The organism is Nocardia sp. X0981 (assembly GCF_977089955.1).
Window position 1 is genome coordinate 4,239,103 of record NZ_OZ372435.1, and the last position, 461,373, is coordinate 4,700,475.

At 68.0% G+C, this 461,373-nt stretch carries 326 protein-coding genes, 2 tRNA genes, 6 pseudogenes and 3 riboswitches (2 of these 337 cut by a window edge); of the genes and pseudogenes, 196 read left to right on the top strand and 138 right to left on the bottom strand.

The window, feature by feature from the left end; translation table 11 throughout:
- Positions 1 to 12,608: the 5' portion of a type I polyketide synthase gene (locus ACYR7D_RS18970; RefSeq protein ID WP_459545864.1), read on the bottom strand. It extends 3,925 nt beyond the left edge of the window; 12,608 of the gene's 16,533 nt are visible here — the first part of the coding sequence; it begins with the start codon at positions 12,606 to 12,608; its stop codon lies beyond the left edge, outside the window.
- A gap of 46 nt (positions 12,609 to 12,654) precedes the next feature.
- Positions 12,655 to 29,301, bottom strand: a complete 16,647-nt coding sequence (locus tag ACYR7D_RS18975) for a type I polyketide synthase (protein ID WP_459545865.1) — start codon at positions 29,299 to 29,301, stop codon at positions 12,655 to 12,657.
- 770 nt (positions 29,302 to 30,071) lie between these two features.
- Between ACYR7D_RS18975 and ACYR7D_RS18980 the strand changes: the two genes are divergently transcribed.
- On the top strand, positions 30,072 to 32,090 hold the full coding sequence (locus ACYR7D_RS18980; protein ID WP_459545866.1) for a polyprenyl synthetase family protein: 2,019 nt from the start codon (positions 30,072 to 30,074) through the stop codon (positions 32,088 to 32,090).
- 69 nt (positions 32,091 to 32,159) lie between these two features.
- On the opposite strand, the gene ACYR7D_RS18985 is transcribed toward ACYR7D_RS18980, so the two are convergent.
- The 3 genes from ACYR7D_RS18985 to ACYR7D_RS18995 all read right to left on the bottom strand — a co-directional run bounded on the left by ACYR7D_RS18985 (position 32,160) and on the right by ACYR7D_RS18995 (position 34,898).
- Positions 32,160 to 32,993 carry a hypothetical protein gene (locus tag ACYR7D_RS18985; RefSeq protein WP_459545867.1) on the bottom strand — a complete coding sequence of 278 codons (834 nt, stop codon included), beginning with the start codon at positions 32,991 to 32,993 and terminating at the stop codon, positions 32,160 to 32,162.
- Positions 32,990 to 33,640, bottom strand: a complete 651-nt coding sequence (locus ACYR7D_RS18990) for an ABC transporter ATP-binding protein (protein WP_459545868.1) — start codon at positions 33,638 to 33,640, stop codon at positions 32,990 to 32,992. The genes ACYR7D_RS18985 and ACYR7D_RS18990 overlap by 4 nt, the downstream gene beginning before the upstream one ends.
- A gap of 259 nt (positions 33,641 to 33,899) precedes the next feature.
- Positions 33,900 to 34,898 carry an AraC family transcriptional regulator gene (locus tag ACYR7D_RS18995; RefSeq protein ID WP_459545869.1) on the bottom strand — a complete coding sequence of 333 codons (999 nt, stop codon included), beginning with the start codon at positions 34,896 to 34,898 and terminating at the stop codon, positions 33,900 to 33,902.
- A gap of 115 nt (positions 34,899 to 35,013) precedes the next feature.
- Here ACYR7D_RS18995 and ACYR7D_RS19000 point away from each other — a divergent pair, with 115 nt between their 5' ends.
- Complete coding sequence (locus tag ACYR7D_RS19000; RefSeq protein ID WP_459545870.1) at positions 35,014 to 35,865, top strand: SDR family NAD(P)-dependent oxidoreductase; 852 nt, start codon at positions 35,014 to 35,016, stop codon at positions 35,863 to 35,865.
- Between the two features lie 51 nt (positions 35,866 to 35,916).
- Entirely contained in the window at positions 35,917 to 37,560 is a 1,644-nt protein-coding gene (locus ACYR7D_RS19005) for an acyl-CoA synthetase (protein WP_459545871.1), read from the top strand.
- A gap of 82 nt (positions 37,561 to 37,642) precedes the next feature.
- On the opposite strand, the gene ACYR7D_RS19010 is transcribed toward ACYR7D_RS19005, so the two are convergent.
- Both ACYR7D_RS19010 and ACYR7D_RS19015 read right to left on the bottom strand, forming a co-directional pair.
- A complete protein-coding gene (locus ACYR7D_RS19010; protein WP_459545872.1) occupies positions 37,643 to 38,803 on the bottom strand; it encodes an acyl-CoA dehydrogenase family protein in 1,161 nt (386 codons plus the stop codon).
- Positions 38,804 to 38,951: 148 nt separating this feature from the next.
- Positions 38,952 to 39,602 (bottom strand): TetR/AcrR family transcriptional regulator, encoded by a 651-nt coding sequence (locus tag ACYR7D_RS19015; RefSeq protein ID WP_459545873.1) that lies wholly within the window; start codon positions 39,600 to 39,602, stop codon positions 38,952 to 38,954.
- 102 nt (positions 39,603 to 39,704) lie between these two features.
- On the opposite strand from ACYR7D_RS19015, the gene ACYR7D_RS19020 reads away from it, so the two are divergent.
- From ACYR7D_RS19020 to eccCa, 19 genes are all read left to right on the top strand, one after another.
- Positions 39,705 to 42,665 carry a crotonase/enoyl-CoA hydratase family protein gene (locus ACYR7D_RS19020; RefSeq protein ID WP_459545874.1) on the top strand — a complete coding sequence of 987 codons (2,961 nt, stop codon included), beginning with the start codon at positions 39,705 to 39,707 and terminating at the stop codon, positions 42,663 to 42,665.
- A gap of 305 nt (positions 42,666 to 42,970) precedes the next feature.
- Entirely contained in the window at positions 42,971 to 43,309 is a 339-nt protein-coding gene (locus ACYR7D_RS19025; RefSeq protein WP_459545875.1) for a hypothetical protein, read from the top strand.
- Positions 43,309 to 44,784, top strand: coding sequence for a hypothetical protein (locus ACYR7D_RS19030; protein ID WP_459545876.1), 1,476 nt, complete (start codon positions 43,309 to 43,311; stop codon positions 44,782 to 44,784). Before ACYR7D_RS19025 ends, ACYR7D_RS19030 begins: the two co-directional genes overlap by 1 nt.
- A gap of 20 nt (positions 44,785 to 44,804) precedes the next feature.
- Entirely contained in the window at positions 44,805 to 45,260 is a 456-nt protein-coding gene (locus tag ACYR7D_RS19035; RefSeq protein ID WP_459545877.1) for a YbaB/EbfC family nucleoid-associated protein, read from the top strand.
- A gap of 15 nt (positions 45,261 to 45,275) precedes the next feature.
- The gene (locus ACYR7D_RS19040; protein ID WP_459545878.1) at positions 45,276 to 64,265 is read left to right on the top strand and encodes a WXG100-like domain-containing protein; all 18,990 of its coding nucleotides are present in this window, start codon (positions 45,276 to 45,278) and stop codon (positions 64,263 to 64,265) included.
- A gap of 131 nt (positions 64,266 to 64,396) precedes the next feature.
- Positions 64,397 to 66,109, top strand: coding sequence for a WXG100 family type VII secretion target (locus ACYR7D_RS19045; protein WP_459545879.1), 1,713 nt, complete (start codon positions 64,397 to 64,399; stop codon positions 66,107 to 66,109).
- Entirely contained in the window at positions 66,106 to 66,846 is a 741-nt protein-coding gene (locus tag ACYR7D_RS19050; protein WP_459545880.1) for an ESX secretion-associated protein EspG, read from the top strand. The genes ACYR7D_RS19045 and ACYR7D_RS19050 overlap by 4 nt, the downstream gene beginning before the upstream one ends.
- Positions 66,847 to 66,973: 127 nt before the next feature.
- Positions 66,974 to 67,789: an ESX secretion-associated protein EspG gene (locus tag ACYR7D_RS19055; protein ID WP_459545881.1), complete on the top strand. Its 816-nt coding sequence runs from the start codon at positions 66,974 to 66,976 to the stop codon at positions 67,787 to 67,789.
- Positions 67,790 to 67,828: 39 nt separating this feature from the next.
- Entirely contained in the window at positions 67,829 to 70,354 is a 2,526-nt protein-coding gene (locus ACYR7D_RS19060) for a hypothetical protein (protein ID WP_459545882.1), read from the top strand.
- A complete protein-coding gene (locus ACYR7D_RS19065; protein WP_459545883.1) occupies positions 70,351 to 70,698 on the top strand; it encodes a hypothetical protein in 348 nt (115 codons plus the stop codon). The genes ACYR7D_RS19060 and ACYR7D_RS19065 overlap by 4 nt, the downstream gene beginning before the upstream one ends.
- Positions 70,691 to 71,023: a YbaB/EbfC family nucleoid-associated protein gene (locus ACYR7D_RS19070; protein ID WP_459545884.1), complete on the top strand. Its 333-nt coding sequence runs from the start codon at positions 70,691 to 70,693 to the stop codon at positions 71,021 to 71,023. Before ACYR7D_RS19065 ends, ACYR7D_RS19070 begins: the two co-directional genes overlap by 8 nt.
- Positions 71,016 to 71,327 carry a hypothetical protein gene (locus ACYR7D_RS19075; protein ID WP_459545885.1) on the top strand — a complete coding sequence of 104 codons (312 nt, stop codon included), beginning with the start codon at positions 71,016 to 71,018 and terminating at the stop codon, positions 71,325 to 71,327. The genes ACYR7D_RS19070 and ACYR7D_RS19075 overlap by 8 nt, the downstream gene beginning before the upstream one ends.
- Positions 71,324 to 72,571, top strand: coding sequence for a hypothetical protein (locus ACYR7D_RS19080; protein ID WP_459545886.1), 1,248 nt, complete (start codon positions 71,324 to 71,326; stop codon positions 72,569 to 72,571). The genes ACYR7D_RS19075 and ACYR7D_RS19080 overlap by 4 nt, the downstream gene beginning before the upstream one ends.
- 67 nt (positions 72,572 to 72,638) lie before the next feature.
- Positions 72,639 to 72,962: a WXG100 family type VII secretion target gene (locus tag ACYR7D_RS19085; protein ID WP_459545887.1), complete on the top strand. Its 324-nt coding sequence runs from the start codon at positions 72,639 to 72,641 to the stop codon at positions 72,960 to 72,962.
- A 40-nt stretch (positions 72,963 to 73,002) separates the two neighbouring features.
- Complete coding sequence (locus ACYR7D_RS19090) at positions 73,003 to 73,308, top strand: WXG100 family type VII secretion target (protein WP_459545888.1); 306 nt, start codon at positions 73,003 to 73,005, stop codon at positions 73,306 to 73,308.
- Between the two features lie 74 nt (positions 73,309 to 73,382).
- Positions 73,383 to 74,807 (top strand): type VII secretion protein EccB, encoded by a 1,425-nt coding sequence (eccB, locus tag ACYR7D_RS19095; RefSeq protein ID WP_459545889.1) that lies wholly within the window; start codon positions 73,383 to 73,385, stop codon positions 74,805 to 74,807.
- The gene (gene eccD, locus ACYR7D_RS19100; protein WP_459545890.1) at positions 74,804 to 76,285 is read left to right on the top strand and encodes a type VII secretion integral membrane protein EccD; all 1,482 of its coding nucleotides are present in this window, start codon (positions 74,804 to 74,806) and stop codon (positions 76,283 to 76,285) included. Before eccB ends, eccD begins: the two co-directional genes overlap by 4 nt.
- Positions 76,282 to 77,691 (top strand): type VII secretion-associated serine protease mycosin, encoded by a 1,410-nt coding sequence (gene mycP, locus ACYR7D_RS19105; RefSeq protein ID WP_459545891.1) that lies wholly within the window; start codon positions 76,282 to 76,284, stop codon positions 77,689 to 77,691. Before eccD ends, mycP begins: the two co-directional genes overlap by 4 nt.
- A gap of 36 nt (positions 77,692 to 77,727) precedes the next feature.
- A complete protein-coding gene (gene eccCa / locus ACYR7D_RS19110) occupies positions 77,728 to 81,768 on the top strand; it encodes a type VII secretion protein EccCa (RefSeq protein WP_459545892.1) in 4,041 nt (1,346 codons plus the stop codon).
- 68 nt (positions 81,769 to 81,836) lie between these two features.
- Here the strand turns inward: eccCa and eccA are convergent, their stop codons facing one another.
- On the bottom strand, positions 81,837 to 83,663 hold the full coding sequence (gene eccA / locus ACYR7D_RS19115) for a type VII secretion AAA-ATPase EccA (RefSeq protein WP_459545893.1): 1,827 nt from the start codon (positions 83,661 to 83,663) through the stop codon (positions 81,837 to 81,839).
- 215 nt (positions 83,664 to 83,878) lie between these two features.
- On the opposite strand from eccA, the gene ACYR7D_RS19120 reads away from it, so the two are divergent.
- The 3 genes from ACYR7D_RS19120 (at position 83,879) to ACYR7D_RS19130 (ending at position 89,763) form a co-directional block, all read left to right on the top strand.
- Positions 83,879 to 84,322 (top strand): hypothetical protein, encoded by a 444-nt coding sequence (locus ACYR7D_RS19120; RefSeq protein WP_459545894.1) that lies wholly within the window; start codon positions 83,879 to 83,881, stop codon positions 84,320 to 84,322.
- A gap of 297 nt (positions 84,323 to 84,619) precedes the next feature.
- On the top strand, positions 84,620 to 87,547 hold the full coding sequence (locus ACYR7D_RS19125; RefSeq protein ID WP_459545895.1) for an AAA family ATPase: 2,928 nt from the start codon (positions 84,620 to 84,622) through the stop codon (positions 87,545 to 87,547).
- 512 nt (positions 87,548 to 88,059) lie between these two features.
- Positions 88,060 to 89,763 carry an ATP-binding protein gene (locus tag ACYR7D_RS19130; protein WP_459545896.1) on the top strand — a complete coding sequence of 568 codons (1,704 nt, stop codon included), beginning with the start codon at positions 88,060 to 88,062 and terminating at the stop codon, positions 89,761 to 89,763.
- A 46-nt stretch (positions 89,764 to 89,809) separates the two neighbouring features.
- On the opposite strand, the gene ACYR7D_RS19135 is transcribed toward ACYR7D_RS19130, so the two are convergent.
- Positions 89,810 to 92,374, bottom strand: coding sequence for a LuxR C-terminal-related transcriptional regulator (locus ACYR7D_RS19135; RefSeq protein WP_459545897.1), 2,565 nt, complete (start codon positions 92,372 to 92,374; stop codon positions 89,810 to 89,812).
- A gap of 220 nt (positions 92,375 to 92,594) precedes the next feature.
- Between ACYR7D_RS19135 and ACYR7D_RS19140 the strand changes: the two genes are divergently transcribed.
- Together ACYR7D_RS19140 and ACYR7D_RS19145 are read left to right on the top strand one after the other, a co-directional pair.
- Positions 92,595 to 93,965 carry a cytochrome P450 gene (locus tag ACYR7D_RS19140; protein WP_459545898.1) on the top strand — a complete coding sequence of 457 codons (1,371 nt, stop codon included), beginning with the start codon at positions 92,595 to 92,597 and terminating at the stop codon, positions 93,963 to 93,965.
- Positions 93,966 to 94,533: 568 nt separating this feature from the next.
- Positions 94,534 to 132,954 carry a non-ribosomal peptide synthase/polyketide synthase gene (locus ACYR7D_RS19145; RefSeq protein ID WP_459545899.1) on the top strand — a complete coding sequence of 12,807 codons (38,421 nt, stop codon included), beginning with the start codon at positions 94,534 to 94,536 and terminating at the stop codon, positions 132,952 to 132,954.
- A gap of 45 nt (positions 132,955 to 132,999) precedes the next feature.
- Here ACYR7D_RS19145 and ACYR7D_RS19150 read toward each other — a convergent pair whose 3' ends face one another.
- Both ACYR7D_RS19150 and ACYR7D_RS19155 read right to left on the bottom strand, forming a co-directional pair.
- A complete protein-coding gene (locus ACYR7D_RS19150; protein ID WP_459545900.1) occupies positions 133,000 to 135,738 on the bottom strand; it encodes a DEAD/DEAH box helicase in 2,739 nt (912 codons plus the stop codon).
- A gap of 464 nt (positions 135,739 to 136,202) precedes the next feature.
- Positions 136,203 to 136,673, bottom strand: coding sequence for a DIP1984 family protein (locus ACYR7D_RS19155; RefSeq protein WP_459545901.1), 471 nt, complete (start codon positions 136,671 to 136,673; stop codon positions 136,203 to 136,205).
- A gap of 283 nt (positions 136,674 to 136,956) precedes the next feature.
- Between ACYR7D_RS19155 and ACYR7D_RS19160 the strand changes: the two genes are divergently transcribed.
- From ACYR7D_RS19160 to ACYR7D_RS19180, 5 genes are all read left to right on the top strand, one after another.
- The gene (locus tag ACYR7D_RS19160) at positions 136,957 to 137,103 is read left to right on the top strand and encodes a hypothetical protein (protein ID WP_459545902.1); all 147 of its coding nucleotides are present in this window, start codon (positions 136,957 to 136,959) and stop codon (positions 137,101 to 137,103) included.
- Positions 137,104 to 137,142: 39 nt separating this feature from the next.
- Complete coding sequence (locus tag ACYR7D_RS19165; protein ID WP_459545903.1) at positions 137,143 to 138,129, top strand: NAD-dependent epimerase/dehydratase family protein; 987 nt, start codon at positions 137,143 to 137,145, stop codon at positions 138,127 to 138,129.
- 495 nt (positions 138,130 to 138,624) lie between these two features.
- Positions 138,625 to 139,887, top strand: coding sequence for a cytochrome P450 (locus tag ACYR7D_RS19170; protein WP_459545904.1), 1,263 nt, complete (start codon positions 138,625 to 138,627; stop codon positions 139,885 to 139,887).
- Between the two features lie 389 nt (positions 139,888 to 140,276).
- Entirely contained in the window at positions 140,277 to 141,404 is a 1,128-nt protein-coding gene (locus ACYR7D_RS19175; protein WP_459545905.1) for a radical SAM protein, read from the top strand.
- Positions 141,405 to 141,432: 28 nt separating this feature from the next.
- Complete coding sequence (locus ACYR7D_RS19180) at positions 141,433 to 142,650, top strand: cytochrome P450 (RefSeq protein WP_459545906.1); 1,218 nt, start codon at positions 141,433 to 141,435, stop codon at positions 142,648 to 142,650.
- Positions 142,651 to 142,667: 17 nt separating this feature from the next.
- Here ACYR7D_RS19180 and ACYR7D_RS19185 read toward each other — a convergent pair whose 3' ends face one another.
- Both ACYR7D_RS19185 and ACYR7D_RS19190 read right to left on the bottom strand, forming a co-directional pair.
- Positions 142,668 to 143,081, bottom strand: coding sequence for a tetratricopeptide repeat protein (locus tag ACYR7D_RS19185; protein ID WP_459545907.1), 414 nt, complete (start codon positions 143,079 to 143,081; stop codon positions 142,668 to 142,670).
- A 137-nt stretch (positions 143,082 to 143,218) separates the two neighbouring features.
- Positions 143,219 to 143,545: pseudogene (locus ACYR7D_RS19190) on the bottom strand (tetratricopeptide repeat protein); the annotation flags it as partial.
- A gap of 160 nt (positions 143,546 to 143,705) precedes the next feature.
- Here ACYR7D_RS19190 and ACYR7D_RS19195 point away from each other — a divergent pair.
- Positions 143,706 to 144,833: a CapA family protein gene (locus ACYR7D_RS19195; RefSeq protein ID WP_459545908.1), complete on the top strand. Its 1,128-nt coding sequence runs from the start codon at positions 143,706 to 143,708 to the stop codon at positions 144,831 to 144,833.
- Between the two features lie 25 nt (positions 144,834 to 144,858).
- Here the strand turns inward: ACYR7D_RS19195 and ACYR7D_RS19200 are convergent.
- Positions 144,859 to 145,434 (bottom strand): annotated as a pseudogene (locus ACYR7D_RS19200) (TetR/AcrR family transcriptional regulator); the annotation flags it as partial.
- A 98-nt stretch (positions 145,435 to 145,532) separates the two neighbouring features.
- Here ACYR7D_RS19200 and ACYR7D_RS19205 point away from each other — a divergent pair.
- The 6 genes from ACYR7D_RS19205 to ACYR7D_RS19230 all read left to right on the top strand — a co-directional run bounded on the left by ACYR7D_RS19205 (position 145,533) and on the right by ACYR7D_RS19230 (position 150,794).
- On the top strand, positions 145,533 to 146,672 hold the full coding sequence (locus ACYR7D_RS19205; RefSeq protein WP_459545909.1) for an acyl-CoA dehydrogenase family protein: 1,140 nt from the start codon (positions 145,533 to 145,535) through the stop codon (positions 146,670 to 146,672).
- A gap of 171 nt (positions 146,673 to 146,843) precedes the next feature.
- Positions 146,844 to 147,356, top strand: coding sequence for a hypothetical protein (locus ACYR7D_RS19210; protein ID WP_459545910.1), 513 nt, complete (start codon positions 146,844 to 146,846; stop codon positions 147,354 to 147,356).
- A gap of 270 nt (positions 147,357 to 147,626) precedes the next feature.
- Positions 147,627 to 148,064 carry a hypothetical protein gene (locus ACYR7D_RS19215; RefSeq protein ID WP_459545911.1) on the top strand — a complete coding sequence of 146 codons (438 nt, stop codon included), beginning with the start codon at positions 147,627 to 147,629 and terminating at the stop codon, positions 148,062 to 148,064.
- Between the two features lie 17 nt (positions 148,065 to 148,081).
- Positions 148,082 to 148,816 carry a hypothetical protein gene (locus ACYR7D_RS19220; protein WP_459545912.1) on the top strand — a complete coding sequence of 245 codons (735 nt, stop codon included), beginning with the start codon at positions 148,082 to 148,084 and terminating at the stop codon, positions 148,814 to 148,816.
- Between the two features lie 96 nt (positions 148,817 to 148,912).
- Positions 148,913 to 149,542, top strand: a complete 630-nt coding sequence (locus tag ACYR7D_RS19225) for a TetR/AcrR family transcriptional regulator (protein ID WP_459545913.1) — start codon at positions 148,913 to 148,915, stop codon at positions 149,540 to 149,542.
- Between the two features lie 247 nt (positions 149,543 to 149,789).
- Positions 149,790 to 150,794 (top strand): oxygenase MpaB family protein, encoded by a 1,005-nt coding sequence (locus tag ACYR7D_RS19230; RefSeq protein ID WP_459545914.1) that lies wholly within the window; start codon positions 149,790 to 149,792, stop codon positions 150,792 to 150,794.
- A gap of 276 nt (positions 150,795 to 151,070) precedes the next feature.
- Here the strand turns inward: ACYR7D_RS19230 and ACYR7D_RS19235 are convergent, their stop codons facing one another.
- Positions 151,071 to 151,385 carry a hypothetical protein gene (locus ACYR7D_RS19235; RefSeq protein ID WP_459545915.1) on the bottom strand — a complete coding sequence of 105 codons (315 nt, stop codon included), beginning with the start codon at positions 151,383 to 151,385 and terminating at the stop codon, positions 151,071 to 151,073.
- A 427-nt stretch (positions 151,386 to 151,812) separates the two neighbouring features.
- On the opposite strand from ACYR7D_RS19235, the gene ACYR7D_RS19240 reads away from it, so the two are divergent.
- Positions 151,813 to 152,301, top strand: a complete 489-nt coding sequence (locus ACYR7D_RS19240) for a hypothetical protein (protein WP_459545916.1) — start codon at positions 151,813 to 151,815, stop codon at positions 152,299 to 152,301.
- A 46-nt stretch (positions 152,302 to 152,347) separates the two neighbouring features.
- Here the strand turns inward: ACYR7D_RS19240 and ACYR7D_RS19245 are convergent, their stop codons facing one another.
- The 6 genes from ACYR7D_RS19245 to lpqS form a co-directional block, all read right to left on the bottom strand.
- On the bottom strand, positions 152,348 to 152,863 hold the full coding sequence (locus ACYR7D_RS19245; protein ID WP_459545917.1) for a hypothetical protein: 516 nt from the start codon (positions 152,861 to 152,863) through the stop codon (positions 152,348 to 152,350).
- A gap of 376 nt (positions 152,864 to 153,239) precedes the next feature.
- On the bottom strand, positions 153,240 to 154,454 hold the full coding sequence (locus ACYR7D_RS19250) for a cytochrome P450 family protein (RefSeq protein ID WP_459545918.1): 1,215 nt from the start codon (positions 154,452 to 154,454) through the stop codon (positions 153,240 to 153,242).
- Between the two features lie 298 nt (positions 154,455 to 154,752).
- Positions 154,753 to 156,141: a lipase family protein gene (locus ACYR7D_RS19255; protein ID WP_459545919.1), complete on the bottom strand. Its 1,389-nt coding sequence runs from the start codon at positions 156,139 to 156,141 to the stop codon at positions 154,753 to 154,755.
- Positions 156,142 to 156,314: 173 nt separating this feature from the next.
- Positions 156,315 to 157,598: an MFS transporter gene (locus ACYR7D_RS19260; RefSeq protein WP_459545920.1), complete on the bottom strand. Its 1,284-nt coding sequence runs from the start codon at positions 157,596 to 157,598 to the stop codon at positions 156,315 to 156,317.
- On the bottom strand, positions 157,595 to 158,722 hold the full coding sequence (locus ACYR7D_RS19265) for a PLP-dependent cysteine synthase family protein (RefSeq protein WP_459545921.1): 1,128 nt from the start codon (positions 158,720 to 158,722) through the stop codon (positions 157,595 to 157,597). Before ACYR7D_RS19265 ends, ACYR7D_RS19260 begins: the two co-directional genes overlap by 4 nt.
- A 101-nt stretch (positions 158,723 to 158,823) precedes the next feature.
- Entirely contained in the window at positions 158,824 to 159,207 is a 384-nt protein-coding gene (gene lpqS / locus ACYR7D_RS19270) for a putative copper homeostasis (lipo)protein LpqS (protein ID WP_459545922.1), read from the bottom strand.
- 627 nt (positions 159,208 to 159,834) lie between these two features.
- Here lpqS and ACYR7D_RS19275 point away from each other — a divergent pair.
- Positions 159,835 to 160,503: pseudogene (locus tag ACYR7D_RS19275) on the top strand (dienelactone hydrolase family protein); the annotation flags it as partial.
- A 40-nt stretch (positions 160,504 to 160,543) separates the two neighbouring features.
- Here ACYR7D_RS19275 and ACYR7D_RS19280 read toward each other — a convergent pair.
- Positions 160,544 to 161,188, bottom strand: a complete 645-nt coding sequence (locus ACYR7D_RS19280) for a response regulator (protein ID WP_459545923.1) — start codon at positions 161,186 to 161,188, stop codon at positions 160,544 to 160,546.
- A gap of 273 nt (positions 161,189 to 161,461) precedes the next feature.
- Between ACYR7D_RS19280 and ACYR7D_RS19285 the strand changes: the two are divergent.
- Positions 161,462 to 161,740 (top strand): annotated as a pseudogene (locus ACYR7D_RS19285) (zinc-binding alcohol dehydrogenase family protein); the annotation flags it as partial.
- Here ACYR7D_RS19285 and ACYR7D_RS19290 read toward each other — a convergent pair.
- A complete protein-coding gene (locus tag ACYR7D_RS19290; protein WP_459545924.1) occupies positions 161,729 to 163,255 on the bottom strand; it encodes a bifunctional aminoglycoside phosphotransferase/ATP-binding protein in 1,527 nt (508 codons plus the stop codon). The pseudogene ACYR7D_RS19285 and the gene ACYR7D_RS19290 overlap by 12 nt on opposite strands.
- A 558-nt stretch (positions 163,256 to 163,813) precedes the next feature.
- Entirely contained in the window at positions 163,814 to 164,017 is a 204-nt protein-coding gene (locus ACYR7D_RS19295; protein ID WP_459545925.1) for a hypothetical protein, read from the bottom strand.
- 183 nt (positions 164,018 to 164,200) lie between these two features.
- Between ACYR7D_RS19295 and ACYR7D_RS19300 the strand changes: the two genes are divergently transcribed.
- A complete protein-coding gene (locus ACYR7D_RS19300; protein WP_459545926.1) occupies positions 164,201 to 165,442 on the top strand; it encodes a cytochrome P450 family protein in 1,242 nt (413 codons plus the stop codon).
- Here the strand turns inward: ACYR7D_RS19300 and ACYR7D_RS19305 are convergent.
- From ACYR7D_RS19305 to ACYR7D_RS19315, 3 genes are read right to left on the bottom strand one after another with little or no spacing between them, the layout of a single operon-like run.
- On the bottom strand, positions 165,434 to 166,111 hold the full coding sequence (locus ACYR7D_RS19305) for a TetR/AcrR family transcriptional regulator (protein ID WP_459545927.1): 678 nt from the start codon (positions 166,109 to 166,111) through the stop codon (positions 165,434 to 165,436). The two genes, ACYR7D_RS19300 and ACYR7D_RS19305, sit on opposite strands and share 9 nt — an antisense overlap.
- Positions 166,108 to 167,715, bottom strand: a complete 1,608-nt coding sequence (locus tag ACYR7D_RS19310) for an AMP-binding protein (RefSeq protein WP_459545928.1) — start codon at positions 167,713 to 167,715, stop codon at positions 166,108 to 166,110. The genes ACYR7D_RS19305 and ACYR7D_RS19310 overlap by 4 nt, the downstream gene beginning before the upstream one ends.
- Positions 167,712 to 168,632, bottom strand: a complete 921-nt coding sequence (locus tag ACYR7D_RS19315) for a crotonase/enoyl-CoA hydratase family protein (protein ID WP_459545929.1) — start codon at positions 168,630 to 168,632, stop codon at positions 167,712 to 167,714. Before ACYR7D_RS19315 ends, ACYR7D_RS19310 begins: the two co-directional genes overlap by 4 nt.
- A gap of 268 nt (positions 168,633 to 168,900) precedes the next feature.
- On the opposite strand from ACYR7D_RS19315, the gene ACYR7D_RS19320 reads away from it, so the two are divergent.
- The 5 genes from ACYR7D_RS19320 to rfbD all read left to right on the top strand — a co-directional run bounded on the left by ACYR7D_RS19320 (position 168,901) and on the right by rfbD (position 175,240).
- Positions 168,901 to 170,574 carry a bifunctional 3'-5' exonuclease/DNA polymerase gene (locus ACYR7D_RS19320; protein WP_459545930.1) on the top strand — a complete coding sequence of 558 codons (1,674 nt, stop codon included), beginning with the start codon at positions 168,901 to 168,903 and terminating at the stop codon, positions 170,572 to 170,574.
- 90 nt (positions 170,575 to 170,664) lie between these two features.
- Positions 170,665 to 171,681, top strand: coding sequence for an FAD-dependent oxidoreductase (locus tag ACYR7D_RS19325; protein ID WP_459545931.1), 1,017 nt, complete (start codon positions 170,665 to 170,667; stop codon positions 171,679 to 171,681).
- Positions 171,682 to 171,802: 121 nt separating this feature from the next.
- Positions 171,803 to 173,029, top strand: coding sequence for a glycosyltransferase (locus ACYR7D_RS19330; protein WP_459545932.1), 1,227 nt, complete (start codon positions 171,803 to 171,805; stop codon positions 173,027 to 173,029).
- 1 nt (position 173,030) lies between these two features.
- Complete coding sequence (rfbH, locus tag ACYR7D_RS19335) at positions 173,031 to 174,374, top strand: lipopolysaccharide biosynthesis protein RfbH (RefSeq protein WP_459545933.1); 1,344 nt, start codon at positions 173,031 to 173,033, stop codon at positions 174,372 to 174,374.
- Positions 174,371 to 175,240: a dTDP-4-dehydrorhamnose reductase gene (gene rfbD, locus ACYR7D_RS19340; RefSeq protein WP_459545934.1), complete on the top strand. Its 870-nt coding sequence runs from the start codon at positions 174,371 to 174,373 to the stop codon at positions 175,238 to 175,240. Before rfbH ends, rfbD begins: the two co-directional genes overlap by 4 nt.
- A gap of 332 nt (positions 175,241 to 175,572) precedes the next feature.
- Here rfbD and ACYR7D_RS19345 read toward each other — a convergent pair whose 3' ends face one another.
- The 4 genes from ACYR7D_RS19345 to ACYR7D_RS19360 form a co-directional block, all read right to left on the bottom strand.
- Positions 175,573 to 176,526 (bottom strand): peptidase, encoded by a 954-nt coding sequence (locus ACYR7D_RS19345; RefSeq protein ID WP_459545935.1) that lies wholly within the window; start codon positions 176,524 to 176,526, stop codon positions 175,573 to 175,575.
- Positions 176,527 to 176,706: 180 nt separating this feature from the next.
- Entirely contained in the window at positions 176,707 to 179,166 is a 2,460-nt protein-coding gene (gene hrpB, locus ACYR7D_RS19350) for an ATP-dependent helicase HrpB (protein WP_459545936.1), read from the bottom strand.
- Positions 179,167 to 179,299: 133 nt separating this feature from the next.
- Positions 179,300 to 179,371: transfer RNA gene (locus ACYR7D_RS19355), tRNA-Arg, on the bottom strand.
- Between the two features lie 278 nt (positions 179,372 to 179,649).
- The gene (locus ACYR7D_RS19360; protein ID WP_459545937.1) at positions 179,650 to 180,384 is read right to left on the bottom strand and encodes a DUF7873 family protein; all 735 of its coding nucleotides are present in this window, start codon (positions 180,382 to 180,384) and stop codon (positions 179,650 to 179,652) included.
- Positions 180,385 to 180,629: 245 nt separating this feature from the next.
- Between ACYR7D_RS19360 and ACYR7D_RS19365 the strand changes: the two genes are divergently transcribed.
- On the top strand, positions 180,630 to 181,334 hold the full coding sequence (locus tag ACYR7D_RS19365) for a hypothetical protein (RefSeq protein ID WP_459545938.1): 705 nt from the start codon (positions 180,630 to 180,632) through the stop codon (positions 181,332 to 181,334).
- A gap of 145 nt (positions 181,335 to 181,479) precedes the next feature.
- Here ACYR7D_RS19365 and ACYR7D_RS19370 read toward each other — a convergent pair whose 3' ends face one another.
- The 10 genes from ACYR7D_RS19370 to ACYR7D_RS19415 all read right to left on the bottom strand — a co-directional run bounded on the left by ACYR7D_RS19370 (position 181,480) and on the right by ACYR7D_RS19415 (position 193,216).
- On the bottom strand, positions 181,480 to 182,640 hold the full coding sequence (locus tag ACYR7D_RS19370; RefSeq protein WP_459550215.1) for a lipase family protein: 1,161 nt from the start codon (positions 182,638 to 182,640) through the stop codon (positions 181,480 to 181,482).
- A 361-nt stretch (positions 182,641 to 183,001) separates the two neighbouring features.
- Positions 183,002 to 183,739 (bottom strand): nuclear transport factor 2 family protein, encoded by a 738-nt coding sequence (locus ACYR7D_RS19375; protein WP_459545939.1) that lies wholly within the window; start codon positions 183,737 to 183,739, stop codon positions 183,002 to 183,004.
- A gap of 217 nt (positions 183,740 to 183,956) precedes the next feature.
- Positions 183,957 to 184,580 (bottom strand): TetR/AcrR family transcriptional regulator, encoded by a 624-nt coding sequence (locus ACYR7D_RS19380; RefSeq protein ID WP_459545940.1) that lies wholly within the window; start codon positions 184,578 to 184,580, stop codon positions 183,957 to 183,959.
- Between the two features lie 145 nt (positions 184,581 to 184,725).
- The gene (locus ACYR7D_RS19385; RefSeq protein WP_459545941.1) at positions 184,726 to 185,736 is read right to left on the bottom strand and encodes an ABC transporter substrate-binding protein; all 1,011 of its coding nucleotides are present in this window, start codon (positions 185,734 to 185,736) and stop codon (positions 184,726 to 184,728) included.
- A complete protein-coding gene (locus ACYR7D_RS19390; protein WP_459545942.1) occupies positions 185,736 to 186,506 on the bottom strand; it encodes an ABC transporter ATP-binding protein in 771 nt (256 codons plus the stop codon). The genes ACYR7D_RS19385 and ACYR7D_RS19390 overlap by 1 nt, the downstream gene beginning before the upstream one ends.
- Complete coding sequence (locus ACYR7D_RS19395; RefSeq protein ID WP_459545943.1) at positions 186,506 to 187,558, bottom strand: FecCD family ABC transporter permease; 1,053 nt, start codon at positions 187,556 to 187,558, stop codon at positions 186,506 to 186,508. Before ACYR7D_RS19395 ends, ACYR7D_RS19390 begins: the two co-directional genes overlap by 1 nt.
- Positions 187,559 to 187,667: 109 nt before the next feature.
- A riboswitch (cobalamin riboswitch) is annotated at positions 187,668 to 187,885 on the bottom strand.
- 350 nt (positions 187,886 to 188,235) lie between these two features.
- On the bottom strand, positions 188,236 to 188,946 hold the full coding sequence (locus ACYR7D_RS19400) for a YwaF family protein (RefSeq protein WP_459545944.1): 711 nt from the start codon (positions 188,944 to 188,946) through the stop codon (positions 188,236 to 188,238).
- Between the two features lie 11 nt (positions 188,947 to 188,957).
- On the bottom strand, positions 188,958 to 190,415 hold the full coding sequence (locus tag ACYR7D_RS19405) for a phosphatase PAP2 family protein (protein WP_459550216.1): 1,458 nt from the start codon (positions 190,413 to 190,415) through the stop codon (positions 188,958 to 188,960).
- 211 nt (positions 190,416 to 190,626) lie between these two features.
- A complete protein-coding gene (locus ACYR7D_RS19410) occupies positions 190,627 to 191,724 on the bottom strand; it encodes a YihY/virulence factor BrkB family protein (protein ID WP_459545945.1) in 1,098 nt (365 codons plus the stop codon).
- A gap of 292 nt (positions 191,725 to 192,016) precedes the next feature.
- Positions 192,017 to 193,216 (bottom strand): acyl-CoA dehydrogenase family protein, encoded by a 1,200-nt coding sequence (locus ACYR7D_RS19415; RefSeq protein WP_459545946.1) that lies wholly within the window; start codon positions 193,214 to 193,216, stop codon positions 192,017 to 192,019.
- A 154-nt stretch (positions 193,217 to 193,370) separates the two neighbouring features.
- Here ACYR7D_RS19415 and ACYR7D_RS19420 point away from each other — a divergent pair, with 154 nt between their 5' ends.
- The 9 genes from ACYR7D_RS19420 to ACYR7D_RS19460 all read left to right on the top strand — a co-directional run bounded on the left by ACYR7D_RS19420 (position 193,371) and on the right by ACYR7D_RS19460 (position 203,335).
- Positions 193,371 to 194,258 carry a helix-turn-helix domain-containing protein gene (locus ACYR7D_RS19420; RefSeq protein ID WP_459545947.1) on the top strand — a complete coding sequence of 296 codons (888 nt, stop codon included), beginning with the start codon at positions 193,371 to 193,373 and terminating at the stop codon, positions 194,256 to 194,258.
- A gap of 272 nt (positions 194,259 to 194,530) precedes the next feature.
- On the top strand, positions 194,531 to 196,138 hold the full coding sequence (locus ACYR7D_RS19425; protein WP_459545948.1) for an ABC transporter substrate-binding protein: 1,608 nt from the start codon (positions 194,531 to 194,533) through the stop codon (positions 196,136 to 196,138).
- A gap of 5 nt (positions 196,139 to 196,143) precedes the next feature.
- Positions 196,144 to 197,091 carry an ABC transporter permease gene (locus ACYR7D_RS19430; RefSeq protein WP_459545949.1) on the top strand — a complete coding sequence of 316 codons (948 nt, stop codon included), beginning with the start codon at positions 196,144 to 196,146 and terminating at the stop codon, positions 197,089 to 197,091.
- Entirely contained in the window at positions 197,084 to 197,923 is an 840-nt protein-coding gene (locus tag ACYR7D_RS19435; protein WP_459545950.1) for an ABC transporter permease, read from the top strand. Before ACYR7D_RS19430 ends, ACYR7D_RS19435 begins: the two co-directional genes overlap by 8 nt.
- Positions 197,920 to 198,105: a hypothetical protein gene (locus tag ACYR7D_RS19440; protein WP_459545951.1), complete on the top strand. Its 186-nt coding sequence runs from the start codon at positions 197,920 to 197,922 to the stop codon at positions 198,103 to 198,105. Before ACYR7D_RS19435 ends, ACYR7D_RS19440 begins: the two co-directional genes overlap by 4 nt.
- A complete protein-coding gene (locus tag ACYR7D_RS19445) occupies positions 198,102 to 199,751 on the top strand; it encodes a dipeptide ABC transporter ATP-binding protein (protein ID WP_459545952.1) in 1,650 nt (549 codons plus the stop codon). Before ACYR7D_RS19440 ends, ACYR7D_RS19445 begins: the two co-directional genes overlap by 4 nt.
- Positions 199,751 to 200,839: an LLM class flavin-dependent oxidoreductase gene (locus tag ACYR7D_RS19450; RefSeq protein ID WP_459545953.1), complete on the top strand. Its 1,089-nt coding sequence runs from the start codon at positions 199,751 to 199,753 to the stop codon at positions 200,837 to 200,839. Before ACYR7D_RS19445 ends, ACYR7D_RS19450 begins: the two co-directional genes overlap by 1 nt.
- Before the next feature lies 1 nt (position 200,840).
- A complete protein-coding gene (locus tag ACYR7D_RS19455; protein ID WP_459545954.1) occupies positions 200,841 to 202,205 on the top strand; it encodes an NtaA/DmoA family FMN-dependent monooxygenase in 1,365 nt (454 codons plus the stop codon).
- A complete protein-coding gene (locus ACYR7D_RS19460) occupies positions 202,202 to 203,335 on the top strand; it encodes an LLM class flavin-dependent oxidoreductase (RefSeq protein WP_459545955.1) in 1,134 nt (377 codons plus the stop codon). Before ACYR7D_RS19455 ends, ACYR7D_RS19460 begins: the two co-directional genes overlap by 4 nt.
- A gap of 566 nt (positions 203,336 to 203,901) precedes the next feature.
- On the opposite strand, the gene ACYR7D_RS19465 is transcribed toward ACYR7D_RS19460, so the two are convergent.
- Genes ACYR7D_RS19465 through ACYR7D_RS19480 form a run of 4 tightly spaced genes read right to left on the bottom strand, consistent with a single transcriptional unit; the run spans position 203,902 to position 207,912 of the window.
- Positions 203,902 to 205,248, bottom strand: a complete 1,347-nt coding sequence (locus tag ACYR7D_RS19465) for an LLM class flavin-dependent oxidoreductase (protein WP_459545956.1) — start codon at positions 205,246 to 205,248, stop codon at positions 203,902 to 203,904.
- Positions 205,245 to 205,991, bottom strand: coding sequence for an ABC transporter ATP-binding protein (locus ACYR7D_RS19470; protein WP_459545957.1), 747 nt, complete (start codon positions 205,989 to 205,991; stop codon positions 205,245 to 205,247). Before ACYR7D_RS19470 ends, ACYR7D_RS19465 begins: the two co-directional genes overlap by 4 nt.
- Positions 205,967 to 206,827, bottom strand: a complete 861-nt coding sequence (locus ACYR7D_RS19475) for an ABC transporter permease (RefSeq protein WP_459545958.1) — start codon at positions 206,825 to 206,827, stop codon at positions 205,967 to 205,969. The genes ACYR7D_RS19470 and ACYR7D_RS19475 overlap by 25 nt, the downstream gene beginning before the upstream one ends.
- On the bottom strand, positions 206,824 to 207,912 hold the full coding sequence (locus tag ACYR7D_RS19480) for an ABC transporter substrate-binding protein (protein ID WP_459545959.1): 1,089 nt from the start codon (positions 207,910 to 207,912) through the stop codon (positions 206,824 to 206,826). The genes ACYR7D_RS19475 and ACYR7D_RS19480 overlap by 4 nt, the downstream gene beginning before the upstream one ends.
- A 163-nt stretch (positions 207,913 to 208,075) precedes the next feature.
- On the opposite strand from ACYR7D_RS19480, the gene ACYR7D_RS19485 reads away from it, so the two are divergent.
- Entirely contained in the window at positions 208,076 to 208,348 is a 273-nt protein-coding gene (locus tag ACYR7D_RS19485) for a hypothetical protein (protein WP_459545960.1), read from the top strand.
- A 23-nt stretch (positions 208,349 to 208,371) separates the two neighbouring features.
- Here the strand turns inward: ACYR7D_RS19485 and ACYR7D_RS19490 are convergent, their stop codons facing one another.
- The 4 genes from ACYR7D_RS19490 to ACYR7D_RS19505 form a co-directional block, all read right to left on the bottom strand.
- The gene (locus ACYR7D_RS19490; RefSeq protein WP_459545961.1) at positions 208,372 to 208,908 is read right to left on the bottom strand and encodes a DUF3885 domain-containing protein; all 537 of its coding nucleotides are present in this window, start codon (positions 208,906 to 208,908) and stop codon (positions 208,372 to 208,374) included.
- A gap of 283 nt (positions 208,909 to 209,191) precedes the next feature.
- Positions 209,192 to 209,590: a VOC family protein gene (locus ACYR7D_RS19495; protein WP_459550217.1), complete on the bottom strand. Its 399-nt coding sequence runs from the start codon at positions 209,588 to 209,590 to the stop codon at positions 209,192 to 209,194.
- Between the two features lie 2 nt (positions 209,591 to 209,592).
- On the bottom strand, positions 209,593 to 209,874 hold the full coding sequence (locus ACYR7D_RS19500) for an ArsR/SmtB family transcription factor (protein ID WP_459545962.1): 282 nt from the start codon (positions 209,872 to 209,874) through the stop codon (positions 209,593 to 209,595).
- Between the two features lie 67 nt (positions 209,875 to 209,941).
- Entirely contained in the window at positions 209,942 to 211,609 is a 1,668-nt protein-coding gene (locus ACYR7D_RS19505; RefSeq protein WP_459545963.1) for an alkaline phosphatase D family protein, read from the bottom strand.
- Positions 211,610 to 211,845: 236 nt separating this feature from the next.
- Between ACYR7D_RS19505 and ACYR7D_RS19510 the strand changes: the two genes are divergently transcribed.
- Together ACYR7D_RS19510 and ACYR7D_RS19515 are read left to right on the top strand one after the other, a co-directional pair.
- Positions 211,846 to 212,967, top strand: a complete 1,122-nt coding sequence (locus ACYR7D_RS19510) for an NAD(P)-binding domain-containing protein (RefSeq protein ID WP_459545964.1) — start codon at positions 211,846 to 211,848, stop codon at positions 212,965 to 212,967.
- Between the two features lie 11 nt (positions 212,968 to 212,978).
- Positions 212,979 to 213,221, top strand: coding sequence for a hypothetical protein (locus ACYR7D_RS19515; protein ID WP_459545965.1), 243 nt, complete (start codon positions 212,979 to 212,981; stop codon positions 213,219 to 213,221).
- A gap of 176 nt (positions 213,222 to 213,397) precedes the next feature.
- On the opposite strand, the gene ACYR7D_RS19520 is transcribed toward ACYR7D_RS19515, so the two are convergent.
- The 3 genes from ACYR7D_RS19520 to lppU form a co-directional block, all read right to left on the bottom strand.
- Positions 213,398 to 214,048, bottom strand: coding sequence for a class I SAM-dependent methyltransferase (locus ACYR7D_RS19520; protein ID WP_459545966.1), 651 nt, complete (start codon positions 214,046 to 214,048; stop codon positions 213,398 to 213,400).
- A 109-nt stretch (positions 214,049 to 214,157) separates the two neighbouring features.
- The gene (locus ACYR7D_RS19525; protein ID WP_459545967.1) at positions 214,158 to 214,874 is read right to left on the bottom strand and encodes an oxygen-binding di-iron domain-containing protein; all 717 of its coding nucleotides are present in this window, start codon (positions 214,872 to 214,874) and stop codon (positions 214,158 to 214,160) included.
- A gap of 237 nt (positions 214,875 to 215,111) precedes the next feature.
- Positions 215,112 to 215,702: an LppU family putative lipoprotein gene (lppU, locus tag ACYR7D_RS19530; protein WP_459545968.1), complete on the bottom strand. Its 591-nt coding sequence runs from the start codon at positions 215,700 to 215,702 to the stop codon at positions 215,112 to 215,114.
- Positions 215,703 to 216,501: 799 nt separating this feature from the next.
- Here lppU and ACYR7D_RS19535 point away from each other — a divergent pair.
- The 3 genes from ACYR7D_RS19535 (at position 216,502) to ACYR7D_RS19545 (ending at position 217,749) form a co-directional block, all read left to right on the top strand.
- A complete protein-coding gene (locus ACYR7D_RS19535; protein ID WP_459545969.1) occupies positions 216,502 to 216,915 on the top strand; it encodes a hypothetical protein in 414 nt (137 codons plus the stop codon).
- Positions 216,916 to 216,963: 48 nt separating this feature from the next.
- Positions 216,964 to 217,119 (top strand): DUF6131 family protein, encoded by a 156-nt coding sequence (locus ACYR7D_RS19540; RefSeq protein WP_459545970.1) that lies wholly within the window; start codon positions 216,964 to 216,966, stop codon positions 217,117 to 217,119.
- Positions 217,120 to 217,254: 135 nt separating this feature from the next.
- Entirely contained in the window at positions 217,255 to 217,749 is a 495-nt protein-coding gene (locus tag ACYR7D_RS19545; protein ID WP_459545971.1) for a flavin reductase family protein, read from the top strand.
- 53 nt (positions 217,750 to 217,802) lie between these two features.
- Here the strand turns inward: ACYR7D_RS19545 and ACYR7D_RS19550 are convergent, their stop codons facing one another.
- On the bottom strand, positions 217,803 to 218,468 hold the full coding sequence (locus ACYR7D_RS19550; protein ID WP_459545972.1) for a hypothetical protein: 666 nt from the start codon (positions 218,466 to 218,468) through the stop codon (positions 217,803 to 217,805).
- A 142-nt stretch (positions 218,469 to 218,610) separates the two neighbouring features.
- Positions 218,611 to 219,381: an IclR family transcriptional regulator gene (locus ACYR7D_RS19555; RefSeq protein ID WP_459545973.1), complete on the bottom strand. Its 771-nt coding sequence runs from the start codon at positions 219,379 to 219,381 to the stop codon at positions 218,611 to 218,613.
- A gap of 67 nt (positions 219,382 to 219,448) precedes the next feature.
- On the opposite strand from ACYR7D_RS19555, the gene ACYR7D_RS19560 reads away from it, so the two are divergent.
- From ACYR7D_RS19560 to ACYR7D_RS19575, 4 genes are read left to right on the top strand one after another with little or no spacing between them, the layout of a single operon-like run.
- Entirely contained in the window at positions 219,449 to 220,453 is a 1,005-nt protein-coding gene (locus tag ACYR7D_RS19560) for a 2-dehydro-3-deoxygalactonokinase (RefSeq protein WP_459545974.1), read from the top strand.
- Positions 220,454 to 220,491: 38 nt separating this feature from the next.
- Positions 220,492 to 221,115, top strand: a complete 624-nt coding sequence (locus ACYR7D_RS19565) for a 2-dehydro-3-deoxy-6-phosphogalactonate aldolase (RefSeq protein ID WP_459545975.1) — start codon at positions 220,492 to 220,494, stop codon at positions 221,113 to 221,115.
- A 47-nt stretch (positions 221,116 to 221,162) separates the two neighbouring features.
- Positions 221,163 to 222,311, top strand: coding sequence for a galactonate dehydratase (gene dgoD, locus ACYR7D_RS19570; RefSeq protein ID WP_459545976.1), 1,149 nt, complete (start codon positions 221,163 to 221,165; stop codon positions 222,309 to 222,311).
- A 2-nt stretch (positions 222,312 to 222,313) separates the two neighbouring features.
- A complete protein-coding gene (locus ACYR7D_RS19575) occupies positions 222,314 to 223,657 on the top strand; it encodes an MFS transporter (protein WP_459545977.1) in 1,344 nt (447 codons plus the stop codon).
- A 188-nt stretch (positions 223,658 to 223,845) separates the two neighbouring features.
- On the opposite strand, the gene ACYR7D_RS19580 is transcribed toward ACYR7D_RS19575, so the two are convergent.
- From ACYR7D_RS19580 to ACYR7D_RS19595, 4 genes are all read right to left on the bottom strand, one after another.
- Positions 223,846 to 225,189: a diguanylate cyclase domain-containing protein gene (locus tag ACYR7D_RS19580; protein WP_459545978.1), complete on the bottom strand. Its 1,344-nt coding sequence runs from the start codon at positions 225,187 to 225,189 to the stop codon at positions 223,846 to 223,848.
- Between the two features lie 114 nt (positions 225,190 to 225,303).
- On the bottom strand, positions 225,304 to 226,425 hold the full coding sequence (locus ACYR7D_RS19585; protein ID WP_459545979.1) for a terpene synthase family protein: 1,122 nt from the start codon (positions 226,423 to 226,425) through the stop codon (positions 225,304 to 225,306).
- Between the two features lie 839 nt (positions 226,426 to 227,264).
- The gene (locus ACYR7D_RS19590) at positions 227,265 to 228,176 is read right to left on the bottom strand and encodes a manganese catalase (protein ID WP_459545980.1); all 912 of its coding nucleotides are present in this window, start codon (positions 228,174 to 228,176) and stop codon (positions 227,265 to 227,267) included.
- 136 nt (positions 228,177 to 228,312) lie between these two features.
- Entirely contained in the window at positions 228,313 to 229,020 is a 708-nt protein-coding gene (locus ACYR7D_RS19595) for a hemerythrin domain-containing protein (protein ID WP_459545981.1), read from the bottom strand.
- A 258-nt stretch (positions 229,021 to 229,278) separates the two neighbouring features.
- Here ACYR7D_RS19595 and ACYR7D_RS19600 point away from each other — a divergent pair, with 258 nt between their 5' ends.
- The gene (locus tag ACYR7D_RS19600; RefSeq protein ID WP_459545982.1) at positions 229,279 to 229,617 is read left to right on the top strand and encodes a hypothetical protein; all 339 of its coding nucleotides are present in this window, start codon (positions 229,279 to 229,281) and stop codon (positions 229,615 to 229,617) included.
- Between the two features lie 94 nt (positions 229,618 to 229,711).
- On the opposite strand, the gene ACYR7D_RS19605 is transcribed toward ACYR7D_RS19600, so the two are convergent.
- Positions 229,712 to 230,278: a hemerythrin domain-containing protein gene (locus ACYR7D_RS19605; RefSeq protein WP_459545983.1), complete on the bottom strand. Its 567-nt coding sequence runs from the start codon at positions 230,276 to 230,278 to the stop codon at positions 229,712 to 229,714.
- A 324-nt stretch (positions 230,279 to 230,602) separates the two neighbouring features.
- On the opposite strand from ACYR7D_RS19605, the gene ctaD reads away from it, so the two are divergent.
- A complete protein-coding gene (gene ctaD / locus ACYR7D_RS19610; RefSeq protein ID WP_459545984.1) occupies positions 230,603 to 232,396 on the top strand; it encodes an aa3-type cytochrome oxidase subunit I in 1,794 nt (597 codons plus the stop codon).
- Between the two features lie 58 nt (positions 232,397 to 232,454).
- On the opposite strand, the gene ACYR7D_RS19615 is transcribed toward ctaD, so the two are convergent.
- Positions 232,455 to 234,440 (bottom strand): erythromycin esterase family protein, encoded by a 1,986-nt coding sequence (locus ACYR7D_RS19615; protein WP_459545985.1) that lies wholly within the window; start codon positions 234,438 to 234,440, stop codon positions 232,455 to 232,457.
- 281 nt (positions 234,441 to 234,721) lie between these two features.
- On the opposite strand from ACYR7D_RS19615, the gene ACYR7D_RS19620 reads away from it, so the two are divergent.
- Positions 234,722 to 235,039, top strand: a complete 318-nt coding sequence (locus ACYR7D_RS19620) for a DUF2795 domain-containing protein (protein WP_459545986.1) — start codon at positions 234,722 to 234,724, stop codon at positions 235,037 to 235,039.
- A gap of 24 nt (positions 235,040 to 235,063) precedes the next feature.
- Here ACYR7D_RS19620 and ACYR7D_RS19625 read toward each other — a convergent pair whose 3' ends face one another.
- A complete protein-coding gene (locus ACYR7D_RS19625; RefSeq protein WP_459545987.1) occupies positions 235,064 to 235,225 on the bottom strand; it encodes a hypothetical protein in 162 nt (53 codons plus the stop codon).
- 121 nt (positions 235,226 to 235,346) lie between these two features.
- Between ACYR7D_RS19625 and ACYR7D_RS19630 the strand changes: the two genes are divergently transcribed.
- From ACYR7D_RS19630 to ACYR7D_RS19720, 19 genes are all read left to right on the top strand, one after another.
- Positions 235,347 to 236,699, top strand: coding sequence for an NAD(P)/FAD-dependent oxidoreductase (locus ACYR7D_RS19630; RefSeq protein WP_459545988.1), 1,353 nt, complete (start codon positions 235,347 to 235,349; stop codon positions 236,697 to 236,699).
- A 59-nt stretch (positions 236,700 to 236,758) separates the two neighbouring features.
- The gene (locus tag ACYR7D_RS19635; protein WP_459545989.1) at positions 236,759 to 237,133 is read left to right on the top strand and encodes a hydrogenase maturation nickel metallochaperone HypA/HybF; all 375 of its coding nucleotides are present in this window, start codon (positions 236,759 to 236,761) and stop codon (positions 237,131 to 237,133) included.
- Entirely contained in the window at positions 237,091 to 237,924 is an 834-nt protein-coding gene (gene hypB / locus ACYR7D_RS19640; RefSeq protein ID WP_459545990.1) for a hydrogenase nickel incorporation protein HypB, read from the top strand. The genes ACYR7D_RS19635 and hypB overlap by 43 nt, the downstream gene beginning before the upstream one ends.
- An 82-nt stretch (positions 237,925 to 238,006) precedes the next feature.
- Complete coding sequence (locus ACYR7D_RS19645; protein WP_459545991.1) at positions 238,007 to 239,062, top strand: NADH-quinone oxidoreductase subunit B family protein; 1,056 nt, start codon at positions 238,007 to 238,009, stop codon at positions 239,060 to 239,062.
- Between the two features lie 11 nt (positions 239,063 to 239,073).
- A complete protein-coding gene (locus ACYR7D_RS19650) occupies positions 239,074 to 240,870 on the top strand; it encodes a nickel-dependent hydrogenase large subunit (RefSeq protein WP_459545992.1) in 1,797 nt (598 codons plus the stop codon).
- A 27-nt stretch (positions 240,871 to 240,897) separates the two neighbouring features.
- Positions 240,898 to 241,818 (top strand): NifU family protein, encoded by a 921-nt coding sequence (locus ACYR7D_RS19655; RefSeq protein ID WP_459545993.1) that lies wholly within the window; start codon positions 240,898 to 240,900, stop codon positions 241,816 to 241,818.
- Positions 241,815 to 242,450, top strand: coding sequence for a DUF5947 family protein (locus ACYR7D_RS19660; protein ID WP_459545994.1), 636 nt, complete (start codon positions 241,815 to 241,817; stop codon positions 242,448 to 242,450). Before ACYR7D_RS19655 ends, ACYR7D_RS19660 begins: the two co-directional genes overlap by 4 nt.
- Entirely contained in the window at positions 242,447 to 243,094 is a 648-nt protein-coding gene (locus ACYR7D_RS19665; protein WP_459545995.1) for a DUF6084 family protein, read from the top strand. Before ACYR7D_RS19660 ends, ACYR7D_RS19665 begins: the two co-directional genes overlap by 4 nt.
- Positions 243,091 to 244,416, top strand: a complete 1,326-nt coding sequence (locus tag ACYR7D_RS19670) for a hypothetical protein (protein WP_459545996.1) — start codon at positions 243,091 to 243,093, stop codon at positions 244,414 to 244,416. Before ACYR7D_RS19665 ends, ACYR7D_RS19670 begins: the two co-directional genes overlap by 4 nt.
- 13 nt (positions 244,417 to 244,429) lie before the next feature.
- A complete protein-coding gene (locus ACYR7D_RS19675; RefSeq protein ID WP_459545997.1) occupies positions 244,430 to 244,549 on the top strand; it encodes a DUF6893 family small protein in 120 nt (39 codons plus the stop codon).
- A gap of 22 nt (positions 244,550 to 244,571) precedes the next feature.
- Positions 244,572 to 244,889 carry a hypothetical protein gene (locus ACYR7D_RS19680; RefSeq protein WP_459545998.1) on the top strand — a complete coding sequence of 106 codons (318 nt, stop codon included), beginning with the start codon at positions 244,572 to 244,574 and terminating at the stop codon, positions 244,887 to 244,889.
- Complete coding sequence (locus ACYR7D_RS19685) at positions 244,849 to 245,367, top strand: hydrogenase maturation protease (RefSeq protein ID WP_459545999.1); 519 nt, start codon at positions 244,849 to 244,851, stop codon at positions 245,365 to 245,367. The genes ACYR7D_RS19680 and ACYR7D_RS19685 overlap by 41 nt, the downstream gene beginning before the upstream one ends.
- Before the next feature lie 2 nt (positions 245,368 to 245,369).
- Positions 245,370 to 245,612 carry a HypC/HybG/HupF family hydrogenase formation chaperone gene (locus ACYR7D_RS19690; protein WP_459550218.1) on the top strand — a complete coding sequence of 81 codons (243 nt, stop codon included), beginning with the start codon at positions 245,370 to 245,372 and terminating at the stop codon, positions 245,610 to 245,612.
- Positions 245,609 to 247,879 (top strand): carbamoyltransferase HypF, encoded by a 2,271-nt coding sequence (gene hypF, locus ACYR7D_RS19695; RefSeq protein WP_459546000.1) that lies wholly within the window; start codon positions 245,609 to 245,611, stop codon positions 247,877 to 247,879. The genes ACYR7D_RS19690 and hypF overlap by 4 nt, the downstream gene beginning before the upstream one ends.
- A gap of 20 nt (positions 247,880 to 247,899) precedes the next feature.
- The gene (locus tag ACYR7D_RS19700) at positions 247,900 to 248,223 is read left to right on the top strand and encodes a HypC/HybG/HupF family hydrogenase formation chaperone (RefSeq protein WP_459546001.1); all 324 of its coding nucleotides are present in this window, start codon (positions 247,900 to 247,902) and stop codon (positions 248,221 to 248,223) included.
- A complete protein-coding gene (gene hypD, locus ACYR7D_RS19705; RefSeq protein WP_459546002.1) occupies positions 248,220 to 249,332 on the top strand; it encodes a hydrogenase formation protein HypD in 1,113 nt (370 codons plus the stop codon). The genes ACYR7D_RS19700 and hypD overlap by 4 nt, the downstream gene beginning before the upstream one ends.
- Entirely contained in the window at positions 249,325 to 250,407 is a 1,083-nt protein-coding gene (gene hypE, locus ACYR7D_RS19710; RefSeq protein ID WP_459546003.1) for a hydrogenase expression/formation protein HypE, read from the top strand. The genes hypD and hypE overlap by 8 nt, the downstream gene beginning before the upstream one ends.
- A 90-nt stretch (positions 250,408 to 250,497) precedes the next feature.
- A complete protein-coding gene (gene nicT / locus ACYR7D_RS19715; protein WP_459550219.1) occupies positions 250,498 to 251,559 on the top strand; it encodes a Nickel transporter NicT in 1,062 nt (353 codons plus the stop codon).
- Positions 251,556 to 252,317: a DUF6390 family protein gene (locus ACYR7D_RS19720; protein ID WP_459546004.1), complete on the top strand. Its 762-nt coding sequence runs from the start codon at positions 251,556 to 251,558 to the stop codon at positions 252,315 to 252,317. The genes nicT and ACYR7D_RS19720 overlap by 4 nt, the downstream gene beginning before the upstream one ends.
- Positions 252,318 to 252,450: 133 nt before the next feature.
- Here ACYR7D_RS19720 and ACYR7D_RS19725 read toward each other — a convergent pair whose 3' ends face one another.
- Positions 252,451 to 252,654 (bottom strand): cold-shock protein, encoded by a 204-nt coding sequence (locus tag ACYR7D_RS19725; RefSeq protein WP_011209970.1) that lies wholly within the window; start codon positions 252,652 to 252,654, stop codon positions 252,451 to 252,453.
- Between the two features lie 146 nt (positions 252,655 to 252,800).
- The gene (locus ACYR7D_RS19730; RefSeq protein WP_459546005.1) at positions 252,801 to 253,157 is read right to left on the bottom strand and encodes a hypothetical protein; all 357 of its coding nucleotides are present in this window, start codon (positions 253,155 to 253,157) and stop codon (positions 252,801 to 252,803) included.
- 556 nt (positions 253,158 to 253,713) lie between these two features.
- Here ACYR7D_RS19730 and ACYR7D_RS19735 point away from each other — a divergent pair.
- The 6 genes from ACYR7D_RS19735 to ACYR7D_RS19760 all read left to right on the top strand — a co-directional run bounded on the left by ACYR7D_RS19735 (position 253,714) and on the right by ACYR7D_RS19760 (position 260,486).
- Positions 253,714 to 254,424: a TenA family protein gene (locus tag ACYR7D_RS19735; RefSeq protein WP_459546006.1), complete on the top strand. Its 711-nt coding sequence runs from the start codon at positions 253,714 to 253,716 to the stop codon at positions 254,422 to 254,424.
- Positions 254,409 to 255,443, top strand: a complete 1,035-nt coding sequence (locus tag ACYR7D_RS19740) for an ABC transporter substrate-binding protein (protein WP_459546007.1) — start codon at positions 254,409 to 254,411, stop codon at positions 255,441 to 255,443. Before ACYR7D_RS19735 ends, ACYR7D_RS19740 begins: the two co-directional genes overlap by 16 nt.
- Positions 255,421 to 256,266 (top strand): ABC transporter permease, encoded by an 846-nt coding sequence (locus tag ACYR7D_RS19745; RefSeq protein ID WP_459546008.1) that lies wholly within the window; start codon positions 255,421 to 255,423, stop codon positions 256,264 to 256,266. Before ACYR7D_RS19740 ends, ACYR7D_RS19745 begins: the two co-directional genes overlap by 23 nt.
- Position 256,267: 1 nt before the next feature.
- Positions 256,268 to 257,065, top strand: coding sequence for an ABC transporter ATP-binding protein (locus tag ACYR7D_RS19750; RefSeq protein WP_459550220.1), 798 nt, complete (start codon positions 256,268 to 256,270; stop codon positions 257,063 to 257,065).
- Between the two features lie 161 nt (positions 257,066 to 257,226).
- The gene (locus tag ACYR7D_RS19755; RefSeq protein WP_459546009.1) at positions 257,227 to 258,780 is read left to right on the top strand and encodes an AMP-binding protein; all 1,554 of its coding nucleotides are present in this window, start codon (positions 257,227 to 257,229) and stop codon (positions 258,778 to 258,780) included.
- 254 nt (positions 258,781 to 259,034) lie between these two features.
- Positions 259,035 to 260,486 (top strand): amidase, encoded by a 1,452-nt coding sequence (locus tag ACYR7D_RS19760; RefSeq protein ID WP_459546010.1) that lies wholly within the window; start codon positions 259,035 to 259,037, stop codon positions 260,484 to 260,486.
- A 278-nt stretch (positions 260,487 to 260,764) separates the two neighbouring features.
- Here ACYR7D_RS19760 and eat read toward each other — a convergent pair whose 3' ends face one another.
- Entirely contained in the window at positions 260,765 to 262,189 is a 1,425-nt protein-coding gene (eat, locus tag ACYR7D_RS19765) for an ethanolamine permease (RefSeq protein WP_459546011.1), read from the bottom strand.
- 633 nt (positions 262,190 to 262,822) lie between these two features.
- On the opposite strand from eat, the gene ACYR7D_RS19770 reads away from it, so the two are divergent.
- Positions 262,823 to 263,527 (top strand): uracil-DNA glycosylase, encoded by a 705-nt coding sequence (locus ACYR7D_RS19770; protein WP_459546012.1) that lies wholly within the window; start codon positions 262,823 to 262,825, stop codon positions 263,525 to 263,527.
- A 134-nt stretch (positions 263,528 to 263,661) separates the two neighbouring features.
- Positions 263,662 to 264,873, top strand: coding sequence for a DUF7373 family lipoprotein (locus ACYR7D_RS19775; protein WP_459546013.1), 1,212 nt, complete (start codon positions 263,662 to 263,664; stop codon positions 264,871 to 264,873).
- A 188-nt stretch (positions 264,874 to 265,061) separates the two neighbouring features.
- Here ACYR7D_RS19775 and ACYR7D_RS19780 read toward each other — a convergent pair whose 3' ends face one another.
- From ACYR7D_RS19780 to ACYR7D_RS19800, 5 genes are all read right to left on the bottom strand, one after another.
- A complete protein-coding gene (locus tag ACYR7D_RS19780; RefSeq protein ID WP_459546014.1) occupies positions 265,062 to 266,462 on the bottom strand; it encodes an alpha/beta hydrolase-fold protein in 1,401 nt (466 codons plus the stop codon).
- A 611-nt stretch (positions 266,463 to 267,073) separates the two neighbouring features.
- Positions 267,074 to 267,829 carry a MerR family transcriptional regulator gene (locus tag ACYR7D_RS19785; RefSeq protein WP_459546015.1) on the bottom strand — a complete coding sequence of 252 codons (756 nt, stop codon included), beginning with the start codon at positions 267,827 to 267,829 and terminating at the stop codon, positions 267,074 to 267,076.
- Between the two features lie 427 nt (positions 267,830 to 268,256).
- Positions 268,257 to 268,577, bottom strand: a complete 321-nt coding sequence (locus ACYR7D_RS19790) for a hypothetical protein (protein WP_459546016.1) — start codon at positions 268,575 to 268,577, stop codon at positions 268,257 to 268,259.
- Positions 268,578 to 268,916: 339 nt separating this feature from the next.
- Positions 268,917 to 269,363, bottom strand: coding sequence for a MarR family winged helix-turn-helix transcriptional regulator (locus tag ACYR7D_RS19795; RefSeq protein WP_459546017.1), 447 nt, complete (start codon positions 269,361 to 269,363; stop codon positions 268,917 to 268,919).
- A gap of 319 nt (positions 269,364 to 269,682) precedes the next feature.
- A complete protein-coding gene (locus ACYR7D_RS19800; RefSeq protein WP_459546018.1) occupies positions 269,683 to 270,561 on the bottom strand; it encodes a helix-turn-helix transcriptional regulator in 879 nt (292 codons plus the stop codon).
- A 187-nt stretch (positions 270,562 to 270,748) separates the two neighbouring features.
- On the opposite strand from ACYR7D_RS19800, the gene ACYR7D_RS19805 reads away from it, so the two are divergent.
- The 3 genes from ACYR7D_RS19805 (at position 270,749) to ACYR7D_RS19815 (ending at position 272,703) form a co-directional block, all read left to right on the top strand.
- Positions 270,749 to 271,609: an SDR family NAD(P)-dependent oxidoreductase gene (locus tag ACYR7D_RS19805; protein WP_459546019.1), complete on the top strand. Its 861-nt coding sequence runs from the start codon at positions 270,749 to 270,751 to the stop codon at positions 271,607 to 271,609.
- Positions 271,610 to 271,892: 283 nt separating this feature from the next.
- On the top strand, positions 271,893 to 272,126 hold the full coding sequence (locus tag ACYR7D_RS19810; RefSeq protein WP_459546020.1) for a hypothetical protein: 234 nt from the start codon (positions 271,893 to 271,895) through the stop codon (positions 272,124 to 272,126).
- Positions 272,127 to 272,259: 133 nt separating this feature from the next.
- Positions 272,260 to 272,703, top strand: a complete 444-nt coding sequence (locus ACYR7D_RS19815; protein ID WP_459546021.1) for a nitroreductase family deazaflavin-dependent oxidoreductase — start codon at positions 272,260 to 272,262, stop codon at positions 272,701 to 272,703.
- Between the two features lie 10 nt (positions 272,704 to 272,713).
- Here the strand turns inward: ACYR7D_RS19815 and ACYR7D_RS19820 are convergent, their stop codons facing one another.
- Complete coding sequence (locus ACYR7D_RS19820; RefSeq protein ID WP_459546022.1) at positions 272,714 to 273,985, bottom strand: cytochrome P450; 1,272 nt, start codon at positions 273,983 to 273,985, stop codon at positions 272,714 to 272,716.
- The gene (locus tag ACYR7D_RS19825; RefSeq protein WP_459546023.1) at positions 273,982 to 275,622 is read right to left on the bottom strand and encodes a class I adenylate-forming enzyme family protein; all 1,641 of its coding nucleotides are present in this window, start codon (positions 275,620 to 275,622) and stop codon (positions 273,982 to 273,984) included. Before ACYR7D_RS19825 ends, ACYR7D_RS19820 begins: the two co-directional genes overlap by 4 nt.
- 298 nt (positions 275,623 to 275,920) lie before the next feature.
- On the opposite strand from ACYR7D_RS19825, the gene ACYR7D_RS19830 reads away from it, so the two are divergent.
- Genes ACYR7D_RS19830 through ACYR7D_RS19840 form a run of 3 tightly spaced genes read left to right on the top strand, consistent with a single transcriptional unit; the run spans position 275,921 to position 285,128 of the window.
- Positions 275,921 to 276,862 carry a prenyltransferase/squalene oxidase repeat-containing protein gene (locus ACYR7D_RS19830; protein WP_459546024.1) on the top strand — a complete coding sequence of 314 codons (942 nt, stop codon included), beginning with the start codon at positions 275,921 to 275,923 and terminating at the stop codon, positions 276,860 to 276,862.
- On the top strand, positions 276,859 to 284,286 hold the full coding sequence (locus tag ACYR7D_RS19835; protein WP_459546025.1) for an SDR family NAD(P)-dependent oxidoreductase: 7,428 nt from the start codon (positions 276,859 to 276,861) through the stop codon (positions 284,284 to 284,286). Before ACYR7D_RS19830 ends, ACYR7D_RS19835 begins: the two co-directional genes overlap by 4 nt.
- A gap of 5 nt (positions 284,287 to 284,291) precedes the next feature.
- The gene (locus ACYR7D_RS19840) at positions 284,292 to 285,128 is read left to right on the top strand and encodes an alpha/beta fold hydrolase (RefSeq protein ID WP_459546026.1); all 837 of its coding nucleotides are present in this window, start codon (positions 284,292 to 284,294) and stop codon (positions 285,126 to 285,128) included.
- Positions 285,129 to 285,137: 9 nt separating this feature from the next.
- On the opposite strand, the gene ACYR7D_RS19845 is transcribed toward ACYR7D_RS19840, so the two are convergent.
- Complete coding sequence (locus ACYR7D_RS19845) at positions 285,138 to 285,995, bottom strand: MaoC/PaaZ C-terminal domain-containing protein (RefSeq protein ID WP_459546027.1); 858 nt, start codon at positions 285,993 to 285,995, stop codon at positions 285,138 to 285,140.
- A gap of 36 nt (positions 285,996 to 286,031) precedes the next feature.
- Here ACYR7D_RS19845 and ACYR7D_RS19850 point away from each other — a divergent pair, with 36 nt between their 5' ends.
- Together ACYR7D_RS19850 and ACYR7D_RS19855 are read left to right on the top strand one after the other, a co-directional pair.
- Complete coding sequence (locus tag ACYR7D_RS19850; RefSeq protein WP_459546028.1) at positions 286,032 to 286,220, top strand: hypothetical protein; 189 nt, start codon at positions 286,032 to 286,034, stop codon at positions 286,218 to 286,220.
- Positions 286,221 to 286,690: 470 nt separating this feature from the next.
- The gene (locus ACYR7D_RS19855; protein ID WP_459546029.1) at positions 286,691 to 287,110 is read left to right on the top strand and encodes a hypothetical protein; all 420 of its coding nucleotides are present in this window, start codon (positions 286,691 to 286,693) and stop codon (positions 287,108 to 287,110) included.
- Between the two features lie 45 nt (positions 287,111 to 287,155).
- On the opposite strand, the gene abc-f is transcribed toward ACYR7D_RS19855, so the two are convergent.
- Positions 287,156 to 288,763, bottom strand: a complete 1,608-nt coding sequence (gene abc-f, locus ACYR7D_RS19860) for a ribosomal protection-like ABC-F family protein (RefSeq protein ID WP_459546030.1) — start codon at positions 288,761 to 288,763, stop codon at positions 287,156 to 287,158.
- Positions 288,764 to 288,916: 153 nt separating this feature from the next.
- Here abc-f and ACYR7D_RS19865 point away from each other — a divergent pair, with 153 nt between their 5' ends.
- From ACYR7D_RS19865 to ACYR7D_RS19900, 8 genes are all read left to right on the top strand, one after another.
- Entirely contained in the window at positions 288,917 to 289,594 is a 678-nt protein-coding gene (locus tag ACYR7D_RS19865; RefSeq protein ID WP_459546031.1) for a TetR/AcrR family transcriptional regulator, read from the top strand.
- A gap of 185 nt (positions 289,595 to 289,779) precedes the next feature.
- A complete protein-coding gene (locus ACYR7D_RS19870) occupies positions 289,780 to 290,133 on the top strand; it encodes a WXG100 family type VII secretion target (protein WP_459546032.1) in 354 nt (117 codons plus the stop codon).
- Positions 290,134 to 290,156: 23 nt separating this feature from the next.
- Entirely contained in the window at positions 290,157 to 290,453 is a 297-nt protein-coding gene (locus ACYR7D_RS19875) for a WXG100 family type VII secretion target (protein WP_459546033.1), read from the top strand.
- Positions 290,450 to 291,763: a hypothetical protein gene (locus tag ACYR7D_RS19880; RefSeq protein ID WP_459546034.1), complete on the top strand. Its 1,314-nt coding sequence runs from the start codon at positions 290,450 to 290,452 to the stop codon at positions 291,761 to 291,763. Before ACYR7D_RS19875 ends, ACYR7D_RS19880 begins: the two co-directional genes overlap by 4 nt.
- A gap of 23 nt (positions 291,764 to 291,786) precedes the next feature.
- A complete protein-coding gene (locus tag ACYR7D_RS19885) occupies positions 291,787 to 292,338 on the top strand; it encodes a hypothetical protein (protein ID WP_459546035.1) in 552 nt (183 codons plus the stop codon).
- Between the two features lie 107 nt (positions 292,339 to 292,445).
- Positions 292,446 to 292,676: a DUF4926 domain-containing protein gene (locus ACYR7D_RS19890; RefSeq protein ID WP_459546036.1), complete on the top strand. Its 231-nt coding sequence runs from the start codon at positions 292,446 to 292,448 to the stop codon at positions 292,674 to 292,676.
- A gap of 274 nt (positions 292,677 to 292,950) precedes the next feature.
- Positions 292,951 to 293,895: an RNA polymerase sigma factor SigJ gene (gene sigJ, locus ACYR7D_RS19895; RefSeq protein WP_459546037.1), complete on the top strand. Its 945-nt coding sequence runs from the start codon at positions 292,951 to 292,953 to the stop codon at positions 293,893 to 293,895.
- Between the two features lie 82 nt (positions 293,896 to 293,977).
- On the top strand, positions 293,978 to 295,159 hold the full coding sequence (locus tag ACYR7D_RS19900; protein ID WP_459546038.1) for an NAD(P)/FAD-dependent oxidoreductase: 1,182 nt from the start codon (positions 293,978 to 293,980) through the stop codon (positions 295,157 to 295,159).
- Positions 295,160 to 295,244: 85 nt separating this feature from the next.
- Here ACYR7D_RS19900 and ACYR7D_RS19905 read toward each other — a convergent pair whose 3' ends face one another.
- Both ACYR7D_RS19905 and ACYR7D_RS19910 read right to left on the bottom strand, forming a co-directional pair.
- Positions 295,245 to 296,129 (bottom strand): SAM-dependent methyltransferase, encoded by an 885-nt coding sequence (locus tag ACYR7D_RS19905; RefSeq protein ID WP_459546039.1) that lies wholly within the window; start codon positions 296,127 to 296,129, stop codon positions 295,245 to 295,247.
- The gene (locus ACYR7D_RS19910; protein WP_459546040.1) at positions 296,126 to 296,551 is read right to left on the bottom strand and encodes a hypothetical protein; all 426 of its coding nucleotides are present in this window, start codon (positions 296,549 to 296,551) and stop codon (positions 296,126 to 296,128) included. The genes ACYR7D_RS19905 and ACYR7D_RS19910 overlap by 4 nt, the downstream gene beginning before the upstream one ends.
- A 452-nt stretch (positions 296,552 to 297,003) precedes the next feature.
- On the opposite strand from ACYR7D_RS19910, the gene ACYR7D_RS19915 reads away from it, so the two are divergent.
- Entirely contained in the window at positions 297,004 to 298,113 is a 1,110-nt protein-coding gene (locus ACYR7D_RS19915) for a hypothetical protein (RefSeq protein WP_459546041.1), read from the top strand.
- Here ACYR7D_RS19915 and ACYR7D_RS19920 read toward each other — a convergent pair.
- The 3 genes from ACYR7D_RS19920 to ACYR7D_RS19930 are packed head-to-tail and all read right to left on the bottom strand — an operon-like array spanning position 298,097 to position 299,401.
- Positions 298,097 to 298,633 carry an NUDIX domain-containing protein gene (locus ACYR7D_RS19920; RefSeq protein ID WP_459546042.1) on the bottom strand — a complete coding sequence of 179 codons (537 nt, stop codon included), beginning with the start codon at positions 298,631 to 298,633 and terminating at the stop codon, positions 298,097 to 298,099. The genes ACYR7D_RS19915 and ACYR7D_RS19920 overlap by 17 nt on opposite strands.
- Before the next feature lie 52 nt (positions 298,634 to 298,685).
- Complete coding sequence (locus ACYR7D_RS19925; protein ID WP_459546043.1) at positions 298,686 to 298,898, bottom strand: hypothetical protein; 213 nt, start codon at positions 298,896 to 298,898, stop codon at positions 298,686 to 298,688.
- Positions 298,895 to 299,401, bottom strand: coding sequence for a DNA-directed RNA polymerase subunit beta (locus ACYR7D_RS19930; RefSeq protein WP_459546044.1), 507 nt, complete (start codon positions 299,399 to 299,401; stop codon positions 298,895 to 298,897). Before ACYR7D_RS19930 ends, ACYR7D_RS19925 begins: the two co-directional genes overlap by 4 nt.
- 268 nt (positions 299,402 to 299,669) lie before the next feature.
- Between ACYR7D_RS19930 and ACYR7D_RS19935 the strand changes: the two genes are divergently transcribed.
- The 3 genes from ACYR7D_RS19935 to ACYR7D_RS19945 all read left to right on the top strand — a co-directional run bounded on the left by ACYR7D_RS19935 (position 299,670) and on the right by ACYR7D_RS19945 (position 302,335).
- Entirely contained in the window at positions 299,670 to 300,512 is an 843-nt protein-coding gene (locus ACYR7D_RS19935; protein ID WP_459546045.1) for a helix-turn-helix domain-containing protein, read from the top strand.
- Entirely contained in the window at positions 300,509 to 300,718 is a 210-nt protein-coding gene (locus tag ACYR7D_RS19940) for a DUF397 domain-containing protein (RefSeq protein WP_459546046.1), read from the top strand. The genes ACYR7D_RS19935 and ACYR7D_RS19940 overlap by 4 nt, the downstream gene beginning before the upstream one ends.
- Positions 300,719 to 301,190: 472 nt before the next feature.
- A protein-coding gene (locus ACYR7D_RS19945) for an IS3 family transposase (protein ID WP_459545790.1) occupies positions 301,191 to 302,335 on the top strand; the annotation gives its coding sequence in 2 pieces (ribosomal slippage) (positions 301,191 to 301,470 and positions 301,470 to 302,335; 1,146 coding nt in all).
- Here the strand turns inward: ACYR7D_RS19945 and ACYR7D_RS19950 are convergent.
- On the bottom strand, positions 302,286 to 303,554 hold the full coding sequence (locus ACYR7D_RS19950; RefSeq protein ID WP_459546047.1) for a helix-turn-helix domain-containing protein: 1,269 nt from the start codon (positions 303,552 to 303,554) through the stop codon (positions 302,286 to 302,288). The two genes, ACYR7D_RS19945 and ACYR7D_RS19950, sit on opposite strands and share 50 nt — an antisense overlap.
- A gap of 176 nt (positions 303,555 to 303,730) precedes the next feature.
- On the opposite strand from ACYR7D_RS19950, the gene ACYR7D_RS19955 reads away from it, so the two are divergent.
- Positions 303,731 to 304,048 carry a hypothetical protein gene (locus ACYR7D_RS19955; RefSeq protein WP_459546048.1) on the top strand — a complete coding sequence of 106 codons (318 nt, stop codon included), beginning with the start codon at positions 303,731 to 303,733 and terminating at the stop codon, positions 304,046 to 304,048.
- 195 nt (positions 304,049 to 304,243) lie between these two features.
- Positions 304,244 to 305,344, top strand: a complete 1,101-nt coding sequence (locus tag ACYR7D_RS19960) for a hypothetical protein (RefSeq protein ID WP_459546049.1) — start codon at positions 304,244 to 304,246, stop codon at positions 305,342 to 305,344.
- On the opposite strand, the gene ACYR7D_RS19965 is transcribed toward ACYR7D_RS19960, so the two are convergent.
- Both ACYR7D_RS19965 and ACYR7D_RS19970 read right to left on the bottom strand, forming a co-directional pair.
- Positions 305,292 to 305,885, bottom strand: coding sequence for a hypothetical protein (locus ACYR7D_RS19965; protein ID WP_459546050.1), 594 nt, complete (start codon positions 305,883 to 305,885; stop codon positions 305,292 to 305,294). The two genes, ACYR7D_RS19960 and ACYR7D_RS19965, sit on opposite strands and share 53 nt — an antisense overlap.
- A gap of 158 nt (positions 305,886 to 306,043) precedes the next feature.
- The gene (locus tag ACYR7D_RS19970; protein ID WP_459546051.1) at positions 306,044 to 306,619 is read right to left on the bottom strand and encodes a dihydrofolate reductase family protein; all 576 of its coding nucleotides are present in this window, start codon (positions 306,617 to 306,619) and stop codon (positions 306,044 to 306,046) included.
- Between the two features lie 69 nt (positions 306,620 to 306,688).
- On the opposite strand from ACYR7D_RS19970, the gene ACYR7D_RS19975 reads away from it, so the two are divergent.
- On the top strand, positions 306,689 to 307,807 hold the full coding sequence (locus ACYR7D_RS19975) for an alpha/beta hydrolase fold domain-containing protein (RefSeq protein WP_459546052.1): 1,119 nt from the start codon (positions 306,689 to 306,691) through the stop codon (positions 307,805 to 307,807).
- On the opposite strand, the gene ACYR7D_RS19980 is transcribed toward ACYR7D_RS19975, so the two are convergent.
- Complete coding sequence (locus ACYR7D_RS19980) at positions 307,744 to 308,652, bottom strand: alpha/beta hydrolase (RefSeq protein ID WP_459546053.1); 909 nt, start codon at positions 308,650 to 308,652, stop codon at positions 307,744 to 307,746. The two genes, ACYR7D_RS19975 and ACYR7D_RS19980, sit on opposite strands and share 64 nt — an antisense overlap.
- 276 nt (positions 308,653 to 308,928) lie before the next feature.
- Here ACYR7D_RS19980 and ACYR7D_RS19985 point away from each other — a divergent pair, with 276 nt between their 5' ends.
- The 4 genes and pseudogenes from ACYR7D_RS19985 to ACYR7D_RS20000 all read left to right on the top strand — a co-directional run.
- Positions 308,929 to 309,102, top strand: a complete 174-nt coding sequence (locus tag ACYR7D_RS19985) for a hypothetical protein (protein WP_459546054.1) — start codon at positions 308,929 to 308,931, stop codon at positions 309,100 to 309,102.
- A gap of 281 nt (positions 309,103 to 309,383) precedes the next feature.
- Positions 309,384 to 309,457 (top strand) — tRNA-Pro (locus tag ACYR7D_RS19990).
- 332 nt (positions 309,458 to 309,789) lie between these two features.
- Complete coding sequence (locus ACYR7D_RS19995) at positions 309,790 to 310,140, top strand: transposase (protein WP_459546055.1); 351 nt, start codon at positions 309,790 to 309,792, stop codon at positions 310,138 to 310,140.
- 78 nt (positions 310,141 to 310,218) lie between these two features.
- Positions 310,219 to 310,446, top strand: a pseudogene (locus ACYR7D_RS20000) (integrase catalytic domain-containing protein); the annotation flags it as partial.
- 351 nt (positions 310,447 to 310,797) lie between these two features.
- Here the strand turns inward: ACYR7D_RS20000 and ACYR7D_RS20005 are convergent.
- Together ACYR7D_RS20005 and ACYR7D_RS20010 are read right to left on the bottom strand one after the other, a co-directional pair.
- Entirely contained in the window at positions 310,798 to 311,430 is a 633-nt protein-coding gene (locus ACYR7D_RS20005; RefSeq protein WP_459546056.1) for a YdcF family protein, read from the bottom strand.
- Positions 311,431 to 311,794: 364 nt separating this feature from the next.
- On the bottom strand, positions 311,795 to 313,024 hold the full coding sequence (locus ACYR7D_RS20010; protein WP_459546057.1) for a cytochrome P450 family protein: 1,230 nt from the start codon (positions 313,022 to 313,024) through the stop codon (positions 311,795 to 311,797).
- 326 nt (positions 313,025 to 313,350) lie between these two features.
- Here ACYR7D_RS20010 and ACYR7D_RS20015 point away from each other — a divergent pair, with 326 nt between their 5' ends.
- Positions 313,351 to 314,733, top strand: coding sequence for an FAD-dependent oxidoreductase (locus ACYR7D_RS20015; RefSeq protein ID WP_459546058.1), 1,383 nt, complete (start codon positions 313,351 to 313,353; stop codon positions 314,731 to 314,733).
- Between the two features lie 123 nt (positions 314,734 to 314,856).
- Here the strand turns inward: ACYR7D_RS20015 and ACYR7D_RS20020 are convergent, their stop codons facing one another.
- Both ACYR7D_RS20020 and ACYR7D_RS20025 read right to left on the bottom strand, forming a co-directional pair.
- Positions 314,857 to 315,924, bottom strand: a complete 1,068-nt coding sequence (locus ACYR7D_RS20020) for an SRPBCC domain-containing protein (RefSeq protein WP_459546059.1) — start codon at positions 315,922 to 315,924, stop codon at positions 314,857 to 314,859.
- Positions 315,921 to 316,226, bottom strand: a complete 306-nt coding sequence (locus ACYR7D_RS20025) for an ArsR/SmtB family transcription factor (protein WP_459550221.1) — start codon at positions 316,224 to 316,226, stop codon at positions 315,921 to 315,923. The genes ACYR7D_RS20020 and ACYR7D_RS20025 overlap by 4 nt, the downstream gene beginning before the upstream one ends.
- A gap of 94 nt (positions 316,227 to 316,320) precedes the next feature.
- On the opposite strand from ACYR7D_RS20025, the gene ACYR7D_RS20030 reads away from it, so the two are divergent.
- The 6 genes from ACYR7D_RS20030 to ACYR7D_RS20055 all read left to right on the top strand — a co-directional run bounded on the left by ACYR7D_RS20030 (position 316,321) and on the right by ACYR7D_RS20055 (position 323,588).
- A complete protein-coding gene (locus ACYR7D_RS20030) occupies positions 316,321 to 316,707 on the top strand; it encodes a hypothetical protein (protein WP_459550332.1) in 387 nt (128 codons plus the stop codon).
- Positions 316,629 to 318,410 (top strand): TerD family protein, encoded by a 1,782-nt coding sequence (locus ACYR7D_RS20035; RefSeq protein WP_459546060.1) that lies wholly within the window; start codon positions 316,629 to 316,631, stop codon positions 318,408 to 318,410. Before ACYR7D_RS20030 ends, ACYR7D_RS20035 begins: the two co-directional genes overlap by 79 nt.
- Before the next feature lie 195 nt (positions 318,411 to 318,605).
- Positions 318,606 to 319,598, top strand: coding sequence for a hypothetical protein (locus tag ACYR7D_RS20040; RefSeq protein ID WP_459546061.1), 993 nt, complete (start codon positions 318,606 to 318,608; stop codon positions 319,596 to 319,598).
- A gap of 169 nt (positions 319,599 to 319,767) precedes the next feature.
- Positions 319,768 to 321,051 carry a hypothetical protein gene (locus ACYR7D_RS20045; protein ID WP_459546062.1) on the top strand — a complete coding sequence of 428 codons (1,284 nt, stop codon included), beginning with the start codon at positions 319,768 to 319,770 and terminating at the stop codon, positions 321,049 to 321,051.
- Between the two features lie 432 nt (positions 321,052 to 321,483).
- On the top strand, positions 321,484 to 321,972 hold the full coding sequence (locus ACYR7D_RS20050) for a Fur family transcriptional regulator (protein ID WP_459546063.1): 489 nt from the start codon (positions 321,484 to 321,486) through the stop codon (positions 321,970 to 321,972).
- 134 nt (positions 321,973 to 322,106) lie between these two features.
- Positions 322,107 to 323,588, top strand: a complete 1,482-nt coding sequence (locus tag ACYR7D_RS20055; protein WP_459546064.1) for a catalase — start codon at positions 322,107 to 322,109, stop codon at positions 323,586 to 323,588.
- 16 nt (positions 323,589 to 323,604) lie between these two features.
- On the opposite strand, the gene ACYR7D_RS20060 is transcribed toward ACYR7D_RS20055, so the two are convergent.
- From ACYR7D_RS20060 to ACYR7D_RS20070, 3 genes are read right to left on the bottom strand one after another with little or no spacing between them, the layout of a single operon-like run.
- Positions 323,605 to 324,891 carry an amidase gene (locus ACYR7D_RS20060; RefSeq protein ID WP_459546065.1) on the bottom strand — a complete coding sequence of 429 codons (1,287 nt, stop codon included), beginning with the start codon at positions 324,889 to 324,891 and terminating at the stop codon, positions 323,605 to 323,607.
- A complete protein-coding gene (locus ACYR7D_RS20065) occupies positions 324,888 to 326,708 on the bottom strand; it encodes a hydantoinase B/oxoprolinase family protein (protein ID WP_459546066.1) in 1,821 nt (606 codons plus the stop codon). Before ACYR7D_RS20065 ends, ACYR7D_RS20060 begins: the two co-directional genes overlap by 4 nt.
- Position 326,709: 1 nt before the next feature.
- Entirely contained in the window at positions 326,710 to 328,788 is a 2,079-nt protein-coding gene (locus ACYR7D_RS20070; protein ID WP_459546067.1) for a hydantoinase/oxoprolinase family protein, read from the bottom strand.
- Between the two features lie 237 nt (positions 328,789 to 329,025).
- On the opposite strand from ACYR7D_RS20070, the gene ACYR7D_RS20075 reads away from it, so the two are divergent.
- The 6 genes from ACYR7D_RS20075 to ACYR7D_RS20100 are packed head-to-tail and all read left to right on the top strand — an operon-like array spanning position 329,026 to position 335,034.
- Positions 329,026 to 329,586: a MaoC family dehydratase gene (locus ACYR7D_RS20075; RefSeq protein WP_459546068.1), complete on the top strand. Its 561-nt coding sequence runs from the start codon at positions 329,026 to 329,028 to the stop codon at positions 329,584 to 329,586.
- The gene (locus ACYR7D_RS20080; protein WP_459546069.1) at positions 329,583 to 330,794 is read left to right on the top strand and encodes a CaiB/BaiF CoA transferase family protein; all 1,212 of its coding nucleotides are present in this window, start codon (positions 329,583 to 329,585) and stop codon (positions 330,792 to 330,794) included. The genes ACYR7D_RS20075 and ACYR7D_RS20080 overlap by 4 nt, the downstream gene beginning before the upstream one ends.
- A gap of 37 nt (positions 330,795 to 330,831) precedes the next feature.
- Entirely contained in the window at positions 330,832 to 332,160 is a 1,329-nt protein-coding gene (locus ACYR7D_RS20085) for an MmgE/PrpD family protein (RefSeq protein WP_459546070.1), read from the top strand.
- A 51-nt stretch (positions 332,161 to 332,211) separates the two neighbouring features.
- The gene (locus tag ACYR7D_RS20090) at positions 332,212 to 333,375 is read left to right on the top strand and encodes an acyl-CoA dehydrogenase family protein (RefSeq protein WP_459546071.1); all 1,164 of its coding nucleotides are present in this window, start codon (positions 332,212 to 332,214) and stop codon (positions 333,373 to 333,375) included.
- Positions 333,372 to 334,229 carry an HpcH/HpaI aldolase/citrate lyase family protein gene (locus tag ACYR7D_RS20095; RefSeq protein WP_459546072.1) on the top strand — a complete coding sequence of 286 codons (858 nt, stop codon included), beginning with the start codon at positions 333,372 to 333,374 and terminating at the stop codon, positions 334,227 to 334,229. The genes ACYR7D_RS20090 and ACYR7D_RS20095 overlap by 4 nt, the downstream gene beginning before the upstream one ends.
- Positions 334,230 to 334,284: 55 nt before the next feature.
- Positions 334,285 to 335,034, top strand: a complete 750-nt coding sequence (locus ACYR7D_RS20100; protein ID WP_459546073.1) for a FadR/GntR family transcriptional regulator — start codon at positions 334,285 to 334,287, stop codon at positions 335,032 to 335,034.
- Positions 335,035 to 335,285: 251 nt separating this feature from the next.
- Here the strand turns inward: ACYR7D_RS20100 and ACYR7D_RS20105 are convergent, their stop codons facing one another.
- The gene (locus tag ACYR7D_RS20105; protein WP_459546074.1) at positions 335,286 to 335,528 is read right to left on the bottom strand and encodes a hypothetical protein; all 243 of its coding nucleotides are present in this window, start codon (positions 335,526 to 335,528) and stop codon (positions 335,286 to 335,288) included.
- Between the two features lie 7 nt (positions 335,529 to 335,535).
- Here ACYR7D_RS20105 and ACYR7D_RS20110 point away from each other — a divergent pair, with 7 nt between their 5' ends.
- Positions 335,536 to 336,078 (top strand): WD40 repeat domain-containing protein, encoded by a 543-nt coding sequence (locus ACYR7D_RS20110; RefSeq protein ID WP_459546075.1) that lies wholly within the window; start codon positions 335,536 to 335,538, stop codon positions 336,076 to 336,078.
- Between the two features lie 195 nt (positions 336,079 to 336,273).
- Here ACYR7D_RS20110 and ACYR7D_RS20115 read toward each other — a convergent pair whose 3' ends face one another.
- The gene (locus ACYR7D_RS20115) at positions 336,274 to 336,642 is read right to left on the bottom strand and encodes a hypothetical protein (protein WP_459546076.1); all 369 of its coding nucleotides are present in this window, start codon (positions 336,640 to 336,642) and stop codon (positions 336,274 to 336,276) included.
- Positions 336,643 to 337,209: 567 nt separating this feature from the next.
- On the opposite strand from ACYR7D_RS20115, the gene ACYR7D_RS20120 reads away from it, so the two are divergent.
- The gene (locus ACYR7D_RS20120) at positions 337,210 to 338,157 is read left to right on the top strand and encodes a hypothetical protein (protein ID WP_459546077.1); all 948 of its coding nucleotides are present in this window, start codon (positions 337,210 to 337,212) and stop codon (positions 338,155 to 338,157) included.
- A gap of 236 nt (positions 338,158 to 338,393) precedes the next feature.
- Here ACYR7D_RS20120 and ACYR7D_RS20125 read toward each other — a convergent pair whose 3' ends face one another.
- Complete coding sequence (locus ACYR7D_RS20125) at positions 338,394 to 338,672, bottom strand: hypothetical protein (protein WP_459546078.1); 279 nt, start codon at positions 338,670 to 338,672, stop codon at positions 338,394 to 338,396.
- A 171-nt stretch (positions 338,673 to 338,843) separates the two neighbouring features.
- On the bottom strand, positions 338,844 to 339,497 hold the full coding sequence (locus ACYR7D_RS20130; RefSeq protein WP_459546079.1) for a TetR/AcrR family transcriptional regulator: 654 nt from the start codon (positions 339,495 to 339,497) through the stop codon (positions 338,844 to 338,846).
- An 89-nt stretch (positions 339,498 to 339,586) separates the two neighbouring features.
- Here ACYR7D_RS20130 and ACYR7D_RS20135 point away from each other — a divergent pair, with 89 nt between their 5' ends.
- Complete coding sequence (locus tag ACYR7D_RS20135) at positions 339,587 to 341,056, top strand: carotenoid oxygenase family protein (protein ID WP_459546080.1); 1,470 nt, start codon at positions 339,587 to 339,589, stop codon at positions 341,054 to 341,056.
- A 211-nt stretch (positions 341,057 to 341,267) separates the two neighbouring features.
- On the opposite strand, the gene ACYR7D_RS20140 is transcribed toward ACYR7D_RS20135, so the two are convergent.
- Complete coding sequence (locus ACYR7D_RS20140) at positions 341,268 to 342,227, bottom strand: zinc-binding alcohol dehydrogenase family protein (RefSeq protein ID WP_459546081.1); 960 nt, start codon at positions 342,225 to 342,227, stop codon at positions 341,268 to 341,270.
- Positions 342,228 to 342,296: 69 nt separating this feature from the next.
- Between ACYR7D_RS20140 and ACYR7D_RS20145 the strand changes: the two genes are divergently transcribed.
- Positions 342,297 to 342,932, top strand: coding sequence for a TetR/AcrR family transcriptional regulator C-terminal domain-containing protein (locus tag ACYR7D_RS20145; RefSeq protein ID WP_459546082.1), 636 nt, complete (start codon positions 342,297 to 342,299; stop codon positions 342,930 to 342,932).
- An 80-nt stretch (positions 342,933 to 343,012) separates the two neighbouring features.
- Here the strand turns inward: ACYR7D_RS20145 and ACYR7D_RS20150 are convergent, their stop codons facing one another.
- Positions 343,013 to 343,501, bottom strand: a complete 489-nt coding sequence (locus ACYR7D_RS20150; RefSeq protein WP_459546083.1) for a WYL domain-containing protein — start codon at positions 343,499 to 343,501, stop codon at positions 343,013 to 343,015.
- 307 nt (positions 343,502 to 343,808) lie between these two features.
- On the opposite strand from ACYR7D_RS20150, the gene ACYR7D_RS20155 reads away from it, so the two are divergent.
- Positions 343,809 to 344,231: a VOC family protein gene (locus tag ACYR7D_RS20155; protein WP_459546084.1), complete on the top strand. Its 423-nt coding sequence runs from the start codon at positions 343,809 to 343,811 to the stop codon at positions 344,229 to 344,231.
- Positions 344,232 to 344,314: 83 nt separating this feature from the next.
- Here the strand turns inward: ACYR7D_RS20155 and yidC are convergent, their stop codons facing one another.
- Positions 344,315 to 345,262 (bottom strand): membrane protein insertase YidC, encoded by a 948-nt coding sequence (gene yidC, locus ACYR7D_RS20160; protein WP_459546085.1) that lies wholly within the window; start codon positions 345,260 to 345,262, stop codon positions 344,315 to 344,317.
- Between the two features lie 135 nt (positions 345,263 to 345,397).
- Positions 345,398 to 345,715: a DUF6412 domain-containing protein gene (locus ACYR7D_RS20165; RefSeq protein WP_459546086.1), complete on the bottom strand. Its 318-nt coding sequence runs from the start codon at positions 345,713 to 345,715 to the stop codon at positions 345,398 to 345,400.
- A gap of 297 nt (positions 345,716 to 346,012) precedes the next feature.
- Between ACYR7D_RS20165 and ACYR7D_RS20170 the strand changes: the two genes are divergently transcribed.
- The 3 genes from ACYR7D_RS20170 to ACYR7D_RS20180 all read left to right on the top strand — a co-directional run bounded on the left by ACYR7D_RS20170 (position 346,013) and on the right by ACYR7D_RS20180 (position 350,892).
- Positions 346,013 to 348,250, top strand: coding sequence for a beta-glucosidase (locus tag ACYR7D_RS20170; protein ID WP_459546087.1), 2,238 nt, complete (start codon positions 346,013 to 346,015; stop codon positions 348,248 to 348,250).
- Positions 348,251 to 348,404: 154 nt separating this feature from the next.
- Positions 348,405 to 350,372, top strand: a complete 1,968-nt coding sequence (locus ACYR7D_RS20175; protein WP_459546088.1) for a neutral/alkaline ceramidase — start codon at positions 348,405 to 348,407, stop codon at positions 350,370 to 350,372.
- A 391-nt stretch (positions 350,373 to 350,763) separates the two neighbouring features.
- Entirely contained in the window at positions 350,764 to 350,892 is a 129-nt protein-coding gene (locus ACYR7D_RS20180; RefSeq protein ID WP_459546089.1) for a hypothetical protein, read from the top strand.
- 79 nt (positions 350,893 to 350,971) lie between these two features.
- Here ACYR7D_RS20180 and ACYR7D_RS20185 read toward each other — a convergent pair whose 3' ends face one another.
- Both ACYR7D_RS20185 and ACYR7D_RS20190 read right to left on the bottom strand, forming a co-directional pair.
- Positions 350,972 to 352,033 (bottom strand): winged helix DNA-binding domain-containing protein, encoded by a 1,062-nt coding sequence (locus tag ACYR7D_RS20185; RefSeq protein ID WP_459546090.1) that lies wholly within the window; start codon positions 352,031 to 352,033, stop codon positions 350,972 to 350,974.
- Between the two features lie 76 nt (positions 352,034 to 352,109).
- Positions 352,110 to 353,246 carry an epoxide hydrolase family protein gene (locus tag ACYR7D_RS20190; protein ID WP_459546091.1) on the bottom strand — a complete coding sequence of 379 codons (1,137 nt, stop codon included), beginning with the start codon at positions 353,244 to 353,246 and terminating at the stop codon, positions 352,110 to 352,112.
- Between the two features lie 57 nt (positions 353,247 to 353,303).
- Here ACYR7D_RS20190 and ACYR7D_RS20195 point away from each other — a divergent pair, with 57 nt between their 5' ends.
- Both ACYR7D_RS20195 and ACYR7D_RS20200 read left to right on the top strand, forming a co-directional pair.
- Positions 353,304 to 354,287 carry a helix-turn-helix transcriptional regulator gene (locus ACYR7D_RS20195; protein WP_459546092.1) on the top strand — a complete coding sequence of 328 codons (984 nt, stop codon included), beginning with the start codon at positions 353,304 to 353,306 and terminating at the stop codon, positions 354,285 to 354,287.
- Positions 354,288 to 354,535: 248 nt separating this feature from the next.
- A complete protein-coding gene (locus tag ACYR7D_RS20200; protein ID WP_459546093.1) occupies positions 354,536 to 355,360 on the top strand; it encodes an SAM-dependent methyltransferase in 825 nt (274 codons plus the stop codon).
- Between the two features lie 62 nt (positions 355,361 to 355,422).
- On the opposite strand, the gene ACYR7D_RS20205 is transcribed toward ACYR7D_RS20200, so the two are convergent.
- On the bottom strand, positions 355,423 to 357,156 hold the full coding sequence (locus ACYR7D_RS20205; protein WP_459546094.1) for a sensor histidine kinase: 1,734 nt from the start codon (positions 357,154 to 357,156) through the stop codon (positions 355,423 to 355,425).
- Positions 357,157 to 357,370: 214 nt separating this feature from the next.
- Here ACYR7D_RS20205 and ACYR7D_RS20210 point away from each other — a divergent pair, with 214 nt between their 5' ends.
- Genes ACYR7D_RS20210 through ACYR7D_RS20220 form a run of 3 tightly spaced genes read left to right on the top strand, consistent with a single transcriptional unit; the run spans position 357,371 to position 359,194 of the window.
- Complete coding sequence (locus ACYR7D_RS20210) at positions 357,371 to 357,823, top strand: pyridoxamine 5'-phosphate oxidase family protein (protein ID WP_459546095.1); 453 nt, start codon at positions 357,371 to 357,373, stop codon at positions 357,821 to 357,823.
- Positions 357,820 to 358,821, top strand: coding sequence for an Acg family FMN-binding oxidoreductase (locus tag ACYR7D_RS20215; protein WP_459546096.1), 1,002 nt, complete (start codon positions 357,820 to 357,822; stop codon positions 358,819 to 358,821). The genes ACYR7D_RS20210 and ACYR7D_RS20215 overlap by 4 nt, the downstream gene beginning before the upstream one ends.
- A gap of 4 nt (positions 358,822 to 358,825) precedes the next feature.
- Positions 358,826 to 359,194: a hypothetical protein gene (locus ACYR7D_RS20220; RefSeq protein ID WP_459546097.1), complete on the top strand. Its 369-nt coding sequence runs from the start codon at positions 358,826 to 358,828 to the stop codon at positions 359,192 to 359,194.
- Positions 359,195 to 359,254: 60 nt separating this feature from the next.
- Here the strand turns inward: ACYR7D_RS20220 and ACYR7D_RS20225 are convergent, their stop codons facing one another.
- Positions 359,255 to 360,721 (bottom strand): FAD/NAD(P)-binding protein, encoded by a 1,467-nt coding sequence (locus ACYR7D_RS20225; RefSeq protein WP_459546098.1) that lies wholly within the window; start codon positions 360,719 to 360,721, stop codon positions 359,255 to 359,257.
- A 710-nt stretch (positions 360,722 to 361,431) separates the two neighbouring features.
- Between ACYR7D_RS20225 and ACYR7D_RS20230 the strand changes: the two genes are divergently transcribed.
- From ACYR7D_RS20230 to ACYR7D_RS20240, 3 genes are all read left to right on the top strand, one after another.
- On the top strand, positions 361,432 to 361,998 hold the full coding sequence (locus tag ACYR7D_RS20230) for a helix-turn-helix transcriptional regulator (protein ID WP_459546099.1): 567 nt from the start codon (positions 361,432 to 361,434) through the stop codon (positions 361,996 to 361,998).
- Between the two features lie 56 nt (positions 361,999 to 362,054).
- On the top strand, positions 362,055 to 362,780 hold the full coding sequence (locus ACYR7D_RS20235; RefSeq protein ID WP_459546100.1) for an MBL fold metallo-hydrolase: 726 nt from the start codon (positions 362,055 to 362,057) through the stop codon (positions 362,778 to 362,780).
- Between the two features lie 172 nt (positions 362,781 to 362,952).
- A complete protein-coding gene (locus ACYR7D_RS20240) occupies positions 362,953 to 363,156 on the top strand; it encodes a hypothetical protein (RefSeq protein ID WP_459546101.1) in 204 nt (67 codons plus the stop codon).
- A gap of 70 nt (positions 363,157 to 363,226) precedes the next feature.
- On the opposite strand, the gene ACYR7D_RS20245 is transcribed toward ACYR7D_RS20240, so the two are convergent.
- Both ACYR7D_RS20245 and ACYR7D_RS20250 read right to left on the bottom strand, forming a co-directional pair.
- Positions 363,227 to 364,102 carry an SAM-dependent methyltransferase gene (locus ACYR7D_RS20245; RefSeq protein WP_459546102.1) on the bottom strand — a complete coding sequence of 292 codons (876 nt, stop codon included), beginning with the start codon at positions 364,100 to 364,102 and terminating at the stop codon, positions 363,227 to 363,229.
- A 202-nt stretch (positions 364,103 to 364,304) separates the two neighbouring features.
- The gene (locus tag ACYR7D_RS20250; protein ID WP_459546103.1) at positions 364,305 to 364,838 is read right to left on the bottom strand and encodes a hypothetical protein; all 534 of its coding nucleotides are present in this window, start codon (positions 364,836 to 364,838) and stop codon (positions 364,305 to 364,307) included.
- A 198-nt stretch (positions 364,839 to 365,036) separates the two neighbouring features.
- On the opposite strand from ACYR7D_RS20250, the gene ACYR7D_RS20255 reads away from it, so the two are divergent.
- On the top strand, positions 365,037 to 365,507 hold the full coding sequence (locus tag ACYR7D_RS20255) for a MarR family winged helix-turn-helix transcriptional regulator (RefSeq protein ID WP_459546104.1): 471 nt from the start codon (positions 365,037 to 365,039) through the stop codon (positions 365,505 to 365,507).
- 34 nt (positions 365,508 to 365,541) lie between these two features.
- Positions 365,542 to 365,946 carry a DUF5313 family protein gene (locus ACYR7D_RS20260; RefSeq protein WP_459546105.1) on the top strand — a complete coding sequence of 135 codons (405 nt, stop codon included), beginning with the start codon at positions 365,542 to 365,544 and terminating at the stop codon, positions 365,944 to 365,946.
- Positions 365,947 to 365,975: 29 nt separating this feature from the next.
- Here ACYR7D_RS20260 and ACYR7D_RS20265 read toward each other — a convergent pair whose 3' ends face one another.
- Complete coding sequence (locus tag ACYR7D_RS20265; RefSeq protein ID WP_459546106.1) at positions 365,976 to 366,824, bottom strand: LLM class F420-dependent oxidoreductase; 849 nt, start codon at positions 366,822 to 366,824, stop codon at positions 365,976 to 365,978.
- Positions 366,825 to 366,992: 168 nt separating this feature from the next.
- Positions 366,993 to 367,149: riboswitch (cobalamin riboswitch) on the top strand.
- 35 nt (positions 367,150 to 367,184) lie between these two features.
- Here ACYR7D_RS20265 and ACYR7D_RS20270 point away from each other — a divergent pair.
- The 3 genes from ACYR7D_RS20270 to ACYR7D_RS20280 are packed head-to-tail and all read left to right on the top strand — an operon-like array spanning position 367,185 to position 372,008.
- The gene (locus ACYR7D_RS20270; protein ID WP_459546107.1) at positions 367,185 to 368,786 is read left to right on the top strand and encodes an ABC transporter substrate-binding protein; all 1,602 of its coding nucleotides are present in this window, start codon (positions 367,185 to 367,187) and stop codon (positions 368,784 to 368,786) included.
- A 7-nt stretch (positions 368,787 to 368,793) separates the two neighbouring features.
- A complete protein-coding gene (locus tag ACYR7D_RS20275) occupies positions 368,794 to 369,768 on the top strand; it encodes an ABC transporter permease (RefSeq protein ID WP_459546108.1) in 975 nt (324 codons plus the stop codon).
- Entirely contained in the window at positions 369,765 to 372,008 is a 2,244-nt protein-coding gene (locus ACYR7D_RS20280; protein ID WP_459546109.1) for an ABC transporter ATP-binding protein/permease, read from the top strand. Before ACYR7D_RS20275 ends, ACYR7D_RS20280 begins: the two co-directional genes overlap by 4 nt.
- A gap of 47 nt (positions 372,009 to 372,055) precedes the next feature.
- Here the strand turns inward: ACYR7D_RS20280 and ACYR7D_RS20285 are convergent, their stop codons facing one another.
- Positions 372,056 to 372,619 carry a TetR/AcrR family transcriptional regulator gene (locus ACYR7D_RS20285; RefSeq protein ID WP_459546110.1) on the bottom strand — a complete coding sequence of 188 codons (564 nt, stop codon included), beginning with the start codon at positions 372,617 to 372,619 and terminating at the stop codon, positions 372,056 to 372,058.
- 99 nt (positions 372,620 to 372,718) lie between these two features.
- Here ACYR7D_RS20285 and ACYR7D_RS20290 point away from each other — a divergent pair, with 99 nt between their 5' ends.
- Positions 372,719 to 373,159, top strand: coding sequence for an SPW repeat domain-containing protein (locus tag ACYR7D_RS20290; protein ID WP_459546111.1), 441 nt, complete (start codon positions 372,719 to 372,721; stop codon positions 373,157 to 373,159).
- Complete coding sequence (locus ACYR7D_RS20295; protein ID WP_459546112.1) at positions 373,156 to 373,875, top strand: hypothetical protein; 720 nt, start codon at positions 373,156 to 373,158, stop codon at positions 373,873 to 373,875. The genes ACYR7D_RS20290 and ACYR7D_RS20295 overlap by 4 nt, the downstream gene beginning before the upstream one ends.
- Before the next feature lie 139 nt (positions 373,876 to 374,014).
- Here the strand turns inward: ACYR7D_RS20295 and ACYR7D_RS20300 are convergent, their stop codons facing one another.
- Positions 374,015 to 374,941: a LysR family transcriptional regulator gene (locus tag ACYR7D_RS20300; protein ID WP_459546113.1), complete on the bottom strand. Its 927-nt coding sequence runs from the start codon at positions 374,939 to 374,941 to the stop codon at positions 374,015 to 374,017.
- 142 nt (positions 374,942 to 375,083) lie between these two features.
- Between ACYR7D_RS20300 and ACYR7D_RS20305 the strand changes: the two genes are divergently transcribed.
- The 5 genes and pseudogenes from ACYR7D_RS20305 to ACYR7D_RS20325 all read left to right on the top strand — a co-directional run.
- Entirely contained in the window at positions 375,084 to 376,484 is a 1,401-nt protein-coding gene (locus ACYR7D_RS20305; RefSeq protein WP_459546114.1) for an MFS transporter, read from the top strand.
- Positions 376,481 to 377,227, top strand: coding sequence for a 3-hydroxybutyrate dehydrogenase (locus ACYR7D_RS20310; RefSeq protein ID WP_459546115.1), 747 nt, complete (start codon positions 376,481 to 376,483; stop codon positions 377,225 to 377,227). Before ACYR7D_RS20305 ends, ACYR7D_RS20310 begins: the two co-directional genes overlap by 4 nt.
- 35 nt (positions 377,228 to 377,262) lie before the next feature.
- Complete coding sequence (locus ACYR7D_RS20315; RefSeq protein ID WP_459550222.1) at positions 377,263 to 379,218, top strand: acetoacetate--CoA ligase; 1,956 nt, start codon at positions 377,263 to 377,265, stop codon at positions 379,216 to 379,218.
- A 129-nt stretch (positions 379,219 to 379,347) separates the two neighbouring features.
- Entirely contained in the window at positions 379,348 to 379,785 is a 438-nt protein-coding gene (locus ACYR7D_RS20320; RefSeq protein ID WP_459546116.1) for a hypothetical protein, read from the top strand.
- 126 nt (positions 379,786 to 379,911) lie between these two features.
- Positions 379,912 to 380,530: pseudogene (locus ACYR7D_RS20325) on the top strand (cholesterol oxidase); the annotation flags it as partial.
- Between the two features lie 172 nt (positions 380,531 to 380,702).
- Here the strand turns inward: ACYR7D_RS20325 and ACYR7D_RS20330 are convergent.
- Positions 380,703 to 381,782, bottom strand: a complete 1,080-nt coding sequence (locus tag ACYR7D_RS20330; RefSeq protein WP_459546117.1) for a saccharopine dehydrogenase family protein — start codon at positions 381,780 to 381,782, stop codon at positions 380,703 to 380,705.
- 258 nt (positions 381,783 to 382,040) lie between these two features.
- On the opposite strand from ACYR7D_RS20330, the gene ACYR7D_RS20335 reads away from it, so the two are divergent.
- Positions 382,041 to 383,564, top strand: coding sequence for a sulfatase-like hydrolase/transferase (locus tag ACYR7D_RS20335; RefSeq protein WP_459546118.1), 1,524 nt, complete (start codon positions 382,041 to 382,043; stop codon positions 383,562 to 383,564).
- A gap of 175 nt (positions 383,565 to 383,739) precedes the next feature.
- Here ACYR7D_RS20335 and ACYR7D_RS20340 read toward each other — a convergent pair whose 3' ends face one another.
- Entirely contained in the window at positions 383,740 to 384,123 is a 384-nt protein-coding gene (locus ACYR7D_RS20340) for a hypothetical protein (RefSeq protein ID WP_459546119.1), read from the bottom strand.
- 85 nt (positions 384,124 to 384,208) lie between these two features.
- Here ACYR7D_RS20340 and ACYR7D_RS20345 point away from each other — a divergent pair, with 85 nt between their 5' ends.
- The 6 genes from ACYR7D_RS20345 (at position 384,209) to ACYR7D_RS20370 (ending at position 411,870) form a co-directional block, all read left to right on the top strand.
- On the top strand, positions 384,209 to 384,718 hold the full coding sequence (locus ACYR7D_RS20345; RefSeq protein WP_459546120.1) for a DUF421 domain-containing protein: 510 nt from the start codon (positions 384,209 to 384,211) through the stop codon (positions 384,716 to 384,718).
- A 455-nt stretch (positions 384,719 to 385,173) separates the two neighbouring features.
- Entirely contained in the window at positions 385,174 to 409,620 is a 24,447-nt protein-coding gene (locus tag ACYR7D_RS20350; RefSeq protein ID WP_459546121.1) for a non-ribosomal peptide synthetase, read from the top strand.
- Positions 409,614 to 410,396: an FkbM family methyltransferase gene (locus ACYR7D_RS20355; RefSeq protein WP_459546122.1), complete on the top strand. Its 783-nt coding sequence runs from the start codon at positions 409,614 to 409,616 to the stop codon at positions 410,394 to 410,396. Before ACYR7D_RS20350 ends, ACYR7D_RS20355 begins: the two co-directional genes overlap by 7 nt.
- A 91-nt stretch (positions 410,397 to 410,487) precedes the next feature.
- A complete protein-coding gene (locus ACYR7D_RS20360; protein ID WP_459546123.1) occupies positions 410,488 to 410,721 on the top strand; it encodes an MbtH family protein in 234 nt (77 codons plus the stop codon).
- Positions 410,722 to 410,887: 166 nt separating this feature from the next.
- Positions 410,888 to 411,583 carry a hypothetical protein gene (locus ACYR7D_RS20365; protein WP_459546124.1) on the top strand — a complete coding sequence of 232 codons (696 nt, stop codon included), beginning with the start codon at positions 410,888 to 410,890 and terminating at the stop codon, positions 411,581 to 411,583.
- Between the two features lie 113 nt (positions 411,584 to 411,696).
- Positions 411,697 to 411,870, top strand: coding sequence for a CsbD family protein (locus ACYR7D_RS20370; RefSeq protein WP_459546125.1), 174 nt, complete (start codon positions 411,697 to 411,699; stop codon positions 411,868 to 411,870).
- A 127-nt stretch (positions 411,871 to 411,997) separates the two neighbouring features.
- Here the strand turns inward: ACYR7D_RS20370 and ACYR7D_RS20375 are convergent, their stop codons facing one another.
- The gene (locus ACYR7D_RS20375; protein WP_459546126.1) at positions 411,998 to 412,288 is read right to left on the bottom strand and encodes a hypothetical protein; all 291 of its coding nucleotides are present in this window, start codon (positions 412,286 to 412,288) and stop codon (positions 411,998 to 412,000) included.
- A 402-nt stretch (positions 412,289 to 412,690) separates the two neighbouring features.
- On the opposite strand from ACYR7D_RS20375, the gene ACYR7D_RS20380 reads away from it, so the two are divergent.
- Both ACYR7D_RS20380 and ilvD read left to right on the top strand, forming a co-directional pair.
- On the top strand, positions 412,691 to 413,152 hold the full coding sequence (locus tag ACYR7D_RS20380) for an SRPBCC family protein (RefSeq protein ID WP_459546127.1): 462 nt from the start codon (positions 412,691 to 412,693) through the stop codon (positions 413,150 to 413,152).
- 152 nt (positions 413,153 to 413,304) lie between these two features.
- Positions 413,305 to 415,011: a dihydroxy-acid dehydratase gene (gene ilvD / locus ACYR7D_RS20385; RefSeq protein ID WP_459546128.1), complete on the top strand. Its 1,707-nt coding sequence runs from the start codon at positions 413,305 to 413,307 to the stop codon at positions 415,009 to 415,011.
- Positions 415,012 to 415,131: 120 nt separating this feature from the next.
- Here the strand turns inward: ilvD and ACYR7D_RS20390 are convergent, their stop codons facing one another.
- A complete protein-coding gene (locus ACYR7D_RS20390) occupies positions 415,132 to 415,539 on the bottom strand; it encodes a hypothetical protein (RefSeq protein WP_459546129.1) in 408 nt (135 codons plus the stop codon).
- A gap of 105 nt (positions 415,540 to 415,644) precedes the next feature.
- On the bottom strand, positions 415,645 to 416,886 hold the full coding sequence (locus ACYR7D_RS20395; RefSeq protein WP_459546130.1) for an oxygenase MpaB family protein: 1,242 nt from the start codon (positions 416,884 to 416,886) through the stop codon (positions 415,645 to 415,647).
- A 656-nt stretch (positions 416,887 to 417,542) separates the two neighbouring features.
- Here ACYR7D_RS20395 and ACYR7D_RS20400 point away from each other — a divergent pair.
- Positions 417,543 to 417,872: a histone-like nucleoid-structuring protein Lsr2 gene (locus ACYR7D_RS20400; RefSeq protein WP_459546131.1), complete on the top strand. Its 330-nt coding sequence runs from the start codon at positions 417,543 to 417,545 to the stop codon at positions 417,870 to 417,872.
- 120 nt (positions 417,873 to 417,992) lie between these two features.
- Here the strand turns inward: ACYR7D_RS20400 and ACYR7D_RS20405 are convergent, their stop codons facing one another.
- Both ACYR7D_RS20405 and ACYR7D_RS20410 read right to left on the bottom strand, forming a co-directional pair.
- Positions 417,993 to 418,622: a GyrI-like domain-containing protein gene (locus ACYR7D_RS20405; protein ID WP_459546132.1), complete on the bottom strand. Its 630-nt coding sequence runs from the start codon at positions 418,620 to 418,622 to the stop codon at positions 417,993 to 417,995.
- Positions 418,612 to 419,139 (bottom strand): PadR family transcriptional regulator, encoded by a 528-nt coding sequence (locus ACYR7D_RS20410; protein WP_459546133.1) that lies wholly within the window; start codon positions 419,137 to 419,139, stop codon positions 418,612 to 418,614. Before ACYR7D_RS20410 ends, ACYR7D_RS20405 begins: the two co-directional genes overlap by 11 nt.
- Before the next feature lie 143 nt (positions 419,140 to 419,282).
- Here ACYR7D_RS20410 and ACYR7D_RS20415 point away from each other — a divergent pair, with 143 nt between their 5' ends.
- Positions 419,283 to 419,831: a sugar O-acetyltransferase gene (locus tag ACYR7D_RS20415; RefSeq protein ID WP_459550223.1), complete on the top strand. Its 549-nt coding sequence runs from the start codon at positions 419,283 to 419,285 to the stop codon at positions 419,829 to 419,831.
- A 46-nt stretch (positions 419,832 to 419,877) separates the two neighbouring features.
- Here the strand turns inward: ACYR7D_RS20415 and gcvH are convergent, their stop codons facing one another.
- Positions 419,878 to 420,276: a glycine cleavage system protein GcvH gene (gene gcvH / locus ACYR7D_RS20420; RefSeq protein ID WP_459546134.1), complete on the bottom strand. Its 399-nt coding sequence runs from the start codon at positions 420,274 to 420,276 to the stop codon at positions 419,878 to 419,880.
- A 295-nt stretch (positions 420,277 to 420,571) separates the two neighbouring features.
- Between gcvH and ACYR7D_RS20425 the strand changes: the two genes are divergently transcribed.
- Together ACYR7D_RS20425 and ACYR7D_RS20430 are read left to right on the top strand one after the other, a co-directional pair.
- Positions 420,572 to 421,501, top strand: a complete 930-nt coding sequence (locus ACYR7D_RS20425) for a CE1 family esterase (RefSeq protein ID WP_459546135.1) — start codon at positions 420,572 to 420,574, stop codon at positions 421,499 to 421,501.
- A 133-nt stretch (positions 421,502 to 421,634) separates the two neighbouring features.
- Complete coding sequence (locus tag ACYR7D_RS20430) at positions 421,635 to 421,925, top strand: hypothetical protein (RefSeq protein ID WP_459546136.1); 291 nt, start codon at positions 421,635 to 421,637, stop codon at positions 421,923 to 421,925.
- Positions 421,926 to 422,047: 122 nt separating this feature from the next.
- Here ACYR7D_RS20430 and ACYR7D_RS20435 read toward each other — a convergent pair whose 3' ends face one another.
- The 4 genes from ACYR7D_RS20435 to ACYR7D_RS20450 form a co-directional block, all read right to left on the bottom strand.
- Entirely contained in the window at positions 422,048 to 422,224 is a 177-nt protein-coding gene (locus tag ACYR7D_RS20435) for a hypothetical protein (RefSeq protein ID WP_459546137.1), read from the bottom strand.
- Between the two features lie 205 nt (positions 422,225 to 422,429).
- A complete protein-coding gene (locus ACYR7D_RS20440; RefSeq protein WP_459546138.1) occupies positions 422,430 to 423,251 on the bottom strand; it encodes a YceI family protein in 822 nt (273 codons plus the stop codon).
- Positions 423,248 to 425,797, bottom strand: coding sequence for an MFS transporter (locus ACYR7D_RS20445; protein WP_459550224.1), 2,550 nt, complete (start codon positions 425,795 to 425,797; stop codon positions 423,248 to 423,250). Before ACYR7D_RS20445 ends, ACYR7D_RS20440 begins: the two co-directional genes overlap by 4 nt.
- Positions 425,798 to 425,831: 34 nt before the next feature.
- Entirely contained in the window at positions 425,832 to 426,326 is a 495-nt protein-coding gene (locus tag ACYR7D_RS20450; RefSeq protein WP_459546139.1) for a MarR family winged helix-turn-helix transcriptional regulator, read from the bottom strand.
- 279 nt (positions 426,327 to 426,605) lie between these two features.
- Here ACYR7D_RS20450 and ACYR7D_RS20455 point away from each other — a divergent pair, with 279 nt between their 5' ends.
- Positions 426,606 to 427,256 carry a nitroreductase family protein gene (locus ACYR7D_RS20455; protein WP_459550225.1) on the top strand — a complete coding sequence of 217 codons (651 nt, stop codon included), beginning with the start codon at positions 426,606 to 426,608 and terminating at the stop codon, positions 427,254 to 427,256.
- A 59-nt stretch (positions 427,257 to 427,315) separates the two neighbouring features.
- Here ACYR7D_RS20455 and ACYR7D_RS20460 read toward each other — a convergent pair whose 3' ends face one another.
- From ACYR7D_RS20460 to ACYR7D_RS20470, 3 genes are read right to left on the bottom strand one after another with little or no spacing between them, the layout of a single operon-like run.
- On the bottom strand, positions 427,316 to 427,978 hold the full coding sequence (locus tag ACYR7D_RS20460) for a methionine ABC transporter permease (RefSeq protein ID WP_459546140.1): 663 nt from the start codon (positions 427,976 to 427,978) through the stop codon (positions 427,316 to 427,318).
- Between the two features lie 8 nt (positions 427,979 to 427,986).
- Positions 427,987 to 429,015 (bottom strand): methionine ABC transporter ATP-binding protein, encoded by a 1,029-nt coding sequence (locus tag ACYR7D_RS20465; protein ID WP_459546141.1) that lies wholly within the window; start codon positions 429,013 to 429,015, stop codon positions 427,987 to 427,989.
- On the bottom strand, positions 429,012 to 429,881 hold the full coding sequence (locus ACYR7D_RS20470) for a MetQ/NlpA family ABC transporter substrate-binding protein (protein ID WP_459546142.1): 870 nt from the start codon (positions 429,879 to 429,881) through the stop codon (positions 429,012 to 429,014). Before ACYR7D_RS20470 ends, ACYR7D_RS20465 begins: the two co-directional genes overlap by 4 nt.
- Before the next feature lie 256 nt (positions 429,882 to 430,137).
- Here ACYR7D_RS20470 and ACYR7D_RS20475 point away from each other — a divergent pair, with 256 nt between their 5' ends.
- Positions 430,138 to 430,548, top strand: a complete 411-nt coding sequence (locus ACYR7D_RS20475) for a nitroreductase family protein (protein ID WP_459546143.1) — start codon at positions 430,138 to 430,140, stop codon at positions 430,546 to 430,548.
- 99 nt (positions 430,549 to 430,647) lie between these two features.
- Here the strand turns inward: ACYR7D_RS20475 and ACYR7D_RS20480 are convergent, their stop codons facing one another.
- Entirely contained in the window at positions 430,648 to 432,072 is a 1,425-nt protein-coding gene (locus ACYR7D_RS20480; protein WP_459546144.1) for a WGR domain-containing protein, read from the bottom strand.
- A 246-nt stretch (positions 432,073 to 432,318) separates the two neighbouring features.
- Positions 432,319 to 432,432: riboswitch (SAM riboswitch) on the top strand.
- Between the two features lie 47 nt (positions 432,433 to 432,479).
- On the opposite strand from ACYR7D_RS20480, the gene ACYR7D_RS20485 reads away from it, so the two are divergent.
- Positions 432,480 to 433,793 (top strand): aminotransferase class V-fold PLP-dependent enzyme, encoded by a 1,314-nt coding sequence (locus ACYR7D_RS20485; protein WP_459546145.1) that lies wholly within the window; start codon positions 432,480 to 432,482, stop codon positions 433,791 to 433,793.
- A gap of 165 nt (positions 433,794 to 433,958) precedes the next feature.
- On the opposite strand, the gene ACYR7D_RS20490 is transcribed toward ACYR7D_RS20485, so the two are convergent.
- Positions 433,959 to 434,822: a polysaccharide deacetylase family protein gene (locus ACYR7D_RS20490; RefSeq protein ID WP_459546146.1), complete on the bottom strand. Its 864-nt coding sequence runs from the start codon at positions 434,820 to 434,822 to the stop codon at positions 433,959 to 433,961.
- A 56-nt stretch (positions 434,823 to 434,878) separates the two neighbouring features.
- Between ACYR7D_RS20490 and ACYR7D_RS20495 the strand changes: the two genes are divergently transcribed.
- Both ACYR7D_RS20495 and ACYR7D_RS20500 read left to right on the top strand, forming a co-directional pair.
- Positions 434,879 to 435,283 (top strand): MerR family transcriptional regulator, encoded by a 405-nt coding sequence (locus ACYR7D_RS20495; RefSeq protein ID WP_459546147.1) that lies wholly within the window; start codon positions 434,879 to 434,881, stop codon positions 435,281 to 435,283.
- Positions 435,280 to 435,654, top strand: coding sequence for a YdcF family protein (locus tag ACYR7D_RS20500; protein WP_459546148.1), 375 nt, complete (start codon positions 435,280 to 435,282; stop codon positions 435,652 to 435,654). The genes ACYR7D_RS20495 and ACYR7D_RS20500 overlap by 4 nt, the downstream gene beginning before the upstream one ends.
- 81 nt (positions 435,655 to 435,735) lie before the next feature.
- On the opposite strand, the gene ACYR7D_RS20505 is transcribed toward ACYR7D_RS20500, so the two are convergent.
- On the bottom strand, positions 435,736 to 436,284 hold the full coding sequence (locus ACYR7D_RS20505; RefSeq protein ID WP_459546149.1) for a P1 family peptidase: 549 nt from the start codon (positions 436,282 to 436,284) through the stop codon (positions 435,736 to 435,738).
- A 468-nt stretch (positions 436,285 to 436,752) separates the two neighbouring features.
- Between ACYR7D_RS20505 and ACYR7D_RS20510 the strand changes: the two genes are divergently transcribed.
- From ACYR7D_RS20510 to ACYR7D_RS20525, 4 genes are read left to right on the top strand one after another with little or no spacing between them, the layout of a single operon-like run.
- Positions 436,753 to 437,145 (top strand): hypothetical protein, encoded by a 393-nt coding sequence (locus tag ACYR7D_RS20510; protein WP_459546150.1) that lies wholly within the window; start codon positions 436,753 to 436,755, stop codon positions 437,143 to 437,145.
- Complete coding sequence (locus ACYR7D_RS20515; RefSeq protein WP_459546151.1) at positions 437,135 to 437,920, top strand: hypothetical protein; 786 nt, start codon at positions 437,135 to 437,137, stop codon at positions 437,918 to 437,920. The genes ACYR7D_RS20510 and ACYR7D_RS20515 overlap by 11 nt, the downstream gene beginning before the upstream one ends.
- Entirely contained in the window at positions 437,917 to 438,387 is a 471-nt protein-coding gene (locus ACYR7D_RS20520) for a roadblock/LC7 domain-containing protein (protein ID WP_459546152.1), read from the top strand. The genes ACYR7D_RS20515 and ACYR7D_RS20520 overlap by 4 nt, the downstream gene beginning before the upstream one ends.
- A gap of 28 nt (positions 438,388 to 438,415) precedes the next feature.
- Positions 438,416 to 438,787, top strand: a complete 372-nt coding sequence (locus ACYR7D_RS20525) for a hypothetical protein (RefSeq protein WP_459546153.1) — start codon at positions 438,416 to 438,418, stop codon at positions 438,785 to 438,787.
- Positions 438,788 to 438,815: 28 nt separating this feature from the next.
- Here the strand turns inward: ACYR7D_RS20525 and fadD11 are convergent, their stop codons facing one another.
- The 8 genes from fadD11 to ACYR7D_RS20565 are packed head-to-tail and all read right to left on the bottom strand — an operon-like array spanning position 438,816 to position 447,911.
- Positions 438,816 to 440,642: a fatty acid--CoA ligase FadD11 gene (fadD11, locus tag ACYR7D_RS20530; RefSeq protein WP_459546154.1), complete on the bottom strand. Its 1,827-nt coding sequence runs from the start codon at positions 440,640 to 440,642 to the stop codon at positions 438,816 to 438,818.
- Positions 440,639 to 441,595, bottom strand: coding sequence for an alpha/beta hydrolase (locus ACYR7D_RS20535; protein WP_459546155.1), 957 nt, complete (start codon positions 441,593 to 441,595; stop codon positions 440,639 to 440,641). The genes fadD11 and ACYR7D_RS20535 overlap by 4 nt, the downstream gene beginning before the upstream one ends.
- The gene (locus ACYR7D_RS20540) at positions 441,592 to 442,464 is read right to left on the bottom strand and encodes a short-chain dehydrogenase/reductase (RefSeq protein WP_459546156.1); all 873 of its coding nucleotides are present in this window, start codon (positions 442,462 to 442,464) and stop codon (positions 441,592 to 441,594) included. Before ACYR7D_RS20540 ends, ACYR7D_RS20535 begins: the two co-directional genes overlap by 4 nt.
- Positions 442,461 to 443,966: a flavin-containing monooxygenase gene (locus tag ACYR7D_RS20545; protein WP_459546157.1), complete on the bottom strand. Its 1,506-nt coding sequence runs from the start codon at positions 443,964 to 443,966 to the stop codon at positions 442,461 to 442,463. The genes ACYR7D_RS20540 and ACYR7D_RS20545 overlap by 4 nt, the downstream gene beginning before the upstream one ends.
- A 1-nt stretch (position 443,967) precedes the next feature.
- Positions 443,968 to 445,443: an aldehyde dehydrogenase family protein gene (locus ACYR7D_RS20550; RefSeq protein ID WP_459546158.1), complete on the bottom strand. Its 1,476-nt coding sequence runs from the start codon at positions 445,441 to 445,443 to the stop codon at positions 443,968 to 443,970.
- Positions 445,444 to 445,475: 32 nt separating this feature from the next.
- Positions 445,476 to 445,985: an SRPBCC family protein gene (locus ACYR7D_RS20555; RefSeq protein ID WP_459546159.1), complete on the bottom strand. Its 510-nt coding sequence runs from the start codon at positions 445,983 to 445,985 to the stop codon at positions 445,476 to 445,478.
- Between the two features lie 22 nt (positions 445,986 to 446,007).
- The gene (locus tag ACYR7D_RS20560) at positions 446,008 to 447,033 is read right to left on the bottom strand and encodes a PDR/VanB family oxidoreductase (protein WP_459546160.1); all 1,026 of its coding nucleotides are present in this window, start codon (positions 447,031 to 447,033) and stop codon (positions 446,008 to 446,010) included.
- On the bottom strand, positions 447,030 to 447,911 hold the full coding sequence (locus ACYR7D_RS20565; protein WP_459546161.1) for a metal-dependent hydrolase: 882 nt from the start codon (positions 447,909 to 447,911) through the stop codon (positions 447,030 to 447,032). The genes ACYR7D_RS20560 and ACYR7D_RS20565 overlap by 4 nt, the downstream gene beginning before the upstream one ends.
- Positions 447,912 to 448,008: 97 nt before the next feature.
- On the opposite strand from ACYR7D_RS20565, the gene ACYR7D_RS20570 reads away from it, so the two are divergent.
- A complete protein-coding gene (locus ACYR7D_RS20570) occupies positions 448,009 to 448,620 on the top strand; it encodes a TetR/AcrR family transcriptional regulator (protein WP_459546162.1) in 612 nt (203 codons plus the stop codon).
- A gap of 154 nt (positions 448,621 to 448,774) precedes the next feature.
- Here ACYR7D_RS20570 and ACYR7D_RS20575 read toward each other — a convergent pair whose 3' ends face one another.
- Entirely contained in the window at positions 448,775 to 449,512 is a 738-nt protein-coding gene (locus ACYR7D_RS20575; protein ID WP_459546163.1) for an SDR family NAD(P)-dependent oxidoreductase, read from the bottom strand.
- Positions 449,513 to 449,600: 88 nt separating this feature from the next.
- On the opposite strand from ACYR7D_RS20575, the gene ACYR7D_RS20580 reads away from it, so the two are divergent.
- Positions 449,601 to 450,197, top strand: a complete 597-nt coding sequence (locus ACYR7D_RS20580; protein ID WP_459546164.1) for a TetR/AcrR family transcriptional regulator — start codon at positions 449,601 to 449,603, stop codon at positions 450,195 to 450,197.
- A gap of 128 nt (positions 450,198 to 450,325) precedes the next feature.
- Here ACYR7D_RS20580 and ACYR7D_RS20585 read toward each other — a convergent pair whose 3' ends face one another.
- Positions 450,326 to 451,234 carry an SDR family NAD(P)-dependent oxidoreductase gene (locus tag ACYR7D_RS20585; protein ID WP_459546165.1) on the bottom strand — a complete coding sequence of 303 codons (909 nt, stop codon included), beginning with the start codon at positions 451,232 to 451,234 and terminating at the stop codon, positions 450,326 to 450,328.
- Between the two features lie 330 nt (positions 451,235 to 451,564).
- Positions 451,565 to 452,146, bottom strand: coding sequence for a hypothetical protein (locus ACYR7D_RS20590; RefSeq protein ID WP_459546166.1), 582 nt, complete (start codon positions 452,144 to 452,146; stop codon positions 451,565 to 451,567).
- 473 nt (positions 452,147 to 452,619) lie between these two features.
- On the opposite strand from ACYR7D_RS20590, the gene ACYR7D_RS20595 reads away from it, so the two are divergent.
- Complete coding sequence (locus tag ACYR7D_RS20595) at positions 452,620 to 453,180, top strand: gluconokinase (protein WP_459550226.1); 561 nt, start codon at positions 452,620 to 452,622, stop codon at positions 453,178 to 453,180.
- 322 nt (positions 453,181 to 453,502) lie between these two features.
- Here the strand turns inward: ACYR7D_RS20595 and ACYR7D_RS20600 are convergent, their stop codons facing one another.
- Entirely contained in the window at positions 453,503 to 454,690 is a 1,188-nt protein-coding gene (locus ACYR7D_RS20600; protein ID WP_459546167.1) for a lipase family protein, read from the bottom strand.
- A gap of 489 nt (positions 454,691 to 455,179) precedes the next feature.
- Here ACYR7D_RS20600 and ACYR7D_RS20605 point away from each other — a divergent pair, with 489 nt between their 5' ends.
- Positions 455,180 to 456,349, top strand: a complete 1,170-nt coding sequence (locus tag ACYR7D_RS20605) for an alpha/beta fold hydrolase (RefSeq protein ID WP_459546168.1) — start codon at positions 455,180 to 455,182, stop codon at positions 456,347 to 456,349.
- Positions 456,350 to 456,365: 16 nt separating this feature from the next.
- Here the strand turns inward: ACYR7D_RS20605 and ACYR7D_RS20610 are convergent, their stop codons facing one another.
- Entirely contained in the window at positions 456,366 to 456,938 is a 573-nt protein-coding gene (locus ACYR7D_RS20610) for a TetR/AcrR family transcriptional regulator (protein WP_459546169.1), read from the bottom strand.
- 97 nt (positions 456,939 to 457,035) lie between these two features.
- Here ACYR7D_RS20610 and ACYR7D_RS20615 point away from each other — a divergent pair, with 97 nt between their 5' ends.
- The 3 genes from ACYR7D_RS20615 to ACYR7D_RS20625 all read left to right on the top strand — a co-directional run bounded on the left by ACYR7D_RS20615 (position 457,036) and on the right by ACYR7D_RS20625 (position 460,187).
- A complete protein-coding gene (locus tag ACYR7D_RS20615; protein WP_459546170.1) occupies positions 457,036 to 458,181 on the top strand; it encodes an FAD-dependent monooxygenase in 1,146 nt (381 codons plus the stop codon).
- Between the two features lie 210 nt (positions 458,182 to 458,391).
- Complete coding sequence (locus ACYR7D_RS20620) at positions 458,392 to 459,699, top strand: APC family permease (RefSeq protein WP_459550227.1); 1,308 nt, start codon at positions 458,392 to 458,394, stop codon at positions 459,697 to 459,699.
- Positions 459,696 to 460,187 carry a DoxX family protein gene (locus ACYR7D_RS20625; RefSeq protein WP_459546171.1) on the top strand — a complete coding sequence of 164 codons (492 nt, stop codon included), beginning with the start codon at positions 459,696 to 459,698 and terminating at the stop codon, positions 460,185 to 460,187. Before ACYR7D_RS20620 ends, ACYR7D_RS20625 begins: the two co-directional genes overlap by 4 nt.
- Positions 460,188 to 460,338: 151 nt before the next feature.
- Here ACYR7D_RS20625 and ACYR7D_RS20630 read toward each other — a convergent pair whose 3' ends face one another.
- Complete coding sequence (locus tag ACYR7D_RS20630) at positions 460,339 to 460,683, bottom strand: DUF6223 family protein (protein WP_459546172.1); 345 nt, start codon at positions 460,681 to 460,683, stop codon at positions 460,339 to 460,341.
- Positions 460,684 to 460,874: 191 nt separating this feature from the next.
- Between ACYR7D_RS20630 and ACYR7D_RS20635 the strand changes: the two genes are divergently transcribed.
- Positions 460,875 to 461,373, top strand: partial view of a sensor histidine kinase gene (locus ACYR7D_RS20635; protein WP_459546173.1) — the 5' end (the start) only. Its footprint extends 584 nt past the window's final position; only the first 499 of its 1,083 coding nucleotides appear in the window; it begins with the start codon at positions 460,875 to 460,877; its stop codon lies beyond the right edge, outside the window.

Genomic DNA, 461,373 nt, shown 5'->3' on the forward strand with positions numbered 1-461,373 from the left:
ACGAATATCGAACGATCCTCGATCTCGGGTGTTCCGGCGAGGCACTGCCGAGCCATCGCGCTCAGTACCGCGTCCGGCCCGATCTCGACGAATCGCCGCACCCCGAGCGAGACCGCCGTTTCCACGCCCGGCGCGAACCGCACACAGCCGCGCAGCTGGTCGACCCAATAGTCCGGATCGGTCAGCTCGGCGCCGGCCACCGAACCGGAGACATCGGACACGATGGGCACGGTGGGCCGGTGATAGGTCACCCCCTGTGCCACGCGGCGGAACTCGTCCAGCATGGGATCCATTCGCGGGGAATGGAATGCGTGGCTCACCCGCAGCCGGTTGGTCCGCACACCCCGCCGGGCCAGCTCGGCCTCGATCTCGGCGACGGCGTCGAGATCACCCGAGAGCACCACCGACGCCGGGCCGTTGACGGCCGCCACCGCCACCCGGCCGGCGGAACCGGCGACAGCCTGCACGGCGACATCCTCGGAAACAGCCACCGCCAGCATCGCGCCGCCCGCGGGCAGCGCACCCATCAATCTGCCTCGGGCCACCACCAGCGCGCAGGCGTCCGGCAGCGACCAGACACCGGCCACATACGCTGCCGCGAGCTCACCGATCGAGTGCCCGATCAGCACATCGGGCACCACCCCGAACGATTCCAGCAACCGGAAGGCCGCCACCTCGAAGGCGAACAGCGCCGGCTGGGTGAACTCGGTCCGATCGAGCAGGGCCGCATTGCCGGGGTCGAACACGATCTCTTCGAGTGATCGGCCCAGTAACGGATCGATATGCGAGCAGACCTCGTCGAAGGCGGCCGCGAAAACATCGAAGGCCGCGTACAGCCCGGCACCCATGCCGGTGCGCTGAGCGCCCTGCCCGGTGAACAGCAGCGCTGTCATGCCGGTGCCGGCCGTGGCCGTGATCGTGCCGGGCGCTCCGGCCGCGATCTCGGCCAGACCGGCCAGCAGTTCGTCGCGGTCGGCGGCGACCACCGCACCGCGCCGATCGAGCCGGGCCCGGGTGGTCGCCAGGGCCTGAGCCGTGTCCCGGAGATCGAGGTCGGCATGTTCGAGCAACCACTGCCGCAATCGCTGCGCCTGAGCTCGTAAGCCCGGCTCCGAGTTCGCCGACACCAGGAACGGCACAGCCGTGTGCGGCCGGTCGACCGGCTCGGCCGGCCGGACCCGAGCACGCGGCGCCTCCTCCAGGATGGCGTGCGCGTTGGTGCCGCTGATACCGAACGAGGACACCCCGGCGCGCCGGATCCGGCCACCGGCCGGCCACGGTGTGGCCTCGGTCAGCAGCGCCACCTTCCCGTTCGACCATTCCACGTGCGGACTGGGTTCCTCGGCGTGCAGGGTCTTGGGCAGCGTCTCGTACCGCAGGGCCTGCACCATCTTGATCACCCCGGCGACACCGGCGGCGGCCACGGCGTGCCCGATATTGGACTTGACCGTGCCGATACGCACCGGATGCGCACGATCCTGGCCATAGGCCGAGATCAGCGCGTGCGCTTCGATCGGATCCCCCAGCGTGGTGCCGGTACCGTGGGCCTCGACCGCGTCCACATCAGCGGGTTCGAGGCCGGCGTCGGCCAGCGCGGCCGCGATCACCCGTTCCTGGGACGGACCGTTCGGCGCGGTCAGCCCGTTGCTCGCGCCGTCCTGATTCACCGCGGTTCCCCGGACCACCGCCAGCACCTCGTGGCCGAGCCGCAGCGCGTCGGACAGCCGTTCCAGCACCAGCACGCCGACGCCTTCGGCGAACCCGACACCATCGGCATCGGCGGAGAACGATTTGCACCGCCCATCCGGGGACAGTCCGCGCTGCCGCGCGAAATTGATGTACAGCCAGGGGGCCGCGGCCACGGTCACCCCGCCCGCCAAAGCCAGCGAGGTGTCCCCCTCGCGCAGCGCCCGGCAGGCCTGATGCAGCGCGACCAGCGACGACGAACACGCGGTGTCCACACTGACCGCGGGCCCTTCCAATCCCAGCACATAGGACACCCGCCCGGAGACCACACTGTGCGAGGTTCCGGTGAGCCGGTAACCCTCCAGCTCCTCGGGCACCAGGTCGGCATACCCGGAGTCACATACGCCCGCGAACACACCGGTATCGCTGCCGCGCAGGGCGGTCGGGTCGATACCCGCGCTCTCGATAGCTTCCCAGGACGCTTCGAGCAGCAAACGCTGTTGCGGATCCATGGCCGACGCCTCCCGGGGGCTGATCCCGAAGAATTCCGCGTCGAACCCGCCGACGTCCGTGAGAAACCCGCCGCGCCGGGTGTAGGTCGTGCCCGGGGTATCCGGATCGGGATCGAAGAGCCGCGCCAGATCCCAATCACGATCCGCGGGGAATTCCCCGGTGGCGTCGATACCGGCCGCCAGCAGCTCCCAGAGCTCGTCCGGTGAGGAGACGCCACCCGGGAACCGGCAGCTCATCCCGACGATCGCGATCGGTTCGTCGCCGCGCCCGGGCTCTGCCTTCGCGCTCGGTGACGCGCCGGGCCCGGCAGCGCCCTCCGGGATGGCGGGCTCGATGCGGGACAGCAGCAACTCCGTTATCGCCGTCGCGGTCGGGTGGTCGAACACCAGGGTCGAGGGCAACGCCATACCGGTGGCCTTGACCAGCTGATTGCGGAATTCCATCACACTGAGCGAATCGAACCCGAGATCCTTGAAAGGCATACCCGGGGCGATCGACTCGGCGCTCTCGTGCCCGAGCACCGCCGCGGCCTGGGTCCGGACCAGTTCCAGTACGAGACGTTCCCGTTCGGCGGCCGGCCGGCCGGTCAGCCGGCCGCCGAGCGTCGACGACTCGTCCGGCCCGGCCGCCGCCCGGCGGCGGGACGGCCGCAACAGGCCACGCATGATCGAGCGGGTACCGGCCGGATCGGCTTCGGTGAGTGCCGACCGGTCGATGCGGGCTCCGACGAAGGCCGCCCGGCCACCGGCCAGGGCCGCGTCGAACAGCGCCAGACCTTCCTCGGTGCCCAGGGGCGGGAAACCGTCTCGCCGCAGCCGGGCGATATCGGCCGCACCCAGACCGGTGGTCATACCGGTGCCGTCCTGCCACAGCCCCCACGCCACCGAGGTAGCCGCGAGACCCATGACCTGCCGGTACTGGGCCAATGCGTCGAGGAAGGTATTGGCCGCCGCGTAGTTCGCCTGGCCCGGATTGCCGATCACGCCCGCGATCGAGGAATAGAGCACGAAGGCCGACAGATCCATGGACCGGGTCGCCTCGTGCAGGTTCCACGCCGCGTCGACCTTCGGCCGCAACACCTCGGCGATCCGCTCGGGTGTCATGGTGTCGAGCAGGCCGTCGGCCAGTACGCCGGCGGCGTGCACGACGGCGGTCAGCGGATGCCGGTCCGGTATCGCGGCCAGTACCGCCTCCAGCGCGGCTCGATCCGCCACGTCACAGGCGACGATATCCACCCGGGCGCCGAGAGCGGTCAGCTCGGCCCGCAATTCACCGGCACCGGGGGCGTCGGCTCCCCGACGACTGGTCAGCACCAGGCTGCGGATGCCGTACTCGGTGATCAGATGCCGCGCCAGTGCCGCGCCCAGTCCACCGGTTCCCCCGGTGATCAGCACCGTCCCGTCCGCTCGCAACGGTGTGGGCACGGTGAGCACATTCTTGCCGATGTGCCGGGCCTGGCTCATGTACCGGAAGGTCTCCGGCGCGCGCCGGACATCCCATGCCGTGGTCTGCGAGGGGGTCAGGGCACCCGACTCGAAGAGACCGACGACGGTGCCGAGGATCTCCCGCAACCGATCCGGGTGCACATCCAGGAGCACGAAGTGGCGGTACTCCACTCCGGGGTATTCGGCGGCGACCTGAACCGGGTCGCGCTGGTCGAGGAGCCCCATCTCGATGAAGCGGCCACCACGGGGCAGCAACCGCAGGGACGCGTCCACGAACTCGCGGGCCAGCGAGTCCAGCACGATATCCACGCCGCGCCCGTCGGTGACTTCGCGGAATTTCCGCTCGAAATCCAGCGTCCGCGAATCCGCGATCTCGTGGTCGGCGAAGCCGAGTTCACGCAGCACGTTCCACTTCGACTCACCGGCGGTGACCAGCAGCCGCAATCCGAGGTGCCGGGCCAACTGGATGGTCGCCAGACCGACGCCGCCGGTGGCGGCATGCAGGAGCAATGTTTCGCCGGGTGCGGCGCCGGCGAGGTCGACCAGGCCGTAGTAGGCCGTCGCGTAGACGACCGGAACGGCGGCGGCCTGTACGAAGGACCAGCCGTCCGGAATCGGGACGAGCAGCCGCCGGTCGGTCACCGAGACCGAGCCGGCACCGGAGGTGAACCCGAACACCCGGTCGCCGGGCGCGAATTCGGTCACGTCGGGGGCCACCTCGAGTACGACACCCGCGCCTTCCACGCAGAAGGTCGCGTTGATCGATCGCGATCCGGCGTCCGGATTCGTCACCATGCCCAGCGCGATCAGCGCATCCCGGAAATTCACCCCGACGGCACGTAACGCCACCCGCACCCGACCCGGTTCCAGGGCCCGCTGCGCCGGTGTCTCGGTGAGCACGAGATTATCGCCGGCCAGGGTGCCTTTCCCCAGGTGCGTCATCGCCCAGTCCGGGGCCCCCACGAGCTCCGCGGCGCCCACGATATCGCCGATGCCGGCGCTCAGCCGCGGCGCGTACCAGGTGCCGCGTCGCAGCGCCAGCTGTGGTTCGGTATCCCTGGCCACCGCCAGCGCCACCGCGCGGCGGTACCGCGACCGATCGTCGATATCGACGACGACGATGCGGTCCGGGCGCTCGGACTGCGCGACCCGCACCGTGCCCCATACCGGGGCCTGCGCGATATCGACCGGCTCGCCCGGGTGGACGGCCACCGCGCGGTGGGTCACCACCACAACCGGTTCGTCCCGGCTCAGCAGCCGCTGGAGCCGCTCGGTCAGGGCGGTCACGGTATCGCGCACATTCCGGGGGACGTCGCCACCGGTCGCGTCGTCGAGCCGCAGCACCGCGACGGTCCGGCCGGCGATGGTCGCGGTTTCCCCGATCTCGGCCGGCTCCCAGGTAGCGGTGTCACCGGGCGCGTCTTCCTCTTCGGGCAGCGCGACCCACTCGACCCGATAACCCGTATCGGTTCGCCGCCGGGTGGCGGACAGCGCGTCGATGGACAGGGACCGCATCGTCAGGGCGCCCACTTCGGCAACGGTCGCTCCGGAACCGTCGGCGAGGGTTACCGCGACCCGGCCGGAACCCGGATCGGTGGCCGCGACCCGGACCCGCAGAGTGGACGCACCGGTCGCATACAGCTCGAGATCTTCCCAGGCGAACGGCACGGCGATCTGTCCGAGCCCGGTCTCGGGAAGAAGCCCACTCACCAGGATCGGATGCAACGCGGCGTCCAGCAGAGCGGGATGCAGATCGAACTCGTCGCCGCCGGCACCCGCCGGTAGCTCCACCTCCGCGAACACCTCGTCCGCTCGCCGCCATACGGCCCGCAAACCACGGAACACCGGCCCGTACTCATAACCCTGCTCGGCCAGATCCCGATAGGCGTCGCCGATCGCCAGCGCCGCCGCATCGACCGGCGGCCATACCCGCAGGCCCGGATCCGGTGGCCGGACAGTGGATCGATGGACGAGGGTGGCCACCGCATGGCGCACCCAGGCCGGTGTCTGCTCGAAACCATCGGATGCCGGGCGACCCGGATCGTCGCCCGGCCGCGTACGTGAATAGATCGAGACGCTGCGGGCACCGGATTCATCCCGCTCCCCGGCCACCACCGCCCGCAACTCGACGGAATCGGTGACCGGCAGCGGCAACGGCGTCTCGATCACCAATTCGGACACCCGCGGGGACCCGAGTGCCGCGCCGATACGCAGCACCAATTCGGCGAATGCCGCCCCGGGCAGCAAAACCACACCCGCCACCGCGTGATCGGTCATCCACGACTGCCCCGACCGTGACAACCGGCCGGTGAAAACCACCTCACCGGAATGGGGCATCTGCACCATCGCACCCAGCAAGGGGTGTCCCGGGTCATCCAGGCCCGACTGCCACACATCCACCGCCGCCACCGGCTCCAGCCAGTACCGCTGACGATCGAACGCATATGTCGGCAAGGGCGTCCGGCCCACCGCACGACCAGCGAACAGCGGCCCCCAATCCACCTCCACCCCCGCGATCCGCGCGGCTCCCAGTGCCGTCACGAACGTGGCCGCCTCCTCGGCCGAACGCCGTGAGGACGCCACCACCACCGACTCGGCTTCCGGCTCCGGGCGTTCGGCCAAGCATTCGCGGATCATCGCGGTCAGCGCGGCATCCGGACCGACCTCGACGAATCGGCGAACGCCGGAGTCGATCAACGTATCCACCCCCGGTGCGAACCGCACACAGCTGCGCACATGCCTCACCCAGTACTCCGGATCGCATACCTGCTCACCGATCCGCGTACCCGATACATTCGACACGATGGGGATCGCCGGCGACCGATACGTCAACCCCCGCGCCACCGCCCGGTACTCGTCCAGGATCGGCTCCATCAACACCGAATGCGATGCGTGCGATATCCGCAGCAGCGAATTCTTGTGCCCTGCCTCGGTCAACCGCGCCCGGATCTCGGCGACCGCCTCGGCATACCCGGAGAACACCACCGAATTCGGCCCGTTGATCGTACCGATCGACACCCGGTCGCCGTAACCGTCCAGCCACCGCTCGGCCTCGGTCTCCGATACCGCCGCCGCCAGCATCGCACCACCCGACGGCGCCGAACCCATCAACCGGCCACGGGCGGCCACCAGCACACACGCATCCGGCAACGACCACACCCCGGCTACATACGCCGCGGCGAGCTCACCCAGCGAATGCCCGGCCACCACATCCGGCACCACACCGAACGATTCCAGCAACCGGAACATCGCCACCTCGAACGCGAACAGCGCCGGCTGCATCCATTCCATCCGGTCCAGCAACCCGTCGGGATCGGTGAACATCACCGTCCGCAACGATCCCCCCAGATGCCGGTCCAGTTCCGCGCACACCTCGTCCAACGCCGCCGCGAACACCGGGAAGGCCCGGGACAAACCCGCACCCATACCCACGCGCTGGGCACCACCACCGGTGAAGAGAAACGCGGTATCACCCGCCCGCGCACCGCCCTCGACGACCGCCGGCGATACCGACCCGGACGCCAGCGCCGCCAGCCCCGTGAGCAACTCGTCCCGGTCCGCGCCGACCACCACCGCCCGGTGCTCGAGCCACCCCCGGCTCTCGATCAGCGAATACCCGACGCCGGCCATATCCAGATCAGGGTGCTCGATCAGCCACTGCCGCAACCGGTCAGCCTGCCCGCGCAAGCCCGCTTCCGACTTACCCGACAACAACAACGGCACCACCCCGCCACCAGCGGCGGCACCACCGACCCCGGCCGCACCGCTCGCCGGCGCATCCGCCGGGAGCGCGGGCGCTTCCTCCAGGATCACGTGCGCATTGGTGCCACTGATGCCGAACGAGGACACACCCGCGCGACGGATACGATCACCGGCCGGCCACGGCTCGGCCTCGGTCAGCAACCGGACCGAACCGGCCGACCAATCCACATGCGGGCTCGGCGGATCGGCGTACAGGGATTTCGGCAGGGTCTCGTGGCGCAGGGCCGCCACCATCTTGATCACGCCGCCGATACCGGCGGCGGCGACCGCGTGCCCGATATTCGATTTCAGCGATCCGATCCGGAGCGCGGACTCCCGCTCGGATCCATAGGCGGCGATCAGTGCCTGTGCCTCGATCGGATCGCCCAGCGCCGTACCGGTGCCGTGCGCCTCGACCGCGTCCACCTGTGCCGGGCTCAGCCCGGCATTCGCCAATGCCGAGGCGATCACCCGTTCCTGTGAGGGGCCGTTCGGCGCGCTCAGTCCATTGCTCGCGCCGTCCTGGTTGATCGCGCTGCCCCGTACGACCGCCAGCACCGGATGACCGAGCCGCCGGGCATCGGAGAGCCGCTCGACCGCCAGCACCCCGGCGCCCTCCGCCCAGGTGACACCGTCGGCGGCGGCGGAAAACGGTTTACAGCGCCCGTCGGCGGCCAGTCCTCGCTGGCGGGAGAAGTCGACGAACAGGTCCGGGCTCGCCGCGACGGTGACCCCACCGGTCAGGGCCAGCGACACCTCCCCCTGCCGCAGTGCCTGACAGGCGAGATGCAGCGCGACCAGCGACGAGGAACACGCGGTATCGACGGTGACGGCCGGACCTTCCAGACCGAGAACGTAGGCGACCCGCCCGGACACCACACTGTGCGAATTACCGGTCAGCCGGAATCCCTCGTATTCACCGGTTACTCCGGGCGAGTATCCGGACGACCCGGCACCGATGTAGACGCCGGTGTCGGTACGACGCAACGTGGCCGGATCGATCCCCGCGTTCTCCAGGGCCTCCCAGCACACTTCCAGGATCAACCGCTGTTGTGGATCCATCGCCGCCGCTTCGCGGGGCGCGATCCCGAAGAAGGCGGCGTCGAAGGCCGCCACATCCTCGAGGAAACCGCCCTCCCGGGTGTACACGGTGCCCGGCTTGTCCGGATCGGCATCGAAGAGGCGGTCCAGGTCCCAGCCACGATCCACCGGAAAGGGGGTGACCGCGTCGATGCCGCCGGCCACCAGGTCCCACAGATCGTCGATCGAGCGCACGCCACCGGGGAAACGGCAACCGATCCCGACGATGGCGATCGGTTCCTCCGTGCGGTCGCGGCGCGCCGGCCGCGGCGTATCGTCCTCGAGGCCTTCCAGCCGGGAACGGACCAGCCGGGTGACCGCGGTCGGTGTGGGGTGGTCGAAGATCAGCGTCATCGGCAGGTCGACGCCGGTGGCGCGGGCCAATCGATGCCGTAACTCGATTCCGCTCATCGAATTGAAGCCGAAGGCGGTGAACGGCAGGTCGGGGTCGATCGCGTCCGCCGACTCGTGGCCGAGTACTGCCGCCGCTTGTTCGGCGACGACCGCGAGCACCAGTGCCTGCCGCTGCCGCTCGGGCGTGGCGCCGAGCCGCTCGGCGAAGGACCCGGCCACCACGGTCCGCCGTTCACGTACCGGGCGTGCCCGGTGCGCCGCTACGGCCGTGGTATCCGGCGTGGGCCCCGCGGACTCGATCAGCAACGACTCGACGGTGAGCAGCGGGCGACCGTTCTCGGTGGTCGCGGTGAGGCGGGCGGTACCTGTTCCGCCACGTTCGATCCGGACGCGCGCGGCCGCCGCACCACGGTGATACAGGCGGATACCGCGTAGTGACACCGTGATCGGTATCGCCGGGTCGGCGGAGCCGGTGGGGTAGGAGTCCAGCGCGGGATGCAGCATGGCATCGAGGAGAGCGGGGTGGACCGGGAAACGCCCGGCTCCCTCGGCCAGGCTCTCGTCGAGCGAAACCTCGGCGAAGTACTCGTCGTCCCGGCCCCAGGCGGCGGTGACGCCCTGGAAAGCCACACCGTAGTCGATGCCACGGGCGGACAGCCGGTCGTAGAGTTCTCCGGCGGAGTCGCGGTCGGCCGCGGGAGGCCGGTCACCGATCGCCACTTCGGTGAAGTCCGCCGCGTCCGGGGCCGGGGCGAGCACGCCGGACGCGCACCGTGCCCATACCGGCGCGTTGCTCTCGTCGCCGGTGCCGGTATCGGTACCGGGCCGCGCGTGCACGGTGAACGAGCACTGCCCGTGGTCGTCCGCGGCCGACACACTCACCTGCAGGTCCAGCACCCCGGCGGCGGGTAACGGTGGGTGGACCCGCAATTCGGACACCGTTTCGGCACCGACCCGGGCGCCGGCCGCCAAGGCGATATCGACCCAGACCGCGCCGGGTACCACGGCCGTTCCGGCGAGCACATGGTCGGCGAGCCAAGGATGGGTACGGGTCGTCAACCGGCCGGTGAACAGCCAACCGCCGGTACCCGCGAGCGGTGTCGCCGCGCCGAGGATCGGATGGTCGGGCCGAACCAGCCCGTACGCGCGCACATCGCCCGCCCCACCGGTGGTATCCGGTGTCCAGCACTGCCGCCGTTGGAATGCATAGGTGGGCAGGTCCACCGGGGTGGTGCGGGGAGCGAGCGTTTCGGCCGGCACCTCGATGCCCACGCAGTGCGCCCGCGCCAGCGCGGCGGCGAACTGCTCCGCACCGCCACGGTCGCGTTCGAGCGTGCTCAGTACGGCCACCCGCTCGGACAGTCCCAACGCCCCGGCAGTGAGTTCGATCGCCGTGGTCAGCACCGGATGGGGGCTGACTTCGACGAACGCGTTCGTTCCGGCGTCCATCAGGTGGTGTACCGATTCGGCGAACCGGACCTGCCGGCGCAGACCGCGATACCAGTACTCGGCATCCAGGCCGGCGGTGTCCAGATAGCCGCCCGTTACGGTCGAGAAGAACGGGATCGAGCCCGAAGCGGGCCGGATCGGCTCCAGTTCGGCCAGCACTCGGTCCCGGATCCGTTCGACCGCGGCCGAATGCGAGGCGTAGTCCACCGGGATCCGCTTCGCCCACACTCCTTCGGCCGCGCATTCGTCGAGGAACTCTCCGATCGCGTCCGCATCACCGGATACGACCGTCTGGCCCGGACCGTTCTCGGCGGCGACCGACAATCGAGCACCGAATGCGCGCAGCCGATCGGCGACAGCGTCCGCGGCCAGGCCGACCGCCGCCATACCGCCGGATCCGGCGAGCACCCGGGCCACCGCCCGTGAGCGCAACGCCACCACTCGGGCGCCGTCCGCCGTCGACAGACCGCCGGCCACTACCGCCGCCGCGATCTCACCCTGCGAATGTCCCAGCACCGCGGCCGGCCGGACACCCCGCGCCTGCCACGATCGCGCCAGCGACACCATGACCGCGAACAGCGCCGGTTGCACCACATCCACCCGGTCCAGTCCGGCGGCACCCGGTACGGCCCGCAGCACCTCGGTCAACGACCAGTCCACGAACGGCGCCAGGGCCGCTTCGCATTCGGCGATGGACGCGGCGAACACCCGGTCGGCGTCCAGTAACCGGGCGCCCATCCCCACCCATTGGCTGCCCTGGCCCGGGAAGACGAACACCACCCGACGGGTCGCGGCCCGCTCGGGTAGGACCACCCCCGGGCCGGAATCGGGTGCCGGGTCGATCAGCCCGGCCAGCCCGTTCGACAGGGTGGCGATATCCTCGCCGACCACGGCCGCGCGCCATTCCAGCCGCGTGCGGGAGCGGGCCAGCGACGAGGCCACCGCCGCGGCTTCGAGGCCGGGATGCTCGCCGAGCCATTCCCGTAACCGAGCGGCCTGCGCACCCAGCGCCTGCGGACTACGCGCGGACAGGACCCAGGTGAGTGGCTGCCCGGGTGCGGTATCCGGATCGGTGGAATCCGTCCCTGCCGCCCCGGCGGGAACTCCTTCCAGGATCACGTGCGCGTTGGTGCCCCCCATACCGAACGACGAGACGGCGGCCCGGCGCACCGGCCCGGCCGGCCAGGGCCGGTTCCCGGTCACCACGCTCAGGCCCAGCTCGTCGAGCGGGATCCGGGGATTGGGCGTGTGGAAGTTCAAGCTGGGCACCAGCTCGCCGTACCGCACACACAGTGCGGTCTTGATCAATCCGGCGATCCCGGCCGCACCCTCCAGGTGCCCGATATTGGTTTTGACCGAGCCGACGGCCAGCCGCCGCCCGGCCGGCCGGTGGGCGCCGTAGGTATCGCCCAGAGCGGCCGCCTCCACCGGATCGCCCGCAGGGGTGCCGGTTCCGTGGAGCTCCACGTAGTCCACCGACTCCGGCTCGACTCCGGCGGTTGCCAGCGCGGCCCGGATGACCGCCGCCTGGGTGGCCGGACTGGGCGCGCTCAGCACCTGCCGATCGTTGCCGTTGTTGACCGAACTGCCCCGGATCACCGCGTAGACCCGGCGACCGTTCGCCACCGCTCGGTGCAGTGGCTCGAGCACGACGATGCCCCCGCCCTCACCGCGGACGGTTCCGTCGGCGTTCGCATCGAAGGTGTGACACTTTCCCGACGGTGAATGGGCGCCGAATCGTTCGTAGCGCTCGCCGCTGAGCGGCGACAGGATGAGGTTGACACCACCGGCCAGCGCGAGCTCGCAATCACCGCGGCGGATCGCTTCGACGGCCAGGTGCACCGCCACCAGAGACGAGGATTGACCACTGTCGACCACCAGGCTCGGCCCGGTGAACCGGTAGTGATTCGAGATCCGGTTGGCCGCCACACCCCGGCCCACCGCCCACAGCGAATGCCGGTCGATACCGGCTCTTCCTCGCGCGGCCACGATTTCGGCGAAGTCGGTGCCCGTACTCCCGAGGAACACACCGGTAGCGGATCCGGCCGGAGCGCCGAAACCCGCGTCCTCCAGCGCTTCCCAGCTCAGTTCCAGACCGAGCAGCTGCTGGGGGTCGATAGTGCGGGCCTCGTTGGGGGGTACGCCGAAGAAGTCCGCATCGTAGCGGGTCGCGGTATCCAGGAACCCCGCGATTTCGTCGATTCCCGGACGGTCCGCCCCGGCAGTGCCGATCGCCTCCCGGCCCTCGCGCAGCAGTCGCCAGAAGGCATGGAGATCGGGGGCACCGGGCATGCGGCACGACATCCCGACAACAGCGATATCGTTCGCCGATTCGATCATGGAAATTCCCGTCCAACCAGGTGAATACTGAACTGGTTCGTGTTCGTCAGCAGCCACGTAGCCACTGCCGGAGATGTGTCGCCACATCGGCTGCGGCCTCGTCGAGCACGGACAGATGGTCGGCGGTGATCCGCACCGTCGGACCGGCGTGCTGCCAGTCCGGCACCGGTACCGCCATATCCGAGAGCCCCGGCATCGGGGTGGTGGCCCGTAGCAGCAGCGTGGGCTCGGAAATCGGCTTCGCCGCGCGGCCCCCGTAGACCTGGCCGTAGTGCGCCATCACCACCAGGCCACGATCGTCGACCGTCACCAGTTCGTGGCTGAAGGCCACTTCCAGCGCACTGCCGAACACCTCGAGGTTGTCCTCTTCGCTGTCGGGCGAATAGGTATCGATCATGGCGACGCCCATCGGCGCCCGGCCGCGTTCGGCGAGCCGTCCGGCCAATCCGTGCGCGATCGCGCCACCGATCGAGTAGCCGACCAGCGCGAACGGATTTGCTCCGACCGTGTCGAGGGTGATGTCGGCGAGACAGTCCAGCAGGGCCTCCCAGTTCGGCGGCAACGATTCGCCCGCTCGCGTACCGGGCAGCCAGAGCGCGGTCATCCCGAACTCGGAACCGAGTTCCCGGGCCAGCCGGCCGAACTGGTGCGGACCGTTACCGACCACGAACGACGGGATACAGACCAGCTCGGGCCCGGTCCCGCCGCGCGCCAGCAGCATCGGTTTCGGCGCGACCAGGCGCTCGGCCGGCTCGTCCAGCTCGACGATGAGCCGGCCGGTCTGCATCAGCACCGGCAGGGTGACCTTCGCGTCCCCTCGCCGGAGTGCCTCGGTGACCAGCCCGGTGAGGATCCCGGGCGCAGTGGAGCCCGGGATCGCCGGCGCCGCCTCGCCGCCGGCCCCGACGAGGCCGCTGAGCTGCTCGGTCAGTGTCTCGGCCACCGCGGCCGGGGACGGATATTCGAACACCAGCGTGGACGCCAGGGTCAGTCCGGTGATCGTGGCGAGCCGGTTGCGGAATTCCACACCGCCCAGTGAGTCGAACCCGAGTTCGGTGAACAACGCGTCCGGGTCCACCGCCTCGGCCGAGGCATGGCCCAGCACGGTGGCCACCAGCGCCCGGACCTCGTGCAGCACCAGGTCGTACCGTTCGGACTCGGCAACGGCCGCCAGCCGCCGGGCCAGCGATCCCGTCTCCTCGGCCGACGGCGTCGCCACCGGAGCGCGAACGATATCCCGGAACAAGTGGGGTAACGCGCCGGTGCCCGCGAGCTCGCCGAGCGCGGGCATATCCAGCAGTGCGGTCAGCACCAGGGCACGGCCGGTGCCGAGGGCCTTGTCGAACAGCTCCATGCCCGATCCGCCGGTGATCGGCACCAACCCGAGCCGGGTACGGATCTGGCGCACGATCTGCTCGGCGCCTTCTCCGCCGAGCGCGCTGCCCATGCCGACGGTCCACAACCCCCAGGCCAGCGAATGCGCGGGCAGGCCGGCTTCGCGGCGTTGATGGGCCAGTGCGTCGAGGAAGGCATTCGCCGCCGCGTAGTTGCCCTGGCCCTGCCCGCCGAGCAGCGGTGCGGCCGAGGAGAACAGGACGAAGGCCGACAGCTCCGAATCCCGGGTCAATTCGTGCAGGTTCACCGCGGTATCGGTTTTCGGTCGCATGACCCGGTGCACCTGATCGGCGGTCAAGGTCTCGATGGTGCCGTCATCGATCACGCCGGCGGTGTGCACCACAGCGGTCAGTGGATACTCGGCGGGCACGGTGCGCAGCAGATCGCCCAATGCCGCGCGATCCGCCGTATCGCACGCGGCGACCCGCACCTGAGCACCCGCCGCGGTGAGTTCGGCGACCAGTTCGTCCGCCCCGTCGGCGGCCGGTCCGCGCCGGGACACCAGCAGCAGCCGCCGCACCCCGTGCGCGGCCACCAGGTGCCGGGCCAGCAACGCGCCCAGTCCACCGGTGCCACCGGTGATCAGGACCGAACCGGTGCCGAACGACACCGGTTCGGTATCCGCCACGGCCTTGACCATCCGCGGCACCAGGGCCGCGGAACCGCGGACGGCGACGCGGGGTTCACCGACCCCGGCGACCGCGCGGATCAGGTCCGCGCTCGGTGCGGTCCCCTCGTCCAGATCGAGCTGGACGATCCGGTCCGGATACTCCGCCTGCGCGGAATCGATCAGGCCGGCGACCGCCGCGTTCACCGGGTCACCGGGTTCGCCGGGCAGGTCGGCGGCGCAGCGGGTGACGACCACGAGGGTGGCGCGCTCGGTGCGTTCGTCGGCCAGCCAGTCGCGGACCAGCGTCAGGGTGGCGCTGACCCGAAGCCGTGCGGCCTGGGCCGGATCACCGGTGACCGTCACCTCACCGGAGTCCCAGACGACCAGTCCCGCTGCCTCCGCGACGGTGGCCGGTGCGGTGAGGTCCTGCTGGGTACGCACCGACCCCGGCACCAGGGCCGAGCCGAGCACCGCCACCGCGGTTCCCGGTGCGGCGGCCGGGAGCGGCACCGTCTTCCACCCGCGGGTGTAGAGCGGGACGGCGGTGGCCCGGGAACGGTTCAGTGTCTCGATATCGACCGGGCGGGCCAGCGCCGCGGCGATCGTCAGGACGGGCGCGCCGTGGATATCGGTGAGATCGAGCCGGGCGGTATTGGTCTGATCGGTGACGCCGATCCGAACGCGTACGACATCCGTACCCGCCTGGTACAGCCGGATCCCGGTGTAGGAGAAGGGCAGCGGAACCCGGCCCGGATCGTCGAGCCGGTCCAGTGACGGGTGGATACTCGCGTCCAGCAGCGCCGGATGAATCCGGTACTCCCGAGCCGCGGTGCTGTCGGGCAGCGCCACCTCGGCATACATCACGTCATCGGCACTCCATGCCGCCCGGACACCTTGGAAAGCCGGACCGTAACCGAAGCCGATCGCGGCCAGTTGTTCGTACAGCCGACCAGGGTCCAGCGGCCGCACCCCGTCCGCGGGCACCTGTCCGTCCCACTGCGTATCACCCGGAACCGAGCCGGTGGGGGCCAGCGTGCCGATCGCATGGGTGATCCAGTCGGTGTCGTCGGCGGCCTCGGCCCCGACGGGCCGGGAATGGATCACGAACCGCCGGCGACCGGTGCTGTCGGCCGGTTCGACGACGACCTGCGCGTCGAGCGGGGTGTCGTCGTCGAACAGCATCGGTGACTCGAGCACCAGCTCCTGGATCGTGTCCATGCCCAGACGGCTCCCGGCATACAGCGCCATCTCCACGAAACCGGTGCCGGGGAGCAGGGCGGACCCGAATACCACATGATCCGCCAGCCACGGATGGGTGCGGGTGGAGAAGCGGCCGGTGAACAGCCATTCGTCTCGTCCGACAACCGGCACGACCTCGGTGAGCAGATGACCCGATACCGGCCGGGTGGCTTCCGGTCCCGGCTCCAGCCAGTACCGCTGATTCTGGAAGGCATAGGTCGGCAGCGCGACTCGCCGGGTGTCCCGGCCCGCGAACAGCGGATCCAGCACCACCGGCAGGCCCGATACCCGTGCCTGGGCCAGGAAGGTCACGAACTGAGTGCCCTCATCGGCCGTGCGGCGGGAAGTGGCCGCCACCAGCGATTCGGTTTCGGTCTCGGCGTCGGCCAGGCATTCGCGGGTCATCGCGGTGAGCACCGCGTCCGGCCCGAGTTCCACGAAACGCCGCACTCCGGAAGCAGCCAGCGTATCCACAGCGGCGGCGAAGCGGACACATCCGCGCACCTGGTTCACCCAGTACTCCGGCTCGGTGATCTCGCTACCGGCGCCGGTTCCCGAGAGTGTGGAAACGATCGGGATGGCGGGCTCCCGATATACCAGAGATCCCGCGACGGAGCGGAATTCCGCCAGCATCGGATCCATCAGTCCCGAGTGGAATGCATGGCTCACCCGCAGCCGCGAGGTTCTGACTCCGGCGTCGTCCAACAGTTTCGCCACGGCGTCGACGGCGTCGGCGGTTCCGGAGAACACCACCGAGAGCGGCCCGTTCACCGCCGCGATCGACAGGTCGTCGCGGTGGCCCTCCAGCAACAGCTCGGCTCGCTCTTCGGTGGTCGCCGCCGCGAGCATCGCCCCGCCCGCCGGGAGCGCACCCATCAGCCGGCCTCGTGCGGTCACCAGCGCGCAGGCGTGCGCCAGCGACCACACCCCGGCCACATACGCGGCCGCGAGCTCGCCGATGGAATGTCCGGCCAGGACGTCGGGGACGATCCCGAACGACTCCACCAGACGGAACATCGCGACCTCGAAGGCGAACAACGCAGGCTGGGTGAACTCGGTGCGGCCGAGCAGATCCGCCTGGTCCGTGGCGAACATCAGGTCCCGGAGCGACCGCCCGAGCAGGGGATCGAACTGGGCACACACCTCGTCCAGTGCGGCGGCGAACACCGGGAAGTCGCGATACAGCTCCGCGCCCATTCCGGCTCGCTGCGCGCCCTGCCCGGTGAAGAGGAACGCGGTGCGACCCGCGCGTGCCTTCCCGTACACCACCCGCCCAGCCGAGGCGCCCGAAGCCAGCTCCGCCAGGCCGTTCAGCACCTCGTCGCGGTGGTGCCCGATGACCGCGCCACGCCAGTCCAACTGCGCTCGGCTACCGACCAGCGAGGAGGCCACCCGCCACAGATCGCCGGTCTCCGGGGTCGCGGCCAGCCACTGCCGCAGTCGATCGGCTTGGGCGCGCAGACCCGCCTCGGATTTCGCCGATACCAGCAGCGGTACCGCCGCCACCCGCACGTCCGGGTTCGTTTCGTCCGGCACGGTTGGCCCGGGTGCCGTACGAGTCGTGGGAGCTTCCTCGAGAATCACGTGCGCGTTCGTACCGCTGATCCCGAACGAGGAGACCCCCGCCCGGCGCATCCGTCCGGCCGCGGCGGGCCACGGCTCGGGCTCGGTCAGCACCCGCACCGCACCCGCCGACCAATCCACTTTCGGGGAGAGCTCGTCGGCGTGCAGGGTTTTCGGCAGCATGCCGTGCCGTAGCGCCTGCACCATTTTGATCACGCCACCTACGCCGGACGCCGCCACCGAATGCCCGATGTTCGATTTCAGCGATCCGATCCGCAGCGGTTCGGTCCGGTCCTGTCCGTAGGCCGCGATCAGGGCCTGCGCTTCGATGGGGTCGCCCAGGGGGGTGCCCGTGCCGTGTGCTTCTACCGCGTCCACGTCCGCGGGTGCCAGGCCCGCGGCGGCCAGGGCTGCCGCGATGACTCGTTCCTGGGAGGGGCCGTTCGGTGCCGTCAAGCCGTTGGAGGCGCCGTCCTGGTTCACCGCGGAGCCCCGGACCACGGCCAGTACGTCGTGGCCCAGTCGGCGTGCGTCCGACAGTCGTTCCAGTACCAGGACGCCCACGCCCTCGGACCAGCCGACTCCGTCCGCGGCCGCCGAGAACGCCTTGCACCGGCCGTCCGGCGCCAGGCCCCGCTGCCGGGCGAAGTCCACGAAGAACTCGGGACTACCGGAGACGGTGACTCCGGCCGACAGCACCAGCGATGTCTCACCGTTGCGCAGGGCCTGACACGCCAGATGCAGGGCGACCAGCGAGGAAGAGCAGGCGGTGTCCACGGTCATCGCCGGACCCTGGAGCCCGAGAACATAAGCGACGCGGCCGGAGATCACACTTTCGGAGTTGCCGGTCATCCGGAACCCCTCGTTCTCGCCCACGACCCGCTCGCCGTAGCCGGAAGGAGTGGCACCGACGTATACGCCGGTATCACTTCCACGCAGCGATATCGGGTCGATACCGGCGTCTTCCAGCGACTCCCAGGCGGCTTCGAGCATCAGCCGCTGCTGCGGATCCATCGCCGTCGCCTCGCGCGGCCCGATTCCGAAGAAGCCGGGATCGAAACCACCGGGGTCGGTGAGGAAACCACCCTCACGCACATATGTAGTGCCGGGGACATCCGGGTCCGGGTTGTACAACCGTTCCAGATCCCAGCCCCGGTCGGTGGGGAAACCGGTGATCACATCGGCACCGGCGGCCACCAGGTCCCACAGCTGCGCTGCGGAGGAAACGCCACCGGGATAACGGCAACCGATTCCGACGATGGCGATGGGCTCGTCGGTGCGGCCGCGGCGCAATGCCTTCGGTGCCGGATTCCGGGCACCGGGCGCGTCATCGACCAGCGAGACCAGCAACGCCGCCACCGCCCGCGCGGTCGGATGGTCGAAGACCAGGGTGGCGGGCAGCTGCAATCCGGTGGCCTTGGCGAGCCGATTGCGGAATTCGACCCCGGCCAGGGAGTCGAAACCCAGGTCGGTGAACGGTATATCCGGCTCGATCGCCTCGACCGAACCGTGCCCCAGCGCCGCGGCCGCGTTCTCGCGCACCACCGACAGCGCGACCTCGTCCCGCTCGGCAGCCGCGACGGTGGCCAGTCGTCCGAGCGGCGCCGCGTCCGGAAGGGATCCGGGCGTAGGCGCGGCCACCAGCATGCTCAGTACGTTCGGCAGCGAACCCGCGCCGGCGAGCTCGGTCAGTCCGGTGATATCGAAATCGGCGGCCACGGCCAAGGCGTCCGGACCCGCCACAGCGGCGTCGAACAACATCAGCCCGGCCGCGTCCTCCAGCGGCTGTAAACCCATCCGGCGCAGTCGCGCCAAACCGGGCGCGCCGAGTTCGGCGGTCATACCGGTGCCCGCGTTCCACGGGCCCCAGGCGATCGATACGGACGGTAGCCCGGCTGCGCTCCGCAGCGCCACCATCGCATCCGCGAAGGCGTTCGCGGCCGCGTAGTTACCCTGGCCCGGCGCCCCCGCCACCCCGGCCATGGACGAGAAGACGACAAACGCCGAGACCCCGGCGGAATCGGCCACCTCGTGCAGCGACCACAGCCCGTCGACCTTCGGCCGGAACACCCGCTCTATCTGGTCGGCGGTCAGGCTCTCGACAGTGCCGTCGTCCACCACCCCGGCCGCGTGCACGATCCCCGACAACGGGAACTCGGGCGGCAGTTGTGCCAGTACCTGCGCCAGGGCATCTCGATCCGCCACATCACAGGCGGCCACCTCCACCTCGGCTCCCAGCGCGGCCACCTCGGCCGCCAGCTCCGGTACCCCCTCGGCGGCGCGGCCCCGGCGGGAGATCAGCAGCAGCCGGCGCACCGCGTGCGCCGTGACCAGATGCCGTGCCACCAGGGCGCCCAGACCGGTGGTGCCGCCGGTGATCAGCACCGTGCCCGTGCCGAACGACATCGGCGCGGCGTCCACCGCGGCGGGACGGCGACTCATACGCGGCACCGAGAGCGCACCGTCGCGTACTGCCAGCAGGGGTTCGTCCGCGGCGACGGCCGCCGAGACGATCCGCCGGTCGAGCTCGCCGTCCCGGTCGAGCAGGACGATCCGGCCGGGATGTTCGGCCTGCGCGCTGCGCACCAGTCCGGCGATCGCCGCCGCCGCCGGGTCGGGTGATTCCCCGGCCGGGCCCATCGCCCGGTGTGTCACCACCACCAGCCGGGTGCGGGCCGGTCCGGTCTCGGCCAGCCAGGATCGCACCAGGCCGAGCGTCTCCCGGACCCCGCGCCGGGCCGCGGCGGGCATCGTCTCGGCGGCATAGGGCACCGTTTCGGCGAACCACACCACCGCGTCGGGTGCCGCCGGCCCCCGCGCCGCTCCGGCAGCCGCACCGGTATCGGCGAACCGCTGCTCGACCCCGGCGACAACGGCCCCGCCGAGCACCGCCACCGACGCCTCGGGCACCTCGGTCGCCGCCGGAACCGGCAACCACTCCAGGCCGTACAGCGGCAGGACGCCCGCCGAACGGACCCGCTCCACCGTGCGCCGTTCGACCGGATGAACCACCACCGAATCGACGCTCAGCACCGGGTCGCCGGCCTCGTCGACGGCCTCCAACCGGATCCCGTAGCCACCGTGCCAATCGATCCGCAGCCGCAGGGGTCCGGAACCGGCTCTGGCCAAGCGCACATCGGCACACCGCACCGGCAGCGGAACCCGGTCGGTGGGGATATCGTCCATGACGAAGTCGAGCGCCGGATGCAGGCAGGCGTCGAACAACGCCGGGTGGATCCCGAAGCCGCCCGCCTGTGGGGCCATCGCGTCGTCGAGCGAGACCTCGGCGAACATCTCCTGCCCACGCCGCCAGGCCGCGCGTACCCCACGGAATACCGGCCCGTACTCCATACCCAGCCCGGAGATCCGGTGGTACAGGTCGGCCACATCGAGCTGCTCGGCGTGCTCCGGCGGCCACACCTCGCCCCACCCGGTGGCGATATCGGGGGTGCTCTCGGCTTCGGCCAGCACACCACCGGCATGCGCGACCCAGGCCTCGGTGTCCTCGGTCCGCTCCGAGCGGGAGTAGACGGTGAAGCGGCGGCGGCCGTCCGGCCCGGCCTCTTCCACCGCGACCTGGATATCGACCGGGTTGTCGGTGAGCACCAGTGGAATGTCGAGCAGCAGTTCCTCGATCACCTCGGCGCCGAGCCGCGCCCCGACCGCCGATGCCATTTCCAGATAGGTGGTCGCCGGCACCACCGGTGTGCCGAACACCAGGTGTTCGGCGACCCATGGCTGGCCCGGATCGGACAGCTTTCCGGTGAACAACCACTCGTCCCTACCGGCCACCGGTACGGCCTCGGTCAGGATCGGATGGCCGAATCCGCCCAGGGCGGCCGGGCGGCCGGCGTGCAGCCAGTAGCGCTGCCGTTGAAAGGCGTAGGTGGGCAGTTCGACCCGCGCCGGTGGGTGGCCGGCGAACAGCGGCGTCCAATCGACCTCGATACCCGCGCTGTACGCCTGGCCGAGGAACGTCAGGAAGTGCGTCACCTCGTCGGCGCCGCGCCGGCCGGCGGACGCCACCAGAGCCTTCGACGCCACGTCCGCGGGCAGGCACTGTCCGGTCATCGCACCGAGTACGGCGTCCGGGCCGATTTCCAGGAACCGTGTCACCCCGCTGTCCACCAGATGGTCGACGCCGGGGGCGAACCGCACCGTATCCCGGATATGACCCACCCAGTACATCGGATCGGCGAAAGCCTCACCGCCGACCACACCGAACACGGTGGACACCACCGGCAGCAGCGGACGGCGGTAGTTCACCCCGGCCGCCACATTCTCGAACTCGGGCAGTACGGGATCCATCGAGCCGGAGTGGAAGGCGTGGCTCACCCGCAGCCGGGAGACCCGCACTCCCTCGGCGGACAGCAGCGCCTCCACCTGGGTGACAGCGTCCTCGGTACCGGAGAACACGACCGCCGAGGGACTGTTGACAGCGGCGACCGACAGCCGCTCCCCGAAGGGGGCGATGATCTCGTCCGCGCGCGGCTGCGAGATCGCCGCGGCCAGCATCGCGCCTCCCGGCGGTAACGCACCGATCAGCCGGCCGCGCGCCGCCACCAGCGCACACGCGTCCGCGGTCGACCACATCCCGGCCACGTACGCGGCGACCAGTTCGCCGATCGAATGCCCGATCAGCATGTCCGGGCCGATTCCGAACGACTCCACCAGCCGGAACAGCGCCACCTCGTAGGCGAACAACGCCGGCTGGGTGTATTCGGTCCGATGGATCGACTCCTGATCGGCCGAACCGAAGACGATGTCCTTCAGCCCGGCACCGTCCGGCCCCGGGCCGAGCAGCTGATCGAACTCGGCGCAGATCTCGTCGAAGGCGGCGGCGAAGACCGGGAAGGCCGAATACAGTCCGGCCCCCATACCCGGTCGCTGGGCGCCCTGCCCGGTGAACAGGAACGCGATCTTCCCGTCGCCGGGTGCGCTGTCGACGACGCCCACACCGGTCGAACCGGTGGCCAGATCCGCCAGCCGCGCCAGGGCCGACTCCCGGTCCCCGGCAACCACCACCCCGCGCCGATTCAGCCGAGAACGAGTGGTCAGCAGCGAGTACGCGATATCCGGTAGTTCCGCTTCCGGATGCGCGAGCAGCCAGTCGCGCAACCGCGCCGCCTGGGCGCGCAGCCCCGGCACCGTCTTCGCCGAAAGCAGTAGCGGCACCGATTCCGTGGCCGGACCGGGGCCGTCGCCCACCGGCACCGCCGGGGCCACCGGTCCGGCGGGTGCTTCCTCGATGATGACGTGGGCGTTGGTACCGCTGATCCCGAACGAGGAGACCCCGGCCCGGCGCACCCGGTCCGCCGAACCCGGCCACGACCGATCCTCGGTGAGCAGCCGCACCGTACCCGCCGACCAATCCACATGCGGCGACGGCGCGTCCACATGCAGTGTCCTCGGCAGCTTCCCGTGCCGGAGCGCCTGCACCACCTTGATCACCCCGGCCACCCCGGCGGCCGCTTGACTGTGCCCGATGTTCGATTTCAGCGATCCGATCCACAGCGGTTCGGTCCGGTCCTGCCCGTAGGCCGCGATCAGGGCCTGCGCTTCGATGGGGTCGCCCAGGGGGGTGCCCGTGCCGTGTGCTTCTACCGCGTCCACGTCCGCGGGTGCCAGGCCCGCGGCGGCCAGGGCTGCCGCGATGACTCGTTCCTGGGAGGGGCCGTTCGGTGCCGTCAAGCCGTTGGAGGCGCCGTCCTGGTTCACCGCGGAGCCCCGGACCACTGCCAGTACGTCGTGGCCCAGTCGGCGTGCGTCCGACAGTCGTTCCAGTACCAGGACGCCCACGCCCTCGGACCAGCCGACTCCGTCCGCGGCCGCCGAGAACGCCTTGCACCGGCCGTCCCGCGAAAGGCCTCGCTGACGAGAGAACTCGGTGAACAGGAACGGCGTCGACATCACCGCGGCACCACTGGCCAGCGCCATCGAGCACTCGCCCTGGCGCAATGCCTGAGCGGCCAGATGAATGGCCACCAGTGAGGACGAACAGGCGGTGTCCACGGTGATCGCCGGGCCCTCCAGACCCAAGGCGTACGCCACCCGCCCGGAGGCGACACTGCTCGCCGAACCGGTGCCGATATAGCCTTCGACACCGGCACCCGAGGCCTTGGCGATCTCCTCGTAGTCCAGGTACGAGACGCCGGTGAACACACCCACATCGCTGCCCCGCAACGACGCCGGGTCGAGTCCCGCGTGCTCGAGTGCCTCCCACGACGCCTCCAGCAGCAACCGCTGCTGCGGATCCATCGCCGCCGCCTCCCGGGGGCCGATACCGAAGAATCCGGCATCGAAATGGCCCGCATCGGTGAGGAACCCGCCGTAACGCAGATAGGAGGTACCCGGGTTGTCGGGGTCCGGATGGAACAACCGGTCCAGATCCCAGCCCCGGTCCGCGGGGAAGCCGGTGATCGCGTCGGTTCCGGCGGCCACCAGATCCCACAGCTGGGCAGGTGATTCGATACCGCCCGGATAGCGGCAGCCCATACCGACGATCGCGATCGGTTCATCGGTCCGGACCCGGCGTACCACCCGGTTCACCGGCCGGGTGCCAGCGGACTCGAGCTCGCCGACCCGCGACAGCACGAATGCGGCCACCGCTGTGGCGGTCGGGTGATCGAAAACCAGGGTCGACGGTAGTTGTACGCCGGTCGCCTTGCCCAGCCGGTTGCGGAACTCGACCCCGGCCAGCGAGTCGAAACCCAGCTCACTGAACGGCGCGGCAGGATCGATCGCGTCGGCGGAGATATGCCCGAGCACGCCGGCCGCCTCCGCGCACACCACCGAGAGAACGATGGCCTCGTGCTCGGCCGGCGCGGCAGCAGCCAGCCGGCGCGCCAGTGAACCAGTGGTGTCCGCCGCCCGCCGGACCGGCACGGTCACCATCGCGTGCAGGAGCCGGGGGAGTGAGCCCTCGCGTGCCCGCGCCGCCAGTGCTTCGGTATCGAAATCGGTGGCGACGACCAACGGCGCGGCGGCCTCGGTCGCCCGATCGAACAGGGCCAGGCCGTCGGCGGTAGCGAGTGGGCGTACCCCCATCCGCGCCATCCGGGACATCGCGGTGTCGTCCAGCGCGCTGGTCATACCGCTGCCCTGGTTCCAGGAACCCCATGCGATCGACACCGCGGGCAGGCCCGCCGCGTGCCGCCGGGTTGCCAGCGCGTCCAGGAAGGCGTTCGCCGCGGCGTAATTGCCCTGCCCGGGTGACCCCGCGACACCCGCCAGGGAGGAGAACAACACGAAGGCGGCCAGCTCCCGGTCACGGGTGGCGTCGTGCAGATTCCACGCGGCATCCGCTTTCGCCGCCAGCACCCGATCCAGCTGTTCGGCGGTCAGGGTTTCGACAGTGCCGTCGTCGAGAACACCGGCCGAATGGATCACCGCGCTCGGGGCGAATTCGCCGGTGAGATCCGCCAGCAGCGCGGCCAGCGCGGCGCGATCACCGATATCGCATGCGGCCACCCGTACCCGCGCACCGGCCGCGGCCAGCTCACCGACCAGCTCGGCTACCCCGGGGGCGCGGTCGCCACGGCGGGAGACCAGGACCAGGCGGCGCACTCCGTGCGCGACCACGATATGCCTGGCCACCTCGGCGCCGAGCCCACCGGTGCCGCCGGTGATCAATACCGAGCCCGGGCCGAAGTCCGGTGCCGCCGCTGCGGCCCGTCCGGCCCGGCGTCGCAGCCGGGGCACGTACCGCACCCCGTCGCGGACCGCCAGCTCCGGTTCTTCCGAAGCCGCCGCGGCGGCGACCGTCTCCTCGTCCGGGTCCGCGCCCGGTGCCGTATCGAGCAGTACGAACCGGCCCGGGTGCTCGAACTGCGCGCTGCGCAGCAAACCGGCGACAGCCGCCGCGGCCGGATCCGGTGACTCACCGGATACCGTGGCGGCGCCCCGGGTCAGCACGACCAGCCGCGCGGCCGATAACCGGGGTTCGGCCTGCCACCGACGCAACAGCTCCAGCGTCGCGGTGACCCCGGTGTGCGCGCGAGCGACAGTGTCGTCGGCGCCGGTATCGCCACCGACCGGCGCCCATACCACGACTTCGGGCATCGTCTCCGCGGTCAGCAGCTCGGCCAGGTCGGCGAACCGGCCGCCGGCCGCGGAGACCGCGCTGGTTCCCAGCACCGCCACCGGTACCGCCGAATGGCCGAACCCGGCCGATACCGGTACCCATTCGACCTCCGCCAGCGCCGGACGGTTTCCGGCCGCGCCACGTAACGCTTCGGCGTCCACGGGACGGGAGATCAGCGAGTCGATACCGAGCACCGGAGCACCGGTGTCGTCGACCGCGACGAGCCGGATCCGGCCGGATCCGGTCGGTATGACGCGCACCCGGACGGCCGCAGCCCCGGGGGAATACAGCCGAACCCCGCCGAACGAGAACGGCAGTGGTAGCCGGCCCGCCGGCAGATCCCGCGCGAGTTCGGTGATGGCCGCGTGGAACGCGGCATCGAACAGGGCGGGATGGATGGCGTACGCCGCCGCCGTACCGGCGTCGTCGGTCAGCGCCACCTCGGCGAGCAGATCCCCGGCATCCCGCCGCACCGACCGTAATCCCTGGAACGCCGGACCGTAGCCGAAACCCAGCTCGGCGAGCTGGTCGTAGAGCGCGTCACAGGCGAGGAGTTCCGCCTCGGCGGGCGGCCGGTCCCGCTGCGTTTCCGCGGTGACCCAGGCCGGGACGGCCTCGGAAACGGGGGCCAGTACACCACTGGCGTGTGTGCTCCACTCGCCACCGGTGATACCGCCGTCCTCGGTCACCCGGGAGTGAACGGAGAACCGGCGCCGGCCCGCTTCGTCGGCGGGCGCCACGCCCACCTGGATCTCCACCGGGGTATCACCCGTGAGCACCAGCGGACTCTCCAGCAGCAGTTCCTCGACGGAACCGGTGTCCAGCCGCGCCCCCGCGGTGAGTACCAGCTCCACGAACGCGGTCCCCGGCACCACGAGGGAACCGAATACGCTGTGATCGGCCAGCCAGGGCTGATCGGTCACCGAGAGCCGGCCGGTGAACAGCCATTCGTCCTTGCCCGCCAGCGGGACCACACCGGTCAGGATCGGGTGATCGGAAGTTCCCGGTGCCGCTCCCCGGCTCAGCGGTTCCAGCCAGTACCGTTGCCGCTGGAACGCATAGGTGGGCAGCGCTACGCGGCGGATCTCCCGGTCGGCGAACAAGGGCCGCCAGTCCACCTCCAGGCCGGCGGCGCCGGTCCGGGCCAGCATGGTGACGAACTGGCTCACCTCGTCGGCCGACCGCCGGGACGCGGCCACCACCACCGACTCGGCCTCCGCCTCCGGATGTTCGGCCAGGCATTCGCGCGACATCGCCGTGAGCACCGCGTCCGGGCCCACCTCGACGAACCGTCGTACCCCGGCGGCCACCAGCGCGTCCACTCCGGGTGCGAACCGGACGCAACCGCGGATCTGTTCCACCCAGTAGCCGGGATCGGTCACCGCTGTCGCGGCGCCACCGGCGGACACGGTCGATACCAGTGCCAGAGTCGGCTGACGATAGGTCAACCGCTCGGCGACAGTGCGGAACTCGGCCAGCACGGGGTCCATCCGAGGCGAATGGAACGCGTGACTGACCCGCAGCCGCGAGGTCTGCACACCTTCGGCGGAGAGCCGGCGTTCCACCTCCGCCACGGCGTCGGCGTCACCGGAGAACACCACCGAGGTGGGGCCGTTGACAGCGGCCGGCGCGAGCCGATCCCCGAAAGCCGCCACGATCTCGAGCGCACGATCCTCGGTGACGGCGGCGGCCAGCATCGCCCCACCCTCGGGCAGCGCACCCATCAACCGGCCGCGGGCCGCCACCAGCGCACAGGCGTCCGCCAGCGACCAGACACCCGCCACGTATGCCGCGACCAGTTCGCCGATCGAATGTCCCGCCACCGTGTCCGGTGCGAGACCGAACGACTCGATCAGGCGGAACAAGGCCACCTCGAACGCGAACAGGGCCGGCTGCGTCCACTCCGTCCGTTCCAGCACACCCTGCGGATCCGCGAACATCACCTCGCGCAGCGACCCGCCCAGCAGCGCATCGAATTGTTCGCACACTTCGTCCAGTGCCTGTGCGAAAACCGGGAACGCCGTGGACAAACCGGCACCCATTCCCACCCGCTGCGCACCCTGGCCGGTGAACAGGAACGCCGTCTTCCCCGAACCCACCGAGCCGGTCACCACCGCCGGCGACACCGTGCCCGAGGCCAGGTCCGCCAGTCCCGCCAGCAATTCGGCCCGGTCCCGGCCCACCACGGTGGCCCGCCGCGTGAACCGGGCCCGATGTTCCAGCAGAGCCGAGGCCACACTCCAGAGGTCGGCCTCCGGATGGGCGGACAACCACTGCCGCAGCCGTTCGGCCTGAGCCCGCAGGGCAGGTCCGGATTTGGCCGACACGACCAGCGGGGTCACTTCGGTGGACACGGCGGCCGGCGCATCGGCGGTCTCCCCGGCCCCGTCCGCGGCCGGTTCGGCGGTATCGGGCGCCTCCTCCACGATCACATGCGCGTTGGTGCCACTGATCCCGAACGAGGACACTCCCGCGCGCCGTACCCGCGTTCCGGCCGGCCACTGCTCCGGCCGTGTCAGTACGCGCACCGTGCCCGCCGACCAATCCACATGGGGCGACAATTCGTCGACGTGCAGCGTTTCGGGCAGCTCCTCGTGCCGCAACGCCTGCACCATCTTGATCACCCCGCCCACCCCGGCGGCCGCCTGACTGTGCCCGATATTGGACTTGAGCGATCCGATTCGCAGGGGCTGCGAGCGGTTCTGCCCATAGGTCGCGATGAGCGCTTGCGCCTCGATCGGGTCGCCCAGCGCCGTACCGGTTCCGTGCGCTTCCACCGCATCCACATCGGCGGGTGCCAGCCCGGCCGCCGCCAGCGCCGCGGCGATCACCCGCTCCTGGGAGGGACCGTTGGGCGCGGTCAACCCGTTCGACGCACCGTCCTGGTTCACCGCCGAACCGCGCACCACCGCCAGGACGTTGTGCCCCAGCCGCCGGGCATCCGACAACCGTTCCAGGACCAGCAGCCCGACCCCCTCGGACCAGCCGGCCCCGTCCGCGGCCGCGGAGAACGCTTTGCAGCGGCCGTCCGGCGCCAGTCCCCGCTGCCGGGCGAACTCGATGAACAGCTGGGGTGTGGACATGACCGTCACACCGCCGGCCAGTACCATCGACGTCTCGCCCCGGCGCAGTGCCTGGCATGCCAGGTGGATCGCTACCAGTGAAGACGAACACGCGGTATCGACCGTGATGGCCGGTCCTTCCAGGCCGAGGGTGTAGGCGACCCGCCCGGACACCACACTGCCGGAAGTGCCGACACCGCCGTACCCTTCGGCGGCCGGGCCGGCGGCTCGCGCGGTGTGGTCGTAGTCCTGGTACATCACACCGGTGTAGACACCTGTATCGGAGCCCCGCAGGGCGCCCGGATCGATCCCGGCGTCCTCCAACGCCTCCCATGCCACTTCCAGCAGTAACCGCTGCTGCGGATCCATCGCGGCCGCCTCGCGCGGGCCGATCTCGAAGAAACCGGCATCGAAATCACCGACGCCGCGCAGGAAGCTGCCGGATCGGGTGTAGGTCTTGCCGAAGCGATCCGGATCGGGATCGTAGAGCCCGTCCACATCCCAGCCGCGGTCACGGGGAAACTCGGTGACGGTATCGCCCCCGGAGCGGACCAGGTCCCATAGTTGCTCGGGCGATTCCACACCACCCGGATAGCGGCACGCCATGCCGACGATCGCGATCGGTTCGTCGAGCTTGTCCCGCAGCCGGGTCAGATCATCCCGGGTGGTGAGCAGTTCGACCGTGACCTTCTTGAGGTACTCCAGTGTGCGGTCGGAGGAAGCGCTGTTGTCGGTGTCCACGTGTCACATCCCGGTTTCAGGGTCGGCGAAGAAACCCGGAGGCGTAGCCGTACCGGGTTCGGTGAATCGGTCGGTTGCGAGCCGGATCGGCAACCGGCCGATCGGTCGGTTTTCGATCGGCCGGGGGCCGCCGGATAGATGGCGTGATCTCGCGCCGGTCGGCGAGTTGTCCGGCTGCTGGGAATCAGGCCCTGGCTATGGTTTCGGCGGCAACAGCCGGCCGGATGAGAAGCGGCGAAGTCGCTCGTTTCGACGAGTTACCCACCCTGATAGTGAATCGTCGCAACCTCGTGGCATACGTGCGGGTGTCTCCGGACTCGAGACCCGGGGGTCGATCAACGCTCATTCGTAATCCCTTGCCTGCCGCAAGCCGGCGGTGGCCCATCTCCTCCGCCTGCTTGCCAGCAGCTTGCCAGTTCGATCATGTTCATGCAACCGACCGGTCTTTTTTGATTGCTGTCACAATCTCAACGGCGACAACCGGAAGCGGGCAGGGGAAAGCCCGAACGGGCAGCGATGAGCCATCCGGCAGCAAACGTCCATGTCCCGGAGTGGTGAAATCGAAACTGAAGGCGTGTGCTGCCACACTGCCGTGCCGGCCCGCACCCGCCTCAACGGCCCGGCTCACCATCCGAGGCTCGGTCCACAACGGTCGCCGGACAGTTGCGTGAACGTCGAAATCGTTCGATACCAACATCTTTGCGGACCGGTGGTGACAGACTGACCGGCGATGTCGTAGACGACCGATCCAGCCAGTCAGGAGTGCCCTCGTGCCACGTGAAATAGATTCGGCTGTTTTCCCACATCTGGAGGCGGACCTGGACCGCGTCCGTGACGTTCTGGGACCTGTCCGACTGGAAGGCAGACCGGAACTGACCGCGCTCACAGACGAAGGGCCGGGCACCTCTCGCCGCCTGGTCCGCCCGACTCTGACCCTCCTGTCGTACTACCTGCTCACCGATCCCGATACGCCGGCCGCCGGCCGGGCGGTGCGCGCCGCTGCCGCCGTGGAGCTGATGCATCTGGGGTCGCTCTATCACGACGACGTCATCGATCACGCGGACCAGCGGCGAGGTCGTCCCAGCGCCAACGCGGTGTGGGGATCGCATATGGCCGTATTGGGTGGGGACGCGGTGACGTTCTCGGGCCTGCGCATACTGGCCGAACTCGGCCCGCGCGAGGTCCTCGCGGCGACGATCGCGGGCGAGCAGATGTGCGCGGGCATGGTGATCGAGGCCGCCGACCTCTACGTGTCCACTCGCAGCGAGCAGTCCTACCTGGACACGATCGACGGTAAAACGGCGGCGGTGCTGTCGCTGGCATGCCGGGTGGGCGCGATGCAGGCCGGCCGCTCCGAGGACGAAGAAGAGGCGTTGGCCGTGTTCGGCCGGTACTTCGGACTGGCCTACCAGCTCTACGACGACATCCTCGATCTGACCTCGACCGCCGAGGAAATGGGCAAGCCCGTCAACGCGGATCTGCCCGAAGGTATCTACACGCTCCCGGTGATCCGCGCGGCCACCCGCAACAGCGACCTCCTCCGCCTGCTGCGCAGCGGGATGACGGGCGAACAAGCCACCCGCGCCCGCGAACTGGTCATCGCCTCCGGGGCCGTGGACGAAGCACGCGCTGTCGCCGACGAATTCGTCGACAAGGCCGCCGGCCGACTCGCCGATCTGTCCGTTTCCTCGGCTGCCCGCCGAGCGGCGACCGCCTATATCCGCTCGATCCTCGACCGGCGTAATTCGGGCCGCGCGGTCTCCCGGCCCCCGGCACGGGCCCCCGAGGCTCCTGCCGACGGTCTCCCACCGCAGGTCGCGAACTGGTTGACCAGCTGGTTGGTGGACACCGGTCTCGCCGCCTCCGCGGCCGAGGCCGGCTACCACCGGTGGACAGGAGCGATCCGGAGCCGGGCGCGGATCCTGGCCCCCGCGGCGGACGCGACCCGCGAGCAGGCCGCCTACGGCATGGCCGTGCTGGCCCTGATGTGGGACGACCTCTTCGAGGATCCGCAACTGACCGATCCGGACGCTGTCACCGCGCTGAGGCGTGGCATGGTGGCGACCCTGCGACAGGACCCGGAGTCGCCGTGGCGGCCCGGCGCGATTCCGACGGCGTGGGCGAGCTTGTGGCCGCGCCTGCGTGAGGGCCGCTCCACCCGCTGGCAGAAGCGGTTCCTCGACGGCGTCGAGGAATGGTTCGAGGCCGCCGAACGCGAAGCGCACCACCGCATCAACGGCTATATCCCCTCCACCGCCGACTATCTGCCACTGCGGATGTCGACGAGTGGGCTGGAAACCGCCATCGCGGTCATGGAGGTGTACCACGATCGGGAACTGCCCACGACGCTGCGCGATCACCCCGTCATCCGCCGTCTCGAGGAACTCGGCTTCTGGGTGACCTTCGTGGAGAACGACCTGGTGGGATTGGCGCAGGACGAGGCCGATCGAGTCCCCTACAACCTGGTCAGGGCGGTACGGCACGAGACGGGTTGTACCCGCGACGAAGCCGTCGGGCAGGTGCGGCGCCAGGTCGCCGAGCATCGCGCCCAGTTCGAGGCAGCGCTCCGCTATGTTCCCACGCTCTTCCGTGTGCTCCCCGGCCTGGCGGGGCGTGGGAAGGACTACGCGGCGATGTACGGAAGTATGGGGAGAATGGGCCTTTGGGGGCGTGAGAGCGATAGATACACGTCGAGCTCGCATTCCGCGGCCTCTGCGATGCCGGATCTGGAACGTTTGCGCCGGGAGGTCTACTACCGGGCCGCCGAACCGGCTCGCGCCGTCTCGTAGCACCCGCGGCCGGTGAGGCAAGGCGTCTGTCCCGGGTCGTCCACCGGTGCGGCCGGCCCGGGTAAGTGCTCAGCGTTTCGCCGGCTGCCCGGACCGCGCCTGCCCGGAAGCGCGGAATCCGGGGCGGTGAATCCACCGCGGGGGGCCGAGAGCCGAGCGGGTGCGTAGATGAAAAGCAACCAGTCCGGCAAGGGCGCTCGCGGTGAACCAGACCAGTTGTACGGCCACACCCGCGAACGGTGTGGTGTCGGAGAAACCGGCCGCGGTCGACGCCTGCATCGCGCCATAGGAAGGCAGCCAGCGGACGAATTCGCTGTCCGCGCCGCTGCTGGCGATGGGGTTCTGCACAGCCATGTCGAAACAGCTGATCATCGCGATGGCGAACATACCCTCCACTTCGCGGCGCAGTAACGCGCCGAGGGCGACCCCCAGCGCTCCGTAGGTCATCGCCGCGCAGAACAGCGCCGCGGCGAGTGCGACGGGCCGTTGCGGCGACCAGTAGCAGCAGATGACCGCGGTGGCATAGAGAGAAACCCCCATCGAGGCCACCACCAGGCAGGCGATTTTCGCCAGAGCCAGCGCGGTCCGGGGAAATCCGGCCATCGATAGCCGCCGGTCGAAAGTTCCGCTGCTGAAAGTCGCCGCGAACATCATGAATCCGATGATCAGCGAGACCGCGGTGAGGGCGCCGCTGATCTGTGCGAGCTCGTTACCATCGGCGCGCAGTACGAGACCCGTGTCCCGAAGCCGGAACGGCACTTCGATATCGGTGACAGCCACGCGCACCAGAGTGATCAACAGGGGAACGAAGGCGGCCACCAGCACCATGGCGAACCGGTTACGCGCGTGCTCGACCAAACCGTAGCGTGTAGCGATCAGGAACAGCCGCATACCGTCGCTCATCCGGTTGTTTCCTCTCCGCTTCGGAGGATGCCCTCCCGCAACCGCCACACCTGGTCCAGCTTGTCGGTGTCGTGCGCCAGATGCGAGACGACCAGCACCGACCGCCCGGTGTCACGGAATTCCGCGACCAGATCCCAGAAACGTAGATACGTCTCCCAATCGAAACCCTGATACGGCTCGTCGAGCAGCAGGACCTGCGGATCGTGCATCACCGCGAGCGTGAGGTTGAGCTTCTGCCGGGTGCCGCCGCTCAGCGTTGCGACTCGTTCATCGGCATACTCGCAGAAGCGCAGGATCTCCATGGTTTTCTCGGCCCGACGCAGGTCCGGGACCGCGTAGGCGGCGGCGAAGAAGTCCAGGTGCTGACGGACTGTGAACGCATCGTTGAGGACCACCTGCTGAGGGCAGTAACCGAACCGCCCACGATGCCGGACCGCCCCGCGGTCCGGTCGCAGCTCCCCGGAGAGGATCTTCAACAGCGTCGACTTCCCGACCCCGTTCTCGCCGACGATTCCTACCAGCGCCCCCGCGGGCAACACGATGTCGATACCGCGGAGTACCGAACGCCGGCCGTACGAATGGTGGACGCCCTCCACTTCCATCAACGCCCCTTGTCTTCCGCCGACGTAGTGATCGGTTCGCCGCACGCATGCTATCAACGAACCGGGAACGAGAAGGCGAATTCCGTTTTCGCCCAAGGCGTATGCGGTCGAATCCGGTCGGGGCATCGCGCGGCCGGGCCTGCTGTCCGTCCGGTGGGTCGGCCGGACTGCTGAACCAGCCGACCGGGACCGTGCCCGAAACCGCCCGGGAGAAGGAGATTTCGGTGCGGTCGAGGTGCTCGGGTGGAGGAGACCGGCTATGGCCACAGGGTGGGATCGGGCGCGGCCGGACGGCGGCTCGGATTCACCGGCGGGCGCGGGCGAAGCGACCCGGTGTGGTGCCGGTCCAGCGGGTGAAAGCGTGGGTGAAGGCGGAAGCGTCGGCGTAGCCGAGGCGGCGGGCGACCTCGTCTACGGTGGTGCCGAGGGTGAGGAGTTCCTCGGCGAGCAGGTGACGGGTCTCGGCGACCAGGCCACGGTAGGAGGTGCCCTCGGCTTCGAGGCGCCGGCGTAGGGTGCGCACGCTCATCCGGAGATCGGCGGCGATATCTTCCTGCGCGGCAGTGACGCCGCGGGTCAGGAGACCGGCGCGGACGCGAGCCGCGGTGCCGTCACGGCGTCGCCGGCGCTGGATGGTGTCGGCGGCCTGCTGCCGGGCGAGCGCGGCGACATGGGGATTGGCCTGGGGTAGCGGCAGCTCCAAGATCTCACGCGCGAGAGTGAGCCGATTGGCCGGTGCGTCGAAGCGAGGGGTGACGCCGAGCAGCTCGGTGAACCGCGTGGCGTAGGCCGGCTCGGGGCAGGCCAGTTCCACGGTCGTCGGCGGCACCGCCGCGCCGAGCAGTTCGCGATCCAGGTTGATGAGCTCGGCGAGGTCGCGTTCGAGCAGGAATTGCCGCAGCTCGGCGGGTGCCGCCGAGTAGTCCAGCGTCACCGTGGCGCCGGTGGCGGTTTCCTGAACGCGCCAGCGGGCGAACGAGAACGCGATATCCATGTGCTCGATGCCGATGCGCAGCGCTTCACGTACGGTGCGGCTCGTCATCACCGCGAACGCCCAGATGCCGTGGGTGGCCAGGTGGTATCGCTCACCCGTGGACAGACCGAGGCCGGGAATGTGACCCAGGCGCGTGACGAGGTTCTGGACCACCCGTAGTTCTTGTGCGGCGAGGACCTCGCCGTTCGCGTCGTCCAGGACGGACAGGGTGATACCGGATCCGTCGAGGCATTGGGTCAGGGTGAGGCCGTGGGTGAGGCCGATCTGTACCAGGATCGCGGCGCTCTTGCTGGCACGCGGCATGTTCATGGGCCCATCGTGGGGCAGACTGGCCGAAAAGTACAAGTCTTGGCCGATTAGGTCATGGTTAGGGCGGGGTTTGCTTCCTAGCCTCGTGATACACGACACAAACGAGGAGTGGGATATGGGTAAGCGTCTCCAGGGCATGCGGGTGGCGGTCACCGGCGGTGCGCGGGGTATCGGACGAGCCACTGCGACGGCTCTCGCCGCGTCGGGAGCGCGGGTGGTGATCGGCGATATCGACGACGAGACGCTCGCGGCGACGGCCGCGGAACTCACCGCCACCACGGGTACCGAGGTGATCGGCGTCCGGCTCGACGTGCGTGATCCCGCGTCGTTCGAGAATTTCCTGGACCGGGCCGAATCGGAACTCGGCGGCCTGGACGCGTTGGTCAACAATGCCGGCATCATGCCGACCGGCTCGTTCCTCGAAGAGTCGATGGACACGGCCGACCGGCAGCTGGATATCAATCTGCGCGGGGTGATCATCGGATCGAAACTCGCCGCTCGGCGTTTCGCCGACCGGCGCCGCGGCCATATCGTGAACGTGGCCTCCATTCTGGGCCTGGTCGCCACACCCGATATCGCGACCTACGCGGCAACCAAATTCGGTGTCGTCGGCCTCAGTTCGGCGCTGCACCAGGAGTTGGCGCAATTCGACGTGCGAGTGAGCACCATATGCCCGGCCTTCGTCAATACGCAGCTGATCGCCGGCCTCTCGCCGAACCGGATCACCCGGGTGATCGGCTTCGTCGAACCCGAGGACGTCGCCGACGCGGTGGTCGGCGCACTGGCTCGCCGGCGGGGCGGATTGCGAGTCGTTCCGCGTATCGGCGGATTCGCCATCGCGCTGCTCACCTCGATGCCGGAGGGGCTGCGCATCCGGTTCGGCCGGTTGCTGGGCAGCCACGACACCGTGTCCAAGGCGGATATGTCGCAGCGGGCGCTCTACCTCGAACGTGCGGACCGAGGCTGAGGCAACACCGCTGTCCTGCTGAAAAGTACTGTCGCAAGGAGTATTTCATTCATGGCACCGAACCTCGAGAGTCTGGTGACCGGGCTCGGCGACGCGGCCGAGACGCTGCGCGCCGTCGGCCGGCTGCACCAGCGTGGCGTGATCGATCTGATGCGCCCCGATCGCGTGGCGCGGATGGCCCGGGAGAACCGGATCTACGGTCCGCAGGCGGCGTTGATCATGGCGGGGGCGCGCTACTATCCGCATCAGGCGGCAATCGCCGACGAGTGTGGTGTGCTCACCTACGGCGAACTCGACGCGCAGTCCAATGCCCTCGCCAATGCGTTACTGGCACGGGGGCTGACGGCAGGCTCGGTGATCGGGGTCCTGGCACGCGACCATCGCGGCCTGGTACTCGCGATCAGCGCGGCCGGCCGGGCCGGTCTGCGGCTGGCCATGATGAACACCGGATTCGCCGAACCGCAGTTCGCTGAGGTGGCTGCCCGCGAGAACGTGCGCGCCATGCTGCACGACAGTGAGTTCGCCGATCTCCTCGACGCGCTGCCGCCGACGCTGCCGCGCATTCTCACCTGGGTCGACGAGGGCCACACGGTACCTGCGGGCGCGCTCACCGTGGACCAGCTGGTCGCCGGTGGCGACCGTCGGCAGCCACCGGCACCGGCACGCCCGGGCGGGTTCATCATTCTCACCAGCGGTACCACTGGCCTGCCCAAGGGGGCGCCGCGCACCCGGGTGTCACCGCTGGCGAGCGCGATGATCTCGGACCGTCTTCCGTTCCCGCGCCGGGGTTGTGTGGTGATCGTGTCGCCGATCTTCCATTCGACCGGGTTCGGTACGTGGAGCGTGGCCACCGCCCTGGGCAACAAGACCGTCGTGATGCGCCGGTTCGATGCCGAGGCGACGCTGCGTGCGGTGAGCGAACACCGCGCCGAGATGCTGGTGGCGGTGCCGACGATGCTGCATCGGCTGGTGGCACTCGGCCCGGAGGTCATCGGTCGCTACGACCTGTCGGCGCTGAAAACCATTGCCGTGGCGGGCTCGGCCTTGTCCCCGGAGCTGGCCACCCGTGTGCAGGACACCTTCGGTGACGTGCTCTACAACCTCTACGGTTCGACCGAGGTCGCGGTGGCGACGGTGGCGCAGCCGCACGAACTGCGCCTCGCCCCGGGTACCGTCGGCCGCCCCCCGGTGACGTGCAAGATCGCCTTGTTCGACGACGAAGGCCGCCGAGTGACCGCCCGGAACGTCTCCGGTCGGGTGTTCGTGCGCAGTGGTGCGCCGTTCGAGGGTTACACCGACGGCCGCCACAAGCAGTTCATCGAGGGCTATATGTCCACGGGTGATATGGGCCGGATCGACGAGCACGGGCTGCTGCACATCGACGGTCGCGACGACGACATGATCGTGTCCGGTGGTGAGAACGTCTACCCGCTGGAGGTCGAGAACCTGCTCGCGGCCCGGCCCGATATCGACGAGGTATCGGTCGTCGGTGTGCCCGATGCCGAGTTCGGAAAGCGTTTGCGCGCGTGCATCGTCCCGGCTCCCGGGGCCACCGTGAGCGCCCCGGATATCAAGGCGTACGTGAAAGCGAACCTGGCCCGCTACAAGGTTCCGCGTGATGTGATCATCATGGACGAACTGCCGCGTAATGCCACCGGCAAGATCGTGCGCCGGGTGCTGCAGGAAATGGACTGACCCGGGCGTCGCCCCCCCGCCGCGTCACCGCGACCGGATCGCCCGGTCGTGGTGACGCGGCCGTATTGTCCGAACCTGTCGGTCAGCTGTCGTAACCGAACAGCTTGGCCGCCAGATCGGTCATCACTTCGCTGGCGCCGCCGCCGATGCCGAGGATGCGGGCATCGCGGTAATGACGTTCCACCTCCGACTCACGCATATAGCCCATACCGCCGTGCAGCTGGACCGCTTCGTCGACGACGTGTTTGACGGCCGCGACGGCGGAGTTCTTCGCCAGGCAGGCCTCTCCGACGACGAATTCACCGGCTGTGGCGCGCAAGGCGACCTGGCGAGTGTAGGTGCGGGCCAGTTCGATGTGCCGGCGCATTTCGACCAGCTTGTGCCGCACCACCTGCCGGGCGATGAGCGGTTTGCCGAAGCTCTCCCGCAGCCGGACGTGTTCGAGAGTCAGATCCAGGCAGCGCTGTGCGATCGCATACGCGTGCACCGCGATATTCACCCGTTCGGTGACGAAAGCCGCGCCCAGGAGCGCGAACCCACTGTTCTCGGCCCCGACCAGATTGGTGGCGGGTACCCGGCAGTCGGTGAAGGTCAGCTCGGCGGTGTCCGAGCACAGCCAGCCCATCTTCTCCAGCTTCCGCGATACGCTGAACCCCGGGGTGTCGGTGTCGATCACGAGCAGGCTGATACCACCGGCGCCCGGTCCGCCGGTGCGCACCGCGGTGGTCACGAAATCCGCGCGGGTGCCGGAGGTGATGAACAGCTTCGCGCCGTTGACGACGTAGTGGTCGCCGTCGCGCACCGCGGTGGTGCGCAGGGATCCGACGTCGGAACCCGCCTCCGGTTCCGTCACCCCGAGCGAGCCGATCAGATCTCCGGAGAGGGTCGGGCGGACGTACCGGTCGATCAGTGCCGAGTCGCCGCTGGCGACGATATGCGGGAGCGCGATCCCGTGGGTGAACAGGGCGGAATGGGCGCCCGACGATCCGCCTGCCTCGATGAAGGCCTCGGTGGCGATGGTCATATCGACGAGGTCTCCGCCGTCCCCGCCGTACGCCTCGGGCGTGCCGATACCGTACAGCCCGGATTTCGCCGCGGTCCGGTGCAGTTCGCGGGGCAGGGCGCCCTCGCGTTCCCAGCGGTCGAGGTTCGGGGTGATCTCGTGGCGGACGAATTCGCTCACCGCCTCGCGTAGCGCGATACGTTCGGGGGTGCGGTAGGGATCGGTGTAGGCGGTTGTCATTTCACTCCTGAGATATGCGTGGTCGATGGTGCGCGGAGCGCTTCCGGGCGCCGGGTAGCGCCTGTCGCTACCGCGGGATACGCGGTGCGGCGAAGAGTGGGGCGGTGTATTCGGATGTCGTCACGGGTGGGCCCGAGACGGGGAGCGATCAGTCGATGGTTCCGGTCAGGATCGGCGCGACGGCGGCACGGGCGACACGTTCGGCCGCCGCGGGGTCGGCCAGATCGATGGCATGGCCGGGGGTGGCCAGGTAGCCGATTATCAGGTGTACCAGGGCGTCGGCCTGGGCGTCGGGGTCGCGGATCGGGATCTTGCCGTCGGCCTGCGCCTTGGCGATATTGGCGCGGATCGCGTCGAAGGCCAGGGCGATCGGGGACGGGTCGCCCTGGCCGAGGGCCTGGATGAGTTCGGCCCGGCGGAGCGGGTCGGCATCGCGGAACAAGATGTGCTCGCCCAGCCTCAGCCCGGTGAGGAAGCCGAGCACCACCTGTTCGGTGGGGTCGGTGACCTCGGTGAACAGGTCGGCGAGGCCGGTCAGTATGCGGCCGATATCGCGCGCCAGTGCCCGTGCGAACAGCTGGTCCTTGCCGGTGTAGCGGCGGAACAGCGTCGTGCGGCCGACTCCGGCCTCGGCCGCGATGTCGTCCATGGTCGCCTCGCGGGTTCCGCGGCGTGCCAGGACCCGCAATGCGGCGTCGAGTACCCGCGCGTCGGTCGCGTCGTCGCTGGGTGCCGACTGCGGAAGGAGGGTCATCGCGCGGCTGAGCAGGCTGGACAGCGGCGCACCGGGTCTGGTCACGGGCCCATCTTGACATGCGGTACCACTATCCGTCTAATAGTTCCATGGAACTATCTCGTAAGGAATAGTTCCATCAAGCGAAAGGGCAAGGTAGTGGCTGACGTGGGGCGACTTCCCGGGGTGTTGCGGCAGGCGCGCGCTGGAGTGCGTGCGGTACGGACACTCGCCGACGCCGTGAAAAGTGATCCGGCGATTCTGCGCGACGTGGTCGGGGGAGTGCTGGGCAAACCCGCCGCCCCTCCCACCGGCCCGGCCGTACCCGAGGAATACACCCCACCGGAGGGGATCGCGGAATTCGACAAACGAGCCCATGCGAGCAAGCACATCGACCGTCCGGTGACCGAGGTCGCGGCCTATCTGACCGATCCGGGCCGCTTCGCCGAATGGCTGACCATGCACGCGGCGTTCCGTGGCGACACACCCAGCGGTGCGTACCCTGGATCGGAGTTCGCCCAGCAGGTGAAGTTCATGGGTATCCCGGCCGAGGTCGCCTGGACCGTGGTCGCGGTGGACGAGACCGCGCTGGTGCTGCGCGGCACCGGGCCGATGGGGCTGACCCTCGGATTCTGGTTGACCGTCCGTGCCGATGCGAACGGGGCGACCGCCTACTTCGACGCCGGACTGTCGGGCCAACCCGTCGAAGGCCCGCTGGGTGCGTCACTGGTACGAAGCCTGTCGGAGGCATTGCGCGAATCACTGGACCGGGTGCCGGACGGTATCGCCGCCGCGGGCCCCCTCACGGGCGCGAAAACGGTACGTAAGCCGGTGCTCCATCAGGCCTCCGGTCGTACGCTCGCGCCCAATACGCCGGTGCTGGTCGGTGCCGGGCAATTCGTGCAGCACGAACCGAACACCGCCGAGGACCCGGCGAAGCTGGCGGTGCGGGCACTGCGACGGGCCGCGGAGGACGCCGGCACGGGGCAGTCGCTGCTGTCGGCCGCCGACGCGGTGTTCGCGGTGGCCAGCGCCTCCTGGCAGTATCGCGATCTCGGCGCCCTGGTGGCACAGTCCGTCGGCGCGCCCGCGGCCGATACCGTGCAGTCCTCGACCTACGGCGGCGACGGTGGGCAGTTGCTGGTCAACGAAGCCGCGCAGGCCATCGCCGACGGCACCTACGAGATCGTGCTGGTAACCGGTGCGGAGGCGGGCGCCACCATGGCCGCCGCGCAGCGCGCGGGTACCGAGGTGGTGTGGCCGCAGCAGGGGCCCGAGGTGGAGCCGACCCGTATCGCCGGAATCGACAAAGAAGCCAACAACGCCGCCGAAACCGCGGTCGGACTGGGTGCGCCCATCTACATGTACGCGCTCATGGAATCGGCCAACCGGCACCGGCTCGGCCGCGATCCGAAGGAACATCTCCAGGCGATCGGTGAGCTGTGGTCACGGTTGTCCGCGGTGGGCGCGGACAATCCGAACGCCTGGTTGCCGCAACGGTTCGATGCGCCGGAGCTGACCACACCGACCCCGGAGAACCGCACGGTATCGGCCCCGTACACCAAACTGCTGTGCGCCAACCTGCAGGTGGATATGGCCGCCGGACTGGTGTTGTGCAGCGCCGCCGCTGCCGAGGAAGCCGGGATCCCGCAGGACAAGTGGGTTTTCGTACACGCCGGAGCCAGTGCGCACGATGAATGGTTCGTCTCCGAGCGCGCGGATCTGGCCGCCTCCCCGGCGATCCGGGCCGTCGGCGCGGCAGCGCTCGAACACGCCGGCCTGACCATCGATCGGATCGGCCCCGTGGATCTGTACTCCTGCTTCCCGGTGGCGGTGCAGATCGCGGCCCGTGAACTCGGTCTCGCGACAGACGATCCCGGCCGCTCGCTCTCGGTGACCGGCGGACTGACCTTCGGCGGCGGGCCGGGCAACAATTACGGCACCCACGCGATCGCCACCATGGTTCGGCAACTGCGCGACGATCCCGAGGCCTTCGGCCTGAGCACATCGCTCGGCTGGTACGTCACCAAGCACGCACTCGGCATCTATTCCGCCACACCACCGCAACGGCCCTACACCCATCTGCAACCGGTCGTCGACAATCCGCCCGCCCGCCCGGTCCGGACCGAGTACGCGGGCCCGGCGGTGGTCGAGGCCTATACGTTGCCCTACGGCCGGGACGGCGAACCGGAGGCGGCCATCGTCAGCCTGATCACTCCCGACGGCGCGCGAGCCCTGGTGCGCAGTACGAGTTCCGATCTCGTCGCCGCGCTGCGGGACGGCGACGCGCTGGGATGGTCCGTAACAGTCCGCGCGGGCGATATCACGTTCGACGGCAATCAGCGCCACGAATTGCCCGCGCCCCCACCGCCGCCCGTGCTGGTGGAGCGCCGCGGCCCCATCATGATCATCACGATGAACCGCCCCGAGGTCCGCAACGCGGTCGATCACGCCATGGCCCTCGGACTCGAAAGGGCCTGCGATGCGTTCGAAGCCGATCCGAACGCCCGCGTCGCCATCCTCACCGGCGCGGACGGCTACTTCAGCTCCGGAATGGATCTGAAGGCGATGGCCCGGGGAGAAGCCCCGCTCACCGAGAAGCGCGGTGCACTGGGTCTCGCCGGTCAACCGCCCCGCAAACCGTTGATCGCCGCTGTCGAGGGCCCGGCGCTCGCAGGCGGCTGTGAACTGGCCTTGGCCGCGGACCTGATCGTCGCGGCACGTGATTCGCAATTCGGTATCCCGGAGCCCAAACGCGGCCTGATCGCCGCCGCCGGTGGCGTTATGCGTTTGCGGGAGCGCCTGCCTCGTAATATCGCCATGCAGCTGGCGCTCACCGGCGACCCCATGCAGGCGAGCCGACTGGCCGAACTCGGCTTGATCAATGTTCTCGCCGAACCGGGGCAGGCTCTCGCGGCGGCTCTCGAACTGGCCGAACGTATCGCCGTCAACGCGCCACTCAGCTTGGCGGGCAGTAAACGCATTGTCGAGGAGACCTCCGACTGGACCACGACCGAGGCCTTCGCCAAGCAGTACGATATCGCGTCCACCGCGCTGTTCTCCGAAGACGTGGCGGAGGGGGTACGCGCCTTCACCGAGAAGCGCGCCCCGGTCTGGAACGGCCGCTGAGTCCCGCCCGGCTGCCGGCGGTCCCACGACCGCCGGCAGCCCTGGGGTTTCGGTAGCGGCCGGCCGCCGCCGAACCCCACGATCCGTGCCGCATCGTCTCCGGGGCGTACCGGGCCGGCCACGATCGGCGCCCGGGCCTGCTCGAATATGCTCGGGTCCCGCCGGGACCGCACGCTCGGCTCGCGGGGGTACCCGTCCGTGCGGTAGTCCCCGACGTACCGGTCATGGCTTCCCCGCGATGGGGAGTCTCCTGGACTGTGTTGCCACGATGAACCCATCTGTCCCGCACGAACAGGAGGCCGGCGATGAGTGGTGTGAGTGTGTACATCGAAATGCTCCAACGCGCCGCGGGAAGCGCCGGGGCAGCGGGTGACACGCTGTCCGCGATCGCCACGCGGTTGCGGGACCGCACCACCGCCCTGGACGGGGCGTGGGGCGACGATATGTACGGCGCGCAGTTCGCCGAAACCTACCTCCCGGCGCGGGAATCCCTCGTCACGGGCACGGGCGGTGAACCCGGGGCGTTCCCCGGTCTGGCGAAGCTCTTCCACGATATCGAAGACGCGCAGCGGGACGGCGCCCGAGCGCTGCGCAGACAAGAGAACGACAACAAGGCGCGGTTCCGTGTCGATCGGATGAATTGATGACCGGGTCCGAGACAGCTTCCGTCTCGACCGGGCCGGAGCCGGCGGATCTGCCCGATGTGCGATTCAGCCTCGGCGGCGGAACACCACCCGAGAACCCGGCCGACCGCACCGAGGAGCTGACCCGGCGGATCGCGGCCGAACTCGAGGCCGGCGCGCCACCGGGGTGGACTCGCTTGCACGCGGTGTTCGCGCTGACAGTGGCCGAGGAGATGGCGGAACTGGTGTACACCGACGGTGAGCAGGCGGTGCGCGCATTACCCGCGGATTCCACTGCTCGCCTGGTGCGGGAGTTGCGTACGCTCATGGCGCGGTCGGCGGCCGGGCCCTGGCTGCGTATGGTCGTCGAGCTGGCCGCCGGGGGCGATCCGGACGTTCACTACGACTACGGCGACCGGCCCTTCCCGCCCGGCCAGCTTTTCACGGTAGAGGCATACCTGGCCGACCTCGAGGCCTTTCCACGCACCCGGCTGCCGATATGGCTGGCCGCGTACCTGTACGACGACGGACGACAGATCCGCACCCCGAAACAGGCCGCGGCCGCCGCCCGGGGCGGCGGTGAGGTCAGCGATCTCCTGCCGCCGTTGCCGGTGCTGTGGGCGCGATGGGTGATGCTGGCCGCCACCGCCGCGGCCGCCGGCGGAGACCACGGGGCACGGATCGCGCCCTCGGTGGGTATCTACGAAGACGGTGACCGGAACGGCGCGACATTGTCACTGCTGTCGGGCGGTCGGGCTGTGCTGTCGGGGGGCCGGGCGGACTGCCCGCGGTTGGCCGCCGCCTACCACCGTGGCGGTGACTTCCCGGACCTGTACCGGGGAGCCCCCGGATGGGTCGCCGGTGAGGTGGTGAACCCGCGTGCCACCACGGGACTGCTCACCTTTTGCTATTGGTGGCAGGCCGGACGGTGGTGGCACGGTGACTCGCCGAAACCGAGCGCCGGCGATATCGCCGTACCGGATCTCTGGACCGAGGACGCGGTGGTCGACCGGGCGGTCGCGCTCATCGGCCCGAAAGACGATACCGTCGCCGCGGAACTTCGTATCGCGGCCGAGACCGTGATCGGCGCGGCCGAGTCCGGCCTGGTCACCCGCGATCTGCTGGAAGCACTGTTCACCGACCCCGAACGTTTCGACGTTGATTCGGCTTTCGCCCAGTTCGATGTCGCCGGATCGGCCGCGGTCCTGTCGACCCCGCTGCCGGCCGACGAGGCCGTCGCGCTGGTCCGGGAGCACATCCTGGAACGTGGTCTGGAAACACCCGGCTATCCCGTTTCGGGGCTGGTGGCCGAGCGGATCAGCGTGGGCTGGATCGTGCATGTTCCCCCGCCCGAAGGGCAGGTGATGCTCGGGCGCGCGGTGTTCTATGTCGCCGATGATGCCGTGCTGGAGCGCTCCTCGTCGTCCGTCTCACCTGCGGCCTATATTCCCGGCTTCGAACTGCGTTTCCAGCAGCGGCTCGGCGCGGTGGGCTGACCCATACCGAAGGAGCGGGTGTGCCGAACGAACATATGAAGGCCCAATTCGACGATATTCTCGACGCTTTCCGGCGATCGATGGACGAGATCTCGGTGATCGAACGCAAGCGAGCCGAGCTGGTCGCCACCGGGCACGCCGAGGACAAGCGTGTCACGATCAGCGTCGACGCCCAGGGGCGGATCCTGCAAACCTGCTTCGCCGAGGATATTTCCGATCTGAGTTACGACGAGATCGCCGCCGCCGTCACCACGGCGGCCCGGGCAGCGCAAGAGGCCCTGGCCGCGGCATCGGAGGAGATCATGCGGCCGCTGCGGGAGCAGCAGGCACGGTTGCCGAAGGTCACGGACCTGGTGGCGGGCCTGGCCGGGGCCGGGACGTATGTGCCGGAGGCCGCCGGACACAGGGGCGCCCCGGAGGTCACGGACCCGGGCACGGCGGCGGGCGACTCCGGGATTCGCGAATCGCTCTGGTGAGATAGGCCGGTCCCGATGGGCGCGACGCTACCGGAGCCGTTGCAGGTGCTCTTGGGTTTGGTGGGCGGGGCGGAATGGCCCGACGGTGATGAAGACCGGATGTGGGAGCTCGCCCGGGTGCTGCGAGCGGGGGCCGATGCGCTGGAGTCCGCCGCACCCGATGTGCGCCGGGCGCACCACGAGGCGCTTGCCGCCTACCCTACGGGTAGGGCACACGAGGCGATGGACGGCCTCTTTCAGGAGATCGAGCGTTTCCTCCCCCAGGTGGTCGAGTCGCTGCGCGGGCTGGCGACGAGTGCGCGGGATACCGGTGGTGCGATCGAGTCGGCGAAATTCCAGATTTGGAGCGCGCTGGCTCTGCTGGCGCTGGAACTGATCATTTCGAAATTGTTCCCGGCGACATCGGCGTTGCAGGACGCGGCGGCGATGGCGGCGACCCGGACGACTCTGCAGGCTGTCGCGCGGTGGTTGCTGGTCAATATCGGAGCACTGGGGTGGCGGCAGGCGATTCCGAGTCTGGCGGTGCGACTGGCGGGCCACGGCATTCTCGGTGGCGGGATCGCCGCATTGCAGGACACCGCCATCCAGCTGTGGGCGATCGAACACGGTAACCAGAGCGAGGGTTTCCGATACGAGCAGCTGTCCGCGATGATCGGCGGCGGCTTCGGGGGCGGCGTGGCCGCGGGTGGTTTCGGGCAGGTGGTGCAGCGGCTGCGCTACACCGACTGGGGCCTGGACCATTTGACGATGCCGCGGACGCTGGGTTTGCAGATCGTGGGCGGCGGGGTTCTCGGTGGGTTGGGGGGATGGCTCGGCGGTGGTCTGGTCTCGGGCGACTTCACCTTCGATTACCGGATGATCAGTGCGGGTGTGATCGGTGCGGGCGCGGCGGTCGGTAGCCATCAGGGAATGCACGCTTTCGGGATGCGGCACAGTGGTGGCCGTATCGAGAGTCTGAGCAGGCGGGTCGGGCCGATCATCAAGCTCGGTCAGATGCTGGGGGTCGATCCGGGCGAGGCGCCGGTACGTGCGCGCACCCCTGTCACCGTCGGTCGTGAGCCGGGTGCGGGCGGTACTCCGGCCGCGCCTGCGGGTCCGGTGATCAGGGGGTATGCGGAGCCGGGTACCGGCCCGCGGGACCCTGCGGGAGCGCCGGGGCCGCGGGAGTCCCCGGCCCGGACCGCATGGGCGGGAACACAGGTATCCGATCCCGCCACGGCCGCGGCGGGTACCACGGGGGCCGTACCGACGGCTCGGGCGACCGAGGCCGGGGGCCCGGCCGGTAGGCCGGAGACGCCCGGAACCGCTACGACGGCGTTCACGCCCGGGGTTCGTCCCGATCCCGGCCCCGCCGGGAGTCGCGACCAGGTCCGCCCGTTCGCCGGTGAGGCCGGTGTGTCGTATCGTCCGCCGCCTCCGGGGCCGGGCGAACAGCCCGCGGCGCCCGGGACGCCGAACCGGCACGGGGCGGAGCAGGCGGAAGTGCCTTCGCAGCCGGGTACGCCCACCGGGCTCGGGGAAACAACGCCCCTCCAACAGCCCGGGAATGGTACGCGGGCGGTGGAGACGGACGAGGTCGCTCCGGCACTCGAGGCGTCTCACCGGCACTCGGTGCCGCCGCAACCCGCCGAGGCCATCGGTGAGCCCGGCTCGGCCGCGGTGCCCGAGCCGGGCCATACGCCGCAGGATATTCCCGTCACCGGGTCGCCGGACCGGCCCGATTCCACCTCTCCGCAGTTTGCGGAGGCGGTTCCGGAAGACGGCGTAACGGATACCGGTGTGCCGCATGAGGACGACTCCCCGCGCCTCGCCGACCGGTTACAGGACCTGGGTGTGGATCCGGTCGCCGTCGAGGCGATGGTCCACGAGGCGTTCCGCACCCTGAAATCCGAGGGCCATATAGATATGACCTGGCGGGAATATTTTTCGATGGTATCGGAGCGGTCGTTCGCGGGTGGGCCGCTGTTCGGGCGGCGGTCACTGCGCACCGGGGAAGCGTTCGCCGCCGCGCTGGAACACGCGCTACGGTCGGGTGGCCTGGATATGCGGCACCCGGACTACTCACTGCTGCGCGCCCTGTACAGCGCCGTTACCGGGAATCCGGTCGATATCACCGCGGAGATGCGCCGTTTGCGGGTGGCGCAGCGGCTGGGAATCGAGAACCCGTATTCATGGATCCACGTGCAGCAGTGGGAAGCGGCGATCGATCGGATCCGGTATCAACTGGTGCAGGAGCGCAACGGGCTGGATCCCGCGGACGCGCCGGCGACTCGTAGGCTCGAAGCCCGCGAGCGGCTCCTTGCCGAACTGATCGATCTGGTCGGCCCTGTTCCGGTGGATTCGATGGAAGGCTACCCACCGCACCAGGATCCGGCCGGCCCCTCGGACGGACCACTTGCCGGGCATCCTTCCCCGCGCCCCCCGTCCGCGGGACCGGCAGCAGCTCGTCTCGTGCCGCTACCGCTGACCGCTGTCTCCGCCGGACCGCAACCGGATGGTTCCGCTCCGCGTGATGTCGATCCCGGTGCTGATCCGGCGACGGGGACGGTCCGGCCGGAGCCGGCCGGATCGAGTGGTGAGCAGCCGGGTCCGGTGCGCCAGGGGGAGGTTCCCGTGGCTGCCGCGGAATCGGCGAGCGCGCCCGATGAGGGGGGCCCGGCAGGACCGTCGACGCGGCCACACCGGAATACCGCCGATCCGGCTGCCGCCGAGTGGGAGGGGGCGGGACGAACCGGGGCCGACGATATCGCGCGCGTGAATCGGCTGATAGCGGAGGCCGGGATCCGGATCGAGGAGTACCAGGGGGTACCGGTCGAGACATTGGAGGCGTTGGTACCGGTGCTGCAAGAGCTGGCCGGCCGTTACGCGGGTGTCTCGGAGGGAGTGTGGTTCGCGTGGTTGTCCGAACACGGCGACGGTCCGGTGGCGGTGGTCCGGGACGGGTGGCTGGTGGTGGATCCGCGGGCGGGCCGGGCGCTGGCCTACCAGGATTCACATCAGCGGCTGGTCCGTTTCTATGCCGATGAGCTCGCTGCGTATCGCCGTCGTGAGGAATCGGGACCGGCCGGGGGGAGACCGAGGGACGAGGGTCGTCTCGACACGGACGCCGTTCCGTCCGGTGATCCTGTGGCCGAACCCGATCCCGTGGACCCCGACGCCGCGGATGTCTCGGCGGACCGAACCGGTGAGGCCGGGCGGGTACCGGTCGAGAGCCGATACCGGAGGGCGACAGAGGCGCTGACGGATTCCTACCTTCGGGCGCTCGCGGAACCGGAATCGACTCGGGCGGAGTCCGGTACCTCGCCTGATCGCGGGGAGACCCTGCCCGGATCACGGGATACCGCCACGGGGCCTATGCCCGAGGAGGGAGCGCGCACCGCGGGGCGGGGCCCGCGGGCCCGGGACGGCGGGGAGGCGGAGGTCGACTCCGTTACCGGGGCGGGAGATGCGAGTGCTCGGGAGCCGCGGGCGGAATCGGCCGACAACAGCAGGGCGATGGCGTCGCCGGTCACCGGACGTGATGGTGTGGTGCCGACCGAGGCCGATGAGCTCGCGCTGAAGAATCGGCTGGTGGGGGACGCCGGCGTCCGGGTCGAGGGTTTCGAGTCCCGGGAAGTGCCGGTGGAGATGCTGGAGGCCCTGGTACCGGTGCTGGCGCGATTGACCTCTCGATATCCGGGTGCGTTGGAGGGGGTGCGGTTCGAGTGGTTGTCGGAGGACGGTGCCGGTGCGGCGGGAGTGGCGCGGGACGGGTGGCTGGTGCTCGATCCGCGGGTGGTGGGGTTACCGGTATCGCGTTCGGCGGCGGATATGCCGCTGGTGGAATTGGTGACCCGCCGGTTCGCCGAAATTCTTCTCGCACGTGATGCCAGTGCGCTGGGGCGGGCCCATCAGTTCGCCGATTCGTTGCGAGGGCAGTTGCGGGCGGAGGGGGAGCGGCCCGCTGCTCGGCGCGAGTGGCGCAGGTTCAGGCGGATGGCTCCGCAGCGGGCCGTGGTCGAGGCGTTCTGGCGGGTCGAGCAGGAGGGCGCGGACCCGAAGCATCCGTCGTACGCGTACTACCGGGCGCTCGTGGCCGCCCCGGAAGCCGCGTTGGATCTGCCGCGGGAGCAACGTCTGTGGCGCCTGGCCGCCGAGGCGGGTGTCCAGGACGCATACCGTTCGGATACGAACGGGTTGATCCGGGAGCTCGAGGTGTTGCGTGATCGCCTCGACGCGGAAGTGGACGAACTGGCTGTGGAGCTGCCGAACCTGCCCGCCAGGGTGGCTCCGGTGGTGGCCGGTTTGCACAACGGTCGCGTCGAGTCGTACGCGGCCTTGTTCGAGATGGTGCACCGGCGGAAGCCCACCGAATTCGAAAAACCCCGGTCGATACGGGGTTTCGAACGCCTCCGATGGAGCCGTGGTGATAGTCGAGACGACGATCCGCCGTGGAAGGCCGTGGCCGAAGCCCTGGCCGGCGAACGTGCGGCGGAATTGGGTGTTCGTACGGAAGCCGAACGGCTCGTGCTGGCGAGCCTGTTCATCGACAAGCGACATCTGGATATCGCGGTTGTCGCCGGGCAACCCCACCCCGAACTCCTCTACGGCGGCAGGGAGTGGGCGGGGTTCCTGGATGCCACGGCCCACGCCCGTGCCTACGGAGACCGGGAGCTGACCGTGCCCTTCGTGCTCGAACTCCATCGCCGGCTGACGGCGATGGCCGCCCCGGAGATCGCAGGTGCGCTGGTCGAATCGCAGGCCATCGGGGTGCAGCAGGATCCGCTGACCGCGGAACAGAAGGAGGCCCTGGACGCCAATCCCTATATCGAGTACCACGACGGTCCGAGCTATCTCGGTGGTTCGGCCCTGCTGTTCTACGCGGGGTTTCCGTTCGAGAACGCGTCGATGCCGGGGGCCGAACGGCAGAGCTCGTTCCTCCAGGCCTTGTGCGACTGGTACAACGGTGTGCGCCGAGGGCCGGGGGATCCCTATGCGATAGCCGCCGCGCTACAGCGAATCATCGTCTCTGTCCATCCGTTCGCCGATTTCAACGGCCGCCTGTCGCGAATCCTGATGAATTGGGCGTTGGAGAACGCCGGGTTGCCGCCGAGTGCCGTGCACGATCCGAACTCGGACGTATTGACCTCACCACAGGAGTGGACCGCCGCGGTGCGTGCGGGAAGCGAACGATACGAGAACCTCCGGAACCGGGCTCGCCTGATGGGTCCCGATGCCGATCCGGTGGAGTTGTTCGGCCTCGAGGAGCTGCATCGGCGGTATCGGGAGCTCGATGGCCGGGTCGCTCCTTTCGAGGACGAGGTGAATCATTCCGAGGAGCTGAAACGCCTGCATCGCGATTTGCACGAGGCGGCTGCCGACTCCGGGGCCGGGACGTACGAACGGATGCCCGAGGCTCGCTCGCCGGGGAACGGACGCCCGCCGGAATCGCGCGAATCGCCGCGTGCGGTGGGGAAGGAGGTGTCCCACCCCGCCGCGCCGCACGGTGGCGGGCATCGGCCCGGTGATGTGGCGCCGGTTTCGCCCGTGGAACACGGTGGAGGCGACGGCCGCCGGCATCGTGACGGTGATCCGCCCGCCACCTACCGGAGCGAGCACGGCCGGTTGTATCCCCACGATCCTCCGCCGGGGCAGCTCGGTCCGGCCCCTGCTCCCGATTCGCCGGTGGGCGGGGGGCAGCCGTTCCGGCCCGTGGGGCTCGACGAGCGCTTCCGGGCCGGTGAGCTACCGGAAGGTCCTGGAACGCGGCAGGCCGGATATCCGGGCGCTGTGGACGCGCCGCAGCACCCGGACCAGCCGCGGCGTCGTGACGGTTCCTGGGACGGGGCGCCCCCGCCGTCGGAGGTCGATACGCGCCCTGGCCCGGCGACCGGCCCGCCGCGCCCGGCGCCTCCCGTGGAATCTCGGCACGGCGTCGACCGGATCCGGGAAGAGCCGGATTCCGCTGTTCACCGACCGGTCGAGACCGACGAGGACCTGGCACGTCCCGGGGCGGCACGGTCGGATCCAGCGCATCGGCAGTCACCGCACAGCTTGGAAGGAATCCCCGCGGGTACGCGCGAGGCCGGGCCGGTGGTAGCGCATCGGAGTACACCACCGGTGTATCCCGATCGAAGGCGGCGGAATCAGGAGCTGGATCGGCTGCTCGCGGCGGCGGATCGGGAGCGGGGCAGGCTCGAAGCCCTGCGGGACAAAGCCCTCGCCGAGATCGCCGCCGACCGCGACGGAACGATGTCCGACGAGCGGAGAACGAGTTTGGAGGCGGATCTCGCGAATCACCGGTACGCCGACGAGGCTCATACCTGGTTGAGTGCGTTGTCGAGGGCGCGTACCGCCGCGGAAATCCACGAGGTCTACTACGCGGCGCAGGCCAGGGACGAAGCCGCACGCCTGTTCTTGCCGTGGGACCCCGAGCGCTCGGTGGAACAACTACGCCCGTACCGATCCGAGTCCGAACGGCTCGCCACCTTGCTCGATATGCACAGCCGTGCCCGGGCCGAAGTACACCGGCTCGACAGGATATTCGACCAGGGGCTGGCAGACCGGCGGGTCGTTCCGCGGCCGCCGGATCCCGCGGCCGTACACGACGACGGTGGCGCGGTGTGGCGGGCCGCCGCCGATGTGACAGCGGAAGGAGCGATAGACCGTTCCCCGTTCGCCGAATCGGTGGTACTGCTCACCGATTCACAATTGCAGGCCCGTGCGGGCGGCCGGGTCCTGGCCACTATCGGGCATGCCGCATTGGCGGCGGAACTGAAACGGCTCGGGCCCGGCTCCTCCGCCCTGGTGATCGACAAGAACTCGTGGACAGGTGGCGCTCGCCGGTATCAATTGGTCAACTACGAGATGCTGATCATCGTTATCGACCGCACCTACGGCTCGGTATCGGAATTCACGCCCCCTGTCGTCGGCGTGGAGGTGAAAACCAATGCCGTGTTGTTCGACCGCACCGGCCGGTGCGTGCATCCGATCGGTGTGGACGAATTGCATATGCGGCCGCATTCGGAGAACCTCACGTTCTGGCAGCGAGGCGAAATCGTCCAGCGGCTTGCCGCGGTGTATACCGAACGCGGAATGCTGGTGGGAGAGATCGAACGTATGCTCGAGCGGCTGGGGTTCGGCTGGACGGGAGACCTCCGAAACGCATCGGACCGGCGGCGGTTGTCGGCCGAGTTGAACGATCCGGCCGGCGAGTGGATATCGACATCGGAAATCACGGCGCTCGAAGGCTTGGTCTCGAAGCTGGGACAGCTACAGCGGATAGCGGACGACCTGGACGCGTTTCGTGCCATCGGGCGCGACCTCGGCCGAGCCGAGCTGGCCTACGAGCAGTACAGTGCGAGCTACCGGCAGCTCGCCGCCGAAACGGGATTGTCCGAACAACCGCGTGATACCGCCGCGACAGGGTTGTCCGGCGATCGCATCGGGGAACTGCTGGCGCTCGGCACCGGGGTTCTGGAGACCGAAACAAAGGTTCGTGGATACGAACGGGAGCTCCTCCAGGCGCTGCAGGATCGAACCCCCGTCCGTCCGGTCGATTGGACGCAGATCGACCAGTACTGCATGCAATCGGCGATCATCGACGCGATGTGGCATTCCGACGCGGGAATCGAGCCGCTCGACTGGGACGTCAGCCTGGACGGCACGGCCGTGTACGCGGCGGCCGCCGCGCTGGGGGCCGTACCCGAACCCTTCGACACCCGCGCGGACTTGGAGAGTTACCTCGATACGCTACCGGTCGGCGCGTGGATCGCGGTGATGGACGAAGGGCCGACAGCTGCCCACGGGTATCGGGCGATCAGGACACAGCACGGGATCGTCATCCGGGAATGGGCAGGGATGGAGAGCTACTCCTACCCGCCGAAGGCTCGGGCCGAGGTCACCAGGATCTCCGGCATCGTCTATCTGGACCGGGACACTCCGAAACTGCCGTTGTCCGAGACGGACCGGCGACTGCTGTGGCAGCTGGCCCGAGAGCAGAACGACCTCAAAGTCCAGTGGCGTCGGCTCACCACGGTTTTCCTCGAGCATTCCGCTCATTTCCCCGCCGAAATCGTCGGCGACCTCCGGACGGACTGGACTTCGCCGGTGGCTGTCGAAACGCGTATCGAGCGGCTGCGGCAATGGACGAACCAGCTGCCCGATCCCTCCGAAAACGGCCGCTACGCGGACCGAATAGATCGACTCGGCGCGGCCGCGGCTCGTATCCTCGCGGTATCCGAGCGCGTGGCCGCGGTCGATACCCGAGCCCAGCGGATGCTCGCACCGGACAGTCACCGCGACCCGTCCGGGCCGTCGGTTCACTACCGTGGCACACCCTCGCCCCGGCCGCGTGACGGGGAAGAAGGAAGTCCGGCGGCTCCGGCTGTGGTCACGCCCATCAGCGGCGGCGTTCCTGCGCCGGCGTCACCAGCGGCTGCCGCGCAGATCAGAGAGGGGGTGCCTGGCGATGTCGGCGATGCGCGCCTCGCCACCCCGGAAGAACTCGATTCGCCGGAGACCACCTCCGATCGGGCGCCGCACACCGCCCCGGCTCCGGTTCCGCTGGTACGCAACACCAGCCGGGACGGGGCCGACGTGCTCCGGGTACTCGCCGCCCGTACGGGAGACGGGAGATTCCCGGTTCCGGATGTGGACGCGCCGCATATCAGCGACAGCGATCTCCAGCGGTACACCGGCGGTCGTTTGCTGAGGATTCCCCACCACGACTATCTGCGAACGGTCCTGAACGATCCGGACCATCCCGCGGTCGCAGCCGTCGTCGTGGAGCGGGGAAGGTCGAGGGTCCGGTATGTCGTAGTCCATGAGCACGGTGCGAACGTCGTCGTGCGACCGGACGAGACCAGAACGCCCTATACGGAGACAGCCGGAAACGCGGTACCGTTCGCGATCCTTTTCGATGCGGACTGGAATCCGGTGGATCCGGTCGGCGCGGATGTGCACGCATGGCCACAGACCGCGAATACCTTCATCGAATCCAGCGTCCGGCCCGCGATGGTGCTCCTACAAGCTGCTGTCGAGCTGAGCCGAGCTCGCGCCGGTGTGGCGGAGCTCGCGGAGTTGCTGGCCATACCCGAGAGCAGGCTCGCCGGACCGGAACGGACGCGCACCTTGTCGGAGCTGGAGGCCGAGTCGGCCGCGGGTGCTGTCGGTTTCCGCGGGGCTCTGGTCGAGGCGATGATCACCGCCATCCGTCAGCAGGACCGGATCGAAGCCGAGTTCGCCGCCATGGCCTCGATCAGCGCCGAACGGATCATGGCGATACGAAGCCGTGAGGTGGCGGATTCCGAATTCCGTTCTCTCGCAGTTGAATCGGACGGTGCACCGCATCGCCCGAGTACTGCGCGGCCGGCTGTATCCGATTCGAGTCCGGACGGCCGGGGAGATCTGGTGGTGCGCCGGGAGCAGGCCGACCGTGCGCGGCAGTACTGGGAGTCCGAGGTGCAGCGGCACGAGCGCGAACTGCTGCGCACAGCCGGTCGCCGTCCGGCGACGACCGACCCCGCGCTCCTGGAACATTTCGCGCACAGCTGCAGTGGTCTCGCCACCGTTGTTCTTCTGGGGCTCACCGGCAATCCCGGTATCCGGCTTCCTGTTCGCGCCCCGTACGACTACGGATGGGATTGGTTCGAAATCGTTTCGGATATCGGTGGCAGGCCGATCCGGCTCGACAACCTCGATGCCGCGCGGGAACACCTCTGCCCCGGCGAGACGATGATGGTCCTCACGACTTTCGCCGAGATTCCCGGTGGTCATGTTCTCGTACTGCACCGCGAGGGTGATCGGATCCATGTATTCGACCACGGTGGCGCGCTGGTACACGACTGGCCACCCGAACAGCGCGAAACGTGGGGAAAGCTCGAAGGTATCGTATTCCGGGCAGACGGAACCCACGCCGATCCGGTTCCCGACGCGATACGTAGTCGGCTGGACGAATTGAGGTATTCGATCGTCCACCGAACTCACGAGGAGATCGATCGCGCCAACAGTATCGCGCGGCGCCTCGTCTACGGGGCGGCCGCATCTGCCGTGCCGGGACCGGGTATGCCGGCCGATCCGATACCGCCGGAATCGTCACCGGATACGCCCGCCGCATTCCGCGGTCCCGATCACCGGCTCCACCTCGCGGGGGAATCACCCGCGATGCCCGGCCCGCCCCGTACCCTTTTGCCGGCAGGCGGGGCGGGGCCCGAGGCGACGGTGGAGCGGAGCCCCGGACCCCTCGCGGTATCCCGTGACGACAACCGGCCGGCTGCGGACCGCGACGAACCATCCGGTGGTCTGGACGGAATCCGCGCAGAGGGGGCCGTGGTGCGCGGGCCCGAGGCCACCACTGGAGAACAGTCGTATCGGTATGCCGACCGGCAGAGCCGGAATCAGTATCTGGATCGGATGCTGGGAGCGGCGGATCGGGAACGTGGCCGGCTCGCGGCGGTGTACCACGAAGCACTGCGGGAACGGTCCGAGCTTCTGCGCGCCGGGAACGACGGCCGGGCGGACGCCGGGGCGCGGATCGCGATGCTGGACGCGGATATCGCTGCCTACGAGTACGCCCAGGAGGCGCACATCTGGCTGAACAGCGTGTCACGCGCGCGTACCGCGGCCGAACTCGACGAGGTGTACGCCATCCATCTCGCGCGCCGGGAAGCCGAACGTTCGGGCCTGCCATGGGAATCCGGACGCCCGGTCATCGACCGGCTACGCGAGCACCGAGCCGCGAACGCGCGTATCGCGGCCGCCCTCGATCGCTACGATCGCGCACGGGCCGAAGTAGATCGGCTCGACGGCGTCCTGGACGAAGGTTTGGCAGACCCCCACGTCGTGCCGGGACATCTCGAGCCGGCCGTCCTGCCCCACGATGACGGCGAGGCCGTGCTACGCGCCGCTGCCGATGTGACAGCCCCCGGCAGGATCGACCGCTCCCCGTTCCCGGAATCGGCCTTCGGCCTCACCGATTCCCGATTGCAGACCAAGGTGCGCGGGCGATTCATGGAGATGGAGAGCCACGAGGCCCTGATAACGGAGCTGGAGAACCTGCGTTCGGGGGCTTCCGCTGTGGTGATCGATAGGGATCGGCGGACCGGACTGGTCCATCGGTATCAGTTGGTCAACTACCACGGGCTGATCATCCGGATCGATCGGCGCTACGGACTGGTGCAGGAATTCGCGCCGGTCGTTCGCGCCGGAATGACATCGTATGCGGCGGTATTCGGCCCGGACGGGCACCAGCTGGATCCGATCGCACCGGGTCAGGGGCATCTGCTGCCGCATTCGGAACTACGGGTCAACTCGGTGCGTGACGAGGTGGCACGCCGGATCACCGCGATCACCATCGAGCGCGGAGCGGTGCTCGGGCAGGCCGCTCGGATCGTCGAGCAGCTGGGAACCGGATGGGTGGGCGATCTGCACACCGCGTCCGATCGGAAGCTGCTGCTCGACCGGCTGGACGCGATGACAGGTGAGCCGATGGATCGGGATCGCTCATCGGCTGTCGCGGAACTGGTCACGAAATTGGGACAGCTGGAACAGATCGAGCGCGCTCTGGCCTCTTTCCGGGAAATGGGCCAGGCCCTCGTCGACACCGAGTTGCGTTACGAGCAGTACGGCGTCGAATACCGGCGGCTTGCTTCCCGGATCGGGTTCCCGGATACGTCGAGCGGTGAACTACGCGGCTCCGCCCGGGACGGGGCGCTCGCCGGTGATATCGGTGAGCTGCTGGCTCTCGGGACGAAGCTGATCGACACCGAAGCGCGGGCCCGCCGGTACGAACAGCAACTTCTCGACGCACTGCGGGCCCGCGAGCCTTTTCACGAGGTGGATCAGGCCGCGATCCAGAACGGCTGTGCGCAGTGGACGGCCATCGAGGCCGGCTGGCATGCCGGTGACGGCGTTGTGGAACTACTCACCTGGGATCCCAGTCTCGCCGGTACGGACGTCACCGTCGTCGCGGCCATGTTCGGCGGCGTACCCGAGCGGTTCGCCGGTACCGCGCAGGTGGGGGCGAGGCTGGACTCGCTGCCACACGGAGCCTGGGCCGTGGTGATGGTGCTGGGTACGGATATCGGGCACGCCTACCGGATGGTCAAGAACGGCGATGACATCCTGGTCAGGGACCTCGCGGGATACGAGACCTATGCGTACCCACCGAAGAAGCGGGGCGAGATCGACGCGGTCCACGCAATAGTGTTCGTGGACAGGAAAACTCCCGCATCGCCGCTGCCGGCCGCTGACCGCGCGCTGCTGTGGGATCTGGGCCGGCAGCTCGAGGACCTCCGGAGTGAGCGGCGCGAGCTCATCCGGACGATCGGTGTACTCGCGGATCGGTTCCCCCCGGAGGCGATGGAACCCCGCCCCGAGGACTGGTCTTCGGCACTGGCCATCGACTCCGGGATCGTCCGGCTGCGTCAGTGGGCGGACGAGCAGGGGGATACCGCCGGGCGGGAAGCCGTTGCGGCTCGAATCGACGAACTCGAGCGCTGCGCGCACCGGCTCAACGCGGTAACCATTCGCTCGCAGTCGATCGATCGCCGCGCCTGGTCGCTTCTGGAACAGGGGAGCGGGCGAGAATCGGGGACCGCGGCAGTCCGCACCGACCGGCTCACACCACACGGTGCGGGTATCCCTCCGGTCGCGGTCGGCAGGGACCGTGATCCGGCCCCTACCGGCGGCGCCCCGGATGACGGGGTTCCGGCCGCGCGGAAACAGGGCCCGCCCGTTCCTGACGGTGCGCTCCCGGTCGAAGCCGGGCAGCCGCACGACCAGCAACCGGGTGATACGGCCGAGCGCCGCTCATTGGCGGCACGGTCGGCGGAGGTACGCGCCGGTTTACCGGAGAACCAGCGGCAGCGACTGCGTGAACTCTTCGATTTCGGTTACCCTCCCGGCCGCCCCACATTGGACTACCTCGCCGAGGTGCTCCGGGACGAGCGGCTGATGATTCCGGAGGTGTTCCTGGACATCGAATTGCTCGACAGCGTGCTGGCGAAGAGTCCGCTGCCCGAGCAGGTGACGGTGTCCTACGCCCAGCAAGTGAATCCATTCGGCCGGCTGGAGGGGTTGCAGGGCAGTACGCAGCTGGTGCCCGGTTACATCCGTGCGATGCCGGCCACGCTCTCCAGAGCGGATACGGCGGGCTATCACCTGGAAGTCACCGTACCGGCGGGCACGCCCGCGTTGTTGCTCGGTGAGCTTTCCCCGCTCGGTCCACAGGTGCCGGAAATCGTGCTGGGGCGTGGGCTGCTGTTGCGCGTGGACTCCGTCCAGGATCACGGTAACGGCCGGGCGTTCATCCGCGCGACCGTGGCTCCGCCCGATATCGCCGATCCCCCGCCGCATACTTCCGCGCCGAGGGGTATCGGTGGTCCCTCGCGGGATACCCACGCCCCACTCCATCCGGTTCACGGCCCGGACGACGATATCGTCACCGACTTCACCCCCCGGATGATCGATCAGGCCCGTCCGGCGGTCGAGGATCTGCTCCGGCGGGATGTGACCGTGCGAGAGTTCGAATGGCTGGCGACCGGGCTGGTATGGGTCGAGCGGTACGAGGCGGGCCCGGTGATCGCGGTCGTGGCTGTCGAAGCCGCCCATATGGCGGCGCTGCGCGCGGCGGTGGTGAACCATCCCGGGCATTTCGCACGGTTGGGGCACGAGCGGGTGCTCTACTGGGAGGATCTCGGCTTCGCGCACGACACCGTGTGGCATCTGCAGATCGAGCCGGACGGATCTGTTGCTTTCGCCGATCCGATCGATATCGACACACTGCATCGGATGGTGACGGTCACGGATATGGCCGCGGCGGAGGTGGGCGGTTTCCTCGCGTCGCTGGACGCCGGAAAAGTACGCGGCGGTTTCGATTCGTGGCTACTGCTGTTGCGCGACCCCGAGACCATGGGGCCGCTCGCCGACTCCGTCCTGCACGTCGGGCCGGAGGGCTATATGTTGCTCCCCAATGCTCACTGGCGGGTGCTGGAGTACACGAACCGGCATCCGCTGCCGGAGCACCATCCGGCATACACGCTGCGCAGACTCGCGCTACTCGACCTTCCGCTGCGTGGATATCCGCCCGAGCCCGGAATCGAACAACCCGTGCGGCTGGGCGACCGGCGCATCACCACCGTCACCGTTCCGGTGAAGTTGCCTTTTACCGTGGTGGTCGAACGAGATCCGGTCACAGAGAAGTGGTCCCTGCACGACGGTCCCTTCGGGCCCGCGCAGGACGCACTGGTGCGGCGGCTGGGCGACCGGTCCGCCGGAAGTCCGCAGAATCTGGCGAAGTCGATCGCCAAGGACCTCAACGGTGGTCTGTTCACCGACGTGGCGGCCCGGATGCGCGGTTCGCTCCGGGAAACCGGCCCGGTTGCGCCGTCGGCGGCCCCGGAGACCGCCGGCCGGTTCCGGAGGCCGCCGTCCGGCATACCGGGAGAAGCGGCGCTGGTGCGGCTGGCACTCGACGCGGTGAGCGACGATATGGGACGGGCCGGCGGGTCCGCCCTGCCGTTCGAGGTCGTCTCCTTCCGCCGGTTCGCTCCCGCCGCGGCCGTGCTTGAGGGTGCGCAGGGCCAGCAGGTGATCCTGGTCGGCGCGGTCGAGGGGCGGCACGCGGCCACCATGCGGGAGCTGATCAGGCACCACAGCGATGAGTTCCGTCGGTTGCAGGACGGGAACGGGGAGATCCGCCATCTGCTGGTCCGGCCGGACGGCACACCGGTGCTTCTCGATTCCGCCGGCTCCGCGGGCAGCGCCCGCCTCGCCTTTCCGTTCGAGGTCCACGAGGCCATGGTCGCGGAGTATCTGAGAACGAAACACGTTGTCGACGGGGGCATCGATGAGTGGGTATGGCGAGGGCTTCCGGCCGATTTCTTCGTCTCGGATGCCGGGCGAGCGGAGGGCCTCGCGCGCGGGCAACTCGCCCCCGACGCCCTGTGGCGAGCCGTAGCGATCGACGGTGGGATACCACCGGACCATACGCCCGCGCAGGTATTGTGGCGGCTCGCGGAGTTCGATATCCCGGTTCCGCCGCGCACCCCCCTGGACACTTCTTCGGTGGTGGGGTCCGTGGCGTTCTGGGTGGAGACGGGGGCGCTGCGGTTTCCGGTCGTTCTGGAATATGTCTATCGACTCGGATGGCGACTGGACCCTACGGTGCACGCACTCGCCCAGGACCCGTTGGTCGCCCACTTCGGCGAATTGACCGCCGCCGATCCCGAGAAGCTGGCGGGGCTTCTCGCGAGGAAGCTCGTGGGCGGCCGGGTCGTGGCGGCGCCCGCCGTGCACCCGGGCAGCTGGCCCGAGCCGGCTGTCCACCCCGCTCAGGTCGCCGAACTGGAACAGAGTGTGCAGAGCCTGACGGACCGTGTGCACCCCGCGATGCCCGACCCCGTACTACGGGCCCGGGCCGAGGTCGATGCCGAGCTGGCGGCCGAGGTCGCGGCGTCCTCGGGGGCGCAACTGATCGAGCGACTCTTCGCCGCGCGCCGCCGCGATGCGCTCGCCGAGGTTCGTTATCGCGATGCGGTGAACGAACTGCCGGACGAGATCATCCTGCTCGATCTGAGCCACGACGACGCCGGTGGTTACCGGATGGTCGAAGAACTGCGACAGCAATCGGAGGAGATCGAGGCCGCGCTACGAGCCGCTGAACGGGCCGAACACGGTCGTGCGCTGGCCGCGCAGGTCGATGTGGGCCGATGGTATCGGCAGACCTTCCCGCGCGACTCGTTCACGGAAGTGCGGCGTTTCGACGATCACGCCGTCACCGTGACCGACGGGCACACGGTCCGGCTCGTCATCGTGGCCGTGGACGGTTACCACGCGATCGCGGAGCAGCAGTGGCGTATGGCCAACCCGGCGCTACTGGAGGAAATCGGCCGTGGCGAGTGGATCGTGGACTGGCTGACCGTCCGGCCGGACGAGTCCGGTGAGGGGGTTGCTCGAGTGGAGCGGGTCTGGCGGCCCGCGCGGCCCGGCTTCGCCGCCGTGGCAGCCGCGGTCCAGGTGAGCCGGATGACCACCGAAGCCGAGGTGGTGAAACGCCGGATCGATATTCTCACCGGTGCGTTGGAGGAGCGGTATCGGGCCACCCGCGAGCAGGTCTCGATACGGCAGGAGTTCGAGTCACTGGCCGCCTCGCGCGAAAGGCCCGCGGGTTCCGGGCCGGTCCCGGACGCGGTGCGTGGCATACCGGATTCCGCGCACAGCCGCCGAACGGTGGCAGCAGTGGTCGATGATCTGCGCGCTGTGCTCGGGGCCGCCGCCGACCTGGCGGCCGGGCAGGTGCTGCGTATCGCCGATGAGCGGGGTTCGCTGGTGGTTGTCGCCGAACCGGGCGGCCATCTGCGTGCGCTCACCCGGGCGGGCCGCCACCATCCGGAGATCGCACGGGTGTTGTCGGGGGAGTCCGTCCCCATCGCATGGGTGGAGGTGGGGCTCGACGGATCGGCCGCACCGCGCGTAGCCGTGACCGAAGGACTCGGGGCGGTTGTCCGCCGGTCCGGAGAGACGACCGAGTCCTTTTTCCCGCCGGCCGAGGGGTCGTTGCGCGATCGGCTCACCGCATCGGCCGACCTCGATCCCGCGCATGCCCGGGTGGCTCTGGAAGCCGTGCGGGGGCAGATAGCCGGTGAGCTCGCGGCACACCTGCACGACGTCTTCCCGGCGGCACCGCACTACGCGCTCGGTGACCGCGGCGAGGTCGTGGACCTTCTGGCGGCGCAACCCGAGCGGACGCTGGCCGCCCTGCGCCTCCGGGGTGTCCCCGAGCAGGTCCGTGCCGCGGTCGAAGCGGGATTCGCCGATCTCCGCCTCCTCGGTGAGCACATCGCCGTAGCGGACACGGACCTCGCGGACTGGTTGCGCGGGGCGACGGATTCGGCTGGGCCGGTGCGGGCGATATGGCCCGCGGTGTTCCGGCAGCCGCCGGCCGGCCTCGCTCTGTGTGGGCACTTGGCTGTGGTCGCCCGTAATGCCTGGTATCACGAGGTTGCGGGGAGCCGGCCGATGCGCCTACCGGACGAGCCGGTCGCTCCGGGCGAGTTGATCGAACCGGCGGGTTTCAGCTGGCTGGTGGGAGGGCACGCCGAGTACCTGCCGGGAGGCCCGGCCGAGGCCGCCGCCCGGCTGTCCGGAGCGGAGCCGGGACAGTCGTATACGGACACCGATCCGGCGGTACGGGCGCGTCATTCGGGACGCGGGATGCTGCTGGTCGAATCCGGTGCCGGTGAGGGAGCGGCCCGGCTGCTCGTCAACGAGGGGGGCACTGTACTGGTGATCGACCTCGCCGGTGGCTACATCGGCCCGGTCACGGTGGAGTCGAGGGGCGAAAGTATCTGGCACGGGATCGAACTCGACAGATCCGGGAACCCGACGAAGCCGATTGCGTCCGACTACTCCGTGCCCCCGGCCGTGGTCGACAAATCGGTCCGGCTGCGGGACGGGATCGGCGGGGCGGCCGACGAGGCGCCCGGATCGGGGTCCGCCGATCCGGGGCGGGCACCGCGGGCGGGCGAGCACGATGACGCCGCGCCGGCGGAGCCGGGGCCGCCCGTACCGGTGGTGCGGGTTGCCGAGCCGGACTGGGGGAGCGGAACGGGTCCGCGTTCGGTGGATTCGGAGCTCGTGCTGCGGCGGCTCGGTGAGCGGGTGGCCGGGGACTCGCTGATCGTCGGTCAGGGAGCTGTGGTGGCCGCGCTCGGCGAAGGCGCCCGGCCGCCCACGCGACTCGAGGTGGCGGTACCCGAGGCCGCGTACCGCTATCTGCGGGAACAGCCGGGCTGGTCGGAGCGACCGGGCGGCGAGGATGCCCGCCTGGTCGCCGACAGGCTGTCGGTCGGACCGGGATGGCACGGAGCCCCACCTCTCCCGGAACTGTGGGCGCGTTCGTGGACTTCCCCGGGCGGGCTGCGCATCGCGAGTCTGCCCGATGTGTACGCCCTGCTCCAGGAACGCGGCCGGCCGCAGGACCTCCTGGACGCTGCCGCGATCCGGGCACACCTCCACGATCCCGGGCGACCGCCGTTGCCGCCGTATGTGCTCGTACGGCAGATGGACGCGGTGCGCGCAATACTGCCCGCCGAGGCGCTCGCTCACCCCGACGCGGATACCGCGATCCGGCTCGCCGCCAACGGTATGCATATCACCTACACCCTGTACGGGGACCCGGAAATCGGGCGCGTCAACCAGATCATCGGGGACCTCGAGCATCCCAGGTATCGCGTCCCGGCGACCTATCACAATGGTTTCGGTCTCCTCGAGGACGGGCTTCTGCTCCAAACACACCTGGGTGCCATCGGCGTCCGCCCGCACGAGCGGCTGGACGCGGGCGCCGCGGACAACTACAGCGACGCCGTGTACGGCAACGGCCGGCGCCGCGACAACCCCGGGGGATACGACGAGCTACGCTCGGCCCTCCTGGCCCGCGCCCACGCGCTCCTGCTCGGTTATCCGCGGGATCGGGCCGATCGTCTCTTCACCATGATCATGGGTTCCGGTTTCGACCAGAGTACGAAGGCGCAGGTGGGCAAGTACGACCCCGACCCTCTGGTGCAGGGTATCGCCGGGGTCGACCTGCAAACGCTCGTACTCCCGGGCGGTCTGGCGGATGCCTTCGCGGTGGCGGTGGAGGATCTGGCATCCGCACGTTTCTCGGCCGACCGGATACTCGGACGAGTACTGGTCGATTTCGATCTGTGGATTCGCTCGACCGCGGAGGGGATGCTGATCATCGACGAGTACGCGGAGTACCGCCCGATGATCGATGGTCGCCGATCGGAACTGACGGTCATGGATGCTTTCGCCCGCCGCATCACGGGCAATGCGGGTTTCACCGCGAACCACGAATTCCCGCGGACCTGGACCCTGGCGAACCCCGAGTTGCGCGCGGCGAACGCCAACGGTTCACGTGCTCTCGGCGCGGCTCTGGCCGACCGGCGGATCACCGCGTACCGAGCGTTCAGGGCAGCGCAGGAATACGCGCTGAGAATGGAACGGAAGTACCGGCACCGGTGAGCGATACGGCCGCTCCGGGCCTCTTCGAAGGCCGGACGGCCGCTCCGGGCCGGTGTCCCCCGCTATGGGAAGTGGCCGTGCGGTGCTGGGGAAGATGAACCCGAGTCTCGGTGCAGTGAGGTGGATTCCGGATGGCTGGTGGTGCGACTACCTGGCAGGGGTTGGCGGCCAGTGCCGCGAACGGCGAGATCCATATCGACGAATCGGTGTTCGACAAGGTGAGCAGCGCGGTGTACGACCTGGTCGGATGGATACGCGGGGTGCAGGAGATGGCCCGTGCCGTACCGATCCGGCCGGTGAGCCCCCTACCGGACGGTGCCGGTATAGCCCGGGCCTTCGGGGTGAAAACGGCGCACGGACTCGCCGACGTCCTGGACTCGCATCTCACGGTCCTGACCGATATGGCCGATACCCTGCGCGCCGCCGGAACGTACTACAACTACACCGAACACCACTCGGCCGATGCGCTGAGCAAGGTCATCATGCATGTGCCGCTGCCCGACGCGGTGGCCGATGTGCTGGCAGCGCCGAAGAAATCCTTGCTCCGGGATGCCGACACCGAGAAGGTCACGGTGGACTGGACGAATCCGCAGTCGATGTCGTTCGACGAGCTGTTCGAACTCGGCGCCGGAATCAATCCGGCTCCGGTCGATGCCACATCGGCGCTGTGGACCACGATGGCATCGACACTGCGCAACTCGTTCGGGTTGTTCGATACCGCGGTCGGAGCGAAGCGGGATCAGTGGCGGGGCGACGGGGGCACCCAGGCTTTCGCGGCAGCACAGCGGTACACCGATGACGTGCACGGTCTTCTTTTCGCGATGAACGATATCGTCGGCAAACTCGACGATATCGGTGACGCGCTCCGGCAGACAGCCGCGGGGATGCCACAGTCGACTCGGTTCACCGAACACGAAAAGCTGAGTATGACGCCTGCCTACCAGGGCAGTATGCAGGCTCTGTACACCGGGCCGTTGAAGGCCGCGATCCAGTTGCCGACGCTTCCGCAGCCCACGTCGATGGTGAGTGGAAACGGTGCGCCCCCCGCGGCGCCGGGCCCCAGCGGGCCGGGAACGGATCTGACGGACGACAAGAACCGCGACGGCGCCGGCCTGTCACCGGCGCAATACGACGACGCGATGGTGGACGGTCTCGACGACTTCTACGCCGACGATCCGGAGGAGTCCACCGATCCCGGCGGGAACACGCCCCCCGACGGAACCGACAACCTGCCGTCGAGTACGCCACCCGGCTCCGCCGACCCGTCGCCGGGGCCGGTACCGGCGGAGAACGGCTCGGCCCCCGGCCTCGCCCAGGATCCGGCTCTCGATCGGCCGTTCGGTGACGGCGCCGACAACCTCGGCCCGGCCGACCTCGCCATGGCTCCGGCGGAACCCGGGAACCCGGCACCGGATCCGGCCGGTGCCGTGAACGGAGCGGCGGAGCCGCTCGACGGTGGCGGTATCGCCCCTTATCTCGGCGGTCCCGGTCCGGCGGCGAGCACCGGAGACCCGTGGCGTACCCGGCCTTTCCCTGGCCGGCTCGGCGCTATCGGAGCGGGCTCCGGCGGCGCGCCACCGGGCCGGGCACCCGAGCCCGGACCACGTCCGGCGGTGGCCCGGCCCGTTCCTCGCGCCGGTATCGCGCCGGACGATATGGTGCGGGCCGGATCCCGCAGCGGGATTCCCGGCGCACCGGGTGCTCCAGGGGCGGTGGCGGGGCGTCGGCGCGACGGTGAGGAAGAGCAGGAGCACAAATCTCCGGAATACCTCGAATCCGAGGAACATCTCGCCGATGCGATCGGACAACTGCCGCCGGTGTACCGGCCGGTGGTCGACCGATGAGCAGAACGTGGACGCTCACCGACCTCGAGTTCGTGGTGGCCTGGGAAGGAACGGGCGAGGTGATCCTGCCCGAACCACTGTTCTACATCTCCGGAACCCGGTCACTCGCCGACGCCGAACACGAAAAACGGATGACGGCGGAGCGGTTGCGAGCCCGGGGCACCGGGTTGCCGGAGACGATCCTCGCCTGTATCGCCCGCCCGGACTTGCGTATCACGGTGGTCGGGGCCGATCCGCGCGACCCGCGAAACCCCCGCCGCCACCTGCGAATGTTGGGGGTCCGCAGGGGGCCGGCCGGATACCTGGTGACCCAGCTGCCGGGCGAATCCCTGCACCGGAGCGGCGGTTACCGGATCATCGAGGGGGAGGCGACCGCGCTGGCCGGGATGGTGGTGGATGCCCTGCCCGCGGTGGTTCCCGGAAAATACGGCGAGATCCCCCTCCCGGCAGCCGGATTCGAGTTCGGTTCAGCGGTGCGTGTACGTGGTGAGCGGTTTCTGCGCCTGCCCACCGCGCTGGAGGGCGCGATCGGCGTCGTGCAGGGAAGTTCGCGCTACGGTCCCCGCGGCGTGGTCCGCCGGGCGCTGCGCTGGCGCGATGTGCTGGGTGACGGCCGTTACGTGATCACCGGCGACTCGCCGGCCACGGCCGCGCCGGTGGATGCGAAACGCTTGACCGCGGCACTCAACAACGCGGTCGCTCATATCGTGGCCTCCATTCGCGACGAGCGGAGATAACCGCCGGACCGGTGGTCCGGCGCTGCGGCCGAGCACTACCTTTCCATCGTATTCCCTGTCATGGGAAGTGTCTTTGCCCCCGGTGAAAGCATTGGAGACAAACGTTCACTGATAAGGAGTGTGGGCGATGGGCAGGCCGATCAGAACCTGGAACTTCGACTACCTGGAGTTCGCTGTGCGCTGGAACGGTCTGACCGGAGAATCGCTGCCCGAACCACTCGTCATCACCACGAATTTCGGTTCCAACCATGATTACCTGCGGGAATGCCGGAGAATTGCCGCCGCAGTGGCTGTGGACGACGATCCGGAACTGGATACCGTATTCACCGCGCTGACCCAGCCGGATATCGTGCTCGCGGTCTTCGGACTGACAGCTCCGGACACCGGCGACGAGCAGGCCATCCGTATCTACGCCACCAGCAGCGGGGATCGTTGTTTCGTAGTGGATCAACGTCCAGGTGAAAGTATCTACCACGCCGCAGGTTTCACCCTTTCGGAGCACGACTCGATCAATTGGGTATCGGATATCGTTGCCCGACTCCCCGCCAGGGGCCCCGGTCAGCAGGTGATGGTCCCTCTGCCTGATCCCGACGAGCCCCATGCAGGCGCCGAGAAAATGGATTATTCGTACGGCCGATCGGATTTCCGGGATACGTTCGACGACCAGGACACCGAGGACCACTCGGAGTTCCTGGGTAAACCGCTCGCCGGAGTGGGTTCCATCGATATCGTTCAGGGGCGTTCGGTGTTCGGCCCGGCCGGCCAGGGCCGCCGCGCCCTCGGCTGGCGTGATATCGCCGGCGACGGCCGCTATACCATCGCCTACCGGTCCCCTTACGTGGCGAGGGCCACCGATACCGCATCGTTCGTCACTCGGTTGGCGGAAGAAGTCGAGGAAATCCAGCTCCTCGTAGACGACGAACGCCGGAGTGTCTGCCGATGATGTATTTCGCGACCGATCATCGGACAAGGGGGTCGGGCGATGGGCGGTAAACGCGATGTCTGGCAGCAGATCACGCAACAGGTGAAAGCTGCTGACCAGCGAGGAAACCAGGACATCGTTTTCTCTCCGGCGGCGGGCGAGAAGGCTCTCTATGCACTCGAGGCGGCGAGTGGAGCACTCGGAACGATCATCGCGAACGCGGAAGAGTTGAGCGTGCAGAACGCTGAATTCGGTGATGTATCGGGAAGCTTGGCCGGTTGGGAGCTGAAAAATATGCTCGTGGAGCAGAAATCGCGGCTGGTCGATGCTCTGAAAGAGCTGGACACCGCTTTCGGTCATATGCAGGACATGTTCTTTTTCGCCAGTCGGCAATACCGGCGTACCGAAGCGGAATCGGCCGCTGCCTTCATGAAACTCGGTGAACTTCCGGAATCCGCCCGAAAAGATTACAGTTTCGATGACCAAGGTCTGCGGGACCGGGTGGAGGCAGATCGTTTCGGCCAATCCGATCGTGGAGCGTCCGGTGAGATAATCGACCCGGAAAAAGAAGGATTCGGTGCCGGTGAGGTAAAGCATCTGAAGGACGCGCCCCCGCCGGGTTCGGGTCTGCTGGCGCCTGCCCTGGCCCGGCTGGCCGATACGATCGACCACGCGCCGCTCGAGGCCGATGCCCGGCTGTGGTTCACGATGTCGACGCAAGTGGCAGAGCTCCTGAAACAGTTCTCTCGGGATATGAACGCTGCTTTCGATAGCTGGTCGGGGCCGGGGCAGAAAGCGGCCGCAAACGCAAACAAAGCCTATGTCGCCCATATGAAGGATCTTTCCCAGGGCATGAATAATATGGGTAAGGTTCTCGCGTATTTCGCAGGATGGCTGTGGGCCACCTGGAAGAACATGCCGGTGGACGGCGAAGCGGAAAGGTCCTACGCGGCGGCTCGGCACAGAGTGGAAAAATTCAAAACCAACGGTGGTGCTCTGAAAACGCTACCCGTGATCCGAGTGGATTACGAAAACCTCTATATGAAGCCCATGGCCGCTGCCTGGGTACCCGTGATTCCCGAGTTCACGAGGAAGTCCGGTGCAGCGCAGCCGAAACCCGGGACCGAGCAGCCGAAGGCGGACACAGGGGATCGAAAACCCGGTAGCCCCGGTGCCGGCCCGCAGGGCGGGCCGGCGAACACACCCCAGAACGGGAGCCCCGGTCCGACCGGGCAGACCGACAAACTGAAGCAGGGCTTCGAGAAGCTGGACGCGGCGCAGAAGAACCTGCAGAAGAACGCGGACCGGATCGCGGAAGGTGCCCAGCGGATCAAAGACGGGCAGACGAACATCGGCCAGGGCGCGCAGCTCATCGCGCAGGGTAACCAGCTGATGCAGCAGGCGCAGCAGGCGAGCGCCGCCGGCCGGACGCAGGAGGCCGCCGCGCTGATGGCGCAGGGGCGGCGTTTGATCGCGGAGGGCAAGGACAAGGTCGCCGAGGGGCGTACGCAGGTCACCGCCGGTCAGCGGGCTATGCGTGCGGCTCTCACCGAGATCAAGACCAAGGACGCGAAAGAAATCGCTCGCGCGGAGAAAGCGCTGCGCGAAGCAGGGCAGGCGCTGCCGGCCGAACAACGGAAATCCGTCGATCAGGCCCTCGCGAAGGCCGAGAAGTTCCGTGAGTCCACCACCGACCGGGCCGAAGAGCTCACCAAGGATTTCACCGAGGCCGGGGACCGGCTGCTGAAGGACAGCAAGGACCTGGTGAACAACCCCGGTACGGCGGATCCCGCCGCTACGCTCGCGCCCGGGAGCACCGCCGATCCCGCGACGACACCCGCCCAGCCGGCGCCGACGACCGATCCGGGCGACACCACAACGCCGCCCGAGCTCGCCGCGACGGCGCAGCCGGCGGATACCGCGGCTCCGAATACCCCCGGCCCCGTGGGCACCGCTCCGGCCGGTGCGACCACGCCAGCCGCCGCGGTACCCGGGCCGGCACTCGCGCCGGGAACCACCGCCCCCGGTTTATCGGCTCCCGCCGCGACACCCCAGGCGGGCCTCGCGACTCCGCTCGCCGGGCAGGACCCGTTGAGCGGGCTCGCCGGAGTAGCGCAGCAGGTGGGTAGTTTCGTGCAGCAGGCGGGGCAGGGCCTGACCAACCTCTTCCACGCGGGGGCCCTGCCGAATATGCCGTTGCCCGGGGTGCCGGATATCCCCGCGGCGTTGCGGGACCTCGCCGCCGGCGCGCCCCCCGGCGGCCTCGGGGGCGGCGGGGGCGGCGGGGCGCCGGGCGCGGGTCCGGCCGCGATACCCGGCCAGCCGCTCGAACCGCCCCGGGAATACGGGCCGAAAGTGTCCGCCCGCGAGGGCGGCACTCCGATACCCGGGGGTGAGCCCCGAGCCGGTGTCCCGGCGGGATACCAACAGCCGATGATGGGATCGCCGGGCGCTCCCGGCGCGGGAACCGGGCAGGGCGGTCAGGACGGCGAACACAAACGGCCGAAATTCCTGCAGTCCACCGAGCATCTCGAGGAAGCGCTCGGGGAAGCGCCGGCCGTGTACAAGGCGGTGATCGACCGATGAACCCGCCCGAACCCGAATACTTCACCGGATCGGCGGTCTCCCGGACCGGACTGGTGTCGGTGGAGACCACGGAACTGGGTTTGCCCACCGCGATCTCGGTCCACGGGGCCGCTTTGCGCGGTGATCCACACATATTGGCCGACGAGATCATGCGGCTGTGCCGGCAGGCCGGGAACCGGGCGCGGCTGGCACGCCGGAACGCGCTGACGGAGGCCGGTGCGGATCGGGAAGTGATGGACCGGCTCGGACTGCCCACGGCCGCGGAGGTCGCCCGCGCCGAGGAAGCGGAGGAACAACAGGGCGGGTACGACCCGGGTAGCTGGCTGCGAGCGTCCTTTGGTTGAGCACAGGGGCGTTCCCGGCAACGATATCGACGCGGTGCAGGCGCGTCTGGTCCGTCATGCGGAGCGGCTGGCGGCGCTACAGGCCGAACTCGCGGCGATCCGGGTGACCGAGGAAGGCGCCGAGGGCGCGATCACGGTGGTGGTCGACGGTAACGGCGCCATGGTCGAGCTGATTCTCTCGCCCGCGATTTCCCGGATGCCCGCTGCTCGGTTCGAACGGGAGCTGGTGGCGGTGGCTTCCGCCGCCGCCCGGCGCGCTTTCGGTGAGCAAGCGGCTTCGATCGATTCGTTCAACACAAACGCAGGAGAGATCGACCATGAATGAAATCCTCATCGCCCCCGATGTTTTCCGTCAATACGGCTCGGTGAACGCGACCCAGGCCGCGGCGGTGGCCACCGCGGGCGCGGTGGATCAAGCCGCCACCGTGGCGGCCGCGGCACCGGTGTTCGGTCCTATCGGTGCCGATTTCCTGGCGGTGTTCGCGATGGCGCAGGCCAATCACATCCGCGCTGTCACACAGCTGGCGCAGGTGCATGCGGCCACCGCGGCGACAGCGGGTGTCGCCGCGGCCGCGGTCGAGATCACCGAAGCCGGATCGGCCACGAGTTTCACCACTCTGCGGGCATGAACGCGCTGCCGACCGCCCCACTGGATCCTGCGGTGGCGGAGATTCTGCGCCGGTCACCGGCGGGACCGCTGGTCGGTCAGCCGGTCGACCAGGTGCTGGCGAGCCTCGGTGTCCCGGTGCCGCAGTTTCCGTCGCTGCCGCCGTTGCCCGGATTACCACCGCTGCCGGCGCTCGATCCGGTCGCGCTGCTCGCGCCGATCACCGATATGCTCGGCCAATTCGGTTCCGGTCGGCTCGATCTGCTGGGTGGGGTGAATCCGCAGGCCGTTCTCGCGCAGATCGTCAACGGTCTCACCCAGGCCGTCTCGCTGGGTTCCTCGGCGATCGGTTTGCTGACCGGGCTGGCCGGTCGAGGGACGCAGGCGGCGGCGGACAAGAGTGCTCAGGCGCAGTCGGACGCGGCGGAGATCTCGACGCAGGCGGGGGAGATCAACCGGATCGTCTCCGAGGCCGCGGCGGCGGTGCTGTCCGGTAACGCGCAGCTGGCGGCCATCGCGGCGAAGCTCGCCGGTACGACGGCGGTACTGGCCACGATACCGGGCGGGCAGCCGGGGATCGCGGCCGCGGCGGCCGAGGCGGCCGCGGAATCGGCGGCGGTGGTGGCGCAGGTGCGCTGCGTATTGGAAGCCTGCAAGTGTCAGCTGGAGTGTGTCGGGCAGCCGGTAGCGGTGACGAGTGCGCCCAGCGCGGCCGCGGGGGGCGGCCAGCAGGCGTTGCAGCAGATGACGCAGATGGCGCAGCCGGTGGCCGGTATGTTGCAACGGGGTGCGCGAGAGGTCGAGCGGATCGCGACCCGGCAGCCGGGACCGCAGCCGGGCGAGGAGACCTCGACCCCGCTTGCGCCGTATACCGCTGGGGGATCGACCGGAGTTCTCGCGGCCACCGGTATGAGCTCGGCCGCGCCGGTATTGCGCCCGGGTGCGATATCGCGGCCGTTCCAGCAGAACGTCCTGCGGACGAGCCTGTCGACGCAGACGGGAACGGTCGTCGGGACCGGCGTGAGCGGTGCGGTGGCCCAGGAGGTTCGTACCACCCAAGCGATGAGCGCGGCGTCCATGATGCCGCTCGCGGGCCCGATGGCGATGGCGCCGCGTGCCGGGGATCCGGGCGACGAACAGCAACACAGTCCTGTTGTCGCGGCCCGCGGTGAGGAGGTGGACGACGCGGCGCTGGAATCGGCGACACCGGTGATCGGTGCACCGGACGAATTGTCCGAGCCACCGGATCGCGCCCTCTCGTTATGAGCCTCTGCTCATCGAACCGAAACAATCGATCGATCCGATCGAATACACCAGAAAAGGAATAGGAACCATGGCCACTCCCAATGAGACGGATATGCTCCAGGACAGCGTGGCGATCAACAAAGCGAAAGACGATATGTCGTCTTTCGTCGTCGATGCGATCCGTGTTACGGCACGAAATCTGGAGGCCGATGTCGCTGCCTCGGCCCCGTCCTGGGCGGGCGAAGCGCGAGCCGCGTTCGTCGATTTCCAGACCCGATTGAACACCAGTATCGTCAAATTGAACCAAAGGCTCGACGAATTGACCGTAGCAATGGGCACCGGAACCAAAAAGGTTGCAGCGCAGGAAATCGACGCCGCGTCGACCTTCACCACGCTGTCGCAGACGGTCTGATTCGAAGTTTTCCCTGGAAACCACCGAAGACAGGACGAAAATGGCTCCGAACGATGGATTGACACACTACAACCACGCGGGTATCGATGCGCTGGTTCAAATGCTCAACGGACACTACGACGGTTTGACCCAGCACGAACAGGCGGCAAGAGACCAGGACAAGAAACTGATGGAGGTGTGGGGCGGTCAGGGCCACGGCGGCTACTCGAGAGCATTCGCCAATATGATGACCTCGCTCAACGAGATCCAGCAAGTGCTGGCAAAAGGCACGAGCAGGGTGATCGAGGCGCAACTCGGTATGCGGCAAACCGATAAACAGATCGCGGATATGTTCGAGCCCCTGTGAATTCGAACAGTACGAACGTGCCCGTTCCCGGAGGACGGGCACGTTCGGCCTGCTGCCATCCCGAGGAGTGATTGTTGCCCGCCCAACTGACCACCCGAGCCCAGGTCAACGGGTACCGCTTCTTGTTGAAGCGAATCCAGCACGCCCTGGTGCGCCGGGATGTGCGGATGCTGCACGATCCGATGCGTGCGCAGATCAGATCGATGGTCGTCGGTCTGATGTTCGCGGTGCTCATCGTCGCCGGTTGCGCGATACTCGGCCTGTTGCGTCCGCAAGGCCAGGTCGGGGACGCGAAGATCGTGATCGGCAAGGACACCGGTGCGCTGTATGTCATGGTGGAGGGCACCCTGCATCCGGTGCTCAACACGGCCTCCGCGCGGCTGATCACCGGATCGGCCGAAAAACCCACTTCCGTCAAGGAATCCAAGCTGGCATCGTTTCCGCGCGGCCCGCTACTCGGAATACCGGGTGCCCCCGGCGCCTTGCTCGGTTCGGCGGCCGACGCGGAGCACTCGGAGTGGAGCATCTGTGAATCGCTCATACCGCGGGACGGCCTGTCCCGGATCGTGATAGCGGGTGCCCCGCGGCTCGACGAGACGATCCACCCTCTCACCGGCGACGAAGCGATGCTGGTGTCGGCGGCGGGCAAGCATTACCTGCTGTGGGGAGGCCGGCGCGCCGAGTTCGATCCGGGCAACGATGCCGTGAGCCGGGCCCTGGAGTTGCGAGCCGGTACCCGGTTCCGGGAGGTGGGCGTGGGTTTGCTCAACGCGACTGTTCCGGTACCGGCGCTGGCACCACCGGTCATTCCCCGGGCGGGGGAGCCGGGACCGGTTCCGGATACCACCATCGGCTCGGTGATCAAGGTGATCGGCCCGGCCAGCACCGAGTTGTATGTCGTGGTCGCGGGGGGTGTGCAGCCTATCTCGCCCTTTGCCGCGGAGGTGATCCGCTACGCGGATTCCCAGGGCATGAGCGATGTTCCGGCGATACCTCCGGACGCGCTGCGCGGTGTCGCGGTGGTGGAGGAGCTGCCGATCGGGATGTTCCCGGTGATCCGCCCGCGGATCGTATCCGCCGATATACCGGTCGCCTGTGTCGCGTGGTCCCGGATCGGCACCGCGCAGGAGGCGACCCTGCGGTTGCTCACCGGGCGGAACTGGCCCCTGGCCGATTCGGCCCGGCCTGCCGTCCAAGCCAGCGCGGGCACCGACGCCGATCGCATCGATGCGGCCTATCTCCGCCCGAGTTCCGGCGAGTTCGTCCAGGCCACCGGAAACGACCCGGGCAGCGAGCGGCGGGCGTCGTTGTTCTACATCGCCGATACCGGAGTGCGTTACGGCATCCCGGATATCGGTACCGCGGAAATTCTCGGGCTCGGCCGGAAGCCGAAACCGGCGCCATGGCAGATCGTCGGACAGTTGGTCCCCGGACCCTCGTTGAGCCGCACCGCGGCTCTGATGGCGCACGATTCGCTCGCACAGGAACAGATGAGATGACCAATGTGCAAGAGGCCGGTATCGCGGACGATGAACCCGTGGCGCTCAGCGAACCGGAACTGCGCCGGGTATCGGTGATCAGCGCCACGACCCAGGTGGACCTCGGGTTACCGGCGACCGTTCCGCTGGTGACGTTCATCGGTGACCTCGTGGCCGTGATCGAATCGCGCAACGCTCCATCGGCCGAGCCCGACGAGAACGCGCCGCGGGCCGCCGAACACTGGACGCTGGGCCGGCTGGGGCAGCCGCCGATCCCGCTGGACGCGACACTGGCCGAGGCCGGTATTTTCGACGGTGACCTGCTCCTACTGCGTTCGGTGCGCTCGAAGGAGCCGCTACCGCTGTTCGACGATGTCATCGACGCGATCGCCCGGTTGACCGACAGCGCGTCCCGGAATTGGAGCGATACAGCGGCGCGCCGGCTGGGGCTCGCTGTCGCGCTGCTGGCCGCCCCGCTGGCGATGGTGCTGCTCGCGGTGTCGGGAACCCGGATCGCGGCGGGTGCGCTCGCGGTATCGGTCGGTATCGCGGCGTTCGTGACAGCGGTGATCGTCGCGCGCCGGCGCAGCGAGGCGACGGTGGCGGCGGTGTTGTTGTGGTGCGCGCTGGTGCTGTTCGGGCCCGGTGTCGCACTGCTCGTACCGGGGGAGCTGGGAAGCCCGCACGCTCTGATCACGTGCGCGAGCACCGTGGTGGTCGTCGCGTCGATGTACCGGCTGACCGGTTCGGGAGCGACGTTGGTCGCGGCCACCCTCACACTCGCCGTGTTCGGTGGGGTCGCGGCGGGTGTCATGGTCGTCGGCGATATCGATCCGGTGAAGATCGCGGCGGCCGGGGTCGCGGTGGCACTGACCTTCATCACCCCCACCGCTCAGCTGTCCCGGCTCGCGGCGAAACTTCCGGTGCCGCCGGTCCCCACCGCGGGCGGGGTGATCGATCCGGCCGATCACGAGCCGCGCCCGACGATCGAAGGTATCGGCGTGATCGGCGCGACAGCCCTACCTTCGGCGATCGGTCTGTCGGAGAAAGCGCGAGCAGCCAACGAGTTCCAGTCCGGCATGATCATCGGTGCGACGGTGACGGCCGCGGTCGGCGCCTTCGTCGCCGCGGATCCGTTCGGGTCGCGGCATTGGCAGGGCATCACCCTCGCGGTGATCGCCGGTGTGGTGCTGATCCTGCGCGGTCGCGCCTACGCCGATCTCGTCCAGGCGGGCGTATTGATCGGAGGTGGTTCGGGTACGTTGCTCGCGCTGCTGTTCGGGCTCGGAATCGGTGCCGGAGGGGCGGCACTACCGATTGCCGGCGCTCTGCTGGCGCTGGCGGCGGCCGCTTTCTTCTTCGGTGTGGCAGGACCGTCCACCGACCCTTCTCCGCTGGTCCGCCGGGGAGGAGAATTGTTCGAATACGGGCTCATCGTGGCGATACTGCCGCTGGTCGTCTGGATCATGGACCTCTACGCCCTGGCCCGCAACATATGAAGCGCTACATTCCCGCTACGGGTCCGCGACCTCGGCGTGCTCTGCTGACCGTGCTGGCCTGCGCGGCTCTCGCCGCGTCGTGGACCGCCGGCACAGTCGCCGTTCCCGCGATGGCGATGCCGCCGGCCATCGACCCCGCTCTGGTGCCACCGGCCGGACCGCCCCGTCCACCGGAGCCGGCCCAGCAGGTGACGGTATGCCAGCGGTTGCTGCTGACCGGCGAACCGCCGCGTACGGCGCCGGTGGCGCAGCGGCCCTTGGATCTCGCGACGGCCTGGCGGTTCGCCCGCGGGCGCGGGCAGATCGTCGCCGTGATCGATACCGGCGTCACCCGCCATCCACGGTTGCCGAACCTCATCGGCGGCGGAGACTACGTGTCCGGCACCGACGGCACCGAGGATTGCGATGGGCACGGCACTCTGGTCGCGGGTCTGATCGCGGCGCAGCCCAGCGCGGACGACGGGTTCACCGGGGTGGCACCGGAGTCGACAGTGCTCGCCATACGCCAGCTGAGCCTGGCCTATGAGCCGAAGGACTACAACCATCGTGGGCTACCCGGTCAGCTCGCCGTCGGTGGTTTCGGTACCACCGCGACCCTGGCCTCGGCGATCGTGCACGCTGTCGCGCTGGGTGCGACGGTGATCAATATCCCCACGGTGGCCTGCTCCGCCGCCGGATCCGACCTGGCCGATCGCGCGCTGGGGGCGGCTGTGCGATTCGCCTACGACCGCAATGTGGTGGTCGTCGCCGCGGCCGGTGATCTCAGCGATTCCGGCCCGTGCGAAGCACAGAACGACGGGCGCGGCTGGGAAGCGGTGCGTACTGTGGCCAGCCCGGCGTACTTCGCGCCCTACGTGCTCTCGGTGGGCGCGGTGGCCGGTGACGGCGGTGCGGCGCCGTTCTCGTTGTTCGGTCCGTGGGTTTCGGTCGCTGCTCCGGGTCGCGACATCGTCTCACTGGACAGTGCGCCCGGGGCGGGCGGTCTGGTCGACGCCGTACCGGCGCGTGACGGTGTCCATCCGATCGAGGGCACGAGCTACGCCAGCGCCTACGTCGCCGGTGTGGTGGCGCTCGTTCGGTCCCGATACCCGGAACTGTCCGCCGCAGCCGTGATGGAACGGGTGATCAGAACGGCGCATTCGCCCGGCCCCGGACGAGACGACCGGCTCGGCGCCGGATTGGTCGACCCGGTGGCGGCGCTCACCGCCCAACTACCCGAACGTGATGTGCACATCGGGGCGGAGACGAGCATCCGGGTCGCCGCGCCGGCGCTACCGCCCCGGCGGGATCCGTTACCGGCCCGGATCGCGCTGATCGGCACCGCCGTATGTCTCGGCGGGGTGGCCGTCGGGCAGGTATTGAGCCTTCTCTACCGGCGCGATGAGGAAAAGGACGCTGATGAGTGAACCGAGCTTTCCGCACGGGGCGGAGGGTGTCCGGCCGTGAACAACGAGGGTATCGAGGGTTTCGTGCGGCTGGCGCGCATCGCGCCTCCGCGGCCGCCGGGTGGAGACCTGGTGCTGAACCCGCCCCCCGAGCTGCCCCGGCCCGTACCGGGCAAACTGCTGATGAAACTGCTGCCGGTGGTCATGATCGTGGCCGTTGTGGGCATGATCGCGTTGCTGTTCGCCACCGGTGGCCGCAATGTGCTGAGCAACCCGCTCACGATGATGTTCCCGATGATGATGCTGATCTCCGTGGTCGGGATGTTCGCCGGGGGTATGGGACGCGGCGGTGTCAAGGGCGCGGCCGAACTGAACGAGGACCGCAAGGACTATTTCCGCTATCTCGCACAGCTGCGCAAGGATGTGCACAAGGTCGCGGTCGAGCAGCGAGAATCGCTGCTGTGGAGCCATCCGGAGCCGGCCGACCTGCGGGCATTGTTCGGCACCCGGCGGATGTGGGAGCGCCGGCCCGGTGATCCGGACTTCGGGCACGTCCGGGTCGGAGTGGGTAGTCATCGCATCGCGACCAAATTGGGCCGCCCGGAAACGGGGCCGCTGGAAGATCTCGAGCCGGTTTCCACAGTCGCGTTGCGTCGTTTCGTACGTACCCACTCGGTGGTGCATCATCTCCCGACGGCTCTGTCGTTACGCGCCTTCCCAGCGATCAACATCGAAGGCGACCGCACCCGGACCCGAGCGCTGATGCGTACGATCCTGATGCAGCTGTGCACCTTTCACGGGGTGGACCACCTGGCGGTGGCGGTCGTCTGTGCCGAGCTGGACAGTCCGGAATGGGCATGGGCGAAATGGCTGCCGCATATCCAGCACCGCGCGCTGCGTGACGGAATGGGTTCGGCCCGCATGATGTATCCGTCGCTGGCCGAACTGGAGACCGCGCTGGCCGACGAGCTGCTCGAACGTGGCCGGTTCATGCGTAATGCCACGCCGACCCCGGGACGTATGCACCTGGTGGTGATCATCGATGACGGATTCGTCAACGGCACCGAACGGATGGTAGCCGAATCCGGTATGGATTCGGTCACCGTGCTGGATCTGACGGCCCCACCGGGCGGGCTGGCGGTACGGCGGGGCCTGCAGTTGGTCGTGACCGGCAACGGCATGCTGGCCGCGAAATCCGGTAGCGGTACCGAAGAATTCGCGGCCTGTGATCTGGTGTCCATTGCGGCAGCGGAGGCTTTCGCACGAGCTCTGGCCCGCTATCGGATCGCGACGGCAGCACAGCTGGTGAGTCTGGACGACCGGCGCGCCGACCCGGGGTTGATGTCACTGTTGCGGATCCCCGACGCGACCCAGCTCGATCCTCGGGTGGCGTGGCGGCCGCGCGCCCCGCGGGAGCGGTTGCGCGTACCGATCGGTGTCACCCCCGACGGCGCACCGGTGGAGATCGACATCAAGGAAGCGGCCGAGAACGGGATGGGTCCGCACGGACTGTGCATCGGTGCCACCGGTTCGGGTAAATCGGAGTTCCTGCGTACGCTCGTGGTGTCGATGGTCGCGACTCATTCCCCGGATCTGCTGAACCTCGTGCTGGTCGACTTCAAGGGCGGGGCGACCTTTCTCGGCCTGGATCCGCTACCGCATGTGGCAGCCGTGATCACCAATCTCGAGGACGAACTGTCGATGGTCGACCGTATGCGCGACGCCCTCGCGGGTGAGATGAACCGGCGGCAGGAGTTGCTGCGCTCGGCGGGTAACTTCGCCAACGTCACCGAGTACGAGAAGGCGCGCGCCAACGGGGCGCGACTGGATCCGCTGCCCGCGTTGTTCATCATCGTCGACGAGTTCTCGGAACTTTTGTCACAGAAGCCGGATTTCGCCGACCTGTTCGTCATGATCGGTCGATTGGGGCGGTCGCTGCGGGTGCATCTCCTGCTGGCATCACAGCGGCTGGAGGAGAACAAATTACGCGGGCTGGACAGTCATCTGTCCTACCGGATCGGATTGCGTACTTTCTCGGCGAGCGAATCCCGTCAGGTACTCGGCATCACCGACGCCTATCATCTGCCCAGCGTCCCCGGATCGGCGTATCTGAAGACCGACGCCGATGACCCGCTGCGCTTCAACGCGACCTATGTCTCCGGTCCGTACACCCCGCCCCGGGGCGCCCGCCGGGTAGCGGACCGCGCGACGGATGGGCAGACGGTGGAGGTGTTCACCGCGGCGCCGGTAGCGGTGCGGGAGCAGTCCGAGGCCGGCACCGTCGAATTGCCCGACCTCGACGAGCTGGAGGCCATGCTGGCCGACGGAACGCCGGATCTTCAGGAGCGCACCCTGCTGCAGGTCGTTGTCGAACGGCTCACCGGGCACGGACGGCCTGCCCACGAGGTGTGGCTGCCACCGCTGGATATCTCACCGACGGTGGATATGCTGCTACCTCAGCCACAGTGGCGGTCTCCGGAAAACCGCACCGGTGATCTGCGGTTGGCGATCGGTGTGGTCGACAAACCGTACGAGCAGAAGCGCGACGCCCTCGTCATCGATCTGGCCGGAAGCCAGGGCAATGTGGCCGTTGTGGGCGGCCCGCAGTCGGGGAAGTCCACGACACTGCGCACCATCATCATGGCTGCGGCGGTCACGCATACTCCCCGGCAGGTGCAGTTCTACTGCATAGACCTGGGCGGCGGGTCGTTGGCGGGACTGGCGGGGTTGCCCCATGTCGGTTCCGTCTCGAGCCGGCTCGAGGTCGACCAGGTGCGCCGTACGGTGGCGGAAATGACCATGCTGCTCCGGCAGCGCGAAGAACGTTTTCGCGCGCTCGGTATCGAGAACATGGCCGACTACCGCCGGCGCACAGCGGGTGACACGGCAGGATCGCGGCAGAACGCGGGCCGGATCGACGATGATCGCTTCGGCGACGTATTCCTGGTGATCGACGGCTGGGGCGCCTTCCGTGAGGAGTTCGAGTTACTGGAAGGCGCGGTGAACAAAATCGCCGCACAGGGCCTTTCCTTCGGAGTGCACCTGATCATCGCGGCGGCCCGGTGGCTGGAGATCCGCCCGGTGATCCGAGATCAGATCGGCACCAGGCTGGAACTGCGACTCGGCGACCCGGCCGATTCGGAGATGAACCGCCGGGCGGCGGTGCACGTCCCGGTGGGGCGCCCCGGACGGGGTATCACCGCCGAAAGCCTGCATCTTCTGATCGCTCTACCCCGATTGGATTCCGAGGTGGATCCGGAGACGGTGGCCGAAGGTGTGGCGGCGGCCAGAACACAGCTGATGGAACTGTACGGCGACAGCGGGGCACCGACCGTGCGAATCCTACCGGCCCGGCTCGACCGAGCGCAGGTCATCGCCGATGCGGAAGCCGCCGGCCTGAACCCGTCCTGGACCCGGGTGCCGATCGGCCGCGGCGAATCCGAACTCCAACCGGTGATCATCGATTTCGACGCACAACCACATTTGATGATCTTCGGAGATATCGAGGCCGGGAAGACCACGGTACTGCGCAATATCGTCACCGGAATCGTCGAACGCTCCACGGCCGAACAGGCCCGTGTCATTCTCGTCGACTACCGCCGCACGCTGCTCGGCGCTATCGAGGCCCCTCACCTCGCCGGGTACTCGACCTCGCCGCAGACATCGATCGGAATGCTCGCCGAGGTAGCCGACTACCTGTCGAACCGCCTACCCGGGGCCGATATCACACCGCAGGAATTGCGGGACCGCAGCTGGTGGACGGGCCCGGATATCTATGTCGTCGTCGACGATTACGATATGGTTTCCTCCAACAATCCACTGGTGGCATTGCTGGAATACCTGCCGCAAGCGCGCGATATCGGTTTGCACCTGATCGTAGCCCGGCGGGCCGGTGGCGCGAGCCGCGCACTCTACGACCCGGTTCTCGGGGCACTGAAGGATCTTTCCGTCGACGCGCTCTTGATGAGCGCACCGAAAGACGAGGGAATTCTGCTCGGCGATTTCCGTTCCACGCGACTGCCGCAGGGGCGGGCCGCATTCATCTCACGGAGCCGCGATACCGAGATGGTGCAGATCAGTTACCTGCCGCCGGAGTAACCGCTGTGGCGCACCGGGCCGCCCACGGCGGACCCGGCGCGCTCACCACCACAGGGCAGTGCCGCTGGTCAATTCACTGTCGCGAGGACGATCTCCAGCGCTTTGCGCATATCCTCGGCCTCGATCCGCATCAGCTGGTCGGCGTCGAGTTCGGCCAGCGCGTGCAGGTCGTCGGCACGGCCGTAGGCCAAGCGGAATTCGCGCTCCTCCTCGGCGGCTTCGATGATGTTGCGGACGAACCGCCCGTTGCCGGCGACGTCGATTCCGCGGTGTGTCGCGCCACCCGGGTCGGTACGTTCCTGCTCGTAGAGCGCGGTGCACGCCTCGACCACCAGGGCGAGCGCCTCTTCCGAGACGGTGGAGTCCCTTCTCCGGGCGATCGTCTCACCGATACGGCCCAGTTCGTCCGGTGTGTAGGAATCGAATTTGATGCGTTTGGCGAAACGTGAGGCCAGTCCGTCGTTGGAGGCGAGGAAGCGCTCGATCTCCCGGTCGTAGCCGGCGATGATGACCACCAGCCGGTCTCGATCGTTCTCCATCCGTGCGAGCAGGGTGTCGATGGCCTCCTGCCCGAAAGCATCGCCGCCGGACAACCCGGTTTGGATCAGGGTGTATGCCTCGTCGATGAACAGCACCCCGTCCATCGCGCTGTCGATCAGCGCCGAGGTCTTGATCGCGGTGCTACCCAGGTGCTGCCCCACGAAATCGCGCCGGGTGGCCTCGACGACTTTGTCGGTCTTCAACAACCCCAGGCCACAGTAGATCTTCGCGACGACCCGCGCCACGGTGGTCTTACCTGTACCCGGTGGGCCGGTAAAAGCCAGGTGCTGGCCCCGTGGGGCGCTGGCGAGGCCTTTCTCGGCCCGCACCTTCGCCAGAGCGGCTGTCGACTGCAACTTCGCGACCTGGGTTTTCACGGCGTCCAGACCGATCTGTTCGGAGAGTTCGGCCCGTGCTTCGGCCAGAATGTTGCGCGCACGGTGCTCGTAGGCCCGGCGCTCGATATGGTCCTTGGAGGGTGCGGATTTCGGGTCCCAGCGGTCCACGCGGCTATCGATCTGTTCCCGGCTGGTGATCGTGAGGCGGAACGCCGGGTCGCGTAATGCCGCGGCGTTGGCCGCGAAATCGGGTGTCTCCGAGTAGACCTGTTCGAACAGGTGCCGTGCTTCGTCTTCCTGACCCTGTTCGCGGAGGCACAGCCCACGGCAGTACATGGCAGCGGTGCGGGCCGCGGGCACCGGGCCCGCTTCCGCCATCTCCAGCCGGCGGACAGCCTCTCCGAAAAGGCCGAGCTGGGCACATGCGGACCCGACCATGACATGGGCACCTGCGGCCATATAGGGATCATCCCAGTCCGCGGACCCCGCCAGCACGGTCATCACATCGGACCACCGTTGCGTCGTGTAGTGGAGGTGTGCGCGTACGTAGGCGCAGGCTCGGCTGTCGATCCGGTTCTCCGCACCGGCCGGTTGCGCCGCGCGGTGCCGGTCCAGCTGATCCAGCACTCGCTCGGCCTCGTCGTACTCACCGTCGGTGACCAACTGGTTCGCCTGGGCCAGCCAGATCTCGACATAGGTGGCCAGCGGATAGTCGATATAGGCACCGATGACGAAGCGGCCCGCCAACTCTCGTGGCCGCAGACCCAGCCTGCGCTGTTCGCGGAACAGGGCGGTGGTGCTGGTGCGGTGCAGGTTGAACAGGACCTCGCGGGTCACCTCGCCCGCCGCGGCGCGGCCCAGCCACGCATCACACATGTCCGGATCCCATTCCGTGGCCCGTTTGAACGCTCTCCTCGCGTAATCGAGATCGCGCGTCGATTCCCGCCCGTCCACGACGAGTCCCAAGGAAAGGACGCCCGCGTCGAAGACTTGCTGCACCTGTCGGATGCTGGACATTCTCGGATCTCTCCTGCGTTTTTCCGCTGTATGAGAACAGTACTGAGACAGGCACGGACACCTCCCGATGGTGGGAAATGAGAGCGGTTACGGGTGGTCCGGGGCCTACGTAGGTAATCCGCTACCTAGGTGCCGCAGTGGGATTGCCGATGCGCATCGCATGCCGCTGTTTCCAGAATCGTCGGGTCGGATGAGTGAACGAGGGCAGGGTTGCGATGAGGGATGGGTCGAAGCGGCCGCGGCGTCCACCGTGTGCCGACAATCCGCAGCGATGGGATCTGGACGCCGGCAAACCGGGCGAATGGCGGGAATCGGTGCGGATATGCGCGCGCTGTCCGCTACGGGACGCGTGTGCTCGCCGGGCAGCCGCCTTGATCGACGAGGGCTATTCGCCGAAAAGTATGATCTGGGCGGGCGTGGGCTACGATTCGGAGGGGCGGTCCGTAGCGGATCTGGATGTGTACCGCAGCAGCCCGCCGTCGTTGCCGGGGCGCGCGGTCGCGGTCCGGACCAACCGGAAATGGGTGCACGTGGAGGCGGTGTCCCAGGACACAGAGCCGCACAACGATACCGGGCAGCCGCCGGTGCGACGCCCGCGCCGAATCATCGTGCGTCGCGGATCGCCGCTGGACGGAGCGGGGGCGGAAAAGGTCTCGTGACCGTGGTGCGGGAATACTGCCCCGGCAGGCGGTGAACGCGGTCGAACAGGGTTTCTTCGCAGAGCAGCGGTCTTTCCGGGAGAAGTTGTCGGCTCGTGGGTCCACGCGGCCGGCCTCGGCAGGTTCCGTGAGCGAGCGCGGTGCCGGCCGCCCACCGAAGCGGACGGCCGACGAGGTCGGCTGCGGTACGACCGGGAGGATCCGGCGCGGTCGCGCAGGGGAACGAAGCCCGGATACGATGATCTCGGACTCGGGTTGTACCAGGGCGTGTCTACTCCGAGCCGAGACGGAGGGGATGTGTCAGGGCCACTGCCACGCGGAGACCGGCGTCCCCTGGTGGGGCGCGTTGCCGAGCTGGGCGCGCTCGTCGAGGCGATGACGATCGCCGAGGACGGCGGGAGCGCCGCGGTATCGCTGGCGGGGGAGCCCGGAATCGGCAAGACCCGGCTGCTGGAGGCCGCCTGCGAGATCGCACGAGAACGTGGTCACCAGGTTCTGGCCGGGCGATCGACCGAACTCGAGCGGGAGATTCCCTACTCGGTGATCTCCGCGGTACTCGACGATCCGGTGTCCTCGCTGGCCGAATCGGAGCTGCGCGCCCTGGTGCCGGAGGATCTGGCCGCACTGGGCCGGCTCTTCCCGGCGCTGCACCGATCGGCTGCTCCCGCCTCGGCCGAGACGACCATCGAGCGGCGGCGGTGCCAGCACGGTGTGCGATCGGTGCTGCAACTGCTGACCATGCGCGCGCCGACCGTGCTGGCCTTCGATGATCTGCATTGGGCCGATCACGCCTCGCTCGAAATTCTCGCGTATCTTCTCCGCGGCACGGTGCCGAACTGCCTGCTGATTCTCACGCATCGGACCACGCAACTCCCGGCCGCCCATGTCGGTGCGCTCAGCCGTGCGTCCCGCGACGGAATACTGTCCGCATTGGCGCTGGGCCCCCTGTCGCTCGCGGAGACCGCCGAACTACTGGGCGACGACGTGCACAGCCATACCTTGTCGGAGCTCCATCACGAATGCGGTGGTAATCCCTTCTACGTACAAGAACTCGCTCGTGCCAGACGTGCCGGCGGGGACTGTGCCGCGCCCCGCCGTGACGGGTACGGACGCAAGGTCCCGCCCCTCGTCCAGGCGACCTTGGAACAGGAGATCCGGGCGATGTCACCGGCGGCGCAGCGCCTGCTGCACGCCGCCGCCGTGCTCGGAGAACCGTTCGACGTGGACCTCGCGGCGGAGATCAGTGCTCTGTCCGGCCGGGAGGCGGCGACGGCGATCGACGAGCTGGTGGCGACACAGTTGGTGCAGGCGACCCGGGTGAGCGGCCGGCTGATGTTCCGGCATCCGTTGATCCGGCGCGCGGTCTACGAACAGATCGGTTACGGGACGCGGCGCGAAGTCCACCACAGCGCAGCGGTCGTACTGGCCGCGCGGGGCGCCGATCTGTCGATCCGCGCCCACCACCTTGAGCGCAGCAGCACTGTAGGCGATGAGGCGACGATAGCGGTTCTGTCCGAGGCGGGAAAAGCAGCGGCGGCACGTGCGCCGCTCAGTGCCGCACGCTGGTTCCGGGCGGCGTTGCGCCTGCTGCCCGCCGAGGCCACGAACGCGCGAAGACGTGAGTTGATGATCGCTCTCTCCGAAGCACTCAATTCGTGTGGCCGACTGCGTGAGAGCCGGGAAGTGCTCGATCGGGCGCTCGCCGAGTTCGCCGACGACGCACCCCACGCGGATCGCGCGCGGATGATGGTGATGCTCGCGGTGACCGAACAGGGCTTGGGGCACCCGGTGGAAGGGCATCGTTTGTTGTCGGCCGCCTTGGAGCTGGTGGACCCCCACGGCGTCGAAGCCGCCTCGTATCGGCTGGAACTGGCGAAAAGCCACATGCTATGCGGTAACTGGGACGACGCGATGACCATCGCGACCGAGTTGATGCAGGCTGCGCGGTCCCGCACCGATCGCCGCCTCCACTTGCTCGCGACCGCGGCCAATGCCTATATGGCGACCACGCACCTGGATTCCCGGCTCCAGCTGGGTCTGGACTATCTCGACGAGGCCGTACGCCACCTGAGCAAGCTCTCCGACCGGGAGATCGCGCCCGAGTTGCTCAGCGGCTACACCGATGTGGCGTTCGCCGAGGTTAATTTCGAACGGTGGTCCGATGCCGTGGAGCACGCTGATCGAGGGATCAGGATGTGCCGGGAGACAGGATACGGCCGGCATATGATCGACCTCCTGCACTTGCAGGCGGTGGCGTTGCTGGTCCAGGGAAAGCTCGGACGGGCTCTCGTGGTCATCGATGACGCGGTGGAAACAGCTCTGCTGTTGGACAATCCGCCGATGGTGGCCATGACGGAAGCGACTCGCTGCTGGGTGCTGTCCGTGCTCGGCCGGCACGAAGAAGCTCTCGCCACGGGTGCTCGCGCCACCGAGATCGCGGCCGCGGCGCCACAAGGTGTCAATTCCCATCATCCACCTCTGACCTACGGCGCGGCTCTGATCACCGTGGGTGACTACGCGCGCGGGCGAGACCAGATCGCGACCCGAGGCGGATACGGAGACCTCGACACGGTGAGCCCGACAACACTGTCCTACTGGCTACGCCATCTGGCGGACGCCGAACTGGAACTGGGTGATCTCGACGCCGCGGAGAAGGTGGTGCGGCGTTTGGAAGCGCTCTCCGACGCCACACCGATGATGCCCATGCGCGCCGGGGACGCTCGATACGCGCGGTCCCGCATCGAATTCGAACAGGGCAGAGCGCGGTCGGCGGCGGCTTTCGCGCAGGAATCGGTGCGGCATTACGAGAAGAGCGGGACGCCGATCGATGCCGCGCAGGGACGCCTGTTGGTGGGGCGTATCTTCGCGAGTTCCGGCGAGACCGCCGCCGCTCGACGGGAAATCGATGGTGCGCTGGCGGTATCGAATGCGCACGGCGCGGCCCATATGGCCGCCCGGGCGCGCGAAGCGCTGGCTCGGCTCGGCGGCACCTCCGCGGAACCGGACCGCGCACCTGTCTCGGCCTTCGACGGCCTCACCGACCGGCAGCAGGAGATCGTCAGCCGGGTGGTCCGCGGGCTCACGAATCGGCAGATCGCCGAGGAGCTGTTCGTCAGCGAAAAGACCGTGGAGGCCCACCTTTCGCGAGTGTTCGCCAAACTGAACGTCTCCTCGCGCGCGGCACTGGCCGCGTCCGCCGCTGTCGAGTACGCGCGCCGGTCCTGACCCCCAGCTCGCTCACCTGCCGGAAGCACGGCCGGAGCAGTCCCTCGACCGATGCGGCGCGAAGCGCGTGGTACCACGATGGCCGGGACGGCTCGGCAGTCGAACTGTCACCCGGGAACGAGTTCCGGTGGGCGATTCGGTCGCACCGTTCCCGAATCGTCGAAAGTCAGACCCATGTATAGGGTTTCCCCTACTTGCCGAAAGAGGAACCGTCGGATTGAATATCGAAGCTAGATGGTTGTTACTCGGGAGTTGTCATGAATACGCGGTATCGACGAATCGGATGCTTTCACCCGGTGCGCCGGCCGGAATTCTCGATCCGGGTACCGAACCTCGGGTGAGGATAATTTTCGAAAAGGTATCAACCGATTCGATCGGTTCCGGGAATTCATTCCGGTGGAGACCTGCGGAATGAGTGTCAACCGCCTTTACGGCGAACTCTGAACCGCGCCGGGGTGCTGTGCCCGGAGCCGTTTGCCGTCGAATCACCGAGTATTTTTGCGGAGGGTGTTGTGCAGAGCCGTGCGGGGCGGGGCGCGCGCGAGTTCGTGGGCCGGGAAACGGAATTGCGTAAGCTGGTGGACCTGCTGCGCAAGGGCGTGCGGATGGTCACGCTGACCGGCCCCGGCGGGGTGGGGAAAACCAGGCTCGCCGAACGGGCGCTGGATGAATCGCCGGGTCTCTCGGAGCGCACTGTGTATTGGTCGCGGTTGGCGGGGGTGGCCCGGAACAGCGATATCGATACCGTTGCGGCACATGTTCTTTCGTCGGTATCGGCCGTATCCTGCTCCGGGCGTCCGCCCGGGGCGGAGTTGGCGCGGATCCTGACCGCGGCGAGCGATGAGCGTGTGGTGCTGGTGCTCGACAGCTGCGAGCATGTTCTGACCGGGGTATCGGCCCTGGCGGCGGAATTGATCGATGGCGTGCCGGCGCTCACGATCATCGCGACGAGCAGGGAGAACGTGGGCTGGGTGGACGAGTACCTCGTCGCGGTTCCGCCGCTGTCCACGCCCCACGCTGTGGAGGTCTTGCGCAGGCGTGCCGAACGGCTCGGACGCCCACTGCGCGACGACCCCACCGAGCACGCCGTCGCGGCCCGCATATGCCATGCGGTGGAGAACAATCCCTTGTTCATCCGCTTGGCCGCCGCGCGGTTGCGGCATCTGCCGCCGGCCGGGGTACTGGGAGAACTGACCGGCGCCGACGACGATAGGCGATTACGGTGGCCCCATGGCCCCGTGGCGGGCACGGACCCGCGTCATCTGGGTGTCCGCGACACGATCGCCTGGTCTTATCAGCTCTGCGATGAGCCGGAGCGGGCGCTGCTGGAACGGATGTCGGTGTTCGCGGCCGGTGCCGACGAGGCCGCGGGAGTTCCCGGGGAAACGGGCGGCGGTGTGGAGGCGGCCGGTATCGCCGCTGTCTGTTCCGGCGACGGGGTGCTCGCCGTGGACCAGGTGCCGCGACTGCTGGAACAGTTGGCGGACAAGTCCCTGGTCGGCATGTGTATCACCGCCACCGCGGTGCGGTACCACCTGACGAGTAGCGTACGACTGTTCGCGTGGGAACGATTGTCCTCGGAAGACCCGGATCGAGCGGCCGGGCTGCGCCGCAGGCATCGCCGATACCATCGCGACGGCCTGCGCACCGTGCGGGCCACCGGAAAAGGGCCGCACGGGCGAGAGGGAATGTCCTGGGTTCGTACCGCGATGGGCGATATCGTCAGCGCCGTCGAAACCGGCCTGTCCGATCCGGCCGAGGCGGTGATCGGACTCGAGATCGCCACCACGCTGGTGTCCGTGCTGTCGCCGGTGGAGAAAACGTCGGCGGATACCGCGTTCACGTCTGCCTGGGCGGAATCGGCATCGGCGCTGGCGGCGGGAAACTACGACCTGGCGCGCGAATCGCTGCGGCGGTTGGCGCCGGACCCCGGGTACCCCGGCGACGACTACGCCGGCTCCGCCTCTCCGCCGGAGTGGTCACGGTGGAGCGAGCTCACACCGGCCGAATCCGAGGTTGCCCTCCTGGCAGTGGCCGGATGGTCCAATCGTGAGATCGCGATGCGCCGCGGTGCGTCGGTGCGGACGGTGGACGCGCAACTGGCGGCCATCCGGCACAAATTGATGATCGCTTCCCGAGCCGAGATCGCGCGGCATATGCCCAGGGAAGCCGTACCACGGGTGCGGCGAGAATCCACCGCGCGTCTGCGCGCGTGACCGCCGGTGCCCCGGAACCGGTGCCCCGGGGCTCCACCGGTCGCCGTCACGACGAATGAACGGGAAAGGTCGTTCGTGCGGACGCCGTTTCCCGCCCGGCGGAAGGCGGGAGGGTGAAGGTCACCGGGGTCCGCGCGAGGTTCGGGGGAACGTGCCGTGCTATCTCGTGGCGGGAGCGGATGCGCAACTTGCGGAGAATGGATGCCATATGGGTGTCGATGGTGCGGGTCGAGTTGTGCCGCCGCCGGGCAATGGCGGAATTGGACCAGCCCGCGGCCGCCAGCACGGCGATGTCCTGCTCGGTGGCGGTCAGACCCTGCCAGTGGGGGGTGCCGTCGCCGTCGGTGGCGGCCGGCCCGGTATCGATGCTCAGCGCGCCGAGGGCCAACTGCTGCACTTCGAAGAGCTCGGGACGCAGCCGCGTGCCGCGCCGCTCGGCGATGTCGTAACCCGTGTCACCGAGTACCGCGCGCGCGGTGGCGATCGCGGCGTCGGTTTCCGCCCGCAGCGGTCCACGCCCGACCACGGAGTAGCCGAGACTGCGTGATTGGGTTTCGGCGCCACCCGCGAGATGCGCGATCTCCTCGGCCGTCGCGACGCGCCGGCTGTCGTCGAGGTCGCCCGGTCCCGCGTCGGTGAGGGTGCGAGCCAGCGCCCACATCCGGATGTGGACCCCCCACAGCACATCCCATTGATGTCCGATCGCGAGCCGATTCGCCATCACGATCCGGCCGATGGCCATGGACTCGGCGGGGCGTCCGAGCCGGGTCAGCGCGATCGACAGATGGAGCTCGGCGCAGGTCACGCTGTTCATCGAACCATTGGCGGCACTGATGCGGAGATTGTCCGCCGCAAGCTGGGCGCCGCGTCGCGGGGAGCCGAGCAGGCTCTCGGCGATGGACTCGATACTTCGCGCCATGAAGGCGTTGAAGGCATCTCCCGCTGCTTCGAACTTACAGCGCGCGCGGTTCAGCAACGGGAGGGACCGCGAGTCACTGTGCACGTTCAGCAGAACCGTACCGCAGACGAACTCGACCACAGCCGGTAGCCCGAAGTCGATCTCCGGCTGCTGTCGCCACGGCGGCACGGTGCCATCCGGTACACAGGCACGAACGCATTCGTCGGCCGACCGGTCGGCCGCGTCCTGTGTGTTCTGGACAGCGAGTAGCCAGGCCAGCTGCGTCGAAGCCGCGATATCGAGTTCGGTGTACGGACCCCCGCGCGCTCTGCTCCGCGTGAGCGCCTGCTCGGTCCAGTACTGGATCTGCCGCGTCACACCGAGGATGTAAGGAACGTGGATGGCCGTGAGACCGAGAGCCATGGTGAGCGCGGTATCGGTATCGCCGGCGGCGAGGCTGTTGTCGATGGCGATGGCGATATCCGGCCATGCGTCGCGGGCCCACTCCACCGTGGTGAACTCGGCTGGACCATAAGCGGATCGTTGAGCGGTGACGAGCTCGTCGCGGTAGTGGCTGCGGTGGCGCGCCGCGAGTCGCGCCGTCTCACCGGGCCGGGCGTCGAGCCGGCTCCGGGCGTAGACGCGGATGCTCTCCAGAAGGAAGTAACGGGCGGAATCAGCGGTGAAGTGGGTCGAGACCAGGGATCGTTCGGCAAGCTTCTCCAGGAGGGAAGGGATTTCCTCGGCCGGAAGATCGTCCGGGTCGGCACAGACGGCGACGATATAGCCGATGGCGACGCCATGGTGCGGACCGGTCACGCCGATGCGGGACCGGTGGCTGCTCGCATACCCGTCGTGGCTGGACGCGAAGATCGAAAGCCGTTGCAGCAGCAGTTGTTCCTTTTCCCCGGCGAGGTCGTAGGACCAGGCGATGGCATCGCCCATCTCGGTATGCCGCGGGTCGAGACCGGTCCGCGCTCCGGTCCGCCAGCGCAGGCGACCGTCGTTGTGGTCGCCGGTGAGCTCGTGCAGGACGTGGACAGGTGGGTGATGGCGTAGTCGCGCGGCGGCGAGCCGGATATGTAGCGGATGGTGATCGACCTTCTCGCAGATGGTCTCGGCGGTGGCATCGTCGATGGTGCGCCCGATGCGTTCGGCGTGATGGCGCAGGAGCGTCAGCGATTCGGAGCCCGTCAGCGGCGGCACCGGAACCAGCGCCTCCTCGGGTAACCCCAGCCGTTCCTGGCTGGTCGCCAGGATCGTCAGCCCCGGCACCGCTTCGGTCTGCGCCGACACATGCTCGACCGCGGCGGCCAACACATGTTCGCAATTGTCGAGGACGAGGACAGGGTGCATCCCGCTGGCAGCGAGCTGGGACAAGGTGTCGGTGATGGCCCGGGACAGATGCCGGTCCGAGGCCACCGCGCCACAGACGGCGGAGGCGATTTCACGTTCCACGGCGTCGCTGTCGCTACCGGGAGTCAGGCGGGACAGCGTCACCCAGAACACACGAGCGGCGGGATCGTCGTCGAGCTCGCGGGCAGCCTCGAGAGCCAGGCGGGTCTTGCCGATACCGCCGCCGCCGACCAGCGTGATCAGTTCGACCCGTTCGGCCAGCAGCGCTCTGATCCGCACGAGTTCCGGGTCACGGCCCACGAAGGAATCCGCTGTGGGGGTGTATCCGAGCCTGCCGCGCCCGTTCTTGTCGATCATGATTCGAGGAGCTTAAAACCAAGGAACTGTGCCGACAAGCCGGTGCCGAGCCGGACTCCACGCCGACCGGTCGCGATCCGAAATGAATACGCCGGGGCAAGAAGACCGTGTTTCCACGGTATGCGTTCAGTGCGGCCGAATTCATCGCTGGGAAGTGTCCTTGGTCCGCGGGCTTAACTTTTCCTCGAGAGAACGTGTACCCACCGATCGAGGAGTCGTAATGGACGCTGTCACTGTGCCCGGAAAATCGCCGCGACGAGAATGGCCGTTCATCGGTCACGGTATGCAGTTGCAGCGTAGGCCTCTGGAATTCCTGGCCGAGTTGCACGCGCTGCCCGATCCGATTGTTCGCATCCGGCTGGGCCGCGAAGAGGCCTATGTGGTGACCACCCCGGAACTGCTCGGTTCGCTGCTGCGCGGAAAGATCTCCCAGAGTGTGGAGAAGGGCGCGTTCTTCGATGCCATGCGGGTGGTGCTCGGCGAGGGAATCGTTGTCTCGGCCGAACCGAAACATATGCGTCATCGCCGGTTGATGGCACCGGGGTTCCATCGTGAACGAGTCGCGGGATATGTCGACATCATGGCCGACAGTACGGCGAGCATGATCGATACATGGCAGGACGGACAACGGATCGAACTGGATCGGGAGCTGCGTGGGCTGGCCATGCGGATCGTGGCGCGAGCGTTGTTCTCCAGTGAGATCGCCGATGACCTCGTGAACGAGTCACTGCGGGCGTTCCCCATCATCGTCGCCGAACTACCGAAACGGACGATGATGCCCTGGCTGGCGCGGCTGCCGCTGCGTAACCGGGCCTTCGACGCAGCGGTCCGGCGATTGTTCACCGTGGTCGATCGGATCATCGCGGAGTACCGGGCCCGGGAGGAGGATCACCACGATCTCGTGTCGATGCTGATCGCCGCCCGCTTCGACGACGGCACCGGGCTCAGCGACCAGGAAATCCGAGACGAAGTCATGACGATGTTCGCGGCGGGTTACGAAACCGTCTCGAACACCTTGGCTTTCGCCTTTCACGAACTCGGGCAGCGGAGCGATATCCGCGACCGACTGGAGCGTGAAGCGGCCGAGGTATTGGGCGGCGGGCCGGTGTGTGCGGACAATGTCCGCGAACTCGTCTTCACCGAGAAGGTCGTCACCGAGACACTGCGCCGCTACTGCCCGCCCTGGCTCGGTATGCGCGAGACCACGGCCGAGATCGAACTCGGCGGCGTGGCCATCCCGGAGGGAGCAACGATCATCTACTCCAACTACGCGCTGCACAACGACCCGAAGTATTTCGCGGAGCCGGCGACCTTCGACCCGGACCGGTGGACCCCGGAGTACCGTAAGGCGGTGACCCGCAGCGGGGCGTTCCAACCTTTCGGCATCGGCAACCGCAACTGCATCGGCGAGCCCTTCGCGTGGTTGGAGGCGATGACGATCCTGGCCACGGTGGTCGCACGAGTCCGGCTGGAGCCGGTGGCCGGGGTGGCAGCGCGCGAGGTCGCGGCGGCCACTGTGCAACTCGATCGATTGCCGATGACCGTGCATCCCCGCGTACCCGCCGACCGCGCCTGTTCGATCGGAGCCTGAGCGGGACTGTCCCCGCGGACTCGAGCGAGGGAGTCCGACTCGGCATACCCCGGATAGTGAGGTTTCACGGATTATGTGCCGTTATGACCTCAACGGCCCACCCACCGAGGGGGCCGGCGACGAGTGGTGATCTGGTTCGTAGCCACCGACATCACCGAACTCGGATTTGTCGTCGGCGCAGTGTGTGAGCGTAGTGGTCGAGTGCCCCCGGGAGTAGATCGTGGAGATTCCCCAGCTGCTATTTGTTGGACAAATATTCTGCTCCGGCATTTCCGCAGGTCGGGGCGTAGGGGACACGTCGCCGGAGACATGAGCACGAGCTTGCCGCTCCTGCTCGTGTCCGGTCGCATGTTCCTCGGGGCACGTGCTCTCCTACCGGTGATCGTTGTATGGAACAGGTTCCATACAGTACGTAAAGCCTGTAGTCGATCGCGGTGCGATGACCTGTTCCCAAGCTGCTCCTCGGATGCAATAATGCAGGAGGGCAGCTGCCAATCGGAAGAATGCAGAACTATACCTCCAGGGTAGGCGCGGCATACCGCACCTACCGTAATGCGAGAGTGTGATTATGGCTGCATCATATTCGTTTCAGCTTTCGTCCGCGCAAAAAGCGCTGTGGTTGGCACAAAAGTTGGCACCGAGCCTGTCCAACAATATTTCCGGGTATTTGGATATTTCCGGTCCGATCGATCCTCCGGTAATGGATGCGGCGTTGCGGCGTACGTATGGTGAAGCGCGCACCTTGCAGGTCAATATCGTGGAGGACGCCACCGGCCCCCGCCAGGTGGTGCGTGATTGCAGTCGGTGGGATCCGTTCTTTATCGATGTCAGCGGCGACCCGGAGCCGGAATCCGCAGCGCGGAAATCGATGGACTATCTGGTCAGCCGGCCATTCGACTTGGAGCAGGACACCTTGTATCGGTCGGGACTCGTCAAGCTCGGCGAGTCCCAATTCTTCGTTTTGTTGGTGTTCCATCATATTGTGGTGGACGGATTCGGTGCCTATATTATCGCGCGTCGAATCGGAGAAGTGTATACCGCGTTGAAGAAGGGGCTTCCGGTCCCGGAGTCCGGGTTCGGTGGGCCCGAGTTGATCAATAGTGAAGACGTCGACTACCGAGGGTCCGATCTTTTCCTGCAGGACAGGGAGTTCTGGCGCAACTACACGTCCGAGCTGCCGGAGTCGATTCAGCTGCCGTCGAACCCGAGTTCGTCCGTTCCGGTGACTTTGCATCACGGACTGACGATTTCAGGCGATGATACCGGTGCATTGCTGGCGGCGGCGAATGCGTTGGGGGTGCCGGTTCCGGGTTTTCTTGCGGCGGTGGTAGCTTGTTTCTTTCACCGTCTTTCGGGTGCGTCGGAGTTTACGCTGCGGTTCGCGTTGGCAAACCGGGTCGGTGCCGCAAGTTCTACGCCGGGATTGGTGTCGAATGCGGTGCCGTTGCGCGTAAATGTGGGTCCGGGAGCGCGATTCGCCGAGATCGCCGAACATATGCGTGGCGAAATTCGATCCATTTTGCCGCATTCTCGCTATCAGGGTTCCGACATCAGGCGTGATATCGGATTATCGGGATTCGGTAAGAATCCGTTCGGTCCGATTCTGAACATAATTCCGTTCTTTGGGGCGATAGACTTCGCCGGCAGTCCTGCCTACATTCGTGGAGTTTCGTTCGGAACGAACGACGATGTTTCCATTTCCATCTACTATATCGGTAGCAGTGGCAATGCTCTGCATATCGAAATCGACGGAAACGGCCTCCTGTACAGCAGTGAGGATTTGAAGCTTTATTCCGAACAGCTGATGGCATTGTTCCGGGCAGTAGTGGCGGATCCGGAAGGCCGGATCGACCGGCTGTCTCTGCTCGACGAGTCCGAACGTCGGCGAGTGCTGGATGAATGGAACGACACCGCGGTCGCGGTGCCGGGGGTGACGGTGCCGGAGTTGTTCGAACAGCAGGTGGCCGCCACACCGGAGGCGGTGGCGGTGGTCTTCGCCGGCCGGCAGCTCACCTACCGGCAGCTCGCCGCGCGGGCGAACCGGTTGGCGCGGGTGTTGATCGGGCGTGGGGTGGGCCCGGAATCGGTGGTCGCGGTCGCGTTGGGCCGCGGCCCGCAACTGGTGACCGCGTTACTGGCCGTCCTCGAGGCCGGGGGCGCCTACCTGCCGATCGACCCCAACTATCCCAGCGAACGCACCGGATTCATCCTCACCGACGCCCACCCGGTACTGATCCTCACCGATACCACCACCGCGGCCGCGCTACCCCCCACCGAGACCGCGACACTGCTCCTGGACACCCTCCCCGACCAGCCCGAGCCCGAGCCCGGGGTCGGGGGGGAGGATGCCGGTGGGGTCACCGACACCGACCGGATCGGCGGGCTGGACCCGCGGCATCTGGCGTATGTGATGTACACATCCGGATCGACCGGTATCCCCAAAGGCGTGGCGATCAGCCACCGCAACGTGATCAATCTGGTGTTCCACGGCTGGCCGGCGGGCCGGCGCGCGCGGGTACTGATGTCCTCGTCGGTGGGTTTCGACGCCTCGGCCTATGAGATGTGGCCGGCGTTGCTGTCCGGCAGCGCGCTGGTGATCGCCGCGCCCGGCCCGGCGGACCCGGGCCTTCTGGAACGGCTGGTGCGGGAGCAGCGGGTGACCGCGTTGTTCGCGGCGACCCCGATGTTTCATCTGCTGGCGGCCCGGGCCGGGGAGCACCCCGGGACCTGGGCCGGGGTGGACCAGGTCGTCACCGCCGCGGATGTGCTGTCCCCGGCCGCGGTGGACCGGTTCCGCCGCGCCTGTCCCGAGGTCGAGGTGATCAACGCCTACGGGCCGACCGAGACCACGGTGTGTGCCACCTGGTACTCGGTGGCCGGATCCGATGAGCTGGATGGGGTGTCGGTATCGATCGGGTCGCCGATCGGTAATGCGCGGGTGTTCGTGCTGGACGCGGGGTTGATGCCGGTACCGGTGGGGGTGGTGGGGGAGTTGTATATCGCCGGTGCGGGAGTGGGGCGGGGGTATCGCGGCCGGGCGGGGTTGACCGCGGCCCGGTTCGTGGCCGATCCGTTCGCGGGAGCGGGGCAGCGGATGTATCGGACCGGGGATCTGGTGCGCTGGGATGGTGCGGGCCGGTTGGAGTTCGTCGGCCGCGCCGATGAACAGGTCAAGGTACGCGGGTTCCGGGTCGAACCGAAAGAGGTCGAATCGGTGCTGGTGGCGCATCCACAGGTCAGCCAGGCGGTGGTGGTGGCCCGCGACCTCGGACCCGAGCGGGCCGACAGCGCCGAGGGGGTGATGGGTAAACAGCTGGTGGGATATGTGGTACTCGAGGGCGGGGCCGGTGGTGCGGAGCTCGGGGCGGAGTTGCGGGGTTTTGCTGCTGGGCGGTTGCCGGAGTACATGGTGCCGGCGGTGGTGGTGGTCCTCGAGGGGCTTCCGTTGACTCCGTCGGGGAAGGTGGACCGGCGGGCTTTGCCGGTCCCGGATTACACCGCCGGGGTGTATCGGGCGCCGTCGACGCCGGTGGAGGAAGTGGTGGCGGCGGTGTTCGCCGAGGTACTCGGGGTGGCGCGGGTCGGGGCCGAGGACAATTTCTTCGATCTGGGTGGGGATTCGCTGTCCGCGACCCGGTTGGTGGCGCGGGTCGGGGCGGCGTTGGATACCGAGGTCGGGGTGCAGGCGGTGTTCGAGGCCCCGACGGTGGCGGGGCTGGCGGGCTGGATCACCACCGCCGCCGCCGCGGGTGGGGGGCGGCCGGTGCTGGTGGCGCGGGAACGCCCGGAGCGGGTGCCGTTGTCGTGGGCGCAGCAGCGGATGTGGTTCATCAATCAGTTCGATACCACTTCCCCGGCCTATAACGTGCCGGCCGCGATCCGGTTGACCGGTGTGCTGGATGTGGCCGCGTTGACCGCGGCGCTGGGGGATGTGCTGGACCGGCACGAAGCACTGCGCACGGTGTTTCCCGATTCCGGGGACGGCCCGGTGCAGGTGGTCGTGCCGGCCGGGCGGGCGGTACCGGACCTGACCCCGGTGCCGGTCACCGGGGGAGAGACGCGGGTGCGGCAACTGCTGGTGGAGGCGGCCTCGACCGGGTTCGATGTGACCACCGAGGTACCCGTGCGGGCCCGGTTGCTGCGGCTGGGCCCGCAGGTGCACGTGCTGGTGCTGGTGGTGCATCACATCGCGGCCGACGGGGTATCGATCACACCGTTGGCGCGGGATATGGGTACCGCGTACACCGCCCGCCTCGCGGGCACGGCCCCGCAGTGGGCGCCGCTGGCGGTGCAGTACGCCGATTACACGCTGTGGCAGCGGGAATGGCTGGGCTCGGAAACCGATCCCGACAGCGCCGCGGCGCGGCAGCTGCGGTATTGGCGGCAGGTCCTGGCCGGGGTCCCGCCGCTGCTGGCCCTACCGACCGACCGGCCGCGGCCGGCGCAGCGGTCGTTACGGGGCGCGGTGGTGGAATTCGGTATCGACGCGCAGTGTCATCGGGGGCTGCTGGCTCTGGCGCGGCGGCATCGGGCGTCGATGTTCATGACGATGCACGCGGCGTTGACGGTGCTGCTGGCCCGGTTGTCCGGGAGCGCCGACATCACCGTGGGTACCGCGATCGCCGGGCGCGGGCAGGCCGTCCTCGACGATGTGGTGGGGATGTTCGTCAATACCTTGGTGCTGCGTACCCGGGTGGACAGCGGGTGTGGTTTCGCCGCGCTGCTCGACCGCACCCGCGATACCGATCTCGCGGCGTTCGCGCATGCCGAGGTCCCGTTCGAGCGGGTGGTCGACGAGCTGGCCCCGACCCGGTCGGCGGCCTATGCCCCGCTGTTCCAGGTGGTGCTGGAATTACGGGAGAACACCCCGGTGCCCCTGCGGTTACCGGGATTGACGGTACGCACCGAAAGTATCGATGCCGGGGTGGCGAAGTTCGACCTGCAACTGGGTGTGGCCGAACAGTTCACCCCCGACGGTGTTCCCGCCGGGATAGCCGCCGATTTCACCTTCGCCACCGACCTGTTCGACCCGGCCACGGTCCGTGGTTTCGCCGACCGGTTCCTGCGTATCCTCGCCGCGGTGAGTACCGATCCCGCGGTAGCGGTCGGTGATATCGATATCCTCACTCCCACCGAACACCACGCCCTGGCCCCGGTCCGCGGCGCGGCGGGTGGGACACCGCGGTGCCTGCCGGAGGTGTTCACCGCTACCGCGGGGGCCTACCCGGAGACGGTAGCGGTCTCGGCCGGGGCGCGGGAGGTGTCGTATCGGGAACTGGACCGGTATTCCAACCGGTTGGCGCGGGTGTTGCTCGCCCGGGGCGCGGGCCCGGAAACGTTCGTGGCCATCGCGGTGGCCCGGTCGCTGGAGTCGGTGGCCGCGGTGTGGGCGGTGACCAAGACCGGGGCCGGGTTCCTGCCCATCGATCCCGGCTACCCCGGGGAGCGGATCACCCGGATGCTCACCGATTCCGGCGCCACCCTCGGCATCACCGTGTCCGGTGACCGTGACCGGCTACCGGGGACGGTGACTGTTGATTGGGTGGTGCTCGACGATCCCGCTGTGGACCGGGCCTGCGCCGGTTCCGCGGCCACCACGATCACCGACACCGACCGGCCCACCGGCCTGCTCCCGGACCATATCGCGTACCTGATCTACACCTCCGGTTCCACCGGGACCCCCAAAGGGGTCGCGGTCACCCACCGGGGGGTGAACAACGTCGCGGCCGAGTTACGGCAGCGCTGCACGGTCGGGCCGGGTTCGCGGGTGTTGTGTTTCGCTTCCCCGGGTTTCGATGCCTCGGTGCTGGAGTCGGTGATGGCTTTCGCTGCCGGGGCGACCCTGGTGATCGCGGCCCCGGGGGTCCGTGGTGGTAGCGAGCTGGCCGAGTTGCTGCGTAGCGCACACATCACTCACGGGTTCCTCACACCGACGGTGCTGGCCACGCTCGACCCCGGCGGTCTCGAGGAGTTCACCGAGGTGGTCACCGGTGCCGAGGCCTGTCCACCCCAGTTGGTCACCCGCTGGGCGGTGGGCCGGCGGCTCTACGACGCCTACGGGCCGACCGAGGCCACGATCATGTCCAATATCAGTGATCCGTTGCGGCCCGGGCGGCCGGTGACCATCGGGGGCCCGGCCCGTGGGGTGCGTGAGGTGGTGCTGGATGCCCGGTTGCGGCCGGTGCCGGTGGGTGTGGCCGGTGAGTTGTATTTGGCGGGTGCGGGGGTGGCGCGGGGGTATCACGGCCGGGTGGGGTTGACCGCGGCCCGGTTCGTGGCCGGCCCGTTCGCGGGGGTGGGGCAGCGGATGTATCGGACCGGGGATGTGGTGCGCTGGAACACCGCGGGGCAGTTGGAGTATGTGGGGCGTAACGATTCCCAGGTCAAGGTGCGGGGTTTCCGGATCGAGCCCGGGGAGATCGAGGCGGTACTCACCACCCATCCCCGGGTACGGCAAGCCGTCGTGACCACCCACACCAGCACCACAGACAGCAACGAAAACGAAGACGGGGGCGGGGACACCGCGTCCAGCACCCGCCTGGTGGGGTATGTAGTACTCCACCCCGGGGACGGCACCGGCACCGCAGACGGTGGTGCGCAGACCGCGGCGCAGTTGCGGGAGTTCGCCGCCGGGCGGTTACCGGAATACATGGTGCCCGCGGTGGTGATGGTCCTCGAGGAGCTTCCGCTGACCCCGTCGGGGAAGGTGGACCGGAAAGCCCTGCCGGTCCCGGATTTCGGGGTGGTGGCCGGTTCGGGCCGGGCGCCGTCGACGCCGGAAGAAGAAGTGCTGACAGGGTTGTTCGCCCAGGTCCTGGGCGTGGAACGGGTCGGGGTCCAGGACTCGTTCTTCGGCCTCGGTGGCGACAGCATCATGGCCATCCAACTGGTCGCCCGCGCCAAAGCCGCCGGAGTACTGATCTCGGCCCGCGATGTCTTCGAACGCAAAACCGTCACCGGCCTGGCCGAAACCGCGCGACCCAGCACCGGACCGGGCCCGGACGAGCTACCCGGCGGCGGGACCGGACCCATCACACCCACACCGATCCTGTCGTGGCTGCTCGACCACGACACCGGCATCGACCGCTTCTCCCAACAGGTCCTGCTCTCCCTACCGGACCACATCGACGAACCCACCCTGACCCGCACGGTACAAGCCGTACTCGACCACCACGACATACTCCGGGCCCACCTCCACCACGAAACCACCACCACCGGCACCAGCGAGACCACCGGCACCGAGGCCGGGACCGTTGGTTCCGGTGCTGGTGGGTGGGGGTTGACGGTCGCGCCGGTGGGGTCGGTGCCGGCGGCGGGGTTGATCCACCGGGTGCCGGTGGCGGGGCTGCGGGACGAGGAGTTCTCCGCGGTCCTGGCCGCCGAGTCCGAGGCCGCGGTGGACCGGCTGGATCCAGCGGCGGGAGTGGTGCTGCAACTGGTGTGGTTCGACCCCGGCCCCGAGGCCGTGACCGAGTTCGGTCCCGGTGTCGCGGACGCCGGACCGGTGGAGGCCGGGCCGACGGGTTCCGGTGTGCCGGATGCCGGGCCGACGGATGCCGGGTCGGTGGAGGCCGGGCTGTCGGAGGCCGGTGTGCCGGATGCGGGGGCGGGTGCTGGTGTGCCGGATGCGGGGGTGGTGGAGGCCGGGTTGGTGGATGCCGGTGTGGCGGGTGCCGGTGTGGTGGATGTGGCGGGTGCTGGTGGTCGGGGTGGCCGGTTGCTGGTGGTGGCGCATCATGTGGTGGTCGATGGGGTGTCGTGGCGGATTCTGATACCGGATCTGGCGGCGGCGTGGGCACGGATCGCGGCCGGTCGTGAGCCCGGGTTACCGGCGGTGGGGACCTCGATGCGGCGGTGGGCCGCGGGGCTGGCCGCGGCCGCGTGTGCGCGGGAGCGGGTCGCGGAGCTGGGGTTGTGGCAGGCGATGCTGGCCGGTCCCGATCCGCTGCTGGGCACCCGGCGGGTCGACCCGGCCGTGGATACCGCGGCAGCGGTGGACACGGTGACGGTGCGGATCCCGGCAGAGGTCACCGAAACGCTGCTGACCACGGTGCCGCGGCGGTTCCACGGCAGTGTCGAGGACGGGTTGCTGGCCGGGCTGGCGCTGGCGGTGACCCGCTGGCGCCGCGACCACGACCGTGGTGGGGGGCCGGTGCTGGTGGGGGTGGAGGGCCACGGCCGGGAAGAACAGGTAGTGGCCGGGGCGGACCTGTCGCGCACGGTGGGCTGGTTCACCACGATCTTCCCGGTCCGGTTGGATCTGGGCGGGATCGATGTGGACCGGGCGCTGGCCGCCGGCCCCGCCGCGGGCGCGGTGGTCAAGACGGTCAAAGAACAACTACGGGCCCTGCCCGATCACGGGATCGGCTACGGGTTGCTGCGCTACCTCAATCCCGAGACCGCGCCGCTGCTGGCGGCGTTACCGTCCCCGCAGATCGGGTTCAACTACCTGGGCCGGGTCGCCCTCACCCCGCCCGGCACCGGCACCGGCACCGAGGCCGGGGCCGGGGCCGGGGCCGGTGCGGGGCGGGGGTGGGTGCCGGTGGAGATCGGTGCGGCTACCGGCCGGGCCCGGGAACTGCCCCCGGACACGAGCCTCGATATCAATGCCGTGGTCACCGACACCGCCGACGGGCCGGTCCTGCGGGCGGGGTGGTCGTTCCCGCCCGGGGTGCTGACCGCCGGGCAGGTCCGGCAGCTGGCGCGGTGGTGGACGACCGCGTTGACCGCGCTGGCCACCCACGCCACCGGTCCCGGCGCCGGGGGTTTGACTCCCTCGGATCTGGGGCTGCTGCGGTTGACTCAACCCGGTATCGACACCCTCGAACACCGCTTCCCCGGGCTGCGGCAGGTATGGCCGCTGGCGCCGCTGCAGACCGGGCTGTTGTTCCACGCCCTGCTGGCCGAGGAATCGGTGGACGCCTACCTGGTGCAACTGGTTTTGGACCTGCACGGAGAAATACAACCCCACCGGCTGCGTACCGCGGCCACCGCGCTGCTGCACCGCCACCCCAACCTCGCCGCCGGATTCGTCCACAACCCCGACCCGGACCACAACGCCGAGGCGATGTTCGTGCAGGTGGTGCCGGACGGGGTGGAGGTACCGGTGCGGGTGGTGGATCTGAGCGGGGTCGAGGAACCCGCGCAGCAGGCGGCGATCGAGGAACTGCTGGACACCGACCGGGGTAGCTCTTTCACCATGGCCGCTCCGCCGCTGCTGCGGTTGATGCTGATCACCGTGGGCCCCCGGCAGCACCGGCTGGTGCTGACCAACCATCACATCCTGCTCGACGGCTGGTCGACCCCGCTGCTGATCCGGGAACTGCTGCTGCTGTATGCCGCCGGAGGGGATCCCGCCGCGTTGCCGCGGGCTTGTTCCTACCAGCGGTATTTGGCCTGGCTCGCCGGCCGGGACGTGCGGGCCTCCCGGGCGGTGTGGGCCCGGGCGCTGGCCGGGGCCGGGGAACCGACCCTGCTGGCCCCGGCCGGGCGGGGCCGGCAACTCGCGGCCTTCCCCGATGAGATGAGTGTGGAGGTGAGTGAGGACCACACCAGCGCGCTGGCGGTACTGGCCCGCGAGCTCGGGGTCACGCTGAACACGATGGTCCAGGCCGGGTGGGCTCTTGTGGTGTCGGCCTGGACCGGCCGGCAGGACGTGGTGTTCGGGGGTGTGGTCTCCGGGCGCCCGGCCCAGGTTCCCGGGATCGAGGACATGATCGGGTTGTTCATCAACACCGTGCCGGTGCGGATCACGCTGGATCCCGGGGAAACCCTGGCCCAGCTGCTGGTCCGGGTCCAAGCCGAGCAGGCGGCGCTGCTGGAACACCACTACCTCGGCCTGACCGAGATCCAGCAGGCCGCCGGCCCGGGGGCGCGGTTCGACACGTTGACGGTGTTCGAGTCCTACCCCGTCGAACGCGCCGAGCTGACCCGGGCCACCGACCTGGCCGGGATCCGGGTCACCGGGATCAGCGGACACGACGCCACCCACTACCCGTTGACCCTGGCCGCTTCCGGCTCGACCCGGCTGCACCTATCGGTGAAATACCTGCCCGACCTGTTCGACCCCGCCCTCATCGAGTCCGTCCTGACCCGCCTGACCCACCTGCTCACCACCTTCACCACCAGCCCCTCCACCCCGCTGGCGCGGGTGGAGTTGCTCACCCCCGACGAGTACCGGCACCTCGTGCCGGTCCGCGGCGCGGCGGGTGGGACACCGCGGTGCCTGCCGGAGGTGTTCACCGCTACCGCGGGGGCCTACCCGGAGACGGTAGCGGTCTCGGCCGGGGCGCGGGAGGTGTCGTATCGGGAACTGGACCGGTATTCCAACCGGTTGGCGCGGGTGTTGCTCGCCCGGGGCGCGGGCCCGGAAACGTTCGTGGCCATCGCGGTGGCCCGGTCGCTGGAGTCGGTGGCCGCGGTGTGGGCGGTGACCAAGACCGGGGCCGGGTTCCTGCCCATCGATCCCGGCTACCCCGGGGAGCGGATCACCCGGATGCTCACCGATTCCGGCGCCACCCTCGGCATCACCGTGTCCGGTGACCGTGACCGGCTACCGGGGACGGTGACTGTTGATTGGGTGGTGCTCGACGATCCCGCTGTGGAACGGGCCTGCGCCGGTTCCGCGGCCACCACGATCACCGACACCGACCGGCCCACCGGCCTGCTCCCGGACCATATCGCGTACCTGATCTACACCTCCGGTTCCACCGGGACCCCCAAAGGCGTCGCGGTCACCCACCGGGGCCTGGCCGATCTGGCCGTCACCGAACAACGACACCTCGCGGTGACCGGTCGGGCGCGTGTCTCGCATGCGGCTTCCCCGAGTTTCGATGCCTCGATCTATGAGATGCTCATGGCCTTCGCCGCCGGGGCGACGCTGGTGATCGTCCCGCCGGCGGTCTACGGTGGCGCCGAACTGGCTCACCTGCTGCGCACCGAACACATCACCCACGCGTTCCTGACTCCTACCGCGCTTGCTTCCCTGGACCCGGCCGGTCTCGACACGTTGCAGACCCTGGCGGTGGCGGGGGAAGCGCTTTCCGCGGAGGTGGCCGACCGGTGGGCCCGCGACCGGGCGGTGTTCAACGCCTACGGGCCCACCGAGGCCACCATCCAGGCCACCATCAGCGATCCGTTGCGGCCCGGGCGGCCGGTGACCATCGGTACCCCGGCCACCGGGTTCGGTGTCGTGGTGCTGGATGCCCGGTTGCGGCCGGTGCCGGTGGGTGTGGCCGGTGAGTTGTATTTGGCGGGTGCGGGGGTGGCGCGGGGGTATCACGGCCGGGTGGGGTTGACCGCGGCCCGGTTCGTGGCCGGCCCGTTCGCGGGGGTGGGGCAGCGGATGTATCGGACCGGGGATGTGGTGCGCTGGAACACCGCGGGGCAGTTGGAGTATGTGGGGCGTAACGATTCCCAGGTCAAGGTGCGGGGTTTCCGGATCGAGCCCGGGGAGATCGAGGCGGTACTCACCACCCATCCCCGGGTACGGCAAGCCGTCGTGACCACCCACACCAGCACCACAGACAGCAACGAAAACGGAGACGGGGGCGGGGACACCGTGTCCAGCACCCGCCTGGTGGGGTATGTAGTACTCCACACCGGCGCCGCGGACGGGAACGGGCACGGCACCGGCACCGGCACCGGTACCGGCACCGGTACCGGTACCGGTACCGGTACCGGTACCGGGAGTGGTGGTGTGGGGATCGGGGCGGAGTTGCGGGGTTTTGCTGCTGGGCGGTTGCCGGAGTACATGGTGCCGGCGGTGGTGATGGTGGTCGAGGAGCTCCCGTTGACTCCGTCGGGGAAGGTGGACCGGCGGGCTTTGCCGGTCCCGGATTACACCGCTGGGGTGTATCGGGCGCCGTCGACGCCGGTGGAGGAAGTGGTGGCGGCGGTGTTCGCCGAGGTACTCGGGGTGGCGCGGGTCGGGGCCGAGGACAATTTCTTCGATCTGGGTGGGGATTCGCTGTCCGCGACCCGGTTGGTGGCGCGGGTCGGGGCGGCGTTGGATACCGAGGTCGGGGTGCAGGCGGTGTTCGAGGCCCCGACGGTGGCGGGGCTGGCGGGCTGGATCACCACCGCCGCCGCCGCGGGTGGGGGACGGCCGGTGCTGGTGGCGCGGGAACGCCCGGAGCGGGTGCCGTTGTCGTGGGCGCAGCAGCGGATGTGGTTCATCAATCAGTTCGATACCACTTCCCCGGCCTATAACGTGCCGGCCGCGATCCGGTTGACCGGTGTGCTGGATGTGGCCGCGTTGACCGCGGCGCTGGGGGATGTGCTGGACCGGCACGAAGCACTGCGCACGGTGTTTCCCGATTCCGGGGACGGCCCGGTACAGGTGGTCGTGCCGGCCGGGCGGGCGGTACCGGACCTGACCCCGGTGCCGGTCACCGGGGGAGAGGCGCGGGTGCGGCAACTGCTGGTGGAAGCGGCCTCGACCGGGTTCGATGTGACCACCGAGGTACCCGTGCGGGCCCGGTTGCTGCGGCTGGGCCCGCAGGTGCACGTGCTGGTGCTGGTGGTGCATCACATCGCGGCCGACGGGGTATCGATCACACCGTTGGCGCGGGATATGGGTACCGCGTACACCGCCCGCCTCGCGGGCACGGCCCCGCAGTGGGCGCCGCTGGCGGTGCAGTACGCCGATTACACGCTGTGGCAGCGGGAATGGCTGGGCTCGGAAACCGATCCCGACAGCGCCGCGGCGCGGCAGCTGCGGTATTGGCGGCAGGTCCTGGCCGGGGTCCCGCCGCTGCTGGACCTGCCGACCGACCGGCCGCGGCCGGCGCAGCGGTCGTTACGGGGCGCGGTGGTGGAATTCGGTATCGACGCGCAGTGTCATCAGGGGCTGCTGGCTCTGGCGCGGCGGCATCGGGCGTCGGTGTTCATGACGATGCACGCGGCGTTGACGGTGCTGCTGGCCCGGTTGTCCGGGAGCGCCGACATCACCGTGGGTACCGCGATCGCCGGGCGCGGGCAGGCCGTCCTCGACGATGTGGTGGGGATGTTCGTCAATACCTTGGTGCTGCGTACCCGGGTGGACAGCGGGTGTGGTTTCGCCGCGCTGCTCGACCGCACCCGCGACACCGATCTCGCGGCGTTCGCGCATGCCGAGGTCCCGTTCGAGCGGGTGGTCGACGAGCTGGCCCCGACCCGGTCGGCGGCCTATGCCCCGCTGTTCCAGGTGGTGCTGGAATTACGGGAGAACACCCCGGTGCCCCTGCGGTTACCGGGATTGACGGTACGCACCGAAAGTATCGATGCCGGGGTGGCGAAGTTCGACCTGCAACTGGGTGTGGCCGAACAGTTCACCCCCGACGGTGTTCCCGCCGGGATAGCCGCCGATTTCACCTTCGCCACCGACCTGTTCGACCCGGCCACGGTCCGTGGTTTCGCCGACCGGTTCCTGCGTATCCTCGCCGCGGTGAGTACCGATCCCGCGGTAGCGGTCGGTGATATCGATATCCTCACTCCCACCGAACACCACGCCCTGGCCCCGGTCCGCGGCGCGGCGGGTGGGACACCGCGGTGCCTGCCGGAGGTGTTCACCGCTACCGCGGGGGCCTACCCGGAAACGGTAGCGGTCTCGGCCGGGGCGCGGGAGGTGTCGTATCGGGAACTGGACCGGTATTCCAACCGGTTGGCGCGGGTGTTGCTCGCCCGGGGCGCGGGCCCGGAAACGTTCGTGGCCATCGCGGTGGCCCGGTCGCTGGAGTCGGTGGCCGCGGTGTGGGCGGTGACCAAGACCGGGGCCGGGTTCCTGCCCATCGATCCCGGCTACCCCGGGGAGCGGATCACCCGGATGCTCACCGATTCCGGCGCCACCCTCGGCATCACGACCTCCCACGAACACCCCGGACTACCCGGGACCGTGACTGTTGATTGGGTGGTGCTCGACGATCCCGCTGTGGAACGGGCCTGCGCCGGTTCCGCGGCCACCACGATCACCGACACCGACCGGCCCACCGGCCTGCGCCTCGACCATATCGCGTACCTGATCTACACCTCCGGTTCCACCGGGACCCCCAAAGGCGTCGCGGTCACCCACCGGGGCCTGGCCGATCTGGCCGTCACCGAACAACGACACCTCGCGGTGACCGGTCGGGCGCGTGTCTCGCATGCGGCTTCCCCGAGTTTCGATGCCTCGATCTATGAGATGCTCATGGCCTTCGCCGCCGGGGCGACGCTGGTGATCGTCCCGCCGGCGGTCTACGGTGGCGCCGAACTGGCTCACCTGCTGCGCACCGAACACATCACCCACGCGTTCCTGACTCCTACCGCGCTTGCTTCCCTGGACCCGGCCGGTCTCGACACGTTGCAGACCCTGGCGGTGGCGGGGGAAGCGCTTTCCGCGGAGGTGGCCGACCGGTGGGCCCGCGACCGGGCGGTGTTCAACGCCTACGGGCCCACCGAGGCCACCATCCAGGCCACCATCAGCGATCCGTTGCGGCCCGGGCAGCCGGTGACCATCGGTACCCCGGCCACCGGGTTCGGTGTCGTGGTGCTGGATGCCCGGTTGCGGCCGGTCCCGGTGGGTGTGGCCGGTGAGTTGTATTTGGCGGGTGCGGGGGTGGCGCGGGGGTATCACGGCCGGGTGGGGTTGACCGCGGCCCGGTTCGTGGCCGGCCCGTTCGCGGGGGCGGGGCAGCGGATGTATCGGACCGGGGATGTGGTGCGCTGGAACACCGCGGGGCAGTTGGAGTATGTGGGGCGTAACGATTCCCAGGTCAAGGTGCGGGGTTTCCGGATCGAGCCCGGGGAGATCGAGGCGGTACTCACCACCCATCCCCGGGTACGGCAAGCCGTCGTGACCACCCACACCAGCACCACAGACAGCAACGAAAACGGAGACGGGGGCGGGGACACCGTGTCCAGCACCCGCCTGGTGGGGTATGTAGTACTCCACCCCGACACCGGCACCGGCACCGATACCGATACGGGGAATGGTGGTGTGGGGATCGGGGCGCAGTTGCGGGAGTTCGCCGCCGGGCGGTTACCGGAATACATGGTGCCCGCGGTGGTGATGGTGCTCGAGGAGCTCCCGTTGACCCCGTCGGGGAAGCTGGACCGGAAAGCCCTGCCGGCCCCCGACTACACCACCGGGGTGTACCGGGCGCCGTCGACGCCGGAAGAAGAAGTGCTGACAGGGTTGTTCGCCCAGGTCCTGGGCGTGGAACGGGTCGGGGTCCAGGACTCGTTCTTCGGCCTCGGTGGCGACAGCATCATGGCCATCCAACTGGTCGCCCGCGCCAAAGCCGCCGGAGTACTGATCTCGGCCCGCGATGTCTTCGAACGCAAAACCGTCGCCGGCCTGGCCGAAACCGCGCGACCCAGCACCACCGGACCGGGCCCGGCCGAGCTACCCGGCGGCGGGACCGGACCCATCACACCCACACCGATCCTGTCGTGGCTGCTCGACCACGACACCGGCATCGACCGCTTCTCCCAACAGGTCCTGCTCTCCCTACCGGACCACATCGACGAACCCACCCTGACCCGCACGGTACAAGCCGTACTCGACCACCACGACATACTCCGGGCCCACCTCCACCACGAAACCACCACCGGTCCTGCTACCGGCGACACCGCCGAGGCCACAACCACCACCACCGACGCCATTACCCATGGTCCTGCTACCGGCGAGACCGCTGGCACCGGCACCGGCACCGGCACCACTACCACCGGTGATACTGCTACCACCGGCGAGGCCGGGACCGCTGGTTCCGGTGCGGGTGGGTGGGGGTTGACGGTCGCGCCGGTGGGGTCGGTGCCGGCGGCGGGGTTGATCCACCGGGTGCCGGTGGCGGGGTTGCGGGACGAGGAGTTCTCCGCGGTCCTGGCCGCCGAGTCCGAGGCCGCGGTGGACCGGCTGGATCCAGCGGCGGGAGTGGTGCTGCAACTGGTGTGGTTCGACCCCGGTTCCCGGCCGGATCCCAGTGCCGGGCCAGCGGGTACCGGGATGTCAGGTTCTGAGGTGGTGTGTGCCGGGCCGACGGGTTCCGGTGTGCCGGATGCCGGGCTGTCGGATGCCGGTGTGCCGGATGCGGGGGCGGTGGAGGCCGGGTCGGTGGAGGCCGGTGTGGCGGGTGCCGGTGTGGTGGATGTGGCGGGTGCTGGTGGTCGGGGTGGCCGGTTGCTGGTGGTGGCGCATCATGTGGTGGTCGATGGGGTGTCGTGGCGGATTCTGATACCGGATCTGGCGGCGGCGTGGGCACGGATCGCGGCCGGTCGTGAGCCCGGGTTACCGGCGGTGGGGACCTCGATGCGGCGGTGGGCCGCGGGGCTGGCCGCGGCCGCGTGTGCGCGGGAGCGGGTCGCGGAGCTGGGGTTGTGGCAGGCGATGCTGGCCGGTCCCGATCCGCTGCTGGGCACCCGGCGGGCCGACCCGGCCGTGGATACCGCGGCAGCGGTGGACACGGTGACGGTGCGGATCCCGGCAGAGGTCACCGAAACGCTGCTGACCACGGTGCCGCGGCGGTTCCACGGCAGTGTCGAGGACGGGTTGCTGGCCGGGCTGGCGCTGGCGGTGACCCGCTGGCGCCGCGACCACGACCGTGGTGGGGGGCCGGTGCTGGTGGGGGTGGAGGGCCACGGCCGGGAAGAACAGGTAGTGGCCGGGGCGGACCTGTCGCGCACGGTGGGCTGGTTCACCACGATCTTCCCGGTCCGGTTGGATCTGGGCGGGATCGATGTGGACCGGGCGCTGGCCGCCGGCCCCGCCGCGGGCGCGGTGGTCAAGACGGTCAAAGAACAACTACGGGCCCTGCCCGATCACGGGATCGGCTACGGGTTGCTGCGCTACCTCAATCCCGAGACCGCGCCGCTGCTGGCGGCGTTACCGTCCCCGCAGATCGGGTTCAACTACCTGGGCCGGGTCGCCCTCACCCCGCCCGGCACCGGCACCGGCACCGAGGCCGGGGCCGGGGCCGGGGCCGGTGCGGGGCGGGGGTGGGTGCCGGTGGAGATCGGTGCGGCTACCGGCCGGGCCCGGGAACTGCCCCCGGACACGAGCCTCGATATCAATGCCGTGGTCACCGACACCGCCGACGGGCCGGTCCTGCGGGCGGGGTGGTCGTTCCCGCCCGGGGTGCTGACCGCCGGGCAGGTCCGGCAGCTGGCGCGGTGGTGGACGACCGCGTTGACCGCGCTGGCCACCCACGCCACCGGTCCCGGCGCCGGGGGTTTGACTCCCTCGGATCTGGGGCTGCTGCGGTTGACTCAACCCGGTATCGACACCCTCGAACACCGCTTCCCCGGGCTGCGGCAGGTATGGCCGCTGGCGCCGCTGCAGACCGGGCTGTTGTTCCACGCCCTGCTGGCCGAGGAATCGGTGGACGCCTACCTGGTGCAACTGGTTTTGGACCTGCACGGAGAAATACAACCCCACCGGCTGCGTACCGCGGCCACCGCGCTGCTGCACCGCCACCCCAACCTCGCCGCCGGATTCGTCCACAACCCCGACCCGGACCCCACCGCCGAGGCGATGTTCGTGCAGGTGGTGCCGGACGGGGTGGAGGTACCGGTGCGGGTGGTGGATCTGAGCGGGGTCGAGGAACCCGCGCAGCAGGCGGCGATCGAGGAACTGCTGGACACCGACCGGGGTAGCTCTTTCACCATGGCCGCTCCGCCGCTGCTGCGGTTGATGCTGATCACCGTGGGCCCCCGGCAGCACCGGCTGGTGCTGACCAACCATCACATCCTGCTCGACGGCTGGTCGACCCCGCTGCTGATCCGGGAACTGCTGCTGCTGTATGCCGCCGGAGGGGATCCCGCCGCGTTGCCGCGGGCTTGTTCCTACCAGCGGTATTTGGCCTGGCTCGCCGGCCGGGACGTGCGGGCCTCCCGGGCGGTGTGGGCCCGGGCGCTGGCCGGGGCCGGGGAACCGACCCTGCTGGCCCCGGCCGGGCGGGGCCGGCAACTCGCGGCCTTCCCCGATGAGATGAGTGTGGAGGTGAGTGAGGACCACACCAGCGCGCTGGCGGTACTGGCCCGCGAGCTCGGGGTCACGATGAACACGATGGTCCAGGCCGGGTGGGCTCTTGTGGTGTCGGCCTGGACCGGCCGGCAGGACGTGGTGTTCGGGGGTGTGGTCTCCGGGCGCCCGGCCCAGGTTCCCGGGATCGAGGACATGATCGGGTTGTTCATCAACACCGTGCCGGTGCGGATCACGCTGGATCCCGGGGAAACCCTGGCCCAGCTGCTGGTCCGGGTCCAAGCCGAGCAGGCGGCGCTGCTGGAACACCACTACCTCGGCCTGACCGAGATCCAGCAGGCCGCCGGCCCGGGGGCGCGGTTCGACACGTTGACGGTGTTCGAGTCCTACCCCGTCGAACGCGCCGAGCTGACCCGGGCCACCGACCTGGCCGGGATCCGGGTCACCGGGATCAGCGGACACGACGCCACCCACTACCCGTTGACCCTGGCCGCTTCCGGCTCGACCCGGCTGCACCTATCGGTGAAATACCTGCCCGACCTGTTCGACCCCGCCCTCATCGAGTCCGTCCTGACCCGCCTGACCCACCTGCTCACCACCTTCACCACCAGCCCCTCCACCCCGCTGGCGCGGGTGGAGTTGCTCACCCCCGACGAGTACCGGCACCTCGTGCCGGTCCGCGGCGCGGCGGGTGGGACACCGCGGTGCCTGCCGGAGGTGTTCACCGCTACCGCGGGGGCCTACCCGGAGACGGTAGCGGTCTCGGCCGGGGCGCGGGAGGTGTCGTATCGGGAACTGGACCGGTATTCCAACCGGTTGGCGCGGGTGTTGCTCGCCCGGGGCGCGGGCCCGGAAACGTTCGTGGCCATCGCGGTGGCCCGGTCGCTGGAGTCGGTGGCCGCGGTGTGGGCGGTGACCAAGACCGGGGCCGGGTTCCTGCCCATCGATCCCGGCTACCCCGGGGAGCGGATCACCCGGATGCTCACCGATTCCGGCGCCACCCTCGGCATCACGACCTCCCACGAACACCCCGGACTACCCGGGATCGTGACTGTTGATTGGGTGGTGCTCGACGATCCCGCTGTGGAACGGGCCTGCGCCGGTTCCGCGGCCACCACGATCACCGACACCGACCGGCCCACCGGCCTGCGCCCCGACCATATCGCGTACCTGATCTACACCTCCGGTTCCACCGGGACCCCCAAAGGCGTCGCGGTCACCCACCGGGGGGTGAACAACGTCGCGGCCGAGTTACGCCAGCGCTGCACGGTCGGGCCGGGTTCGCGGGTGCTGTGTTTCGCTTCCCCGGGTTTCGATGCCTCGGTGCTGGAGTCGGTGATGGCCTTCGCTGCCGGGGCGACCCTGGTGATCGCGGCCCCGGGGGTCCGCGGTGGTAGCGAGCTGGCCGAGTTGCTGCGTGCCGCACACATCACTCACGGGTTCCTCACACCGACGGTGCTGGCCACGCTCGACCCCGGCGGTCTCGAAGAGTTCACCGAGGTGGTCACCGGTGCCGAGGCCTGTCCACCCCAGTTGGTCACCCGCTGGGCGGTGGGCCGGCGGCTCTACGACGCCTACGGGCCGACCGAGGCCACGATCATGTCCAATATCAGTGATCCGTTGCGGCCCGGGCGGCCGGTGACCATCGGGGGCCCGGCCCGTGGGGTGCGTGAGGTGGTGCTGGATGCCCGGTTGCGGCCGGTCCCGGTGGGTGTGGCCGGTGAGTTGTATTTGGCGGGTGCGGGGGTGGCGCGGGGGTATCACGGCCGGGTGGGGTTGACCGCGGCCCGGTTCGTGGCCGGCCCGTTCGCGGGGGCGGGGCAGCGGATGTATCGGACCGGGGATGTGGTGCGCTGGAACACCGCGGGGCAGTTGGAGTATGTGGGGCGTAACGATTCCCAGGTCAAGGTGCGGGGTTTCCGGATCGAGCCCGGGGAGATCGAGGCGGTACTCACCACCCATCCCCGGGTACGGCAAGCCGTCGTGACCACCCACACCAGCACCACAGACAGCAACGAAAACGGAGACGGGGGCGGGGACACCGTGTCCAGCACCCGCCTGGTGGGGTATGTAGTACTCCACACCGGCGCCGCGGACGGGAACGGGCACGGCACCGGCACCGGCACCGGTACCGGCACCGGTACCGGTACCGGTACCGGTACCGGTACCGGGAGTGGTGGTGTGGGGATCGGGGCGGAGTTGCGGGGTTTTGCTGCTGGGCGGTTGCCGGAGTACATGGTGCCGGCGGTGGTGATGGTGGTCGAGGAGCTCCCGTTGACTCCGTCGGGGAAGGTGGACCGGCGGGCTTTGCCGGTCCCGGATTACACCGCTGGGGTGTATCGGGCGCCGTCGACGCCGGTGGAGGAAGTGGTGGCGGCGGTGTTCGCCGAGGTACTCGGGGTGGCGCGGGTCGGGGCCGAGGACAATTTCTTCGATCTGGGTGGGGATTCGCTGTCCGCGACCCGGTTGGTGGCGCGGGTCGGGGCGGCGTTGGATACCGAGGTCGGGGTGCAGGCGGTGTTCGAGGCCCCGACGGTGGCGGGGCTGGCGGGCTGGATCACCACCGCCGCCGCCGCGGGTGGGGGACGGCCGGTGCTGGTGGCGCGGGAACGCCCGGAGCGGGTGCCGTTGTCGTGGGCGCAGCAGCGGATGTGGTTCATCAATCAGTTCGATACCACTTCCCCGGCCTATAACGTGCCGGCCGCGATCCGGTTGACCGGTGTGCTGGATGTGGCCGCGTTGACCGCGGCGCTGGGGGATGTGCTGGACCGGCACGAAGCACTGCGCACGGTGTTTCCCGATTCCGGGGACGGCCCGGTACAGGTGGTCGTGCCGGCCGGGCGGGCGGTACCGGACCTGACCCCGGTGCCGGTCACCGGGGGAGAGGCGCGGGTGCGGCAACTGCTGGTGGAAGCGGCCTCGACCGGGTTCGATGTGACCACCGAGGTACCCGTGCGGGCCCGGTTGCTGCGGCTGGGCCCGCAGGTGCACGTGCTGGTGCTGGTGGTGCATCACATCGCGGCCGACGGGGTATCGATCACACCGTTGGCGCGGGATATGGGTACCGCGTACACCGCCCGCCTCGCGGGCACGGCCCCGCAGTGGGCGCCGCTGGCGGTGCAGTACGCCGATTACACGCTGTGGCAGCGGGAATGGCTGGGCTCGGAAACCGATCCCGACAGCGCCGCGGCGCGGCAGCTGCGGTATTGGCGGCAGGTCCTGGCCGGGGTCCCGCCGCTGCTGGACCTGCCGACCGACCGGCCGCGGCCGGCGCAGCGGTCGTTACGGGGCGCGGTGGTGGAATTCGGTATCGACGCGCAGTGTCATCAGGGGCTGCTGGCTCTGGCGCGGCGGCATCGGGCGTCGGTGTTCATGACGATGCACGCGGCGTTGACGGTGCTGCTGGCCCGGTTGTCCGGGAGCGCCGACATCACCGTGGGTACCGCGATCGCCGGGCGCGGGCAGGCCGTCCTCGACGATGTGGTGGGGATGTTCGTCAATACCTTGGTGCTGCGTACCCGGGTGGACAGCGGGTGTGGTTTCGCCGCGCTGCTCGACCGCACCCGCGACACCGATCTCGCGGCGTTCGCGCATGCCGAGGTCCCGTTCGAGCGGGTGGTCGACGAGCTGGCCCCGACCCGGTCGGCGGCCTATGCCCCGCTGTTCCAGGTGGTGCTGGAATTACGGGAGAACACCCCGGTGCCCCTGCGGTTACCGGGATTGACGGTACGCACCGAAAGTATCGATGCCGGGGTGGCGAAGTTCGACCTGCAACTGGGTGTGGCCGAACAGTTCACCCCCGACGGTGTTCCCGCCGGGATAGCCGCCGATTTCACCTTCGCCACCGACCTGTTCGACCCGGCCACGGTCCGTGGTTTCGCCGACCGGTTCCTGCGTATCCTCGCCGCGGTGAGTACCGATCCCGCGGTAGCGGTCGGTGATATCGATATCCTCACTCCCACCGAACACCACGCCCTGGCCCCGGTCCGCGGCGCGGCGGGTGGGACACCGCGGTGCCTGCCGGAGGTGTTCACCGCTACCGCGGGGGCCTACCCGGAAACGGTAGCGGTCTCGGCCGGGGCGCGGGAGGTGTCGTATCGGGAACTGGACCGGTATTCCAACCGGTTGGCGCGGGTGTTGCTCGCCCGGGGCGCGGGCCCGGAAACGTTCGTGGCCATCGCGGTGGCCCGGTCGCTGGAGTCGGTGGCCGCGGTGTGGGCGGTGACCAAGACCGGGGCCGGGTTCCTGCCCATCGATCCCGGCTACCCCGGGGAGCGGATCACCCGGATGCTCACCGATTCCGGCGCCACCCTCGGCATCACGACCTCCCACGAACACCCCGGACTACCCGGGACCGTGACTGTTGATTGGGTGGTGCTCGACGATCCCGCTGTGGAACGGGCCTGCGCCGGTTCCGCGGCCACCACGATCACCGACACCGACCGGCCCACCGGCCTGCGCCTCGACCATATCGCGTACCTGATCTACACCTCCGGTTCCACCGGGACCCCCAAAGGCGTCGCGGTCACCCACCGGGGCCTGGCCGATCTGGCCGTCACCGAACAACGACACCTCGCGGTGACCGGTCGGGCGCGTGTCTCGCATGCGGCTTCCCCGAGTTTCGATGCCTCGATCTATGAGATGCTCATGGCCTTCGCCGCCGGGGCGACGCTGGTGATCGTCCCGCCGGCGGTCTACGGTGGCGCCGAACTGGCTCACCTGCTGCGCACCGAACACATCACCCACGCGTTCCTGACTCCTACCGCGCTTGCTTCCCTGGACCCGGCCGGTCTCGACACGTTGCAGACCCTGGCGGTGGCGGGGGAAGCGCTTTCCGCGGAGGTGGCCGACCGGTGGGCCCGCGACCGGGCGGTGTTCAACGCCTACGGGCCCACCGAGGCCACCATCCAGGCCACCATCAGCGATCCGTTGCGGCCCGGGCAGCCGGTGACCATCGGTACCCCGGCCACCGGGTTCGGTGTCGTGGTGCTGGATGCCCGGTTGCGGCCGGTCCCGGTGGGTGTGGCCGGTGAGTTGTATTTGGCGGGTGCGGGGGTGGCGCGGGGGTATCACGGCCGGGTGGGGTTGACCGCGGCCCGGTTCGTGGCCGGCCCGTTCGCGGGGGCGGGGCAGCGGATGTATCGGACCGGGGATGTGGTGCGCTGGAACACCGCGGGGCAGTTGGAGTATGTGGGGCGTAACGATTCCCAGGTCAAGGTGCGGGGTTTCCGGATCGAGCCCGGGGAGATCGAGGCGGTACTCACCACCCATCCCCGGGTACGGCAAGCCGTCGTGACCACCCACACCAGCACCACAGACAGCAACGAAAACGGAGACGGGGGCGGGGACACCGTGTCCAGCACCCGCCTGGTGGGGTATGTAGTACTCCACCCCGACACCGGCACCGGCACCGATACCGATACGGGGAATGGTGGTGTGGGGATCGGGGCGCAGTTGCGGGAGTTCGCCGCCGGGCGGTTACCGGAATACATGGTGCCCGCGGTGGTGATGGTGCTCGAGGAGCTCCCGTTGACCCCGTCGGGGAAGCTGGACCGGAAAGCCCTGCCGGCCCCCGACTACACCACCGGGGTGTACCGGGCGCCGTCGACGCCGGAAGAAGAAGTGCTGACAGGGTTGTTCGCCCAGGTCCTGGGCGTGGAACGGGTCGGGGTCCAGGACTCGTTCTTCGGCCTCGGTGGCGACAGCATCATGGCCATCCAACTGGTCGCCCGCGCCAAAGCCGCCGGAGTACTGATCTCGGCCCGCGATGTCTTCGAACGCAAAACCGTCGCCGGCCTGGCCGAAACCGCGCGACCCAGCACCACCGGACCGGGCCCGGCCGAGCTACCCGGCGGCGGGACCGGACCCATCACACCCACACCGATCCTGTCGTGGCTGCTCGACCACGACACCGGCATCGACCGCTTCTCCCAACAGGTCCTGCTCTCCCTACCGGACCACATCGACGAACCCACCCTGACCCGCACGGTACAAGCCGTACTCGACCACCACGACATACTCCGGGCCCACCTCCACCACGAAACCACCACCACCACCACCGGCACCGGCACCGAGGCCGGGACCGCTGGTGCCGGTGCTGGTGGGTGGGGGTTGACGGTCGCGCCGGTGGGGTCGGTGCCGGCGGCGGGGTTGATCCACCGGGTGCCGGTGGCGGGGCTGCCGGACGAGGAGTTCTCCGCGGTCCTGGCCGCCGAGTCCGAGGCCGCGGTGGACCGGCTGGATCCAGCGGCGGGAGTGGTGCTGCAACTGGTGTGGTTCGACCCCGGCCCCGAGGCCGTGACCGAGTTCGGTCCCGGTGTCGCGGAGGCCGGACCGGTGGAGGCCGGGTTGGTGGATGCCGGAGCGGTGGATGCCGGAGCGGTGGAGGCCGGGTTGGTGGATGCCGGAGCGGTGGATGCCGGATCGGTGGAGGCCGGATCGGTGGATGCCGGATCGGTGGAGGCCGGGTTGGTGGATGCCGGATCGGTGGATGCCGGAGCGGTGGAAGCCGGGTTGGTGGATGCCGGTGTGCCGGATACGGGTGCTGGTGTGCCGGATGCGGGGGTGGCGGGTGCCGGTGTGGTGGATGTGGCGGGTGCTGGTGGTCGGGGTGGCCGGTTGCTGGTGGTGGCGCATCATGTGGTGGTCGATGGGGTGTCGTGGCGGATTCTGATACCGGATCTGGCGGCGGCGTGGGCACGGATCGCGGCCGGTCGTGAGCCCGGGTTACCGGCGGTGGGGACCTCGATGCGGCGGTGGGCCGCGGGGCTGGCCGCGGCCGCGTGTGCGCGGGAGCGGGTCGCGGAGCTGGGGTTGTGGCAGGCGATGCTGGCCGGTCCCGATCCGCTGCTGGGTGCCCGGCGGGTCGACCCGGCCGTGGATACCGCGGCAGCGGTGGACACGGTGACGGTGCGGATACCGGCAGAGGTGACCGAAACGCTGCTGACCACGGTGCCGCGGCGGTTCCACGGCAGTGTCGAGGACGGGTTGCTGGCCGGGCTGGCGCTGGCGGTGACCCGCTGGCGCCGCGACCACGACCGTGGTGGGGGGCCGGTGCTGGTGGGGGTGGAGGGCCACGGCCGGGAAGAACAGGTGGTGGCCGGGGCGGACCTGTCGCGCACGGTGGGCTGGTTCACCACGATCTTCCCGGTCCGGTTGGATCTGGGCGGGATCGATGTGGACCGGGCGCTGGCCGCCGGCCCCGCCGCGGGCGTGGTGGTCAAGACGGTCAAAGAACAACTACGGGCCCTGCCCGATCACGGGATCGGCTACGGGTTGCTGCGCTACCTCAATCCCGAGACCGCGCCGCTGCTGGCGGCGTTACCGTCCCCGCAGATCGGGTTCAACTACCTGGGCCGGGTCGCCCTCACCCCGCCCGGCACCGGCACCGGCACCGAGGCCGGGGCCGGTGCCGGGGCCGGTGCGGGGCGGGGGTGGGTGCCGGTGGAGATCGGTGCGGCTACCGGCCGGGCCCGGGAACTGCCCCCGGACACGAGCCTCGATATCAATGCCGTGGTCACCGACACCGCCGACGGGCCGGTCCTGCGGGCGGGGTGGTCGTTCCCGCCCGGGGTGCTGACCGCCGGGCAGGTCCGGCAGCTGGCGCGGTGGTGGACGACCGCGTTGACCGCGCTGGCCACCCACGCCACCGGTCCCGGCGCCGGGGGTTTGACTCCCTCGGATCTGGGGCTGCTGCGGTTGACTCAACCCGGTATCGACACCCTCGAACACCGCTTCCCCGGGCTGCGGCAGGTATGGCCGCTGGCGCCGCTGCAGACCGGGCTGTTGTTCCACGCCCTGCTGGCCGAGGAATCGGTGGACGCCTACCTGGTGCAACTGGTTTTGGACCTGCACGGAGAAATACAACCCCACCGGCTGCGTACCGCGGCCACCGCGCTGCTGCACCGCCACCCCAACCTCGCCGCCGGATTCGTCCACAACCCCGACCCGGACCACAACGCCGAGGTCATGTTCGTGCAGGTGGTGCCGGACGGGGTGGAGGTACCGGTGCGGGTGGTGGATCTGAGCGGGGTCGAGGAACCCGCGCAGCAGGCGGCGATCGAGGAACTGCTGGCCACCGACCGGGGTAGCTCTTTCACCATGGCCGCTCCGCCGCTGCTGCGGTTGATGCTGATCACCGTGGGCCCCCGGCAGCACCGGCTGGTGCTGACCAACCATCACATCCTGCTCGACGGCTGGTCGACCCCGCTGCTGATCCGGGAACTGCTGCTGCTGTATGCCGCCGGAGGGGATCCCGCCGCGTTGCCGCGGGCTTGTTCCTACCAGCGGTATTTGGCCTGGCTCGCCGGCCGGGACGTGCGGGCCTCCCGGGCGGTGTGGGCCCGGGCGCTGGCCGGGGCCGGGGAACCGACCCTGCTGGCCCCGGCCGGGCGGGGCCGGCAACTCGCGGCCTTCCCCGATGAGATGAGTGTGGATGTGAGTGAGGACCACACCAGCGCGCTGGCGGTACTGGCCCGCGAGCTCGGGGTCACGATGAACACGATGGTCCAGGCCGGGTGGGGTCTTGTGGTGTCGGCCTGGACCGGCCGGCAGGACGTGGTGTTCGGGGGTGTGGTCTCCGGGCGCCCGGCCCAGGTTCCCGGGATCGAGGACATGATCGGGTTGTTCATCAACACCGTGCCGGTGCGGATCACGCTGGATCCCGGGGAAACCCTGGCCCAGCTGCTGGTCCGGGTCCAAGCCGAGCAGGCGGCGCTGCTGGAACACCACTACCTCGGCCTGACCGAGATCCAGCAGGCCGCCGGCCCGGGGGCGCGGTTCGACACGTTGACGGTGTTCGAGTCCTACCCCGTCGAACGCGCCGAGCTGACCCGGGCCACCGATCTGGCCGGGATCCGGGTCACCGGGATCAGCGGACACGACGCCACCCACTACCCGTTGACCCTGGCCGCTTCCGGCTCGACCCGGCTGCACCTGTCGGTGAAATACCTGCCCGACCTGTTCGACCCCGCCCTCATCGAGTCCGTCCTGACCCGCCTGACCCACCTGCTCACCACCTTCACCACCAGCCCCTCCACCCCGCTGGCCGATATCGATCTTCTCGACGCCGCCGAACGGGCACTGGTGCTCGACGGCTGGAATCAGGGTGGGGTCGAGGGGGAGCCGGCGACCTTGTCGCAGATGTTCACGCGCACAGTCGAGCGCCGCCGGGAGTCGACGGCCGTGGTGTTCGGGGACTCGGCGCTTTCGTACGGTGAGTTGGATGCGCGGGTGAATCGGTTGGCGCGGCATCTGATTGCCTCGGGGGTGGGCCCGGAATCGTTGGTGGCAGTGGCCATGCCCCGCTCGACGGAGCTGATCGTCGCTCTGCTGGCGGTCCTCGAGGCTGGTGGCGGGTACCTACCGATCGATGCGTTCTATCCGGCTGAGCGAGTGGCGTTCCTGTTCGCCGACGCGGATCCGGTATGCGTGCTGACCACCGTCGCGGAGGTGGGGGTGCTGCCGGTCGGTGAGCGACCGGTGGTGCTTCTCGACGATCCCGCTACGCAAGCCACGCTTGCGGGTCTTTCGTCGCTGCCGGTGACCGACACGGAGCGGCAGGCACCTGTCGATCCCGACGCGGTGGCGTATCTGATCTACACGTCGGGTTCGACCGGAACCCCGAAAGGTGTACTCGTCTCGCACCGCAATGTGCTGACCTTGTTCGCGAACACCCGCGATGTGTTCGGCTTCGACGAGGCGGACGTGTGGACGATGTTCCATTCGTATGCGTTCGATTTCTCGGTGTGGGAGCTGTGGGGTGCGCTGCTGTACGGCGGCACGCTCGTGATAGTCGACCACTACACCGCGCGGTCGCCCGAGGAATTCCTCGAGCTGCTGCGGCGAGAGCGGGTGACCGTGCTCAGCCAAACACCGACCGCGTTCTATCAGATGGCCGAGGCCGAATCGGTCGAGCCGGGCGGTGCGGATGAGCAGCAGCTGTCGCTGCGGTACGTGATTTTCGGCGGCGAGGCTCTCGACTTCGGTCGGCTGAGGCGTTGGTACGCGCGATACGACGGTACTGGTCCGACGTTGGTCAACATGTACGGCATCACCGAGTCCACCGTGCATGTGACCTGTTTGCCGTTGGATCGGGAACTGGCTGCCTCGGCCTCGGCGAGTGTGATCGGTCGGGGCATCGCGGGTCTGCGGGTGGTGGTGCTCGATGCCCTTCTGCGTCCGGTGCCGCGGGGCGTCGTGGGCGAGATGTACGTCTCGGGCGCGCAACTGGCTCGGGGCTATCGGGGCCGGGCTGGGTTGACGGCCGCTCGATTCGTCGCGAATCCCTACGGTGCGCGGGGTGAGCGGATGTACCGCACTGGGGACAGAGCCCGGTGGCGGGTGGACGGACAGCTGGAGTACGTGGGGCGCAGCGATTTCCAGGTGAAGGTGCGGGGCTTCCGGATCGAGCTCGGTGAGATCGAGTCGGTGCTGGTCTCGCATCCGGCGGTGGTACAGGCGGTTGTGATCGCCCGGGGCACCGCCGCGGCCGGTGATACGGATTCCGCCGGGCAGCTGGTGGGATATGTGGTGCTCGACACCGATATCGGCCTCGACGGGGAATCCGGCGATGCGGCTGTGGCGGCCGAGTTGCGGGAGTTCGCTGCCGGGCGGTTACCGGAGTACATGGTGCCCGCGGCGGTGGTGGTGCTGGATCGGTTGCCGTTGACGGTGAACGGGAAACTGGACCGTAGAGCCCTGCCCGCCCCGGACTACACAGCCGGAACGTACCGGGCACCGGCCACACCGATCGAAGAAGCCATAGCCGCGGTCTTCGCCGAGATCCTCGGGGTGGGCCGGGTCGGCGCCGACGACAACTTCTTCGACCTGGGTGGTGATTCCCTGACCGCGACGCGTCTGGTGAGCCGGATCCGGTCGGTGTTGGGGGTGGAAGTACCGATCCGGGTGGTTTTCGAGTCCCCGACGGTGGCGGGCCTGGCGCCCCGGCTGGCGGAGCAGGGCACGGTACGGGCGCCGTTGGTGGCGCGGGAGCGGCCGCAGCGGTTACCGCTGTCGTATGCCCAGCGCCGGTTGTGGTTCATCCACCGCTACGAGGGGGCATCGGCGACATACAACATTCCGCTGGCGGTACGACTGCATGGTGTGTTGGATGTGGCCGCATTGCGGGCCGCGATCGTGGACGTGGTCGCTCGCCACGAGAGCCTGCGCACGATCTTCGTCGAGGACGAGGGCGTGCCGTTCCAGCAGGTCCTGCCGATCGAGGCGATATCGGCCGATCAGCTGATCGGTGAGGTTCTGCCGGTGACCGAGACACAACGGGCAGCGGCTGTGGCGGCGGTAGCGGGCCGTGGGTTCGACCTGTCGGCCGAAGTCCCGGTCCGGGCCCGGATCTTCCGGTGCGCCGCCGAAGAGCATGTCCTGATGCTGGTGATCCACCATATCGCCGGAGACGGGGCCTCGATGGCGCCGTTGGCGCGGGATGTGGCGCGCGCGTACGCGGCGCGATCGGCCGGTACGGCACCGGGGTGGGCGCCGCTGGCGGTGCAATACGCCGACTACACCCTGTGGCAGCGGGAATGGCTGGGCTCGGAAGACGATCCCGACAGTGTGCTGGCCGCCCAGTTCAGGTATTGGCGCCGGGAATTGGAAGGGGCACCGGAACAGCTACGGTTGCCCACCGACCGTCCCCGACCGGCGGTGGCCAGTTACCGCGGTGCGGAGGTGACGTTCACCCTCACCCCGCAGGTGCTGGCAGGGGCAGAACAACTCGCGCGCCGGCTCGGAGCGACGGTGTCGATGGTGTTGCAGTCGGGGTTGGCGGTGTTGTTGCACAAGCTCGGGGCCGGTGACGATATCCCGATCGGAGGCCCGATCGCGGGCCGCACCGACGAGGCGTTGACGGATCTGGTCGGGTTCTTCGTCAACACCTGGGTGTTGCGGGTCGATACGTCGCGGAATCCGAGTTTCGGTGAGGTCGTCGAACGAGTGCGGGAGAAGGCGCTGGCGGCCTACGAGAATCAGGACGCGCCGTTCGAACGGTTGGTGGAGTTGCTCAACCCCACCCGCTCGACCGCCTACCAGCCACTGTTCCAGGTCGTGTTCGCGTTGCAGAACAATCCTTTCCCGGAGATGGATTTCCCGGGGCTGGAGCTGGGCCCGGAGCCCGTGACGACGGGAACGGCGAAATTCGATCTGTTCTTCAGCCTGACCGAGTTGCCGCGCCTCGCGGGTGAGCCGCAGGGCGTGCAGGGCTCGATCGAGTACGCCAGCGATCTGTTCGACCCCGGCACGGTCGAACAGATCGCGGCCCGGTATGTGCGGCTGCTCGAAACGGTGCTGACCGATCCGGAAACACGGATCGATCGGTTCGACGTCCTGGTCCCCGGCGAGCGGGAAAAGCTCCTGCGGTCCTGGAACGACACCGCGGTCGCGGTGCCGGGGGTGACGGTGCCGGAGTTGTTCGAACAGCAGGTGGCCGCCACACCGGAGGCGGTGGCGGTGGTCTTCGCCGGCCGGCAGCTCACCTACCGGCAGCTCGCCGCGCGGGCGAACCGGTTGGCGCGGGTGTTGATCGAGCGTGGGGTGGGCCCGGAATCGGTGGTCGCGGTCGCGTTGGGCCGCGGCCCGCAACTGGTGACCGCGTTACTGGCCGTCCTCGAGGCCGGGGGCGCCTACCTGCCGATCGACCCCAACTATCCCAGCGAACGCACCGGATTCATCCTCACCGACGCCCACCCGGTACTGCTCCTCACCGATACCACCACCGCGGCCGCGCTACCCCCCACCGAGACCGCGACACTGCTCCTGGACACCCTCCCCGACCAGCCCGAGCCCGAGCCCGAGACCGAGACCGGGGTCGCGGGGGAGGATGCCGGTGGAGTCACCGACACCGACCGGATCGGCGGGCTGGACCCGCGGCATCTGGCGTATGTGATGTACACATCCGGATCGACCGGTATCCCCAAAGGCGTGGCGATCAGCCACCGCAACGTGATCAATCTGGTGTTCCACGGCTGGCCGGCGGGCCGGCGCACGCGGGTACTGATGTCCTCGTCGGTGGGTTTCGACGCCTCGGCCTATGAGATGTGGCCGGCGTTGCTGTCCGGCAGCGCGCTGGTGATCGCCGCGCCCGGCCCGGCGGACCCGGGCCTTCTGGAACGGCTGGTGCGGGAGCAGCGGGTGAGCGCGTTGTTCGCGGCGACCCCGATGTTTCATCTGCTGGCGGCCCGGGCCGGGGAGCACCCCGGGACCTGGGCCGGGGTGGACCAGGTCGTCACCGCCGCGGATGTGCTGTCCCCGGCCGCGGTGGACCGGTTCCGCCGCGCCTGTCCCGAGGTCGAGGTGATCAACGCCTACGGGCCGACCGAGACCACGGTGTGTGCCACCTGGTACTCGGTGGCCGGATCCGATGAGCTGGATGGGGTGTCGGTATCGATCGGGTCGCCGATCGGTAATGCGCGGGTGTTCGTGCTGGACGCGGGGTTGATGCCGGTACCGGTGGGGGTGGTGGGGGAGTTGTATATCGCCGGTGCGGGAGTGGGGCGGGGGTATCGCGGCCGGGCGGGGTTGACCGCGGCCCGGTTCGTGGCCGATCCGTTCGCGGGAGCGGGACAGCGGATGTATCGGACCGGGGACCTGGTGCGCTGGGATGGTGCGGGCCGGTTGGAGTTCGTCGGCCGCGCCGATGAACAGGTCAAGGTACGCGGGTTCCGGGTCGAACCGAAAGAGGTCGAATCGGTGCTGGTGGCGCATCCACAGGTCAGCCAGGCGGTGGTGGTGGCCCGCGACCTCGGACCCGAGCGGGCCGACAGCGCCGAGGGGGTGATGGGTAAACAGCTGGTGGGATATGTGGTACTCGACCGGGATGTGAGCCTGACCCGGGAGCACGGGCGGGAAACGGAGCTGGTGGGACAGTGGCAGCGGCTCTACGACGAACTGTATTCCGGGGAGCAGGGCTATACCGGTGACGAAGCCGAAGCCGAGGCCGGTGCCGGTGCCGAGGCCGGTGCCGGTGCCGGGGCCGGTGCTGCTGCGGCGGAGTTCGGGGAAGATTTCTCGGGCTGGAATTCCAGCTACACCGGTCGGCCGATCCCGCTCGAGCGGATGCGGGCGTGGCGGGCGGCCACGGTGGAGCGGATCCGCGGGCTCCGGCCACGGCGGGTCCTCGAGATCGGGGCCGGTTCGGGGTTGCTGCTCTCACAGCTGGCACCCGAATGCGAACAGTACTGGGCCACCGATTTCTCGGCCGCCTCGATCGAGGGGTTGCGGGCCGGGCTGCGGGACCGGCCGTGGGCCGGGCGGGTGCGGTTGCGGGTGCAGCCGGCCGATGTGGTCGAAGGGCTGCCCCCCGGCCACTTCGACACGGTGGTGTTGAACTCGGTGGTGCAGTACTTCCCGAACGCGGCGTATCTGCTGGACGTGCTCGACAAAGCACTGCGGTTGCTGACTCCCGGGGGCGCGGTGTTCATCGGGGATGTGCGTAACCAGGCGCTGTTGCGGGAATTCGTCACCGGGGTGCAATGCGCCCACGCCGAGGACACCGCCACCGCGGCCGCGGTACGCCAGCGGGTACGGCGGGAACTGCTCGCCGAGCGGGAACTGGTACTGGCACCGGAATTCTTCACCGCCCTGCCGCAGCATCTGCCCGAGATCGCGGCGGTCGACATACAACTGAAGAACATGCCGATCCACCACCCGCAGACCGATCCGCGGCTGGCCGACGAACTGGGCCGCTACCGCTACGAGGTCGTGCTGCGTAAGGCGCCGGTAGCGGCGCGGTCGCTGGCCTCCGTGCCGGTACGGCCGTGGCAGCGGTTCGAGGACCTGAGCGGAGTGCGGCAACACCTGCGCACCCACCACCCCGAGCAGCTACGGATCAGCGGGATCCCCCATGCCGGGCTGGCACCCGATATCGCCATGGCCGCTGCCCTCGACCACGCCGCCGATCGCGCCCCGGTCGCCGGCCTGCGCGAGGGTCTCGACCCGGCGGCCGGCGCGGTCACACCCCAGGACTGTCACCTGCTCGCCCGAGAGCTGGGATACACCGCGGTGCTGACCTGGTCTTCGACCCCCGGCCTGATGGACGCGGTCTACACCACCACAACCGGTACGCCGGTGCCCGAAGCGCTGACACAGGTGTATCTACCGGCCGGCCCGATCGATTCCCTGGCCGGCTATGTCAACGATCCCGCCGCCACCGGCCGGATCACCGAGTTGCGGGAGTTCGCTGCCGGGCGGTTACCGGAGTACATGGTGCCCGCGGCGGTGGTGGTGCTGGATCGGTTGCCGTTGACGGTGAACGGGAAACTGGACCGTAGAGCCCTGCCCGCCCCGGACTACACAGCCGGAACGTACCGGGCACCGGCCACACCGATCGAAGAAGCCATAGCCGCGGTCTTCGCCGAGATCCTCGGGGTGGGCCGGGTCGGCGCCGACGACAACTTCTTCGACCTGGGTGGTGATTCCCTGACCGCGACGCGTCTGGTGAGCCGGATCCGGTCGGTGTTGGGGGTGGAAGTACCGATCCGGGTGGTTTTCGAGTCCCCGACGGTGGCGGGCCTGGCGCCCCGGCTGGCGGAGCAGGGCACGGTACGGGCGCCGTTGGTGGCGCGGGAGCGGCCGCAGCGGTTACCGCTGTCGTATGCCCAGCGCCGGTTGTGGTTCATCCACCGCTACGAGGGGGCATCGGCGACATACAACATTCCGCTGGCGGTACGACTGCATGGTGTGTTGGATGTGGCCGCATTGCGGGCCGCGATCGTGGACGTGGTCGCTCGCCACGAGAGCCTGCGCACGATCTTCGTCGAGGACGAGGGCGTGCCGTTCCAGCAGGTCCTGCCGATCGAGGCGATATCGGCCGATCAGCTGATCGGTGAGGTGCTGCCGGTGACCGAGACACAACGGGCAGCGGCTGTGGCGGCGGTAGCGGGCCGTGGGTTCGACCTGTCGGCCGAAGTCCCGGTCCGGGCCCGGATCTTCCGGTGCGCCGCCGAAGAGCATGTCCTGATGCTGGTGATCCACCATATCGCCGGAGACGGGGCCTCGATGGCGCCGTTGGCGCGGGATGTGGCGCGCGCGTACGCGGCGCGATCGGCCGGTACGGCACCGGGGTGGGCGCCGCTGGCGGTGCAATACGCCGACTACACCCTGTGGCAGCGGGAATGGCTGGGCTCGGAAGACGATCCCGACAGTGTGCTGGCCGCCCAGTTCAGGTATTGGCGCCGGGAATTGGAAGGGGCACCGGAACAGCTACGGTTGCCCACCGACCGTCCCCGACCGGCGGTGGCCAGTTACCGCGGTGCGGAGGTGACGTTCACCCTCACCCCGCAGGTGCTGGCAGGGGCAGAACAACTCGCGCGCCGGCTCGGAGCGACGGTGTCGATGGTGTTGCAGTCGGGGTTGGCGGTGTTGTTGCACAAGCTCGGGGCCGGTGACGATATCCCGATCGGAGGCCCGATCGCGGGCCGCACCGACGAGGCGTTGACGGATCTGGTCGGGTTCTTCGTCAACACCTGGGTGTTGCGGGTCGATACGTCGCGGAATCCGAGTTTCGGTGAGGTCGTCGAACGAGTGCGGGAGAAGGCGCTGGCGGCCTACGAGAATCAGGACGCGCCGTTCGAACGGTTGGTGGAGTTGCTCAACCCCACCCGCTCGACCGCCTACCAGCCACTGTTCCAGGTGATGTTCGCGTTGCAGAACAATCCTTTCCCGGAGATGGATTTCCCGGGGCTGGAGCTGGGCCCGGAGCCCGTGACGACGGGAACGGCGAAATTCGATCTGTTCTTCAGCCTGACCGAGTTGCCGCGCCTCGCGGGTGAGCCGCAGGGCGTGCAGGGCTCGATCGAGTACGCCAGCGATCTGTTCGACCCCGGCACGGTCGAACAGATCGCGGCCCGGTATGTGCGGCTGCTCGAAACGGTGCTGACCGATCCGGAAACACGGATCGATCGGTTCGACGTCCTGGTCCCCGGCGAGCGGGAAAAGCTCCTGCGGTCCTGGAACGACACCGCGGTCGCGGTGCCGGGGGTGACGGTGCCGGAGTTGTTCGAACAGCAGGTGGCCGCCACACCGGAGGCGGTGGCGGTGGTCTTCGCCGGCCGGCAGCTCACCTACCGGCAGCTCGCCGCGCGGGCGAACCGGTTGGCGCGGGTGTTGATCGAGCGTGGGGTGGGCCCGGAATCGGTGGTCGCGGTCGCGTTGGGCCGCGGCCCGCAACTGGTGACCGCGTTACTGGCCGTCCTCGAGGCCGGGGGCGCCTACCTGCCGATCGACCCCAACTATCCCAGCGAACGCACCGGATTCATCCTCACCGACGCCCACCCGGTACTGATCCTCACCGATACCACCACCGCCGCGGCACTGCCCTCCACGGGTATCGAGCATGTGCACCTCGATACCCTCGGCCCCGGTCTCGCCGCCGGCAACGGAGAGGTCGAGACCATCCCCGGCAGGCGCGGAACCGACCTCACCGACACCGACCGGATAGGCCCGCTGAGCCCGGAGCATCTGGCGTATGTGATGTATACGTCCGGATCGACCGGAACCCCCAAAGGCGTCGCCATCAGCCACCGCAACGTGGTCAACTGTGTGTCTCGAATGAGTTCTACCCTCGATCAGGGGGCCTGCCGGGTACTGGCCAGTACGTCGGCGACGTTCGATGTGTCGGTCTTCGAGATGTTCACGCCGCTGTGTACGGGCGGGAGTATCGAGATGGTCCGTGATGTCCTGGTGCTCGGCGAGCAGGATGGGTGGACGGGTGATGTGATCAGTACGGTGCCGTCGGTATTCGCGGCACTACTCGATCAGATCACGCCGGGGACGATCGCGGCGAGCACCCTCGTATTCGCGGGTGAAGCGTTGACGGTGTGGATGGCCGAGCGGGTGCAGTCCGCGATGCCGGGGATTCGGGTGATCAATGCCTACGGGCCGACCGAGACCACGATCTATACCACCCTCGGAGTGGTGGATCCGTCGGGCGGGCGGGTGTCGATCGGGTCGCCGATCGGTAATGCGCGGGTGTTCGTGCTGGACGCGGGGTTGATGCCGGTACCGGTGGGGGTGGTGGGGGAGTTGTATATCGCCGGTGCGGGAGTGGGGCGGGGGTATCGCGGCCGGGCGGGATTGACCGCGGCCCGGTTCGTGGCCGATCCGTTCGCGGGAGCGGGACAGCGGATGTATCGGACCGGGGACCTGGTGCGCTGGGATGGTGCGGGCCGGTTGGAGTTCGTCGGCCGCGCCGATGAACAGGTCAAGGTACGCGGGTTCCGGGTCGAACCGAAAGAGGTCGAATCGGTGCTGGTGGCGCATCCACAGGTCAGCCAGGCGGTGGTGGTGGCCCGCGACCTCGGACCCGAGCGGGCCGACAGCGCCGAGGGGGTGATGGGTAAACAGCTGGTGGGATATGTGGTACTCGACCGGGATGTGAGCCTGACCCGGGAGCACGGGCGGGAAACGGAGCTGGTGGGACAGTGGCAGCGGCTCTACGACGAACTGTATTCCGGGGAGCAGGGCTATACCGGTGACGAAGCCGAAGCCGGTGCCGAAGCCGAAGCCGGTGCCGAGGCCGAAGCCGAAGCCGAGGCCGGTGCCGGTGCCGGTGCCGAGGCCGGTGCCGGGGCCGGTGCCGGGGCCGGTGCTGCTGCGGCGGAGTTCGGGGAAGATTTCTCGGGCTGGAATTCCAGCTACACCGGTCGGCCGATCCCGCTCGAGCGGATGCGGGCGTGGCGGGCGGCCACGGTGGAGCGGATCCGCGGGCTCCGGCCACGGCGGGTCCTCGAGATCGGGGCCGGTTCGGGGTTGCTGCTCTCACAGCTGGCACCCGAATGCGAACAGTACTGGGCCACCGATTTCTCGGCCGCCTCGATCGAGGGGTTGCGGGCCGGGCTGCGGGACCGGCCGTGGGCCGGGCGGGTGCGGTTGCGGGTGCAGCCGGCCGATGTGGTCGAAGGGCTGCCCCCCGGCCACTTCGACACGGTGGTGTTGAACTCGGTGGTGCAGTACTTCCCGAACGCGGCGTATCTGCTGGACGTGCTCGACAAAGCACTGCGGTTGCTGACTCCCGGGGGCGCGGTGTTCATCGGGGATGTGCGTAACCAGGCGCTGTTGCGGGAATTCGTCACCGGGGTGCAATGCGCCCACGCCGAGGACACCGCCACCGCGGCCGCGGTACGCCAGCGGGTACGGCGGGAACTACTCGCCGAGCGGGAACTGGTACTGGCACCGGAATTCTTCACCGCCCTGCCGCAGCATCTGCCCGAGATCGCGGCGGTCGACATACAACTGAAGAACATGCCGATCCACCACCCGCAGACCGATCCGCGGCTGGCCGACGAACTGGGCCGCTACCGCTACGAGGTCGTGCTGCGTAAGGCGCCGGTAGCGGCGCGGTCGCTGGCCTCCGTGCCGGTACGGCCGTGGCAGCGGTTCGAGGACCTGAGCGGAGTGCGGCAACACCTGCGCACCCACCACCCCGAGCAGCTACGGATCAGCGGGATCCCCCATGCCGGGCTGGCACCCGATATCGCCATGGCCGCTGCCCTCGACCACGCCGCCGATCGCGCCCCGGTCGCCGGCCTGCGCGAGGGTCTCGACCCGGCGGCCGGCGCGGTCACACCCCAGGACTGTCACCTGCTCGCCCGAGAGCTGGGATACACCGCGGTGCTGACCTGGTCTTCGACCCCCGGCCTGATGGACGCGGTCTACACCACCACAACCGGTACGCCGGTGCCCGAAGCGCTGACACAGGTGTATCTACCGGCCGGCCCGATCGATTCCCTGGCCGGCTATGTCAACGATCCCGCCGCCACCGGCCGGATCACCGAGTTGCGGGAGTTCGCCGCCGGGCGGTTACCGGAGTACATGGTGCCCGCGGCGGTGGTGGTGCTGGATCGGTTGCCGTTGACGGTGAACGGGAAACTGGACCGTAGAGCCCTGCCCGCCCCGGACTACACAGCCGGAACGTACCGGGCACCGGCCACACCGATCGAAGAAGCCATAGCCACGGTCTTCGCCGAGGCCCTCGGGGTGGGCCGGGTCGGCGCCGACGACAACTTCTTCGATATCGGCGGCAACTCACTGATCGCGATCAGAGTTGTGACCGGGCTCCAGGACACACTCGGTGTCGATATCCCCGTGAGTCTCGTGTTCCTCGATCCGACACCGGCAGGCCTCGCCCGGCGCATCGGCAGTTCACTGAGCTTGCGCGGGGCGGCAGCCGACAATGCTTTCGGAGTGGTGTTGCCGCTGCGTTCCACCGGTAGTCGACCTGCCCTCTTCTGCGTACATCCGGGAAGTGGACTTTCGTGGGCGTATTCAGGGTTGATTCAGCATCTCTCGCCCGACCAGCCCGTGTACGGGCTGCAATCACCGGTGCTCAGCGGTGATCCCGGCTTCGAATCGATCGAGCAGTTGGCCCATCGGTACGTCGAGGAGATCCGCACCGTCCAGCCGCACGGTCCGTATCACCTGTTGGGATGGTCTCTGGGCGGCTTGATTGCACATGCCATGGCCGTCGAATTGCGCGATGCCGGTGACGCTGTTGCGACACTTGCTCTCCTGGACACCGATGTTGTCCACGGGGAAGACGACACCATCGAGGGGGAGGAGATGTTCGAAGGGGAGATCAGTGCCGAGAAGTTGGTTCGCGCTATGGGTGCGGAGCTGTCGAAGCTCCATACCGATGGCTCACTCCACGCCACGGGCTCGGATCTGGCTGCCAGCAATGCCAATGGCGAGCTGTCGTTCGAGGATGCCGTCCTGCTCCTGAACAAATCGTTCGGTCTGGATACCGGTCTCACAGCCACGCACCTGGAACGTCTCGGTATCTGGATGGAGAACCGGAAACAAATCCTGCGCAAATTCCGGACCGGCGTATTCGATGGCGATTTGTTGTTCTTCAGCGCGGCGAAGTCGGTCGACGCGGCCGGTAATCGGCTCTCCGCCGAGGTCTGGCGGTCGGCTGTCACCGGGGACATACACGAGCACGTGGTGGCCTGTGCGCATTTGGAGATGGCGACACCGGAGGCGTTGGCTGTTATCGGTCCTGTTCTGGAGGACTACCTCGCCGGCGTCGCACGGCAACACGCCATACCGTAGGGGGCTGCCGCACCGGGAGATGACAGTCGTATCTGCCGCATCGTTTCAGGCGGGTGCTGCTATCGAATGCAGCTCCCGGCTGAATCCGTTGTAGCGGTCGAGCCAGCCGTAGGCGCGATAGTCTCCTCGGCGGGTGAAAACCGCCGAGCCCTGGGACCCGGAACTGTTCACGGGCAGGGTGGTGTGCGCGCGTCCCTGGGGAGCAGGCGTAGCCAGATAGTCTTCCCCGCTCCAGACCGCGAGTGTTGCCGCCGTCGAGCACACCAGGTCCGCCCGATGGGCATCGAGGGTTACGAGCGCATCGGTGGCGCGGTCACGCAGCAGGGTCGCGTAATCGGACGGATTCAATCGGCAACCCTGGGGGCGTCCGGTTTCCACCCAGTCGGGATCGGTGATGCCGCGGGTGGTGGCAGCCCGCCAGAGCAGGGGGAGGACGTCCTCCACATGCGCGGCCGTGGCCATTTGCTCGCATATCCACAGTAGCCGTCCCGCGCCGCGCGGAGGATTGCAGCGCCGCCACCGGATGCGCCGACCCAAGTCGGCGGCAACGATCGCGATCCAGGGGTGAATAGTGCCGAGGAACCCCTGGCCCGCGAGCCAATGCAGGTAGCGAGGTGCCTCCTCCAATACGGGATACATGGTGGCGTAGGGGATTCCGCCGATGGTGCGGGCCGCCCGATTGAATGCGTGTGGTGAGTTCGCGGCGACGAAAAGCGCGGCACATGCCAGATCACCGGGCAGATAGCCGGGGTGGGGTGGCGCGATCGGCGACTCGGGTGCTCCGGCGCCGTCCAGGAATCCGTGGCGTGCCTTCAACTCGAGCGCGCGCGGTTTGATGTCCTCGCTGATGGCGGCCTGGGCGAGCCTCGGGATCCGGGTGGCCAGCGTTTCGATCAACAGCTGTTCGGCCTCGTCGGCCGAGGTGGGGATCGCGGAATCGGTGAGCGCGCGGCGTAGTTCATCACAGACCACGGGCGGAACCATGAGTCGCGCCGTCAGTAACCCGAGATCGGTGGTGGTCAGTTCGGCTGTGTCGGCGGCGGTTCGGTGAGTCTTCAGGAAATCCCCGCTGCCCAGATCGGCTATCGATCGGCGCAGCGGTGTGTTCTCCCGATTGCCCTGGTAGTAGGAGAGTGTGTTCTCGTACCAGCGCTCGGCGTCGTTCGACGAGCGGATGCGTTGCTGTGCCACTTCTGCCAGTACGTGTTCGGGCAAGTTCGCGTGGATCTGGGAATTGACGCGGAAACCGGCCAGCAGCCGGCGCTGCCATACGGAGCGTTCCGACTCGTCGACGAGCAGGAAGGCCCAACCGTGGCGTTCGCCCGCGCCGACGCGGCCCGCCCGCCCGAACATCTGCTGGACGGTGGCGACATCGATACCTTTGAGACCGACCTCGGTGTCCTGGACGACAACGGCCCGCGCCGGCATGTTCACCCCCGCGGCGACTGTCGAAGTGGCGACGAGGACATCCAGTTCCCTTGCCCGGAAACCCTTTTCGGCTTCCCGCTTGTGTTCCCACCCTTTGTAGTGCAAACCGACACCGGCGGCCTGACATATCCGGTGTACGGCGTCGGCGTCGTCGGGGTCGACGCCGAAAACGTTCGCGCCGCGATTCGCCGCGATGATCAGCGCGGTACGCCGGACATTGCGTTTGCTCCCGCAGAAGACGAGCACACTGCCGCTGTCGCTGGTCACCATATTGACGATATTCGCGGTCAGGCGTGCCTTCGCGCCTTCCACCAGGCTCCAGTCGCTGCTGTTCGCGACCATCGGCAGCTGCCACGTCAGGCGGGTAGGGCGCCATGCCACCCGGACGGTGCGGGCGCGCAGCCACGCCGCGATCTGGTCCGCATTGGCGACGGTGGCGGAGAGGCCGACTATCCGGGTCGGCGCGTCACCCGCGCGCACGCGCGCGAGAATCGCTTCCAGGAACGATCCGCGCCCGGGGTCACCGAGCAGATGGATCTCGTCGACTACGAGGCAGCCGACTTCGGTGAGAGCCTCCCGCAACGAGGAGGTCCGGGAAATCGCCTCGAACTTCTCCGTGGTCGTCACCCAGAGGTCGGCGGCCCGGATGCGCTGGGCATCGACACGGTATTCACCGGAGAGCCGTTCGACTGCCAGCCCGCGTCGGCGCCAGCTGTCCAGTTCGTGGTTCAACTCGTCGGTGAGCGAACGCTGCGGGACGAGCCAGGCGGCTTTTCTGCCCTGTTCCAGGACGGTGCGGAGAGCGGCGACCATCCCGATCACGGTTTTCCCCGCTCCGGTCGGCGCGATGACGATCAGGTGGTCGTCACTGCCGATGATGTGCGGAACGGCCTCGGCCTGAGCGGGGTTCATCACCTGGTGGGGTAGGAATCGGACCCAGTCGGCGGGGATCAGCCGGTCGACGGGCACCGGCCGTGCCGGGGCTTCGCGATTGGTGACGTGGTCGTGCCACATGAGTTCGAATCCGTCTCGCGCGGCCTCGGCGGCGGCGCCCGCCAGCGGTCGCGGCTGCCGGGACGGCAATCCGTGCGCGCCGACGGCAGCGTACAGTCTGCCATCCGCCGTGAGATCGGAGATGATCTCGTGCTCCAGCAGATACCCGACCTCCCGGAACGGAATGCGCTGGGCGGTGAGACGGTTCCGCAGTGGTTCGAAACGCTCGCCGACCGGCAGCAGTACGCGGACGTCGGTGCCGGGTGGGTAGCCGGGTACGACGAAGTCGGGATCGGAGGTCTTCAGCCAGAGGAGTGGAGACTGTGGACCAGCGGAGTCGGACGCATCATCCTCGAGCTGCATCGCCTCGACTGTGGCCCTCCGTGAACTGGTCGCACCGGATAGGTCGTGTTCGGGCCCGTGGTGTGACGACGACATGATCAACCCGGTCACCATAACCGACTCGGCCGACACCGAGCCGGATACCCTTCGAGCAGCCGAAACGCCTCCGAGCAAGGGCTCTCCGCCGTGGAGGTTCCTCGCCGCCGGCGATGGACCGGCGAAGCCGCCCGGATCCGGCTCGGCGAGCCGAGGAGCGTGGCCAGTGCGCGGTGGAGTACCCCGTTCCCGCCCTCACCGTGACGGATCCGCACCAGGTTGTGTGGTGTGCGTTGTGCGCTTTCACCTGTGCGCGGTGCTGGGCTGCGATGTGAATAGGGGAGTCGAACCCCTCGCCTGCCCTTCGTGCGCCAGAAAGGGACCGATTACCCGTCGGTCCAGCGGGTCGGTGCGCGCCTCCGTATCGGCTACCTGCTCCACCGCTGTGATCAGTCCAGGAGATCGACCTCCCAGTTGGCCCGTTGGATCCGCGCATCCAGTTCACGCAGTTGCGCGGCGAGCCCATCGGCCTGCGCGCGGAGTTCGGCGACGGGCAGTGCGGACAGGATCTTCAACTCCGACCGGAGTTGTCGTGCGTAACCGGTCCGGTTCTTGCCCGCGGCCGCGTCGGCGGCATCGGTGATCACCGAATGCCGCAGTCGCAACGTATCCCGGCGGGCGAGCGCGTCGGTCAGGGTGCCGTCCGCGCCGATATCGGTGGCGGCGTTCGTGCGGTTGATCCGTCGGATCAGTGTTTCGTACTCCTCGAGCACCTCGCCGACTTCGCCGAGGAGCGCCGCCGCGTCCTCGGCGGGCTCCTCGCCCTCCTGGAATCGGGCGTTGCTCACGATCCGGGTGCGCAGTTGTTCGATACGGCGTACCGCCTCGGCGCGCAACGACAGAGCCTCTGCTAGCTTCACATCCCTACTTTCGCTCACGAGGACGAGAGTTCGATTATGGCCTACAAGATGCTGGATGTCCTGGGCGATACCGGCGCGCGCCTCGGCCACGGGAGTGATGGCGGGGCAGCCATCGCTCGGATCACGCGCCGATGCCCCGGACCGGCCGTCACGGTGGGCGGCGCGTATCCATATCGGTGCTCGAGGCCGGCGCGGCGCCGCGTCCCCGCCCGCGGGGCGTAGCGGGCAGGGCTTCCCTCCGGGAGTCGCGCGTGAAAATCCTGTCGGTGGGTAGGCCACAGTCATGACCGAACCCGGAAACCGGAACGCACCCGAACTGGGCGAGCAGATCGATACCTCCCACCCGGACGACATGGATCTGCATCGTCGCGAAGTCCCGGAGAACGAGGACGTGAGCGAGGAAGCGGGCGCTGTCGAACCGCCCGATTGAGCACCGTTTCGCCGACCGCGGCCGGGGAAACCCGGCCGCATGGGTATCACCGTGGCTGTCACCGGGCCGACCGGTGAGATCGGTATCTCCGCTGTCACCGCGCTCGAGCACGACCCGGGGGTGGACCGGATCGTGGGAATGGCCCGCCGCCCGTTCGACCCCGCCGAGCGCGGCTGGGGCAAAACCGAGTATCGGCGCGGCGACATCCTCGACCGGCCCGCCGTGGCCGCCCTGGTCGCGGAGGCCGATGTGGTGATCCATCTGGCGTTCGTGATCATGGGCTCCCGGAAGGAAAGCGCGGAGGTGAACCTCGCCGGCACTCGTAACGTCTTCGAAGCCACGGTCGCTGCCGGACGGGCCCGCCGCCTCGTCTACACCTCCTCGGTCGCCGCCTACGGCTACCACCGGGAGAACCCCACACCCATTACCGAAGACGTGCCGCCCGAGGGCTCGCCCGAGCACTACTATTCGGAGCAGAAGGCCGCGTGTGAGGCAGCGCTCACCGAGATCACCGCGGATTCCGGACTCGAGGTGTTCGTGCTGCGGCCGTGCATTGTGGCGGGCCCCAAGGCACCGGCCCTGCACGACCTGCCGTGGCGTGAACTTCCCCGGCCGTTGCGCATGCTGGCCCGAGCCGATCCGCTGTTCAAGCCGGTGATCCCCGATCCCGGGCATCCGCTGCAACTGGTCCACCACGACGATATCGCCGCCGCCATCGCGCTGGCCGCCACCACGGACGCGCCGCCCGGCGCCTACAATATCGCTGGCGACGGGATCCTCACCCTTTCCGAGGTGGTAGCCGCGCTCGGTGGCAGGCCGGTACGCGTTCCCGCGTTCGCCGCCACCGCCGCTTCCGCGGCGCTCGCCCGCCTGCCTTTCGTACCGGCAACCCTCGAGTGGGTGCACATCGTCCGCGCGCCTCTCGTCATGGACACCAGCCGGGCGAAACGGTATCTCGGCTGGAAACCGGCCCACACCTCCGCGGAGGCCCTCGCGGCACTCGCCGCCGCCCGCCGAGCCGGGTGAATCGGCCCCTTTCGCGGCACCCACCGCGCCTCGTCGAGCGGGCCGTGGCGGTGCCGGGCCCCACCGACCGGCTGCGCCCCGAAACCGCGGTCGAAGCGCTCGCCGGTCCGAGCCCACAGCCGCTGTTTCGGCGGAAATGTGACATATAAAAGACGTGGCCGAAGATTTGTGGTTCCGGATACCGAGGTGGAATCGCTCGTACGAACGGCGGCGCGGATATTCCGCCTGAGCGGAGCGTCGGTCCACGGAAATCCTTTGTCACGCTGTGAGTTCGGAATCGCAGCGGCGCGCCCCCGGCCTGGCCTGCGCTTTCGAGGAACCTGTGCCCCTCACCGACCGGCCCGGGCAGGTCCCGGTGCGGCTCGTGACGGCTGATCGTATTAGTCTCTCGCTTGCGGCCGATCCGCCACGCCAATACTGTTCCGACACAGGAGATGTCCCAAGTGGGACAACTTCTCGCACCTGTCGCTGCTGCTTCCATTGGAGTTCCAGGCATTGACCAAGTCCGTACCGTCGCCCGAAACCGGCACCGCCGGATGCCCGTATTCCGCGCCCGGGCCGACCGGTGCTCCGCCTCGTGTCGCTCTGTACACCGAGGAGTACGCCACCGATCCGCATCGTGTTTTCACCCAGATGCGTGATCGGCACCCGAGTCTCGCGCCGGTGGAGTTGGCTCCTGGAATCCCGGCCACCTTGGTGATCGGATACCACACCGCGATTCGGATCTTCAACGACCCCGAGCATTTTCCGGCCGATGCGCGTTCGTGGGAGAAGGGCGTACCTGCCGACCACCCGCTCATGCCGATGATGGCATGGCGCCCCAATGTGATGCGCAGCACCGGGATGGAACACACCAGGTACCGGCAGGCGATCACCACCGCTCTCGACGGGGTCGACCTGTTCTCGATGCACCAGCATGTCGAATCGGTTGCCACACCGTTGATCGACAACTTCTGCATGGACGGCGAGGCCGAAGTGATCGGCCAGTACGCCTTCCCGCTGACCTTCTACATGCTCAACGCCATGCTGGGTTGCCCACAGGATCTCGGGCAGCACATCGCTGCCGGTATGGCCGATATGTTCGAAGGCGGAGCCGCCGCCACCCACGCGGATGCCAGGATCAACGAAGCACTCCTGGAACTGGTCCGGCTCAAGCGCGTCGAACCCGGCCGCGATATCACTTCTCGTCTGCTGGCCGACCCGGCGCGCCTCGAGGATTCGGAGATGGTGCACCAGCTGGCCGTGCTCTACGGGGCGGGGATCGAGCCACTGACCAATCTGACGGTCAACACCCTGCTGCTCATGATCACCGACCCCCGGTTCACCGGTACATCCTCACCCGGTACGGCCCCCACGACCCGGGACGCGCTCAACGAGCTGCTGTACACCGACCCGCCGATGGCGAACTATTGCCTCAGCTACCCGAGGCAGCCGATCATGCTCGATGGTGTCTGGTTGCCCGCCGATCAGCCGGTCATCATCAGCATGTCGGCCTGTAACAACGATCCGGCGATCCATTCGGGCCAGTACACCGACAACAACGCTCATCTGGCCTGGGGTTCCGGACCGCATGCCTGTCCCGCCAGATCGATCGCCTACACGGTTGCCCAGAACGCCATCGACCAGTTGCTCGACGCGCTCCCCGAGATGCAGCTCGCCTGCCCGGCCGACCAATTGCATTGGCGGCCGGGGCCTTTCCACCGCGCACTGTCGGCGATGCCGGTGACATTCCCGCCGTCTCCACCGCTCGGCCGGTGATGTCGCTCCGGTGTGGCCGCATGCGGCCACACCGGCGGTGAGCCAGGGGGTCGTGAGCGTGCTGCGCCGCACCTCACCCGCATAGATGTGTAAGTCTTTCTCGGCGAATACTGTTGCGCCGGAACAAATCCGGAGATTTTCGGCTGGATGTTCAAAAGCATCAGGGATGTTGCGGGAAGATCGCGCGGTAAACGGGTCTGACCTAGAATCATTTGTGGCGCTAACGAATTCGGTACCACAAGACCCGATCCCTATCCGCATTCTCACCCATCACCTGTCGATCCGCTGATCGGCAGCGTATCGGCGGCACTGTCGGCTTCGGCACGTTCGGCTCGCCGGTCACATCTAGCAGCGCGCAAATCTTGCCGCATCGCCCCGAGGAGGATGTCGTGGCTCAGCCCGTTTTCCTGGATGTCAGGCCAAGTAAGGAACGCATTTTAACCCGAGCATTCGAACTCGCGCAAGAGGATCCGGCATTGGCCGAACGTTTGATGCGCGTGAACGAAGTGGCGCGAGGTATCCGAACGGTGGAAGTCTGGGTTACCGACGCGTGTAACCTGCGGTGCAAGGGATGCTGGTTCTTCGAGCACGATATGGACAAGCAGAGCACCGAGATTCGTGACCTGGACTCGATCCGGGCGTTCGCCGAAGACCTGCGCGATACCAAGAAGATCACCAGTACACTGCTGATCGGCGGTGAACCGGCGCTGGTCCTGGACCGAGTTCGCGTGTTCGCGGAGACGATTCGCAATGTCACCGTCGTGACGAACGGGACACGGCCGATCCCGTACGACGGCTTGGAAGATCTCGCCATCGCGGTGTCGCTGTGGGGCGGAGGACCGATCGACGACGAGCTACGTGGTCATCGGGCCAACGGCCGGCGGATCAACGGCTTGTTCGATACGGCGCTGCGCACCTATGCCGACGACCCGCGGGCCACCTGGGTCTATACGCTCAGCGAGGCCGGGATGCCGTACCTGGAACGAACCGTCGAGGCCATCGCCGCCAACGGCAACCAGATCAACTTCGGCTATTACAGCGACTACGGTACCGATCCCGCTGCGCGGATCCGCAACGAAGAGCATGTGATCCAGGAAATGACCCGCATGCGCGAAACCTATCCCGATACCGTTGTCGGGCACCCCTACTACTTCCGCACGCTGGTCACCGGCCGCACGCATTGGGGTACCTTCGGCGCGGAAACCTGTCCGAGCATCAGCAACGACCACCCGGCGCATGCCCAGCGCCTGACCGAGGGGCACCCGATCGTCGGTCGCTTCAACGCCTACCGGACCGATCACAGTGTTCAGTACTGCGCCACCACCGGAGACTGCGACAACTGCCGCGACAGCCAGGCGGTATGGAGCTGGTTGCTGGTCAATATGCATCGTTTTCTCGGCGATCGAGACCAGCTCGAGACCTGGGTGACATTGGCCGAGAACTTCTACCGCCAGTACTACTGGTCCAGTTACCATCCAGCCCGGCAGACACCCGCCGAATCGGCGGTCGGAGCATAACGTCGGACGGCACTCGACCATGGCAACAATGTCTCTGGAGAAGGCGCGGCTCTTCTCGGATGTCCTTCGTGGTGACCCGGGCGCCCGGATCCTCTGGGCGCGGCCCGGGACCGACCGGCACCGGCAATACGAGAAGGTTCGCGCCCGAGGCGCTCTGGCCACCAGCCGCCGCGGCCTGCTGTTCACCGCCTCCCATGCCCTGAGTCATCAGGTACTCACCGGCAGCGACTTCGGGCCGGCGCCCATCGGTGCGTCGGCCCGCCGCCGCAACGCGACCGGCGATGTGACGCTCGTGCATCCGGTCGACGACTCCTTTCTGAAGCTGGAGCCACCTCGGCATACGGAGCTGCGATCCCTCGTCGCGCCCACATTCCACCGCCGCGGTCTCGCCGACCTCGGGCCCCGAATGGAAAAAATCGTCGGCGACCGCCTGAACGAGCTCTCACACGGCCGGGTCACCGACCTGATCACACACTATGCCGAAGCCGTTCCCATGGCGATGATCTCCCATATTCTCGGCCTACCGGATACCGACGCTCCGCGTTTCGCCGCCTGGGGAAATACCCTCGCCTCGTTGCTGGACGGCGCCAGAACGGCGCAGGAGCGGCAACGGTCCCGTGCTCTCGTCACCGAGATGACAGCGTATTTCCGGGAGCGCCTCGAGCACGCCGACCCGGAGAGTGCCGGACTCATCACCGGTTTGGCGCAGCAATGCCCCGCACAGCTGACCCTGCGCGAGGCCATCGCCACGTGCAGCATGCTGCTGGTCGGTGGGTTCGGCACCGCCACCCACCTTCTCGGAAACACCCTGTACACCCTGCTGCGGCACCCCCACCTCCGGCCGGCCGACGGTGATTACACGGCTGTGATCGAAGAATCCCTGCGCTACGACACCCCCGTCCAATATGTCGTCCGGGTCGCCCGCGGCGATACTCGGCTCGCCGGTCGCGGTATCACCGCGGGAACGCCCGTCGTGGTGCTCCTCGCCGCCGCCAATCGCGATCCGGAAGTATTCAACGACCCGCACGTATTCGATCCGCGGCGCCGGGAACCGCATCGCCATCTCACCTTCGGTGCCGGGATCCATTTCTGTATCGGCGCGGCGCTGGCCCGGGCGGAAGCCACTGTCGCTGTACAACGGTTCTTCGAAAGGTATCCGAACGCTCATATCGTGGGAAAGCCCGCCCCCTTGCCTTCCCGCGCGCTGCACGGGTTGCGGCGACTGCCCGTCGTCCTCGAGGCCTGAGGCTGCGTGCGATCGGGTCACGGTCTCTCCGTCCGCGCGGCAGCCCTTCCTCGCCCACCGGCCAGGGCTTCGTATTCCGCTACCGCATCGTCGATGCGGCCGTCGAGTCCCAGCCAGGAAGCGAGGTTGTTGCGGGCCTTGAGCGTTCTTTCGTGGTCCGGGCCGAGAAGGCGTCGTCGTTCGGCGACCTGTCGCCGGTATTCCTCTATCGGAGCCGCGGGGTCGCCACCGGCGCCTTGCCAGAATGCCAGGCATCCGTGTGTTCTGAGGGTATCGGGGTGGTCCGGCCCGAGCACACGCCGACGTTCGGTGAGCAGTATGCGGTACTGCTCCACGGAGCCTTCGACGTCGCCGTTTCTGGCCAGGTAGAAAGCCAGGTGGTCTCTGGTGGCCAGGGTGTCGGGGTGATCGGCGCCCAGGCCGTGTTGCATATCGGCCAGCAACGTGGCGCAACCGGCGACAGCGGCTGCGGTGTCTCCACGGCGACCGAGCCAGAAGATCCATTGGAGTCGTATGGCCAGTACGTCGGCGTCGTGGGGCCCGCTACCGGGAGCAATCTGTCGAGTAGTCGCCGGAGCGCTGTGATCGCGGCGGTAGGGTTCCCGGCCTGCCCGTACCAGTGGGCCAGGTGGGTGGCTGTCGCGAGGGTCTGCGGATGGTCTGGGCCGAGTATCCGGGCCCGGTCGGCGTGCAGTGCCTCGAGCCCGGCGATCGCCGTTTCCGGGTCTCCGCCTCGCCCCGTCCAGTGCGCGAGGTCCCCGCGCGTGGTCAGAGCGCTGGGGTGGTCGACGCCCGAGACGCGGGTACGCACCGACAACAGGGCCTCGAACTCGGCCACCGCCGCCTTCACGTGGCCGCTCTCGCCACACCAGCGGGCAAGCCCGCTCCGGACCACGTGGTGGATGCCTGGAGTGGACCATCGGGTCAAGTTGATAGCATTTTCGTATGAATCCCGTGGTGGATTCGGAGGCTCGCACCATCGGCCCGGTGGGGCTCGTTATCCGTTGGGGAACGTGCCGGGTCGAGGCGTTGTGGCGAGGGACCGGCCCCCTTCGGTGTCGGGCGGCGACATGACGGTCACGGTCCTTCTCGGTGGTGATGTGATGCTGGGACGCGGCGTGGACCAGATCCTGCCGCACCCGGGAGATCCGGAACTCCGGGAGCCGTGGGTCCGGGACGCCCGGTATTACGTCGAAGCGGTCGAGAGGGTCAACGGGCGGGTGCCACGGCCGTGCGGTTACGACCGGCCGTGGGGCGAGGTGCCCGCCCTGCTGGACGAGCTCGCGCCCGAGGTGCGCCTGATCAATCTGGAAACCGCGATCACCGCGGACGGCTCCTTCGCTCCCCGTAAAGGTATCCATTATCGTATGCAGCCCGGTAATGTCCCGGCCCTCACCGCGATCGCACCCGACGTCTGCGCGCTGAGCAACAATCACTCCCTCGATTTCGGTATCAGCGGCCTGCTGGACACCCTCGACGCGCTGTCCGGTGCGCATATCCGGGCGGCCGGGGCGGGGGTGGATCTCGCCGCGGCGCAGCGGCCCGCCGCGGTGCCCTTGCCGGACGGACGGCGGGCGCTGATCGTATCCGTCTCGATCCGGTCCAGCGGCGTTCCGCCGGACTGGACCGCCACCCCCGGCCGGCCGGGGGTCTGGTGCTTCGCCTACCCCTCGGTGGGGCATGCCGACGAGGTGGTGGCGCGCCTGTCGGACCACCGCCGGGTCGGGGAACCTGCCATCGTATCGGTGCACTGGGGATCGAACTGGGGGTACGGGATCGGTCTGAGCGAACGACAGTTCGCGCACCGCCTCATCGACGCCGGAATCGATATCGTGCACGGTCATTCCGCGCACCATCCACGGCCGATCGAGATCTACCGGGGCAAACCCATCCTGTACGGGTGCGGTGATGTGATCGACGATTACGAGGGGATCGGCGGGCACGAGTCCTACCGGCCCGAGCTGCGGCTGCTGTATCTCGTCACTCTCGCCCCGGCGAGCCCGGCCGTGCTGCGAATGCTGCCCTTGCGTATCCGTCGCATCCGGCTCGAGCGTGCGGGGCGCGGGGGCAGGCAGTGGCTGCTGACCCGGCTCGCCGATATCAGCCGCCGGTTCGGCACCCGGATCGAGGCCGGGCCCGGTGATCTGCTGACCGCTCGTCCGGGAGCCCGCGAGACGCTCTGATCTGCTCTCCCGGTCGCGGTTGCGGGGCGCTGATTCCTTCGGTGAGGATCGCGGCGAGTTCGCGGTAGGCGGCGGCATCGTCGAGCCCGGCGCTCTCCCGGATGCCGCCCTGCTGGATGCGGACCATCATGGTGGCGGCCAGGTCGGCGGCGAACGCCGGGTGCGCGCCGCGGAATTCGCCGGTGGCGACTCCCTCGTCGATGAGCTGGTGCACGCGGCGGGCGGCGATCCGGGTGTTGCGTTCGTAGACCTGGCGCGCGGGAGTGAACGCGTGCAGGTCGGTCATGAACCTTTCCGAGGCGTCGGCGAGCGCCTCGCCGACGGCGGTGAGATAGGCGGCGATGCGTTCGCGGGGCCCGGTGGTCGCGGCGAGGCTGGCTTCGACGGTATCGGTGGCGCGTTTGAAGAAGTGCACGGTCGCCGCGGTGACCAGTTGTTCCTTGCTTCCGGCGAGCGTGTAGAGGGTCGATTTGGAGCATTTGAGGCGGGCGGCGATGGCGTCGAGGGTCAGGTGCGCGAAGCCCTCGGCGAGGAACAACTCGACCAGCGCGTCGAACAGTTCGGTGCGGCGGGCCGTCGCGAAGGTCGAACGGTTGCTCATACCCGCGATAGTACTGCCTTGCTGGTTGCAGTACTGTCGATGCTAGTACTCGCGCCGAGTACCGAGTACTAAATGTCGTATCAATCGAGGGAGTTCCTGTGGCTGTCGACCGACTTCTGCCCACCGACGAAGCGCGGGATCTCATGCAGCTGACCCGCGACGTCGCCGATAAGGTGCTGGCACCGATCGTCGACGAGCACGAGAAGACCGAAACCTATCCCGAGGGCGTGTTCGCCACGCTCGGGGAGGCGGGGTTGTTGAGTCTGCCGTATCCGGAAGAGTGGGGCGGTGGTGGTCAGCCCTATGAGGTCTACCTGCAGGTACTCGAAGAGATCGCCGCGCGGTGGGCCGCGGTGGCCGTCGCGGTCAGCGTGCACGGCCTGGCCTGCCATCCCCTCATGGTGTTCGGTAGTGCGGAGCAGAAGCAGCGCTGGCTGCCGGAGATGCTGGGGGGTGCCACCATCGGCGCCTACAGCCTGTCCGAACCACAGGCCGGGTCCGATGCCGCCGCGTTGACGTGTAAGGCCACCGCGGTCGACGGCGGGTACCGGGTCGATGGTTCGAAGGCCTGGATCACCCACGGGGGTATCGCCGATTTCTACAACCTGTTCGCCCGCACCGGCGAGGATTCCAAAGGGATTTCCTGCTTCCTGGTGCCGAGGGAGACCGCGGGGCTGAGCTTCGGCAAACCAGAAGAGAAGATGGGCCTGCACGCCGTGCCCACCACTTCCGCGCACTACGACGGGGCGTTCGTGCCGGCCGAGCGCCGGATCGGCGCGGAAGGACAGGGTTTGCAGATCGCGTTCAGCGCTCTCGATTCCGGGCGTCTCGGTATCGCGGCGGTCGCGGTCGGGCTCGCTCAGGCGGCACTCGACGAAGCCGTCGCATACGCGCAACAGCGCACAGCGTTCGGGCGCAAGATCATCGACCATCAGGGGCTGGGTTTCCTGCTCGCCGATATGGCCGCCGCCGTCGATTCCGCCCGGGCCACCTACCTGGACGCCGCCCGGCGCCGGGATGCGGGCCTGCCGTATTCCCGCAATGCGTCGGTGGCCAAATTGGTCGCCACCGACGCTGCGATGAAGGTGACGACCGACGCGGTGCAGGTGCTCGGCGGCTACGGCTATACCCGCGACTTCCGGGTCGAACGGTATATGCGCGAAGCCAAGATCACCCAGATCTTCGAGGGCACCAACCAGATTCAGCGGCTGGTCATCAGCCGCCACCTCGCCGGCTGACCCGCTACCACGTCCGCATCCGGAGTCCGCGACGGCGTCGCATCCGCTCGGCCGCCCGCAGGGCACGCCGGTGGCGGCGGGAGCGCGACCGAGACAGCCCGGCACGGACGGCCGTATCGTCTCCACACGAGAATTCGTGGCCGGCCCGTCGACCGGTCTTCCGGATCATCGGTGCCGCGCGCGGCGGAATTCCTCGATGGGCCAGACGTCCTGGTCTTCGCCGTGAACGGTCCGGCCGTCCACCACCTCGACCGGATAGACCGGATCGTGCACGCCACCGATGACCTGACGCAGCGTCTGCACACCGCGCGCGAGGAAGTGGGCTTCGTCTTCTCCGATACCGCGCGCCGGCGCCTGTACCGGGTCCCGTACTTCATGGAGGCCGTGCTCAACACCGTTATCGACGCCAACACCCTGGTCACCGGGCTGGAGTGGCTTATCCCACGGCTACCCCATATCAACGAGAACCTCGAGAAGATCGTGCCGATACTCCGTGCTCCTTCGCCCAGCGCCACTCAGCTGGAAGGTAACGCCGCGGCGATGGTCGAATTCGTCGACGAGGAACTGATCCCGTTCCTCCTCGGCCCGGGTGTCGATATCCGGCAGGTCCGTGTCATGGGTTCGGCGGGGGATTCCGCCAAGGACGCACTGGTGCTCCTGCGCATGATCGGAGCGCTGCCGTGACCCGCATTCCCGCCTGGCTGTCCGCTCTCGCCCTGGCCCTCGTGATGGTGCTGGGGTCGGGGTACCTCGTCTCCGGCGTGCTGGCCATCGATCCGCTACAACGCCGGTATCACGCCGTGGTGGATCTGCGTGACGCGGCGGGTTTACGGGTCGGCTCCGATGTGGTCTACCGCGGGGTGAACATCGGAGCTGCTGGATCAGACCGACGCCGAATCCGTACGCCGGCTCGTCGAGGCGTTCGCCCAGTCGGTCGCGGGTCTGGAAGCGACGATGCCGGCGGCGCGCCGCGGTGCCGAACTGCTCCTGACCACCCTCTCCGCGCACGAGGGGTCGCTCGAGGTGGTGTTGCGGGATCTGGTGCGGGTGATGCGCGATGTGGAATGGGCGCGGCCCACGCTGACCGCCGCACCACCGCTGCTGGACGAGTTCGGCGAGACGCTCGGTGTCTCCTACGAGTACCTGTTCGAAGGCTCGTCGGTGCTGCGGGGAGACGAGATCCTCGGCTCGTGGCGTGATCAGCAGGCCGAGCTCGCCGGGTTCCTGGCACAGCTGGCACCCGAGATCGGCGCGATCGGGGTGGCGCTGCGGCCGGCGACCCGGGCGACCGGCCCGCTGCTCGCCTCGATCGACCTCGGCACGCTGCTCGAACAGGCCATCGCGACGCTGCCGGGCGACAGTGTCCGGTTCACCGTGACCGCACCCCGATGAGGAGAAGACCCGATTCCATGACGAACGCCGACACCACCGATGAATCGACCGATACGAAAAACGCGGATGACCGGACCGCTCCTCGGTCCGAGGCTCCCGAGGCTCCCGAGGCTCCCGAGGCTCCCGAAGAAGCCGAAAAGCCCGAGAGGGCCGGAAAATCCGGAAATCCCGGAACGAACTCGTCACCCGCCACCGCCCCGCGGTGGTGGGCGTCCCGCCGTGCCGTGGCGGTCGTGGCGGCCGTCGCGCTCATTGCCGCGGTGATACTCGCCGCGCTGTGGGCCACCGACGATTCCGCGGGCCGGTTGGCCGAGTTACAGGGCCGCCTGGATACCGAGGCCGCCGCCGAGGCCGCGGCATCGGACTACGCCCTGAACGTCTCGCAGGTCGATTTCCGCGATTTGGACGGGTGGCGTACGGCCCTCACCGAGAACACCAGCGGCCAGCTCGCGCCCAAACTGGACGCTGCCGTGGACGTAGTGGGGCCGTGGTTGACCGAAATGGAGTACACCGCGACCGCGCGGCTGCTGGCGGCCCGGGTCGCCGAAACCGATGGCGACCGCTTCGTCGTGCAGGTATTCGTCGATATGACGTCCAAGAGCAAACAGACCCCGGAAGGTGTGGCCGCCACCGCCACCTACACGGTGACGATGGATCGGGCTTCGGAGTGGACGATCACCGATGTCGGCGGGGTGGGAGCCGGCCTGCCGGGCGGTACGGGCGCCCCCACGCCCGGTCCCGGCCGGCGCTGATCCGGTCTGGTTGCGATCGTCCCGGCCTCGCCGCATTCATTCTTGTGCGAGGCGCGAGACAGTTCCGGAAACGCCGAGAATCCGAGGAGGTGCGCGATGGCGGGAACCGCGCGACAGGTGCCGCGGAAGGTCCCCCGGCAGCAGCGCTCACGGCGTATGGTCGAGCGAATCCTGGATTCGTGTGCCCGCCTGCTGATCACCGACGGATACGACGGGGTTTCCACCCACCGGATCGTCGCGGACGCCGGCATCAGCTCCGGTAGCCTCTACCAGTATTTTCCGAACAAGGACGCGATTGTCGCGATGACGGTGGAGCGGATGATCGGGCAGGTCGCCGAGGGCCTGCTGAGCGCCTTGACCGGCCCCGCGGCAAGGGAACCGGCGCAGCGGGTTCGCGCTGCCGTGGCCGCCGCCCTCGAAGTCACCGAGCAGAACCGTCAACTCGTGCGGGTGCTGGTCGAACAGATGCCGCGTCTGGGCGGTTCGACCGAATGGAGAATCGTCGAACAGCGCGCCGGTGACCTCATCGCGGGCTATCTCGCCGCGGTGACCCGGCCGGGGCAGCCCGGCCGGGCGCCCGCCATGGCATGGATGGCATTCCACGCCTTCCAGCAGATCATCATCCGCTACGTGCTGGACCGCCCGGATATTCCGCGCGAGGAGTTCATCGACGAGCTCACGCGATTGCTGATCGCTTTCACCGGCCCCGAACCGACGGCGGTCTGATTCCGGCCGCACGATCGGATCGTTCGCCCCGGCCCCGTGTATCGCGTGCGGACTCGAGACGGGAGAATTCGCCGCGTACATGGTGCGAACGCCGCGTTGTCGGCGGAGGCGACGATAATGCGACCGGATGTCTCGGAAATATTGTCCGTGCGCGTTTATATGCCTTGTGAACTGGTGTTATCCGGAGGATTGTGGGGAGTTGAAATGCGACTGGTATGCGATTGATCGGTCGCGTTAGCATTTTTCGATGGTTACCGGATATACCCCTGAAAGCGTCGGGAGCCGAACCGTTTACGATCGGCTCGTCGATTTCTCGTTCCAATCGACCCGGGAGCAATTCTTCAAGAATGTGCAATTCGCGGAACCCGCCGGCGACCCCGGTTGGTTCGGCCCCGGCAGCGCCGTGTGGTATTTGCACGAACACCTGCCCACGGTCCAGATCGGACTCGCCGCGGCGGCGATGATCGAGACACTGCACCCGGACATGGCGTGGATGGGTTACGAGCACACCCGGGCCCTGGAGCGGGTGGACGGTGTGCCCACCGGGAGATTCGACGCCGATGCTCTGGCCTCACGCGGGGGCCACACCCTGTCCTTCTTCCTGGGGGTGGCGTTCGGGCCGAGTTCGGTGGCGGAGCGGGTTTCGCGTACCGTGCGTGCCATGCACGACCGGGTCGAGGGCGTGCGGCCCGACGGTCACCCCTACCGCGCGAGCGACCCCGAACTGCTGTGCTGGAACTACGCGACGATGGCCTGGGCACTGGCCGCCGCTCACGAGCGGTACCACCCCCGGCCGATGCGCGGGGAGCGGCTCGAGGAGTTCTTCCGCGAATACGCGCGGATGGGTGCCGAACTCGGCGCGACCGATGTGCCGACGACGAAAGCGGGAGTTCACCAGCTGCTGGCGGACTCGCTGCCGATGCTCGGTGTCACCATGCCGACAGTCGAACACCTGAACCCTCTCGCGCCCTGGCGGCATCCGTGGTACCTCCGGCCGGTGTATGCGCTGCTCTTCTGGGTGGTGCAGGATCTACATCCGATGTGGGCCCAGCGGTTGATGAACACGCCGCAGTACTCGCGCCCGAAGAAGGCGGTGCTGCGAGGTGCGGTGCGGTTACTGGTGCGAGCCATGCGCGACGGCAAGATAAAAGAGGTGCGTCAGTCCTATGTGCGGGTGGCCGCCGGTCCCGGCGCCGGGTCGGCGCACCTCTCCGAGCCGGGGCTCGTGGCCGGGAGTGATATCCGGGAGTGAGGTCGTCGCTGTCGCGTGGGTACGCCGGTTCCGGGGAGGGAGCCGGCCTACCGGCCGCTCGGCAGTGCGAGCAGGCGGTGCGGCGGAGGTCTGTCCGGTACCGGCCGCTGTTCCCGGCCGGGGCGGGCTTCGCACCCCGGCCGGTGCCGCCGGCGGCACGCTGCGAGGTGACCGGTGGACCGGGTCATGGCTCGCCGTCCCGGCTCGGCGCATACGGGTCGCACCCGCTCGGGCGTCGCGCGCCGGGCCGTTCGCCGCGCTTTCGGCCGGGCACGGTCAGTAGGTGCTCGGGGAGCACGGATTCGGCAGCGCGGACAGCGTGGCGAGATCGCAGACGCCGCCGGTCAGCATGTGGAAGGGGGTGAGGACGAGCAGGGCGATGACCCCGAAGATATCGGCGCGTCGGACGGCTTCGACGGCCGACTGCGCGGCCGTCGAGCCCGAATCCACCATTGCCGAGCCGGTTCCGGCTTCGGCCACCGGCGCCGGATGCGGGGTGGCCGGAGGAGCGGCCGTCGCACCGGCCGCGGTGCCGATCAGACCGGCTGCCGCGATCGAGGTGATGGCCAGGCGGAGGGGGGTGTACGTCATCGTATTCCTTCCGATGGTCGACGAACGGTGGTTGGACGGGGTCGGGTCACGGACGCGAAGTGGTGTCGCCGGCCGGCGGTGGCACTGCGGTGCCGGGGCGTCCGCCGGTTCCCGGAGCCTTGCGATCGTCGAGTGGAGTCATCGTTGCTCGCGCGTCCCTGAGTCGAAACAGCTCCGCCGGCGGTCGATGCAGCGGAGAATGGTGAGTAACTTATCAGGTGGGATCGGCGAACCTCTGCCGTTTCGCCTTTGATGGATGATATACCGAAGAGCGGGGGCAGATTCCGAATGAATTAGATCATATACGATATGTATCGGGAAAATATTCATGATATGTAAGAGTGGAGGCGGGCGGCAATTTTCTTTGCCAGTTAAGAATAAGAATGAACATGGGTGGGATCGGGGCCCGGGGGGACAGAGCGGGGTCGTGCAGAGCTATCTCGCCGCTGTCACCCACAACATGGGCCGGGGGCGGCTGCGGATCACGCAGCACTGGCTCGGCCCGGTGTGGAGCGTGATCGGGGTCGGCTCGGCCGTCGCGAATGCGATGAATCCGATCGAGCTCGCTGTCTGTGTCGGCCATGTGACGGACCTGACCCACCCCGTGGTCGGTGATTTCACCCGGCAGGTGGACCAATTCGCCAAGTCGATTCGCCGGCGCGGCTTCCTGGGCGTGAAAGGCGGTTCCACCGCCGTCGCGGCACTCGTCTCCGAGCGGGTACATCCCGGCGCTCTACAGGCGGTGATCAACAAGCCGATGAGCTTCGGCGCCGTCGTGGTCCCCGCCGTAGTGGATCTCGGGCAGCGGCAGTTGCATATCGCGGCGAATACGCCGATGGTCGGCGCGGCCATGTGGGGCGGCGTACGTGAGCAGGCCCGCAACTATCTGCCCGACCCCCGCGCCGTATCGGGCTGAGCGGCCGGTGACCGGTACCCCCTTCACCGGGCGGGAGGTCGCGGGCCTACTCGTCGCCGCGGGCGGGCCGACCGGCGTCCACCCATTTCCGGTGCCGCTTGACGGCGCGATCGTAGATCCACGAAATCTCTTTTCCGGAGCGGCGGTCGAAGGCCAAGCCGATCATATGCTGCAGATCGTGGAACGCGGTCCAGATGGGGGAGTCGATAACGGCCAGCGGGTCGGGGCGTTCGGGCGGGTGCGGGGGTAACAGAACCCAGGTGCCGTCGAGCGCGCGCCGGAAGGTCTCGCCGATGACGTAGACGAAGTGCAGGGCGGTCTCGAGGTTTTCCTCGGTGAACATGTCGTGGTCGGTGGGGTAGCGGAGCAGCATCTGGTGTTCGGCGATGACGAGGCCCTCGCGTGTATAGAGGTGACCGTCGAGTTCGGGGACGTCGCGGTGGACGAACTCGCTCTCCACCTGCTTTTCCTGCATCCGCAGCCAGTTGTGGAAATCCTCGTCGTGCCGGCTCGCCTCGTACTCCGGGATCTGCCCGCGTGGGGTTTGTTCGTTCGAGGTCATCTGTCCTCCCGGATGTGTGCCGCATGCTCGCGCTGTTCGTAGTGGTAGTCGACGGTGAACTGGTCTCCGTACTCGCCTTCGTTCGGTCCGGCCCGGTTTGCGGGCCGAGCGGAACAGGCGCTCTCAGGGTATAGGTGATCTTGTCACCGAGCTCGAGGGGCTGTTCGTCCTTTTCCGCTCGGTCACCGCCGAGGTTGCCGCTCGTATGCTCGACCGGTTCGCCGGGTATGCGAACCCTCGTCCGGGCGCCGGGTTCGGAAACGCACCCGAACACGCAACCCTCGTGGTGATGCCGGGTTGCGTGCTCGGTGCGCACGAACTGTGAGAACCGCGGTGCGGTTCCACGGCGAGCCGGCGGGGCTCGCTTCATCACTGTCTACACAGGGTTCAGCGGCGGCGAGGGGGGAAAGACGACCGGTAGTGCCGCCAGCGCCCGGTGGAACGGCCCCGGGCGCCAGACGAGTGCTTCGACCGGCACCGCCAGCTCCAGTTCCGGGAGTGCGTCGAGCAGCAGATCGATCGCGGCCTCGACCACCACGTACGCGGCCGAGCGGGCCGGGCAGGCGTGCGGCCCGATACTCCAGGCCAGATGGGACCGGTTACCGGCGAAGTCGTCACCCCGGATGGCCGGATCGTTGTTGCAGGCGGCCAGGCTGATCAGTACCGGCTGATCGGCCGGCAGCCATGTGTCGTCGAGGAGGATCGGCTGACGCGGATAAGTGGGACAGAAGTTCGCCAGCGGTGGATCGTTGAACAGCACCTCGTCCAATGCGTCCCGGGTGGTCAAGCTGCCGCTGAGCATGCTTCCGCCGAAACGTTCATCGGTCATCATCAACAGCAGGGCGTTGATGATGAGATTCTGCTGCGGTTCCACCCCGGCGGCGTAGATGGTGCTCAGGTTGTACACCGCTTCCTCGTCGTCGAGTGCCGACGGATGGTGAACCAGCCGTGAGGAGATATCGTCGCCCGGATCGGATCGTTTCTCGACAATGATCTCCAGCAACGCCTCGGCGGGACGTTTCGTCTCCCATTCCGCATCGACACCCTCGAAAAGTTCTGCCACCCCCGCCGCCACCCGCTGCCCCAACTCCGGGGTGCATCCGACCATACGGTTGAGCACCTCGAAGACCAGCGGGAACGCATACTGGGAGACGAGATCGGCTTTTCCCGATTCGCAGAACGAGTTGATGAGCGGGCCGGCGACCCGTTCCACGTCCTGGTGCAACCGGTGCAGATCTATTCCGTCGATGGCGTACACATGCGCCCGCCGATAGCGCTGATGCAGTTCGCCACTGTTGTGCAGGACGGTTGGGTTCCACTTCATCATCGGCCGTACCGGTGAATCGAGCGGGATGCTCTTCTGCCAGTGTTGTGGGTCCGCGGGAAACCGTTCGGGATCATTGAGGATTCGGAGAGCGGCAGCGTAACCGATCACCAGGGTGGCCGGTACCCCCGGCGCCAGTTCGACGGGAACCAGCGCACCGTGGCGCTCACGCATCGTGGCATAGGCGCTGTGCGGATCGTTCGCGAATTCCTCCGAATAGATACTGAAGCGCGGTGCCGCCGCTCCGGTGGGTTCGCTGTGGATCATCGGGCACCCGAGGCCGAACGCCGGTGCTGCGGTACCGAGATGTAGTGCACGCTCAAAGACGAGGCTCCAATCGACGGGACGGGTACTCGACGAGCGATCGCTTCCTGGAGACAGGTACGGCCGGGTTCCGCTCGGCGAACAGCGTTGTTCACGGTACCGGTGTCGGGAAAGATACACCGGGAATTCCTGGCGACCGGTACCCGTGGGGCCGTTTCACACGCTGGGGCCGGGGCCGGCCGAAGCGGCCCCGCCACGAAACCGCTACCGTCGAATCGGTGCGGGCTCCTGTGATATGCCTTCAGCATTCGTTTACCGCTGGGATGCCGCGCAGGCGCTCGTCCAGCCAGGCCACGGCCTCGGGATAACCGAGGGCGGCCGCGATGATGTGTTCGCCGAGCACACTACGGTAGACCGCGGTGACGCCGAGGGAGCACTGCTCGCGGTAGAGGTTGCGCGCCCCCTCGGCCGGGATCCAGAACTCCTGTTCACCGTTGTAGATGTAGAGCGGCGTCGCCGCCGCGAGCCCCGGCATCCGGGTCACTTCGTAGACCTCGTGTGCCAGCGTCGATTGCAGTGGATCGGCGATATTCGCGGCGATATCGATCGGTAGCGACAGCACGCCGGGTAGCGCGAGAACGCGCACGCACTGGTCTTTCATCGGTGAGGTGGCCACCCACTGGGCGAGATGATTCATCCGGGCCAGGATCTCGGGCCGCTCGCGCGCGATACCGAAGACGGCCGCCATGAACACGGCCGAGGCCGGATTGCCGTTCATGCTGCGGGCCAGGATCTCGTAGTCTGCGGGTACGCCGCCGAGCGCCGCACCGGCCAGTGCCGGCGCGAGATCGGGTGCGTAACTCTCGATCAGTTTCACCGCGCCGTGCGTGGCGATCGCGCCGCCGGAGTAGCCGGTCATCGCGAACCGGCTCGCGCCGAACTCGTCCCCTCGCCAATTGCGTACCGCGCGCACCGCATCCAGTACCGCGTGCCCCGCGACGTAGGGCTCGGCGTAGGCCATCAGCGGACCCTCGTGGTCCGGTATGAGTACGGCGTAACCGCGCAGCGCGGCCAGATGCGTGGTGGGCGGTACGAAATCGGTGAGCGAGCTGTCGAACGAGAAGCCGTGCGCCAGGGTATAGCTCGGTGTGCAGTGACGACCGAGAGCGTCGATCGGAAGGTTGTTGACCACCACCGGCCGCGCTCCGGGCACCGGTGAGGCGGTCGCCGGAATCACCAGCGTGGCCGTGGCGAAGGAGGGACGGTCGTGTGCGTCGGTGGTCCGGTATTTGAACAGCAGCGCCTGCCGGATCGGCACCACGACCAGCGGTGCGGCCGAGGCGGTGATATCCCGGAACTCGATCACCGCACCCGGGGCGTAGCCGGCGAGATCCGGCGGCCACAGATCGAATATCGGGTCGCCGACCGGCGCGGGCAGCACCGCCCGGCGCAGCGCCGCCAGTTCCGGTGTCGTCTCCTGCGCTTCCTCCGGCGGCACCGGTGCGATCGGTGGCTGCGGAACCACCTGGTCGATCCACTGCTGGATACCGGGCAGGAGCGCACCGCTCGCGGCCGCGGGCAGCGGGGACATCGGTGATTCGGGCGGTGCGAGCGGCTGGGCGGCGGCCTGCCCGGTGAGCAACGGCACGATGACGAACAACACGAGAGCGCCGGCGCGCAAACATCTCATGGCACACGCCCCTGGGTGCGATGTCGATACATCTGGCACCCGAGGAGATGCGGGTTTCGGTCCCCTGTCATACCGGGGCCAGACACCAAGATTACGTGACCTCGAGCCGATCGCAGTGTTGTGTCACGAGATTGAGACAGACCTTTTCCGCTGTGCCTGCCGGAGTGCGGCGTTCATCTCCGAGCCGGTCGGCGGGTGGTGGTGTACGGGTTCCGTTCCTCGCGAATGTTCCGTCCGTCCGGTTGTGCTCGGTCGAGTCGGTGTAGCGCGAAGGCCGACAGCGCTCCTATGAACCCGAGACCGGCCCATACCGCCCAGTCCGCACCGGCGGCTCGGGCGGCGCCCACGACGGCGCCGGTGGCGAGGTTGCCGGCCAGGATGCCGATACCGACGATCGTGTTGTAGAAGCCGTAATGGGTGGCCACCAGTTTCCCGCCGGCGAGGGAGACGACGGTGTCCATTTCGAAGGGGAGCGCCACGGCGGTGCCGACCGCGAGCAGTGCCGTGGTGACCAGCAAGGCGGCGACAGCGGCGCCGACGCCGAATCGGGCGGGTCCGGGCACGGCCAGCAATGGCAGGAACGCCGCGGCCAGGATCGCCATACCCATCACGAGGCTGCGCCCGGTTCCCCAGCGCGCTCCGAACCATGCGGTGATCCGCAATTGTCCGGCCACGGTAACGATTCCGGAGACCACGAACAGCGCCGAGACCAGTGCCTGCGCGTGGTCACCTGCCAGGTATTCGGCTTGTAGCGGCAGGGCCAGATACACCTGGAACGACAGCACATAGGAGCCGATCATCGCCAGCGAGAACCACAGGAAGCGGCGGTTGGCCGCCACCGTTCGCCAGTCCTGCAGTACCGACGTCGGTTCCGCGGTCTTGCGGTCGCGGCGGGCGGGAAGGGCGAGCAGTTGTGCGGCGGTCAGGATCCCGAACACGACCGCAGCCGCGGCGGCGGTGATACGGAAGTCGAGGAACATCAGGGCCAGGCCCACCAGCGGCCCGGCCAGGATGCCGGCCTGGTAGAAGATGTTGAACACGGCGAACGCTTCGACGCGGCGTTCGCCGGTGTCGGCGGCCAGATAGGCGCGCACGGCCGGATTGAACAACGCGCCCGCGAACCCGGTCGCGGCGGAGGCGATCAGCAGCCACGGCAGGGAGGTCGCGAACACCAGCAGGGCGAAGCCGCCGGTGCGTAGCAGACAGCCCGCGACGATCAGTGGTTTGTAGCCGAGCCGGTCGGCCAGCGTGCCGCCGATCAGGAACATGCCCTGCTGGGAGAAATTCCGGACTCCGAGCACCAGCCCGACCGCCCATGCCGCCAGTCCCAGGGGGCCGGCGAGGTAGCCGGCCAGGTACGGCATCAGCATGTAGAAGCCGAGGTTGATACCGAACTGGTTGATCATCAGCAGCCGCGCGGCGCGGTCGAAGCTGCGGAAGCTCTTCAGTACGGTCACGATGCGCTCTCCTCTGCCGGGTTGCTGGTGTGGGGATCGATGATGGCGGTGCAGCGGGTCCACGAATGCACCACCCTTTGCGCCGGGTGCGCGATAACGTCGGGTTCGATCGGCGGGGCGGCGTCGAGCAGTCCGTGTTCGCGGCAGTAGTCGTCGTTGTAGACGGTGTCGAAATAACGTTGCGGGCCATCGGGGAACACCGCGGCGATCCGGGTACCGGCCGGGAAGGTGCGTGCGGCCCATCCGGCGACCAGGGCGACGGCCCCCACGCTCCAGCCGCCGGTCGCGTAATGGGTACCCGCCAGGGCACGGCAGGCCCAGACCGCTTCCGCCGGTGCCACCCAGTGCACTTCGTGGAAGGCCGGGTAGTCGACATTGCGGGGGAAGATGCTGGAACCGAGCCCGCGCATGACCCGTGGGCCGGCGGGCTGGCCGAAGATCGTGGAGGCGACCGTGTCGACGCCGATCAGCTTCAGCTCGGGGTTGGATCGGCGTAGTACCCGCGCCACACCGGCCGAATGACCACCGGTGCCGACAGCGCACACCAGGACGTCGACGCCCCCCAGTTGCTGGATCAGCTCGAGTCCGAGGGATTCGTATCCGCCGACGTTGTCGGGGTTGCCGTACTGGTCGGGGCACCACGCGCCGGGCTCGGCCGCCAGGAGTTCGGTGACCCGGTCGCGGCGGGCCTGCTGCCAGCCCCCGCTGGGATGTGGTTCGGCCACCAGTTCGACGCGGGCGCCGTAGGAGGCGAGCATACGTTCCACAATCGGTTCCAGGCCCGGATCGGTGACCACGGTGACAGGGTGGTGGAACACCGCTCCCGCCAGCGCCAACCCCAGGCCCAGCGTGCCACTGGTGGATTCGACGATACGGGCACCCGGTGCCAGAGCGCCGCGCTGTTTCGCGCGCCGGACCATGTGCAGTGCCGGACGATCCTTCATCCCGCCCGGGTTGAACCCCTCCAATTTCGCCCAGAATCCGCGGCCGGGAGGTGCCAGTGGCGCCCCCACCCACAGAACCGGGGTATTGCCGACCAGCGAACTCGAATCTCGCACCGGAGCGGGTGGTGGGAGCGTAGCCGCAGAAGACGCGACGGACTTGCCGGGCACGACGTTGTTCATGATTGTCGCTTTCTGTATCCGAACCGCCACCCGGGGCGGTCGAGACGGTGAGCAGGCAGCGAACACCGGCCGACGGCATACGGCGGCCTGGCGCTGACCGATCAGCGTCGGGAGATACAGAATTCGGTGAGAATGGTGCGCCCGTTCGATACGGGTGATCCGGTGCCCGGCGGGCCTCGGATCCCCTGGATGCCGGCGCACCCGAGAGCGCTCGCGGCCAGGGTGGCCGTCCCGATGAGTGCTGCCCACGGGAACAGCGGCACGGTCGTGCCGCCGGAGGGCAGCACCGCCTTCTCGACGCAGTGGAGCATGTGCTGATCACAGTGGCCGCCGGGGTGGCCACCCATACCGTGCAGGTGGCCGGTGTGCGAGCTACCGACGGCCACGGCGGTCACCGCACCGGCGGAATGGGTGTGCTGGTCTGCCCGGTGCAGGGCACAGTCGAAGATCGGGGCGATGAGCAGGACCGCCATCAACAGTGCCACCGGCGTGCGTCGTAGACGAGCGGAAACGTTCACCGCGCCGCACTCGGATCCGGGCGCCGGCGGCGAGGGCGGGGCAGGTGCGTGGTCACCGGAGACGGTTCGCCGGCCCGGGGATGCCGAACCCGGTCCGGGTATCCGCGTTGTGTACCGGCATGCCCGCGTATCCTGATCATCTGCACCCCCTCCTCTCTTCCGCCGTTGTGGCCTTGGTGTTCACCGCGTTTCCCTCGACCGTGGAGAGTTCGGAAGCCATCCGGAATCGCGGCCACCGGCCGACGGGACGCCTCTACTTATATACTACCCCCAGGGGGTATGCAAGCGATAGGTGTTCTCGGCATCGGATGGGTGCCGGCCCGGAATCCGGGCTCCGGGGAATCGGCGCGTGCCGGCCCGGAGATCGCCTCCCCGGGAGCCGGGAGTCACCGGTCGGCTCCCCCGAGGGGAGGCCGTGACACCCTGGCCGATGACATTGGTCCTCGTCCCGGGGCATCTTCCGGCACTATCAGCGAAGCGCGCGGACGACGAGTGTGGTGGTGAGCAGTACGCTCGGTCGCTTCGGCATTCGCGGTGCGGCTGTACGAACCAGGTCGGCCGGAGGAGATGGTCATCGTGCGCGCAGGCGACGACGAGCCACCGCGGCGCGACGAGGAGGTCGTCATCCCGGCCCACGGCGGGCAGTTGGCCGGTCATCTGTCGGTGCCGGCGAATCCGCTCGGGTTGGTGGTATTCGCGCACGGTAGCGGGAGCAGCCGCCGCAGTCCGCGCAATCGGTTCGTGGCCGAAGTTCTCGACCGTGCCGGGCTGGCCACCCTGCTCGTGGATCTGCTCACCGAGGATGAAGAGAAGGCGCGGACGGGGGTTTTCGATATCGAGCTGCTCGCGCGGCGACTGCTCGAGGTCACCCACTGGACGACGGGGCGTGCGGAGCTCGCTTTGCTGCGTCTGGGGTACTTCGGCGCCAGTACCGGAGCGGCCGCTGCGCTACGGGCCGCGACCGACCCCGGCGTCACGATCACCGCGGTGGTCTCGCGGGGCGGCCGACCGGACCTGGCCGGACCGGCGCTCGGGGCGGTACACGCACCCACCCTGCTGATCGTGGGAGGCGATGATCTACAGGTCCTGGAACTCAATCGGTCGGCAGCGCGGCAGATGCCCGGCGCCACCGAGTTGGTCGTGGTTCCCGGCGCCACCCATCTGTTCGCCGAGCCGGGAACCTTGGAGCGGGTCGCCGAGCTGGCCCGCGAGTGGCTGGTCGCGCGCCTGACCTCGGCACCGGCCCAGCGGTCCGATCCGTGAGGCCGGTACCGCCGGGCCCGGCCACGGGTCGTTTCACGGCTCACCTGTGGTCGGGCGGGATGAGCTTGGTCGCGAGGACCGCGGCCTGGGTCCGGCGTTCGACGCCCAGTTTGGTGAGCAATCTCGAGACATAGTTCTTGACGGTTTTCTCGGCAAGGAACATACGACCGGCGATCTGACGGTTGGTGAGTCCCTCGCCCAGCAGCGCCAGCAGGGTGCGTTCCTGTTCGGTCAGGCCGGCGAGCGGTCCTGTCGCGGTTTCGGCTTCGGCCCGGAATTTCGCCATCAGCGCGGCCGCGGCCCGGTTGTCCAGCAGGGACTTGCCGGCGGCTACTTCGCGGATGGCGCGTACGAGGTCCAGGCCGGTGATGTCCTTGACGACGTAACCGCTGGCGCCGGCGAGGATGGCGTCGAGCATGGCCTGGTCGTCGGTGAAGGAAGTGAGCATCAGGCAGCGCAGGTCCTCGTTCCCCGAGCGCAGCTCCCGGCACAGTTCGATGCCGTTACCGTCGGGCAGCCGGACATCGAGGACGGCGATATCGGGCCGGAGCGCGGGGATCCGGGCCAGCGCCTGGGAGGCGTCGGCCGCCTCACCCGCGACCTCCAGATCCGGTTCCGCCTCGATCAGATCACTCACCCCGCGCCGGACGATCTCGTGGTCGTCGACCAGAAACACCCTGACCAATGAGTCCACCCTCTCTCGGGTATCGGTTGTCCTCAGCGTACGGAGCGAAGTGCTCGAGCTGTGGCGGCACGGGCCCCGTATCCGACGACGAACGGCCCTTGACCGGCCGGCCGGTCTGTGCAGGTCGCGGTCGCGGTGCGCGTGGGGCCGCTCCGGCGGGACACCGGTGTGCGAGTACGGCCGGAAGGCATTTGGTGAGCGGAGGCCGGTGGCATTCGGCTCTGCCCCTCTTCTTTTCGTGATGGTGATCTGGTGGGACGTGACGACGGCTCGCCGGCGCTGGAAGCTCTCGCCGCGGGCGGCACCCTGGCGCCGGCGGGAATTCATCTCACCGATATCCCTCCGCTCGACTATCGGCGCCATCTGTTCCGGGAACGGCAGATCCGCAGCGTCACATCCGATACGCGCGTGGATGCCCGCGATTTTCTCGCTTTCGCGGCCCGCCACCGGCTGCGGGTGACGACTCACCCCTACCCCCTGAATCGGGCCGTCGAGGCCCTGGCCGATCTGGCCCACGGCCGTTTCGACGGTGCGGCGGTGCTACTGCCCTGAGAACGTCCGGCTCCGGCTGTCGTGCCATCGGCGCAACGCCGCCGCGGCGACGGCCCCGGGCGGTTGCCGGGTATCGAGCACTTCGGCCTCGGGCCAGGGCGCGGTCGCCGCCGAGATGGCGTGCGCTATCGGCGGGGTGGCATCGGAGTCACCGTGGGGTCGGTCCCTTAGCCGCCGGTCGGCGGTGTCCCGCGGGCATTCGCACCGCAGCTGCACCGGCTCTGCACCGAGTGCCGTGGCGAGTTCGCGCGCCCGGCGCCGTTCGCCGGCGTCGGACCAGCCGGCATCCAGCACGACCGGTACGCCCGCCGCCAGCAGCGGACGGGCCCGCCGCAGCAATTCGGTGTAGACCCGGTGTTTGCTCTCCGGGGTGTACGCGCCGGTGTCGTAGACCCCGATCGTCCCGGTTATCTCGCCCGCGCGCATCAATTCCCGGCGTATCGGATCAGTCGACAGCAGGTGCGATCCGGTCGCGGTCGCGAGTCGCTGGGCAACCGTCGACTTGCCCGTTCCGGGTAGTCCTCCGACCAGGACCAGCCGGATCGCTCCGCGCCGCAGGTGCTGTTCGACCAGGGCGAGATGCCGCTCGGCCTGGTCGCGTGCGGTGCCCTCCCCCTGGCCGTAGCGGATCACATCGACCTTCGCCCGCACCGCAGCCCGATAGGCCCGGTAGTGGTGGTCCAGCGAGCGGGGCGCCCGGTCGCCGCTGAGTTGCCGGTAGTCGGCGAGCAGCCGGTCCGCGTACTCGGGGTGGCCGAGGAATTCCAGGTCCATGGCCAGGAAGGCGATATCGTCGAGACGGTCGATATGGCGGAGTTCGTCGTCGAAATCCAGGCAGTCCAGGATCCGGAAGCCGTCCGGTAGGTCGAAGATGTCCTCGGCGAGCAGGTCGCCGTGACCGTCCACCAGCCACCCGTCCGCGATGCGCTGTGCGAACAAACGATCCCGGCCGCGGACGTAGTCCAGCGCGCGGTCCTCGATCGCGGCGAGCCGGGCGGGATCGAGGAACTCGGGAGACTGTTCGCGCAATGTCCCCAGTACGCCGCGCCAGCGGTCGCGCAGGGCCGTACCCGTCCCGGCGCGATCGATATCCGCGCCCCGTCGGGCGTTCTCGTGGAAAGCGACGAGAGTGGCCACCAGTGGGCGCAGATCGCGTACTGGGCCCTCGGGGTCGGCGAGCAGGGTGGACAACCGGCGCTGCTCGGGCATCCGGCGCATGAGCAGTACCGGTTCGTCCGCACCGCCGAGCGGATCGGTGAGATGGGCGAGACCGAGATAGACATCCGGTGCGAGCCGCCGGTTGAGTTCGAGCTCGCGCAGGCAGGCCCGTCGCCGGGCCGCCGGGGTGGCGAAGTCCAGGAAATCGGTGGTGATCGGCTTCTTCACCTTGTACGCGCGGTCGCCGAACAGTACGACCACACCGGTATAGGTTTCGCGTAGTTCGGCCCTCTTGCCACCGGCCGCCGCCATATCGCCGATGCCCAGCTGGTCGGATGGTGCAGCGTACCGGCCCATGGCCGCTCCTTCGGATATGCCGCGGTGATCCCGTAGATGGATGGCGGTCGCGTATGCGTGGGCAGCCCCACGGGGTTGCCGGGGGACGTGGACCCGCGACGACCACGGACCGGTCACGCGGGTTGCCGTGGTGTCCGCCTCCCGTGAGGCGGTGGGGGAGCACCTCGAGGAGGCTTCGACGTGTGCGTGGTGCCCGGCGAACGCCGGGGGTCCCCGGCCGATACCGTGCGGTTCGCCCTCCGCGCTGCGCTCGCCGGCTGTGTACTCGGCGGGATCACGGGTGGAGCCCTCGTCGGTGGCGTGGACGACGGGGATACGAGGCGCTCCGGTGTCATGCTCCCAGGGTCCAACGAGTCGCGGAGCCGGAGGAGGGTCCTGATACCCTCGCCGCCGGGACCATGGACCCGAGCGGCGGGTGGGGGACGCGCGCCGGGTCCGCCGCCGAGCCCGGCGCGCGTTCCGCGCGACGCTGCCGTGGAGCTGCCGGTGACGCCGGCCCCGGCGTGGACGCTCGCCGATACCCGATGGGTCAGCAGCGCCGCGCACGCCGATCGCGTGTTACGCGGCCGACAAGGAGGCCAGCAAACAGAGCGGGCTCGGTGGGTACTGCATGGTGCATACGATGCCGGTCTCTTCGGCGCTTTCCGGCTGCTCGATCACCCGGGGCTGTTCGAGCGGTAGGGCCGGAGCCGACGTCGCGGCGGCAACGGGAGCCACCAGCAGGGCAGCGGCGAGAATTGTGCCGCGTAGGGCGTTGCGCACGATGATTCCTTTCGAAAGGGGTGGAGCCGCGGACCTTTCGAAGGTAACGCCGGTCGGCGCCGTCCGACAGCCCCGGAAACCACGGGCATCCGAGGCGCCGGTGGTCCGCGCCGGATCCGGACGGTCCCGGTGACCGGTCCCTGCAGCGAGAAGTGACCACGCATTACGCTTAGGATCGACCCGATGACGATCTCCGACCACCCCCTCGGCCGGGCACCGCACGGTTCACCGATCGATACCGACGGCCCGCGGATCCCTCTGTACGTACCGGAATTCGCGGTCGATCCGCACAGTACCTATCGCGCGATGCGTGAACGGTACGGGTCCCTGGTTCCGGTGGATGTGGCGCCGGGGGTGCCGGCGACTCTGGTGATCGGCTACTACACCGCGCTGCGTATCTACAACGACCCGGGCCATTTTCCCGCCGACCCGCGGACGTGGCAGCGCGATATCCCCGCGGATTGCCCGGTGCTCCCGCTCATGCAGTGGCGGCCGAACGCACGGCGTAACGACGGCAGCGTGCACGCGCGCTATCGACAGGCCATCGTCGCGGGGCTTGCCGAGGTCGATCCGTATCGCCTGCACGAAACCGTGGCGCAGGTCGCCGTACCGCTGATCAACTCCTTCTGCGGTGACGGGTCCGCGGATCTGATCGGCCAGTATGCGTTTCCGCTCACCTTCGCGGTGCTGAACGCGATGCTGGGGTGCCCCACCGAGATCGCGCAGCGCGCCGCGAGCGGGATGGCCGCGATGTTCGAGGGCGTCGGCGCGGAAGACGGAGCCAAGGTGCTCATCGAATCGCTTCTGGAGCTGATCGAGCTCAAACGCGCCACACCCGGCGACGATGTGACGACCCGGATGATGCGGCACTCGAGCGAACTGAGCGAGGCCGAGCTCGTGAATCAGGTGGCCACACTGTACGGGGCGGGTATCGAACCGTTGCAGAACCTGATCGTCAACGCGCTGCGCCTGATGCTCACCGACGAGCAGTTCGGGGACAGCGCGCTGGATGGCAGCCTGTCCACCCGGGATGCTCTGGACGAGGTGCTGTTCAACGATCCGCCGATGGCCAATTTCTGTTTCACCTTCCCGAAACAGCCGATTCTCATCGACGATGTCTGGTTGCCGGCCCACCAGCCTGTTGTCATCAGCATGGCCGCCTGTAACACCGATCCGGTGATCGGTACGAATCGGCACGCGGGAAATCGTGCGCATCTGGCCTTCGGTGGGGGACCGCATGTGTGCCCGGCCAGTTCGCTGGCCTACCTGATCGCTCAGGACGCCATCGATCAGCTGCTCGACGGTCTACCCGAGATCCGCCTGGCGGTTTCGGCCGCCGAGCTGACCTGGCGGACCGGCGCGTTCCATCGCGCGTTGACCGCCCTGCCCGTCGTCTTCCCGCCTTCGCCTCCGCTGTCACCGTAACCGTCCGGTCTCGCGGAGCCGGGCGACATTGCCCAGCCAGTCCTCGACGACCCGGTCGGCCAGAGTGCGGTCGGGCCGCATGAGGCGGGTCAGTTCGAGCCCGCGAACGAGCGCCATGAGCGATTCGAAGGCCGTGCCGGCCGCTTCGGGATCGGCGATACCCGCATGCCGGTGGAAATGCACCCGCAGCGCGGCCCCCAGCCGTTTTTCCGCCGGGAGTAGTGCTGCGCGCAGCTGCGGGTCGGTGCGGGAGGCGGTCCACAGTTCGAGGGCGGCCTGAAAGGGAGGCCCAGTCATCGCCGACCGGATCGCACGCACCAGTTGCGGGAGGGCCTCGGGTCCGTCGCCGAGGTCCGTGACGAGTTCGCCGAGGTGATGCAGTCGCCTCTCGGCGATGTGGTGGATCGCGGCGACCAGCAGCTCCGATTTCGAGGCGAAATGATGAAGTAGCGCGCCCCGCGAGACCCCCGCCGCGTCCTGGATCCGCTGGGTCGTGGTACCCGCGTAGCCGTGCTCCACCAGACAGCGGATCGTGGCGTCGAGCAGCGCGCCCCGGGTCCTCGCGTGCTGTTCTCTCCGGGTCAGGCCGCCGGTGCGCGGTACCGGCGGTGCGGACTCCTGCCGTTCGGCGTGTCCGGCGCCGCCGGCGCTTGACGACTTCCGGTTCACAGCCGACCGAGCTCACCGGCGACGATCTGGTCCCGAAGCCGGAATTTCTGCGGTTTGCCCAGGGCGGTCACGGGGAAGCTGTCGACGGTGAACCAGGATTTGGGGGTTTTGTGCGGGGCGAGACGTGCTCGTAGGTAGTCGTGCAGTTCTTCCGCCGAAGGGGCCGGCCGGGCGGGATCGGGCCGGATCACGGCGGCTACGCTCTCGCCCCACACTTCGTCGGGTAGTCCGAGTACGAGTGCGCCGTCGATCGCGGGGTGTGCGGCGAGGATGTCCTCGATCTCACGTGGATAGATGTTCTCCCCGCCGCGGATGATCATATCCTTGAGCCGCCCGGTCACACGGACGTAACCGCGTGCATCCATCGTCCCGAGATCACCGGTGTGCAGCCGGCCCTCGGCATCGATCGTCCGTGCGGTCTCCTCCGGCATATCGAGATATTCGATCATCTGCTGGTATCCGCGCGCGCAGATCTCGCCCTCCACCCCCACGGGACATACCGCGCCGGTCTCGGGATCGCGGATGGACACCTCGACTCCGGGTAGGGGCCGGCCCGCCGTGAACAGATTGTCCTCGCGACTGTCGGCCGGGCTCGTCTGACAGATGATCGGACCGAGTTCGGTCTGACCGTAGACCGCGCTGCTCGCGACCCCGCAGGCCTTCGCCCAGCCGTCGACGAGGGCGGGCGGGACGGCATCGCCTCCGGACATCACCACCCGCAGCGCACCGAGATCGAAATCGGCCAGCCCCGGGTGCGCCAGCAGGGCACGGAGCATGACGGGTACGCCGCCGAAGATCTCGGCGCGGTACTCCTGTATCGCCGCCAGCATCGTGGTGGGATCGAAGATCTCGGCGAGGACGAGGGTGGCCCGCTGGTAGACCGACCCCAGTGCGGCCAGACCGCAACCCGCGGTGTGGAAGAGCGGCAGGGCGGTGGCGAAGGTCGCTCCCGGGCTCGCGCCGCAGCGGTCGCGCACGAAGGCCGCGTTGGTCACCATCGCTCGGTGCGCGAGTACCGCCGGTTTGGGTCGGCCGGTGGTGCCGGAGGTGAACTGGATCTGGGTGGCGGAGCGCGGGTCGAGCACCGGTAACCGTTCCCGCTTCCGAGTGCGGCGTACGTCGCCGAGCCAGTTCTCGAAGGCGACGGCCTCGCGTACCGCGGGTACCGCGGGCAGAACGGTTCGTAGCTGGGCGGCCATATCGGTGCCGCGGAAGGCATCGACATAGAAGACACCGGCCGCGTGCGACCTGTCGAGCGCGTACTCGAGTTCGGGGCCGCGCAGGGCGGGATTGGTTGTGACCAGCACCATTCCACCGAGCGCCGCGCCGTATTGGAGCACGAGCCATTCGGGGACGTTCGGCGCCCAGACCGCGAGGTGTTCACCCGGCCGGAAACGATCGAGCAACCAGGACGCCGCGCGCTCGGCATCATCGCGCAATTCTCCGTAGGTCCAGGTGCGTGCGCCGCGTTCCGGCGCCACCGAGACGAGCGCGAGCCGATCCGGTACCTCGGCGGCTGCCTGCTGTAACAGCTCGCCCACGGTGATCTCGAGGACGGGCCGGCTGGTATCGACCGGCCAGAAGGATTCGGTGAGTTCCCTCATCGGCTCGTCTCCGCCGCGGCGGCCCGATCGTCGAGTTCTCTTTTCATCCGGGCGATCTCGTCGTCGGCGGGAAGTTCTCCGCCGCCGTCGGGTATGAAGCGGCCGGTGTCGCGCCACTGGACCGCGGCGTCGAAACCGTGTTGCTGCGCGAAGTCGACGAACCAGCGGCCCTCGGGGGAGTGGCGAGTGATGCCGTCGAAGAGGACGGCGAGGTTCTGGGTGCTCTGCAGGCCCATGTTGTCGTAGGCCTGGTTGATCATCATCTTCTGCATGACCAGCTGGTTGGTCGGGATACCGGCCATTCGATCGACGAGCCTTTCGACCGCGGTGCCGAGTTCGGCCGCGGGGACCGCATCGATGACCAGGCCCCATTCCCGGGCCCGGACCCCATCGATGGTGTCGCCGGTGAGCAGCATACGTTTGGCGCGTTCGGCCCCGAGGCGGTAGACCCACATCGCGGTCGTGGGGCAGCCCCATACCCGCGCCGGCATGTAGCCGATCCGCGCGTCCTCGGCCATCACCACCAGATCGCAGGAGAGCGCGATATCGCTGCCGCCGGCAACGGCGTATCCGTGGACCTTCGCGACGGTCGGTTTGGCCGAGCGCCAGAGCGAGAAGAAATGGTCGGTATTGGCCTTCATCATCCGGAAGTCCTTGATCGGATCCCAGACCGCACCCTGGTGCTCCTCGCCGCCTTCGGCGTAGAGCTTCAGGTCGTAGCCTGCGCAGAAGGCGCGACCCGCTCCCTGGATCACGATGACACGCACCGAATCGTCGGCATTCGCCGCGGCGACGGCGGCACCGATCTCGTGGGCCATCTCACCGGTTATCGCATTGAGCCGGTCCGGCCGGTTCAAGGTGAGATAGGCGCGATGGTCCCGTACTTCGTAGTCGACCGTGTTCCCGGCGAAAGTCATGAGAGCCTTCCAATCTCGGCGGCGATGATGCTGAGGACATTTTCACAGTCCAGTTGGACTGTCAATGGCATGCCTCTCCTCGTGGCCGATCCGCGCCGACCCGGCTGCTGCACCGCTGCCGCAGGCACGGTGTCACCGCTGGTGCCCGGCGAGGGTTCGAACAGATCGGCGGCGTGACCCACCGCCGAGTCCTGGTCGTCATCACGGGGAGGAGGTCGGGAGCCCGGCGGTCGCCGTCGTGTCGGACCTCGGTGCCAGACTCGGGGACGTGCGATGGGCGGTGGCGGAATCCGGTGACGGTGGTGCGCGTCTGTGCCCGCTCGGTCCGGACGGTCGTCCCGCCGCCGGCGTGGTCCACGAGCCCTCGCTCGTCGAGGCGGTGCGCTCACGTCCCGAGGTCGAGCGGTGGGTGTGGCGGTCCACCGCCGAGATCTACCGACCGCTGCTCGCGGCGGGGGTGCGGGTCGAGCGCTGTTACGACGTGCAGGCCGCGGAAGCTCTGCTGATCGGGTACGAGGAGGGGCAGTCGGGGCAGCCTCGTTCGCTGGCGGCCGCATGGGCTCGCCTGCGCGATCTGCCCGTTCCGCCGGACGCCCCCGCGCGGGCCGCCGAGACCCAGCCGTCGTTGTTCGAATCGGGTCCGGTGCCACTGCCGCCCGGCACCGATGAACTCACCGCTCTGCTGGAGGTCTACGCGGGTCAGCTCGCCCGGACGGCGGCCACCGGGCATCCGGACCGGATGCGGTTGCTGATCGCCGCCGAATCGGCGGGGATGCTGGTTGCCACCGAGATGTCGCGGGCCGGTATCCCGTGGCGCGCCGATATTCACCGCGAGTTGCTGGACGAGCTGCTGGGTGGGCGTCTTCCGGGCGGGGCCGAACCACGTCGTATGGCGGAGCTGGCCGATGAAGTGTCGCGGGCTTTCGGGAACGGGGTGCGGGTCCGTCCGGATCTGCCCAACGATATCGTCAAGGCATTCGCCCGCGCCGGTATCCTGCTGTCGTCCACGCGTAAATGGGAGCTCCAGCGAATCGACCATCCCGCGGTGGCGCCACTGCTGGCCTACAAGTCGCTGTACCGCCTGTATACCGCTCATGGCTGGTCCTGGCTCGAACAGTGGGTGCACGGCGGGCGCTTTCGTCCCGAATATCTGCCCGGCGGTACGGTTTCGGGCCGCTGGACCACCAATGGCGGTGGCGCCCTGCAGATCCCGAAGGTGATCCGCCGGGCGATCCGGGCCGACCCGGGCTGGTCCCTGGTGGTCGCCGACGCCGACCAGATGGAGCCGCGGATTCTTGCCGCCGTTTCGCGCGATCCGGCGCTGATGGAGGCGGCCGGCCGAGGTGACGATCTGTACGCGGATCTGGCGGCCCGGGGTTTCGGTGGCGACCGTGCTCGCGCCAAACTCGCCCTCCTGGGCGCTGTCTACGGCCAGACCTCCGGAGATGCCCTGACCCACCTGGCCGCTCTGCGCCGGCGTTATCCGGCCGCGGTGGCCTATGTCGACGATGCCGCACGAACCGGTGAGGAGGGGCGTCTGGTACGTACCTGGCTGGGCCGGACGTGTCCGCCGGTATCGGTCGCCTCGCCGGAGCGGGAAGAACCGGGCCGGGAGAATCCCGGTGAGTACGGCAGCAACGCGGCGGCGCGTGCCCGGGGCCGCTTCACTCGTAACTTCGTGGTGCAGGGAAGCGCGGCCGATTGGGCTCTGCTGCTCCTGGCGGGACTGCGCCAGGCGATATTTCGTGCCGGTCTCCGGGCCGAACTGGTCTTCTTCCAACATGACGAGGTGATCGTGCACTGTCCGTCGAAGGAGGCGAGGACGGTCGTCGAAATGATTGCCACCGCGGCCGATACCGCGGGCCGGTTGGTATTCGGGCCCACACCGGTGCGGTTTCCCTTCACGACGGCGGTGGTGGAGTGTTACGGGGACGCCGGGTAGGCGCGCCCGGGCCGGCCGGCCGGTGGCCCGCGGATCGGTGACCGGTGTTGCGGTCAGCGGCTCTTCGGTGAGAGGTGGCCGAGCAGGGCCGTGGTGGCGAAGGAACGGATGCGGGCGCGGATCGGTGACAGCACCGTCGTGCTCGCCGACTTCCGCCGGATCCCGGGCCCGCACAAGTACATCGCGATGGTGGCGCAGTGGGATTTTCTCCACCTGCTCGCCTCGGCCGCCGAGGCGGAGCCCGCCTTCACACTGCGCATGAACACATGTGTCACCGGTCTGTGTCGTGACAGCGCCGGGCGGGTCACCGGGGTGCGCTACCGGGACCCCGACGGCGAGCACACACTGTCCGCCGATCTCACCGTGGGCTGCGACGGCCGCGGTTCACTGGTCCGCCGTGCCGCGGGGTTACCGGTGACCCGCTTCGAGATACCGATGGACGTCTGGCAGGTCAGGGTCCCGAAGGAGGGTGGTGATTCCAGCGGTGAGGTGTTCGGGTGGTTCGGTGACGGACAGGCCGCGGTCACCATGGACCGCGGCGACTACTACCAGACCTCCTACCTCATCGCGAAGGGCACCGACGCGGTACGACGCGGTACGGATATCGCGGTCTTCCGCGAACAGCTGGGCGGAATATTCGATTGGCCGCCGTCGCGCACCGAAGCCATCCGCTTCTGGGACGACGTGCTACTGCTCCGCACCGAGATGGACCTGCTGCGCCGCTGGTACACCGACGGACTGCTGTGTATAGGTGATGCCGCGCATACGATGTCGCCGGTCGGCGGGGTCGGTGTGAATCTCGCCATCCAAGACGCGGTGGCCGCCGCGCGGATACTCGCCGAACCGCTGCGTGACGGACGAGTCGGTACCCGCGACCTGGCCCGGGTGCAGCGCCGCCGGATGATGCCCACCCGGGCGGTGCAGCGGTCCCAGCGCGGCGAGCACGACATCCTGCTTCGTCCCGCCCTCACCGGTGGCCTCGACCGGGTGCCGCCACCGCTGCGAGCTCTTCAGCGCGCGCCGTTCCTCCAAGGCTTCACCGCCTACCTCGGTGGTATCGGCCTCCGCCCCGAGCGGGCCCCGGAATTCGCCCGTCGCGCACCGTGATCCGGCGGCTTCGACCGCGGCCGCCTGTGCCGGGTCCGGCACCTTCCGCACCGAGAACAATCGCCGGCCGGTTTCGGGGAAACGGGTACGGCGCCGCGTTCCGGTATGCCACGCTGTCGATATGGCCTTCTCACAGGCAGATCGCATGCGCGTGCTGGTGACCGTCAACCAATTCGAATCCCATTTCCGCGGACTGGCCACTCTGGTCGACGTACTGAGCAGGTCCGGTCACGATGTCCGCGTCGCGGCACCCGAGAAGTGGGGGTCTCGGCTGCACGGCGACTACGGCGTCGAGACCGTGGACGTGGGAGTGCGGTGGGCCGACCGCGCGTTCGACTCGGCCCTCTTCGGGCTCCTGCTGGACCGCGAGGTGGACGCGTTCGACCGGATGTACATGACGGAATTCCTCGGCGACCGGATCGCCCTCCGTGTGGCGGAGGACGTACTGGATCTCGCCGCGAGATGGCGGCCCGATGTCGTCCTGCACGAGTGCTCGGAATTCGGTGGTTACCTGGCCGCGGAGGTCCTCGGAATACCACATGTCACGGTGGATATCGGCCCGCTGCGGCTGATACATCATCTCCACGAAGACCTGGTCCGGCCCGCTCTGAGTACTCAGCGGGCTGCGCTCGGGCTCCCGGAAGAACCGTCGGAACCGGGAATACTGCGGTATCTCACGGTCGCGCTGGCACCCAAAGAATTCGATACCATCGATTTCGGCACCCCTGTGGTCCGTTATCGGCACGAACCACCGGTACGCCGCAATGATCAACTGCTCCCGGACGTGTTCCTCTCGGCACCCGCGGATATGCCGATCGTTTACCTCTCGCTGGGCTCGATCGGGCCTTTCTCACCGCGGTTCAGGGACCGGATGGCCGATATCTACGGGGAGGTCTTCGCGGCCCTGGCCGAGCTCCGGTGTACCGCGATCGTCTCGCTGCCGTCGCAGTACCACGATATTTTCCGGTCGCTACCGCCACATATCCATACCTTTCCGTATGTACCCCAGTCCCTCGTATTGGCGAACGTGGACCTGTTCATCACCCACGGCGGATTGAATTCGATGCGCGATACGATCACCTACGGAGTCCCGCATGTGGTACTTCCCTTCTTCGCCGATCACCCCGGCAACGCGCGACGTTGTGAAATCCTCGGCACCGGTATCCACCTCGATCCCATGACCGTCAGGGCCTCGGATGTTCTCACCGCCTGCCGGCGGATCCTCGAGGAGCCCGCCTATCGGCAGGCCGCGCGAATGCTCGAACGGCATATGTGGGCACTGCCGCCACAATCGGCGTTCGCCGACGACCTCGTCGATCTCGTTCTGAATTCACGCCGGGAGAAATGACATGGACGACAGAGACGATCTACTCGCCGGCATCCGGCGATTCCACGAGGCGCGTACCGAGCAGCGTTTCGTCGCGGGTGTCACCGAGATCCAGTCATCCGGTGCCTGCCTCGACACCGACGACAGGGTGGCCGTCGCCGAAGCCGCGCTGGATATGCGTATCGCGGCGGGAGCGCTGGCACACCGATTCGAAAAAGAATTCGCCAGGAAGATGGGACGCCGCAAGGCGCGGCTCACCAATTCCGGATCATCGGCGAACCTGCTCGCGGTGACCGCGTTGACCGCCCCGGAGCTGGGTGATGCCCGGTTGCGTCCCGGCGACGAGGTGATCACGGCCGCGGCCGGATTCCCGACGACAGTCAACCCGATACTACAAAACGGATTGAAACCGGTATTCGTGGATATCGACTCCTCGACCTACAACCCGACACCGGAAGCCGTAGCTGCGGCAATCGGCCCCAGAACCCGCGCCGTGGTCCTGGCACATACGCTCGGTAACCCTTTCCCGGTAGCAGAGATCTCCACGTTGTGCGCGGAGCACGATATGTTCCTGATCGAAGACAATTGCGATGCGGTCGGATCGATATATCGGTCCCGCGCGACCGGTACCTTCGGTGATCTGGCCACCGTCAGCTTCTATCCCGCACACCATTTGACCACGGGTGAGGGCGGCTGCGTCCTCACCGACAATCCGGCAACAGCTCGCGTCGTGAAGTCGCTGCGCGATTGGGGACGCGATTGCTGGTGCGAGCCGGGCGAAAGCGACAGATGCGGCAAGAGGTTCGCGCAACAGCTGGGTGACCTACCCTACGGATACGACCACAAATACATCTATTCGCATATCGGCTACAACCTGAAGACGACCGATCTCCAGGCCGCTCTCGGGCTCTCCCAACTGGCCAGACTGGATGATTTCTGCGCCCGGCGACGGCACAACTGGCGCCGGCTCCGCGAAGGACTGGACGGGATCGACCATCTCCGCCTGCCGGAACCGACTCCCGGTAGCGATCCGAGCTGGTTCGGATTCGCCCTGACGGTGTTGCCGGAGGCGCCTTTCGGCCGTATCGATATCGTCGACTTCCTCGAAAGTCGCAGGATCGCGACCCGCGGCCTCTTCGCCGGGAATCTTCTCCGCCATCCGGCGTACTCGAATATCGAGTGCCGTATCTCCGGAAGCTCGGCGATCAGCGACTACGTCGCCGACAATACCTTCTGGATCAGGGTATACCCGGGCATAACCGACGAGATGACCGATTACATGATCGCCTCGGTCCGGGAGTATGTTTCCGGTTATCGGCGCTCCCGCACTCCGCTCGGGGAGAAATCGTCTCGGGACGAGCGGTGAGCAGACTGGTGGTCACCGGTGCGGACGGATTGCTCGGCAGCGGGATAACGAGAGCGACCAGCCCGTTTCGTCGTGCCGATCGGCAGGTGCTCGGGTTCGGCTCGAAAGAACTCGACATCACCGATGCGGCGGCGCTGAACGACACCATCGGCCCCGGCGATCTGGTCGTCAACTGCGCGGCGTACACCGGCGTGGACGCCGCCGAAGCCGAAGCCGACAAGGCCTTCGCGGTCAACGGCGCCGGCCCGGGATTACTGGCACGCGTCTGCGCGAACAAGGGCGCGCGCCTGCTGCACATCTCGACCGCCTACGTCTTCGACGGGTCGGCGGCCGCCCCCTGGGAGACGTGGTCGCCGACCGCCCCGCCGAGTGTGTACGGAAAGTCCAAGCTGGCAGGTGAGCAGGCGGCCCGGGCAGCGTTGCCCGAGGTGCGAATCGTTCGAACCATGTGGCTGTACTCGGCGACCGGCCGGGATTTCCCGGCCGCGCTCCTGCGGAGGTGCTCCCGGGGCGAGCGCGTCGCGGTCGTCACCGATCAGATCGCCTCCCCGACCTACGTCGACGATCTCGTCTCCGCGCTGTTCGATCTGGTCGCGCACCCGAATCCACCGCACCTGCTCCACGCGACCGGAAGTGGCTCCACCTCCAAATTCCACTTCGCTCGCGCGGTCCTCGAAGCGGCGGGACTCGATACGGGCCTCGTACGGCCCTGCCGTACCGCGGATTTCCGAGATGCCGCGACGCGGCCCCCGCATGCCGTTCTGTCGAATTCTTCGTGGATCGACTGTGGTCTTACGCCACTACCGCACTGGCGTGACGGTCTCCGGCGTGCTGTCCGGGTGGCGATCGGGGATATCCGGCCGTGAGCGTGCTCGGTACCGAGTCGAGTTGCCCCTGGGCGGTCATGAGCAGGACCGGGACATGTATCGGGGCGGCCGCTACGGTGTCGCGGACATCGTCGCCGAAATCGTAGCCGACGACGTGGGCGTGGCGGATCCCGAGCCGGTGCTGTCGCCGAGCCGGGGAGATCGATGGCTTAGACGGTGTGGTGCTCGGCCAGTGCGGGAATGATCGGCCACCAGCCGTACCAGGTCTGGGGCCAGCCGTGGATGAGCACGACCGGTGTGCCGCTACCGCCCGGTGAGGCCGCCGAATTCGATACGACCGTGCCGCACTGGCTGGGTAGCGCCGCCGGTTCTCACCGGGGGAAGAGGGTCAGCACCTCCGATATCACCTCCCGGGCGACGTCATCGGTGGCCGAGGTGACCTCGACCACCGGGACACGAGGGACGTGAGCTGTGCTCTCGAGTGGTAGCCGGGGCCCCACGACGGCGGAGTAGATCGGGATACTGCTGTCGTAGAGCGATGTCGAGCGGAACACGGTGCGGTTGCCGATCTTCTCCTCGGTGCCGCGTTCGCGCACCTGATCGGGTACGCGATAGTCGTAGGCCACCGTGACGGTTTCGTCCCGGTACCGGAACAGGCATTGGGTCAGCCGGTACTCACCGGTATCGGCGGTGCCGGTCAGTTTCGCGCGCACCGCGCACGGGTCGGCGCCGAGCAGCGCCGTGGGGACGGTATCGGGTGAGGTGCCCTGCTCCGGCGACTGCCGCCAGCGCTCGATCATACCCGGCAGCAAACTATCGGCGACCGCGCACGAATCGCGATCCGGAACCGAGAGACCGAGGTAGAACGCGGCACCCGCGGGAAAGCGAGCCGTGGCGCCGCAGGCGCGTGGATCGGTGTCGCGGTCGGGTACCAGCAGAACGCTCACATCACCGACCTGTTTGCCGGTACCGCGACTCGGGGTGAGCGCGGGCAGCAGGGTCGTATGCCAGGTGAGGGTGCCGGTGTCCCCCGCGCTCACGTCGCCGAGGACGGCCCGGCACGAGTCCAGACCGACCGTGATGGTGCGGATATCGCCGAGGTCGAGCTCGCGGAGGGTGCGGCGGGGGAGTAGCGCGCAGACGTCGATCTCACGGGTCGCCTGGGCGACGACCGCCTGCTGCTGCGGGGTATCGGCGGGTGCCGACCAGAATTGCGGCGGCGGTGCCACCGGCGATCGCGCGTTATCGGTGCGGGTATCGTCACCGCATCCCACCACGGCCGGCGCCACGGCCACGAGGAGCATGAGCGTGCGATATATCCTCACCTCTGACCTCCCGGTGCGAGCCGAGCCGGACCATGCCCGGCATCGAGTCTGCGCGCACCGGCAACCGCAGCGCAATCATCCCGCTGTCCTCGGCCGGTCGGCGGGCATCGGCATGCCCGCGGGGAGCGGATTCGCGCCGGGATCGGCGATACCGGCGGCGCGAGCAGCTGGAATCGCCGATCAGCGTGGGGATGGGGGCCGGTCACGGCCCGCGTTGCGGGCGGTACCGCGGTGAGCGGGCACGGTGGTGGGGTCTTCCGGCCAGGCGTGCTTGGGGTAGCGGCCGCGCAGGTCGGCACGGACCTGTGGCCAGCCGGTGCGCCAGAAGGAGGAGAGATCCGCGGTGACCGCTATCGGGCGCCGGGCGGGCGAGAGCAGGTGCAGCACGATCGGGACGCGGCCATGGACCAGGCGCGGTGCCTGGGCCCACCCGAAGATTTCCTGCACCGCGACCGCGAGCACCGGCGGATCCGCCGAATAGTCGAGACGGGGGCGACTGCCGGAGGGGACCTCCAGGTGTTCGGGCGCCAGTTCGTCCATGCGTGCGGCGTCCGGCCAGGGCAGCAGCCGGCGCAGCGCCTGTCCGGTGTCGATGCGTTCGAGGTCGGCGCGGCGGCGGGCGGTGGCGAGTTCGGGGCCGAGCCAGATATCGGCGGCGGCGAGTAGCGAATCGTCGTCGACCGGGGGCCACGGGTCGCCGAGGGTGCGGTGGAGGAAGTCGAGACGCTGACGTAAGGCGATGGCCTCGGGGTTCCAGCGCAGCAGATCGAGGCCGGTCGAATGCAGACCGCGCCGCAGTGCCGCGTCGAGTGCGCGCCGGTCCGGGTCGGGAACGGGTTTCTCCGACAACGGGATCGCACCCAATCGCTCGACCCGCCGGGCGACCACATCTCCGTCGATCCACTCGATTTCGTCGACGGTGGTCAACAGGTTGGAGGCGGCCCGGCGGGCCAGCCGCTCGTCGGCGACCGCGGCCAACCGGATGTAGCCCTCGGAACGACCCGGATCGCGTGTCGCAACGCCGACCGCCAGCCATTCCGCATCACCTGTTCCGGCGCCTGGCGGCAGTGTCACCGCGGTGCCGCCGGCCATGAGATAGCTCGCCGAGCCCGGACCACGCCGGCGCGCCAGCCGCTCCGGATGAGCCAGCGCGACGACGAAAGCCGGATCATCGGCTCCGTCCGGCCCGTCGACCAGTCGCGCCAGCCGTTCGACCTCCCGCAGCCAGCGCACCGGCCGCTCACGCCGCAGCCTACGCAGACCGGCCGCGAGATCGCCTCCGGATATATGGGTGTCGTCATCGAGGACGGTGACGACTTCCGCCGCTGTCCGGGCGCCGACGACGGCCGCCCCGTCGAGCAGTGCGCGCGCCAGCCGAGGGTGCAGTCCGATCCGGGCGATGCGCTGCCCGCGGTCGGTCACGACACCGTCTCCGTTCACGGCCCCCAGCGTGCGCAGCACTTCCCGGCCGGCCGCCAGGCCCCCGGGGGGTGGAGCATCCCACCAGGTGAGTCCGTGTCCCTCGCCGGTGCCCCAGCACGCCAATTCCAACGCCAACCGCGTCAGGTCCGCTGTCCGGATCTCCGGCTCCGGATAGGCGGGCAGCGTGCCGTGCTCGTATTCGGGCCAACACCGCCACACCCGGCCCGGGGCTTCACGTCCGGCCCGCCCGGCCCGCTGCTCGGCCACCGCCGCCGAGACCCGGACGGTGGCCAGGCCGGACAGGTCGCGCGCCCGATCGATACGTGGGACCCGGGCGAGCCCCGAATCCACCACTGCCCGGACTCCCGGCACCGTCAGACTCGACTCGGCCACTGCCGTGGACAACACCACTCGTCGCCGCGGTCCGGGCTGTAACGCGAGGTCCTGTCCCGCCGTGGAGAGCCTGCCGTGCAACGGAACGATATCCACACCGTCCAGATCGGCCAGACATGCTGTCGTCCGCCGGATTTCGGCTGCACCGGGTAGGAAGACCAGGACATCGCCGTCGGTTTCGGCGAGCGCGGTCCGGGTGGCCCGCGCGACCTGCGCTTCGATCCGTTCCCTGGGCAACGGCGGGACGTATGTCGTGACGACCGGATGGGTCCGGCCCTGGACCTGCAGCACCGGCGCCGCGTGCTCTCCGCCCAGGAGCGCCGAAAGGCGTTCGGCTGCCACAGTCGCCGAGGTGGCGAGTACCCGCAGATCCGGTCGTAACCCGGCGCGGGCATCCAGTAGCAGGGCCAACAGCAGGTCCGCGTCGAGATGCCGCTCGTGACATTCGTCGAGCAGTACCACATCGACCCCCGCCAACTCGGGATCGTCCTGTAATCGCCGTACCAGCAGCCCCGATGTCACGACCTCGATCCGGGTCTGCCGGCCCACCCGTCGCTCACCCCGGACCGAATAGCCGATGGTTCCCCCCACCTGTTCACCCAGGAGCGCGGCCATCCGGCCCGCCGCGGATCGAGCCGCCAACCGCCGGGGCTCGGCCACGAGTACCCGTCCCGCAACGGACATCGCCAGCGCCGGCGGCACCAGGGTCGTCTTCCCGGTACCCGGTGGTGCGACCAGTACAGCGGTCCGGTGTTCGGTCAATGTATCGACAAGCCGGTCGAGAACCCCGCGGACCGGCAGATCGGGAAGTTCGGGCAGTTTCATCCGCACCAGTCTGCACCCCGGCCGGGACCCGCTACCGCGCCTGTTCCCGGCGGCCACGAGTACACCTCACGGGCACGGGCATACGGACGGGGCAGGCGAAGGGGCCGGGATTACCCTTCCCGGCCCCTTCTGTTCAACGAGTGGGATTCGAACCCACTACCGTCGGATCCGGAATCCGATGCTCTACCAGATGAGCTATCGTCTGCCCCACCGGTGATCACCGAGTGGCGAGTGTGTGTCATGGTGAGTGCCCCCGCGCGTTGCCTTTACGCCACAGCGGCAGGGAGAGCCGCCGCCGGGAATCGAACCCGGATGACAGGGAGGTATCGCAGCACACCCGCATATCGTGCGATCGATGGAGTTGTGAGCTTGGAGCAAGAATCTGAACGTGAGGGCAGGCCCTGGCAGCGCCTGTCCGTATCAGTGTGAACTTGAATTTCAGTTTGTGCTCCATCCCCCCGGAGGGGGAGTCTGTGTTCCCGGCTAACCGAACAGGTAGCCGAGTATGGCCCGGCCCGCCTCGACATCCGATACGGGCGTCGAATTCGCCGTCTCCCGTGCGATACGCACGGCGTCGATCAGCTTACCGAGACGCTCCGCGAGATCACCGACTTCCTTCGCGGGAAGCGCGCCGGAAAACTTCGTGGTGGTCCACCGGCCCACCACGACATCCTCGTAATACACCTCCACCTGCGCCGGGTGCTTATCGGTGGCCGGGGCCAGCACGTGGTTGCGCGGGACCTTCTTGGTCCGCACGGTCTGCGACGGCTGGGTGGCGTAGCAGTCGCTGACCTCGTCGAACGACCACGACTCGGCCGGATCGAGGGTGGGCAGCTTGGCGACGAATCGCTTCAGTTCGCTCAGTTGCTTCTCCAGGAAGAGGAGGTAGGTGACCGGCAGGTCACGGGCAATGGTGACACCGTCGACCGTCAGGTCGGCCTTCGCCGAGCAGTTGGCGGTATCCTTCGTCGCGGTCACATCGAACAACCGCGTCAGGGTCCGCTTCACCTCGGCGATCACCTCACGCGCGCGCACCTGGACCCGCTTCGACTCCGCCGGCAGCTCTTCGCCCATATCGTCCAGCGGCCGGTATGTGCGCGAAATACCCGCCAGCAACTCGGCTTTGCCCACCCGCTGGTAAGCGGCGGCCACATCCGCGTTCGCTTGCGATTTCACGCCCTTCTCGATGGCGATGAGCTGATTCAGCTTGGTGGACACGGGTTTTCCCTCCTTCGGCCACTGTGTCGCGGCCGAAGTCACCGTAACCGGGCGCTGTCGCGACCGCCACCGATATTTCGTCCCCGCTCCCGGGCGGTGCCGGGATCGCCGGCGCCCGGGCTCATCGGCGCGGGTGCGGCGCGCAGCGGTATCTCCCGGCTCGGGACCGGTTCGCTCCTCTGTCCGTGGCGGCGCGGAGCCCGTACGCTGAGCCGGCAAGCACGGGTCGGTGTGGGAGGAATGCGTTGGGTCGCACAGAGCAGCGGGAAGAACGAGACGCTTCGCCGGAGAACCGCGAAGCCGTCCGCAACAACATCAAGAAGGAACTCGGTATCCCCCACACTTTCGACGGTGCCGCACCGGACGATTTCGCGGCGTGGCTGTCCCGGACCGAGAACATGATGGAGATCGTCCCTCGGCAGAACCGGCGACCGTTCGATATCACCGATACCAACGGGGTCACCGATGTGGTGGGGGAGGCGTACATGCTGCGCCGGCTCGCGGAACTCCGTAAGGAACTGCAGGTCGGGCTGAGGAATGCCACGGCCCGCCGGGAACTCGGCGAGATTCGGCATGTGGCCGATTCGGCGATCCACGACCCGGTGGCGAGACAGATGGTCGCGGATCAGATCCAGCGTGCGCAGGAAGTGGTGGCGAAGGCATCGGTGACCGAGGATGCGCGGGATACCGCTCTGGAGATCGAATTGCGGAAGGTGGCCCAGGATTTGAAGGAACGCCGCTCGACGATGCGCTGGTCGCGGCTCCAGCGGGAACCGCTGGCGGTCCTCATCGGTGCCTTCCTGCTGGTCGTGTTCAGCGTTGTGATGGTGATCGCGATGTTCACGCACACGGTGGTTCCGGAGGTCGTGGTGAATATGATCCTGCTGATCCTCGGGTTCTTCTTCGGGCACTCGGCCGCGGGCGGGCGGGGCGGCCGAGCGGGGAACTGAACCCGCTCGGGCGCGTGACCGGCCGGCGACGAATCAGCCGGCCGGACGGAACCCGGCGCCCACACGGCCGATCACCGGTGGGTGCCGGGCCGACTCGGGGCGACCGGGCGCACGCGACCCGGTCGCCTCGGGAGATGCCGGTTCGTCAGCAGGCCACGGGTGCCGGCTCGCCGCGCACTCGGCCCTCGAGCCATCCGAGCATCGCGGGAGCACCGGCAACCGCCGCGGTCAGATGTTCGAACGCGGGAACCTTCAGCGTCTGCAGGCGCACCCCGGCCGCGCACCAGCGACGGTTGGTGTTATCGATCGCGGCGATCGGCACCAGCGGGTCGTCCGGCGAATGCCATTCGAATATCGGCATTTCCGGAACACCGGGGTAGAGCTCCACGCTGTTCTCCTCCACCACGGCCCAGGCATCGGGCTGTTCGAAGACCGAAGGTCCCGTAGCGAACTCGTGAGCGCTGCCACCGGCGCCGACGGCGAGGATATCGTTGGTGCAGAGGTTGGCCATCGAGTCCCGGAGCGCGCGGCCGCGCTCATTGAGATTCCCGCTGATCCGTACCCGGTCGGGATACTCCCGTTCCAGGCCGATCGCCGCCGCCATCGCCAATCCGAAAGCCGGGTGGGGGTTGTGGCCCAGGCCCCGCGCCATCGCCACCAGGTTCATCGGGGCTCCGCCGATGGCCGCGCCCGCGAGCCGCAATTCGGGGGCGTAGGACGGCTGCAGCGCGGCCGCCCATGCCGTGGCGAGTCCACCACCGGAGTAGCCGGCCAGTACCGACGGGCTGTCCGCCAGGCCGAGTTCGGGTACCCGTTTCAGGGCCCGGACGCTGTCCAGCGTGATCTGGCCGCCCAGGCGTCCGGCTCCGAGGGCGAAATGCGGGCCCAGATGATCCGGTAGCGTTACGCTCCACCCCCGCTGCAGCAGCGCGCCCAGTACCGGCATGATCGTCGCCAGATTCACATCGGCGCCGTAGAGCCGGTGCGAGACCGCGCAGTCGGTACCGAGTGAGTTGATGAAGTGCTGGTACGACAGTAGTGGGGCGCCGGGGCGATGGTTCGCGGGGGTGGCGATCGTGGTGGTCGCCGCGATCGGTGCGCCCCGCGAATCGGTGGAGCGGAACTTGACCAGCCGGACCGTGGCGCCGGGGAAGACCGCCACCGGTGGCAGGGGCCGTACGCCGAGCACGTCACCGGGCCGGTGCGCCGCCAGGTCGGCCGGAGCGGCGTAGAACGGGTCCGGATCAGGGCGCGGATATATCGGGTCGGCAGCTGCCGTCGTGGTCATCAGCAGCGTGCATGCCATACCGCCGAGCGCGCCCAGAAAACGCAGAAAAGGACGAGTCACGATCTTGACCTCCAGGGAGTAGTTCGCCGCAATCGCCAGTTCGCAGCTGTAACAGATCGCTCGGGTCAGCAAACTATCACGACAGAACGGGGTGATCTCGTATTGAACGGAAATGCCCGTTCGCATGCGTAATGCGGCGAGTTACCGCTTCTCCTCCGGAGGGGTGGTGACAGATGGCTACTTTACAGCTATCCATCGTGTGACCGGCCGATGCCGGTCCGGTGGACGGCCGCCGCCGCTCCGGCCCCGGGCGGGTCGCGGCGGTATCCGCCGGCCGCTGGGTGAGGCCACCTCGATCGCCGCCCGTGCGGGGCCGGTCTCAGCGGCCGTCGCCTCGTATCCGCGCCGCGACCGCGGGGAGGCGGGAGGCGGCGAAGAGTGCTTTGAACTGCCAGCTGTCGTCTCGGGGCAGTACCCCGGAACGTTGGGTGACATCGAGGGCGTCGTAGAGGGTTTCGCCTTCCTCGAGAAGACCGTGTTCGTCGAAGTGGTAACGGTCGACGGCGGGGCATTGGATGAAGCGGCCGGTGCCGTAGAGCGTGGGGCCGCTGCCGTCATAGGGGTAGAGGCGCAGTGGGCCACTCCAGTGTCCGCTGCCGATGTAGCGGATCACGGTGCGTACCTTGTGGTCCGGGGTCACATCGATGTAGATCTGACCGGGCAGGGGGTCGTAGCGCCAGTCCGGGATGGCGTCGAAGAAGGCCATGTTGTAGGTGACGAAGTCGTCGATCCCGACGATGGTGCGGCCGAAAGTCGTAACGTCGGTGTAGCGCATATCGGGTGCGTAGAGCTCGTGGTTGTAGCTCATATCGCGGTCGATCCAGCTCCACCAGTACTTCTTGGCCCAGTCCAGTAGCCAGGTCAGGTCCACGTCCAGCTTGCTGTAGAAATCGAGCTTGCGTTCGAAATCGTCGAACCATGCCCGAGTGGTGGCCTGCAGTTCGTGTTCGGGGATCGCGCGTACCGGGGTGCCCCGATTGGCCGTCAGGAATTCCGGTACCGGCCGGGCGAGTCGCGGTGTGCGCAGGGCCTGCTGGAATTTTTCCTCGGTGAACATCGCGGTCCTCTCTGGAGAAGGAGCGGCCTCGCCGGCGCGTACGCGAGCGTGGCCGGTGCCGGCGCGAGGGGATGGTCTGTTGTGGGCGCGGCGAAACGGCAACGTGAAACGTATGATTCATGTTGAATCACGTGATGTCAATGTGTTCCGCCGGATTGGTGACCGGTTCGCAGGCGGGTGGTCGGCCGGGGCGCGGGCCTCGGGCCGGACCGCGAAGTCATTGCCCGAGAGCCAGGCCCAACAGGGATACGACGATGGTGACCGCGCGATCGACGAGTTGATCCCGGTCGATGACCAGATGGCCGTCGGCCCATTCCAGGTAGACCGCGGTCAACGCACCGGCCAGAGCCGTGCCCATGACGACGAGGGTGTCGTCGCTGCTGGTGAACAGGTCGTCCGCCCCGTCGCCGAGGAGGGGGGCCAGCGCCCGGACGGCCGCCGGGGTGCGCTGGGTGATGTGTCGGCGCAACGTATCGTCGGCCAGCGGCTCGCGCAACAACACTCGCGCTCGCCGGGGATCCTCGTCGAAGAAATCGGCGCAGGTTTGCAGACCGGTCCGAATGGCCGAATGCGGATCCGGTCCGGGATCGATAGCCGAGAGTCGTTCGCGCAGACCGCCCTCGACCCGATCGTAGACCGCCGCGAGGAGTTCCTCGCGGCTACCGAAACTCTCGTAGAAGTAGCGCGGACTCAGATTCGCCTGTCGTGTCACCGCGCGCATGGTCACCGCGGCGGCACCCCCGGCGCCGAGGAGGTCGAACGCGCACTCGAGAAGTTGCTCGCGTCGTTCACCGGACCGGTCCCGCAGTGTCTGGCCGCGCCACAGTTTGGGAGCGGTCACCGCCGCATCCCCGGATAGGCCCCGGCTCGATTCGTCGCCACGCGCCGATTTTAGATGAATCGGGTGATTCCTCTCGGCGCGGCCGGTTGCCCGGTCGTTCGAGATCCGGCTCCACCGGTGCCGGGGCGGACGGAAACCGGCTCGCTCAATATCCTCTGGACCGGAGGAAATCCGCCACGGTGACGACCGCCTGCGGATTACGTGGGCTTTCGACCAGCGCGGCATAGGGCAACGCGAGAATGTTGCCGGCGCGGACGGCCGTCGTACCGGCCATCAGCGGATGGTGGCGCAACTGCTCGATCTTCGCCCGGACCGAGTTCTCCGGGCCGGCGCCGTAGTCGACGATCACGATCACCTGGGGGTCGCGCTGTGCCGCGGCCTCCCACGAGGCCGTGGTCCACGAGTCGTTCAGATCGTCGAAGATATTGGCGCCGCCGGCCTCCCGGATGATCTGCGACGGTGCGGCGGTGCGGCCCGAGGTGAACGGTTCCGGTGTCGCACTGTCGAACAGGAAGACCCGGGCCGGTTCCCGTCCGTCCGGCGCGCTGTCCGCGGCTCCGGCGACCTGTTCACGATAGTGGGACACGAGTTCGTCCGCCTTCTCGCGCACCCCGAAGATCTCACCGAGGTTGGTCAGGTCCGTGTACAGGGCGTCGAGCGGTTCCATCACCCCGCGACGCTTCGTCCCGGGCTGTCGGCATGCCTCGGTCAGCTGGTACGGCACGGCGCCGATCGAGCGCACCCAGTCCGGGGTGAGACCCGTGGACTCCTTGAACCCGTAGTTCCAGCCGGCGAAGACGAAATCGGGAGCGGCGGCCTGGACGACCTCCCGGGTGAAGGCATCCCCGAGCGTCGGTACACGTTCGAAATCGGTCTGCCACGGTGAGGTGGCGATATCGCGTTCCTTCCCGGGGTAACTGGTATAGCCCACCATCCGGTCGGCCAGGCCGAGGGCGAACATCATCTCGGTGATCCCGGTGTCGTTGGTGACCACTCGCTCGGGCACACCGTCGACGGTGAGCGGAGCATCGCAGTTGGTGACCGTCACCGACGCACCGGCCGCGTTCGCCGGGGCCTGCTGTACCTCGGCACCGCACGCTGTCGTGCCGAGCACACACGCGACAGCGAGTACCGGTAGCAGCGGAAAAGATCGCATCAGCGTTCCTTCTGGTCGAAAATGATCTGCGGGACACCCAGCCGCGGGTGCTCGACGATATGGCCGCCGATCGAGAACCAGCGGGCGATCACCTCCGCGGTGATCACCTCGTGCGGGCTGCCCGAACACACCAGCCGGCCCGCGTGCAGGACGAAGATCCGGTCGCAGTGCTGGGCGGCCAGATTGAGGTCGTGCAGCGCCGCGACCACGGTGATGCCCAGATCTCGCGCCGCGGCGAGAACGCTGTACTGGTGGTGGACATCGAGATGATTGGTCGGTTCGTCCAGGACGAGTACCCGCGGTTGCTGGGCCAGCGCCCGCGCGATCAGGACCCGCTGGCGTTCACCGCCCGACAGCGACAGGAAGCCGCGTGTGGCGAGATGACCGATATCGGCCGTCGCCATCGCCGCGGCGCAGATCTCCCGATCGCGCCGGCGTGTGCCGCGCAGCAGCGCGGTATGCGGCAGGCGTCCGGTGGCGACCACCTCGGCGGCGGTGTAATCGAAAGGTGTGCTCGTATCCTGGGTGAGCGCGGCCACCCGACGGGCGTTCTCCCGCATGCTGATCGCCGCGATATCCGTACCGTCGACCAGGACCCGGCCGGTTGTCGGTGCCAATGCCCGGTAGAGACAGCGCAGCAGGGTGGACTTCCCGCTGCCGTTCGGTCCCACGATGCCGATGAACCGGCCCGGTTCGGCGGCCAGGGTCACCGACTCGACAACCGCCGTCCCGTCGAACTCGACCGTGACGTTCTCGTAGTCGACCCGCATCAGCCGTACTCCACCAGCGCACCACGGCGGCGCATCAACAGCACGAAAACAGGCACCCCCACCGCGGCGGTGATCGCGCCCAGGGGAAGCTCCTGCGGCGGTACGAGCGTCCGCGAGACCAGATCCGCGGTCACCAGGAACACCGCACCCAGCAGCGGTGCGACGAGAACGAGTCGCCGGTGACCGGCCCCCACCAGCATTCTGGCGATATGCGGTACCACCAGGCCGACGAAACCGATCGCCCCGCAGACCGCGACGAAACAGCCCGTCATGGCGGCGGAGACCACGAACAGCACGATCCGGAACCGGGCGGCGTTCAGACCGAGCGCGGCACCGGCCTCGTCCCCCATCGACAGTGCGTCGAGGTGCCGCGCGGATACGGCGAGCACCGTCAGCCCGAGCGCGGCCACCGCGGCGACCAGGGGCACCATCTGCCAGCTCGCTCCCGCCAGACTCCCGAGCAGCCAGAACATCACGGAACGGGCGGCGTCTCCGTGCGGGGCCGTGAACACCAGCACCGTGGTCGTCGCGGAGAAGCCGTAACCGATGGCGGTGCCGGTGAGTACCAGCCGTAGCGGTACCAGCCCGGAGGCCGAACGTGCCATCAGATAGACGAGCACCGTGGCGCCCAGCGCCCCGGCGAAGGCCGCGGTCGACAGCGCGTAGACACCGAGCGTGCCGAAGACCCCGAACAGTACGACCGCGGTGGCGCCCACCGAGGCACCCGAGGAGATCCCGAGGACGTAAGGGTCGGCGAGTGCGTTACGAACCATGGCCTGAACCAGCAGTCCCACTCCGGCGAGACCGGCTCCGACCAGGGCCGCCAGCAGTACGCGAGGCAACCGCGAGTCGACGACGATCCGGTAGTCGGCGATATCGGCGGTGACCACCGTCGCGCCGGTGAGCTCGGCCCACAGGAACCAGACCGTGTTCCGCCAGGGGATGGGGGCCGCACCCAGCGCCAGAGCGAGCACACAGACCACCACCAGCGCCGTGATCGAGCCGAGGACCGGTACGGCGACGGGCAGCCGGCGCCTCTCGACGGTTCTCATCGGTACAGCTCTACCCGCACCGTCCCATATCGAATGTCCACCGGACAGATGAGCACCACACGACCCATATCTCGTCAACCGTTCCCTCGGAGTCGACAGAGGCCGCGCCGTCGGCGCGGCCGCGCGGGCAGGTCTTCGGGCTCGTGGACAGGACACCGGAATCTCCGGTCTCGCCTACTGGCGGTCGCTTCCCGGGCCGTGGGCCCAGTGCTGATGACCGCGGTCGTTTCCACATACCGCTGCGGGGCAGCTCCGGATTCCCACCGGATTCCCTCTTACGAGCCGCCTGTCCGGAGACGGGCGGCAACCAGCGCACGGTCACAGTAGCATTCCGGTGGTTCGCGAGGTGTTGCCGTCGCGGGCTCGCCGGATGCGCGGTGGCCCTGATGGGGGCGGCGACGGGCCTGTGGCCGGCCGGCGGCAGTGTGACGACGGTGTTCCCGAATACGTCGCGTTTCCACGACGAATGTGGCGACAGTTCCCGGGCCGCGCTCGGTGAACGCCGGTTCGTGGCCGCTCTCCGCCGCGGCCGCGCGATGGGTTCGGATGCCGCTGTGGCGTACGCTCTCCGGGAAGGGGCGATCGCCGCGTCCGGATCGCGGCATGGATCGTCGGTCGGGAGCGAACCGATCGCGATCCGGTGGACGCCTCGGCGCCGGAGTGCGCGGCGGTATCTCCTACCGGCGGTTGTCCGAGGAGGAACCGGCTCGGACCCAAGGCCAGGTCATCACCGCCCATACGATGAGCAACAGGACAGCCACGGTGCCCAGGTACCAGGGCCATGGTCCGAGGACGTCGAGCAGCGACGGGGTCGCGGGTTTCCGGTTGACGAAACCGTAGTTGGTGCCGGCGAATGAATTGACGGCGAAAGTGACCGTCACCCACGCGATCGTCGCCGCCACCGCGAACCGGTAGCTACGCCAGTCCGGGCGCATTCCCACACCCCAGGTCAGATAGATCGCCGCCCAGACCACGAGCAGATGGATCGCCCAGAAGGCCAGGAATTCGTAGTGCGGGAAGTCCGGGCTCTCCAACGCCGGGGACAGGAGCGCCTGCGTGCTGAGGGTGAGGCACCAGTAGTAGGTCAGCGCGTATGCCCAGCGCCGGTGTGACCACAGCGCGTAGCCGGCGACCAGAGTCGCGAGATCGGTCAAGCGCAGTGGGATCGAGCGCTCGACCGTCGGCGGGAATGCTGTGGCGAGGTAGATCACCGCGTACAGCACCAGGGTCACCGCACCGAACGCCCGGCCGAAGTGGCGTACGGTGCGAGTGTCACGCTGTCTTCGTCCGATCAGGACCACCATCACCGCCCCCGTCGCGAACACGGCGAGCACGATCCAGTGCGACAGCCCGTATGCGGAGAATTCCTTCGCCGTCGGTGGCTCCACGCCTGGCTACTCTAGCGATGCCCCGGAGCGATCGGCACGGGCCGGACGACCCACCAGGCGACCGTGGTCCATGTGGAGGCCAGTAGGAGCGAGCCGAGCAGGTCGGTGGGGTGATGCGCCCCGGTGTAGAGCCGCTGCGCCGCTACCAGGAGGGGGATCAGGAGCAGCGCGGCGGCGAGGATCCGGTACCGCCGGCGGTGCGTGGTGAACCACAGGAGTGCGGCGGTGCCGGTGTAGAGGGTCAGCGCGGCGGCGAGGTGGCCGGAAGGGAAACTCGCGGTCGGGGGGAGGCCGGGGTCGAGAGGGGGGACCCGGGGGCGGTCGCGGTCGACGATCGCGGCGACGGTGAGGAACAGCGTGATCTCTCCCAGCAGCGCGATACCGAGGAACACCACCGGCCGCCGGTTCCGGAGTACCGCCACCGCGAGCGCGGCGATGATCAGGGCGGCGGTGATGACGGCGAGAGTGTTGCCGAGTTCGCCGAACACGTCGAGGGCAGCGGCGAGCGTGGGGTCCCGGTGCTCGGCCAGTGCCGCCACGACGCCGTGATCCCACCGGGCGACCGGGTTCCCGGGTGCGAGGTCGCGTACCAGCGTGCCGATGCCGGTGAGCAGTCCGGCGAGCAGCGCCCACGCCACCGCGAGTTCACCGAGGCCGCGCCACGGGTGGGGCATCGTGGGCGTGTGCCGCATCGGAACCGGCCGTAAATCGTCCTTTTCGTCCGGCGCCACCTCACCCGGCAGCGGGCCGGTGCCGGTGCGGCCGGCGTCGCCACGCCAGCGGTGGAAGGCGACGGTGACCGCGGTGAGCCACAACGATCCGAGCAACCAGCCGGCGAGGACGTCGGTGAGGTAGTGCACGCCCAGTGCTATCCGGCTGAGCCCGACAGCCGCTACGAGCAGGACGGCGCACCCCGTCACCACACGTCGGGTGCCGGTGCGCAGCGCGGGTGCGAAAACCAGCAGCACAATGCCGTAGCACACCAGTGAACCCATGGCGTGCCCGCTGGGGAAGCTCCACCCGTCCGTCCGGTAGACGGGGGTTTCCACCACCGGTCGTAGTCGGGCGACGAGCTCTTTGACGACCGGGTTGAGGATGAGCCCGCCCACGCCGGTGAGCACCACATATCCGGCGAGCCGGGGGAGACGACGCAGCAGTAGCCAGAGCGCCCCGACGGCGAGCATCCCGGCCAGCGTGACGGTCGCGCCGAGAGCGGTGACGGTGGTGAGGACATCGCGCAGTAGCGGGTGCGTGGCAACCAGGGCGGTCGTGTGATCGGCGACCGCTTGGTCCGCGCTCTGCAACGGCTCCCACCGTGCCCGGACCAGTGCTGTGAGCACACCGAAGCCGAGACCGGCGGCCACCGTTGCCAGCAGCGCCGCGGTACTGCGTACGGCGAAGCGTTCCGCGGCCACGACCGCACGACCGCGGTCGGCGCTCGTCCCGGCTTCGCCGTCGCGCTGGTCCACAGACAAATGCACTACCTCCTGCGATCGTGCGGTACCCGGCCCGCACAGTGGGTTTTCGCGACGGCCCACCGGGATCTCCGATGCGCCTACCGCTGGTGCCGGCGAGCCGACTCGGCCGCGGTCGGTGGGAGCCGGCTCGGATCCGGACCCGTCGATATCGGTGACTTCGCCGCGCCGGACGGATTTTCGTCCGGCGCGGCGGAGGTGCGCGCTACGCGCGCCGAACGGATCGCGCGGCTCGGACCGCTTCCTTTTCCGTGTCGTCGAGTTTGCGGGTATCACGCGGTTCGGCGAAAGGCCGCACATCCTCGGGTAATCCCCCGGCGATGGCCTTACCGTGGTCGAGTTCGGCGTTGATCTCTGCCCCGAGCAGCAGCGCGATATTGGTCAGCCACAACCACACGAGGAAGATCACGATGCCCGCCAGGGATCCGTAGGTTTCGTCGTAGGAGGAGAAGTTGGCGATGTAGACGGCGAACAGCACGGAAATGATCAGCCAGATGACCACGGCGACGACCCCGCCGGGGCTGATCCACTTCACTCCGCCCTGCTGGGCGTTCGGGCCGGCCCAGAACAGGATGGCGAGCAGCACCGACAGGAGTACGAACAGCACCGGCCATTTGGTGATGTTCCAGACCGTCACCACGGTGTTCCCGACACCGAGGACGTCGCCGAGTTGCTGGGCGACCGGCCCGCTCGCCACCACGATGACGGCACCGGCCACCAGGATGATCACCGCGACGAGGGTGACCCCGAGCCGGATGGGGGTGGTCTTCCAGATGGGCCGCCCTTCCCCGATGCCGTAGACGACGTTCGAGGCCCGCATGAAGGCCGCGACATAGCCCGACGCCGACCACAGCGCGATACCGAGACCGAGAATCGCGGTCAGCCCCGCACCCTGCTTCCCGGCTTGGGCCTGAGCGATGAGGGTGTGGACCAACTCGGCGCTCGAGCCCGGTGCGATCTGTTGCGCCTGGTTCCCGAGCTCGTCGGCAGCGGCCGGACCCAGCAGCCCGAGCAGTGCGAACAGGAGGATGAGGCCCGGCACGATCGAGAGCATCGCGTAATAGGTGAGTGCGGCGGCCAGGTCGGTCAGATTATCGCGCCGGAACTCCTGGGCCGCGCGTTTCACCACGGCCAGCAACGAGGGTGTGGACAGTTCGGCCGGGCCGGTCGGCTCGTCCGGATCGAGGTCGGGCCGGGCCCCCGCGGCGGTCGCCGGGCCGCGCGGCGCACCGCCGTCCGGCGTGCCGGTCGAATCGCCGGTTGCGCCCTGGTGCCCGTCCGGTTCACCGCGATCTGTAGCCATATCGGTTCCTCGCTCGTACGCGTCTCTCGGCTCATACGCGGGTGCCGATACTCCCGCGCTGCACGAGTGGTGCCCGCCGCGGTGGCGTCGAAACACCCGCACCCCTACGAGCCGGATGCCCGCCCGGCCGCTGCGGGACACCGGTATCGTGACGCCGTCGTGGTGCACCGTGAAAAGCTGTTCCCTATCGGTTTCGGCAGGCATGCGTCCATGATCGAAGGTTGACCCTGGGTCAGGGTCAACCTCGGGAACATCCTCCGCGCGGTTGCCGGGCCGGCGCCGGGTGCGGGAGTCAGCGTGCGGCGCGGCGGGCGGCTCCGACGGTGCGTTTCGCGATGGCCCAGCGGTGCACCTCGGAGGGGCCGTCGTAGATGCGGAAGGGCCGGACCTCGCGGGAGAGCCGGGCCAACGGCAGATCCTCGGAGACACCCAGGCCCCCACAGAGCTGGACACTGCGGTCGACCACCCGGAAAACGGCCTCGGCGGCGAAGGTTTTCGCGATCGAGGTCGCGTTACCGGCCTGTTCGCCGCTGTCCAGTTCCCAGCAGGCCCGTACCAGCAGTGCGCGGGTCGCGGCGATATCGACCTCGTTGTCCGCCACCATCTGTTGTGCCAGGCCGAGATTGCCGATGACCGAGCCGAAGCCCTCGCGTTCGGCGATATGGGCGACGGCCACATCGTGCGCGCGCCGGCATGCCCCCAGCCAGCGCATCACATGCGTCATCCGGGCAGGTCCCAACCGCACCTGAGCGTATTCGAAACCGCGATCGACGGCGCCGAGGACCGCCTCGTCGGGGACGAACACGTCCTCGAAGAAGACCTCGCAGTGGCCGCCGATCATGGAGCGATCCAGGGTGTCGATATGCCGGCCCACGCGCAGGCCGGGGGTGTCGGCCGGCGCCAGGAACATGGTGGCTCCGCCGCGCGTACCGGGTTCACCGGAGGTGCGGGCCATGATGATGAAGAAGCTGGCGCCGTCCGCCCCGGTGATGAAGTGTTTGTGTCCGTTGATGCGCCACCCGCCGTCGACCTTCGTGGCGCGCGTGGCCAACGCCGCCGGATCGGAGCCCGCGCCCGGGGCGGGTTCGGTCATCGCGAACGCCGAGCGTATCTCGCCGCGGGCCAGGGGTTCCAGGTAGCGGGCCTTCTGCTCCGGATCGGCGATATGGGCGAGCATATGTACGTTGCCCTCGTCGGGTGCGGCGATATTCAGCGCGGTCGGGCCGAAGAGCGAGTACCCGGCCTCTTCGAAGACGGGTGCGCGGTCCGACATCGACAGCCCGTGCCCGCCGTATTCGACCGGAGCATGCGGGGCGAAGACCCCGGCCGCGCGAGCCTGCTCCTGCAGGGTGACCCGGATCCGGTCGCCGCCGGCCGCGGCGATATCGCCGCGGTGCTCGTCCTCGACCGGCAGTACCGTCTCCCGGATGAAATCGCGGGTGCGGTCGACGAGAGTGCGGACTTCGGGGGAATAGGTGAGATCGATCGGCATCGCGGTCCTCCTGGCTTGGGGTGGATCGCCGAGCCAACCGAGCGATCGCTCCGAGTGAACGTTCTCATCGCGGGTGGAGATATGTCAAAACCGTAGTCCATCGGGGAGCCATGCTGCGAGAATCGTATCGAAGTTTTCGGATATTCTGAACACCATGACCGGTCCCGCCGCGCCCCTACCGCCCCACGAGGCCGTCCGGGCGGCTCGCCGCGCCCGCGGCCTGTCGCTGCGTGAGCTCGCCCGCCGGATCGGGGTGAGCCCGGCGACCCTCAGCGCCGTCGAGAACGGGCGTACCCGCCTATCGGTCGACCGGCTCAACCAGCTGGCCGGGGCGCTCGGCGTACCGGTGCACCACCTGCTGGGCGTCGTACCCGCCGCGCCGTCACTCGCACCCCTGCCGGCCGTGGCGGAGAACACCCCCGGCAGCTGGCGGGAATTCGGACCGCTCGCCTCCGACCCCGTCCTGACCGCCGCTATCGCCCTGTTCGTGGAGATCGGCTACCACGGCACCACCGTGCGCGCGCTGGCCCGGCGCGCGGGGACGAGTGTGCCCGGTATCTACCATCACTACCGCGACAAACAGGAAGTTCTGGTGCGGATACTGGATCTCACCATGGACGATCTGCACTGGCGGGTCCGCGCCGCCCGGGCCGAGGGGCGTGACGCTGTCGAGCGGGTCCGCGCGATGGTGGAGGCATTGGCCCTGTTCCACACCCACCGCCGGGAGCTGGGATTCATCGGCGCCAGCGAAATGCGCAGTCTGCGGCCCGCCGACCGCACCCGGATCGCCGGGTCGCGCAGGGCGTTACAGCAGTTGCTGGACGAGGAGATCGTCGCCGCATGCGGGAGCGGACGTGCCCGCACCCCGCATCCCCGTGCCGCCGGGCGGGCGATCGCCACCATGTGCACGGGTATCGCGCAGTGGTACCGCGCCGACGGTGCGACGACGGCCGAGGAGATCGCCGCCCGATACGGGCGGTTCGCCCTCGATATGCTCGGTGTGGCACCGGTCCCGGCCGCGGTCGGGACCGTCCGGCGCTAGACCACGCCGGTACGCGGAGCCCGTCCCGCCCGCGCACCGGTCCGCGGTATCGGGCCGGCGCGGTCACCTCGGTACGGGTCGTTCGGTTCGAGAAGTGTTGCGGCGAAAGCCGTTCCGTGTGACGTCGGCGTATTGGATTCAGCGTGATCGAGACCGGCGACGACGGGTGAACGCCTCCATAGTGTCGTTCCTACCACCGGGGCCTGCCACTGGCCGGGCCCGGCCCGACGATGCCGTGACCGGCCACCGGCACGGTGCGATCCGGAGAACCGATGAGAAAACGCGTAGCCCTGTTCGGGGTATTCGCCGTGACGTTCGCCCTCACGGCGTGCGGGAACCAAGGACCGTCGAACGGTGCCGCCGGGCCACCACAGCCCGGCGGTACCCTGCGATACGGCCTGTCCCAAGCGCCGACCTGCTCCGATCCGGCGCAGGCGGCTACCAATCAGACCATCTATGTGGCGCGTCAGATCGTCGATTCGCTGACCGACCAGGACCCGGCAACCGGTGCGATCCGGCCCTGGCTGGCCGAACGGTGGGAGGTGAGCCCCGACGCCCGGACCTTCACCTTCCACCTGCGGCCGGGAGTGACCTTCAGCGACGGTAGTCCGCTCACCGCGGAGTCGGTACGCGATACCTTCGACTCGGTGGTGCATACCGTCGGCGCAGTGAAGGCGCCACTGGCATCGACCTACCTGGCCAACTACCTCGAAACCCGGGTGGTGGACCCGCTCACCGCGGTCGTGCGGTTCAGCGCGCCCAATGCGCAGTTCCTGCAGGCGACCTCTACTCCGCAACTGGGGATCCTCGGCGCGCGCACCACCGCACAGCCGGCCGAGCAGCGCTGCCTCGGTGAGACGATCGGCAGCGGCCCGTTCACCTATGCCGAATACCGCCAGGGCGATAAGGCCACCCTGGCCAGACGAACCGGTTACCACTGGGGCTCAGCGGTATTCGCTCATCAGGGTGAGGCCTACCTGGAGCGGATCGAGTTCACCGTCATCCCGGAATCAGGGGTCCGTACCGGCAGCCTGGTCTCGGGTCAGCTCGACGCGGTCAGCGACGCACTACCCCAGGACGCGCCGCAGATCGAGGCGTCGGGCGGACGGGTGGCGACGGTCTCCAACCCGGGTATCCCTTTCGGATTGCAGCCGAACACCACCCGGGGACCGCTGCGCGACCGGGCGGTGCGTACGGCGCTGCTGTCCGCGATCGATCGGCAGGAACTCGTCGACACCGTGCTGGGTCCGCAGTTCCGTCCGGCCACCAGCACGCTCGCCCACACCACTCCCGGCTACGTCGACCTCTCCGGCGAGCTGGGGTTCGATCTCGACTCCGCGAAATATGCGCTGGATCGGGCAGGCTGGGTACCCGGCGCGGACGGTATCCGGGTGAAAAACGGCGAACGGCTGGCCTTCGGAGTGCTCTTCACACAGGTATTCGCGGGTAATCAAGCGATCCTGGAACTGCTGCAGCAACAGTTCCGGGCGGCCGGGGTCGAACTGCGGCTCGAACCGGTGAGCCACGCGGAGTACACGGCTCGGCAGAACGCCTACGATTTCGACGCGGTCTACTACAACAGCACCCGTGCCGACGGCGACATCCTACGGATGGGTTTCGGCCTCGACGGCCGTAATCTCAATGCCCGCGGCCCCGTTCCCGCGTTGGACACGGTATTGGCGGCCCAGCTGGCCGAAACCGATACCGCCGCCCGCGCGCGCCTGATCGGGGAGGCACAGCGGCTACTGCTCGCCGAGGGACTGTGGCTCCCCACCGTGGAGCTCTCCCAGGCCATCGGGGTTTCGGGGACCGTCCAGGGTCCAACCTTCGAGGCATCGGCGCGGCTGCAGTTCTACGACACCTGGCTGAGCGGCCGGTGACGCCGATGGTCTCGTATGTCCTGGCCCGTATCGCGCAGGCCGCCGCGGTGTTGTGGGCGGCGTTCACGGTAACCTTCGTGGTGCTGTACCTGCTGCCCGCGGACCCGGTGCAGCTGGCCATGGACGCCGGGCCGGGGACTCCGGTGGACGCGGCCGCGGTCGCCGAACTCCGGGCTCGCTACGGGCTGGACCGGCCGGTGTGGGAACAGTACTGGACGGCGCTCACCCACGCCGTTCGCGGGGATCTGGGCCACTCCCTCACCACCGGGCAGAGCGTCGTGGACGCCCTCGGCGAGGCGCTGCCCTCCACGCTGGCCCTGGCCTCGCTCACGTTGGTGCTGGCAGGGGTATCCGGCGGCACACTGGCCCTGGCCGCCGCCTACACCGAACGCGGGTGGCTGCGTGGTCTGCTGACCGCGCTCCCGCCGGTCGGTACCGCCATGCCCACCTTCTGGGTGGGTCTCATCCTGCTGCACCTGTTCTCGTTCCAGCTGCGCCTGGTGCCGGCCTTCGGTGGTACCGGTTTCACCGGGACGCTCCTGCCGGCGCTCACCCTGGCCGTGCCCGTGGGGGCCGTGATCGCGCAGGTGCTCTACAGCACGCTGATCACCACTTGGCGCCAGCCGTTCGTCACTGTCGCGTTCGCCAAGGGAGCTTCCCGGAACTGGGTGCAGTGGCGGCATGTACTGCGCGCCGCGGTCGGCCCGGCGCTCACCGTCGCAGGCGTCTGGGTGGGTACCGTGCTGGCCGGATCGGTGATCGTGGAAACCGTTTTCGCTCGCGCCGGGATCGGCAGGCTCACCCAGATCTCGGTGCTGAATCAGGACGTTCCGGTGGTCCAAGGGATCGTGGTCTTCTCCGCCGCGGTGTATGTGCTGGTGAATCTGCTGTATCCACTCGTGGACGCCCGAGTGGTGGACACTCACCGGGGGAAGGCGGCCGCGCATGTCTGAACCGGGGAGCGTCCGGGTGCGGGTGCCGCGCCGCGTACGCACGGCGATCGGTGTGGCCGTATCGGCCGCTGTTGTCGTTCTCGTGCTGGGCTGGGCCGTGGCTCCCTCGTGGTTCGCCGGTGGCGATCCGCTGACGGGAGTGCCGGCCGAGAAGTTCCACGGGCCGGGCCCGCAACACTGGTTCGGGACCGACAACCTCGGCCGTGATGTCTACACCAGGGTCGTGCACGCGGCGGCCCTGTCGCTGACCGCCACGGTGCTCGCGGTGGCCGTCGGCCTGATCGCCGGCTCCCTGCTGGGTCTGGTTTCGGGGGCGGTGGGCGGCCGGGTCGACGGGGTGGTCATGCGGTGTGTGGATGTATTGCTGTCGATTCCGGAACTGCTGTTGTCGCTGGCCCTGGTGACGGTGCTCGGCTTCGGCACCGGCAATGTGGCGCTGGCGGTGGGCGTGGCGCTCGTCGCCCGCTTCGCCCGGGTCATGCGCGCGGAGGTCCTGCGGGTGCGCCGCGCGCCGTATGTGGAGGCCGCGTTCGCCTCCGGTGTGCGGTGGTACACCGTGCTCTTGCGGCATGTGCTGCGCAATGCCTACGCCCCGGTCGCCGCGCTGGCCGTTGCCGAATTCGGCCTCGCGGTCCTCGCTGTCTCGTCACTGAGCTTCCTCGGGTACGGTGCCGCGCCGCCGACCCCGGAATGGGGTTCGCTGATTTCGGAGGGCCGCAACTATCTGGCCACCGCCTGGTGGCTCACCACCCTGCCCGGTCTGGTCATCATCGCGGTGGTGCTCGCCACCCAGCGACTCGGCCGGGTCATCGCTCAGGAGGGACTACGGTGATATCCGAGGATCACGGCTTCGGCCGGGCCGCTGGTGCGTCCGTCAGCGGACCGTTGCCGGGAGCGGACCCGCTGGTGACGACGGCGCAGCGGGCCGGGGTCTTCTTCCGTGCGGGCTGGCGTTTCACCACTGAACTGGCCGAACGGATTCCGCGGCTCTACCTCGCGGAGTGGCACCTGTGAGCCCGGCGCGCAAGATCCCCGGCCCCGACCGCGAGACGCTGCTGCGCATCGACGGACTCGCGGTGCGATACCGGGCCGGTAACGCGGTGACCAGAGCCGTCGACGAGGTGACGCTGGCGGTGTACCCCGGGGAGACCGTGGCGATCGTCGGCGAATCCGGTTCCGGAAAGTCCACGCTGGCCCATGCTGTCATCGGACTACCGAGTGGTGGGGCGGAGATCACCGCGGGCAGTGTCGTCTTCGCCGGGGAGCGTATCGACGACCTCGCCCCGCGGGCGTGGCAGCGGATCCGTGGCGCCGGGATCGGACTCGTCCCCCAGGACCCGGGGGTGTCACTGAACCCGGTCCTGCCGGTGGGTGAGCAGGTCGCGGAGACCTTGCGCATCCACGGCCGCGCCGACCGGCGTACGGCGCGGGCCGAGGCCGTCCGGATACTCGCCGAGGCGGGGCTGGACCGCCCCGGACTACGCGCCGGGCAGTTTCCGCAAGAACTTTCGGGTGGTCAGCGGCAGCGGGTTCTCATCGGGATGGCGCTGGCCTGCGGGCCGCGACTGCTGATCGCGGACGAACCGACCAGCGCTCTCGATGTCACGGTCCAGCGCCATATCCTCGACCATCTCGCGGCCCGTACGGCGGAAACGGGTACCGCGGTACTGCTGATCACCCACGATCTCGGTGTGGCGGCCGACCGCGCGGATCGGATCGTGGTGATGCGCCGCGGCCGGATCGTGGAAACCGGGACAGCCGAGGAAGTTTTCCGCGAGCCACGGCACCAGTACACCCGCCGGCTGCTGGCCGCGGTACCGAAAGTATCCGGTCCGTTACGCGCGACACGGCCGCGTACGGCCGAACCGCTGCTGGCGGTCCGCGGCCTGCGCAAGAGTTTCCGGATCGCGCGCGGCACCACTCTGGTGGCGGTCGCCGATGTTTCGCTGACCGTCGCGCGCGGAGAAACTCTCGCGCTGGTGGGTGAATCGGGGTCCGGTAAATCGACCACGGCCCGGATGATCGCGCGGCTCGAGCGACCCGACCACGGGAGTGTCGAATTCGACGGCACCGATATCGCGGCGCTACGCGGCGCCCGGTTGCGGGAGTGGCGGCGGCGCATCCAGATCGTCTACCAGAACCCGTATGCGTCGTTGAACCCGAAACTCACCATCGAGGACATCATCGCCGAACCACTGCGGGCCTTCGGTATCGGCGATCGTGTCCAACGCCGGGTTCGGGTCGCCGACCTGCTCGACAGAGTCGCGCTGCCCCCCGACTGTGCGCGGCGTCGTCCGTCGGAACTGTCCGGCGGTCAGCGGCAACGGGTGGCCATCGCCCGTGCCCTGGCGCTGCGCCCGGAGCTGGTGATACTCGACGAACCGGTATCCGCTCTCGACGTCTCGGTGCAGGCACAGATCCTGGACCTGCTCGACGCACTGCAGTCCGAGCTCGGGCTGAGCTATCTGTTCATCTCCCACGATCTGGCCGTGGTGCGCGCGAGGAGCGACCGGGTCACGGTCATGCGGGAGGGGACGATCGTCGAATCCGGCCGGACCGCGGAGATCTTCGCAGCTCCCCGGCACGAGTACACCCGGGAACTGCTGCGCGCCGTCCCCGGCGCCGCCCGCCGGCACCGCCCGAGAGAAAGGACCGCGTGATGCCGCATACGTATCCGCTGCTGCTGGCCGTCGAACTCGCCGGGACCGGGACGCACCCCGCCTCGTGGCGACGTGCCGACTCCCGGGCGGAGGATCTGTTCACCGCCGGCTACTGGGTGGACGCGGTGACCGCGGCCGAACGAGCCGGTCTGGATCTGGCCTTCCTGCCGGATTCCTTCGGCCTGCAGAGCCACGGCGTGCGCGGCCGGCTCGAGGCGGTCGGGATCGCCGCCCGGGTGGCGGCGGTAACCAGCCGCCTGGGCCTGATACCGCAATTCCCGGTGACCCATACCGAACCGTTCCACATCTCCAAAGCGATCGCCGCTCTCGATTTCGCCACTTTCGGCCGTGCGGGATGGGAGGTGACCGTCTCGCCCGGTGCGACACAGGCGCGCCTGTTCGGATGGAAGGACTCCCAGACCGATGATTCGCTCTGGCACGAGGCCGATGAGGCGATCGAAGTGGTTTCCCGGCTGTGGGACAGCTGGGAAGACGATGCCGAGATCCGTGATACGGCGACCGGCCGGTTCATCGATCGCGACAAACTGCACTACATCGATTTCGTCGGGGACAATTTCGCGGTCAGGGGCCCGTCGATCACGCCTCGCCCGCCCCAGGGGCAGCCGCTGGTCGCGGTGCGGGTGGCGGGCCCGCAGGCCACCCGGGTCGCCGTGCGGCGTGCCGATCTGCTGCGCGTACGCGCCCGGGATCTCGCGGACGCCGCACGGACCCGTTCCGTACTCCGCGCCGCGGCCGCCGCCGCGGGCCGGGACCCCGAACTGGTGCGTGTCGTGCTCGACATCGAGGTCCATCTCGCGGAATCGGCACATATCGCGGGGGAGGAGGTCGCTCAGCTGGAGCGGTGGCACGCGACCCAGGAACCCGACACACTGCGCCACGTGGGCACTCCCGATTCCTTACGAGAGCTTCTCGCCGCAGCGCAATCGGAATGCGCCGCCGACGGAATCGTCCTGCGACCACTGGCCCTCGCCGCGTTCCTGAGCCGGATACCGGCTCCGCTCACCACCCTGCGCGGCCGGTTGGGCCTGCCGCGTCCCCGCAACCGCTACGCGACCGAACGGGTATGACATGTCGAAACCGAAGGTAGGCAAACGTATCCATCTCGCCGCCCATTTCCCGGGTGTCAACAACACCACCGTCTGGAGCGATCCGCGATCCGGTAGCCAGATCGCCTTCGATTCGTTCGTCCATCTGGCCCGCACCGCGGAGCGGGGGTTGTTCGATTTCTTCTTCCTCGCCGAGGGTCTGCGGCTGCGCGAACACCGCGACCGTATCCACGATCTGGACGTGGTCGGCCGTCCCGACACCTTCACGGTGCTCAACGCGCTCGCCGGCGTGACGACACATCTGGGTCTGGCCGCAACCATCAACACCACGTTCAACGAACCGTTCGAACTGGCCAGACAATTCGCCACGCTGGACCACCTCTCGGGCGGACGGGCCGCCTGGAACGCCGTCACCTCCTCCGATGCCTTCACCGGGGAGAATTTCCGCCGCGGCGGCTATCTGGAGCACGCCCGGCGTTATACACGGGCGGCCGAGATGATCGCCGCCACCCGCACGTTGTGGGACAGCTGGCCCGCCGACGCACTGGTGGTGGACCGGGAACGGGGAATCTTCACCGGGCCGCTGCCGGAATTCCGCTACACCGGCGATCAGTTCGATATCGCGGGCACGTTCCTGCTGCCACGCAGCCCGCAGGGCTATCCGGTGCAGTTGCAGGCCGGAGATTCCGAGGAAGGCCGGGAATTCGGTGCCGCCACCGCGGACGTCATCTTCAGTCGGCACGGCGATCTCGCCGCCGGGCAACGCTTCTACACCGATATGAAGGATCGGCTCGCCAAGTACGGTCGCGAGCGTGACGAACTGCTGATCCTGCCGGGCGCCACCTTCGTGCTCGGGGACAGCCCCGCCGACGCCGAGGAGCGGGCACGGCATATCCGTCTCCAGCAGGTGAGCCCACAGACCGCCCTATCGTTCCTGGAACAGGTGTGGGGTCGCGACCTGTCCGGCTACGACCCCGACGGGCCGCTCCCCGACGTGGATCCCGTCGAGAACGCGACCATCACCCGCGGACGGGTACGGCACGACAAGGATCCGCTGGCGGTGGCGAAACTGTGGCGGGAGCGGGCCGAAGCGCAGAACCTGAGCATCCGGGAGCTCATCATCGAGATAACAGCCCGCCAGCAGTTCGTCGGCACACCCGGCCAGGTCGCCGCCGATATCGACCGCTACGTGCAGCAGGACGCGGCCGACGGATTCATCCTCGTTCCGCATCTCACACCGGGCGGGATCGACGAATTCGTCGACAAGGTCGTACCGGAACTGCAGGAACGCGGCAGTTTCCGCACCGAGTACACGGGCACGACCCTGCGTGACCATCTGGGTCTACGACACCCCCACCGAGCCGGCGAAAGGGTACGGGCCTCATGACGGTACCGCTGTCCGTATTGGATCTGTCCCCCATCAGCACCGGATCGGATGCCCGGCAGGCGATCCGCAACACCATCGATCTCGCCCGGCACGCCGAGACATGGGGGTACCGGCGGTTCTGGGTCGCCGAGCACCATTTCGTCGCGGTGGCCTCCTCGGCGCCGACCGAACTGATCGCGCTCGTCGCGGCCGCCACCGAGACGATCCGGGTGGGATCGGCCGCCGTACAGGCGGGCTACCGGACCTCGGCTTCGGTGGTGGAGGCGTTCGGCACCGTCGACGCGTTGTATCCGGGCCGGCTGGATCTCGGGCTCGGCCGGTCGGCGCACCGGATCTCCCCGCCGCGCTCGCCGGACACCCCGTCCGTACCCGATACCGTGCGCCCGCCCGTGATCCGCGACGGAGTGGTGATACCACCGCCCTTCTCGCCGGAACAGATCCGTGACACCAGCCGTCTGGCCGCCGCCCAGGCGGCGCTGCGGCTCCCGGGCGCCGAACCACTGGCCTACGGCCGGCAGGTCGAGGAGATCCGCGCGCTCCTCGACGGGACGTACACGACCCCCGAGGGTATCCACTTACGTGCTGTACCAGGGGAGGGCGCCGAGGTGCAGCTGTGGTTGTTCGGCAGCAGCGGCGGGGAGAGCGCGCAACTGGCCGGCCGACTCGGTCTGCCGTTCGTGGCGAACTATCACGTCTCACCGGGCACCGTGCTGGAAACAGTCGAGGCATACCGGCGGGCGTTCCGGCCGTCCGACCGTTTTCCACGGCCCTATCTGGTGGTGTCGGCCGATATCGTCGTGGCGGCGGATGCGGCGCGGGCCCGGCATCTGGCCTCGACCTACGGGCACTGGGTCGCGAGTATCCGCAGTGGTGCCGGTGCGGCGGAATTCCTGGACCCGGATACCGCTCCGCCGTTGACCGAGGATCAGCGGCGGCTGGCCGAGGATCGGCTGAGCACCCAGTTCGTCGGGACACCGCGCTCGGTCGCCGCGCGGCTGTCGGCTCTGCGGGAGCTGACCGCCGCGGACGAACTGCTCGTCACCAGCGTGACCCATCGGCACGAGGACCGCCTGACTTCTCACCGTCTCCTCGCCCGGGAATGGGGCCTGCCCGTCGTACGTGCGGCCTGACCGCCCACGCGCCGTGGCGGCCCCGACACCAGCATCCCCGAGGACTCCCCGGATCTGACCTGCCCCGACTCGGACCGATCACCGACACCCGGGTGCACATCGCCGGCCTCTTCGGCGGTGGCCTCCACCGCTACACTCCCGACGGCTGGGGTCTGCATGTCCTCGCCCCGAATGGCCCAACGACCGAGTCCTACTCTCGAGACACTGCAATATCTACAGGGACCCCCGGGCCAGGGCTGGTGGCACATCTTCCACGCCGACTACTCCGAGTTCCGGGCCGCCGGATTCTCCCGGACTCACCCTCGCAATCGCCACCAGCAGCGACCTCACCCTCTGGCACCGATCCGACCTCGACATCCATACCTGACCACAGCTCTGACCGAGGGTCGAGAGCGCCTCGTATCGACCCGATGCGGGCGGACCCAGCGACTTCGGTCCGGCCGCTGGTGTCGTGTGTCGCCCAGTAGAGCAATCGCAGGTTCGCACAGGACGTCGATGCACTACCGGCGGTGTAACCCGCCCCACCGCCGAGGCGAGCTCACCGGGTTGCTGCCGTTCGCGCCGATCTAACCGGCCACCGGTTCACGAGTGAACCGGCTCGCGGGTTTGGGCAGCCCGAAATGGTCGCGCAGGGTCGTCCCGGTGTACTCGGTGCGGAACAGGCCGCGTTGCCGCAGGATCGGCACCACGGTCTCGGTGAAGGTCGTCAGTCCGCCGGGGTAGTAGGGCGGCATTACGTTGAAACCGTCGGCGGCCCCGGAACGGAACCATTCCTCGATGGTGTCGGCCACCTGCTCCGGTGCACCGGCGAACACCCGATGCCCGCGTGCTCCCGCGAGCCGGTGCAGCAGGGTACGCAGGGTGGGCCGCTCACGCCGTACGATTCCGGCAACCACCTGGCGCCGGCTGGCGGCGTTATCGGTGACATCGCCCGCGTCGGCGAACAATTCGACCGGGACCGGTTCGTCGAGGCGCAGGTGGCGCAGCGATTCGCCCGCCAGTGATGCCAGTTGCGCGATACCGTATTCGGGCACGGTGAGTTCGTTGAATTCGCGCTCCAGTTTCTTCGCCTCCGCCTCGGTGCTCGCGATGAAGGGGCTGATACCGGGCAGGATCTTCACATGTCCGGGCTCGCGGCCGAATTCCTGGGCGCGCCGTTTGATATCGGCGTAGAAGGTCTGGGCGTCGCTCAGGCGCTGATGCGCGGTGAAGATGGCCTCGGCGTAGCGTCCGGCGAACGCGCGTCCGTCGTTGGAGGCGCCCGCCTGGACGAGCACGGGATAGCCCTGCGGTGTGCGGGCCGCGTTGAACGGACCGCGCACTCGCAGATGCGCACCCGAGAAATGGATGGGGTGGATCTTGTCCGGGTCCGCGTACCGGCCCGCCGCGCGGTCCAGCACGATGGCATCGTCTTCCCAGCTGTCCCACAGCGCGGTGACCGCGTCGACGAATTCGCGGGCGCGGGCGTAGCGTTCGGCATGGTCGGGATGACGGTCGAGCCCGAAATTGGCGGCCGCGAGATCGGTACCGGTGGTGACGATGTTCCAGCCGGCCCGTCCGCCGGAGATATGGTCCAGCGAGGAAAAGAGCCGGGCGAGGTTGTAGGGCTCGTAGTAGGTGGTGGAGGCCGTCGCGATCAGCCCCAGACGCGTGGTGGCCGCGGCGATGGCGGTGAGCAGGGTGATCGGTTCGAGGCCGGGGGCGGCGTTGTAGGCGACATTCGTCCGTAATGCCGGCCCGTCGGCGAAGAAGACCGCGTCGAATGTCGCGGCTTCCGCGGTACGGGCGATTTCCTGGTAATAGGTGACGTCGTAGATGCGGTCGGGGCGGCTGGCCGGGTGCCGCCACGCCGCTTCGTGATGGCCTGCCGGGTAGATGAACGCATTGAGGCTGAGCCGGCGCGGTTCGGTCATCGGGAATCGTCCTCGGGGTCGATGGGGTCACCGGCCACGCCGAGCGCGGCCAGCAGTTGTTCGCGATGGTGGAGGGTTGTGGGGTCGCCGTGCCGGCGCGGCCGGGTCTGCTCGATCGGCATATCGACCGAGATACGGCCTTCGTCGAGTACGAGCACGCGGTCGGCGAGTAGCACGGCCTCGTCCACATCGTGGGTGACCAGCAGGACCGCGGGCCGGTGCCGGGCGCACAGCTCCTGGAGCAGCCGGTGCATCCGGATCCGGGTGAGCGCGTCGAGCGCGCCGAACGGTTCGTCGGCGAGCAGTAGTTCCGGTTCCCGCACCAGCGACCGAGCCAGCGCGACCCGCTGCTGTTCGCCACCGGAAAGTTCACGGGGCCAAGATTTTTCGCGTCCCGCCAGACCAACCTCGGCCAGTGCGTCACGGCCGCGGCGGGCCGCGCCGGACCCGGTGAGCCCCAGCGTCACATTGTCGAGCACCGCGAGCCACGGCAGCAGCCGGGAGTCCTGGAAGACCACCGACCGTTCCCGCGGCACGCTCAGTTCGCCGCTACCCGCCACATCCTGGTCCAGTTCGCCCAGGGCGCGCAGCAGAGTGCTCTTCCCCGATCCGCTGCGGCCGAGCAGTGCGACGAATTCACCGCGCGCGATATCGAGGTCCACGCCGCGCAATACGGTGCGTTCGCCGAAGCCCCGGTTCAGGTCCCGGATCCGTACGGTCAGTCCGCCAGTGTCTGCCGCCATGCCAGCGCCCTCCTTTCCACGGCGCGGACGGCGAGATCGCCGAAGAGCCCCAGCAGGCCGTAGATCACCAGGCCCACCACGATCACGTCGATCTGGCCGTAGGTGCGGGCCTGGGTCATCAGGTAGCCGATTCCGCTGGTGGCATTGACCTGTTCCACCACGACCAGAGCCAGCCAGGAAATGGTGACCGCCAGGCGTAGGCCGGTGAAGAAACCCGGTAGCGAACCGGGGAGTGCGACCCGGCGGACGAAACCCCAGCGGGACAGGCCCACGGTCCGGGCCAGCTCCACATACCGGGCGTCGACGCCGCGTAGGTGCGCGTGGGTGTTGATGTAGACGGGGACCAGCACACTGGCGGTGATGACGATGAGTTTCATCTCCTCGCCGATACCGAACCACACGATGAACAACGGGATGAGGGCCAAGGTGGGAATGGACCGTTTGATCTGCACCGGCCCGTCGACGACGGCCTCACCGATCCGGCTGAGGCCGGAGATCAGCGCGAGGACCACGCCGATGGATACGCCCAGCACGAGGCCGAGCGCGGCACGTCGCAGCGAGGTGAGCAGATTGGATCCGAGGGTGCCGTCGGCGGCCAGCTCACCCGCGGTACGCGCCACTTCCCAGGGCGCGGGCAGCGTCTCGGGATCCAGGACGCCGGTCACCGAACCGGCGATCCAGGCGACAAGCAGCAGGGTGGGGCCGAGGGCGAAGCCGAACGGTATCGGCCGGCCGGGGCCGAGGCGGGTGCTGTCGCCGGTGCGGCGAGCCGGGCGTGGGGGAGCGACGGCCCCGGTGCCTGCCCGGGCCTGCGCGGATATCTCGACGGGCGTCATCGCTGTTCCTCCCGGTCGAATCGAGCGCCGACCGCGGTGACGGTCTGCGTGATCACCTCGTCGAAGCGCAGATCGAATCCGTCGGCGGCCTCGACTCTGCGCGGCAGCTGGCCGGCCGCGTCGATCACATCGATGGTTTCCTGCTGCCGGTCGATCAACTTCTGATCGAGATGCGGGAAATTGAATTCGCCGAGCGAATCGACGATCCGGCCGGCGTCGTCGGCACCGAGTTTCTGATTCTCGATGTAATAGATGCGGGCCCATTCGTCGCGATGGGTGTTGGTCCAGTGGAACGAGCGCACGAAAGCGGCGACCAGTGCGCGCAGCGCGGCCCCCTTGGCCGGATCCTGTGTCGCCGCACGCCGGGCGTAGAGATAGCCCAGGCCGTAGTAGATATCGCGGGCTTCCGAATCCGGGATGACGCCGGCTCCCGGCGTCCGCAGGAATCGCGTGAGGCGGGGTTCGTTCAGCGGCGCTATATCGACCTGGCCGGTGCGTACCGCATCGTTGAACTCGGCCAGTTGCAACCGCACCAATTCGACATCGGCGGTGGTGAGTCCCGCCCGGTCCAGCGCGCGCAGTATCGCTGCCTGCTGTGCGGTGCCCTCGGCGTAGGCGATCTTCTTGCCCTTCAGATCCGCCAGTGTGGTGGCGGTGACGCCCGGGGCGACAGCGAGTTTGATGCCCAGCGGGTCGGTCTGGTAGGCCGCGATGATCGGTACGTCCTGCCGGGCGGCCAGGGCGTGGATCGGGGGTACATCGCCCGCCGGTGCCACATCGGCGGCCCCGGCGCGGAAAGCTTCCAGGATTTCCGGTCCGCCGATGAAATTGGCGAACTCCACCTCGAACGGCAGTTTGTCGAGCTCCCCGGAAGCGCGCAGCGCGGTCTGGAAACGTTCCTGCTGATCGGCGATGACGAGTGTGGTACCGGGCGGGATTTCGGTGGGCAGGGGTGTATCGGTGGGCGCGGCACCGGGCTCGTCGCCGGTCGCGCATCCGCTCAGGGTGATACCGACAGCCGCGACGAGAATTATCGCGACAGAAGTGGCGCGGAACCGCGCGACGCGAGAACGAGATCGGAGCATTCTCGCATTGAAACAATGTCGCGCGTGCCGGGAAATGATTAATACGGGGGTGATCCGAACTATGGTGCGTCTGTATCCCTTGGGGCCACCGATGGTTCCCGAAAACAATCGCTGGTGCGTTGCCGCGACCGTTCGTTGTGTTGTCCGGAAATGGCCTCGAGGGATGTCCGAGGACGACTTCGTGATCAGATCGACGCGGGATCGATCGTTGGTGTTGTCCGCCCGGCTCGGCCGCATGCTGGGTACGGCAGAGTTCGACGGTCTCGTGAACCCGGAGCGTGCAGTGCGCTCGCCGCTGCATCGGGTCGCCGGGACGCCGGAGACATCGCTGTCGGAGATCTTCGTGCCCGACTGCTCCGCCCGTCCGGATACCGCTCGAGAACGGCTGCCGGACATGCTCGGCGCGGCCGGTCGGCCGGTGGATGAGCCGGGGTGAGAACAGCCGTCATCGAGACGAGCTCAGAAACCTTCGGGGTGCTGGGAAAGCCAGCCCGCGTGCCGGTGCATGAGCGTGTCACGTTCGGCGGTGGTGGGCAGCAGAACATCCGTGCCGCCGTCGTAGGGATGGTGAATCCGCTCCAGGGACAGATCGGCGATCATGGCCCCAGCGGTGGCGTTATCGGCGACGGCGCGCAGAAGGTCGTCCACAGCGCCGTGCTGCCAGGGGATCCGGCTGACGAACAGATGGGTGTAGGAGATGAACTCGGCGTCGGTCTCGCTCGGATCAGCACAGACCGAGGTCCAGTGGCGGGCACCGGGATGCCACTGCGCGTGGTCGTCGGGTCGCGCGCCCGGCTCGGCACGGTTGGACCAGTCGCAGGTGATGAGGTAGATCTCTTGCCCGGTGAACAACTCGTCCAGGACCGTGTTGTACCGGTCGAGCACGATGCCGTACTCGTCAGCAGTTTCTGGGTAGCGCTTCGACCGGGGCAGACTATGGAACCGTACCCATCGATCCCGATAGGCATGCTTCAGCTCGTCGGCCAAGGGGGACACCGGGGCCACCGTCGTCGCCAGAGTTCCGACAGATCGTCACTACACACCCGATCACGGTATCCGCAGATAAGTGCGTCGACCACGGATTTTTGCCGGTCGGGCGGCGGTCGTGTGGATTCGTGCCCGGCCCCGGCCCCGGCGTTGCGCTGCCAGGATGCCGGGGTGGCGGGCGTTGGTGTTGCGCCGGCGTGGATGGTCCTGCAGGTGTCGGGCGAGCACGGGGTATCCGGTGGTGGCCTGTTCGATGCGGGCGACCCACCGCTGGGCCGCCCGCATCGGCGAGTCAGCCGGCGGTTCCGGTCTCCTGGGCGATCTGGATGAGATTGCCGCAGGTGTCGTCGAAAACGGCGGTGACGACGGTGCCGTAATCCACCGGCTCCTGGGTGAACGTGACCCCGAGTTCGCGCAGGCGTTCGTATTCGGCCTGCAGATCGTCGACGGCGAACGAGGTGAACGGTATGCCGTCCGCCACCAGTGCCGCCTTGTATGTCGCGGCTGCCGGGTGTCCGGTCGGCTCCAGCAGCAGTTCCACCCCGTCGGGCGCCGCCGGGGAGACGACGGTCAGCCATGCGGCGTCGCCGAGTGGTATCTCGGTTTTCTTCTGGAAACCGAGTATCTCGGTGTAGAAGCGCAGGGCCTTGTCCTGGTCGTCGACATATACGCTCGTCACGTTGATCCGCAACATCATTCCTCCAGCCAGCGGTCGATGAGGCCGCGCAGGGGAGCGCGGTCCAGGTGATGAAATTTGTGCCGGCCCTGTTTACGCGTACGGACCAGACCGGCGCGGGACAGCAGATCGAGATGCTGTGAGATGGCCTGCCGGGTGGAGGACAAACCATGCTTCATGGTGAGCCGGCCACACAGCTCGAACAGTGTCTGGCCGTCGCGGTCGGACAGTTCGTCGAGGATCGCCCGGCGGGTGGGATCGGCCAAGGCTCGGAAGACGAGTCCCGGGTCGGTGTTCACCCCGCCACTATATGCAAGTAGTTACTTGCATATCAAGGGGGTGTGTTCTCGGCTCGGTTCCGATGGCTCAGCCCACAGCGGGCCGGAGGCGGCCACCGTAGGGCAGTACCCAGCCCGGCCCCGAGCGCACACCGGTGTGTGGATCGCGCACATCCGCGACGTAATACCAGTCCATTCGCACGCTCTCGGCCCCGATATCGAGCACGCCGTAGCCGTGCGAATCGAGTTCCACGTACCGGATGTGGTGGTTGAGCGCACGGATCGAATCCTCGAGTCCGGCCGCCGCGCCGCGCGGCGGTCCCGGCAGCCGATCACCGATACCGGCGGAAGTCACCGACGGCACCACGAACTCGGCGCCGACGGTGGGGCCGCCCGGATATGCCGCTGCCTCGAGCGGGATATCCGCCGCCCACGAGCTGTGGAGATCTCCGGTCAGGAAGACGGTATCGCCGATCCCGCGCTCGGCCAGCACCCGCAGCAGCCGCCCGCGGTCGGCGGTGTACCCGTCCCACTGATCGGTGTTCACCGCGACCCCGTCGCGCGGAATACCGAGCACCTCGGTGACCGCCGCGGTCGTGGCCGGATCCAGCGGCGGGAACAGCAGCGGGGCGATCATCACCGAATTGCCGACCAGCCGCCACCGCGCCGGGCCGGAGAGCAATCCGTTCATCAGCCAGTCCAGCTGCCGGGCCCCGGTAACGGTGCGTGCCGGATCGTCGGCGTCCCGGGACCCCAGCCGGGGCTGGGCATCGCGGTAGGTACGCAGGTCCAGCATGCAGAGTTCGGCGAGCGCGCCGAACCGCAGCCGGCGGTAGATCCGCACCGTGCCGTCGGCGGTTGCCGCGCGCACCGGCATCCATTCCAGGTAGGCGCGCGCCGAGGCCGCGCGCCGGTCGGACCAGGCGCCCTCCACGGCCGGATCATGGTTCTCCGCCCCGCCGGACCAGGCGTTACCGGCCGACTCGTGATCGTCCCAGGTGCAGATGAACGGCAACCGGGCGTGCAGGGAGACGAGATCGGGGTCGGTCTTGTACTGGGCGTGCCGGATACGGTAGTCGGCGAGCGAGACGATCTCGTGTGCCGGCTCGTGGGGCCGGACCGCCGCGGCCCGGCCGCCCGATGATGCCGCCGGGTATTCGTAGAGGTAATCGCCGAGATGGACAACGGCGTCCAGATCGTCCCGGTCGGCGAGGTGGCGGTAGGCGGCGAAATACCCGGCCTGCCAATTCGAACACGAGACCACCCCGAAGCGCAGTCGCGTGGGGAGTGCCGATTCCGCCGGCGCGGTGCGTGTGCGCCCGACGCGCGATATCGCACCCGGTGCGGAGAACCGGTAGTAGTAGTCGTGGGCCGGGGCGAGGCCCCGGACATCGACCTTCACCGTATGGTCGGTTTCCGTGCTCGCCGTCACGGTCCCGGCGGCCACCGGGGTGGTGAAGCGTTCGTCCTCCGCCACCTCCCATCGCACCGGAGTAGGTCTGCCGATCCCGGATCCGGGCACCGCCTCGGGCGCCACCGTCACCCGGGTCCAGAGGATTACGCCGTCGGGCAGCGGATCACCCGAGGCGACTCCGTGCGCGAATACCGGCCCTGCGGCGTGCGCGGCGGTGACCGCCGTGCTCAGGGCACCCACGGCGCCGGCCACGGCACCGGCCCGTAGGAGCGTCCGGCGGGCGAGCGCGTTCGGAAGGGCGCCCGTGGCGGGCGAATCGGAAGCGGTACTGTCTCCGGTCACGTTCTCCGATCACAGTCGACGCGGAGCGAACGAGCAACTCGACCGAATGGGCCCGCGGGTCGGGACCGGCCGCGGAGATGCCGGGAGATCGTTTCGTCGATAGGCACCTCGAAGCCGAGAGCCGACCCGATATCGGCCGCCAGCAGATCGGCTCCTCCGCGTCGGCCGGCGATGACCAGAGGTCGTGCCCGGGCGCCGAAGCAACCTTCCCGGACGAGGCACTAGCATTTCCGTTCGTGACGGCGTCCGAGGCAGCGCAGCCGGTAGGGCCGGATTTCCGGATCCTGGTCATCGGGGCCGGGCAGTCCGGATTATCGGCCGGCTACCACCTGCGGCGGCGCGGGCTCGTTCCCGGACGCGATTTCCTCATCGTCGACCATGCCCCCGGCCCGGGTGGCGCCTGGCAGTTCCGCTGGCCGTCGTTGACATTGAGCACGGTCAACCGCGTCCACGATCTGCCCGGTATGCCGTTCGCCGAGAACCTGCCGGTGGCGCCGGCCGGAACCGGTAGCGCCGATGTCCCGGCCGCGACCGCCGTGCCGTACTACTACCGGCGTTACGAGGAGCGCTTCGAGCTGCGGGTGCGCCGGCCGGTGACGGTGCGGGTGGTGTGTGACCGGTCCGGCCTGTTGCACGCCGAAACCGATACCGCGGGAACCCTTCGGGTGCGCGGCCTGATCAACGGTACCGGTACCTGGGAGCATCCCTTCGTTCCGTACTACCGCGGCGCCGAAACCTTCTCCGGCCGGCAGCTGCACACCCGCGACTATCGCCGTCCGGAGGATTTCGCGGGGGAGCATGTGGTGGTGGTCGGCGGCGGGATCTCGGCGGTCCAGTTGCTCGACGAGATCTCGCGGGTGACCGGTACGACCTGGGTCACCCGCTCGGAACCTGTGTTCCGGGAGAGCGAGTTCGATCAGGACGCGGGCCGGCGGGCCGTGGCTCTGGTCGAGGACCGGGTCCGCCGGGGGCGCCCGCCGGGCTCGGTGGTCTCGGTGACCGGCCTTCCGCTGGACGATCGGCTCCGGGCGGCCCGCGAGCGCGGCGTGCTGCACCGGCGGCCGATGTTCGACCATATCGAGCCCGACGGCGTGCGCTGGGCCGACGGCAGTTTCCAGCCCGCGCAGGTGATCCTGTGGGCCACCGGGTTCCGCAGTGCGCTGGACCATCTGGCGCCGTTGCGCTTGCGTGGTCCCGGTGGCGGGATCACCATGACCGGTCGGCTGGCTACGCAGGTCGCGGTGGATCCGCGCGTTCATTTGATCGGTTACGGGCCGTCGGCCAGCACCGTCGGCGCCAACCGGGCCGGGCGCGCGGCGGCCGACGAACTCATCGGCTATCTGGACTCGCGCCGGTAGGTGCCGTAACAGTGAGGGCCGCGTCGCCCTCCCGGCCGGAGCGGTTCACCCCGTGTCCTGTCCTGCTCGTCCACCCCGGTGCCGACCGTTGGACACCGCTTCCGCTGAGCCGGCCGTTCTTCGACCGGATCGCGGCGCCGAAATGTTCGGTCGTACTGGACCACGCGGGTCACTACCCGATCGAGGAACCCGGGGTACATCAGTTGATCGACGCACTCGCGGGGGTCGCCACCGCGCGGGAGGAGCACGGCTGAGGAAGTGGAACCGCCGTGCTGGCCTCGGCGCGGCAGTAGCGTGTTCCGGCCCGGTGGACCGTATCGCCGTCGATCCCGCTGAGGATCGTAACCGGCTCTCCGCCGTTCCCGGGAGCCCGGCCGGGAACGGCGGAACTACCTGCGGTCTCCGAGATCCACGACCGGAGGGTACGGGATCACCCGGGTGCTCCGGGCGTGGGCCGGGCGAGGGAGAACACCGCCACCAGGAATTCGGAAGTGTCGGTGAAGGGACGCAGATCCCACGTCGACAGGAGCAGGTCCTCGGCGAGCCCCTGCTCGGCGGCATCGGCGCGGAACTGCGCGAACTCGTAGCCGCGTCCGGCACCGAAACCGATGACCACCCGGCCGTCGGGCGCGAGGTGACGGGCGAATCCCGCGAGCACCGCGCCCCGGGTGGCCGGCGCCAGGAAGGTCATCACATTCCCGGCACAGACGATGACATCGAAACCGGCGGCGATACCGCGGCTCGGTAGATCCAATTCGGCCAGATCGCCGACGAGCCAGGTCGGCCCCGGATAGTCGGTCTCCGCGGCGGCGATCAGCACCGGGTCGACATCGATCCCGACCACGGTGTGGCCCGCGTTGTGCAGGAAACCGCTCAGCCTGCCCGGTCCGCAGCCCGCGTCCAGGACCCGGCCACCCCGGCCGATCATCGCGTCGACGAGTCGTGCCTCGCCGAAGATGTCCTGGCCCTCCGCGGCCATGGTGCGAAATCGTTGGACATACCATTGCGAATGCGCCGGATCGGCCTCGGTGAGTTCTTCCCAGCGGCTCCGAATACGTTCCTGCGGGGTACGTGCGTTCACGGTTCCTCCTCGTTCGCCTGGTCCGGAAGCGGACAGGTCGCCCGTTGGAAACAGTACGGGTGGCGGCGGAGGCGCCGTTCTCGCCGCGGAGCAGGCCGCGCGGTAGCGGTCAGACTCGTATCCGCTCCTCGTAGACCGCCGCCAGATCGCGCAGGGCCGTCGCTCCGTCGCCGGTGTAGCTGGGGCCGTGCATGATCGCCAGTGTGGTGGGACGCAACTCCGCGAGTCGATACAGCGCGGCGGGCAGGGCCGGGCCGAGGGAACTCGCATGGAACACGTCCTCGGCGCGGGTCGCCGGTCCCACCGGATCGGAACCGGTCAGGGCCGGCCCGTCGCCGAGCTGGGTCATCAGGTCGCCGCAGAACAGTACCCCGGTGCTCTGGTCGTAGAGCACACGCGATTCCCAGTTGTGCGGGGCGTGCGGGGTGTCCAGATGTTGCACCCGGTGATCGCCGAGATCGAGCACCTCGTTGTCGGCCAGCCGTCGCGGTAAGCGGTCGGCCATATCGTCGAGGGAGACCACGCAGCCCAGGACGCCGTGGGCCACCTCTGCTCGCGGGGCCGCGGCCAGGAACAGGTTCATCGCCCCCAGTTCGTCGGCCTCCACATGGCCGAAGGTGATCCATCGCAGTTGTTCGACCGGCCGGATGCGTGCGATCGCGGCGGACACCGAGGGGAACAGTGCCCGCATTCCGGTATGGAACAGCAGCGGCTCCTCGGCATCGATGAGGAACTGATTGAAGGTGAATCCGGTGGGTCCCACCTCGGGCACGAAAGTGGAGAACCGGTAGATTCCGTCGGCGATCTCGTTCGTTCGAGTTTCCATGAAGAGGCCCCTGGATAGTGCCGGATCCCCCGCTTCCATTCGAAGAACAGGCAGTCGAGCAGCGGCTGCCAGTGTACCCCTGTCGCAGTGGCCGAGGCGCGGGATCACCCGGGACGGGCTCAGGCCGGGATGGGCGGTGGAAGGCCAGGCGCCGGGCGGGTATTCGTGGCCGGACCGCGACACCGATCCCACGGCGTGCGTGGCCGCGCCGGCCACGCACGCCGTGGGCCACGGATACTAGACCTCGGCGACGCAGGTGATGAGCCGACGTTCCTCGTAGGTGTAGTAGCTGGTGGCCTCGGCCGGGCAGCCGGCTTCGTCGGTGGTGCCCGCCAGGATCTTCACCACACGGACGGTATCGGCCTTACCCGGGGTGCAGGGGCTGTGAGTGGGACTGTCGCTACCGGACGGGATCGTCATGCACTGCCCCTCGACCCAATCGATATCGAGGCACAGCGCGCCTTGCTCCACACCGCCCAGGGTGACGTAATAGGTCTGATCGACATCGGAGGCGCAACCGTCCTGCGTGGGCGCCTTGGCCACCACCTTGTAGTTGGCCGGTTCCGCCCCGCATGTCGCGTGGTCGATCTCGGCGTCCATCATCGTTCCCGACAGAGTCACGCAATCGCCGATCTCGGCGTCGAAGTCGACATCGCCGCCGTCGTCGGCTCCGTTCTGGCCGGGCACCGTAGACGCGGCCGCGGCCGAATCCGAGGAGCTCGAGGACGAACCTCCGGTACATCCCGAGAGCAGCAGTACGAGACAGCTCAGTACGGCGAGCACTACCGCCGGCCCGCGCGACCGGGATCCGGACATGATTGTGGACATGACAACTCCTTCATAGAGAGGGGTGAGGGTGAAAGGTTCGGACAGTGCGGTACCGGCGATCGCCGGGATGCGGCCGGTGAGGAGACCGGCGCCCGCGAGCGCTCGGCGCTGCGCGGAGGCCGATACGACCTACGATTGTTCGGATGCTGCCTACAGCGGCTATGGCAGACGCCCGAGTCGTGGACTCGTTCCGTGGACTGCGGGATCGTCGATCGACCGGTGCGGTAAACCCTCCCGAGGAACCGAAGTTCCGGCACCGGTGTGCATTGCGACCTGCCGGTCGCCGAGGTCTGCGACGGTATCCGGCGAGAGGCCGGGCCCTACCGGGCTACGGCATCGCGCCGGCCGTACGGGGGTGTGCCCCGTGGAGAAGGATGAGCGACACGTATCGGGGAGTCCGCGGCACCGGTGTCCCGGTGGGCTTCCGCCAGGCGACCCGCTGGGCGTGGCTACTCGTCCGAGCTACCGGCCGACCCCCGAACTGCGGCGATGTTTTCGGCCTGTTGCGCGGCCCGGGTTCGCCACTGTCCCCGTGACCTACGGCCGAAGATTCCCACGTCGGTACCTACTCCTCCTTCTGGCTACTGCCCAGCGGAATATTAGCCGCTGGGTCCCACACCCACCAGACCGAATCGGCCGCGCGTGGTGCCGGAGCCGGCCTCGGCGGACGGTCCCGGGATCAGCTGCCGCGCAGCGGTTCCCGAAGAGGCCCGCAGGAAATCGACTCCGCTCCGTTTGACATTCCTTCGTCCGGGAATAGCCCCCACACACAGTGTCCCCTAGACCCACGGGAATTGTTATGTTCATCGTTCTCGGGCTTGCCCTCGCCATAGCGGCGATCGCGGCCGGCGTCGCCGGCGTCGCCGCGAATACCAGTGAGGCAAACAAGCTGACCAGTGAATTCTCGGTTTTCGACTACTCCTTCTCCGGTACCACCGGCGAGCTGTTCCTCCTCGGTATCGCCGTCGGCCTGGTCGGTGGACTAGGGGTGGGTCTGGTCGTCGCCGGCGCCTGGCGCAGCACCCGCAAGGGTGTGGCCACCCGGCGTGAACTCCGCCGCTCGCGGCGGGAAGTGGCTGCGGCGCAGAAGGATTCCGCTGTGGAATCCGCGTCGGGTAAGCCCGCCGTCGCGGTTGCCGACCGGCGCGAACCGGTGTGGTCGGCGAACCGTTTCCTGCGCAGGCCCGGTAAGGGTGCCGCGACGGCGAAATAGGCCACAGCTCCCTTTTTCTCCCGAATATCGACACAGAAGGAACTGGTCATGATTGTTCTCGGACTCATCCTGCTCGTCCTCGGCTACCTGCTCGGGATCGGACTGCTCACCACGATCGGCATCATCCTGCTCGTCATCGGCGCGGTGCTGGCCATCGCCGGCGCGGTGGGCCGCCCCGTGGCCGGGCGCCGGCACTATTTCTAGTTCCGGCTTCTCGGCCGTGGCGGTGTGGCGGGTTCGTGCCCGCCACACCGCCACGGCCGTTTCCGGGGCAGGGAGATCCGGTGCGCCCGGCGGCCGCCGGATCGCCCATCGCGGCGGGGCTGTTATACAGATCGGATGCCCGAACCGATTCCCGCCTTCGACGCCGTGGTGGCCGCCGCCGACGCACCGATCTATCTGGTCACCCTCGCCGCCGGTGACCAGCGGGCCGGATGCCTGGTCGGGTTCGCCTCGCAGACCGGCATCGACCCTGCCCGGTTCCTGGTCTGCATTTCCAAGGCCAACCACACCTACCGTCTCGTGGATCGCGCGGATTTCCTCGCCGTACACCTCGTCGGCCCCGCCGAAACGGAGCTGGCGACCTTGTTCGGCAGTGAGACCGGTGACGAGATCGACAAGTTCGCCCGCTGCTCCTGGCGTACCGGACCGCACGGTGTGCCGGTGCTGCGCGGGGCCGCCGGATGGTTCTGCGGCCGCATCCTCGCCCGGCACGATTTCGGTGATCATGTGGGTCTCCTGCTGGCTCCCGAGGACGGCGAGGCGCCACGGCCCGGTGCGGCGGCACTGCGCTACCACGATGTGGCCGAGCTGAAACCGGGCCACCCGGCCTGATCGCCGGGGCGGCGGCGCCACAAGGTCGAGAGACCCGGAATCCGTGCCCCCGGTTACACCGGAACCGGTCGGGTCCGCGCGTATTCGATGATATCTCTTGTGTAGTCCGGGATTTCGCGTTCCGCGACGCACTCCTGGAGTTGCCGGATCGCATGATCGAGTCGCGGCCCGGGCCCGTGGCCGGCGAGCAGGACGACGATCGCCTCCCACGTACCGAGCCTCGGATCGGGTTGTGCGAGTAGCTCCTCGAGGTATCTGTCGGGGTCTGCCAGTTGTATCGCTCGCCGCGCGTACGCGTGCACGCGCCGCGGCAGTTCGGTGCGAATGGTGTCGATATCGTCCTGCCGGGCGTGTCCGCCCGGCAGGTCCGGGTCCACCCGCAGGTGCCACGCCGCGGTGTGTGCGTCGGTGAGACCGTGGGGGTCGACCAGATCGGGGCCGGTGGCTTCTTCCAACGGGACGGTGGGCAGCCCCAGCCGGGCGTTACGCCAGTTGTCGAACTCCCACCAGGAGATCGGTGTGGCACTCAGGTGCAGACCGAATCGGAGAACCTGCTGCCCGTCGGTCCATATACGGGAGACACGGGTGCGTCCGACCGCTGCGACCCCACCCGGTTCCAGTCGCACCCAGCGGGGTTCGGAACCGTGAAAACCGTAGGGATGAAGCAACTTTCCCATCTCGCGCATCAGGCGCCGCAGTGCCGGATCAGGTCTGACCATGCCGAGCAGCCTATCGATTCGGCCCGACAGTCCCGCACCGTTCGGGGCGCTCCGCGATATGCGGGGTTCCGGGGTCGCCTCGGGAAGTGCGCCGGATGCGACTCGGCCCGGGTGGGCTCGGCGATTTCCCGGCAGTCGTGGGTCAGTTCGCCAGGTAACCGAGTGAAGCCGAGATCTTTCCGGCGGCCCGGCGCACGACGGGTATCAGACCGCGCATCCTTTCGTCCGGCATATACGGCGTGGTTGCCGAAACGCTGATCGCCCCCACGATGGTGCGGGAGGCGTCCCGGATCGGGGCGGCGACACACCGGATGCCCGGCTCGTTGTCCTCCAGATCCATGGCCGCGCCCGCTCGGGCGTACTCGTGCATTCGTTCGACGAAACCGCCGGGATCGCCGCGTCGGCCGGCGACCGGGAGCCGGGCCTCGTCGGCGGCGTACTGGTCGGCCCACCGATCGGCGGCGTCCAGCAGGAGCGCCTTGCCGACGCCGGCTCGGCTCAGCGGCATGCGGTAGCCGATGCGGGACCGCATCTCCGCCCCGCGGGAGCCGGGCAGTTTATCGAGGTAGAGCACCGATCCGCCGTCTTCGACGGCCAGATGCACCGTATCCAGCACGGTGGCCGACAACTCCTCCAGCACCGGACGGGCCACCAGTGGCAGGGGATTACCGTGCAATGCCTTGAAGCCGAGCTCGATCAGTGCCGGCCCGAGGGTGTAACCCCGATTGTCGTGCCGTAGGAACCCCTGGGCCGCCAGTAGTTGCGCGAGGCGGTGAGTGCTGCTGCGACCCAGACCGGTGCGTTCGACGATCTCACGTAATCCCTGCGCGCCGTCGGCGACCGCGCGGATCACGGCGAGGCCGCGCGCCAGTGTCTGTGTGCCGGGTGGAACGTCGTCGGGGGAAGCGCTCATCCTCGCATAGTCCCACAAATAGGGACTACGTTGGAAATAACGGGACCTACTGTTCATAGTGGCCGTCATGATCTCGCACCGGCCGGAGCGCTCGATGCCGCGCCTCATCGCACTCGACTGGGGCACGACCTCGATGCGTTCCTGGTTGCTCGGCGCGGGTGGGCGTATCCTCGCCACCCACTCACCCGCCGGTGGGCTCCTCGATATGGCCGCCGGAATCGACACCGCCGATCCGGCGGCCCGGGCCCGCGCCTACGAAGCGGCCTATGCGGATGTGTGCGGCGCATGGTTACGCGCGTATCCGGGGCTGCCGACTTTGGCCTGCGGCATGGTGGGCAGCGCCCAGGGTTGGCGTGAGGCCGGTTACCTCACCGTTCCGGCCCGCCTCGATATCACCGGCCGGGCGCTCACCGCGATCGAGCTCGCGTACGGCACCGTGTACCTGGTCCCCGGGTTGCGCATCCCCTCCGATCCCCGGCGCGATATCCCCGGTGATGTGCTCCGCGGTGAGGAAACACAGGTCATCGGCGCACTCGAGCTGAGCGACCGCCCCGATGCCGAACGCATTCTGGTGTTGCCGGGGACCCATACCAAGTGGATGCGCATCGTCGGTCGCGAGGTGCTGTCCTTCACCACGGCCATGAGCGGTGAACTGTACGGGCTGGTCACCGGCCACGGGCTGCTCAGTCACACCGCGACCGCCGCGCGGCGGGACGACGCGGCCTTCGCACGCGGACTGACCGCGGGTTTCTCGGCACATGCCCGTGGGCTCGGCACCGCCCTGTTCGGCGCGCGGGCACTCGTGCTCGACGGTTTGCTCGAGCCGGCCTCGCTCGCGGACTACATCTCCGGTGTCGTCATCGCCGACGAAGTGCGGTCCCTGCTACCGCACTACTCCGGCGCGGAACGGGTAGTGCTGTGCGGCAATGCCGATTTGTGCCGTCGTTATGCCGTCGCGCTGCGGATACGCGATAGGGAGACCGAGATCGTGGCGGGGGAGGACGCCGCCGCGGCCGGGCTGTGGTCGGTCGCCGTGGCCACCGGTGTCGTCACGGTGGACGAGGGGCCGTGATGAGCGCGCAGCATTCGAACACTACCGAGGAGAAACTCATGGTCGGAACATCGGACGCCACCCCGTCCGGGCTGATCGCCATATTGCGCGGTATTACGCCGGACGAGGTCGTCCCCGTGGGATCGGCGCTGGTCGAAGAAGGGTTCCACGCCATCGAAGTGCCGTTGAACTCACCCGGTCCGTATGCGTCCATCGAGCGACTGGCCACCAGCCTGGGAATGCTCTGCCCGATCGGCGCCGGAACCGTACTCAGCGTCGACGAGGCCACCCGGGCCCGATCGGCCGGCGCCGACATCATCGTGTCTCCCGATACGAATGTCGAGGTGATCTCCGCTGCCCTCGCCCTGGGTATGCGCCCGTACCCGGGGGTGGCCACGGCGACGGAGGCGTTCGGAGCCATCCGGGCCGGCGCCCGCAGCCTCAAGATGTTCCCGTCCGAAGCGCTGGGCATCTCCGGTATGCGGGCGCTGCGCGCCGTCCTGCCGGCCGAGGTGGAAGTCCTGCCGGTCGGGGGAGTGGACGAATCGAACCTCGAGCGGTGGCTCGCCGCCGGCGCCGGCGGCGCCGGTCTCGGCACCAGCGTGTACCGCCCGGGCGACAGCGCCGACGAGGTACGTGCCAAGGCCCGCCGACTCTCGAAGATCTGGGCGTCCACCCGCTAGCGCCCACTCGTCACGGACAACGCAGTCCGCTGTACAGGAGGAAATTCATGAAGATCGCGTCGATCAGGACGTACACGTTGCCGCCGCGCTGGCTGTTCGTGCGCATCGAAACCGATGACGGCGTCGTGGGCTGGGGTGAGCCCGTGCTGGAAGGCCGCGCGGCATCGGTCGCCGCGACGGTCGAGGAGCTCTCCGACTACCTGATCGGCCAGGACCCGGCGCGGATCGAGGATCTGTGGACGGTGCTGTACCGGGGCGGCTTCTACCGGGGCGGCGGTATCCATATGAGCGCGCTGGCGGGGATCGATCAGGCGCTCTGGGATATCAAGGGCAAGGCGCTGGGCGTACCCGTTCACGAACTGCTCGGCGGCCGGGTGCGCGATCGCATCAAGGTCTATTCCTGGATCGGTGGTGACCGGCCGGACGAGACGGCGAAGGCCGCGCGCGCCGCGGTCGACCGCGGCTTCACCGCGGTGAAGATGAACGGTACCGAGGAACTGCAGTACCTCGACACCTGGGACAAGATCGACCGCTGTGTGGCGAATGTCGCCGCCGTGCGAGATGCGGTCGGGCCGAATATCGGTATCGGTGTCGATTTCCACGGCCGGGTGCACAAGCCGATGGCGAAGATTCTGTTGCGAGAACTGGAGCCGTTCCGCTTGATGTTCGTCGAAGAGCCGGTGCTGTCCGAGCACCTCGACAGCGTCGTGGATGTGCTGCGGCAGTCGCCGATCCCGATCGCCCTGGGCGAGCGCTTGTTCTCCCGGTGGGATTTCAAATCGGTACTGGCTTCGGGAGCGGTCGATATCGTCCAGCCCGACCCTTCGCACTGCGGCGGTATCACCGAAGCCCGCAAGATCGCGCATATGGCCGAGGCCTACGATGTGGCGCTGGCCCTGCACTGCCCGCTGGGCCCGATCGCGCTCGCGTCCTGTCTGCAGATCGATGCGGGATGCTACAACGCGACCATCCAGGAACAGAGCCTCGGTATCCACTACAACACCACCAACGAGCTGCTCGATTACCTGGTGGACCCGGCCGTGTTCACCTACTCCGAGGGGCAGGTGCGGATTCCCGCCGGACCGGGTCTGGGGATCGAGATCAACGAGGAATACGTGGCGGAGCGGGCCGCTACGGGGCACCGATGGCGTAACCCGATATGGCGTCACAGTGACGGCTCCTTCGCGGAGTGGTGAGCATGAAGACACTGATCCAGAAGCGCGTTCCCGAGCCGCGCGGTGCACTGGCCGCCAAGGCGACCAAAGCCCGTGTCCTGATCGCGGTCATGCTGTTCGTGACCGTGGTCATCAACTACATGGACCGCGCCAATCTGTCGATCGCGGTGCCCGCCATCGCCGAGGAAATGAATCTGTCCTCGGCGCAGCAGGGGCTGTTGCTCTCGGCGTTCGGCTGGACCTACGCCGCCCTGCAGATACCGGGAGGCTGGTTCGTCGACCGCATCCCGCCCCGGATGCTGTACCCGCTCTGCCTCGTGCTGTGGTCACTGGCGACCGTCTTCATGGGGGTGATCGGCGGTTTCGTCGCGCTCATCGTGCTCCGGCTCCTGGTGGGCGCCTTCGAGGCCCCGGCCTACCCGATCAACAACCGCGTCGCCACCGCCTGGTTCCCCGAGCGCGAACGCGCCACCGTGATCGGTTTCTACACCTCGGGCCAGTTCATCGGCCTCGCTCTGTTGACCCCGGTGCTGTCGTGGCTGCAAGCGGTGCTGAGCTGGCACTGGGTCTTCGTATTCACCGGCGGTATCGGTGTGGTGTGGGGTCTGATCTGGTACTTCGTGTACCGGGAACCACGGGACTCCTGGGCCGACGACGCCGAAATCGCTCATATTCGTCAGGGCGGTGGGCTGGTCGACCTGACCGCCTCCCGGCCGGCCCGGGCCAAGGTGACGTGGAGCGATATCGTCACCGTTCTGGGGCGGCGGAAACTGTGGGGCGTGTACCTGGGACAGTTCTGCCTGACCTCGACCCTGTGGTTCTTCCTCACCTGGTTCCCCACCTATTTGGTCGAGTACCGCGATATGGACTACCTCGAATCGGGTTTCCTCGCCTCGCTGCCCTTCCTCGCCGCGGTGATCGGAGTGCTGTTCTCCGGCGTGTTCTCCGATTTCCTGTTACGGCGTGGGGTTTCGCTCGGTATCGCCCGGAAAGGCCCGATCATCGTGGGCCTGCTGCTGAGCACGACACTGATCGGCGCGAACTTCACCGACTCCACTGCCCTGGTGATCGTCTTCCTGTCCGTCGCGTTCTTCGGTAACGGCCTGGCCTCCATCACCTGGTCACTGGTCTCGGCCCTGGCACCGGAACGGCTGATCGGACTGACCGGTGGCATGTTCAACTTCATCGGCAACCTCTCCGGGATCGCCACCCCGATCGTCATCGGGTTCCTCGTCACCGACGCGAGCTTCGCGCCCGCCTTCGTCTACATGACCGTGGTGACCCTGCTCGGCATCGTCTCCTACGTACTACTGGTCGGCCGTGTCGAACGAGTCCGCGAATCGCGATCCCTGCCGGAGCCGGCGTAACCGGTCGAGCGGGCGGCAGGTCACCCCGGCCGCCCGCTCGACCGGCAGAAAGACTGCTGAGGAACCGGTTATCCGGCGGCGAGGCGCACGCCGAAGGTCACCGGAGCCGTCCCGGCCGCGGCATCGACCAGGGCGTCCCGTCCGGCTGATCGCTCCGCCCGGGCCCGCATGATGCGCCGCGGCGCCTCCTACGGTCCCGACGGCTCATCGCCGGGACCTTCCTCGGGTATGTAGCGGTTCACCCGATCCGGTTCGGCGTTCGGATCGGTGTCGAGGGTGTGCAGCACCCACCGGGCCTTGCCGTTGTTCTTCGCGTGGTACAGACCGGTGTCGGCGGCGTCGAGCAGAACTTCTGCCTGGCCGCCCTCGACCGCGGTCACCACCGCTCCGATACTGGCCGACACCTGCAGCCGGTGGTTGCCCACGCCGACGGGTTCGTTCAGGGCGCCCAGCAGTCTGTTCGCCACGACGGCCATCCTGTCGTCGTCGACCGGCGGCGCCACCAGGGTGACGAATTCGTCTCCGCCGATCCGCGCGACCAGGCAGTCGAAATCCTGCACACTCTTGTGCAGCCGGCCCGCGACGGCGGTGAGTACCTTGTCACCGATGCCGTGACCATAGCGGTCGTTGATGTGCTTGAAGCGGTCCAGATCCACGAAACACAGGCCGATATTGTCTCGTGCGCTCGCGTCGCTGATCATGTTTTCCAGCCGCTCGAGCAGATGCCGTCTGTTCGGCAGGCCGGTCAGTGGATCGTGCCGGGCCTGCCGGTGCAGCTCCTCGCGCATCCGGTGCTGTTCGGTGACGTCCTCGCCCATGGCGAGGAGATAGTTCGGGTGTCCCTCGCCGCCCTGGACGAACGTGATGGAGAACGAAGCCCATCCGTAGCTGCCGTCGGAGCGGCCGATCTGCTGTTCCAGCTTCACCGTGCCGCGTTTGTTCGGTACCAGCTGTTCGTAGACGAGTTTGCGAATGCGTTCCCGGTCGGCGGGGTGGGCGAATTCGTAGACCGAGATACCGCGTAGTTCATCGGCCGGAACGCCGATCATATCGGCGAGAACCTGGTTGACATCCAGCAGCACACCATTGGTGTCGCCGATGGCGATGGCTACCGCCGCATTGTCGAAAACCACCCGGAAACGTTCGTTCGACCGCTGCGCCACCTCGTCGCGACGATCGGGCGGGAGGAACTGCATCTGCCGGCGCGCCCCGAACCCCTCGCCGAGCTTGGCGAGCAGCACCGATATCCGCCGCACCGTCTCCGGTTCGGCGTCCGGGCCCGCCAGGGACCACAGGAAGGGTGCGGAGTCCGCGATCACATCCGGTGTGGTCAACCCGGCCGTCGCCAGGGCAGCACCTGCCCTGGCGCCGGCGTCGGGATCGAAGGGTGTCGCGGTGAGGGCGAATATCAGGTCGTCGACCAGCCAGCGCAGCAACTGATCGATGTAGCGGGCCGATGGTGGGAAGTCGCCGTCCGCGCGTAGCGCCCGAGACCACGCCCGGACCAGCTCGTGACGCCCCGACTCGTCCATCGCACCCCTTCACCGATTCGCCGGCTCCGAGTTCGCACACGGCTACGCGTCCGCGTACACCGAGCGGCCATGTGTACACCCGAACGATGAACATCCTTCCTCATCGACCTGGATTCACTCCAGTCGGATCACACTGTTCTCCGCGAAGATACTGGCGCCTTTGTAGCGCATCGTCGCCAATTGCCACACCCAGGTGGCCTGGACACAACTGGAGAGGTCGGTGAGATGTGTCCGCACCTGCGCCGCGAGGTCGGTGTCCAGAATTTCCGGTTCGGCGCAGCGAGCGGCCAGGGCCTCGTGGAGCCGGCGGAATTCGGCGAACCGCCCGCGGACGATCTCGGCGGCTTCCCGCACCGCGTCGGCGAGCGTCGCACCCGGGTTGTTCAACAGGCAGACCGGTATCAGATTGAAATCGGATCGGTCGATGATGCACTCCTTCTCGAAAGAGAACATATCGTTCATCAACGCCCCGATCTCGGCGGTGAGCGCCTGTAATCGACGTAGGTCCGCGGCCAGGCCCGCCGTGGCCAGCTGTTCCCGGTTCAGATACCGGTCGCGGCCGAACTCGCACAGGGCGATCGCCGGGTACATTCCGGAGACCTGCGCGCGCAGGTCGATGTACTCGGCGGTCGTCAGCAGGTCGCCGCGGGACCGGGCGTTCTGGTCCCGGATGGCGGTGCGGAGATGCTCCAGCGTCGAGTCCAGGAACAGGTCGAGCCACTGCGGGTCCGCCAGCGTGGTCACCCGGGTCAGGAATTCGAGTGTCGCCGCCTCGAGGGGAGAAGGGTCGCCGGGGGCGATCCGCGATTCCAGCAACCGGCACAGGCGGTCCAGTTCCCGATGTGCCCGGTACTGTTCGGCGCCGGACAGCCCGCCGAACTTCTCCCGCCCCACAGTATCGTTGAGCCAGAACAGGATTGCGTTGAACAATCCGATGACGGTCAACCGTTCCGCGCTGATCGGCCCCGGGTGCAGGTACGGTGTCATGCTGTTGTAGTGCTCACCTCCGGGGTCCAGCCAGATCCCCTGTGCGCGGCAGTACCGTTCCACTTCGGCGCATGCCTGCTCCCCGAAATTACTGGGGCGGAATTCCTTGCAGTACTCTGCGATATCGCAGTCCGCGGTGCTGAACAGTTCTCGCAGCGACCAGGGCTCGCCCGTGTGAACCCAGGACTCGTGTTGCGCTCGCATACCGGTGATTTCGTGCTCGAGCGTCAATGTGTATCGAGAAGCCACGACGACTCTCCCTCCGCATATCCAAACCCTCTAAGTGTGGTTCACGGGAAGAGTCGTGTCACCTCTCCGGACGTGCCGTGGATGACAAGTACTCGAAACGAAGGTGTTCGAGTTCGTGAAATGTACTGCAGCACAGTCGATCCTGAGGAAACCGCTACGTAAGCCATTGGCCTTGAGTAGATTTCAAGGTCCGATTCTCTCGGATCCCGGTGTGGCGGGCAGGCCGGAGTGGGGCCCGCGCCCGATAGGCGTATCGGTGCCGCATCCGCGTCCACGACCGGATAGAGGGTATGGACGCAACCCCACCGCGGCGGGCGACCCAGCGTAAAACCGACCGGCCCGGGCAACGGGCCGGTCGGCTGTATCGTCCGGTTCACGAGAGCGGTCCGGACGGGAACCTGCGCGGGAAATCGGACCGCGGCCACGAACTCGTGAGTCGGCGCAGGCCCCGGTTACTGTCCGTCGTGATCATCGCGCCGCTCGAACCCCGAGGGCGTCGGCCCCTCTCGTGACGCCTGGGGCGCGGGGTCCGGAGGCGGTGCTCAGCCGGGCGGTTCCTGTGTGTCGTCGGCGACGGTCACCTCCGGTGCGATCTCTCGCGTGGCCATACCGCCGTCGCGGTTTCCGTCCGTGGGACCCGGCCTGCCGCCTCTGGGCTCATCACCGCTGCGGTCCTCGGTGTCCTTTTCTCGGGACAAGGATTCTTCCTTCCGTCATGGCCGGCCCGGCCCTGCGTATCGGCGACACCGCGTTCCATCACAGCGGTGCCGTTGCCCTCACCACCTGTACCGCCGAGCAGCGCGGAATGCGTCGCTCGGCGGGCGTCGTGGCTGCTGCGGTCAGGGTTTGTCGGGGTCCAGAGCGTCTTTTACTTTGCCCACAAGGCCTGCTTCGGTGCCCAGCGCCGCCGAACGGGGTTTGCCCTGGGACCCGTCGTAGGTGGCGTAGAGCAGCGGGTCCGGCGGCGGTGCGGAGGCCTTGTCCCCCAGGGGCTGCGGGTCGGCGAGGAAACCGTTCCGGTGTTCACCGTCGGGTGCGGTGCCGGTGGCCCACCTGCCCTGGTCGGCCTGGGTGCCGTCGGACAGATGCCACAGGCTCGTGGCATGTTCGGAATGCTCTTCGTCGAACAGCGCGGTCGGCGCGACCGTCCCCGCCAAACCGTCCTCCTTCAGTTGTTCGATTCCGGCCAGCCACATGTTCTGGTGGTAGGTGTCGCGGGCGAGGTTGAACTTCAGCATGTCCTTGACGCCGGGATCGTCGGTCATGTGATACAGGCGCGCGGTCTGGACCCGCCCCTGCGCCTCGGCATTGACATTCGAGTAGAAGTCGGCGAGCAGATTCCCGCTGGCCACGATGTAGCGGCCGTTCCACGGCACACCGTTGCTGTCGGCCAGCGTCGGTCCACCACCGGAGATGATGGCCTGCTGCGGGTCCATCCCACCCAGCACCGCGGCGACGACGGGGTCGGCGGCGGCCTGCTGGGTCGCCTTGGTCGCGGGCGCACCTTCGAGCAGGCGGGCCACCATGGTGGCGATCATTTCCACGTGACCGATCTCCTCGGTGGCCACGTCCATGATCATGTCCTTGTACTTGCCGGGCATCCGGCAGTTCCACCCCTGGAAGAGATACTGCATGGTGACGGTCATTTCGCCGTAGGCACCGCCGATCAGTTCCTGCAGTTTGCGTGCGTACACGGGATCGGGCTTCTCGGGCTTGACATCGAACTGTAGGTAATCGGTGTGTCGGAACATCCTGCCTCCACTACGGTCGAATCGCTGCTCGTATCCCCACCCGGCTCGCGGATACCGCCGCGACCGCGGCCCAAACACCGCAGTGCGGTACCGCTCCGGACGCACCTCGGGTCTCCGGTTCCGGCCCTTCGGCAGATCAGGTTCGTGTCGAGGGATGCTCACCGCTGCGCAGCGGTGGTAGGTGTTCGATGGCCCCGGCCGCGCTCGCCAGCACCCGGCTGGTCCGCCTGCACCCCGCCGCGAGGCGTGCCGGTGCGTGCCGGGCCATGCTGTCGAGGCGGTCCCGGGACCGGTCGATCGGCGCCAGCGGCAGGGCGGCCAGCGCATTACCCGGGAGGCGCCGGGCCACGGTCGGATGTGCCCGGGTGGGTGCGGTGACCCGCACCGACCACCACGCCCAGCCCACCCGGCGCAACATATCGGTGGACGCGACCTCCTGCAGCCTGGGTAACAGGACGTCTTCTTCGTCTCGGACATCCGCACGCAGCAGCGCCTCGATCCGCCCGAACAACCGGCGCTGTCCGGCGCTGTCCGGATCGAGCGTCTCCAATTCGGTGAACAACTCGTTGATCTGCTGATGCTCTTGTTCGACGCGGAGAGTCAGCGCATTACCGTCGGGCAGCATGCGCCGTAGCAGGGGCCACAGAACGGCTTCCTCGGCGAACGCGTGCGGAAAGACCAGCCGGCACAGTGCGGTCAGCGCGGCCTGGCGGTCGGTTCCGGTGGCGGCGGCGATGCGTTCCAGCAATGTATCGAGAATCTGGTGATCGTGACGTTGCCGCACGAGCACACTGTGCGGACCACCCAGTTCTTCTTCGCTCTGATCGGCGATGGATCGCAACATATCGTCTCCTCGGGAGTCCGGCCGTCCGACCGAGCGCCTACCCCGGTCGCCGCGGGGCAAACCCGCTGCGCAGCGGAACCTCCGCTGCTCCACCGGCCCGGCATGGACTGCGCTGGTTTGACCACGGTGACGGCGGGTAGGTCGCTCGAAAAATCCTCGAGGCGCTGGAGGCGATCCCCGGTGGTGTGTATCGGCGCCACAGCGCCTCCGTCCCGCGCCCGGGGCGGTCCGCGACGAAGATCGGAGGTTCGGGTTGTCATGAGTACCGGCGACGAAGCTCTTCCGCTTCCCGACTACGACCAGCTCACGCTGGGAACAATAGAACACCGTATTCGTTCACTCGAGCTCGGCCAGGTGCGGCAACTGCTCGAACACGAGAGCTCCACCGCGCACCGGCCGCGGGCAATGGAAATCCTGTCGGCCCGCATCGACCAGCTGGAGGCGGGTGCGCAACCTTCCGGCGGTGACCCGACGAACGCGCCGCCCGTGGCCGGGGTGCCGGGCGGTTCCCACGCCGACCCGGCCCACTCGCCCACCGATAACACCCCGCTGCGTCACGGGGTCGCCGAACAGACTCCGGCACGCGGGAAACCGTGACCCGGCCGGTGGGTCACGCGGTCCGGCCAGCGTCCCCGGTACCGATGTTCCGGCGGTGATCCCGCATCCGGCCGGACCGCTCCGGCCCGGCGAGTCAGGAAGCGCGGGGCTTGCTGATCATGTCCTTCGCACGGTCGAGCATGGAGGCGAACGGGCCCGCGAGCATATTCGCGGTCGCCGATTCCACGCCGGGATGGGGCCGGGTGGGAGCAGTGGCCTCCGCGAACTCGACGACCGCGCGCAGGCGTCGTAGTTCGTTCTCGTCGAGTTCGCTGTGGAGCCGAGTGAACTCCTCCCGTTCTTCGTTTTCGGCATGGGTGAGCACGGCATCCTGCAGCTTCCCCAGCAAGACATCGAACTCGAGGGAATCGATATCGACCGATTCGATCTCGGCCAACTGCTTCTTGGCCTTGTTCTCTTCTTCCAGACGCGCGTCGACGATATCGCCGCCGTGGTCGACCTCGCGCCGGGCTCGGGGATGGATGATCTCTTCCTCGGCGGTCTCGTGTACGGCCAGCAGGCGCCGCAGCTCGTAGAACTTCGCCTCGCGCTCCTCGCCGATAGCGCTCTGCACTTCTTCGAACAGCTCGCGGATACGCACATGCTGCTCACGCAGGAAGGTGATGGCGTCGGTGGTACTGCTGATCGGACTCGATCCCATGATGTCGTCTCCCTTCGGTACTGCCGATCCGGCGACTCGTTCGGGAGCTGCGGTACCCGGCGCTCAGGAGGCCAAACACGACGGAAGGGGGCTCTCTGTTCCGCGGATTCGCGATCGGCGGTAGACGGGCCGGGCCGATAACCGACCGGCCGTCCGGTCCGGACCCGGAAAACCGCACAGCGGTCTCCTCCTCGGGAATCGTTCGCTGCGCCGAGGTGTGTCGTCCCCGGTAATCGCCGATACCGAGGCAAGGTTTAACGGGCAGAAGCTCGGGTACGCGCGCGAGCGAATCGAACACGCAGGTGGACCGATGGAGGAGAGCTCATGGCAGTGACACCGTCGCAACGGTCCGAGCTCACCGCCACCCGCCCGTTTCCGGCGCGGGTCGGCCCCAAGGGTTCCTACCTGTGGAAGATGGTCACCACGACCGACCCGAAGGTACTGGGTGTGCTGTATCTGGTGTCGGCGACGGCCTTCTTCATGATCGGTGGTCTGCTGGCATTGCTGATCCGTGGGGAGCTGGCCCGTCCCGGCCTGCAGTTCCTCTCACCGGAGCAGTACAACCAGTTGTTCACCATGCACGGCACCATCATGCTGCTGTTCTATGCCACACCGGTGGTGTTCGGTTTCGCCAATGCGATCCTGCCGTTGCAGATCGGCGCGCCGGATGTGGCGTTTCCCCGGCTCAACGCGTTCAGCTACTGGTTGTATCTGTTCGGTGCCACCATCGCGACGGCGGGGTTCGTCACGCCCGGTGGTGCCGCCGATTTCGGGTGGACCGCTTACACCCCGCTGAGCACGGTGCAGTTCTCGCCGGGTGTGGGCGGGGATCTGTGGATCATGGGCCTGGCGGTGTCGGGTCTGGGCACCATCCTGGGGGCGGTCAACATGATGACCACCGTGATCTGTCTTCGGGCGCCGGGAATGACGATGTTCCGGATGCCCATCTTCACCTGGAACATCTTCATCACCAGCATCCTGGTGTTGCTGGCGTTCCCGATTCTGACCGCCGCGCTGCTGGCGCTGGCCTATGATCGGCATCTCGGCGGGCATATCTACGATCCGGGCGTCGGCGGTGTCCTCCTGTGGCAGCACCTGTTCTGGTTCTTCGGGCATCCCGAGGTCTACATCATCGCGCTGCCGTTCTTCGGCATCATCAGCGAGGTGATCCCGGTGTTCAGCCGTAAACCCATTTTCGGCTACACGGCGCTGGTGTTCGCGACGCTGGCGATCGGGGGGCTGTCGATGGCGGTATGGGCGCATCACATGTACGCCACCGGGGCGGTACTGCTGCCGTTCTTCTCGCTGATGACCTTCCTGATCGCGGTGCCGACCGGGGTGAAGTTCTTCAACTGGATCGGCACGCTGTGGCGGGGCCAGCTCACCTTCGAGACACCGATGCTGTTCGCCCTGGGCTTCATCGCCACCTTCCTGCTCGGCGGTTTGTCCGGTGTCATCCTGGCCAGCCCGCCGCTGAACTGGCATGTCCACGACACCTACTTCGTGGTCGCGCATTTCCACTACGTCCTGTTCGGCACCATTGTTTTCGCCACCTTCTCCGGCATCTACTTCTGGTTCCCCAAACTCACCGGCCGGCTCATGGACGAACGGCTGGGCCGGTTGCACTTCTGGACCACGTTCATCGGCTTCCACGCCACCTTCCTGGTCCAGCACTGGCTCGGTGACGAAGGTATGCCCCGCCGCTACGCCGACTACCAGGCCGACGACGGGTTCACCGCCCTGCACACCTTCTCCACGCTCGGTTCGTTCCTGCTCGGAGCCTCCATGGTCGCCTTCGTGTGGAACGCCTTCAAGAGCTACCGCTACGGCGAGGTCGTCACCGTCGACGACCCCTGGGGCGCGGGTAACTCCCTGGAATGGGCGACAACCTGCCCGCCGCCACGGCACAATTTCTACGAACTACCCCGTATCCGCTCCGAGCGTCCCGCTTTCGAACTGCACTACCCGCATATGGCCGAACGTCTGCGCGCGGAATCCCATGCCGGGCGCGGCAGCAAATACGGCGCCGGCGCCGAACTCTCCCAGCCCCCCAGCCCAGGAGTTCCCGGCCGCACCGATTCCGGATCCACCACCACCCTGGAGAAACCGGAACAGTAGGCGCGGAGAGGGGCACCGAATCGCCGGCGGCACCTACCCGGGCCGGTCGCGTGCCGCATCAGACGGCATGGGGGTAGGTCTCTCCGGGCTCTTCCGCTCCCCGATGGGAGACGAGATCCAGCGGGGACAGTGCGGTGGTCTCGTCGATATGGATGAGGGCGTCGAACCGCTGCGCGGGGCGGGCGTGGAAATAGTGGCTCTGTCGTTCGCTCTCCGGGCGGTAGACGACTCCGATGGCGCGTTCGAGCAGCACCGAACGCAGCTCCTCGGGAACCGGCTCCTGGTCGAAGCGGAGCAGGAACCGCGCCTCTCCGGTCCGGTGCAACAGGTTCTCCACGCTGCCCGGCATCGACGGCCGGACCCATTTCACGCGGGGCGGGCCGTCCCAGTCGTCGGCAGCCAGCACCGTGCCCGTATGGGTGGTGAAGCCGAGGATACGGGCGGCGCCGGGCTCGTTCTCCCGCACCAGCCGGCCCAGGTTCGATTCCCCGCGAGCCCCCATCTCGGTGTGCCGTGCATCCCCGAGGTGTGAATTGTGGGCCCAGACGATGATTCCGGCCTCGTCGCCGTGGTGGCGCCGCAGATGTTCGCGCAGCGCCGTCAGCGTGCGGTACATGTGTTCGTCGCGCAGATTCCAGGAAGACACTCGGCTGGCGAACATCGCCCGGTAGTACTGCTCGGCCGCGGATACCAGCCGGGCGTTCTGCTCGGCATGGAACTGCTCGTCGGGGCCGGTGTCACCGCCGGAGCCACCGGCGCCGAGCCGCTGTAGTTCCACGAGCTGCGCTATCACCGCTTCCTCACAGTCCTCGCCCGCGCCGAATGCGGCGGCGTAGCCGTAGCCCCGCTCGTCGGTGTGCTGGTCGAAACAGGAGTAGCGGTCGCGGGCCCGCCGCGCGGCCGCCGGATCGACACGCTCGAGATAGCCGACGACTTCCGCCGCCGAGCGCCGCATGCTGTACAGGTCGAGTCCGTAGAAGCCCGCGGATCGAGCGGGCCGGGCGCGGTTGTGTTCGCGCAACCACTCCACGAAATCGCGGACCACCGTATTGCGCCACATCCACATCGGGAACCGTTCGAAGCCGCGCAGCGCCCGCTCCGCGTCGCTGTCGTGTCCGCGCCCCTGGACATATCTGTTCACCCGGTAGGCGTCGGGCCAGTCGGCCTCCACCGCCACCGCACGGAAGCCCGCGCGTTCGATCAATGTCCGGGTCATCTGTGCCCGGGCCGCGTAGAACTCCGCCGTACCGTGCGTGGCCTCACCGATCAGCACGTATCGGGCGTCGCCCACCAGGTCCAGCAGGACATCGTCGGGCGGTACACCTCCGGGCAGGCTGCGGGCCGTCGCACGGACACCGTCTTCCGGGGTGGCGGCGGGTGGGGGCCGGTCCTGCGCGGGAGCGTGCGCCGCCCGTTCGAGGAGCTCGCGTACCTCCGCGTCGGTGGTCTGCTCGAAATTCCAGTACGAGGCCCCCACACCGGTGAACGGGGCGGGGGTGGTCGCGCAGACGACTTCGTCCACCCGCTCGCCCAGCTCGGCGCAGGTGGATTCGGGGGCCGCGGGCACCGCCACCAGGACCCGCGCGGGACCCATCCGATATACCACGCGTATCGCGGCGTTCATGGTCGCGCCGGTCGCCAGTCCGTCGTCGACCAGCAGGACCGTTCGCCCGGTGATATCCGGCGGCGGACGGTCGCCCCGGTAGGCGAGCTCCCGCCGCCGCAGTTCCCGGCCTTCCGCCCGGGCTATCCTGTCCAGCTCCTCGGGCCCGACCTTCTCCGCGCGCAAGACATCGTCGTTGAGGACGAGAACATCGCCACCGGCGATCGCCCCCAACGCGAGCTCCGGATTCGCCGGCGAACCGAGTTTGCGGACGACCAGCACATCCAGTGGCGCGCGCAATGCCCGCGCCACCTCGTAGGCCACCGGCACCCCGCCGCGCGGAAGGGCCAGCACCACGGTGTCGGACGCGCGGAAGCGGTCGAGCAGGGTCGCCAGCACCCGACCGGCCTCGCGGCGGTCGCGGAAAACGCTTCTCGCCATATCGAGGCGCTACCCGGGCGTCACGGAGGCAAACAGGCGACGCGGACCGATCGATGGTTGATCGGATCGCGGTGGGGTACAGCGTCGGTGCGAGCCGGTCCGTACCGGCGAGACCGGGCTTCGCCGCCGAGTTCAGCAAGGCCCACAGAGGGTCGAGCCCGCGTCGCCTTCCACCCGCGAAGCGCATGCGCCGCAGGCGCGAATCCCGCGGGCGGAAAGCTCCCGCCGGAAGGGCTCGACCCCGCGCGCCGCAGGCGCGCCGAACACTGAGGAGGAAGTCGATGGTGGCAACCGATACCGATCGTGTGCGGCAGGCCCTGTCCGCGGCGGATTTTCCGGCGGACAAGACCGAACTGGTGCGCTACGCGACCGAGGCGCACGCCGACGTCGATACTGTGCGTGCCCTGAACGCGATACCACCGGAAACCTACGCCGATCTCGGTGAGGTGCTGCAGTCGGTGAATCTGGAGCCGCCGCGGTCACCCGCGGATCAGGCCGCTCAGCGCCGAACCCACCAGCATCCGGGTCTGGCCGAGCAGGAGAAGGATATCCCCGGTAATCCCATCGTCGATGAACTCGGGGAGAACCGGGGGAGTTAGTTCGCCGGGGCGCGATACGGGGATCTAGGGGTCCATACCGCTGTGTTCGGCCGGGGTCGATTCATCGGTTTCGATTTCCTCGCTCACGGGATGTTCGCCGGCGTGTGTCGGTGTGCTGTGTTCGTCGGCGAAATCCGGCTCGTCCTGCGCGGCGGAGGAACGGGGATCCGGGTCCGGTGTGGTCATACGCGGCGTATACCCATCCCTCGGCCGATAACGCCGGGCCGCTCGGGCGCGACCCGCCCCGGTTTCGGTGGCGATCTTTCGGGAATCGCGATCGGAAGTCGATACGAAGGAGGCAGTGGCCGTGCCGGACGCCGAGGACGACACCGACAACACCGAGAGCAGCACCGGCCCGCAGCGGGTCGTGATCGTGGGCAGTGGGTTCGCCGGGTTCACCTGCGCCAGTAAGCTGTGCCGCATCCTGGCGAAGGCGGGCAGCGATACCGAGGTGGTGCTCGTCACGCCCACCGATTACATGCTGTACACGCCGTTGCTTCCGGATGTGGCGGGCGGGCTCATCGACCCGCGTTTCGTCGCGATATCGCTGGCGGATGCCCTGCCCCGGGTCCGGCTGATGGTCGCCACCGCCGAAGCGATCGACCTGGACAAGAAGACCGTCACCGTCTCCAGCGAGCACCATGTCCCACGCGAATTGTCCTGGGACCGCCTCGTACTCACCCCCGGGTCGGTGACCCGGCTGTTCGATATCCCCGGACTCCCCGAACACGGCCGCGGGCTCAAAACCGTCGCCGAAGCACTGTACCTGCGTGAGCAGTTGCTGCGTCAACTCGAACTCGCCGACCACGAAGAGGACCCCGAGGTCCGGTGCGCGCGGCGCACCGTCGTCGTGGTCGGTGCCTCGTATGCCGGTACCGAGCTGGTCGCCCAGTTGCGTGCGCTCGCCGATACCTACGCCGCCCGCCGCGGTTTCGATCCGGCCGAGGTCCGTTTCGTGCTCCTGGACATGGCCGACCGCGTGATGCCGGAGGTCGGCGAGAAACTGAGCGACAAGGTGCTGTCCGTTCTGCGGGGACGCGGTATCGATATCCGGCTCGGTACGTCGCTGAAGGAACTCACCGACGAGTACGTGGTACTCACCGACGGCACGCGCGTGCCGACCTACACCGTCGCCTGGGTGACCGGCGTAACCGGTGCGCCCGTACTCGGTACGCTCGGTCTGCCGATGGAACGCGGGCGGCTGATCGTCGATGCCGATCTACGGGTACCCGATCATCCCGATGTCTTCGCCGGGGGCGACGCGGCGGCGGTCCCGGATCTGACGAAACCCGGCACGATCACCCCGCCCACCGCGCAGCACGCCAGTCGCCAGGGCAAGACCCTGGCCCGCAATGTCGCCGCGAGTATGGGGATCGGTTCGGCGGCGGTGTACAAGCATCGCGATATGGGCCTGGTCGTCGACCTGGGGCCCGGTTTCGCCGTGGCCAACCCGCTGGGTCTCCGGCTGTCCGGTCTTCCCGCCAAGATCGTGGCCCGTGCTTACCACACCTACGCCGTACCGCGCGGAGTGAACCGGTGGGCGATCACCATGACGTATCTGACCAACGCGGTCACGACGCGGCCGCTGACTCTGCTGGGGCTGGTCAGTCGTGAGGAGGCGAGCTTCGGTAGCAGCGAAGGGATCCCGAGCCGCACCTGAGTGATAGCCGGTGCGTATCGGGAGTAGCATCCAACTATCCCCGACGAGCCGAGAACGCGATGCACGAACTCGCGATTACGCAGAGTGTGGTCGACGCCGTGTGTGAACACGCGGCGGGCCGGCGGGTGTACAGCGTCACCGTCGAGGTGGGCGCACTGACAGCGGTGGTGCCGGAGGCGATGCGGTTCTGTTTCGATCTCGCCGCCGAGGGCACCGTCGCGGAGGGCGCGACCTTGGATATCCGGTGCGTACCGGGTGCGGCGCACTGCCGCGGCTGCGGTGCGGACTTCATCGTCACCGATCTGCTCCTGCTCTGCCGGTGCGGAAGCGCCGATGTGGAGATCGGGGCGGGCCGGGAATTGCGAATCCGGTCGATGGAAGTGAGCCGAGAATGTGCGCAACCTGCGGATGTGGGAACGACACGGGAGGCGTGATCACCGTCGGGCGCGGTCAGCCGGCGTCATCCGGGCAGCAACACGACCACCCGCACGAACACGAGCACCAGCACGACGGCGGTGCCGGCCATACGCACCCGCCCGGGACCGAAACGGTATCGCTGGAGCAGAAGGTGCTCGCGAAGAACGACCACCTCGCCCAGCACAACCGCGAGTGGCTGCACAGCCGCGGGATCCTGGCGCTGAATATGACCAGCTCTCCGGGGGCCGGTAAGACCACACTGCTCGAACGGACGATACGCGCGCTGTCCGATACGCCGATCGCGGTGATCGAAGGCGATCAGGAGACGGTGCTGGACGCGGAGCGGATCGCCGCGACCGGGGCCCGGGCCGTGCAGGTCAACACCGGGTCCGGGTGTCATCTCGACGCGGAGATGACCCGGCGGGCGCTGGAGGCCCTGGATCCCGCGCCCGGCACGGTGCTGTTCGTCGAGAATGTCGGCAATCTGGTCTGTCCCGCACTGTTCGACCTCGGGGAACGCCGGAAGGTCGTGATGATCTCGGTGACCGAGGGAACGGACAAGCCGTTGAAGTACCCGCATATGTTCGCCGCGGCGGGACTGGTGCTGGTGAACAAGATGGACCTGCTGCCGTACGTCGATTTCGATTTCGGGGCCTGCGCGGAGTACGCGCGTGCGGTGAACCCGGGTGTGGAGATTTTGCCGCTGTCGGTAACCGCGGGCAAGGGGCTCGAGCGCTGGTACGAGTGGCTGGGGGAGCAGCAGCGGGCGGTTTCGGCGAGTCTTGAGGGGGCGGTGGGGCCCGTCTAGACTGTTGTGATCGGCGTCACAAACCCGTGAGAAGCGAGCCGGAACGGCCAGCCCCCGCTTCGACTCCGGAAGGTGGCGGCACATGCCGACTCAGGAAGCGGTCCGAGCTGAAGAAACGCTGATCCACGTGCTCTGGATCAACGCCGGTCTCAGTTGCGATGGCGATTCGGTGGCGTTGACCGCCGCCACCCAGCCCAGTGTCGAGGAAATCGCCCTCGGTGCGTTACCCGGTCTACCGAAAGTGGCCGTGCACTGGCCGCTCATCGATTTCGAATGCGGTCCCAACGGCGGAGCCGACGATTTCCTCGAATGGTTCTTCCGGGCGGACCGGGGTGAACTCGAACCCTTCGTCCTGGTGGTGGAGGGATCGATCCCGAACGAGCAGTTGCACGAGGAAGGCTACTGGTGCGGGTTCGGCAACGATCCCGCCACCGGCCAGCCCCTGACGACCAGCGAATGGCTGGATCGTCTCGCGCCGAAGGCCACCGCGGTGGTGGCGGTCGGCACCTGCGCGACCTACGGCGGCATCCACGCGATGGCGGGCAATCCGACCGGTGCGATGGGGGTGCCCGATTATCTCGGCTGGGATTGGAAGAGCAAGGCGGGTATCCCGATCGTCTGCGTACCCGGCTGCCCCATCCACCCGGACAATCTCTCGGAGACACTCACCTACCTGCTCTACATGGCCACCGGTCAGGCCCCGATGATTCCGCTGGACGACGCGCTGCGACCCAAATGGTTGTTCGGTGCGACCGTGCACGAGGGTTGTGATCGCGCCGGCTATTACGAGGAAGGCGACTTCGCCACCGAGTACGGCTCACCGAAGTGCATTGTGAAACTCGGCTGCTGGGGTCCGGTCGTCAAGTGCAATGTGCCCAAACGCGGGTGGATCAACGGAGTGGGCGGCTGCCCGAACGTGGGCGGCATCTGCATCGGCTGCACGATGCCCGGCTTCCCAGACAAATTCATGCCGTTCATGGACGAGCCGCCCGGCGGCAAGTTCTCGTCCACCGCCTCGGGCCTGTACGGATCGGTGGTCCGCAGCCTCCGGCACATCACCGGCCGCACGGTCGACAAGGAGCCGCGCTGGCGGCACCGCGGCGAAAAGCTCGAAACCGGCGCGACCCGCACCTGGTAGGAGAAGCTCCGATGACACAGATCATCCCCGAGCCGTCACAGCGGACGATCGAACCGGGCAGCCTCGTCGAGATGGCATGGGACCCGGTCACACGTATCGTCGGCAGCCTCGGCATCTATACCAAGATCGACTTCGACAACAACGAGGTGGTCGAGTGTCACAGCACCTCCTCCATCTTCCGCGGCTACTCCCTCTTCATGCGCGGTAAGGACCCGCGCGACGCCCACTTCATCACCAGCCGTATCTGCGGTATCTGCGGCGACAACCACGCCACCTGCTCCTGCTACTGCCAGAACATGGCCTACGGGGTGCAGCCGCCACATCTGGGGGAGTGGATCGTCAACCTCGGTGAGGCCGCCGAGTACATGTTCGACCACAACATCTTCCAGGAGAACCTGGTCGGTGTGGACTTCTGCGAGAAGATGGTCGCCGAGACCAATCCCGGGGTGCTCGCCCGGGCCGAACGGGCCGAGGCACCGCATACAGAAGCTCATGGATACCGCACGATCGCCGACATCATGCGCGCCCTCAACCCGTTCACCGGGGAGTTCTACCGGGAGGCGCTGCAGGTGAGCCGGTACACCCGCGAGATGTTCTGCCTGATGGAAGGCAGGCATGTACATCCCTCGACGTTGTATCCGGGCGGCCCGGGCACGGTGGCGACGGTCCAGCTGATGACCGACTACATGACCCGGCTCATGCACTACGTCGAGTTCATGAAGAAGGTCGTGCCCATGCACGACGATCTGTTCGACTTCTTCTACGAGGCGTTGCCCGGCTACGAGCAGATCGGCCTGCGCCGCACCCTGCTGGGCTGCTGGGGTTCCTTCCAGGATCCCGAGTTCTGCAATTTCGAATACAAGGATATGGAGGACTGGGGCCGCAAGATGTTCGTCACCCCGGGGGTGGTGGTGGACGGCGAGCTGGTCACCACCTCCCTGGTCGATATCAACCTGGGCTTGCGGATCCTGCTGGGCAGTTCCTATTACGAGGACTGGACCGACCAGGAGATGTTCGTGAAAACCGATCCGCTGGGCAATCCGGTGGACCGGCGGCATCCCTGGAACCAGCACACCAACCCGAAACCACAGAAGCGCGACCTGGACGACAAGTACAGCTGGGTCATGTCGCCGCGCTGGTTCGACGGTACCGACCATCTGGCCCTGGACACCGGCGGCGGCCCCCTGGCGCGCCTGTGGTCGACGGCGCTGGCGGACCTGGTCGATATCGGTTACGTGAAGTCCACCGGGCACAGCGTGCAGATCAACCTGCCCAAGACCGCGTTGAAGGGTCCGGTGACGCTGGAGTGGAAGATCCCCGTCCACGGCAGCAACACCATCGAACGCAATCGCGCCCGCACCTACTTCCAGGCGTACGCGGCGGCCTGCGCACTGCATTTCGCGGAGAAGGCGCTCGCGGAGATCCGGGCCGGGCACACCAAGACCTGGGAGGAGTTCGAGGTACCGGAGGAGGGCATCGGCTGCGGATTCACCGAGGCGGTACGCGGGGTGCTGTCGCACCATATGGTGATCCGGGACGGCAAGATCGCCAACTACCACCCGTATCCGCCGACCCCGTGGAACGCCAGCCCACGCGACGGCTACGGCACCCCCGGTCCGTACGAGGACGCGGTGCAGGGGCAGCCGATCTTCGAGGAGAACGACCGCGAGCATTTCAAGGGCATCGACATCATGCGCACGGTGCGCAGTTTCGACCCCTGCCTGCCGTGTGGCGTGCACATGTATCTCGGCAAGGGGCAGACCCTGCAGAAACTGCACTCACCGGCCCAGGCGCTCACCCCGGAGTGAGTCCGTATCGGTACCGGTGACGGGAGGGTGGCAGTGGAGGTTCGCCCAGCACAACAGCCCGATGCGATATCCGACGAGAACCGATGGCGAGAGGCGGGCGATCGGATAGAGACACTGCTGGAGGCGAGTTCGGCAGGCGGTGCGGTGGCCCGCGAACGCGCCGAACAGCTGGTTCGCGAGGTCGTCGAACTGTACGGCGCGGGATTGGCCCGGATGGTCGCGTTACTGGACACTGGAACTCTCGAACGGCTGGTCCGGGACGATCTCGTCGCGAGTCTGCTGCTCGTCCACGGGCTGCACCCCCACGATGTGGAGACTCGGGTCCAGGCGGCGCTGGAGAGCGTGCGCCCCTACCTCGGTTCGCACGGCGGCGATGTGGAACTGGTCGAGATCGTCGACGGCGTGGTCCGCCTGGAGCTGGCCGGGAGTTGCCGCAGCTGCCCGTCCTCGTCGGTGACATTGGAGCTGGCCGTACAGGACGCGGTGCGTACGGCGGCACCGGAGATCGAGGCCATCGAGGTCGTCACCGCGCCTACGGAGCCGGCCGGGCCGATCTCCGCCGACTCGCTGTTCTCGCGGGTGCGTGCGAACGGTCCCGGGACCGGTAGCTGGGTCGCGGTCCCCGAATTGGCCGAGTTGCTTCCCGGGGAGGTGGGCGGGTTCGCCGTCGCCGGACTCACCGTGCTGGCCTGCCGGGTGGGTGAGCAACTGTTCGCCTACCGGGATCTGTGCCCGGTCTGCGCGCATTCGCTGGCGGGGGCCGCACTGCACCGGCGGCCGGGTCGCCCGGCCGGTGACGTGGTGCTGCGCTGCCCGACCTGCCGGGCGCATTTCGATATCGTCGCGGCCGGGGCGCGAATCGACGGCGACGGTCACCTCGATCCGCTTCCGGTTCTCGTGCGTTCCGGTGAACCTGCGGTGGCGGTACCGGTGGGGGTGCACGGGTGAGCACCCCGTTCCGAGCGCTGCGGCGGATCACCGCCGAGCGCCCGCCCGCCCCGCGGGTGGGCGAACGGTGCGAGATGTGCGCCGATCCCATCGCCGAAGAACATCAGCACGTCGTGAACGTCGAAGGCCGGCAGCTGATGTGTGTATGCCGCGGCTGCTACCTGCTGTTCGTGGACCGGGAAGCGGCCCTGCGCTACCGGGCGGTGCCCGACCGCTATCTCGCCTTCCCCGAGTTCACGATCGGCCAGGAGGAATGGGACGCCTTGGACATACCGGTAGGGCTGGTCTTCTTCTTCCGCAACTCCGCGCTGGGCCGGACCGTGGCGCTGTATCCGGGTCCGGCGGGCGCGACCGAATCGGAACTGCCGTTGGCGCGGTGGAACACCATCCTGCGGCGTCATCCGGAATTGGACACCCTGGTCCCCGATGTCGAAGCCCTGCTGATCCGGGTTCCCGAACGGGGGACCGCGGCCGCGAGTTGTCTGCTGCTGCCGATCGACGCCTGCTACGAGTTCGCCGGCCGCATACGGCTGTTGTGGCGGGGTTTCGACGGGGGCCAGGAGGTGCGGCGTTATCTGGACGAGTTCTTCGCCGCGGTCTCGGCGCGGGCACGGCCGGGTGGTGCGGTATGAGCCCCGTTCACTCGACGACCTTCGCGGTTCTCGGGATCGCACCGGAGCCGTACGCGGTCGCGCCGATCCTGACCGCGCGGATCGGTATCGCGGCTCTCGCCGAGGAACCCGTGCATGCGATCGCGCTGCGCGCGCAGGTACGGATACAACCCTCGCGCCGCCACTACACCGACGAGGAGGGGGCGGGCCTGGCCGATCTGTTCGGCGCCCGGGAGCGTTGGCGGGAGACCCAGCGGTCGTTCCTCTGGATGCACTGCGCCACCATGATTCCCGGTTTCTCCGGCGGCGCCGAGGTGGATCTGCCGATGCCGTGCACCTACGACCTCGAAGTGACCGGCTCGAAGTATCTGCATGCCCTACGCGGCGGCACGGTGCCCCTGGTTTTCCTGTTCAGCGGCACGGTTTTCATCAAGGGCAGTGGCGGCTTCGCGATCCAGCAGATCCCCTGGGACCGGGAGGACCGGTTCGATATGCCGGTCTCGGTATGGCAGGACCTGATGGCGGCGCATTTCCCGAACACCGGCTGGCTGCGCCTGCACCGCGATACCCTCGAGGCCCTGCGGGCCTACAAATCCGATCACGGGCTGCTCGGCTTCGACGACACGGTGACCCGTTTGCTGGCCCGCGCCGGGGAACCGACATGACCACCGGACCGCCGGCCCGGGCCCGCGCCGTCGCCGACGCGGTGCTCTACGAGGGCTACCTGCTCTACCCCTATCGGGCGAACGCGGGTAAGAACCGGTCGCGCTGGCAATTCGGCGTACTGGGGCCGGTGGGAGCGGCTGCGGCCGGGCTCGGTGAAGAGTCGTCCCTGTCGGCCGAGTTCGTGGTGGAGCCGGATACGGACCCCATGCTGACGTGGACGGTCCGCTTCCTCCAGCTCCAGCATCGTCAGGTGCTGGACGGTGCCGGTGTACCGTGCGCCGAACTGGCCGCCGGAGGGCGGTCGTGGCTGTCCTGGGACGAAGCCGTCGCGCGGGAGATCGGAGTAGGCCCGGTGGCGCCCGCGAACCTGACGCGCGCGCTCCCGGTTCCCGGCGGCACCGATATCGAGGAGATCGCCGGTGATGCGGGACAGGTGACCGGCGCGCTGGTGCGGACGCGGCAGGAACTGGCGGGTGAACTCGAACTCTCGGCCGAGCGGGACGGCCGGTACCTGCGGCTCGCGGCCGAGGTCCGCAATGTGGGCGAAGCCGCGACCGGCAGGCAGGACGCCATCGCCCGCTCCCTGATCGGGGCCCATCTCATCGTGGAGATCAGTGGTGGGCGATTCGTCTCCCTGCTGGACCCGCCCACCGCCGCGGCGGCCGCGGTGCGTCGTTGTCGCCGGCACCGCTGCTTCCCGGTACTCGCCGGCCCACCCGGCGACCACAGTCTGCTGCTGATCTCCCCGATCATCCTCTACGACCATCCGGAAATCGCGGAACAGAGCGGGACAGCGCTCTTCGATGCCACCGAGATCGACGAAATCCTCACGCTGCGGGTGATGACCATGACCGACGAGGAGAAGGCACAGGCGCGGGCGACCGACCCACACGCGGGCGAGATCATCGACCGCTGCGATGCGATATCACCGGAGGCCCTGCGACGGCTGCACGGTGTGTTGCGGGATCCGTATCCCGGCCGGCCGCGGCCGATACCCGAGGTTCCTCCCGGAACCGATTGGTGGGATCCGGCGGCCGACAGTGCCGTGCGCCCCGATACCGACGCGGTGCCGGTGGCCGGTGTGCTGGTGCGCAGGGGCAGCCGGGTCCGGTTGCGTCCGGCGCGGCGTGCCGACGCCCAGGACCTGTTCGTCGACGGCCGGACCGCCCGGGTGGTCTCGGTACACGAGGACGTGGACGGCCGGGCGCACCTCGGGGTCGTCCTGGAAGACGATCCCGCGGCCGAACTGCACGAATGGTTCGGCCGCTACCTCTATTTCGCACCCGACGAACTCGAGCCCCTCGACGGACCCGAGAAGTGAAAGGAAGCCCGTGATGGAAACGGTGGGAGTGATCGCGACAGCGGTGGTGGCCGTGCTGGCGGCGGCCGGACTGTACCTCGGGGTGCGGTCGGTACCGGATCTCCGGCGGTACCTGAAGATCCGGCAGATGTAGCGGCGGACCGGAAGGAGCAATCATGCGGGACCGACACGAAGAACCGCAGGAGGCGCGCGGCGAACCGGGTGCGCGCGATACCGGCGCCGATACCGTGGCCGCGGGACCTACCGACCGCGAACCGGGCGATATCGGACACGAGGAGACGACCTCCGCCCACGGCACCGATGCCGAGCGGACGGCCGAGTTCACTTCCGAGGAGATCCCCGGTGGTGAGCGGGAGACCCCGCCCTACGAGGAACGCAAACCGACCGCGAACGAACCGGAGGAGACGGCGACCGGCACGGTCGGCGGCGCGAATGTCGGCGGGGCGACATCGCCGACCGAAGAGAAGGGATGAGCCGACGGGCACGGTGCTGGTCGCCGGGATCGGCAATATCTTCCTCGGTGACGACGGGTTCGGGCCCGAGGTGATGCGGCGGTTACCGGCGGGCCTCGGTCCGGGTGTGCGTGCGGTGGACTACGGCATCCGCGGTATGCACCTGGCCTACGACCTGCTCGACGGGTGGGAGGCGCTGGTGCTGGTCGACGCGCTGCCCGATCGGGGAGCGCCGGGACAGATCGAAGTGTCGCGGGTCCGACCCGGCGCCGCCGCGACCGTGGGACTGGACGCGCATGCCATGGATCCGGCCGCCGTCTTCGCGAGTGTCCGGGCCCTGGGTGGGGCGCTGCCGCCGACCGTGGTCGTCGGCTGTCAGGTGGAGTCGGTGGACGAGCGGATCGGACTGTCCGACCCGGTCGCTGCCGCGGTGGACCCCGCGGCGGCCGCGGTGGGCCGTGTGGTGGCCGATCTGCTCGAGGTCCAGCAGGAGGTGTGACGATGTGCCTCGGGATTCCCGGCCGGGTCGTCGAGATACCGGACGGCTACCACGGCCAGATCGCGCTGGTGGAGGTGTCCGGAAAGCAACGGCGGGTCAATATCGGCCTGCTCGAGGACGATCCGGCGCGACCCGGCGATTGGGTGATCATCCATATGGGGTTCGTGGTGGAGAAAACCGACGAACCCGGCGCGGCCGCGGCACTCGCCGGGTTGCGGATGCTCGGGCGAGGTGACGGGCCGTGACGGCGGGCCGGGCGCGCCGGCGGTTCGTGGTGCGCGGTGTGGTGCAGGGCGTCGGCTTCCGGCCGTTCGTCTACACCACCGCGGCCGAGCTCTCCCTGAGCGGGCGGGTGTCCAACGACAGCAGCGGTGTTTTCATCGAAACCGAGGGGACGCCCGCGGACCTGGCGGAGTTCGAACGCCGCCTGCGGTTCTCACCGCCGCCGCTGGCGGTGCTCGAATCGGTGGAGTGCTCGGAGATCCCGGTCCAGGGTGGGACCGGCTTCCATATCGCCGATACCACCCGGGGTGAGGGCCGCACCTTCGCTTCGCCGGATATCGCCATCTGCGCCGCGTGCGACGCCGAACTGCGCGACCCTTCCGGCAGACGCCACCGGCACCCGTTCGTGAACTGCACCAACTGCGGGCCCCGGTTCACCATCATCGCCGGATTACCCTACGACCGGGCCCGGACTTCCATGGCGGATTTCCCCATGTGCGACCGGTGCGCCCGGGAGTACCACGACCCCGCCGACCGCCGTTTCCACGCGCAGCCCATCGCCTGCCCCGACTGTGGCCCCCGCCTGTACTACACCGGACCGGGCGGTGGTGAACCGCTCGCCGCGGCGCGTGCGCTGCTGCGGTCGGGCGGGATCCTGGCGGTGAAGGGGATCGGGGGCTACCACCTGGCCTGTGACGCGGCCGACGAGACCGCGGTCGCCGAGTTGCGCCGCCGTAAACGGCGGGGTGGCAAACCTTTCGCCGTGATGGTGCCGGAATTGTCGATCGCCCGGGAGATCGCGGTGGTCGATCCGCCGGCCGCCGGACTGCTGACCGGGCCGCAGCGCCCCATCGTGCTGCTCGCCCGCGGGGGCAGACCGCTGGCCGAGTCCGTCGCGCCGGACAATCCGGACCTGGGCGTGATGCTGGCCTATACCCCGCTGCACATCCTGCTGTTCGGCCTGCCCGGCGACCCGCCGGGGCCGGAGGTACTGGTGATGACCTCGGGTAACCGCAGCAGCGAACCGATCTGCTACGACGACGCGGACGCGCGCGAGCGCCTCGCCGGCCTCGCCGACGGGTGGTTGTGGCACGACCGCCGCATCCTGGTGCCCTGTGACGATTCGGTGGTGCGGCTGGTCGACGGTGCCGAATCCCCGGTGCGCCGCTCACGCGGATACGCGCCGCTGCCGCTCGCGCTGCCGGCGCCGATACCGCCGACGCTGGCCGTGGGCGCCGATCTGAAGAACGTCTGTGCCCTCGCCGACGGCCGCTACGCCTGGTTGAGTCAGCACATCGGCGATATGGACGATCTGGCGACGCTACGCGCCTTCGGTGCCACCGAACAGCACCTCGAGGAGCTGACCGGGGTGCGTCCCACTCAGCTCGTCGCGGATACACATCCGGGTTACCGGTCCACCGAGTGGGCCCACCGGCATGCCGGTGACCGTCCGGTACGCACCGTCCAGCACCACCACGCGCATATCGCCGCCGTCATGGGCGAGCACGGGCTCGGTGTCACCGATACCGTGCTGGGAATCGCGTTCGACGGCACCGGATTCGGCCCCGACGGTGCGGTGTGGGGCGGGGAGATCCTCGCCGCCGGATACAAGGGATACCGGCGGCTGGCCCATCTGAAATATGTGCCGCTGGCCGGGGGTGACGCCTCGGTGCACCGGCCGTACCGGATGGCCCTGGCGCATCTGTGGGCAGCCGGTATCGACTGGTCGCCGGCGATCGCCTCGGTTCAGGCCTGCCCGCCCGCGGAACGGTCGGTTCTCGAGCACCAGTTCGGCACCGGACTGGGATGTGCTCCCACCTCCAGTATGGGCCGATTGTTCGACGCGGTTTCGTCGCTGGCCGGGGTACGGCACGTCGTCGACTACGAGGCGCAGGCGGCCATCGAACTCGAAGGGTTCTCCCGGCGTGGAGACCTCGCCGACACCTCGTACCGGTTCACAGTGGACACCGGTACGGACCCGGCGCTCGTGGACCCCGCCCCGGTGATCGCCGCGGTCGTCGCCGATGCACTGGCCGGGGTACCGGCGGCGGTGATCGGCGCCCGCTTCCACGCCGCTCTCGCCCGATTGGTGCTCGAAGCGGCCGTGGTGTACACGGCGCCGCACCGGTTCGTCGCGCTCTCGGGCGGGGTGTTCCAGAACGCGCTGCTGCTGTCCTACGCGCGAAAACTTCTGCGCGACAACGGATTCACCGTTCTCACGCATCGCAGACTGCCACCCAACGACGGTGGCCTCGCATTCGGGCAGGTGCTCGCGACCGCCGCGGGCTGAGCGGAGAAGGAGGAACGATCATGTGCCTTGCGGTTCCCGGAAAGGTGCTCAGTCTCGAGGAGCGCGACGGCACCCTGATGTCGGTCGTCGACTTCGGGGGCGTGCACAAGGACGTATGCCTGCAGTACATCCCGGACGCGGCGATCGGCGACTACGTCGTCGTGCACGTCGGATTCGCCATCCAGCGCCTGGACGAGAAATCCGCGCTCGAGACCCTGGCCGAATTCGAACATCTCGGGGTGCTGAAGGAGGAGTTCGCGGACGGTTTCGCCGTCGCGGCGGCACAGGCGGGGGAGAAGAACCCGGACACGGCGCGGCAGCGCGACCCGGAGGAGGAGTCATGAAGTATCTCGACGAATTCAGCAACCCGGAGCTGGCCAAGGGTCTTCTCGAACGAATCCGGGCCACCACCGACCGGCGCTGGTCCATCATGGAAGTGTGTGGCGGGCAGACACATTCGATCATCCGGCACGGGATCGACCAATTGCTGCCGGACCGGATCGAAATGATCCACGGCCCGGGTTGCCCGGTATGTGTCACTCCGCTCGAAGTGATCGACAAGGCGCTCGATATCGCCGCGCGACCGGGGGTGATCTTCTGCTCGTTCGGCGATATGCTCCGGGTCCCGGGCAGCAAGAAGGACCTGTTCCACGTCAAGAGCGAAGGCGGAGACGTGCGAGTGGTCTATTCGCCTCTGGACGCCCTGCAATTGGCCAGGGCCAATCCGGATCGGCAGGTCGTCTTCTTCGGTATCGGTTTCGAGACCACCGCCCCCGCCAATGCGATGACCGTCTACCAGGCCCAGCGGCTCGGGATCGAGAATTTCTCGCTGCTGGTCTCGCATGTCCTGGTACCCCCGGCGATCGCCGCCATCATGGAGTCGCCGCAGTGCCGGGTGCAGGCTTTCCTGCTGGCCGGGCATGTGTGCACGGTGATGGGCACACAGGAGTATCCCCCACTGGCGCAGCGGTACCGGGTGCCCATGGTGGTCACCGGTTTCGAACCGCTGGACATCCTCGAAGGTATCCGCCGCACGGTGGCGCAACTGGAGTCGGGCCGCCACGAAGTGGAGAACGCCTATCCGCGGGCGGTATCGGATGCGGGCAACCCGGCCGCCAAGGCCATGCTGGCCGATGTCTTCGAGGTCACCGACCGGGCCTGGCGCGGTATCGGAGTGATACCGGACAGCGGATGGCGGCTCTCCTCGCGTTACCGCGACTACGACGCCGAATATCGCTTCTCCGTCGGCGAGTTGCGCACCGCCGAATCGGCGGTCTGCCGGTCGGGAGAGGTGCTGCAGGGGCTGATCAAACCCAACGAATGCGCCGCGTTCGGCACCCAGTGCACCCCGCGCAACCCGCTGGGCGCCACCATGGTCTCCTCGGAGGGCGCGTGCGCCGCCTACTACCTCTACCGCCGCCTCGACCAGCCCGCGGAGGTGGCCCATGCGTGAGGACCTGAACACCACCGGGCCGGCGACGATCGATGTGGACGGGTGGGTCTGCCCGATGCCGCTGCGTGATTCGCCGAATATCGTGATGGGTCACGGCGGCGGCGGGGCGATGTCGGGGGAACTGATCGAGCATCTGTTCCTACCGGCCTTCGGGCCCGCGGCCGACGCGGGTATGGGGGATTCCGCCGTACTGACCGTCGGCGAGACCCGGCTCGCGTTCTCCACCGACTCCTTCGTCGTGAAACCGCTCGTCTTCCCGGGCGGTTCGATCGGCGAACTCGCCGTGAACGGCACCGTCAACGATCTGGCCATGGCCGGGGCCCGCCCCCTGGTGCTGTCCACCGCGTTCATCCTCGAGGAGGGCACCGCCCTGTCCGAGATCGCCGGTGTCGCCGAAGCGGTCGGTACCGCGGCATCGGCCGCGGGAGTGACCCTGGTGACCGGTGACACCAAGGTGGTCGACGCGGGGCACGGTGACGGAATATTCGTCAACACCACGGGTATCGGCGTTGTCGACGAGGGCGTGGATATCCGGCCCCAGCGTGCGCGACCGGGTGACAAGGTGCTGATCAGTGGCGATATCGGCGTCCACGGTATCGCGGTGATGAGCTGCCGCGAGGGCCTGGAATTCGGGACCACGGTGCTCAGCGATACCGCACCGCTGAACGGCCTGGTGGCCGCGATGCTGGCCACCGGGGCGGAGGTGCACACCCTGCGCGATCCGACCCGCGGCGGGGTGGCCGCCACCCTGAACGAGATCGCCCGCACCGCCCGGATCGGGGTGTCGCTGGACGAGACGGCGCTACCGGTGCCCGCCGCGGTCCGCGATGCCTGCGGGCTCCTCGGTCTCGATCCGATGTATGTCGCCAACGAGGGCAAACTGATCGCCTTCGTACCCCCCGAGGATGCGGATCGGGTCCTGGAGGCGATGCGCGCGCATCCGCTGGGTGCCCGTGCGGCGGTGATCGGTGTCTGCGTGGAGGAGCATCCGGGAATGGTGGTGGCGCGTACCGCGCTCGGCGGTACCCGAGTAGTCGATCTGCCCGCCGGGGAGCAGTTACCGCGAATCTGTTGACGCGGTGGGCCGGCCGGTCCGCCGCACGGGAAGAAACGAGGTGCGACAGTGCGGATATCGGCGGCGGCCGTGCGGGACGGATGGTCGGATCTGGATCCGGCGCAGCGACGCGGTATCACGGGAATGGGTTCCGCGATCGTGGCGCTGCACGTCACCGGATTCGCGATACTGCTGCTACTCGTGGTTCCCGGTGGCTATCTCGTGGACGGTGCGGTGTTCGGCGTCGGCCTCGGTATCACCGCCTACACCTTCGGGGTGCGGCATGCGTTCGATGCCGACCATATCGCCGCCATCGACAATACGACCCGCAAACTCGTGGCCGAGAACCGGAAACCGATATCGGTCGGTTTCTGGTTCTCCCTCGGCCACTCCACCATCGTCTTCGTGCTCGTCGCCCTGCTGGCGGCCGGTGTGAAAGCTCTCGCGGCCAACCTCGAGGACGAGAACTCACGACTACAGCAGTGGACCGGTGTTTTCGGTACCGGTGTTTCGGGCACCTTCCTGATCCTCATCGGTTTGCTGAACCTGGTGTCGCTGATCGGGATATGGCGGGTTTTCCGCGAGATGCGGCAGGGCCGTTACGACGAGGCCGAACTGGAACGCCGCCTCGACGATCGCGGTGTGCTGAACCGGGTGTTCGGTCCACTGATGCGTGCCGTCCGCAAACCCTGGCACATGTATCCGGTCGGATTGCTGTTCGGGCTCGGCTTCGACACCGTTACCGAGGTGGGCCTGCTGGTCATCGCGGGCGGTGCGGCGGCCACCGATCTACCGTGGTACGCGATTCTGGTTCTGCCCGTTCTGTTCTCGGCGGGTATGTCGCTGTTCGACGCGCTGGACGGGACCTTCATGAACTACGCCTACGGCTGGGCGTTCGCCGGTCCGGTGCGCAAGATCTACTACAACCTCGTGGTGACCGGACTGTCGGTCGCGGTGGCCCTGTTGATCGGCGCCCAGGAGATCATTTCGATCACGACCGAGAAACTGGACGTCACCACGGGACCCCTGGCCTGGATCGGCGCCCTGGACCTCGGTGCGATGGGCTTCATCATCGTCGGGTTGTTCGTACTCACCTGGGCGATCGCCGTAGCGGTCTGGCGTTTCGGCGATGTCGAACGCCGGTGGCAGCGCGCGCTGCCGGTGGATCCGTGAGCACCCGCGACGCGGTGGCCCGGGGAGCGGAGATGTTCGCCCGGTTCGCCTACGCGCCCAATCGGCTCGGGTACTGCGGTCCGCCGGAAGCGACGGCGCTGCGTGGCGGGTCGCCCGAGGAGGTGCGGGCCGTAGCGCGCAGTTTCACCGGGGCGTGGCCTTATCTGCTGGTGATGTCCCGGTTGACCGGTATCGCCGATCCACTGGACCACCGCCTGGTGGAGTCGTACTGGATCGGCGGCGGTATCGGTGCGCGGTTGGATCCGGCGGCTTTCGTCGCCGAGCTGCTGGCGGTGATCGGTCCGGCCGCGGGGCACTATTGGAAATATCTCACCGATGCTTCGCTGGTCGAGGAAGCGGCGGCGAATCACTGCTTCCACGTTTTCGGTATCTACCCCTGGACCCGTCTGCTCGGCCGGGGCGGGGACCATCCCGTGGACGTGCTCGACAATTGCCGGATCACCTGGGGCACGGTCCGGTCGCGAGCAGACGATCATCTCGTGGTCGAGTGTTCGCGGCTGGAATTCGACGGGCACCGATTACGTCTGGGCACACCGGAGCCGCGGCGGGTTCCGAGAGGGGCGGAGGGGTTTTCCGCGGTGCCCGACGCGGTACCGGGAGAGGTGGTCGCGCTGCACTGGGACCGGTTGTGCGGCCGGTTGACATCCACCCGAGTCCATGCGCTGGCCACGAGTACCGAACGGCAACTGCGGGTCACCAATCGCCGGCTCGGCCGGCCGCCGTTCGCGCCGGTATGACATCCGCTCACCGGCACAGCCGATCAGCCGGGTAAGCGGGAAGGTTCCGGTATTTCCTTGTTGGCGGGTGCATCGCCTATCGACGAAAAAGGCCCCGCACCCGAACGGTGCGGAGCCTCGGAATTCGCGCGGATCAGATAGCGCGGACGTCCTGTGCCTGCGGACCCTTCTGGCCCTGGCCGATCTCGAACTCCACACGCTGACCCTCATCGAGGGTCTTGAAACCCGAACCGCCGATGGCGGAGTAATGCACGAAGACGTCGGGACCGCCTCCGTCCTGGGCGATGAAGCCGAAGCCCTTCTCGCCGTTGAACCACTTCACGCTGCCTTGCGCCATGCTTTGATACTTCAATTCTGTAGATGAGCCAGGCAGGTCACTGTGATCAGCCCGGTCTCGACGACCATCATGCCATACACGCGAGGTGCCGATTTCCCGGGGTGGGAAGCCGGCCGCCGGACCCGCACCGATGCGGGGTGGCGAATTCAGCAGGTCACGTCCACATCGGCGGCCGAGTCGAACGAGACGTGTACGTGGTCGTAGTGGTTGGCGGTGGGGCTCCCCCGGTCTTCCATGTACGACCAGCCGCTGCCGTCGTTGTAGCGCTGCTGCCAGATCACATAGGTGACGCCGAAGCGCTGCTGGTTGGCCAGCACGTAGTCGGCGATCGCATCACCGCGTGCGGGATCGGGTGTCATGAAATCGAGGGCGAGCCCGGCGCCGTGATCGCCGTCGTAGCGCCCGTTGGCGCCACCGATATCGGCGACCCCGAACGTCTGGTCGACCAGGTTGCCCACCTGCGCCACGTGTGGCCGGGCCCCGGCGAGCTCCGTCGAACACATGATCGGGGGAGGTGGTGGCGGGGGAGGCGGTGGCGGGGGCGGGAGTGGTGCGTGCCGTTTCGCGTACCTGGCCGGCTGTTGCGGGCGATCTACCGCGGCCACCGGTTCCGGCGGCCGCGTTGTCGCCGGCGCGGTCGCCGGGACCGTGTCCGTGCCCGCGGCGGGTACCGCCGGGGAATCGACCGCCGCGGCGGTGTGCGCCGGGGTGCCGGGCCGGGTGGGGATCCACAGGCCGATCACAGCCGTCGCCGCGACCGCGCATCCGGCCAGGGGCGTGAGCCTTCCGGCTCGGATCGGTTTGCGATGTCGACCAGGCATATCGGGAACCACTCGTTGACGCTCGGGGGAAAGATCACTGTTAGATTACGAAACGGTCGCGGCAATGTCACGTGGCGGGCCTGGCGCACTCGAGTCAAGATCATCGGCCGGAACCTGTCTCCCCGCGCAGGGCGTACCGCTGCTATGGTCGGAGGCGTTCTGACACGGGGTGCTCCGCGCGAGCGGGGCTGAGAACAGACCCGAGAACCTGTCCAGGTAATGCTGACGAAGGAATGTCTTGACCGCACGCGCGCACACAACCGAAACCGGCAGATTCACCGAGTACCTCTGGGATCGGACGAAAACCCTGCGCGACGCCATCGATGAACTCGAATTCCTGCGCCGTCTCGGCGACGGAACCCTGCCGCTCGAGGTGTTCCGCACCTACGTGGAGCAGGATTCGCTGTACCTCGCCGGTTATTCGAAAGTGCTGGCCCTGCTCTCGGCGAAATCGCCCGACGCGCAGGCAGCGCAGTTCTGGGCGGGCTCGGCCGCCACCGCGGTGGCGGTCGAATCGGCCCTGCACAACGATCTGCTCGGCGACGACCGGCTCCCCGCACCAGAAACCGTGCCGGAGCCTTCGGCGGCATGTCTGGGCTATGTCTCCTATCTGATCGCGACCGCCGCGACCGAGTCGTACGCCGTGGGCGCGGCGGCCGCGCTGCCGTGCTTCTGGATCTACGCCGAAGTGGGTCGTGGCCTGGCCGCGAGCGCGGCCGAGGTTCTCGCGGCCGACCCCCGCCACCCCTACGCGCAATGGGTGTCCACCTACGGAGCCGCGGAGTTCCAGGAGTCCGCGGCCACGGCCCGGTCCTTCGTCGACGCGGCGGCCGCGACCGCGAGCGACCGGGAGCGGGAGGCGATGGCCACGGCGTTCGCCGTCGCCACCCGGTACGAGCTGATGTTCTGGGATACCGCCCTGCATCCGCAGCCGTGGCCCGCGTCGTGAACGGCCGCCTGCGCCGCGCCCTCGCCGTGGCTGTAGCGGCCGTGGCGGCGCTGTCCGCGCTCACCGCCTGCACCGCCGGGTCCGGTGACGAGCGGACCATTCGGTTCGCGCTGGACTGGACCCCGAACACCAACCACTCCGGTCTGTTCGTGGCGCAGCAGCGCGGCTACTTCGCCGAGGCCGGCCTGGACGTGCGGATCCTGCCGTACAACAACACCGCCGTCGATACGGTCATCGACGCCGGGAACGCCGAATTCGGTATCAGCACCCATAATTCGTCGACCTTCGCACGGGCCTCGGGCGCGCATACGCTGTCCGTGCTCGCCCCCCTGCAGCACCGGGCGACGGGAATCGGAGTGAAGGCCGACCGCGCCGATATCACCCGGCCGAAAGACCTGGACGGTAAAACCTATGCCGGGTTCGGCGATCCCGGCGAGGTGGAGGCACTCCAGCAGGTGATCCGCAACGACGGCGGCACCGGCGATTTCACCACGGTCACCCTGGGCACCTCGGCGTACGAGGCCGTCTACTCGGGCCGAGCCGATTTCACCGTCTCCTACCTGGCATGGGAGGGGATCGAGGCCGAACATCACGGCACCCCGATGAAGTACTTCCGGTACACCGATTTCGGCTTCCCGGACGCGTACGCCATCGTGATCGACGCCAACGCCGACTGGCTGACCGCCAACCCCGACCGCGCCCGCGCATTCGTCCGAGCCCTACAGCGTGGATACCAGTTCGCCGCAGACGATCCGGATGCGGCCGCCCAGGATCTCCTCGACGCGAATCCGGGCGCGTTCACCGACGAGAACCTGGTCTTCGAGAGCCAGCGCATGCTGGCCGAGCAGTTCATGAAGGGGCCCGACGGCCGGGTGGGAACCCAGACCCTGGAGCAGTGGGCGGCCAATTCCGGTTTCCTCTACGACAAGGGTCTGCTGACCGGTCCCGACGGTGCCCCGTTGACCGAGGAACCCGACTGGTCGAGCTATTTCACCAATGACTACCTCGCCGCCTCCTAGCGATACCGCGCGCGGCGTTCCGCTCGGGCCGTCTCCGGCCACCTCCGGCCGCTCGGCGGGTATCGGCTGGGCGATACCCGCCGTCGTGACGGTGGGGGTACTCGTCGTCCTCTGGCAGCTCTACGTGACGCTCAGCGGGGTGCGCCCGCAGGTCCTGCCGTCCCCCGTACGTGTCGTGGAGCAGGGGTGGGCACATCGCGAGGAGATCGGGACCCACGCCGCCGCCACCCTGCAGGTGACCCTGATCGGTTTCGCGGTCTCGCTGAGCTCGGCCTGGCTACTGGCCGTCGTGGTCGATTTCTCGCCCTGGCTGCGCCGCGCGTTCGTCCCGCTGTTCGTGGCCTCCCAGACCGTGCCGATCATCGCGATCGCTCCGTTGATGATCATCTGGTTCGGTTTCGGGCTGCTGCCGAAAGTCCTCGTCGTCGCACTCGTCACCTTCTTCCCGATGGTGATCGGGCTGATGGAGGGGTTCGCCGCGGCCGACCGGGAGGCCGGAGCGCTACTGCGCAGTATGGGGGCATCACGGGTCCAGGTGTTCCGGTATGTGCGGTTGCCGTCCGCGGTGCCGCGGTTCTTCACGGCGTTGCGGATCGGTATCACCTACGCGGTCGTCGGGGCCGTTTTCGCCGAGTACGTCGGCGCCAGCGAGGGGCTCGGCATCTATATGAGCCTGCAGAAGAACTCGTTCCGCACCGATCTGGTACTGGCGGCGGTCCTGGTGACCGCCCTGCTCAGTATCACGCTGTACCTGCTGACCTTCGCGATCGAACGGGTGATGGCACCGTGGTCACGCGCGGAGAACAGGGGCCGGCGTGCCTGACATGCGTGGCAACCGGATCATCGTCGATTCCCTCACCAAATCGTTCCCACGGCCCGGGCGGCAGCCGGACCGGCAGGTCCTGGGCGGGGTGTCGTTCACGGCGGAGCCCGGTGAGTTCGTTTCCGTCATCGGCCCGAGCGGCTGCGGTAAGAGCACGCTCTTCAACATGCTGGCCGGTCTGGAGTCCCCCGATTCGGGCTGTATCCATTTCGGTACGCCCGGCGGCGAGCCGGCGGCATCGCACTGTGCCTATATGCCGCAGAAGGATCTGTTGTTTCCCTGGCGCACGGTGCTCGACAACACCATCCTGGGGTTGCTGGTCCACGGCGTACCGAAGCCGGAGGCCCGGCGCCGGGCCCGCGAACTGTTCCCCGTCTTCGGGCTGTCCGGCTTCGAGGACGCCCGTCCCGCTCAGCTGTCCGGCGGTATGCGGCAGCGGGCGGCGCTGCTACGAACCGTCGTCCAGGAGCGCGAACTGCTGTTGCTGGACGAACCTTTCGGCGCACTCGATTCGTTGACGCGCACCGAGATGCAGACCTGGTTACAAGATGTGCGGCAGCGATACCGGTGGATGGTGCTGATGATCACCCACGATATCCGTGAGGCCGTATACCTTTCGGATCGGGTGATCGTGCTGTCGGCGCGGCCGGCCACCGTGCGCCACGAGGTCCGGGTGGATCTGCCGCGGCCGCGAGAGTTGTCGATACTCACGGCTCCCGAGTTCGTGGTGCTCGAACAGGAACTGCTCGATGTACTCCACGAGGAAGCCCGCCGCGCCCTGGCGCAGCAGGAGCGCTGATTCCCCGTATCACCGCGCCGTGGGTCCGGGGCGACCGGCGCCCGCGGGCGATCGGTCGTAGGAATTCCGGCCCACCGGGCCCGGTTCGGAGGAGACAATCGTCGGACCGCCGGAAGGTCCGCAGAATCGTCCCCGGCGCCCGCGAAATCCGTAGGAGGGCCATGTTCGTCCCGTTCAGTGTCTCCGATTTCCTCGACCGCGCCGAAACCGTGTACGGCGACCGGATCGGTGTGGTCGACGAACCCGATCAGCCGGCGGCCGGCCAGGGTGCTCTGACCTATGCCGAGGTCGCCGATCTCGCGCGCAGGCAGGCCGCCCGGCTCGACGAGCTCGGGATCGGAGCCGGTGAACGCGTCGCGATCGTCAGCCATAACTCGAGCCGGTTGCTGACGTCGTTCTTCGGTGTGAGCGGATGGGGCCGGGTGCTGGTCCCCGTCAATTTCCGGCTGCGTCCCGACGAGGTGCGCTATATCCTCGCCGACTGCGGCGCCCGAGCCCTGTACGTAGACCCGGAGCTCGCGGATTCGCTCGGTGCGGTCGAATGCGAGCACAAGTTCGTGCTGGGTTCGGATACCGACCTCTATGCCGCCCCCGGCTCGGTGCCGCGGCCGTGGGATCCGGACGAAACCGCCACCGCCACCATCAACTACACGTCCGGAACGACGGCCCGCCCGAAGGGGGTGCAGATCACCCACCGCAATATCTGGGTCAACGCGGTGACCTTCGGGATGCACGCCACCGTCAGCGACCGCGACGTCTATCTGCACACCCTCCCGATGTTCCACGCCAACGGCTGGGGGCAGCCGTTCGCGATGACCGGCGTCGGTGCCCGGCACATCGTCATGCGCAAGATCGACGGTGCCGAGATCCTGCGGCGGGTCCGGGACCATGGCGTCACGGTGCTGTGCGCGGCACCCGCGGTCGCGGCCGCGGTCCTCGAGGCCGCGCAGACCTGGGAGGGCGAGATCCCCGGGCGCGACCGGGTGCGGATCATCATGGCGGGTGCGCCGCCGCCGACGAAAACCGTCGCCCGCGTCGAACAGGAGCTCGGCTGGGAGTTCATCCAGATCTACGGTCTCACCGAGACCTCACCCCTGCTCACCGTCAACCGCTCGCGGGCGGAATGGGACGATCTCGACCCCGAGGCGAGAGCGGCGAAGCTGACCCGCGCCGGCGCACCGGCCCTGGGTGTCCGTTTGCGGACCGAGGAGTCCGCGGAAGGTGCGGGGGAGGTGCTGGCCCGGTCCAATGTGGTGATGGAGGGCTATTGGGGCCGTTCCGAGGAGAGCGCGGCGGCGCTGGCCGGCGGGTGGTTCCACACCGGCGACGGCGGCGCCTTGGACGAGGAGGGTTACCTGACCATCGCCGACCGTAAAAAGGACGTGATCATCACCGGCGGCGAGAACGTCTCCTCGATCGAGGTCGAGGACTGCCTGTTCTCCCATCCGGCCGTGGCCGAGGTGGCGGTGATCGCGGTACCGAGCGAGAAATGGGGCGAGACGATCAAAGCCCTGGTCGTGCTCACTCCGGACGCGGAGCCGGGCAGCGCGATCGAAGCGGAGCTCATCGCCTGGTGCAAACAGCGGCTGGCCGGCTACAAGGCCCCGACCTCTGTCGAATTCCGGGACGAACTGGCCCGTACCGCCACCGGAAAACTGCAGAAGTTCAAACTGCGCGAACCGTATTGGAGCGGACGCGAACGCCGGATCAGCTGATCCCGGTAGGGGATGCGTCCCCGATACCCCAGCGCTCGGCGCAGTCGGCGATACCCTGCCGGCGATCATGAGGCAGGGGACGTCTCCGAAGGCCCGGGCGTTGTGCCCGGCGTCGGCGGCGGCCCCGGGGCCGGTGCGACGCTCGGAGAGACCGGCATTTCCCCGTGGTCCCCGCCGGGGCGGGTCGCCCCGTTCCTTCCGTTGCCGGTAGCGGAATTTTATGGCCTCCGCGGAGGGTCGTTAGCGTCGAAAACATGGAATGGAATTTTCGGTCGGCCGACGAGCTTTCGGAGGCGTTACGTGCCGGTGAAGTGTCCTCGGTGGAATTGACCGACGCGGCGATCACCGGGATCGAGCGGGACGACAGGGTGATCAACGCGATCTGTGTGCGCGACTTCGATCGTGCGCGGGTGGCGGCGCGGCATGCCGACCGGGCACGCCGCCGGGGGGAGGAGCGGCCTCTGCTGGGTATTCCGGTAACGGTCAAGGAGTCCTACAACATGGCCGGGATACCCACGACCTGGGGTATGCCGCAGTACCGGGACTTCGTACCGGTCGAGGACGCGGTCCAGGTATCGCGGCTCGCGGCCGCCGGCGCGGTAGTGCTGGGTAAAACCAATGTGCCGTTGGGGCTGCAGGATATACAGAGCTTCAACGAGATCTACGGCACCACCAACAACCCGTGGGATCCCAGCCGCACATCGGGTGGATCCTCCGGCGGATCGGCCGCGGCCCTGGCAGCCGGCTTCGGTGCGCTGTCCATCGGCTCCGACCTCGCCGGTTCGCTGCGTACCCCCGCCCATTTCTGTGGTGTCTATGCGCACAAGCCGACACTGGGGCTGGCGGCGATGCGGGGTATGACCCCGCCGTCCGAGCCGGCACTGCCGGCCGAGGCCGATCTCGCTGTTGTCGGTCCGATGGCGCGCACTGCCCGTGACCTCGCGCTCCTGCTCGATGTGATGGCCGGACCGGACCCGCTGACGTCCGGCGTGGCGTATACGGTGACGCTGCCACCGGCGCGCCACGAGAGACTCGGCGATTTCCGGGTTCTGGTCCTCGACCGGCATCCGCTCCTCGCCACCGGTGCCGCGGTGCGAGCGGGCGTGCACCGGGTGGCCGACGCGCTTGTGGCCGGTGGTGCCCGCGTCGAACGGTACAGCCCGCTGCTACCCGACCTGGCCGAAGCCGCGACTCTCTACACGCAGCTGCTGTTCTCCGGCTCCGTGGCACGATTTCCCATCGAGGCGTACGAGCAACTGCGGGCCCGCGCGGCCGGCCTGAGCGCAGACGACCGGAGCCTCGACGCGGCGCGGTTGCGCGGCATGGTGTCGACCCACCGCGATCGGATGGAGATGAACAACCGCCGCGAGATCCACCGCCACGGCTGGCGGCAGCTGTTCGGGGAGTTCGACGCCGTGGTGTGCCCGATCACGCCGACTCCCGCGTTCCCGCACGACCACAACCCCGATCTGCTGGGGCGCCGGCTCGATATCGACGGGGTCGAGTACCCGTACTTCGACCAGCTCGTCTGGGCCGGTCTGGCCACCATGCCCGGTCTTCCCGCGACAGCGGTACCCGCTGGCCGGTCTCCCGAAGGCCTGCCGGTCGGCGTGCAACTCATCGGCCCGATGTTCGAAGACCGCACCCCGATACGGCTTGCCGAACTGCTCGAACAGCGGATCGGCGGCTTCCGGCCACCGAAGTAGGGCGTACACCGGGCGGCCCCCGCCTCGGACGTGCGGGCCACCTTATCCGGAAATCGGGCCGCGGGCCGTGCCGCCCGGCGGACCGGGTGGAAGCGACTCCGCCGCCCCGGCACCCACCAGGGCCGCCGCGGCGAGCGGTCTCGGCTCGAACATCGCCGGTTCGTCCTCGGGGAACAACGCCGTGGGCCCGTAGCTCCAGCCGGGTCGCCACCCTGCGCCGGGCTGCCGGGGTGATCGAAGCGGGCCGCGGCGATCCATAAGAGCGGTATGCCGGTGGGTCAGCGGAGTTGGTCTTCCGCGGCGGCGAGCGCGGCGAACTCCTCGTCGGGAGAACCGGCGACCAGCCGCGTCCGGCTGTAGAGGGCGAAATACAGCATGAACAGCAGGAATACCACGAGGCAGCCGAATGCCGCGGTGGAATCCACGAGGAAGGTCGCGATAACCGACAGGACCGCGATCACCAGCGCGAAGCCGGCGGTGACGAGGCCTCCGGGCGTCCGGTACGGCCGTTCCATGCCCGGTTCGCGGATCCGCAGCACGATATAACTGAGCATCATGAGCACGTAACTCAGCGCCGCGCCGAACACCGCCATATCGAGCAGCGTCGCGCCGTTTCCGAAAACGGACAGTACGAAGCCGACGATGCCGGGCACGATCAACGCCGATGCCGGGGCCTTGCGCGCCGTGGTGATCGAGAGTCCACGAGGCAGGTAGCCCGCGCGCGACAACGCGAACAGCTGCCGGGAGTACGCGAAAATAATGGAGAAGAAGCTCGCGACCAGACCCGCCAACCCGATGTAGTTCACGACCGTCGCCGCGGTGCCCGAGCCCAACGCTTCGACGAGCGGATTGCCGGAGGTCTGCATCGCCGCCGCCCCGCCCACCCCCGGGACCAGAACCAGCACCACCGCCCCTGTCCCGACCAGGACCGTCATCGCCGCGATGATGCCCCGCGGTACATTGCGCGCGGGGTCCCGCGCTTCCTCTGCCGCGAGCGGCACACCCTCGACGGCGAGGAAGAACCAGATGGCGAAGGGGAGCGCCGACCAGATCCCGAGGTAGCCGAACGGCAGGAACTCACCGGCTCCCACGGCATCCGGATCGGGAGCGATATCGATCAGGTTCGACACGGAGAAGTCGCCGATGCTCGCGATCGCGAAGATCACCAGTCCCAGGAGGGCGATCGCCGTGATCACGAACATCACCTTCAACGCTTCACCGACACCCGCCAGATGAATGCCCACGAAGATCGCGTAGACAGCGAGATACACCCACCATCCATCGGTGATGCCGAACAGGCCGAGGGATTCGACGTAGGCGCCGATGAACGTGGCGATCGCGGCAGGTGCGATCGAGTATTCGATCAGCACCGCCGTCCCGGTCGCGAACCCACCCCACGGGCCCAGGGCACGCCGGGCGAAGGTGTACCCGCCACCCGCTGTCGGAAGAGCAGCGGACATCTCGGCCATACTCAGCACCATCGCGCCGTACATGGCCGCTATCACGATGGTGGCCACGAACAGGCCGCCGAACCCGCCCTCTGCCAAACCGAAGTTCCATCCGGAGTAGTCACCGCTGATCACGTAGCTGACGCCGAGGCCGGCCAACAGCACCCAGCCCGCTGTTCCGGTGCGCAGCGTCCGCTTGCCCAGGTATTCGTGGTCGATTCCCGATACGGGTTCGCCGGGTTCGGTGATACTCATTCGACTACTCCCCTGAAGGATGCTGCCCGCCCGGATTCCATTCCCGCCGGGTCATCACGACATCTGGACAGCGCGAGAGTAATGATCCGATATTTCACAACACTTGCGGGCGTGTTTCGGCCTCGAGTATCCGGCCTCCGTCCACCTGGTTCTCCGGCGCGACATACGAGCGGGCTTGCTGTAGCGGGAAGAACTCCTTGTCTGCGGTGACGGCGGGTACGCGAAGGCGAAAAATCGATATCTGTGCTGTTCGGTGTCACCGACGGTGCTTCGTTCTCTAGGCTGACCGGCGGGTGCCCCCGGAAAGAACTTGTGGAAGAGCGGAGAAATCTATGGCGCTTCGTGATTGGATCCCGCGTGTCTCGGATGCCGCGCAGGATACCGCCGGACGTGTCACCGGTCTCGCGTCGAACGCGCGCCGGCGTACCCGGGATCGGCTCGAGCGGTTCGGTAGCAACGGACGCGATTTCCGTGCGGGATGGAAGGGGCGTCGGCGCCGTTCGGCGGATTCGCCGGTATCCGAGAACGTGATTCTGCCCGAATCCGAGCCCGTACCCGAATTCCCCTCCGTGATTACGGATTCCGTGCCGGCCGAGGGAGCCGAGTATCGGGGCCGGGTTGATCCCGCGGCGCATGCGTGATCCCGAGTATCGGCGAACCCAGCACGCTCATATCTACGACCGCCATATCGAGCCGATCAATCGGCTCGTCGACGAGTTGCGCGAGGAATCGGGTTCATGGATGCCCTATGTCGCGCCGGTATACGGCGGCACCGCCGCCCGGGTACTGGCCATTTTCCGAGATCCGGGGCCGAAAACGCAGCACGACAAGGGCAGTGGGATGCTCTCGCTCGAGAACGACGATCCCTCCGCCGAGCGCCATCTCGAGGTCGTCGAAGGCTCGGGTCTCGCGGCTACGGACCTGATTTCCTGGAATGCCTATCCCTGGTACATCAACCGCAAACCCACCAGTGCGGAAATCGAGCAAGGGTTGGATTCCTTGCAGCGGTTGATCGCGTTGCTCTCTGATCTCGTTGTCGTCGTCGCACATGGTAGGGACGCGCAGACGGCGTGGCGCCGGTTCGTGCGCAGCGGCCGCTCGGCCGGTCGTCAGTTGGAAGTGGTGGAGACCTATCACACCAGTCGCCAGGCGTCTGGACCCCCGACCCGGATGAGCGCGCTCGTAGGGAGAAGAAACTCATCGATGACTATGCGAGGGTGGTCGCGCTCCTCGAGGAGCCGAGCTGATCCGGAACAGACAGCGGTGACGGCCGGAATCCGATTCGCGCAGAAGGGAACAGCCACCGTCTCGGTAGGGTTCGATGGCATCGTCCGGTGATCGTCGAGTGCCTCGGAACGGAAGCCGCCGAGCGGGCCGTCCTCGACGCGGACCTCACAGCGGTAGGGTTACAGCTCGGTTGAGCCGTCGGCCGACTACTACGATTCGGAGTTTCACAGGGGGGATACGCACCGATGACGATCGCTTGTGGCGCACCACTGCTCGATCCGCGAGTCCGGAACTTCCGGACGAGCCGGACAAAGACCATGGCAACGGTGGTCGCGGTCACGACGCTGTTGCTGAGCGGGTGCGCGAGTACGAACGGACCGGAAGCCGCGCCCGGGACCACGCCTGCCGCACCCTGCACGGCCGCGCCCGCGCCGACCGGCGAGGACCGGTTCGGCGACGGCGCGCTCGCCGAGGGTTCGCGTATGGCCGAGGTACTGGCGTTACCGACCGATATCGACCCCGGCTACATCCATCACAGCAGCTCCGGGGTGCTCACCGGGTCGCGGCTGATGGTGGTCGCCGGCCACAACAACGAGGTTTCGAACGCGGCCGAGAACCACGGGCTGCTGGCAGGGTTCGTCACCCAACGGTATTCGGGTGATGCCCGGACGCGGGAGAGCCGCTGGCTGACCCACGGCATCATGCGCTTCCGCGACCCCGTGAGCGCCTGCGCCGCGGCGAAAGACCTCTCGGCGGCCGCCGAGAGGTCTCGGGGGATGTTCGATACCGCCGACCGCGAAGCCGCAGGCCTGCCGGGCGAGTCCGACACCCACTTCAGCCTCCGGAGCCAGCACGACCGGCTGGACGGCTTGGCGATCACCCCCTACCGCGACTACGTCGTCTACACCGAGGTGCGGCATCCCGACCGCGCCGAGATCGAGCACCTGATCACCCGCGCGCTGGAATTGCAACGGCCGTTGCTGGACGCCTTCACCCCGACACCGGTGCACGAGCTGGCGCGGCTGCCCTACGACCCGGACGGAATCTTCGCGCTCTCGATCGGGGCGAACGTCACCGGGCCGGGCGCCTACCGGCAGCGCGGCGCTGTGATGTTCGCCGAGGACCAGTTGACGGCGGCTCGGTTGTACCCCGAGGTGGGGCTGTCGGCGATGGGGCGAAAGGGAACCATCGTGTATCGCACCGCTGATCCCAGCGGCGCGACCCGGCTCGGCGAATTCCTGACCGCGATGATCACCGGCGACCACGACAGATTCGCAGCCCCGGCACCGGCCGAGCTACCGCAGACCCCTTGCTTTTCCGACGGCAGAGACCATCCCAACGCCTGGGTGTGCATCGTGCGCGCCGATCGCTATGTAGCACTGGCAGTGGGTCGCAACCAGGACGAAACCCATCGGCTCGCCCGCGAACAGCATGCCGTCCTCACCGCCTCGGAGTAATCGGTCGACGGCGTGATCACCGCGGTGAGGGCTCGCGCTACCGGTGTGCCGCTGCCGGGCCGAACCGGCTCCAATTTCAGCTCGCGGCCGAGATATCGGTGACGGGACCCCGGTGATCGGTCCACGTGACCCGACCCCCTGTTTCGGGGCCGGATCACGTCGACCGGGCCAGAGGGGTCACGTCGTGCTCACGCGGCCCCCGGCAGCGCGCTCGAGGAGGAGAGGAGAGCCGCGGGGCGCAGCCGGGCAATGATGCCGTCGAGGTCGAGGGTGAACATATCGGGCCGGAAGACGTGACCGCCGGGCACCTCGTGGGCTTCGTGTGGGATACCGGCGGTACCGAGGCGGGTGCGGAACTCCCGTTGGCCGGCGAGCACCTGGGTCTCGTTCACACTGTCGAACCAGTTGACCGGGCTCGGGCTGGTGCCGGCGACCAGGAAGATCCGCTTGTTCCGGTAGCTTTCGATACGCTCCACCGGGTTGTCGGCGCTGACCCTGGCCTGGTTCCAGAACGGCGCGCCGTAGACAGTACCGCCACCCAATTCCACGGTCGCCGAGGACAGGTTCGCCCAATGCACGACCAGACCGAAGTCGCGGCGCAGGCTCGCCGGGCCGGAATGGCTGCTGACCGAGGCGAAATGGCCGGAGTACTTGGCCGTGTACTTCAGTGCGCCGAATCCGCCCATCGAGAACCCGGAGACCGCGCGGCCGTCGTACTCGGCGTAGGTCCGGAAATTCGCATCGATCCAGGGGATCAGCTGGGCGATGTGGAAGGTCTCCCAGTTGCGCGGGCCGACGAACGAGCTGACCGGGTTGGAATACCAGCCCGCGTGCCCGCCGTCGGGCATGACGACGATGATCGGCTTTCCGGCGGTCAGATCGCGGATGCCCCAGAAGTCGAACGTGCGGAAGTCCTGGTCGAGGCCGCCACCGTGGAGCAGGTAGAGGACGGGGTAGGTGCGGCCGCTGGTGCGGTAGTCGTCGGGGAGCAGGACGTTGACCCCGGGGTTCCAGCCGATCGCCTGGGTTTGGAAGCGGTAGTACCACATCCGGGGGTCGTTCTCGTTGCGGTCCACGATCGAGAGCCCGAAGCCGTCGCTGCGCCCGGCGAATATCACCAGGACGTCCCCGGCTCCGATGGCGTCGGGATCGGCGATGCCGTTGACGGTGGCGAGCAGCGGGGAGAACGTCGTATCGCCGTAGAAACGTAGCGCCAACTGCGACAGCGTATCTCCCGCGAGCATCTTGTATCTCGTGAGGTCTGGAAGGACCAGTTGCCGTCCCACGCCGACGGCGTGGGACTCGGTGATTCCGCTGGCGGTGGCGATCAGCCGAGACAGTTTCGCATCACCGTAGAAGCGCAACGCCAACTCGGGCAGCGTATCTCCCGCGAGCGCCTCGTATCTCGTGAAATCGGGAATGATCAGCTGTCGCCCCACATCGACGTCGGGTTCGGCGGTAACGCCACCGGGTGAGTCGGTGATTCCGCTGGCGGTGGCGATCAGTCGGGAGAGTTCCGCGTCACCGTAGAAGCGCAACGCCAAGGCCGACAGTGTTTCCCCGGCGACAACCGTGTGTGTTCTGACCATTCGACCCACCTCTTCAATAGCAGTTGGCTCTAGTTTCCAATGCTGGGAAGGTGTTGTCCAGTGCTCAGGACGCACTTGGTTCGAAAGCGGAAATCGTTGTGGCAGAACTGCCGCCCCGCTCGGTCTCCATCGCGCGTCGGTGGGGCGGTAGTGTGACGCGGCCGGGTGCCTCGCGGGATTTCCGGAATGCGCGCCGACCATGCTTTTCCTCGACCCGAGGCCGGTGTGCTGGGTGGGATGGTCGCTGTCCGGCCCGCTTCGCCGCCCGTCGTGGCCAGCGCGTGCGTCCTTGCCCGAGTTGCAAATCGCGGTGCCTCATCCGCCGATGGCCCTCTGTCGGAGTGTCTCTGGAGCCTCTTCTCGACGGTCGGGAAGTCGCCGCTATAGTGTGTCTTTCATCACTATGTGGACCTTTGGGTCAACTGTGCTCGGTGCCGAGGTGGTCGATGCGCCGAAGTCCGCTGTCGGGGCGAGCATGGACAGGGCCCGTCGTGCGGAAGATCCGCGAAGCGACGCGCCCGGTGCGCAGGAGGTCTTCCCGCGCGCCGGGCGCATGCGTTATCCCAGTTGTTTCCGCGTCTCGATCGATACGCCGGTGCTTGCCGAAGGCGTTATCGGCGTGCGGTGTTCGCGGCTGTGATGAACTCGATCTGGGCGGGTGAAGGTCCGCAGAACTCGCTTTCGATCCGGTCGGCCTCGCCGGCCTGCATCCGGTACATACTGTCGCGCAGGCCCGCGTCACCACCGTGGAACCCTTCCAGGAGCTCCATCCACTGCGCCGCCATGTGCTGCGCCTCGGGTGAGGCCGGGTCCATTCCCGCTGCGATCGCCGCGTCGACCTTCGGAATGAGCTCACCCCATTGCGCTTCAGCGTGCCGAATTTGCTGTTCACCGAGTTCCTCTCGACGCTGCGCGAGCTGCGTCAGCTGTTCCTCGGTGAAGTACTCCTTGAAGGTGTCGTCGACCATCACGGTCCTCCTGATCAGTTCCAGGAAGCGTTCCGCGGATGCGTCCGGCCTGTTCTCCGCCGTCGCGGCCAGCGCCGCGACCAAGGCGTGCAGTTCCCGCGTCGCGGCCAATTGCGCGGCCAGGAAATCGCGATGAGCAGACAGCACCTGTGCCATCGCCACGGTGCCCTCGAGTAGATCCGCGATCCGGTCCAGCCCCAGGCCCAGCTGACGCAGGGCCAGCACCTGGTACAGACGCTCGACATCGCCGGCGGTGTAGAGCCGGTGTCCGGTGCTGGTCCGCTCCGCGGGGCATACCAACCCGATACGGTCGTAGTGATGCAGCGTCCGCACCGTGAGCCCGGCCTCGGCCGCGAGTTCCCCGACTTTCCATACCCGCTCGGTTCGGTGCTGGTCCATCCGTTTCATCCCACTTCCACCGGCGCGCCCTGCGCCGGTGTCGCCGACGGTAGAACCTGACCTTACGTCAGGTGCAAACCGAATCGCGCCCGTCGAATGCAGCGCTCGGACCGGGCGGGCGGATCCTCGGCTCTCTCGGGGTAGCTGTGGGGACCGGCTCGGCGTGGCTGCCGAGCACGTCGAAACTGTTCTTTTCCGTACGGTAACGACAGGTTAGGGCGCGAGAGAGCCCCGGCGCCGCCCTGCTCCCGCTGAACGGCCTCGGGCACGAACTTCCGGCCGCCACCTGGACCGACTGCTCGCCGCCGCGCCGGAGCTCCCGCCGGGCTCCGTGGCCGATGAAGGTGCCGGCCAGCGTGCTGGATGAGGTGTTCACCGCGCCGTTACCGGGGCGCGGTGAATCTGCCGGCCGCTCTCCGGCCGCGGGTCAGAGGAGGGACAGGAGTGCGGCCGCGGACGATCCGACCACGCAGAGGAGGAGCAGTGTGATCAGGGCCGTATCGAAGGTTTTACCCGGCCGCTGCTGTGGCTGGAAGCCGGCGGCGCCGCGGTGGTAGATGGTCATCGGTGCGGCGTAGTGGAACCATACCGGTCCGCGGGTGGTGTCGATATCGATGGTTGCCTTGCCCGCGCGCCAGGCGGCGTATTGCGACCACAGTTGGACGTGATAGCGGCCCGGGGGCAGCCAGAACTGGTTGCGGCCGGGGTTCAGCAGGAACCGGTGGCCGGGAGCGAATTCGACCAACATCGGCATCCCGAGGGGGCGGCCCACTCCGGAAGACTCCGTGGCTTCGACGGTCACGGGGACCTGCGGTGGGGGGTGCGGTAGCGAACTCATCATCTCGGATGCTAATGCCTCCTCGCATGGTGTTCGGGTGGTGATCCGGTGCCGGGGATCGCCCGTGTTCCGGTGTGTGGGCCGCTCCGGCGGCGGTGGACCTCCCCGGAGCCGGGCGGGCCAGCGCGCAGGCCGGCAGGTGGCATCGACATGGGAACGGCCCGAGTTCGACCTCGCGCCGCGGGCGCGACCGGAGAGAAGGGCAGTCCCTGTCCCCTGGCGGGCGGAGTGGCTCTTCGGCGACCCGGTCTACCGGTCCGGATGATGGTGGGGGACAGGGATGTTCGTGAGGGCGCGTTCCAGCATATCGCCGGTGCGGCGAATATCGGCGTCGGTGAGACCGTCGAAGAAAACCGTGGCGGCCGCTGCGAAGGCGGGTACGAGTGCGGGAACGAGTTTCCGGCCGGACTCGGTGAGTTCGAGGATCACCGTTCGCCGGTCCTCGGTTGCCCGGTGACGTCGCAGCAGGCTCTTGGCTTCGAGCCGATCGATGAGCCGGGTGGTCCCGGCGGTATCGGTGCCCAGTGTCGCGGCCAGTTGTTTCGGGCTGGTGGTACCGCCCGCCAACTCGATCAGCAGCGCGGCTTGCTGGGCCGTCACTCCATGGGCGGCGAGTTGACGGTCCACCAGTTTCGACAAGTGCCGTGCGGAATCGTGTAGCAGGGAGGCGGTGCGCATGACGGTGCCATGTTCCATACCGGCATATTAGCTGTCTAGACAGTAATTGTCGCGACAGTTAAATATCGGACCGCTACCGAGACCCGGAAAGGCGGAGGTGGTTCCGTGATCCGGAACAGCCCCGCGGCGAGCCGATCGGCCCGTGGTCCCGGTTCCGGCCGAACCCGCTCGGAACCGGGACCGCGTGCCCGTATCGTTCGTCCACGCGGCGGCCACCCGAACGACTGTGCCACCGTTACGGTCCGGGCCGATGCCGGATCGTCGCGATCATCACCGACAACGCCATCGAGGCGATCATCGCGCCGGCCGAAGGACGCGGCTCTGGTCACCGCTCCCGCTAGGGTCCGGATGAAGGCTCGTGCGTCGTTTCCGCGCTCGGCCCGGTGAGCGTCCAACTGGCCAGGAGATCGAGAGCCCGGCGCGACGCCGACCCCGCTTCGGCGGTGTAGACGAACAGGGTCGTATCGGGGTCTCCCGGTAAGGTGAGTGTTTCGAACTCGACGGTCAGTTCGCCGACGAGCGGGTGGCGTAGCCGTTTGCAGCCGTGGGTGCGTTGATGCACCCGATGCTGCTCCCACCACCGATCGAACGCGGAACTCTGCTCGCGCAGTTCGGAGACGAGCCCGGCGCCGGCCCGGTCGTCGGGGTCCCGGCCGATATCGAGTCGCAGGCTTTCGACGGCGGCGCGGGCCTGGACTTCCCAGTCCACGAACAGCGACCGGGCGCTGTCGTCGAGGAACATCCAGCGCGCGTAGTTGCGTTGCCGTGGGGGCAGCCGCTCGAAGTCGGCGAACAGAGCCCGCGCCATCCGGTTGGCGGCGAGGATGTCCGTGCGCCGCCCGAGAATGAGCGCCGGTTCCCCGTCGAGAGCGTCGAGGAGCTGATAGAGGCCGGGGCGCACCCGCTGCACTCCGCGGGCGCGAGCCGGGGCGGGAGCCACTCCGATCAGGTCGTGCAGATGAGCTCTTCCCGCGTCGTCGAGCCCGAGGGCGCGTCCGATCGCGTCCACCACAGCGGGCGAAGGGGTGATACGCCGCCCTTGTTCGAGCCGGGTGTAGTAGTCGGTGGACACCCCTGCCAGCAGGGCGACCTCTTCGCGACGCAGCCCCGGCACGCGGCGCACCCGCCCGTCCGGAGGCAGACCCGCCCGGGCAGGGTCGCTCTGGCTGCGAGCGCGTTTGAGGAAGTCGGCAAGCTCGCGATTGTTCTCGGCCACGGATCCCAGTGTCGTCGACGACACGCGTTCCCGGGTGGTCCTGCGCGTCCTGGGTTGCCGGGTCCGCGGTTGTGCAGGGCTTGATATACGTCCCCGACGGCGATGCCGGTGGGGCACGCTGAACACATGCCACGGCGGGACGCTCCGCCGGCATTCCCCATTCCGTTCACTACCAGCGAGGATGATCATGACTTTTCCGACCGACCGGCCCGCCACCTGGTTCGTGACGGGGACCTCCCGCGGCCTGGGCGCGGAACTCGTCCGGCAGGTGCTGGCCCGCGGCGACAATGTCGCGGCCACTACGCGTTCCACCGAACGCTTGCTCGCGACGCTCGGCGATCGGGCCGGCACCGGCCGTCTGCTGCCGCTGACGGTCGACCTGCGAGACGAGACCCAGGTGAGGCAGGCCGTACAACGGACCACCGAACACTTCGGGGGACTGGACGCGGTCGTGAACAACGCGGGCTACGGTTTCCTGGCCGCGGTGGAGGAGACCAGTGACCGTGAGGTCCGTGAGATGTTCGATGTGCAGGTCGTCGGCGTATGGAATGTGCTGCGTGCCGCGTTGCCGATCCTGCGCGAGCAGCGCGGTGGCCATATCGTCACCGTGTCCTCGGTGCTGGGGCTGACCGCTGTCCCGGGCTGGGCACTGTACTGCGCGGGAAAGTTCGCGGTGGAAGGACTGAGCGAGGCCCTGGCCGCGGAGGTGGCCGACTTCGGTATCGAAGTGACCATCGTCGAGCCGGGGTATTTCCGCACCCGGTTCCTCACCGCCGAGTCGCTCGCTCTGCCCGCGCGGCAGACCGAGCACTACCCGGCGATTCGGGAAATGATCCGCGACCACCTCGCACTCCAGGGCAGCCAACTCGGCGACCCCGTCAAGGGTGCGGCGGCGATCATCGCCCGGGTCGTGGCCGGTGGGGGTCCGCTGCGCCAGTTGCTCGGCTCCGACGCCCACTCCTACGCCACCGCCAAGGTCGACGCCCTCAGGGAAAACCTGGTCGCGACCAGGGACAGCGCACCGGCCACGGACTTTCCCGCCGCCTGACCTGCGGGCCGGTCCACCCCACGGCGTTGTCGGCACGACGACGACCGGATCACCGCTCGCGTCTCCTCGGCGGCCATGATCGACGCGGCTACCGATGCGGTGTGATCATGCGGAGTATGAACGGTTCCCGCGAACCCGTCGCGTTCGGGAGCACGGCCGGTTGCCCGGCACGCGGCCCGGCCGGGCCCCGGACCGCGGGTGCCTACAGTAATTCGCGAGACCTTCCCAGAGATGACGAACAAGGCCGCCCGACCGCCGCAGTGGGGGCGCCTAGGGTGTCCGGATGACTGTTGTCGGCACCGTGGCGCGTGTCCCGATAGGTGGTATCGAGCGGCTGGTGTGCCATCCCCGGCTTCCGCCCGCAACGGCGACCGGTGAGTTGGTGGTCGCCACCGCCGGCGGCGAGCTCGTGCTCTTGTCGGTGCGTACCGGCCCCGCATCGGCCGATCTCGCGGCCATCAACTCGTCTCTCGCTTCGGCGGGCCCGAATTCGTCGCCGGGCTCACCGGCGCGGTAGGCCCGGTGCGCGAACCGTCGTGACGGATACCGGCTGTCGCCGGGAACCGTTACGCTGCCATGGCGAGTCGCATCGGGCGGCTCGTTATCCGTTTGCGGGCGTGGAGGAATCGCCCGGGTTGGAGGAGTGTGCGATGGCCGATGACGGGGTCAGGATTCCCGGCTGGCTGAAGCCGATGAATCGGGCGATGGTTGCTGTCAGCCGGGTAGGTGTCTCGTTGCCGATGGCGTTGCTCACCGTGGCGGGGCGGAAGTCGGGTAAGCCCCGGACCACGCCGGTGACTCCGTTCGAGTTCCAGGGCGTCGAGTATGTTCTGGGTGGTATTCCCGGGGCGGATTGGGTGCGCAATGTCCAGGCTGCCGATACCGCGGAACTGAAGGTCGGGCGGCGTCGGCGGACGGTGCGGCTGGTGGAGATCCCGGCGGCCGAGAGCGAGCCGGTGTTGCGCGAATTCCCGCGTCTCGTTCCCACCGGTGTGCCGGTGATGATCAAGTCCGGTGTGGTGACCAGCGATGACCCCGACGAGTTCGCCGCCTTGGCCGGCCGCTGCACACTGTTCCGCATCGAGGACGCCTGACGGACCTGCCCTACCGGGTCCGGACCGGCAGATACCGGGGCCCTCGAATGACCCGGGACGGGCAGTATTCGCCCGGTCCGACCGCCTCGAGGCGGGGATACCGCCGATAGAGAGCACGTAACGCGATTTCGCCCTCCAGCCGGGCCAGCCCGGCGCCCAGGCAGTAGTGCACACCGGCCGCGAAGGACAGATGGTCGCGCGCGTTCGGGCGATCGATATCGAATCGGTCGGGCTCGGTGAAGACGGCGGGATCGCGGTTGGCGGCCGCCAGCAAGGCCGCCACGGGTGTGCCCTTCTCGATCTCCCGGCCGGCCAGCTCCAGCGATTCGCCCGCCACGCGGACGCTGTATTGGGCAGGCGCTTCCCACCGCAGCGCCTCCTCCACCACCTGCGGAGCCTTGTCGAGGTCGTTCGCGAACAGCTCGCGTTGTTCGGGGAAACGTGACAGGGCGACAACGGCATTGCCGATGATGTTGGCCGTGGTCACGAAGCCGCCGATGAGAAGTGCCTGGCAGGTGGACACCAGTCCCTCCTCGGTCATCGCTCCTTGGTCCACCGCCTCGGTCAGTGCGGTGATCATGTCGTCGCCGGGTTCTTTGCGGCGCAGTGCGGTTACCGCGGCGAAATAGTCGGTGAGTTCCGAGAGCAGCACCTGCGTGCGCCGGCGCTCCCGGATACCGCGTGCCCCGTCGACCGTCGCGCCGAATTCGATACCCCAGCGCGCGAAGAGGTCATGGTCCTCCGGGGGGAGACCGAGGAGTTCGGCGATCACCAGACTCGGTATGCGCAGGGCGAATTCGCCGATCAAATCGACCGGTTCGGCGCGATCCAATCGATCCAGCCGACGCTCCACCAGATCCTCGACGAAGGCGCGTCTGGCGCGTATCTGCGCGGCACCGAACAGAGGCGCGACGATCTTGCGCAGCCTCGTATGCTCCGGCGGATTGGCCGATGCCAGTGAGTCGTCGAGCGGATGCACCAGGAAATCGGTCCGCTGACCGGGCAAGGGCCGGAGCCGCAGGCGCACCGCGGAAGTGGGTGCCACCTTGAACCGGTTGTCGCGCAGAACCTCGTTGCAGATCGAGTAGGTGGCGGACATGTGCAGGCCGCTGCGGCCACGCACCAGTTCACCGCCGGCCCGGATCCGCTCGTAGGCCGTATGTCCGGAGGCGCCGCGCGGCAGGTTCATGACAGCGGCGACCGGATCTCCCAGTACGGCCGATGTCTTCAGTCGTGCCGCGTTCCGGTACAGCCGGGTGATGGTGCGTAGTTCACCGCTCACGGACGGGCCTCCTGCACCGCTCGTAGCTTGGGCGCCCGGGTGATCTCCGCCTCGGTGAGTTCGGCTCTGATCCGTTCGCGCAGAACGTATTTCTTGATCTTCGTACCGGACATCGGCCATTCCTCGACGAACCGGACGTAGCGGGGTACCCGGTAGGTGGCGATATTGCCCAGGCAGAAGTCGATGATCTCCTGTTCGGTCGCCGTGGCACCCGGCTTCAATTCGATGTAGGCGGCCGGTACCTCCACGTAGTAATCGTCCGGCGCGCCGACGACCTGCGCGATGTGCACGGCCGGGTGGCGCAGCAGATATCCCTCCACCTCGACCGCCGAGACGTTCTCGCCGCCGACCTTGAGCATGTCCTTGAGGCGGCTCACGAAGGTGACCCGGCCGTCCGTGTCCATGACGGCGATATCGCCGGTATGGAACCATCCCTGCTCGTCGAAGGAGCGGGCCGTCAGTTCCGGGTCGTGGAGGTAACCGTCGAAGCAGTTGGTGCCGCGGAACAACAATTCGCCTTCCGTGCCCGGCGCGAGGTCGCGGCCGGTCTCCGGATCCACCACGCGGCACTCCATACCGGGCAGCGGATGCCCGCCGGTGGTCATTCGCTGCTCGTGGGTGTCGGTCTGCCTGCTCAGCGCCAGGAACGAGGAGGCCTCGGTCATTCCGAAACACGACACCTGGATCGCCTGCGGTAGCCGTTCTGCCATATCGCGCAACCGTTCCGGAACACCCACGGCCATGACGAGCCGGAGTGCCGACAGGTCTCGTCGGGCGAAATCGGGTTGGTTCAGGACCGGCAGCCATACGGTTTCGAAACCGGGGAGGGCGACGGTGCAGCGCTGCGCCTCCAGATGGTCCAGCGCGGTATCGGGCTGGTAGAACCCGACATGACAGTATCGGCAGCCGGCGTAGAGGGTGGCGATGGCGAAGGCCACGGCGCCGATGTGGAACAGCGGTAGCGGTGTCCAGACGCGATCGTGTTCGGTGAGCGAGAGCCGGGTGCGGGCGCCTGTGGCGAAACGCAGCAGGGACTCGTGGCTGATCATCGCGCCCTTCGGACTCGCCGAGGTTCCGGATGTGTACATGACCATGGCGGTATCGCGGACGCGCACCAGTTGCCGCCGGTCGCGGATCTGCGTCGCCGTCACGTGGCTGCCCGCATCGAGGAAGTCGGATTCGGATACCACGCCTTCGGGTGCCCGGTCGGCCGTGAGCATCACGACCTGCCGGAGTTCCGGGGCCTGCGTGAGCACCGAGTCGGGAACCGGGGTCGAGGGATGGACGAACAGCAGGCGCATCCGGGAATGCGTGATGACCTGCTCCAGTTCGTATTCCTTGAATCGGCCGTTGACCGGGACGGGTACGGCGCCGATCTTCGCGATCGCGAACAGTGTCGTGATCGAGTCCGGGCAGTTCGGAAGCAGGATTCCGACGGTCTCGCCCTGCGAGATACCCACTGCCAGCAGGGCGCGGGCGAGGGCGTCCGCGCGGGCGGCCAGCTGTCCGTAGTCGATCTCGGTGTCCGGGAACGCCAGCGCGACCCTATCCGGGTGGGCTCGCGCCCGCCGGTCCAGCAGATCGCCGAGGGTGGTGACATCCACCCAGTCGTAGTCGGTGATATCCTCGTCGCTCATTTCTGACTCCCGTCCACCGGAATACCACCTCCGGCGGCGGAATTGTACAGCGGCTACATAGCGATTCGAACGTTGCATAATTCTCATCGATGGGAACTTCGCGGATGGATTGCCTCGTGGTAGCTTCCTGCGGTATCGCACCGGCCGGTCCGGCGGTGGTAGAGGGTATCGCGTACGGAGTTGATTATGAACGAACTTTATCCGGCAAAATCGGGCCCGTGTCGGAATTCGATGCGATCGCGATAGCCCGGCCATGATCGAGCGGATATTCGCCGAACGCGATCTCACTGTCGACGCCGTGGTGGCGCAGGCCTTCGACTATTTCCGTCGGTGCCTGCAATCCGATGGATCCATTGCCGAAGACCCCTCGGTGGATGTATTCCAAGAATGGGATTCGGTCAACGCATTGAAGGCTATTGCGTTGTGGCAGAAGCGATTACCTCCCGAATCGGGTGAAGTTGTCGATAGTTTGCTGCGATTTCTGTCCGGGCGTGAGAAGTCGACGGGGATGCTCAGTTGGGGTGCGCTGGAAATAGCCCCGGGCGAATATTGCACCGAGACCAGTAGCGAATACATCCACGCGCTCGCGTTGCTCGGCCACGAGGACTCCGCTCGTCGAAAAGCGGAGTTCCTCCGCGGCAGGCAGTTGCCCGACGGGCCCTGGGAGGAAGTGCACAGTCATATTCCGAAGGCGTTCCAGCAGGAGTCGTCGGTAACTGGATTCGTGCTCTGTGCCCTGGATAAAACAGAAACCGATCCGGAGTACCTCGACGAGGCGCTGAATTTCTTGGCCAAGAAACAGAACGCGGAAGGCCACTTCGGTATCAACTGGTATTACTACTGCACCCATTATTATTTGATGCGCCCCGCCGTCGCCGCCCTGGCGGACTACGGCAACTACGCCGCCGTGGCGAAAGCGCGCGACTTCGTCCTCGCCCGGCAACGCCCGGACGGAAGCTGGTTCTCCCGGGTCGACGGCTTCCACGGCGAGCCCTCCGCCCCCGAACTCCAGACCGCGCTCGCCTTGGCGACGCTCGCGCACGCGGGTATGGATGCCGGTGAACCGGCGGTCCGGCGGGCGGTCGACTGGTTGCTCGCGCGGCGCCGGCCGGACGGCTCCTGGTTCGGCGGCCGCTACCCCTATCCGGAAACCGAGAGTTACCGCTCGTTCCGAGCGACTCAGGACGTATACACCACGGCGCAAGCGCTCGCCGCGTTCTATTACCTGGAGCAGAAATGACATACGCGGACGACGAGCCCGTCGCCATCATCGGTATCGGCTGCCGGCTTCCGGGTGGGGTCACTACACCCGAAAAGCTGTGGGAACTCCTCGAACACGGCGTCGACGCCATTTCGCCCACCCCCGCCGACCGGTGGGATGTCGACCATTTCTACTCACCCAAGCCGCAGCAGCCCGGCCGGATCAGCGCTCGGCGCGGCGGCTACCTGGACGAGGTGGACACATTCGACGCGGCGTTCTTCGGTATTTCGGGACGCATCGCCGAGCAGATGGATCCGCAACAGCGACTGCTGTTGGAAGTGAGCTGGGAGGCATTCGAGGACGCGGGCGTAGTGCCACGCTCGGCGGCGGGCACGCGGACGGGCGTGTTCATCGGCGCGTGCAGTCAGGATTACGGTGCGCTGCAATCGGCGCCGAGCGAAGTGGAAGGGCTCGGTCCGCATTCGGCGACGGGCACGTTCATGAGTATCGTCTCCAACCGCCTGTCCTACACCTTCGATCTACGCGGCCCGAGTATGACCATCGATACGGCCTGTTCGTCGTCTCTGGTCGCCGTGCATCTGGCCGTTCAGAGCCTGCGCCGCGGGGAAAGCGATCTGGCCCTGGCCGGTGGCGTCAATCTGATGCTGACGCCCCAGTTCGGTATCGCGTTGAGTCAGGCCGCCATGCTCTCGCCGGACGGCCGGTCACGCGCCTTCGACGCGTCGGCCAACGGATACGTCCGTGGTGAAGGTGTCGGTGTGGTGGTACTGAAGCCGCTGGCCCGCGCCGAAAGCGACGGTGACCGGATCTACGCGGTGATCCGGGGGACCGCGGTCAACCAGGACGGTCGTACCCAGGGCATCACGGTGCCCAGCGGCGAATCCCAGGCGGAGAACTTCCGGGCGGCGTTGGCGTCCGCGGGGATATCGCCCGGCGAAATCGGTTATGTGGAGGCACACGGCACCGGGACGCCGGTCGGTGATCCGATCGAAGCGAATGCCCTCGGCCGGGTACTGAGCACCGGGCGGGAACCGGACCGCAAGGTGCTGCTCGGATCGATCAAAACCAATATCGGGCACCTCGAGGCGGCGGCGGGTGTCGCCGGATTGATCAAGGCGGCGCTGTGTGTTCGCCACCGCCGTGTCCCGGCGAGCCTGCACTATCGAGAGGGCAATCCCGATATCGCGTTCGACTCGCTGCCGATCGAGGTCGCCGCGGCGTCCCGGCCGTGGCCCGAGGGGTACGAGACCGCCATCGCCAGCGTCAACTCGTTCGGTTTCGGCGGTACCAATGCCAATGTCGTCCTGTCCGAGCCCGGGCCGAAAAGCGCTGTTCCGGAACCGGTCGACTCCTCCGGCGGCCGGTTCGGCGGTCCCGCGCCGCGATCGGAGGGGGAGGTGGTCCCCACGGTGCTCACCTTCAGCGCGCGCAGCGAAACCGCCCTCGAGGCCCTGACCGAGGACTACGCACGAGCGCTGGAACACCCCGCAGCGGATCTCGCCGAGTACGGCGCGGCGAGCGCACTGCGACGTAGTCACCACGATCACCGCCGTGCCGTCGTCGCCACCGATACCGCGGCGGCCGTGGGTAAATTGCGGTCGGGTGATCTCGTCACCGGGCAGGTGACGCCGGGCCGCACCGGTAAGGTCGCCTTCCTGTTCAACGGTCAGGGGCCGCAGTGGTACGCGATGGGTCGTACCCTGCTCGAGACCTCGCCGGTCTATCGCGACAAGATCCTCGAATGCGACCGCGTCGCCAAGCAATACATCGACTGGTCCATCCACGAGGCGCTCACCGCCGACGAGGAATCCTCCCGTATCGGTGAGACGCGCTACCTCCAGCCGACCATGTTCGCCCTGCAGGTCGCGCTGGCCGAATTGTGGAAGTCCTGGGGGGTGTCCCCGGACGCGGTACTCGGCCACAGCATGGGGGAGATCGCCGCCGCCCATGTCGCGGGCGCGTTATCGCTGTCCGAAGCGTTGAAGGTGATCTGCCACCGGGCGCGGATCCAGGACGGCGCCGACCCGTCCGGCGGGATGATGTTCGTCGCCGTATCCGAACAGCAGGCACATGAATTGTGTGCCGCTCACCCGGACGAGTTGTGGGTATCGGCGATCAACAGCCCACGGGCCAGCACATTGTCCGGACGTCGGCCGGTTCTGGCGGCATTGGCCGATGAACTGAGCGATCGCGGGGTCTTCGCCCGGTTGCTGCGGGTGAACTGTGCGTGCCACAGCCAGGATATGGACCCGCTGCGCGAAGAACTGCTCGAGGCGCTGGGCGATATCGAGCATACGGCCACCCGCATTCCCCTCTATTCCACGCTCACCGGTGCGCGTATCGAGGGAACGGAGCTCGGCACCGACTACTGGTGGCGCAACTTCCGCCAACCGGTGCTGTTCGAGCCCGCGATTCGCGCCATGCTGGCCGACGGTTACGACACCTTCGTCGAACTGAGTCCCCATCCGGTGCTCGCGAATTCGGTCACCGAGATCACCGCCGACGCGGTGGTCGTGCCGTCGCTGGTACGTAAGAAGGACGACTGGGCCGTCTTCGGCGAGACCTTCGCCCGCCTCTACGTCGCGGGTTGCCCGATCGACTGGCAGCGTCGGTACCCGTCCGGTGCGCGGGTGTTCGACCTGCCCACGAACCCGTGGATCCGGCAGTCGTTCTGGAACGAGAGCAAGGTATCGCACCGGGACCGCACCGGTGCGCAACACCATCCGATGCTGCGCCGGGTGGACGGCCCCCGCCCGACCTGGGAGATCGGATGGGACGACCATCGACTGGCCTGGGTGCGGGAACACGATGTGTTCGGATCGGTGATCGTGCCCGGCGCCTCCTATGTGGAGGCCGTGCTGGCGGCGGCGGGTGAGCTGACCGGGCAGCGGTGCGCATTGGATTTCGTGGAATTCGAACGTGCGTGTGTGCTGACCGAGGAGCCGCAGCTCAGCCGGCTCGAACTCGATCCCGAGGCGGGAACGTTCGAATTCCATCAGCGGCCGGTGCGCGGCGACACCTGGCTGCGCAATGCCCGTGGGCGGTTCCATACCGTATCCGCCGAGGAAACCGATAACGCGTCGGCCGAATTCGACCTCGCCGCGATCCGGGACCGCTGCGCCGAGACCTTCTCGGCCGTCGATGTCTACGGCCGGTTCGCGCACCGCGGGTACGCCTACGGGCCGTCGTTCTGCGGTATCGACACGATCCACGTCGGAGACCGTGAGGCACTCGCGCGAATCCGGGTCCCGCGGATTCTGCGCAATCGACTCGCCGGCTATCTGCTGCATCCGGCGGTACTCGACGCGTGTTTCCAGAGCGCGATCCTGCACCCGCGCGCCGACCGCCCGGACGTCCTGTTGCCGACCAGCTATCTGCCGACCGGGATCGAGCGGGTGCGTCTGCACCGGGAGGTCGATCTACCGGTGTGGTGCTACACCCGTTCCCGCAAGAACGACGACGCCCTGCTCGTGGATATCTATCTGCTCGACGACCAGGGTGATGTGGTCGCCGAGTACACCTCGCTGACCGGTAAATCGGTACACCACGCGACCGAGGGATCCACCGACCGCGTCGACGACGATTTCTACGCTTTCAGCTGGCAGCCGAGTGGTTTGGTGACGCGGCCGGACCGCAGTGCGCTGGCGCTGGCGCCGAGCGAGTTGGCCGGCGAGTTGGCTCCGGTCACCCGGGAATTGTCCGAGCGGCTGGGGCGCGCCGAGTACGCCGAGGACTACCAGCGGGATGTGACGCGGCTGTGCGCGGCCTATGTGTCCCGATGCCTGGACGCCTTCGCCGTGGACGGGGATTTCACGGTGGCCGAACTCCCGGCGCTGCTGCCCAAGTACCGCCGGGCCCTGCAGGGGCTGCTGCGGTTGCCGGTCGCCGAGGGCGCCGTGAGCGAATCGGGCGGTCGCTATCGTATCGAGCGTCCGTGTGATACGGACGTGGAGAAGCTGTGGTCGGAGCTCTTCGCCCGGTACCCGGCCTGTGCCTGGGAACTCCTGCTGGTGCGCCGGACAGGTGGCCGGCTCTACGACGTCCTCGTCGGCCGGGTCGATCCCCTGGAACTGCTCTTCGCCGACGGCACACTGGTCGATACCGAGGCCATCTATCAGAACTCGCCGATCGCCCGGTTCTACAACCTGCTCGCTCGTCAGGTGGTGCGCCGCCTCGCCGAGACGTCCGATCACCGGCGGACGCTGCGGGTGCTCGAAGTCGGGGCGGGTACCGGCGGCCTGACCGCGAGCCTGCTGCCGGTACTGCCACCGGAACGCAGTGAATACGTGTTCACCGATGTATCACCCGCGTTTCTGTCCGCGGCGCGGGACCGGTTCCGGGACTTCGAATTCGTCGACTACCGGGTACTCGACCTCGAACACGATCTGATCGCCCAGGACATTCCGGCGGGAACGTTCGACCTGGTGGTGGCCTCCGACGTCGTGCACGCCACCGCCGACGTGAAGAAGACACTGCTGTACCTCCAGGAGGCGCTCGCGCCCGGTGGCGCGCTCGTCCTGGTGGAAGCGGCGCCCGACAATCCCTGGCTGGATCTCACCTTCGGTCTCACCGACGGCTGGTGGTCGTTCCGCGATCAGCGGGTCCGCCCGCACACTCCGCTGCTGTCCGCACAGGGCTGGTCGGAACTGTTGCGATCCGTCGATTACGACGACGTCGCGGCATTCGGCGACCCGATCCACTCCGGAGGCGGTTCGCAGACGTTGCTGGTGGCCCGGGCGCCGATGGAACCGCCGCTGCCCGAACCCCTCGATACCGGCGAAGTGTCCGGGAGCTGGCTCATCCTCGCCGCTACCGGCGATCCGCTGGCCGAGGCGCTGGCCGGACGGCTCGAACAGTACGGTGGGCGGGCGGTGACGGTCGATGATCCGGCGGATCTCGACCTCGCCGCAGCGGCACCGACAGCGATCGTCGATCTGCGTGACCAGCGGGCCGATACTCTCGATGCCGCCCTCACCGAGACCACGGTGCGCATTGTCGATCTCCTGCGCCGGGTGAGCGGAGCGGACTCCCGGATCTGGCCGAGGATAGTCGAGATAACCCGAGGCGCTCACGCCTTCCGCGGCGAGGACATCGACCCCACCGGGGCCGCGGCCTGGGGTATCGGTGCTGTCGCGGCGCTCGAACTGCCTCAGCTGCGGTACACCGTGATCGACCTCGAGGCGCAGCCGTCCCCGGCGGATGCCGACGCGGTATGGGCGGAACTGCTCACCACCGATCAGGAGCGTGAGGTACTCATCCGGGCGGGTGAGCGTTTCGTGCGGCGGCTGCGCCCCTGGACACCGCGGCCCGAGACCGGGACCGGTGCGGAGCTGCCACCCGGACACGGGTTCGTCCTGGGCACCTCGGGTCCGGGCTCGCTGGACGGTCTGCACTACACAGCGCGCCGGCACACCGTGCCCGCCGCCGGTGAGGTGGAGATCGAGGTGCTGGCCGCCGGTCTCAACTTCCTGGACGTGATGATGGCGCTCGGCCAGGTTCCGCCACTGGAATCGGCGACCGAATACCGATTCGGTGCCGAATGCTCCGGGATCGTCACGCGGGTCGGGGAGGGCGTCACCGAATTCCGGGTGGGGGACCCGGTGGTGGCGGTGACTCCGATGCAGGGAGCGCTGGCCGACCGGCTCGTCGTCTCCGCGGCGCATGTGGTGGCGAAACCGTCCACGCTGAGCTTCGAGGAGGCCGGTTCGATTCCGATCGTCTTCCTCACCGCCTGGTATGCCCTGCACGAGCTCGCTCGGCTGACCGCGGGCGAGCGGGTGCTCATCCATGCCGCCGCGGGTGGCACCGGTCTGGCCGCGGTACAGATCGCCCGGTTGCTGGGTGCGGAGGTGTTCGCGACCGCGGGCAGTCCGGCCAAGCGGGAGCTGCTGCGCACCCTGGGGGTGCGGCATGTCTTCGATTCACGTTCGGTGGATTTCGCCGACCGGATCCGCGCCGTCACCGCCGGCGGTGGGGTGGACGTCGTGCTCAACTCGCTGACCGGCGAGGCGGTGGAACGGAGTATCGCCTGCCTCGCCCCGTACGGGCGGTTCGTGGAACTGGGTAAGCGTGATCTCCTCCAGGACCGGAAGGTGGGACTGCGCCCCTTCCTGCGCAACCTGTCCTACTTCGGCTTCGATCTGCGCCAGATGCTGGTGGATCGACCCGGCGCCACGCACCGGGTGTTCCGAGATCTGATGGAGCGTTTCGCCGCCGGTGACCTGCGTCCGCTGCCGTACCGGCTGTTCCACCCGTCGCAGACCGAGGCGGCGTTCCGGCATCTGGCCGCTGCGCGGCATATCGGCAAGGTCGTACTGTCCATGAACGAGCGGGAGGTCGCGGTGCTGCGGGCGCCGCAGCCGCCGAGCATGGACGGAACATGGCTGATCACGGGCGGTCTGGGTGGTTTCGGGCTCGCCATGGCCGATGCGCTGGCGGAATCCGGCGTGCGGGATCTGGTGCTGCTCGGACGTTCCGGTATCCGCGACGAGGAGACGGCCGCCCGGGTCTCCGCACTGCGGGAACGCGGGGTGCGGGTATCGGTCGAGGCGGTGGATATCGCTTCGCGGCCCCAGCTCGCGGCGCTGCTCGAGCGCATCGACGCGGAACTTCCCCCGTTGCGCGGGATCCTGCACTGCGCCATGGTGCTCGACGACGCGCTGTTGGCCGATATGACCCCCGATCGAATCCGGAAGGTGCTCGCGCCCAAGGCTTTCGGCGCATGGCACCTGGACGAGCTGACCGCGGATCTCCCGTTGGAGGCATTCGTGCTCTTCTCGTCCGCGACATCGATGATCGGCAACCGGGGACAGGCCAACTATGCCGTGGCCAACGCCTTCCTGGATCAGTTGGCCCACGCCCGGCGCGCCCGTGGCCGCACCGCGCTTGCCGTGAACTGGGGCGCGATCTCCGACGCCGGATATGTGGCGCGGCACGACGAGGTCGGCCGCCTGGTGGCGGCGACCGGTATGCGCGGGTTCACCTCGGCGGCCGCGTACCGGGCGCTGACCACCCTGTGGGCCACTCCGGTGCCCCAGGCGGGTGTGCTGCCGATGGATTGGTCGGAGTTCTTCGGACATCACGGCATCACCGCGGACGAGCACCCGCGGTACGAGCATCTGTCCGGTCGCGCCGCCGAGGGTGCGATGGTCGGTGCGGGTGGTTCACTGCGTCAACAGCTGATGGCACGGGGCGAATCCGCTCGCGGGGAGTTGGTCACCGCGGCGCTCGAAACCCGTCTGGCCGCGGTCCTCGGTATACCACCGGAGTCGCTGGACAAGAACATGCCGTTGATGGACTATCTCGATTCCCTCCTCGCGGTCGAGATCAGTGCCTGGCTGGAACGCGAGCTGGGTACCAAGGTCACGATCATGGAACTGATGAAGGGACCAAGCGTGTTGGAACTGGCGGATATGGTGCTGGACAGGCTCGATAAACAGTGACGGCCATGGAGGAGGTGTCGTTCGCGCTGCCCCGCGCGGGTATCACACTGCACGGGAAGCGCAGTGTGAGCGGGCGCGGGCTGCCGGTGTTGTGCCTGCACGGCATTCTGGACAATTGCGCGAGCTTCGATCCGCTCGCCCACCGGCTCCCCGAGGTGGACCTGATCGCCGTGGACCTGCCCGGCCACGGCCGGTCGGACCCCATTCCCTCGGCGACCTGTCACTATCTCGACTACGCGGCCTGTGTCCTGGAATTGGCGCATACCCAGGGCTGGGATCGTTTCCGGCTGATCGGGCACTCGCTGGGTGGGGCGGTGTCCTCACTCGTCGCCGGTATCCACCCGGACAAGATCGATCGGCTGGTGCTCGTCGACGCCATCGGGCCGTTGTCCGCGGAACCCGATCGCGCGGTGGCCGGTCTCGCCCGCTACCTGGACACCTATCTGCGCGGCGACCGGCATCCGGTCTACCGCAGCCCTACACACGCCGTGAAAACGCGCGTACAGCTGGCCGATATCCTGCTCGAAACAGCGGAGGCGCTCGTGGAGCGCGACCTGGTCGAAGTCGACGGCGGTTATTCGTGGCGGCACGATGTGCGCCTCAACCGAGGGATGACTCCGTCCATGGGCGAGGAGCAGGTGCTCGCCTTCCTCCGCAACATCACCGCCCCGACCCTGTTGGTGACCGCCGAGCGTACCGCGCTGGTCGAGTCCTACTATCCGGTGCGGATCAATACCGTCCCGAAGCTGCGGGAGGTAACCCTTTCGGGCGGACACCATCTGCACATGGAGAACGCCGACGCGGTGGCGGAGGTGGTGGCCGGCTTCCTGGAGGCCGGCTGATCGCCCCGTTCAGCGGGTGTGCAGCACGCCGGTCAGTACGCATTTGTCCGCCCGGGCCGGTACCGAGGTCGCGAACACGTGGTGGTCCTGCGCGCTCCACATCCGCGTGCGCAGCGTCTCCCCGGGGAAGACGATTCCGCGAAAACGCGCCGTGTACTGCCGCATACGGGACACGTCGCCCTCCAGAACGGCGTCGACGATGGCGCCGCAGACCATCGCATACGTGCACACACCCTGCATGATCGGGGCGGGGAGACCGGCCGCGCGGGCGAAGGCGGCATCGGTGTGCACATTACCCCGCATCGAGTTCCCGAGACCGCAGCGCTGATACCACACGGCTTGCTGGGGCGCCGTCGGTGTAATGGTCTCCGCGTCCGGTTCGCGGTCCGGGACAGGCGTCCGACCCGGCCGTAGGCGGTCCGCGGGGTCGCCGTTGCCTTCGCCGCGTGCGTGAACGCGGGAGATACCGGAGACCATGGCGGTGCCGTCGGCGTCCAGCAGTAGCGTGCGCTGCACCAGAACCGCCGCGTCGCCGTGCTCCTCCACCGCGAGGATTTCACTGTGGCAGCGGGCCGATCCCGCGCAGGGGATCGGGCGGTGCACCGTCAGTTGCTGTTCCAGCTGGAGGAGGGTGGTCAAATCCAGCCGGATACCCGGGAAACGGACCTCGGGCGGTTCGGGATGATAGAAGTCCGGGGACACCACGCCGAAGGCTCCGGGTGCCGTCAGGGCGAATGCCGGCAGAACATCCCGCTGGTTCGCCGGTTGAGCGACAGCGAAGCGATACCGGGCCGTATCCGATTCGTCCCAGTGGAAATCCTGCTCGGGAGTCCGGAATCCGACCGCCCGCTGCCGATCGATGGGCATAGGGCGCTCTCCTGTCGGTCCGGGCGGGCTTGGGCCGTGCGGACCAATCTACTCGCCGGCGGTGATGCCCACCGGGTGGCGGTGAACTACGACGTCGCCGAAGCCGGTGCGCGTATCTCCTCTGGTGGTCATCGAGCCGTTCCCAGCAGTGGCCGGATCACGGCGTGTGCGAGCTTTTCGGCGGTGGTGCGCGCAGCGGCCGACGCCTCGGGTCCGTGCGCGTAGTAGCGGAGGCAACCAGGCGTAGCCGGTGGTCATGGCGTGCACCTCGATCCGGTCGCCCAGGAAATGCATGGCGGGACCTCGTGCACCTGAGCGACCGTTCCGGTCGGTGCCGCCGGTTCTTCGCTGTTCGGCCTGGAAGCGCGCGACCCGCGGTTCCGCGGCCCGAGGAGGGCCGGATGCGTTGCCACTGGTGGGTACAACCGCGCGTGACCGAACGCTTACGGTTGGGTAGGGCACCGCCGAAAGATGTTGCCGCTTGTATCGCCAGAAGGGAACCTGTTGTCGGCATGAGTGAGGGACCACCGCACTGGCTGTCGACATCGCGTGAGCATCACGTTGTCGTTCTGCAGAAAACGCCTATCGTCTCCTATCCTTTCGGGAAGCGGGAGCAGCCGGAACCCGATGCCGCCAGCGGTGTCTCGACCGAAGATCCCAGAATCATGCACGGCCGTGTCGTCCCGTCACCACAGATGGACAACCCTGTTGACGAACCGAACGATAAGGACGCGCCCGCACCCGAAAGACGCTCCTCGGAGCACGGGCACACCAGCGAACTCGACCACGTGTCTCCGCCGACCGCCGTAGCCGGGAACGATGCCGAACGTGCCCCCGAGCCGATACCGCAGGCGCTGGCCCTGGCTCAGGTGCGTAAGGACATACACGTCGGTGATTCCGGCATCGGCCCGGCATCCTCCGGCAAGCTTGTGGCCGAGCGGTTCAGCGTCGGCTGGATCGTGTACTCACCCGCGATCGGAAGGCAACGCACCACCGCGATCTACTACGTCACCGACGACGGAAACCTCGAAAGGAATTCGTCCGTGGCAGATCCGTCCGCTTACCTGAAAGACGTCGAGCAGCGGTTCTGGCAACGCCAAGCCCTGTTCGGGTAGACCGACCCGGTCTGTGAGTAGTGATCGAAGGGTTGTGATCGAAAATCAGACCGAGGCCGGTGCGCGCAGATCGAGCCGGGCGCCACGCCAGCGCTCCCGGAACCGGCGATCGTGGCTGACCACCACCAGAGCGCCTCGATAGTCGGCCAGGGCGGCTTCCAGTTCCTCGACGAGTCCGGGCGAGAGGTGGTTGGTGGGCTCGTCCAAGAGCAACAGCTCCGCCGGCTCGCTGACCAGCCGTGCCAGTTCGAGCCGCTGCCGCTGCCCGGTGGACAGATCTTCCACCCGGTGCGTGAGCCGGTCGCGGGTGAACAGACCCAGCGACAGCAGGCGTTCGGTGTGCTCGCCGGCCTGCCCCGAACGGCCCTGGACGAAGGCGGACAGCAAGGTCTGACCGGGTACCGGGGGAGGCGGTTCCTGAGCGAGATACCCGGCTCGGCCGCGACGGATCACCGTGCCGCGGTCGGGCGTGAGCTCGCCCGCCAGTATCCGTAGCAGCGTGGACTTGCCCGCGCCGTTCGGGCCGGTGATCAGCAGTCGTTCTCCCGCCGACACCCGCACGCTCGTGGGGGAGAGCCTGCCGTCCACCGCGATATCGGTGGCCTCCAGGACGACCCCCTGCGCGCGTCCCGCCGGGGGCACCGCCCTGAACCGCAAGGGTTCCGGGGGTGGCGGTACCGGATCGGCCAGTAGCCGCCGCAGGCGTTCCTCGGCATTGCGGACCCGGCCCGCCAGCGACTGCTGCACGCGGCCACCCGCCCGGTCGTAGGCCATCTTGTTGTTGTCCTTCATCGCGCGCCCCGGTGCGACCCGCCGTGCCGTGGTGGCGATGGTTTCGCGCAGCCGGTCGGTCTCGTCCTGCCAGCGCAGATGGTCCTGGGCCCAGCGTTGCCGCGTCGCCGCGCGTTCGGCGAGGTAGCCGCGGTAACCGTTGCCGTGGCGCACGACGCGGCGCCGGTCGGAATCCACTTCGAGCAGCGTGGTCGCCACCCGCTCGAGGAAGGTGCGGTCGTGGGAGACGGTGACCGTGGTGCCGCGCCGAGTTCGCAGGTGGTCCTCCAGCCAGGTCAGCGCGTCATCGTCGAGATGGTTGGTCGGCTCGTCCAGCAGCAGCACCTCGGGTGCCGCGGCGAGCAGCGCCGCCAGGCGCAGGCGGACCTGTTCCCCACCGGACAGTTCACCGACCACTTGGTCACGCGGAACCACTCCCAGGCCGAGTCCGTGCAGAGCCCGCTCTACCCGGGCATCGGCATCGTAACCGCCACGCAGCTCGAAAACCGTTGCCAGCTCGGCGTATTCGTCCAGGTGGGACTCGTCACCGGCGGACATTTCCATTTCGAGACGGCGCATCCGGTCTTCGATCCGCCGCAGCTCGTGCAACGACCGGTCGATGATCTGCTGGACGCTCAGGTGTGGGGGGAGTTGTTCTTCCTGAGCGAGATAGTCGACGCCGCCCTCGGCGTGCACGACGATTTCGCCCTGATCGGGCTGTTCGCGTCCGGCGAACAGGCGCAGCAGCGTGCTCTTACCGGACCCGTTCTCTCCGATGATCCCGGTGCGTTCACCCGCGCCGAACGAACAGGTGACCGCATCGAGAACCGTGCGGCCGTGGAAGGACTTGCCGACCGCGAGTGCGGTGATCTGAGTGGGCACGAACTACCTCCGAAGTATTCGAGGACGACACGGTCAGGGGTGACCGCTGAGCCTGGGGAACACTTCGGATGAGCATTGGCGACCTCATTAGTGCGACGGATGTTGCGTTAAGATGATGGCACATCACGTCCCGCCGAGCAACCGGATAGCCCCATGACCCCTGCCGAAGAGGCCGCTGCCCCGCCGCGGCCACGCCCGGGCGGCCGCACAGCCCGCGTTCGCGCCCAGGTCCTCGCGGCCGTCGAGGCGGAACTGACCGAAAACGGCTACGACGCGATGACCGTCGATACGGTCGCCGCCCGCGCGGGCGTACACCGCACCACCGTGTATCGCCGTTGGCGCGATGTAGGCGGTCTGATCGCCGATGTGTTCGCCGCCGCGACCGACCTGGATTGGCACCCACCCCACACCGGTTCGCTGCGCGGTGACCTCACGGAATTGAACCGCGAGATACAGGATTCGCTCACCGAGGAACCGTCGATCGCGCTGGCGCTGATCGCGGTGTCCTTCCGGTCGGAGGACGCGGCACGAGCGCTGCGGCGACTGTGGGAGGACCGCTATACGCAGTGCGAGATCATCGTGGAGCGCGCGATCGAGCGCGGTGAGATCCCGGCCGAAACCGACGCGCGCGCAGTGCTTGTCGCGGCTACGGCGCCGGTGTATCACCGGTTGGTGCTGTTGCGTGCTCCGGCCGATACCGGTTTTCCGGAGAGTGCGGCCGCGGCGGCGATGTCGGCCGCGCGGACCGGTGCTTTCGGGTCAATAGTGGCGGAAGCCGATACTGGTGAAACACGCAGTGGATCGGGGGCCCAGGGCATCCGAGTGCGTTGACGCTGCTGCCGGCGTCGTCATCGGGCCGGTGGGTATCGGGATCGTTTCGCTCATATCGCTGGAGAATTCGGTTCACAGGAATGATTCCGGCCGAACGGTGAAGCCGTGGTTGAGCAAGGGACTGGGGATATCGACCTGGATGCTGTTCCGTGGGGTTCCGGTCGACGCGCGGTCGGTCGGGTAAGGTGAGTCCGGTTGCCGCAGTGTGGGGGTGGGTCATTTCCGAGGCCGAGAATCCGACGTCGGAGTTGCGGGTCGTTCCCGACGAGGTGGTCGATGCCGGTCAGTTCGTGCAGCAGACGGCGGATGCGCTGGTGAACGCCCGGCACTCGCTCGACGCCGATATCGACGGTCTCCTGCAGGTGTGGAAAGGTGTCTCGGCCACCTCCTATCAGGCAGGTTGGCAGGAGACCAAGCAGGGCGCGATCACCGTGTTGGAAGCCCTGGCGAATATCGCCGAGTTGCTCGGGGTGAACAGCCGCACCTATGTCGAGCAGGATCACAGCAACTCGCAGGGTTACGGCTCGCTGAACATCTGAGCGTGAGACACGGAGGGGAAGCGATGGACGACAGGGCATTTCAGGTAGACCTGGCGGAGTTGGAGAACATCACCTCACGGGTGGCGGGCTTCGTCGGTTTCCTCACCGACAGCCTCACCGGCCTGGAACAGCGAATGGCGGCACTGCATCAGACCTGGAGCGGAGACGCGGCCATCGCGCAGGCCGATGCGTTCCGGCAGTGGGCGGCGGGAGCCACGGATGTGGCCGAGGGAATCGACGTGATGCGTCAGGCCGCCCTCGCCGCCCGCGACCGGTATACCGCCGCGATCGAGGCGAATCGGCAGATGTTCGGCCGATGACGGCCATCAACGTCGCCCCGAGCGTCTACTACGAGGCGGCGACCATCTGCAGCGCCGCCGCTGTCGCGTTCTTCGAGGCGGTCACCACCCAATTCGGTGAACTGGCACGCCACACCACCGATATGGCGGGCAGCATCGGAGACGGAAAAGTCTGGGCCGGCTCATACGACCAGCAGACCACCGAGACCTATCTGCTGTTCGAATCCTTGATCGGCGCGATCGACAACTACTCCGACATCCTCATCGAAGCCGGCTACAACTACGCTCTCGCCGACTACGACGGAAACGGGCCCGCACCGCAGCGGCCGGCCACCCCACAACCGGCTCTGACGGTATGCCCGGTGATGCCGCCTTCCGCCGGTGGGCCGGGTAACGGCCTTGTCGACGACGGACTCGATCTCGCGGCGCAGATCGGAGTCCCGATACCGGACGGCGACGCCGATAAACTGGCGAAGGCGGCCGGTTGCTGGAACACACTGGCCACGGGGCAGGCGACCGCGAACCTCCCGGCCGAACTGGAACGCGCGGCGGGGTTGTTCCAGGAGGTCACCGCCCCCGATGTCTCGTTCATCGACGAGGACCTTCGAGAGCTGAAATCCTCGGCCGAGGATCTGCTGACGACATTCGCCGATCTCGCGACCGCGTGCCGGGATCAGGAAGCGGCGCACCGCAAACTTCGCGCCGATCTTGCTGCCGTCCTGACGGAATTCGCCGAGGACATCGGCAAGGAAATCCTTGTCACCGTTGCCTTGAGTGTTGCTGCCTCGGTGGTCAGCTTCGGTATGGGTAGCGCCGCGGTGGCCGCCATTCGGGCGGGGAAGTTCGCAACGAAGGTCAAGCACTACGTCGACAGACTGCGCAAGGTCATGGACACCGTAAAGTTGAAGACGGTGGTGACTCTTCAGAAATCCGTGCCCAGTAGTCGGCAGAAGCTGCAGCGCATCATCGATCTGACGAAGAAACACGGCGATGAAGCCAAGAAAACGAAGATGACCCCCGAGCAGATCCGGGCTCGGGTCCAACAGATCGGTGATGAGGTGAAATCACGGCCGAAAGGTTCCGAGCCAAGGAACCCAGAATATCTGGCCGCGAAATTGAGCGAGCTCGGCCTCGATCACGACGAGGCCGTAGAAGCGACTATTCAGGCAACCGAGATAGCGTTCGGTGCGAACTCTGGTACGGCACCCGCAATCGGTGGCGGAACTGCGTTGCTTCCTCGTTCGGCCCACCACGAACTGGTAATGATTATCAAACCCGACGGTTCGGTGGTCGCTGCCAGAGGTAAAGTAACTGATTTCGTCGATTACTAGAACAGGATGGGAACGGAGAAAACGTGAGCGATCCTCGACTGCCCGGCCCGCTGGACCTGGAGATAGACCTTCTTTTGGGCATGCGTTGCGATGAGAAGCTCAAGCTCGCCAAGCTGCGAGAGTTGGGTATCACCTACGATTCGGCGAAGAAGATCGCGGAGAACGTCGCTCAATATATCCGGTTCGGCAGGCAGCAGTTCGAGAACTCACGGTTGATCCTGGGGGTAGATGCTACGCAAGAGGAGAATCCCAGTCTCACCTATAGACTGACGCTCTGGCCGGATTTCGATTTCGTGGTCAAGAGCGAATCGGGACTTTGGTGGATGGCGCGTTTCGTGCGCGCTGCTGATTCGCCGAAGCCGGACCTGTCATCGCCTGCGGATCTGGCGCCATGGACCGCCTGCATTCAGGACTTCGAGGAGGAGTTCGACTCCATTCGCTGCACCGATGCCTTTCCGCCATGGGAGGAATTTGTTTTCGAGACCACTACAGGAACGTCGTACGGAGCGGATTTCAGCTATGGCCTACTGCAGCAGATCGAAGTCATGCCGACGAATACGGCCCCGGACCGGTAGCAGGTGGCTGAGGCCTGGATATCTCTTGACAGGGCATGCCTGGTTCAGGAATCGAGATCATCCCAGGAAATCCCTGGTGTAGCGGGGTGTTCGCGGCAAGGAGTGGAGTGTACAAGGAAGGCGATGCAGTAAAGTTATTGCAGGGAGTATCTCCTGGAACAAGGGCTTTCTGGGTCGGCTCCGGCAGGGATGAAATACCGGAAAACAGCGTGGGTGCGGTGGTTGCCGTATACAACGTCGAGTCACTGGCTACTGCCTATGAGGTTGAATTTGTGGCTGCCGACGGTGAAACACTTGGAATTGTGACGTTGCACGACTCCGATATAGCGCCCCCGTGAATTCTCCTGGTCCGGCCGCTCTGCCGTTGCGTGTTTCACGAGGTCGGCGGATCACCGTCGCGTCCCTCACGGTCGGCGTGATCTGCGGCCTGCCCGGGCCATTGCGTAGAAGGCATTCTCCGAACGTGGTGGTCCCAATGCCCAGTCCCCGATAATGTGACTACCTCTCCTCCACCGGGGACAGGCCAGGCCCACACAGGCAAGGTGTGGGGTGATGTCGGCGTGGCGTTCGTAACGGTTCGCGGCGGCGGCCGGCGGCGATTAACCTCGAGCCATGTCGGCCGGTACGCGCGAAGTCGAGGTGTTCGAGAACTCCAGGGCGCGGTTGGAGGCGATCGCGTACCGCCTGTTGGGTTCGGCGAGCGATGCCGAGGACGCGGTGCAGGATACGTTCATGCGCTGGCATGCCGCCGACCGCGAGTTCATCGAGACGCCCGAGGCGTGGCTGACGAAGGTGCTCACCAATATCTGCCTCAACCAACTCGCTTCGGCGCGGGTGCGGCGAGAGGCGTATGTGGGCCAGTGGCTACCCGAGCCGATCCTTACCGGAGACCGTATGTTCGGACCGGCCGACACCGTCGAGCAGCGCGAATCGGTGTCGATCGCCATGCTCACCGTGATGGAACGGCTGTCGGCGAAGGAACGCGTCGTGTACGTGCTCCGCGAGGCATTCGGCTACGCGCACGGTGAGATCGCCGAAATCCTCGAACTCACCGAGTCGAACTGCTATCAGATCTACCGGCGCGCCAAACAGCGCGTGGCCACCGACCGGACCCGCGTGGAGGTCGATGAGGCCGCCGCCCGCAGGGTTGTCGAGGAATTTCTGGCCGCGGCGCTCAGCGGCAACACCGACTCGCTGGTGCGGTTGCTGGCCGATGACGTGGTCAGCGCGGGCGATGGAGGTGGCGTGGTGACGTCTCTGCCGCATCCGGTCACCGGCGCGCTGCGGGTGGCGCGGTTCCTGCGCCGCCTGTTCGAGCCCACCGCGGACAAGTGGGCGATGATCGGCGGTCGTGCCGATCTGTTCGACGCGATGGTCAATGGCGTACCCGCGGTGGTGATCGTGGTCGGCGATCGGGTCGTCGGCGTCATCGCCCTGGAAGTGACCACCGACGGCATCGCGGCCGTCCACACCCAGGCCAACCCGAGCAAGCTCGAACGGGCTACGCGCCACTGGGCCGTATCCGAGCACGCGGACCCCCTCGTCGCGGGATGGTGACATAGATCACAGTCCAGTTCTGTCAGGTTTCGCGGTGCTGTCCGGTTCAGGAAGCGAACACCACCCAGACAGGAGTGAGACCATGAAGCACCGCATCGTTGTTCTCGGCGCCGGATATGCCGGAGCCAACGCCGCCGGTCGCCTGGCCGGGCGGCTGCACCCCGCCGATGTCGAAATCACCCTCGTCAACGCCGACCCGAAGTTCGTCGAGCGGGTCCGCATGCACCAGCTGGCGACGGGACAGGAGCTGAAGAGCCGCGTGCTGGCGGATATCTTCGCCGACACCGGTGTGCGGGTGCGGCCGGCGCGAGTGACCGCGGTCGATGCCGACCGCAAGACGGTCGACATCGCCGCCGCCGACGGCTCCCACGAGATCGCCTACGACACTCTCGTCTATGCCCTCGGCAGCGCAGCCGCCCACGGCGGTGTACCCGGTGTGGCCGAGCACGCCTACGACATCGCCGGCGAGCAGTCCGCGCTGCGGGTGCGCGAGCGTCTGGCGAGCCTGGGCGCGGGGGCGGCCGTACTGGTCGTCGGAGGTGGACTCACCGGTATCGAAGCCGCCACCGAAATCGCCGAAGCCCGACCGGACCTCGAGATCACCCTCGCCGCTCGTGCCGGCCTCGGCGACTGGCTGGGCACGAAAGCCCAACAACACCTGCGCAAAGCGTTCGACCGGCTCGGCATCACCGTGCGTGAGCACACCGAGATCGCCCGCGTCCAGCCGACCGGTGCGGTCACCACCGACGGCCGCACGATCCCGGCCGGAACAACGGTGTGGACAGCCGGTTTCGCTGTCCACCCGATCGCCGCGGCCACCACTCTGCAGGTGTCGGCGACCGGGCAGATCGTCGTCGACGACACGATGCGGTCGGTCTCACACCCCGACGTCTACGCCGTCGGCGACGCCGCGCTCGCCCCCGGCGCGAACGGTGATCCGCTGCGCATGTCCTGCGCTTCGGGAATCCCTACGGCCTATCAGGCCGCCGACGCCATCGCCGCACGCCTGACCGGCCGAAAGATCCCCCGCAATTCGATCGGCTACACCGCCCAGTGCATCAGCCTCGGCCGCCGTGACGCCGTCATCCAGTGGGTCACCCCCGACGATGAGCCCAAGCCCTCCGCTCTCACCGGCCGGACGGCCGCACGAGTCAAGGAGTTCATCTGCAAGAGCGCGGCATGGAGCATCTCGCACCCGACATCGATGCTCCCGTCCCGCCGCCGCATCACCACGGCCGAGCCGACCCGCACCCTCACCGCGTGAGGGCACGCCCCTACCGGCCGTGTTGCCCCTACCGGCCGTGTTGTCTTCGGGAAGAATGGCCGGTCGAGTGTAGGGAGCCGGTTCCTCATCCGTCTGTCTCGCTGTCGTAGGGTTTGTGGGCGACTGCGGCCAGCATCAGCCGATCCTCGGCCAGTCGGCCGCATGCTCGGGGCCCGGTAGGCCACCAATCCTCCGACTCGACCAGGCCCGGGGGCAGCAGGTTCAGCCCCGCAAGGTACGAGGCGATCTGCTCACGAGATCGGAACCAACCCGAACCGAGTCCACCGTATATGTGGCGACGCTGCACTTCGACCGCCATGTCGTGTGCTTCCGGGTCGTCTTCCGGTGCCCAGTAATGCGTGATGACAATGTGTGATCCTGGGGGCAACAGGTCGATGAGTCGGCGCATGATCTCGGCGGGATTCAGACGGTCGGGAATGTGGTGCAGTAGCCCGCACACGAGGACCCCGACGGGGCGGGTCAGGCTGATACGTGCACGCAACAGCGGGTTGTTGAGCAGTTCGAACGGCTCGAGGATGCTGCCCCGCAGATAGCGGATGGTGTCGTTGTCCCAGTATGCCAACCCGTGTGCGATACATAAGGGGTCGTTATCGACGTACACCACCGGTATGCGGTGCCGGGAAACCGGTGTGGTGTAGCGCGGGTTCACGATTTCGTGGGTGGCGTGCCCGACCGGGTACGTGGGAAGCCCGGCACCGATGTCGAGGAACTGGTCGATACCCACGGACTCGGCGAGGTAGCGCAGGGCGCGTTCTTGGAAGCGGCGGCCCGCGACCAGGGTGTGCCGCCAGCGGGGTGCGATATCGAGCACCTGCATCAGCGCCATGCGGTCGGCGGTGTAGTGGTCTTTTCCACCCATGGCGGCGTCATGAACGCGTGGGATGCTCGCGCGCGTGTTGTCGGCACCGACGGGTTCGAGGACGCCGATTTCCGGCGCGGTTTCCGTCATCGGCGGTGTGGCTCCGTCGTGTAGTGGAGAGCGTCGTAGTAGCGCCGGCACCGGTGCTCCACGTGTGTGCTCATCACGAGGTGGGCGTGCGAATAACCGGTGAACGGCGTGGTTGCGCGGCAATCCTTTTCGGTGCTGCGCGCAACAGTTGATGTGGTCTCGGTGTCAGCTGCATATCTCACCGTCTCGGGGTTCCTGGCTTTCCAGCGGGCGATAATTCGGTCGATTTCGTCTTGCATCCGGTAGGTGTCCGCGGGCACGGGCTCCTGAGGTTCGGTGGCTTCGTCGAGCTGGTGTAGGCCGGCGAGGACGCGCTCGTATAGGCCGCGGTCGTGGGGTTCGTGGTGCCACAGCTGCGGGGCGGCCGCCATGGCATGGCTGCCTGACGTTCTGACGGGCAGTGGGGGTATGGCCTCGCTCATCGGGTGACCTCACTGGCTCGGGGACGTAGATGGGCCGACCCGCGCCGGCCGATGGGACTGCCCGGACGCCGGGTGGCCATTCCAGATGACTTCACGGACTCGTGGTCGAGAAAGATGTGCACATGGGGCGGGTGTGTGCACATGGGGTGTGCACGCAGGCGATTCGATAGCCGCCTTCCGGTTCTTCGTGCCACACTCCCGGAATGGGTCGCCGCGCGAAACAGCCGAACCGCCAACTCGAAGAGTTGATCGAGGAATCCGGGATTAGCCGGAAAGGGTTGGCGCGACGTGTGGTCGAGCGCGGCAAAGCGGTCGGCGTCGAACTCGGATATGACCACACCTCGGTCGGTCGGTGGCTGGCCGGTGAGCAACCGAACCCGCCCGGTCCGGAGCTGATCGCGGAAGTGCTCACCGAGGTCATCGGCCGGAGGGTGAGTCCTCTGGATTGTGGGATGGCCGGTGGGGAGACGGCCGACCTCGGGCTGGAATTCTCGTTGAGCATCGCGGAGGCCACGGCCGCTGCGACAGCATTGTGGAGGAGTGATGTGGAGCGCAGAAGGTTTCTGACGGGCGCGTCTTACGCGGTCGCGGTGTATCCGGCGGCGTCTATGAGGTGGCTGACTCTGCCCGGCCCCGAGCATCCTGTTTCATCCGGTCATCGGCGGGTCGGGCAGGCCGATGTCGATGCGGTACGGACGATGACCTCGGCGTTCCGGGACCTGGACAACAGGGTCGGCGGGGGGAAGGTCCGGTCGACGGTGGTGCACTACCTGCACACGTCGGTAGCGCCGCTGCTGCGCGGCTCCTACAACGAGCCGATCGGGCGCCAGTTGTTCGCTGCCACTGCCGAGCTGACGAAGCTCGCGGGATGGGCTGCCTACGATCTCGAGGAACACGGACTGGCGCAGAGGTATTTGATTCAGGCGTTGCGGATGTCGCGTGCCGCCGGTGATGCCGGTCTCGCCGCGGAGATTCTGGCGGCGATGAGTCATCAGGCAACCTATGTGGGGCGGCCCGGTGATGCTGTGGATTTGGCGCGTGCCGCGCGGATCGCGGCCCGGTCCGCCGGGTTGGCGGCGCTGGAGTCGGAGTGCCACATGGTGGAGGCCCATGGGCATGCGGCACGGTCCGACAGGGCGTTGTGTACCTCGTCGCTGAATGCGGCGGAGCGTGCGTTCGCCCGCGCCGAACCTCAACGGCCGGGATGGCTGGAGTACTTCGATGGTGCGTACATGTCGGCGAAGGCCGCGCATTGCTTCAGGGACCTGGGTGACCATGCGCGGACGGCGAAGTTCGCCGAGGAGTCACTGAAGATGTCCGATGGTTACCTGCGTGGGAGGGTGTTCAACCTCTGTTTGTTGGCGTCGGCGCGTGCGGATGAGGATCCACGGGAAGCGGCGCGGGTTGGGTCAGAGGCGGTGGAGTTGGCGGCCGGGCTGGAGTCGCGGCGAAGCTACTCGTATCTGCGGGAGGTGCGGTTCCGGCTGGCCCCTTACAACGATGTGACCGAGGTCGCGGAGTTCCGCGAGCGAGTGTCGGCTATGGTCAGGCGGGCAGACTGAGGGCCCGGTAGACGGCGACGACCGTGGCGGCGCCGACGATCTCCCCGTGGTCGATCATCTCGACAGCGGTGGACAGTGGAACCCAGCGGATGTGTTCGGCTTCGTTGACATCGGGTGTGGTGTCGGTGAGGTCGGCACCCCGCGCCAGGTACACCTCTTGAGGCTGGTCGAGGGTGCCGATGGCGGGTTGATAGGTGACGAGGTGTTCCATGGTGCGGGGCCGCCACCCTGTTTCCTCTTCGACCTCGCGTGCCGCTGCCGCGGCGATGTCTTCGGCATGGTCGACGTAGCCGCCGGGGAGCTCCCACACCCATTTATCGATGATGAACCGGTGCCGGTACATGAGGAGCGCTTCGCGTCGGTCGTTGAGGACCAGGGTCATGGCGCAGCGGGGCATGCGGGCGACGTACTGGGTGAATGTGGTTCCGTCGGGGAGTTCGACGTCGACCGTGGAGAGCCGGATGTGGCGGTTCTCGTCGACTACGTGTTCGCCGTGAATGGTCCACTGGGTTCGCGTCACCCTGTCGACGGTAACGCAGGATGGTGGCTCGGTCGCCGCGACGTTGTGATTGTCATAGGTGCAGGTAGAGCCGTTCGTTGGGAAGGCGAGGGAGCCCGACCGGGTGGCCCGGGATGATCGTTGCGGTGTCCTGATGGTGGGCCCGCCACTCACGGAGGAAGAGCGCGGCTGCGGTGTGGCAGGCGGCGTAGTCGAAGCGGAGGCCGTGGAGGTGGATGCTGAGGTGGACGTCGGGTTCGTCGAGCAGTGGTGAGCGGTCGGTCATGGGCGGTGTCCGATGGTGGGGGTGCGCAGCCAACCGGTGCGGGCGGCGCAGGTTCGGATGGAGTCGATGACGGTGAGTCCCGAGGGGCGGAACGGGCAGTGGGGCAGGTGGACCCATTGGCGGAAGTGGTCGCCGCGGTCGGTGGGGGAGGGGAGGGCGATGGTGGCTCCGGTGCGGGCTATGGAGACGTCGAGGCGGAACATTTCGGCGAACAGGGCCGTGTCATCGGGGAGGTCGGGGCGGATGAGGAAGATCCAGCGGCCGGAGCGGGGGTGGGCGATGATGGGGCCGGCGCCTGAGCCGGCGTCGTGGTCGCGGCGGTGTCGCAGGTCGGTGTGTACGGCGGAGCCGAGTGGTGAAGGCATGATGAGCGCCCAGGTGTGTCGGGCGCGGATGATGATCCGGCCGAGTTCGGGTGGGTCGATGCAGGCGGGCAAGTCGCAGACGCGGCGGTAGAACACGCAGCGGGTGTGTGGGGTGTCGCCGAATGGAACGTGCTGCATCCCAGAGCCTTCGGGTCGGGGTCAGAGGCGGTTGCTCACTTGCGGTGAGCCGATACGCGCCGGGTGGTGGGCGAGTTGCCCGGCGTGCGTGGAGCAAGCTGACCACGGTGACTCGTGTGCGCCAATATCCACGCTGAATATTCGATGAAAGCCGCCCATAGCCGCTGTGCATTACCTACTGTGAATGCCGTCGAAATTCACTGTGAGACAGGGAGGGGCGGGTTCGATGACGGGATCACCGGCTGGTTCGACTGTTCCGCGTAGGCAGTTGGGGCGTCATCTGCGCGAACTGCGCACGGCGGCGGGGTACACGATCGCCGCGGCGGCGGAGTTGATCCAGTGGAGCCCGAGCATGTTGCAGCGGGTGGAGAAGGGGAATATGGACAAGGTCCGGGACGTGGATGTGCGGGAGCTGTGCCGGATCTACGATGCGGCGCCGGAGTTGGTGGAGGCGCTGATCGGGCTTGCCCGGCAGGCGAACACGGAGGAGTGGTGGCATTCCTACGGGGATCTGATTCCGGAGAACTTCGATGTGTACGTGGGACTGGAGACCGTGGCCACCAGTCTGACCGCGTATCAGTCGGAGTTGGTGCCGGGACTGCTCCAAACTGCCGACTATGCGCGCACATTGATCCGCACGGGTTATCCCCGTGGCAGCGACGCCGAGATAGAGCGTCGTGTTCAACTCAAGGTCAAACGGCAAAGTCTGCTCAGGCGTTCGGTTCGGCCGGTGCGGTACGACGTGGTGCTCCATGAGGCGGTGTTGCGTCGGGTGATCGGATCACCAGCGATCATGAAGGCCCAGATCAAGGCGCTGGCGGACCTGAGCACCCGCCCGAACATCACTATCCGCATGCTGCCGTTCACGGCGGGCTACCCGACGGGCGAACAGATAGGTTCGTTCACGATCCTGGAATTCGGTATGGACGGCAAAGGTAACTCGGTCGAACCTCCGGTGGTGTACATGGAGGGGTACACGGGGGACCTGTATGCCGACAAACCGCGGACGGTGCGTCGGTACCGTGATGCATACCGGGTCATCCAGGCGGCAGCGCTGGGGGACCAGGACAGCCGGAAGAGGTTCCGGGACCTTGCTAAGGAGTATGTATGAGCGTGGACATGTCAGGTGCTCGCTGGTTCAAGAGCAGCCGCAGCGGAGCGAGCAAGGACTGTGTTGAGGTTGCGCACCTGCGCGATGGCGTGGTCGGCGTCCGCGACTCCAAGAATCCCACCGGTCCGGCCTTGGCCTTTGCTCCGCACGAATGGGACGCCTTTACCCATGCGTTGCGGCGCGGTGGTTTCGAAAGCTTCGCATAGGGCGATCCGATCCGACCCTATGGTGCCGGTCCGGGACCGGCACCATAGGGTCTCGTCAGTGACTTCGGTCTTCCTTGGCCGTTGACTGGACCCACCCGGAGGGCTCCAGTCAGGGGCTCTCGAGCAGGTTCATCTGATCTGGCTTCCTCTGGTCGCTCCTCGAATAGGCTCGGGTCCAAGGGGCGGTGGCGGGTCCCTGCAATTGGTGCATCTGACCGAAACCGCGTGTCGGATCGTCGGCGCTTCCTGCTGTGGCCGGCTGTCCGGCTGTGGGGTTTGGTTGGATACCGACCCCCTGGTTCTGCTCGGCCCCTTGAGTTGGCAACGAAACCTTATGAACGCTGAGATTTGAAGGATCTACGCCGATACCACACCGACTCGTTGTGCCAGGTGTCCGAGTTCGCCGGGACTGCCCCCGGTTTGGTTGACTCCTGACCTGTGAGGATCGCTCCTCGCTGGAAGGATGTCCCTCATGCCGAAGCCATATCCCGAAGAGTTCCGCCGTGACATCGTCGCGGTCGCCCGTAAGGGCGAGATCTCGTTGACCCAGATCGCGAAGGACTTCGGAATATCGCAGAGCTGTGTGAAGAACTGGCTCAAGCAAGCCGATATCGACGACGGCCACCGGCCCGGCGCCACCCGTGACGAGTCGGCCGAGCTGCGCGAAGCGCGTAAACGGATCCGTCAGTTGGAACAAGAAGCCGAGGTCATGCGCCGCGCGGTCGCCTATTTCTCGCGTGACGTCAACCCAAAATGAGTTACCCGCTGGTCCTCGACCTGGCCGCTGACGGTATCCCCGTCGCGGTGACCTGCCGGGTACTCGGCTTCTCCACCCAAGCGTTCTATAAATGGAAACGATGCCCTGTCTCGCAACGCGATTGGGACGACGCCCATCTGATCAACGCCGCTCTCGACATCCATGCCGACGACCCGGCTTTCGGCTACCGATTCATCGCCGACGAGCTGCCTGCCCGCGGTATCCGTGCGGGCGAGAACAGGGTCCACCGGTTGTGTTCAGCCCAGCGGATCCGGAGTGTGTTCGCCAAGAAACGCGGCCTGAACCGCAAGGCCGGCCCGCCGGTCCACGACGACCTCGTCGGACGCCACTTCACTGCCGCCGTTCCGGACGCGGTGTGGTTGACAGACATCACCGAGCACTGCACCGGTGAAGGAAAACTGTATTTATGCGCTGTCAAGGACGTGTTCTCCAACCGGATCGTCGGGTATTCGATCGATTCGCGGATGAAGGCGTCGTTGGCGGTGTCGGCACTGAACCATGCCGTCACTCTCCGAGCGCCTACCGCGACGATCGTCCACTCCGACAGGGGCAGTCAATTTCGCTCTCGGAAGTTCGTGAACGCATTGTCGAGCAATGGATTACGAGGTTCGATGGGCAGAGTCGGGGCGTGTGGTGACAACGCTGCTATGGAGTCGTTCTTCGCGTTGCTGCAGAAGAATGTTCTCGACCGGGAGCGGTGGGCGACCCGCGACGAGCTCCGGATGGCGATCGTGGTCTGGATCGAGAAGACCTACCACCGCACCCGTCGGCAACGCCGACTCGGCCGCCTCACCCCGATCGAGTTTGAGACAATAAACCGGCCCGCACTCGCGGCCTGAAAGACCAAACCCGCGAGTCAACCAAACTCACAGCAGTCCCGCCCGTAGTCAGGCTCCGGCGGGCCGAGCGCATCATGTGCCCGACCAGTTCCCGGACGTGCGTCATGTTCCGGACCTTTTGCGGTGCTGCGTGTTCGGCATGGAGGAGAGCGTGCAGCGAACCCCGGTAATTCCGGCGTATCGCGTGGGCTCGGCTGATCTCGACGAAATACTGAGCACGTCGACCATCGGACGGGAGATCGGTCGGCAAGAGGTGCGGTGCCAGGGCGAGCACCTGTTCTGCGTCCCGACGTTCCAGGGCCGCGGACATGCGCCATAGGGTGATGTTGGCTTTTCCGAATGTCAGGTTGGACAGCAACGACGTGTTCGGTGCGGCATGTGCAAGCCGGATTTCCTGTTCCGCCGCCTCGGCGAAGTGAGAGGCGGGGTCCTTACCCATGGCGCTGGTTACCAGCCCTGCCTGCAAGTGCAGCATTCCGCACAATTCGATCTCGCCGGCCGTGCGCGCGTCGTCGGCCAACTTCGCCGCTGCGTTCGTTGCGGTTTCCAGGGCGGCAGGTAACGCCCCTGGTCGGGACAGGAGAATTTGGCTGCGAGTGAAAGCGACGGCGGCGAGCGCGGCTGTCCCGCCGATGTTCTGTGCCGCCTTCTCTGCCTCCTGCGCAGCCGTCCATGCCAAGGATGGGTAGCCGAAACTTCTGAGCACCGATGCCGCGGTGTGCGCGGTCGTGGCGAGGATATCCCATGCGCGGTCTCGTTCCGCGTCGCTCGTGTCTCGAATGTGCTGGTAACACTCGGTGAGTATGGGCGCGATCTTCGGCCCGAGCGCTGCGTAGTCGCATTCGACGCTGAGCGCCTCGACATCTTCTGCGGCCGATGCGAGTTCATCGAGAGTCCGTGTCGGCGAGGTGGGTGTGATGTTGCCCGCGGCCCATAGCGCGGTTTCGATAGCGGGGACCGACCCGTGAATACCGGCCACGGACGGATCGAAGCGTTCCTCGGCGTGCCCGGTCAGGTCCGCGAGGGTGACGCCGAGCGCCTGTGCGAGCGCGCAGAGGGTGCGGCGAGAATCGACCGGTCGTTCACCGGTCTCGTATTTGGCGATGGCACTGCGACTCATACCGGCCAGATCGGCGAGAACCTGTTGAGAAATACCGCGACGCGCGCGGATCATGCGGACTCGCCGACCGACGTAGCGGTCTTCATCTGCGCCGTTCATCTCGTGCGTTCCCCTCGACGTCACCCGGAAATCCCATGCTAACCGCGTTGTTCCGCAGCGGAACAGTCCGCGGCCTGGTGGAGGTCACTCTTGACGCCGACACGCGGCGTCGGGTTGACCTCGAGCCCCCGACGCCGGGTGTCTGCCAATCCAACACAGGGGACAAGGGGTGCGATATGACCGAAATACCGAAGGCGATCGGATTGATCCGGCGAGAGGTGACCGGCCGCGGCGCCGATATCCACGTGCTCGCCGAACAGCACGGCTACCGATTGGTGTTCAGCGTCGTGCTCGATATCGGGCCGTTGGTTTCGGCGCTGGTGATCGCACAGCACATCTACGAGCACAACGCCGGCGCCGTGATCGTCCCCGGTTTCGAGCATGTCGACTCGGTGCGACACATCGTGACCGATCTCGCCGCGCTCATCACTCCCATGTGCATCTACCCGCGCGGCTACCGATGGCCGCTGCGCGACCTCGAGGACCGACGATGAGCGGAGCCGATCTCGCCTTGACCCTGTTGACGCTCGGTTTGGTCGCGCTGACCGTGGCCTTGTACCGGACGTAGCCGAGCCGCCAGGAATCACCCACGCCCAGAGGTCGAAAACCGGCATATCGCCTGAACCGGTCGTTACCTCGAGTTACCTTCGGAGAGAGTCCTTTTCGCAGTGACCTGGGGGTGTGAGATCGTGAACGGAATCCAGGATGCGCTGTTCTTCGACGAATCCGACAGCCCACCGAGCTTCGGGCCGCCGTTCATGGCGCACGCACCCGCGTCGGCGGCAGAGGCACTTGCATCACTGACCGTCTCCGGCAATGTGGGCGCGGTGATCACCACACGCAGCGAGACGGACGCGAAAAAGGCGATTCGCCGCATTCGGCAAGTGAATCAGCACTCGGCTGTTCTGCTCGACGCGAGTCGCTACAGCGGCAGGAAGCGCGGGGTAGGCGCCCGCTGCATGACTACCGAGTGGATCAATATGCAGGTGAGACTCGGGTTGCGGTGGGCGCTCACCGACTCCGGGTACATTCCTGCCCACGATGTGGTTGCTCTGCGTGCGGTGCTCGCCTGGGGGTCGGACTCGCCGCAGTTGGTGACGGCGCTACCGCTGGCGATTCAGTGGCTGACAGTCGATCACGAAGCTCTGATCACCGAGCTCGCCGCCGCCGGTAAGCCTGTCGCGCTGATGCTCGAGTCCGAAGGTGATCCGCTCGCGACGGAAGCCGCGGTCTCGGGATTGATCGCCGTGCTGGGCTGCCCGGTGCCTGTCCTGCTGCTCCGGTCGGACACATCCGTGTTGGGCGCCCTCGCGCACGGTGCCGCCGCGGTCTCGGTCGGTACCAAAACCGGGTTGCGCCATATTTATCCGGTCACAGAGAGAGACGGCCGGCCCCTACCACCGCCGCCGCCCGCGGCGTATGTCCCCGCGTTGTTGTCCTATAGGCGGCTCACCACGATCGAGGACGGGATCGCGCGAAATCCCGGCCTCGATGTGTGGAAATGCGACTGCGGGGTGTGCCTGGGGCGGTCACTCGACTGGATCTGGTATCGAACCGATCCCGAGGAAGCGGCCTTCGAACACTCCCTCGCCGCTCAGGCCGAGCTGGCGAAGAGCCTCATGGCGTACCCGGCGGGGGAGCGGGGGAACAGGTGGAAGGCGATGTGCGCTGCCGCTCAGCGGAACCACGAGGTGATCGCGAAAAGGAAAAACGGGGCATGGAAGCCGGCGGAGGCACTCAATGCGTGGGTGTCGTCGACCCCGCATCCGCAGGCGAGTACCCAGCAGTGAGTGCCCGCTCGAACAGTAGCTCCTCCTTGTGCCGCAGCGATGTCATCCGTCGCGCGGTGGGCACCGGCCCGCGCCGCCCTTGTACGAGAACATCGAAGTCGCCGGCCTGTTCACGAACAACGCAGACCTCGGCGAGGTCGAATTCCGACAGTGTCCACGCGGTGGGGCCGCGGGCGCCGGAGGTGAGCCATAGCCCGGCGCCGTAGCCGGCGAGTGAGTCGAGCGCGTTCAGTGCGTCCGCGGGCTTGGGAGTGGTCGAGACGAAACCGACGATCGACACGGCCGGACGGGGTGGCAAGGCCCCCATATCGGTTGTCCAGGATTCCCATATCGCCAGGGTGGATCGATCGAGTTCTGGGCCGTGCCCGCCGGCAACGCGCTCCTCCCAGGCCTGGGTATCGATCTCCACCACCGGGAGCACCGTGTAGTCGCTGACTCTCGTCCGAGGCAGCACCACCCCATCCCACGCCGCGGCGCGGACACCGTCTGCTACTCGTCGCGGTACGGATTCGTATCGTTCGGGGGTTCGGTGGCCGATCATCGGGATCAACGGTAGACGGTGCCGGACCGTCCTCGGCAGGCAATGGGTCGACAGGCGTTGACGGCGTAGTGCCGCCGACAACCATGCCCGGTCGGTGGGGTTCAGGCGAGACGTCGGATCAGGGTTCGGATGACGGTCCGGGTATCGGCCGGGACAGGTCAGCGGAGGACGTCGTAAACCAGTTTCTGGATGCCGTTGCTGTAGGACTCGCTTTCGACGAGCCGCAGGTTCTGCTTGTCCTTGTCGGTATCACTGAACAACCGCTTACCCGCACCGAGCAGGACCGGGAAGACGAGTAGATGGTAACGATCGATCAGGCCCGCATCGGAGAGGTTGCGGTTCAGGGTGGCACTGCCGTGGATGCTGATCGGCTCGGTCTCGGTTTCCTTGAGGGCGGCGACGTCGTCCAGTGAACGGAGGATGCTGATCTTTCCCCAGTTGGACACCAGGTCCTTCTCCTGCAGCGTGGTCGACACGACGTACTTCGGCATCGCGTTGTAGCCGGGGAACTCCTCGGTCATGTTCGGCCACACCGGCGAGAACACCTCGTAGCTGACCCTGCCCATCAGCATGGCCCCGGCCTCTTTCTGCTCACGGCTCTTGATCTCGTAGGCGGCCGCGTCGAACTCGATATCGGTGAAGGTCCAGCCCGAGTTGCGGTAGCCCGGTTCCCCGCCAGGGGCCTCTACGACACCGTCGAGCGAGACGAACGCGGTGGAGATCAGGATGGACATCGGTTCTACTCCTTCGCTGGTGGGGCACTGTCGTCACTGCGTCGAGCGGGGGCCGCCGCATGCGACATCATGGGTCGAGGAAGTAGACGGCCCTCGGCCGCGGAAATCATCGGTCGGCCGCTCGGGAGTTACAGCCGTGCTGCGGGCTCGGTCGACGGGCAGTGGGCAGGAAGCGCCGAATACGACCGGAGGGGCAGCTGCCGGGTAGTCTCCGTCGGCTACCGGCGCGCACCCGAAGCCGCGTATCCCGCCGGGCTGCGGGACTGCTACGGCGTGATCCGCTGGGTCACGGACAACCGCGCGGACCTGAACGGGGACGGCGCCACGCTGGCGCTGGCCGGGGACAGCTCGGGTGGCGGGATGGTCGCGTCGGTTACCGCCACGGCCCACGACGACGGTTTTCGTGGAGGGCTCGCGGGAACGGGTGACCGCCGACCAGTGGCCGCCGAAAAAGATCGAATACAGGTCGCTGTACCTGCGACCCCGCGGCAAGCTCTCACCCGAGCCGGAACCGATGGTGCGGAATACGCCGCGCCCGAGGGTTTCTACCAGGCGCACCTCACGGTCACCGGCAAGGTCGAGATATTGCGGTGGAGCACCGCACCGTTCGACGAGCCCACCGAGCTCATCGGCACCGGCGCCACCCACCTCTTCGCCGAAATCGACCAGGACGATACGAATTTCATCATGCGGATGTGGGACGAGGCGCCGGGTGGCGCACGGCAGCTCATCACCTCCGGCTACCTGAAGGCCTCGCACCGCGAGCTGGACGAGCAAACCACCGAGGGAACCCCTACCACCCGCACCGTGCCCGTCGAACCCCGGACGATCGAGGAGTACGTGCTACGCCTGTACCCGTTCGCCGCGACCTTCCTGCCCGGTCACCGGCTGACAGTGGAACTGTCGAACGACGAACCCCTGGCCGACGCGCACAACGCCCTGCTGCCGCCGGACGCGTTCCACCTGCCGGTGGGCCGGCCCGCACCCACAAAATCTATCGCGATGCCGCCCACCGTTCCCGGCTGGTGCTGTTGTTCACGACACGCACCCCGGTGGGGAACAAGTAGGCGACCGCGGCTTCACCCGGAACTCGGGCGAGGCGCCAGGCCGGCCGGTGGTCACCGTCAGCGGACGCCGAGCGCGTCCAGGATCATCGGCCGGGCGGTCGCCATCGCCTGCCCCCAGTAGGGCCAGCTATGGGTGCCGTTGACGATATCGACGCGGGCCGGGATGCCCAGCGCCGCGATACGGTCGCGGAACATATGCGCGGCCACCGAGGCCGTCGCCTCCAAGCCCATACCGTTTATGGTGTTGCCGACCCCGTACGGCAGGTCGGGGGCCCCGGGCGTGCCGTTTCCGGCCGAGATGTACATCGGCAGGCCGCGCAGCAGTTCGGCCTGCACGGTCGGATCGTTGCGGCTCCAGGCAGGGTCACCGGGCGGGCCCCACATATCGTCCACATTGAACCGGCCCTCGTCCCACAGCGCGGCCCGGACCGCCTCGTTCCACATCGGGAAGGTCGGGTTCAGGAACCCGGAGAACGAGGCGGCGAACTTGAACCGGTCGCGGTGGTGCGCGGCCAGCGTGAGAGCCGCCCCGCCGCCCATGGAAGCCCCCACGATGGCGTTGTTGCTCCGGGAAACCCCGTAATTCGCCAGGAAGGCCGGCAACTCCTGGGTGAGGAAGGTTTCCCACTTGTACGGGGTGGCCTGGCCGTTGGTGCTGCTCGGCCGGTACCAGTCGGTGTAGAAACTGGAGTGCCCGCCGACCGGGAACACCAGCGTGACGTTATCGCCGGCGAACTGCCGCAGCACATCGGTATCGCTGGTCCACTGACTGTGATCGTGCGGTGCGCGGAGGCCGTCGAGCACATAGATCGCCGAACTGCCGCCGCGGGCCGCCCACTGCACCTGGACCTTGATCGGCCCCATACTCGACGGCACCATGAGCTCCTGGTACCCACCGGCCGGGGCCTGTAGCGCCGGAACCATGATCGGCGTGGTGCCGGCCACCGCCCCGCCCACCGAGGTCATCAGCACCGCCGCGGCAACAACCGCACCGGCTCGCCGCAGTCGCCTCCGCTCAACCCGCCGGTACCCTGCTCGCACTTCCTGCTCTCTGATCGGTCTCGTCTCGCGCACTTGAGCAAGTTACCCAAACGGCCCGGCTTCACCCATGTGCCACGCAGATATCACCCGGGTTTCTCGCTCCCACAGCCGGATTGTCCCGATCCGCGCCCACGGCCGGCCCCGCCGCCGGCCTCCCGGCGGGTGCCGGATCGGTGTACAGGTGATCAGTGTGGGGAGTGGATGCTGCGGTGCGGAGCCGGCGCGGCGCAGCTCGATGGTCCGGGTGAGCGCCGGGCCATCGTGCAATCGATCCAGGATCTGCTCGGCGATGCCGACGAGATCCAGCGCGAACAGGACCCGCCGCTCGCCCGATGCGTCGAGAAATCGCTCCGGGGAGCCGGTGCAGATCGGTGACGGCCAGGAACCCGTGCGGGTCGGCCGGGAGCTCTTGCCGCTGCCGCTGCCGGTTGTGCCGGTCCGCGGTGAAAAGATCGGTTCCGGTGCCCGCGGCTGCCTGTGCTGTACACGGCTGGACCGCGTCTGTCGAAGTACCCGGCGCCGACGACCGCGATGCGCCCGGGATCGCGCCACCGGCTGCGCTCCGATTCGGCCCGCGCTACCCCCTCTCACCAGGCGATTAGCTCTCCAGGACACCTCTGAGGTAATCTCATCGGGCGCCCGGGAGACGGGCGCAACGGGCTGTGGCGCAGTTTGGTAGCGCACTTGACTGGGGGTCAAGTGGTCGCAGGTTCAAATCCTGTCAGCCCGACAGCGAAAACCCCTCCTGACCAGCGGTCGGAGGGGTTTTTTCGTGGGGGAGATTTGACGTTATCTGTTCGGATCCAGCCAAAATCTCACCTTTTCGAGTGCAGGAGGCACCCGGATCAGGGTTTTTGCCGCAGGCCCAGCGCTCGAGGACTTCTCGATTGCCGGGCACCGTCTCGGGCATATCGATGTAATGGGTGTGGGCGATCTCCACAGTGTTGCCCAGCTGGCGGGCGGCGCGATGGGTGTCGTGATAGGCGTGGTCGACCGCGGTCGCGACCCCTTTCCGGAAGGTTCGTGGGGTGACCCAGGCGAAGTCGTCGCTGTGCCGACGAGGTGACCGCGGCGGGGGCTTCGGGCGAGGAGATCGCCGCTGACCTGCAAGTATCGGAAGCGGCGTTGTATAACTGGAGGCGCCGGTACGGCGGGATGGACACCGACGCCGCCAAGGAGTTCGAGGAGCTGCGCGAGCAGAACGCGAGGCTCGAGCGACTGCTGGCCGATGCCGAGCTGGAGAAAGACGCGCTGCGAGAGATTGCCAAGGGAAAATTTTGGGCCCGGCGGTCAAGCGGCGGGCTGTGGACATGTTCTTGCAGGTCAAGGGCATGTCCGAACGGTTCGCCTGCAGAATCGTCGGGCTGCATCGATCCACATCCGGCGGCTGCCGCTCGCCCAAACCGCAGGTGATCCGGATGCCGGCACCAGGGCCTGGGTGCGTGATATGCGCGCAAGAACCCCTGTCCCGGGTTCCGCCGGGTCTGGGCGGTGTGGGCGTTGGACTTCCCATTCGACTCCACCGTCGACGGGCGGGCGGTGAAGATCGCGTCGATGGTCGATGAACACACCCGCGGGTCACTGCTGCACGTAGTGGAACGCTCCATCACCGGCGAGGAGCTCGTCGCCGAACTCGGGCGGGTGTTCGCTGTTCGTGGTGCGCCGCGAGGGCTGCGGTGCGACAACGGCCCGGAGATGATTTCCGAAGCGCTGCAACGGTTCTGCGCCGACCGGGTCGGCATCGCCTACATTCCGCCTGGCACGCCCTGGAACAACGGCTACATCGAATCGTTGGACGCCGGCCGAGTACGCTGCGGCCTGCACCCACCCTCACCATCCGGTGGACTGCGCGATCAACTGAAACCGACGAAACAACCCGGGCTCTACTACCAGGTGGTCGCATTATCGGGGACTGGTCAGGGCTTTGAGGCTGGACAGGGCGGCCATGAAGAACACTCTGCGCAGGCGTCGGTTGTAGCGGGTGGGCCGGTGCAGGTTGCCGCTCACGCGGCCGGGGCGGCGGGCGCGTCGATCGGGCCGAGTTCGTGAGTGCTCGTCAGGTCGGCCGGATCACGGCGCGAAGGAGGTCGCGAAGGCGGGGACTTGGCACGGGGCGAGTGTCGCCGTCACCGGAACCCCGGCGGCGAGGAAAATGCGGGTTGCCCGGGCGATATGGTTTTCCGAGGTCACCACCACCGCGTCCCGGGCACCCAGGCTGTGGATGAGCGCCGCGCTGCGTTCGGCGTTCTCGACCGTATTACCGGCAGTGGCCTCCTGATGTACGCGTTGTGCCGGCAATCCGTGCCGCAGCAGCCAATCGGACATCGCTGCCGCTTCGGTGCGTCCGTTGCGGGGATTGCCGCCGGTGACGATCACCGGAGACTGCGGCGCCAGGAGCGCCTGCACATATCCGGCTCGTAGCCGGTCGGTGAGTTCGGGGCGCATGCTGCCATCGGGCAGCAGACCGTATCCGAGGATCACAATCGCGGTCTCAGGTCCGTGGACCCGGACCAGTGGGCTGTCGAGTACGTCGATCAGGACGGCCGGTTGCAGCGGCGCGGCCGGGGGAGCGGACTCGGCAGTACCCGCGAAATAGCCGGCGCAGACCGTGACCGACAACAGTGTGGTGAGAGTCGCGCGCGCCGTGCGCGACCGTGAGCGGGTGCTCCGGTGGTGGGCGGGGCCGGCGAAGGAGTCGAGCATGGGTGCTCCGAACGGAAGGGGCCGAGGGGCCGGAAGAGGAGTAGTCCCCTCTCATATTCGGTGTATTCGACGTAATTGTCTCGTGATCTGCTGTGATGTCTGATTGTTCACTGAATACAACCGGTATCCATTGGTATATGGAACTGCTCGGAGGGAATTTTCGTGTGGCGTAAATCCCCGTAGGGAAACGCTATTCGTTCGATTTCTGTGAACAGGACCAATTCCGTTGTCGGCCATTCGTGACGTGTCCAGTTCGCTAGTTCCGACACCTTGCGCCGGAACTGGCGTGGGGGATCGGAGGCTGCTCCGGCGCGTCGATATCCGGCCGCACGCGGTCGTCCGGTGGCGTCGCCCGGGCTCCTGCTCAGGGCAGTGGAATCGGCGGCGTCGGCGGGAACTGGACGGGGAGCGCGTCCAGCGCACGGTTGTATCCGCCCACGCGCCAGGACAGTTCCTCCACCGGCTGTGCGAGCTCCATTTCGGGAAGCGCGTCCAGTAGTTGTTCCAATGCGTAATGCCCGATCACGAAGGAGGGGTCCTGCGCCGGGCAGACATGGGGTCCCGCGCCCCAGGCCAGATGCGACCGATTACCGGAACGGTCGCCGGTGCCCATGCCCACGATTGCCGGATCACCGGTCACCGCCGCGGAGCTCACGATCACCGGTTGATTCGCCGGGAGCCACACCTCGCCCACGAGCTGCGGCCGGCGCGGGTACCGGATGCAGAAGTTCGCCAGCGGGGGGTCGGTGAACAGTACTTCTTCGATCGCATCCTTGATGGACAGGGCGCCGCCGAGCAGGGAATCGGCGAAGCGGGGATCGGTGGCCAGCAATACCAGTGAATTGATGATCAGATCGGACATCGGCTCGACTCCCGAGCCGAACAGCATGACCACCTGATGCGCGATCTCCAGGTCCTCCAGACCGGCCGGATGAGCCATCATCCACGAGGTGACATCGTCGGCCGGGGAGCAGCGTTTGACCTGGAGTTCTTCCAGCAGAATCGTGATCAGCGACTGATTGGCCGCCTCGGCCGCCGCCGCGTCTTCCGCCATCCGGATACCCGCGATCGCGCCCAGCAGTCGCTGCCCGGTCTCGAGCGAGAATCCCAGCATATGGTTCATCAGCTGGAACGACAGCGGCACGCTGAACTGGGAAACCATTTCGGCCGAACCTGTTTCGCAGAAACTGTTGATCAGCCCGGTGGCGGTGCGCTCCACCGCCGTGTGCAGGCCGTATAGGTCGACACGGGACAGGCTGTCGGTATAGACCTGACGCAGCCGGGTGTGTTCGGGGCCCGACAGCCGCAGGGCGCACGGCCGGAACTGCATGATGTGGGAGACCGGCGTTCCCGGTGCCAGTCCGGCCTGCCAGGGTCGCGGATCGGACGAGAAATGCTCGTGGTTGTTGAGGATCTCCAGCGCTTCCCGGTAGCCGATCACCAGGGTTGCGGGCATTCCGGGCTGGATCTCGACCGGTACCAGCGAACCGTACGCTTTCCGCATCGTCCGGTACGCCCTGTGCGGGTCGGCGGCGAACTCGGGTGTGTAGATCGGCACGGCGGGGCCGTCGAGCTCGATCGGTGTCGAAAACATCGGTGTCCTCACAGGGTGCGATAACTCCTTGTGTGCCGAAGGCAGGACCGCAACGGACCCGGCGGGCCTTCTCCATCGGCACGCCGCCCGCGGCCGATCGGTCATCCGGTCCGCGGGCGCACTCCGAGGAGGGTGAACGCACGGCCGCGGATCGCCGAATTACATTGCGCTCCACTATGGTTGCTTAGCGAAAGTACACTACTTCCGTACTCTCGGGTGGTGCCCATCGGGTACGGTCCCAACGCGACTCCGGCACGTCCCGGGGTCGGCGCGGCAGCCCGCTGGTGCCGTGTGCATATGATGTCGACTTCGTCTGGAGGCTGCAGATGTCCCTTTCCCACGCGGTGGTCCTCGGTGCGAGTGTTGCCGGTTTGCTTTCGGCTGCCGCGTTGAGCAAGAGCTTCGACACCGTCACCCTCGTCGAGCGAGACCAGCTCGCCGACGCATCGGTGCCGCGACGCGGTGTGCCGCAGGGCAATCAAGTTCATCAGCTGATGCCGGCCGGGCTGATGCGCATCGATGAGCTGCTGCCGGGATTCAGCGACGACCTCCTCGCGCAGGGCTGCGACCGCTACGAGGTCGACCGTGATGTCGCGCTTCTGTACCCGATGGGCTGGGCGGCTCGGGTGGCCGGGGGAATGGATGTCATCGGCTTTCTCCGGCCGACCTTCGAATGGGTGCTGCGGCGGCGGGTGCTGGCACTGCCCAATGTGCGTTCGGTGCACGGCATCGCCACCGGGCTGCTCACCGGTGCGGACGGCACCGCGATCACCGGGGCCCGGGTGATCGGTGCCGCCGGCGAGCAACTGGACGCCGATCTCGTGGTCGACGCGACCGGCCGCGGATCCAAGGCACCGAAGTGGTTGAGCGAACTGGGCTACACACCGCCGGCCGAGCAGCATGTGCGGCCGTTCCTCGGTTACGCCACGATGGTGGTCCGCCTCCCCGAGGGCGCGCTCCCGGCCGGGCTCCGCGGTATCGCCGCCACGCCGAATCCCGCTCATCTCACGGGCGGAGCCATCCTGCCCTGCGGTAACGGCCGGCATGTCGTGGCCGCCATGGGGATGTCGAAGAACTATCCGCCGGCCACTTACGAAGAACTGCTCGACTTCTTGGACCAAGCGCCGAGCCCCCTGCTGGGGAAGGCCGTACGTGCCGCGGAATTGGTCATCGAGCCCGATACCTACCGTATGCCGGGCAACCAGCGCCGGCTCTGGGAGCAGCTGGACCGGCGGCCGGAAGGGTTCGTCGCCATCGGTGACGCCGTCGCGGCATTCAATCCGATCTATGGCCAGGGTATGACGATCGCCGCTATCGGCGCATCCCTGCTGGCGCGGGTCGTCGCGTCCACGGACGGGGCGGTCACCGGGGTCGCCGAGAAGTTCGCCGCCGAACTGGCGCCTTGGACCGACTACGCCTTCGCCATGGCCGCCCATACCGATTCGTTCTTCCCCGGCGCCGAATTCGTGAACTTCACCCCGCCGGACCCGCAAGCCGCCGCCGGTGAAGCGTTCGCCGCGGCCGCCGCCACCACCGATATCGCTGTTGCCCAGGGGTTGCGGCGGGCGGCCTACTACATGGATCCGTCCGGTATGCAGTCCCCTGCCGTACAGCAGACCATCGCCGACTGGGCAGCCACGGGGCGGCAGCCGGACCCGGCCCTCACCGATCCGGCCCAACCGCCCAGCACGATTCATACCGTGGGTTGATTCTGCTCGTCTCCGAATCCGGTCGGCCCCGCGGTGTGGGCGCGATATCGCCGAGCCGATCGGCCCGATGGAGGTCCGCGCTATGTTCGGGTCGGTGCCCTGCCGTTCAGGTGGTGGCCCGGCTCAGGATGTGGTGGCGGGCGGCTGCCAGCTCGGATCCCGGCCGATGAATGCCATCAGCTTGTCCTGTGCCGAGGCATTTTCGCCGACCGGCACGGCCGGACCGTACTGCCCGCTCTCCCGCAGCATTCGCTCCATCGGTGCCATCCCCTCGAGCGCCGCGCGGCAGCGCTGCTCGTCCAGGCCGGGCTCGCGGCCGAGCGCCCGGGCCAGGTCCCAGGTGTGCATCCAGACATCGGGGGTGTAGAAGTTGTCGATCGCCTGGTCCACCGGCCGGTCCCCGGTGTGCGGGTTGCTGTGTACCCGTCCGGCGGGGTCGTCGAGAATGGCCTGGATATCGGCGACATGCCGCTTCCACGCCGTCACCGGGTCGGCCGCGATATCCAGGGCGGGCAGCTCGATGCCGGCGCCGCCGAGGAACCCGCGCGACCACTCGACCAGATGCCGCACGATATCGAGTGCCGTCCATTCGGGAACAGGGCTGGGATTCGCCCAGTCCCGGGCCGAGGCCGATGCGACGAGCGCGGTGAATCGGGCCGCGTCTTCGAAGTGCCGGGTGGCGGGGCCGGTCATCGCGGGTGCTCCGGATTCCGGTGCCAGCAGGCGGTCGAGTTTGTCGTAACCCTCGCGCACACCGGCGTCCATCCCGCTCGCCAGCATGCTGTCCCGCGTCGCGAAATCCGCGACGACGCTCAACGTGCGCAGCCGGGTGCGTCGTTCGCCGACCTTCTCGAAGGTCACTGTCTCCAGCGCGACCCCGTCCGGTTCGCCGGTGTAGGTGAAGGTCCACACGATTCGCTCGGACGGGCGCACCTCGTGGAAACTGCCGTAGAAGGCGGCGATCTCCGCGCCGTCGCGTTCGCCGGCGAAGGCCCAGGCGCCGCCCGTGCGGGCGTCCCAGCGGATGATCTTCGTGCTCATGGAACGCGGCCCGATCCACTGGACGTAGAGGTCGGGGTCGGTATGTGCGCGGAAGACTTGGGCGGGTTCCGCGTCGAATTCCCGGATGATCTCGATCGTGGGGACGTTCTCGTCCGCGATGATCCGGGTTCCGGGCTCGGTTGTGGTCACGATGCCTCCTTCGGCGGTGATGCCGGCGGTTGTTCGTCGTTTTCGGTCATCTGCGCCAGTACCGTGTCGAGGCGGCGGTAGCGCTGTTCCGCGGTGCGGCGATAACGCTCGATCCATTTGGTCATCAGGTCGAATACCTCGGCGTCCAGGTGAACCGGCCGCCGCTGGGCGTCTCTGCTCCGGCTCACCAGTCCGGCGTCCTCGAGGACTTTCACGTGCTTGGAGATCGCCTGCAGGCTCATTTCGTAGGGCTCGGCGAGTTCGCTCACCGTCGCATCCGCCGCTGCCAGCCGGGCCACCAGTGCGCGCCGCGTTGTCGGCCGACGGTGAGCGCGGTCGGGGCGGCGATCTCTCCGGTCACCGGCTCGACACCCGACCGATCCGGAGTGGGCGTTGGTGCCGGATTACCAGAACCGGCAGGCTCTTGCGTCCGCCACCGCTTCCGGTGTCGTCGTGGACGAACGGGGCTGCTGGGCGGGCACCGCGAGCGGTGACGTGTTCACCTCGACGCCGCAGGGCGTGGTCGCCAGCCGGTTCCGGCTGCCGAGTGCGGTCGAACGCATGGTGGCCGACGGCTTCTCGGAGGCGATCCTCTCGCCTCACCACCGATGTCCGGAAAACGGGGCAGCCTCGATCCGGATCGGTGCCCGAAATCGGTCTCACCCATCCGCAACGTTCGGTGGCTCACTGACGATTGAATTGGCATGCAACCAGATTCGGCAGCGTCTTCGGATGCCAGGCTCGGCTCGTTCACTGTTGTCGATGTCGAGACCTCGGGGCTGAGCGCCGCCGATCACCGGGTGTTATCGGTCGCTGCGCTTGCCTTGGACAGTGACGGCGCCGTTGTTGAAGAGTTCCATACGCTTGTCGATCCAGGGTGTGATCCCGGTCCGGTTCACATCCACGGTCTGACGCGTGAACTTCTGAGTGGGGCCCCTCGGTTCGAGGACATCGAGGCCGAGCTGACTCAGTTGTTGGCGGGTCGGGTCATGGTCGCGCACAATGCGGGTTTCGACTATGGCTTCCTCGCGGGCGAGTTCGGCAGGATCGGGGCGAGCCTTCCTGTCGGTAACCGGTTGTGCACCTTGGCGCTTGCTCGTCGCGTTGCGCCTCCGGTGCCGGATTGTCGATTGGCCACGCTCGCGACCTACTACGGTGTCCCGCAGCCGCGCGCGCATGACGCACTCGACGACGCGCGGGTTCTCGCGGCGGTACTACGCTGCTTGGTCGCGGATGCGGCTCATCTCGGTATCGCGCTACCGATGCTGGCCTGCCCGCCTGACCGTCCTGGTGCAAGGAGGCGCTCGGTGTGGCCGAGTATCCCACCGAAGACCATGTGCGAGTTCGAGTATCCCGGTCGCTTCACCGACGGTGGTGTGCTGGTTCAGGGTATGAAGGTCGCCTTCACCGGCGACACTCGCGTCGAGCGTGCACAACTGATATCCCGAGCCGTAGCGGCGGGGCTGGAGGTGACCCGGGCCGTCAGCGGACGCACGAGCGCACTGGTGACCAACTCGCAGGAATCGCTTACCGGTAAAGCTCGCGCCGCGCGGGGTCACGGGACACCGATCATGACCGAACAAACATTTCTGATGCTTCTCGAACGAATCCAGCCGGGAGCTCCCAAAAATATGTCTTCGCCTGCCGGAGAGATGGGAAGCGGTCCTCGTGCGCGCACGGAGGCTGCCGGGCTGTTGGCCGGGCGGCGGGTTCTGGTACTCGGTGGTCCGCACGATGCGGCTGTCGGTGCACGGAACAGGATCACCGATCTCGGTGGCTCCGTGGCGGTCAATATGTCGGCGAGTGTGTCCGATGTTCTCGCGCTGGAGGGTGCGCAGAACGACCCGCGGCTGGGCCGAGCGGTAGCCCGGGGCCTTCCGGTCCACGGAACTGAACTGTTGGAAAGTGCCGGCCCGGCATCCCCGCGTGGAGCGGATGCCCGGGAGGTCGTGGAACCACACAGCATGTGTCGTGGTCAGGTGGTGGATCTGCCCATCGAGGCAATAGGCACGGAGTGGTCTGTGCGTGTGTCGTGGACGCAGGATGAATTGTATGAAGTCGACGTCGTGGGGTTTCTTCTCGACCGCGGCGAAAAAGTTCGCCACGACGCCGATTTCGTCTTCTACAACCAGCCGACGGGTGAGGGCGCCTGGCTGACCGCCGACGGGCCCGACGAACAAACCGTCGAACTCTCCGTCGAGCAGCTTCCACCACAGTGTGCACGGGTCGTCATCGCTGCAGCGATCGACGGCGACAGTGTCACTTTCGGGACGGTGGGTGCGATCGAGATCGAGGTCACCGCGGGCAGCGAATCGGGTGTTTTCGCACGTGCCACGCTGGACGCCGCGACGGAGGAACGCGCCCTGATACTCGTGGAGGCGTATCGGCGCGGCGAAGCCTGGCGACTGCGGGTGGTCGGCCAAGGCTACCCGTCCGGACTCGCCGAGCTCGCCCGGTCGTATGGAGTCGATGTGAGTGGGGAGTAATCGTCGACGGCCCGCGTGGATGGCATACGGGAGATCACCGGATACACCGAGTCCAGCGGCTGTTCTGCCACTCGGCCATCCCGTCGATGATCTTGTCGGTGATGGTGGAAATCGTCTGTCCGGACACCTCGGCGTCATACGTGTCGTCGATGTTCTCCGCTATGTAACTGGGCCGCAATGGTGTTGGAGGGTGTAATGGTAGAACAGCTCGACGTCGGCAATGCCGAGGAGGGCATCGGCAGGACCGTCGACGGTATCGGCAAGGCGGCGCGAGCCGCTTCATCGCAGTTCGCCGGGCGGGTCGGCAATGTCAAGGACGCTGCCAGAGGCAGGGTCGAGAAACTGACCGCGAAAGGGCCGGACCCCTACGAAGTGGCCGTGGCGGAATACAACGGCGTCTTCACGGCGATGGCCGACAGGGGCCTGTCTCTGTTGCGTCAGCGCGAACGTTCGACGGATCTGATCGAGCTGGTCGAGCAGTTGGTGAACAGCATCGCCAACACCCCGAAATCATTCGCTACCGACTTCGACGAGATCGAGGTACATCGGAAACGGTTCCTGAACGCGGAAGATTTCGCTCGGAAAGAGCTGGAAGCGGCGCGGTTGTCGGCCGGCGGCGCCGCTGCCGGGGTCGCGGCGGGTACCGCGGTGGCGGGCCTGGCACCGTCGGCGGCGATGTGGGTCGCCACCACCTTCGGGACAGCGTCGACCGGCACCGCGATCTCGACTCTTTCCGGGGCGGCAGCCAGCCAGGCGGCACTGGCGTGGCTCGGTGGCGGCGCGTTGGCCGCCGGTGGTGGCGGCACCGCGGCAGGTACCACACTGCTCGCGCTGGCCGGCCCGATCGGCTGGACAATCGCGGGCGCAACCCTGCTCGCGTCGATCGCCCTGTTCGCGAAGAAGAAGTTCGAGAATCGAGAGGCGAAGCACGAAGCCCTGACTGCGATAAAGCACAACGCCACCCTCGTCGAAGGCATGGATGCTCGAATCGACGACCTTCTCCAGCGGACGACCTCGCTCCGCGAAGAGCTGGTGAAGAGTTACGGCGAAGCCTTGGTGCACTTTCGCGCCGATTTCCACACGCTCACCCCTGCCGAGCGGTCGGCACTCGCTACGTTGGTGAACAACACGAAGTCGTGCGCGACCATGCTGAGCATGCGTATCGAACAGGATGCCGATAGTGAGTGACGCTGCCGAGTTCGTCACCAGCGTTCAGGAGCAGGCAGTTGCTTCCTGGGTGAGCTATCTCAACCAGCTCCGCATAGACAACCTTCTGAGTGTGCTCAGCCGGCAGGACGAGCACCTTCGGGACGCGCTCACCAGTGTCGACGAAGCCGTCAGGAAGATCGACCTGGAGGTGGTCGCCGCCAACCGCGGCGGACAGCACGGCATGCACGGCTTCATCGCCGAGATCGCCGAGGTGGGGATCGGCAACGCCCGAAAGCAGATCCGCGGCCACGAGGCCGTCTACCAGTGGATCGACGACAACGGACCCGTCGACCTGATGCGCGGAAGTGTCGAGATCCAGCAGAAGTTCGTCGCAGCGGGTGGCCGCTTCTCACTGGGCGCGATCGCCGAGCACTTCCAGAAGTATCCCGAATACGTGCGCAACGGCGGGAAATACCAGATCCCCCGTGATCATTTCGAGGTGATCCAGCGGCTCCATGCCTTGTCGCCCGAGGAAGCGGGCAAGCTACTGTCACGCAGCGGCGACGGACCTTCCCTCAGAGACTGGCAGCGGGTCCAGGCGTTCTTCCAGGCCGGATCGGTCGGCTTCGAATCGCTCGAGCCCTCGGCGCTCGGGTACAACGAAGTGCAGCGCGATGTCTACACCTCGACCATGGCAGCTGAGAAGGACCTGCTTCGCACCACGGACCGGTCCCTGCGCGACGCTGCTTACCAGCGCAGCCGGCCGACGCTGCGCGAAGGAGGCACGGCCGCGCTCACCGCCGCCGCGACCGCGGGCGGGACCGCGTTCGCACTGGCCGTGGCCGCCAAACGCCGAGAAGGCAAGCAGATCAACGAGTTCAGCGAGCGCGACTGGATCGACCTCGCAGGCGAGACCGCCTCAGGTTTCGGCAAGGGCGGCGTCCGAGGACTGAGCATCTACGCGCTCACGAATTTCACCGCGACCTCCGCAGCCGTCGCCGGCTCGATCGTCACCGCATCCTTCGGCATCGCGGAACAGGCGAACAAGCTGCGCCGGGATCAGATCGACGAACTCGAGTTCATCGAGAACTCCGAGCTCATCGCCTTGCAGGCCGCGGTACGCGCGCTGTCCTCTTTCGTCGGCCAGGCGCTCATCCCCATCCCGGTCCTCGGCGCCGTCATCGGCACCACGGTCGGCGCTGTGATGTACAAGGCCGCCGCATCGTCGTTGACGAAGCGAGAGGCGGCGCTGATCGAGCGTTACCTCGACGAGCAGCGCACTCTCGACGAGCAACTCGCCGCGGAGTACCAGGCGATACTGGAAAAGCTGGACCAGAGCATCTCGGACTATTTCGGGCTGCTCGAACGAGCCTTCGCGCCTGACGTGCAGGTCGCGCTCGTCGGATCGGTCGAGCTGGCGGTGGGGCTCGGCGTGGCTTCGGACGAGATCCTGGATTCCGAGGAGAAGGTCGACGCCTACTTCCTCGATTAGCGAGCGGAAGGCCACAGCCGACGCGGCGACCCATTCAGGCGGGTTGTGGTCGATCAGCCAGCTATGACGGGCGACCCGGGCAACCTACCCGCCCGACCGGCTCAACATGCTCCTGCTGATCTTCGACGGTACGTTGACCGGCGAGCGGACCTGTCCGGCCCGGGAGCGGCGGGCTCTGGATTACATCGGCATGATGCGTGCCGCGATCGCTACCGATCCTGCTCTCGGTCGCTTCTTGTACTTCGCAGGCATGACCTGCTCCTTTCTCCCGGAAAGAAGGTGGTCACCAATCCCGGGTGCTGCACGGCGCCGCCATGGGGCCTGGATGACGCCGAAGGGGGACGTCGGCATACGTCGACAAGAGTTGATCGAGCCATATTATTTATATGTTCATTAACTTGAATGATTCAAAATTAATGCTATCGTGGCGGTATGCCACCGACACCACAGGACGATCTCGGACAGCGGTTACGCGCCGATCTGCGCGCAGCGGCTCTGCGGGTCACCGCACCGCGAGTCGCGACGCTCGCGGTCGTCGCCGCGCACCCGCACGCCGAAGCGGACGAGATCGCCATCGCGGTGCGGGAACGCCTCGGAGCGGTGTCGAAGCAAGCTGTCTACGACACGCTGAACGCCTTGACCGGGGCGGGCTTGCTGCGGCGTGTCAACGTCAACGCCCGCAGTGCCGCGCGTTATGAGATCCATCGGCACGACAACCATCACCACATGATGTGCCGGATCTGCGGGCGCCTCGAGGACGTAGCCTGTGCGATCGGTGAAGCGCCCTGCCTCGACCCTTCCGAGGACCACGGATTCGACGTCGAGGAAGCGGAGCTGATGTTTCGCGGCGTTTGCTCGGCGTGCCGTAGCGCTCCGGCAGAGAAAGGGGTGGTCGATGCCGGCGGTGACCGAACCCGCTGAGGTCACCGACAGCCGTCCACGAGTCCGGATGAACTCCGTACCGCCTCCGCCGCCGGGCAGGCGATGCCTTCGCTCCGAGCGGATCGGTCGGTTCATGGACATCATTTCGAACAGTTCACCCAGGAGAACACTTCATGACTACTGACCCCTTCACGAACCACACTTCCTCGAAGCCGTCGACCACCGAATCCGGCGCGCCGCGGGAAAGCGACGCCCACTCGCTCAGCGTGGGATCGAACGGCCCGTTGCTCCTGCACGATGTCGCGCTCGTCGAGAAGCTCGCCCGCTTCGACCGCGAGCGGATCCCGGAACGGAGCCCGCACGCGAAGGGCTCCGGGGCATTCGGCGAGCTCGAGATCACCGAGGACGTCTCGCGGTACACCAGAGCGAAACTGTTCCAACCGGGAACCAAGACGCCGATGCTGGCCCGATTCTCCACCGTGGCCGGCGAACTGGGTTCACCCGACACCTGGCGTGACGTTCGCGGTTTCGCGTTGAAGTTCTACACGCAGGACGGCAACTTCGATATCGTCGGCAACAACACGCCGACGTTCTTCCTCCGCGATCCGATGAAGTTCCCCGACTTCATCCGCTCGCAGAAACGCACTCCCGACTCGGGCCTGCGCGACAACAACATGCAGTGGGACTTCTGGACTCTCTCCCCGGAGAGCGCCCACCAGGTGGCCTACCTCATGGGCGACCGCGGTATCCCGCGGACGTGGCGCCATATGAACGGCTACTCCTCGCACACCTACATGTGGGTCAACGAGGCCGGGGAGAAGTTCTGGGTCAAATACCACTTCTTGACCGACCAGGGCCTGGAGTTCCTCAGCAATGAGGAAGCCGGTGAACTCGCCGGCACGGACGGGGATTTCCACCGGCGCGATCTGTTCGAGTCGATCGCGAGGGGAGACTACCCGTCGTGGCGGGTCGAGGTGCAGGTCATGCCCTACGCGGACGCGAAAACCTACCGCTTCAATCCCTTCGACCTCACCAAGGTCTGGTCGAAGAAGGACTACCCGCGTATCCCGGTGGGCCGATTCACGCTGAACCGCAACCCGGTCAACCACTTCGCCCAGGTCGAGCAGGCAGCGTTCAGCCCCTCCAACACGGTCCCCGGCACCGGCGTCTCCCCGGACAAGATGCTGCTGGGTCGTATCTTCTCCTACCCCGACGCGCAGCGGCACCGGCTGGGTACCAACTTCAACCAGCTCCCGGTCAACCGGCCGGTGGTGCCCACCAACTCCTACGACAAGGAGGGCGCGATGCAGTTCTTCCACTCCGGTGACGCACCGGTATACGCGCCGAACTCCTACGGACGCGCCTACCAGGACGAGCAGGGGCCGGTGGACAACGGCTGGGAGGCCGACGGCGAACTCGTGCGGTCGGCATACTCGCTGCATGCGGAGGACGACGACTTCGGCCAGGCCCACACGCTCGTGCGGGACGTGTTCTCGGAAGCGGAGCGGCAACGTCTGGTTCGGACCGTGGTGGGAACACTCCGCGGCGGAGTCGTCGAACCGGTGCTCTCACGCGTCTTCCAGTACTGGAAGAACATCGACCAGGAGGTCGGAGAGAACATCGAGAAGGAGTACTACAGCGCGACCGGGGAGTGATGTGATCACCTGAGGATCACCCGAGTGCGAGGGGTGGGAGACGTCGATGCCAGGTGGTCCGGCTCTCGAGTTGTTCGGCCAGCGCGAACAGGGTGGTTTCACCGCCTCGTGCGGCGGTCAGCTGGGCACCGATCGGCATGGCGGATCGCTCGTGGAAACCGATGGGGATACTCATCGTCGGACCGTCGTGCAACGACCACGGATATGTCAGTTGTGCCATACGGCGTGATTGCGCGACGACACCGGTACCGCCGTCGACGAACGGAACATCGATCGGCATGGTGGGGGTGAGGATCACGTCGGCGTTCCGGAAGTAGTCCCGCATGGCCGCCCGGAACCGGTCCCGCTGTTGCAGTGCTGCTACTCGTTGCTCGTGAGTGATGTTCAGGCCCAGCGATATCCGTTCCCGGGTCGCGTCCTGGAACCGGTGTGGTTCGTCGCGTAACCGCTCGGCGTGCACCTCGACAAGGTCGGAGTAGAGCAGGGTGTACACCACATCCTGTGCCGATTCGCTGTGCGGTACGGGTGTATCGAGGAGGGTGTGGCCGAGCCGGTGCAGGAGCCGCACGGTCCGATCGAGCGCGTCGCGAATCGACGGGTCGATATCGGTGGTGATGAACGGCCGCGGTACGGCGATGCGGAGGCGATCGCGGGGCGGAGGCGGGAGGTCCCCGTCGGCGAGCACCGCGCAGGCGGCACGCACCTCGGCGACCGTCCGGGCGAGCGGGCCGACCGTATCGAAATCCGGGCTGACCGGATGGATACCGCTCGTACCGATCAGCCCGAGGGAGGGGCGCAGACCGGTGACCCCGCAGCACGCCGCCGGAAGCCGGATGGAGCCACCGGTATCGGTACCCAGCGCGATATCGACGAGGCCCGCCGCGACGGCAGCGCCGGAGCCACCGCTGGAACCGCCCGGGACCCGGGTGCGGTCCCACGGGTTGCGCGGGCCCCCCGCCGCCGAATTCTGCGAGGTGACACCGACCGCGAACTCGGCGAGGTTCAGGGTGCAGGTGATCGTCGCGCCCGCCCGTTTCAAGCGGGTGACGACCGCGGCGTCGCTGTCGGCGACCCGATCGGCGAAGAATTCCGAGCCGCAGGTCGACCGCACCCCGGCGATCTCGATATTGTCCTTGACCCCGATCCGGTAGCCGGTGAGCGGGCCTTCGGTGACATCGGCGTCGGTCCCGAGCCGCTCCGGCACCCAGGAGATCACCGTGTTCAGTTCGCGGGCGATGTCGGCGACCGTGTCGGGTGGCCCGGAGGGGCCGGTGATCCCGGCCCCTCCCGACCACCGGTTCACGCCGGCACCCGTGCGGCTCGCACCGTTTCGGTGGCGGCCGTATCGACGGTCCAGGTGTCGGTGTCGACGACGACACCGTAGTCCCGGCGTGCTTCCTCGGCGGTGAGGTACTCGTCCCAGACGTCGGAGAGCACCGCCTGCGGGTCACGCCGGAAGGGGTCACCGAACCCGCCGCCGGAGGGCATCTTGATCTCCAGCCGCTCTCCGGCCCGGATCACCTCCTGGGTGACCTTCGAGAACAGCACCTCCTCCTGCGGGGTCCCCGGATTGCGGATGAACGAACCGGAGACACCGGCGGAACCACCGAGGGCACCGGCCGGCGCGTCGCTGCGATTGTCGGCCTCGGAGCCGAAGTAGGTGTCGGTCTGCATCAGCCAGGTCCGCACGCTGCCGATACCGCCGCGCCATTGTCCCGGTGCCGGGGGCTCGTCGCGCAGTTCGTAGCGCTCGGCGCGCATGGCGTGATTGAGCTCGGTCTCCTCGATGGGATTGTTGCGGGTGTTGGCCATCAGCGAGTCGACGGCGTCCATTCCGTCCTTACCGTTGCGTGCGCCGTAGGAGCCCTCGTTGATCTCGATGTAGACCCAATACGATTCACCGTCCGCGGCCAGCCCCGAGTAGGCGATGGCACACAGCGCCGCCGAGGAACCGGCGATCGCGTTATGCGGCACCACGGGCGCCAGCGCCAGGTTGATCGAGTCGAAAACCCGATTGACCTGCGAGAAGCGTGCGAAACAGGAGGCCGGGAAGTTCGGGTTGAAGATGGTGCCTTCCGGCGCGTAGGCGCGGACGGGACGGAAGCAGCCGTCGTTCTGCGGTACGAATTCCTCGGTGAGTTCCTCGTCGAGCAGGATGGTCCGGATGGCGCTGACCGCCACCGGCAGCACCGAACCCTCGAACGGCACATTGAAGGCGGTGGGGACCTGTTCGTTGGACCCGGTCAGGTCGATGAGTACCTCATCGCCCTCCACCTGGACCCGGACCCGGACCTCGAGCGGGACGTCGCGGTTCTTGCCGTCGTCGTCGAGATAGCCGATCGGTGCCTCGTAGCTGCCGTCGGGGATCTCCCGGATCCGGCTGCGCAGCATCTGCTCCGAGTAGTCCATCCACCGTTCGGCGGAACTCATCACCACATCGAGACCGTATTTGCCGAGCAGTTCGTGGAACCGTTTCTCGCCGATCCGGGCCGAGGCGATCAGCGCTTCCAGATCGCCGAGATTCTGTTCCGGGGTCCGGACGTTGTCGAGGATGTGCTGGATCAGCATCTCGTTGCGTACGCCGGAGTCGTAGATCTTCATCGCGTTCATGAGCTTGGCCTCGGCCCAGACATCGACGACGTCCATACACAGGCCAGGGAAGTTGCCGCCGACATCGGAGACGTGACCGGTGCATCCGGCGAAGCCGATGTGCACGCCCTGCCAGAAGATCGGGATGACCACGCCGTAGTCGGGCGAATGCGCGGCGCCGTGGTACGGGTGGTTGTGCAGGATGACATCACCCTCGTTGTAGGTGCCCGCCAGCCGCCGGTTGATGCCACGGATATAGGCGGGGATCGACCCGCAGTGCATCGGGGTCGAATCCGATTCGCACAGTTCTCGGCCGTTGACATCGAAAATCCCGGCACCCAGGTCCTCGGCTTCCCGGATCAGGCTCGAATAGGCCATCCGGTACAGCACCTGGGCCATTTCCTTGGCCATCGAGTTCAACGCGCCACCGATGACACGCAGGGTGATCGGGTCCACCTCGACAGTGTTCCAGGTGCGGGTCGCCGTACCCGCCAGCGATACGCCCTCGCGGGGCATCAGGCTCTTCGCCATATCAGGCGCTCCTCTCGATGATGATGTGTCCGACGGCGTCGACTGTGGCCTGCTGCCCGATACCGACGATGGTGGTGGAATCGAATTGCTGCACGATGGCCGGACCCGGGAAGGTATTGCCTGCTTTCAGCAGGTCACGGTCGTAGATCGGGGTGTCCACCCATTCGGGGTCGGTGGAGCCGTTCTTCCAGAACAGGGCCCGCGTGGTGGACAGCAGCGCGGCGGACGCATCGGCTCCGCCCGATTCGATTTCGGCGATCCGGATATGATCCACCGCGCCCACACCGGTGACCCGGATGTTCACCAGCTGTACCGGTTTGGCGTCGAACCGCTGGGAGTAGGTCCGGCCGTGGGTTTCGTGGAAGACGGCCGCGGTCCGGGCGACCCAGTCGGCGGTGATCTCGCCGTCCGGCGCCGGCACCCGCAGTTCGTAGCCCTGCCCCACGTACCGGCAGTCGACACTGCGTTCGAGGGAGATGTTCTCCGCGGCGATACCGTCGGCGCGCAACTGGGCTACCGCCTCCGCGGACAGCCGGTCCATTTCGCGGCGGAGGAGGCCGAGATCCGGCTCCGCCGACGAGGTCCACACCGTGGTCGGCACCTCGTAGCGGATATCGGTGGTCAGCAACCCTACCGCCGAGGTGATCCCCGGATGGCCGGGGACGATCACGCGCGGGATACCGAGGTGTTCGGCGATCTGCCACGCGAACAACGGGCCGGCGCCGCCCTCGGCGACGAGAGAGAACTCACGCGGATCGTAGCCTTTGCGGACCGAGTGCAGCGAGATCGCCTCGGTCATCGAATGAGCGAGGATCTGGAAGATACCCATCGCGGCGTGTTCCAGGTCCGCGCCGAGTTTGTCGGCGATATGGGTGCGTACCGCCTCCGCGGCCAGTTCCGGCTGCACGCGCATCGAGCCCGACAGGAAGCTGTCCTCGCGCAACCATCCCATGACCACCATGGCGTCGGTGGAGGTCGGTTCGGTGCCGCCTCGGCCGTAGCAGGCGGGCCCCGGGAAGGCGCCCGCGCTGCGCGGCCCCACACGGAACATTCCGCCCTCGTCGATGGAGGCGATGGATCCACCCCCGGCGCCGATGGTGTCGACCTCGGCCATGGGTACCATCGCGTGATAGTCACCGATGCGGGTATCGAGCAGGTGCTTCATCCGTAACTGCCCATCGGGGGCGACACCGATATCCGCGGAGGTCCCGCCGACATCGAGGGTGATGACGCTCGGATATCCCGAGGCCTTGCCGATCGCACAGCCCCCCAGCAGTCCGGCGACGACACCACTGGTGAGCAGTGACACCGGAATTTCGCTGGCGCTGCGCGAGGTGACCAGGCCGCCCGCGGAGGTCATGAGGTGGACATCGTCGCCGACCTGCGCCGCCTTTGCCTTACCGGCGAGGTTGGCGATGTAGCGCGAGGTCTTGGGACCGACGAAGGCGTTCAGGGCCGTGGTCGAGAAACGTTCGTACTCCCGGTACTGCGAGGCGACATCGCTGGACAGCGAGACGAAGACCTCGGGATATTCCTCGAGAATGATCTCGCGCACCCGTTGTTCGTGCGACGGATTGCGGTAGGCGTGCAGAAATGCCACCGCGATCGCCTCGACACCGCGTTCGCGCAGCAGCCGGACCTCGTTACGCACCGCGTCCTCGTCGAGCGGGATCAGTACCGTACCCGAGGCGTCCATCCGTTCGGGTACCGTGCGGCGATTGCGGCGCGGTACCAGCTGCCACTTCTGCCAGGGCAGGTCCTGGTAGTTGGAGTAGTTCAGCGGCCGCTTCTTGCGTCCGATGTGCAGGAGGTCCCGGAAGCCTTCCGTGGTGATCATGCCGACATCGCTGCCGTTGTGTTCCAGCACGATATTGGTCGCCACGGTGGTGCCGTGGAAGAACATCTCGATCTCGGAGACCGCGATACCGGCTCGCTCGGCGAGCACCTCGATCCCGTCCATCGTGCCGATCGACGGGTCGTGATTCGTCGATGGAGTCTTGTGCACCGTTACCGTGCCGTCGTCGTCCCACAGGACCAGATCGGTGAACGTGCCGCCGACATCCACTCCGATTCGTTTCATCGAAACTCGCTCTCTCCGTTGTTCAGGCGACTGCGGCGCCTGGAGGACATTCGTGCTGGCGAAGTGACCTGAGCCATAGGCCGCTCGTGGCATCATGCAATACATCCGAGTATTTGGCTAGTCTCCTGCGCAAAACGCAGGTAACCGACTCGTTTGACGTCTTAAACTTCAGATGTTTAAGGTGGTCCGTGTCACGTCGCGCCCTACCCGGTGCCGTCGCATCCCTGAGGAGGACCATTGACAACCCATCCCGCCACCCTCGGGCGTTTCTTCGAGGACTACGTCGTGGGTGACGTGTATCAGCACCCGATGGGGCGCACGATCACCGAAGCCGACAACGCGTGGATCACCTGCCTGTCGATGAATACCAATCAGAACCACTTCAACGAGCACCTCGCGCGGACGAACCCGGTGACCGACGGCAAGGTCATCGTCAATTCGGGTCTCACCATCGCCTTGGTCCTGGGGCTGTCGGTCATCGACATGAGCCAGAACGCGGTGGCCAACCTCGAGTTCACCGACGTCGAACTCAGCCACCCGGTCTATGTCGGTGACACGATCTACGCCGAGAGCGTGTGCACCGGGCTGCGCCGCTCTCGATCGCGGCCCTACGCCGGAATCGTGTCGATGGTGACGCGGGGCGTGAACCAGGACGGTGTGGTGGTGCTGTCGTGGAAACGCTCGGTCATGGTGGCCACCCGGGACAGCGGAATCGGCCAGAACTACTTCCCCGAGGTCAAGGCGCCACCGCTGAGCGATCTGGTGCCCGACGCGGCGAAGGAGGTGACCAGCCGATGAGGCCGCTCGAGGACGTGCGCATCATCGCCGTCGAACAGTACGGGGCCGGTCCGTTCGGCAGCGTGCACCTGGCAGACCTCGGCGCGGATGTACTCAAGATCGAGGAGCCGGTCTCCGGCGGTGATGTCGGGCGCTATGTTCCGCCCTATAACCAGGGCGAGGATTCGCTGTTCTTCGAAACCTTCAACCGCAACAAGAACAGTCTGTCGCTGGACCTCGGCAACCCGGCGGGCCGCAAGGTCTTCGAAGACCTGGTGCGCAGCAGCGATGCGGTGTATTCCAACCTGCGCGGGGACGTTCCGGCCAAGATCGGAATCACCTACGCCGACCTTTCACATCTGAACCCGGCCATCGTCTGCTGCAGCCTCACCGGCTTCGGAATGACGGGCCCGCGGGCGAAACAACCGGGATACGACTACATCCTGCAGGGGCTGGCGGGCTGGATGAGCCTCACCGGCGATCCGGACGGGCCACCGACGAAATCCGGGCTGTCCCTGGTCGATTACTGCGGCGGATTCGTCGCGGCACTGAGTCTCCTGGCCGGTCTGCACGCCGCCCGCCGCGACGGTATCGGCGGCGACTGTGATGTCTCGCTCTACGATACGGCCATTTCCATGCTCACCTATCCGGCGGCCTGGCACCTCAACGCAGGCTACACTCCCGGCCGGACCAAGAACTCGGCGCATCCGTCGCTGGTACCCTTCCAGGCGTTCGAGGCATCCGATGGATGGTTCGTGGTCGGCTGTGCCAAAGAGAAGTTCTGGGTCCGGCTGGCGGAGGCCATCGGAATGCCGGAGCTGCTGGAAGACCCCCGGTTCACCGATTTCGCGGCCCGCGGCGTCCACAAGGACGAGCTGATCCCGCTGCTGGAGAAGCGATTCGGCGAGAACACCGTCGAGCACTGGACCGCGCTGCTGATCGAAGCGGGTGTGCCGACCGGCCCCATCAACGATGTCGCGCAGGCACTGACCGAGGAACACACCCTCGCGCGCGGGCTGATCGCCACCACCGAACACGATGTGTGGGGTGAGGTCCGCCAGGTCGTCTCCCCGGTGCGATTCGGTGAACCGGCCTCTTACCGGCGTGCCCCGAAACGCAACGAGAGTTTCGACGATGTGATGGCCCGCCTGGGCTACCCCGCCGCCACCGTGAGCGAACTCGCCGCGGCGGGCGCCTTCGGCGGCGGCGCCGACGGGAACCGACCGTGATCGCCGCCGATCTCTCGGCCTGGCACGGTCGGTGACCGTGGCCTCGATTCCCGACCACGTCCGAGGCGCCGCGCAGCGGCATCTGCTCGACGGGATCGGCAATGCGATCGCCGCGCGCCGGCTCGGCCAGGCCGGTCCCGCGCTGCCGGTCGCCCGAGCGCTGGGCGGGCCGCCGCAGGCCCATCCACTCGGCGACACCACGGCCGTCTCGGCGCCTGCGGCCGCCTTCGCCAACGGTGTACTCATGCACGTCCTCGACTTCGACGACACCCACGCGGGCGCCCTGGTACACCCCACCACGGTGGTGGCACCGGCGGTGCTCGCGGTAGCCGAGGAAACCGGAGCCACCGGCGCGGAGGCGGTGACGGCGCTGGTCGCCGGGCTCGAGGTGGCGTGCCGGCTCGGCGCCGCCGCGCCACACGGTTTCCACGCGCGGGGGCTGCACGCCACCGCCGTGGTGGGGCCGCTCGCCGCCGCGGTGGCTGCCGCTCTGCTCTACCGGGGGTCCGCCGAGACGGTGGTCGATGCGCTCGGTATCGCCGCGTCGTCCTCCGGCGGGCTGCTCGAATTCCTCGATACCGGCGCGAACACCAAAACACTGCACCCGGGCAGCGCGGGTCTCAACGGCGTGCTCGCGGCCCGGCTCGCGGTCGCGGGTGCGGTGGGTCCGGAGTCGGTCCTCGAGGGCCGCCGCGGCCTCTACCGCACGCTCGCCGATCGTGACGCGGACGCGGACGCGATCCTCGCCGGTCTCGGCGAACGCTGGGAGTGTGCCTCGATCGGTATCAAGCCCTACCCGAGCTGCCAGCTCATGCACGCCACTCTCGACGCGGTCGCCGCCGCGCTGAGCACCACCGAAGTCCCATCGGAGCGGGTGACCTCCATCGCGGTGGACGTCCACCGCGACAGTGTCGCCATCGTCTGCGGCCCCGGTACCGGCAGCCGCCGTCCGCGCAGCACCTACGATGCGAAATTCGACCTGCCCTGGAGCGTCGCCGCGTTGGTCCACGACGGCCGGATCACCGTCGACACCTACTCCGCGCAATCCATCGCGCGCGCCGACATAGCGGCCACCGCGACCAAGGTCGCCGTCACCACGGTCACCGACAGCCGCCCCGCGGCCGACGCTTCGGGACGCGCGGTCATCACCCTCGACGACGGGAGGACCGTCACCGGCGAGGTGCCGTGCAGCCGCGGTACCTCCGCCCGGCCGATGGACGATGCCGCGGTCCTGGCGAAATTCCTCGCGAACACCGGCGGTGGCCCGACCGCGGACACGCTGGCGCATACGGTGTTCCACCTGTGGCAGGCCGATTCCGTGGCTGCCGTGCCGGCACTTGCGGCCGAGCTCACCCCCGACCACTGACCGCACGTGATGCCGCCCGGCGGCATCACCGATGCAGAACGGACCCGACTCATGGACTTCAGTTTCACCGAGGACCAGCAAGCCTTCCGCGCCGCGCTGCGGCAGTTGGTCGACAAAGAGATCAAACCGGTCGCCAACGAATGGGAACGCACCGGCCGCTATCCCACCGAGATCGTGGCCCGGCTACGCGAAATGGGCTTGTTCGGCATCACCACCCCCGAGGAGTACGGCGGCCTCGAACTCGATATGGTCTCCTTCACCTTGGTGTACGAGGAGATCGCCCGTGGCTGGATGGGTATCGCCGGAATCCTGGGCAGCCATAATCTGGCCTGTTGGATGATCGCGCGTCACGGCACCCCCGAACAGAAACAGCAGTGGCTGCCCCGGCTGGCGACCGGTGAATACCGCACCGGAATCGGGCTGACCGAACCCGGTGCGGGAACCGACCTGCAGGGTATCGCCACCACCGCGACGAAATCCGGGGACGACTACATCATCCGGGGCACGAAAACCTGGATCACCAACGCACGCCACGCGAATGTGCTGCCCGTCCTGGTGAAAACCGACCCGTCCGCGAAACCGGCGCACAAAGGAATGAGCCTTCTGCTGGTGGACACCACCACGCCCGGTTTCACGGTTTCGCGCGATCTCGGCAAGCTCGGCTACAAGGGCACCGAATCCTGTGAGATCTTCCTCGACGAGGTCACCGTGCCGCAGTCCGCCCTACTCGGCGGCGTCGAGGGCCGGGGCATGCAGCAGGCGCTGTCCGGGCTGGAGATCGGGCGGCTCAATATCGCCGGTCGCAGTGTCGGGATCGCGCAGGCTTCCTACGAGGCCGCGCTCGCGTACTCCCGGGAACGTAACGCGTTCGGTAAGCCGATCGCCGAGTTCCAGGCCATCCAGCTCAAACTCGCCGATATCGCGACACAGCTGCAAGCGGCCCGATTGATGACGTATTGGGCCGCCTCCAAGGCGGATTCCGGGGCCCGCGTGGACGCCGAGGCGGGAATGGCCAAATACTTCGCCTCCGAAACCGCGATCACGGCCAGCCTGGAAGCCATGCGGGTGCACGGCGGCTACGGCTACTCCACGGAATTCGATGTCGAGCGGTACTACCGGGACGCACCGCTCATGTCGATCGGTGAAGGAACCAATGACATCATGCGGACCGTCATCGCCAAGGCTCTGGTCGCCGGTACGGTGCTGATCGGATGAGTGCCGCGCTGCTCTACCTGTATGTCCCGGGCGACCGGCCGGAACGATTCGCGAAGGCCGCGAGATCCGGTGCGGATGCCGTGGTCCTCGATCTCGAGGACGCGGTACCGGTGGCGGCCAAGGATACGGCCCGCCGCGCGGTCGCGACGTGGCTGGATTCGGCCGACCGCCCGGACATCCCGGTCTGGGTGCGGGTGAATCCCGGCGCGGAACTCGTCGATGACGTGACGGCAGCGGTGCGCGGAGGGGTCGCCGGAATCTGGCTCCCCAAATGCGACGACGCCGCAGTCCTCGGCCGTCTCGACACACTCCTCACCGACCTGGAAAAACGATTCGCTCGCGCTCGCACCCCTGTTTCGCCACTCATCGAGACCGGCACCGGGCTCTGGAACGTACGTGCCGTCGCGACGGGCCCACGGGTGGAGTTCCTCCAGATCGGCGAGGTCGACCTCGCCGCCGATCTCGGTATCACCGTCACCACCGGTGACGAATTGCTCTGGGCCCGCTCCCGGGTTGTGGCCGCTTCCGCCGCGGCCGGTCTCCGCCCACCGCTGGGGGCGGCCTCGCCGATCGTGGACGACGACGCGGCGTTCGCCCGAGAAACCAGGCGTCTCGTGGAATTGGGCTTCCACGGCCGGGCGTGTATCCATCCGCGGCAGCTCGCGCCGGCGCGGGAGGGCACGACTCCGACGCGCGCCGAGGTCGACACCGCGCTCGATGTTCTCGCCGCCTTCGAGGCAGCGGGTGGTGGTGCCGCGACGGACCGTCGAGGACGTTTGATCGACGAAGCCGTTGCGCGCCATGCGCGGCGGGTACTCGCCCGCCGGCCGGCTCTGTCGGAGTCCGCCGGCTGATATGCTCGCGGGCCCGTAACGAGGACATCGGGTCCGGTGATGCCATGGACTCGGTATGGAAAGCGTGGTGGCACAGGTGAACAAATCCGGTCGGCGCCCGGCCTACGAGGTCGTCGCGGATGCTTTGCGAACACGTATCCTCGAGGGCGAACTCACGCCGGGTACCCGCTTGCCCACCGATGCGGAACTGCGCGCCGAGTTCGGGGTCGGGCAGAGCACGGTGCGCGAGGCCATCCGCTCGCTGGAGAGCGGCAACCTGGTGCACACCACCCGGGGTGTCACCGGCGGCACGTTCGTCTCCACGCCCAATATCGGCCGGATGAGCGCACACCTGGAAACCGGTGTGACGCTGCTGGCCGCGGCCGAAGCGGTCACCGTCGACCAGCTGATGGAGGTACGGCAGCTGACCGAGGTGCCTGCCGCGGGCGCCGCCGCCTTCCGGCACACCGAGGCGCATCTCGCCGAACTGCGGGCCGCGCTGTTCGATCCCACCGACGTGGTCGGGCACCGGACATACGCCAGCAACCACGAATTCCACCGGGTGTTGCTGCGCGCGGCCGACAACCCGCTGCTGGACCTGGTGACGGTGCCGGTATTCCGGGTGCTCAGCAGCCGGTTCCGCCGCGATACCGCGCCGGACGGCTTCTGGGACTGCGTCGACAAGGACCATCGAGCGATCCTGGCCGCCGTGCAAGCGCGCGACTCGATGACCGCGATGACGCTCATGCGCCGTCACCTCGACCATCTCGGTGACGTCTACAAGCAGATGGACCTTCTCAAACGCCCTGGTTCGTCCCCTCGGTGAGACGTTCGCCGCTGCCCGGCCGACGGATTCGCCGAACCGCCCCATACCTCTGCCTGATCTCCCGAGTTCGTGCGACGGTACCGGGCGGCACAGCGTGAGCGGGCCGAACGCACCGACGCCGGGGAATCCCAAGCCCGACGCAGCCGGCTCGGCCTCGCCCCGGGGCCGACGTGTTCCTCCCCTTGGCACACCGGTCCGCGTGGCCGGGTCCTTACCGGATCGGGCATCGGACCTGTGGCGTAGGAGACGTTCTAGGGGTTCGGTCGGTCACCGGAGGAGTTCGCCGGGGCGGCGAGGTCTTGGTGCCCGATGACGCGCAGTAGTTCGAGTTGACCGACGGCGTCGGTGCCGGGCCGTGGGGTGAAGACGAGGAGGCGCTGATCTTGGCGCGCGTAGTCGCGGAAGTACAGGGGTTCGTACGGGTAGTGTTCGAACACCAGGCGGCCGAACATCTTCATACCCAGTTTCACCAGGCCGCTCTGCGTCTCGGCCATTTCGCGGATGGGCACGTCGCCGCGGAACAGGTACATCGGGTTGAGTAGTGAAGAGCCGCCGGTCAGCTCGAGCGCGTCGACATGGCCGTCGCCTTCGAGTATCTGCGCGAAGGCCAGCGGCGAGATCCTGGCCGTCGGCGCCGGCGACGGTTCGGTGTGGTTGTGGGAGGTGGAAGGCAACCGGCAGTTCGGCGACCCACTCACCGGTGCCTCGATGCCGATAGGGGCGATGGCATTCAGCCCGGACAGCAAAACCTTGGCAGTCGGCAGCGACGACGGATCGGTTCGGTTGTGGGATGTGAAAAGCCAACGTCCGCTCAGGGGCCCGTTTGTCGGCCACCAGGGTCGAGTGTCGTCGGTGGTGTTCGGACCGGACGGCAAGACCCTGGCAGCGGCAATCAACGACGCAAAGCTGGTCGTGTGGGAGGTTGGTTTCACAGTCGACCCCGCGGCATCGCTGTGCGCGTCGATCCCGGCCTCGCTCATCCACGATCTATGGGCCGAGTACGTGTCATCCGATTCCGGCCCGGAAGGAAACCTGTGCCCCTGACACCCACAGATATGAATCACTCCCGCCCCCGACCCTGAAAAGAGCAGGAAGACGAAACGTCGATTCCAGCACTGACAGCGGTCTCAAAGGGGCCCGAAGCGGCCCCCGACCCCTGATACCTCTGTATTCGTCAGCGGCCTCGGCGTCCTTGGCGGATACGGTTCGGGTCGTGTGTCTCTCGTCTCGAGTCATGGTTCACCAGCACAGGTCTGCCAGGCATCGTGTGAGACAGCGTTTGGTCTCTCGGGGCGATTTTCCCTCGCTGATCCTCTTGTCGTAATAGCTGCGGCCCGCACTGCTGGTCATGCGGATCTGGATCATTGCGGTGACCAGCAGCGTCGACCGGACTGCCACTCCGCGCCGCAGCCGGGCGGTGCACGGAACCCGCCTGGGCCCCGCGCGGTACGCCAGCACCGACGCCACGACCGCCGGCACCACCAGCAAGGTCGCCGACCAACCGAACGGTCGGGTGGCGGCCCCACCCGCCGCCAGCACAGCACCGACGGCCAGCAGCGGCATCCGCCGCCGGAATGATCGCGCAGAGAGGTCCGGTTCCCCTGTCACATGGGCAGAATAAGGCCCTGAGCGCCGGAGCAGTGCTATCGGTCGCCCAGCAACGCCGCGACGATCTCGACCCGCTGCCCGACCGACCGGAGTGCTCGCCACGGTTATCCGGGTCGGAGACTTCGCCGACCGGCCGCCAGAAGCGCAGGGGCGTATTCCAGCGCCAGGTCCTGCGCTGGGTGAGGGACGCCGTGATCAGGATCCGTAGCGGGCCGAGTGGTCGCCGGGTTCGTCCACCGGCAACTTCAGAGGCGAGGTGTCGGGTTCGACGATCCCGAGCGATGCGAGGAAACGAGGTGCCGGGCAGTCGGGGGCCGGTGTACCGGGTGCTGGGGCGTCGGACCGAGTCGGCGCGACCGGCACCGTGCACGGCTCGGGAAGACCCACCACGCTCCGAAGACCGGCCGTGCCCGCCTTCCGCGCCGGGGGCGGCGTTTCAGCGGGTGCGCAGCCGGACGCTCATAGCGTGGCCGGGCTCGTGACAGACCGCGGTGCCCGAGACCGCTCACCGCGGTATCCGATGTCGATGGTTGCTGTGCCCGTCTGTGGTAGGGAAACCTCTCGGGAATGGAAGAAGCGATCGAGCCTTCGGTGTTCGAGGCGATCGGCAAGGTTGCACCCGAGCCGATCCGCGAGCATTGGGTGGTCGTCGAGGGTAAACGCTATCCGCCCAAGCAGGTGTATCAACTGATCACCGGTTTGCCGCGCTCGGCGTACACATCGCATCGAGCCCTCGCCGAGTTGCGTAGATGGGGACTGTCGACCAGCGTCTACACGCCGCCGCGGACCGGAACTGTCCGAGCGGGGGTCTCCGGCGGGTCCGGTGGGGCCGGTGGTATCGATGAATTGGCCGAGTCGTTCGCGACGCTGTCCCGGTTTCTCACCGACCACGACCTGACAGCGCACCTCGCGTCCGCGGAGGCTGCCCTCCACCACGCGGGAGCCGCAACGAGTCGTGAGGTCGTCACCGAGTACGGATTCAGCGACGACCTCCTCGACGCCGCACTGGCTGTGCGCGCCCAGGTCGGGCGCCTCAACGACGTTATTCACGCGACCGTTATCGCGCGCGTGCTACCTCTCGTCTTGGAAGACGGGGAGGTGGTCGTCCGGCGGCCCTCTCTGGGAGCGGGAAACGATCGGTCACGGCCGTTCGATCTGGAAACGGACCGTCGGATAGCCGAGTTCAAAGTCGCACAGTGGAAGGGTGCCGACACCATGCGCAAACGAGGTCTCGTCGCCGACCTGGTCCACTTGGCGCTCGAGGGAGGCGATCGGCGTGCCCAGCTCTTCGTCGTCGGTGCGCGGCCGGTCCGGTTTCTCACGACATCCACGTCGACGATCGCGTGGGCGCTCGGTCGCGCGTCTCCGCACACCCGGGCCCGGTTCGAACAACGCTTCGGGCCCGCAACCGATTTCACCATTGCGGAATTCGTCCGTGTCCACGGCGAACACATCGAACTGATCGACCTGGAAACACTCGTCCCGTCATTGGCGCTTCCGGCAGACCTTGTCTGACAACCACGGTGTACGGCCCTTCGGCCGTGCGGGTTCGCGAACGCATCCCGGTGCCGGTGACCACGTCGGTCGTCCACACCGCCGACCAGCCGCAGGCCGCCGATCGCTGGTGGCGGCGACCTGCCGGGCGTGCCGTGTTCCGGCGGAGGTGCCGAAACCCTCGATGGACACGTGCGGGTGCGAGTCGTGGTGGAGCCGAAGGTTTTCTCCGGGGGCGCCGGATCTCGTCGGTGAGTTCACAGGCGAACGAAGCGCCACTGCTGAGTAGGGTCTCCTGTGTTGTCCTCGAGCGCGAGTGTGTACAGGGACCTCGAGGGTGCGAGGGCGAGGTCGTTGTTGCCGAGGTCGGGTATGACGACGGCCGAGTCCGCATCGGCGTCACCACCCAATCGCCATCCCATGGCACCGAAGGTTCCCTCGCCACCGCATACGACGGGTGTGCCCTCTGTTCCTGCCAGGATGAGCATCGTATTCGTCTGCTGGTTGGTGATATGGAGACGCGATAGGAGCTGCACCGGTGGGCCCTGATCGCCCGCTTCGGGTGATTCCTCTCCCGCCGGTAACGATTTCGCCGGCGGCTACGCCCCCGACACGGTCGCGCCCTCCGCTGGTGCCGAACCCGGTGGAATCGGTCGCGAGTGCGTGTTCTCGTCCCGGGAACTGTTCGTGGCGGCTCCGGCGCGCCCTTATCCGCTGGTTCGTTCGCCGGCTGCGGTCGGTTGCTGGTCCGGCGGTTGCAATACGTTGATACACATGCGAGCGCAGTCGGCGGCGAGTTCGGCGGCGGTCATGGTGATGGCCCCGGAGAGCCATCCTTCGATGATCTGATTGACCCCACCGGTGATGAACAGGCTCGCGCGCTGGAGGAAGCCCGGATCAGGGGTGAATCCGAGGGCTGCCGGTGCGTAGTCGACGACCAGCCCGGCCACGGTGCCGATCACGTCGTGACGCCGCTGTGCGAGTGCGCTCACGTCATCGAGGTTGCCGGCGATGATCCGGTGAAGGCGTGGGTCCTCGGCGACGGTTTCGAAGAATGCCTCGAGTGCGGCCCGCAACCGCATTTCCGCCGGCCCGGTGCTCGAGAGCCCGGCGCGCACCATCGCTGCCAGCAGTGTGTCGCGGACCTCCTCCGCGACGGCGACCAGGATCTCCTCGCGATTGGCGAAGTGTTCGTAGAAGTAGCGCGGGGTGAGCCGGGCCTCCTTGCATACTCCCCGCACGGTGACCGAAGCGATACCCGAGTCTCCCCAGAGCGCGGTCGCGGCGGCGAGCAGCCGGTCTCGGCGGCTCGAGCTGCGTTCCGCGGCGCTGATGCCGCCGTAGGTCCGGGACTCGGTCATTGACGGGAGTGTAGCCGCCTTCTATCGTCTGATAACGAACGTATTCAGAATACGGGTGTTATCGGAATTTGGTTCGAAGGAGAATCGCGATGACCACGTCCCCTCCCGGCCGGAGCTCGGCGCCCTATCAGCAGGTCACCGCTCCTCTTCTCGACGAACACGACTACCGCGTCCCGCAGCTCGACGGCGCTCTTCCGCGCGAGCTGACCGGAACGCTCTACCGCATCGGCCCCGGCAAATATCAGGTCGGACGTACGCTGCTGCACAACATCTTCGACGGCGACGGCATGATCTCGCAGTTCATCCTCGACGGCAGCTCGGTGCGGTTCCGCAATCGATACGTGCGCACCCGGCACTTCGAGCACGGCCTACGGTCGAGCGCCATCCGGTTCCGCGGGGTCGGGGATCAGATTCCGGGTGGTTTCTGGGCGAACGTCGGGCGCCTGCCGGAGAACGTGGCGAACACGAACATCGTCAACTGCGCAGGCGAACTACTCGCGCTGTGGGAACTCGGCAATCCGTACCGCATCGATCCCGAAACCCTCGACACGCTCGGGACCACCGACTTCGGCGGCCGCCTCGGCTATCTGGGGGCCTTCTCGGCGCACCCGAAATGGGACCCTGTCACCGGCGATATGTACAATTTCGGCCTCGATCTCCTCCCGACACCGCGGATCCGCACGTTTCGGGTGAACCGCTCCGGGCGGCTGACGAAACTCGCCACCGTCCCGATGCTCGATCTGCCGTGGAACCACGACTTCGCGTTGACCCGGAAGTACATGGTGTTCGTGCTGGACCCGATCATGCCCGATATCACCAAGATCGCGCTGTCCACCACATCGTTCGTCGACTCGCTGGAATTCAAGCGTCACAAGGGAACCCGGTTCGTGCTGGTGCCGAGGAACGGCGGCCCCGTCCGCATCGTGGAGCACGAAGCGCTCCTGCACGTCCACTTCACCAACGCCTACGACGACGGAGACGATGTCGTCGTCGAACTTCCGCGCCTGGAAACCGATTGGGACAAGCTGCGGCACATGACCGGGACGGTCAATCGAACCGACCTCGGAATTCCCGAGTACCCGGACTCCACGCTCGTGCAGTACCGGATCACCGGGGCCGGCCGCATCATCGAGCACCAGGTATCGGACCGATCCGGTGAATTCCCGCAATTCGACTGGCGCCGCGGCACCCGCAGGCACCGCTACACCTACTTCGCCGGGAAAGGGGGACCGGCGCGGCTGTTCAACTCCGTGGTCAAGGTCGACACCGAGACCGGCGAGACGACCGGCTGCGATCTCGGCCCCAGCTCGGTCGGCGAACCGCTGTTCGTCCCGCGAAGCCGTGACGCCGCCGAGGACGACGGCTGGCTGCTGGCCTTGAACCACCACTTGGACGAGGACCGGTCCCAACTCGTGGTCTTCGATGCCCGAGACCTCGAGCGGGGCCCGCTGGCCACCGCCTGGCTCGATCACCATATTCCCTGGGGTTTCCACGGCACGTTCACCCGCCGGATCGCCGCACCCGAGGCGCCGGTACCGACGCCGGAGCAGGTGCTGTGACCGGCGGGCCGCGCGATGCCCGTATCGGGGCCCGGGAGCGCTGGGCGGCCTCGTCGAATGCCTCGCCGAACCGGTCGGGTGCGTCGATATGGCGGGTCCGGCTACCGGGGTGCCTTGCCGCGGCCCGATCACTGCGGCAAGGCCGGCGACTCCGGCGACCGATGCGCGTTCGCGCGTGAGGCCGGCTTCCTTTCGCCCGAGTCGAGCCCGGTCAGTCCGGGACGACGACGGCTCGCGTTCGTCCCTGGTGCGCCCAGGCTTCGCCGACGCGGCTGAGCGGGTACACGGTGTACGGCGCGGCGAAGGTGCCGTCGGCGAACCGGGCGAGGATGCCGGGAAGCTCGGCGATCATCTGCTCCTTCGAGACCGAACCCTTGCCACTACCGCTGACCCGGATCCGTCGGCTGCGCAGTAGTGCCGCGGGCAGTGCCGCCTCGGCTCCGGCGAGCGAGCCGATCTGCACGTAGTCGAGCGTTACGTTGTCCTCGTCCGGGCCGGCCTTTCCCCATGCCGCGAAGGTGGCTTCGGCGACGGGGCCCCACACGTAGTCGAGGACGAGGGTGGGTTGCGTATCGGCGACGGCCGCGGCGAGGGCGGCCACCCAGGCGTCGGGTGCGTCGGGTGCGAGTGCGACGGTGACCACGCCGGGGCCGCGCAGCTGCTCCAGTGCGGCGCGGTCGCGCCCGACCGCGACCACCTGTTTCGCCCCGAGGGACAGCGCTGCCCGCACCGCCAGGCCGCCCGACATACCGGTCGCGCCGAGCACCAGCACGGTATCGAGTCCGCCTGCCTCCTCACGCCGGGCGACCAGCGGCATCCAGCCCGAGAGAGCGGGATTCATACCGGCGGCGACCGCGAGGGGATCGGCCCCGGCGGGCAGGTCCTTTTCGAATGGGGTGACCAGCCATTCCGCCATGGTTCCCCACGGCGCCCGGGTGAAGCCCGTGTAGACCAGCCGCCCGTCTCCGCTCCGGGCCACCGCGTCGACGCCCGGGATGAGGGGATATACCCGGCCGCTGCCGTAATGGCGACCGGAGGCCATCCCGCGGACGACGTGGTGCAGACCCGCGCCCACGAGTCTCAGTGGCGCCCGGCCGGACCGCTGTTCGGGATCCGGGAAGTTCGCGCAGACGGGGGTGGTGCCGGGGGTGGGGACGACTGCAGCACGCATGGCGCACTCCTTAACTAAGTTAAATTCCGCTGCCGACCACTGTCCCTGAACTTTGTTAAGGTGTCAACCGTGGCCAAGGGAATCACCCGGGAGCAGATCGTGGCGGCGGCACTCGAACTGCTCGACGAACAGGGCATGGACGCCCTCACCGTCCGTGCCCTCGCATCCCGGCTCGAGGTGAAGGCCCCCGCCCTGTACTGGCACGTCCGCAACAAACAGGAACTGCTCGACGAGATGGCCACATTCGTCATGCGCCGCGTCACCGACGCCCTCGCGGTGATCCCGCGCAGCGGCGACTGGCGTGAGGCCGTAGCCGCCTACGCCCGCGTTCTGCGGTCGGAGTACCTGCTGCACCGGGACGGGGCGCGTATCTTCAGCGGTACACGTATCGCCGACCCCGAAGTGGTGAAGGCGAAAGAACCGTGGCTCGAGTGCTTGACCGCGGCCGGGTTCTCGCTGGCCGAGGCGGACGACACCCTCGATCTGGTCACCGCCTTCGTGGTCGGTTTCGTCATCGAGGAACAGGAGCGCGGCCGCTCGGCCGGCGCCGACCCCGCGCGGTACTCGCTCGCCGGACGCGACGCGTGGCTCGGTGCGGGCGCCGAACTGGTCAAGGCCGCAGGGCATCTCCGCGACGACGGCGACCCGAGGTTCGAACGACAGCTCGGCATCGTTCTCGACGGGCTCGCGGCCCGGCTGCGCTGACGGCGAGTCGCGACCGCCGTCGGTGGCGGGCTCCGGGGCGGTGACAGGTCGTGCTTCGCCGGCGCGTCCACCACTGCGGTCTATGCCCGGGGCGTGGTCCGCCCGGGGTCGCCGTGTTCGTCGACCACCGCCTCGTCCTCGCGGTCGGTGGTGGCGGCCAGGAGTGCGGCTCCCCACCTTCTCATGAACTCGATCGCTTCGGGTGGTCCGTGCACGGTGAACGGTGCTCCGATCGCGGCGAGGCAAAAGGCCGCCCAGCCCAGCGATTCGGCGGCGATACGGACCTCGCACGACCTGTCGTCGACGGCGTTCACGGTGCCGTAGTGCACGATTTCGGCTCGTACCCTTTCGGCGGGGGCTGCGATGGTGGCGTGTACCCGGTACCTGGAGGGTAGTGATCCGATCCGGTTGTGCACGTATTCCGCCGGGTCCTCCGCGGGCAGGCGACGGGGGCGAATCGCGCGCCGGTGCGGTGTGGTAGGAGAACGAGACGGTATCGGCGTCCCGGCAGGCGAGCGCGAGTGTCGTGAGCGTGGTGACATCGTCGATGGCGGCCCGGTGGGCACCATCGCCCGGAAACGAGGCCACGGATCTCAAGCTGTCGATCCGGCGGCGGATCCGGGTGGGCAGGACCTGGACGATCTTGGCCATGGCGCTCATGGCGGCTTCGGCGGAGGTGGGATGGTTTCCGGTCGCGATCTCCTGCAGGCCCAGTACCGTCGCCGCGGGTCGTGACGATCGGGTAGCCGATCTCCTGGAGGCCGAGCACATCGCGCCGGAGGGTCCGCTCGCTGATATCGAGCGGTCGAGGTCGCGGAGGCGCGGACAGTCGATACCGATGGGCTGGTTCTGCATTCGGAGCTGCGGATCGGTGATTTGACACTCACGATCGCCGAGTGGAAACCCGGCTGGCCGTATACGCCGGCGTTCGTCCGCGTCTACGTGCACGATCCGGCCGCGACCCTGGAACGCGCTGCGGCTCGGGGCGCCCGGATCGTCACCGAGCCGACGGATTTCTGGGGCGATGTGCTCTCCCGGTTCGCCGATCCGTTCGGTCACCTGTGGTGGGTGTACAAGCACAACCCGGACAACGGTTCCTGGGACGAAGGAGACGCGCCCGGTGCGGACGGAACCGGCGGGGAGGCAGCCGTTTCCGTGCCGGGCGGCACCGATGAGCAGTCCTGGGAATCGTTCACGACGCCCGAGTTGGAATCCATCCATTCCTCGCTCATGGAAGCGATGTCGTCGCTCCGGGATCCACGCAGCCATCGGACCGCGACCGGCGGAACCGGCTCGTAGTCGTTCGAGAACGACGCCCCGCGGCTCTCCTACGCGCCGCGGGGCGTTACGTCGAGTGCCTTCGGCATCGAACGGTTCGTCTCTCACCTCTTCCGATTCCGGGCGTGCCGGGCCGGTTTCGGCCGACCGGCCGGTCGTGCTCCGGGCTTGGGTGCGGTGGCGGTCCGGTGTTCGGCCGCCGCCCGCTGTGCGGTGGCTTTTTCCCGGTCCAGGTGGGCGAATACGAAGTGCTGCTGGGCGTAGGTCCACAGATTGTTGCTGACCCAGTAGAGAAGGATCGCGATCATCAGGATCGGTCCTCCGGCGAGGACACCGAGGGGGAAGAGCCAGAGCATCAGCTTGTTCATGATCGCCGACTGGGGGTTCGCCGCCGCGTCGGGGCTCTGCCGGGCGATCGAGGCGCGTGCGTTGAAGTGGGTGGCCAGGGCTGCGATCACCATCAGCGGGATGGCGACTGCCGCGATCACCGCGGCGTCGGGAACCCCACCGTAGGCGGCGAAGGAAGCCAGTGTGCTTTCCGGGGTGGTGATCGCTGCGGAAATGGGGGCGCCGAACAGCCGGGCGCCGAGGAAGGACTGCACATCGGCGGCGCTGAACAGGTAGTTGGGGGTGCCAGCATTGGCCTCGGCGCTCATTCCGAGTTGACCGAACCCGGTGCCGGTCCGGTTGAACGACCGCAGCACGTGGAACAGGCCGAGGAACACCGGTGCCTGTACCAGTACGGGGAGACATCCCATCAGCGGGTGGAACCCGTGCTCCCGTTGCAGTTTCTGCATTTCGACGGCTTGCTGCCGGCGGTCACCGGCGTGCTCCTTCTGCAGGGCTGCGATCCGGGGGCCGAGCTCCTGCATCGTACGGGCGGTGCGAATCTGGGAGATCGCCGGTTTCAGGAGGACGAGGCGGAGGGTGAAGACGAGGAACACGACCGCCAGTGCCCAGGCGAAACCGCTGCCAGGGCCGAGCAGCGCCCCGAAGGCCTTGTGCCAGAACCACAGGATCGCGGATACGGGGTAGTAGATGAAGTCGAGCATGGTGAGCACCTCTTCGCCGCACGCCACGGCCGCCCGCGACGTGCGTACAGGGTTGACGCCCAGCTACCCGAACAGCAGCTACGGCGTAGGGAGGAAAGGCCGGCGAAGAACGGCCCGGCGCAGTGTCGAAGAGGACTACGCCGTGGCCCGCGGCCGTCCCGGTGCTCGGGGACGGCGCGGGCGGCCGGGGGTGTCCGGGAAGCTCTGCCGGCGGAAAGCGCCGCGCAGACGCTTCTCCTCACTCGGCGGGCCACCGACCGTTTCCGCCGGTGCATACCCGTGCGCGACCGTACCCCGGCCGGCGAATGCGAGAACGACCACGATCGCCACCGCGGTGCCGACGGCCGAGGCGTCCATCCCGGCTGTCGTCGCGATCGTAAGGGTCAGCACGGCCACCCACGTGAGTTGCACGAGGCTCGGGCCCCGCGCAAGCATCCACCAGATCCGTGCCATGCCGACAAGCCTACTGAATACATGTGCGAAAAAGAGACTTCGGCCGAACCGGGCCGCTCGGTGGGGTCGTGCGAGATGTTCCGATAGCCGAGAAGAGCGGATATCGCCCGCGTGGTAGAGCATGATGGCAGGCGACGGGTCCGCTCATCGGTCCGGCGGTATGAGCCGGAGGCGTGGCCGGGCACCCTGCGCGGCGCCGAGCCGAGTGGGGTCGCCGCAAGGCAGGCCACTCGACGTCGTGCAGTGCAGCTTCACCGGTCGCTGAACAGAATTTCCTTCCATCACCAGGGAGCGCAGATGACGATCGAGCCGTCCGAGTTGTCGCTGGAGCAGAAGGCGTCCCTTTTGTCGGGGCGCGATTTCTGGTCGACCGAGTCGATCGAGGAGGCGGGGATCCCGTCGATCGTGCTGACGGACGGCCCGCACGGTATCCGGCTGCAGACCGGAGATCCGGATCATCTCGGTATCCACGCGAGCCACCCCGCGACATGCTTCCCGCTCGCTGTCGCGGTCGGCTCGAGCTGGGATACCGGTATCGCCGCGCGGATCGGCGCCGCGGTGGGCCGGGAGGCACGGGCGCTGGGAGTCTCGGTGGTACTCGGTCCGGGGGTGAACATCAAGCGTTCCCCGCTGGGCGGTCGCAACTTCGAGTACTACTCCGAAGACCCACTGCTGTCCGGGGTGCTCGGGGCCGCGCATGTCACGGGAATGCAGCAGGAAGGCCCGGGGGCGTCGGTGAAGCATTTCGCCGTGAACAATCAGGAGACCGAGCGGATGCGGGTGAGCGCCGAGGTCGACGAGCGCACCCTGCGAGAGATCTACCTGCCGGCATTCGAACGCGTGGTGAAAGAGGCGGCGCCGGCGACGGTGATGTGCTCGTACAACCGGATCAACGGGGTGTACGCCTCGCACAATCGATGGCTGCTGACCGAGGTGCTGCGGGAAGACTGGGGTTACAGGGGTGCCGTGGTATCGGACTGGGGTGCGGTGAGCGACCGCGTCGCCGGCGTGGCCGCGGGAATGGATCTGGAGATGCCGGGTAGCGGCGGTGCCACCGACGCGGAAATCGTCGCCGCGGTACGCGAGGGGCGCCTGCCGGAGACCGCCGTCGACACCGCCGTGCGCCGGGTACTCGCCCTGACCCAGCGGCCCCGGACCCCGCACGGGGAGATCGATATCGACGGCCATCACGCGCTGGCCCGGCGCGTGGCGGCGGAATCCGTCGTGCTGTTGAAGAACGACGGCGGTGTGCTCCCGCTGCCCGCGGACCGGCGCGTCGCGGTGATCGGCGAGTATGCCACCTGCCCGCGGTTCCAGGGCGGGGGCAGCTCACATATCGCCGCCACCCGCGTCGACGTGGCCCTCGACGAACTCCGCGCGCTCGCCGCCGAACGTGAGGTCGCGGTGGAGTACGCGCCCGGGTATGTGCTCTCCGGCGAGGCCGGGGGCGAGGAGTTGCGCGACGAGGCGGTCCGGGTCGCGGGCGCCGCGGATATCGCGGTCGTATTCGCGGGCTCGGGCGCGACCGAGGACTCGGAGGGCTTCGACCGCGATTCTCTCACCCTGCCCGCCGCGCAGATCGAATTGATCCGCGCTGTCGCGATGGCCGCGCCGCATACGGTTGTCGTGTTGTCGAACGGGGGTGTGGTTTCGCTGGAGGGCTGGCACGACGAGGTCGACGCGATCGTCGAGGGTTTGCTGCTCGGCCAGGCGGGCGGCGGTGCGCTGGCAGATGTGCTGTTCGGTGTGGTGAATCCTTCGGGGCATCTCGCCGAGACGATCCCACTGCGCCTCGAGGACAACCCGAGCTGGATGAACTTTCCCGGCGAACAAGGCCACGTCCGCTACGGCGAAGGTGTGCTCGTCGGCTACCGCTACTACGTGACCGCCGATGTCGCCGTGCGGTACCCGTTCGGGCACGGGCTGTCGTACACAACGTTCGAGACGGCGGGCCTCGACGTCGAGGCGACCGGCCCCGATACGGCCGTCGTGCGCGTACGAGTGACCAATGGCGGGGGCAGGGCGGGAAAGCATGTCGTACAGGTCTACGTCTCCACCGCGGCCGGGCCGGTGCGCCGTCCGCTGCGGGAGCTGCGGGCATTCGACAAGGTCGAACTCGCTCCCGGCGAGACGCGCACGGTGGAATTCGCGCTCGACGACCGCTCGTTCGCCTACTGGGACATCGAGCTCGGCCGGTGGGTCGTGCCGGCGGGGGACTACGACATTCAGATAGGCGCCGATGCGCACACCATCGTCGCTTCGGCCGCTGTCACGCTCTCCGGTAACGATGTCGCACGCCCGCTGACGCTCGACTCCACGGTCGGTGAGTGGTTCGCCCATCCTGTCGCCGGCCCCGCGCTCCGGGGCGGGATGCGCGCGCGGCTGTCTCCCGAGCAGGGCGCGGACCCCGCCGGCAGCGCCGATATGTTGCGGATGGTCGAGTCCATGCCGATGAAACAGTTCACGGCATTCCTCGGCGGGGCGATCCCGGCCGAAACACTCGAGCATCTGATGACACTGAGTGCGGCCGGGTAGCACACCGAGGCGCTCCAGCGCCGAAATCCGGTAATGCTGTGGCGAAATCCGGGGTAGCTCAGCGCAATCCCGAATTCGCTCTTGCTAGTTTGTCGGTGCAACGAATTCGGACCGCTACCGCGGGCCGGCCCCAACAGGACGGAAGAAGAGGTCGATGCCGGAGACGAACTATGCGTCCGACCGCCATTTGGTCGGACGTGGGATTGCCGACATCACCGGAGAACCGGCCGAGGTCGGCATGCTCGGCTACGGTAAGGCCGATCAGAAGACCACCGGGATACACCTCCGGCTGCGTGCCCGCGCTTTCGTCTTCGCGGACCCGCTCGTCGATCGACGGGTGCTGCTGGTCGTGAGCGAGCTGCCGCTGATCTTCTCCAGTATCACCCAGGAGGTGCTGCGCCGTCTGGCTCAGCGCTTCGGCGACACCTACACCGAATCCAATGTGATGCTCACCGCGACCCACACCCACTGCGGTCCCGGCGGCTATTCGCACCACCGGCTGTACAACAACTCGACCGGATTCCGGCCCAAAACCTTCGCGGCGATCGTCGACGGTATCGTCGAGGCGGTCGAACGGGCGCACGAGGATCTGGCCCCGGCCACCCTGCGCCTGATACACGGCGAGCTGCGCGAGGCCAGTGTCAACCGTTCGCGTGCCGCCTTCGACCGCAATCCGCCGGAGGACAAGGATTTCTTCCCCGAAGCCATCGACCCGCAGACGACCCTGCTCCGTATCGATCGCGACGGTGAACCGGTGGGCGTCGTCAACTGGTTCGCCGTGCACGGCACGTCGCTGACCAGCGGAAACACGTTGATCAGTGGCGACAACAAGGGATACGCGGCCTATCACTGGGAGCGTGTGGTCGAGGGTGTGGACTACCTGGCGGATCCGGATCCCGATTTCGTCGCGGCCTTCGCGCAGACCAACGCCGGTGATATGTCGCCCAACCTGGACGGCAGGCCCGGTCACGGCCCGACCGACGACGAGTTCGAGAACGCCCGGATCCTCGGCCTGCGACAGTACGAGGCCGCGGCGAAACTCGCCGCGGGGTATGTGCCCCGGATGGCGGGCATCATCGACTACCGCTTCGTTCATGTCGATCTCTCCGCGGTGACCGTCTCCGCGGAGTTCACCGGAGACGGGCGCGAGCACCGCACCGGTAGGCCCGCCGGGGGTGCGGCAGCCTTCGCCGGCGCGGGCTACGACGGACCCACCCACTGGAAGACCTTCCGCGAAGGCCGTAATCCGGGCTGGGATCTGCTGTCGCGGTGGGCGTACCGGTTCACGCCCGCACTGCGGGACGCGCAGGCGCCCAAGGCGATCGTCGCTCCGGGCGGACTGCTCAATCGTTTCCATCCGTACGTGCAGGAGATCGTTCCGGTACAACTCATCCGCATCGGTGAGCTGTATCTGCTCGGCATTCCGGGCGAGGTGACGATCGCCGCCGGTCTGCGGTTGCGGCGCACGGTGGCGGCCGTCCTCGGCGTCGAGCCGGCCAACGTCCTGGTCGCGGGATACAGCAACGCCTATATCCATTACGTCACCACTCCCGAGGAGTACGACGCACAACACTACGAGGGCGCGAGCACCCTGTTCGGCCGGTGGGAGCTGCCGGCCCTACAGCAGATCGCGGCGCAGCTCGCGACCGCGATGCACGACGAGAGCGCGGTACCGCCCGGCCCGGCGGCGCCCGATCTGTCGGATGCGCAACCATTCACGGAAACGACCCCACCGGCGGACTTCCCACCGGTGGGTAAGAACTTCGGTGATGTGCTCACCGAACCGGACCCGGCGTATCGCGCCGGAGAGCGGGTGAGTGTCGAATTCGCCGGTGCGCACCCCAATCATGATCTGCACCGCGGCAGCACCTACCTCATGGTGCAGCGGCGCGACGGGGAGCGCTGGCGGACGATCGCCGGCGACGGTGACTGGGCGACCACCTTCAGCTGGTCGCGGGGGCCCGCTTCGAGCTCGCGAGTCACCATCGGCTGGCACAGTCCCGCCGACGCGACCCCCGGCACCTACCGGATCCGGTACTTCGGTGACGCTGTACAGCTCAGCGGGGAGCGTGTCCCCATCAGCGGCACCTCGCCGGAGTTCCGGATCCACGACGAGGACTGAACCGCCGCGGCGGAGATCACGGTACGTCGCTCGAATGCCGGTCCGGGCAGGTATGAGCCTGTCGTTCGGCGTGCTCACTTTCCGGGGCCGAGGCGATGGTCCGGTTCCGCGGTCCGTACCGGTATATCGGACGCGGCAGGCGGACGCCCAATCGGCACCGCGCTGCCCGGGTGCCGGACTCGGCTCGTGGGCAATCGATCGGGCCTTCTCCGGCAGGTGCGCCACGCGGGTCGCTCCACCTGTCCGGTCGAGGCGATCTCGGGCGGAACATACTGGTGCAGGCTCGTACGCCCGGTCTGCCGCGGGGCGATGTGGACACGTTGCGCGCCGAAGCGGCCGCCGCGTTCTCGCCGCAGGTGAATTTCGAGGATCTGGCCTGGATACGGAAGCAGTGACCGGGCAGATCGAACGCACCATGCGGCTGCTCGGGGTGACCTGCCTGAAGGAACTGGAACCCCGCCACGTCACCCAGCTGACCGGACTCGCCCCGCGGGCCGTGCCCGGCCGGAACCGGGGGTGAGCGATCGTTACCGGGCCGGTGTGGGTTGCGGCGTGCGCCAACGGGATACCCGCACTCCGTGCTGCGTCGAAAGGAAGTATCAGCGGTACGGCCACAGGGCGATGGCCTCGTCTACGGCCCGGTGGACCTCGGGCGGGAGGCTTTCGACGAGGAGTGGCGCCGTGGTGTCACGTGAGCTCGGGCCCCGTGGTGCTTTCCAGGTGCCGACGACGATTCCGTCGACGAGGATCGCGGGCCGGAACACACCGTTTCCTCCCGGGACGAGGGCTTGCAGCGCGGCCGGACTCGCGACGAGGGAGCGGTCGGTGTAGCCGAGGATCCACTCGTCGAAGCCGGGAACGAGGCACACTCGGTCCGGAGCCTTCCCGCCGTCGCCGTGCGACTGAGCGTCGATGATCCACGCGGGGGTCCCGTTCACCGTCACCTCCACGAGATCGTCGATCGAGGCCGCCGTGCGCCGCAGTATGGTTTTGGGCAGTTTCGTCCACCAGGCGAGATCGGCGAGAGTGACAGGCCCGCGAGTGTCGATATAGGCGCGCACGATACCGGTGAGCGCGTTGCCGGGATCGGCCGGCGGCGGGGTCGTCGACAGTTCGAGCAGTTGTTCCTCGCGTGTCGCCGTGAACCGGCCCCAGTGGGCGAAACCGTCCACCGCGAGATGTACGAGCAGGTGGTAGCCGCGCCCCGCCGTGGTGCCGATACCCGCGGCTTCCCACAGCGCCAGTATCTCCGCGCGGGTTCGGGGGCGTTCGATCAACGCCTCGTGCAGCACATCCCGTGCGCGAGCGATGAGGTGGGCGTCGAGCCCGAGTTGCTCACGGCGCCCGGCTGCCGCTCGGTGGGTGCGTTCGGCGGTGAAGTGCAGCAGGGTCGCCAGATAGGCGGGGGTGGTCGCGAAGAGCGTGCCGCGCATCGGCCACGAGCGGACGAGCCGTCCTTCGTCGAAGGCTCGGACGACGTCGGCGATACCGGTGCCGGGGCGAGAACGGAGGGCGATGGCACGCACGACGGCGGACAGGTCCTGACCTTGGAAAGCCACGGCCCGTTCCACGACGTCCGCGGGCTCGAGCTCCGAGCCGCCGAGCAACTGATTGCGCAGGCGTTGTCGGCGTGCGAGCGGGACCGCGATGTCTGAAGGCATGAGAGATAGTCCTTTTCGCGTCCGGCCCGGCGGAGTACGAGCGACGGGCCGGACGCGGGGAGGGGAAGAGAAGCGGTCAGCGGCGGCCGGCGAAGAACGCGCGGATATCACCGGCGAGCACCTCGGGCACTTCGAGGGCGGCGAAATGCCCTCCTTCGGGGAAGCGACTCCAGTGGACGATGTTGTCGTTATCCCGTTCGGCGAAAGCGCGGATGGTTTGGAAATCGTCGGCGAATACGGCTACTCCGGTGGGTGCGTGGTTGATACGCGGTTCGGTGGGCAGTTGCGCGTTCTCCCAGTAGGCGCGGCTCATACCGGCCGCCGCGTTGGTGAACCAGGTGATACCGACCGCGGCGAGGATCTTCTCGAGCGGCACTCGGGAAGTACCGTTGCCGAACGATTCGAACAGTTCGCTGTAGGCGAGCAGGCCGACGGGGGAATCGCTGAGGGCCGCTCCGATGGTCTGCGGGCGGGCGGCGTTCATGGCGTTGTAGCCGCCGACTTTCTGGAACCACTGCATATGCTCGAGACCGGCGTAATCGGCGGGTTCCAGTTTCTCGAACTCCGCGGGATCCCCGGAGGGGAACGAGAACAATTGCAGGACATGCAGGCCGAGGAAGCCGGCCGGTTCGAGTAGCCCGAGTTCGCGGGCGATCATGGCGCCCTGGTCGGAGCCGTGGACACCGTAGCTGTCGTAACCGAGTCGGCGCATGAGGGTGTCGTAGGCGCGGGCGATACGAGGTATGGCCCATCCGGTATGGCGGACCGGCTGGGAGAACCCGAATCCGGGGGAGTCGGGAGCGACGATATGGAACGCGTCCTCGGCCCGGCCGCCGTATGCCACGGGGTCGACGAGCCGGTCGATCAGGTCGAGATAGTCCGCCGACGAGCCGGGGTAGGTGTGGGCCAGCAGCAGCGGTGTCGCCTGCGGGTGCGGCGAGGTGACGTGGATGAAATGGATCGGCTGGTCGTCGATTTCGGTGAGATGGTGCGGCAGCTCGTTGAGCTGCTTCTCGAAGGCGCGCCAGTCGAAACGCCGCCACTGGTCGACCGCGTGCCGCAGGTAGTGGTTCGGGGTGCCGGTGGTCCAATCGTCCGCGGGGGCGGCCTGGGGGAGGCGGGTTCGGGAGAGCCGCTGGTCGAGATCGTCGAGCGCTTCTTGCGGGATCTCGATGTGGAAGGGGCGGATGCTGTCCGGCGTCGTGCTGTTCATACCGGAGACGGTAATAGCATAATAGGAAAGATCATTTCCTATTATCGGGAGGAATTCGTGCCGGATCCGGCGGCCCGTCTGCTCACCTTGCTGGGCCTGTTGCAGAGCAGGCCGGTATGGTCGGGAACAGAGCTCGCCGAGCGGCTGGGCGTATCCTCGCGAACGATTCGGAACGACATCGAACGCCTGCGGTCGCTGGACTATCCGATCGAGGCGATCCATGGCCGGGACGGGGGTTACCGGCTCGGCGCCGGCGGTCGCCTACCACCCTTGCTGCTCGATGACGACGAGGCCGTGGCAGTGGCGATCGGGCTGCGCTCGGTATCCGCCGTACCGGGAATCGAGGCCGCCGGGGGCCGAGCGCTGACCAAGCTCGAACAAGTCCTGCCGTCCCGGCTGCGCCCGACCGTCGACGCCCTGTCGCGTGCGATCGACCACGCGCCGGAGAACACCGGCACCGACGCCCCGGATCCGGAAGTCGACGCGAAGGTGCTGCGCGCGATCGCCACCGCGGTACGGGCCGGCGAATGGTTCCGGTTCGATTACGACGGTGAGCCGCGCCTGGCCGAACCGTACCGCCTCCTCGCCTGGCAGCGTCGCTGGTATCTGGTCGCCCGCGACCCGCGGACGGGCGGCTGGGACGTCTACCGTGCCGACCGTCTCCACCCACGGATGCGCACCGGTCGTCGTTTCCGGCCCGTACCCGTCCCCGGCGGGGATTTCACCGCGTTCGCCATGCGGCAGATCGCGGTATCCGGCTGGAATGTGCACGCGCGGTTGCGTATCGACGCGCCCGCCGCGGAGGTCTTGAACCGCATCAACCCCACGGTCGGGATCGTCGAAGCCCTCGACGAGCACACCAGTGTGCTGGTGACCGGCGCCGATACCCTCCAGACCATTGCCGCCTATATCGGCATGCTGGGCCTCGACTTCACCGTCGAGAGCCCCGGTGAACTCCGTGAGCATCTGCGACGGCTCGCCACCCGGTACCACCATGCCGCCGCCCTGCCGCCGGACCGAGCCGCTCCGTGTGACCGGTGAGCCGGATCGAGCCCGGCCGGAGCCGTCGATCGAATCACTTCCGGCGGTTCCCACGTCAGCCGGGAGCGACGGCCGGGCCGGATCGAGATACCGGTTCGACCGCGGAGGGACGGGTGGTGAGCGGCAGGAGGTCGATCGTACAGGGCCCCCATCTCGCAGCCGTTGTCCGTGAATTCCCGGTAGCGGCCCGCCGGGCCGTGCCGAATCCTCTACGATCCGTATCACCGAGATCGGAAGGGGGTTTCGAGGTGGCCGACGAGATCGCAGGGGTGGACCCCTCCACGCCGAGTATCGCCCGTGTCTACGACTATCTGCTCGGTGGGCGGGACAACTACGAGTCCGACCGCAGGATAGGCGAATACTTCATTCATGACCTGCCCGGTTCGGTGAGCATCGCCCACGCCAACCGGCAAGCGCTCATCCGCGCCGTGGCCGGTATCGCCGCCGACGGCATCGGCCGGTTCATCGATATCGGTAGCGGACTGCCCACCGCCGACAATGTCCATCAGGTGGCCCAGCGCCACGATCCGGACGCGCGCGTGGTCTATGTGGACAACGACCCGATCGTCCTCGCCCACGGCCGGGCCCTGCTCGAAACCGACGACCACACCGCGGTCGTCCGGGCCGATCTGCGCGAGCCGGAGCAGATCCTGCAGGCACCGGCCGTGCGGCGCCTCATCGGATTCGACGAGCCGATCGGCCTGATATTCAGTGCGATCCTGCACCACATCAACGACGACGAAAAGCCGCGTGAGCTGGTGCGCTGGTGGGTCGATCGGCTACCCGCCGGCAGCCGGGTCTACATCTCCCACTTCCGTTCCGGCGACAACGCCGAAACCCGGGCCGCCGAACGGAAACTCCAGGAGACCTTCGGGCGTGGGCGCTGGCGCACCGACACCGAAATCCTCGAGCTTTTCGGGGACGACCTCGAAATACTGCCCCCGGGCCTGGCGTACTGTTCGCAGTGGCGACCGAGCCCACCTGCCGAGGGGGTGCCCACGATCGGTACCGAACATCGCGAGCCGACCGTCTGGGAACAACTCATCGCCTGCGCATTGGCCCGCAAACCGTAACCTGGACCGACCCATCGGTGACGACCCGAAAGCCGAATCCAGTGGCCGGGCGGTCTCGGATATCAGGGCAGCGGGGCGCTCCAGTACAGGCGGGTACCGCCATGGGGACCGCGGCCGAGCTCGCATCGGCCGCCTGCGCGCCGGGCGCGCGTAACCATATTGTCCAGCCCGCTACGGCGGGCGTTCTCCGGTGCGAGTCCCACGCCGTCGTCGACGACCTCGAGCGCGACCTCGTCATCGATACGCAGTTCGACGGAGAGCACGGTGGCGTGGGCGTGCCGGACCACATTGCTGACCGCCTCGCGTAAGACGGCCTCCAGATCATCGGACAGCGGCGGCGCGAGTACGGTCACCGGACCGGTGAGCCGGATGGTGGTCCGCAGATCGGTCTCGGCTGTCAGTTCGGCGACGATATCGTGCAGACGTCTGCGGTATCCGGCCGATTCGGTGACGGTGGTGTTGTGCAGGTCGAAAATCGAGTGCCGGATCTCCTGCATGATGGATTGCAGGTCTTCGATGGTCGCGCCGAGCCGCGCTCTCACCTCGTCGCCGCGTGCGCGTTGCAGGGTGCCCTGCAGACCCAGGCCCAGCGCGAAGAGGCGCTGAATAACGTGATCGTGCAGGTCGCGGGCGATCCGGTCGCGGTCGGCGAGCACATCGAGCTCCCGCATCCGGTGCTGGGTCTGCGAAAGCCGGAAGGCGAGGGCCGCCTGAGTGGCGATCACGGTCATCATGGCCTGTACAGCGGGATCGAGGGGCTCGCTTCCGGCGGGCTGTACGGTGGCCAGGACCCCGATGATGGTGTCCTCGGCGCGCAGCGGCAGGACGAGCGCCGGCCCGAAACATGCGGTCGGCGCTACATCGGTGGAAAGCCGGTCGACGGTGACCGTGTGACCGTGCCGGAATGCCCGGCCCGAATGGGAACCGTGCAGGGGGAGCCGCCGGGCACGTAACTCGTGCGCTCGCTCACCCGAGACGGCGGCGATGGTCAGCTCACGTACCTCCTCACCCGGGAGGTCCGGATCCTCGGGTAAGGCCACGAACGTACAGGCGGCGCCGGTGAGTGTGCGGGCCCGATCGGTCACCAGATCCAGGATTTCCTCGGGTTCGCCTCCGGTGAGCAGTTCGGTGGCGACATCCCGGGTCGCCTCCAGCCAGTGCTGGCGCATCCGGGACCGCTCGTAGAGGCGGGCGTTCTCGATGGCGATCCCGGCGGCCGCGGCCAGGGCCCGGACGACGATCTCGTCGTCATCGGTGAATTCCTGGGCTCCGATCTTCTCGGTCAGATAGAGGTTGCCGAAAACCTCGCCCCGCACCTGCACCGGAACTCCCAGGAAACTGTGCATGGGGGGATGGTGGGCGGGAAAACCCACGGACGCCGGATGATCCGAGATATTCGCCAGGCGGATCGGCTCGGGGTGCTGGATGAGCAGTCCCAGCACGCCGTGACCTCTCGGGAGGTGGCCGATCAGGAGCCGAGTCGGGTCGTCGATACCTTCGTGGACGAATTCGGCCAGCTCGCCGTTCGAGCTGTCGGTCCCGCACACGCCGAGCGCCCCGTAACCGGCGTCGACCAGTTCGATGGCGGTGTGGACGATGGATCTGAGGGTCTCGTCGAGGTCCAGACCCGCCGTGACCGACAGCATTGCCTCCATCAAGCGGTCCATGCGATCGCGGACATCGACGATCTGGGCGATGCGGTCCTGCACCTCGTCCAGCAGTTCGTGCAACCGTAACTGGGACAGCGTCTCGGTCACCGGTGGCCGATCGCCTCGCGCGGACACCTGGCGTTCCATGGCCGACATTCTTCCATCGGCCCAGCGCCATCGCCACCGTAGTCGCAGCTCATAGGGCCAGCTATCGGTGATCTGCCCGCCGCCGCCTCGTGGACGAGTCCCGCTCGGGCAGAGGTCCTTGGGGCACCGTCACAAGGGCATTCGGCCCTGTCTCCGCGCTGTCCGAGGTGGTGTTGTAGGGGGCAGGCGCCGATCGAGAAAGCGGTGACATCCGATGACCGGATCCGAACTGCCCGCGAGTTACGGTGCGGGCCCGCGGCGAATCGTGCGGATAGAGCGCGCCGAGGCATTACGCCTGCTCGCGTCCGCACCCTTCGGCCGTATCGTCTTCACCGACGACGCGCTGCCCGCGGTGCGTCCGGTGAATCATCTGATCGGCGCCGGTGGGGTGGTCATCATCTGGACGCGACCGTTCGCGGGGCTGATGCCGGGGGAGCCCGGCCGGTCGGTGATCGTCGCCTATCAAGCCGACGATATCGACCCGGTGCGGCGAACGGGCTGGTCGGTGCTGATCACCGGTCCGGCGCGGGTGATCGGGGCCGGCGAGAACGCCGCCGAGTACGCGCGCCGGCTCGGCCCCTGGGGCGATTCCGAACGCGGTGTGGTGATCGGTATCGAACCCACACTCGTCTCCGGCACCAGGCTGACAGAGGAGGTGGCGGTGTGAACGAGCGGCCCGATGCGGAAACGGTGCGCACGGTGTTGCGGCGGGCGTGCCGGGCGCCGTCGTTGCACAACAGCCAACCGTGGCGCTGGCGCTGGGACGGGGCCACGCTGGGTTTGTTCGTCGATGCCGAGCGGATCCTGCCCGGCACCGACGCCTTGAACCGGCAGGGTGTTCTCGCCTGTGGCGGATTACTCGATCACGCCCGGGTGGCATGGGCGGCGGCCGGCTGGAAGGTACATATCGCACGCTTCCCGGAGCCACCCGTTCGTGCCCACCTGGCTACGCTCTCGTTCCCCGGCCGCCGCGACCCCTTCGAGATCGACCTGTTGTCCGCGGCCGCCATCGACGACCGGTACAGCGACCGGACACCGCTGGCCGCTCCCGAAGCCTGGCCGGAACTCGAGCCCGTACTCCAGAGCCTGTGCCGCCGCCGGGACACCGCTTTCCACGTCGTGGACGAAGACAGCCGGGCGGAACTGGACCGGCTCTCGCGCACGACCGCCCAGGTGCGCCGGCACGATCCGAGATATCAGTCGGAGCTGCTCTGGTGGACCGGGGGCGGTACCCACGGCGATGCGGGTATTCCGGCGGCCCGGCTGCCCGCCCCGGAGATATCCGGGCAGGTTCCGGCGAGTCGTTGTTTCCCGCCGGGATCGCTGGGTTCGGCCAGTACCGGGGATATGCGCGACGAAGCGGTGATCGTGGCCCTGTCCAGCCGTGACGACACCGCGGAATCGGTGCTGCTCTGCGGCGAGGCGCTCTCGGCGGTCCTGCTCGAGTGCACCGTGGCGGGCCTGGCCACCTGTGTACTCACCCACGTCACAGAACTGCCGTCGGCCCGCGCGAAGATCACCGAACTCGTCGGGAACCGGTTTCCGCAGCTGCTCGTCCGTGTCGGCCGGCCGCTCGGACCACCTCCGCCGCGCACCTCGCGGCGCGGTCCCGACGAAGTTCTCGAGATCGTTCCTGGCCGGCCCTCCGTAACCCCTTCACACTGAAACCGTGTCTTCCGAGGCGGTTCTGCCGCTGATCGCCGCCCACCGGCACGACGCGGTGATCTCCGATATGGACGGGGTGGATGCCGACGAGCTCGGTCTGCCGGGAAAGCCGGATCCGGCCGTCCGCCGGGAAGCGGCGTCCCGGCTGGGCAGCGTCGCGAACCGGACAGTGGTCGTCGAGGACGTCGAAGCCGGGGTGGCTGCGGGCAGGAACGGCGAGTTCGTCCTCGTCGTGGGTATCGACCGGAACAACCGGAGGCGACCGGTCGGGCAGATATCTGGACGCGATACGAACCACCCCGGCCGGGCCGCCACCGAAGCAGCACAACCGGCCGGCGTCACCGCGCCGGGACGGGTCACCATCGGCAGATGAGAGCCGGACACATCGAATGGTGAAGCGGGAACCCGCCCCGGTCCCGGCCCGGACGGCTGATCAGTGTGATGCGGTGAGGTGGCGGGCGAGCCGGGTCGCCTCGTGGGCGAGCCCGGTGGGGTCGGTCGCGATGAATGTCGAGGTGCTCGCGATATTGCCCTGTGCGTACCAGGTGGGATTGGGCCGGTCCGAGACCAGAAGCCTGCCGGTGCCGGGCTGGGTGGCCAGGCCCCCGAACGGATGCCATTGCGCGGAGGTGGACTTCAGAAGGGAACGCACCAGGTTCCCGGCCGCCGGGGGCACGGCGTAGGGCGGCGGGTTGATGGCATCGACCACCATGTCGGCGGTCCATTCGATGTCATCGGTCAGGGCGAATCCGCTGTGGGTGCGCGGCCGGATCTTCTGCAGACCCGGTCGCAGCCGTAGCTGACCGGAATCGAATGCGCGCAGCAGAATCTTCGCGTTGAGCGGCACCATGGGCGAACTCAGACAATTGATGGTGCGGAGGTGAGTGCTGCGCAACAGGGTCTTGTCCGGCTCGCGTAACAGCGGCCATATCGCCGGTACGACAGTCCGGATGGCCCGGCCGAGTAGTCGCCGGCCCTGATGCGGGTCCGTCACGGAGGACAGTTGACGTCGCAAACGTGGCACCGGCGCCTCGGTGTCGTTGCCGGCGACTTCTTCGCGCAGTGTCCGGAAATCTTGCCCCAGCACGGCCAGTTCCTGTTTCATCAGCTCGACCAGCAGGGTGAGCGTGGCCCGCCCCTGGTTCTCGTGTACTCGTCGCAGTGCGTAGTCGGGTGTCAGATAGCGCGGCACGTATTCGATGGGACGTTGCTGGACGGCGGGCAGGACACCGCTTCGGGACATCAGGGTGATCGGGCCGGTGTGTCCGTTCGAAAGCAGCCCGGTGACGATATCGACGGCGGTCAGTCCGCTGCCGAGGACGGCGATGTGCCGGTCCGCGGGAATCTCGGCCAGCGTCCGGCGCAGCGGGTACGGGTCGCGGATATACCCCGGCGTGCCGGCCAGTCCGTAGCTGTCGTGCGGCTGCCCGCCCCCGACGGACAGCACCGCGCGGTCCACCTGGAATGCGCCGCAGGTGGCGGTGTGCAGGGTGGCCCCGGTGTCTCGGGAGAACCGGTCGACCTCGGAATTCACCACGCTCACCCGGCATCCCTTCGCACGCAGACCGGCGACAGCGGTATGTGCGGTGTGTTCGAGATACTGGCCGTAGACGGCTCGCGGGACGATCGGTAGATCGAGTTCTTCATCGAGGTAGTCAGCGAGTTCGGGGCGTGCCTGCAACCAACGCAGGTAATGATCCAGGTCTCCGCCTCGGGCGGTCATGGCCATCGGCGGGGCATTGACTCGTACGGATTCCTGGTCGCACTGGTATGCGCGCCCGCGCCAGACGGCGGGTGAACTCTCGAATACCGTGATCTCTTCCACTTCGGTGCCCGAGCGGGCGAGCGCGTCGAGGAGGGCCACCGTGGCCATTCCCGCGCCGACTATTCCGATTCGCATGATCGTTCCCTTCTGCCGCGTCTCGGCGACTGCGTGCCGACCAGCTTTGCCGGTCGGCGGGTGGGATCCGATCCCTCGATCGGGGGTTGTTCCGGGGGCCTCCCTCGAATGGGGGATTGTCCGGATACTTCCGCACGGGAAGCATGGCGGTTATGGATACGTCCACCTCCGCTCCGGGAGGCAGTCTCCGTGCGGGCATCGATACGGCGCCCGACGCGACGAGCTTGTTCGCCGTGACGTCGGAGCGCCTGCGCCGCGTCATGCCTTTCGACGCGGCCGTATGGGTTGCCACGGACCCGATCAACGGATTGACCGCGGCCCCGGTGCGAATCGAAAACCTCCAGCGGGGTGGATGCGGCATCTACTGGGAATCGGAATTCCGCGCTGATGCTGTCAATCCTTTCCGGTCCTTGACGAATTCTCCGTTCCCGGCTGCCGGGCTGTGTGCGAGCACCGGTGATCGTCCTTCGTCGAGCCCGCTGTATCGGGACTTCATGCGGCCACGGGGCTTCGGAGACGAGCTGCGTGCTGTATTCCGGGTCGACGGTAGATCCTGGGGACAGCTGAGCCTGTTCCGCGAGTGCGGTCGAAAACCCTTCTGTGCCGAGGATTTGGCGGTTGCCGGCGCGTTGTCGAGTCCGATCGCGCAGCGGCTGCGTTCGTACGCCCGGAGCACGGAGTCACCGCGCCGACCCTCCGATACGCCCGGAATGCTGTTGTTCGACCGTCTGGGCAACCTGAGGTCGATCAACGAGGAGGCCCGCTGGTTCCTCGCCGATATGCCGCCGGGCCCTCGCGCGGCGACCTCGGCCGGTATCGCCCTGCCCCTGCCGGTGTGGATTCGGAGCACGGTGGCCCGTGCGCGCGAGACGCACGGTAACGCGCGAATCCGGATGCGCGCGCTCACCAGCGGGTGGCTGGTGTGTCATGCCTCGTACCTGAATACCGCCGATGGTATGGACGAGATGATCGCGATGACGATCGGGCCTGCGGCGGGATCGGAGATCGCCACACTGATCGTCGCCGCCTACGAACTGACACCCCGGGAACACGAAGTGACCGAACTGATCGCGCGCGGATTGTCCACAGCTGAGATCGCGAGCCGGTTGTTCCTGTCGCCGCATACGGTCCGGGACCATGTGAAGGCGGTTTTCGAGAAGGTTGCCGTAGGGACTCGGGGGGAGTTGGTCGCGAAGCTCTACACCGAGCATTACGAGCCGCTGGTGGCGCCCGAGGAGGCCCGGGTCCGCCGTCTGCGGCGGACCCGGGCCGGCTGAGCGTCCGGAAGCGACCGGTTTCCGGCACGACAGGGCGGATCGAATACCCTCCGGGTATGGCGGCGCGGTGGGAAGAGCTGGGGTGGGAGCGGCTCGCGGACGGGGTGGGACGGTGCCGGTTGCCGGTGTGGGACTGTACGTTCGGATTGATCATCGGAGACGATGGCGTGTTCGCGGTCGACGGCGGCTCGAGTCCGGGGGAGGGTGCCCGGATGCGGGAGCAGGCGGAGCGGCTGGCAGGCCGGCCGGTCACCGGTGTCGCGCTCACCCATTACCACTTCGACCATGTTTTCGGTGCGGTGGCGTTCACGCCCGCGCGGTTCTTCGCCGCTGCCGGCGCGCAGACGGTGTACCGGGACGGGCGCGACGAGATGCGGGCCGACGCGGTCCGCAACGGGCTCGACGCGGTCGTGGCCCGGGAGGCCGCCGACACCCTGGTGCGGCCCCAGGAGTACGTCCGGGATACGACCACGGTGGAGCTGAGCGCCGGCTGGGAGATCTCCTTGGTCGATGCCGGCCCGGGACATACCGGCCACGATCTCGCGGTCGTCGTGCCGGGCGATCCTGTCGTGGTGTTCTGCGGTGATCTCGTCGAGGAATCGGGCGAGCCGCAGGCCGGGCCCGACGCGATACCGTCACGCTGGCCCGCCGCGCTCGATCGGCTGCTCGAGCTGGGCGGGGAGGATGCCGTGTACGTGCCCGGTCACGGTGCGGTGGTGGATGCGGATTTCGTGCGGAGACAGCGGGACGCGCTGACGGCCCGCTTCGGTGTACACGAGTGAGGGGCCGGCGGTAGCGCGACCGCGGGAGAGGTTGGCGCACGGTACCTCTCGGATCGCGCCGGCCGGTTCACGTCCGCACGTGTACCGGCGCGATATGCGGGTATGCGGGGCACAGGAACTCGATGAACTCGGCTGCGTGTCATCGTTTCCGGTGGAACACCAGGAGGTTCTCATGCTCGCCGTTGCCGCCGCTGTAGCGTTCGGTCTCGCGCTCGTTTTCGATCTGGCGGATGCCACCCTCGGTGATGCCATCACCGGTGGCACCCTCGTCATCGTCGGATTGTTGTTGATCTCCCTGCATCTCGCGGGGTTCGGTACCGGCGCGCGCGTGGGTGCCGGCGGCCGCTCGTGGAAGTGGCGGCGCGTCCGCCGCTGAACCACACCCGGTCGCGCTGCGGGGACAACCGGGACCGGTGCGGGTGGTGTGAAAGGTGGGCCGGTGGGTGTCACCGCCGCAACGGCAGGGTGCGCACGAGGCCCGGCCCCGGCTTCCGGCCGAGACCTCCGAGGACGAGCTGTTCTTCGGGTGCCCCGGCTCGGGTGGGCGGGCCCTGCGGCCACCACTTGTCGAGTGGGGTCAGTCCCGGCTCCACCATGTCGAGCGAGTGGAAGAATTCGCGGATCCGCTCCGGGTTCCGGTACCGGGCGGGGCCCAGTCCTGTTTCCAGATGCGCGTATTCGAGTTGCCGGGCCAGCTCGTGCAGCTGCGGGTGCTCGGGGCCGGGATCGCAGTAGTGGGTGATCGCCACATACGATCCCGCGGGTAGCAGGTCGATGTACCGGCACACGACGCCGGCGGGATCGTCCTCCTCGCCGAGGTGATGCAGAACCGCGCCCAGGAGAACCGCGATCGGCTGCCGCATATCGAGGTGGTGCCCGGCGTTGTCCAGCGTTGCCGCGGCATCGGTGAGATCACCCGGGAGATAGCGGGTGTTCTCGTTGCGTTCCAGCATCGCTCGCCCGTGCGCCACGCACAACGGATCGTGATCGGTGTACACGACCTTCACCTCGCGGCGCCCGCACTCCTGGGCGACGATATGGAGCGGGTCGCGCGTGGGCATTCCGGCGCCGAGATCCAGAAACTGTTCGATGCCCGCGCTTTCGGCCAGCAGCCGGACGGCACGGGCGAGCCAGCGCCGGTTCGCACGGTGCACATCGCCTTGGCGTGGCGCTATCTGCCGGATCCGCTCGAACGCGTGCCGGTCCACCGCGTAGTTGTCCTTGCCGCCCAGGCTGTAGTCGTAGACACGAGGAATGCTGGGCCGGTCGGTGTCCGCGCCGACAGGCCGGACGCTGCTCGTTGCAGCGGTGTCGGTTATCATCGCGCCTCCGTTACATACCGGGCGGTCACCCTCTCACGAAGGTGTTCCCGAAGGTAACACGGCAACAGAATTTATGGCTATGTTGCGAGGTGGCGGGGTGCGGCGGCTGCTCCGCCGATCGCGGCCGGAGCCGCGTGGGTCATCGCGGCGCGGACCCCGGAGCTCGTCCGCCCCTCCTTCGGCCGGGCCTCCGGGCCGCGTCCTACGAAGCCCGCATACTCAGCGCGGGAGCGGAGTCGTGGCGCCGGAAGGTGGCCGGTGTTTCCACGTGTACCCAGCAGCCGCTCGCGCCCTCGCCCAGCGTGGCCAACGGCGGTGGCAGGAACGAAGGCGGAGCGAAGCGGACCTCGGTGCGCTGGGTCGCGGTGGTGACCACCGCTGTCTGTTCGGGGCCGCTCCATTCGCCGACCCACAACCCGCCCACGATCCATACCTGTGGCGTGGAGCCGTCGGCAAGAGTGATCGTCACTTCCTCGCCCACGTATTCGCCCCACGCCACCCACCAGCGGCCGGGGGCGGCGACACCGAGCGGTCCGGAAACGCCCACTGCCATATCCGCACGACCCAGCCACTGCCGCCACAGCAGCTCGTCCTCGCCGGCCTCGGTGAGGATCGCGCCTACCGGCCGCGGGTGGGTGACACGGAAGCAGTGGTCCGCGCCGCGCCACTGTAGCTGCATCCCCGACAGCGGTAAGACCCTCAGTTCGATATCCGACTCGTTCTTCTCGCCCGACATCCCGGCTCCTCATCTCTGTCCAGCTCCGCGCCTTCCCTGCGCGAGAGCGCCGACAAGAGCCGTCCTACCCCCGGGTTCCGTTACTAAACCGTGACAGCTCCGAGGGGGGTGGCCTGTGAGTTGACCCACTAATAGTTTGTGCATTAACTATTAGTGGGTACGGTTGTGCCGGCAGGGTGAGAGCGAGCGGAGAAAGTCATGAGCGTCCACATCGACGATCCCCTACGCCTCGAGCGGCAGGTGTGCTTCGCGCTGGCGGTTGCCAACCGTTCCGTACTCGCCGTCTACCGGCCGCTTCTGGAACCGCTGGGTCTGACCCATCCTCAATATCTGGTCATGCTGGCGCTCTGGGGGGATGCGCCGATGTCGGTCAAGGCCATCGCCGAGGCGGTCCAGCTCGATTCCGCCACCCTCTCACCGCTGCTCAAACGACTCGAAACCACCGGTCTCGTCACGCGTCGGCGCGATCCGGGTGACGAGCGCGCCCTGGTGGTCGACCTCACCGGCGCGGGCCGGCGCTTGCGGCAGCAGGCCGAAAGGATTCCCGCGGCCGTCGTCGAACGCCTGGGCGTGGGGCTCGCGGATCTCGAGGCGTTGCGGGAGATCCTGATCCGGGTGAACACCGCCGCCCGGCGCGCGGGGCCGGCCCGCACGGACGGCGAACCGTGAACCGTGCGGACGGCCGACCGCCGTGCACCGTGGTATGAGCTCGTACAAACAGGAGGATCCGGTGACCGAACGAACCCCGACGATCGGGCAGCGCGTCAGTTATATCTGCGGAGCGACGCTGCCGCCGTCCATGCGGCAATGGGTCCTGCGCGACCAGACGGGCCCGGGGGCCGCGCGCCGGTATCTGCTGCGCTTCCTCGTCCCGCCGATTCCGCTTCTCTGTCTGTTCCTTCTGGTGCCGGGACCATTGTGGGTGGGCCTCTCGATGGCCGGATTACTGTACCTTCCGCTGGCCTTCTTCACGATCGCGTTGATGTATGTGTACCGGCGCCACCTACTGGTCAAGCACGGTCTCGATCCCGCGCTGGCCACCGCCGACCGGCTCCGCCGGGCAGCCGAGGAACGCGCCGGTTACGAACTGCGCCACGGCCGCGGCTGAGGCGGTGGCGCGGGCCCGAGGGGCCGGGCTCACGAAGCGAGCCCGGAATCCCGGATGGCCTCGGCCAGCGGCTCCAGCACGGCCGGATCGTGCGGAGTGGGTAGATAGATGATCGCGAGTTCCAGGCCTTCGGCGCCCAGTGCGGCCGCCCAGTCGACGACCTCGCCGTAGCCGAGCCGCGGGTCCAGCCGCTTCTGCGCCGAGAGCGTGATCTCCGTGGGGTCGCGACCGATATCGGCGCAGTGTGCCGCCAGCACATCGCGCTTACGGGCGAATTCCGCGGTGGTTCCGGAAACGAAGTTCCAGTGCTGGGCGTAGCGGGCGGTGATGCGGAGGGTGCGTTTCTCACCGTTGCCGCCGATGCAGATCGGAGGGTGCGGACGCTGTGGGCCCTTGGGTTCGTTGCGGGCGGCGGCCAGTTGATAGAACTTGCCGTCGAAATCCGTCGTCTCCTGGCTCAACAGCCCGATGAGTACCTGGCAGGCCTCCTCGAACCGGTCGAGGCGTTCGGTGATACTCCCCAGCTCGATGCCGTAGGCGCCGGATTCCTCCTCGTTCCAGCCGGCGCCGATACCGAGTTCGAGGCGACCACCGGAGATGATGTCGAGGGTGGCGGCCATATTGGCCAGGACCGCGGGATGCCGGTAGTGCACCCCGGTCACCATCGTGCCGAGCCGTAAGCGTTCGGTGGCCTGTGCCAGGGCGGTCAGGGTGGTCCAGCCTTCCAGGCACGGGCCGGTGGAATCGGCGAAGATCGGATAGAAGTGGTCGAAGGTCCATCCGGATTCGTAGATATCGATATCGTCCGCGGCGCGCCAGACGGTCAACATATCGGCCCAGGTTGTTTCCTGCGGTGCAGTTTTGAACGCGAATCGCATATCGACAGGCTAGGAGTTGAAGTGCGCTCCAGATCAAGCCCGGCCTCGGCGTGTCCGGCGGGCTCGTTCGAGACGCCCGCCCGCCGATTCACGATCCGGCTGCGGCGGGCCGAGCGAAGAGTGAGACGGCCGTGCCGTTCGGGTGACCGGTTCGCCTCCGGCGTGACGGTCTGCCGGTAACGTTTGTTCCGGTGCAGGGAACACCGGTGGGAATCCGGGGCTGTCCCGCAACTGTCACCGAGGAGCGATCCGCCATGCGTGGCCACGACCTACCCGGGTCGGAAGGCCGGCGGGGATGCGTCGATCCGGGAGCCAGGACACCTGCGCCCACGGTAACGGGTGACACCCACGAGGATGGCTATGAACAACTCCACAACAGGTCGGTCCGGTCTCGGCCGTCGACGGCTGCTGGCCGGGACCGCGGGGCTGATCGGGCTCACGGCATTGGCCGGTGTCCCGGTCCTCACCGGCTGCGGCACCGGCGGCGGGCCGTCCGGGCCCCCGGCAGGCCCGCCGCGACCGGGCGGCCGGCTGCGGTCGGTGATCGCGGGCCGATCCGCGACCGCCGATGTGCTGGATCCGCACGAGGCGGGCAGTTCCGCCGGCGGTGCGGTATCGAAGAACGTCTGGGACAAACTCGTCGCGTACAACAACGACCTCACCCTGCGCTATCGGCTCGCCCGGTCGCTGGAACCGAATGCCGACGGGAGCGTCTGGCGGATCTCGCTGCGGCCGGGCGTGGTGTTCAGTGACGGCAGTCCGCTCACCTCGCGGGACGTGCTGTGGAGCTTCGAACGGATGCTGGACCCGGCGCGCTCCTCCGCCGGTGATCTCGCGATGGTCGATATGCCCCGGACCCGGGCCGATGGTGAACTGGACGTATTGGTGGCGATGAAAACGCCCCTCGCCGACTTCGGTTCCGTACTGGCGGGCTGGTACTGCTACATCGTCAAGGAGGGGACCACGGACTTCGGCGAACACACCCTGCCGGTGGGGACGGGTCCGTTCGCGCTGGCGAAATGGTCGCCCGGTGACCGGACGCTGCTGCGGCGCAACGATCGCCACTGGGACGGACCGGCGCCGCTGGACGAGGTCGAGATCATTCAGATCGCCGAGACCGAGGCGCGGATGAACGCGTTCCTGTCCGGCGAGGCCGATGTGGTGCACGAGCTGAGTTATCTGCAGGCCCGCAATCTGGAGAGCGACCCCACGGCAACCGTGATCGTTCCTCCGGAAGGCCTGATGGGCGCTCTTCAAATGCGTGTCGACCTGCCGCCCTTCGATGATGTGCGAGTCCGGCAGGCAATGCGGCTGGCTGTGGACCGGCAAGCGATGGTCGATTCGGTTTACTACGGGTACGGCGAGATCGGCAACGATATCTACGGGAAAGGTGCCCCTTTCTACAACGACACCCTGCCCCAGCGGACCTGTGATCCGCAGCGCGCCCGCGAACTACTGCGCGCGGCCGGTAAAGAGAACCTCGAGGTCACCTTGCCGACAGCCGACGGCATGCCGGGGATGGTGGAGTCGGCGACCCTGTTCGCCGAGCACGCCAAAGCGGCCGGAATCACCGTCCGGCTCGAATCCACTCCGGCCGATACCTATTTCTCCCAGGTCACCGGGAAACGGCCACTGACCCATATCGGCTGGTGGAACTACAGCCTCGACTACTTCTACGGCCAGACCGCCACCAGTTCGTCCCCGAGCAACGGTACCGGCTGGCGCCGGCCCGCCTGGGACGCGAAGTTCGCGCAGGCCCGCGCCGCCATGGACCCGCAGCGGCGCCGCGAGCTGTACTTCGAACTGCAGGAAGAACTGTGGAACGAAGGCGGCTACATCCTGCACAGCTTCGCCAGACGACCCGACGCCGCACGCAATATCGTCGGGGGAATGCGCCCCGGTGTCCCGGGGACCGACGACTGGGCGAATTACGCCACCACCTGGCTCGCGGCCCAGGGCTGAGGCCGCCGTGCTGCGTTATTTCCTGCGGCGGGCCGGGGCCGGTGTCGGTGTGCTGGGCACCGTGACGGTGCTCGTCTTCGGATTGTTCGAGTTGCTGGATTCGGATGCGGCGGTGGTGATCCTGTCCCGCAGTGGGGCAGGCGACCCGTCACCGGAGCAGTTGGCCGCCCTGCGGTCCGAATTGGGACTGGACCGGCCCGCGCCGATCCGGTTCGCCGAATGGGTGACCGATTTCCTGCGCGGTGATCTCGGTGAGTCACTGATATCGGGCCGGCCGGTGGCCGACGTTCTGCTCGATCGGCTGGCCAACAGCGCCGCGCTGGCACTGTTGACGATCGTATTGCTGATTCCGCTGGCGCTCGGGCTGGGCCTGCTGGCCGGTGCCCGGCCGGGTTCCCGGACCGACCGGGTGATCAGCGTCGCGGCCCTGACGGTCGAATCGATACCGTCGTTCGTTCTCGGTGTGCTGCTGGTGGCCGTGGTCGCGCTGTCGCTGCGGCTGGTACCGGCGGTATCGCTGGTGCCCACCGGCGCCAGTGTCTGGGACCGGCCGGAGATACTGGTCCTACCGGTGGTCTGTCTGCTGCTGGGGTTGTCACCGCATCCGGCCCGGATCGTGCGGGCGCAGACCACCGAGGTCGTCGCCTCCGCCTACATCCGGACCGCCCGGCTGAACGGTGTCGGCGGCCTCCGCTTGCTCCTGCGGCACGTTGCCCCCAACGCGGTATCCGCCTCCATCCACCCCCTCGCGGGGTCAGTGGCCGGTCTCATCGGCGGGATCGCCGTCGTGGAAACCCTGTTCTCCTATCCGGGGGTGTCGAAGGAATTGCTGACCGCGATCTCGGCCCGTGATTACCCGTTCGTCCAGTCCGCCGCGGTGCTGCTGGCCGCGTTCGGCATCGGGGTCTATCTGCTCGCGGATATGCTCGCTCTGCTGGTCAGCCCCCGCGCCAGGGCTCTGGTGGGGGAGGGCCGGTCGTGAGAAGGGCGTGGCGGTCGGTGATTCTCGCGGGCGTTCTGGGGGTGGTCGCGCTCGGCCCGCTACTGGCCCCGCACTCGCCCACGGCCTCGGTCGGAGCTCCGTTCCGGCCCCCGGGCCCGGGGCATCCGCTGGGCACCGATGTGGTCGGTCGCGACGTGCTCTCGCGTCTTCTGCACGGAGGCTGGGCGCTGCTCGGGATCGCGGTGGTAGCGCTGCTCGTCGCCTACACGCTGGGGCTGGCCCTGGGGCTGATCGCCGGGTTGCGGCCGCGCGCGGATTCCTGGCTCATGCGGCCGGTCGACGCGGTGGTGGTCATCCCGTGGTTCCTGCTTCTCGCGGTGATCGCGACGGCTCTCGGTGCCGGGCCGACGGCCGTGCTGCTGACGGCGTCGGTGGCCTCGGTGCCCTGGATCGTGCGCATAGTCCGCACCGCGGTGCACGATCTCGCGACCGCGGGGTATGTGGAATCGGCGCGAGCGCGGGGCGAACCGCTGTGGTGGGTGGCCGTGGTGGAGGTGCTGCCGAATCTGCGAGCGGTGGTGCTGGCCGATGCCGGCATCCGCTTCTCGGGTGTCATTTCGATCGTGGCGGTCGGCGGTTTCCTCGGGCTGGGCATGCGCCCGCCGTCGCCGGACTGGGCTTCGATGATCACCGAGAATCGAGCCGGATTCGCCCTGCAGCCCTGGTCGGTACTCGCCCCGGCCCTGCTGATCACGGCTCTGGTCGTCTCGGTCAATATGGTCGGCGACGGTGTGTTCGGCCATCGGCGTGCCCGCGCCGCCATCGCGGTACCGGAACTTGGTGTGGAGGAAGGCCTGCGGGTCGAGCATCTCACCGTGCGCACCGATACGGGCCGGATCCTGCTGGACGACGTTTCGGTGCGATCGGCGCCGGGGCGGGGGCTGGCGGTGGTCGGGCGGTCCGGCGCCGGGAAGACGACCTTCGCGTCCGCGGTGCTGGGGGCGTTACCGCCCGGTTTGTCGGCATCGGGAGTGATCGGCATCGGCCGCGCCGACCGGTCTCGCCGGGCGGTCGGATTCGTACCGCAGGACCCCGCCACCGGCCTCAACCCGGCATTACGGATCGGCACCTCGATCGGTGAGATCGTCCGGTCGCGCCGCACCCCGCGCGACGGTGACGCGGTGGCGGCCGCGCTGCGCCGGGTGGGGCTACCTGCCGATCGTGAGTTCCGCCGCCGGTTCCCGCACGAGTTGTCCGGTGGGCAACAGCAGCGGGTCCTGCTGGCCATGGCGCTGCTCGACGACCCGGAGCTGGTGGTCTTCAACGAGCCGACGACCGGGCTCGATGCCCGATCCCGTGCCGATCTCGTCGAGGTGCTGCTCCGGGCCCGCCGGGAGTCGGCCACCGCGTTCCTGATCATCACCCACGATCTGGACGGTGTCGCACCGTTGATCGACGATGTTCTCGAACTGGACGAAGGTCGCGTCGTCTCCTACACGCCGCGACGGTGCGCGGAACCGGAGACGTTCGCGGTATCGCCCGCGAAAAACTCTCCTCCCGCGGCGGAACCGCTCCTGCGGGTGGAAGCCCTGTCGGTCGCGCACCGGTCGCGGTCGGTCGCCGAGAACGTTTCCTTCACCGTGGCGCCCGGCTCCTGTCTCGCTCTCACGGGGCGATCGGGCGCGGGCAAGACCACTATCGCTCGCGCACTGACCGGCCTGCACCCCGCGGTGAGCGGAACGATCCGGCTGGACGGCAGCGTACTGCCGGCGCGGATCGATCAGCGTTCGGTAGCGCACCGGCGCGCGGTGCAGTTGATTCCCCAGAACCCGGCCACCGCGCTGAACCCGGCCCACCGGATCGGGCCCCAGGTCGCCCGCCCATTGCGCCTGCTACATGGGATGGATCCCGCGGCGGCGGTTCACGAGACGGCGCGTCTGCTCACCGAGGTCGGATTGGATCCGGCGCTGGCCGCGTCCCGGCCGGGTGAACTCTCCGGCGGGCAGCAGCAGCGGGTGGCCATAGCCCGGGCCCTGGCGGCGGATCCACGTGTGCTGATCTGCGACGAGATCACCGCCTCGCTCGACGCCGAATCCCGGGACCTGGTGCTCGACCTGCTGGAGCGGCTACGCCGGACGGGGTTGGCGCTGGTGACGATCAGTCATCAGCACGCCGTGATCGATCGGCTCGCGGACACGGTGGTGGCCCTCGACGATCCGGGCCGGGCGAAGGCACACGCGAACGGGCCGGTGCCCGGCCTGCGGAGCGTGGAGGTATAGATCCCGCTGCTCTCCAGGGCTTCCCGGGCCGTCGGCATCCGTTCCGGTCAGCGGTTCGGGGCTTCGGTCCCGATCAGCGGGCCGAGGGCGGAAAGTATCCGCTCGCTCCATTCGGGCCGGACGCTGCCGCTGCGCGCGATCTCGGCGAGGTAGGCGCCGACGATCATGTCCATGAGGGTTTCGACGTCGAGGCCGGGTCGCGGGCTCTCGGCGTCCAGCGTCCGGCGCAGTGCCTCGGACAGATGGCGACGATGCTGTACGAGCAGTGACCGGATCAGCGTGGTGAATTCCGGGTCGTCGTCGGTGAGGAGAGCGGCGACCCCGCCGGCGCCGATACTCGCCTCCACGACGCGGAAGGATTGCTCGACGACCCACCGCACGACCACCGGCAGCGTCGCGGTATCGGCCGGTAGTTCCGGTTCGGCGACGGAACGCAACGAGGCGGTGAGCATTTCGCCACGGTTGCTGTACCGGCGATAGATCGTCGTTTTCGCTACGCCGGACAGTGCGGCCACGGCTTCGATCGTCACGGCTCTCGGCCCCTTGGCGCGGAGCAGCTCCAGTGTCGCGTCGGTGATCCGTCTGTCACGAGGTGCCTGCTCATCGTTCATCGGATCTCCCTGCCTCTGTGTTCCCTGTCTCATGCTCGGAATAATCATGCCGATGCGATACGATACGCTACGTGTAGCGTAGCGAAATGGAGGGACGGTATGAATACCGAGGACAAGAACCGGATCGTCGGATGGGCAACACTGGTGCTGGGGCTGGCAACGGCTTCGACTCCCGCCTGGATCACCACGAATGCCGCCGGTGCCAGCCTTACGCTCGGGTTGGGCGCGTTGACCGCCATATACGCGATGTGGTCGCTGCTCGCGCGTAATCCCGCCAAGGACCACTGGGCACTGTCGGTCGTGGGATTCATGTTGTTCCTCGCGCCGTGGGTGGGCGGGTTCGCCGGTGATGCCGCATCGTGGGTGGCCTGGACCGCCGGCGTACTCATCGCCCTGCTGGCGGGGCGGGCCTACGTGAGCGACGAGGCGGACAATATCGCCGAAACCACCCGGGTGAACGAATTGGTGACGTATCGGCTCCGACAGCTCCAGCGGCGTGAAGCCGCAGACCGGGCTCGAAGCTCCGGTGTCGCGGTATGACCACCGATGGCAGGAACCCGGCCGCGGCCGAGCGGACCGGTGCGCTGCTCGCCGCCCCGGCCGGCGATGCCGCGACGGCGGCGAGGGCTGCCGGTGAACTCGGCGGGGAATCCGCCGGCCACCGGAGTGCCGGCTCGCGGCGACAGTGCGCTGCCGCCGGTCCTGCCGAGCGCGCACCGGGACCGGCGGAAGCGGATCCGGGACCGGCGGTTCCAGGGGCAGCGCACCGGGCTCGGGAAAACGATTCCATGGGGCTGCTCCAACCCGAACAGCTGCTGGCGGCGATATCGGGCCACCTCGACCCGGGAGGTGGCCCGGAGTTGCTCGGCCTCGCACGCGAATTGGGAGACCTGCGTGCCGCGTTGCTGGCCGTCGAGCTGGCTCCGGGCTGTGGCGGCTCCGGCGGCGGAGAAGCGGAATTGCGTCGCCGGATCACCACGGTGGTGGGAGCTATCGATGCATGGCGAGTGCGCCATCTGCCGTATCACAGCGGTATGCGCAGCCACACCCACTCTCTCGGGCAGGTGATCGACCATGTCGCCGAGCGGTTCGTCGACGCGTGGTGGACCGTGCGCCACTCCGACGACGAACGACTACGCCGCACGGCATGGTTCCACCTCGGCCAGGTCCGCGACGGGTATGCCGACCTGGTCGACGACATCCGCGCCCACCGTGTCGAGCTTCCCTTGGGTTGGGCAGGTCTCTCGCGGCGTTGATCAGGGAGAAGTAGATCCGCCCGTAGTAAACCGCCGGGTCCGGCTTTCCCTGCCTGTTCACCGATATCCGGCGGGCAGCCGGGGGTCCGGTGTCTTCGCGGAATTGCGTTACGGGCGGAACCCAGGGCCGCATGCGTGTTCAGCGGTGGGCTTGCCCGCGGCCGAGAAGGGCATCGCGCTGGTCATCGATCATCGATCGGATCGCGGTGACCACCGCGGCGACCTCCGGGCGGCGGAGAGTTTCGGCGCGGGCGACCAGCCAGTAGCCGAGGGTTACCGCCACCGCATCCGGCAGTACCCGGACCAGATCGGGGTGGCGATCGGCCATGAAACAGGGCAGCAGCCCCAGCCCGGCGGATGCGCGGGTCGCTTCGACGTGCACGAAAACATTTGTCGAGGTGACCGATTCCCGCATCGCGGGGACGAAACCGGAGGCCACATCGAGGTCGTCGACCTGGAGCATGGAATCGATGAAGTACACCAGCGGGTGCCGGCCCAGATCGTCGAGCGTCGCGGGGGCGTGGTGTTCGGACAGGTATTCGTGTGATCCGTAGAGGCCCAGACGGTAATCGGCCAGATGCGTGGCCGTGGCGCGGCGCACCTGTGGCTCGCCCACGACGATCTCGAGGTCCAGTCCGGAGCGCTGTTGTGACGCTCGCCTGGTGGTGGCCACGATCTCGACGGCGACTTTCGGATGACGCCGCCGTACCTCCGCGGCGGCGGGTGCGGCGATGTAGGCGCTGAAGCCGTCGGTCGCCGAGATCCGGACCACGCCCTCCAGTGTCCGGTTCCCGCCGGCGTCCGCCGCGAGTGATGTCACCGCCGACTCCACCGCCTCGGCCGCGGCCAGCGCCTGCCTGCCGAGATCGGTCAGTTCCCAGCCTCCTGTCACGCGCGTGAGTACCCGGCCGCCGAGAGTTCGCTCCAGCGCGGTGATGCGGCGGGAGATGGTGGTGTGGTTGATGCCGAGTTCCGCTGCCGCGGTGACGAATCGGCCGGAACGCCCGACGGCCAGGAGTACGAGAAGGTCGTCCGCGCTGGGACGGCCCGAGAACGCCGCGCTCATATCTGCATTTTTGCACAGACGTACTGCATTAATGGTCATTGCGGCCCAATTCATCTGCATCAATACTCTATCCAGCCGATGATTGTGGGGGTCGTCACATCGAGACTCGATGTGACGACCCCGGGCACGAAGGAGAAGTGCGATGAGGGAGCACAGCGCCGGATTCGACCCGGCCGGCCCGGAGGCTGCCGATTCCGGCGGAACGGCCACCGGCCTGCGCCGTGTGGTGGCCGCGTCGATGGCGGGAACGGTGGTGGAATGGTACGAATTCTTTCTCTACGGAACCGCCGCCACATTGGTGTTCAGCAAGGTCTTCTTCGCCGAGGGCACCAGTGACCTGGACGCCATTCTCGCCGCGTTCGTGACCTACGCGGTCGGTTTCGCGGCACGCCCGCTGGGCGGCCTGGTCTTCGGCCACTACGGCGACAAGTACGGCCGCAAGAAGCTGCTGCAATTCAGTCTCGTGCTGGTGGGCGGCGCGACGTTTCTGATGGGCTGTCTGCCGACCTTCGGCCAGATCGGTTACTGGGCCCCCGCCCTGCTGGTGGCGCTGCGCTTCATCCAAGGATTCGCGGTGGGCGGTGAATGGGGCGGTGCGGTACTGCTGGTCGCCGAGCACAGTCCGAATCGCAGCCGCGGTTTCTGGGCGAGCTGGCCCCAGGCGGGCGTGCCCGCGGGCAATCTGCTGGCCACGGTGGTGCTCCTGGTGCTGACCTCGACACTGTCCGACGAAGCGTTCCTCGGCTGGGGCTGGCGGGTCGCGTTCTGGTTGTCCGCGGTGGTGGTACTGGTCGGCTACTACATCCGCACCAAGATCACCGACGCGCCTATTTTCGTCGCGGCACAGCAGGAATCCGAGGAGGTCGAGGCCACCTCGCTCAGCGTCGTCGAGGTGCTGCGCCGTTACCCGCGCGGCGTGTTCACCGCGATGGGGCTGCGTTTCGGCGAGAACATCATGTACTACCTGGTGGTCACCTTCACCATCACCTATCTGAAGGTGGAAGTGCACGCCGACACCGACGTGATCCTGTGGTGGCTGCTCGCCGCGCACGCGGTGCACTTCCTGGTGATCCCGGTGGTGGGCACCCTGTCCGACCGCTTCGGCAGACGACCGGTCTACCTGCTCGGCGCGCTGACGGCGGGCACGTGGGGTTTCTTCGCCTTCCCGATGATGGACAGCGGTAACAACGTGATCATCATGTCCGCCATCATCATCGGCCTGGTCTTCCATGCCTTCATGTACGCCGGGCAACCCGCGATCATGGCCGAGATGTTCCCCACCCGGATGCGTTATTCCGGCGTGTCCCTGGGTTATCAGGTGACCTCCATCGTGGCGGGGTCGCTGGCTCCGATCATCGCCGTCCGGTTGCTCGATACCTACGATTCCGCGGTGCCGATCGCCTGGTACCTGGCGGGCGCGGCGGCGGTCAGCGCGATTTCGGTACTCGCCGCACGCGAGACGAAGGGGCTGGCCTTGGAGAGCATCGATCGCGCCGACGCCGCGAGCCTGAACGCTCGCACCGCCGAAGTGAGCGTGCGATGAGTGCTCTGACGGGCCGCAATGCCCTGGTCACCGGCGGCGCGAGTGGTATCGGCGCGGCCTGCGCCCGGGCGCTCGCGGCGCGCGGCGCCACCGTCACCGTGGCCGATGTCGACAGCGTCGGCGCCGCGGCCCTGGCCGGGGAGATCGGCGGCCGAGTGTGGGCGGTGGATCTGCTCGACGTCGCGGCGCTGGAAGATCTGGCACTCGATACCGACATTCTGGTGAACAACGCCGGCGTGCAGCACATCAGCCCGATCGAGGAGTTCGCGCCGCAGCGGTTCCGCGATCTGCTCACGCTGATGGTCGAAGCGCCCTTCCTGTTGGTGCGTGCGGCCCTACCGCATATGTACCGGCAGGGCTGGGGACGGATAGTCAACATCTCCTCGGTGCACGGCCTGCGTGCCTCCGCGTACAAGGTCGCCTACGTGACGGCCAAACACGGCCTGGAGGGATTGTCGAAGGTGACCGCGCTGGAGGGCGGGCCACACGGTGTGACGAGCAACTGCGTCAACCCGGGATACGTGCGAACCCCCTTGGTGGACAAGCAGATCGCGGACCAGGCCAGAACACACGGTGTACCCGAACAGGAGGTGGTGGAGAAAATCCTGCTCACCGAGAGCGCGGTCAAACGCCTCGTCGAGCCGGACGAGGTGGCGGCACTGGTGAGTTGGCTCGCATCGCCGGAGGCCGGGATGGTCACCGGGGCCGCCTACACGATGGACGGCGGATGGAGCGCGCGATGAGGGCGCGCTCACCGCTGCCCACCGGGCAGGAGACGATGGGGCGACCACAGTGGGTGCCGACCGACCGGGAAATCGCCGAGGCGGCGATCACCGACTTCACGCGGTTCGTCGCGGCGCGCACCGGGGTGCGCGCCGCCGATTACCACGCGCTGTGGCGGTGGTCGGTCGAGGATGTTCCCGGGTTCTGGCATGCCCTGTGGGATTACTTCGCGCTCGGCGAGATCGCGGGCGAGGTGCTGGTGGGAACGGAGATGCCGGGGGCACGCTGGTTCCCCGGCACCACACTCAACTACGTGGATCAGGTGGTCCGCCGGTCGCGCACCGACCGGCCCGCCATCAGAGTGGCCGGCGAGGATGCCCCGGCCGGGGAGGTTTCCTGGGCCGAACTGATCGACCGCACCGCCGCCTTCGCCCGGACACTGCGGTCCCTGGGCGTCCGGGCCGGGGACCGGGTGGCGGGGTACCTGCCGAATATCCCGGAGACGGTCATCGCGTTCCTGGCCACCGCGAGCATCGGCGCGGTATGGAGCGCCTGCGGGCAGGACTACTCGCCGAAAGCCGCGCTGGACCGGCTCGGACAGCTCGACCCCGTCGTCCTGGTCACCGCCGATGGCTACCGTTTCGGTGGGAGAGCCCACGACAAACGCGACGATATCGCCGCGTTACGGGCGGGGCTGGATTCGTTGCAGGCAACGGTCTCGGTCTCGCGTCTGGGGCTCACGGTGCCGGACGCGATCTCATGGGGCGAGGCGATCGCCCCCGGCTCGGAGTCGTCGCCCCGGGAACTCACGACGGAGCCGGTCGATTTCGACCATCCGTTGTGGATCGTGTTCTCCTCTGGTACGACCGGCTTGCCCAAGGGGATCGTGCACGGTCACGGCGGAGTGCTGCTGGAACATCTCAAAGCCGTGGTGTTGCAATCGGATATCGGCCCCGAGGATACGTTCTTCTGGTACACCAGCCCCAGCTGGATGATGTGGAATTTCCAGATCGCGGGTCTGCTGGCCGGGGCGACCATCGTCACGTACGAGGGCAGCCCCACCACGCCGGCTCCGGACGCCTTGTGGCGTATCGCCGCCGACGCGGGCGTCACCGTGCTGGGTACCAGCCCGGGCTACGTACTGGCCTGTATGAAAGCGGGCTGTGTACCGCGTAACGACCACGATCTGTCGGCACTGCGCACGCTCGGTATCACCGGCTCCGCGTTACCGGCCTCCTCGTCGCTGTGGCTGAGCGAGAACATCGGCGCGCAGGTCCAGATTTCTTCGATCAGCGGCGGCACCGACGTGGTCTCGGCGTTCATGGGCGGCGTACGCACGGTGCCGGTGTGGCCGGGCGAGCTGTCGGCGCCCTTTCTCGGTGTCGCGCTGGAGGCCTACGACTCGGCCGGGCATCCGGTGCGCGGCGAGGTGGGCGAGCTCGTGATCACCGCGCCGATGCCCTCGATGCCGGTCTGCTTCTGGCGCGACGAGGACGGTAGGCGTTATCGCGACGCGTATTTCGAGGTGTTCCCCGGCGTCTGGCGGCACGGAGACTGGATCACGATCACCGATCGGCACAGTGTGATCGTGCACGGCCGCTCGGATTCCACCCTCAACCGGCACGGCATCCGGATGGGCAGTGCCGATATCTACCAGGCCGTCGAACGGCTACCGGATATCGCCGAGGCCCTGGTGATCGGCGCCGAACAACCCGACGGCGGATACTGGATGCCGTTGTTCGTGGTGCTGAGGCCCGGCGCCGAACTCACCGAAGAACTGGAAGCGCTCGTCGGCAGCACCATCCGCGCCGAGGTTTCGCCCCGGCACGTGCCCGACGAAATCATTCTCGCCCCCGGTATTCCGCACACTCGCACGGGTAAGAAGCTGGAGGTGCCGATCAAGAAACTGCTCCAGGGCGCCGATCCGGACCGCGTCGTCGATCGCAGTGCGGTGGACGATCCGGGCCTGCTCGACTGGTACCGCACGATCCGGCCGGGTGGGCGTGGCTGAGGCCGCTGGTGGGGGAGTTGTCGGCCCGATCACCTTGCCTGCGCGGGCGCCCGGTGCTAAATCAGATCTATGGCCGTGAATGCAGATTTATTGATAAGGGGCAAGGAGAAAATTCCGGAGCGTCGGTCCGTGCGGCCGAACGATTGGCATCCGGGGTCGCTGTGGTGGGACGCCGATACCGTACTGGTCACCCGGGAATGCGCGCCGGGGCGGTGGGAGACGCTCACCCGGCTGGTCGTGCCGATCGGAATGGGGCGGCTGGCCTTCCGGGTCTCGTCCCACTCCCCGGAAGCCCGGCAGATGACCCGCGACCCACGGGTCATCGTGCAGGCCGGCGACTGGCGCGGCGAACCGGCGCTCGGCTCGCGTCAGCATCAGGGCAGCGTACGGCTCTTCGGTGGCGGAGCCCTGTTCGACACCGTGCAGGACGGTATGCGCGAGAAGTACGGTTTCCGGCTGTCACTGGCGCGGCTGGGGCATCGGCTGCTGCTGGGATCGGCGCCCTATGCCGATCTCGTGGCGGTGGTGACTCCGCACGAGAACAGAGGACTGCTGGCGCTGCCCTGACCGCGGCGGCCGGTCGGCCCGGCATGTTCGCCCGCGCGAGACGTCCCTGAGGAAGATCGCCCGGTACCGTTATTACCTCCTCGAACCCACGAAGACCGCTGCCGTGTCCGCTGCTGCGGTACACCGGTCGACGTCACCTATATCGCCGCCGCGGAAGCAACCGGTTCGGTGCGGGTGGAAACCCTGCACGAGGTCACCGATATCGAGCGAGCCCCGGACGGTCGCTGGCTCGTACACGTCCAACGGCTCGACACCACCGGTGCGGTGGTGGAGCACAAGCAGCTGACCACGACCACGCTGATCCTGGCGGCGGGCAGCCTCAACACCACCCGGCTACTGGTGCGGGCCGCCGCAAAGAACCTCATCCCGGATCTGCCCGACGGTATCGGCGGCGGCTGGGGCACCCATGCCGACCGGATCTACGTCTGGACCGACCCATCGGCCGAATCCGGCGTGCCCCAGGGCGGTCCGATCGTGTTCGGCAGCGAGAAATGGGACGATCCGCACGCGGCGTTCACCGTCATCCAGGCGTCCATCCCGCCGCTGTCGCTGGACCCGCGCAGCACCATCATGGTCGGCTACGGTGTCAGCACGGGCCGCGGCACCTTCGTCTACGACGCCGCCCGCGACGGCGCGCTCATGCCCGGCAACACCGCGGGCCTGCAATCCCTCGATGACCATCGCCGCCGTCGCCGAACGCGCGCTCGACAACCTCGTCGCCCGGGACGTCGGCCGTTTCATCTGAGCGACCGCCCATACGCACAGGGGTGCCTCGGTATTCGGGCGGTGGCGCGCGGCCCGTGCGGTGGAGACGGTCCACCGGCGACGGCCGGCACCGGTATCCGGCGGCGAGGTCCGCAGCCGCTCGGGGCCGAGCGACTGCGGACGAGCTCTCGGGAGGAGACAGCGGCGGCCGGTTACCGGGTCAGGCCGGCGTCGGCCGCGCCGGAAGCGAGCCGCTCCAGGCCGAACGCGTCGACCGGGCCGAGCGCACCGGTGCCGAGCAGACCGTCCTCCAACGCGGTCTGTGCCCCCCACGCGAGTATCGCCCCGGTGAAGTCGTAGGGATCACCGCCGGAGAATGTCACCGAGGCCAGTACGCGGCCGGCGTCGTCGAAGGCCTCGGCGACGGCCCAGGTGCGGGTGCGGGCGCGCGAGACGGGGTCCGGGCCGCCGGTCGATCCTTTGACCACGCGCGTCAGCGCGTTCTCGGCGAGGTGCTTCACCGGCTCCACTCGCGCGACCGCACCGGTGAGCAGCGAGGTGACCCGCAGCCCGTGGGCCGCCACCGTGGGCAGGCCGAGATAGACATCGGCGTCCCGCAGTTGCGGGTAGGAACGGGTCAGGGCGAAATGTTCCGACGCCGGCACCGATGTTCCCGTGCGTGCCCGCCCCGCCACGTCGAAAGTCCGTATCCGGGCGGCTGTCCGCTCCGGGACGACCCGGCCGCCGCGGAGGGCGAAACCCCTTTCGAACAGCATGCCTGCCATGGAGGCGCGGGTGCCGCCACTGGTGCCGGGGGCGGCGATGAAATAGCCGATATCCGCGCGGACGGCTTCCGGGGCCGCATTCAACGCCAGGCCCGCGGCCAGATTGCCCGGCACATAGTCGAAACCGAAGGCGGTGAGCAATCCCACGCCTGCCCTGCGTGCTTCGTCGTCGTGCTCGAACACCGTGCGGATGAACGGGCCTTCTCCGGTGGAGTCGAAGTAGTGCGCCCCTGCCGCCAGGGCCGCCGCCAGGGCCGGGCCGCCGTAGCGGAGGAACGGTCCCACCGTGGTGACCAGCACGTCACCTCGTCCCAGCAGGGCCCGTACCGAGCCGGGGTCGGTCACATCGGCCACCGCGGTCTCGGCGCCGCCGAGATCCGCGGCCAGTTTCTCGACCGAAGTGGCGTTGCGGGCGGCCAGCACCGGGGCGGCGCCGCGGGCGATCAAAGCCTCGGCGACCAGGCGGCCGGTGTACCCGGTGGCCCCGAACAACACGATCTTCGGCATCACTGGCACTTCCGTTTCTGCTCGTCGGTCGGGTCAACCTGGTGAAGTAATGGATGGTGGCGGCCTCTGCCGGCGAGTCGTATCGCCACGCCGACGCGTGCGAGCGTACTCGGCGGGCAGCACAGGACCCACCGGAACATGCGGGGCACGGCGCGGCCGGATCGGCCGCGCCGGCGGATACACTCGCCGATCGTGGCGTCGCGGCCGCGCGCCGTCGCAGCGATCCGATCATCGGCAGAACGCTTTCGAGGAGTTCTCATGGGTCCTGCTCGTTCGTTGCGTCGTTCTCTGTCCGCGGCGGTCGTGATGTTACTGACCGCGAGCGGGTGCGTCTCCGCGGCGGCCGCCACCGAACACGGCGATCGGCGGCCGAACGTGGTGCTGATTCTCGCCGACGACCTGGACGCCGCGACCACGCCGGTATGGCAGGCGATGCCACGCACGGCGGCACTGATCCGCGATCGTGGTATGGAATTCACCGAGGCTTTCGCGCCCATGCCGATCTGTTGTGCGGCTCGTGCCTCCATCCTCACCGGCGAGTACGGGCACAATACCGGTGTCCTCACCAATGCGGGCGAGGTCGGCGGCTTCGAAACGTTCCGCGCTCGCGGCAATGAATCCCACACCATCGCCACCGCCCTGCACGAGGCCGGGTACCGGACCGGTCTGGCGGGCAAATACCTCAACGGTCTCGAAAACGATCCCGGCCATATCCCGCCCGGCTGGGACGACTGGAACGCCGGGGTGGACAACTTCCTGTACTCCGGCTACAACTACACCCTCAACCGAAACGGCGCACTGGTGAAATACGGTGTGGCACCCCAGGATTACGAAACCGACGTGATACGCGGCATATCCGAGCGGTTCATCACCGATGCCGCCGCATCCGGGCAGCCGTTCTTCTGGTACGCCGCCTCCACCTCCCCGCACTTCCCGATTCCGCCCGCCCCACGGCATCTGCCCGGTACCCGGCCCACGGCCGCGCCGCGCTCGCCGAACTATCAGGAGCCCGATGTCTCGGATAAACCGTCATGGCTCGTGGACACCGCCGACGCGCGGGCCGCGACGATCGCCGCGACCAACGATATCGATTACACCAATCGGCTCGGCGCCCTGAAATCGCTCGACGATATGGTTTCCGGCATCGTCGACACCCTCGCCCGTACCGGCGAACTCGACAACACCTACCTGATCTTCACCTCCGACAACGGATACAGCCTGGGAGCCCACCGGCTCACTCAGAAGATGGCGCCCTACGAGGAGTCCATGCGGGTGCCGCTCGCCATTGCCGGTCCGGGCATCGGCCCCGGCCGCAGCGCCGCCATGGCCTTGTCGATCGACCTCGCCCCGACGATCTTCGACTGGGCCGGTATACCGCTTCCGGACCGGGTGGACGGCCGCTCGCTGACACCTGTGTTGTCCGGTGACAGCCGGGGGTGGCGCAACGATTTCGCCGCCGAATACGGCGGCCCCGGAAGCGAGGGCCGCGACGGTATCGCGCAGGAACAGATCCCCGGTACCGACACCCCCGTGATCTACGTACTCGATATGCCGTCCTGGAGCGCCGTGCGCACCGAACGATACCTGTATGTGCGCTGGTATGAACGTGAACGCCCGCTCGACGAGCGCGAGTACGAACTGTACGACCTGCGGGCCGACCCCTATCAGCTGACCAATCTCATCGCCACCGGGGCGGGCCGTGCCGCCCACGCTGCCGTGGTCGCCGATCTGGACCGCCGTCTCGCCACGCTGACCACGTGTGCGGGCCCCACCTGCCGCTAGGGATCGGGTCGGTGCCGCCTGCCGGTGAGCTCGGTCCACCCGGGGCCGGCTTCGTCGTGTAGGCGGTATCAGCCGGTCGGCAGCGGTGGGCACGGTGGGAAGGTCACCGGCAACGAAGCGAGCGAACGTGCGAAAGGCCCCGGCCGCCAGACCGGTGGGTAGCCGACGCGGTCGTTCACCATCTGGAATCCGATGGGAAGGTGTATTCCGCCGTGAGATCGGCCGAACCGGTCGTGCAGCATCCGTTGATCAACGGTGCCGTGATCGAGGCGACGATGTCGTGCAGCGCATGCAGATCGATCCGGGCGATACTGCCGGTGTAGGTCCGGCGGTAGCGTCGGTGTTCCGCGCCGGTACTGCGCCGGGCGTTCGGGCACCACTTCATGGCCGGCCGTATCGGTGAGCCGGCGGGAATGGTTCGCTGCCAGGTCCGCGGGTCCGCCGGGAAGTGCTCCGGGTCCTGCAGGATGCGGATCGCCGTGGGATAGCCGAGCACCAGGGTGGCGGGCACTCCGGGTGCCAGCTCGATCGGCGCCATCGCTGCGTACTGCGCACGCATCTGCTGGCGGGGTGCTGTGAGGGGTCCGGAGGCAGGCTCTGCGCGTCGCTGCCGGAGTCCGCCCGAAGCATGATTGTCTCGGTACATGCCCGACTGGAATGCCGTCTTCGTGCTCAGCGCCTCGCCTCTGGAGTTCGTCCTGCGGGGAACGGTCACTTTCCTGATGCTGATGGTGATGATGCGGTTCGCGGGACAACGTGAAGCGGGTGGTCTCGGGCTCACCGATGTCTTCCTCGTGATATTGATCGCCCAGGCGGCCGCGCCCGGCCTGGTGGGTCACAGCAGTTCCATCGCCGATGGTGCCCTGCTGGCCGCTACGGTTGTTTTCTGGAGTGTCGCGCTGGATGCTCTCGCCTACCGGTGGCCCCGGCTGGCCCGTGTCATCAAAGCTCGCCCACGGGTGCTGATCGAAGACGGCCGGCTCAACCGGAAGGCCATGCGACGGGAACTGATGACGGAGAGCGAGGTCATGGTCCAGTTGCGCCTGCACGGGATCGAAGACATCTCGCGGGTCCGGCGGGCCTATCTCGAGCCGAACGGGATGATCAGCATTCTCTGCCGGAGCGGTGGTGGGGTCGACGAGCCGTGCCGATAGCGCCGGACGGTGGTATCGCGTAATGGGACATTCGTGAATATCCGGGCATCGGTCTCGTCGATTTCGATACGTTCTACGGCCTTCTGGTGATACTCGGGAATCCCGTCGTCGGGGAGTAGTGCTCGACGAGTTCGGCGTACATCCGGGGTAAGGGAAATCCGGCCGCCCGTGGTGCGTTATCGGTCATTGCGCGAGAAAACGCCGCAGACGGGCACTTCGGGTTCGGCGCGTCGACGAGCCGAACACCGCTCCGACTTGCGGGGCGGATGGCAGGTATGCATAAACTGTGCCCCACAAGGTGTTATAGCTTTTTGCTCTTCCACGTGTCCGGCGGCGGGGCGTATGGACACGGCTTCGATCTGGATGAAGTGCGTACACGGGCAGTTCCGAGCATGTGCAGGGGGCGTGGTTCTGCTGTGCTCCGGTGCCTCCGAGTCTGAGCGAGAGGGTACGGGATGAACCTCGAGTCGGCCGCGGCCGTCGACAACGATCTGGAGCTGATACCGCTGTCACGGGCGCAGTACAGCATGTGGCTGGCGGAGAATGTGCCCGGCAGGCCGGCTGTCAACATCGCCCACTATATCGAGATCGACGGTGCGATAGACGTCGATGTCTTCACCGAGGCGGTGAATATCGCCGGGGAGGAGATCGAATCGCTGACAGTGCGGGTCGTCGAATCCGAGGGCCGCCCTTACCAATTCGTCGACCACAGCATCACCTATACCGAATCGGTGCTCGATCTGCGGTCCGCGGACGACCCGTTCGCGGCGGCGATGGACTGGATGCGCCGCGATTACAGCACCAGAGCGGTGGACCTCGCCCGGGACCGGCTCACCGCGATGCGGCTCATCCGGATCGGCGACGAACATTACCTCTGGTACGCGCGCGCACACCACCTCGTGATCGACGGTTACGGCGCGTTCAACGTCATGACCCGGATGACCGAGCACTACAACGCGATCCTCGAGAACAGACAGCCGCCACCGTTGGGGGCGGCGAGCCTGCGCGAAATCGCCGAAGCGGAACACGCTTATCGCACCGGGCCCCGGTTCGAATCCGACCGGGCATACTGGCTCGGCCGGGTCGCCGGCCTCCCGTCGCCGCCGAGCCTGTCGGGACGCAGCGCCCGTTGGAGCACTGCCGACCGTATTGCCGGTCGGCAACTTCCGCCCCGATTGTCCGGGCTGCTCGAACGTTTCGCCGAGAACCTGGGTGCCTCACCGGCGCAGGTCGTCGTCGCCGCGTTCGCGGCCTTCCTCGCCCGGATGACCGGTACCGACGATGTGGTGCTGTCCATGCCGGTGAGCGGCCGGGTGACCCACCGGTTGCGCAAAACCGCCGCGATGCTGGCGAATATGGTGCCGATCCGCTTCACCCTCACCCCGGAGACCACCGTGGAGGAGCTGGTCCGGGCATCGGTGACCGAACTCGTCGCGGCGATCCGGCACCAGCTCTACCGGTTCGAGGATCTGCGCCGGGAGGTACCCGGCACCGATACGGCGGCGAACTCGTTCGGGCCGGTGGTCAATATCCTGTTCTTCGAATCCGAGATCCGGCTCGGCTCGGCGGTCGGCCGTTACCGGGCGCTCACTTCGGGGGCACTCGACGATCTGCAACTGAATCTCTACCGGCCCGGAGCCGATGGCCCGCTGCTCCTCGAACTGCACGGCAACGCGAATCTGTACGGTCAGGACGAACTCGAGTTGCACACCGGCCGTTTCGTGGACTTCCTGTGGCGGCTGATGGAATCACCCCTCGACACACCGGTGGCCGATCTCCCGCTCGTCGATTCCGCCGAGGAACGGCGGATCGTGGGCGACCTCGCCGGCCGGGACGGTACGCGTTCCGACGCGACCCTGGTCGACCTGCTCGCCCGGCAAGTGACGGCCACACCGTCCGCCGTGGCCGTCGGGGACGGCACGACCACGCTCCGCTACCGCGAGCTGGACGAACGGTCGAACCGGCTGGCCCGCGCGCTCGTGGCGCGCGGGGCGGGGCCGGAAACCCTGGTGGCCATCGCGATGCCCCGGGACACCGATCTGCTCGTCGCCGCGCTGGCGGTCCTGAAAGCGGGAGCCGGTTATCTGCCGTTGGACACCGCGCATCCCGCCGACCGGCTGGCCTATGTGCTCGACGATGCCGGTCCGGTCCTGGTGCTGACGAAACGCGAGGTACACGAGCAGCTCCCGCCCGGTCCGGCCTCCGTGGTGCTGTTCGACGAGCTCGACACCGATGCCGGCGAGACCTCCGCGGCCCCGCTCACCGATGCCGATCGGCTCCGCCCCCTGCGTCCCGGCAACCTCGCCTATGTCATCTACACCTCCGGATCGACGGGCCGGCCGAAAGGTGTGCCGATCGACCACCGCGCCGTCGTGACCTATCTGGTGAACGCCTGCGCCGAAATCGGTGTCCGGCAGGGAGATGTATGGACGTTGTTCCATTCGTTCGCCTTCGACTACTCGGTATGGGAGATCTTCGGCGCATTGGTCTCCGGCGGGCGGGTGGTGGTCGTGGACGGGCCGACCACGCGCTCGCCGGATGAGGTGGTGCGGCTGGCTGCCCGGGAGAAGGTGACGATCTTCAATCAGACCCCCTCGGCTTTCCAGCAGTTCACGGCGGCTCGGGAAAGATACGCGACAGCGGGGGAGCCCGAGGGGGAACTCGCGCTGCGCACGGTCGTTCTGTCGGGTGAACGGCTGGATCCGGCGGGACTCGGCGAATGGTACGAACGCAGCCCGCGGTCGCCGGTCCTGGTCAACAGCTACGGGATCACCGAAACCACGGTCTTCGTCACCTACCTGCCCTTGACGCCGGCGCACGCGGTACCGGGCGCGCCGAGCGCGATCGGGACCGCCCTGCCGGGGCTGCGCACATACGTCCTGGACGGACGGCTGCGTCCGGCGCCCCTGGGTGCCTGGGGTGAGGTGTACGTATCGGGTGCTCAGCTTTCCCGCGGGTATCTCGGTCGTCCGGGATTGAGCGCGGCACGTTTCGTCGCCGACCCGTTCGGCGCACCGGGTGAGCGACTCTACCGCAGCGGTGATGTGGCCCGCCGGAACCACCGCGGCGAACTGGAATACCGGGGCCGGGCCGACCAGCAGGTCCAGTTGCGCGGATTCCGGATCGAACTCGACGAGATACGCACTGTGCTGCTCGCCGATCCCACGGTGGCGGCGGCGGTTGTCGTGGTACATCGCCCGGATACCGAAGCGGCCCGGCTGGTCGCCTATGTGGTGGCCGCCGGTACGGTCACCGTCGACCGGTTGCGCGCGCATGTGGCGGCCGTGCTGCCGGAGTACATGGTTCCGGCGAGCATCATGGTGCTGCCCGAACTGCCGCTGACCGTGAACGGCAAGGTCGACCACCGCGCGCTGCCCGAACCGGTGTTCGATTCCGCCGCGGCCTATGTGGCGCCGAGTACGGCGGTGGAGGAGACGATCGCCGATGTGTTCGCCGAGGTGCTGGGTATCGAACGGGCCGGTGTCCTGGACAATTTCTTCGAACTGGGCGGTAATTCGCTCAGCGCGACCAGCGCCGCCGTCCGGATCGCGGAGCTGACCCGGTGTGAGGTGTCGGTGCGCGATCTGTTCGGTAAGCCGACGGTCGCCGAACTCGCCGCGCATATCGCGGCCGCGCCCCGGTCCGGGCGGCTCGCCCTGCATGCCCGGCCCCGGCCCGAGCACGTACCGCTGGCCCCGGCGCAGAACCGCATGTGGCTGATCAACCAGGTCGATCCGGCCTCGGCCGCCTACAACATTCCGCTGGTCGTGCAGGTGACCGGGCGCCTCGATCTCGCCGCCCTGCGGGCCGCGCTCACCGATGTGATCGACCGGCACGAGGCCCTGCGCACCGTATACCCCGCCGTGGCGGGGGTGGGGACACAGGTCGTGCTGCCGGCCGGGGAGGTCGTCGCCGCGCTGGACCTCACCCCCGAGACGGCCGATCCCGGAGATTTCGGGCGACGTATCGGCGAATTGGCCTCGCTCGGTTTCGATGTGACCGTACGGCCGCCGGTCCGCAGCGCGCTGCTGGCCTCCGGGGATCGACGCCGGCACGTCTTGGTGGTGGTCCTGCACCATATCTGCTGCGACGGCGCTTCGCTGCGCCCCCTGGCCGCCGATCTCGCGGGCGCCTACGAGGCGCGGGCCCAGGACAAGACTCCGGATTGGCAGCCGCTGCGGGTGCAATACGCGGATTACAGCAGCTGGCATCGTGACGTGCTGGGCGACGAGAACGATCCGCACTCGCTCGCCGCGCGCCAGCTGACCTACTGGACGGCGCAGCTGGCAGGCAAACCGCCCCTGCTGGAACTGCCCGCCGACCATGCGCGCCCGGCCCGGCGCTCCATGCGCGGTGCCCGAGCGGAGACCGTGATCCCGGCCGGCGTCTTCGCCGGAATCGAACGGCTGGCCCGGGCCGCGAACGTCACCACCTTCATGGTCGTCCATGCCGCCCTGGCGGTGCTGCTCGCGCGGCTCTCGGGCTCGCCGGACATCACCATCGGGACTCCGGTGGCGGGCCGCGGTGAGCAGGCGCTGGAACCGCTGGTCGGTATGTTTGTCAATACGGTGCCGCTGCGGACCGAGGTGCGCGCCGAGGAGACCTTCGCGTCCTTCCTGACCCGCGTCGGCGATATCGACGTGGACGCCTTCGCCAACAGCGATCTCCCTTACGAACGTCTCGTGGAGGAGATCGACCCGCAGCGGTCGACCGCGTACGCACCGCTGTGCCAGGTGTATCTCGCCTTCGAGAACATGGACCGCCCGCGGCTGGAGCTGTCCGGATCGACCGTGGAGATCCTCGATGCGGGTCCGCAGCCGGCGAAGGTGGACCTCATCGTGACCGTTGCGGAGAACACCGCCGGTGACGGCGATATCCCCCTGCGGATCGACTATGCGACGGATCTGTTCGAGCGCGGCACTGCCGAAGAACTGGCCGCGCGGCTGAACCGGGTGTTCGCGGCGGTCGTGGCCGATCCCCGGGCCCGTATCGGTGCGGTGGACCTGCTCTCGGAGGCGGAGCGGGCCGGACTGGTACCGGCCACCGGCGGTCCCGCCGAAACACCGCGTGTTCTGGCCGAGGTGCTGGCGGTGCGGGATCCCGCGGCGGTGGCGGTCGTTTCGCAGGACCGCACCATGTCCTACGGCGAGCTGGCGTCCCGGTCGAACCGGATAGCGCGTGAGCTGATCGGTCTGGGAATCGGTCCGGGTGATCATGTGGCTCTCGTGATGGCGCGTTCAGCCGATTTCGTGGTGGGAATGCGGGCGGTGATCGAAACCGGTGCGGCCTTCGTTCCGGTGGATCCGCGGAATCCGGCCGAACGGGTGGCGCTGATGCTCGTCGACGCCGGAGTGCGAGTGGCCCTGACGGTGGGCGCGGCGCGGCATCTGCTTCCGGGGTCGGTGCGGGCGCTGGTGCTCGGCGAACCGGAGACCGAGACCGTGATCGCCGCGCATCCGGCGGCGGCGGTGACGAACGCGGAGCGGCTGCGCCCGTGTCGTATCCGGGACACGGCCTATGTGCTCTACACCTCCGGTTCCACCGGCACCCCGAAAGGTGTTGCCGTCACCCACGAGGGCCTGGCGAATTTCGCCGCCGAACAACATGACCGTTACCGGGTGGAGCCGGCCGCGCGGGTGCTGCAACTGGCGGCGCCGGGATTCGACGCCGTCGTCCTGGAATTGCTGATGGCTCATGCCAACGGCGCGGCACTGGTGATATCGCCGCCGGAGGTCTTCGCCGGCCCCGAGCTGGCCGAATTGATCCGTACCCAGCGGGTCACGCATGCGTTCGTGACCCCCAGTGTGCTGGCCACGATATCGCCGGACGGACTGGATTCACTGCGCGTTCTGGTGGCCGGCGGCGAGGCGGTACCGGCGGAGATCGTGGCCGAGTGGGCACCCGGCCGGGAACTGTTCAACGGATACGGTCCCACCGAGACCACGATCATGGTCGCGATCAGCGACCCGTTGCGAGCAGGCGAGCGTGTCACGATCGGTGGCCCCATCCGCGGTGTCGAAGCCGTGGTACTCGACGGTGGGCTGCGGCCGGTGCCGATCGGGGTGACAGGACAGCTGTACGTATCCGGGGTGCAGCTGGCCCGCGGCTACCTCGACCGCCCGGGCGCCACGGCGACCACATTCGTGGCCGCGCCGTACGGTCCGCCCGGTACCCGCATGTACCGGACCGGGGACCTGGCGCGCTGGACCCATGAGCGCACTCTCGAATACGCCGGACGCACCGATTTCCAGGTCAAGGTCCGGGGCCAGCGCATCGAACTGGGCGAAATCGAAACCGTCCTCGCCGGGCACCCGCGGATAACGGTCGCCCTGGCCGTGGGTGTGGCCACCGCGCACGGTACGCGCCTGGCCGCCTATGTCGTACCGGACGCGGCCGGTATCGATCCCGCGGAACTGTCGGCGTACGCGGCGGAGCGACTGCCGGCGCATATGGTTCCGGAAGCGGTGGTCGTGCTCGATGCGCTGCCGCTGTCACCGGTCGGCAAGGTCGACCGCGCCGCGCTGCCCGCGCCGGTGTTCGGCACTTCGGGTACGGCATTCGTGGCACCGCGGGACGCGGCCGAGCGCACCGTTGCCGATGTGTACGCCGCCGTGCTCGGTCTCGAACGGGTGGGCGCCTTCGACAATTTCTTCGAACTGGGCGGTAATTCGTTGTCGGCCACCCGGGCCGTGACGCAACTGGGTGCCGCGTTCGAAGCCGATATGGCGCTGCGGACGATCTTCGACGCGCCGACCGTCGCGGAGCTGGCCGAACATCTGCGGTCCAGCGAATCCGTCGCGCGGGAACCGCTGGTGGCACAGCAGCGTCCGGATCGTATCCCGCTGTCACCCGCGCAGACCCGTATGTGGTTCCTCAACCGGTTCGACACCGATTCGGCGTTGTACAACATCCCACTGGTCCTCCACCTTTCGGGCGACCTCGATGTGGCCGCCCTGCAGGCGACGGTCGCCGATCTCCTCGACCGGCACGAAACGCTGCGGACACGCTATCCGGACAGCGACAGCGGACCGTATCAGCTGATCGTTCCGGTGGAGTCGGCGCTGCCCGTGCTGGAACCGGTGCCGGTCGCGGCGGCGGAGGTCGAGGACCGTATCGCCGCCGAGATCACCGCCGGTTTCGACGTCACCCGTGTGGTGCCGTTGCGGATCACCCTGCTGCGCAGCGCGCCGGATGAACACGTACTCGTTCTCGTCGTCCACCACATCAGCTTCGACGGATCCTCGCTGGCGCCATTCGCCGCCGACCTGATGACCGCCTACGAGGCCCGCTCCCGCGGCCGTGCGCCGCAGTGGGCGCCGCTGCCCGTGCAGTACGCGGATTACACGCTGTGGCAGCGGAAACTGCTCGGTACCGACGACGAGCCGGGTAGCCCGACGGTGGCGCAGACCGAATACTGGCGTTCGGCGCTGGCCGGTCTGCCCGAAGTGCTGGACCTGCCCACCGACCGGCCGCGCCCGGCGCAACAAACCTTCCGGGGCGCGACCGTCTCCACGACAGTGCCGGCCGATCTCCATCGCGCGGTGGCCGAGCTGGCCCGAGCCCATGACACCACCGTCTTCATGGTGATGCACGCCGCGTATGCCGTGCTGCTGGCGCGGTTGTCGGGGACCGGTGATATCGCCGTCGGGACGCCGATCGCCGGCCGCGGTGAGCCGGGCCTCACCGGCCTCGTCGGCATGTTCGTCAATACGCTCGTACTGCGGACCCGCGTCGAATCCGGCGCCTCGTTCACCGGAATCCTCGAACAGGTCCGGGCTGCGGATCTGGCCGCTTTCGACAACGCCGATATCCCGTTCGAACGTCTCGTGGAAGTGCTCAACCCCCCGCGTTCGACCGCCCACGCTCCGCTGACACAGGTGGGGTTCTCGTTCCAGAACATCGAGATACCGACGATACGTTTCGACGGTCTGACGGCAACGGCGCGAATGGCCGATCCGAGTGTGGCCAAATTCGATCTGCATCTCGGTCTCGTCGATACACCGGTGCGCGACGGGGAGCCGGGCGGTATGGCGGTCGAATTCGGCTACGCCACCGATCTGTTCGACGAATCGTCGATAGTCGCGATCTTCGACCGTTATCTGCGGCTGCTGCGGGCCGTGGTCGCCGATCCCACCGGAACCGTCGGCGATATCGACCTGCTGACCGAAGCCGAGCGACGCGCCTTGGCCGCCTGTTCGAGCGGGCCGGTCACCCGGCCCGCGCCGGCCACGGTCGCCGACCTGTTCGCCGCGCAGGTGCGCGCCACGCCGGACAACACGGCCCTGATCGACGCCGAGAGCGGCGAACGGATCACCTACCGCGAATTCGGGGCGCGGGTGAACCGCCTGGCGCGCGCGCTGATCGGCCGGGGGGTCGGCCCGGGAGCCGTGGTCGCCGTGTCGATGCACCGGAGTGTGGATCTGTTGACGGCGCTCTACGCTGTGCACGCCGCCGGTGCCGCTTATCTGCCCGTGGACCCGGATCATCCGGCGGAACGGGTGCGCTCGGTTCTCACCGGCGCCCGGGCCGCGGCGGTGCTCACCCGGCGCGGGGACGAGACGAACCTGCCCGGCGACGTATCGGTATGGCCGGTCACCGAACTCGCCGCGGAACATACGGGCACCGCCGTGGTGACCGACGCCGACCGGATCCGTCCGTTGCGTCCGCAGGACCTGGCCTATGTCCTCTACACCTCCGGATCCACGGGGGTGCCGAAGGGGGTGGCCGTTCCCCATGCCGCGGTGGTGAATCAACTCTGCTGGATGCGGGACCACTACGGTCTCGACGCTTCCGATGTGCTGCTGTGGCGCACCCCGGTGACCTTCGATCTCTCCGTCTGGGAGCTGTTCTCCGCCGCCACGTGCGGTGCGGCTCTGGTGGTCGCCGGCCCCGAAGCGCATCGCGATCCCGCGGCGGTGGCCCGGCTGATAGCCGTACACGGGGTCACCACGGTGGATTTCGTGCCCTCCCTCCTGACCGAGTTCCTCGCTGTCGCCCACGACGACTACGCGGATCTGCGCCGCGTGCTGTGCATCGGTGAGGCGCTCCCGGTCGAAACCGTCCGGCGGTTCCGCGAGTTCGGCACCGCGCGTATCGATAATCTCTACGGTCCGACGGAGGCCGCGGTCAGTGTTACCGCTCACCACGTCGAATCGGTGACGGGTACCGCGGTGCCGATCGGTGTGCCCGAGGCGAATGTGCTGGTCCGCGTGCTGGATGCGCGGTTGCGCCCGGTCCCGCCCGGGGTGACCGGCGAACTGTACCTGGGCGGTGTCCAGCTGGCCCGCGGATATCACGAACGCCCCGTTCCGACCGCCGCGGCATTCGTCGCCGACCCGCTCGGCGCGTGCGGCGACCGGTTGTACCGCACCGGCGATCTGGTGCGCTGGGATTCCGCCGGCTGTCTGCGCTACGTCGGCCGGGCCGATACCCAGGTGAAAATCCGTGGTCTGCGGGTGGAACTCGGTGATATCGAGGCCGCGCTGGTGGCGCATGAGCAGGTGGACGCCGCTGTGGTGCAGGTGCGCACCGACGGCGGCGAACAGCGCCTGGTGGCCTATGTGGTCGCCGCGGTGGCACCGGACAGCAGGCAGATCCGCGGTTTCCTGCTGGAACGGCTGCCCGCCTATATGGTTCCGTCCGCGGTGATCCGGATCGATTCGATCCCGCTCACCGCGAACGGCAAGGTCGATCACCGGGCGTTGCCGGCACCCGACCCCACCGAGCGCGCGGTCGGATACCGGGCACCGCGGGGACTGTTCGAACAGACGGTGGCCACGGTCTTCGGTGAACTGCTCGAGCTGCCGGATATAGGCGCGGACGACGATTTCTTCGAACTCGGCGGTAATTCACTGCTGGCCACCCGAGCCCTGAGCCGGATCGGCGATATTCTCGACGTCACCATCGCGGTGCGCGTGATCTTCGAGGCGCCCACGGTCGCCGACCTCGCCGAACGGATCATACGGTTGCGTGCGGCACCGGGACTTTCCGCGCCGGCGCCGCGCCGGCGCCCCGAATATCTCCCGCTGTCCCCGGCGCAGGCCCGGATGTGGTTCCTGAACCAGTTCGAACCGGATTCGCCCGGTTATGTCGTGCCGCTGGCACTCCGGCTCGAAGGTGCTCTCGATCCGACGGCCCTCACCGCGGCCGTCGAGGATGTGCTCGAGCGGCACGAGAGCCTGCGCACCATGTATCCGGCCGTCGACGGTGCGCCGGTCCAAGTGGTGCTTCCGGCCCGCGATCTCGTCACGAACTGGAACCTCACCCCGGAGCCGATCGGCGAGAGCGAGCTGCCGCGCCGCCTGTCGGAGCTCTTCGACCGTGGCTTCGACGTATCCCGGGGTGTGCCGGTACGCGGCGGTCTGTATCAGCTGTCGGACGAGGCCTGGGTGATCGCGCTGGCCGTGCACCACATCAGCTGCGACGGTTTTTCGGTGGCTCCGCTGGCCGCCGACCTCGTCGCCGCCTATCGCGCCCGTTCCCACGGGGCTCGGCCGGAGTGGGAACCACTGGCACTGCAGTTCGCCGACTACGCGATATGGCAGCGGGAGGTGCTCGGATCGGCGGCGGATCCGGATTCCCTCGCCGGCCGTGAACTCGCCTATTGGCGCGCACAGCTCGCGGGGATACCCGATGTGCTCGAGCTGCCCACCGATCGGCCCCGGCGCTCCGAGCGCAGCCGGCGCGCCGGGGTCGTCCGGATCGCTGTTCCGGGAGAGCTGCACAGCCGGCTGCAGACCCTGGCTCGCCGGGCCGGTGTCACGACCTTCATGGTGGCGCACACCGCGCTCGCGATACTGCTGGCGCGGTTGTCCGGCAGCGACGACGTCACCATCGGGGTGCCGCACGCGGGCCGCGGCCACCGGTCGCTCGACGGTCTCGTCGGGATGTTCGTGAACACCCTGGTGATGCGGACCCGGGTGACCCCGCAACGGAGCTTCCGGGAGGTGCTCGAGCAGGTACGACGCACCGATATCGCGGCCTTCGATCATGCGACGGTGCCGTTCGAGCAGCTGGTGGAAGCGCTCCAGCCGACCCGGTCCACCGCCTATACGCCGTTGTTCCAGGTGATGCTCGCGTACCAGAACATGGACCGGGCCCGTATCGAACTCCCCGGGCTCACCGTCGAGAACCTCGACCCCGACGACAGCGCCGCGATCTACGACCTGCTGCTCATGATGACCGAGGATTACGGCACCCACAACGAGCCGGTCGGTATGGCGGTGCGCCTCACCTATGCGCGCGACCTCTTCGACGAGGATTCGGTTCGGCGTTTCGCCGGACAGTTCGTGCGTGTCCTCGACGCCGCCGCGACCGATATCGACTCGGCGGTCGGCGCGGTCGAGCTGCTGGACGCCGCGGACCGGCAGCTGATGCTCGACCGGTGGAACGGCTGCGCGCGTCCCGCCGCCGCGGGCCGCACCCTGGCCGATCTCTTCGCCGAGCAGGTCGCGCGTACCCCGGACGCGCCGGCGCTGCGCCATCCGGACGGTACGGTGTGGACCTATCGGGAATTCCACGGCCGGGTCGCCCGGCTCGCCCGTCGGCTCGTCGCGCTCGGCGCCGGACCGGACACCCTTGTGGCGGTGGCGATCCGTCGTTCCGCCGATCTGGTCGTCGCCCTGTACGCGGTGGTCGAGGCCGGGGCCGCCTTCCTGCCGATCGACCCGGACCACCCGGCCGCGCGGATCGCCCGGGTACTCGATACGGCCCGGCCGCTGCTGGTCCTCACCACCACGGCGGACGGCGGGAACCTGCCCGCGCGGTGCCGATCCGAGCGGATCGACCGGAGGGATCCGGCGGACGAGGGCGATACACCGGTCGGGGATACGCGGCGCCGCGCGCCGCTGCGGCCGGACAACCTCGCCTACGTCCTGTTCACCTCCGGATCGACCGGCACTCCGAAGGGCGTCGCGCTCACCCATGCCGCGACCGTGAGCCAATTGGCGTGGGCACAGCGGCAGTGGCCGCACGATGCCTCCGATACGGTGCTGTTCAAAACACCCATCACCTTCGATATCGCGATATGGGAACTGTTCTGGCCCCTGCAAACCGGTGCGCAGATCGTCATCGCCGAACCGGACGGGCATCGTGACCCGCAGTATCTGGCCCGGGTGCTGGCCGGTCACCGGATCAGCACGGTCCACTTCGTTCCGTCGATGCTGGACGTGCTTCTCGAGACCACCCGGACCCCGCTGCCGTCGCTGCGCCGGATATTCGTCGCCGGTGAGGCCCTGGCCCAGCGGACCGTCGCCGCCGCCGCACCCGTATTCGCGAACGCCGAAGTGGTCAACTGGTACGGGCCCGCCGAAGCGGAGGTGGTCACGGCCCATCGGTGTTCACCGGAAGCGACCACCCGTGCCACGGTTGCGATCGGGACACCGGTTACGGGGATGCGTGTCTACGTCCTGGACTCCCGGCTGCGTCCCGTACCGCTCGGTGTGACCGGTGAACTGTATGTCTCCGGTGTTCAGCTGGCCCGCGGATACCACGGGCGCCCCGGCCTCACCTGCTCGGCTTTCGTCGCGCATCCGTTCGGCGAGCCGGGCGAGCGGTTGTATCGCACCGGCGATCTGGTCCGGTGGACCAAGGCCGGGCACCTCGAATTCCTGGGCCGCGGCGATTTCCAGGTGAAGGTCCGTGGGCAGCGGGTGGAGCCGGGCGATATCGAAGCGGCGCTGTGCGCGCTGCCGGAGATATCCCGGTCCGTCGTGCTCGTGACGGCGGGCCGGATCGTCGCCTATGTGACCCCGGCTCCCGAGGAGACCGTGGCGGGCCGCGTGATCCGGAAGCGTCTCACCCGCAGCCTGCCGTCGTATCTGGTACCCGACACCGTTCAGGTGCTGGAGTCCATACCGCTCACCGCCAACGGCAAAGTGGACCGGGCCGCGCTGCCCGCGCCCGTATACGAGGACGAGACGGAATTCGTCGCGCCCCGCACCGAGCGCGAGACCGTACTGGCGGAGGTGGTCGCCGGTATCACCGGCGCCGAGCAGGTGAGTGTGACGGCCGACCTCTTCGAAATCGGAGTCGATTCACTGTCGGCCGCCCGGATCGCGGCGCGGGCCGAAGCGGCTCTCGGGGTGGAGATCGGTATCCGCGATATCTTCGAGGAGCCGACCGTCGCCGGATTGGCCGAGCGCGTCGCCGACCGGTCGGCTTCCGCATCGCTTCCCCTGGCACCACGGTCACGCCCGGCCGCGATCCCGTTGGCGGCGGCGCAACGGCGGATGTGGTTCCTCAACCAGTACGACACCGAGTCGGCGGCCTACAACATCTGTTTCGCCGCCCGGTTGACCGGAGCGCTGGACACCGCGGCGCTGCGGGCGGCGTTCCGGGATGTCCTGGTGCGGCACGAACCGTTGCGGACCGTGTACCCGGCGCTCGACGGGGAACCGCATCAGGTCGTACGGGACGCCGCCGCGCTGCGGGACGATCTGCTGCCGGCCCCGGAACCGGTGGCCGACGAGGCCGAACTGGCCGAGCGGATCCGGCGGACCGCCGAGGCCGGTTTCGATGTCGCGGGCGCGGCACCCGTGCGGGCCCGGCTGTACCGCACCGGAGCCGATGAGCATGTCCTCGTGCTGGTGGTGCACCATATCGCCGCCGACGGTGCCTCGATGCCCGTACTGGCTCGCGATGTGTTCACCGCCTATACGGCCCGGGCGCGGCGGCGGTCACCGCGGTGGGAGCCTCTGGAGGTCCAGTACGCCGACTACGCGCTCTGGCAACGGGAGCTGCTCGGCGCGGAGGACGATCCGGCCTCGTTGATCTCGCGCCAGATCGCCTACTGGACCCGTGTTCTCGGCGACGCGCCCGAACTGCTCGGCCTGCCGACCGACCGGCCACGGCCCGCCGTCGTCTCGTCGGCCGGGGACAGTATCGGTTTCGGTATACCGCCGCGGCTGCACGATGCCGTCGTCCGGTTGGCGCATGACGAAGGCGTCACCGTTTTCGTGGTCCTGCACGCGGCGCTGGCGATCCTGCTGGCGCGTACCGCGCACAGTGACGACATCTCGGTCGGCACCCCCGTCGCCGGCCGCGGCCGGCGGGCGCTGGACGATCTGGTCGGCATGTTCGTGAACACCGTGGTGCTGCGCACCCGGATCGACGAGAACCGCTCGTTCCGGGAGCTGCTCGCCGCGGTACGCCGGGTCGACCTCGAGGCCCTCGCGCACGCCGATGTCCCCTACGAACGGCTGGTCGATGTCCTCGACCGCACCCGGTCGACGGCGTACACGCCGCTCTACCAGGTGATGTTCGGACTGCAGACCATGGCCGGGGCACGGTTCGAGCTGCCGGGTATCGGCGTGGAGCCGCTCGATCCCGGCCTCGCCCAGGCCAAAACCGATCTGACGGTGGTGCTGAGCGAGCGGTTCGACGCGCGGCGGCCCGCCGGTATCGATGGTGAGATCGTCTACGCGACCGATCTGTTCGATACCTCGACCGCGGCGGCGTTCGCCGAGCGGTACCTGCGTGTTCTCGAAGCGGTCACCACGGACCCGGGCGCGGCGGTCGGTGCCGTCGACCTGCTCGGCACCGCGGAAGCCGGACAGCTGGTACCGGCTCGTGGTGACGATCCCGCACCGGCGTGCCTGCTGCCGGATCTGCTGGCCGCTGCCGTGGCCGCGCATCCCGCCGAGACCGCGCTCATCGGGGAGTCCGGCACTATCTGTTACGCCGAGCTCGACCGGCGTTCGGACCGGCTGGCCGCCCACCTGCTCGACCGCGGGGCCGGACCGGGGGTGTACCTGGCGCTGGCCGTGCCGCGATCGGTCGACTATCAGATCGCCATGTGGGCGATCGCGAAGACCGGTGCCACCTTCGTCCCCGTGGACCTGCGCTATCCCCGGGAGCGGATCGCGCATATGCTCGCCGATTCCGCGGTAGCGTTCGGTATCGCGGTCGAGGCCGCGCTGCCGTCGCTGCCGGACGGTATCCCGTGGCTGGTACTCGACGATCCGCGGTGCGCGGCCGAGATCGCCGCGCGGCCCGGCCGCCTCGGTGCGGCCGCGGAACCGCGGCGTGCCCGCGTACAGGACGCGGCGTACGTCATCTACACCTCCGGCTCGACCGGGAAGCCGAAGGGTGTGGTGGTCACGCATGCGGGACTGGCGAGTTTCGCCGCCGCGCAGCGGGTGCGTTATCGCGTCGATTCGTCGTCGCGGGTACTGCATGTGGCGTCGCCGGCCTTCGATGCCGTGCTGCTGGAGGCCTTGATGGCGTGTGCGGCGGGGGCGTCCCTGGTGATCTCGCCGCCGGAGGTCTACGGTGGCGCCGAGCTCGCGCGGCTGATCCGGGATCATCGGGTGACGCACGCGTTCCTCACCCCGAGCGTGCTGGCGACGGTATCGCCCGCCGATCTGGCATCGGTGCGGGTACTGGCCGTGGGCGGGGAGATGGTTCCGGCCGAGCTGGTGGCGGCCTGGGCCCCCGGGCGGCAGTTGCACAATATCTACGGCCCGACCGAGACGACGATCGTGATCACGATGAGCGAACCGGTCGCCGCCGACGGCCCGATCGATATCGGTGGCCCCATCCGCGGTGCGCAGGCCCTCGTACTGGACGCGCGGCTGCGGCCGGTGCCGGTGGGGGTGGCCGGGGAGCTGTACCTGGCCGGCCCGGCTCTGGCCCGCGGGTACCTGAACCGCCCGGGGCCGACGGCGGGTGCGTTCGTCGCCGGTCCCTACGGTGCGCCGGGCACGCGGATGTATCGCACCGGCGATATCGTGCGCTGGACACCGCGGCACACACTGGAATACCTCGGCCGCGCCGATTTCCAGGTGAAGATCCGGGGCCAGCGCATCGAACTCGGCGAAATCGATGCCGCGCTGGTCGCGCTGCCGGAAGTGGCATCCGCTGTCACGGTGAGTCGCCGGGGCCCCGGTGACCGTCCCGTGCTGGCGGCCTACATCGTGTGTGAAGACGGCGCGGTCGTGGCACCGGGCACGGTGCTCGAGCGGCTCGGCGCGGTGCTGCCCGCCCATATGGTGCCCGCGACGATCACGGTGCTCGATCGGATGCCGCTCTCCTCCACCGGCAAGGTGGACCGGAAAGCGCTGCCGGAACCCGGCCCCGCCGCGGTGGATACCGCCGCGGTGGCCCCCGCCACCGAGCTGGAGCGGACCGTCGCCGCGGCCTTCGCCGACGTTCTCGGGGTGTCCTCGGTGGATGTGACCACCTCGTTCTTCGCGCTGGGCGGCGATTCCATCATGTCGATCCAGCTCGCCTCCCGGCTGAAATCCGCGGGTATCGTCGTGCGGGCCCGCGATATCTTCGAACGTAAAACCGTGCGCGCGCTGGCGCAGGTGGCCGAGGCCGCGACAGCGGTGACACTCGACGAACTGCCCGGCGGCGGAGTGGGCGGTATCCCGGCCACCCCGATCGTGAGCTGGTTCCGCGAGTGGATCGGCACCGCGGACCGGTTCGCGCAATCGATGCTGGTGCGGTTGCCCGGCGACGCCCGCGCCGCCGATGCGGTCGCCACCGTGCAGGCCGTCCTGGACCGGCACGAGATGCTGCGCGCCCGGATGCACGACGGGTGCCTGTGGGTACCACCGGTGGGTGCGGTCGACGCGGCGGACTCGGTCCTCGTCCGTACTTTCCGAGCGGAGGAGCGACCCGGTACCGAGCGCTTCACCGCCGTGGTGGAAGCGGCCCTGAGCGCGGCCGCCGAGCGCCTCGATCCGGCGGAGGGCCGGATGCTGCAGGTGGTGTGCCTGCTGCCGGAGGCCGGTGCCGCGGCCGAAGGCCGTGCCCTCGTCGTGATCCACCATCTGGTCGTCGACGGTGTCTCGTGGCGTATTCTGCTGCCCGATTTCGCCACCGCGTGGCAGCAGATCACTCGGGGGCAGGCCGTCGAATTGCCCGCGCCGGGCACCTCCATGCGCCGGTGGGCGCGGGCCCTGACCGATGCCGCGGCGGAGCGCGCCGGTGAATCCGGCCTGTGGCAGCGGATGAGCGAGGCCCCCGACCCGTTGCTCGGACGCGGGGTGCTCGACCCGGCCGTCGATACCCAGTCGACGGTGCGGTATCTGACGCTGTCGTTCCCGGCCGAGGTGACCGCGGCGCTGCTGGACGCGGTACCCGCGGCCGTGCGCGGAAATACCGACGATGCCCTGCTCGCGGGACTCGCCGTCGCCCTGACTCGTTGGCGCAGCCGCCGCGGCAGTTCGTACGCGGGTCTGAAGGTGCTGCTGGAGGGCCATGGGCGGGAGGAGCAGATAGCTCCGGGGGCGGACCTCTCCCGGACCGTGGGCTGGTTCACCAGTACCTATCCCGTCGCCCTGGACCTGACCGGAGTGAACCACCACGACCCGCGTGCGGCGGTGAAATCGGTGAAGGACCAGTTGCGCGATATTCCCGACAAAGGAATCGGCTACGGCCTGCTGCGTTACCTGAGCCCCGGTACCCGGGACCGGCTCGCGGCGGCGCCGGAGCCGCAGATCAGTTTCAACAATCTCGGCCGGGCGGGTGTCGATCTCACCGCGCTGCCGGAGCTCGCCTGGGTGCCCACCGGCGAAGAGTTCGACCGGCATACCGCGTTCGACCCGGATATGCCCGCGGCGGCGGTGCTCACGATCGATGTGCATATCGCCGATACCGCCGCGGGGCCCGTCCTGAACGCGCGGCTCGGCTATGCCTCGCGTCTGCTCGATTCCGCAGATGTCACCGAACTCGCCGACACCTGGGCCGAGGCCCTGCGCGAGATCGCCGGCCACGGCGGTCACGACTGGGGGTTGTCGCGGTCGGATGTTCCACTGGTCGCGGTCACCCAGGCCGATCTGGACGTCTTCGCCGACCGGTACGGGCCGCTGATCGATGTATGGCCACCGGCGCCCCTGCAGGCGGGATTGCTGTTCCACGCCGAACTCGCCGCGGGGGAACTCGATGTCTATACGGCCCAGTCGGTACTGACCCTGACGGGTACGGTCGACGCGGCCCGCTTCGAACATGCCGCGCGGGCTCTGCTCGGCCGGTACCCCAACCTGCGGGCCGCTTTCGTGCGGACCGCCGCCGGGGTGCCCGCGCAGGTCGTGCCCGCCGCGACCCCGGTGCGGTGGCGCAGCGTCGACCTGTCCGGCCGTCCGGCGGAAGTGGACCGGCTGATCGAAACCGAACGGTCCGCGGTGTTCGATCCCGCCGATCCACCGCTGCTGCGTTTCCTGCTCGTCGAGACCGGGCCGCGGGAGTTCCGGCTGGTGCTGACCGCGCACCACCTGCTGCTGGACGGCTGGTCGCTGCCGCTGCTGTGCCGGGAACTCATCGGCTTGTACGCGGTGGAGGAACGGATCGAGCTGCTCCCGCCCGCGCCGTCGTACCGCGACTATCTGGAATGGCTCGACCGGCAGGATCACGATGCCGGTATGCGGGTGTGGCAGGAAGCCCTGGGCGATATCACCGAACCCACCCTGATCACCGATCCGCATACCGCGGCCGTCGCCGATCTGCCGGTCGATCTGCCGATCGTGCTCGACCGCGCCACCACGGAACAACTGGTGGATTTCGTCCGCGCACAGGGGGTCACCCTGGCTACCGTCGTGCAGTTCGCCTGGGCGGTGGTGCTGGGCAATTTCCTCGGCGTGCCGCGGGTGGTCTTCGGCAGTACGGTATCCGGCCGGCCCGCCGAACTGGCGAACGTGGAATCGATGATCGGCCTGTTCATCAATACGATCCCGGTAGCGGTCGAGGTCGGCTCCGACCGGACGGTCGGCGAGGTACTGCACCGGCTCCACGCGGACAACACCCGGCTGCTCGAACACCACTACCTGGAGCTCTCGCAGATCCTGGCGGCCGTGCACAGCCCCCAGCTCTTCGACACCCTGGTCGTATTCGAGTCCTACCCGGTGGACAGCAGCGGTCTCGGTGAGGCCGATATCGACGGGATGCGGGTGGTCTCGGCCGAAGGCCGTGACGCCGCGCACTACCCGCTCACGGTGCAGGCACATCATGCCGGTGAGCTGCATGTGCGGGTCCGCTACCAGTCGGCCCGGATCCCGGATGGGACGGCCGCCGGGCTGGCGTCCCGTCTGGAAACGGTACTGCGCGCCGTCGTCACCGATCCGCATACGCGGCTCGGCGCGCTCGACCTGCTGAGCGCGGACGAACGGTCGGCACTGGTGCCCGCGACGGGCGGTGCCGCCGTGCCCCCGTGCTCGATGGCGGATCTGCTGGCGGCGGGCACGGCCGTCGACCCCACGGCCGCGGCGCTGATCGCGGAGGAGCATGTCCTGTCCTACGCGCAGCTGGATGCCTGGACGAACCAGATGGCGCGGCAATTGATCGAATGGGGCGTGGGGCCCGGCGATCACATCGCGCTGGCCATGGTCCGCTCGGCGGAATTCGTGGCCGCCCTGTGGGCGGTGACCAAAACCGGTGCCGCGTTCGTCCCCATCGATTCCCGCAACCCCGCGGAACGAATCGCGCTGATGGTGGCGGACGCCGAGGTGCGGTACGCGATCACGACCGAACAGACCCGGACACTGCTGCCGGGAACGGTCCGGCAGCTGGTGCTCGACGAGCCGGGTGTCCGGGAGTCGATCGCCGCCCGCGCGACGGAACCACTGACCGATGCGCAGCGGGTACGGACCCCCCATATCCGCGATGCCGCCTACATCCTGTACACCTCCGGCTCCACCGGAACACCCAAGGGAGTGGTGGTAACCCACGAGGGGCTGGCCAATTTCGCGGCCGAGCAGCGCGACCGGTTCGCGGTGGATCGCACGGCCCGGATCATGCAGGCCTCGGCTCCCGGGTTCGACGTCGTGGTGCTCGATGTGCTGCTGGCCCATACGAACGGCGCGGTACTGGTGCTGTCGCCCCCGGATGTCTTCGCCGGTGCGGAATTAGCGGAATTCATACGCCGACAGCGGATTTCGCACGGATTCGTCACACCCAGCGTGCTGGCCACGATATCGCCCGAGGGGCTGGATTCACTGCGGGTGCTGGCTGCCGGCGGTGAGGCGGTGACAGCGGCCACGGTGGCGGCGTGGGCGCCGGGACGGCGGCTGCTGAACGGCTACGGCCCCACCGAGACCACCATTCTGGTCTGTACGAGCGAACCACTGGTTCCCGGTGACCCCGTGACGATCGGGGCGCCGGCCCGAGGCGTCGAGGCACTCGTCCTGGATCCGTGGCTGCGGCCGGTGCCCACCGGTGTGGTGGGGGAGCTGTATCTCGCGGGTGTCCAGCTCGGGCGGGGATATCTGAACCGGCCGGCGACGACTTCGGGTTCCTTCGTGGCGAATCCGTTCGGGGCGGCAGGCGCGCGGATGTACCGCACCGGAGATCTGGTGCGCTGGACCTCCGCACGTACCCTGGAATACCTCGGCCGCCGCGACTTCCAGGTCAAGATCCGCGGGCAACGGATCGAACTCGGCGAGATGGAAAGCGTGCTGGCCGGATACCCCGGCGTCGAGCGCGCGGTGGTGATCCTGTGCAAGGACGAGCACGGCACCGACCGGCTCGCCGCCTATCTCGCGGGTGACCCCGGTATCGATACCGATGCGGTCCGGGCGGCGGCTCGCAACCGGCTGCCCGCGCATATGGTGCCCGAAGTGGTCACGGTGCTCCCCGAACTGCCGCTCACCACCTCGGGCAAGCTGAATCGACTCGCTCTTCCCGCCCCGCGCTTCGATTCGGGCCGGGAACAGGTGGTTCCGCGAACCGAGGCCGAACGGCGGGTGGCGGAAGTCTTCGCACACGTGCTGGGTATCGAGTCGGTGGGCGCGACGGACAATTTCTTCGACCTCGGCGGCAATTCGCTGTCGGCGACCCGGGTGGCCGCGCAGTTGAGCACGGCGACCGGTGCCCGGGTCGGGGTGCGGGATCTGTTCGAGGCGGCGACGGTCGCCGATCTCGCGGCGAACCTGCCCGGCCTCGGACGCGACGGCCGGGCCCCACTGGTACCGCGCCCTCGGCCCGCGCTCATCCCGCTGTCCCCGGCCCAGCAGCGCATGTGGTTCCTCAACCAGTTCGACATCTCGGTGGGCGCGTACAACATTCCGCTGGTGATCCGGTTGCGCGGCGAACTGGATCTCGATGCGCTGCGGCGCGCCTGCGAGCTGGTGATCGAGCGGCACGAGTCGCTGCGCACCAAGTTCCCGACCACCGACGGTACCCCGCATCAGGTCGCTGTCCCGGCCGCGCAGGTCGTCCCGGCGCTGGTCCCGCTCCCGGTGGACGAACACCAGTTGATGGAACGGGCCCTGGCCGCGGTCTCGCAGGGCTTCGATGTGACCCAGGCACCGCCGTTGCACGCCGAATTGTTCCGCCTCGGTGACCGCGACCATGTGCTGCTGCTCACCGTGCACCACATCTGCGCCGACGGACAGTCGATGCTGCCACTGGCCCGCGATGTGGCGGTGGCATACCAGGCGAGCAAACAGGGCGTGGCACCGGATTGGCCGGAACTGTCCGTGCAGTACGCGGATTACGCGCTGTGGCAGCGAGAGGTACTCGGCGAGGAGAGCGACCCCGATTCGCTGGTCTCCCGGCAGCTGCGCTTCTGGAAGCAGGCCCTCGCCGGCCTGCCCGAACTGCTCGAGCTGCCCACCGACCGGCCCCGGCCCCCGGTGGCCTCTCTGCACGGCCGTGCCGTGGAGTTCGAACTGCCCGCCGTATTGCACGCGCGGCTCGACGCGGCGGCGCGGGCGGCGGGGGCGACGACCTTCATGGTGCTGCACGCCGGGTTGGCGGTCCTGTTGTCCCGGCTCTCCGGGATGAGCGATATCGCGGTGGGCACACCGGTGGCCGGCCGCGGTGCGCGGGAACTCGACGATCTGATCGGTATGTTCGTCAATACGCTGGTGCTGCGGTCGCATATCTCGCCACGGCAGACGTTCGCCGAACTGCTCGCCACCACCCGGGAGACGGATCTGGCCGCCTTCGGGCACGCCGATGTGCCCTTCGAGCAGGTGGTGGAGGCGCTGAATCCGCCGCGGTCCACCGCGCATCTGCCGCTCTACCAGGTGACACTGGACGTCCAGGACCTGAGCGCGGCCGCGTTGCGGCTGCCGGATCTGGTGGTGGAACCGATCGAGAACGGTTTCGACCAGGCGCAGGCCGATCTGAATATGAAACTGTCCCAGCGGTTCGACGAGAACGGGCGCCCGGACGGCATGGTGGGACGGCTGACGTACGCCACGGATCTGTTCACCGAAGAGACGGCGACCCGATTCGCGCGGGCGTATGTGCGCATTCTCGAAGAAGCGGCGGCCGACCGGGATGTGGTCGTCGGCGATATCGACCTCGTCGACCCGCAGCAGCGGCGCGCGCTGCTGGCGGCGGCGGGGCACGACGGTGCGGAGATCGCGGAGACGACGCTGGCGGAACTGTTCGCCGCCCGGGTCGCGGCTCGCCCGGACGCGGTGGCGGTGACAGACGGGGTGTCGACGCTGACCTATGCCGAGCTGGATCGACGGGCCGCCGGGATAGCGGCACGGTTGTCCGAGCACGGGGTCGGACCGGAAACCCTGGTCGCCGTGGCGCTTTCGCGTTCGGTGGATCTGGTCGCCGGTCTGCTCGCGGTGGTGCGCACCGGCGCCGGCTATCTGCCGCTGGATGTGACCTACCCGCCGCAGCGGCTGCGGTTCGTGCTGGCCGACGCCCGTCCGGCGGCGGTACTCGCCTCGGCGCGGACGGCCGCGGCGATACCCGGATCCGATGCCCCGGTGGTCCTCGTCGAGGACTGCGCGGCGGCGGTTCCCGGTGATCCGGCCACCTCCGCCCCGGCCGCGCGGCCCGGCAATATCGCCTACGTGATCTACACCTCGGGGTCCACGGGCCGGCCCAAGGGGGTGGCGGTGAGCCATCGCGAAGCGGTCACCCTGTTCGGGAACGTTTTCGGACGCTTCGACTTCGGCCCCGACGACGTGTGGACCATGTTCCACTCCTACGCCTTCGATTTCGCGGTATGGGAGATGTGGGGCGCGCTGCTGTCGGGTGGGCGGTTGGTCGTGGTCGACTACGACGTCTCCCGCTCACCGGAGGAGTTCGTCGACCTGGTCGCCCGGGAGCGGGTGACGGTATTGAGCCAGACACCGTCGGCCTTCTACGGTTTCGTAGCGGCAGAACGCGACCGCCGCGAAAGCGGCGGTGGGGGCGGCGCACTCGCGCTGCGCTACGTCGTCTTCGGTGGCGAGGCGTTGGATGCCACCCGGCTGGCCGGCTGGTTCGGTACCCATGAACCGGGTTCACCGCGCCTGATCAACATGTACGGGATCACCGAGACCACCGTGCACGTGACCTTCGGCGAGATCACCGGAGCGCAGGCCGGCGGAATCGGGGCGCCGCTGCCCGGTATGCGGGTCTATGTGCTCGACGAGCGGCTGCGGCCGGTTCCTCTCGGTGTCACCGGGGAGATCTACGTGGCCGGTGGTCAACTCTCCCGGGGCTACCTGGGAGCACCGGAACTGACGGCGGCCCGGTTCGTGGCGAACCCGTTCGCCCCGGACGGCGCCCGGCTGTACCGGTCGGGGGATCTCGGGCGCTGGCGCCGGAGCGAGCACGGTCTCGAACTGCTCTACGCCGGCCGTGCCGATGCCCAGATCCAATTGCGCGGGTATCGCATCGAACTGGGTGAGGTCGAGTCGGCATTGCTCCGCCATCCGGGTGTGTCGCAGGCTGCCGCGGCGGTGCGTCCGCACGAGCGGGGTGTCGATCAGCTGATCGGGTATGTGGTGGCCGCCGACGGGCAGAGCCCGGATCCCGCCGCGGTCCGGGCGGCGGCGGCCGAGGTACTGACGGGCTATATGGTGCCCTCGGCCGTCGTGGTCGTGCCGGAGTTGCCACTGACGGTCAACGGCAAACTCGACCGGCAGGCGTTGCCCGCCCCGGATCGCGGTGCGGCCGACAGCGAGTACATCGCGCCCCGTACCGAAACGGAAAAAGCGATCAGCGATGTCTACGCCCAGGTACTGGGAGTAGCCCGGGTCGGGATCTCGGACGGTTTCTTCGACCTGGGTGGCAATTCGCTGCTGGCCACCATGGTGGCGACCGAACTGCGGAAACGTGGGGTGACGATCGCTCTGCCGTGGATGTTCGACGATGCCACACCGCGGGCGCTGGCACGCCGGGCCGACGAGGCGGAGGGCGGCTCCGGTCTGCAGGTCCTGCTGCCGCTGCGTACGAGCGGAAAACGCGCGCCGGTCTTCTGTGTGCATCCCGCGGGCGGACTGGCCTGGTCCTACGGGGGGCTCATCGAACATCTGCACCAGGAACGGCCGATATACGGGCTGCAGGATCCCTACGTAGTGGCCGGTGAGCCGCGTGCGGAATCGGTGGACCGGCTGGCCGAACGCTACGCGGCCGAGATCCGCCGGGTACAGCCGGACGGGCCCTACCATCTGCTCGGCTGGTCGCTGGGCGGGCAGATCGCGCATGCGGTAGCGGTGCGGCTGCAACGGGCCGGTGGCGAAGTCGCCATGCTGGCCATGCTGGACAGCGGGGTCGGCGCGTCCGGGGACACGGTCGCGGCGGAGGATACCGACGACCGTAGGCCGGGAGAGCTGGTGGCCGACCTGCTCGGAGGCTGGCGCGAACTCTTCGACCTCGGCGACGAGGTGCGTGCCGACACCCCTGAACAGGCGTGGGCGGTCGTCCGGGAACAGGTGATCGGTACCGCGTTGTTCACCGCCGAGCAGGTGGACCGGGTGATGACGAGCTTCGAGACCGCCGGTGATATCTCCGACCGCTACCGGCCGGAGATCTTCGACGGCGATCTCGTCTTCTTCACCGCCGGAAAGGACCATCCCGACCCCGATGCGCTGGTGCGGGCGTGGCGTCCCTACGTGACCGGCGAAATCCACAACACGGTCGTCGACGCACGCCACCTCGAATTGAGTCATCCGGAAGCGCTGGCGGTCGTCGGTCCGGTGATCGAAAGGTTCGCGAAGGAATGCTGAATGCTCTGCACAAGCTCAGGCTCGACGACGGCCGGACGGTCGCATGCCCGAGCCCCGCCGAGGCCCGGTTCCTGTGGGGCGAAATAACCTCGCCGTCGGGTGTGTACCGTGCGGCGGCGGCGGGACTGCGGCGTGGGGACACCGTGCTCGATATCGGTGCGAACATCGGGCTCGGCGCGATCCTGTTCGCCGACAGGTGTCCCGGGATCAGTGTGATCGCCGCGGAACCGGTTCCGGTGACCTATCAGTGCCTGGAACGTAATCTGGCCGCTTTCGTGCCCCGGGCGCTACCCTTGCGGGTCGCCGTCGGCGCCGAGTCCGGTGTCATGCCGCTCACCTGGTATCCGCAGGCGCCGGCCAATTCCGGTCTCTATGCCGATCGCGATCAGGACGACGAGGCCACCCGGACGTTCCTGCGCAACAGCGGCCTGGACGAGGAGGCGATCGCCCTCATCACCGCCGATCTGCACCTCGGTGAGCAGATCGAGGTGGAACTCACCACGGTCTCGGCGATCCTGGCCGAACACGCCCCCGAGACCGAGATCGGGTTGCTGAAAATCGATGTCGAGCGGGCGGAAATGGATGTGCTGTGCGGTATCGCCGAGGCCGACTGGTCCCGCATCCGCGCCGTGGTGGCGGAGGTCCACGACAGTGCGGGCCGGGTGGCGCGGGTCCGGGAGTTGCTGAGCGGCCACGGGCTGGCCGTGCGATGTCGCCAGGACCCGAGTCTGGCCGGTACCGATCTCTACGAGGTGTATGCCGCCAGGCCGGCGTGAGTGAGGCCGGGGTGCCGGTGTTCGAGTCGGCGCCCCGGTGGTGACCCGACCGGAGATGGACGAACGACAATGATCTGTGAGGTGAGATGAGATGAGCACCAATCCCTTCGACGACGAGAACGGCCGTTTCTTCGTGCTGGTCAACGAGGAGGAGCAGCATTCGCTGTGGCCCGCGTTCGCCGAGATCCCGCTCGGATGGCGAGTGGCTTTCGGCACCGGAAGCCGAACGGCGTGTCTCGAATACATCGAGAGGAACTGGACCGATATGCGGCCCACCAGTCTCCGGGACGCGGAAGCCGGCCACGCGGAGGCGGCCGCCTGGTGAGCTGATCGGTCCGGCAACGGTGCCGGACCGGGGCGAACGAGTTTGCGGGCTCGGCCGCGGGGAAAGCCGGCGGTGACCGTGGGGCATTCCGTACCCCACACCGAAGCCGGGAGAAGACATGGGCTGCTACCGGGTTTTGGCTTTCACCGCGCTTTTTCTCTGCTGTGTGCTCACGCCCGGTGTCGCGGCCGCGGCACCGTCCCCCGCGCCGCCGGCCGCGGTGAGCGATCCGGCCGCGTCGCGCACCGCCATATCGGTGCGTTCCCCCCTCGGTTTCCGGTGGGGGACCGCCAACGAAGGTCAGGCGCGTAGTGCGTTGTCGATGGCCAAGCTCTACCTCACCGACTACGCCCTGCGCCACGGTGACGGTTCGGCCGAGGACCGCGCGTACGGCGAGCGGATGATCCGTTACTCCGACGACGCCGCCGCCGACGCGGTGGCCACCAAATATCCGCAGGCCATCGCGGCGGTGGCCGCCGAATACGGCCTGACGCAGACACGGCCGGGAGCGAATTGGGGTACCTCGACCACCAGTGCCGCCGATCTGGCCGATTTCCTGGCGGCCAAACAGGGCACCGATCCGGGTTCCCCGATTCTCGCCTGGATGGCGACTGCTGCTCCCCGCGCCGCCGACGGCACCGAGCAGAACTGGGGTACCGCCGCGCTGCCCGGTGTCCAGGGCACCAAATGGGGATGGTCGGATATAGCGCCGCCGGAGGTCGCCTCGGCATCGTTCGGACCGGGTTTCGTGGTGGCCGCGCACACCTGGGGCACTCCCGCGGAGCAGACCGCGGATGTGCTCGGGGCGTTGCCGAGCGTGCTGGCCGGTATCCTCGGCGCCCCGGTGGCCGTATCGGGCTGATCCTCGGGCGGCGGACGCGTACATGCGTGTTTGCCTTGCCGAAGGATGGTTATCCGCCCCCCGGACCGGCCGAACACGGACGGCTGGTCACAGCCGACGAGAAGGGTTGGGTCATGAGTGCTACCGACAAGTTCGACAACAAGGCCGAGAACATAGCGGGTAAGGCCAAGGAGAAGGTCGGCGAGGCCACCGGTGACCAGGACAAGAAGAACGAGGGCAAGGCCGACCAGGTCAAGTCGAACCTCAAGGACGCCGGTGAGAAGGTGAAGGACGCCTTCCGCGACTGAGCGGGCCGGCGAGCGGGCGGCGCGAGGTGCCGCCCGCTCGCTGCTGTCCGGCGGGGGACGTGCCGTACCGGGGTGTGGCGGTTCGTGCTCGCCCGAGGGAAGCCGGGTATCAGGGGCTCGGCGCCGCTCAGTCCACGCCGGCCCGGTACCTGGTGACCGCTTCGTGGACAGCGGCTTCGTCGCCGTCGCCGCCGGCCAGGGCGTCCAGCGCGCGGAGTACCTCATCGAGCTTGTCCAGTTGCCGCTGCACCGTATCGCGATAGGTGGTGATCGCGGTGATGATCTCGTCGACCTCGGTTGCCACATCGGCCGCGCCCAATTCACTCAGCCGATCGCGGACGGCGGTCAGCTCGTCGTGGCTGTCGACCAGATCGCCGGGTCGCCGCGCGGACAGGTGGGGGTGGTTGGCGTCGCTCATCGAAGCTCCTGCTCGTCGTCGTGATATTCCGTGCCTCGGTAGGCGGCCGGTCGATCGCTCGGCCGCAGGTCCACCCTCGGCTGCCGGTCGGGTACCCAGTGCGGCGGCGAGTGCACCGACGTGCCCGGTGAACCGATACCGGAGCACCCTTACCACCGGCCGCACGGTGATCGGTATGTCCCTCGGCCGTCGCCACGGCGCACGGACGTGTTCCCGGCGGTACGGACCGATGCGGCGAGCACCGGGCCCGATCGGGCGGGCCCCCGGATCCGTATCGGCCTGTTTGTGCCACCGCGTCCCGGGTAGGCGCTGTGTGTACCGAAGCCGAACGTCCGCGCGGCGGTGCCCGTCGACGCCGAAGACGGGTGAGACCGGGTGGACCTGGAGCAAGTGAGGTTGTTCATGAGCACTGTCACCGCGTCGACAGAGGTCGAGGTGCCGATTCGGACCGCCTACAACCAGTGGACGCAATTCGAGTCGTTTCCGCAGTTCATGGAGGGCGTCGAGCGGGTCGATCAGATCGACGACACCCATACGCACTGGAAGATCAAGATCGGCCCGAGCGACCGGGAGTTCGACGCCACCATCACCGAGCAGCACCCCGAGGAACGGGTGGCGTGGCGTTCCGACACCGGGCCCCAGCACGCCGGTGTGGTCACCTTCCATCGTATCGATGACGCGACCACTCGCGTCATCACCCAGATGGATATCGATCCGGAGGGTTTCGTGGAGAACGTGGCCGACAAGATGGGTCTTCTCGACCGCCGGGTGAAGGGTGACCTCGAACGCTTCAAGAAGTTCATCGAATCCCGGCCGCGTGAGACCGGCGGCTGGCGCGGTGATGTTCCGCGCCCCGGTAACTGACACCGTGCGCGGTTCGATGCGGCGTCGGATGGGCGAACTGCCCGTCCGGCGCCGTGCCGGCGAGGTACGCGGACCCGGGGGGCGTATCGCGCCGGCCCGCGGCCGGGGGCGGCTCGGCGCACTCGCGGCGCGAGACGAGGACGGTGGTGGGTGTGGCCCGTGATCCGGGTTCTCCCGATCTCAAACCCCGTAGCCGGGATGTGACCGACGGGTTGGAGAAGACCGCTGCCCGCGGTATGTTGCGCGCGGTCGGTATGGGCGACGAGGACTGGGTCAAGCCCCAGATCGGTGTTGCTTCCTCCTGGAACGAGATCACCCCGTGCAACCTGTCCCTCGACCGGTTGGCCGGCTCCTGTAAGGACGGTGTTTTCGCGGCCGGGGGGTTCCCCCTGCAGTTCGGCACCATCTCGGTCTCGGACGGTATCTCGATGGGGCATGAGGGTATGCATTTCTCGCTGGTTTCCCGCGAGGTGATCGCCGACAGCGTGGAGACCGTGATGCAGGCGGAACGGCTCGACGGATCGGTACTGCTCGCCGGTTGCGATAAATCGCTGCCCGGGATGCTGATGGCGGCGGCTCGGCTGGACCTGGCGAGCGTGTTCCTCTATGCCGGCTCCATCCTGCCGGGTATCGCGAAACTGTCCGACGGCAGCGAACGCGAGGTCACCGTTATCGATGCCTTCGAGGCGGTGGGGGCCTGTGCGCGAGGACTGATGAGCCGGGACGATGTCGAGGCGATCGAACGGGCCATCTGTCCGGGTGAAGGCGCCTGTGGTGGGATGTACACCGCGAATACGATGGCGAGCGCGGCCGAGGCGCTGGGCATGTCACTGCCCGGCAGCGCCGCGCCGCCGGCCACCGACCGGCGGCGCGACGGGTATGCCCGCCGCAGCGGGAGCGCGGTGGTCGAACTGCTCCGGCGGGGGATCACGACCTCCGATATTCTCACCGCGGAGGCGTTCGAGAACGCCATCGCGGTGGTGATGGCCTTCGGTGGTTCCACCAATGCCGTATTGCATCTGCTGGCGATCGCGCACGAGGCGGGAATCCCGTTGAGCCTGGATGATTTCGCGCGGGTCGGGCGACGTGTCCCGCATCTGGCCGATGTGAAACCCTTCGGGCGCCATGTGATGACCGATATCGACCGGGTGGGCGGGGTGCCGGTGCTGATGAAAGCCCTGCTGGATGCCGGTCTGCTGCACGGGGACTGCCTTACGGTGACCGGACGTACGGTGGCCGAGAACCTGGCCGATATCGCACCCCCCGACCCGGACGGCACGGTGATGCGTGCTCTGGCTGCGCCGATCCATCCCACCGGTGGTATCACCATCCTGCGCGGATCGCTGGCGCCGGAGGGCGCCGTGGTCAAATCGGCGGGGTTCGAATCCGATGTCTTCGAGGGCACGGCACGGGTTTTCGACCGGGAGCGGGCCGCCATGGACGCGCTGGAGGACGGGACGATCTCGGCGGGCGATGTGGTGGTGATCCGGTACGAAGGGCCCAAGGGAGGCCCGGGTATGCGGGAGATGCTGGCGATCACCGCTGCCATCAAAGGCGCCGGACTCGGCAAGGATGTCCTTCTGCTGACCGACGGACGGTTCTCCGGCGGCACCACAGGTCTGTGTGTCGGCCACGTCGCCCCGGAAGCGGTCGATGCGGGACCCATCGCCTTCGTCGGCGATGGTGACCGGATACGCCTGGATGTCGGTGCGGGCACGCTCGACCTGCTGGTCGACGCGGCAGAGCTCGCCCGCCGCCGCGACGGGTGGGCTCCGCTGCCCGGCCGCTACACCCGGGGCGTTCTCGCGAAGTATTCGCGGCTCGTCGGCTCGGCTTCCCGGGGCGCGGTCTGCGATTGAACGCTCGCCGGGAGCGGGCGCGGTGCGGTGGGTACCACCTCGACAGGCCATCCATCCGTCGGCCTTCTCGCGGGCGATTTCCGCATCGCGGAACAGACCGCTCGCGAAACGGCCGGTCGATCAGTGCCGGCAGAGACAGCGACGCAGCAGGACGTCCGCCCCGGCGATCGCCGGGGCGGACGATACCGGCGGCGGGGATCGCAATGTCGTCGCCATCGAATCCGGGACGGTCGACAGGATTGCGCCGACGAACAGCACCGCGGGCCACAATTCGTCGGTGCGTGGTCCCAATACCGGTGTGCCGCGTTCGCCGGAGAGATGGTGCGCTCCAGGGCCGTTCGGGTCGGCGGAATGCCCGGATCCGGCCGAGGAATCATCCGGCGGGCCGGGCGCGGCGGAAAACGGGTTACGCGGTGGCCCGGCGGATTCGAGAGCAGGACAGTCCTGGATACCCAGAGCGAGAACGACCGGGGTGAGTACGAGCACGAGAATCGGGAAGACGCCCCGCTTCCCTGCGGTATGCCTCACGGCAACGAATATTACGCGAAGTGGCGGACTGTTTTCGGCGGATTCGCCGGATCAGCCGTGGTAGGCCGCCGCCGGGCGCAGTGATCCGGCGGCGGCGGGGACCGATCAGCGCGGCGGCAGGCTCATATTCCGGTTCGCCACGGGCAGTTCGATACTGATGGGCATGCGGAGCTCGGCCAGGTACCAGAGGGCGAACTGGCGCAGGAATTCGTCGAAGAGCCAGTACGCCTCCTGTGCCGGCGGGGCGATGGTGAGCAGACCTTCGCGGACGGCGACGAACGGGCCCCAGCTCACCCGTAGCAGCGGGTCCCAGACGGGTTCGCGGGCGATGGCCAGCCCGTCGGCGATCCTGTCGCCCAGCAGGTACCGGGTGAAGGCACCGAGAACTCCTTTGCTCAGGATGGCCAGATCGAGGTTGGACCCCAGCCGCAGCAGCCGATCGGCCAGTTTCGCGCCCTCCGGGGTCGGTGCGATGATCGGGTCGAGGACCTGCGCGGCTTGAGAGTTGGCCTGTTCCCAGGAATTCGGGATGTATTCGTCGCGGATCCCGAGCATATGCGCGGCGACCTGCCAGGAATGCAGGAAGGCATCGGACTCGTGGGCGGGAATGGGTACCTTCCACGCCGTGAGATGCCGCATCACCGTGGTGGGCAGGCTGTGCCAGGTGACCATCATATCGTTCTGGCTGATGGGGATGTCCTCGTCCGCGGAATGTACCCAGTGCGGTGACTGTGGCAGCAGATGCCGCACCGCGGCGTGCACCAATCGCGTCTTGACGCAGGTCACCACCATCTCACCGTCGGGGCCGTAGGCGTTTCCGGTGCCGATGTCGTACCCGAGCTTCGCTGTTTTGGAAATGCGGTCCTTCAGGTCGTGGCCGCCTTTGGAGTAGTAGACCGCGCGTGCCTCCTTCGGGATGACAGTGCTCATCATGCCGCTGGCCAGTCCGTACAGTACACCGAGGTACAGGCCGCGCTTCTTGTTGAAATCGACCGCGGTCGCGAGCTTGCCCTGGTCTGCCCAGGCCGGCATCTGGCGCGCGTATTCCATGAAATCCCGTAATTCCGGCGGTAGGCCCGCCGGTAGGGGCTGCCCGTTGCGCGTCCAGGTCCGCAACAGATCGTTGATCCGCGGTACCTCGCCTCGATCGAGTAGTCCCGCGACCAGTTCGTCGGCCTCGGGGTCCCATACTCCCAACGGGTCCGCGCCGGGGCCGGACCCGGCGACCGATCCCTGCGGTGACCAGCTCCACGGTTGGGCCCGGGCCGGGGCCACCGCGGCCAGCGCGCCGACCGCGCCCGCCACACCACCGGCCTTCAGGGCATTACGCCTGCTGAGTCCATCCATGTCGCCACTCCTCGTCGAGTCCGAACACCGGTGCCGGCCGCGGCAGCCTCGGGCTATGCCGCACCCTGTCAACGGCGGGTAGAATACTCATTAACTTATCAATCTTTTGAGGGCCTGTCAGGGCTTTTCTGGAACTCGGTCTCCCTCGGCGCTCGGTGTAATCGGCTCGCGTCGAGACCATGAGATATGGCGTTTCAGCTGCGATTTACTTCTCTTTAGGCGGCTGCCGCGGATCGCTTTGCATGCCGCTGCCGCATGGGTCGGCTGGAGTCAACACCGCTTGTCTCCCGCGAGTTATATGAATAACTCTTGGTTACTTAATCAAGCGTCTGGGTCGTCCGTCCGACACGGGAGAATTCGCTTCGGGGCGGGGGCGAGACCGGTTGTGGCATCGCGCAATCGGATCCGGGTGGCGCGGCGAGGGTCGTGGCAGGAGTCCGCAGTACCTCTCGCCCGGATGGAACGGCGAGGATGGTCACCGCGTTTCCCCACCCGGAGGGATGGGCGGTTCGTCCGGCTTTCGATCCGGACGAGTGCTCAAGTGACGCATTCTAATTGGTTTCTCAGCGTTTCTTGTGCCTTTCATATGGGTCCTGCCACTAAGGTTGCGCGGTGCCGGGCTGGCCGGCGGGTGTGGTGAGTGGAGGGATCAGGGCGTGGCGCGCAAGATTGTTGTCACTGTGGTCGACGATCTGGACGGCGAAACCGTTGCGGCGGAAACGCTGTCGTTCGGTATCGACGGAGTGATGTACGAAATCGATTTGTCCGAGGAGAACGCGCGGGAACTCCGTGCCGGCCTCGGTAAGTGGACCCCGTTCGCACGCCGGGCCGGTCGGGCACGGCGTACGAAGCGCGAGGCGATCGGGCAACCCGTCGCGGCCAAGGTCGTGCGGGAGTGGGCTCGGCGCAACGGGTTCGAGGTTCCCGAGCGGGGGCGGATACCCGCGACGGTGCGGGATTCCTATCAGCGCAGTATTTCCGGGTGAGTCCGAACACCTCACGCTGACGAGCGCTGTCGTGGTGGCCGGTGGGTGCGTTCCGCCGAATCCCCTGTGCCCGCAACAGGTCGTGGTCGCCCGTTTGCGGGCGCTCGGCCCGGACCGGAATCAGGGAGTCGGCGCCGGGCCGACCGGCTGCCGGAGAATGGTGCGCCGCTTCTCCGGTGCGGTCCGGCGGAAATCGCTGAGATAGATTTCGTGGTGTTTGCCGAGCATGCGTAGCCCGTGGCCCGGGATGAACTCGTGGTGCATGCGTGCCAGCGTTTCGGCCTCGTCGTCGAAGGAGCCGATATGCAGTGTCTGCACGCACCGGCCTTCGGTCAGTGATTCCAGGCGGACCTCCCCGGCACGTCGAGGTCGGTCCGTGTCCGCCATCCGCTCGACCGCGGCAGTGAACATATCCTGGTCGATCCAATGGGGAACCATGATCATCAGCGTCCAGTCCCATCGGGATTTTTCCCGGGCGGTCGTGAAAGCCGCCATATCGCCGGCCCACCAGAGGCCTTCCAGGGGCATGATCACATAGTCGCGGCCCAGGGTTCGTTTGCTGGCGTATTTCAACCGGTAGGCCAGCGGGTAGAGCGCTTCGATGGCATCGGTGAAAGCCGTACTCGTATTGGGATCACCGTGTCCGTCGATCATGAGGTAGCGCAGCTCGGGTACCTCCACCGTCCGGAACCGGTTCCGGCTCGCGCGGTAGGCGTCGATTTCCCGTTTGAAGTCGATTTTATCCGTCATCGGGTACCTGGGCTCGTGCTGCGAGCCACGACCTTTCCGCCTCCAGGAGGCTCAGTGAATACGAGAAGACCTCGCGTGCCGGCACTGTGAGAGGGGCCTGGGCCGCTGCGGCCGCCTCGACGGCGGCGATCCGTTCGTGGACGCGGGCGAGCCGGTCGCGGAGCGCCCGCGTGTACTCCTGTTCGGACAGCAGGGCCAGGTTCGAGATGCCCACGAGCAAGGGGTGCGGAACCGGGCGCGGCTCTTCGATGAGCGTGCGGGCGCCGCGAACGGCGGCCGCACGGCCGGAATCCGTGGCATGGAAGACGCGCCGGGCCTTCGCAGTGGCGGGCGCCTCCGGAGCGTGGACGAGTCCGCGTTTCTCCAGCTTGGCGAGCAGGTAGTAGATGGACGAGAACCCGATTTCGGTCCACTGCCGGATGCCCCGCCGCTCGATCGCCTGTTCCAGGTCGTAGCCGTGTTGCGGGCGTTCGATGATCAACCCGAGGACGATCAGTTCGGAGGGCGTCGGTTCCACGGTCTTATTCTAGTGGTAGAATAAGGTCGGCGCGTCACCGGAGCGGCTTCGAGCCCGGCACGCCGGAGCTCGTAGCGGCAGGGCAGAACCGCAGACATTGTTAGGCTCGTTCCGTGGCTGATGAGCGCTCGATGCGTGAACGGATGCTCGCGGGTGAGCTCTACCTGGCCGGCGATCCGGAACTGATCGAGCGGAATCTGCGGGCCATGGACCTGATGGAAGCGTTCAACACCACTCCCATGCGCGAGACCGCGCGTCGGCGGGAACTGCTCACCGAATTGCTGAGCGCGGTGGGGGAAGATACCGAGATCCGGCCTCCGTTGCGGGTGGACTACGGCAGCGGAATACGGATCGGCTCGCGGAGTTTCGCCAATTTCGGGCTGGTGGCGCTCGACGTCGCGCCCATCACCATCGGCGACGATGTCCAGATCGGGACCAATGTGCAGTTGCTGACTCCCACGCACCCGCTCGATCCGGCGCGGCGGCGTGCGAAATGGGAAGCGGCGGCGCCGATCGAGATCGGTGACAACGTGTGGCTGGGCAGTGGTGTCATCGTGCTGGCAGGGGTGACGATCGGAGCGAACACCGTCGTCGGTGCCGGGGCGGTGGTGACCCGCGACCTGCCGCCGAACGTGGTCGCGGTGGGCAATCCGGCCCGGGTGGTCCGGGCCCTCGACGGCGCCGGGAGCTGAACCACCCCGGTGCCGGGTCGGCACACGCTGCCCCGGTGATGCGTTCTCACCACCCCGCACCGAGATTTTCGAGCAATCTGCTGTAGGCGGCGGCATCGAGGAACCCGTCGACCGGGGCGTCGTTCCGCTGTCTGATCGTGAACAACCACGAGGCGTACGGCTCCGTGTTCACCACCTCGGGGTCCTCCGCGATCGCCGGGTTGACCGCGATGATCTCACCGTCGGCCGGACTGTATATCTCGGTGAGGGTGGTGAGCGCCTCCACGATGCCGACGGCATCGTCGAGTCCGACGGCCACGCCCACCTCCGGCAGGGTGATGAAGAGGATGGTGCCCAGGTTCTGTTGCGCGTGATCGGTGAGTCCGACGGTCAGTGTGCCGTCCCGCTCCGTACGCACCCACAGGTGGGCATCGGTGTACTGCAACTCGGCAGGAACCTTCGACATCCCTGATCTCCTTCCCGGAGCCGACGCACTACAGGCCGCCCTCAGGGGCGAGCACCACGCAGCATGGAGCGCCGGCCGGCTGCGGGGAGCCCACACACGCCGACTCGGCCGAAGCGTGGCCGAATCGTGGCCGTTTGCCGCTCGGATGCCGTACCGGTTCTCGCTCACGGTGCCGGGCGGCCGGGAGGGATTGTCGAGCCGGGTGGACGAAACACCTGCTCCGGCTTCGGCGATCAACCGGACTGGGAACACGAAAGTGTTTTTCCGACATCGCGATTCGAGGAGGGCGAGTGGTATGAGATCGGGAATCGGGAAGGTGGCGGTGGCGGTATGCGCGGCCGTGTTCGGCGTTGCGCTGGTGGGGACCGTATCCCCGGCCGTGGCCGATGTGGTGGCAGTCGAGGACACCCGGATGAGCGAGGAGGCCGGAAGCGGTCCACTGCCGGAACCTACGGCCGCGTGTTCGACCGCGCCGACGGGCGGAACCGTGGTGCGTACCATCAACGGGCGTCCGTACCGGCTGTTCGTACCCTCGGGATTGACGGGTCCGGCTCCGTTGCTCGTGGCCCTGCACGGTGGGCAGAACAATCCGCAGAACTTCGAGACCCAGACCGGATGGACGGCGTTCGCCCAGGCCAACAGGGTCATCGTGGCCTATCCGAGGGGGAGCAAAGACGAGGGCGGCGGTAAGTGGGCGTGGGAGTTCGCGCGCAATACCGGCCCCGACGTCGCCTTCCTGCGCAATGTCGTCACGAATATCGCCGCCACTTACTGTGTGGCTCCGAAACGGGTCCATTTCGCCGGACATTCCAACGGTGGGCAGATGACGTCCCGAATGGCCTGTGATGCCGCCGATCTGATCGCCTCCGCGGCTGTCTGGGCGGGGCCGAAGGGCGCCTGGGACCAGAACGACTGTCCCGCATCGCGGCCCATCGCCTTCGGCGTGATGCTCAACGACAATGATCCGATCGTGTGGCAGGTGGTGGCCGAACAGCACCGGGACCACTGGCGGCAGATGAACGGCTGCGGTGCCGAAACCAGCGAATCGGGCCCGGGGGTGGTGCGTGGGCAGCGATTCGGCTGCCAGGCGGGCACCGAGGTGGTCTACCGACTCTACGACGGCCCCACCGACGCGGCGCAGGCCCATAACTGGCCCCCCGGTGACCGGGGCGCCGATGTCCGCAATCGGATGTGGCAGCTGTTCCAGGCGAATCCGCTTCCCTGAGCGTGCCCGGCCGGTGGTCCGTGCGCCGGTACGCGGCGGAAGGAGGCCGCCGAATCGGTCCGGCGCTGTTCGCCGGTGAGGACCGCCCGAATCTGGGTATCCGCCCGGAGAGACCCAGCGGAGGTGGTTTGTGATGCGTGATCCCGACGGCACCGGCGATATTCCGGTCGACCCGGTGGAACCGGCTGACCCGGCGAACGAGGTGCAACCGGTGGTGCCCGTGGTACCGGTGGTCGAGGAGAAGCCGATGCGGACCTGGCTGTGGCCCACTCTGCTCATCTTCGGGTTGGTCGTCGGGGCCGCCTTCGTGGTGATGATTCTGGTGAGTACCGCGGATTTCGATTCCGAGCCGGCCCGGGTGACGCCGTCACCCGGGCCGTGCCAGCCGTTCTGCACCGATACGGTCGCGCCGCCGGCCCCCTGACCCGAGCCCCGCGCGGGAGTCGGCGGTGCGGGTCGCGGCGCGCGACCGGACCGCTGCCCGTACGTGGCGGAGCGGGCCGTGCCCCGGCACGGCCCGCTCCGCTGTACCCACTCTCGGGGAACTCAGATACACACTGTGGCGCTGCCCAGATTGAAGCAGAGGAATACCGAGCCTACGACCGGGTCGGCGGCGGCCGGTTCCGGTGCGGGCGTGGCGGCGGGTGCGATCGGCGCTCCGACAACACCGAGGCCCAGGACGATGGCCGCCGCGGAGAAGATCTTGGCGATTGTGGTCGACATGTCACATCCTCCAATTGATCGAAATCCTTGACGTAGCTCACATGCACTCAGTGTCAGTCGTCCGCCGAGGCGACACCAGACACGGAACCATCACTTTCGCCGTCCGGAGTTGCGGTACGGTCACGGGTCACGAATCGGAAATGCATTCGGGCCGGACGGACCGCGCCGGCCGGCGAAGCCGCCCGGCGCGGTCCGTCCGGTGCTACTACATCGGGGGGAGCTGCTCGCCCTGTACCAGTTCGATATCCAGGTCGAGTTTGACCGTGGCCCCCACGGCCGCCACCCCGGCACGCACTATCGCGCTGTAGTCGATCGCGAAATCGTTGCGGTGCAACAGTGTTTCGGCATGGAACGCGGCGCGGACACCGCCCCAGGGATCCGGTCCGAAACCGCCGTAGGTCAGGTCGAGTTCGACCGGGCGGCGCTGGCCGTGCAGGCTGAGCTCGCCGGACATCACCCAGGTCTCGCCGCCGGTCCGGCGCAGGCCCCCGCCGGTGAACGTGATCAGTGGGTAGCGTTCGACGTCGAGGAACTCCGACGAGCGCAGATGGGTGTCCCGCATCGAATTCCCGGTATCGATACCGGCCGCCTTGATCTCGGCGTATCCGGTGGACCGCTCGAACGGCTCGGCGATATCGAGCCTGCCGCCGACTTCGGCGAACCGGGCCTTGACACTCGCGATGCCGAGATGGCGTGCGGTGGCTATCACGGTCGAATGCACCGGGTCGATCGTCCACGGCCCGGCCGGTGGCAGAGTCACCGTTCCCGCGACCGATACGAGCGTGATGTCGCCGAGGGAACCCGCTCCTGTCGCGGAGATCTGGGCGGTGCGGGCCACAGGCTGATATCCGGGTGCGGTGAGCACCGCGGTGTGGAAACCCGAGGGCAGGGGGCCGGTATCCACCGCGCCGGTCCCGTCGGCGACGGCGCGGCCGATCTGGTGTCCGGTGCTGTCCGTAACGGTGAGAACCGCGTCCGGCACGGGCCAGCCCTCGGTGGTGCGGATGCGCGCGGTCAGTCCGGTCATGCCCTTTCCTCCGTGTCGTAGCCGAGCTGTACGTCGTATCCGGCTTCTTCGCCCGATACGTTCACCTGGCCGGTAACGGGCGGGTAGCCCCGCGCCACTACGGTGTAGCTGCCCTCGGGCAGGTCGGTGACGGTGTAGCGGCCGTCCTCGCCGGTCCGCACGGTGGCGGTGACATCGCCGGCCGCGTCGAGCACCGTGATCTGGATATCGGCTATCGCCCGCCCGTCGTCGGCGCGGGCGGAGCCGGTGAGTACGGCCATGGGCGCCAGCTCGATATCGTGTCGCAGCAGGCCGCTGTCGGGCACCGTGAGGGTGGTCGCGGCGGGTCGCCGGTGGGCGGCCACGGCCACCACGGTATAGGTGCCGGGGGCGACGCCGTGGCAGAGGTAGCTGCCATCGCGTCCCGAGGCGGCGGAGGCGACGACCTCGCCGTGCTGATCGGTGACCGTGACGGTCGCTCCGGTCAGTGGGTCGCCGCCGTGGGCCGACCGCACGACGCCGGACAACTCGCCGAGGCCGGAAAGGGTGAGGTCGAGCCGCTGGGGCTGCGGGGTGAGGGCGACGTTGACAGCGGTGGGCCGATGACCGGCCGCGGAGGCGATCAGGACATAGTTGCCGCTATCGGGCCCGGCGATCGTATAGCCGCCGTCACCGGTTCCGGTGGCCCGCGCGACTTGATGCCCACGCTGGTCGATCAGAGTGAGGGCGGCTCCCGGCACCGGCCGTCCGTCCTCCCGCTCGATTCGCCCCGCGAGCGAGCCGCGGGCGCCGGTCTCCGGCTCCCGGGTGTACTCCGAGCCGGACAGGGCGGACCTGGCGGGTGCGGCGGTCCCGTAGACCCCGTGGCCGTTGTGTGCCGCCGGAACGGGCCCGGTCGACGCGCCGACGGCCACCGGTACCGGATGCGCCTCGGACTGGCTGTGGTCACCGGCCCGGTGCCGTCCGGGCATTTCGGCCATCGGTTCGGTGGCGGTATCGAGTTCGGCGAGATCGTCCGGGATGCGGGTGCCGAGCTCCAGGTCGTTCGCCGCCGCGGGATCCACAGTGGGTTCTATATCGATGGTGCGCCGCAGGGGACGGTTGGGCAGGAAGGCCGCCGCGATGAGGGCCACCGCCGTGGCGATCGCGGCGATCAGGAAGATACGGCCGGTGGCGTCGCCGTAGGCGATGCGCACGATTTCCGCGACCGGGGCGGGCAACGCACCGATATCGAGGTTGCCGCTACCGGAGGAGGTGGTGCTGATGCCGAGTTCGGCGAACCGCGCGACGGACAGTTCGCTGACCCGGTTGGCCAGGACCGAGCCCAGGACCGAGACGCCGATGGCGCCACCGAAGGTGCGGAAGAAAGCGACACTGCTGGAGGCGGCACCGATGTTCTGCACGCTCACGGTGTTCTGCACCGCCAGTACGAGGTTCTGCATCATCATGCCCACACCCGCGCCGGTGACGGTGATGAAGGCGCCGATGAGCCAGATATCGGTGGCATGGTCCACGGTGGACAGCAACGCGAAACCGACCACCAGCAGCGCGGCGCCGCTCACGACGAAGCTTTTCCACTTGCCGAAACGGGTGATCAGCGCACCCGAGACCACCGAGGAGACGAGCATGCCCGCCACCATCGGCGAGGACAGCAAACCGGCGGCAGTGGGGGAGTACCCGCGTGCCGTCTGCAGGTACTGGCCGAGGAAGGTGGTCGCGCCGAACATCCCGACACCGACGGAGATGGAGGCGATGATGGCGAGTGCGGTGGTGCGTTCGGTGACGATCTTCAGCGGAATGACCGGGTCTTTGGCCTTGGCCTCGACCAGGAGGGTCGCCAGCAACAACAGCAGCCCGCCGCCGACGTACAGCGCCGATTCGGTGGAGACCCACTCGTAGTAGTCGGCCTTACCGGCGAAGGAGACCCAGATCAGCAGCACGGATACACCGGCGGTGAGCAGGGTGGCGCCCAGCCAGTCGATGCTCACGCCCTGTTTACGGCTGGTCGGCAGGCGCAGGGTGTGCTGCAGCAGGAACATCGCGATCACCGCGAGCGGGATGCAGATGAAGAAGCACCAGCGCCAGCCCAGCGGGCTGTCGACGATGACACCGCCGAGGATGGGCCCACCGGTCATGGACACGGCCATGACCGCTCCCATATAGCCGGAGTACCGGCCGCGTTCGCGCGGCGGGATGATGCTGCCGATGATGGCGACCACCAGTGCCGTGAGCCCGCCCATACCTATGCCCTGTAGGGCACGCGCGGCAAGCAGCAGCGCGACATCGTGTGCGAAGCCGGCGATGACCGAGCCGATGACGAAGATGACGATGGACGTTTGGACCAGGGTCTTCTTGTTGAAGAGGTCGGCGAGTTTGCCCCAGATGGGGGTGGAGGCGGCGTTGGTGAGCAGGGCGGTGGTGATCACCCATGCGTAAGCGGTTTGCGAGCCCTGGAGGTCGGCGATGATGGTGGGTAGGGCGTTGGCCACGATGGTGGTGCTGAGCAGCGCGGTGAACAGCGCGGCCAGCAGGCCGGTCATCGCCTCCAGGATTTCGCGATGGCTCATGGCGAGTGGATCGCGAGAGGCCGACGGCTCGGTGTCAGGCATCGTTTCTCACTTTCGAAAGCTGCGGGTTCTCGTCCGCTGGGGCGCAGCGAGGCCGAGGAGAGTTGAGGGAGTTCCGGAGCCGGCGTACGGTGCGATACGCCTGTTCGGCGTCGCCTTCGGTCCAGTCGGCCAGGGTCTCCTGCAGATGCCGGGTGTGGAACGCCCGGACCCGGTGGAGCAGATCCTGCCCGGTGGCGGTGAGCTGGACCAGCGCGGCTCGGCCGTCGCTGGGATCGGCTCGGCGGCTGAGGTATCCGTCGGCGACCAACTCGGTGATGTGCCTGCTCAGTGCCGAGGGGGTGATACGCAGGTCGGCGGCGAGGTCGACCTGCCGGCACGGTCCCATCGTCTCCAGGGTGGCGAGGACACCGAGTCCGCCCGGTAGCAGTCGGCCCGCGTCGGAGTGGGCCAGCGTGTTACGGAGGGCGCGGCTGATCAGGAACAGTTCACCGAGGAGGTTCTGCGTGGTGACGGACGAGACGGGCACAGCGGCTCCCAATGGGGTTTAGTTTCTTGCGCTAATCAACAATAAGTCGATTGCTTGCGCTAATCAACTATCGGCATTGTGAGCCTCGTCCCAGGGCTGAACTGGGCAAACCGGGCAATTGCCACTGATACGGTTCGTGCCTCGGAGTCCGCGACCCCGCTCCGGTGAAGGATTCTCTCCGCGCACACGGTCGCCGGCAGCGTGCGCGGCCGATCCGCTGTCTCGGCATACTGGCCCGGTACCCACGCACGGATCCGACCGAAAGGGCAAAACGTGCCGATAGAACTGGACCTGTCCACCGATGAGCTGTTGACCACTACGCGCGCGGTGCGTCGGCGTCTCGATCTCGAGCGCGAGGTGCCGCTGGAAATCGTGCGCGAATGTATCGAACTGGCCGTGCAGGCGCCGAGCGGTTCGAATCGGCAGGGGTGGCACTGGGTCGTCGTCACCGACGCGGAGAAGCGGCAGGCCCTGGGGGAGCTGTACCGGCGCTCCTTCGAGCACTACGCGGCCTCGAGCCAGTACCCCGGGAACCGGACCGGCGGTGACGAGAAAGCCGAGGCCGCCCGGCAGCGCATCGCCCGTTCGGCGCGGTACCTCGCGGACAACATGGGGAAGGTGCCCACGCTCGTGGTTCCGTGTCTCGCGGGGCGCGTGGACAATGTGCCGAGCGCGCAGAGTGCCGGTTACTGGTCGTCGCTGTTCCCGGCCGTATGGAGTTTCTGTCTGGCGGCGCGCTCACGCGCTCTCGGAACGGCATGGACCACCCTGCACCTCCGCTACGAGCGCGAAGCGGCCGAGATCCTGGGAATTCCCTATGACACGATTTCGCAGGGCGCGCTGCTGCCCGTTGCCTACACGGTGGGTACGGATTTCAAACCGGCGCCCCGCGTGGAGCTGGATCGGATAGTGCACATCGACACGTGGTGACCGGGGAAGGCGCCGGGGCGGACCTCCCGGTCCGCCCCGGCGTCCGAGCAGGGCGCGAATCAGCGGCGCAGCACTTTGCGGGCCGTCCAGTTGCCCAGGAACTGCACACCCTGCACCCCGGCGATGATGAGGAGGGTGGCCACCAGGGTGACCTCCCAGTCGAAACGCTGATAGCCGTACACCAGGGCGAAATCACCGAGGCCGCCACCACCCACCGTTCCCGCCATGGCGGACATATCGACGATGGCGATGATCACGAACGTGTACCCGAGGATCAGCGGTCCCAGCGCCTCGGGGACGAGCAGCGTGACGATGATGCGCAGCGGTCCGGCGCCCATGGCGCGCGCCGCCTCGATCACCCCCGGGTCCACGGTGACCAGATTCTGTTCCACGATCCGGGCGATCCCGAAGGACGCGGCCACGATCATGACGAACGCCGCCGCCTCGGTGCCGATGGTCGTGCCCACCACCTCGAGCGTGACGGGGCCGAGCGCGGCCAGCAGAATGATGAACGGGATGGGCCGCACGATATTCACCAGTACGTTCAGCAGCCAGTTGATCGGACCGTTGGCCAGCAGCCCGCCCTTGCGGGTGGTGTAGAGCGCGGTGCCGAGGAACAGCCCGATGATCCCGCCCACCACGAAGGTGAGCAGGACCAGATAGATGGTGGTGCCGATCGCCTCGGTGAGAATCGGCCGCAATTTGTCCCAGTCGGTCTGCATGCGGGGTCCTACCCTTGTTCGAATCGGCCGATCACCTTCGCGACGGCGTCATCCGGTCCGTCGAGTGCCAGGGTGATACTTCCGAAGGTCTTGTCCTGCAAGGTGCTCACGCCGCCGTACACCACCTCGAAACGCACTCCCGCGTGCGCGGCGGTGGCCAGCGCGGGGCCGATACCGCGGGCGTTGTCGACCTCCACGGTGACGAGGCGGCCGCGGTGCAGTTCGGCCAACCGGCGCAGTTCCCCGGCGGCGGGGCGATGGCGCAGAACGCTGTCGACGAACGAGCGCGTAGGCGCCGATCGTGGCGCGGCGAAGACGTCGAACGTGCTCGCCAACTCCACTATCCGGCCCTCGGCCAGCACCGCCACCCGGTCGGCCACCGCTCGGATGACGTCCATCTCGTGGGTGATGACCACGATCGTCACACCGAGTTCGGTATTGACCTTGCGGAGCAGGCGCAGCACTTCACCGGTGGTTTCCGGATCGAGTGCCGAGGTGGCCTCGTCGGCCAGTAGCAGGGACGGCGAGGTGGCCAGTGCGCGGGCGATCCCGACCCGCTGTTTCTGCCCACCGGAGAGTTGGTCCGGATAGCTGCGTGCCTTGTCGGACAGGCCCACGAACTCCAGCAGTTCGGCGAGTCGTTCCTTGCGTTTCGCCCGTGGCCACCCGGCCACTTTCAGCGGGTATTCGATATTCCCCGCCGCGGTACGGGAGCGGAAGAGGTTGAACTGCTGGAAGACCATACCGATATCGCGGCGCAGTTCACGTACCCGGGATTCCGGTACACCCGTGATGGGAGAGCCGGCGATTTCGATGGTGCCGCTGGTCGGTTTCTCGAGTGCGTTGATCAGCCGCACGAGTGTGCTCTTACCCGCGCCGCTGTAGCCGATCACACCGAAGATCTCGCCCCGCTCGATCCGCAGATCGATATCCGACAGCGCGGTCTCCGCTCGTTTTCCGTTGCGGAAGACCTTGCTCACCGAACGGAACCGGACAGCGGGGACGGTGCTGTCCGGTCCGGTCGCGGCCGTGCTCACTGGTCGCCGCGAATGGTCTGCTGCACGCGCTGTAGGATCGGCGCGAGCTCGGCACCGTTGCGCCGCACCTCCACCGAGGTGCCCTGGGAAGAGTCGGCGACCGCCTGCTGCACCTCGGGGTCGTGCCAGATCTCGACGAGTCGCTGGTAGGTCGGATCGTCCTTGTCCTCGACGCGGGTGACGAACGCGTTGATATACGGTTCGGCGCCCGGAATGGTCGGATCGTCCTTGTACAGGGCGGAGGTGGGATCGACACCGGACCTTTCGAGGTAGGTGTTGTTGATGACCGAACCGTCCACCGAGGCGAGGGAGAGCGCGGTCTGCGCGGAGTCCACGGGAGTGACCTTCACTGTGGAGGCCGCCCGATCGATATCCGCCGGGGAGGGCGCGAAAGTGTCCGAGGACAGCTTCACCAGACCGGCCGCCTCCAGTACGAACAGCGCCCGTGCCTGGTTGGAGGGGTCGTTGGGGATCGCGATCTCACCACCGGACGGGATATCGGCCACCGACTTGTGCTTCCTCGAGTACAGACCGAGCGGAACGATCTGTGTGGCGCCGATCGGTGTCAGATCCGCGTTGTTCGCGACATTGTACTCGCCGAGGAACTGCAGGTGCTGGAACAGGTTGATATCGACCTGCCCTTGGGAGAGCGCGATATTGGGCTGCGAGTAATCGGAGTAGTTCGTGATCTGCAGAGTGATACCCGCCTCCCGAGCCTTCCGTTCGAAGACATCCCACTCCGGACCGCTCTCGGTGGTACCGATCCGTACCGTACCCTCGGGTCCGCCGCTACCGCCGCACGCCGTGAGAGTGAGGACCGCAGCGGCTATCAGCGCTGGTACCGCCAGTACCCTACGGAATTTCAACTCGTACTCCCGGATGCTCGTGGCCGTATGGACTCGATCATCCAAGCGGCGCCGTCCGCGCGGCGACAACGGTTCGGATCGTGCTGAACGAAAATCTGGCCCGGTCCGACCCGCCGAACTCCGTGCCACTCTGGCCGAACTGCAGGACACATTCCGCGCCCGCCCGGAGCGGCGCTGACCGCTGCGCGGCCGCGGGGTTCGGCTCGAGCTGCGGGCAATTACTGACCGTGGCGGGTGCCGCCGCGACTATGGGAGCATGACACAGCTCGCCCCCTCTCCGGATCAGGTGGTGGCCCAGCGCTACCGAGACCCCGCGTCGGGCGCCCCCGCCGAATGGAACGCGGTGCTGCGGGTGCTGCACGAGCATCGGTCCGTACGCCGGTACCTGCCGGACCCGATATCGGACGGTGTACTGAGTCTGCTCGTTTCGGCGGCGCAGTCCGCGCCCACCTCGTCCGATCTGCAGGTGTGGAGTGTGATCGCGGTACGGGATGCGGAGCGCCGGGCCCGGCTGGCGGAACTGGCCGGGGACCAGGAACACATACGGCAGGCCCCGTTACTGCTGGTGTGGACCGCCGATCTCGCCCGGCTGGGATCGGCCGCCGCGCTGAAGGGCCGGGATCGGCTACGGGAATCCCTTTCCGCCCAAGGGTTTCCGCTGCGCTGAGGGGCGCCGTACACCGCCGGGAAGGATGAGGGCCCGGTGGCGTACGGCCCGGAAGCCCAAGGGTCCGGCGCCGGATCTCCGATCCGGTCCGCCCGGCGGTCAGCCGAGGCGGCGGATATCTCCACGAACCCGGTAGAAGCCGCCGCGCGCCGCCTCGACCACCTGATCGACCACATAGCGGGCACCCGGCTGCCGGATATCGCGGGGGAATTGCACGTTCCAGTCGTGCCGGTAGCCCGGTGAGACGATATGCACCCGCATCCTGCCACCCTGATCGACGCATTCGACGACGATGCCGCTGCCCGGATCGGTGGCCACCTCCACGCTGCTGCGCGGCACCACCGCCGCCATTTCCGGCGCCTTCACCGACCGCGTCGGTGGCAGCACACCCTGTTCCGCGCTACGGACGACTTCCTCTCGGACATCGAGGCAGGCCAGCGTGCCGGTGGTGGTGACCAGGTACAGCCTTTCGTCGTGGTATTGCATCGAGTACGCCGAGCCGCAGCCCGTGCCCAGTTTCCAGCGCCGGTTTCCCGCCGCGTCGAAGCAGTAGACGGAGGAGTAGTTGTCCCCGGCGAAGACATAGCGACCGTCCGGGGACGTGGCACACGAGTACACCGCGGCATCGCATTGGAAGGAACGGTCCGAAGCACCGTTCTTATCGATCAGGCGTACCTGGTTACGCGCGGTGCCCGCGTAGACGGCGGCGGCCTCCTGCCAGCCGAAGAGCACCGCGCCGCCGGTATTCCGGTGCCATCGGTGTTCACCCTCGACCAACCCGTACTTGGTGACCCCACCGGAGTGCCCGTGGTATACGCCGTCGGCATCGATACGGACCATCCAGCCCGAGTCCCCGGCGCTCCGCCGGGCCCACAGGGATTCCTCCTCGTGATCGATCACGGTGAGACCGCCCTCCCGGTCCGACACACCCAGGATTCCGTCGTGGATATCGAGCCAGTAGATATCCACATCGGCGGCGATATCGTAGGCCGCGTGCGGTACCTTGCCGGACAGGTCGTAGACCCGGCCGTCGTCGCATCCGGCATAGATCCAGAAATCGTCGGCGACAATGCATTTCACCGCGTCCGGCAGGCGGAAACGTCCCGTGACGGCTCCGTCCGGGGTCAATGTGAACACATCACCCTGCTCGTTGCCCACCCAGCAGCGGCGCTCGTCGACGAAGATACCGAACGCCGCCGCGCCCGAGTCGAAGGTCCACAACAGCGGGGCCGAGCGTGCCGTCGAGCTCCGGCTGGTGATCGTGCGCCGGGAGACCGGCCGGCGTGACCGCGCCCCCGGCACAGCGGGTGCGTAACCCTTGCGCAGCTTCTCGCCGATCTTCTTCGCCGCGGCCGATTGCGCCTTCGCGCCGGTGGCGAAGGAACTCACCTTGGTCTGACCCTGGTCTCCGATACGCCCGTAGCGGATGGTGACCTGGGTATCGGCTACCACTACTTCGTAGAACTTGTGTGCCGAACCGCCTTCCTCGGACAGTTCGAGATAGGTGGTATCGCTGATGGTCATTCGCAGAGCCTCGGTGGTCGTCGTTGTAGAACGCCGCGAAAGTAACAGGGGGGACCGACATCCGGCGCCGCGGCGGAACGCCGGGTAGTGGCCGCGGTACCGGAGACGATGTCGCCGCGGACCCGCCCGCCGATCAGATGATCCGGACTTGTCGCGGCGGAGGCGAAATGGGCCGTTCGCCGAGCGCGGAGCCGCGGCCGGTGGTCCGAGTTGACAGGATCGCCGGCATCTGACAACCTCGCACCAGGTCATGAGTGCCAGCATCGAGCCCCGGCTTGCTGGCCGGCAACCCTCCTCCGCGGTGGGGTGCCCCGGGTGACGACCTGGCCGCTGCTCGACCGAGCGTGGCAAGCGCGGACTCCGTTTCCTCGAATGCTCCGGAGTCCCTGAATCGAAGGGATTGCGCCATGACCGCTGCGCTCCATCACACCGCAACACTCGCCCGCGTCACCGGATGTGATCTGCGAGTTCCCCTGGTGCAGGGGGGAAGCCGTACCTACGCCAATTTCGACTACGCGGCCAGCGCACCCGCGCTGGCGCAGGTCGGGGAGCGGGTTGCCGAACTGTTGCCGTACTACGCCAGCGTCCATCGTGGCGCCGGGTACGCCTCACGGGTGTCCACACACTGCTATGAGGCCGCGCGGGACACGGTGGGTCGCTTCCTGCATCGGGCGGACGACCAGGTGGTGGTGTTCACCCGGAACACCACCGATGCGTTGAATCTGCTGGCCGGATGCGTTCCCGGCGATACGGTGGTGCTCGATATCGAACATCATGCGAACCTGCTGCCCTGGACCCGGCGGGGGCGGCGGGTGGTGTGTGCCGCGGATACCGTGGCCGAAACACTCCACCGCCTGGCCGCGGAATTGTGTGCGAAACCCGCCGCGCTCCTCGCGGTGACCGGGGCGTCCAATGTGACCGGTGAGGTACTGCCGTTGGAGCGGCTGGTGCTGCTGGCCCACCAGTGCGGTGCGCGCATCCTGGTGGACGCCGCGCAGCTGGCACCGCACCGGCGGATCGACCTGCGGGACAGCGGTATCGATTACCTGGTGTGTTCCGGGCACAAACTGTACGCACCGTTCGGGGCGGGGGTGCTGGTCGGCCGCCGGGACTGGCTCGATACCGCGGCTCCCTATCTGGCCGGTGGTGGAGCGGTCACGGAGGTGACCGCGGCGGAGGCGACGTGGGCGCTCGCGCCGCAGCGGCACGAAGGGGGATCGCCCAACGTGCTGGGCGCGGTGGCGCTGGCCGCCGCCTGCGACGTTCTCGCCGGCATCCACGAGGGCGCCCAGGCGCGAGAACGCCACCTCACCCAGCGTCTGCGCTCCGGTCTGGAGCGTATTCCGGGAGTCCACTGCCTCCGGGTGTGGGCCGACAGTGCCGACAGCGTGGGGATCGTCGCGTTCACCGTGGCCGGATTCGAGGCGGGCCGGGTGGCGGCCTATCTGTCGGCCGAACACGGGATCGGTGTGCGCGACGGCCGGTTCTGCGCGCATCCGCTCCTGGCCCGTCTGGGTGTCGACGCCGCACTGCGGGCGAGTATCGGCCTGGGGACCACCGACGAGGACGTCGACCGGCTGCTCGACGCGGTGGGCTCGCTGGTCACCGACGGGCCACGCTGGGAGTACGTCTGCGACGGCGGACGCTGGGACCCGCTCCCGGAGACCCGGCCAGGGCTGGACAGTCGGTCGGGGCCCGGTGCCGCGGCGTGCGGGATATGAGAATCGGGGCACCCTCCGGCGCCGTCGCACCGGGCCAGGCGCGACGGCGCGCGTCCGGCGGGCCGAACAGCGCTCGCCGGCCGCGGCACCGAGCACCCGGTGCCGCGGTGGCGGACGGGGTGTCCGGAGTGGACGATCACCCGTTCGGCGGGACGTACTTCCGCGCTACCGGCCGGTCCGGGCAGCGGCGTAGTGCGCGGCGATCTCGTCGCTGGTGGTGAGCCAGACCCCGGGATGATCCACGATATGGTTCAGGGCCTCGTCCAGGTACCTGGTCCGGAATGCCTGTCCGATCACGAACGGGTGCAGGGCCAGGGCCATCACCCGGCCGCCGGCCTCGGCATCCTGCCACAGTTGGTCGAGCTGATCGCGGACCATGCGGACGAAATCGGGGCCGCTCAGCCCCGTACCGAGGAAAAGGGTGTTGTCGTTGAGCTCCACCGAGTACGGCATGCTGAGCAGGCCCGGAACCCGCAGCGGGTAGGGCTGATCGTCGTTGGTCCAGTCCAGCACGTAGTCGATACCGAGTTCCCGCAGCAGCGTGGGGGTAGCGAAACTTTCCGTGAGCGCGGGCCCCATCCAGCCGCGCGGCCGGGTTCCGGTGGCCCGCTCGATGGTGGTGAGCATCTCGGCCAGGTACTCGCGCTCGTCCTCGGCGAGCTCCGGCTGGAGCACGGAGTTGTTCTTTCCGTGCGCCAGCCAGGCCCAGTTCCGCTCCCGGCCGGCTTCGACGATCCGGGGATAATGCTCGGCCGCCTCGGAGTTCAGCAGCGCGCTGGCGCGGATACCGTGCCGGTCCAGGACCTCGAGCACCCGCCAGAACCCGACCCGGGGTCCGTAGTCGCGCCAACCGTAGTTCAGCGGATCCGGCACCAGGCCCGCGGTCCCCGCGAAGATACTGGTGGAGGGCCGGTCCACCTGGTAGTGCTCGATATTGAGTCCGAGGTAGAAAGCGACGCGCGCACCGCCGGGCCAGCGGATCGGTTCGCGGTCGACGATAGCGCTGTAGTCGAACAGGTCGTTGTCCATACGGCTATGGTCGAAGATTCACACTGATGTGAAGGTCAACTGAGTGGTGAGGTGATATGAGAATCGGGGAACTGTCGCGGCGCACCGGCACCTCGCGGCGGTTGCTGCGCTACTACGAGGAACAGGGGCTCATCGCCGCGCAGCGGTGTGCGAACGGGTATCGAGCCTACGACGAGCGGTTCGTGGACCGCGTACTGCAGATCCGCGGACTACTCGACGCCGGCCTGCCGACCCGGATCATCAAGCAGATCCTGCCCTGTCTCGACAAACCGCGCACCATCTATTTCCCGGACGCCACCCCCGAGATGCTCGCTCTGCTCGAGGAGGAACGCGACCGGATGAACGAGCGAATCCGCTGTCTGGAACGCAATCGCGACGCCGTCACCGAATACCTGGCCGCGGTCCGCGATTACGGAAATGATCGTTCGCCCGCGGTGTCGACCGGGGCGGGAACAGCGTGAAAGTCCGCGGGATTCTGCTCGCCGGCGTGGCCGGGCTGCTGTTCTGGGGCGAGTTCGTGAATTGGCGGGCGTCACACAGCATGATCGGTGATCCACGCGGATCGCGTGAGGTGATCGTCGTGCTCGGTTTCCGTAATTCCGCGCCGAAAGCGAACGCTCTGAACAGATGGCGGGTCCGTGCCGGGTTACGGTCGCGCGCCCGGGCGGGAGAAGAGAGCACGATGATCTTTTCCGGCGGAGCCGTCACGGGAGCGGCGACCGAGGCCGAACTGATGGCCGAGTACGCGCGCCACCGCGGTTACCTCGGACCGGTCGAACTCGAAACCCTCTCGCGCTCCACATGGGAGAACGTCGCGCCGATGGTGGTGTGAGTCCGGGCTTCGCCGAATGCGAACGGGCCATCGAGCGCGGCCACGGCATCCAGCGAGATATCGACGGTACCGTCGTCGATATCACCGAACGCGTTCACCGCACACAGCGCCCCCACCACCAGAGGCCCCGATTGCCTTTCGGCATAGGCGATTCCGCCGGGCCGGCGGAATTCCGGGCCCCGCCAATGCGCGGTATGGGCACCCGTGCCGGCACCGATACGGCCACTGGTCGCCGCGTCCTCCGTGGCGGTACGGGCCGCCACGTATCCGTTCTCGGCGGTGGGGACGCGCGTTCGGGTCGCCGGTGCCCGGGTCGAACAGGGCCAGCGTCGCGACGATGGGTACCCGGCCCCCGGGAGTGAGCACCCCGCGCCCGGTTTCCTCGAGATGACGCATCACCCCGTCGGCCGCCGCGAGGCCGAATGCCGAACCTCCGGTCAGCAGTATCGCGTCGAGCGAGGACACGGTCTTGTCCGGCGCCAGCGCGTCGAGATCCCGGCTGGCGGGCGCGCCGCCGCGTACCTCGTAGGAGGCTGTCGTGCCCGTCGGCCGGATCACCACGGTGCATCCGGTTTCGCCTGTGGTATCGGTCCAGTGTCCGATCCGGACTCCGGGTACCCCGATCGTCATTCCAACCTCCGATACGTGATGCTGTCCGCTGTCCGGAACAGCCGTCGGCAGTATGTGAGACGGATTGCGCCTTCCGGCAGAGTGGTACGCGAACACGCGGATGGCAAGGCTGCGTGCCGTCGTGGAATTATTCGCCGTTGGGCGGCAAGAATTCTGGGGCAGTTCGCCGGGAAAATCGGACGTTTCGCCGGGTTTCCGGGGCCGGGCGCCGGGCCGTCCGATCCACGACGTCGAGGGATCCGACGAGTGCGGGCGGATGCACGGCGTGGCTTCGAGAGGAGCCGTGGTGCGTGGATGCGCTCGGTGCCGGAACCGGCTGCCGTGGAACGGATCGTCGCACCGTGCCGATGACGGGTATGGGGATACCGCCGAGTAGGCGTACGCATTCATGCGCACGCCCGGCATCGATCGCGATGTATGTGTAGTCTCTCTGAAATCTGAAACACTCATGAACAAGGTAGAGGCGCAGTGATCGGTATCGATGGATGTCTGGAACGAATCATGGGCATCCCCGGAGCACGCAGCGTGACCTTGGTCGACGGGGCGAGTGGACTGGCGGTCGCCGGGGCGGGCCGGCACGAAGTGGTCGATCAGCACGAGGACGCCGCGACCACCACCGATGTGGTGCGGGCGGTACTCGGCTGTCCGGCGTTGGCGACCGGTGACGACGGCGACGACATCAGCGAGATCATCGTCTGCGGAACTCGCGGATACCATCTGTTGAACCTCGTGGACGGAGATTTCGAAGGCCGCCTCTTCGTGCACGTGCTGTTCGACGAGGACAGCGGCAATCTGGCGATGGCGCGTTTCCAGCTGCGCGGGATCCTCGCCGAACTGGCCGAGGACGGTCATGGGCGGTGAGCTCGCGGACGAACTGCGGCGGCTGGAGGATGCGGGGAGCACCGGTGTCCTGCACGCGGGAGACGGTGTATTCCATCTCGCCGAAGGCGCCATCGTTTCGGCCACCTGCCGCCGCACCACCGGCCTCGACCGATTGGTGATAGAAGCAGGGGTGGTAAGCGCCGAGGACTGGCAGCGGGCCGACGCGGGCGACCCGGGCCCGATGCTCGGGAGCCCGCTCCTGGAAACCCTGGCCCTGCTCTCGGTTTTCGACGCGGCCTACTTCTTGCTGGCCACATCGGTGGTTCCGGAGTTCCGGCCCGCGCCACCGCATTGGCTGTCCGCGGTCTGCCGGGTCCGGCCGCGGGCGCTGGTGCGTGAATGCGCGCGGCGCGGGCACCCCGAATCGGGGCCGTGGCCCGCCGAACTGGTGGACCGGGCCGCCGTCGTGCCGATACGCCGGGTCCGGCGCCGGCGGGTGGTACTCACCGGCAGCCAGGCCGAGGTCCTGGCCGCGGCGGATAACCGGCGCAGCGTCACCGGGATCGCCCGTGACCTGGGCCGGACCGCGTACGGCTGTCTGGAGGCGGTCCGGGACCTGACCCAAGCCGGTCTGATCGAGCCGCCGCTCGGCGCGGCGCGCTCCGGCGATCACCTTCCGGCGACAGCCGAGAACGCCGCGCCACTGCGGCGGCGCACCAGGCAGACGCCTGCGGAGTCACCACCGGACGAATGGGAGCCGGTGGACCAGGAACTGCTCGTCCGCCTCCGGGCGGCTCTGGAGGATCTCGCGTGACGGCGCGTAGGAATCTGTTCGGTGAACTGATGGGAAGGCTGACCAAGGTGCCGATGTCCGGACCCGCCCCGAACGCGGTGGTACTGGCGGAACTCGAGGTGCTGCGTGAGCGCGTGCCCCGATTGACCGGAGCGCTCGTCGCCTCCAGCGACGGACTGCTGGTTGCCCACAACCTACCCGAGCACATAGAACCCACGGGTATGGCCGCCCTGGCCGCGGCCCAGCTCTCACTGTCGCACCGGCTGGCCGGGACCGCGCACGGCGGCGGTTTCCAGGAGGTCGTGGTGGACGGTACCGAAGGCCACGTGGTGATCTACGCGGCCGGCTGGGCTTCGCTGACCGTGCTCGCCGGCCCCGAGGTGAACATCGGCCGTCTACATCTCGAATCGCGCCCGGTGGCCCGCAGAATCGCCGAACACGCGGCCGGGACGGCAAAAGATCCCGCGAAACCGCATGGGAAACCCTGAGAAAACCGATCTCCGAAAGGAATGACCAGTGTCCGATATGGATTTGGCGCTCGAGAACATGATGTCGATCGACGGCGCCCTCGGCGCGGCCGTGGTCGACTACAACAGCGGAATGGCGCTGGGAACGCTCGGTAGCTCCAAAACGCTCGATCTCGGTATCGCCGCGGCCGGCAATACCGAGGTGGTGCGGGCGAAACTGCGGACCATCGAACAGCTGGGTCTGCAGGAGGAGATCGAAGATGTTCTCATCACCCTCAGCGGCCAGTACCACCTCATCCGGCCGATGACGGGGCGGCGATCCCAGGGCCTGTTCCTCTATCTCGCCCTCGACCGCGGCCGGGCCAACCTCGCGCTGGCCCGGCACCGGCTGCGCGGTATCGAAGAAGAGCTCGAGGTCTGAACCCGGCCGCGGCGAGTTCGCGGCCGGATCAGTTCACCGGGGCCGGATGGCCCCCGGTGGCGGGCTCGCGGACTTCCGCGGGCGGCGTGTCGGCATAGAGGGATTCGATCCGATCCGCGTACTTCTCGGCGATGACCTTGCGCTTGAGTTTCATGGTGAGCGTGACCTCGTCCCCGCCGGCCTCCCAGAAAACGGGCAGGACGATGAAGCGTTTGATCTGCTCCACCCGGGAGAGCCGGGTGTTGCCGGCGGCCACGCCCGCCGCGATCGCCGCCACGACCGAGGGTTCGGCGGCCAGTGCGGCGGCCGAGGCGTCCGTCAACCCGTGCTGCTGGGCACAGGGTCCGCTCGTCTCGGCGTCGAGAACGATCAGCGCGGTGTTGTAGGGCCGGCCGTCCCCGATCACCGACATGGCGCCGATGAGTGGCGTCGCGGCTTTGACGGTGTTCTCGATATGCGTCGGCGACATGTTCTTGCCGGAGGCATTGATGATGATTTCTTTCTTGCGGTCGACCACCGTGAGATAACCGTCCTCGTCCACGGTCACGATATCGCCGGTGTGCAGCCAGCCCTCGGCGTCCACCGCTTCCCGGGTTTTCTCCGGTTGCCCACGGTAGCCCTTCATCACCAGCGGTCCCCGGACGAGGAATTCGCCGTCGCCGGCGATCCGGTGTTCCATACCCGGTAGCAGTGTGCCGACCGTACCCAGCTTCACATCCCGGGGGTGACTGACGCTGCAAATACACGACAGCTCCGACATACCCCAGATCTCGGTGATCGGTATGCCCAGACCGGCGAAGAACCCCAGGGTCGCGGGCGGAATGGGCGCGGCACCGGACAGGGCCCAGCGCAGCCGGTCGAATCCCAGAGCCGAGCGGAGATTCCGCAGCACCAGTTCGTCGGCGCGCCGCCATTCGGCGGCGAAGTCCTCGGGCAGCGGAGTGCCGGCGATCTCGTACTCGCCGCGGGTGGTGGCCACCGACAGCGCCCACCGCAGGGCCGCCCGCCGATCGGGGTCCGGTTCGGCCGCCGCCTTGAATTCCACGGCAGCCCGCAATTTCTCCCACACGCGGGGGACCGCACCCCAGATCGTCGGATGCAGATCGGCGAGGGCCGGTGCGATCTCCTTGGGGTCGGGGACACAGGTCACCTGGGTGCCGAGCACCTCCTGCACGTAGAGGGCGGTGAGCCGGTCCGCGATATGCGCCGTGGGCATGAACGAGGTGATGGTGTCGCCGAATTCGATACCCAGCACATCGGCGATCCCGTACACCTGGAACAGCAGGTTGGCATGGGTGGTCTCCACCCCTTTGGGGTTACCCGTGGTGCCGGAGGTGTAGATCAGGGTGGCCACATCGTCGGCGGCGACGGCCCGCCACGCCGCCTCGAAATCGAAATCCTCGCGGGCGGCGGCGATCACCTCGGGCACCGCGAGCGTGCCCTCCGGGGCCTCGTCCACACAGATGATGTGGTCGAGCCGGGTACCGCCCGCGCGCAGGCGGGGTACGTACTGCGGCTCGCAGATCACCACCCGGGCGGCCGCATCGGCCAGGACGTAGGCGAGCTGATCGGCCGGCAGGGTGTTGTACACCGAGAACGAGGTCGCCCCGAGATGCTGCGCGGCCACCTCGAGCGGGTAGAAGTCGATACGGTTGCCCATCATCAGCGCGACCGTGTCACCGCGCCGGACCCCGAGGCCGGCGAGCCCGGCGGCGAAATCGCGCACCTGCGCCGCGTAGTCGCCCCAGGTGAGGGTGCGGGTGTCTCCGGGAGTGCGCAGGGCGACCGCGTCCGGATCGATACCGGCGGTGTACTGGAAGGCGGCGGGTAGCGTATCGAAACGAGCGGTGCTCACGGCACGGCCTTTCCGGATGGGACCGCTGTGACGGTCGAGTCGAGAATCGAGGAGATGAACCGGGCCGCGGCCCGGTAGGCGGAGCGCGATTCGGGAACGAGGGCGGGCAGGACCTGGAAGGCGTGCATCTGGTCCGGCCAGACCTGGAGTTCGCAGCGGGCGCCGGTGGCGCCCCATCGTTCGGCCAGCGCGACCGCGTCACCACCGAAGAATTCCGAATCGCTGGCATGGATCAGCGCCGGCGGGAGCGGTATTCCGGCTGTAGGGCGCAGCTCGAAGACATCGGGAGTGAAATGCGCGACGGCGCGCCGGGACAACCGCGCCGACAGCAGGCCCTCCGCGCGGGCGCCTTCGTAGCCGGCGGCCACACCGAGACTCAGGTCCGCGATCGGCGAGAACAGCACCACCGCACCCGGCCCGGGGAGTGCCTCGCGTGCGGCGGTGAGAGCGAAGTCGGCGGTGAGGAAGCCGCCGGCCGAATCGCCGGCCACGACGATCCGGTCCGGCCGGTGACCCTGCGCGCACAGCCAGCGAAACGCGGCGGCGACATCCCGAGGCCCCGCGGGATACGGATGCTCGGGCGCGAGACGGTAGTCGAGGGTGCAGACCGGCAGCCGGGTCGCGGTGGACAGCCGGGCTGCCACGCCCCGGTAGCCGTAGGCGGACCCGGCGACGAATCCGCCGCCGTGGACGTAGAGGATCACGGCATCGTCGCGGGTGGCCCGTGGGCCGCGCACCCACTCCCCGGCCACCGGACCTCGGCGTATCGATTCGACGGTGGTGCCGCGCGGTGGGGGAGCGGCCGCGCGCAACGCCCCGTCGATCAGGGCGCGGGCGGCGGGCAGGGTGTACGGGTTCACCGGGGTGAGTGCCGCCAGGCGCCGGGCGGTCAGCGCGGACAGTTGCCGGACGGTCCGGGCCTGTAGCGACCCCCGTGTCCGCGGCGCGGTCACCGCCGCCGCTCTATCGCCCGGACCAGTTCCTGCACCGTCGCATCGGCGGCGAGCCGGCTGTCGAGCACCGTGTTGATCGCGCCACGCAGAAGGGAATAGGGCTGCCACCCACTCGGGGCGATGGTGCGCGCGGCTCGGCGCCCGATCCCATCGGCGATGGTGCGCGCGGCGTGCCGGGCAGTGATCCGGATATTGAGCGGCCATGGCAGCAGATCGTTGATCCGGCGGCCCAGATCGTCGGCATCGAGCATTTCGTGGGTCATGGTGGTCTCCACGAGCCCGAAATAGGCGATACCCGCGGTGGCGCCGGAGGCGGCCAGTTCCACGCGCAGCGCACGACCCAGCTGTTCCACGGCCGCCTTGCTCACCATGTACGGCGAACCGCCCATCCCGGGGGCGAACGCCGCACACGAGGACACCACGACCACATGCCCGTGGCTGTCCACGATGTGATCGAGCGCCGGATGCACGGTATTGAACACCCCGGTGAGATTGATACGCAGGACACGGTCGAAATCCGCCGGTTCCATGGTGCGGATCGTCGCGGGCACCGGCGTGACCCCCGCGTTGGCGACGACGATATCCAGCCGGTCGAATCGCGCGACGACCTCGGCGATCACCTCTTCCATCCGGGCCCGGTCGGCCACATCCGCGCCGATCCCGTACGCGTGTGCACCCAGATCGCGTGCCGTGCGCTCGGCAGCGGTCTCGTCGATATCGACGACGACCACCACGGCACCGCGCCGGTGCAGGATGGTGACGAGCTCGCGGCCGATGCCCTGGCCGCCCCCGGTGACCAGCGCCACCTTGTCCCGCACATCGTAGGTGGGGGCGTGCCGGCCCAGTGGATCGAACAGTGACGGTTTCATCGGGTCACCTCGTAGGATTCGGCATCGAACTGCCGGGTGCGCCACCGGTATTCGAAGCTCCAGTTCGGATAGAGGCCCGCGTTGCCTCCGCCGGGCGTGGTGTAGTAGCTCTGGCAGCCGCCGGTGAGCCAGACGGTATCGGCGCTGCGCCGGGCCATCTCCTCGACGAAGGCGTCCTGTTTCGCCTGCCGTACCTCCACCCGGCGGGCCCCGCGGGCGCGCAGCGTGCTCAGGGCATCGACGATGTAGTTGATCTGCGATTCGATCATGTAGATCGCGGATTGGTTCCCGGCGGCACCGAACGGGCCCAGGGTGCAGAAGAAGTTCGGGAAGCCCGCGATGGCCGCTCCCAGATAGGTCCGGGGCTGCTGGTGGTAGAGGTCGGCGATCGATATCTCGTCGCGGCCGATGATCCGTTCGAACGCGGACGGGATGGGGGTGAAACCGGTGCCGTAGATGATGGTGTCGACCGGTATCTCCACGCCCGCGCGGGTGAGAATGGAACGGGCTCGTACCTCGGCGATACCATCGGTGACCACTTCGACGTTGTCTCGGTCGAGAGCCGGGAGATAGGCGTCGGAGAAAATCGCGCGTTTGCAGCCGATCACATAGTCGGGGGTGGCCGTCCGGCGCAGTCGCGGGTCCCGGATCTGGCGGCGCAACTGGAGCCGGCCGAGGAATTCATAGGGGTGACGGAAACGGTTGTCGACGAAACCGACCAGCCCGAAGCCTTCGATCAGCGTGTACCAGGTGCCGCGGACCGCTTTCTGCGCCAGCGGAACCCGGCGCAGCAGGGCACGTTCGAGGCCCAGCGTCGGGCGATCCATCCGGGGCACGATCCAGGGCGCCGACCGCTGGAATACCGTCAATGCCGCTACCTGGGGCTGGATTTCGGGAACGAACTGCACCGCGGAGGCACCGGTGCCGATCACGGCCACCCGCTCGCCGCCGAGGTCGTGGTCGTGATCCCAGTGCAGCGAATGGAAGGCGGTGCCCTCGAAGTTCTCGAGACCGGGCAGTTCGGGATACTTCGCCTCGGCGAAAATACCCGCCGCGGAGATGAAGAAGTCCGCGGTCATGACGCCGCGCGAGGTCTCGATGCGCCACATCCGGTTCGGTTCGTCCCAGCGGGCGTCGAGCAGTTCGGTGTTCAGCCGGATATGGCGCACCACATCGTGCTCGACGGCCACCGTCCGGAGGTACTCCAGGATCTCCCGCTGCTTACCGTAGGTGCGCGACCAGTCCGGATTGGGTGCGAAGGAATAGCTGTACAGCTGCGACGGGACGTCACAGGCGCACCCCGGGTAGGTATTGGCCTGCCAGGTTCCGCCGAGATCGGCGGCGCGTTCGAGCAGTACCAGATCGTCGAAACCGGCTTCCCGTAATTTGACGGCCAGACCGATACCACCGAATCCGGCGCCGAGAACGACGATGCGGTGGTGTTCGGTGGCCGTGCCGGTCGCGGCTGTATCGGGGGTCGGATCATCGGTGTACGAGGGCATATCAGCCGTTCCTTCCATGTAGCACCGCCACCAGTCCGTCGACCACGGCGTCGGCCACGACCCCGCGGGCGAATGTGGTGAGGGCCAGCGGCGACGGAAAACGTCGCCTGGTGGTCGCTTTGGCGTAGGTGAACTCCCGTAGGCCGTCGGGCCCGTGCACGCGCCCGAACCCGGATGCCCCGACACCGCCGAGGGGTAGGGCGGGGACGGTCGCATGGCCCACGAAAGCGTTGACGGAGGTACCGCCGGCCCGGATCCGGTCGGCGAGGGCGCGGCCGTGGCGGCGCGCGAATACGGTCGCGCCCAGCCCGTAGGCCACAGCGTTCACCCGCTCGATGGCTTCGTCCATATCGGCGACCCGGGTGACGGTCAGGGTGGGGCCGAACGTTTCCTCGGTCATCGCGGGGGCGTCCTCGGGAACATCGACCAGGATGGTCGGCTGGACGAACTGGCCGCGTACGGTGTCGGGTCCGCCGAGCAGCGCCCGGCCGCCGCGGGCCAGCGCGTCCTCGAGGTGATGGCGGATCACCGCGAGCTGTTTCGGCATGGTGATCGGGCCGATCTTCGCCCCGCCACGCCCGGCGCGCACTTCGCGAGCGGAGGTGAGCAGGATATCGAGGAACGGCTCGTAGACATCGGTGTGCACGTAGACGCGTTCGACGCCCAGACAGGTCTGTCCCGCGTTCGACATCGCACCCCACAGCGCCGCGTCGGCCGCCGCCGCGAGATCGGCGTCCGAATCGACGATCAGCGCATCCTTGCCGCCGCATTCCATCAGCACAGGCGTGAGGTTCTCCGCGCAGGCCGCCATCACCCGCTTACCCGTTTCGGTGGAACCGGTGAACCCGATCTTGCCGACTCCGCTACGGCACAGCGCGGCGCCGGTTTCCGCGCCGCCGGTCACCACCTGCAGTACATCGGGGAGGTCGGCCGCGCGGCCGAACGCCTCGGCGAGCCATATCCCGACCCCGGGGGTGTACTCGCTCGGTTTGAAAACCACCGCGTTCCCCGCGGCCAGCGCGAACGACAGCGAACCGAGCGGGGTGAAGACCGGATAGTTCCAGGGACCTATCACCCCGACCACCCCGAACGGGCGGTATTCGAGGGTGCATTCCTGATCGAGCGTGAGCAGGCTGGGCCGGACCGTGCGGGGCCCGAGAACCTTGCGCGCGTTGTGCGCCGCCCAGGCGAGATGTTCCAGCGCCATGGCGATCTCGAGTTTGGCGTCGGAGACCGGTTTGCCCATTTCCTCGTGCATCAGGGCGGCCAATTCGGCCCGGCCGCGGGCGATTTCTGCGCGCCAGCGGTCCAGGCAGCGGGTTCGCCGGTCGAAACCGAGTGCCGCCCAGTGGATTCCCGCTTCCCGGCCGCGTTCGACCGCCGCGTCGACCTCCGCGGCCGTGCCGGCGCGATAGGTACCGACCACCGCGCCGGTGGCCGGGTTGCGGACCTCGAGCAGCGCCGGTGGCTCGAACACCGGAGCCGGCTGCGGAGGCGTGGCTGCGCGCGTCACCGGCGTGCGCCGATCGTGTCGAGGCGGACGCGGCGGACGGTGCCGGACGCGATGGTTCCGGTGACGAACCGGTTGACCGGGCTCGCGGCGAGGAGCAGGGGCCGGAGCAGGCGGCTGCCCTCGAGGGCGAACGTCCAGATCAGCCGGGTGCCCGTAGCCGAGGGGAGCAGGGTGAGGTCTTCGGCGAAACGGCGCAGGCCGGGAATCGAGGCGGTATCGACGGTGAACGTCATCCGTGATCGCTCGTCCCACCGGTAGAAACGCTCGGCGAGGGTGAGGAAACCGCCGAGTGTCACATCGCGGGTGGTCCCGATACCGAAGGGTCGCGGGGAGGTCCAGCGCGCGGCGGTGATCACCGGTGACCAGGACACCAGTGCGTCGTCGGCGGTCAGCGCGTCCCACACCGTCTCGACGGGTGCGGGGATGTCGACGATATGGGTGTATCGGTGGGCGGCGGTGCCGAGGAACGTATCGTCGGCCGGAGTGAGCCGGAAGCGTGTGCTCATTGTGCCTGGGGGCCTTTCGCAGTCAGAGATCGAGAACCAGCGGTCCACCGGGCGAGCGGGAGACGCAGGTGAGCATGTGGCCGGTGCGCTCGCCGTCGGTCAGCAGGTGATCGCGGTGGTCGACCTCCCCCGACAGGACCCGGGTCTTGCAGGTGCCGCAGAAGCCCTGACGGCAGGAATAGACGACATCGGGCCGCACCCGCCGAATCGCGTCGAGCGTGGTCTCCGCGGCATCCACGCGTACCCGGTGGCCGGACCGGGCGAGGGCCACGTCGAATTCGTGGCCGTCGCACACCGGGGGCGCCGAGAAGCGTTCGGTGTGCAGGGAACCGGTGGGGTTCAGATCGAACAAGCAGTGTTGCGCCGCTTCCAGCACCGCGGGCGGTCCGCAGACGTATACCGCGGCTCCGGGGGCGGCAGTGGCGAGCACCGCCGGGATATCGGGGGTTCCGGTTTCGTCGTCGGGCCGGACGATACTGCCCTCGGGCAGTTCACCGAGAAACGGCATACTCGCCCGGGACCGGCCGAGGTACACCAGCCGGCCCCGTGTGCCGGCCGCATGCGCCATCGGCAGGATCGGGGTGATACCGATCCCGGCGGCGAGGAACAGATAGCTCGGCGCGGATTCGACGAAGGTGAACGCATTGCGTGGTCCACGGATCCGCAGGGCGTCGCCGGGCCGGAGACCGTGCATCTCCACCGATCCGCCGCCGCCGTCGGGAATGCGCCGGACCGCGATGCGGTAGCGACGGCGATCGGCGGGGTCGCCGCACAGTGAGTACTGGCGTTGGCGTCCGGAAGGCAGGAATACATCGATATGGGAGCCCGGCCGCCAGGACGGCAGCTGCTGCCCGTCCGGCCGCTCCAGTACCACCGAGACCACGTCCTGCGCTTCGCCGCGCACCGCGGCCACCACGGTCTCCGTATCGAAGCCGACGCGCCGCACCGGGCGGGGCGGTGACAGGGCCGGTGTGGTGAACACCTTCTTGTACACGTCCATCGCCAGGCCCAGCAGCCGCAGGCCGGGGGGCACGACCGGCGTGGTCATGCGCGCGCCGCGGGGGAGTGCGCCAGGTAGCGCAGCGCGTTGTCCATGGGCCCCAGCTGCGAGGGGTGGAAACCCGGGCGCAGGTAGCGGGGCATCTCGGTGAAGAAGGTGGTGAAGCTGGGAATCACACCACGTACGGTGGCGCTGATGAACTGCTGTCCCCAGAAGCGGCCCTTGGCCGGGCTCGGATCCTTCCGGTAGAGGTAGGCGGTGGAGATCACGAACAGCGGCAGCAGAAGTCCGCTGGCCAGCAACCCGGTGCGTACCCGCCGGGCGTAGCCGCCGTCGACGTGCATATAGGCGTCGAAGACCACGCTGCGGTGCTCCACCTCCTCGGCGCCGTGCCAGCGCACCAGGTCGAGCATGGTCGGATGCATGCCGAGTTCCTCGAGGACCTTCGATTCGAGCAGCCATTCGCCGATGACGGCGGTGAAATGCTCCATACCCGCGAACAGGCCCAGGCGCTCCTTGAGCCATTCCTGTTCGGCGCGTCCGGTCAGTCCGTGGTCACCGAGGACGCGGTCGACGAGCCAGGCGACCTTGTTCACATACGATTCGACGTCCAAGCCGATCGACTGCAGATGCCGGCGGGCGCCCTCGTGGCTGCTGGCGTGCATCGATTCCTGGCCGATGAATCCGGCGACCTCTTCGCGCAGGCGCTCGTCGTCGATGAACGGCAGCGCTTCGGCCAGGCAGGTGGCCATGGCGCGTTCGCCTTCGGGCAGCACGAGGTGCATGACATTGGTGACATGGGTCGCCAGCACCTCGCCGGGGATGTAGTGCATGGGGACCGTCGAGAAGTCGAAGTGCACGTCGCGTGCGTGGATGGCGTGCGCTTCTTCTCGATAAGGGCGCTTCGTCGCGCTGTCATCAGCCATACCGGAACCGTACAATGCAACATATTGCATCGCAATGTTGTAGCAACGAATTCTTCCAATTTGTTGCAGGAGTTGGGTCCGCTGCTAGCGTGGTGCCGTGTCCGCGACCGCCACCACCTCGAAAGACGGGTCCTCCGCCGACAGCATCGAAGCACGTATCCTCGATGCCGCCCGGGTGCAGTTCGAACGGCTCGGCGTCAAGAAGACCACTATCGGCGATATCGCCCGGCAGGCCGCGGTGGACCGGGGCACCATCTATCGGCGGATCGGCTCGCGAGACGCGCTCGTCCGCGCGGTATCCGCGCGGGAGGTGCGCAAACTACTCGGCGAACTCGAGGACATCCCCGATCGTCACGACAGCTTGGAAGCCGTGGTGACCGATATCTTCGTCACCGTTGTCACCCGATGGCGTACGCATCGGTTGATCAACCGGGTCCTCAGCCTCGAGCCCGGCCGCCTGCTCCCACAGCTCACCACCGAAGGCGCCGCCTTCTTCACCCTCGCGATCACCGCCACCACCGCGATCCTGGACCGGGCGATACAGCGGCTCTCCCTGCCCGCGATCCCCGATCTGACCGCCCGCGTCGAGATCGCCGCCCGGATCGTGCACTCGCTGATCCTGCAGCCGATCGGCACCCTCGACCTCGATTCCGAAGAGCAGCTCGTCGACTTCGCGCGGGCATTCGTCGCCCCGGTGATCACCCGGTGAAGCGGTATCCGGAATCCGCCGGCCGACCGGCGGATCGGTAGGAGGGACACCGCCGTCACACGGCGATTGCGTAACCCCCGGCGACGGGATGCCGGGGGAGCCGGACAGCTCCGATCCGGGCGCGGATACCGTGACAGCGGTATCGCCGTCGCGTTCAGGCGTTCGCGCCGCCGTCGACGGTGAGGACCGCCCCGGTGACGAAGTTTCCGCCCTCCCCGGCGAGATAGGCGACGGCGGCGGCGATCTCCGTGGCCGCCGCGTAGCGGCCCAGCGCGGTGGCCGCCCGCTGTCCGTCGGCCCCGGCGCCGTCCGCCGGGTTCATATCGGTATCGGTGGAACCCGGTTGGACCACGTTGACGGTGATACCTCGCGGGCCGAGATCGCGGGCCAGGCCCTTGGTGAAACCGATCAGCGCGGACTTGCTCATCGAATACAGGCTCAGGCCCGGCCTCGTCACCCGTTCGGCCAGGTTGCTGCCGATGTTGATGATGCGGCCGCCGGGGGACAGATGACGACTCGCCGCCTTGGCGGCGGCGAATACGGCGCGCGTATGCAGCGCCATGGTCTCGTCGAACTGCTCCATGGTGAGTTCGTCGATGGTGCCGTACGGGAAGACGCCCGCATTGTTGACCAGGATGTCCAGCCGCCCCAGTTCCGCCACCGCGCGGTCCACGGCGGCGGGTACGGCCTGCGGATCGGCGGCGGGTGCGGGAACGGTCAGTGCGCGCCGGCCGGTGGCGCGCACGGCCGCGGCCACCTGTTCGGCGCGGTCCGCCGAGGTGTTGTAGGTCAGCGCGATATCCGCGCCGTCGGCGGCCAGGCGTTCGGCGATCGCCGAGCCTATTCCGCGGCTTCCGCCCGTAATAAGCGCGACTTTACCTTGGAGGCCCATCTCATCTCCTGTTATTTATGCAGTGATCGGTGCACAAATAGATACCTCGGCTAGGATCGGGCTGTCAACAGCGCAGCGTGGAGGTGCTATGCCGGGGCCGGGACGGCCACGTACGTTCGATCGGGACAGGGCACTGCGGACCGCCATGCACCTGTTCTGGGAACACGGCTACGAAGGCGTATCGATCAGCGATCTGACCGCGGCGATGGGGATCGGCACGCGAAGTCTCTACACCGCGTTCGGTTCCAAGGAAGAACTCTTCCGCGAAGCGGTGGCGCTGTACGGCAGCGAAACCCCCCGCACCATGGACCGGCAGCATACGGCCCGGGCGGCGATCGAGGTGATGCTGCGTGAGCGGGTCGCGGCGAACCTCGATCCGGAAACCCCGCTGGGCTGCATGGTGGTACTCGCGGCGACGAACACCAGTCCCGAGAACGAGCACGTACGCACCTTGCTGGCCGAGATGCGGCGGCGCGACCACGCCGCGGTCCTCGCTCGACTCCGGCAGGGCGTCGCCGACGGTGACGTTCCCGCGGCGGCGGATATCGATGCGGTCGCCTCGTTCTATCTGACCGTCCTGCACGGGCTGGCGATCCGAACCCGAGACGGCTGCACCTCCTCGGACGCGCAGGGAGTCGTCGACCGGGCGATGAAAGCCTGGGACACCATCGTCGGTACCACCTGAATCGAGAACCCCGGGAATCTCTCAGGGCCCCGGTGTCGGCCACGAGTCCGGCACGGGTGCGGCTCCCGATGACCACGGTCGCGAATCCGTCCGGCTGGGGCGATCCGAGTGCGGTCCGGATCGATCTGTCAGCCGAGGGGATAGGTGACGCCGGTCAGTTCCTCGGAGACCTGCCACAGCCGCCGTTGCAGGGCGGTGTCGTGGGACCGCTTACTGGAGGAGACGATCTCGGGATGGCCCTGGATCCCGCCGGGCCCGGCCGGCCCGTAGTACTGGCCGCCGTGGACCGTGGGATCGGTGGCGGCCCGCAGGGTCGGCAGGGCGCCCATGGCCGCGGACTGGGTGAACCAGCGCATGAACGGCACCCGCAGCGGAGCGGGCACATGGCGGCCCAGATCGGTATTCGCGCCGCCGGGGTGGGCCGCGACGGCGAGCGTGGGCCGGCCGGCAGCGGCCAGGCGTCGCTGCAGTTCGTAGGTGAACAGCAGGTTCGCCAGCTTGGACTGGCCGTAGGCGCCGACTCGGCTGTAGCCGTTGTCCCAGTTCAGATCGTCGAAGTGGATCGCGGCGCGGATACGGTGCCCGACACTGCTGACGGTGACCACCCGTGAACCCTCGACGGGCAGCAGTCGCTCCAGCAGCAGGCCGGTCAGGGCGAAGTGGCCCAGATGGTTGGTGCCGAACTGCAGTTCGAAACCGTCTCGAGTGGTCTGCTTGGGTGGATACATCACCCCCGCGTTGTTGATCAGCAGATCGATACGCCCGTGATCGGTGCGGAGTTGCTCGGCAGCGGTGCGGATACTGGCGAGCGAAGCCAGATCGAGTTGCTGTAGGTCCACCTTGGCGCCGGGTGTGGCCGCGAGGATGCGCCGCGCCGCGTCGTGGCCCTTGTCGAGGTCGCGTACCGCCAGGACGACCCGCGCGCCCTTGGCCGCGAGCGCGGCGGCCGTTTCGAAGCCCAGGCCGGAGTTGGCTCCCGTGACCACAGCGGTGCGGCGGGTCTGGTCGGGGATGTCGGTGGTGCTCCATTTCGCCATGGTTGCTCCCTCGTCGGAATCGATGAGCGGGGCGGACGCCCGCGCCACTGATTGTTCTCGAGACCGCCCACGAGGCCTGCACCGCGGCAACTGCCGGCGGCCCCGAGAGCGATATACGGATATCGGGGCCGATTAAACATCGGTGATCGACGATGGTCCGGTGATCGAGGGATGCTCCGTCGGCCGGGCCCCGCGGGACCCGGCCGGTCCCGCGCGATTTTTCCCGCGGCGCCCCGACGGTACGACGGCAAACGCCCCAGCGGTACGAACCGCTGGGGCTGCCGGGCCGGACGGGGTGCCCACCACCGGCGCGGATGCGTGGTCGCCGATCTACCGGCTGGCGTACACGACGAGTAGATCGCGCATCGCGCGGATTTCCCGATTCGCCTCGTTCAGCGCCGTACGCAAGCGGTGATTCTCGTCCAGGAGTTCGTCGAGCTCCGGAGCGGAGTCCACCGAGGTGTCGGCGTTCCGTACGTGGACGAGCTCCACCGCGGGCGCTGTCTCGGGTTCGGCCGGAGCGGCGGTGTCGGCTTCGGCCGGAGGCGTGGACGGCTGCTCGGTCACCGCCTCGTCGACAGGGTTCGCCGTTGCTTCGTCCTGTTCGGCGGAGGGCTCGGTATCGGGCTCGGTGACCGGGGCCTCCGGTGCCGCGGCCCGGGGACGCCCGGCCGCGCGTGCGCGGCGAGGCCGCTCGGCGGGCGGGGAAACGGGTGCGGCGGGGATTGTTTCGGTACTGTCCTGCAGCCCTGCGGATTTGACCCAGTTGGCAAGTGTATTCGTCGCGGGTGAGCCGCCTTCGTGCTCGGATACCGAGGCGCATGCCGCATTCAGCGATTTGCCTTGGGCGAGAAGTTTTTTCACCCTGTTGATGTATTTGTTCCGGTCCCTTTTCGAGTAGCGTACTGCCATTCGACTTTCCTCCTGCACTCCGGGCTTATGCCCGGAAATTGAACCATTGCCCGATGATTGCGGTTTCGCCGGGTGTGTCCATCGGTGACCGAACCGTTTTGCGGAGTTTCCTCTCTTTTGCGCGAGAAGATTCGACGGACCGTCTTCCCGGAAAATCGGCAGCACCGGTGCAGCGGTGGTGCGGCGGCGGGACGAGCCACGCCGAGGGGTACCGGTCTCGTCCGACGCGGACCCGGGTTGCCGCCGGGCGCTCGGGAACGACCGGACCTCCGGGGCCGGTGGATACGTGCCCGGACAGGTCCGGCCGGTCTCGTCTCGGCAACAACCGTTCCCCACGGTCGAGCCGGCTGTTAGTTTGGGGCTGCTTTCCCCGGCATGCCGTTCTGTTGTCGCCCGAGTTCGCAGGAGAGGATGCGGTGAACGCAGCGCGTCCCCCGGATCCCGCGGTCGCGCGGGCACCGTCCGTGGTGGTCATGGGGGTGTCCGGGAGCGGAAAGACCACGACAGCACGTCTGCTGGCCCGGCGGCTGGAGGTTCCGTTCGCCGATGCCGACGATCTGCACCCACCCGCCAATATCGCCAAGATGGCGGAGGGGAGACCGCTGGACGACGCAGACCGGGAGCCGTGGCTGGCGTCCGTCGGCCGCTGGCTGCGCGATCGGAGGGCGGAGGGCACCGGCGGGGTGATCGCCTGTTCGGCCTTGCGCCGCCGCTATCGCGACGGTCTGCGGGCGGACGCTCCCGGCACCTATTTCCTGCTGCTGACCGTCGATCGTGATCGACTCTTCGCCCGGATGACCGCGCGCGGCGACCATTTCATGCCCCTATCACTGCTCGATTCGCAACTCGCCGCGCTGGAGCCGCTACAAGGCGACGAAGCGGGCACGGTGGTGCACAACAGTCCCGGACCCGGCCACGCCGTCGAGATCGCCGCCGCCGGGCTGCGGGAACACCTCGCCGGGCCGGAGAACGGTTCGGTGGCTCCCGCGTCGGCTCCATTCCCCGGGCGCAGCCGAAGGGAACGCGACCGCTGACCCTTCACGCCCGGTGCGGGCGATATCGGTCGAGCCGGCTGCCGGGCCGCCGGCCGTGCTCGAGGTACCGATCCGGGCCGGCGGGTTCGCGCGGTATCCGGCCGGTCACCCGGCGCGAACCGGGCTCATCCGGGACGCGCCGGGCGACCGTACTCCGGACGTGGCGAGCCGGACCGCCGGGAAATCCTCGGACCCGGTCGATCGGCCGCCTGCGCGCAGTCGAGCGATCCGGACAAGGGGAAACCGAGGGTGGCGGCTGGTAACGGACAACCGGGGGCGGATCTCCGCCCGCGGGATGCGCCACGTGGCCGGTGTGCCGTGGTCAGCAGCCTTTGGGCACGGGTTCGCCGCGGAACCGTGCTTCCACGAAGTTCCAGGCGTCGGCGAAACCGGCGACCGCCGCGGTCATATGCTCCGCGATATCGTAGGTCGTGAGCTTCACCGGGGCGCCGGCACGGCAGTAGCGATCGACGAATTCGGCAACCCCGTCATATGGCGTGAGAGTATCGAAACGCCCGTGCCACAGATAGGTCGGCATGGTGGGGACCCCGTCGAAGTAACGCAGGCTGTTCTCCCGCAGGACTTCGTGTGCCTCGGGGCTGTTCATCAAACTCTTGGACGCGGCCATCTGCTCCGCGCTGCGGAAGGCGCCGTGGAAGAGCAGGAATCGGCGGCATGCGTCGTGGGTGAATTCCCGGAACCACAAACCGTTCTCGTTGAGCTGATCCGACACCGGCAGGCGATTCGGGTATTCCCGCTCGAGACCCATGGCGGCGGCGAAAGCGAGGCCGAACCCGGGATGGGGTTCGAAACCGAGCCCGAGAGCCATCTGTTCCAGATCGGCCGGTATACCGCCGGCGACCGCCGCGGCGATCTTCAACTCCGGCGCGTAGGACGGTTGCAGCGCCGCGGCCCACCCGGTGGCCAGGCCACCGCCGGAATAGCCCGCAATGGCTACCGGGGCATCCGCCAGCCCGAGCTCCGCGACCCGTTGAACGGCCCGCACACTGTCCAGGGTGACCATACCGCTGAGCCGGCCGGCACCATAGGCCACCGTCGGCCCGAGATAGTCCGGCACCGAGATGGCCCAGCCGCGTCCGATCGGCAGCATGGCGCCGACAGCGTCCTGCAGTTCCCCGTTGAAAAGGGATCGCGACGGATTACAGCGGGTACCGAGCGAGTTGATCAGGGCCTGATAGGACACCAGAGGTGGATGGGCGACACCGGCGGGCAGGAGCACCGTGGTCATGCCCATGATGGGTTCGCCCTGGGAGTTCGTGGAGCGGAAGGCGACCTGCCAGCCTTCGGTGCCCAGATAGGGAGTCGAATCGATCCTGCGGGTGCGCACCACGTCGCCCGGCTGCAGCGAGGCCAGATCGGCCGGAGCGGTGTAGAAGGGGTCGGGATCCGGTTGCGGATACAGCGGTTCGGCGCGCGCGCCGGTGTCGATGAACCCGACCGAAACAAGGGTCAGGAGCACGATCAGGAAACGGATGGGGAGTCTGGACACTTTCTTCCTTCGGAGGGCAGGATCGTCCGGTGCCGCGGAGGCCCGGTGTGTCCCCTCCCGGCGACCGTCGCCGGGAGGGGACACACCGATGCAGCAGCGGACGGCTGGGGTCGCGGTGAATGGGTGGGACGCGTCGGCCCGCGGGCGGCGTGATCGTTTCGCGATGAACTGTCTTCCTGGGCCGGGACCGCGATCCAGTTCTGCTCGACGATGAGCCACCATACGACGCGCAGGTATCTTAACGGTGATCTTGTGGCCGGGCCTGCTGTCTCTGCGTGATGTCATAACCGGAGACGAGCCCCCGCTGGACCGCTCACAGTCGCTCCTACCTTGACTCGAATCCGGGCCTGTGCTCCGGTAGCCGTCCACTTCCGGGGTCGCACGCATACGCGGTATCCGATGGCCGCGCGCCGTTATCCGTGGGAGGAGCACCGGGCTCGCGCGTTCCGGCTCGCTGGGCCCCGGTCCGGGAGCACCTACAGTGGAGGAATGTCGCCGTTGGACGAATGGCATCCGTCCAGCGTCGGAGAATGGTGTGACGAGCGCCGCCGGGCCCGGCTGCGCGAGACGCGCATCGGATACCGGTGGAAGACGTTGCGCCGCACCAGACTGGCGTTGCTGCGGGTGGCCGTACTGCTGATGATCGTCCTGGTCGCGTTCGCGCAGTACTGGGAGCACGATATCGCGCCGGAACGGGCACGTTTGGCACTCACCGAGCCCGCGCTGTTACCGGTCGCCGCACCCGCGCGGCCCGCCGAGCGGGATACCGCGGTGGTCGATCTGGTCGGTCTCGGCGGGCTCGATGCCAGCGAGACCGCCGCCGCGTTGCCCGCGTTGCGGGAGATGGGGGCGGTATGGGCCGTCCGCTACGACAATCGCGGTATCGATACCGCGGTGATCGCCGATCTGATCATCCGCACGGCAGTGATGGCGGAGGTGCGCAATATCGTGCTGACCGGGCACAGCATGGGTGGAGTGATAGCGCTGGAGGTGGGCCGGCACATCCACACCGGCAGTGACCGCCGGCTGGTGGGTGTACTGCTGGACTGCACGCCGCTGGACCTCGATGCGGTCCGGCCGGAAAGTCGCGGCCTCGGTCAGGACATGGTGCGCTGGATGGGCTGGCTGCCCGGGGCGCGGGAGAGTCGCGGTCTGCGTATGGCGGTGGAGCTCTATGCCCGGCGCGCGAGTTTCCTCGATCGCGACGGTGTGCCCGGTATCCGGGCCGGTGAATTCGCCGACGCGGTGGAGCAGGTGTTACAGGACAAGATCTTCAATGCCGATGCCGCGAGCAACGGGTTGATCGAATCGCAGTTCCTGGCGATCGTGGCGGGTGGTGCCACCGATGATCTGCGGGTTCTCTCCCGGTCCGCCCGCGGTAAACCTCGCCCGGCCCTCGTCTTCGTCCGCCCGCACGACGCGAGCCGGGATCGAGTGGTCGATGTCGCCCGCACTCATCGGGTGCTGATCGAGGAGGTGGGTGGTGTCGACGGGAACCTGCTGGTGGTGAAGCCGCGGGGGACCGGTCATGCCAACCCGCGACAGCGCTCGGTGGAGTACAACAAGGTGATCGCCCAGCAGGTGCTGCCCTTCGTCGAGCGTTACCGGGCACATATCAGCAGTATCGCGGGCGCTGCCCTTCCGCCGTACCCGCGGTGATCCCCGCCTGCCGTTGTTACCGGGAGCCGGTGCTGCCGGGGGCGTCGCCGGTGAGATAACGCTGCACGGTCGGCCCGAGCCAGGCGATGATCTCCTGCCGGGTCATCGCCGCGAGCGGCGGGAAAGCCAGGACGAACCGGCACAACGCCATACCCAGGATCTGAGAGGCCACCAGACCGGCGCGCAGGTGCGCCGTGCCGGGATCTCCCTCGGCTTTCGCGGCCACCGGCCCCAGCTGGGTGGCGAAGATCGAGCGCATCCGTTCCGCGGCCGTTTCGTTGGTGACGCCGGCCCGGAGCAGGATCAGCAGCGTTTCGTCGCGTTCCCAGCGCTCCAGGAAGTGGGTCACCAGGGCGGTGCCGATCTCCTCCCGGGGGACGGCGGCGAGGGCCGGCAGTTCGAGATCGAACTCGGCGGCGGCCGCGAACAACCGCTCCTTGCTGCCGTAGTAGCGCATCACCATGGCGGGGTCGATACCGGCATCGGCGGCGATGGACCGGATGGTGGCCCGGTCGTATCCGTCGGCCGCGAACCGCTCGCGGGCCGCGGCGAGGATGGCGGTTTTGGTCTCAGCGGACGATCTTCTCATACCAACAAGTGTAGGCCAACGGGTGTTGACATCAGTGGAAACCGCCTCTACCTTTGATGACAACAGGTGTTGACTTCTGAGGAAGTAGGTAACCGCCATGCCGAACACCAGCACAGACGTCCTGATCGTCGGCGCCGGACCGGTCGGGCTCACCGCCGCCGTGGCCCTCCGGCACCTGGGCCACGAAGCCGTGATCGTCGACGCGCAAGGGGAGGGCCTGAACACCTCCCGCGCCGCGGTCGTGCACTCGCGCACCCTTGAGCTCCTCGAACCCTACGGCGTGACACCCGCACTCGTCGGCCGCGGAGTGCACACCCCGATCTTCACGGTGCGCGACCGGGACCAGGTGCTGATCGCCGTGCCCTTCGACGATCTGCCCACCCCCTACCCCTACACACTGATGATCTCGCAGGCCGATACCGAGAAGTTCCTGCTGCAACGGCTGACCGAACTCGGCGGGCAGGTCGCCCGCCCGGTGACCGTGACCGCCCTTGCGCAGAACGCGGATTCGGTCACCGCATCGCTGTCCGACGGGCAGACCATCCGGGCGCGCTACCTCATCGGCGCCGACGGGATGCACAGCCTGGTGCGCGAACAGGCCGGGATCGGATTCAGCGGCGGCAGCTACGCCGAATCCTTCAGCCTGGCCGATGTCCGGCTGTCCGGGGGAGTGCCCCGGTCCGAGGTGATCCTGTACTACTCGCCCGCGGGGTTGGTCGTCGTCGCGCCCTTGCCGGGCGGCACCTACCGGGTCGTCGCCACGGTGGACGAGGCGCCGCGCGACCCCGACCCCGCCTTCGTGCAGCGGCTACTGGACGAACGCGGCCCGAAAGCCCGGCGAGCGGTGGTCGAGGAGGTGGTGTGGGGGTCGCGATTCCGTGTCCACCACCGCCTCGCCGATACCTTCCGGCACGGCCGGGTCCTGCTGGCGGGGGACGCCGCCCATGTGCATTCACCGGCCGGCGGACAGGGGATGAACCTCGGCATCGAAGACGCCGTAACGACCGCGACCACGCTGTCCCGAGTCCTGGGCGGGGCACCGGAGCGGTTGCTCGACGAGCACGCCGGAGAACGGCAGCGTATCGCCCGCACCGTGATCGCCACCGCCGGCCGGATCACCGATCTGGCGACGGTGCCCACCTGGGCGCGGCCTCTTCGGAACAGCCTCATGCGGACGGCCGGTACGGTATCCGTGGTGCGGGCCCGGCTCGCCCGGCGCCTGTCCGGCCTCGACCGCCGCTGACTCGCGGCTTCGCCGGTCGCATCGGAAACACCGTTTCCTCCGGCGCCGGGGCCCTGTTCGCTCGTACCCGATGCGATGATCGGGACCGGAGGCCGGAACCCGGAACTCCGCGCCGCGGGCGGTGTCGTGGCGAGAGGGCAGGACCGCCCAGCCGCTGTCGTCCCCGGCAGCGGAAGCCGACAGGAGCAGAACGTGTCCGAGGACGACCCCATCCCTACCGAGCACCCCCGCGCGGCGGGGCAGTTGCGCCGCCGCCTCGGGCCGGTCGATGCCGTGGTCATCGGGCTCGGGGCGATGATCGGGGCCGGGATCTTCGCCGCCCTCGCACCCGCCGCGAGCGCGGCCGGATCGGGCCTGCTGATCGGGTTGGTGATCGCGGCGGTGCTCGCCTACTGCAACGCCACTTCCTCGGCGCGGCTGGCGGCCCGCTACCCGGACTCGGGCGGCGTCTACGTGTACGGCCGCGAACGCCTCGGACCGTTCTGGGGTTATCTCGCCGGATGGGCTTTCGTGGTGGGTAAGACGGCCTCGTGCGCGGCGATGGCACTCACCGTGGGCCACTACGCCTGGCCCGGCCACGCACACGCGGTCGCGGTGGCCGCGGTGGTCGCGCTGACCGCGGTGGATTACACCGGGATACAGAAGTCGGCACGGCTGACCCGGGCGATAGTCGCTGTGGTCCTCGCGGTACTCGCCGCTGTCGTGGTGGCCGTGCTCGGTTCCGGCGCCACCGATACCGTACGGCTCGAGTTCGGTTCCGATATCACCGCCGCGGGGGTGCTGCAGGCAGCCGGGCTGCTGTTCTTCGCTTTCGCCGGATACGCGCGTATCGCCACGCTCGGCGAGGAGGTCCGCGATCCGGCCCGCACGATTCCCCGGGCCGTTCCGATCGCCCTGGCCGTCACTTCGGGCGTGTACGCGGTGGTCGCGGTGGCCGCGCTGCTGGCGCTGGGACCCGAACGCCTCGCCGGGGCCGCCGCGCCGTTGTCGGAGGCAGTACGAGCCGCGGGTGCGGGGTGGCTGGAACCGGTGGTACGGATCGGAGCCGCGGTGGCTGCGCTGGGGGCGCTGCTCACGCTCCTTCTCGGGGTCTCACGCACGATCCTGGCCATGGCGCGGGACCGGCACCTGCCCCCTGCGCTGGCCGCCGTACATCCACGTTTCGCGGTGCCGTATCGAGCGGAGATCACCGTCGGGGTGATCGTCGCGGTGCCGGCGGCGACCGCCGACGTGCGCGCGGCCATCGGCTTCTCTTCCTTCGGCGTGCTGCTGTACTACGCCGTCGCCAACGCCTCGGCCTGGACACTCACCCGTGCGGAGAACCGGCCCCCGCGCCCCGTCCCCGTGATCGGCCTGGCCGGTTGCCTGCTCCTGGCCGTCACCCTGCCGCTGCCCTCGGTTCTCGCCGGCTCCGCCGTGGTAGCCGTGGGAGCGCTCGCGTACGGCCTGCGCCGGCTCACCGGTGGACCGGCGAAGAACCACCCGGAAGCCGAACGAAAGGAGAGGGAGCGCTCGTGACCGCCGAGCCGCCCGTGCCGACCCGCCTGCTCACGACCTCCGCGCCCGCGGCGGTGGTGCTGATCCGCTGCTATGTCGGTGCGATCTTCCTGTTCGAAGGTATCCAGAAATTCCTCGACCCCGACCGGCTCGGCACCGGCCGTTTCGACAGGGCCGGTATCCCCGCCCCCGGATTCTTCGCGCCGCTGGACGGTGTGCTCGAAATCGTGTGCGGAACTCTGATTCTCGCCGGCCTGCTCACCCGGCCGGCGGCGATCCCGATGATCGTGAACATGACCGGTGCGCTGTTGATCACCAAACTGCCCATCCTGTGGGGCGATGCGCCGCTGTTCTCCGGCGAATCGGGGTGGTGGGACTTCGTGCACGAATCCCGCACCGATCTGGCGATGCTGTGCGGCAGCGTATTTCTTTTGCTCGTGGGTGCCGGGGCGTGGTCGGTCGATGCGCGTCTGCGCAGCGGGCCCACTGTGCCGACGCGGTCGCGCTGATCGGTCGCCGTCCGCCGACCACAGCCGCCACTGGAGGCATACCCGCCGCCTCGAGCGCAGCGATACTTCGCGGGCGGAACCGCCGCATATGAACTGCGGCGAGTACCTCGGCCGGTGCGGGCGGGCCGCGTCGGCACCGCCGTCCGAGCGGTCAACGGGGCTGGGGGCGCCGCTTCAGCGCGAGCACACCGAGAACAGTTGCCACGATCCCGACAGCCACGGCCAGGAAGCCGCCGACGATCCCGTACCCGGTGCCGGGTCCGCCTTCGGCGGCGGCCACGACCAGCCCACCGGTCTGCAGGCCGGCCAGACCGGCCACCAGAGCGGCGAGCGCGGAGCGGCGTCCGCCGCGGTGCAGAAGAACCCGGACACCGATGATGACACCGGCCAGTCCTGCCACCACACCCACCAGGGACCAGAAACGCCCGGCGGTCAATCCGGCGGCGGCCGACTGGACCGGCACCTCCGCGACGGCGAGCAGGTGATGAACGGACATGGCGTACTCCTTCTCCGAGATCGGGACGAGCCCATCCTCGCCGCCGGATCCGCTTCCGGTCATCGTGCGCGCGCAGGCATTTCGCGCTACCGCCGAGGGTGTGCAAACCCGCGGGAGTACTGCGTCCGCAGTAGACGGTGCTCGGCCTCGCGCACGACTACACCGCGCGGATATCGAGTTAGGGTGCATCCATGCAACGGCTTCGGGACTGGGCACTGGCGGCAGGTGTCGCGGTGTTCCAGCTCGTCTCCGGAATCTCCGGGCCTCCGGCCGGGTGGATACTGCTGGTCGCCGGCGGACTGTCGTTGGCCGCCGGGCGCCGGGCGCCGATCGTGGTGCTGGCGGTAACGGGGCTGACGACATTGGCGTACCGGACCCTCGGGGTGGACGTACCCGCGGTGGCGTTCCTGTTCGCCGTGTACGCGGCGTTCCGGGCGGGTCAGCGGGTGGCGGCCGTGGCGGGGTCGGTGGTCATGGTGCTCGCCGTTCCCTTCGCGTTACTGGCCTCCTCGCGCGGACTGCCCCTGGATGATGCGCTCGCGCAGACCCGGGACGTGCTGCAACTGGCATGGCTGGTAGCCGCGGGCGCGGCGGGTGAGGCGCTGCGGCAGGCCGAGCGGCGGGCCGACGAGGCCGAACGTACCCGCGAGGAGACCGCGCGGCGGCGGGCCGACGAGGAGCGGTTGCATA

What these genes read in the sequence shown, in the direction of transcription:
- ACYR7D_RS18985 (WP_459545867.1), bottom strand. Translation starts at nt 32,993, where the DNA reads ATGAGCGACGGTATGCGGCTGTTCCTGATCGCTACACGCTACGGTTTG.
- ACYR7D_RS18995 (WP_459545869.1), bottom strand. Translation starts at nt 34,898, where the DNA reads ATGAACATGCCGCGTGCCAGCAAGAGCGCCGCGATCCTGGTACAGATC.
- ACYR7D_RS19000 (WP_459545870.1), top strand. Translation starts at nt 35,014, where the DNA reads ATGGGTAAGCGTCTCCAGGGCATGCGGGTGGCGGTCACCGGCGGTGCG.
- ACYR7D_RS19005 (WP_459545871.1), top strand. Translation starts at nt 35,917, where the DNA reads ATGGCACCGAACCTCGAGAGTCTGGTGACCGGGCTCGGCGACGCGGCC.
- ACYR7D_RS19010 (WP_459545872.1), bottom strand. Translation starts at nt 38,803, where the DNA reads ATGACAACCGCCTACACCGATCCCTACCGCACCCCCGAACGTATCGCG.
- ACYR7D_RS19025 (WP_459545875.1), top strand. Translation starts at nt 42,971, where the DNA reads ATGAGTGGTGTGAGTGTGTACATCGAAATGCTCCAACGCGCCGCGGGA.
- ACYR7D_RS19030 (WP_459545876.1), top strand. Translation starts at nt 43,309, where the DNA reads ATGACCGGGTCCGAGACAGCTTCCGTCTCGACCGGGCCGGAGCCGGCG.
- ACYR7D_RS19040 (WP_459545878.1), top strand. Translation starts at nt 45,276, where the DNA reads ATGGGCGCGACGCTACCGGAGCCGTTGCAGGTGCTCTTGGGTTTGGTG.
- ACYR7D_RS19045 (WP_459545879.1), top strand. Translation starts at nt 64,397, where the DNA reads ATGGCTGGTGGTGCGACTACCTGGCAGGGGTTGGCGGCCAGTGCCGCG.
- ACYR7D_RS19050 (WP_459545880.1), top strand. Translation starts at nt 66,106, where the DNA reads ATGAGCAGAACGTGGACGCTCACCGACCTCGAGTTCGTGGTGGCCTGG.
- ACYR7D_RS19055 (WP_459545881.1), top strand. Translation starts at nt 66,974, where the DNA reads ATGGGCAGGCCGATCAGAACCTGGAACTTCGACTACCTGGAGTTCGCT.
- ACYR7D_RS19060 (WP_459545882.1), top strand. Translation starts at nt 67,829, where the DNA reads ATGGGCGGTAAACGCGATGTCTGGCAGCAGATCACGCAACAGGTGAAA.
- ACYR7D_RS19065 (WP_459545883.1), top strand. Translation starts at nt 70,351, where the DNA reads ATGAACCCGCCCGAACCCGAATACTTCACCGGATCGGCGGTCTCCCGG.
- ACYR7D_RS19075 (WP_459545885.1), top strand. Translation starts at nt 71,016, where the DNA reads ATGAATGAAATCCTCATCGCCCCCGATGTTTTCCGTCAATACGGCTCG.
- ACYR7D_RS19080 (WP_459545886.1), top strand. Translation starts at nt 71,324, where the DNA reads ATGAACGCGCTGCCGACCGCCCCACTGGATCCTGCGGTGGCGGAGATT.
- ACYR7D_RS19085 (WP_459545887.1), top strand. Translation starts at nt 72,639, where the DNA reads ATGGCCACTCCCAATGAGACGGATATGCTCCAGGACAGCGTGGCGATC.
- ACYR7D_RS19090 (WP_459545888.1), top strand. Translation starts at nt 73,003, where the DNA reads ATGGCTCCGAACGATGGATTGACACACTACAACCACGCGGGTATCGAT.
- eccD (WP_459545890.1), top strand. Translation starts at nt 74,804, where the DNA reads ATGACCAATGTGCAAGAGGCCGGTATCGCGGACGATGAACCCGTGGCG.
- mycP (WP_459545891.1), top strand. Translation starts at nt 76,282, where the DNA reads ATGAAGCGCTACATTCCCGCTACGGGTCCGCGACCTCGGCGTGCTCTG.
- eccA (WP_459545893.1), bottom strand. Translation starts at nt 83,663, where the DNA reads ATGTCCAGCATCCGACAGGTGCAGCAAGTCTTCGACGCGGGCGTCCTT.
- ACYR7D_RS19120 (WP_459545894.1), top strand. Translation starts at nt 83,879, where the DNA reads ATGAGGGATGGGTCGAAGCGGCCGCGGCGTCCACCGTGTGCCGACAAT.
- ACYR7D_RS19135 (WP_459545897.1), bottom strand. Translation starts at nt 92,374, where the DNA reads ATGATCGACAAGAACGGGCGCGGCAGGCTCGGATACACCCCCACAGCG.
- ACYR7D_RS19140 (WP_459545898.1), top strand. Translation starts at nt 92,595, where the DNA reads ATGGACGCTGTCACTGTGCCCGGAAAATCGCCGCGACGAGAATGGCCG.
- ACYR7D_RS19145 (WP_459545899.1), top strand. Translation starts at nt 94,534, where the DNA reads ATGGCTGCATCATATTCGTTTCAGCTTTCGTCCGCGCAAAAAGCGCTG.
- ACYR7D_RS19150 (WP_459545900.1), bottom strand. Translation starts at nt 135,738, where the DNA reads ATGCAGCTCGAGGATGATGCGTCCGACTCCGCTGGTCCACAGTCTCCA.
- ACYR7D_RS19160 (WP_459545902.1), top strand. Translation starts at nt 136,957, where the DNA reads ATGACCGAACCCGGAAACCGGAACGCACCCGAACTGGGCGAGCAGATC.
- ACYR7D_RS19165 (WP_459545903.1), top strand. Translation starts at nt 137,143, where the DNA reads ATGGGTATCACCGTGGCTGTCACCGGGCCGACCGGTGAGATCGGTATC.
- ACYR7D_RS19180 (WP_459545906.1), top strand. Translation starts at nt 141,433, where the DNA reads ATGTCTCTGGAGAAGGCGCGGCTCTTCTCGGATGTCCTTCGTGGTGAC.
- ACYR7D_RS19185 (WP_459545907.1), bottom strand. Translation starts at nt 143,081, where the DNA reads ATGCAACACGGCCTGGGCGCCGATCACCCCGACACCCTGGCCACCAGA.
- ACYR7D_RS19215 (WP_459545911.1), top strand. Translation starts at nt 147,627, where the DNA reads ATGCCGGCGGCGCGCCGCGGTGCCGAACTGCTCCTGACCACCCTCTCC.
- ACYR7D_RS19220 (WP_459545912.1), top strand. Translation starts at nt 148,082, where the DNA reads ATGACGAACGCCGACACCACCGATGAATCGACCGATACGAAAAACGCG.
- ACYR7D_RS19225 (WP_459545913.1), top strand. Translation starts at nt 148,913, where the DNA reads ATGGCGGGAACCGCGCGACAGGTGCCGCGGAAGGTCCCCCGGCAGCAG.
- ACYR7D_RS19230 (WP_459545914.1), top strand. Translation starts at nt 149,790, where the DNA reads ATGGTTACCGGATATACCCCTGAAAGCGTCGGGAGCCGAACCGTTTAC.
- ACYR7D_RS19235 (WP_459545915.1), bottom strand. Translation starts at nt 151,385, where the DNA reads ATGACGTACACCCCCCTCCGCCTGGCCATCACCTCGATCGCGGCAGCC.
- ACYR7D_RS19245 (WP_459545917.1), bottom strand. Translation starts at nt 152,863, where the DNA reads ATGACCTCGAACGAACAAACCCCACGCGGGCAGATCCCGGAGTACGAG.
- ACYR7D_RS19250 (WP_459545918.1), bottom strand. Translation starts at nt 154,454, where the DNA reads ATGATCCACAGCGAACCCACCGGAGCGGCGGCACCGCGCTTCAGTATC.
- ACYR7D_RS19255 (WP_459545919.1), bottom strand. Translation starts at nt 156,141, where the DNA reads ATGAGATGTTTGCGCGCCGGCGCTCTCGTGTTGTTCGTCATCGTGCCG.
- ACYR7D_RS19265 (WP_459545921.1), bottom strand. Translation starts at nt 158,722, where the DNA reads ATGAACAACGTCGTGCCCGGCAAGTCCGTCGCGTCTTCTGCGGCTACG.
- ACYR7D_RS19290 (WP_459545924.1), bottom strand. Translation starts at nt 163,255, where the DNA reads ATGGGCCGGTACGCTGCACCATCCGACCAGCTGGGCATCGGCGATATG.
- ACYR7D_RS19300 (WP_459545926.1), top strand. Translation starts at nt 164,201, where the DNA reads ATGACGATCTCCGACCACCCCCTCGGCCGGGCACCGCACGGTTCACCG.
- ACYR7D_RS19310 (WP_459545928.1), bottom strand. Translation starts at nt 167,715, where the DNA reads ATGAGGGAACTCACCGAATCCTTCTGGCCGGTCGATACCAGCCGGCCC.
- ACYR7D_RS19315 (WP_459545929.1), bottom strand. Translation starts at nt 168,632, where the DNA reads ATGACTTTCGCCGGGAACACGGTCGACTACGAAGTACGGGACCATCGC.
- ACYR7D_RS19330 (WP_459545932.1), top strand. Translation starts at nt 171,803, where the DNA reads ATGGCCTTCTCACAGGCAGATCGCATGCGCGTGCTGGTGACCGTCAAC.
- rfbH (WP_459545933.1), top strand. Translation starts at nt 173,031, where the DNA reads ATGGACGACAGAGACGATCTACTCGCCGGCATCCGGCGATTCCACGAG.
- hrpB (WP_459545936.1), bottom strand. Translation starts at nt 179,166, where the DNA reads ATGAAACTGCCCGAACTTCCCGATCTGCCGGTCCGCGGGGTTCTCGAC.
- ACYR7D_RS19370 (WP_459550215.1), bottom strand. Translation starts at nt 182,640, where the DNA reads ATGGCATGCACGCTGCTGATGACCACGACGGCAGCTGCCGACCCGATA.
- ACYR7D_RS19375 (WP_459545939.1), bottom strand. Translation starts at nt 183,739, where the DNA reads ATGTTCACCGAGGAAAAATTCCAGCAGGCCCTGCGCACACCGCGACTC.
- ACYR7D_RS19385 (WP_459545941.1), bottom strand. Translation starts at nt 185,736, where the DNA reads ATGCGATCTTTTCCGCTGCTACCGGTACTCGCTGTCGCGTGTGTGCTC.
- ACYR7D_RS19390 (WP_459545942.1), bottom strand. Translation starts at nt 186,506, where the DNA reads ATGCGGGTCGACTACGAGAACGTCACGGTCGAGTTCGACGGGACGGCG.
- ACYR7D_RS19395 (WP_459545943.1), bottom strand. Translation starts at nt 187,558, where the DNA reads ATGAGAACCGTCGAGAGGCGCCGGCTGCCCGTCGCCGTACCGGTCCTC.
- ACYR7D_RS19410 (WP_459545945.1), bottom strand. Translation starts at nt 191,724, where the DNA reads ATGGCTACAGATCGCGGTGAACCGGACGGGCACCAGGGCGCAACCGGC.
- ACYR7D_RS19415 (WP_459545946.1), bottom strand. Translation starts at nt 193,216, where the DNA reads ATGCCGATCGATCTCACCTATTCCCCCGAAGTCCGCACTCTCGTCGAC.
- ACYR7D_RS19420 (WP_459545947.1), top strand. Translation starts at nt 193,371, where the DNA reads ATGACCGGTCCCGCCGCGCCCCTACCGCCCCACGAGGCCGTCCGGGCG.
- ACYR7D_RS19425 (WP_459545948.1), top strand. Translation starts at nt 194,531, where the DNA reads ATGAGAAAACGCGTAGCCCTGTTCGGGGTATTCGCCGTGACGTTCGCC.
- ACYR7D_RS19430 (WP_459545949.1), top strand. Translation starts at nt 196,144, where the DNA reads ATGGTCTCGTATGTCCTGGCCCGTATCGCGCAGGCCGCCGCGGTGTTG.
- ACYR7D_RS19435 (WP_459545950.1), top strand. Translation starts at nt 197,084, where the DNA reads ATGTCTGAACCGGGGAGCGTCCGGGTGCGGGTGCCGCGCCGCGTACGC.
- ACYR7D_RS19450 (WP_459545953.1), top strand. Translation starts at nt 199,751, where the DNA reads ATGCCGCATACGTATCCGCTGCTGCTGGCCGTCGAACTCGCCGGGACC.
- ACYR7D_RS19455 (WP_459545954.1), top strand. Translation starts at nt 200,841, where the DNA reads ATGTCGAAACCGAAGGTAGGCAAACGTATCCATCTCGCCGCCCATTTC.
- ACYR7D_RS19460 (WP_459545955.1), top strand. Translation starts at nt 202,202, where the DNA reads ATGACGGTACCGCTGTCCGTATTGGATCTGTCCCCCATCAGCACCGGA.
- ACYR7D_RS19465 (WP_459545956.1), bottom strand. Translation starts at nt 205,248, where the DNA reads ATGACCGAACCGCGCCGGCTCAGCCTCAATGCGTTCATCTACCCGGCA.
- ACYR7D_RS19470 (WP_459545957.1), bottom strand. Translation starts at nt 205,991, where the DNA reads ATGGCGGCAGACACTGGCGGACTGACCGTACGGATCCGGGACCTGAAC.
- ACYR7D_RS19475 (WP_459545958.1), bottom strand. Translation starts at nt 206,827, where the DNA reads ATGACGCCCGTCGAGATATCCGCGCAGGCCCGGGCAGGCACCGGGGCC.
- ACYR7D_RS19480 (WP_459545959.1), bottom strand. Translation starts at nt 207,912, where the DNA reads ATGCTCCGATCTCGTTCTCGCGTCGCGCGGTTCCGCGCCACTTCTGTC.
- ACYR7D_RS19485 (WP_459545960.1), top strand. Translation starts at nt 208,076, where the DNA reads ATGTCCGAGGACGACTTCGTGATCAGATCGACGCGGGATCGATCGTTG.
- ACYR7D_RS19525 (WP_459545967.1), bottom strand. Translation starts at nt 214,874, where the DNA reads ATGGAAACTCGAACGAACGAGATCGCCGACGGAATCTACCGGTTCTCC.
- lppU (WP_459545968.1), bottom strand. Translation starts at nt 215,702, where the DNA reads ATGTCCACAATCATGTCCGGATCCCGGTCGCGCGGGCCGGCGGTAGTG.
- ACYR7D_RS19535 (WP_459545969.1), top strand. Translation starts at nt 216,502, where the DNA reads ATGTTCATCGTTCTCGGGCTTGCCCTCGCCATAGCGGCGATCGCGGCC.
- ACYR7D_RS19540 (WP_459545970.1), top strand. Translation starts at nt 216,964, where the DNA reads ATGATTGTTCTCGGACTCATCCTGCTCGTCCTCGGCTACCTGCTCGGG.
- ACYR7D_RS19545 (WP_459545971.1), top strand. Translation starts at nt 217,255, where the DNA reads ATGCCCGAACCGATTCCCGCCTTCGACGCCGTGGTGGCCGCCGCCGAC.
- ACYR7D_RS19550 (WP_459545972.1), bottom strand. Translation starts at nt 218,468, where the DNA reads ATGGTCAGACCTGATCCGGCACTGCGGCGCCTGATGCGCGAGATGGGA.
- ACYR7D_RS19555 (WP_459545973.1), bottom strand. Translation starts at nt 219,381, where the DNA reads ATGAGCGCTTCCCCCGACGACGTTCCACCCGGCACACAGACACTGGCG.
- ACYR7D_RS19560 (WP_459545974.1), top strand. Translation starts at nt 219,449, where the DNA reads ATGATCTCGCACCGGCCGGAGCGCTCGATGCCGCGCCTCATCGCACTC.
- ACYR7D_RS19565 (WP_459545975.1), top strand. Translation starts at nt 220,492, where the DNA reads ATGGTCGGAACATCGGACGCCACCCCGTCCGGGCTGATCGCCATATTG.
- dgoD (WP_459545976.1), top strand. Translation starts at nt 221,163, where the DNA reads ATGAAGATCGCGTCGATCAGGACGTACACGTTGCCGCCGCGCTGGCTG.
- ACYR7D_RS19575 (WP_459545977.1), top strand. Translation starts at nt 222,314, where the DNA reads ATGAAGACACTGATCCAGAAGCGCGTTCCCGAGCCGCGCGGTGCACTG.
- ACYR7D_RS19580 (WP_459545978.1), bottom strand. Translation starts at nt 225,189, where the DNA reads ATGGACGAGTCGGGGCGTCACGAGCTGGTCCGGGCGTGGTCTCGGGCG.
- ACYR7D_RS19590 (WP_459545980.1), bottom strand. Translation starts at nt 228,176, where the DNA reads ATGTTCCGACACACCGATTACCTACAGTTCGATGTCAAGCCCGAGAAG.
- ACYR7D_RS19595 (WP_459545981.1), bottom strand. Translation starts at nt 229,020, where the DNA reads ATGTTGCGATCCATCGCCGATCAGAGCGAAGAAGAACTGGGTGGTCCG.
- ACYR7D_RS19600 (WP_459545982.1), top strand. Translation starts at nt 229,279, where the DNA reads ATGAGTACCGGCGACGAAGCTCTTCCGCTTCCCGACTACGACCAGCTC.
- ACYR7D_RS19605 (WP_459545983.1), bottom strand. Translation starts at nt 230,278, where the DNA reads ATGGGATCGAGTCCGATCAGCAGTACCACCGACGCCATCACCTTCCTG.
- ctaD (WP_459545984.1), top strand. Translation starts at nt 230,603, where the DNA reads ATGGCAGTGACACCGTCGCAACGGTCCGAGCTCACCGCCACCCGCCCG.
- ACYR7D_RS19615 (WP_459545985.1), bottom strand. Translation starts at nt 234,440, where the DNA reads ATGGCGAGAAGCGTTTTCCGCGACCGCCGCGAGGCCGGTCGGGTGCTG.
- ACYR7D_RS19620 (WP_459545986.1), top strand. Translation starts at nt 234,722, where the DNA reads ATGGTGGCAACCGATACCGATCGTGTGCGGCAGGCCCTGTCCGCGGCG.
- ACYR7D_RS19625 (WP_459545987.1), bottom strand. Translation starts at nt 235,225, where the DNA reads ATGACCACACCGGACCCGGATCCCCGTTCCTCCGCCGCGCAGGACGAG.
- ACYR7D_RS19635 (WP_459545989.1), top strand. Translation starts at nt 236,759, where the DNA reads ATGCACGAACTCGCGATTACGCAGAGTGTGGTCGACGCCGTGTGTGAA.
- hypB (WP_459545990.1), top strand. Translation starts at nt 237,091, where the DNA reads ATGTGCGCAACCTGCGGATGTGGGAACGACACGGGAGGCGTGATCACC.
- ACYR7D_RS19645 (WP_459545991.1), top strand. Translation starts at nt 238,007, where the DNA reads ATGCCGACTCAGGAAGCGGTCCGAGCTGAAGAAACGCTGATCCACGTG.
- ACYR7D_RS19650 (WP_459545992.1), top strand. Translation starts at nt 239,074, where the DNA reads ATGACACAGATCATCCCCGAGCCGTCACAGCGGACGATCGAACCGGGC.
- ACYR7D_RS19665 (WP_459545995.1), top strand. Translation starts at nt 242,447, where the DNA reads ATGAGCCCCGTTCACTCGACGACCTTCGCGGTTCTCGGGATCGCACCG.
- ACYR7D_RS19670 (WP_459545996.1), top strand. Translation starts at nt 243,091, where the DNA reads ATGACCACCGGACCGCCGGCCCGGGCCCGCGCCGTCGCCGACGCGGTG.
- ACYR7D_RS19675 (WP_459545997.1), top strand. Translation starts at nt 244,430, where the DNA reads ATGGAAACGGTGGGAGTGATCGCGACAGCGGTGGTGGCCGTGCTGGCG.
- ACYR7D_RS19680 (WP_459545998.1), top strand. Translation starts at nt 244,572, where the DNA reads ATGCGGGACCGACACGAAGAACCGCAGGAGGCGCGCGGCGAACCGGGT.
- ACYR7D_RS19685 (WP_459545999.1), top strand. Translation starts at nt 244,849, where the DNA reads ATGTCGGCGGGGCGACATCGCCGACCGAAGAGAAGGGATGAGCCGACG.
- ACYR7D_RS19690 (WP_459550218.1), top strand. Translation starts at nt 245,370, where the DNA reads ATGTGCCTCGGGATTCCCGGCCGGGTCGTCGAGATACCGGACGGCTAC.
- ACYR7D_RS19700 (WP_459546001.1), top strand. Translation starts at nt 247,900, where the DNA reads ATGTGCCTTGCGGTTCCCGGAAAGGTGCTCAGTCTCGAGGAGCGCGAC.
- hypD (WP_459546002.1), top strand. Translation starts at nt 248,220, where the DNA reads ATGAAGTATCTCGACGAATTCAGCAACCCGGAGCTGGCCAAGGGTCTT.
- hypE (WP_459546003.1), top strand. Translation starts at nt 249,325, where the DNA reads ATGCGTGAGGACCTGAACACCACCGGGCCGGCGACGATCGATGTGGAC.
- ACYR7D_RS19725 (WP_011209970.1), bottom strand. Translation starts at nt 252,654, where the DNA reads ATGGCGCAAGGCAGCGTGAAGTGGTTCAACGGCGAGAAGGGCTTCGGC.
- ACYR7D_RS19730 (WP_459546005.1), bottom strand. Translation starts at nt 253,157, where the DNA reads ATGTGTTCGACGGAGCTCGCCGGGGCCCGGCCACACGTGGCGCAGGTG.
- ACYR7D_RS19745 (WP_459546008.1), top strand. Translation starts at nt 255,421, where the DNA reads ATGACTACCTCGCCGCCTCCTAGCGATACCGCGCGCGGCGTTCCGCTC.
- ACYR7D_RS19750 (WP_459550220.1), top strand. Translation starts at nt 256,268, where the DNA reads ATGCGTGGCAACCGGATCATCGTCGATTCCCTCACCAAATCGTTCCCA.
- ACYR7D_RS19755 (WP_459546009.1), top strand. Translation starts at nt 257,227, where the DNA reads ATGTTCGTCCCGTTCAGTGTCTCCGATTTCCTCGACCGCGCCGAAACC.
- ACYR7D_RS19760 (WP_459546010.1), top strand. Translation starts at nt 259,035, where the DNA reads ATGGAATGGAATTTTCGGTCGGCCGACGAGCTTTCGGAGGCGTTACGT.
- eat (WP_459546011.1), bottom strand. Translation starts at nt 262,189, where the DNA reads ATGAGTATCACCGAACCCGGCGAACCCGTATCGGGAATCGACCACGAA.
- ACYR7D_RS19770 (WP_459546012.1), top strand. Translation starts at nt 262,823, where the DNA reads ATGCGTGATCCCGAGTATCGGCGAACCCAGCACGCTCATATCTACGAC.
- ACYR7D_RS19775 (WP_459546013.1), top strand. Translation starts at nt 263,662, where the DNA reads ATGACGATCGCTTGTGGCGCACCACTGCTCGATCCGCGAGTCCGGAAC.
- ACYR7D_RS19780 (WP_459546014.1), bottom strand. Translation starts at nt 266,462, where the DNA reads ATGGTCAGAACACACACGGTTGTCGCCGGGGAAACACTGTCGGCCTTG.
- ACYR7D_RS19785 (WP_459546015.1), bottom strand. Translation starts at nt 267,829, where the DNA reads ATGGACCAGCACCGAACCGAGCGGGTATGGAAAGTCGGGGAACTCGCG.
- ACYR7D_RS19790 (WP_459546016.1), bottom strand. Translation starts at nt 268,577, where the DNA reads ATGTTGGTCGAATTCGCTCCCGGCCACCGGTTCCTGCTGAACCCCGGC.
- ACYR7D_RS19795 (WP_459546017.1), bottom strand. Translation starts at nt 269,363, where the DNA reads ATGGAACATGGCACCGTCATGCGCACCGCCTCCCTGCTACACGATTCC.
- ACYR7D_RS19805 (WP_459546019.1), top strand. Translation starts at nt 270,749, where the DNA reads ATGACTTTTCCGACCGACCGGCCCGCCACCTGGTTCGTGACGGGGACC.
- ACYR7D_RS19810 (WP_459546020.1), top strand. Translation starts at nt 271,893, where the DNA reads ATGACTGTTGTCGGCACCGTGGCGCGTGTCCCGATAGGTGGTATCGAG.
- ACYR7D_RS19815 (WP_459546021.1), top strand. Translation starts at nt 272,260, where the DNA reads ATGGCCGATGACGGGGTCAGGATTCCCGGCTGGCTGAAGCCGATGAAT.
- ACYR7D_RS19825 (WP_459546023.1), bottom strand. Translation starts at nt 275,622, where the DNA reads ATGAGCGACGAGGATATCACCGACTACGACTGGGTGGATGTCACCACC.
- ACYR7D_RS19835 (WP_459546025.1), top strand. Translation starts at nt 276,859, where the DNA reads ATGACATACGCGGACGACGAGCCCGTCGCCATCATCGGTATCGGCTGC.
- ACYR7D_RS19840 (WP_459546026.1), top strand. Translation starts at nt 284,292, where the DNA reads ATGGAGGAGGTGTCGTTCGCGCTGCCCCGCGCGGGTATCACACTGCAC.
- ACYR7D_RS19845 (WP_459546027.1), bottom strand. Translation starts at nt 285,995, where the DNA reads ATGCCCATCGATCGGCAGCGGGCGGTCGGATTCCGGACTCCCGAGCAG.
- ACYR7D_RS19855 (WP_459546029.1), top strand. Translation starts at nt 286,691, where the DNA reads ATGGACAACCCTGTTGACGAACCGAACGATAAGGACGCGCCCGCACCC.
- ACYR7D_RS19865 (WP_459546031.1), top strand. Translation starts at nt 288,917, where the DNA reads ATGACCCCTGCCGAAGAGGCCGCTGCCCCGCCGCGGCCACGCCCGGGC.
- ACYR7D_RS19875 (WP_459546033.1), top strand. Translation starts at nt 290,157, where the DNA reads ATGGACGACAGGGCATTTCAGGTAGACCTGGCGGAGTTGGAGAACATC.
- ACYR7D_RS19880 (WP_459546034.1), top strand. Translation starts at nt 290,450, where the DNA reads ATGACGGCCATCAACGTCGCCCCGAGCGTCTACTACGAGGCGGCGACC.
- sigJ (WP_459546037.1), top strand. Translation starts at nt 292,951, where the DNA reads ATGTCGGCCGGTACGCGCGAAGTCGAGGTGTTCGAGAACTCCAGGGCG.
- ACYR7D_RS19900 (WP_459546038.1), top strand. Translation starts at nt 293,978, where the DNA reads ATGAAGCACCGCATCGTTGTTCTCGGCGCCGGATATGCCGGAGCCAAC.
- ACYR7D_RS19905 (WP_459546039.1), bottom strand. Translation starts at nt 296,129, where the DNA reads ATGACGGAAACCGCGCCGGAAATCGGCGTCCTCGAACCCGTCGGTGCC.
- ACYR7D_RS19910 (WP_459546040.1), bottom strand. Translation starts at nt 296,551, where the DNA reads ATGAGCGAGGCCATACCCCCACTGCCCGTCAGAACGTCAGGCAGCCAT.
- ACYR7D_RS19915 (WP_459546041.1), top strand. Translation starts at nt 297,004, where the DNA reads ATGGCCGGTGGGGAGACGGCCGACCTCGGGCTGGAATTCTCGTTGAGC.
- ACYR7D_RS19925 (WP_459546043.1), bottom strand. Translation starts at nt 298,898, where the DNA reads ATGACCGACCGCTCACCACTGCTCGACGAACCCGACGTCCACCTCAGC.
- ACYR7D_RS19930 (WP_459546044.1), bottom strand. Translation starts at nt 299,401, where the DNA reads ATGCAGCACGTTCCATTCGGCGACACCCCACACACCCGCTGCGTGTTC.
- ACYR7D_RS19940 (WP_459546046.1), top strand. Translation starts at nt 300,509, where the DNA reads ATGAGCGTGGACATGTCAGGTGCTCGCTGGTTCAAGAGCAGCCGCAGC.
- ACYR7D_RS19950 (WP_459546047.1), bottom strand. Translation starts at nt 303,554, where the DNA reads ATGAACGGCGCAGATGAAGACCGCTACGTCGGTCGGCGAGTCCGCATG.
- ACYR7D_RS19955 (WP_459546048.1), top strand. Translation starts at nt 303,731, where the DNA reads ATGACCGAAATACCGAAGGCGATCGGATTGATCCGGCGAGAGGTGACC.
- ACYR7D_RS19965 (WP_459546050.1), bottom strand. Translation starts at nt 305,885, where the DNA reads ATGATCGGCCACCGAACCCCCGAACGATACGAATCCGTACCGCGACGA.
- ACYR7D_RS19970 (WP_459546051.1), bottom strand. Translation starts at nt 306,619, where the DNA reads ATGTCCATCCTGATCTCCACCGCGTTCGTCTCGCTCGACGGTGTCGTA.
- ACYR7D_RS19975 (WP_459546052.1), top strand. Translation starts at nt 306,689, where the DNA reads ATGGGTCGAGGAAGTAGACGGCCCTCGGCCGCGGAAATCATCGGTCGG.
- ACYR7D_RS19980 (WP_459546053.1), bottom strand. Translation starts at nt 308,652, where the DNA reads ATGACCTCGGTGGGCGGGGCGGTGGCCGGCACCACGCCGATCATGGTT.
- ACYR7D_RS19985 (WP_459546054.1), top strand. Translation starts at nt 308,929, where the DNA reads ATGCTGCGGTGCGGAGCCGGCGCGGCGCAGCTCGATGGTCCGGGTGAG.
- ACYR7D_RS20005 (WP_459546056.1), bottom strand. Translation starts at nt 311,430, where the DNA reads ATGCTCGACTCCTTCGCCGGCCCCGCCCACCACCGGAGCACCCGCTCA.
- ACYR7D_RS20010 (WP_459546057.1), bottom strand. Translation starts at nt 313,024, where the DNA reads ATGTTTTCGACACCGATCGAGCTCGACGGCCCCGCCGTGCCGATCTAC.
- ACYR7D_RS20015 (WP_459546058.1), top strand. Translation starts at nt 313,351, where the DNA reads ATGTCCCTTTCCCACGCGGTGGTCCTCGGTGCGAGTGTTGCCGGTTTG.
- ACYR7D_RS20035 (WP_459546060.1), top strand. Translation starts at nt 316,629, where the DNA reads ATGCAACCAGATTCGGCAGCGTCTTCGGATGCCAGGCTCGGCTCGTTC.
- ACYR7D_RS20040 (WP_459546061.1), top strand. Translation starts at nt 318,606, where the DNA reads ATGGTAGAACAGCTCGACGTCGGCAATGCCGAGGAGGGCATCGGCAGG.
- ACYR7D_RS20050 (WP_459546063.1), top strand. Translation starts at nt 321,484, where the DNA reads ATGCCACCGACACCACAGGACGATCTCGGACAGCGGTTACGCGCCGAT.
- ACYR7D_RS20055 (WP_459546064.1), top strand. Translation starts at nt 322,107, where the DNA reads ATGACTACTGACCCCTTCACGAACCACACTTCCTCGAAGCCGTCGACC.
- ACYR7D_RS20065 (WP_459546066.1), bottom strand. Translation starts at nt 326,708, where the DNA reads ATGGCGAAGAGCCTGATGCCCCGCGAGGGCGTATCGCTGGCGGGTACG.
- ACYR7D_RS20070 (WP_459546067.1), bottom strand. Translation starts at nt 328,788, where the DNA reads ATGAAACGAATCGGAGTGGATGTCGGCGGCACGTTCACCGATCTGGTC.
- ACYR7D_RS20080 (WP_459546069.1), top strand. Translation starts at nt 329,583, where the DNA reads ATGAGGCCGCTCGAGGACGTGCGCATCATCGCCGTCGAACAGTACGGG.
- ACYR7D_RS20090 (WP_459546071.1), top strand. Translation starts at nt 332,212, where the DNA reads ATGGACTTCAGTTTCACCGAGGACCAGCAAGCCTTCCGCGCCGCGCTG.
- ACYR7D_RS20095 (WP_459546072.1), top strand. Translation starts at nt 333,372, where the DNA reads ATGAGTGCCGCGCTGCTCTACCTGTATGTCCCGGGCGACCGGCCGGAA.
- ACYR7D_RS20100 (WP_459546073.1), top strand. Translation starts at nt 334,285, where the DNA reads ATGGAAAGCGTGGTGGCACAGGTGAACAAATCCGGTCGGCGCCCGGCC.
- ACYR7D_RS20105 (WP_459546074.1), bottom strand. Translation starts at nt 335,528, where the DNA reads ATGGCCGAGACGCAGAGCGGCCTGGTGAAACTGGGTATGAAGATGTTC.
- ACYR7D_RS20110 (WP_459546075.1), top strand. Translation starts at nt 335,536, where the DNA reads ATGGGCACGTCGCCGCGGAACAGGTACATCGGGTTGAGTAGTGAAGAG.
- ACYR7D_RS20120 (WP_459546077.1), top strand. Translation starts at nt 337,210, where the DNA reads ATGGAAGAAGCGATCGAGCCTTCGGTGTTCGAGGCGATCGGCAAGGTT.
- ACYR7D_RS20130 (WP_459546079.1), bottom strand. Translation starts at nt 339,497, where the DNA reads ATGACCGAGTCCCGGACCTACGGCGGCATCAGCGCCGCGGAACGCAGC.
- ACYR7D_RS20135 (WP_459546080.1), top strand. Translation starts at nt 339,587, where the DNA reads ATGACCACGTCCCCTCCCGGCCGGAGCTCGGCGCCCTATCAGCAGGTC.
- ACYR7D_RS20140 (WP_459546081.1), bottom strand. Translation starts at nt 342,227, where the DNA reads ATGCGTGCTGCAGTCGTCCCCACCCCCGGCACCACCCCCGTCTGCGCG.
- ACYR7D_RS20150 (WP_459546083.1), bottom strand. Translation starts at nt 343,501, where the DNA reads ATGGTGCCCACCGGGCCGCCATCGACGATGTCACCACGCTCACGACAC.
- yidC (WP_459546085.1), bottom strand. Translation starts at nt 345,262, where the DNA reads ATGCTCGACTTCATCTACTACCCCGTATCCGCGATCCTGTGGTTCTGG.
- ACYR7D_RS20165 (WP_459546086.1), bottom strand. Translation starts at nt 345,715, where the DNA reads ATGGCACGGATCTGGTGGATGCTTGCGCGGGGCCCGAGCCTCGTGCAA.
- ACYR7D_RS20170 (WP_459546087.1), top strand. Translation starts at nt 346,013, where the DNA reads ATGACGATCGAGCCGTCCGAGTTGTCGCTGGAGCAGAAGGCGTCCCTT.
- ACYR7D_RS20175 (WP_459546088.1), top strand. Translation starts at nt 348,405, where the DNA reads ATGCCGGAGACGAACTATGCGTCCGACCGCCATTTGGTCGGACGTGGG.
- ACYR7D_RS20185 (WP_459546090.1), bottom strand. Translation starts at nt 352,033, where the DNA reads ATGCCTTCAGACATCGCGGTCCCGCTCGCACGCCGACAACGCCTGCGC.
- ACYR7D_RS20190 (WP_459546091.1), bottom strand. Translation starts at nt 353,246, where the DNA reads ATGAACAGCACGACGCCGGACAGCATCCGCCCCTTCCACATCGAGATC.
- ACYR7D_RS20205 (WP_459546094.1), bottom strand. Translation starts at nt 357,156, where the DNA reads ATGGAACGCCAGGTGTCCGCGCGAGGCGATCGGCCACCGGTGACCGAG.
- ACYR7D_RS20210 (WP_459546095.1), top strand. Translation starts at nt 357,371, where the DNA reads ATGACCGGATCCGAACTGCCCGCGAGTTACGGTGCGGGCCCGCGGCGA.
- ACYR7D_RS20225 (WP_459546098.1), bottom strand. Translation starts at nt 360,721, where the DNA reads ATGCGAATCGGAATAGTCGGCGCGGGAATGGCCACGGTGGCCCTCCTC.
- ACYR7D_RS20230 (WP_459546099.1), top strand. Translation starts at nt 361,432, where the DNA reads ATGCTGTTGTTCGACCGTCTGGGCAACCTGAGGTCGATCAACGAGGAG.
- ACYR7D_RS20235 (WP_459546100.1), top strand. Translation starts at nt 362,055, where the DNA reads ATGGCGGCGCGGTGGGAAGAGCTGGGGTGGGAGCGGCTCGCGGACGGG.
- ACYR7D_RS20240 (WP_459546101.1), top strand. Translation starts at nt 362,953, where the DNA reads ATGCTCGCCGTTGCCGCCGCTGTAGCGTTCGGTCTCGCGCTCGTTTTC.
- ACYR7D_RS20245 (WP_459546102.1), bottom strand. Translation starts at nt 364,102, where the DNA reads ATGATAACCGACACCGCTGCAACGAGCAGCGTCCGGCCTGTCGGCGCG.
- ACYR7D_RS20250 (WP_459546103.1), bottom strand. Translation starts at nt 364,838, where the DNA reads ATGTCGGGCGAGAAGAACGAGTCGGATATCGAACTGAGGGTCTTACCG.
- ACYR7D_RS20255 (WP_459546104.1), top strand. Translation starts at nt 365,037, where the DNA reads ATGAGCGTCCACATCGACGATCCCCTACGCCTCGAGCGGCAGGTGTGC.
- ACYR7D_RS20260 (WP_459546105.1), top strand. Translation starts at nt 365,542, where the DNA reads ATGAGCTCGTACAAACAGGAGGATCCGGTGACCGAACGAACCCCGACG.
- ACYR7D_RS20265 (WP_459546106.1), bottom strand. Translation starts at nt 366,824, where the DNA reads ATGCGATTCGCGTTCAAAACTGCACCGCAGGAAACAACCTGGGCCGAT.
- ACYR7D_RS20270 (WP_459546107.1), top strand. Translation starts at nt 367,185, where the DNA reads ATGAACAACTCCACAACAGGTCGGTCCGGTCTCGGCCGTCGACGGCTG.
- ACYR7D_RS20285 (WP_459546110.1), bottom strand. Translation starts at nt 372,619, where the DNA reads ATGAACGATGAGCAGGCACCTCGTGACAGACGGATCACCGACGCGACA.
- ACYR7D_RS20290 (WP_459546111.1), top strand. Translation starts at nt 372,719, where the DNA reads ATGAATACCGAGGACAAGAACCGGATCGTCGGATGGGCAACACTGGTG.
- ACYR7D_RS20295 (WP_459546112.1), top strand. Translation starts at nt 373,156, where the DNA reads ATGACCACCGATGGCAGGAACCCGGCCGCGGCCGAGCGGACCGGTGCG.
- ACYR7D_RS20300 (WP_459546113.1), bottom strand. Translation starts at nt 374,941, where the DNA reads ATGAGCGCGGCGTTCTCGGGCCGTCCCAGCGCGGACGACCTTCTCGTA.
- ACYR7D_RS20305 (WP_459546114.1), top strand. Translation starts at nt 375,084, where the DNA reads ATGAGGGAGCACAGCGCCGGATTCGACCCGGCCGGCCCGGAGGCTGCC.
- ACYR7D_RS20310 (WP_459546115.1), top strand. Translation starts at nt 376,481, where the DNA reads ATGAGTGCTCTGACGGGCCGCAATGCCCTGGTCACCGGCGGCGCGAGT.
- ACYR7D_RS20315 (WP_459550222.1), top strand. Translation starts at nt 377,263, where the DNA reads ATGGGGCGACCACAGTGGGTGCCGACCGACCGGGAAATCGCCGAGGCG.
- ACYR7D_RS20330 (WP_459546117.1), bottom strand. Translation starts at nt 381,782, where the DNA reads ATGCCGAAGATCGTGTTGTTCGGGGCCACCGGGTACACCGGCCGCCTG.
- ACYR7D_RS20335 (WP_459546118.1), top strand. Translation starts at nt 382,041, where the DNA reads ATGGGTCCTGCTCGTTCGTTGCGTCGTTCTCTGTCCGCGGCGGTCGTG.
- ACYR7D_RS20340 (WP_459546119.1), bottom strand. Translation starts at nt 384,123, where the DNA reads ATGCGTGCGCAGTACGCAGCGATGGCGCCGATCGAGCTGGCACCCGGA.
- ACYR7D_RS20345 (WP_459546120.1), top strand. Translation starts at nt 384,209, where the DNA reads ATGCCCGACTGGAATGCCGTCTTCGTGCTCAGCGCCTCGCCTCTGGAG.
- ACYR7D_RS20350 (WP_459546121.1), top strand. Translation starts at nt 385,174, where the DNA reads ATGAACCTCGAGTCGGCCGCGGCCGTCGACAACGATCTGGAGCTGATA.
- ACYR7D_RS20355 (WP_459546122.1), top strand. Translation starts at nt 409,614, where the DNA reads ATGCTGAATGCTCTGCACAAGCTCAGGCTCGACGACGGCCGGACGGTC.
- ACYR7D_RS20360 (WP_459546123.1), top strand. Translation starts at nt 410,488, where the DNA reads ATGAGCACCAATCCCTTCGACGACGAGAACGGCCGTTTCTTCGTGCTG.
- ACYR7D_RS20370 (WP_459546125.1), top strand. Translation starts at nt 411,697, where the DNA reads ATGAGTGCTACCGACAAGTTCGACAACAAGGCCGAGAACATAGCGGGT.
- ACYR7D_RS20375 (WP_459546126.1), bottom strand. Translation starts at nt 412,288, where the DNA reads ATGAGCGACGCCAACCACCCCCACCTGTCCGCGCGGCGACCCGGCGAT.
- ACYR7D_RS20380 (WP_459546127.1), top strand. Translation starts at nt 412,691, where the DNA reads ATGAGCACTGTCACCGCGTCGACAGAGGTCGAGGTGCCGATTCGGACC.
- ACYR7D_RS20395 (WP_459546130.1), bottom strand. Translation starts at nt 416,886, where the DNA reads ATGGATGGACTCAGCAGGCGTAATGCCCTGAAGGCCGGTGGTGTGGCG.
- ACYR7D_RS20405 (WP_459546132.1), bottom strand. Translation starts at nt 418,622, where the DNA reads ATGACGGATAAAATCGACTTCAAACGGGAAATCGACGCCTACCGCGCG.
- ACYR7D_RS20415 (WP_459550223.1), top strand. Translation starts at nt 419,283, where the DNA reads ATGCTCGCGGGTGAGCTCTACCTGGCCGGCGATCCGGAACTGATCGAG.
- gcvH (WP_459546134.1), bottom strand. Translation starts at nt 420,276, where the DNA reads ATGTCGAAGGTTCCTGCCGAGTTGCAGTACACCGATGCCCACCTGTGG.
- ACYR7D_RS20425 (WP_459546135.1), top strand. Translation starts at nt 420,572, where the DNA reads ATGAGATCGGGAATCGGGAAGGTGGCGGTGGCGGTATGCGCGGCCGTG.
- ACYR7D_RS20430 (WP_459546136.1), top strand. Translation starts at nt 421,635, where the DNA reads ATGCGTGATCCCGACGGCACCGGCGATATTCCGGTCGACCCGGTGGAA.
- ACYR7D_RS20435 (WP_459546137.1), bottom strand. Translation starts at nt 422,224, where the DNA reads ATGTCGACCACAATCGCCAAGATCTTCTCCGCGGCGGCCATCGTCCTG.
- ACYR7D_RS20440 (WP_459546138.1), bottom strand. Translation starts at nt 423,251, where the DNA reads ATGACCGGACTGACCGCGCGCATCCGCACCACCGAGGGCTGGCCCGTG.
- ACYR7D_RS20445 (WP_459550224.1), bottom strand. Translation starts at nt 425,797, where the DNA reads ATGAGCCATCGCGAAATCCTGGAGGCGATGACCGGCCTGCTGGCCGCG.
- ACYR7D_RS20460 (WP_459546140.1), bottom strand. Translation starts at nt 427,978, where the DNA reads ATGCAGACCGACTGGGACAAATTGCGGCCGATTCTCACCGAGGCGATC.
- ACYR7D_RS20475 (WP_459546143.1), top strand. Translation starts at nt 430,138, where the DNA reads ATGACACAGCTCGCCCCCTCTCCGGATCAGGTGGTGGCCCAGCGCTAC.
- ACYR7D_RS20480 (WP_459546144.1), bottom strand. Translation starts at nt 432,072, where the DNA reads ATGACCATCAGCGATACCACCTATCTCGAACTGTCCGAGGAAGGCGGT.
- ACYR7D_RS20485 (WP_459546145.1), top strand. Translation starts at nt 432,480, where the DNA reads ATGACCGCTGCGCTCCATCACACCGCAACACTCGCCCGCGTCACCGGA.
- ACYR7D_RS20490 (WP_459546146.1), bottom strand. Translation starts at nt 434,822, where the DNA reads ATGGACAACGACCTGTTCGACTACAGCGCTATCGTCGACCGCGAACCG.
- ACYR7D_RS20495 (WP_459546147.1), top strand. Translation starts at nt 434,879, where the DNA reads ATGAGAATCGGGGAACTGTCGCGGCGCACCGGCACCTCGCGGCGGTTG.
- ACYR7D_RS20505 (WP_459546149.1), bottom strand. Translation starts at nt 436,284, where the DNA reads ATGACGATCGGGGTACCCGGAGTCCGGATCGGACACTGGACCGATACC.
- ACYR7D_RS20515 (WP_459546151.1), top strand. Translation starts at nt 437,135, where the DNA reads ATGGGCGGTGAGCTCGCGGACGAACTGCGGCGGCTGGAGGATGCGGGG.
- ACYR7D_RS20540 (WP_459546156.1), bottom strand. Translation starts at nt 442,464, where the DNA reads ATGAAACCGTCACTGTTCGATCCACTGGGCCGGCACGCCCCCACCTAC.
- ACYR7D_RS20545 (WP_459546157.1), bottom strand. Translation starts at nt 443,966, where the DNA reads ATGCCCTCGTACACCGATGATCCGACCCCCGATACAGCCGCGACCGGC.
- ACYR7D_RS20555 (WP_459546159.1), bottom strand. Translation starts at nt 445,985, where the DNA reads ATGAGCACACGCTTCCGGCTCACTCCGGCCGACGATACGTTCCTCGGC.
- ACYR7D_RS20560 (WP_459546160.1), bottom strand. Translation starts at nt 447,033, where the DNA reads ATGACCACGCCGGTCGTGCCCCCCGGCCTGCGGCTGCTGGGCCTGGCG.
- ACYR7D_RS20565 (WP_459546161.1), bottom strand. Translation starts at nt 447,911, where the DNA reads ATGGCTGATGACAGCGCGACGAAGCGCCCTTATCGAGAAGAAGCGCAC.
- ACYR7D_RS20575 (WP_459546163.1), bottom strand. Translation starts at nt 449,512, where the DNA reads ATGGGCCTCCAAGGTAAAGTCGCGCTTATTACGGGCGGAAGCCGCGGA.
- ACYR7D_RS20580 (WP_459546164.1), top strand. Translation starts at nt 449,601, where the DNA reads ATGCCGGGGCCGGGACGGCCACGTACGTTCGATCGGGACAGGGCACTG.
- ACYR7D_RS20585 (WP_459546165.1), bottom strand. Translation starts at nt 451,234, where the DNA reads ATGGCGAAATGGAGCACCACCGACATCCCCGACCAGACCCGCCGCACC.
- ACYR7D_RS20590 (WP_459546166.1), bottom strand. Translation starts at nt 452,146, where the DNA reads ATGGCAGTACGCTACTCGAAAAGGGACCGGAACAAATACATCAACAGG.
- ACYR7D_RS20595 (WP_459550226.1), top strand. Translation starts at nt 452,620, where the DNA reads ATGGGGGTGTCCGGGAGCGGAAAGACCACGACAGCACGTCTGCTGGCC.
- ACYR7D_RS20605 (WP_459546168.1), top strand. Translation starts at nt 455,180, where the DNA reads ATGTCGCCGTTGGACGAATGGCATCCGTCCAGCGTCGGAGAATGGTGT.
- ACYR7D_RS20610 (WP_459546169.1), bottom strand. Translation starts at nt 456,938, where the DNA reads ATGAGAAGATCGTCCGCTGAGACCAAAACCGCCATCCTCGCCGCGGCC.
- ACYR7D_RS20615 (WP_459546170.1), top strand. Translation starts at nt 457,036, where the DNA reads ATGCCGAACACCAGCACAGACGTCCTGATCGTCGGCGCCGGACCGGTC.
- ACYR7D_RS20630 (WP_459546172.1), bottom strand. Translation starts at nt 460,683, where the DNA reads ATGTCCGTTCATCACCTGCTCGCCGTCGCGGAGGTGCCGGTCCAGTCG.